This window comes from Rubripirellula lacrimiformis (genome assembly GCF_007741535.1).
Classification (GTDB): domain Bacteria; phylum Planctomycetota; class Planctomycetia; order Pirellulales; family Pirellulaceae; genus Rubripirellula; species Rubripirellula lacrimiformis.
Genome location: NZ_CP036525.1, coordinates 634386 through 1095758 on the forward strand (window position 1 = coordinate 634386; position 461373 = coordinate 1095758).

The following is a 461373-nucleotide window of genomic DNA, read 5'->3' on the forward strand; positions in this document are numbered from 1 at the left end:
TTGGAACGGCATCCTGAGCTAAAGCTAAGTTCCCTGCTATCGGAATTTCGTGCCACTGAACTGGTACCGGCGCCGTCGCTGCATCTGGATGACCTGAGTGAAATTCGACGGGTTGAAAATTCGGATCAGTCGTTCTTTCAAGAGCGTGCTCGCGTCCGCGCAGGCGACGGTGATTTTTTGGCTACGTCGTGGCATGCTGATGAAACGTACGAGCAATACTGCCGCGGAAGTCTTCATCTGGGCAAAGTCGATCGCATTCATCCCCGCCAAAACGAAGACTTAGAACACAGCGACGGTGTCCATCTTGCCGAGGCGTTGTGGAAGGACCGACGGACGCGGCGTGACCTGATCCGGGCGATTCGCCAGGACGGGTTGCGATACCTGCATCCCCACATGGGGTCGCACGCGGTTTGGCATTTGGCGTTGCTGCTGCACCAAGCCAGTCACCGACCGTTGAAGGTGATCGGTGCACCCCCAGAAGTCACCGTGTTTGCGAACGATAAGGGGCAGTTCACACGATTGGTGCATCGTATGTTTGGCCCGACGGCGACTCCGCCTAGTCACGTGGTTTGGAATACCGCCAACGCGGCCAAGCGGATTCAACAGATTGACGGCGAGGCCTGCTGCGTGGCGCTAAAACTGCCCAATGCCGCCGGTGGTGAGGGCAACTTGGTGCTTTCGATGGAAACGATCCGGAACCATTCGTTGACAGAAGTCGATCGATTGTTGCGGGAACAGTTGCCGCAGCTGCGATACGAAGATGGTGATGAACTGCTGGTCACGACATGGCAGACAGGCGTGATCGCGGCCCCGTCGGCACAGCTTTGGCTGCCGCCCAGCGTCGACAAACAGCCGATTCTAGAAGGCCTTTTTGTTCAACGGATCGAAACGGGGCAAGGACGGTTCACCGGATTTGGGGCCGCCGACATTCCACACGATTTGCGTGCGCGAATGACGCGGCAGTGTCTACAACTAGGACGCGTCTATCAACGTCTGGGATACGTCGGCCGCTGTTCCTTTGATACGGTCCTGGTGGGGCCAGACCTGGAATCTTCCCAGATGCAATTCATCGAATGCAATGGTCGTTGGGGCGGAACATCACTGCCGATGACGTTGATGAATCGAGTATTTGGGGACTGGAAATCCCAGCCCTTTGCGACTCGAACGCTGAAAATACCCGGTTCGCGCAACCTTTCGTTTCAAAACGTTTTGGCAGCCATTGGCAAAGATGTCTACGATCACCGCTTGGAAACCGGCGACGTGATTCTGATGAACCCGCGGCGGATGACGATTCGCGATGAGGTTTCCGTGATCGTGTTGAGATCGGCTTGGACGGACAACCCAGACGATCGATTTGCGGAAATTGCCAATCGAGTGGCCGACTGCGTGGCAGCCGCACCGAAGGGGAAACGTCCGCCTTCGGAAAACGAATCGACGCCCTGATGAAAATCCCCGGCATGTTGCCATGTCTTGGGAACTGACAACACGCTCTCGGCCGATCGGTCTTTGTGGCGATCGATCCATGCGGCGTGCGTGACGCGTGGATGCAACCGTTGATGGTCAGTTTGCCGCAGCAACGTCATCCACTTCGGCGGCGGCTTCGTCCGCGGTCCAGTGATGTCGCGAGATCCAGACGCTGCACGGAGAGTGGCGAAGCACGTATTTCGACGTGCTGCCTAGCAACCATTGTCCCAGCAGACTGTGTCCGGTGTCACCGACGATCACCAAGCCAGCGTTGGATTCCTCTGCCTCGGTCACGATGGCGTCGCCCACGTGAGTGGCAACAGGGGTCTTGGCGTTGGTATGCGGAAAGTGGTCGGCAATTTGGCTGGCCATCCGTTCGGCGGCCTCGTCCAAGCGATCGACCTGCTTGGGGTCCACCGTGATCGGTACGTCGATATAGCCTTCGCCGGCGTACACGATGGGCTGCATCACAACGCTGACAACGTCGATTTCAAGATCACGCGGTAGTTTCCATTCGGTCAACTCTGCCACGGCTTCGCGAGAGGCAATCGATTGGTCGAATCCCAGCACAATCTTTTTGAAATCGCTGCCCGAATCTGGCTTCGATCGCACCACGACAACGGAACACTTGGCGCTGGTCGCAACGCTGTCGGACACGCTGCCCAGTAGAATGCGTCGTACCGCGGAATGTCCCTTTGCACCCATGACGATCAAGTTGGCTTTCAGCGATTCAGCCTTTTCTAAGATCGTGGGCACGGTCGCGCCGGAACCGTGAACCAGCGTCACCGATCGGCAAACACCATCCAACGTCTGCTTGGCGCTGTCCAAAATCGATTGGGTCCGCTTGTTTTCTTGTTCGGTCCATTCCGGCACCCACGGTTGCATCGAGTAGTGGGCTGGGTTGTAAGAAACCGTCATTGCGACCACATCAACGTCGCGGTTTTGGGCCAGCGTTTTCACAAATTGAACGGCATCGTTGGCGGCCTGAGAGCCGTCGATTGGCAAAAGAATCTTCATCTTGGATTTCCTACATTGAATTTGCAAACGGTGCGACGAAACAGTGATTCGCAGTTGTTGTGCCAAGCGGAGGAATGCGAGGGATCAAGTGGACTCGTGCGCGATAGTGCACGCTTCTGGATGTTTTGTGCGTGGGTGCACGGTTATTGGCGAGGGGGGAGGTCCGATTGGGGGGCCACTTTCGCACCGGGCTGGATCGCTTCGGTGGGATGCATCACCAAGACGTCGTCGGGGCTTAGGCCAGCGATGATCTCGGTTTCCATGCCGTTGGATCGGCCGACGTCCACCGTGACCAGTTCCGCCAAGCCCGCGACCACGCGGTAGGCCTGCCATCGTTCGCCATCGCGAAACAGGACTCCGGCGGGGACCTTCAACGCGTCGGTCGGTGTTTCATCGATGATGATTTGGGCTTCGATTCGATAGCCATCGCCGAGTGATTCCCGGTCTTCGAAGGGGCTCACGAAGTCCGCGATCACGTTGACGCGTTTCTCTTCGACGCCAAGTGCCGATACTTTCAGGAATGCCGAGGGTTCGACCAATCGCACGACGGCGTCCAGTGGTGCATCGCCGCCCCAATGTTCAACGATCACGGGGGATCCCGGTTGCACCTTGACCGCATCGGTCGACAACACATCGATGACCAGTTCTAAATCCGTCGGGTCTCCGATGCGGACAACCGGGGTGCCCGATGCGATCACACCCGAGTCTTCGCGGTAGACCTCTAGCACCTTGCCTGAGATGGGAGAAACCAAAGTGAAAAAGTTGTCGTCGTTGGGATCGAATGTGCTTTTGATGTAGCGCACCGTCGCTTCGGCTTGATCGATCTCGTATTGGGCCACCCGTAGGGCTGATTCAGCTGAACGGACATCGGCTCTGGCAAGCCGCAGACGGTTCTCTGCCGCATCGTACTCGGATTGCGAAATGGCTCGATTGGGCAACAGTTTTTGTGCTCTTTCGAATTCTTGCTCTGCCAATTTCAACGCTTCTTCGGCTCGATTCACGACCGTATAGGCTTGCCCGTATGCCGCCGTGGTGACTCGCACCCGTGCCTGTGCCTCGGCACGCGTCCGCGCATCCAACAAAGAGGGGTCGGACGGTTGAATCCGAGCGATCTCGGTCTGGCCCGCCATCACCGGGTCGCCGGCATCCAATTCGACTCGCAACATCTTTCCCGACACGGGTGCTGATAGGACGTACTTTTCACGAATCCGAGTTTCGCCATCATCATTGACCGAGATGGCCAGCGAACCGATCGTCGGCGCAGCGGTTTCGACTTCGATTGGCTGCGGGATGAATCCATAGGCGATCAGGCCACCGATTCCCGCGATGACGATCCACCATCCGATCCTGCTTCCCATTCGTCGCGTCATTCTTTCACCTTCAGCACAGCAACCAAGTCCAACGAGTTCAACATCCGTCGCACATACAGTGCCGACAAACTGGCCGCCGCGATGACCACGACCGTCGAATACGAATATGTCGATCGTTCAATCACCAGTGGGAAACGGTGGGTTTCGGTATCCAGCGCCAAGGTGGTCAGATACGACAAGCCATAGCCGATGGGCAGGCCAACGGGAATCGCCAGCAGCGTGATCACCGCCAGTTCGCCCAACAGCACCAACGACACTTCGTGGCGTCGAAAACCCATCACCCGCAGCGTCGCTAGGTCTCGTGCCCGTTCGGCAAGAATGATGATCGCACAGTTGTAGATCACTCCCAACGCGATCAGTCCCGAGAAAATTCCATTGACGATCCGCATCAGCGAAGTGCTGCCAGCCACGGTTTCGCGAAAACTAGCTTCGGCGGCATGTTTGTCGACCACCCCGGCAATGCTGGGCATCTGTTTGACCTCTCTGTAAAAATCAATCATCTGATCCGAATCGACCGATAGGAAGGCACCGGAATACTGTTGGCTTTCTTCGAGCAGTTGGTGAAGCTGATATCGATTCAGGTACGCCGACGGATCTGTGAAGTTCGGGAACACCTTCGCGATTTCGATTTGGTGGCTGGCTTGTGTGCGGTCAAGGATGTCCAACCAAACGGTTTCGCCAAGTTGTGCGTCTAGCAACTGAGCCATCTTTTCGGAAATGGTCAGCCCCCCTCGGACCGGAAACGAAACGGGCTGTTCATGGTCATCCAAGATTCGGTACAGCGTCGGTTGATCGTCCAGGCCCATCAATCCGACGCGGCGCGATCGAACTCCGTTGCGCAGTCGAACCGGCACCGATCGGTAGGGCTCGGCTGCGGTCACACCCGGCAAGTGCATCACGTCGTGGATCGAACTTTCCGACATGGTGTCAACAAAGGTCAGCATGACATCCTGATGTTGCGACTTCTGGAACTGAAACTGCATCACAAAGTCGATGGTGTTCTGCATGTACGACCCCAGCACCAAAACGGCAACGGCCAATCCCATGCCCAGCACAGCTAGCGTCGTGGCCAGCCGATTGGTTTCCAACCGCCGGACGACCATCCGCCCGACCGGCGAGAGCAGTTTGGACAACCCCGTTCGTTCGGCAATCAGACCGCGATAGTCCTTCGGTGCCGCCGGTCGCATCGCTTCGGCGGGCTGCAGACGAGTTGCCTTGCGAATGGCCGCAAACGTTCCGATCATCGCGGCACCCGCACCGATCCCCACGGCCGCCAACGCGTGTCCCGCTGCAAATTGGTTGTCGACGGTGGGGAAACGAAAGAATTTGACGTATTCGGACGTCATCCACCACGATAGCCGCCAACCGACGGCCCATCCGATCAGCGTTGCGATCGACACCAGCAGCATTACCATTTGGGTGTAGTGCCAGCCGATTTCCCGTGCGCGGTAACCGAACGCCCGCAACGTCGCGATCTGTTCGGTTTGTTGATTGACCAATCGAGTGAAGACGATGTTGCACAGGAACGCCGAAACGGCCAGGAAGATTGCCGGTGTGACGAAGGCCATCGTTTTCATTTGCGCCATCTCGTCGGCGACGCGGCGGTGCGAAATTTGGTCTTCGCGATCGTACGCGCCCGTGCCACCGTACGGTCTGGTCAGGCGGTCGACTTGCAGGATCACTTCGTCGGCGTTGCCACGCGGTTGCAGTTGGATCGACAATTGGTTGAACGCGCCTTCCATGTTGAATGCGGCTTCCATCTGGCGGCGTGGCATCCAGACGACGCCGAAGCGGCGGTCGTCCGTGATCAGCATGCCCGGTTGGACCACGTAGACGAACTCGGGCGACATGCCGATCCCCACGATTCGCAGCGTTTGCTTTCGCCCGCCCATGATGCAGTTCAGCGTGTCGCCGGGACGGAATCCGTGGCCCGCCGCAAACAGTTCGCTGACGATGACTTCGCTGCGGTCCTGGTCCTGTGGAAATCGACCCAGCAACAGATGGATCCCATTCATCGGTGTCGCTTCGCGAGTGTCGATGGACACCAACCGACATGACGCAGGTTCGACCATGTCGGGAATGTCCAACAGTACATCGCGAACGATTCGCGACTGAACATCTTGAACACCGGGAACGTCTCTGACACGCTCGGCCAATGAATGGGGGGCACGCACCAATACGGTGAACAGATCGGCAAAGCGATAATCGCGATAGTATTGATCGCGAGTCCGCTGCAGCGATAGCATCGAACTGTTGGTCATCACGAACAGAGCAATGCCACAGCCAAGCAAGATGCTGATCGCCAGACCTTGCCGCCACATTCGTTTCAAATCCGCCATCAATAGCCGGTTCACCAGACCAGATCCTTGGCTTCTTTGCGCATCGCATTGGTATGGACGTCGGCGATCTGTCCGTCCGACAACGAGATCACACGGTCGGCCATTTCTGCGATCGTCGCGTTGTGTGTGATGACAGCCGTCAACGTGCCCAGTTCGCGATTGATGCGGGCGACTGCCTCGAGTACCACCACGCCGGTTTTAACGTCCAACGCACCGGTGGGTTCGTCGCACAGCAACACGTCGGGGCGCTTGCCAATCGCTCTTGCGATCGCCACGCGTTGTTGTTCACCGCCCGATAGTTGGGATGGATAGTGATCGCGTCGGTCATAGAGTCCGACCAATCGCAATGCTTCGGCGGGGTCCATCGGGTTGCTGGCGATATCGGCGACCAACGACACGTTTTCCTTCGCCGTCAGACTGGCGATCAGGTTGTAGAACTGAAACACGAACCCGACATGTTCGCGGCGGTACTCGGTCAATTCATCCTCGTCGGCGTCGGACAAAGATTGATCGCGGAAAAACACCTCGCCCGCCGTCGGCACATCCAGTCCGCCCAGAATGTTCAACAGTGTGGATTTACCGCTGCCCGACGCACCTAAGATCACAACGAATTCGCCGGCAAACATCGACACGTCGACTCCACGAAGTGCATGCACATCGACTTCGCCCATCCGGTAGACCTTCGTCACGCCGCGAGTGGTGAACACGGTGGTGGGGGAAGTGGGCATCGATGGTGTCGAAAAAAGGGTGGCGCAGTGGGCAGACGAACGCCAACAACAACCGGGATGTCGCAGGATCGGGGATCAAGCGGGTTCTGGATTGCAGCAGGCACTCGCCATCGCAAGCACCCATCATGCCGCTTCGAAAACAACGCGGGTGCAGAACCGCCGAACTGCAAAACGTGCGTAGTTGCACGCAGGCGCGCCCAGAGGACGCAATTTCTACTCGTTGGCGTCATCTACATCGGGCAATCGAGATCGGAATACGACGTGCAATTGAAACAATGGTTTGACTTCGTCCATCCGCACCTTCGAGATCGCATCATGCCAGAATCGCTGCAACACACCCTTCGGCAGCTTCACGAACAGTTGAAAACGCTGGACGAACTGGATCCAACGGAGCGAGAACAGCTCGAAACGGCGGTTCAGGAAATTCAAGACAGCCTAGATCGTTTCGACATCAAGTCGTCTGACTTGGCCAAGCGGTTTCATGAGTCGACCGAGAAGTTTTCTAGCAACTACCCGCACCTAACACAGACCGCAGGTCAGTTCGCCGACATGCTCGCGCAGATGGGAATCTGAGTCGATCGTTCCTCCCACCAGGATTCGTCGAATGAATCACCACGAAATCACCACCGTCCACCGAATCGGACCCAAGCGACTCAGGGCGGTGCTGGCGGTTCCCGAGTCTGCCGTCGGATTGGTTATCTTTGCACATGGCAGCGACAGCAGTTGTGTCAGTCCTCGCAACGAACACATCGCCAGCCGATTGAATCAAGACGGCATTGCGACCCTGCTGTTCGACTTTCTGACAGGGGCAGAGTCCAGTGAACGCGAAAACTCGTTCAAGCCCCCGTTGCTGGCCGATCGTTTGATGGAAGTCATTGCGTGGACTCAGCAACAAAACGCTTTGAATGGGTTGCCGGTGGGCCTGTTCGGGTCGGGCACCGGGATGGCGGCAGTGATCGTGGCGGCGGCCAACCAACCCATCCCATTGCGAGCGATTGTGGGACGCGGCGGGCGGACTGACTTGGTGTCGCGATGGCTGGAACAAGTCACCGTCCCGACATTGTTCATTGTTGGAGAACTGGATCATTCGCTGTTGATCGCCAACCAGATCGCCGCGCATACAGTCAAGGGGGAAAGCCGGTTCCAGGTCATCAACGGTGCCTCGCATCTGTTCTCCGAGGCGGGCAAACTGTCCGAAGTCGCGGAAATCGCAGCCGAATGGTTCGTGACGCACCTCGACGCGACCGCACCAACGTCCGTCCCGCCCGGCTAAGTGTTCAACCGTGCGCTGGTGCGAGGGGCGTCACATCTTGGTCGCTTTCGACCGGAACTGCCAAATGGTATCATTGCGACGACGCGGGGCATCAACGATGCCGCAATCCAAACCATTCGTCGCGGGCCGGGGCATGAAGAACGAGTTGGAAATTTTACTCGTCGAAGACGACCCAGACGCCCAAGCCAATTTGTTCGACATCTTGGAAATGGACGGTCACCAAATCCGAGTGGCCGGCAGCTTTGGCGATGTGCGGGCCAGCGGTCTGCAACCCGATGTGGAACTGGTCATCCTGGATCGACGGTTGCCCGATGGGAACGTCGAAGACGCTTTGCCCGAACTGACGGCTTTGTTGCCGAACGCCGAGTTCATTGTGATCACGGGCTTTGCAGACATCGAAAGCACGATTGCAGCTTTCCGGTTAGGCGTCACCGACTATCTGCTGAAACCCGTTCATCCCGATGTCATCCGCCAAAGCGTCGCGAGACTCGCTCGGCAAAAGCACGTCGAAAGCGAACTGAACCGCGAGCAGCGATTCGCCAACCAGATCCTGGATACTTCCGAAGCACTGATCGTGGTGCTGGATATGGACGGTTGCATCGTGCGTTTCAACCCCCACTTCACTGCGATCACGGGTTGGACGCTGGACGATTTGAAGGGCAAAAGCTACATCGATCACTGCATTCCCGAATCGGAACGGGATCGGCTGCGTCAAGTCTTCCGGGAAACAGCAACTGGCAAACATTCGACCGGTGTCTGCAACGGTGTGCTGACGTCCGACGGACGCATACGGCAATTTCGGTGGTCCGATTCAACGCTGACCGACGAAGATGGCGAGATCACTTCGGTGCTTGCCATCGGAATCGATGTCACGGACGTCGTCGAGGCTCAGAACGCCGCGGCAAGAGACCACCGGCTAGCCGCCATCGGTCAAACCGTCGCCGGGTTGGCTCATGAAAGCCGCAACGCGTTGCATCGAATCAATGCCAGCGTGGAGATCCTAAGGCTCGACATTCCCATCGAATCGGAATCTCGCGAGGAGGTGGATTCGATCGCGCGAGCATCCTCTGAATTGCAGCTCACGTTGGAAGAGGTCCGTCAATACGCTGCGCCGATCCAGTTGCACCGTGAACCCGTGATGCTGCACGAAGTTTGGCGACGCGTCTGGGGGTACCTTGCCAAAACACGCGGACAGCGAGATGCCGAGCTGATCGAGGCACCGGGTTGCTGTGATTGTTTGGTGGACGTTGATGTGATGCGGATGGAACAAGTCTTTCGCAATCTGTTCGAAAACTCACTCGCCGCTTGCGATGATCCCGTTTGCATTCAAGTCGACTGTAAATGCGATGATCAGGGAACGGTTCAGTTGGACATTCGCGACAATGGCCCAGGATTGTGCGCCGAGCAACGCCAAAAGTTGTTCGAACCGTTTTATACGACGAAGTCGCGTGGGACTGGCTTAGGAATGTCGATCGTTCAGCGAATCATTGATGCACACCATGGCGATATCCAGGTCGGTGAACCCACCGATCGCGGTGCCCGTTTTTTGATTCGTTTGGGAAAACAAAAAGCGGTCTTCGCAAGCTCAAGTTGGCAGGAAGCGGCAGCCGATGCGTGATCACGAACAACAGGCCGTGCTGGCAACGGTTCTAAGAACAGCCGTCGACGCCATCGTCATCATCGACCAGCGCGGGACGATCGAATCGGTCAACCCGGCAACCGAGCGGTTGTTCGGGTATTCCGCCGACGAAATGCTCGACCAGAACGTCAAGATGCTGATGCCGTCGCCGTATCAAGAAGAGCACGACGGGTACCTCGATCGCTATCACAAAACAGGCGAGCGGCGGATCATCGGGATCGGTCGGCAGGTGATGGGCAAGCGAAAAGATGGCAGCACATTTCCGCTGCATCTAGCCGTCAGCGAAGTCGATGTTGGGCAGCGAAAATTGTTTGCGGGCATCATTCGCGACATCAGCGATCTGAAAGCCGTGGAAGACGAACTGAAACAGCTAAACGCGACTCTGGATCAGCGTGTCAAAGATCAGGCCGATCAGCTGTATCAAGCTCAATGTGATCTGCAAGAAAAGGAGCGGTTCGCGATGCTTGGCCGAATCTCGGGCGGCATTGCTCACGAGATCCGTAACCCGTTGAACGCGATGAAGACGTCTGCGTATTACCTGCTGAATGCGAAATCACCCTCGCAAGCCAAGGTCCACGAACATCTGACTCGCATCGATCGGCAAGTCACTGTCATCGACAGTGCAGTGACGGCGCTGTCCGATTTGGCGAGGCTTCCCGAACCCAACGCCACGGCAATCGACGTCGCTGCCATGTTGGACGAAATTCTTTGCGATAAGAAACTGCCTGACGACATTGAGGTCGAACAGGACTTCCCGGATGATCTTCCGCTCGCGTTGGCGGATCAGAAGCAGTTGCCCATTGTGTTCAGCAATCTGATCTCGAATGCCAGGGATGCGATGCCCGACGGCGGCGTCCTTCGATTATCCGTTCGGTCCGAAGGGCAACAAATGTTGGTAACCGTGTGCGACAGCGGAACCGGGATGGCACCCGAAGTTCTCGATCGAATCAGCGAACCATTCTTTTCAACCAAAGCCCGGGGGATGGGATTGGGCATGGCCATCACGGTCGCCATTCTGGAAAAGAACCGTTGCCAAATGCAGATGGAATCCGCTGTTGGCAAGGGCACAACCTTTTGTATCGCGATACCACTTGCCGGAGACATCGCGTGAACGGAAAGCGCGTGTTGATCGTCGATGACGATGTGGATATTTGTTCCAACATCAAGGATATCTTGGATGACTTGGGCTATTGCACCGATGTGGCCTACGATGGTCCGGCGGCACTCCGTTTGGTCCGCTGCAACCCGTACGACGTGGCCGTGTTGGACTTTTCCATGCCCGGCATGGACGGTGCGACGGTGCACCATGAAATGATCAAGCTGCGACCGGAAATCGCTGCCATCATGGTAACCGCCCACGCAGACGGCGACGGTGCCCAACGGGCTCGCGATGGCGGTATCCAGCAGTTGCTTCGTAAACCGGTCGACCTTGGCGAACTGTTGCCGTTGATCGATCAATTAGCGAATTCACCGATCGTTCTGGTCGTCGATGATGATCCGGAGTTCTGTCAAACGCTATCGCAGGTGTTGCGAGAACGATCTTATCGTGTGTGCATGGCGCACAACAAAGAAGACGGCGTCTCGAAGGCTGTTGGTGCGAATTACCAGGTCGCGTTGATTGACCTCAGCCTTTGCAATGGAGCAACCGATGGCTGCGAGGTGCTCCGGCAAGTGTTGCAAGTCAATCCATCGGCACGCACCATCCTGATCACGGGCTATCGTGACGAAGCCGACCAAGTGTTGGACGGATTAAGGGCAAACGGATTGGCCGACGTCTGTTACAAACCACTGGATTTGGGCGTTCTGATCGACATGATCGATCGCCATCACTGATCCGCATGACTGATTGGCGATTTTCTTAAACCGCTCTACTGGGTCGTCATCGATGGATGCCGCTGCGCCGCGGATTGATCGTTCCCGGCATCGGTGTTGCCCATCATTGCGTTTGGCGAATTCGTGACCGGTGGATTCGTTTGCCGCGTGTTGTGAACGATCGTAGCGAAGTCGGCGGCAAAGGTATCGACCGCGTCCCAATTGGTGAATTCGTAGTCGCGATCCATTTCGGTCTGGCGGCCCGACTTGTCCGCGATCCAGTGCATCAGCCGTTTCTTGAACCATCCGTATTTGGAATAGCGAAGCGAGCCGGCAAAACAGGCACGTAGTGAAGGCTCGAATTCGGCTTCTTGCAGAAACTGGTCGGCCAGCATTTGGACTTCGGCGCGATCCTTGTAGTGTTCGCTGACGATCCCCAGGCTGACGGAGAAGAACGCCGTCGGGATTTCAGTGAGTCGTTGTCGGTTTTCGCCGATACACCATGCGATCCGTGGGTCATGTTCGGCGAAGTGCAGCGACGATCCCAGCACCACCGCATCATAGGATTCGACTGCCAACGGGTAGACGTCGTTCCGCGCGACGTCAAAGGTGTCCGTCGGCACACCGTGCTGCGTCAGTGTTTTCGCGATCCGATGGGCAATCCGTTCGGTTTGTCCTTCGCAAGTGGCGTAGATGATAATCGCACGCATGGAATTTGGCCTTTGACGCAGAGTTTGGTGGTGGTGATTCAATTACTGGCAGACGCGGATCTGATTTCGAATCTGCATTCCAATCGCCAGCGGCCGCACCGATTCCTGGGCGATCTGTTTCAGGTAGTAAGACGGAACACGGCCCTGCAAAACGATCCATCCGTCCATCGCCTTGGCATGGACGTCGGCCAAGCCACGACGACCGACTCGGCGGATCTGAGCTTCGACGGCCTGTGATTTTTCGTCCAACGAATCTGGCTGTGTGCGGCCGACCGAAACCGGGACCAGATGTTCCGCCCGACTAGAAGGGGTTTGTGTCATTTCCACGTTACGACCCTTGGGTGAATGTTGAAAAAGATTGAAACCTTCGATTCCTACAACCGACAAAATGCGAACAGCGTGCCGAAGAACGTTTGGAATTTCTCGGCACCGATGCAAATCTGGCACTCGCTGTGCATTCGTAGTGGAAACGCAAGGAAGCGTTCACCGATGGCGAGATTCAATATGCAGACAAATACCAACCCATTGCGGCGAAATCGACTGGCTGACTTGCTGATGCAAACATCGCCTGCGGCGATCGTTTTGACCGATTCCCGGGGAATCATCGAGGCCATGAACGATGTCGGCGAGCAGTCGTTTGGCTATCAAGAGACGGAATTGTTGGGGCAGCCGATCGATTTGATTTTCCCAGGCGATTCGTCCAGTGCCGATGCGTCACACTGTGCGTGCATTTTGTCACAACTGGGCGATCCCGACCCCTCGAAGATCCTGTTTCTTGGCGCTCGCCGCAAAGATGGATCGACCTTGCCGACGCAGGTAACGCTGCACGCTTTGACCACCCCCAGCGGGGAATCACGGCTTGCCAATGTGATCGACCTGACCGACGAAACGCAGCACCCCGCGGCGGCTCGTCGCTGTATATCGAATCACGAAAAGCGGATTCAGGGCGAGCGTTTGGCGGCCGTGTTGCAGATGGTGTCCGGCCTGGCGCACGAATCACGCAATGCTCTCCAACGGGCTCAATCCTGCCTAGACCTTTTGCAGTTGGACCTGGTCGGGAAATCGGATCTGTTGGACCTGACGGACCGCATCGGGGATGCATTGAAGGATATTCATCGCAACTACGAAGAAGTCAAAAACTATGCTGCCCCCATCACGCTCGTGCGAACGACCGTGGATCTGGGACAGATTTGCCAAGACGCATTCGCTGAACTGATTGAATCCCTTGGCACCGATGTCCCGCGATTGGCCGTGCAAAGCAACAATCGTTGCCAAGACGTCAAATTGGATGCCGACCGAATTCGCAGTGTTTTGCGTCATCTGTTGGAGAACGCCATTCAGGCCAGTCCAGCTGATAGCGTGATCGAATTTGAATTCGACTGCACCGGTACCAGCGACGAGGGGGAACTTCAGATCCGTGTACGGGATCACGGCGAAGGCCTGACCGCCGAAGTGGAGACCCGCATGTTCGAGCCATTCTTCACCACCAAAACGAAGGGCACCGGTCTAGGGCTGGCCGTCTGCCGCCGAATCGTCGAGGCACACCGCGGAAGCATCCAAGCGGTCAACCACTGCGGCGGCGGCACGCAGGTGACCATCCGGATCCCACGCGGTCGCGTCCCCTAGGCGTGAAAGTAGGCGATCCCCCCACTTCGGCGGTGATCCTCTTTGGCCAGGTTTACAGTTGTCTCGACGCGACGTGACCGTTCGCTCGGTTGCATGGGATGCGTCACGCCGGATGCCGTGCCGGTACCATGGTCGTTCGGCACGCAGATGGTGGTAGGATGACAAGGCATGCGCGCCCGTGACCAAGCTGGATGATGGGGCCTGTCTCGCCGAACCTACTGGGACAATGATCGATCCGCTTCAGTATCTTGATCTTGATGTTTCGCCCGAGGCGTTATTGATTCCGGCGGCGCTGCTGTTCATCCACTCGCTAGCGGTGGTTTCGGCCTTCCATTCGTTGCTGCACGTCCGCACTTCACAAGCCGCGATCGCTTGGGTGGTGGGGCTGGTCACCATCCCCTACGTGACGTTGCCACTGTATTGGATGTTTTCTCGCCATCGATTCGAGGGCTATCGAGAGGCGATTCGAGAGGTCGGGGATCAGCATCAACATTCCGTGACGGCGATTCGTCGTGAACTGTTTACCGAGCAGGCCGATCGCCCCACGCTGTCTGCGTCGTCGCTATCACTCGTCGCCAGTGTGCTGGAGACACCGATCAGTGCCGGCAACGAATTTCGTTTGCTGATCGATGGGAAAGCGTTCTTTGATGCGATGTTGATGCAGATTCAGTCGGCGGAACGATACGTTTACGCTTCTTTCTACATCATCCGCGATGACCAGATCGGCAATCAGTTCGCAGACGCGCTGATCCAACGGGCCAGGGCGGGGGTGACGGTTCGGCTGTTGTATGACGAGGTGGGGTGCCTGCGGTTGTCCAACGGTTACCTGCGTCGCCTCGTTGACGCCGGTGTGGATGTGCATTCTTTCAATACTCGCCAAGGGTGGGTGAACCGTTTCCAAGTCAACTTTCGCAATCACCGCAAACTGCTTGTCGTTGACGGCAAACGAGCCATCGTTGGCGGTTTGAACGTGGGCGATGAATATCTTGGCGACGTGCCTTCGATGTCGCCTTGGCGGGACACCAGTGTCGAGGTGGTCGGCAACCTGACTCGAAAAATTCAAGCGGTCTTTGCTGGTGACTACTACTGGGCGGCAAGGTCCAACTTGCCCGAGGCGGATTGGCAGTGGGACCCTGATCACGACGTTCCGGATCCCCAGGATGTATCGGACGCAGGGGACACGCAAGGATTGGCCGTCGCATGTGCAACTGGGCCGGCCGATCATCGCCCGCGGGCGGTGATGATGTTCGCAGCAGCGATCGGCGCGGCAAAGGAACGACTTTGGATCAGCACACCGTACTTGGTCCCGGATGATGCGTTGTTGGTCGCGCTGGCGATGGCCAAGTCACGCGGAGTCGATGTGCGATTGTTGATCCCCACGGTTGCCGATCAATGGGCCGTCTATTTGGCCGGGTTCTATTATGAACGTGAGTTGGCGGAGATCGGCGTCCCGGTATTCCGATATACCGAAGGCATGCTTCACCAGAAATGCGTGCTCGTGGACGACTCGCTGGCGTTGATCGGTTCGACCAACTTTGACAACCGATCCCTCTACCTGAACTTCGAACTGCTGATCGCGATCGCGGATCGCCCATTCGTTTCGAAGGTCGCAGCGATGCTGGATCAAGATTTCGACAATGCGAAGCATAGCAACCAGTCCGGTCGGCCCCTGCGTCCGTGGTTTGCACGTGCTGGAACAGCGGTTGCGCGTCTGTTCAGTCCGGTGTTGTGATTCGGACGTCGGTGACGATTGTCCAAGTTGGCACTTCGATTGCAGTGTATTGCGGGATCACAAAAGGAATCATCTGCAATGAAGAAAGTCATCCTGGCCACAGACGGATCGGAGCTTGCTGAAGATGCCGCCAAATTTTTGGCTCATCTGCCGCATTCCGAACAAGTCGAACTGATCGTGTTGACGGTCATCCCATCGCCACACGTCAATCCTGCCTATCCGTTGTCGGATTGGGAATTCAAGGTTGTCGAAGGCGAGAAGGCGCTTGCCAACGAAACTTTTCACAAGGTCGAAAAGATATTCGAAGGTGCCAACGTCCAACTTGGACACGTCGTGCGGGAAGGGGACCCAGGCGATTGCATCGTCCACTTTGCGACCGAGCAGCGGGCTGACTTGATCGTCATGGGCGCGCGAGGGAAATCGGCGATCCGACGAATGTTGTTGGGAAGCACAAGCGATTTTGTTGCCACACATGCCCATTGCAGCGTGCTGGTCGTTCGCCCCCGCAGCGGTGGCGATTCCGGCAGCCCGCTGCGTATCGTCATTGGTTTCCAACAGACCGGACCATCGCAAGCCGCGGTGGAAGAGTTCGCGGAAACCCATTGGGGCCAACAGTCAGAAGTGGACGTCGTCTGTGTTGTCTCGTCCATGCTTGATTCCGATGATCTGCGTGGCGAAGCCCAAGCGTCCGCGCAAACAGCGGTCGATCGACTTCGCAATTCATCGCCTCGATCCACCGCTCGCATCGTCGAAAGCGACCACGTGGGCGAGGGGTTGGTTGTCTTTGCAGAAGACCACCAATGTGATTTGGTCGTGGTGGGCGAAACGCACCGCAGCTTTCTAGGACGGCTGTTGATTGGCAGCGTGACAAGTTTTGTACTGCGTCACTCGCCTTGCAGCGTTTGGGTCACACGCAATCGAATCCCCGAGAAGTCGCCCGCGCCGACGCGGCACGGGTGAACGTCTGAATCGACGTTGTGCCAGCGGGATGCGGATGGGTGTGCTGAAGCCGCACACTCGTCAACGATTTCTGTCTTTTTCCGCTCGGCACTGAAGTTGCATTACCCCAATGAACCGCCGCACTGCTCGGCGCCCGCCTGCAAATAAAGTTCAACCAAACAATCAAAGGCAAAACGATGAAAGATCCATTTGTACTGTCCGAATGGGACCGGCTATGCGATCGCCTTCGGAAATGCGCCGAGTCGATCGCCAGGGATGTCGACGAGAAGGCCGAATTCCTGCGTCAATCGGATCAGTTTGCTCAGCAGTCACCCCCACAACGCTATCGCGATCTGCTGGAACGAACGGCCGCAGCGTCAAGGCTTGCTGTGCAGTGGCAAGATGAGCGGGCCGTCGGATTTAAGCATGAGGAAGAAATGATCGACGAAGCATCGGACGAAAGTTTTCCCGCCAGCGACCCGCCGACTTTCACGCACGCTCACGCCTAGCTGCCACACGGTATTTGACAGTTCCACTCAAGCGACTGTAGCCATCGCGTCGATCCGAAAGGGCAATGGGGACTCAATGCGGACCGCCGTGACGTCATCGCGATCGTCACTCGGCATTTGCCTCTCTTGGACTTGGAACGACGTATCTGGACGTTGCGCACTCGCGCTGTCACCCTGTGTTCGTATGCACAAGTGCATGCCGTGAACCGGGCGGAATACCAACTGAGTCACGGATGACCTGTTTCGGCACAGGCATTGCAAGAGAGACGGTGATCATCCTTTTGGTTTCCAGTCAAACTGAACTCAACACCATTGGTTTTGCGAATGAATGCCCTGCTTGAGCTTGAACGCAGAAAAGATGAGTGTCGATTGGCCGCACGTGGCCGCGAACAAAGAATCCAGCAGCGTGTTCGAGCCGAGTTGTCGATCCATCAACCGTCGGCTCTGCGCAGTGTGACCTGCCGATATCAGCGTGGGATGCTGCAACTTCGTGGCGAAGTCGACTGTGACTATCTGAAACAGTTGGCCCAAGAGTACGCTCGCCGTGTGGACGGAGTCACCCACGTCGTCAACAGCATTCACGTCATCGACCCATCGGAAACGGTCTCGACGACATCTTTCTGATCGCGGGAAGCGTTTCGAACGCTTGATCCTGAACCCGGCGGTTACACCCTGATCCACGGTTGCGTCTGCAGCGGTCACGATTCCGATGCACCGGCGACGTCGACTTTTCGGGTAATCGCGATTGGAGCGGTTCGTGTTGTAACGGCGATGCCGGTTACCGCACTCAGAATCACCCGGCTGAAACATTCCTGGCGGGTGTGACGATAAGCAGGAATATCGCGAACTGTCGTTGAAATTCGGTCCTGCCGTGTGCAGGGCGAAGCGGCATCGAACTACCACCACCTGCGTCGTCCAGGATCTCACGAATGCATTCACGTTATCAAAGTACCGTTGCTGCATTGCTGGTCGGCGTTACCGGATGTGCTGGTTCCAGTGCCCATCGTATGGCGATGAATCCAACGTCTAGCGGGCCAGTCGCCGCAACCCAGCAGCAGATCCACGATGTCGAAACCGCGGATCTTTTGTCGCCAGTTAGCCTGGTCGGTTTTGCCGACGATTCATCGGCCGGCAACACCACCGCGTCAGATTCGGGATCGCTTGGGGAAGCGGGGCTGAATGGTGCGAATCGGGTTGGTGAACAGGAACCGATGCCAATCGTGATCGACAGCACTCCATTCGTATCATCGGGCGGCGAATCACTGCAAGACGCGTGGGCGATGGCGGTCGCGGTCGATCAAAAACTGCAATCCAAAGCCAATGTGACCGGGGCCGCCGTCTACGCTCACCAAGCAGCCAAGTCGGCGCGAAACCCATCGCTGCGGACCTTCAATTCCTACACGGCACTGGATCGAGAGCCTGGGATTGGTGTCAACATTCCTGGACTCTCGTCACTCGGGTTTGGTTCACTTCCGATTGGCGAGAAAGACTTCTTTTCCTCCGCGACGCTGGCATCGGTCCCCCTGTACACCAGCGGGCGTATCAGCAGCACGATCGACGCGACTTGTTCCAATGTGCACGCATCGCGATTCGATGAACGTTCCGAAACGCACGACCTGAAGATGGAAGTTGCCCAGGCGTACGTGGGTGTGTTGAAAGCCGAAAAGTTAGTCGAGGTTGCTCGCTTGAGCGTCACCACACTTGAAAAGCACCTCGTGGACGTCAGCGACTTGTTCGACGAGGGCGTGGTCGCTAACAGCGATGTACTTGCCGTCAAGACAACCCTTTCCGGAGCTCGCGACAAGTATCTGCAAGCGAGCAACGGACTGGATCTTGCCAGTGCCGCCTACAATCGGTTGATCGGACGGAATCTGGATGCACCCGTATCGCTTGCCGAACTGACGACTTCGCAACCGACCAGCTCCGAAATTGCGGTTTCTGGACTACCCATTCAGGCTGGTCCGGATGAACTGGTCGCGATCGCTACGGCGCAACGATCGGAATTGCAGTCCGTTGCCCACAAATCCAACGCGCTTCGTCATCAAGCGAAACGCGAACTCGCGGCGCTCGGACCGCAGGTTGGTGCTGCTGGTGGTTACAGTTTTCTGGAGAACGATAACTTAACTCACGAAGGATTTTGGTCCGCCTCGCTGCTGGCCGAATGGACCGTGTTTGACGGTGGAGTCGCTCGCAATAAGGCAGCCTCGCTGAGGCAACAGGCATCGGCGCTGGCTCGGTTGAAACGCGACTTGGAAAGCCGGATCGCACTGCAAGTGCGGCAAGCTTGGCTGAACCTGCAGAATGCGAATGATCGAATCAAAGTCGCCGAAGTGTCAGTCGAACAGGCCGAAGAGAATCTGAAAGTCGCTCTCGATCGCTACCGAAAAGAGGTTGGGACGAACACCGAGGTGCTCGACGCGCAAACGTTGTTGGCGGAAACTCGCAACAACTATTTCGCAGCCACCTACGATGCCACGCTCGCCCGCGTGACGCTCGATCGTGCGACCGGCAGTCTGTAGCCGTCTTTCCGCTCTGAATGACCGGGCAAATACGCTCATTGCCCGCATGTGGGCGGCGGTGTTTCCTCGTGTCGGCGAAAAGCCGCCATAACGTGTGCGGTAGTGACCCTGATTGCCCCATGGTGACAACGGCACGCGTTCTGCATCAGACGGTCATTGTTCGTCGTACTCGGACCAGACCAGTGCATCATTCGTTGTTGGACTTCTTTGGGGGGGAGTCGATTCTGTGAACGATCCAGTCGTCGAGGGGTCCTTCATTCGATCCACTACGCAAACCCCCAAGATTCCAACCGAGATGAATCACTGGGCGAAGCGCATGTGCAACTTCGTATCGAGCAACGGCGATGGTTTCCGCAATCAGGATGCGTCGCGATGGCGAAATTGTTCAAACGTGTTTTCATGCTGCTCCTGTTCGCAGGAATCGCATTTGCCGGGTATTACGCTTGGGATCGTTGGGGGCGGGTCGAACCGTTGCCTGAGGGGTTGGTGCAAGCCAACGGTCGAATCGAAGGCGACCATATCACGGTCGCCAGCAAGTTTGCCGGCAAAATCAATCAGCTACTTGTTCGCGAAGGCGACAGCGTCAAGGCGGGCCAGGTATTGGCCCGGTTGGACAGCGAGCAAGTCAAAGCGAAGCTGCGACAGGCACAGCAAGCAATCGAAGCGGCTCGAGCCCAGCACCGCGCTGCCCAAACCGGGCTCGACCTGTTGAAAGAGGAGGTGCCGTTGATGATCGACGCGGCGCAGGCTTCCTTGGAACACGCCAAGGCCGTCGTCGCCAAAGCACAAGCCGCCGAGCAGCAATCGGCCCGTGATGCATCCCGATTCACGGACTTGGCATCGCGTGGAACGATCGACAAACGCAAAGGCGAAGAGGCTCAGCTCGCTTGGACAGTCGCAAAAAACGATGTTCGTGTCGCTGAAACCGCGTTGACGCGTGCGGAAAAGCAACTGGCCGAAGCGAACTTGGGCAGTCGCCGCGTTCACGCCAAGGCTCAAGAAATCGAGGCTTTGGCCGCCCAGGTCGCTGGCGCCGAGGCCGTTCGAGACGAGGCCCAAAGCGTCCTGGACGACTTGACGATCACGGCCCCGGCCGATGGCGTTGTCACCACTCGCGTCGTCGACGCCGGTGAAATCGTTGCCGCCGGATCACCGCTGTTTGACCTGGTCAACTTGGATCGTCTGTATTTGAAAGTCTACGTGCCCGAAATTGAAATCGGCCATGTGCGTCTTCAATTGCCAGCTCGCATCCATACCGATGCGTATCCCGAAAAACCGTTCCCGGCCAAGGTTCTGTATGTGTCCTCGCGTGCCGAGTTTACTCCCAAAGAGGTTCAAACGTCCGACGAACGCGTCAAACTTGTCTATGCCGTGAAGTTGTACTTGGACGAAAATCCCGAACATCAACTGACACCTGGTTTGCCAGCCGACGCAGTGATTCGGTGGATGGAGGACACACCGTGGGCGAAACCGCAATGGTAGGTGTCAACCGAAGTGATCCCCTGGATCACACTTCGGCATCGGTTCCCGAACCAATCGTTCGTGTCGCTGGGTTTCGAAAGTCCTATGGAAGCACCGTCGCTGTCGATGGCGTTGATCTGGAAATCGGACGTGGTGAAATCTATGGGCTGATTGGTCCCGATGGTGCCGGGAAAAGCAGTCTGATGAAGGCCGTTGCCGGGGTGCTGACGTACGACAGCGGAACACTGGACGTGTTCGGTACACGCGTCGACTCGGAACGATCCGCCGAGGCGATCAAGGACCGTATCGGTCTGATGCCGCAAGGTTTGGGGTTGAACTTGTACGCGGATTTATCGATCGAAGAAAATGTGGACTTCTTTGGGCAAATCCGACTGGTTCCCGACAAGGTGCTTCAGCAGCGAAAGAAACGTCTGTTGGGAATGACACGACTGGACAAGTTTCGCGACCGAGCCATGAAGAATTTGTCGGGCGGGATGAAGCAAAAGTTGGGGCTTGTGTGTTGTCTGATCCATCATCCACAGCTGGTCATCTTGGACGAGCCGACAACGGGGGTGGATCCCGTGTCCCGCCGGGATTTCTGGAGCATTCTGGCTCAGTTACTTCGCGAGGAGCAAATCACCGCACTGGTGTCCACCGCTTACATGGACGAAGCCACCCGCTTTCACCACGCGGCTCTGTTGTTCGACGGCAAGGTGCTCGCGCGTGGTGAGCCGAGCGAAATCGCGGCGTTGGTGCCGGGGCGTATCGTTCAAACAAAGGCAGAACCGCAGGCAGAAGCGTTTGCATTGTTGAAGCAGAATTTTCCTCAATCCGAAGCGGTCGGTCCGTGGCTGCGTGTCTTCGTCGATGACGCAGACGATCAACAAGCCAAAGACGCTGTCACCGCCCGCATCGCAGACTTTTCGCCGCAGCAAATGCATGTCGCGGAACCCGATTTGGAAGACGTGTTCATCGCGTTGCTGCGAAGACGTGGATTGACCGACCAGGATGAAACAAAATTCACCAGTCAGGTTCCGCAATCCAACGCTCGGCATGACGACGGGCTCGCCATCGAGGCGAACGATTTGGTGCGACAGTTTGGAACCTTCAAAGCCGTCGACCGCGTCAATTTTCGTGTTGCACAAGGCGAGATCTTTGGATTGCTTGGTGCCAACGGAGCGGGCAAGACAACGGTCATCAAGATGCTGACCGGATTGCTGCCGCCGACCGCTGGAACGGGCCGAGTCGCCGGCGCCGACATGCGTCGTGCCGGTCAAGCGATCAAGGAACGAATCGGCTACATGTCCCAAGCGTTCTCGTTGTATCAAGATCTAAGCGTCGTCGAGAATATTCGACTGTATGCGGGGATCTATGGGCTTTCACGACGGGTGGCACGGGAACGAACCGATTGGATCATCCACATGGCCGGACTTGTGGGACGCGAGAAAGCATTGTCGGGAAGTCTTCCCATGGGTGTTCGCCAACGCTTGGCCATCGGTTGCGCATTGGTTCACCGGCCCCAAGTGCTGTTTCTGGACGAACCGACATCGGGAGTTGATCCGATCGGACGCCGGCGTTTGTGGGACATCATTTTCGATCTGTCTCGCAATGAAAACGTCGCGATTCTGGTCACCACGCACTACATGAGCGAAGCGGAACACTGCGATCATATTGCGATGATGTATGCGGGCAGGGTGTTCGCCGATGCATCGCCAACGGAACTCAAAGCCAGCCTTCGCGAAGAATCCGGCCAGCTTTTGGAAGTCACCACCGACAACCCGCTTGCCGCGTTGGATGTGATGAAATCGGGGGGATTCGCAGGCGTTTCCTTATTTGGAAACCGTATCCACTTGCTTGCCCCCGACCCCGACCAAGCCGAGCAACGTGTCCGAAAAGTCCTTGCCGACAACGACATTCACGTGTTGGCGGTTTCGGAACAACCGTTGACGATGGAAGACGTGTTCGTCAACCGTGTCCTGGCCCTCGAGAAAGCGGATGAGGGGAAGAAGTGAACATTCGACGCGTTGCCGCCGTTGCATCAAAAGAGTGGCGAGAAATCGTTCGCGACCGGATGTTCCTTGCGCTCACATTCCTGGTGCCAGTGTCGCTAATGCTGGTGGTTGGCTATGGGTTGTCGCTGGATGTGGAAGACATTCCGTTGGCGATTGTCGATCGTGACGGAACCAACCTCAGCCGCGAATATGCATACCGTTATATCGACTCGCGTTACTTTGACTTCCAAGGGTATGCGCTGGATCGTCATGATCTGCCACCGCTACTGGCAGACAACAAAATTCGCGCCGCCATCATTATCCCCGAGAACTTTCAGCGGGAACTTTTGCACGGCCGCCCGGTCGTGGTGCAAACGTTGATCGATGGAACGTTCCCGTTTCGTGCCCAGACCACCAAGGGCTACGTGCTGGCGATGAACACCGACTTTTCTAGCGAAATGATCGCATCGTTCATCTCAAAGAAACGAGGGATTCCGCTCGCCCAAGCCGTCACCTCCATTCGTCCGGTGAAGTTGGAATCGCGGTATCTGTACAACCAGAGTATGAAAAGCGATTGGGCACTGGCGCCGCGGTTGATCATGGTGATCCTGATGATGACGCCTCCGTTCTATACGGCGCTGGGGATCGTTCGCGAGAAAGAACGCGGTTCGATCTACAACATCTACTCATCGACGGTCACTCGTCTGGAATTCCTGTTCGGCAAGCTGATTCCCTACGTTGGGATTTCATCTGCCAACGCAGTGATCCTGTGGCTGATCGCGACTCAAATGTTTGGTGCACCGTTCAAGGGAAGCCTGTTGTTCTTCATTCCAGCGACGCTGCTGTACATCATCTGCACCACGGGGTTGGGACTGGTTGTTTCGGTTCTGGTGCGTACCCAAGTCGCCGCAATGGTGGTGACGTTCATTGTGACGGTGATCCCATCAATGCTCTATTCGGGAGTCATTGTGCCGATCTCGTCACTGAGTGAAACGGCTCAGGTGACCGCTCACGCACTGCCCGCAATGTACTACACAAACATCATTGTTGGTGCGTTCATGAAGGGCGTCGGCCTGCGGGAACTTTGGGTCGACGTGCTTGTCTTGGCCGTCTACGCGGTTGGATTGATGACGATCGGATATCGGATGTTCCACAAGAGGCCGACCACATGAACGACGCATCGTCAGGGAATCTGCAGGTACCGCCGCAGGACACCGAATCATCAAGCGAAACCAAACGCACCCGTCGCGTCCGCACATTTATCGTGTGGTGGAATCGGATGCGCGTGATGACGATCAAAGAGTATCTGCAACTGTATCGTGATCGCATTCTGATCGTGTTCATGATCTACGCATTCACTGCAGAAGTGTTCCTGGCTGGGTCAGGGGTCAGCATGCAGCTTCGCAACGCATCCTTGTGGGTTCATGATTCAGACCACAGTTTCGCTTCGCGAGAATTGATCCACCGGTTTCGACCGCCCCAGTTCAGCATCGATGGCGAAGTTCTCAATCACGGCGAAAGCGTCGATTTGCTTGATCGCGGGGAAGCAATGATGGTGCTGGACATTCCGCCTCAATTCCAGGAATCGTTGCTGGCCGGTGAAACTGCCAACGTGCAACTACAGATTGACACCTCGAATCCTGTCTTGGGGTTTCTGGCGACCAGTTACGGCGAACAGATTGTCGGACAGTACGGGATCGAAGCTGCGATGCAGCGAGAAGGCATTGGTTTGAACGCACAGGCGGCGCCCATCATCCGCGAAGAACACCGTGTCTGGTATAACGCAAATCAGAACGACGCGTGGTTCATGTCCGTCGTCGAAATGCTGAACGTGATTACGATGTTTGCGATTCTGCTTCCCGCGTCGGCGATGGCGCGAGAAAAAGAACGCGGCACGGTCGAACAGTTACTGGTTTCGCCACTGTCCACCTTTCAAATGATGTTTCCCAAAGTGCTGGCGATGACCAGCGTGATCCTATTGGGCACTTTCATCACGATTCATTTGATTCTGCAACCGTGTTTTGGCGTTCCGTTTCGCGGCAGTTTGACGTTGTTCATGTTCGTGACTGCGATCTACGTCTTTGCGACCGCGGGGATCGGAATGCTGCTCGCTACGATTGCTCGGAACCTTGCCCAGGTTGGAATGCTGACCGCTTTGATTTTCATCCCGATGGTGTTTCTATCGGGGGCCTGGACGCCACCGGAGAATATGCCGGCGATTCTGCGTGCGGTGAGCGCGGTGGCGCCTTTGCACCATTACATTGACGCCAGCCTTGGCATCATGCTGAAAGGGTCCGGTGTGGGGCTGTTGTGGGATTCCATCCTGTCGATTGGCTTGTTCGGTGCCGCCATCTACGGACTAAGTATGGGCTATTTTCGACGACAATTCGGCTGATCTCCCATGCATCGCGACCTGATTTCTGCGCCATTCGAGATCCGTCCATTCACCCCAACACCCCAAGAAGAATTGAAATGGGAATTCGATACGCCGTCCAAATGAAATGCGAGCCCAACATCTGGGACGCCATGGTTCTAAGTAAAGGAGCCTAGCGATGTCTGAATTGCATTCGGAAGATTTAAGCGACCAATCACCCATCGGAAGATGGGTCGCCCAGCATCCGGAAACGGCTCAAATCTTCGAGACATTGAAGATCGACTACTTTGGTAGCGGTGACGAACCGCTGGACGTTGTCTGTCGCCGGAACGGATTGGATGGACTACGCGTTCATTCATTGTTGCAACGCACCATTGCTCACATTGACGATGGGAACATGGATGATTGGCTGCGTGCACCCCTAGCGGATCTATGCGACAACATTGAACAGACTCATCACGCGTTCCTGAAAAACTCCCTGCCGACGGTCACTTCATTGCTGGCCGCGGTGATTGAACGTCACGGCGACGACCACCCTGAATTGTTGAGAGTTCACGAGTTTTTCGGAACGTGGAGAGACGAGACTTTGGAAGTGATGCGGGAGGAGGAGCGGTCGTTGTTTCCCGCCATTCGGCTGATGGAGAGCCAAGGCAAAGGTGGTGGGCGTGATTGGCGTGGGATCGCCAAGTTGATTCGGCGTATCGGATTCGAACACCAAGACATCGGCGATGCGTTACGCAAGGCCCGTGATGCATCGGGGAACTACGCTGAACCACCAGATGCAAGTCCCGCTTATCGACAGTTATTGGGGTTGCTTCGACGAATCGAAGCCGACGTTCGCCATCATGTCCACAAAGAAGAATTCATTCTGTTCCCGCGAGTGCTGAAATTGGCACGGCAGGACGTTGGTTGATCAGTTGATTTTCCCTTGGATGCAACCATCAGGCGGCACTCTTGGAAACGATCGGGCGTTGGCGATCGGGCGTGAAATGTTCCAGTAACTTGCTGGAAAATGGGTCTTCGAGTCGGATCCGCAGGGAAATCGCCGCTGAATGCATCCACGCGGCGATGCTACTGAATCCCGTGCTTCGCCAACATGCGGTAGAGTTTGCGGCGTTCAACGCCCAGAGCGCGGGCTGCTCGGGTCTTGTTGCCGCTTTCGCGATGCAAGACTTCGGTGATGTGTTTTCGTTCGAGCGCAACGAGAGATCCGACCTCCGGCAGTGCCTTGGTTGGCAACGTAGTGTCGCTTTCGCTTCCACGTGCTGAATTTCGTAGGGCAGGGGGGAGATCGTCCATGGTGATATGACCGTCGTCCGTCATGACGCTAGCACGCTGCAGCGTGTTGATCAGTTGTCGCACGTTGCCCGGCCACGAATATTGGATCAGGGACTGTCGAACATCATCGTCAAGTTCGAAGCCCTGTTCGAGGAAGTGGTCGACAAGCAAGCCAATGTCGTCACCTCGTTCCCGCAGCGGAGGCAGATCCAAAGCCATCACGTTGATGCGATAATACAGGTCTTCGCGAAATCGCCCTGCGGCAACCTCTTTGGGCATGTCGCGGTTGGTCGCCGCGACGATTCGCACGTCGACGCGTCGCTCCTTGTGCGATCCGATTCGACGTAGGGAACCGTCTTCAAGCACACGCAATAACTTTGGCTGTAGTGCCAGCGGTAACTCTCCGATTTCGTCAATGAACAGCGTGCTATGATCGGCGACCTCAAAAAGGCCCGGCTTCATGGCCGTAGCACCGGTGAACGAACCTTTTTCGTGGCCGAATAATTCACTTTCAACAAGGTTCTCTGGCAGCGCTGCACAGTTGATGGTGACCAGCGGTTTGTCCGCGCGTGGGCTGCCCGCGTGGATGGCTTGGGCGACCAGTTCTTTCCCCGTTCCGCTTTCGCCCTGGATCAACACCGCCTTGTCCGTGGGGGCCACTCGTTCGATCAAACGCCCTAGCTGATGCATCGATTCGCAAGTTCCGATCATCTGACTAGCCGGTTTCTGGGTACGGCTGATGACTTCGCGCAGCTGTGTATTTTCTTTTCGAAGCCGACGTCGGTCGACGGCGGCTAGGCAGCGCCGTTCTAAGTCTCCCATGGGAAACGGTTTCGTTTGAAAGTCGAAAACTCCCAATCGCATCGACTCGACGGCGTTGTTGATGGTTCCTTCCCCGGTCAACACAATCAGTTCCGTGTCGGGGTTGGATTCGCGCATTCGTTGGACCAATTCGATGCCGCACAATCCGGGCAGATTCCAATCCAGGATGGCGACATCAAAATCGTGCTTGGAACATCGGTCGATGCCGTCCTGGCCGCTGGTGGTTTGGGCCACTCGGTGTCCCTTTTTCTCGAACCAGCGGGCGCAGCCTTCGCTGAACTCGACTTCATCGTCAACGAAAAGGATGTCGATTGTCTCTGTCATGGTTCCTGTCGATATTCTTGAGGCCACTGATGTGCCCAAATGTGCGCGCCTAATCGTGCGAATGTGCGCGATTCTTGACGATTGATTTCGCGAAAGAACGCGATGTTTCCTTTGGCCGCGTGTCTTTCAGGATCCATTCATCGTGGATTTGCCTGTGGTACGTTGGTTGCAATGAATCAGGACGCAAACGGGATGCCGAGCGAGGAACCGGAGCGGTCGATCGCAGATTGTCTTCAAGAACCCGGCGTGTCACATGTCCAGCCGAAATCAACCAGGCATTGGCAATCTGGATTCCCATCTCCCCTCCGTTGTATCAATCGAAAGACATGGACTTGCCGGCTTCTTCTTGTAGCGATGACCTTCGACAGTTTGCTGACTCGCTGCCTTTGATGGTCTGGGGGCGTAGGCCAGATGGGTTCGCCGATTTCTTCAATCAACAGTGGTGCAACCAGACCGGTCAGACACATCAGCAGGCACAGGGCGATGGGTGGATGGATGTGATCCACTGCGACGATCGGGGTCGCGCGGTCGCCGCCTGGCAAGACGCTGGACAGTCGTTGACGAAGTACGAAATTGATTTGCGATACCGCATGGCCGATGGCAACTATCGTTGGCACCAGTTGCAGTCGACGCCGACAATGGACATCGATGGAGGTATCAAATCTTGGTTTGGGATCAGCACCGATATCGACCAGCGTCATGTGGACGACGTGATCACCCGTGCAATCGTCGAATCGGCCGTCGACGCGATTGTCACCATCGACGATCGAGGCATTGTCCAGTCCTGCAACCCAGCGACCGAGCAGCTATTCGATTACCAAACGTCGGAGATCGTTGGGCAGAATGTGGCGATGTTGATGCCAGAGTCGTACGCATCGAACCATGATGGATACATTGCAAACTACTTGCGAACTGGCGAAAAGAAGATCATTGGTCTGGGGCGAGATGTCGAAGGCCGGCGCAAGGATGGGACCACCTTTCCGATGACGCTTGCGGTCAGTGAAGTTCGCGTGGATGGGCATAGTCTGTTTGCGGGAGTGGTTCGCGACATCAGTAAACGCAAGGGGATCGAGAACGATTTGCGTGGCCAGACGCGTGTGCTGGAATCCTTGGCACAAGGTAACCCGCTGGGGACGGTGCTGCACACGTTGATCGAAGTTGCCGAGCAGTCGCGTCCAGAGATGATCGGGTCCATCCTGTTGGTGGATGAAAAGTCCGAATGTTTGCGACATGCTGCGTCCCGTCGGTTACCGGATTTCTTCCGTGACGCCTGTGATGGGATGGAGATGGGGCCAGAGGCTGGCAGTTGTGGTACAGCTGCTTTTACGGGGAAGCGTGTGATTGTCGATGACATCGACGTGCACCGATTCTGGGTGAATGATCGTGACATCGCCCGTCAAGCTGGTCTGCGGTCCTGTTGGTCCGAGCCGATCGTGCATTCGGATGGGCGCATCCTCGGCACGTTCGCAATGTACTACCGCGAACCGCGAAGTCCCAGTGAAAGTGATCTTGAATTTGTATCGAACGCGGCAAAGTTGGCGGCTCTGGCCATCGAACGCGCGGCCGCCGATAGGTCGCTGCGCGATGCTGCTGCGATTGTCGAATCGACCAATGACGCGATCATCCTGAAGAACCTGGATGGCATCATCGAGAAGTGGAACCAGGGTGCGGAACAGGTTTACGGATACACGGCTGCGCAGGCGATTGGCAAACCTATCCAGATGCTCGTTCCAGAGGACCGGCTTTACGAATTGAGTGCGAATACCGAAAAAATTCAACGCGGCGAACGGATTGACCATTTCGAGACGATTCGCTTGGCCAAGGATGGCCGACGGATCCACGTTTCGTCGACCATTTCGCCGGTGCGAGATGTGGATGGAAATCTGAGGCACTTTGTCGACGTGCAAAACGATATCACTCGGCGAGTGCAGGCCCAAAGTGAGATCTCTCGTGAACGCGCGTTTCTTGATACGATCGTCAATGGAGTGCCCGATGCGCTTGGCTTTTCAGACCTGGACCGAAAGTTCACGCACTGCAATCAGAAAATGCAGCAGGTCTTTGGATATGAATCCGAAGAGTTGATCGGGCAGTCAGCTGCTGTTCTGTATGCCGACCCCGCGGACTACGAGCATCAAGGTGCACAGCGATTCAACCCGACGGCAAAGGAAAATGTGGAAGTCGTCGAGGTCGATTGGCGGAGGAAGAACGGCGATGTGTTCACGGGTGAACTGGTCGGAACGATCATTCGAGATGATTCGGGAAAGCCGCTGGGCTATCTAAGTCTGGTTCGCGATATCACTGATCGAAAACACGCCGAAGCTGCGATTCGGGAGAGCCAACGCAAGCTGTCCACGTTGATGAGCAACCTTCCAGGTGCGGCGTTCCGTTGCTCGGTTGACGATAACTTCACCTTTGAATTTCTGAGTGATGGATGTTCGGAAGTGTTTGGCTATTCGGCATCCGAACTGACCTCGGCCAGGATGTTGATTCCGCCCGACGAATTTGAACGTGTCTCCGCTACGGTCACACAAAGTTTGGCGGAACGACAGTCTTTCGATTTTGTCCATCGGATTCGACATCGATTAGGCGACCTGCGTTGGGTTTCGGCAAAGGGCCAGGCGATCTTTTCGCAACAGGGCGATTGGGTGGCAATCGAAGGGTTCGTGTCGGACATCACTGATCTGCACGACGCCCGCGAAAAACTGGTGCAATCCGAACGGCTTGCCGCTGTTGGGCAAATGCTATCGGCGATCGCTCATGAAAGCCGCAATGCGTTGCAGCGAATCCAGGTCGGCGTCGACATGCTCGGATTCACGATGGACGAAGACGACGACGCCCACAAGGACCTTTCACGAATCACGAAAGCCAAATCTGATCTGCAACGTCTGTTGGAAGAACTGCACGGCTATGCGTCTCCACTACGACTGGATTGCAGTATTTGCAGTTTGGCGAGTATCTGGCAACAAGCATGGAATCAGATCGACGACGTGCATCGTGATCGAGACGCTGAATTAGTCGAAAAGACGGGTGACGTCAGCTCGATGGGGCAGTTCGATGCTTTTCGGTTGGCTCAGGTTTTCCGGAACCTGTTCGAAAACTCGCTGGCAGCTTGTCGCGAACCTGTTCGCATCACCGTCCACTGTCGCGAAACTGTGTTGGATCAAAACGACCAAACCCGCGTGCCCGCGCTACGCGTGACGGTCCGAGACAATGGTCCCGGATTGAACGAGGAGCAAAAGCAAAAGGTGTTCGAGGCGTTTTACAGCACAAAGCCCAAAGGCAGCGGTTTAGGCATGGCGATTGCTTTAAGGATCGTTCAGGCCCATCGGGGAACGATATCCGCAGGAAGCGGTGTTGGCGGTGGGGCAGAGTTTGTTCTCGTGTTACCTCGAAAACTTCCATGAAGCCACCCACACGAACCCTGAGAATCGCGATTGCGGATGACGAAGTTGACATTCGCGACTACTTCACCGCGCTGTTGCCACGACTAGGACACCGCTTGGTGGGGGCGGCCTGCAACGGTCGTGAACTGGTCCAGCTGTGCTTGGCTGAAGAAACCGACTTGGTCATCACTGACATCATGATGCCAGAGATGGACGGTTTGGCCGCCGCAGAACAGATCGCACGGCACCAAACTGAATTGGATTCCATGGTGCCCGTCATCGTGATGTCGTCGCACGACCGACCCCAGACCAAAGACAAACCATGGATCGTGGACTACCTGGTCAAACCCGTCACGATCGATGACCTGAAAGGGGCCATCGACAACGCTTGTCATTTGAAAGACTAGGCCAGCGGTGGGAAACAACTTCGGCATTGGCGCAAACCACCTACCTTGCCGCGAACACGCAAATGGCCGATCAAGTCGACCGAGGACAATGCGCCAGCAGACGAGATGTGCTGGATCGATCACGGTTCCCCATTGGGCGTCGCATTGTTTCTGTGCACGTATCTGCGCGGTCACAGTGTGCATCGCACGCTTTGCGGGGATCGTTATGATCGGGAATGTCGTGGTTTTACGTTGTCCCACGCAAATTTGAGTCAATGGCACGGTGCATGCGGTAGTGGATTGGTATCAATCGTATGACCGGATTCTTGCACTGGACTGACACATGTTGAAATCACGAGAGAACCTTGCATTCGTTCTGGCGGGTGGCGTTGGATCGCGACTGGCACCGCTGACTCGCGATCGCGCCAAGCCGGCCGTTCCTTTCGGTGGACAGTACCGGATCATCGATTTCACTCTTTCGAATTGTTTGCATTCGGGGCTTCGTCAGGTCTATGTCCTGACCCAGTACAAGTCCAACTCGATGCACCAGCACCTGCGTGACGCGTGGTCAATCTTTCACAAGGAAATGAACGAGTTCATCACCGCCGTCCCGCCGCAGCAGCGAACGGGGGATTCCTGGTACTGCGGAACCGCCGATGCGATCTACCAAAATATCAACCTGATTCGTCGCAGCAGAGCCAAAAACGTCGTCGTTTTGTCGGGCGATCACGTTTACCGCATGGATTACGCCGGTATCATTCGCCAGCACAACGAAACAAACGCAGACCTTACCGTGGGGTGTTTGGGGGTTGGGCTCGAAGAGGCTCGGCAGTTTGGCGTGATGTCCGTCGATGGTGACAGTCGTGTTCATGCTTTTCATGAAAAACCAGACGATCCACAGCCGATGCCGGGATCGTCGGATCAATCGCTGGCGTCGATGGGGATCTACGTATTCAACGCTGAAATGCTTTGCCGGGAACTCCAGCGAGATCACGACGACCGGGACTCGACACATGACTTTGGCAATGATCTGTTGCCACGGCTAATTCATTCGCACCGCGTCTACGGATTTCACTTTGGCGCCGGCGGCAATGCCTATCGCTATTGGCGCGACGTTGGCACGATCGACTCGTATTTTCTTGCCAACATGGACCTGCTGGAAGACCGTCCACCACTCGATTTGCATGACCCACGCTGGCCGATTCGCAAGTACGACTTACCCACACCGCCGGCGCGGATTTGTCGGGACGATTTCGGTGTCTCGGGGGTGGTATCAGATTCGATTCTTAGCAACGGAGTTATCGTTCGGGGCGGCGTGGTTGAAAATTCAGTGCTGTCGCCCAGTGTCAAAATCGGTTCGGGGGCAATCGTCGAACGCTGCGTCTTGTTGGATGACGTCACGGTCGGTGAAGGGACGCACCTGCGAAATTGCATCGTTGACAAGGGAGTGGTCATTCCGGGTGGCGAAATCATCGGTGCAAATCGCAAACAGGACGAAGCCAGATTCACGGTTTCCAAGAATGGAATCAGCGTGATCCCCAAAGACTATGACTTTGCGGCGAAGTCGAATGGTATCGAATCGGAACCGGTTGAAACATTGATTCTGGATCGCCAACATCAGCGACTTGCGACGATTGGCATTTCAGCGAACATGGCCAACCGGGGTTCTTCGTCGACGCGAGTCGCCCGGCGCTGCGCACGTTGATTGCCCCTTGCATCCATCACGATCGTGATTCGCCTCGCTTGGTACCCGCAGCGTCCGATTCGGTTCGGACGATGCGGGGGACGCTAAGGCTTTACCGCGCACAGCACGACGATGGATCGTGATTGCACGGAATAGGTGGTTTGGTTGACGACATAGGCTGTGGTGTCGGCAAAGTCTTCTGGGCTGGTCAGCGATGTATCGATGACGCGGTGCCATGACCCGGGCGTCCCCTCCTGGATTCCGAATTCGGCGGACTCGGTGCCAGCGTTGATCATGACGTAGAGGTCCGTGTCGTCTTGTGACGCTCCGTGCAGACCGTAGGCGAGTTGCCGCGACGTGGGCGACATGTCGACTAAATGGCCCGTTCCATACCATTTGACGTCGTCACGCCAGAATCTTGACCGACTGATCGATGGATGGCTTTTACGGAACGCAATCATTCGTTGGACGAAACGATGGACGTCGTGATTGGCCGCTAGCCGATCCCAATCCAACCAACTGGTTTCGTTGTCTTGGTTGTATGGATTGTTGTTGCCGCCTTGCGTCTGCAAGAACTCGTCGCCCATGCGGAACATCGGCGTTCCATTGGATAGCATCAGCAGGCAGATGAAGTTCTTGATTTGTTGCCTGCGCAATTTAGAAACCGCGGGCGGTACGTTTTCGTCGCCTTCCCAACCACTGTTCCAAGGCAGTTCTTTGGAACCATCGATGTTGTTGTGGCCGTTGGCCCAGTTGCGTTTGTTGTTGTACGACACCAAATCGTACAGAGTGGATCCGTCGTGCGAGGTGATGTAGTTGATGCTTAGCGGTGGTTGGTAGGCATGAAAACGATCGTCGGGGAAAAGATCGTCGCTGCCGTAGATTCGAGTCATCAATTCGGCGACCAGCCCGGCATCGCCACGGACAAACCGCTGCAACGTGTCGCGGTAGTGCGCGTTCCACTGCATCCAACGTTGGCCAGGAAACTTTTGACCAAGTTGGAACTCGCCTCCGGCGTCCCACGGTTCGGCGATCAAGCGGTTGTTGGTCAAGTCCGCGTTGGTGCCGATCTCGCTGACAATCGGCGGGTCGTCCAAGTTGATCGATCCGTCGCTGCGGCGAGTGAAAATGGATGCTAGGTCAAAGCGAAATCCATCGACGTGCATCTCGCTGTCCCAAAACCGCAGGCTGTCGACAATGTGGCGACGAACCGCGCGATTGGCCGTGTGCATCGTGTTGCCCGTGCCGCTGTAGTTCGCAAACGGAGCCTTGGGGTCACCGGTCATGATGTACGCAGAACTACTGTCGATGCCCTTGAAGCTGTAGGTCGGTCCGGTGTGGTCGCCTTCGCAGGTGTGGTTGTAGACCACGTCTAGGATGACTTCGATGCCCGCGGCGTGTAGCGATCGAACCATCGTGCGGAATTCGGCCTGAACGCAGCAAGCGTCCGGATCGCTGGCATAGGCATGGTGGGGCGAATAGAAATTCAGCGGCATGTATCCCCAGTAGTTGTCGTTGTCCGGATCAAACTGAAAGACTGGCATCAGTTCAACAGCGGTGATGCCAAGGTCGACCAAGTAGGGGATCTTGTCGACGACGCCTAGGAAAGTTCCGCGATGGGAATCGGGAACGCCAGAGTTTGAATGTTGGGTGAATCCGCGGACGTGCAATTCATAAATCACCAGATCGCTGCAGTGGCGAGGTTGTTTGACATCTTGCCAATCGAATTCACACAGTTCGGTTGGCAGAACGCCCAACGCTGCTTGGCCTGCATTCGATCCCGGCCGACATGCTGCGCGGCGACTGAATCCGTCCGGGAAATAGACGCTGCGAGCACAGGGGTCTAGCAACACTTTTTCAAAGTCAAAACTGTGCCAATTGTACCTTCCCTCGGGAGCCGGTCCGTCGACACGGTAGGCGTAGTAAGCGGCGTCCGCGGCGTCGGACTTGTTGACCCGGCAGTGCCAAACCGGACCGGACTTGTTCTTTAAGTAGTCCATCGAATACTCGTACACCGGATGCACCACGTCACTCTTGCTGAACAGCAACAAGTGCACTGCTTCGGCATGCTTGGAGTACAACGAAAAGTTGAACGCGTTGTCATCCGCGACCCAATATGCCCCTAGCGGATACGGCGTGCCTTCGATCTTTTCCCATTGATTCATTTTGGATTGCTCTTGGTGTGTTGCGGCAGCCGAAGTGATTCGACGGAATGTTTTTGCTGGGGCGGCCCGGGGCCGCTACGTTCGCGACGTGGCCGTCTATCCGCTTAACCGTTTTTGGAATCTGGACACGCTAAGGGAAAGGACGACCACACCGCAGATGGTCAGTCCCAGCACCCATGGCATCAGGTCGGAAAGGTCCGCACCCCGCAGAACCACGCCCCGCAGTATTTCAATGTAATAGGTCACGGGAATCAAAAAGGTGACCAGATAGATCGGCAGCGGCATTTCACTGCGTGGGAACACGAAACCCGATAACAAGACCGATGGCAGCATGATGACGAACGCGAATTGAAATGCTTCGAGCTGAGTTTTGGATATGGTCGAAACCAGCAACCCCAACGCCAGCGAACACAGCATGAACAACATGGAAAGGGTTAGCAGCAACGTGATGCTGCCGCGGATGTTGACCTGGAACACGTAGATCATGACCACCAACACGGTCAGGAAAGATACGAATCCAACCATCGCGTACGGCAATAGCTTTCCAAGCAGTAGCCCCGTTCGACCGACGGGAGTGACGAATAGCTGCTCCAGCGTGCCCAGTTCCCGTTCGCGAACGACGGCAAACGATGTCAAGAACAACGTCACCAGTTGCAAAATGATCCCGACCAATCCTGGGACAAAGAAGTGAGAACTGTCCAGGTCCGGATTGTAAAGCATTCGCGTTCGCACCTCGATTGGCAGAGTGCTCTGTCCGGATGCGTTGCGAGCCGGGGCTAACTGCAACGCCTCGCCTTTGGCCGTCGCCATCTGAATCGACAGGTTCAGGCCCAGAAGTTGTGCTGTGCTTTGCGCCGTCGTGGCGACCTGCGAATCGCTGCCGTCAATCAACACTTGCAACTTGGTTTGTTCACCTCGCAACAGTTGGTCGGTGTAGTTGGGCGGGATGCGAATGCCAACCTTGGCGCGTCCAGAGGATAGGGATCGCTGAAACGAATCTTCGTCCCAAACATGCCCGTCGATCTGAAAGCGGCGTGTGTTTTCAAACGCTGCGGTGAGTTCCCGCGACATCTGGCGGCCATCCATATTGAAGACGACGGTCGGGATGTTTTCAATTTGAGTGTCGATCGCATAGCCGAAAATGATCGTCTGCATCGCTGGGATCACCAGCATGAAGAACAACGTGGTTGGTTGCCGGCGAATGTGCACCAGTTCCTTGATCAAAACTGCCCCAAGCCCCGTCCATGTACCACGGTGGATCCGGGCCTGGTTGCCAGTGGCAGAGATCATGTCGGAAGATGTCGTGCGGATTGGTTCCGATGAACTCTGCTGGTGGATGGGTGGTTTCGCCGCGTTGGCTACCGGTTTGTCGTCGACCGGTCTATCGGCTAACACAGCAACCGTGGCTGTCTGGACAGCGTGATCCGACTTTTCGTCCGGATTCACACCTTCCGCGTTTCGTTTTTCGGCGTTGCTGGTAAGTGTGACGAAGACATCTTCCAAACTGGGGGCGATTTCCCTCGTGTCTTCCGAAGGCGGTAGGTCTAGTTGGTCAAGGATCTGCTCCGGCGACCTGGATTGGTCCATCAGCAGATGGATGGTTTCGCCGAACAGCGTCGCATCGTGGATTTCTGGGACTTGTCGCAGCGCAGCGAGGTACTTGGCCGGACTAGGCAGTCGAATTTCATACCGCTGTGTACCCGCGGGATTGACTTCGGGAAGCTGTTTCAGTTGATGCGGTTTGCCCAGCACTAGCAGTCGCGACTGATAGATGTAGCCAACCTCGGAACACCGTTCCGCTTCGTCCATGTAGTGAGTGGTGACGAACAGCGTGACGCCACGTCCCGACAACTCGAACAGCAGGTCCCAAAGGTGTCGTCTTGCAACCGGATCAATTCCCGCGGTCGGTTCATCAAGGAACAGAACCTCGGGTTCGTGAATCAACGAACAAGCCAGCGCTAATCGCTGTTTCCAACCACCTGAAAGAGTTCCGGCCAATTGTGGCAATCGGTTTCCCAACCCGGTTAGGCCGAGCACTTCTTCGCGTCTGTCTGCCAAACGTGTTCGATCAAGCCCGTAGATGCGTCCGTAGAAATCTAGGTTCTCTTGGACCGACAGATCGCTATACAGGCTGAACTGCTGGGACATGTATCCGACGCGTGGCTTGATGCGTTCAGCGTCCTTGCGGATATCAAGTCCCAGCACGCTGGCATCACCGCCACTGGGCGGGAGAATTCCCAGCAACATGCGAATGATCGTTGACTTTCCGCTGCCGTTGGGACCAAGCAATCCAAAGATCGACCCTTGTTGAACCTGAAAGCAAACGTCCTGAACGGCCACCAGCGAACCGAATGAACGTGACAATGATCGGGCATCGATGATGGGCTGGTTCATTGTCCATCGTCCAACGGGTGAAGCCAGACATCGGCCATCATCCCCGGTCGCAGCATGTCGTGGCGGTTTTCAATCGCCACTTTGATGCGAAAGACCTGTTTCGACCTTTCTTCCAATGTCTGAACGTTATTGGGCGTGAATTCTGCCTTCCTAGCGACGAACGATATGGTGCCCGTAAACGGTTGGTTCGGGTAACTATCGACTGTCACGCGTACGCGTTGCCCAACCTTGATGCCGACGCGATTCTGCGGCACATAGGCACGCACCCAAAGATTGTTCTTGTCCAACATCGACAACACCGGCGCACCGGACGCCACGATGTCGCCAGGCTGTAGATCCAGCGATTCGATAGCCCCGGCGATCGGGCTTTGGATGCTGAGCTCTTCTTTCTGTCGGCGGATCGCTTCGAGTGCCGCGTGGGCGGCGTCTCGAGCGGCTTTTGCCTGCTCCTGTTCCTCGATGCGATAGCCATGTTCCATCAACTGCCAAGCTTGGCGGGCTTCTTCGACGCGTGCAGTGGCTTCACGAATTTCTTCGATTCGGGTGCCTGCTTCCAACAGGTTCAGTTCTTGTTGCCGAACCACAACGTTTGCAGTCGCAGCCTGAACAGCCTCGTTGGCGTTGTCGAGTTCCTGTCTCGAAATAGCATCCTCTTGCGATAGTTTTGTCAGCCTGGTGGATGTCTTTTCAGCGAGTGATTTTTGAACCTCTGCCAATGTCAAACGCCCCCGCGCGGCTTCAATCTCTTCCTGCCGCGGTCCCGCCTTCAGCAGGTCCACTCTGGCCTGCAGTTGTTCCAGTTTTGATTTCGCCTGAGCCTTCTCTTCAACACGGTAGCCTGATTCGATTCTCTTGTAGTCGGCCTCGCGGGCCGCCAGCGAAAACTGTAACTGCGCTTCCTGTTCCAATAGATCGAATGGTTCTAGCTCAATCAGTTTCGCGCCGGATTCAACGGTTTCACCTTCCGTGACGTAAACGTGTGCGACGCGGCCGCCAACACGCGAACCAAGCCGGATTTCGTCGGCCTCGATGAACCCCGATACTCGGTCGGGTTCGGGATACCATTTGCTATAGAAAACCAGAAGCAGCAGGATAATGACCCCGAGTACCAGCAAAGGAAATCGCTTGGTCATGATACTTGCGTCTTCGTCGCGGGGGCCAATGGAAGGATCATGCTGATAGAGCACCTGGAACGTAGACTGCATCTTACCGAAATCAAACTGTTATCGGGCCATTGGTAAGCAGCCAGCGACGATGCAGACAGTACGGTTGAGCTTGGTGGAGTTACTCCTGGGTTTGCCCCAACATTCGATAGGCGATTTGTTTCAAAACATCATTCACTAAGAAACAAGCCAGGGCGTAGCCCCAAACCAGTCCTGCCACTTTCCATCCGATCGGTGCCATCAAAATCCCATAGACGGCGATCAGGGTTGCGATCGCCTGCGTCCCCAAAACGGCCAGGAACAAGATCTTGGCCGGGCGGATCGACCAAAATGGGCCACGCGTTCGGGTTGCGAACACGGTCAGGTGGCCGGCGACCGAAAGTTTCAAATACATCAACGATTGAATCGTTTCTCGATCGACCAGGTAGACGCGTTCAGCCAAATAGAACAATCCAAATGAGGCGGCAACGCCGGCAAGCCCCAGCACACTGGCGACACCCAGCACCGTCCGCATGTCCCAATGTTCGGGAGTTTTCGAACATCGCACCCGGTCATAGGCGATTGACAGGATGGCGCCGTCGTTCAGCAGAGCCAACAAGACGATCATGACCGCGGTAACGGGGTAGAAGTTGAACACCAGAATCGACAAGGTCATGAACAACAACACGCGGATGGTTTCGGCGATGCGATAGATCGCATAGCTGTTCATCCGTTGAAAGATCATGCGAGCCTCTTGGATCGCATCGATGACTACCGACAACCCCGGTGCCATCAGCACAATGTCGGCGGCGGCGCGGGCGGCGTCGGTCGCGCCGGAAACCGCGATCCCACAGTCGGCCTTTTTCAGAGCCGGGGCATCGTTCACGCCATCACCCGTCATGCCCACAATGTGGCCGCGTTTTTGCAGCACGTCGACGATGTGGAATTTGTGCTCGGGAAAGACCTGCGCGAACCCGTCGGCCGCCTCGATCATGTCGTCGACGCGAGACGATTCTTGATAGCTGGTGCCCTGGAAAATTTCGGCGTCGATCAAGTTCGCACCCATATCCAGTTGCTTTGCGATCTCACGCCCGATGGCCAGCTGGTCGCCCGTGACCATTTTTACGTCGCATCCCATTTGTTGAGCCGACGCAATGGTTGATTTGGAATCTTCGCGGGGTGGATCCGACATGGGCAGCACACCGAGGAACCGCCACTGGTTGACCTCGTCGTACTGGGCCACACCAAGGGCGCGGAACCCTCGCTTGGCAAAACTATCGATTGCGGATTGAACTTGCTGGCCAATCGCGTCCGCGTTCGGGACCAAGCTCAGCACGACCTGGGGAGCACCTTTGGTCACCTTGAACGAACCCCCGTCGCTGGCATGCACAGACGCTTCGGTTCGCTTGTGAACGGGATCGAAAGGTTGGAAGTGTTCGACTTGATAGGAATAAGTTGGAATGTCCTGGCAGCCTGCGATGACTGCCGCATCGATCGGATCCTTGTTCTCGGCTCGAGATGCCAGGCAGGCGGCTAACAAAATTTCTTCTTTGGTGATGCCGTCCATCAGGAACGGGTCGCCTAGGGTGAGTTTGTTTTGTGTTAGCGTTCCGGTCTTATCACTGCACAGCACATCCATGCCTGCAAGTTCTTCGATCGATGCCAGTCGGCTGACGATCGCTTGTCCGCGAGCCAGCGTTTTCGCGCCCACGGCCATCGTGACGGACAAAACCGTAGGCATCGCGACGGGAATCGCCGCGACGGTCAGCACCAACGCAAATTGCAACGTCTCGGTGATCGGATCACCACGGAACAATGCCACCAATAAGATCAGCGTGACCATGACGACGGCGATCGCGATCAGAAAGTTTCCGATCCTTAGAACCGCTTTTTGAAAGTGGCTGGTCGTTTGGGCGGATTCGACTAACTTGGCGGTTTTGCCGAAGAACGTCTCGCTGCCGGTTGCGGAAACAATCGCATCGATCTCGCCCTGTTTGATGATCGAACCGGAATAGATGGTTTCGCCCGGCTTTCGCGTCACCGGGAACGACTCGCCCGTCAACGCGGATTGATCCACATCCACCGATTCGCTGTCCACCGAGTCGGCGTCCACCGAGGTACCGCCCATCAGGTCTGCATCGGCCGGAACAATGTCACCCAACCGCAACCGAATCCAATCACCGGGCACCAGTTGGCGCGCGGGCACGTTCGTCCAGCGGCCGTCGCGTTTGACGCGAGCTTCCAACGCCAGTTGCGATTTCAACGCCGCGATCGCATTGCCGGCTTGAAACTCTTCCCAAAATCCGACCGCCGCATTGACGATCAGCAGCACACTGATGATCGCAAAATCAGCCCAGTGCTGAACGACTAACGAAAGCACTGCGGCGATCTCGATCATCCACGGTATCGGACCCCAGAAATAGGACAGCAGCTGAACGAATACGCTGGTCTTTTTCTCCGGCAGTTCGTTCGGACCGAATTTTTCGAGACGCCGCTCGGCTTCGGCCTGCGTTAGATCCATCGGTGCGGTTTTGTTCGGTGCGTTCATCGGGGCATCATCCGTTCCACGACTCGATCACGGGATCGTCGATCCGATCGTGTTGGTAACACAGCACACTTCGCGATGCGGTGTTCAAAATAAAGTGATGGCCCATCTGGACGGGCAAACCGATCCAGCGAACACCCAGCACGCGGCCGAAATGGCTGTGTGAAAACAACGCAACATTGCCATCCAGCGTGACAAGTCGCCCGATCAATCGATCGCATCGTGCGGAGATTTCGGCAGGCGATTCTCCATGGGGGCAGCCATCGCGAAACAGATTCCATCCGGGCCGCTGCTTGAAAACTTCGGCGTGCGTTTGTCCGGCATAGTCGCCGTTATCCCACTCGATCAGATCAGGTTCGATTTCGGCACGTTCACCACAGCCGGCAAGTTCACACGTGTGGCGAGCCCGCTGCAGGGGGCTGACCAGCACATGATCGAACTTGGTTTGGGCAAGACGATCCCCGAGCCGACGTGCCTCACGTTCGCCGTTTTCCGTCAGCGGAATGTCCACACGGCCGGTGTGTTGGCCGGAGGTCGACCACTCGGTTTCGCCGTGCCGCATCAGGAATATTCGGAGTGCCATCTAAGAAACGCTCCATTTCCAGTTTCGAACTTCCGGCATGTCGAGCCCGTTCTTACAGATGTATTTGCGGTGTTCGACAAGTTTGTCGGCCATTTGTTGTTTGACGGTTTGTCCTCGCTTGCCTGTTTTGGGCAGCCGGTCGATCGTATCCATCACCAAGTGAAATCGATCCAAATCGTTCAGCACGGTCATGTCGAACGGCGTTGTGATCGTGCCTTCTTCTTTGTAGCCGCGGACGTGGATGTTCTCGTGATTGGTGCGGCGATAGGTCAAACGATGAATCAACCACGGGTAAGCGTGAAAGGCAAAAATGACCTGTTTGTCTTTCGTGAACAATTCGTCGAAATCGTCATCGCTTAGCCCGTGCGGGTGCTCGGTATCAGGTTGCAGTTTCATCAAGTCGACCACATTGACGACGCGGATCTTTAGTTCCGGCAAGTGTTCTCGCATGATCGACACCGCGGCCAACGTTTCCAAGGTCGGTACATCGCCACAGCAGGCCATGACGACATCGGGTTCGCCGCCATCGTCATTGCTGGCCCAGTCCCAAATGCCAATGCCAGCGGCGCAGTGTTTTTCGGCGGCTTCCATCGTCAACCACTGTGGTGCGGGATGCTTTCCTGCGATCACCGCGTTGACGTAGTGCCGGCTGCGTAGACAGTGGTCCATCACGGACAACAAGCAGTTCGCATCCGGCGGAAGGTACACGCGGACCACCGACGCTTTCTTGTTGACGACGTGGTCAATGAAGCCGGGGTCTTGGTGCGTGAATCCGTTATGGTCTTGTCGCCACACGTGGGACGCCAACAGGTAGTTCAAGGACGCGATCTTGTGACGCCAGGGCAGGCCGTTGGTCACTTTCAACCACTTGGCGTGTTGATTGAACATCGAATCGACGATGTGGATGAACGCTTCGTAGCAGTTGAACAATCCGTGCCGACCGGTCAGAAGATAGCCTTCCAGCCAACCCTCACATTGATGCTCGCTAAGCATTTCCATGACCCGTCCAGCCGGGGCAAGGAATTCGTCGTTCGGGGCGGTCCTGGCATCCCATTGTCGCGAAGTGACATCAAAGACGGCTTCAAGACCGTTGGATGCGGTTTCGTCAGGCCCAAAGACGCGGAAGTTCTGTTGATCGGAATTCATCTGAATCACATCCCGAATGAATCGTCCCAATACGTGGGTGTCGCCAATGCCTTGCACGCCTGGTGTGGGAATGTCGACTGCGTAATCGCGATAGTTGGGCATCTTCAAGTCCCGCAGCAGCATGCCGCCGTTGGCGTGTGGGTTGGCGCCCATTCGTCGGTTGCCTGTGGGAGCCAATTCGGCCAGTTCCGGTTTCAGCCGACCGCCGTCGTCAAACAATTCTTCGGGGCGATAGCTTCGCAGCCAATCCTCAAGCAGCTGTAGGTGTCCGGGATGCGCCGCAGGATTCGATATCGGAACCTGGTGTGCATGGAATGTGCCTTCGATCGGCACCCCGTCGACGACTTTGGGGCCGGTCCAACCCTTGGGTGACTTTAGGACGATCATTGGCCAACGCGGACGCTTGAGGTTTCCGTTTTCTCGCGCGTCATGCTGGATGGATTGAATCTGCTGGATGCACACGTCCAACGCCTCTGCCATCGCTTCGTGCATCAACTCGGGATCGTCACCTTCGACAAAATACGGTGTCCACCCATAACCACGGAACAGTTGATCGAGTTCTTCGTGTTCAATGCGTGCCAATACGGTTGGGTTGGCGATCTTGTACCCGTTCAGATGCAGAATCGGCAGCACCGCACCATCGTTGGCGGGATTCAGGAACTTGTTGGAATGCCACGCGGTCGCCAGCGGACCTGTTTCGGCTTCGCCATCGCCGACAACGCAGGCAACGATCAGATCGGGGTTGTCGAAGACGGCGCCGAAAGAGTGGCTGAGCGAATAGCCGAGCTCGCCGCCCTCGTGGATCGATCCGGGACATTCTGGGGATGCGTGACTGGGGATCCCGCCGGGAAACGAGAACTGAATGAACAGTTTCCGCAGGCCGTCTTCGTCTTGGCTGATTTCGGGATAGATCTCGCTATAGGTTCCTTCTAGATAAGTGTTCGCGACCACTGTTGGTCCGCCGTGACCGGGGCCGGACACATAGATCATGTCCAGGTCAAACTGTTTGATCACGCGGTTGAGGTGCGCGTAGATGAAATTTTGGCCCGGGGTCGTCCCCCAGTGTCCGAGCAACATCTGCTTGATGTCAGAAAGTTCCAGCGGTCGCTTTAGCAGCGGGTTGTCGTAAAGGTAGATCTGTCCAACGGACAAGTAGTTAGCGGCTCGCCAGTAGGCGTCGATCTTGTGCAGCATCTCGGGCGTCAGCGTTTGTTTTGCTTTCAGCATGTTCATCGATCGAATCCTCGGGTGGTGTGATGGTTCGTTGTGGTTCGGGTGGGGGCGATCGGGGGACCAATCGGGCGGCACCTTTTTTCAGTGCTGGCTTTCGGTTAGTTGGGCGACTGAACGGGCAATGATGATTTCTTCGTCGGTGGGAATGACTCGAACACCCACTCGCGAAACCATCGGAGAGATCACGGGTGCGTTTTCAGCGTTCCGTTTCTCGTTCAACTCGATGCCGAGAAATTGCAACGACTTACAAATGCGGTCTCGGATCTGGGCAGCGTTTTCGCCAACTCCGCCAGCAAAAACGAGTGTGTCGATTCCGCCCATGGCCGCCGCGTAGGATCCAATCAGCTTCTTGGCTTGGTAACAGAACAATTCAATCGCTTCGGCGGCTCGGATGTCGGTGGATTCGATCGCCAATAGGTCACGCATGTCAGAACTTGTTTCCGATAGCCCTAGCAAACCTGATTCTTCGTTGGCCATCTGATGGAACTGGTCGGGAGTCATGCCTTCGTGCTGGATCAGGTAGCGAAACACACCGGGATCAAGGTCGCCGGACCGAGTTCCCATTGGCAATCCGGCCAGCGGTGTGAACGCCATGCTGGTATCGATGCATTTGCCATCGCGAACCGCTGCCATGCTGGCACCGTTGCCAAGATGCGCCAGGATCACACGACCGCTGGTTGCCGATGGATCGCCAAGTCGGCGCAGTTCCTGCATCAGGTAGGAATACGACAAACCATGAAACCCATAGCGTTGGACACCCTTGGCTTCATATCGACGTGGGATCGGCAACTGGGTGGCCACCCGAGGCATGGTGCGATGGAATGCCGTGTCAAAGCAAACCACTTGTGGGACGTTCGGGACACGTTGCCCAAAGGCCTTTAAAATTGCCAATTCGCCCGGCAGGTGATCGGGCGCGTAGGGGCAGACCTGATGCAATTCTTCGATCAACGCGGGCGTCACGATCTGGGGCTGCGTCAGATGCATGCCGTGAACGATGCGATGTCCAATCGCGGTCAAGTCGGCCAGGATCTTTCGGGAGTCCAGCCAATCGGCCAGAAACTCGACGGCGGCAACGTGGTCCGAGGCCGTGCAATCGACGGTTTTCGTTTCATTCACATCGTCGTTGAAGGTGAATTGCGTCGATGCGAAACCGATGCGATCGATCTTTCCCGTCAGACCGCGTTGTAGCGAATGCCCGAAATGGTACACGGCGAACTTGATGCTGGACGAACCGCCGTTGATGGTCAAAATCCTTCGGTTGCTCATCGTTGCCACCGGATCAGGTCCAGTTCTAGCGGTACGTTGACGCCGGCGTGTTGCGGCACCAGACGTGGCGTGAACTCGGTCGCAGGACGGGCAGCCGGTACCGTTGTCCGGTAGGTCGCCCAATGCGAATCCGCATTGTCGGTGGATTCGTTTCGAGTCATTTCTTGACGAACGATCGGCGATTCGTCTTTCGAATCTGCGTACAGTTCCACTCGCACAAAGCTGGGGTCTAGACCATCTAGATAAAGGTCCACGTCGAAGACATGCTGTTCCGGGGTCGTTTCAATGCGCACGTCTCCGAATTTTAACGAAGCCCATTTCTCACGCACGGATCGTTCCCAGTGGACAATGTTGGTACCCACGGTTCCACCCAGCAAAGTTCGATCACGCAGGTTCTTGGCAGCCGGTAGGTAGTGTTGTTCGGTGTACTGGCGAACGGTCCGAACGGCAGAGAATTGGGGCGTCAACTGGGACATGCTATTTCGCATGCGGGCAAGCCATCGGTTCGGGATGCCTTGGTCGTTGCGTTGATAGAACTCGGGGACGACCTCGTTTTCAAGAATGTCGTACAGTTGTTCCGCTTCGACGGCATTCCAAGCCGGATCGTCGCCGTGTTCTTTTCCGTCGCCGATCGCCCAGCCAACGTCCGGCGTGTACGCCTCCGCCCACCAACCGTCCAATTCGGAAAGGTTGATTCCGCCGTTGACCAGCACCTTCATGCCGCTGGTCCCGCTGGCTTCCCAAGGCCGTCGAGGCGTGTTGACCCAAACGTCCGAACCTTGGACAAGATGTTCGGTCAACAACATGTCATAGTCGCTTAGGAAAATCACGTGCTGTCGCGCGATCGGATGTCGGATGAAATCGATCCACTGGCGAATCAGATCCTGTCCGGCGTTGTCGGCTGGATGCGCCTTTCCCGCGATGATCAGTTGCACGGGGCATTCGGGATTGGTTAGCAAACGTAACAGCCGATCCGGGTCGTGCAGCAATAGATTGGGGCGTTTGTAGGTTGCGAAACGGCGCGCGAAACCAAGCGTCAGCGTGTTGGGGTCAAACAGATGCTTGGCTGCTTCGACGTCTTCCGCAGATGAACCCGATGCCGCCAATTGCCGTGATAGTCGTTGACGGGCATAGTTGATCAGCGAGTGAGTCGAGTCGATGCGAAATTGCCACAATGTTTCGTCCGACACTCCGCCAATGTCACACGCCAATGTTTCACCGGTGCCAAGCCAACGGTCTTTGCCACAGGATTGCGTCCAGACTTTGTCGGCCGTTGCCGAGTCCCAGCTGGGCATGTGAACGCCGTTGGTGACGTGCCCCACCGGCACTTCATCTTCGGGCCAATGAGGGAACAGTGGGGTGAAGATGCGGCGACTGACTTCGCCGTGCAAACGACTGACCCCGTTCACGCTGCCGCTGCCTCGGATTGCCAAATAGGCCATGTTGAAGGATTCGGATGCGTCGGTCGGGTTCTGTCGCCCCAGTGCTAACAAGTCATCGATCGAAATGCCCAGCTTGGCCTGCGCATAGCGCCCCAGGTACTGTTCGATCAAGTTCGGTGCAAAACGATCAAATCCAGCCGAGACTGCGGTATGGGTGGTGAACAGGTTGCCGGCTCGCGTCACCGCCAACGCGACATCGAACGGTTGACCTGTGGTTTCCATGAAACCGCGGGCGCGTTCCAGCACGGCAAAGGCGGCGTGCCCTTCGTTCAGATGGCAAACCTCGGGATCGATTCCCAGTTCCGTTAGCAGCCGCCATCCGCCGATGCCTAGAACCAGTTCCTGCTGCAAACGCAGTTCGGCGCCACCGCCATACAATTCGCTGGTGATGCCGCGATGGGCCGGAAAGTTGGCTGCGTCGTTACTGTCAAGCAAATACAGCTTCACACGACCCACTTGAACCTGCCAAGCACGCAGCCAAACCGAGTACCCAGGAAGGTCCACCTTCAGACGCAACCATTCCCCCTCGGCATCACGCAGCGGCCGGATCGGTAGCTGGCCGGGGTCGTTGTAGGGGTACAGGGCATGCTGTTGCCCGGCGTCGTCGATGGATTGGCGGAAATAGCCTTGCTGATACAGCAGTCCCACGGCTACCACCGGCACGCCCAGATCACTGGCCGCCTTCAATTGGTCGCCGGCGACGTTGCCCAGACCGCCCGAGTAGATGGGCAACGCCTCGCTAAGCATGAATTCCATGCTGAAGTAGGCGGCACACTTCAGTGGTGAATCGGCGTGCGTTTGTTGGAACCAAGCCGGTTGCTCGGCCGTTTGCTTGCGAACGTTTCGCAACTGATCGACCTTCGCACGAAAGTCGACGTCCGCCAGCACGTGTTCGATCTGCTTTCGTGAAACGGTTTGCAGAACCACCCACGGATTGTGCGTGATCTCCCAAAGCTCTGCATCTAGCCGACGCCAAATTTCGTCGGTCGCATGGTTCCAGGATGACCGTAGATCCAAAGCCAATTCGGCCAATGCTTCGAACCCGTCAATTTTGACAGGAAGCAGGTCGTAGACCGGGTTCACATTTCGTGGGTTTCCAGACATTCCTTATTCTGCCAACCATTTGCGAGCTTCGTCGATTTCGCTGACGTCAAAATAGCGAACGGAACCTGTCGTGAACGGTTTGCAAAAGATCGCCATGCCGTGTTCCCACTTCTTTTCGCCCACGATCGCTAGCCGTTCAATGTCATTGAAGTGCTTGGCGTCAAACTTGACGTCTTCCCACAGGGCGGCGGCTTCCCAGCCATGGAAATCGTGCATCTGAAACAGGATCCTCACTTTGCCATAGGCTTCGATCTGCCGTTCGACCGATGGCGTAAAGAGGGCGTAGGCAGCACGGTCCAGTTTCCCAGAGACGCGAATCTCCAACAGGTTTCCATCTTGGACTTCACTCAGTTCAACCGACATGACATCACCTTAGGTTCGGAATGGATACAACGATTCAGCGTCCGAAGCGAACGCTGAATCGTTGTATCGCAACTGAAGTGCCAAAGAACAAACGGCGGAGCCCGGACCGTTGAACGGGGCATTGGGGACCGTTCTCTGCCCGGTATCGCGCGAACCACATCGATGGCGTCCCATTGGGGCCGTAGACGCACACCTCCTGCGCCCGTATGTGCTCAGTCGAGCGTTTGGCCTGCCATTTGTATAGATTATCGCTGTCCCAGCGAGCCTTCACCGCCAAAGTCAACTCCATGAACTACGCCGAAATATTTACACCCACCGCTGCAGCCATGCTGTTGGGGGGCGTCATCGGAATCGAACGACAAATCAGCGGTCACTTTGCTGGCTTGCGTACGCACATGTTGGTGTCCTTGGGGGCGGCGCTGTTCATCTTGAGCTGCCGAGAGTCGACGACCGGGGCCGAGTTTGACTTGACCCGCGTGGTGCAGGGAATCGCTGCTGGTGTCGGGTTCATCGGTGGCGGGGCGATTCTGAAGACCGGACAAGAGCACAAGGTGCATGGATTGACGTCCGCAAGCTCCGTCTGGCTGTCCGCGGCAATCGGTACGACCTGTGGCCTTGCCCAATATCCGTTGGCCGTGACCAGCGCCGTGATGGGGCTCTTCATTTTAACGGGGCTGCGCCCGGTCGAAGGTCTCTTTGCGAAGCCGAAGAAAAAGACCCCAAAGTCGCCGCACGGTGGCACGCCGAAGTCGTCTAGCAGGGACGACCAAAGTTTCACGGACGACTAAGGCTACTCGCCACGTACCGGCATGCGATTCGGCTGCACGCTGATTTCGCTGCATACTGATTTCGCTGCACACTGATTTCGCGACACACTGATTTCGCCGTATCGTGAACGAGCCAATGCGGCTTTGGCCCAAGTGAGTCCTGCGGGACTGGGTTGCAGTTCCGTGATCCGTTCAGGCGGGGGCCTCGATCAATCGTAGTTGATCATGATGCCGAGACGATTTCGTCTTGCAACAAGGCATGGAACTGAGACGCATCCAACGTCTCGGTGCGTAGCAATTCCTGCGCGACGCGGTCGAGTTGTTCGCGGTGGTCATCCAAAATGCGTTTCGCATCCTTGTAGGCGTCGGCGAGCAACTGTTTTACCTCAGCGTCAATGTGATCGGCCGTGTTGTCGCTGCAATCAAGACCGCCGGCATTCAAGGACGAATCGCCCAAAAAGACGTTCTCGCGGCGCCCGCAATGGGTCAGCCCAACGGCATCACTCATTCCGTACATGCAGACCATTTGCCGAGCCATCGCTGTTGCACGTTCCAGGTCGTTTTCCGCACCGGTGCTGATTTCGCCAAACTGAACTTCTTCGGCGGCCCGGCCGCCCAGCAATCCCTTCAATCGGTCCAGCAGCTCTGCCCGGGTCATCATGAACTTTTCATCGGTTGGCAGTTGCAACGTGTATCCCAACGCCGCCTTGCCTCGCGGGACGATGCTGATTTTGTGCACGGGATCGGCGTGCTGGCTGTAGGTGCCGACCAACGCATGCCCCGTTTCGTGATACGCGACACGCTCTTTCTCCTCGGCGCCTAAACGTCGACTTTTACGTTCTGGCCCGGCGACGACCTTCTCGACCGCTTCCTCCAGATCCTGTTGCGAAATCGTGGACGACAGGTGCCGCGCACTCAGCAGTGCCCCCTCGTTCATCACGTTCGCCAGATCGGCCCCCGAAAATCCCGGTGTTTCGCGAGCGATGCGTTCCAAGTCAACGTCGTCGGAAAGTGGCTTGTTGCGAGCGTGAACGGTCAAGATTGCTTTGCGTCCGACAAGGTCGGGAGCGTCCATGACGACTTGGCGGTCAAATCGACCAGGCCGCAGCAAGGCTTTGTCCAGAACGTCGGGGCGGTTCGTTGCGGCCAACAGGATGACGCCGACATTGGCTTGGAATCCGTCCATCTCGACCAGCAATTGATTCAATGTTTGCTCGCGTTCGTCGTTGACGTTCCCGACATGCACACCTCGTTGGCGGCCGATCGCGTCGAGTTCATCCAAAAAGATGATGCACGGTGCATTTTGCGTCGCTTGACGAAACAGGTCGCGAACACGCGATGCACCGACGCCGACAAACATCTCGACAAACTCGCTGCCGCTAAGCGAATAGAACGGCACCTTGGCTTCCCCGGCGACCGCTCGGGCCATCAACGTTTTGCCGGTTCCCGGCGGCCCCACCAATAGAACACCTTTAGGGATTTTGGCTCCCAACGCCGTGTACTTGTCGGCATGTTGCAGGAAATCGACGACCTCCTGCAGTTCGTACTTTGCTTCGTCGCATCCGGCAACGTCATCGAACGTCACACCGGTATCGCTGTTCACCGCCAGCTTCGCTTGGCTTTTGCCAAATCCCATCACGCCTTGGCCGACCGAGGCCACGCGTCGCGAAAGAAAAGTCCACAACACGAACACCAGAGCAATGGGAAGCACCCAAGAGATCAGGAAGTTGGACAGAAAGCTGGGCCGTACTCCGGTGTACGTTACATTCGCCGCGGTCAGTTCATCGACCAACGTCGGGTCTTCCACGCGGACCGTTCGGAAATGGAGAAGGTCTTTGGCGTCCGCTTTCTGCTTATCGGAGGCAACCTCCGTGGACTTTGCGGGGGCCGTGTCGGATGATGCGGCCGCCTTAGAATCGGTGTCCGGCTTTGTTTCGGCAGGCTTCTTATCGCCTTCGTTCGAACCGGCATTTTGATCGTCGGGGACTTTCGCCTCGACTGGTTCCACCGCTTCCGCATCGGGGACGTCAGCCGACCCCAGAATCTCGGTTTCCCCGATCTGGCATTCTTCGATCACATCGCTGGCGACGTACGATTTGAATTGGCTATATGGAATCGTGTGGATGTTCAACGCTCGCGAAAAGTCTTGCCAAAGCCAAACCGTCATCAGCGCCATCATCGCGAACCAGATCATCGAACGCCAATCGTTCGATAGATCGGGTTTCGAGTTCGGCCCCTGATTGTGTGTCGTAGGGTCTGAGGGGGAGTCTGCGTTTTTGTCCATGTTGCCGATCGTTCCTGCCTACCTGTTTAGTAGTACGGGTAATACTGGGTTGGCTCGTACGGGGTGACTTTGTAATGCGATTCCAAGAAGGTCACGAGGTCCGAGAGCTGCGTGATGGTCAGTTCGTCGTTGTAGGTTCGCATTTTGGACTTGTCGCCGTCCTTGATTTCATCGTCCGTGTAATGCACCGCGAATCGGTGCGACGGGTTGATGATGGATGTGACTAATTCGCCGTAGGTGACGACCACGAACTTTTTACCACCCAGGGCAACGATCGTTTGGTCGGGATTCTGGGGCTGATCGAACTCGACACCATCGACGGTGTGACAGGCGGCGCATTGCAGTTCGCTGAACAGCTGCTGACCGCGTACGGGGTCACCTTCGGGCAAACTGAATCCTCTGCCGGATTTCGGATCGGGCGCGCAACCGCATGCGGCCAACATCAGCAACGCGATGGGGATGATGAGAACTTTCATGGGTGGGCCTCTTGCTGGGATGGTGAGGGAACAAAACGTAAATCGCTACCTTTGACCGTATCGTTGGACAGCACGGGGGGCGGAACAACGCCGTGTTTCGAAAGTTGCGAAGGGATCGATTCACGGATAGACGTGGCGGGTTGGATCGCATCGTTGACCGGGATAACGATGGGTACGCCGGTCGGGATATCCAGATGGACAATCTCGTCATCCGAAACGTTATCGAGATATTTGACGAGTGCTCGTAGTGTGTTTCCATGAGCAACGATCAAAACGCGATTGGCGGCATCAAATGCTGGGACAATCGACCGGTGCCAGTACGGCAGCGTCCTTTCGATTGTGTCCTTCAGACTTTCGCCCAACGGCAGTTGATCGCTCCGCAACTTGGCATAACGTGGGTCACACCCTGGGAATCTCTTGTCACCGACGGTTAACAATGGTGGCCGAACGTCGAAACTTCGGCGCCACCGTTGAACCTGTTCTTCGCCAACTCGTTCCGCCATCTCGTGCTTGAATTCACCCTGCAGCGATCCGTAGTGTCGTTCGTTGAGACGCCAGCTACGCTGCACGGGGATCCACATTTGATCCATTTCTTCTAACGCCAACCAAAGCGTCTTGATGGCTCGCTTTAGCACCGATGTGAACGCGATGTCGAATTGGATTCCTTCGGTTGCCAGTCGGCGCCCCGACTGGATCGCTTCGGCGTGTCCCTGGTCCGACAATCCAACGTCGGTCCACCCGGTGAATCGATTCTGTAGGTTCCAGACGCTCTGGCCATGCCGAAGCAGCACCAGCGTCTTTTGCGATGGATTATTCATTGAACACGATCAATGGTTTTAACACTCCGTCTTCTTTGGTTTCCATCAGATGCAACGCCTTGTCGACATCATCAAAGGCGAACTTATGAGTCGTCAGCGGTGACGGATCGACTCGTCCACGCTCGATCAAACCTAGCAACCGAGACATGCGGACGTTTCCGCCGGGGCACAGTCCCGTTCGGATCACCTTGTCGCTCATCCCGACGCCCCACTCGACTCGCGGGATGTCGACGCTGTCACCGTGGCCAAAGTAGCCGGCAACGGAGATCGTTCCGCCTGGGCGAGTCGCTTTGACGCACGCCTCGAAGGTTGTTTGCCCGCCGAGGCATTCGATCGCTGAATCAACGCCGACGCCGCCGGTCAGCTTGCGGATCTCTTCCAGCGGATCGACTTGGGTGTAGTCCAGCGTCACGTCCGCACCGAAATGACGCGACATTTCCAAGCGTTTGGCGACACCATCGACTCCGATCACCAATCCGGCACCTAGTAGTCGAGCACCCACCGTGGCCATCAAACCGACGGGTCCCTGCGCGAAGATGACGACCGTGCCGCCCAGCGGGATGTTCGCGTGCTCGGCCCCCATGAACCCGGTCGACATCATGTCGCAGGCATAGACCGCGGTGTCGTCGCTGATCGAATGAGGTATAGGAGTCAGGTTCGCACTGGCATCGTTGACGTGGAAGTATTCGGCAAAGTTACCGTCCTTGGTGTTGGCGAACTTCCATCCACCCAACATGTCTTCGCACTGCGACGTGTATCCGCGTTGGCAGTTTTGGCAGTGAAAGCATGGCGTGATCGCGTTGACGGCCACCCGGTCCCCCTCCTGGAACCCGCGTACCTCGCTGCCCAATTTGGCGACCACACCCACCGCTTCATGGCCGAGAGTCAGGTTGGTTCGGTCTCCGATCGCGCCCTTCAACGTGTGGACGTCGGATGTGCAAACCAACGCGCGAGTGGTCTTGACGATGGCGTCGTTCGGGCCGGGTTCAGGAATGGGCTTGTCTGTGAACCCGACTTTCCCGATTCCTTCCATCACAAAGGCTTTCATCATCTTGGCCATCGCCGTCTCCGCAAAACTAGGTGTGGGTAACATTTTGAATCTGGCAGACTGCGTAAACGCAAACACCGTGCCAGCGGAATGTCGGGGCGATGGCAACCCCTTTCTACGCTGCAGTTGTGTCGCTATCGCTCGGTGGCACATCGCGGTGTCCACTATCGCGCGAATGTGCAAACGGGATTCATCGATAGACGTTGGGAAGTCAGCAAGACATCAGGTGTGGGGACGCCGCACGCTGGTCGACAACCGACTTTGGCACGTGACATGCGTAAGCCGCTCCCGATGAAGTCATCTCTTTGTTCAGTGCCACTCGTTTGAAGACGTTCGGTCCCCATGGCATCGAAGGTTCTCTTCGGTTTTGACAAAGGGAATGGCTGTTTCCGCACAAACATTGTTGAAGGTAAGCCGAGCGATGAGCAATACTTCTCAGTCGACCACCCAGGTTTCACCACTGCGTGGCGTGCTGGTTGGCGTCGATGGCAGCGTCCATGGCCATGTTGCCATCGACCTGGCCGTGCAACTGGCCAAACAACATGGCAGCCGATTGGTTGGAATCGATATCGTTGACGAAGACGCCACGCAATTTGGTGACTACGGGGTGATCGACGAGAAGGCGGAGGCCGAACGCAAGGAAGAAATTCAACGCATGATCCAGCGGGCCAAACAGAGCCTGGACGTCTTTGAACAACGCTGTGGCGAAGCAGGAGTCAACGGCATTCGCTGCCGAAAGGCCGGTGATGCGGCTCAGCAAATTGTGATCGAGGCCCAGCGTTGTGACTTGATCGTGCTAGGGCGTGAAACGCATTTCTATTCGGAATGGCGTCCCGACACGATCGTTGGCAATGTGCTGCGTCACGCGTCGCGACCCGTCGTGACGGTCCCGTTATCGCTGCCGCGTCAGCAGAATGTGCTGGTCGCCTTTGATGGCAGCCGTGCAGCCGGCAACGCCTTGTTCGCATTTGTCGCATCGGGACTTGGCATCAGCCAAAAGGTTCATGTTGTGAATGTTGGCAGCGATGCGGAATTGGCGGAATCGGTTGCAAAACCAGCCGTCGATTTTCTGGATCTGCACGGGTACGACTGCGCACTGCATGCCGTCGTGTCCGCTGGGAAAGCCGACAAAATCTTGCTGGATCACGCCGCCAAGCTGGATGCCGGCATGATCGTCGCTGGGGCATGCGGCCATGGGAGGCTTCGCGAGTTCATCCTTGGATCCGTCACAAAAACGCTGATTCAGGAATCGCAGGTTCCCGTCTTCCTGTTTCACTAAGCGGCGGCAATGCCTTCCCTGGGATGCCTCCCCCACAGCCGGAATGGAGGCAGGCTGAATGCCTACTTGGCGGTGTTGGCGAACTGGACAATTTGCTGAGCGTTGAGGGCACCGGACTGTCTTGAAACTTCCGTTCCCTGTTGGAACAGGATCATGGTCGGGATTCCTGTAATTGCGAACTGCGATGCTGCCACGGGCGCCGCTTCGGTGTCCAACTTTGCCAAGATGATCCGCGGCGACAACTGCGCCGCTGCGTCTGCGAATGCGGGTGCCATCATTCGGCAAGGGCCGCACCAAGGTGCCCAGAAGTCCACAAGAACGGGCACATCGGTTCTGGCGATGAATTTGGCGAAACTTGTCTCGGTCAAATCAATTGGACGCGTCGGCAACAGGGCCTGTTTGCACTTTCCGCAGACAGGCTTGTCGTGCAACTTCGAATCCGGCACTCGATTCACGGCCGAACATGCAGAACAGACTAGATTCATGATTCGGATTCCTTTTTTGCTTTCGCCAATGTTGTTGATTCTAAGTTGATGCTGAATAGCAACCGAAAGCAACCGGAGTGCCAAGTTCGACATTCTTAGTTTGGGAATCGATCGGCGGATCAGAAGGGCAGCAGGCACAGCGGTTTGGATGTGCGAACGCGGTCGTGTTGTGCGATACTGCACACCTTGGTCAGCGATGGGCGGCATGCAAAGCAGCCGAGGGATCGCGTTGGAGAACCAACCGGATCGTCCATGTCATCAGCGAAAGACCGATCAAGCTGGTCTTCCGCATGGTCGACGCCATCTTTGGACGCAGTGTCACGATTGGACGACTCGTATGATTTTCTTTACTTGCCATCTGTCGCCGTGCATCACGCGTTGGCATAGCAAATGCAACCCAAGTGAAGGGTCGCTCGGAAAGTTGCTGACGGACGCCGACGCATGAATGGAATTTGAACGTCGGATATTTTGCATCTACTAATTGTGTGGCCTAGAGAGTCTCGAGACATGCCGATTCGGAATTTAGACAAGATTTTTGCCCCCCACAGCGTTGCGGTTATCGGGGCGAGCAAGCGTCCGGCCAGCGTTGGAAACACGGTTCTGTTGAATTTGGTCGATGGCGGATTCACCGGCTCGGTGTACGCGGTGAATTCAAAGTACCAAGAAATTGGCGGCGTGGCATGTTTTGGTGCGGTCGGCGAAATACCCGACCCAGTGGACTTGGCCGTCGTCTGTACTCCGGCGGTGACGGTGCCGGATATCGTTCGCCAGTGCGGCGAAGCGGGCATTCGCGGCGTTGTGATTTTGTCGGCCGGTTTTCGGGAAGCATCCGAAGAGGGTGCGAAACTAGAAGCTGAAATTCTAGCCGCTGCGAAGCATTTTGACGGCATGCGGATCGTCGGCCCAAACTGTCTCGGCATCATGGCTCCGCATCAGTCGCTCAACGCAAGCTTCGCGAGCGATTCGCCTCAAAAAGGACGTGTCGCGTTCATCTCTCAGTCGGGGGCACTGTGCACGGCCGTTCTTGATTGGGCGATTCAAGAAAATGTTGGCTTTTCGAACTTCGTCTCCGTCGGCAACATGCTGGATGTGGGGATCGCCGATCTGATCGACTACTTTGCGACCGATGGCTATACCGAATCGATCATTTTGTACATGGAATCGATTAGCAAGGGCAGGGAGTTCATGTCGGCGGCTCGCGCGTTTGCACGTGAAAAGCCGATCATCGCGTACAAGGCAGGCCGGTTCGCCCAGTCGGCCAAGGCGGCCGCGTCCCACACCGGTGCGATGGCGGGCGTCGATAGCGTTTATGAAGCAGCGATGGCACGCGCCGGCATCGTGCGCGTGTTCGACGTCGACGACTTGTTCGATTGTGCCGAACTGCTTGCTCGCCAAAAAACTCCATCCGGCCCTCGTTTGGCAATCATCACCAACGCGGGCGGCCCCGGTGTGATGGCAACCGATGCCCTGTTGGATCGGCACGGCGTTTTGGCGGATCTTTCCGAAACGACGATTGCCAAGCTGAACGAGAAACTTCCCGCGTCCTGGTCGCACGGCAATCCCGTGGATGTGATCGGCGATGCCCCGCCCGAACGTTTCTCGGCGGCGGCGGAGATTGTGTTGGCCGACGAGGGCGTCGATGGCGTGTTGGTGGTTCTTTCACCTCAGGCAATGACAGACCCAACGGGTGCGGCCAACGCTGTCATCGAAGTCGCGAAACGGTCTCACAAACCACTGATCGCGGCGTGGATGGGGGGCGGGAAAGTTCGCCAAGGGATTGAACTTCTGAATGATGCGGGGATTCCGACCTATTCGTCGCCGGAGAAAGCCATCCGCGCGTTCATGCATCTTGTGTCGTATGCGCGGAACCGCGAAACGCTGTATGAAACGCCGCGAGAGGTTCCCATCGAGTTTTCGCTGGATCGGAAAAAGCTACGCGATGTGTTCGATACCGTTTTCAATGAAGGGCAGGACGTTCTTAGCGAGTCAGCATCCAAGACGCTTCTAGAAGCGTACGAGATCCCCGTGACGAAGACCTCGGTGGCTCGGTCAGCCGAGGATGCGGTTCAGTGTGCCACCGCCGTTGGCTATCCCGTTGCGCTGAAAATCTTCTCGCCCGATATCACACACAAAACGGACGTTGGCGGTGTTGAGTTGAATTTGGCAAATTCCGATGCGGTTGCCGGAGCGTTCAATCGAATCTTGAGCCGAGCAAAGCAGCATCGACCAACCGCACGTCTTGAAGGGGTTACCGTTCAACATATGTTGGTTGCACCCAACGGACGCGAATTGATCATCGGTGCCAAACGCGATCCAGTGTTCGGGACGGTCTTGATGGTGGGGGCCGGTGGCACCAACGCAGAACTGTTCCGCGACCTATCGTTGGAACTTCCGCCGCTCAGTGAACGTCTTGCCCGACGCATGCTGGAATCGCTGCAGGCGTGGCCACTGTTGCAGGGGTATCGCGGCCGTCCCGGTGTCAATCTGGATCGGCTGGTCGAGGTGCTGATGCGTTTGTCGTACTTGGTGGCGGATTATCCCGAGATCGTCGAACTGGACGTCAATCCGCTGCTGGTGACCCCCGATGACGTCATCGCTCTTGATGCCAGGATCGTGCTGGACCGTCAGACGATTCTTCATCCCGTTCGCCCGTACTCGCATCTGGCCATCCGGCCCTATCCGAATGAATTTGCCAAGATCGTGAAGCTGAAAGACGGAACGTCCGTTTTGCTACGCCCGATCAAGCCAGAAGACGAACCGATGTGGCACGATCTGGTGGCCAGCTGTTCGTCCGAGTCGCTGCACCTGCGTTTTCGGTACATGTTCAAGGCAACGACGCATGCAATGGCAACTCGTTTCTGCTTCATCGACTACGACCGAGAGATCGCGATCGTCGCTGAAACCCAAGTGGACGGTGAGCGACGACTGATTGGCGTCGGGCGTTTGGTGGCCGATGTCGACCATCGCGACGCAGAGTATGCGGTGCTTGTCAGTGATCCTTGGCAGGGGAAAGGGCTGGGATCGTTTCTGACGGACCACTGCCTAGAAATCTGCCATCAATGGGGGATTCGATCCGTGATTGCCGAAATGGCCATGCAAAACGATCGCATGATCCGAATGTTCGATCATCGTGGATTTGAAATCGATCGTCGCCATGCTTTTGACGCCGTGGTGGCTCGCAAGAAACTCGCAGTGCAAAAGAAATAGCCCCGCATTGCCGGTGTGGCCAAAGTCGCTGAACGCTAGTTGGTTCGCGGCGTAGTGTGTCAGTTTTCTTCTAGCAGTTCTTCCAAATGAACGGTAACGCAGTCCGACAGGGCGTGTGGGTTGTAGCCTCCTTCGAGCACGCTGACTAGTTTTCCGTCGGCATGTTCGTTGGCGACATCTAGAAGCGCACGAGTGATTGCTTGATAGTCGTGCGTTTCCAGCCCCAGCGAACCGACCGGGTTGTCCTTGTGAGCATCAAAGCCAGCGCTGACCAGAACCAGTTGTGGCTTGAAATCGTTTGCAAAAGATTTCAGTTCACGTTCAAAAACTTTTAGCAATTCTTCTCTCGTGGTTCCTTGTCGGATCGGCACATTCAAGTTGGTACCGATTCCCGCACCGGCGCCGATTTCTGTCGCCGATCCGGTTTCGGGATAAAGAGGGGAACCATGAATCGAGAAGTACGCGACGCGCGGATCTTCCCAAAAAATTGCTTGTGTGCCATTTCCGTGGTGGACATCGATGTCGACGATCAAAACTCGTTCAGCGCCCAATTCTCGCGTCGCGACCCGGGCACCAACAGCGACATTGTTGAACAAGCAAAACCCCATCGCGTGCTCTGGCATCGCGTGGTGCCCAGGTGGGCGAACCAGGCAGAATGCGTTTTTGTCTTCGCCGCGGACCACTCGTTCCACCGCATCGCACACCGCGCCCACCGCCAAACGAGCGACCTCGTACGATTTCTCGCTCACCACGGTGTCTTCTTCGATAAATCCGCCACCGTTGGTTGCGAATTGTTGGACGTATTCCACATGTTTCAGGGTGTGGGCGTAACAAAGCCTTTCGACCGACGCAGGCTGCCATGATGGACGGCGACAACTTGCATCGAGTCCGACAAAGCTCAGGTGCCGAACGACAGCGCGAATGCGTTCCCCGTTTTCGGGGTGGTCGCCCGTCACGTGTTCTTGAAAAACCGGGTTGTAGTAGAACAGTGTCATTTGGTTAAACGTTTCCCCATTGCTGCCCTCGCAGCGCTCTCTGCAGTGTTTGGTTCCGATTCAAGTGTTTGTCTTTTTCGTTTGTGTTGGCCGAGGATCAAGCTAGCGTGCGGGCCGCTTGTTGGTAACCAAAGTCGATCAATTCGTCGGCGCGGTGGAACTCCAGCATTTTGCACCGGTTTTTCGGGATCACAATCACCTTGTCCGGTGGAGATGCCGCAATTTTCAATCGCGCGATCGTGGATTGCATCGCATCGAACGCGTCGTTGACCACGTCAAACGCTGCCCACTCTTGTTCGCCCGAGCTTCCCAGCGATTCTTTCATCTGCGAAATGAATCCCTGTAGCCGATCTCGAATCAATGACGGAGCCGTCTTTTCCAGCGGCAGTTGCGTCTTTGGGTCGATCGGGTCATCCACCGATCCGCCCGCGTCCACCGCAATGGTCATGTCCGTGTGATCGCGAAAGGTTGGTGCGATCGGCATGGGGTTCAACACACCGCCATCGATCAAGTCGACCCCGTGCCGTCTGAATGGGGTGAACAGGATCGGCAACGAAATCGACGCGCGGATGGCGTCGAATAGAGGACCTGATTGAATCCAAACTTCTCGCTGTCGTTTCACGTCGGCAGCCACCGCAGTGAACGGCACCGGCAAGTCCTCGATCTGTTGGTCACCCACCAGTTCGGCCAAAGCGTTGATGATGCGGTCTCCGCGAACCAACCCCGTTCTGCTCCACGCCACATCCAATAAAGTGACGATGTCCAGACGGGTGATGGCCCGTGCCCACTGTTCGTATTCGTCCAACTTTCCGGCGGCATGCACACCACCGACCAAAGCCCCCATCGAACATCCCGAGATGGAACGAATCTGGTATCCGTGTTCCTCTAGCCAGTGAATCACTCCGATATGTGCAAGCCCGCGGGCACCGCCACTGCCCAAAACCAGTGACACAGTCTTTTGCTTTTCGATGTTCATTGACCCCTAGACTGCCGCTTCCAAGGCAGCCTTCAGAATCGCCACTTGCGCCATCGCGGTGTGGTGGTGTTTCTTGATGCGTTCATGAGCCTCTTGCTGAGTTTGGTGTAGTTGTGCCTGCTTGGCGTGTTGGGCGTTCAGCGGATCATCGGCGACATTTTCAGGATTATCCTTCAGGCACGCCGCCAAGCTCTTCTCGTGATGCTCTAAGCTTTCTTCGAGTGCCAGCAGTGTGTTGGCGTGGCTCTCTAGAGACTTTCCATGATCTTGGATGCGTTGCATGGTTTCTTGCAATTGAACCAGCGCGGTTGAGTGTTCTGTTCGCCAATTTTGAATATCGTCTTGCCAACACGCCACATCGCTTTGCCAGTGACGGTGGTCTGCATGGGTTTCAGCGGCTGATTGTGTCTTCACGTTCATCGTGCCAGTTCCTTGGGGCTATCGGGCGGTTTCTTGTTTTCGGACAATAAGAAAAGCAACACACGTGCCAAACGGAACCGGATTCGCTTGGGGACAGGAACCAAGAGAGAGCTGATTGCTGCCGAAAGACGTCCTGCCAAAGCCGTTCGATTGTGTTCGCAAGTTTCGATACACCCCAAGTTCATAGGCACGAGGTATTCCAGCTGATGTCCAAAAATTTGGGTTCTTTGTTGGAGGAGATTCACGAGCTGGAGCGCGCCGTTTCGGACAAAATCCAACAGACGAAGCAAGATCTGCCGTTCGAAATCGCACATGGGCGGGCATTCTTTCGCCCAGATGTGCGGCGGCGTCACAAGATCATGGCTAAACGAGCGTGGCGGACCATTCGCGAATCTTCGTTTCTTACCTTCGCCACGGCGCCGGTGATCTATTCGTTGCTGATACCGATTTCACTGCTGGACCTGCTGGTGACCGTGTACCAATGGACCTGCTTTCCCATCTATCGGATTCCCCGAGTTCGCCGCGACGAATACGTCGTTATCGACCGACATTTGCTGGGCTATTTAAACGTGATTGAAAAAATCAATTGCATTTACTGTGGCTACGGCAACGGCGTTTTAGCGTACGCACGCGAAATCGCGTCACGGACAGAACAGTATTGGTGCCCGATCAAACACGCCAAGCACGTCAAAGGATGTCACGCACGCCAATGCCTCTTTTGTGAATTCGGAGATGCCGACGGGTATAGCCGCAGTTTCACCTCACTCAGGACCCAGTTCAGTGACTTGGAGGCTCCCGAAGCATCGCAGTAGAGCGTGATTCACGCTGCGATGATCGTTCAAGTGCGATCTCACATCTGGGGTTTCTGCACGCAATTCTTCCGGTAACGGTCGACTTGCGTCGCGGGTCGTCCGACGGTCATGGACGAGGGTGAAGCACTTCGGTGCGATCGATTCCAAGGGATTGGCACCGTAGTTGCATTCTAAGATTTCTGAAAACGACTTTGAAATTAGGATGGAAACCATGGCCACTCGTATTGATCAGAGAAGCACCGCTGTCAACGAAACGAACGAACCCGATCTTGGGGAACCGGATGCGCATGTGATATCGCGTCATTTGCGTACCGGCACTCGTGCGCTGCTGATCGCATTCATTGCGGCAACGATTCTGCTGTTTCTGTTCTACCGACAAGCTGCCTATCTTGCTGCCATCCCGGTGCCGATATTGGCTGCTGGGTTGATCATCGTGAACGAATTGGAACGTCGATCACGAGCTTCGGCACTGCGGGAAGCTCATCAGACGCAGATCAGCCAAAGTGAGATCGAAGCGGACGTCGAAACGGCCGGCATCGCAATGGCTTTGAAGATTTTGGGAGTCCTGATGCTCGGTACCTTCGTCATCGCAGCAGCGTTCTTTGACTCGGCAGTCTTGGGGATCGGTGCCGCCGTCGCGCTGCTGTTGGTTCTGTTGATCGAACTTCCGTTTTTGCCCCTGATGATTTCCGAGTCCCAACGGGACGAACGAGAAAAGTTGACCGGAAAACGTGATTGATCACGTGTGGGCCCGGTGAATCGCGTGGGAATCGCTGGGCTTCGCCGTATCGCTGCTTCAAAACGATGCCAGCACATCGTCGGATCGAAGGCGTCGATTGTCGTCGATGGCTTGAGCAAAGATCCAATCTCGGCCGTCATCACCGTCGAACTCGTCCTCGACTCCGTCGCCTTCCCGCGTTGCGGTAAGATCGGCCAACAGATCAGCCATCCGGTCAGCGACCGTTGTGCCGGTATCGATCCAGCGACTGGTCAAAGCCGCTGCATCGTTGACACCGACAGCCGTACGCAGCGAACCGGTGATCATCAAATCGTCGCCGGAACCGCCATGCAGTCGGTCGGCCCCTAGGCCACCGATCAGCACGTCGTCTCCACCGTGTCCATAGACACTGTCGTCGCCCGACCCTGCATCCAGGAAGTCACCCGCGGCGCCGCCTCGCAATTTATCATTGCCCGCGCCACCAAAGATGCGTAGTGGAATCGTAAGCCTTCGGTCCGACGTCAGATGGTCATCGCCGTCACCACCGAAAATGTCGATGCGGCTGATGTCCTGATAGATGGTTCGAAGCGAGTTGCGTCCCGATCCCAAGCGTACTTCGACTGAATGGGGCTGGTTGCGGACATCGTCTAGGCGGATGTCATCGTCCAGTTCGGTTCCGCCCAACACCAAAATGAATTGGCCGGGGTTGTCCCCATCGGGAATCAATCGCGTATCGACAACGGTCAACGTGTGGGTGTCCACGCCCTGTCCGTTCTCGGTATCCGTTCCGATGACCGTGATTGTGTAGGTCCCGGAAACCGTCGGAATGAATTCAAATTCGTGAAGCGATCCCACGGCGATCAGGTTGTCGTTGGCGTCTTTCACTTCCCACAGGAACCGTGCGATGGCTGTCACCGGCAGATCGGTCGTGGTTGCCACCAACACAACCGGTTGGCCAGGCACAACGATATCGATGCCCGTGATCTCGACATTCCTAGCAACGGGGGCTAACGGGGTGTCCGGGTCGCCGTTTTCCGTGCCGGTGTTCCCGTTCGCCGCGGTATCGCTGATCCAATCAGCAGGCGTCGATGCGCCAGCAGCAGCGTCCAGCAACAGTTGCTTGGTCAACTGGGGCATTGTTTCAAAACGGAACGCTCCGATCGCGTTGCCCAGGTCCAGGTTGGGATAGTTGCCGCCGTCGCGACGTTCGACATCATTTCCCGATCCACCGCGAAGCGAGTCGTCGTCGTTTCCGCCGCGGAGCGTGTCGTCTCCGGCATCGCCATCGATTTCGTCATCGCCGACGCTGCCAAGCAATTCGTCGTTGCCTTCGCCACCGCTGATCGTGTCTTCGCTCAACTGCACGTTGACGTGTGCAAGCGCCGCGCTGTCCAAGAACTCTTTCATCGCGTCTTCGAGGTATCCGATCTGATACGTCGAACGCCGCAGGGTCACTTGACGTGCGGGATCATCAACCATCAATGGCGAAACGATGGAAACGTTGTCGCCGATCACAATGTCGTCGCCGTCGCCCGCTTCGATTGCATCGTTGTCGATTCTCCATTGACCTGCGATCGCACCATGTCGGTTGGCGGGCAGGAATGCATCCGTTCCCGCTTCGGCAAGTCGTGCTCGGGCGACGTGATGATCGAAGCTGGTTGGTGCACTGGTGCGATCATTCGCAGCGATCTCGTTGATCAATCTTTCGACGTGTCGGTCCAGGTCATCAAGTTCTAGTTGGGTTGTCGGGGCCGTTAGAACCAATGGAGAAACAATCACGCTTTCGCCGCCTGCGACGACGTCCCTGCCAGTACCTGATTCGATGATGTCGTTGTCAAGACTGCGGTCGAAACCGGGAACGTACGCAATTCGATTGATGGATGTTCGCAGTGACAGCTGTTCAGCCATGCGAATGACCCGCGCACCGCGTCGTGTCGACAACTCGTTCGACTGAACTGCCGCAGCAGCGTTCATCTGGTCCAACAACAGATTCAAACTGTCGGTGTCCAGCCCGTCGGCCAAAACCGACGCAGGGAAGTCGCCCAGTGTCCCGGTAACCAATGGAGCCGAGAAGATCGTGTCGCCGCCCAGCATCAAGTCATCACCGTCATCGCCGCGAAGCGAATCACCGCCGATGACCAGTTCATGATGCTGAACGTAGTCCGCCGTTGCCGCATTGATCGCTGGCAATCCGGGGCGTGATGATGCCGCATCGGCCAACAGTGTGTCGATGATCGAAAGGTGCGCGATATTGATCAGATAGGCCGCGTCATCCCCGATGGTTTCTAAATCAGCAAACTGTGCTTGCAGCGCCATCGCGTTTTGCGATGGGGTGCCACCACCGGGCAATATGTGTGTGGCTGGCAAACGATAGACCGCGTTGTCGCCAACGACCGTGTCGTTTCCGTCACCCGCATGGATCGTATCGCCGCCGATCGTGATGATTGGTTCGTTAACCGGATTGCCGTTGATTTCGTATTGAACCACGTCGCGGTCCAGTGCGAGTCCTTCCAAAGCGTAGAGCGTCGCCGCGACGGTTGCGGTCGCACGATCCAGCGATGCTTGGATCGGGGCGATACCGGTCTGTAGGTCGCTGGCAACGATCAACTTGTCACCCACCAATACGTCCGATCCGTCGCCACCGGTGATGGTGTCGCTTCCGTCCAACACGTCGGTGTGGCCGGCGAATCCAGCAGTCACCACGATCGATGGATTGATTCGCAGGTCGACGCTGGTGATGAAACTGTCTTCGCTGGCGATGCGAGCGATTTCCGCATTGACGTTCGTGACGCGGTCGAATCGTGGTAGATGCGTCACCAACCCATCGGGTTCGCCGACAAATTCCGGCACGATCACGTGTCCGAACGCTGGTAGAACAAGTTCAATGCCCGACAACGTTTCCGCGCCTGCCGCGACACCGATCAAACGAATTGCATCGACCATCTGTGGCAAGTCGGTTTCCATGGGCGCGACGTGGATACCATGATCGCCCACGATTGTGTCATCGCCGCCTGCGCCGCCCAAAGTATCATTGCCGTGCTGGCCAAGGATCACGTCGTTGCCATCGCCGCCATCGACCACATCATCACCCGCCGATTCGTTCGCGGTGGAGTTCAGGTCGATCAAGATCGCGGTGGTTTCCCACTGGCGTGTGAAGAATTCAACGTTCTTGAATCCGGATGGCAGCGTGACGCCGCCGAAGACGATCCGGTCGGCTGCCAAAAGTTGATCCGCCAAATCGGTCGGCAATCCAGCCAACCCACCGGGGCCCATGGGGATGATGTTGGTCACGCGGCCGATCGACTCAGTGATCAGATCTCGGTGCCAAGTCCCGTCGCTGTTCAGTTGCGGCGTGCCATCGGTGCGCAGGTCACGCAGGATCTGGCCTGCATCGGAAAGAATGAAATCTTGCCCAGCGTCGCCGAATAGCGTGTCGGTTCCCAGTCCGCCGATGATTTCGTCATCATCGTCGCCGCCATGAATTTCATCGTCCCCACGCTGGCCATCCAGAACGTCCATCCCGGCGTTGCCGTGGATGATGTCGTCGCCCTGGATCAAGTCGCGATCGTCAAAGGCTTGGACATCACGAACAACGATCGTATCGAACGGGGCTAGGTAGTTTTCCCAAGTGCCCAACTGTGTGCTGATCAGGATTCGAGAGATCAATCCGTTGTCGCCCAGGATCGCATCGCTGTTGGCGTCACCACTGATCGTGTCATTGCCGTCGGCCCCGAAGATCACATTGTGGCCACCGACCAAATCATCTTGTCCATCGCCACCGTTGATGACGTCGTCGCCTTGTCCGCCGAAGACAAAATCGTCACCTCCGTCGCCGGTGATGATGTCGTTTCCGCCGCCATCGGCCGACGTGATGAATCGGCTAATGACGTTGCGATCGGTAGGACGCGAGTAGTCGATTTCGGCGTGGTCGCCAAAAATCACATCATGTCCGCCATCGCCACCAATCGTGTCGCCAGCGGTCCCGCCGATGATGATGTCGTTGTCGTCACCGCCAAGAATCGTATCAGCATCGCCGAGGGTTGGATCCACGGTGATGATGCGATCAACCGAAGTCGCGTCCGTATCAAAGAAGATAAAGTCGATCATTCCGTTGTCGCCCAGAATCACGTCCCGCGAATCGCCGCCGGTGATCGTGTCGCTGCCGCTGCCGCCAAGCAGAAAGTTGATGGCGTTGCCGGCGGTGATCGTATCGCTGCCGCCAATTGTGTGCGTCTTGGTCGTGATGCTGGTGTGGATTCCGGTCGCCGGATCAAACACTGCGATCCCTTCATCTCCAACAATGATGTCGGGTGCTGCGTCGCCACCGGCCAACAGCACGTCGTCGCCGGCACCGCCGAACAAAATCTTTTCGCCATCGCCAGCAGTGATGAAGTCGGTGCTTCCGAACGTGGGTTCGTTGGTTTCGATCCGGGCCAGAATGGCAACGCCGGTTGTTGTGTCGAAATCGGCTTGTCCACCATCGCCCAGGATGATGTCGTCGCCTGATTCGCCTGCCAGCGGATTCTCGCTGCGGTCGTAGTTCACATAGTCGGTGCCGAAGCCTCCGAACAGGATGTCGTTGCCGTCGTCGCCCGAAAGTAGATCGTCGCCGCCGGTTTCGGGAGTCTTGGTGCGAACCCGATTGAGTGCACTGGTGACAACGCGAGCGCTGATGACCACTGCGTCGCGATTGATGGTCCCTGTGTCCCCCAGAATGATGTCGTTCCCGGTTTCGCCGTTGATGTCGTCATTTCCCGCACCACCGAAGATTTGGTCCGAACTTGCACCGCCGCTGATCACGTCGTTTCCGCCCTGCAGGTCATTGACCGTCAGAATCAAGTTGGCATCACGAACGATCCCGTCGGTCTGGTCTTCTGGAAACGTCGAAATTCGATACTCACTGGTCAAGTCCAATGACTGGGTGAACTCGGGCGAGATCATCAGGGAGGTTGCGTCGTTGCCCGTGATTAGCCGTGGCTTTTCCAGGTACCCCGTTCCGTTGTTGATGTCGACGTAAAGTCCAGCGAGTCCAATGTCGAAATCATCGGCCAATGGGAACGCGGCGCTGGCGTCCCGTAACGTGGTCGAAACGCCAAAGTCACCGGTCGCACTGCCCAGAATCGGTTCCGGAGCACTTCCTAATCGGGTGACGATTCGCGGGTTGCCAAACTCGTCGTCTTTGCCAAAGAAATCGACCCGCCCTTCATCTCCGAACAGGATGTCTTCGCCGGCACCGCCGATGATCGTGTCGTTGCCTTGTCCGCCGAAGACGACGATTCCACGGTTCGATGCGCTGGCGTCGATGATGTCGTCGCCACCTTGCGTATTGATCGCGATCGCGCCGTCGGCCGCGTTGGTGACGACATAGGTGTCGCCGATGGTTGGCAATTCAGCCCACAGCCCGTCGATGCTTAGCGTGTCTGCGGTATTGCCCAGGATCGTTCGCGTTTGGACCGTTCCGACCGAATTGGTCAGCGTGACTTCGTAGCCTGCCAAGCCGTTGTCGGATCCGAACGACGCGCCGGTGTCAACTAAGTTCGCAAACGCGGTGGGGGTTGGATTCGATCCGCCGGTGGTCGTGCCTGTAAATGAGACTTCGTCGTCGTGGTTCACTGCGACGTTCACGACGTCGCCTTGACGGTTCGTCGGTGCCCAGAAGACATCGTTGCCGGTGTTCAAAAACGTCCATGTTTGGAAGCTTTCGTCTTTGTCCGGTGTGGCGACATCATCGCCGCGGCTATGAGTGCCAAGGACTTGGAAATCGTTGTTGCCGCTGCCCAAATCAATCTGCAGCACTTCCAGGTTGCCATAGCGGATGCCGCCGGCTTGCAAGCGGCCGCCAATTGCAATGTCGGGACCCATGTTCAGCCCCCAGATGCGGTTCGCGGTCAGATAGCCGGTGCTGTCGGCGGGACTGTCCTCGTCGTGAACGAACATGAAATCGACCGAGTCGGATTCGTCCACAAAGAAGTTCAGGCTCTCGGACGTGATCGCGTAACTTTTCACCAACGCTTGGCGGCTTCCAAAGCTTTCGTTGATCGTCAGCGAAATCTTTCCATCAACGATTGTGGCGTCGGTGATCAATCGGAAACGCCCAACCAATGGATCCTTGGAACTGCCGACGGTTGCGGTCGGGAATTCGGCCTGCCAATCCACCGTCGGCTCCGTCGCAACGACCTCGATCGTGTTCCCGATCAGAATCCCCACGTTGCTTAGATCCGACGCGATCCCGATGCCGGCCAACTCGATCGCCGTCAGCGTTTGCAGCGTGACGTTGGTATCAGCGATCGAATCCACATCGCCGGTGCGTTCTTTGACGTTCGTTTCGCCAGGTAACAATTCGGGCTGGCCCAGTCCTTCTAGCGATCCGTCGCCGCCGCCACCGTCGATGATGACCGGCCCCAGGATCTCGCTGACCGTGTTGGGACCGTTGGCGAATACTTTGGTGTCACCACCGTCGACTTTCGCATCATCAATGGCTCGCACGCCGATGCGAACGGGTTGGTCCCAATTGGTTTCATTGAACGTGACGATCAAGTTTTCCGGATTCGATGGGTCGACGGCGACCCGGTCGGATGGCAACCCGTCCAGGTTGTAGACCTCGACTTGCTGGGCGTCGGTGCGAACGCCTCCGGTTCGAGTCGTTTTGGTGATTTCGGGTGTGATCGTGATCTGTACGATGCCGGTTCCGTTGCCGCTGCCGTCATCGGGTCGGCCCGTCAACACGACTTCATATTCGTCCAACGCGAAAGATTCGATCAGCGTTCGACTGACGATGAGTTCGACGGGCGTCACGGAGTTGGTCAGCGTGTAGGTGCCGGTCTGCGTTTCGAATCCCTGTGCCGATACGTACACGACACCATCGCTGGTTGGGGTGAAGGTGATCCGCGAGTTCTGGTCGACACCGGGTGTGATGTCGTCGTTGCTGTCGATCAAGATGCCGCTGGAATCCAGCAACCGCAGGAACGGATTGGTTAGCGATCCCGACCCAACTAAGTCAAACGTGTATGCGTTGCCCGCCGAAACATCGACGGCGTACCAGTCCTGGTCACCGGACGAATTGATTTCGTTGACGGTCGAACCGGGGGCCTGCAAGCGAGCCGGCGTGGATATGGACGCGGGGATGTCCGACAAAAAGCTAGATGTCAGCGTGTAAGTGCCGGTTCGGTTGAAATAGCCGGCCGCGGCCAGAACATAGTTGCCCGTCGTCTGCGGTGTGAATGCAATGCTTGAATTGAGGCCAACCCCGCTGTCGTCGTTGGCGGCCAGAATGCGACCGCTATTGTCGTGCAGGTACAAGTACGGATCGGGAAGCGTGCCAGCCCCGGTGTGAGATCCTTCAAGTGAAAACTGGTAGGTCGCACCGGCGACCAATTGGATCGCATGATTTTCGCGTGCAAACTGGGTAGCGATGTTGCCGGTCACACTGCCGAAGGTGGACAGCCCGGTGGGGACTTCGTTGGACAACGTCAGTTTGCTGGTGTTGTCAACTTGGACGCTCCAAAATTGATCGATGCTAATGGTCGTCGCGGTGTTGCCTGTGATCGTCGCGGTCTGGCCCAAACCAGTCCCGTCGGCCACCGTCACGATGCGACCGACCAATGAATCGTTGCTGAAGTTTGTGCCAGAGACTTCAATCGCCATGAACGATGCGGCACCCTCGACAACGTCCGTGGATCCGCCACTCTCGCGAACCAAAACGGTCGGTGCGTCGGCGTCGCTGATGCGAACCAAAATTGGCTGCGTGAACGTGGCGTCAAAGCCGGCATCGGTAAATTGGTAGGTGACATGTAAGTCGCTGCCCAGAACCCTGGCGAAATCGTCGCCAGCACGGAACACGATCTTGTTCGAAACCGATTCCCAGGCCGGCATCGCCGGTGTTCCCGGATGGGTGGATGCGTCGTATGCCGATAGGGTTTGCCCGTTGTAGACCACCGCTGCGATGGACGACGGTTGGTGGCTTAGACCGACGAATTCAACAGGTTCGTTGATCGGAATCACAAAGTTGTCGGTGTGCGTAACCGATTGATCGACATCCGCAGATGTCGTCACCATCGTGATCAAGGAGGTGTGGAACCCTTCGCGAATCAAATCATGGAGCGCCGTGACACGAACGGTCTGGTACGTGTTCCAATTCGTTGTCGTGAAGTTCAATTGGTTGGTGGGGATCGGCGAAGAGTCCAAGTTCTGAAGCGACAGTTGAATGCCGTCGTATTCCAGCGTCACCGTGACACTGGATGTCGGTTGTCGCGAAAGCCGAACCTGAACAACTTCTTGCTCGCCCAGATGGTCTCCGTCACCGCCTTCGATCACCGCAGTAACGGTGTCGAAATCTTCGGATACCGAACCGGCGACTGCGGAATCGAATGCCTTGGTCTGGTCGACGATCAATCCGGCCTCGTCGTTGTCGTTGACTTCCACCCCAACACTGGCAACGGCCAATCCGTCATAACGCGCGATCCGATATAGGCTTTCGCCCGCAACGGGATCCGTGCGCCAACCACCGTTCAGAATCAGTGTCGTGCTATTGATCGATGCGATCACCAATCGTTGCTGTCCAGCACCCGGTCCGCCAACGATCTCTAGCGTCGCACCACGCAGTCCCTCGGGGCCGAATGCGGGATCGTCGAAGTTCACGCTGGTGTCTGTGAACGTTGTTCGCGTGTCCAGTTCGGCGGGGAAACTTGGATCGACGGGCAACCCCGTCGGCGTTTCATCAATGCCGGTGACCTTGCCGATCAGCGAGTCGTCGATGCGGATTTGATACTGGCTGTTTCCATCGGGAACATCACCAACATTCCAGCCGCGATCCAGCGTCAGGCTTAGATCTCGCAGCACACCCTTGTTGAAATCTGCGGTCGCGGCATTCACAGTGAACTGCAAACCGTACGACAACGACGAAGATCCGTAGTGAGCATCGAAATTGTTGACGTGCGCCGATGCGGTGAAGGTCAGGTTGATTTGCCCATCATCCACGATGGTTTGCAGTTCAGCCTGCGATAGTTCGATCGAGGCCGTCATCTGCTGATAGAAACGTCCGTCCAAACCACTGAACAAGACGGCCCGGTCGATCCCGTCGATCGTGGCGGTCAAGTTTTCGCCGGAGTAATCGAAGTCACCCGAGACAAATAGGCGTAGGGTGGCACCGGAAGTGACGTCGACCTTTTGGTTGCCTTCGGTTAAATCGAGTGCAAACGAGGCCGGGCGACTCGTGTAGATGCCAGTTTGTGAACCCGTCAGTGCGATGACTCCATCGGCCCCCGTGATGAAGCGGCTTTGGCCGGTGCCCAATCCGTCCACCATCGTGACTTGGCGGCCCAGAAGATCGTCCGCAGTATCAAGGAATGGATTCAGCGGATCCAACGGGTCCGTGATTGCAATCGTTGCATTGGCGGCGGCCAGTGGATGGCCGGTCAACGGTGCGCCGTCCAGATCGATGGAGAACGTGCTGGTCGTGTCGGGGACTCCTGCACCGGCCAGCCATGACCGATCCACGCTTAGAACCATGTTCCCGTCCACCAAGCGAGCGCCAAGAATCCGTCGGTCTTGAATGGTGCTTTCGTCGGCCGAGGTGACGCGAATGCTTTCGCCCAGGAACTCGTAGAACGGACGATCGGTGTCGATCGTGATCGTCGGGCTCCCGTTGACCGAAATCGGGTTGCCTTCGATGCTGGAATTGGCGGACACGACCAAGTGATTGATGACGCCGGATTGTTGGCCTTCGGAGGCATCGTCGTTGTACGTGAAGTTGACGCTTTGTGACAATTCGGGACGCGTGAATAGTCGACCAGTGTCTACCTGCACCGCATTGTCTGCTCGCATTTCGACGCGTTGCGGGATCTGCCAATTGTCGGCGGTGAAGCGCAGCGTGACGACCGACCCATCCGCCTTTTCGTCCGCGCCCGGTGCAGGACTGGTCAATCGGAATGCGAATGCACCGACCTCGCGGCGATCGGGACTCGGCAGCGGGGCCAATGCCTTTACCAGCACGTCAAAGCCCAACAGGGGTGCCCGCGACAACAAGACTTCATAGAAATCGATCAGCGAAGAATCCGATGATGCGGTTTCGCTGATGATGCTGGATCCGCCGCTGGGGCGAATCACCACGAATGGTTCGTCGTTGTCGGCAACGTTGGCTGAAACGCCGTATACCTTCAGATCTTCGTAACGCACATCATTTGAAAACGTGACGCTATTGGTCACGATACCGCTGTGCCCCTTCAAGTCATTGCTGACCACCGGCGGTGTGTCGCCCGACGCATTGAATGTGTCATCGCCCAATCCGCCGAACAGTTCTGTGATGAATGTTTCGTTGGTGCTTTGCAAATAAAAGCGATCGTTTCCTTCGGCCCCGTCGACTCGCAACGATTCAATGTTTGTAAAGTTGATCGTCAGTCCGGCACCATACACACCCGTATTGGCGATCACAAAATCGTCGCCGAATTCGGTTCCGATCACGGTGAGTGTGTCGAAGCCGTCGCCGCCGTTGATATTGACCGGTGCATTGACCGCGTACTGGACAAGGTCAGCACCCGCACCACCGGTGATGTCTGTCCGTTCACGTTCGGGCTCGCGAGAACCGACCAGTGCGAAGGCGCGGACTTCGAAATTGTCATCGCCTGCATCGCCATTGAGTGACAGAACCGCCTTGTTATGAAAGACCACAAACCGGTCGCTACCCAGACCACCGTTGATCGTCATCGGCGCGCTGATGCCGTTGGACAGGAATCCACGGGTGGTTTCAATCGTCGCGAAGACATCATCCACCGACACGTTGGCGTCGACTTGATTGCGTTCGCTGCGGAACAGTTGCCCGATCTGGAACGTGTCGTTGCCTTCTTCGCCGTTGATCGTCACTTCCGCCGATGTGTCATCCACGGCGAACCGGTCATCACCAACGCCGCCGTTGACAATGATGCGTTCGACACCCAAGTAGTTGATCCGTTGGACCGATGGGTCGTAACCGGCATCGTCCGATGCATGATCGGGATCCGAAAGCATCGCGACAAAGGCGTTGGCACCACTGACGCTGGCACGCAGCAAGAATTGGTCGGCCCCAAGGGTTCCGTTGGCGACAAAAATGTCGGTGTCTTCGGCCGGCCCGCTATCGATCACCTGGATGAACGAGACGGCTTTTCCGGCAACGAAAAATAATTGATAGGTGTCGTCGCCTGCATCGCCATCGACGATGTCATTGCCGTCGCGGACGTTCAGCAGATCGTCGCCGTCGCCCCCTTTGACACGATCGCTGGCCGCACCACCGTCAAGCGAGTCGTTTCCGGCCGCCCCATTGATCGTATCGTTGTGTTGTTCGCCGAACAGTTCGTCATTGCCGTCGCCGCCATCGATGGTGTCGTTGCCCAGTCCACCATAGATCACGTCGTCGCCGTCGCCGCCTTCGATGATGTCCGCGCCGCGACCACCTTCGATGCGGTCACGTTGGGCACCGCCACGAAGCGTGTCGCGTCCGACGTTGCCCAGTACGATGTCGATGCCGTTTCCGCCGTCGATCGTGTCGGATCCTGTGCCGCCGTCGATCACATCGTCTCCGTCGCCACCGTCAATTTCATCGTCATCACGCCACCCACGGATGATGTCGCGATCGTTGCCGCCGGAGATCGTGTCGCGTCCATCACCGCCGAACAGAATGTCCAAACCGGCTTCGCCAAGGATCCAATCGTTTCCCAGCCCGCCGTCGATCAGGTCGTTGCCGTCGCCGCCACGCAAGGTGTCGTTTCCGCGTCCGCCGACCAAAATGTCGTTCCCGCCGCCACCGGAGTAATTGACCGGAATCGTTACGCTATCCATCGTCAACAGCATGTCGTCACCGAGGCCGCCGGTCGCCAAAATGCTAGAGATGTTGGTGAACTGCTGCGAGTATCCGTTGCCCGAAACGGTGATGTTCTGACGCCCGTTGCTATCCGGTGCACTGGCCGCGCCAATGTAGCGCACATTGTTGGCGCCCCCATCCAGAGCCAAAGTTAGGCTGTCACCGGCGACCGTTCCCAGGCTTGTAAACCCGACCGTTTTGAACGTGATTGGGATGGTGAAGCCGATCGTGATCACGTTGATCCGAGCACTGAAAAGCTTCTTCGAAATTTTCAGTCCCAATGGTGGTGACTTCTGTGACAGGAAGATGCCAACGGTGACCACTGCGAACACATCGGCACGCACTTCAATCCGGATTCCGTTGTCAAACGCGTCGACTCCGTCACCGTCATAGGTGCGGTCGGTGTCGTTTACGGTATAGTCGGTCAACGCATCAAACTCGTAGGCACGAATTCGTCCGTCGTCATTGGGATCGGTAAAGTTCAAATCTTGACCGACGAATAGTGCTAGTTCGAAGCCAGCCGATGCGGATATGAATTCGGCAAGCGCTCCGCCAAAGACCACGCGGAACGGGTCGACTTCAATGCCCATGCCGATCCCACCCAGGATCCGCACCTGTGGTTCGTCGGATCGTGTTTGCGCACCTTTGGCGCCCAAGCCCGTTCCCGCGCTGGATTGGTTTCCTGCGCCGACGCTGACGTTTCCGATGGCGCTAGGGTTGGGTTCGACGCCTTCGTAGTCATCAAAGTAGAATCCGTTGATGATGTCTGCCGGATTTCCGGTGATCCCGTACTGCTGCAATCCGGTGGTATCCATCGCAAACGCATAGTCCGCTTTGGCTTCGAAGGCGATGGACAAGAACGGAACAGCGTACTTCGCCCGGTCCAATGGCCGTCCTACGAAGATTCCCACCAAGCCGCTGCCGGTCAACGTTTTTAGCACCTTTTCCCAACTCAACGGGAACATCTGGTACAGACGCAAAGACAGTTCCGGTGTGCTGTACGTCAGCAGGTTGCTGTCGCTTTCGCTTTGTCCGTTGAAACGGGTTTGTCCAAGCAGCAGACCAAACGAATGCTCCAAGATCGGCAACTTGATCGGCTCGATGGTGACATCGGGCAACGTTCCTAGGCCGCTGAATGTCGGCAGGCTGGCGTCCAACAGTCCGCCAAAACCGCTGACCTTATCGAAGCCGGGCAACAGCTGGGTCGTCACAAAGCTTTGTGCTGCGTCACGGGCGGTGCTGGTGCGATCACGAGCGATTCCAGCGATCTGGCCCAGAATCGTACCCTGTCGATCTCCGTTGGCATCCACGATGACAATCTCGGCGCCCGCAGACTTGGTGATCGTTTCGGTGGTTGTAAATCCAGGGCCTTCAATCGTCAGGACCGTGTCGGACACGGATGCCACGACGTAAATCCCATCGTTCGCGCCGCCGCTCACTTCGAACCGGTCTCCTGCTTTGAACCCGGCTGAGTTCCAAGTCTGCACGTTCGATTTTAGCGACGCATTGTGGGTCCCCGAGGCGAGCGCCGGAACAATGCTGCGGGCCTTCAGGGTCAATTGGTTGGTAGCAACGCTGGTGATTTCATAGTCGCCGCTCATCGCCCCCGCACCCGTGATGGACAGGGCATCACCGGAAACGAATCCAGTGGTGTCAAATCCAGAGGCCGAAACGAAGACCGTCAAACCAAAGGGTCCGCTGGAGAAATTCAGGGAACCGTCGTGCGATGCATTGGATCGTGTGATCGTCGTGCCATCGAACACCAGATCGGGGCTGCCTGTCGATCGCATCGGCGCGTCGCTTAGTTTCCCCAGTTCGCGTTCGTTGTTGGTGGCTCCGCTTAGCAACGACGCAATGCTGCGACGACCGGAAGACGAACGAGCTGCGGTGGCATCGATTTGGAAACTGCCAAGATCGATCCAGGATTCGCCGGTCAACTTTTGGATTGGGACCAAAGTCATATCGTCGAATTCGCCCGATCCACCCAACAGGTCTGCCAGGAATTCGCCGATCACGTCTCGTTCGAATGGCTTGCCACCGTTAGCGAGTGCTCGCAGTGCAATCACGGCTCCCGTGAAGTCGCCCGTTTCGGCCTTGCCGCCAAATGCCGAGGGCGCGTCGGCGTAGGTGGTTGTGTCGAAGATCAACGACAGGATCGGCAAGGCTTCGCTTTGCAGAAACACCATAATCGGATCGACCGCTTCCAATGCCACGCTGGTGCGAGTGATGGTGGGGCCCAAGAAATCTCGGACGAAACCAGTCAGTTCGAACTGCACCTTGTTGAAAGCGATGCTGGGGGGGCTGAGTTCGGTCAGCAAAGATGCATCCACCCCCCAATCCCATCCGGTGACGTCCAGTTGCATGCGATAGGGAGGGAACGCGGCGCCCTCAGGTAGGTCGGTTTGCAAGAGCAGCGACAGATCATGGACGACGAACTCGCCACCGGATTTTTCAGTGATCGTCATTAGGTTCGGCAGAGGGTTCGCCGTGAAGCCGTCGACCGGGCGAATCGGAAACGGTGATTCTGAAATCAAATCATTCAACGACAGTCGGGCGTTTCCGCCGATGACCGATGGATCAATCAGGTCGACGGTGAACGTGCCGCTGATCACTGATGGAACCGCGTTTTGGTTTTGAATCCGGAAGGGCAGGGTGCCCATACGGGCGGCAAGTCCGGTTGTCTGATCGCTTCGGATGAACGCGGATCCACTGGTTTCATTGACCAACACGGAATCCACCGAAATGGTCTTTCCTGAATTGCTGATCGCGATGATTTTGAAGTCGCCATTGTTGGACGATGTTCCGGTCACCGAGACGATGTCGCCTAAGCGAAATCCGTCGTTTCGCCAGTCGCCGGTGGATCGCGTGATCGTGTCCGGATTGTCGACCAGTTCCGTCACCGGCGCGATACCCGTGAATTCGGGGAACGTGTAGGTTCGACTTTCCACCGCGTCGCTGAATGTTAGCGACGGACGCTCGGTTTGCGAAATATGCTGAACCGTGACGTGGACGCCGCTGACGGGGCCTTCCGGAGACACGCGGTCACTTGCCAATGCGGTCGGAACGAACGCATCATCGGTCGCTTCCAGTGTCAGTGTTCGTCCGTCGGAATCGATCTCGCGAACGATGTACCGACCGTCATTTGCACCCGAACCGGCAACCGTGATGATGTGGCCCGCCTGAAAACCATCTAGCGTCCAGTTGCCGCGTTCGCGAACCATCGTGGGTCGATCGTCGGCCGGGTTGGCGAACGTCAATCGCGGGTCGCCTGTCATCGAGACCGTGGACGTTGGCAGCCCCACGTCCAACGTGATCTCCAAATCCGCCATCGAATCCACATCGATGTAAACGCCATCGGCGATGCTGATCCCGACGGCCAGTGGCAGATCGAATCCGAATTGTACGTCGGCCAACGCATCGATCTGCAAACCGAGCCCCGGCAGCAACAGGTCCAAATCGACCGGTGCATCAAGCGATTGCGGTGACGCCGCCAAGTGCATGTTGTATTCGACGCCCACGACAAGTTCGCGTCCGCCGACGGTGATCGATTGATTGATCACCGTGACATCGTCAATGTTGACGATGGAATCGCCCGACGATGGATCGTTCTGCAGCCAATTGAATCCGCCGGGACCAAAGGCGTCAAAGAACGATTGGCGGATCGATTCGGCAGAGATGGAACTGCCGTACAAATTCAAATTGTCAAAGACCGAATCACGCATCTGAGTCAGGAAGTCGGCCGCATCGGCTAGCTGATCGCGGACCAGCGGAAGATCCTGGCCCAACAAGGCCACATCCAACGCTTCGTCTAGTTTGGTGAACAGGTCGTAGTAACCGAGCTTGAAACCTTCCATCGAATCGGCGAACGAAAAATTTTGCGTCAAGGTTTCGAACGTCGGCCATTGGTTACTGCCGCCGACCAAGTTCGTGGTCAGCGTGCTGTTGCCGATGGGTGTCTGAACATCATCGATCGAAACCGAAATGCTGGGCAGTGTGTTGGGCGCGTCGTTGGGGATGACCTGTTGAGGAAACGCCAAGTCAAAGGTCGCATCCAGATTGCCGCTGATCGAGACGCTGGTGATGTTGCCGTCACCTGCCGATAGGATTGCCGACGCAATGGCAACGTTGTTTTCCAGGTTCACTGCATACGTCGCGGGCGCGGTGGACGTTGTCTCGCTTCCATCAGCGTCCAAAATGAACGATCCCGTCAATACTTCGACAGGGATACTGCCCAGCAACGTAGTGAATCGAAGTGAATCGTCGTTGATGGCGCGAAGTTCGAACGAAGCTTCTGTTCCTGATCCCGTCGCACTGTCACCGACCAAGAACGCGGCAGGGGTGGCAGGGGTGGAAAGGTCGATGCCCAATTGAACCAACACGGATCCGTCGGCGGTGACATCGGCGGGGCTGGTGCGAAGGGTATCGACAATTGCTGCAACCTTTTGCAGTCCCAGCGTCTCGCGATCGAGTCCCAATTTGGTCAGGTCTAGCGATACGGGAACGGTTGTCGAAATGGCATCCAGGTTCAGGTCTAGATCGATCTGCAACTCGCTTGTCGCCGCGTCAAATTTCAGCCCTGCGGTCAATGTGGCGCCATCGATGGGGGCAGACAACGCGGCGTTCAATTCTTGCAGCGAACCGGGGCGAATGTCATCGGGAAGATCTCGCAGTTCCTGTACCCGCGCCTTGAACGCGTCGCCAAAGGTGAACAGGTCGCCCAGGCTGGACGACAGTCCCGGCAGACGGCTGGCCAGTTCTGATTGAGTTTGCAGGGTCAGCAAGTAGTCGCCAGCCGATTCCAGATAGTCGAACACGTCATCGACTGACAGTTCTTCGGTGGCGATCAGCAACTTTTGCACATCGTCGGTACTGCCCAGCATTGCGGTGACGGTTTCGACGTTGTCGCGGACGTTGTATAAGTCGGCGATTGCGACCGTTACGCCGGTGTTCAATCCCGCACTGACGCCGTCCACCGATGGTTCGGGGCGAACGTCGAAGCGAACATCCAAGGGGTTGTCAAAGGAGACTTCGTTCCCGACCAACCAGATGAATGGGGCAGCCAGACCTGTCCACAGCTGACTGAGATTGGCAGGTTGCAACGTCAGCGATGTTGCCAAATTGGAACTTGCCGCGTCGATTTCCAAGTTCGTGAAGTCGACCGAAAGAGGCCCATGCATGCCGGTTCCGCTGCCGCCGGTGCTGGCTAGTCCAACCTCGAATTGGATGGTGGGCGTGACACTTTCGGAAAAGCCCAAGTGGGCGGCGGCGGTGTCGCCGTGCAACGCCTGGCCGCCAATGATTTTGTAGGGCGATTTCAGCTCGATTACGAATTCGTCGGCAAGTTCGTCGTCGACGGGTGATGTGAAGTCGACGTTGTTGTTCGTTGACACCGACAGCCCCAAGTCCTCGACAACAGAACTTCCCACGCCGTTTGTGATCGTAAAGGTCGACAGGGTTGTGCCATCGGATCGGCCAATCAACGATACCGTTCGACTGCTGGGATCAATGATCGAATCAAAAAGTTCACGACCAACCAGTGCATCGCGAGCCGCGTCGACGATGCGATCGGCGACGTCTTCGATGGTTTGCAAAGCGGGGGCTGCATCCAAGTCGACACCAAAACTGGTGAAGCCGTCCATCATCAACACCGTGATGTCAGGAGCGCTTGATTGGTTGGTGCGTAGGACGATGCCGCCGCTTCCGTCAAATAGCAAGGCGTCGGCGGATGTGTTCTGATCGTCTGCCCCACCACCCAGACCCAGGCCCTGTTTCGCTCCTGAATCGTTCAGCGATTCGACGGTGATCGTGGCGCCACCGTCGGTTCGGTCGACCAGCACGATGCCGTCGCCCAAAATTTGCACGTCGAATTGCCAATCGTCAGCGAACGACGAACTGGATGCTACCGACAATCCTGTGTCCACCGCAGCGGCTTTGGTCGTTTCGATCAAATCGCCTAGCGACACGATCGAATGATCGATTCGATAGACGCTGGCGCCGTTCAAATTGACTTGTTTCGCCGATCCGTGAAGGCCCAGTGATGACGCGGCTGTTCCCGATACCGCAAACGTAGGCGAACTCGACACTTCGCTAGGATCGATCAACGATAACGTGCCTCGGGTCGAATCCAGAGTTGCGAACCCGTCCAGCCGATTGATGGACTCGCCCGACGGTGCGACGGAGGTTCCTGCCACGGCGGCTGATGCTTCAATTGCTTCGACGACTTCGCCCAGGGTGACGGGAGCCGATCCGGTGGAGTCGATGTTGGCGTCTAGGTCGACGGTGAATACGGTTCCGTCGTTCAGGATAAAGCTGAGGTCGCTTGCTGAGTCGCCGGATGTCGTGATTCCCGAACCGCTGTTGAAGCTAGCGAGTGTCTTGGCTGCAAGATTCTGGTCCAGATCCACTTCAAAGCTGGTCCCGTCAGCCAAGTGAATCCGAAAGTCGTCTTTCCCTTCGACAATTGCGATGCCGTTGCCCTGATTCAAATCAGAGACTTGCGTGGACGGCGAAAGTGGCGTTTGAAAACCGATCTTGTTCAGTGTTAGTTCTAACGGCAGATGCAGCGTCAACGTTGGTGTTTCAAGATCCACTGTGTTCGTTGTGGCCAATTCGGTAAACGAACCAAAGTCGGGCAACAGCAGTGTGTCGACGGAATTCGCGTAGACCTTTTCGATATCGACCGTTAGTGTGAACTTCGACGAAGCGGCGTCATAGGCCATCGCCCCGATCGTCGTGTATGCAGAATCGGTCGCCAGCGTCACCATCTCTTGCAGCGTTTGGAAATTCGCCAAGGATCGTGGTGCAACGTCGATCAGATGGTCCAGTGCTGCGTCACCGGTCACGTTGCGAAGACCTGATCCCTGGGTCAGGCCAAATTTAGAAGCGAAGGTGTAGTCGTCGTCGCTGGGATCCTTGATGGGGACAATCTCGAAATCGTTGTCTCCAACGGCGACGCTCTTGTCGACCAGCATCAAGCTTCCGTTGGCATTGTTTACGACATCGAAGACGGATGCACCGGGCGACGCCGCCGCAATTCGGCTGGTCAAGCCCGAGACCGTAGTCACGCCGTCCACATCGACATCGAACGATGACCCACTGCGAAGATGGACCGTGAATTCGGGGGTCGCATCGACACTGGTGCCCAAAGACTCGCTGTCGCCAATCAGATCTGCAAGCAGCGTGCCCCCCGCGTATCCGGGCTGACGAATCGGTCGCAGAAATTCGTCGCGGAACAACGTTTCGACATCAGCCAATTCACCAATGGTCTTGGTTTGTCCAATCAGAATCCGTTCGTTCTGAAACGCTTTTTGCCCGAGCGCATCCAGGTAGTCGCCGACCTGTTCCATCACCTGGAACACGGATCCGGAGTCGAGGTTGAAAAAGTCGTTGATCGGCAGTGTCGACAAATTTTCGGATAGCGCAGCGGCCGCCGAATCAAATTCGTTGACCGCGTAGGAAATGGTTCCTGTCACCGAATCTGTCACGCCGGACACATCTTTGGCGATTGCAAATAGGTCCATGTTCACGTTGGCCGTCGCAGATGCGTCGGCGACCAGGCTGGATAACCCGTTGGCGGCTTGCAGTTGGGCCGTCGTTCGCATTCCTAGCACGCTGGTGTCGATCGTGGTGTCGGCATCGAAGCGAAGCGTGCTGTTGCTGGAACTGGGGCCGTGGGCGCCCACTTCGAGTTCCAACAATCCTGCATTGATCGCGAATTGCGCATCGGTCAAGTTGACGTCGGCGGTCACTTGGATGTCGCTACCGAAATCAGCAAAGAAAAACGGTGCAGCGCTGGCGTCGATGCCGATCGAAAAATCCCAATCGAACGTTGTGATCACATCGCCGGTTAGACGCGATGGAACCAACAGGCTGTCAAGTGTTCCATCCAGGCTGGTGATCGTCGGATCCAAATCCAACGCGACATCGCTGTGAGTCAGCGTGGCATTCAATTGCAGATCAAGCGTCGTGACATCGCCATCGATCCGGCCAACCGTGTCCAGTGTGAACGAAAGAGTCCCCGTTCCCGCGTAGGTGTTTCCGGCTGTCTTGATCGCCTGAACCAATCCGGCCACATCGGGATCCTCTGCGCCGGTGCTGGCTAGGTAATTGGTTGCAGGTTGAACCAAGACGGAATCCATGACGTCGCCGATCGGCGTTAGGTCACCGATCGATTGTCCATTCAGGATTCTTAGCGTCTGACCCATCCGGTCGTGTTCCGCTAAGTCATCGCCGATCGACTTGATCGCGGTCAAACCATCGTTGAATGCCGTGATGCTAGCAGTGGAATCGAATACGGTGGGCGAAAGGTGAAAGGATCCATCCGCGGCAAAACGCACTGAGTTGCCACCGGACTTTTGCACCGTGCTTTGTCCGCCAGATGCATTCGACGACAGCGCCCCGCTGACGGATGACAAATCAATGTCGCCGCCACCGGTGTCAACGATCACGACTTCGCCCCAAGCGTCCCCCAGTTGATAGGTGTCATTGCCTGCTTGCCCAAACAGATCGACACCCGTGATCGAGTTGACCGCCACTTGGACCGTGTTGTCACTGGGGTCGGTGTCCGTGAAACCGATCGCGGTCAGAGTGCTGTTGTTCGAAATCACATAGTTCGCGCCAGTGATCTCGACGGACAATTCATCGTTGCCACCGGTCGTATCGGTGACCACCAAGCGATTGCCGGTCAATTGAACATCGGCGGCCAGCATTCGCCGCAGTTCCAAAGTTTCAAAGAGGGATCGTCGAACCCTGGTAGTTCGATGAGTGCTGCGATTGCGAACAGGGTGACCACTTCGGGAGACAACAGGGCGGTTTCGCAACTGTTGATACAGACGTTCAAGCTTCATCAAGCTGATCCCAAATCCATTCGGGGCATGCAATCGTTGTTTCCACGCACCGTCCTGGTGCGTCGGGTCGTGACACTGAGATTCGACTTGAGCCAAACTTCGCAATTTGTGCCAAAAACCCGATTTGCGGAGTGTAGTCAGTTTCACGACAAGGCGAAAGGCAGTTTCGCAGCGAGTTTTACGCGCCAAAAACACGTGATTTCCAGTGAATTGGCCTACCTGCTGACCGCCGTGCCGTGATAGTCACACCTTTGACGACACGTAGGCTCCGCTTGCGAACAATGAACACCTTTGATTCCACTTGATGATTCCAGCTATGCCCACAGCTATGAAACTGCGTCGTGAAACTGACCCAGCGATCCACTCCTGGCTGATTCGCACCGCCATGGGACTGTTGTTGATCGCGCTGCATAGTTGCCCGAACCAGACTGCGTGGGGACAAGACTTTTCGTTGGACGGTTTCTCGATCAGTGATCCAAAGCCGACGGACCAGGATTCTGCGGCCGGCGAAGAAGCGATCGCCAAGGTTGGTTTCAACGAATCGTTGGCCATGGGCACCGTCCAGTCGCATGAAGATCTATTGGCAGAGGTCGCTGGCCTGCGGTCGCGCATGCTGCAGCAGGAAATGAAGACGGCGTCGCGCGATTTCAAAGCATTCGAAGCAGAACCCGGTCGTCGCTGGTTTGCGACGTACGAAAACCTGTTGATTCAACCACTGCAAAGCAACTCGACGGCCGTCATTGTGCAAACCGATGACGGGTACACCCATCTCCAGTTTCCATGGGAACTGTCCTACAGCCCCCGTGTTCAAATTGGATCCGAAGCGACCGGCGGGCTGTTGGGGTGGCGCGTCCGTTACTGGCGTTTCAATCAAAACGAACGATTCTCGGCGAACGATGCGAACGGCTTGATCCCGACGGGCAGCTTTGGCAGCGTCGGATTCCTGAGCGAAGAAGGCGACATCGTGACCGGGGTCCGCGACTTAGCCGAAGGTTCGTTCAATAGCGAAGTTCGGGCAGATGTGATTGACTGGGAACTGCAACAACAACTATCGCCATCGTTCGACGTGTACGCTGGGATTCGGTACGGGAAAATCGCACAAAGTTACCAAGCGAAAACCGACGAAGGCGACGTCTTCTCCAGTTCAGAGTTCCGCGGTTTCGGTCCGACCGTTAGTTTGCGGATGCGACGAAGTCTTCCGGTGGACCACATCAGTCTGTTCTGTAATCTGCGTGGATCGATGCTGCTTGGTCACAAAGCGTTTCATGCAGATGACAACATTGTTGACAATTTCAGTCAGTCGATCGGAGCGGTCGACCTGCGTTCCTATGCCGATGGCATGGACACCCTCGTCGGCAATGCTGAAATTCAGCTCGGAGTCCTGTTGACGATGACCGAATGGTTGAACATCAGTGTCGCGTTGGAAGCACAGCACTACGGGAACGTTGGTGGTGCTAACCCGACCGCCGTGTTCACCGGCGACGATGGTGGAATCAACGGCGACGGTCCCATGGACGACGGAATCGGATTCGCAGGCGTCAGCGTCGGCAGCGAAATCAGCTGGTAGGGTCAACTCGACCTGCTGGTCTCTCGCGAGGCATCCATCCGTGATGCGTGTACGAGAGACGTTGTTGTGAATCAACAAGGCGTCGAAACTTCTCTGACCAAATGCCGAACGTCGTTGCCCTTCCAGATCAGGCGGGATCGGATTGCGGCAGTACGCCTCGCCTGCAGACTCTTGGCAGGGTGTCGTTATTCGCCGTCCCATGGCACGGACCGAATTTTGCGTGCGGAAATCCATTTGACCACTCCGGCGGCTATCGCCCAGGGCAATGTGATCAGGTCGGTCCAACGCCGGTTGCCGAGAACCAATCATGAACGGATGGCGGGGGGCAGCCTGAGCCTGTGGCGTTGAATCAAACGGTGCGGGGGGAACATAGGGGTTCGTCACGTGAAGGCATTTGATTCTAGAGTTGCAAGGCGGTCACTCGTCGAACGGCATCGGCATTCTTAGGTTTCGCGATCAAACCGGAACCATCCGGGCGTGATTCGAGTCCGCTGGCTGGTCGACGGATCCGAATCGACGGAGCCGGGCGTTCGATAAACCCGACTTTCGAAAAACACGCTCCCTAGGGCTCGCAATCTGGTGGACCATCATTTTGGATTTTCAACCCGAAATGAATTTGCTGGGCGATTTCTTCAAAGCCCATGCCGCGGTAAAGATGGTTTCCGGCTGCGTTGTTGGTCAGTGTTTCGATGCGTGCCACGGTCAGCCCGAGGGAATCAAAATGATCCAATGCTTTCTGGATCAAGGATCGGCCGAGTCCTTTGCCCTGCTGATGACTGGCGACGGCTAGGTTGGGGATGTAGCCGACACCGGTTTGTTGGTCATGCCAAGTGGTGATGAACCCGCATAGGTCATTCCCTAGGACTGCGACAAACGCGCCGTCTGGATCGCGACGAACGTCCTGTTCGATGCTAAACGCTTTACGAACCGTCCAGTCGGTTTCGCCCAAGATGCCAAATCGTTGCTGCATCTTGCGGTCAATCGAAACCTCTGCGAATCCTTCGATCGCAATTCGCTGCATCGCGATTAGATCGGCTGGTTGGTATCGGCGTAGAATCATGGCGTCGCAGACGATTAGAGTAAATCAACGAACAGGATTTTGGCGGAAATCAGTAGCAAGACGATCAATCCTAGGCCTGCGATCCCGTTCGTGATTGGGCCGTTCGTGTTTTCGCCCATCACGGATTTGCGATTGGTCAGCCACAGAAGTGTCGCTGCGATCAACGGCGATGCAACCACCGTGGTTGCCTGGGCCGCCACGATCAAACCTGCTGGTTTCCCAACCCCCATCACGATCATGTACAGGGCCACGCCCATTCCGGAAAGCAGCACGATGGCTGTCATGATCCGAGGACCACGGTCATTGGGAAGATTCCCAAGCTTCAATGCATCCGCCAGCACAAATCCACCGACCATCGAGTTGACGATGAACGAAGAGTACGCGGCCGAGAACAGGCCAATGCAGAAAACGAATCGTCCGGCTGGTCCGAACAACGGTTCCAATTGATTGGCGATTTTGGAAACATCGTTGATGTCGTCCAGCGTCATTTCGCCAGAGATCAATTGCGGATGAAACACGGACGCCGACGTGCACATGATCATCAGCGTGATGACGGCCATGATCGTCGCACCGACGCGCGCGTCGAACAAACCAAGTTTCATGTCGTTGATTTTCCAGCCTTTGAAACGCACCAGATAGGATTGATAAAATGCGTTGGAAACGATGAAGGTGGTCCCGATCAGGCCCATCAGCGGCAAGCCAATCTCTGTCGTTCCAGCAAATGGATTCAGTCCTTGCAGGATCGCCATCGGGTCCGGCCTTGCGAAAACAAGGTTGATGGCAAACGCGATCAACATCACGCCAACCAACGCCGCCATGCACCGTTCCAGCACCGCGTACAAGTTTTTGAATCCAAACAGAAACATCAACGCCAACGCATTCAGGATCACGATCCAGTAGTTCCAGGGGATGAATCCGTTGATCGCTGCATGAACGCCAAGGTTGTTGCCGAACTGGTATGCCGCCGCGATGAAGAAGACGGAAACGCCAACCAGGATCGATAGAAATCGATGCGCGGCTTCGGCGATCACGTCGCCGGCGGATCGTTGGGTCACGACGCCCAATCGCACGGCAAGCGTCAGATAGACCGACATGAAGATCACCGAAACGATGACCACCCAAACGTTGGCAAATCCTGCGGTAGCGCCAACGGACGAACTCGTGACGATGCTGCCGGGGCCGATCACGACACAGGCCGATACGAGTCCGGGGCCAAGGATCTGAAAAAAACGCCCGAATAGCGAAACGGGTTTGGCGTCTGGTGAATCAGTCAATGTGGTGTGTCCAATGGTTCAGCGAAACTGGTCAACCGGTTCGGCAGGGAAGGTGAGGGCAGGCTGGTGGCGAGACTCTGGGCGAATTCCGCAACGGATGGTGGGAACGTTCGATTGGAACCGGTCTGCCCGGTCGCTCGCCCTTTCGGACCGAGATTGGTCAAACGTCTGTTGGTGGGATGTCGGTCATGATGCGGGCAGCGTGACTGCGCCGTCGGTGCTCGCATGATCGTGTCGTTCTTCTCTGTCGCCCGAACCTCGTTGCACGATTTGTCGGGCACAGTGGAGGACTTGATCGCATCCATCTTAGCTGCATTGTGCATTCGAATGGGCATCCGGCCGCCGGGTTTCTGAAAGACCAAAAACAACCTGACCCCGTCGGATGATGCTCGTGGATTGTGGATTGTGGGGCGTGGGATTGAACAAGCTCCGCTGGCTTCCCGGCCAACGCGTCATCGTGGTTCATCGGATGGCTGCGTGTTTCGAAGCGATCGTTGGATCCGAACTGCCGGTGGTTGATAACGCTTCGTGTCGAAGACGCTAGGTTTTCGGTTTTCGATAGGATATGCTGATGATCGGGGCGAGAAAGGGGGGCGTAAGGCAAAGCGAGAAGTTCAATCGCGAAGCCGTTTCTAAGCAGATGTTGTTTCCGGAAACAGCGTCATCTTCATCTAATGCGACAAGTTGTTGGCACATCTATGAAACATCACCTTTGGGTCGTTCACGTACTTGTCTTTGGAATTTTGGTCTCGCGCGGCTTTGCTGCTGAACCGCCAAATGTTGTTTTCATTTTGAGCGATGATCATCGATTCGATTTCATGAGTTGCATCGAAGGTTGTCCCGAATTCTTGAAGACGCCCAACATGGACCGGATTGCCAGCGAAGGAGCGGTTTTCAAGAACGCATTCGTTTCGACCTCGCTTTGTTCGCCCAGTAGAGCGTCGATATTGACGGGCCAATACATGCACCATCATCGCGTGGTGGACAACCAGCGGGATGTGCCGGTCGGTACCCGGTTCTTTCCCTCGGACTTGCAGTCCGGCGGATACAACACGGCCTTTGTCGGCAAGTGGCACATGGGGCATGACAGTGATGAACCCCGCAGCGGATTTGATTACTGGGCTAGCTTTCTGGGGCAGGGCGTCTATCACGATCCGACGCTGAACATCAACGGCAAACAAAACTCGTTTTCAGGGTACACCACCGATGTGCTGACCGACCTAGCAATCGACTGGCTGCGGGATCGTGATTCGTCGGACAAGCCGTTCTTCTTGTATCTGTCTTACAAGGCGGTTCATTACCCATTCACTCCGGCGCCTCGCAATCAAGGCAAGTACAAAGACGAACCGATTGACTATCCCGAGACGATGGCCAATACCGAGCGGAATTATCGCACCCAACCGAATTGGGTGCGGAATCGTCGCTACAGTATTCACGGCATCGACCACATGGAAACGGGTGCATTTGATAACGACCCCGTGCCGGACTTCGACGATCTGTACCACGCTTACGCGGAAACTGTGTTCGGGCTGGACGAGAACGTTGGTCGCGTTCTGGACTACGTCGACCAAGCTGGCCTTCGTGACAACACGATCGTGATCTACATGGGCGATAACGGTTTTGAATTGGGCGAGCATGGATTCTATGACAAACGAGATGCCTTCGAGCACTCTATCCGTGTGCCGATGCTTGCCAGAGCACCGGGCAGAATCGCTGCGGGGACGATCGTCGAGGAAATGGTTCAAAACATCGATGTTGCGGCGACGATCTTAGACGTCTGTGATGTGCAGCCGTCCAAGGATGTTCAGTTTGATGGAAGATCGATGCGGCCACTGTGGGAAGAGACCGCCGAATCCAAACAAGCCCTTGCGGATTTGCCGTGGCGGGATCATCTGTTGTACGAATACCACTGGGAATGGAATTTTCCCGCAACGCCAACGACGTTGGCGATCCGGACGGATCGGTTCAAGTACATCTACTACCACGGGGTCTGGGACCAGAACGGGTTCTACGATCTGAAAACAGACCCGCACGAGCGGCACAATTTGATTGATGTGCCCGCGTATCAGCAGCAGATCACTTCGCTGCAGAATCAACTGTTTGACGAGCTGCAGACGTCCGGCGGATTGGCTTTACCGATCCGTCCACCTGTGGGGGAAAGGCTTGGGCAACGCAAACTGCCCAGATAAGAGTGCACCCGAAATGCTCTCGGCTTGTTCCGTTGCCATCCCAACCTTTTTGGCCAAGGCCACTGAAATGAATCTCCCTGATCAAATCGATAGCGAATCACAACTGGACCAGTTGCTGGCACGGCCGAGCGAGCGATTGGTTCGCTGGATGTCGGCGATGGACGGTGACGTGATGATTTTAGGGGTGGCTGGGAAGATGGGAATTAGCTTGGCGCAATTGGCGGTCAATGCAATCGAGCAAGCGGGAGTGAAGAAGACTGTTTATGGAGTGGCAAGATTCTCTAGCCCAGGTTCGCGTGCGTTGCTGGACTCGCTAGGCGTCAAGACGATTGCATGCGATCTGATCGACCGTGCTGCGGTTGCGTCGCTGCCCAGAACCAAGAACGTCGTATTCATGGCGGGACGTAAATTCGGTACCAGCGGTTCGCAAGCGTTGACCTGGGCCATGAACACGATGGTTCCAGCGAACGTGATCGAGCATTTTTCACAATCCCGTATCGTCGCCTTTTCGACCGGGTGCGTGTATCCGTTGGTTCCCATCAACGATGCTCCCGACGAAACCGTCGAACCTGCACCGGTTGGCGAATACGCTCAGTCGTGTTTGGGACGTGAACGTGTGTTCGAATTTGGCAGCGTATCGAACGGGACCCCGGTCTGCCTGTTCCGGCTGAATTACGCCGTCGACTTGCGATACGGAGTCATCTATGACATCGCCGAAAATATTTGGAACGACCGGCCGGTCAACAATGGCGTCGAAGCGTTCAACATGATCTGGCAGGGAGACGCGAATCATCAGGCTCTGATGTGTCTTGATCAGTGTTCGTCGCCTGCCAGCAAGATCAACGTCACGGGCACCGAAACGTTGCGTACCGAAGACGTCGCTCGTCAACTCGGGGAATTGCTGAACAAGCCCGTGCGTTTTACGACCACCGCCAGCCAGGTTTCTTATCTCAGTGACAGTGCAAAGGCGACAAGTTTGTTCGGCCCGCCATCGGTGACCGCCGAGCAACTGATTCGCTGGCAGGCTCATTGGGTCAGCGTCGGCGGACGCTCGCTGGGGAAGCCCACACACTTTGAAGTCGTCGACGGCGGCTATTAAGAAAAGGGATCAATCGAGTGCAGATCAACGAAATTCCAAAGCCGATTCGCGACAGCGTTCAGAAGGGAATCGTTATCCCCGCAATGCCGTTGGCGTTGGACGCCCAGCGTGGTTTGGATCGGCAGTGCCAAGCCGCGCTAGCACGGTACTATATCGACGCGGGTGTGGGTGGCATCGCAGTGGGGGTTCACACCACGCAATTCGCAATCCGTGACCCCGGCATCAATTTGTTCGAACCGGTTTTGAAGCTCACTTCCGAAGTGATCGACGACTATTCAGCGGCTCAGGGCCGACATGTTTGGAAGGTTGCCGGCGTCTGTGGAACGACCCAGCAAGCGGTCCGGGAAGCGACGTTTGCTGTCGACCATGGCTACCACAGCGGTCTATTAAGCCTCGCCGCGCTTGCAGGCGAAAGCCACGACAAGCTGCTGGACCATTGCCGCGAAGTGGCTGCTGTCATTCCTGTGATCGGGTTCTATTTGCAGCCAGCTGTGGGCGGATGCAAGTTGCCGTATTCGTTTTGGCGTGAATTCGCGGAAATCGAAAATGTGATCGCGATCAAGATGGCGCCGTTCAACCGCTACCAAACATTGGACGTGGTTCGTGCCGTCTGTGATTCCGGATGCGAAGACAAGATCACGCTGTATACCGGAAACGATGATAACATCATTGTCGATTTGTTGACCGAATACCGAATTGCTTGTGATGCGGGGCCAAAGTCGGTCCGCATCCGCGGTGGTTTATTGGGGCATTGGAGCGTTTGGGCTCGGGCGGCCGTCGAATTGCTTGACGAAGTGCATGCTGTGGTCGCCAGCGGCAACGGGGTCCCGTCGGAATTGCTTCGACGCAACATTGAATTGACGGATTGCAATGCGGCGTTCTTCGATGCGGCAAACGATTTCGCCGGCTGTATCCCCGGGATTCACGAGGTCTTGCGACGTCAGGGATTGATGCGAGGAACTTGGTGCCTGGATCCCAACGAGGTCCTTTCCCAAGGACAGTCTCAGGAGATCGATCGAGTGACAAAGGCGTACCCGCATCTGAACGACGACGGGTTTGTGCAGGACAACCTACGCCGGTGGTTGTCGTGAACCGATCCCCGATGTGTGATTGATTGGTTGATTCGGCGCTTGACGCGTCTTTGCAGCGACCCGAAAATCTGTGCGACTGCGGGGGGAGACTAGTATCCTGATTCCAAGCGAACTGATTCCATACGAATGACACCTAGGTGAGACAGCAATGAGAAAACTTTTTGTAGCGGCAATGATGTTCGGGCTGTTAGTGCCCTGCGGTCCGACTGCGCCAGCGGCAGACGTCGAAGATGGCTTCGTTTCACTTTTTAACGGAAGTGATTTGACCGGTTGGGTCAAGCGCGGCGGGTCTGCCGAGTATGCGGTCCAGGACGGATCGATCGTTGGGAAGTGCGCGCCGGACACACCGGGAAATACGTTTCTGTGTTCGGAAAAAGAATTCGGAAACTTCGTTCTGAAGCTGCAGTATCAATTCCTGGAAGACGGGAACTCCGGCGTCCAGTTCCGCTCTGCCGCGCGTCCAGAGGGCGATGGCCAGCGGGTTTATGGTTATCAGTACGAAATGCGTCCCGGTGGCGACATGACCGGCCGTATTTACGACGAAGGACGCCGCGGACATAAGTTCGGCATCATTTGGCTGGACGCACACACACCTCAGGATCGAATGGATGCCGCGCAGGCAAGCAATCAGGCGGGGCAGTGGAACGACGTCGAAATTCAGTGTGTCGGCCCGTCCATCAAGACATGGCTCAATGGCAAACTGGTTGTCGATATGTTCGACAGTCTATCGATGAAAGGATTTTTGGGGCTGCAGATTCACGCAGGCAAATCCGGCAGTGTTGCTTGGCGGAATATCCGCGTGAAGGATCTGGGCGAAAGCAAGTGGGATTCATTCTTCGTCAAAGGCGACGACGGCAACTACCAGCTTTCTAACGCCAAGTTCGTGCTGCCGGAAGAATGGTCTTTCACCGAAGACGGTGTTTTGCATGGCGTCCACTCCAAGAGCCAGGGCAAGGATGGGCTCGTCATTTCCACCGATGATTACGACAACTTCATCGCTCGCGTCACCTACCGAATGCACGGCGGCAACAGTGCGTTGTATTTCCGTGCCGAAGAGACGAGTGCCCCGTGGGTACTGCGCGGATTCCAGAATGAAATCGCCAACAACGGCAAAGACTCGGCGCTCTGGCACACCGCCGGCATCATTGATGGGAAAACGATTCCCGGTCGCGGTTGGATCGTCGCCAACGACGAGCTTGTCGAAACGGTTCGCAACAAGAACGACCAGTGGAATACGACCTGCACGGCCGCGTATGGCGACCGACTGGTCCAGACGCTGAACGGATTCTGCACATCGGACATCGTCGACGAAGAGTGCGAAAAGACGGGCAAGCTGGGCCTGCAAATGCACGGTGGAACCGACTGCGAAATGTTCTTCAAGGACTTCGAAGTCATGCCGATCACCCCAGAAATGATGAAGCTGATCAACCGGAAGTAGGTCGTTAAGCCGGTGACGCAAGAGCACCCCAAAGCCAAGTGGCCCCGTAGGACGGCCTTTCCAGGCTGTCGTTGCTTCTCCATAGACGGCCTGGAAAAGCCGTCCTACATGAGCTCACAGACGGCTTGGAAAAGCGGCGAGTTCGCACCGTGGAAGCGCATCAAGTTGTGGCCGTGGACTCGTCGTCCTTCTATGCGATCGCGAACCACACGATTGCTCGATACGACAAGCAATCCGCCAAACGCCTTGTTCGCTGGGAAGCGCCCGCCGGATCGGGGGATCCAGCATCTCAATAGTGGCGTCGTGATTGATGGGCACCTGCACTGCGCAAACGCCAATAGGCCAACGAAACCGCTTGAGATCACCATCGAAATCTTTGATGCCGAAACGTGCACGCCCGCCACGAAGTCGTCTTCATGTGGGTGTCAGCGATTGTGCTACCACAGCGGGATTGGTTCCGTTTGGAAATGCGATTCCGAGTCAGATGCGTCGGATTTTCCAACGCTTCGTTCGGCAAGCCTAAGGATCGACTAGATCCAGGTTGGTTCCCAACCTTTTCGGTAGGGCTTGGTGATCCACTTTTGCGCCTCGGGCTGGTTGGTGATCTTCATCGCTTCGGCATCCCAAGCGAGCTGTTGGCCGGGGAATCGGATCCCGATGGTGCCCAGCAACACAGTCTCGGTCAAAGGGCCGGCGTAGTCGAAGTGGGAAGTGGTTTTCGCTTTGCCCATGCATGCATCGGCCCACTGCGTGTAGTGGTCAACGCCTTCGATGACAGGCAACTCGTTTGCAGGAAATCGATCTTCTGGAAACAGCACCGGCATCGCCACGTGAGGAATGACCAGCGACCCTTTCTCGCCGACCAGGACTGATCCCGCAGTCGGCAGCTTGTAGTCCGCGGGGATGTCCCCCAGTTTCTCGCGTGGCGGCAATACGCCGGCCGCGTCGTACCAGGTGACCGGCAGTGTGGTGCCCAGTGTGTACTTGGTTCCAGGGAACTCGTAGCTTACGCTCGCGCGATCGGTCCAGGTCTCTGGAAGCAGGGTTGGTGCTTCCACCGTGATTTTGGTGGGTGAAGTGAGCTGGAGCGATTTGAACACAGGATCCAAAATGTGGCATCCAAAGTCGCCAAGCTGGCCCGTTCCATAGTCTTGCCAACCGCGCCAATTGAACGGATGGTACATGCCCACCTTGAACGGACGCTCGGGTGCAACGCCTTGCCATAGGTCCCAACGGACATGCTTGGGCACGGGATCGCTGCCTTGGGGTCTGGCGATGTTTCTTGGCCAGGATGGTTGGCCCCCTTGCCACGAGTGGACCTCCGTGACCTTGCCGATCAGGCCTTCGTGAACCATGTGTACCGCTGTGCGATAGGCCGAGTGCGATTGGATTTGGTTGCACATCTGCGTCGTGACATTGTATTTCGCAGCGGCCGTTTTCATTTGCCTTGCTTCGTAGACGGTGTGCGTCAACGGTTTCTGGCAGAAGACATGTTTCCCCAAATGCATCGCAGCCATTGAAATCGGAGCGTGCATGAAATCGGGCGTCGACACCATCACACCATGGACGTCGGCCGATTCGTCAAGAAGCTTGCGCCAATCGTCGTATTGTCTGGCCGAGGCGTACTTCTGCGCGGCTTGACCAAGATGCTTTTCCGAGCTGTCGATGTCACACAGTGCGACTACTTCCACATCGGGGCTGGCGGCCACACCATTCAGATCGCTCCATCCCTTTCCGCCGGTTCCGACACTGGCGATCCTTAGTCGTTGGTTCGCGCCGTAGACGCGTGAATACGACATGGCGTTGAGTCCGATTGCTGCGCCGGCCGCAGTGGTGGACTTCAAGAACGAGCGGCGGGTGGGAAATGTGGCCATGGCCATTCTCCGAGGTAGGTTGGGTGGGGCGGGATCTGTCTGAAAGGCGGGAAGCGGCACGGAATCCAATCGAATTGTCGGTCGTCGTGTGCCAGCGGCTATTATGCTAGCTCGCCCATGCACGCGTCACAACAGAAGCCGGCGACTTCGGTGTCATTCGCAAAGGATCGATCCCCGCGACGGCGGTGAAACTAGTGGTTGCTTGGACCAAGTGGTTGCCTGTGCACTGTTGAGTCGTCGCGGGGCATGCGGCAATGTCCATTGGGATGGACCGCGATACGCGGATGTGTCGCGATCGTGTTCTACTTGTTCGCAATGAAAAACGTCATGGAGAGGAAGCATACATGCCCATTCATTTGACCAGTCTGCGTCGAAGATCGTTCTTGCAAACGTCGCTTGGCGCCGGTGCCAGTCTGCTGACGTTCGGCCCAGCATTGGGCGACCAGACGTACGATGCAACGGAACATGTTGCGTTGCTGTCCGACACGCACGTGGATGCGGACGCGACGAAGGTGGTTCGAGGGTCCGTGATGTCGGCGAACCTGGTGAATGTGATCGAGGATGTTCTTGATCAAACGCAGAAGCCAACGATCGCGTTGATTGACGGCGATTGTGCCTTCAACGTCGGCTTGCCTGCGGATTACAAGACACTGGCGTCCATGCTGACCGCGTTTCCTGCGGCTGACATTCCGCTGCACATGACGATGGGAAACCATGACGATCGAGTCGCGTTTCACAAACAATTTGCCAGCCACGGCAAGGAGAACGCGGCCGTCGATGGGAAACACGTTTCCATGGTCGAAACGAAATTTGCCAACTGGTTTTTGATCGACACGCTACAGCAGGTCAATCATGTAACCGGCGAAATGGGCGCGCAGCAGATCCGTTGGCTCCGCGCGGCACTGAAGGCCAATGCTGGGAAGCCCGCGATCGTTGTCGGACACCACAATCCACAGTTCAACGTGCCCGACGGTGGCCGTGTGACCGGTCTGCAAGATTCGGTGGCGCTGTTCGATTTGCTTGAATCACAGCCTCACGTCAAAGCCTATGTCTTTGGACACACGCATAGCTATAGCGTCAAGCAACGGCCCAGCGGCCTACACCTGATCAACTTGCCTCCGATTGGCTACGCCTTTAGCGAGACCAGCCCCATCGGTTGGGTCGACGCGTCCCTGTCGGCGACGGGAATGCAGTTGACTCTGCGATGCATCGACAACGGACACGATCAACACTTGGCAACCGAAACCGTTGCTTGGTAGCGTGTCGGTGTACCTTTGGCGTCGCTGATCAGGATCGGCGAGACCCGATTGTCGTGTTGCACCGTATGGTAAATTCGGGTGGGTGCCGGGATGCTTGATTGTCGGATCTGCGTCGCTGCGCTCCTTCATCCGGCCTACATGGCTACGTGGGTACACCTCTACGTCACCTACGCGAATTTTGTCGTGCCGGGGATGGCGACTTTCCACGGCGGGACGGGAGTGTCCCAGGCGATGTTGTCGGGCATCAGATCCTGCTTGGCATCCAGGGCTTGCTGCCAAGTGATTTCTTGACCGGTGTAGGCCGACTCGCGTGCCATGATGGCCATCAGGGTTGATTTGGCAAAGTAATCACCATTGTTCAGGTATCCGCCGGATCGTAGTTCCCGATAGAACGCATCGTGTTCGGTCTGGTGTCCGACCTGCTTTTTGCCGTTTCCCTTTCCGGATTGCCATGCGGTTGGGCCGGCAATTTCGTATCGCGTCTTGCCCGCGCCGATGCAGGTTCCCTTTGTCCCCGCCAAACGCATGTCGAATACATTGGCACATCCTTTCTGTTGTCGGCTGGTCGTGTAGAGCTCGGAACCGTTGGCAAATTTGTAGAGAGCCGCAAAGTGATCGTAGGTGTGTCCGTACATTTCTTCCGTTCTGGTCTGGCGGCCGCCCGTCGCCAAACAGGACACCGGATAGCCGCCCATCACCCAAGCCATGCGATCGATCTCATGCACAAATTGCTCGATCAGAAAGTCACCGGAAAGCCAAGTGTGATAGTGCCAATTCGAAAGTTGGTATTCAACGTCCGTTTGACCAGGCTTGCGCGGCTTGACCCACGTTCCACCGCCGTATCGCGACATCCGGCCATTCAAGATTTCGCCGATGGCACCGTCTTGGACGCGCCGGGTCATCTCGATCGTTTCGGGTTCGTATCTCGCGTGCAAACCGGCGACGATGAACAGGCCCTTTTCCTTTGCTTTGGCCGCCGATGCCAACACACTGCGGATTCCGGCTGGATCGACGGCTGCGGGTTTTTCAGCAAAGACGTGCTTTCCGGCGTCGATCGCGGCACTCAGATGAAGGGGGCGAAACCCAGGCGGTGTGGCTAACAACACGACGTCGATGTCGGTCGCTAGAACTTTCTGATAAGCATCGAGTCCCGTAAACTGCATTTCCTCACTGACGTCGATGCGGCTGCGAAAGTCCTTTTGTCGCTGTAGAGTTTGCAGGCAGCCCTGCAGTCGATCTTCGAATGCGTCTGCCATCGCGACTAGCCGGATTCCTGGATCAGCTTTCAATGCATTCAGTGTGGCCCCGGTACCGCGCCCGCCACAACCGATCAGTCCAATCCGAATGTCGTCGTCGACACTGACATGCGGTGTCTGTGCCGACGATTTTGTCTGGGCAAGTGTGGCGCCCACCAAGGCACTTCCCGACGCCTTCAAGAAGGTGCGGCGACGCGCTTGCGATGCGATGTTCGATGGTTCAGGAAGTTTGCGATCGTTTTGCATGGCGGCATTTCCATTGGGTAAGAGAGGCGTTGTTGAAGACATCTTAGGAGGCATCGACTTCACTCGGTCAAAGGTCCAGCACCTGGTCCATCCAGTGCGAGATGCCGGCGATTCGCTGAGCGTCGCCGCCTGCGACTTCGGCCGATGCCCAGCCCGAAAAATTGACGGTGGCGAGTTCCTGGCGGACTTTCTGCCAATGCACTTCGCCGCCATCTGTGCCGACTGCTGTCTTTGACTTCAGCTTGGGGTTACCAAATACCGCGTGACCCCGGTCCTTGATGTCCAGCTTCCCAATCCTATGCCCCAGCACGTGTGCCCAGTGCTGGGCACTTTGCTTCGTCCAAGTGATTGTGTTGCCGGTGTCATAGTACGCACCGACCACGGGGGACTCCAATTCGTCGATGAAGCGAGCCATTTCTTCGGCGGTCTTCAGAAACGAAGCGCGTACGTTTTCAACCAGCAGGCGAACATTGTGTTTTTCCGCGTGCGGAATCGCTTTGCGTGCGATTTCGAGTGATCTGGCGAAGTTGTCGGCGTAGCTAAGTTTTGCAATTTCGCGAGCGATGATCAAAACTGAGTTGCCGCCAACCTGTTGGCAAAGATCGATCGACGCCGAATGGTCGTCGTCGTACCCATGGATCACACCGTGCACATCAATCTGGGTGGCATCGATCGCGGCGAGAATGTCTTTGACCGCTAGTCCGTCTCGCAGGCTGATCTCGACCCCGTCAAACCCGGATTGCTTCAGCAGTTGAAACTGATCAGCCAGCGGAAGTCGTTCGCCAATCATGGAGTATTTCAGCGACTTGGGAATCTTTCCCGTGAATGGCCCGCCCAGCAGTGGTGGAGCAGACGCGGCCATGGTGCCCAGCGCGATCCCGCCTTGGAGAAATTTGCGTCGATGCATGCTTGGGGCTCCGTTAGCATTCGAACTGCCGGCCGGCGGACAACACTGGTCGCGACAAACGTAATCGCGTTGCCGAGTCGCTTGGGACTGATGATACGGTGGACTGTTCAGGACCACTGCGTCTGAACACCTTGACCGCGAATGAACTTTTGGAAATCGTTCAACAATGGTTCGTTGGATCGAATCGCATGCGGCGTCTGCTTTTGTTTCAGCGCGAAGCTGACCAAGCACCCGACGGCCTCGCCGATTCCCCATTCCACCGGGTGCAGGCGGTAGCAGCCGCTGGTGATGTGCGTCGTGCCAATGTTCTTGCACGCCGGCAACAGGTTCTGCATCCTGGTCGGCAGTAGAGATCCGAGCGGAACCTGGAACGGAAACGTAGAAAAATCGATGTAGTTGTCGCCGCCGGAACTGGGGTGCAGGTCGATCGCATAGCTGCCGACGCCGACCGAATCCGCGAATGCTGCGGCGGCAATTTCGGATGTCGGTTTGCCAGTCACCTTGCTCCGGTTTTCGCGGCCGACGTGTTCTTCTAGGACAGTGAACTCGGCTTGGATGCGACGCGATTCGCGGACGTAGGGCGTCTTAGCCAGTCCATCCTGAGTGCCCATCAAATCAGGGCGAAGCCGCAGTCCGGGGAAACCCGTGCCACCGTCGGGGCGAGGTGCTTCGGTCTGCAACCAATACAACAGCGAAAGACTCAATTGTTTGGCGCGCGCGATATGCCGCGCAGATTCATCGTCAGACACGCCGACAAGATTGCCCAGCAGGTAATCGTTCTGTGGCCAATTGATCAGACTGATGTCGCCGGCGAACCGCCCCGGCGTAAACAGCGACCGATCGATCATCCGCCGATAGGTCCACAGGTTCAGTGCGCCCCCGGTGGATTTGCCGCCAAGGGGATCAAAGCCCAGTCGTTTGGGATTTCCCGTTGGGGGATGACTGTACGTCAGGTCTAGCAACCGACCCGGCCATGGCGGCACCATTGGCGGAACGAAGTCACGCCAGAAAGAGAACTCCTCTGGTCGATCGATCGTGTGGTCTTCGCCGGCAAGATGGTCGACGGCAAAACACATCGTGAATGCCTGGTGGTTGTTCGGATCCGCGGTTTCACTGGCATGCAGTTCGTTCGTCTGCGACTGTGCCTCCGATCCGGTGACAAACTCGGTCTGCGTGATGGGCAGCAGGTCGCCCAATTCGGTGGCATCGACGAAGTACTTCCCACGCAGCACACGCGATTGGCCTGTCTTTGTCGAGCGAACGCTGACCGCACGGACCTGGTCGTGTTGTACATCGGCAGTCGTCGCGACGTGGTCGCGTAACAACACAAGCTGTCCAGATGCTTCGTACGGGGCCAGCCATTGTTCCAGCACGGCCAACGAAACCTTGGGTTCTGCACACAACCGGGACACGTTTCCGTTGCCGGGATTCAAATGTGGATTTTGGCGAGCCGTGTCGGTCAGCGGGTAATTGTCGCGATAGTACTTGCGGATGCGTGATCGCAGTTCACGGTAGGATTGATTCGCACCGCTCGTTTCAATCAAGTGGTGTTCATCGGGCGGAACGCCTTGGCTAGTCAGTTGCCCGCCGATCCAGTCCGTCGATTCGGTCATGACAACTTGCAAGCCATTTCGAAGCGCCGCGATCGCCGCCGCACACCCTCCCAGCCCGCCGCCGACAATCACAACATCAACGGAATGTTCATGTTCGGATCCAGCGAACGATGGTGAAAAGGGGGCCGCGATCGCGCTACAGGCAACGGCAGCGCAGAAAGTCCGGCGTGTTTGACGGTTTCGGTTCATGGAGATTGCTTTCAGTTTTCGACGTGAATCTATTCGGTCAAGGCGACGGCTTTGGTCGGAATGATTTGCTGCTGCATCTGGTCCAGAAGGTAGGGCAAATAAATGATGCCCGAATAATGGTTGGCTAACATTTCGATGTGATGCGATCGATCGAGTCCCGCCGTGGTGGCCAAGATTTTTGCACTCGCCGGCGGTACCACACGATCAAACTGCGCTGAATAGATCCACGTCGTTGCCGGATCCAGCCGGTGCGCGATGCGAGTTGGCTCGACCGTTGCCGTCAATGATTTCAATTTGCTGCCCGTGATCCCTCGCTCGGCAAGCGATTCTCGCAGCCGAGCGGCATCCTTTTCGCCCTTTTCAATCACATCGAACAAGTCGCCACCGGCCAGCATGATAAAGACGTGGTTAAAGCCGCTGTCCAAGCTGGCTGCCGTCGCAGTGACGAACCCACCTAGGCTTGTGCCTTGGACCGAAATGTTGTCTGTCGCGATCAGCGGCAAAGCCGCAACGGCGTCTCGCGCCCGTCGCACATCCGTGACCGCTTGGCTGATCGCGGAAAACATTTGCTCGCCAGCCGGCCGATCGGAATTGACGCGGCGTTCTCCGTAATAGGGTAGCTGGATCATGAACGCGTGCAGTCCGTACTGCCGCAGCGAGCTGGCGATCAAGCGACCGACGGTCATATTGCTTCCCGATTCGTGGACGACGACGACCGCCGGGGCGGTGATCGGCAGACCGGCTTCGTCACGGGCCATGTACCATTCAAGGTTCACCACGTCGTTGGCCGCGTCCCCGGTCAGTGTCGGCGACGGAAACCGAATGCTCCAGTCACCACAGCGGTCATGCGGCGGTTGGCATTGAACGTCGAAATCGGTGGCCTGCCAGATCAAACCGTCCAGACAGGCTCGGGCATCCGCCGACGGTTCGTGTCCCGTGTCGAGTGTGTCCCGCGCCGCGAAGACCGCGCCAGCGACAAGCTCCGATTCACTCAGTTGTGGTGGCGTGACCGCGGACTGTTGGTCGGCGTTGGGCATCGTCTTCAACAATGCGTTCAAATCCATTCGTGCGTAGGGGCGTTCGGCCGCAGGCTTGTCATGGCTGGCGTTGGCTACATAGAAGACGCCCTCGGCAGGAACGAACAGCACATTGTGCAAGTTTGACTGCATCGCGACCGGCCGGCTCATCAACCACTGCGCGACATCGACATTGATCTGTCCGTATTTTTGCGACACCCGTTCTCTGAGCAGTTCCAACCGTGATCCCGCTGATAGCACGACGGCGTCTTCGATGCCCTCCCCAAGCAGTTCATGAGCTTCGCCTGGCTGAACGAACTGGATGCTTTCAGGCGTCGCGGCGACCCCCACGGCTTGATTGGTTTTGCCGTCGGCGAACACGTAGAAATACTCGCACGTGCGGGGACTGTCGGTCCATAGCGTCGTGACCTGATCGAGTGTCGAGCACTCTTCAAGAGCACGTCGCATCAGGGTCGCCATCGGCACGCCGTCCCACTGACCTTCGCCTTTTCCACCCATCTCGCCCAGCGAGATGCCCACCGCGTTCATGCCGCTGACACTGCCAATGAATGCTGCGTATCCGACATTGGCAAAGGCATGTTGCCCTTGGGGGGCAACGATGAACGTCGTCGCTGCATCTTGCAGTCCAATCGTGGTCATGTAGTCCAGCACCCGGCCGTGGTAGAGCGTCCCATCGGTTGTCGCGTTGCCGAACACGGCAAAGCCGGAGCAGTGGAATAGTTCGGGAAAGACGTTCAACGCTTCGACGAGTTCCGGATCGAGTCCCAAGCTGGCGGCCATCGCACGCGTCTCTACCCGGTGCCGCTCGGGGATATGGGGTGCCAGTCTCGCATAGGCGTCGGCCAACTCACTGCGAAACCATCGACCGGTGCGAATGGTCTGTGCTGTTCCGAACGTGTAGAGCACCGAGTCAATGCAGCGATTCGCCTCATCGGCCAACAGTTCGCCGTGTGCGGTGCCGATCTGCTGCGGTGTGCCGCCGAGTAAAACAACGCGTTGCCCGTCGATCCAACGCAGTTCGCCGTGGTCAACGCGTTTGGCCGTTTCAGGTGGCGAGGTCAAACGTGACGACGGCGCCAAAATTTCACCGGCACGACGAACGCCGCGAACCAATTGCCGTTCAAGTTCGTCTCGCGGCAATTCAACGACCTGCATTCCTGGCCAGTCTCCGATCGCCTCGACTTCGCCTGTCACGTCGCCGAAAGCCAACTGCACATGGGCATCATCCCAGCGCATGTCGATCGCCTGACCCTGTGCGGAAAATTCAATGGTGGTGTCGCTTCCCAGTCTCCAACAGGACGCCGCGGGATCGAACCGGAGCTTCGTCAGCCCGGTCAAAATCAACGACACACCGCCCGCATCGCCGCCTTGCAGGATCGGCACGTAAGTCGCAACGCTGGTGAATGGGCTGATGATGCGAGCGGTGATTTCTTTTGGCCGCAGATGGTCAAGGTCGTCGGTTTTGCCGCGGCCCACAAAGACCGTGTTGTGCAACGGCAGCAGCATCGCGGTCGCCTCCGCACGTCGGCGCAGCTTGACCGCATAGTCCTGGTGGACGAGATCCAGATCGAAGGCGTCGTCCGAATACCTGACGAACCTGGCATCGATCCGCTGCGGGCTTCCGTCAATGATTGCGTCGACCTGCGCCGTCATCGCGAACGCGTCACGCTGTCCGGAAAGGCAGGCGACAAGGGGCTGGATCTGTCGTGTTAGACGGTCCAAATCCGCTTCGGCACCACAAATCGGTTTCGAAGGGATCAGCACGGACAAGCAGAGTGCCACTAGCAGATGACAGCGCAACGGAGTGCTCATAGGGTTCTCGTCAAAATGCGACTACGTTCTTGGTGTGGTTCAACGTGCAGGTGTGGTTCGACTTGCTAGGCGATGCCGCCACCCGGCGAGGTCCAACGGCACGTCGGCTTTCGATATCGTACCTGACGCAATGGATGGAAGTTTCGAATCATTCAGCAGAATGCCAGCGTCGATGGTCGGAACACTTTCGCGGCCCAGCAATTCAGGGTTCGAAAATCGGTGTCGCGGAGCTGCCACGGAACAGTATGGCAGAGGCGAAATGGTCGGATCAGAGTGGTTAGAATAGGCAAGAAGCGGGTTGTCCCGGCCCCTGAATCGGCTCCTGCCCCTTTTTGTTCCAGTCAACCAAACGAGAGTTCATTCGATGAAACGTCGTGCATTCGTTCAAACGGCAGCCGCTGCTTCGGTTGCCGGACTCGCATCCCCAGCTGCGGTTGCTCAACCGCCTTCTCGGCACGATGCGGGGCGTGGGGAATCGTTCGCGATCGACGACAACAAAGTCACGTTCTTTACCAACGCCGTGCCGCGCCCAGTCAACGTCATGATTGTGGCGGACACTCACCTGTTCACCGATGACCAGCGAGGCGAGCCGTACCAAGAATTCAGTGGCCGAATGGCTAAGGCGTACAATTCAACGACTCACGTCCGAACCGGAAAACCAACCAATCCGGAACAATGTTTTGAAGAAGCTCTCGCGCGAGCGGAAACCGGAGACATCGATCTGCTGGCACTCGTCGGAGACATCTTCAGCTTTCCATCCGAGGCTGCCATCGAATGGGTCACTCAGCGACTTGCAGCCATTCAAACGCCGTGGTTGTATGTGGCGGGAAATCACGACTGGCACTACGAAGGCATGGACGGAACGCTGGATGAACTTCGAGCCGAATGGATTGAACGCCGATTGAAGCCACTGTATCAAGGGAGAAATCCTCTGATGGCGGCGTACGATCTGCATGGAGTTCGCTTTGTGGCGATCGATAACTCGCACTACGAAATTCTACCGGAACAGCTCGAGTTCTTCCGGACGCAGGTAAGTCGCGGTCAGCCCATGGTCCTACTGGTCCATATTCCGTTGTATGCAGCGGGACGTTCGATGGGATTTGGTTGCGGAAATCCGGAATGGTCCGCCGCCACGGATCGCAACTTCAAAATCGAACGCCGCCCCAGGTGGCCGGAATCCGGCCATACTCAGACGACGCTCGACTTTCATCGCGAGGTCTTCGAAGCCGCCAACCTGATGGGGGTCTTTGCTGGGCACATTCATCGGCAGTCCGTGGATGTTGTCAACGGCATTCCTCAGTTTGTGACCAATGCCAACGCCGTGGGAGCCTTCATGGACATTCGCTTTGAACCGCAGGTTTGATTCCCATCGCCAGTGTCCAGTTGCGCTGGTTGATCCCACCCATTCCCTCGGTCGTCCGATTGGCTCCGCATTCTTTTTTTGTTCCACCGTCAAGCGATCGAGTAATCGTCCGCAATCGGACCAGGTAGCACAACAACATGAAAGGTTCGTTCATGCCACGACAATTTTGCTCACAGATCTTGGTCGGTTTGGTTCTTGCGATCTGTCCTGCACTTCACGCCGCTCAGCGTCCCAACATCATCGTCATCATGGTGGACGACATGGGGTTTTCCGACATCGGGTGTTACGGCGGCGAGATCCCGACTCCGCATTTAGATTCGCTGGCGACAGGCGGCGCACGGTTTTCGCAGTTTTACAACACCGGTCGATGTTGCCCCACGCGAGCCTCGCTGCTGACCGGTCTGTATTCTCATCAAGCGGGCATCGGTTGGATGACCACGGACCAGGGAGTTCCTGGGTACGCGGGGCGATTGAATGATCAGTGTGTCACGATCCCCGAGGTTCTCGGTGGGGCCGGCTACTTCACGGCGATGACGGGAAAATGGCATGTTGGATTCAATCACGGAGTCACTCCGTGGGGCCGCGGTTTTGATCGCTGTTTAAGCTTGCCGGCGGGAGGTTTGCATTTCTCCAATCAAACAGGATCCAAGGGCGGCACGAAGTTGTTTCTCAACGGCGAGGAAGTTTCGCGAGACGACCCCCAATTCAATCCGCCATGGTACGGAAGTGATCTGTGGACCGAGCAGGGGATCAAGTTCGTCGATGAAGCAATCGCAGAGAACAAGCCTTTCTTTTGGTATCTCGCTCACGTCGCGCCGCACTTTCCTTGCATGGCTCCGGAGGCAACGATCGCCAAATATCGGGGGACCTACATGAAGGGGTGGGACGTCCTGCGCGAAGAACGCTACGCACGTCAGGTCAATGCAGGGTTGATCGACAAGAACTGGGATATGGAACCTCGGCCGGACGAAATACCGGCTTGGGATTCGCTTTCCCCCGAAGAACAAAAACGCTACGACGACATGATGGCGATCTACGCCGCGATGATTGACGAAGTCGATAAGAATGTTGGCAAGCTGGTTGATGCTCTCACCAAACGTGGGCAACTGGACAACACCCTGATTCTGTTCCTGGCCGATAACGGTGGCAACGCGGAAGCGGGAGTGAAGGGGAAGTACAACGGAGACAACCCGGGCGATCCGCACTCTGATGTGTTCATCGGCCGCTGCTGGGCCCATTTAAACAACACGCCATTTCGGAAATACAAACACTACAACCACGAAGGTGGAACGGCATCGCCATTGATCGCTCATTGGCCTGCTGCGATCAAGTCACGCACTGGTTGGGTTGAAACGCCCGTTCATTTGATCGACGTCATGGCAACTTGCGTCGATCTTGGTGAAGCCAGCTATCCGGCTGAGTTCAAGGGCCACATCATCACGCCTGCACAGGGGCAGAGCCTCAAGCCATTGCTGACTGCCAGCGGAACCTTTTCCGATCGCCCACTGTTCTGGGAACACGAAGGGAACGCGGGAATACGCGTCGGAGATCGCAAATTGGTTCGGCTGGGCATGAAAGGCGAATGGGAATTGTTTGACCTGAAAGCTGATCGCACCGAGCAGGAAAACTTGGCGGCGGAAAACGTCGACGAAGTCCAATCGCTCAGTCGTCAGTGGCGGCAATGGGCAAAGTCGGCCAACGTGTTGCCCAAGCCGGAACCAAAGGCGAAGAGGAAAAGAAGACAACCCAAGGACGCGGCAAAGTGAATGTGCCGACATCGGGCGTTCGCCTGCTCGGCACATTCATCAACCGGTGGGAATCGGTTCGCCAGGGCAGGCCTCTGCCAATGGCGTGATACAATTCATGCCGCTGAACAAGCTTGCCCATGGGAACCGCAGTGGGGGGGCAAGCGATCGAGGCTCTCCACCCGCGAACCCGGACCTTGCACGAGCCGCCTGTGTCGGTGAGGCGAAAATGGGGGGCGTGGCAGCGACAAACACCTTTCTCTCGTTGCGTTTGATTTGGAAGAACATGTTGAACAGACACTCCCTGCCCGTTTGCTGTGCTTGGTTGTTCGCAACTGGGATGCTGATTCCTTGCTCGGCCGCGGATGCTGGCGACCGCCCCAATATCGTGTTCTGCATGGCCGATGACTGGTCGTGGCCGCACGCTGGGGTTCTAGGGGATCCCGTCGTCAAAACGCCGAACTTTGACCGCGTGGCGAACGAAGGTGTGCTGTTCCCCAACGCGTTTGTTTCAACGCCATCTTGTACGCCCAGTCGTCTAAGCGTTCTGACCGGACAACATCACTGGCGATTGAAAGAAGGCGACAGTCTTGGGGGATCGCTACGAGAAGACTACGACGTGTACACCGAGATGCTGCAGAAGTCGGGTTACCATCTGGGACGTTTCGGCAAGGGAGTCTGGCCCAGCGAGCATACCTTTCGCAAACGAGATTCATTTGGCCAGCGTTACCGATCCTTTGACCAGTTCATGAAGGATCGCAAGGCGGATGAACCATTTTGCTATTGGCATGGTGGTTCGGACCCCCATCGTCCATACGAACTGGGGATCGGAAAGAAGAGCGGAATCGACTTGACGAAGATCCCGATTCCGGCCTGCCTGCCCGATAACGAGGTCGTCCGGGGGGATGTCGCCGACTATTTGTGGGAGGTGCAACGTTTTGATCGAGAGGTCGGTGAGATTCTTCAAAAGCTGGAGGCGATCGGCGAACTGCAGAACACGATTGTGGTTGTCAGTGGCGACAACGGTATGCCGTTTCCTCGTTGCAAAGCAACGCTTTACGACCAGGGAACTCGCGTGCCGTTGGCGGTTCGTTGGGGGGCGAAGGTGAAGGGCGAACGAACGGTGACGGATTTTGTCAGCCTTTGCGATCTTGCCCCGACATTTCTTCAGGCAGCCGGTTTGGACGTTTCTACTCAGATGACCGGTCGCAGTTTGTTGAGCATTCTTCAATCCGATCAATCCGGGACGGTCGACGCTACTCGCACGTTCGCTCTGGCCGGCACGGAGAAACATGTTTACGCGTATCCGAGACGGTCGCTGCGAACCAGCGATTTCCTGTACATCCGCAACTTTGACCCGAGCGCATGGGCAACCGGGCAACATGGTGCCGGGACCGAACAGTACGACTTTGCCAAGAATCCTTGGCCGACGGGCAAAGGGGCGTTTTCCTATGCGATCGATCCGTCGCCAACCAAACAACTGCTGCGGCTGCAGCGCCACCAATCGCAGGTTCAACCGTTTGCTGATCTGGCCTTTGGGCAGCGGCCCGACGAGGAACTGTACGACCTGGCGGACGACCCCGACCAACTTCGCAATGTCGCCGCGAAACCCGAATACGCCAGTGCGCTTACCCGTCTTCGACAGCAGTTGACCGCTGAATTGATCAAGAGCAATGATCCGCGAGTTTCCGTGGCCGGGTATTCGTCGCGTGACGTGGAAGGCTGGCCGGTTCGCGTCAGTGACCGGCTGATCAGCGAAAAGGGTGACGAGACGGATCGTGCACTTCAGTTGCTGGCGTCGCAACTGCAAACCGTCAAACAAGTGGTCCCACCATCAGCGCTTGGCCGCATCATCAACGTGCCGATTTGGTTGTCACCACCCTACGAAGGAGTTCGGCCAACGGGCGAGTACCATCCGGGATCGGCGTGGCTGAAACGACAGGGACGCCCAAGTGCTTTGCACCAATGTGTGGAGTTTACCAACACGGCCATTTTTGATCGTGAAATCAAACGCATGCCTGTGATGGTGCTGCATGAACTCGCACACGCCTACCATGATCAGGTGCTCGGGAACGACAACAAGGAAATTGCAGAGGTCTTCGCAAGCGCCAAGGAAAGCGGGATCTACAACATGGTTCAGCGGGAAAATGGAAAGACCGAACGGGCCTATGCGATTACGAACCCGATGGAATATTTTGCTGAGTTGACGGAAGCGTTGTTTGGACGCAACGATTTCTATCCCTTCGATCGCGCTCAGCTGCAAAGGCATGACCCCGCCGCCTACGACGTGCTTGTGCGTCTGTGGAAAACAGAGTCTGTCGATTCGGCTGATGAAACGGCGCACTATCGAGTCGAAAAGCCGCCGGCCGACCTGCGATTGAAACCCTTTTACGAAAAGTATGTTGACGCCAGCGGTTATCCGATCATCGCCTCGTCCAAGGTCAATGATTTTGCGCTTCTAGAGGCTGCCTACCTGGTCGACATGATGCTGGCCAAGCGACCCGACATCCGGGCAGCAATGGTCGCCAGCGGATCACGGCTGATCGTGATGGCGCACGACGAATTCACGACCGACATCCCCGAACACTCGCATTTACGCCCCAGCGATTACTGGGACGCAAGAGCACGCGGGTTAGGCGGATCGCGGGATGAACCCGTTTGTTCGTGCGGCGAAGAGAATCTGCTCGGTTTCGACGGGGATCCCTATTCAACCGAGAATATTCTGATTCACGAGTTTGCGCACAATATCCATTTGCGCGGTCTCGTGAATCTGGACCCGGCGTTTGACGATCGATTGAAACTGGCGTACGAACAGGCGATGAAACGCGGCCTTTGGAAGGGAAAGTACGCGTCGACCAACCACGCCGAGTACTTCGCCGAAGGTGTGCAGTCATGGTTCAACAACAATCGACAACCCGATCACGATCACAACCACGTCGATACGCGAAGCGAACTGCAGGAATACGATCCCGGGCTGGCCGCGATTTGTAAAGAAGTTTTTGGACCGACACAGCTGGTCTATACCAAACCGGCAACTCGAATCTCGGGGCACCTTGAAGGTTACGATCCTGAACAATCGCCTCGTTTCCAGTGGCCAGCACGACTCAAGCAAGCCAAGTCGAAGATCCGGAACGATACGACGAAACGTGGCACGAATCGACAAAAAGAATACAAGAATTAGGTTCTGTCGAACTCTTTTGCGAGCCATTGCGAATGCACAAAGCAATCTTCTCGACCCTGGCAATGATGGGGCTGTGGCTATCGCCGGCGGTCGCTGTTGCCGAGGCCGACAAGCCTAATGTCTTGTTCATCGCCGTCGACGACCTCAATGACTGGATCGGTTGCTTGGGCGGTCATCCCCAGGCAAAGACGCCGAACATCGACCGGCTTGCGGCCAGCGGAGTGCTCTTTACGAATGCACATTGCCCCGCTCCTGCCTGCAATCCTTCACGCAGCGCGATCATGACCGGCATTTCGCCTCATGTGTCTGGGCTTTACGACAACCGCAGCAGTTCCCGGCGGTTGGCTAAATCCCGTAAAATACGGTGTGGTGATTTGCTAGCGTGTCGCGATTGGATGAAGCCTTGATTGGAGCCGGGGGTTGACGCTCCAATGGACGGCTTTCGCTCTCGTCCAAGGCGATCGATCATGACCCGTCCGGCGCCCCCGTTCCCCAAGTTGCGGCGATTCCTTTGCGCTGATGCACTCATCGATACGTTACGCCGGAGATTTCAATCGGTCCCCGACGCGCGGGAACAATCCGGGACGGTTTATCCAATGGTGGATACTCTCTTGGCTGCGTTTGCGATGTTCTCACTCAAAGACCCATCACTGTTAGCTTTTGAAGAACGGTCCGGCGAACCTGCCATCAAACGACTCTTCGGGATCGACGCTATTCCCAGCGATACGTCCATGCGAGAGATCCTTGATGGTATCGATACAAGTCATCTCAACGAAGCCTTTGCAGACATCTTCCACGAACTTCAACGCGGGAACGTCCTGCGAGAGTTCGCGTTCCACAACAATCATTACCTGCTAGCGATCGATGGCACTGGATACTTCTGTTCCTCAAAGATCCATTGCCCCGAGTGCTTGGAACGTAAAACCAGTGGTGGCAAGATTCAGTATGTGCATCAAGCGGTTGCCGCGGTGCTCGTTCATCCCGACCAGAAAGTCGTCATCCCACTGGCAATCGAACCCATCGTCAAACAAGACGGAGAAACCAAAAACGATTGCGAACGCAATGCGACACGACGCCTATTGAGGCGAATTCGCTTGCTCTATCCGAAGATCAAGCTGATCGTGGTCGAAGACGGACTGGCCAGCAACGCTCCGCACATCGCCGACCTGAAAGATCTGAAGATGAGTTACTTGCTCGGTGCAAAACCGGGTGACCACGCTCACTTGTTCGATCAAGTGATTGCTGCGGGCGACGAAGACCGAATCGAAACACTCACACGGGTTGACCCGATCGGTAACCGCGTCATCCAAAGCGAGACCCAGTACGTCAGTGACCTGGCGCTCAATGCGTCGAATCAATCTCTGCGAGTGAATTTTCTGCAGCACTTTGAATACGACAACGATAGCGGCGAAGTGAGCAAGCGATTCAGTTGGGTGACGAACGTCACGTTAGATCGTTCGCTGCTATCGAAATTCACCGCGGGAGGTCGTAGTCGCTGGCGGATTGAGAATGAGACGTTTAATACGCTCAAGAATCAAGGCTATCACTTTGAACACAACTACGGTCATGGAAAGCAAAACCTATCAACGGTACTGATGCTGCTGATGTTTTTAGCGTTCATGGTTGACCAAGTACAGCAAGCATGCTGTCCGCTGTTTGCCTCGGTGCAGGAGAAGTTCAAGAGTCGCCGAGCGTTGTGGGAAAAGCTTCGCAGCCATGTGAATCACTTCGTGTTTGAATCGTTTGCCGAACTTTGGCAAGCGATGCTCAGTGGATCGGCGATGGGTGTTCCGCCGCCTCGTGGATAAGATCGGCCAGAAGTAGCGTAACCTCAGCGGTCTAAAACGTCGATTTTGGCCTCAGCACTGGTGACGCACGCGCCCAGCCGAGCACTCTCACTCCGATTTGTCGTTAGGGACGCCCCACGAGCGTGGGACGTCAGTTCCGAAGGCACGAAATCACCATCGCAGCAGGCCACGACAACTCGACCAGCCTTCAAATGCACCTCCACTCCACGCTCACCACCCAATAGCGAAGGGCGACCGGGAACTGCTGCGACAACCGCCAAAAGATGCGCGAGTGGATGCCGGATGCCGAGCTGATGTCCAAGTACTTTTCTAGCAACGGGTATTGGTCGGCTGGTTCCGGAAAGATCCTGCACTACTTCATTGATGCGCCGTCTTGGGATCAGTACTACCCGGCTAAGGAAACCGAGGACCCTTTTCCTCGCACGTTGTATCCCAAGGATCGGCCGGTCCACCTTCCGCTGGGTGGGCCATGGCAATACAGAGAAACCGATTGGGCCGCGCTGGATGCAACCGACGAACAGTATGGCGGCGATTGGCTGGTGTCCAAATGGATTTCACAGCAGCTGGCACAGAAGCATGACAAGCCGTTCTTTCTAGCCTGCGGAATCTATCGTCCGCATGAACCATGGTTTGTGCCGAAGAAATACTTCGATCCATTTCCGATCGACGAGATCCAATTACCGCCCGGCTACAAAGAAGACGATTTAGACGATCTGCCGCCAGCCGGCAAAAAGCACGGTCCCAATCGATACTTCCCACATATCCGTCGGCATGGCCAGTGGAAGCAAGCCATTCAGGGCTACCTCGCATCCATCGCCTTTGCCGATGCCATGGTCGGTCGCGTGATGGAAGCGTTGGATAACGGGCCGAATCACGAAAACACGGTCGTCGTCTTGTTCAGTGATCATGGTTGGCATCTTGGCGAGAAACAGCATTGGCAAAAGTACACTCTTTGGCGAGTCTGTACGCGAGTGCCATTGATTGTTCGCGTTCCGGCGGGGACGGCTGGATTGCCTCAGGGCACACGGGCTGGGACCACGTGCGATGCACCGGTGAACCTATTAAGCCTTTACCCCACTCTGACAAATCTCGCAGGTTTGCCCGACAAGCAGAGCAACGATGGACCGAGTCTTCTGCCGTTGCTTGCAGACACCGGAAGTGATTGGCCGCACGTTTCAATCACTTATCTTGGCAAGCCCAGGAACTACGCAGTCAGCGACCGACGTTGGCGTTACATCGAATACGACAATGGCGATCGGGAGTTGTACGATGTGGACACTGATCGGTTCGAATGGGTGAATCTGGCCGAAAGACCAGAACACGCAAGCACCGTGTCAGCCCTCCGATCACGTGCAACAACGGAGTATGCCAAGTTCGTGGCTGCGAGTGATCAGTCGCTGCCCAAACTGAAGTGGCACCCGGCTGTGGATTCGACAACGCTTGTGTCGAATCCGATCGGCGACCAGTTCGATCTCGTTGTGACGAATGAACGCGCCGGTCCAGTCAAAGTGTTCTGGATGGATCGTCGCGGCAATCGCAAATCCTTCGGCACGCTCGAGGCGGGTTGGCGAAAGCCGATTCGGACTCGTCCAGGATCGGTTTGGCTGGTGACCGACGCCGACGAAAAACCGATCGGGTACTTCCGAGTAGGCGACCGGACGGCGCACGCCATTGTTCCGGCTGAATGAATGTTTTCAATCAACGTCCTAAACCGGGGGGCAGGGGGGGGGGCATCGCAGCCGGATCGATCGTGTGGCTGTGCGTTAGGGTCGTGAAAACGGGCAATGCGCGTCGTCCGATGGTGTCCGCTTTTCAATAACCGAATGTTGGAAACTGCAGGTCATTGGCAAGTATCATGAGCATGCTATCGTTGCGAAACAGGTTTTTTCGCGGTCTCCGTGAGACTCACCGATCGCCGCGTATGCCCATGTTGCCTCCTTCAAGAGACGAATGATGCTCCGACGTCGCCGCTTTTTTTCGATATTTACACACTTTGGCGCTGTGGCCTTTGCCTTCGTGGGCAGTGTGACGTCCGGGGGCGCAGAGCCCGCCGTTCCTGTCTTCAAGGACGGAGAGGCTCAGGTCGTCAAAGCGTTTGAAGATTCCGACTACTGGATCCGACATGATCTGTGGGTCGAAACCGAATTCGACTCTGACGACGATGGCAAGCCCGATCGGATGCACGTCAGCGTAACGCGGCCTCAGCAAACCGAAACCGAAGGTTTGAAGTTGCCGGTGGTGTATGTGTCGAGTCCGTACTTCGCCGGCACCGGCAAGAAAGGGCAAGAGTTCTTTTGGGACGTCAGACACGAACTGGGGGCTACCCCGCCGGAGCGTAAACACGTCCCGGGCGTCGAGCGAAAAGGATCGCGACCGATCATTTCAAAATCGCACGTCAAGGAATGGGTGCCGCGGGGATACATCGTCGTTCATTCGTCTTCACCTGGGACGGGCCTCTCGCAAGGCTGTCCTACCGTGGGCGGTGACAACGAATCGCTGGCGCCCAAGGCGGTGGTGGATTGGTTGTGTGGCCGTGCGCACGGATACACGACACCCGGTGGTGACGAAGAAGTCGTTGCCCACTGGTGCACCGGAAAGGTCGGCATGACGGGAACCTCGTACAACGGCACCATCCCGTTGGCTGCGGCAACGACCGGAGTCGAAGGGCTGGAGGCGATCATTCCGGTGGCCCCCAATACGTCGTACTACCATTACTACCGATCCAACGGTTTGATCCGACATCCGTTTGGTTTCTTGGGCGAGGACATCGACTATCTGTACGACTTCATTCATAGCGGCAATGAAGCGAGGCGTGATCACTGCGACTGTGAGGTGCGCGACAATCAGATGTTGGCAGGTTTTGATCGAGTCAGCGGCGACTACAACGATTTCTGGGCCGGTCGTGATTACCTCAATGACCTAGAACCACTGAAGGCGGCTGTCTTGATGGCGCACGCGTTCAATGATTGGAATGTGGTTCCCGAGCATAGCGTGCGTATCTATGAAGCGTTGAAAGCGAAGGGAGTTCCGGCTCAGGCGTTCTTTCATCAAGGCGGGCATGGTGGTCCACCGCCGATGAAGATGATGAATCGTTGGTTCACCCGTTACCTGCACGGTGTGGAAAATGATGTCGAGAAGGACCCGCGTGCCTGGATCGTTCGCGAAAACGATGAACGCGAGAAACCGACTTCTTACGATGATTACCCCAATCCAGCCGCCTCGCCTGTCAGCTTTCATCTTGCTGCCGGTGCACCCCAGCGAGGACAGTTGACGACCGATCCGGCGGCCGATCAAGGAACCGAGACGCTGGTGGACAACTTTTCGTTCGATGGGGCATCGCTTGCACAAGCGGAATGGACCAAGCATCGCCTGATTTATGTGACGCCAAAGTTGTCAAAGTCAGTGCATCTTTCAGGAACCCCACACATTTCCATCCGGCTGGCAAGCAACAAGCCTGCTGCCAACCTTTCGGTTTGGCTTGTCTCGTTGCCGTGGACTGAGGGCAAAGATTCGAAGATCACCGACAACATCATCACCCGTGGTTGGGCCGATCCGCAGAACCATCAATCGATCACAGATGGCCAGCCCCTCGTACCGGGTGACTTTTACGACGTCCGTTTCGATTTGCAACCCGATGACCAGGTGATTCCGAAAGGTCAGCAAATCGGGTTGATGATCTTTTCCAGCGATCGCGATTTTACCTTGTGGCCCGATCCCGGCACCGAGATCACGGTGGACTTGGACGCCACCTCGCTCAGCCTGCCAATCGTCGGCGGAAAAGAAGCTTTCACAGAGGCCGAACAAGAGTCTGCGGAAGCGAAGTAGTCCCCAGAGACGTTCTCCACGCATCCGCTGTGCCCTGCTAGACCACGGCAACTCGCCCTCGTTCAGGTCCACGTTCAGCCACGCGGCAGTCGATGCAGCGGACGCAATCCACACCAAGATAGAATTGCAGCGTTTCGTACCAATAACGTTGCTCTTCGGCGAAGAACAGGAAAGGGCGATCGCAATCTCGGCATCGACGTTTCAGGTCAAAATAGTGCGTTACCGGAAATGTCGCGTTCGGTTGGCGTGCGGTGTTCGCGACGATAGCAGTATCGGGAACGCGTTCATCGGGCCGCGCGAGCCAACCCAGGTAGACTCTTCCCAACAGAAAGTCTTCTTTCGGATGAAGTCCGGTAACGCGAGGAAGCTTTCCGTAGCGAGGGTGTTGGACAAAATCGGCGTAGGCTTCGGTGCGGCGTTTCATTGGATGGGCGTCGGTGAACAAAGGGGCGCTGATCGGAACATCGCGATCGCAACAACTGCAATGTCATGGAGCTCCTTCCAGGGCATGAGGTTCGCTCTGTCCGCTAACCCCCATTTCAAACTCGATTGACAGGCCACCCCAAAATCAGCTTCCGATCCGCCGCATAAGGGGCAAGCCTATTTTCGGCACTCCAAGCTGATACAAGGCCGCGATCTCATCGCCCGATAGGGGTTCTTGGTAGATCAGGAATTCGTCTACGCGGCCGTTCAAGTTTCTGATTGGCAGCGGCGCGCCTTCGAGTGGCAAACCCCAGTTTCCAATTTCGCACGCTCCGAACGTTACTTTGCGTCCGTTTCGATGATGCTTGCTGTCTTCACGGCTGACTTCGTCTCCGTCGAAATACTGAACCGCTTCACCAGTCATTGCATCGAAAGTCACGGCGACGTGATGCCAACGCCTGTCGCTTGCGCCAAAGATGGGGGGGATTAGAAAACCTGGCTTTGGCGATCTTCCTGGTCGGGATTCCCGCCCGGAGGCAAGGCGCGATCGTAACTGACCGAGAACATCAAGCGTCCCGATTGGTCAATTTGCCAATGGGGTTCACCGTCTTCGTATCCGTCGGACATGAACAAAGCGTTGTACTTGCGATCGAGTCCGTCGACGCGAATCCAGGCCGCCATGGTTAAACCCTGATACTGATCATTCTTCAAATGGATCCGGACACGGTCACCGGGACTTTTGAATTCCATCGCATCCTTCGTCGGCCAGCGACCTTCTACCTAGCGCGTCCCTACGGCAGATCCAGCATACGACCGGTTTTTGGGTAGTGCGAAGTTGTTGATCAGGCGATCCCACCGGCCGTCTTCCCGACGTTTGAACAGGTAGCACCCCAAGATGCGCGGATCCGAACGGTGGGGTTCCATGGAACCCCACCAATTAGCGGACTTTCGTTTATGAAAAGACTTGATGCGTTGCTCGAATTGCTCGGCACTCGGGAAATTGACTGGCGTCGCCTCGCCCGACACGAACGTTTGGGCTTCGGATGATTCCAGACTTTCGCCTTCGCGGATGATCTGCATTGGCGAACCCGGTACATGAGCCTCGACTTCACCGTCAAAGACGTGCAGAGACGAATCTGCCCCGTCGACCTCGACACCGAACTCGGTCCCAAGATCGACGACCTTCATCCCCGGAAGCATTAGACGGGAACCGATGGCCGGTGGCGGCATGTGCATCGTCACTTTTCCTCGAACACACTCGGCCTCCCATGAACTGACCAGGTTGACCTCGGTCGCTTCATCTATCAGCATCGTTGCGCCACTGAAAAAGTCGACCTGCACGGCGCCAGAAATCAGCTTCAGCGGTCCCGGGGGAAGAGAGTCACCTTCGCGATAGACAGCTCCATCAGCAAACTTTGCATCAACGATGCGAGACAACAACGCACACCCCGATTCGACGACTTCATTCGATTCGACTGCACGAGGATCCGAGAGGGCGATTTTTGTTTGTGGACGACGGTTGCCATCGCGTCCGATTCCGTAGCCGATCGCGAGCAGCAATACGGCGGCGACAGCGGCGACTAGCCCCAGCCAACCCACAGCACGCATGCCCTTTGCTCTCGTCGGTGCTCGCAGAGGATCCGATGCAACAGGCGTTTCGATCTCGACGTCGCTCATCAACCGCTGGTCTGTTCGACAAACGCAAGACGCCCGACGAAGACAAGCAGGAATAGAACGAACGTCAGGTATCGGCTGCGGTGTTGATTCATCCGGTGGTACCGCTGTGTGTTGCTGGAGGTGGTTGAGTCCAATAAAATGGCGGCGCCGTTGGCGCACGATGCGTATCGGAAGTCGTCAGCGGTTTGTCGATTGAGTCGAAGTTTTCGACGCCAATGGTGAGCCACTGGCCGTCAGGTCACGGGCATTCTGGGGGGGATTCCCGGCCGCTCACGCGATCACGGCTCACTCAATCGACGAACCCTCAAGACTTTCGCACATTGGCAATGCAATCGAAACTCTTGACGAGTTGCTGCAAACAAGTTGCTGGCGATCAATCCAACGAGGGTTGTGATGGAAGCTCTATCGTGGACGTTCTGGCGGTTGTTTGTGTCGCTTCATTCTTTTCAGCCTTGTTCACTCGGGCTTGTTTGCAAGACGTTCCACAAAGAACTGCACCGTGCGCTGAATGATCACTTCCCGCGATGGTTCGATGTCGGCATCCACTTTGCGCCAGTTGTGGCCGGCATTCTTGATGATCATGACCTCCAACGGTGCCTTCGTCGCGTCAGCTTTCTGTTGCATATGGTGCGCGTGCTTCACCGGTATGGTCGTGTCCTTGTCACCCTGAATCATCAACAGTGGCGGACTGTCTTTGCTGAGGTAGTTGATCGGACTGACTTCGCGATAGCGTTTCCGTTTGTCGGAAGGTCCGGTGTCGGATCCCAAAATGCGAGGGCCAAACCGGTCTCGGAAGTCGGCTCGGTCGTCATGGTTGAACAGGCCAGTTTTCTCGAAGTCGCTTGGTCCATACCACGAAACACCTGCCAACATTTTGTAGGATGCTGACGCAAGGTTTTTGTCTCCCGGCAATTGCTCGGCCGATGCAAGCAGCAGCATCTGTGCGATGTGGCCGCCCGCTGAATCCCCCATCACGCAGATTTTCCCTGCATCGATGCCAAGGGATTCGCTGTTTTTTGCGAGATAGCGAACTGCATCTTTGCAATCGATGACGCAGTCCCGCATCGCTACGTTGCTGTCTTTTTTTGCCAAGCGGTACGTCACGGGTGCGACGGCGAATCCTTCTTCGAGCAATCGCTGGAACACCACCGCAAAGGATCCGCTGGCCGCCTTGTAGCGATTACCAGCGGCCCAGCCTCCGCCATGGGTGAAGACAACCACCGGGCATTTTTCGCCGGGTTTCGCGGTCGGGTAGTACAGGTCTAGCTTCAATTCCTTGCGTCCAACCTTCTTGTAAACGACTTCAAGTTGGCGCTCCCCGTTGGTTTCAAGGTACTTGGCTGATTGAGGTCGGCGCGTTTCCTTCTGTTCGTCCGGGGCGTGCTGAGCTGTTGCTGCATTCGTCGACAGGACGGCAGTCAAAAGGGTGATGATCAGTCTGTTGTTCATGTTTTGTCCGGGAATTGATAAATGTTCCACATTGGCGATAGTCGACTTTGCCAGAAGTCTCGCCGGCTTTGATTGTTCGAACATCGTGATGCTGATGAATTCCACTGCGGTTGCTTTAGTTCTTTACCAATCCAACCTTGGACATGTCGAACTGCACTAGGCCCATCTTCAGTGCCGGTGAATCGGGCTTGAATCGGAAGTCGCCGTTTGCGGAATCAATAAACAGAGGGTCAATCGCAAGTCCGTGTGCATCAACTCCATCTCGTTGCTGTTTTTCCAGCATCTGTACGCCCAAATCGGGTTCGCTGGCGCAGAAGTAGATGTTGTAGTCCGTGTCGGCCTGCTTCGATGTGGCCAGTTGCCGTCCCCGACGATCCTCGGTTGTTCGCCGTTTGCCAGGTGGCAGCTCATCGATGAAGGTACAGGCGTTGGACGACGAGTAAAAAATGTTCCGCTGAATCGTAGCCCCCGTCATCGGTCCTTCGCGCAGAGAGAGGTAATATCCACGCGGCGGAGCGATGATGTCGGCGACGATGTTGTTTTCGCAGCGATTGTTCAGCTTTAGAATGATTCCCTGCGACGTGCACTGGTAGATCAGGTTCTCGGCGATCAGTGTATCTCGTTGCCCTCCGTCGGTACGTATCGCTGCCTGCATCAGCATGGGAGCCACGAGGTGATGGATGTAGTTGCGGCGAATCACGTTGCCCGCTCCGGCGCCGCGGATGTAGATTCCGTTGCCATCCCCAAGCATTTCCATCGCGTGATGAATTTCGTTCGATTCAATCCGATTGTCGTGGGTATGAAGATAGGGCCGCACGTCTTCGAGTTCCGGTTGCTTGGGCAAGCGAGGGATCTCATGCCGTCGGATCGTCCTGCCGAGTTCGCGCCCCTGGCGTTGGAAAAAATCCGTCATGCACCCGGAAATGATGATTCCGGTGTAGGGCGTATGGTGCACAAGGTTATTCATGATTCGATTCTGGCCACTTTGCCAGACCATGATTCCGGGTGAGTGCGAATAGATCTGACCGACATGATGGATGTGATTGTTGTAGACCAGATTCTTTTCGTTGACGTCTTTTGTCCCAGGGCCATAGCCGCATAGCAGGATGCCTGTTCCCCCAATGTGTTCGATCAGGTTCCCAGAGAACGTGTTCTGTCTGCCGTGCAGATCGACGCGAATCGCACTGCCGCCGCTGTCAGCGAACCGGCAGTTTTCGATGCGACACTTTTCTGTTCCCCGCAGACGAACCAGTGCATTGGCTTTGTCGTGCATGTCCCAGTCGTGCTGCAGGCCCGCATCCTTGTCGGTGATGCTGTAACGCTCGCCGTGCATGAACGTTAGACCTCGGAAATTCAGGTTCCGAACCGGCCGGTCGTTTGGACCTTCCTTGTCAATCTCCCCTTCGATGCGAATTAGTTCGGTCAGCTCGGGAACCAAGACTGGCGAGTCGTTTCGCGGCCAGAGATAGAGTTTGCCTTGCCGTGTATCCAGAGCCCACTCGCCCGGTTCATCAAGTTCCTCCAGTGCGTTCTCGACCCAGCACGACGCCGTTTGCTTCAGAAAATGGAGGTGGTTCATCGCGTAGGTTGCATCGATAGACGTGCGAGCGATCTGTCTCTGCTCGTCGACGGATTCCAGCGGCAAGATGTTTACAATCCAAGCATGATGCGGCCGAACGACAATTTCGACATCGTCAACATTCGGCCAGTTCTTCAGACGGCCAGCTGGAAAGTGAAGCTCGTTTCGACTTCCGCCCTCGAGTGGGATGAATCCCTCGGACCGAGCACGCGGCAGCATTCCGTCAGCATCAAATAGCGAACGGAAACGCCCGGCGACATTCGCGACCTGCACCTTGCCGATGGCTTCTGTTGGCAGGCCATGCGGTGAATCCGCAAATGGCTTCCACTCGGTAACCTCCCGGCCAGAACTAAAGACCGGAGTCTCGCCGGGATAAGCGGCGTACGTGATGGTCGAATCACTTCGCGGAAAATCATGTATCCCAAACACAACGGTTTGATTCAGGCGGTAGGTTCCCCCACGGATGAGAACGACGACATCGCCAGAGCGATCTTTACCTGATTCCCGTACGGCGTCACGCGCGTGCTGCAGCGTCGCAAACGGCCCATCCGTTCGTTGACCGTTCGGTTCTGGCAACGTCCCCGACCACGTGTCAGAACCGCTGGGCGACAAATAGAAGTCAGCGGTTGACTCCGCGGCGCAATTTGCCCCTGCGGCCAGCATGGCACTGACCAAGAGGAGCGTGAAGATCCGTCGCGAAAATATGGGGTTCGTCATTCGTAATCCTTTGGGCGATTCATTCGGTCGTGCCGTGGCACACTGATCGTTGGCAATATCAGTGAAGTCAAGTGTCTTTGTCAAATCGCACATAGACGCGTATAAAGCAGGTGTCGACACCTTTGTCCCATTGGATCTTGACGTCGCCGCCTTGGTCGACGTTTCTAGTCGCCGTAATCTGGACACAGCCTTTGCCGGTAAAAGCAATCTTGTCGTTTTGTAGGGCCACGACGCCTTTGCGTGCGATTTTGAACGGGGCATCAATCCCCGATTCAAAATCACTGGCGATGATAACGCGCTCGTCTTTGCTGATGCCTTCGTCGTCAGGGTACTGTTCCGACAAGTTTCTTTCATCGGCGGCGTGCAGCGTGTCGCTCAATTGCACCGTTTCACTTCTGATTGTCTTTGCCTTTTCGCCCAACGCGATCGTTGTATCGAAGCTCACTTCCCATTGTCTGCCAATGCCTATTTGGCGGTTCGGTTGGCAGGCGTTTCGACGACAAGTGCGGCGGGAAACGCTGCTGCAGACTTTCCGCCAATGTCACTCCAGCGTTTGTTCTGCGACCCGCCACGGGGCTGGTTCATCGGGATGTCCATCCCTCCTGCATCCCCTAGCATTTTGTACAACTCATTTTCCATTTCGATCGCCACGGACTTGTACGCGGGATCGTGAAGCAGGTTGTTTTTCTCGGCGGGATCCTTGCTCAGATCGTACAGCTCATCGGTATCCCAGACGCCGTAGTAAGTGATGTATTTGAAACGATCTCCGCGAAGAGCATACTGTGTTGGCGTTTGCGGGTAGTTCTTTTCCCAATAGTAGACGTAGAGGAAATTCTTGCGCCACGTCATTCTGGGCGTGTTGGGCAGGTCCAGGAAACTTTGTCCGTCGATGTAGTCGGGCGTTTGCAATCCAGCAGCGTGCAAAATGGTGGGGCCGATATCAATGTTGCCGATCACATTGTCAACGACCTTGCCACCTTCGTAAAGATCTGGGCACTGCATCATCATCGGCACTCGCATCGATTCTTCGTAGGAAACCCGCTTGTCAATCAGCCCGTGCTCGCCCCACATGAATCCGTTGTCACCCATGTAAATGACCAATGTCTCATCGTGAATTCCCATCTTCTTCAACTGATCCAGCACTCGACCGACGCTGTCGTCCACCGAAAGGACCAATTCGCAATAGCGCCGGTAAAGCGTGTCCAACCCGATGTCGCTGTGATAGCTAAATTCGATTCCGTGCCATGAGTTCTTTTGATCGCGAACCCAACGAGGCGAGTTCTTTTCAGCTGTGATGCCTTCGCCGCGAGGCAAAAAACTGAGATCCTTGTCCTCGTAGCGTCCGACATGACGCTGGGCCGGAATGTAGTGCCCGTGAACAGCCTTGTGCGATAGATACAGAAAGAACGGTTCGTCGCTGTGCTGCTGATCTTCCAGCCAATCGACTGCATAATCGGTTAGTTCATCGGTGATGTACCCCTTTTGCTTGACACGTTCACCATTGACGTTGAGCGTGTAGTTGGGATTCGGGGGCAGGTAGTGGCCTTGCCCACGAAATGAAACCCAGTGATCAAATCCCGAACGAGGCTCATCGGAATGCCCGCCCATGTGCCATTTCCCAATGAACGCCGTCGCGTAACCGGCACGCTGCAGATATTCAGGAAAGAAAATGGTTCCCTCGGGCACAGCACGGTTGTTGTCGATCACACGATGCTTGTGCGTGTACAAGCCGGTCAAGATGGATGCTCGCGACGGTGAGCACAACGAAGTGGTGACAAACGCGTTCTTGAAGTGAACTCCATGGGATGCCAGTGAATCGAGATGGGGAGTCTCTAGGAACGGATGCCCCATGAATCCCATCGCATCGTAGCGGTGGTCATCGGTCAGGATAAAGACAACGTTGCGAGGCTTCACCCCGTTCCGGCTAGCGGTTGCGGGCAATTCAGATGCCGACAGATCCGTCGCAGCGATAGCGAAGCTCACTTGGCTGATCATCAGACCGATCCGTAGGGCAGTCCATGTTGGAAAGTGATGCATCGAGTTCCTCGAGGTTGGTTGGGGATGATTGGGTCGGCAATGACCCTAGGTTCGATCAAGTGCCCGAATGTTGCATGGCATGGCCAGGGATACGATACAGCATCGCTATCGGGGCAAACTGACGAACCATATTCGGCAGGATCATCCATCGAGGTGAGGGGCAGGGGGGGCCAAACCGTTCACTGCCCAATGTTCATCCCGACGGACTGAATTGGAACGGTCCGGGAAATTCGCCATTCACGTCGTCTTGGTGACGACTTCCGGTTCGCTGTTCGACGCATGGGGCAATGGCGAACCGGCACTCGTCGATTTGGCTCTGCTGATTCACTCTATCGGCAAGTGCGTCATTGCTCATTCGATGAGGGTGACCAGTTGTACGGAGGTGATCGTTGCTCCGCTTTGCGCTTCGATGATGATTTCGTTTTCGTCGCGCAAGATGTTTGCGGGGATTTCCAAATCCATCGGGGCGAAGAACTCGCTGAATTCGTTCGAGTCGCCGGTGTTGACCGTCAACCGCTTGCCGTTGATGCGAGCGGTTAGAGGCTGGGTCAAACCGCCTCGTCGATGGATCCCGATGATCAGCTTCGCGGATTGAATGGATTTTACGTTTGGGACGCCGATTTGGAATTCAGCAAATTTGCCCTGGCTTGCAACCGCCGTTCTGCTGGCATACCAACGATCCAGTCTCAGCGTTCCCGTGGGTGCGAGCGGTTGTTGCAGATTCAGGCGAATGATTGTGGTTTCGTTGACGTCGACTGGAATTGCCGTCGCGTCAACCGAGTGTTCGGGCTCGAAGACGACCTCGCCCCGGTGATAATTCAGTCTCGTTTGGGTTGCCTCTTTGACGCTCAAGCGAGCGGCTACACCAGAAAGGTCGACGGCGATCTGTCGCCCGCCCATGTTCGTTACCGCCAGCGAGATTCGATTCCCGTCGTGAATCGCCACCACGTCCAACCAGTCGCGGTCGAACGAAACCGGAAGTCGTTGCCCGTCGAAGTCACGCCACAGTTCAAAGTAATTTGCGATCGTGGTCGGATCGAAATCGTCGATGTCGACGTGGCGGTCGCGATCCGCCTTGGGAGTGAACGCCGCATCACCGCTGAGCGGATTCCAGGACATGTGCAGGAAAATGAATGGCACAAACAGGTCGATCTGATCGGGACGCTGCATGGACTTGGTCAGGTAGGCGTTCCAAGCGTGCAGTCGTAGCCAGTTGTCGGATGGTTCACGACCGTTTTGCAGCGATCCGGTTTCGGTGATCAGAATCGGCAGCACGTTGTCAACGCGGTGCATGTCGGCGCGAAGCATATCCAGAATCGCTTCATATCGTCCGAGCAAGTAATTGGAGTAACCTTCGCCACGACGCTGGTGAGCCCCCAGCGTCAACGCGTTCTCGTAGAAGTGATGCGAGAAGAAGTCGAGACGGCCTCGTGTTTCCTCGATGAACCGGGCTTGTTGCTTATACAGGCCAAAGTCGTTCACTTGCACTTGCATGTAGGCAGACGACGGACCACCGACTTGGGTTGTTGGCGACTGTTCATGCACCGCGTCGGCAACGCGATTGTGAAAGTCGGCGAGCAAGCCCCAACCGTCGACATCCTTGTTTCCGTGGTGAGCCCACTCGGACGCCACGCTACTCTCGTTTTTGACTTCCCACCAAGCCGCCGTCGATCCTCCATCTGCGATCTGATCGGCGACGTACGCCGCAGCCAATTCGGCGGCGTCGTCGAAATGCTCCACTCGCGGCGTACCACGGCCCTTCAAGGGAACGGACATGAACTCGGGCCAGTCGTTGAAACACAATGCGAAAGGCGTCTTCTGCCACGCGGGCAACGCTCGGCGTTGTCGTTCGCCTGCGTCATAGCTGTCGAAGAAGCTGAAATCCGCCGCACCCGGTTTGTCCGCACGCTCTTGCAACGTCTTGGCTCCTTTCTTCCAGCCACGGGTCAGCGCCGGGTTGAATTTGAACGCTCCTCGTCCCGGTCCAAAGTTGCGATCATTGGCCCACTTTTCAAAGGACTCGTGCACGACACCAGGCGTTTCATGAATGCGAAACCATTTGGTTCGTTGCAGGTCGGTCGTTCCACTGATCGAAAGTTCGTGCTGAGTGTCGACGTCAATGACGACCTGCTCACGAGGGAACTCGGAACCCAGGTCGCGATACGGGATGGTGTCAAAATCGGGTGGAATTTGCTTTTGAGCGTAGAAAACAAGATCGTCAATGCGACAAACAGATTGCGCATCCTTCATCACGAACCGAATCTTCATTCGCTCGAACGGCTTGTCCGTCAGTGGCAACGACGGCATCTGAACGCGATAGAAGTCCTTGACCTGGACGCTGCGCGGGGGCGCCTTGTCGGGCGAGAACGGAAAGACACGAACTTCTTTGATCCGGTCGAGCCCCTCGCCGTGAAAACCGAAATGCCGAAACAGCCCCGCAATTTGCTCGGCTCCCGCGGGCAGCAACAGCTCGTCGCCATCGCCGATCTCGGAAACTTGCTCAAGAACGTTAAGGCTCTTAAGGCCTCGGTCGTGTCCCTGCCCGACGTATTCGGTCTTACGTCCCTCGGCAAACGTATCGAACAGGTAGTCGTGAACAGCCTTTCGTCGTTGTCCCTCGCGACTGAGCTCCTGAGCTTGCAGAATCGACACTTTGTCGGCCGTCAAACAGGTTGACAGAATGCATAGCAAGCTGGCAACACAGAAGTGTTTTCCTATCATGAGTTTGGAATCCGCTTAGAGTCTTGTGTTGGGTGAGTGTGAAACAACCTCTTCATCGGCTGGCATTTCTTTGCGGGATGCGTCACTCGCGACTGCCACTCACTGCTTGCTGACGACCGGTGCCAGATAGATGTCGCGGTACGACACGGTGGTGTGGTCGCCCTGTAGGTAGATCGGGCCCGGTGCGGCGGCGTTCGTGTAGATGGCTCCCGCCGTTGGGCCATCGATCGGTTGGTTGTCGATGACCTTCACACCATTGAGGACAACGGTGACGTGCCGATCGACAAGAGTCAGGTCGTAGGTTTGCCATTGGCCACCGGGATTTCCCGCATTGACGGACGGTGCGATCGCACCGAAGATCGCGCCCACTCCCTGGATGCCTTGCATTCGGCTGTCGCGATCAACCACTTGCGCCTCGTACATCCCTCGCAAATAGATGCCGCTGTTTCGTGCTTCTTCGACCAGGAATTCGATGTGCAGCCAGAAGTCTTCAAACTCAGCCTCGGTTCGCAAATTTGCGTAGGAACCGGTCGGACTGAAGTCGGTCTTGGTGGTGGAGTTGACCAGCATTCCATCGATGACGCTCCATCCATTTGTCTTGTCGGACTCGTAAGTTCGCCAGCCGCTGATGTCTTTGCCGTTGAAGAGTGAGATCGGATGGCCGAATCGAACCTTCGACAATTCGGGAGCCGACTCGGGCATCGGTGGGACCCGCTTTCCTGTGAACGCATCACGCTGCGAAGTTCCATCGGCGAGTTGGCGATCAAGGACACCGTCGAGCTTGCCATCGTTGAGGCCAACATCCACTCGGGTAACCGACGCTTGTCCGTTCTTCTTTTTGGGGTTTCTGCGGATTTCAAACTTCAAACGTCCGTCAACCTGCTCGGCTTTATAGGGGCCGGTTGGGCCGATATACAAACGCATGTAGACCAGCGACTGTCCATCCTCTTCGACCACTCGCATCCAGGCGGGCAGGCCGGATTCGAGCTCAACAGACCAGTCGCCGCTGAGGTCTTCGGCTTGTGCGGTTGATAAGAAGCTTGCGACGATTGCCAATGCGACGAGCCAGCCGCGATTGAAGCTGTTGAAGTCAGAGACTTGATTGTGATTCATCGTGTTCGGTTGTTGGTGTGGCTGGTGGATTGGTTCAACTGGGCAGGTTCGATCTCGTAAGCCGTCGGCTCAGGAGGGCGTGTTATTGACTTTTGTCTGTTTCGCTGGATTGAAGGGATGGATTGAACAGATCTAGGGCGTAAGTCGCGTTCTTTTCGGTGGCTTCCGCCCGATCCATCCGCTTGGGAAATGAGCCTTCGATGATCAACCATCCTTTGTACTGCATCGATTCGAGCAGATCTTTTACTTTTGCAAAGTCGATGTCGCCGTTGCCGAGCAAATCACCATTCTCTTTCAGGTGAATTTCGCAGATGTTCTCGCTGCCAAGGCTCTCGATCTCGCGATAGATGTCGTAGCCCATCCGCGACGCGTTCCCCGTGTCGTAATAGATTTTCACGGCGGGCGATCCGACGCTTGCAAGGATGTGGCGGTGGTCGGCTTCGTTCAGCAGCGTTTCCAAGGCCAGGGTGAAACCGTGCCTTTCCGCCAGCGGAGCGACTCGCTTCAGCTTTTCGATGACTGTCTGGATCAACTCCGGCTTGCCGTTGATGTCCGCTTTGCCGAAGAAGGCCAGCAATACGATGTTGGGTGAGACCTTGGCCGCCAGATCACGATCCTCCAGTTCAGCCGCTTCCTCTTGAAGCTTTGCCATCGTTTCGATGCACTCGACGACCAATCGTTCGGCTTCGTCCGTCGTCGCCAGCGGGACTCTGTTCAGCAGCCCGATGCCCAGCGAAGAAATTCCGACTCCCGTTGTTTGGACTGTTTCGCGGATGATGTCGCGATTCTCTGGAAGACGCAGGTCAAGGCCTTCTTCTTTCGCATCGAATGAATATTGAATGCCTTGCAGTCCATTACGCCGAGCAAACTCAAACGACTCAACCGACAGCGGCATTTGGATCGACCAATCACAGGTGCCAATCTTGAAATGATGCGTGCTGTTATCGTCGGCGAAACACCTGGGCATCAACGATACAGCCGCCGCCAAGACAGCGCAAGCGATGACTGCCATTCGACGATTCATCCAAAGCAGACTTTTCTGATGCATGTTTTTCTATTTCAGTAAATGTTGATTGAACCAATTCACGAATTGCACTTCATCGGCTTCCTTGTTGGGCCAGCCGTGCTTGGCACCTTCTTTGATCACCAGCTGGATCGGCACACCTTTGGACTCGGCGACCGTCTGGAAACTCTGCGACTGATACAGTGGCACGATCGGGTCCGCGTCGCCGTGGATGATGGATACGGGCGGTGTCTTTTCGCTGACGTGGTAGATCGGCGACATGTGGCGTCCAAGCACTTGGCGAGTCTCGGCCGTTTTCGATTCATCACCGAACGCAGGCTGCCAACGTTGTTGCTTGCCGACGCCGACGCAGTCGTCGCCTGGTTCGCTCCAATTCAAGTAGTCGGTAGGCGGATAGAAAACGCAGGCGGCCTGGACGGCGCTACTGGCGCGATCGACCGGGTCGTTCGCTTTCGGATCGCCGGGTCCGCCCTTGGTGGCAAGAATCAGGCTGAGGTGGCCGCCTGCACTGCTGCCAGTGACACCAATGCGATCGGGATCAATGTTCCAGCGATCCGCGTTGGTGCGAATGAACCTGACGGCGCGATGCATGAATCCCATGATGTCGCGGACTTGGTATCGCGGCTGAGAACCGTGAAAGACGGCAAAGACCGTGTACCCTTGATCGGTGTAGGGACTGGAAAAGCCGTCCTTCACTTTGGAGTGATTCGACTTCCAACCGCCGCTAACAATCTTGATGATCCCGACGCCGTTCGGTTTCTCTGGCACAAACACATCCATCGTCAACGCAACACCTTCGGTTCGCTGATAGATGATGTCACGCTCGCGCAGCGTTTGGGCTGACAATAGCCCAGGCGAGAAGAGTGCAATCACGAAGGCGAAGATTGGTTTGTTCATCCGGTTTGGCTCGCTATGGGGTGGGTCGAGTAGCTTGTCAGTCAGGCAAATCGAGAGGTCAGGCAAATTCAAACGATCGTCCATCCTCCATCCACGACCAGCGTGTGTCCGGTGATCATCGATGCGGCAGAGGAGACCAGGGGAGAACTGCTGCGGATGTCCGTTCGGGTTCAGCAAGATCACGCCGCAATGGATGCTTAGTCTTAACAGATTCTGCAAGCTCCGGCTTCTGTTTCATGGCCTGCCTCGCCAGCGGGCGAACGCGTCACAGTCGGATCCGCAGCATCGATACGTATGCCGTGCGGCGACCCTTCGCCCGCCATGGTTTCAGCGAGATTCGCGTCGTCCGCAGTGCGCACGGGACTTGCGTCGTCTGCTGCGCGCGTCTTTGTCTTCGCCCCCATCGTGTTCGCTGGCGCTGCATCGCCAGCGGGCCGTCGTCCTTGACGTCGGCGTCGTCATCAGCTTGTCGAGCAGTGTGGCTGAATGCTTACAACAAGGAGACGTGGATGCCTCCGTTTCCTGTGCCAGACGATAAGAAAGATTGCGTTGGTGCTGGACGATCTGGCCTACGTCGGTCGAAGTTTCCCGCATCCCCTGAGCCGCAGGGCGATAGCCCCGGTTCGGGAGCCAGAACCGCCATGCCGAAAACCGGGGCTATCTCCCTGCGGCTCAGACGCCGGTTGAACCGAACCGCCGCTTTGCAATCGCGCAGCGGGGCAGGGCAGGGCTGTTCCGCGGATACCTACTTGATGCTGCCTAAGTGATCGGGCGGTACCGCGGCACAAAAAACAATTTGCGAACGACATTCAAGAGAATCATTGGCCGAGCTGGGTTGCCAGTCTTCCTCAGGTCGTTCAGAGAATTTCACGCAAGCCGCCGCACCCGATGGGAGCATTGCGGAGCGATTGCGGAAGCCCACTACCTGCCCGCGGTCGCGGGCTGTCAGGGGGTGACTTCGACCGGGCGATAGCCCTACCGAGCTTCGGTGGAGGGCAGTCCGTAGGCCAATCCACGGGGGCCACAGGAATCAGCAGCCATCAACCCACAAAAAAAGCCCGGTAAAACCGAGCTCGTGATGTCCACTGACGGGCCAGGGGAGGCCGCAAAATACACCCGGCAGGATTCGAACCTGCAACCCTCGGTTCCGAAGTTCAGAATTGCCACCAGCCGTTTATCGCTAAAAACCCCGTTTCTTCGTGTTTTCAATGTACTGCGATCGTTGCACCTGTCTAGATCAGTTGCATTGAATCGCAGTATTGAGAGGTTGTTCGGTATTGTTAGGTAACACGCCGGCCAACCGTTAGCGGCAGGTCGTTAGCGCAGGAATTCGTGATGAGCTTCGTCGAGGCGAGGCAGCAGGAAAGTATGAATGGCCTTTGGGGAGCTAACTGGCTCGACGCTTCGGTTTCCTCGATGGGAGCAGAATCCGAAGCCGGCGCCGAAGATAAGAGGCGAATTCCAACTGCGTGAAAATGGATTTGCGCACCGTGCCTTTAGCAAGCCAGACGATCGCCCCTGAGTTTGAGTCCTGAAACCTATTCTTCGTTCTATGCAAAACTTTCGAGCGAATCCTCAGTTAATCGCCGCTGCTTTTCATTACATTGCTATCGGCTTTCCATTCCACTTCGTGGCTAACCGATTCCACACGACAAAGTCGCGTTGACATAATCTCAACGTTGTTTTTTGCAAATATCACGCAGTTGTGGCCGTTCGGATTCATGGCGCTTGAGTACAAAAGACCATCAATGCCAGCCGCATGGAGATGCGCACTAAGGACCTGCGTCGTCGCGTATGCAGCCGCATCCTCGGGATGCATCGGTTCGGAAAAGTTCAGGCAGATGACTCTGTTCCAGAATGTCGAAAAACTCTCGTTCTCTGCTTCATTCTTGAACACGTTCCCCAGATATCCAAGACGCAAATCTGCGACTCGCAGCTCCTTGTTCGTCTTTATTTTCGCAGTCGTTAGGTATGCTCCTGGCGTGCTCCCCAAAAGCTGATCCATGAGTTATGAGAGTTTACCGGCCGATGGTGGCCTTGGAGATTCTTGAAATGACGAATGCACGAAAACGACGAAAGCCTGAACAGATCGTGAAGGCGTTGGCTGAGGGCGAGGCGATGTTGGCCGCTGGCAAGACTGCTGCGGAGGTCTACCAGAAGCTTGGGGTTGCCGAATCGACTTGGATGCGTTGGAAGAAGCAGTTTGGCGGCATGAAGTCCGATGAAGCCAAACGACTCCGCGAGCTCGAGATTGAGAATCAACGACTCAAGGAACTGCTCGCCGAAGCAGAGCTCGACAAGAAGATGTTGAAGATGATCGCAGAGGGAAACTTCTGAGCCCGGCGCGACGACGCGACGCAGTCTGTAAGTTACAGCACAGTTTCGCCGTCTCGGAGCGTCGGGCTTGCAGGACGCTCGGCCAGCCACGTAGTAGCCAACGCTACGCGGCAAAAACCAATGAAGAAGAACCGCGTCTGATCGCGCGGATTCTTGAGCTCGTGGGTGAATTCCCTCGCTACGGATATCGACAGATTACACGCTTGCTCCGGCAGGAAGGTTGGCGTGTGAACTTCAAACGTGTTTATCGACTTTGGAAGCAAGAGGGACTCAAAGTACCCGTGAAAAAGGCAAAGAAGCGACGGATGGGAAATGCAGACGGGGGTATCAATCGCCGAGCAGCTGAGCGTCCTAATCATGTTTGGTCGATCGACTTCATCTTCGACCGAACCGAGAACGGTCGATCACTGAAAATTCTTTCGTTGATCGACGAGTTCACTCGCGAGTGCATTGCCCTGGAGGTTGGTCGGAAGTTTACCGGCGATGACTTGGTGCATTTACTGAGCGAGTTATTTGTGATCCGCGGCGTCCCGTCATTCATTCGTAGCGACAACGGGCCGGAGTTCATCAGCAAGTCGGTTCGCTCGTTTCTCGACTTCATCGAGGTAGGCACGTCTTACATCGAACCGGGAAGCCCCTGGCAGAACGGATACGTCGAAAGCTTCCACAGTCGGTTCCGCGACGAGTGTTTGGCCTGCGAGTTGTTCGGCAGCCTAGCTGAGGCTCAGGCCGTGATTGAATCCTGGCGTCAAACGTACAACCACCGTCGTCCACACAGTGGTCTTGGTGGTCTCACCCCGGCGGAGTTTGCCTCGCAGTGGGCTGCTTCCGCTACGGTCGCTGCGCTCCCTCCGCGGAAGCAGCCCACTGCGAATTCTGTTACCCAATCCCTACTCTCATAACACTGGACCAGGAATTGGGGGCATTCCACTCCGACCCAAGGCCGAATTTCCGCGATCGCGGTTTTTTCGTCGGAAGCAACGTATAGCACTGGCAGTCCTGCCGGGCTGATTCTGCCCGGCTTAGCTAGTTGTTCCGGTGGAGCGAGCATTTGATCCGCTGGAAACTTCGTGGGCTTGTATTCGTAGCCGAGGTACGGCACGTGGGTTGCCGTAGATTGTGCGGGGTGCACTCGAGCTCGAAAGAATTCTGTTCCAGAGTCGATTGCGTCACTGCAATGTTCGTTCGCAATTTTGACGATTGATTGAACATACTCCCGATCACGCTCATCGAGTACGAAACGATTCTGGAATTGGACATGCTTCTCAAACGAAACGTGGCGAATCAGCCAATTCAATTGGAGAGGTGCGAGTTTCAGTTTTTCTGACATGCTACTACTCGTGCGGCTAGATTCAAGTTGCGGGCTGTGTGGACGTGCTACACAAAGACCTTGACATCAAAAAGTGACTGGAAGTTCCGAATGATCGGCGTCAGCACACGAACGAAACTACCTGAACTCGCATCGCTCTGCGATAGCTCCTAACCGCCCCACAGAGCTCCCCGATGGACCAAAAAATTGCGATATGCGGCATGGTGGATCGAAGCCCACCCCTCTAGAATGCCGCCCCCTTTAGCTTTCAATCTTGGAGCCGCCCAAAATGGATGTCGTTTCGGTAATAAACTACAAAGGTGGCGTTGGTAAAACCACCACCACAGCGAATCTCGCTGCGGAATTGGCTGTGCGTGGACATGACGTGCTGGTTCTCGACCTAGATGCTCAAGCCAGCTTGACATTTTCTTTTGTTAGCCCAGACATCTGGCAAGAGAAATTGTCGAAAGACAAGACGATCAAAGCTTGGTTCGATTCGGCCTCGAGCAGTAGCCCGATTCCTCTAAAATCACTGATTTTTGAACCACCAAAGGTGAAAGCCAGACTTGAAAAGGTGAACAAAGATGCGGGAAAGCTTCATTTGGTCCCATCTCATCTGGGTTTGATCAACGTGGACCTGGAGTTAGCGACAGAGCTTGGTGGCGCCACTATGTCTCAAGCAAAAGCGAAGTTTCTAAAACTGCATCGCCGATTGTCTGATGAACTCGCGAACCTTGATCCAGACGAATATGACATCGTGCTAATTGACTGTCCGCCAAATTTCAATATCACCACGAAGACAGCCATCGTTGCAAGCAATCGAATTCTGATTCCCGCAAAGCCGGACTACCTCTCAACGCTAGGCATTAGCTACCTGATCCGCAACCTGAACGCGTTAGTGAGAGACTACAACGAATATGCGACGCATGATCCAGATGATGGAGAAGAGATCATTGAGCCAGAAATTCTGGGTGTTGTTTTTACCATGATCCAAATTACTTCGGGGCGCCCGATCTCAGCACAGCGACCGTTCATTGCAAGAACAGAGAGTCTCGGTATCAAAGTATTCCGATCACTAATTCGCGAGAACAAGACGATATTTGCCGACGCAGCAGAGCAAGGAGTGCCTGTCGTCTTAAACCAATATAGCGGGACGACACATCCGGATGTTGTAGCCGAGATTGAAAACTTCGTAACGGAATTTGAGGGGCTTGTTGGCCTTGAGTAGGAATAAAAAAATGGCACGTTCGGATAAAGATCTATTTGTTTCGATTCTCCGAGATCTAGCTCGTCAAGTGGCCGCCCTCGATGATGCAGATTTCGAAGATATTGCAAGTGGTGCAGCAAAACTTCAGCTGGGCTTGCAGGGTCGTCGTGGTCAGGCTACCGCCAAGCCTGCAGCGAAGTCGACAGAAGAGGACTTTCGCGAGCTCATCAAACAGCTCCAAACTGTCGCCACTCGGGAAGAAGGCGAGAAACTGCTAAACGAAGAAGCGGCGTTGAAAGACGAGCTGACACGACTAGCAAAATGCATTGATGTTCCCGTTCGCAAGGGTGACCAACTCGATCTAATTCGTTCACGAATAATCGAAGCGACCATCGGTTACCGCCTGAGCTCAGCAGCCATTCAAGGCTCGCATGAACCTGACGAGTCGTCTACCGAGTAAGGGAAATGCAGGTTCAGCTTTGGGAGTGTCACGCACCGGACGCGCCAAGCTGGCTTCCGACAAACTTCTATTTTGCGTTTTAGAGCAACATCTTCATCGCTTAACTTATCACAGCCTGTACCGAAGGCGGTCGCTTGCCAGCAGCTTCTTCTGAACGGACATGCTTATTCGAATTGGGCCATTCACTACAGCAAGAAGCGAACGCCTTCGGTCTAGCGTTTCCCGAAATCCAAGTTTTGGCAGCGGATTCGCCTCGGCACTCTAGAGCAGTGGACGGGAATCTTGCTGAGGTGTACGGATTGTGACCCGGTGGCGAGCTGAACGCGGCCACTATTCGTGGCTAGCGAATTGCGATTCCTAAAGGTGGGCACATTTCTCCTAGTTTGCCAAGGCTCGACGTAACGCTCTATCCGGATCGCCGTAGAAGACCAATTCGAGGTTCTCGACAACTTCCTCTGGTAAAGCAGCAAACTGGTTTTTGTTCGCGATGGGGACCAATGCTCTAGTCGCTCCGTTGTCTACCGCGACTTGAAGTGGTTCGAGGATGGAACTGAGCCCTTTGATGTTCCCTTGGATTGTGAGATCTCCAAGGATCACCATGCTGGTATCGACGGGACGATCATGGATGGCCGACATCATGGCGATAAAGAACGGAATACCACAGCCGGCTTCAACTCTTCCGCCCGTAAGCTCGACAGCTTCAATCATCAGGTCTTTCTGGGCGATCGATGTCGTTAGGCCCATTTTGTCTTGATTGACCTGCAGGTAGGAAAACGCGCGTTGAAGTGACTCCTTCAACGTCTTCTCCATGCTGGCCGGTGATTTCAGTTTCCCAGTGCCCGGCAAGCAATTGACTTCGATCCGGTACAGACCAACATTGGCTTCCAAGTCGATCACACCGGCATAGACAGAACCTGCCGGCAATGGATCTTGGCTGATTGAACCAGTTCCACTTTGTTCGGGAACAGCGACCACAACTTCGTGATTGGTTTCATTGTCGATGTACGAAAAGCTGGTCTTGTGAAATTCCGTGAAGTGTCGCTTCTTCAGCTGTTCTTTCACGCGACGGCGACCTTCTAGCGCCAACTCAACGTACTCTCGCACCTCTTCCTTCTCGTACTTTCCGTCTGGATGTAACAGCTTCACGAAGCCGCTCACCGTTCGTCGGACAGCTCTGGCATCTCGGCCCTCGACGTGATTGCCCAGCCGGTAGAACTTCTCTGTTGTGTCTGTCTGGTTGCTCTTTGCCAGATGGCGAAAAGCTTCAGCCAGATAGTCTGTCACGAATCCGTAATGCTTAGTCAGGATGTCCGTTGAATTCTTCGGCACTTCCCAGCCGGGCAGGTAAAAGTGCAATCGGTCGATCAATGCCAAGTCGAATTCTTTGGGCAATGGCTGGAACAGGTCGGTAGCGGAATTTGCGACCAAAGATTCCACCGGCTGATTAAGGTTGCCGACGAAAACCAGCGATGCCTCGGCGGTAATCTGAGCCACGCCCCGACTGAATCGTCCATTTGCCGCATAATCCTTCATGATCTGCATCACATCAGGATCACTGACCTTCATGCCGCCCACTTCGTCAAACGCAACAACATCCCAGTAGCCAACTAACCCGACTTTCCGCCGAGCATTGTTGTAGAACAGGTTTGCACTGCTGGCTTTGCCACCTGAAATAAGAATGCAGTACGGGGAGAACTCGCTGTATGCGTATGACTTGCCTGTGCCGCGCGGCCCGAGTTCAATAAAGTTGTAGTTGTGTTCGACGAATGGGATCAGACGCGACAACAACAGGAGCTTTAGCCGACGATCAAACGTCTGCGGTTCCAAGCCGACGCTACGAATCAGGATGTCAATCCATTCATCGGTGCTGAACTCTGAACGAAGCTGGGCATATTCCTCGAAGTCGAATCGAGCAAGCTGGACGGGTTTGATTGCCGCGATGTGAAAAGGACTGCCTTTTGGTCCGTCGTCATTTGCGTGGTATTCGACATCTGTGATTGCCCAGATGCCACCTTCAAGCAAGCGCTCATAGCGGCGGTAGTATTCCTGTGCGACGTGGATACGGTTGAATCCAAAGTTGTCCATCGAAGCCCAATACTTCGATTCGCTTGCCAAGAATCGAACGTCGATGCGATCGATAAAGCGATACTTCCCTTTCTGCTCGACAAGCGACTGCGCCTTGTTGGCTTCGTCGTGGCGGAAGTAGTTCCGAGTCAGCGTATCCTTGACGGCCTCGATTCCAAGTTTGATTTCCTGCTCGTCATCGGACGCGCAATATTTTCCGAGCAGGTACTCAAGCACGTACGAAGGAACGTTCTCTCCACCTTTGAGTTGATGTAGCAGATCCTTACGCACGACTTTGCCGGCGAATATGCGAGTAACTTTTTGATCAAGTGCGTCCATCGACACGGTATTTTCCCTACATCAACATTTTGTTTTTCAGTGTTTTTCTTGCCAGAACGACACCCGGTCCATCGGCGGCGATCACACGCACTTCAATTTGCTTTCCTTCAAAGTCATCATCAACTCGCAGAGGAACCTGAGTCTCGCCTTTGCCCAGCGTAATCAAACCTGTATTCGGGTCACGTGCGTCACAGTCGGCTGCTTCACCAATGGAATTGGCCTTCGCACCGGTCCCATCATACGCTTCGAGTCGAATAAGCAACGCCTCATCAAACAAACTATTGTGAAACAACTTCAGTCCGATGATCGGACTGGTGAAGCTGTCGGTTCGGTAGCGGATCTGTATGTCCGTCGAACTTGATGTTTCTTGTTTGGCCTTGGTTGATGTCAAAACAACGATCGGAAGAACGCACTCCTGCAGTGATATCCCTTCATGGAAGTATCCGGCACCTGCTTTGAAGACGCGGAAACCCGATGCGACGGCCATTTCTGGAACAGGGACATCAATGCCCAACTTTTCTGTCTTGATGATCGTCACCCCGCTGGCCGGCCCGGTACTGTGACCGAGCAGGCAACGTCGCTTCTCAAGTTTCCATTCTCCCGGAGGTTTCTTGATTGCGTCACCAGCAGCGATCTCGGGAAGAAGTACATGACCGTGATCCGCCACGTACACGAAGTGCGTGTAACCCAGCTTCGCTAGGCGGTTGGTTGCAGTCACCAATTCACCAAGAATACCACTCATGTGCTTACGAGCCTGATACAGCGGCATCACTTCACCGTAGGCATCCATCTCCTGAGTACGAACAACGACCAAATCTGCATTGGCAATCTGTTTTGGAGGCCGCTTGTCTTTGATCGTAAGCACGCTCTCCAGTGTGGCATCAGCAAAACGGTCACCGAATCGACTTTTGAGCAGTGACTTTCTCTCTGTCACTCCCGGCATCACATCATCGCCAAGGGCAGGCAGCAGGTCGTTCTTCTTTTCGATGATCTTCCACGCGGCTTCAGCACCGGGCATGAGTGCGGACATTCCGAATGGCGTCACCGTAGGCAGAATGCTGACTGAGGACTCCACGCGGACGTTACCGTGACCTTCCAAGCTGGCTCCCAGATCATGACCCATTTCGTAACGCATAGAGTCAACAAGGAAGTAGGCGACTCGTCCGCCTTCTGCCAGAAGAGGTGCAACATGCTTATCAAATGTTTGCGTGTGCCGGCTCGTTGCTTCAGGGGGCCATCCGTCGCGGGCGACAGCTTCCAAGAACGAGTCCTGTGCCTTGCCGGCGATCGCGAAATACTCTTTGCGACACAAATCCACCAACGGTTCGATTTCCTCGTCTTCCGAACAACTCGCTGAGCCATGTTCTACTAATCGCTGGTGTTGGTCGATCAACCACAGCCCGTTATCGCGACTGACATAATTCTCGACGTGCTGTTTGGGACTTTGCGATGGTGGCAGGATCTTCTTGGCACATACCTTGGCTATTCGCAGGAAATCGACACACCTCTCTGCGACCTTCCACAACAGGGCCCGTTCCCCCAGAGATGACCAAACCGAACTGCGTCTTGCGTTGATTATATTGGCAGCAGCATCCAAGTCACCTGACTTGACCAGTTCCGGCAGACGCTTCAGGAACCTTTGTTCCTCGAAAGGGAACGTGTCACGAACTCCAAGTTGGTCGCAGTCTGCAAACGATTCACGAAGCTTCAATTCGTCTTCCAACCGCTGAGCCAAACTAATGTAGCCCTCACGGAAATCATCGTTTCTTCGCATTCGATCGCAGACTGCAAAGATTCGGTCTCGGTGAGCAGTGTCGGCAACGGTTAGGTCGCTCAGTCCATCCGGCACTGCAGTCTGCAAGTCGAATACAAATTCTGACAACAGCACATACGCACCCAACGGGGCTAGCTTCGCTTCGACTTTGGCCTTGCGCGGTGGAGGCGAATAGCCGTACTCGTCGTGCAACATCCTCTGCAGTTCATCAATAACGCCGGCAGTCCCTTCTATCTTGCCGACAATTCCCTTTTCACAAAGAACCTTGGCGACCACATCCATCGGTGAATCGGTGCCCAGACAATCCTTGATGAGCGGAAACGACTGTCCGACTTTTAGATTGTCGAGCATGGTAAGCGTTGGCTGACCCTCATCGAACAGTCGATCGATTTCACCAGATCGATCGGGCATTGCCTGCCGTGCCAACGATTGCAGCTTGTCACCTTCGTCGTCACCAAAGGCCGCGCCAATAACAGCGAAGACCTCAAACGGGTCTTCGTACCTTTCTTCTTCTCGTTTGCCACGACCTCTAGGACAGTAAACCAGCAAATGTTTGTGCTTCAGTTCCGAATCATCCGGGTTGTTGATCCCAGCCAGAACACGATCGGATTCACGTCGAGACTGGAGAGTTGACAGCGATGTATCGACGACGATGCAGTTGGGTACGGTGAGTTTCGCGACCAATTCCGTGAAGGACTGTTCTGCGTCATACCAGACGACGACACGCTGCTCTTCAAGCAGATCGACCAGTCGGCGGTGAATGAATGTGCTTACGCTCATATTGCCTCTACGCCTTTTTCTTTCGTGATCGTTTCGGTGCCGCACTTGCCACGAACAGTTCTTCTCGATCATGCGCAATGGCAAGCGAACGATCCGATCGGCATTTTTCTGTTACTTCGTCGGTGCGAATGTTGAACGCCAAATGCGACCAGTCATATTCACCACTCTCAATCGACTGCCAGCATTCTTCGCAGTCATTGGACCAAGGCCGGTGACGAAACAGTTCATGAAGTGGCGCGGCGTTGATGATCACACCATCGTTTAAGTCTGGGCGGTAAGGCAGATCAGCGATCCGAAGCAATTCGGTCTTCAAATCATTGAGTTCATTCAGAAATGCCTGCTGTTCAGTAAGTTGATCTTTCAGACGCGTTTGCTCAGCACCGCTCGCCCCAGCCAGTTCTTCTTCCGTTCGTGTTACTGCTCGCTGAACCTCGTCAATCTTTCCCAATTCCAGATATTGGTTGACGATGGTGTAAATGGTCTGATCGGTAAGCCGGTGATAGTAAACCCAAACCGTGTATGAGCCCGATGCAGTAGACAAAGGCCAGTAAATGGGAGCCTGACGCCGGCTCTTCTTGTATCGTGAAAGATGATGAGCAAAGAAATGACTTGGCGTCCGAAAGAACTCTCGGATTGATTGCACACCAAGCGTTTGGCAAATTTCCAGTTCAATCGCTTCTGCGTGATGCGGCCAAATCTGAGCGATGCCATCTCGCACGCGGCTCACAATATCCGAGTCATGAGGGCGGTGTCCGTCCAGTCCGGGATCATCGACAAGAATGCCGTTGTCGGCGATTGTAATGGGGTAGCTTGCAGGTGCCGCCGTGAGCGGCAAGCCGTCATCGCCGACGAGCATACCCGGTGAACACGCAGGAAGTTCTGCAAACGGATCAGCAAGGTCGGGACGAAGATTAGGATCAATTGCTTTCCGTAAGTCCCACCGTCCGAATGCAGCACCAACCAAGTAACTCAGCGTCCCTGCCGCTACTTCCTGCAAATCTTCTGAACGCAGAAGTTCAGCTTCCTGACGAAGTTCAGCAAAGCGTGCTGGTGTGATCTCGAACAAACGGCAGATTGTTGCTTCGGAACGAAGTGATTGTTGCTTCTTACGACGAGATTCCACTCGGACATCCGCAGAAGCATCTTCTCCACCGGGAAGACGGTCGCCGGGCAACACCTTTTTGGTCAGGTACGCGTCGCGGAACACGTCAGCATCAATGGCTTCAACGCATTCGAGTTGGTTGAGTGGGAACTCCAACTCCTCACTCATTATCTCAAAGTCGCTCTCCGTAAATCCGAAGGCTGCGGCTACGACACGATCGAGTCCTTGCTCAGACTCAGACCATTGAATCAGTCGGTGTTCACGTTCCACTACCCATTGCATAGTAGATTGACGAATTGTATTTGCAGAAAACTTGACTGCAGGTGGAACGGTGAAACCGGTCGTCGTTTCATCGACATCAAACTGCGCGATACGGACTGCATCAATTGCTTGATTAGTCAACTCTCCGATTCGTCGTTCCGCATCATCAGACAAATCCGGGTATGGGAGAGCCCCGATTAGTCCCACTTCATATGATTTAGAGGCCGAGCCGGGCGCGTTGTCGCCAGCACCAAGGCGGACTGAGAGAAGTAGCCTGCTCGGACGGGTCGTGAGGATTCCAAGTAAAACGGCTGGCGAATAGCCTGCTTTTGTGATTGCGGCTGGGCCCTTATCGCCGAAGGCGCACCCTCTGGAGAACACTCTTGGCCCAAACGGACTTGTTGTGCGGCGAGGCCACGTAATACCACTTGACCCAAAGAACTGCGTGTTCTGTGGGCGTCCACTACCTAACGCGATAAGTTCTTCGCCATTGCGAATCCACTTTAGGGTGAGATGAATGTCGTCAAAGAAAGGCGAGTATTCACCGCCTTTTGCAAATCTGGGCCAAGTACCCTGCAGTGACAACTCCGACGGAGGAACTTCCCAAGCCAAACGCAGGAAACGAAAATCTTTTCCGCTTGCGAGTCCCTGCTTAACATCCGCAACATCTGGTTTGATCGCATGTTTTGGGGAATATAGTTCGATCAATTCGGTTGACATCCAGTATCCATAGACGGCTTTCGGCATGTCCAAGAACCGTTTCGCGTTTGCGATAAACGCGGATGGATGCAACGTGCCATTTTGCACCTGCAAAATAATTTCGGACAGCATCTCCTCTTTTCGTCGAGTCTTTAAGAGTCGCGTCCATATCGCTTCCGTTTCCTCGGTCGCACCTTTGCCAATTATTGTCGCAATCGTTTCTACCTGTGCCTCCAGTACGAAAGAGCCGAGGTCTGCAGCAGTTTCGATGGCCCCAAGTTTGGTGAATACGTTCGTGCGGAGTTCCTCAAACGTGGGTAAGCCCAGCCAAGTACGATTGGTAATTGCGCCTACCTTGCCCCCCTCGGAAAGCCATTGAAGTGTTCGTTCAAAGAACATTCCGTAGAGATCGTTGCTCGTTAAAGTAAATGCGTCATCAAAGAACTTTTCGCACTTCACCGGGGGCTCACCAAAGGGAGGATTCATTAGAACGACATCGTATCGATTCCGACACACGTCGATGAACGCGAACCCCTGAGCGGCATCCTCTTGAAACAACCCACGACGAACCGATGCTCCATTTGTAGCCTGATCAGCGTACCGACGAAGTGCATCGACAATCCGGCTCTCTGCTTCGTGCCAAAATTGGTCATCTGTGACATCAGAAAAATCCAATGTTTGCTGCTTGTCCTCTTTGATGGCGTCCAACTCGCCGACGGAGAACAACAGCTCATTTCCTTGTTTGTCTCTTGCTTTCTCCCATTGGTTCGTCCATTCTTTTTGCGCGGCAGCGATCGATTCGCTGATCAACTCGTCCACTTTCAAAAGTGAACCTGCTTCGCCGGCAAGTTCCATCGACTCGAAGACACGTTCAACCAGTTGTCCGAGTAGTGGTGGCTGTAGCGTTGCAATAAACTCAGCACGCAGGTCTTCTTCTCCGGGCATCGGCTCAGCAGTCACAATGTTCGACTTGCCGATTCGCGGACGATCCGCTGGCGATATTTGCAGTTTTTCATAGCTGCGTTGGGCTCGCAGCCAAAGTGCGAGAGAGGCAATCTGACATGCGCGTGAATCAACATCGATGCCATGCAGGTTATGACGAAGGATCAATTCTGGTATCGCACGTCGCAGCTCGTCTTCGGTCGGGTAATCGACCTTTAACGTCCGCCCCGTCGCTTCGGATGCCGGTGGCCGTTGATCTTCCCATGCTTCAAGATAAATCGTCTCCAACAAGTCGAATGCATACAGCAAGAAATGCCCGGAGCCACAAGCAGGATCGAGCACTTTTAGATCGCGAGGATCTTTCTTTGCACGATACGGAACGAAAAAGTCATCTTCGAGGGATGGCTCCGTGTCATCGTCGTCTGACGCAGGTGGTTGTTGCCCCGATGAAAGGAACACTTCATTCATTCGACGCACGAGAAATTCACATTCATCGGTGATTGCCGTTTGACCAGTACGCATCTCGTACCAGATTCGGCCCAGAGTATTGTCCGTCAAAAACTTGACAACGTATCGTGGCGTAAAGAACTGATTCCGCACCGCCAGTTCGCGTGAGTTGCGAGGCGCAGAAACTTTACGCATCTCCCGCCGCTCTTTTTCGTCATTAAAGTCCTGATAGATCCAGCCGATGGTTTCATCCAACTTCCAAAGGTTGGCAACGTCAGGTTTGTTGAGTTCCGTGACGACGGCCTTCAGGCAGTCTGGACCCGGAAAGATCAGTGATTGAACGGCTCGACGATCGAAGAGCAACCCGAGATCAATCGCCAGCTCGTCGAACATGTGTTCAAGGAAAACTCGATAGGTCGTCTCTCGATCACCGATGGCATTCCTTGCCAACTGCTCATACAGCTGAAACCCTGCCGATTCCATCCCCTTCGAGACACATTCGATGATCAGGCCACGCCGTCCGTCCCCACGTTCGGGACATTCGCACGTCCGCATGGCGGCAAGTCGATTGAGAAAAGTAAATGCGGTTTCGTGCTTGATACGAAACACAGCATTTTTCCGGCGTGTTGCCTCATCGCCAGACGAATCTGAAACTGCCAAGTGGTCGAGCCACTGCCGAAGCGCGGTAGCGATCTCTCGTCCTCGATCATCAAGTCGAAGTTTCGTTACATCCGATGCCGTACCATCCGGCTGAATGCCGTAAACCGACTGCAGTTGCGTACCGATATCAGCGGAGAGAAGCCGCCTGCATTCAGCGACCATTCCTGCGAGGTGGTTTCGAGTTGTCTTGTCAAATGCCATGCTAACGTCTCGCCCTGCGGTTTCTTCGCGCTTGCTGTGTGATGCGTTCCAGACGACTCAACAGTTTTCCGTACGACGGCGAGTAGCCTGCCATGTACGATCCAAAACCGAGTGCCGCCGTCAGTTGCGGCTGATGCGCAGTTGGTGAATAGGGCTTCGTTGTTGCCATGCACTCGGATACCTTGCGTTTCGAGCCACCAGGTTCTTCGACATCGTAACCATCGCGGAACTTCACCTGAGTGTGAAAAACGCCGCGTTGCTTCAGTCGGCGGTAGCCTGCGAGAAACCATGCTTCGTATTCACGATTCGCAACAACAACCTCTACCGGAATTCCATCCGCTGCCGCTTGCGCTCGGCGCGTCAGTTCTGGGCCAAGTTGTTGGTCAGCAGGTTTCCCCCGACGCTGAATGCACTCTTTGTCGGAATCCAATATGACCAAGATTGCATCTGGCCGTGCAGCACGAGCCCGTCGCACATAGTGCTCAATGCCGTTTTCACGTTCCGCATCGTACGGAGCGATCATCGCACTTTGCGGTGCGAAAACAGCTTCGTCGGTCGTGTGGAAATTGAAGAAACGCCGGAACTTGAACCAATTCTTCAGGAGGATCGGCACTGCGTCTTTTTCCCCGTCGCCTTCCACGATTGGAATGATCAAGTACCTAGTCCTTCCCGTCATCGGTGCCCACCTGAAAAAGATCTCCTATAACTTCTGAAGGCTGGTCTTCCTTCCAAAGCGAATTAGAACGAAGCAACCGACCCACGGTTTCAGGCGGTTCCAGTAATTCACGCGTGCCTTCACCAATCCCAAAGACGTAACTCCTATCCGACTGCCAATCAACAATTCGCACATTGTCGGCGTTGACAGTTTCATGTGACAGTGCGTCCGTGCTGTGTGAAGAAACGACAACTTGGCAATGATCAGTGCTGGTTGCTTTAGCAGCATTCATTAGCGATGAAAGCGCCGCTGTATGAATGGAGGCTTCAATTTCGTCAATGAAAACCAGCGATGGTGCCGGCTTCTGCCGCAACGCGACTAGCACTCCCAAACTGTGAAGTGTTCCGCTTGACATGTCAGTCGCCACGAACTCGGTGTCTTTCCCGCCCATCGTCTGTGTGAAACGAACAACACGCCTTCCCGCCGAAGCGCCTGCCCGGATTCGACAAATATCGCGCGTCACGGCATTCATGTGAGCGATGATCCAGTCCATCTCTTCTTTGTCGTCGTCTAAGCGTCGCAACACGTCGCCAAGATTTGATCCATCGCGAGCGAGCGACTCCTGACTTCCAATCCGCGGCTCTGACTGCATGATTTGCGGTGAAAGATCGTATACGAGCATGCGTCGCAGAACGTCAAGCGTCATCTGCCAGACGTCCTCTTCCCCAGCCACGAGCGGAAGGACTAACGACTCGCGATGCACCGATGGCTTTGCTGATCTGATCTCCGAGTTGAAGGTTCGACCCTCCCGATAAAACGAAAACGATTCTTTCGGATACGTTCTGAGATACTCTCGCTTGACCTGAAACCCCGAACGTCCGCGATAAGGACTAAGCGTGAAGCCATACAGCACATTCGTATGCGTTGTTGGTGTCAGCGGGATCTGTAGGTCGATTGCAATTTCCAAGTCTTTGCCAACGGAACGTTTAGTGCCTTCGACCGTTTCGACACTTTCTGGGATATCGCCGGAACTGCTCGGGCGATGCAGAATCGAGTTAATGCCACCACGGCGTTCCAACGCCGTCAATACGGAATGCGTCACTGCGTCCTGCACAAAGTCAATCGCTTCCATCAGCGTGGACTTACCGGCCCCATTTCGACCAACAATCACCGTGAAATCGTTAAGCACCAAACGTGCATTCTCGAAGCCACGAAATCGTCGAAGCCGCAATTCACGAATATGCGGTCGCGTCAGTTTCTTTTCGTTTTCCATAATGCCCCGCTAATCCTTGAAATGGATTTCTTTGTATTCACTCAAGAGCGTCACCAATCTCTCTCGAAGATCACTGATCCACTCGTCAAGGTTTTCCGACGTGATCGTCACCGGCTCTACAAGTTCCTTTGACGAGATGTTGACGATTGTTTCAGACTCTTCTTCACTCAACTCTTCTTCGGGTTGCTCTTCGGGAACACGTTGTTGAACCTCATGCGATAACGTGTCCATCAGACCTGCAAGGCCCATTCGACGCGTGAGCAACAATCGCAGGTCGGCGAGTTCTCTGTCTGGTCGAGGTTGGGATGGCAATTCCGATGATGTCATTCGACCAGCAATATCCTGACGATCATCGGGACTCAATTTGACCCAATCCGGCAAGCCTTCTAATTCGTTGCGAGAGTCTTCAAGTTGATCGTCGAACTGCTGTCGCAGTTCTGTAAATCGTGCGGAAATGTTGTCATTGATTCGACGGACGGCTCCACGTAACGCAGGCAACTGTTCAAAGAAGTTCTCACTCTGCTTGATTGTCTCAACCGTCTGACGCTGATCTTCTTCAAGAATCACCGAGGACTCGCCTTTGAACAGTTCGTCCAACTCGTCAATCGCGTCGAGTTGTTTTTGTGCTTCCCGGATAAGCCGTTCTCCGTCGTCGGACAGAGCTTTCAGCACCAACTTGGACCACTCGATGTCAGCTGGCAGTTTGCAGTCAGAAGCCCCTAAGACCATCGCCGCACCGCTTGCGTCTTCTTTCAAAAGGTCTGCACACGTTTGAAGCAATTGCTGAGCCCGATCCCGTCCCGGAAGTTGCAGCAAACGGAGTCGATCTGGCAGCGAGCCAACACTTTCGAGAACTGTTGGGATGTGTGTGCGTACGGCTCGACTGATGTGTTCTTCCAATGGAAGAACTTCGATGGCGAACAGTTCTTCCAGTCTTCGAGCAGCTCTGTCCATTGCATCAAGTGGCGGACGACTATCTCGAATCGAAACACCAGCTCGATTGAACGATGTGGTTGACTTGAAGGCTTCAATTGCCTGTGGGCCGGGAGTTGTGACTGTCCCTTCCCCCGTGTGCAGTTGAACTTCACCTGCTCGAAACAGGGCCGCGAAGATGTATCGTGTTGCATCCTTCGTCCAACCGTACTCCGATTGGAAAAAGCGATCCTGAAGGACTTTGCCTTGAATGCGACCAGACCCGGATGCTTCGGCAAGCTCGGCAAAACAGCGTAGTGCTTCAACCAAGACATCCTTAGTTGTCTGAACGGCATATTTGCCACCAACTTTTGCAACGAGTTGCAGTGGATCTTTCTCGCTGGGCATCCGGTCAAGACGCTCGACTTCCAAAAACTTTGCCGCGATGTCAGTGTTTGGACGAATCGGAGCATCTTTGAATTTGGGAAAGACTGTTTTGGCAACTTCACCCACGATCTGCCGGCAAGCTGCATCGAGAGTGCTGCCAAGCTCTTTCACCGGCTTTGGTTGTGATTTGAAGATGAATAGGCCCTGCTGCAACAGCGTCTGCTCAATCAGCTTTTGAGCATCCTCCTGACTCTTGTTCATCAGGGCGCGTTCACTTCTCAGGAACTGTGCTACGTCTTTATCGGCGTCACGTTCAGGGATGGTGCCGATGATGAAGTCGGAACGCCGAGCTTCGATGAGTTTCTCCTCAATCTCTTCCGGGAGCGTGACCAAGAGTGCCACAGTGTTCTCAAATTCACGCGTGTTGTTCGTAGAGAGCAACAGATCTTCACGACGAGTATCAAAGCTCTCGGCAGAAGCCGGCTCAATGCGAATCTGAATATCGTTGCCTTCGCCCACAACCGGCGTCTTTTGGTAGCAAATCCCAGCTTCAACCTTCTTGATATTCTCCAGCATTGATGACGGCAGCTGTTCAAATATCCGTGCCAGTAACTGCGAACGAAGGCGATTGATCTCACCGCCTGTCGGGTTGTATTCGTTTCGCTTGTCGCGATAGACCTTGATTCCTTCGCTGAGAAATCCGTAGCCCCCGGTCTGAGGATCGTTTACCAGTCCCGATTCTTTCTCTCTAATCAGCTTGGCAAGTGAATCCTTAACTGGTTGGTCTTGAGGTTGCTCACCCAATTCTGGATACAGCAGCGCGGCAATGTTCTCTTCGGTTCTTGGGAAGTGTTCCTGCAAGGGCTGAAGTGCTGCAATGGCCTTCGCAACACGAACGGTAAAGGGATCGCTGGCGAAGATTCTCTCAACCTTTTCAATCCCGTTAAGAACGTGTGGAAGCACCTTGCCGATATCGTTACGCAACGTATCAAAGAAATCGTCAGCGCAAGCGAGTGTTCCCACGGGCCGATCTGCCAATGGCTTTTTTCCAGCTGGCATTGGAGTTCGACTGACATTAACCAACAAGTCTTGGATTACTCGAATTGCCGATCGCAAGCCTACACCGCCGGTCGAGCGTGCCAGCGTTCGGATCAACTCCATCAGCAAATCAAAGTGCTGCGGAAGGAATGGGTAGAAGCGGGCAAACGTATCTGGGTCCAGATCCGCTTTGAATTGCGACCACCCTTCGAGCTTGGTCGCAGCGATCAGCTTCTGACCTTGCTTGCCAAACCTTTCCTTGAGTGCTTTGTGTGAATCTGGATCTTTGGTGAGAAGACGTAGGTACGTGATTTCCTTGATGTCACGAGCGTCCAGCTGGATGCTGATTGGAAATCGATCTCGCAGTTTGTTGAGTTCCGCAGAGTTGTATGCCGCTTGTTCGACAATTTCCTGAAGCGTTTGCTGACCGGTAGCCGCAATCCAAACACGCCCTTTGCCAAGCTCCTTCAAGTTTCGAGCAAGACCATCAAGGTTGAGAATCAACTCACCACGCGGAGCAACATACTGGCCGGCTTCGTCAATCAGGAATAGCACGTTTTGGTGCTTGAAGTGCCGACGAACCAAATCCACCATTCGCTCAGCAAGCTCACGAACGTTCAATTCCAACTCGAACTTTGTGCTTCGGAATTCGCCCGGTTCGTACTCAATGAAAAACTGTGGCACCAACTGGTCAGCGCGTGCCATTGCGATCAAAGGGTCGTTATGGATGTCACTCCACTCACCTTTGTTCGGGAACTTCTTTCGGTATGCTTCCTGAAAGTCCGCGTATCGACCTTCTTTGTCGAGGCGAAATTCCAGCTCTGCGAGTTTCTTTTCCTTCGAGAAACCGATCTTTTGCAGCACCTTCCAATACAGAACTTTTGTGACCGGGGCCGTTGCTGTGTCGGCCAACTGTTCCGCTCCGAGGTCGAGCATGATGACAGCGGTAGGCTCGTTTTTTGCAAGAGTCTTAAGTTCAGACTCAACTGCAGGTGAGTTGAGGCGTTCGCTCAGAAGATCAATGAACGGTGTGCCATTGATCTTCCGATCTGGATCAAGCGCAAAGCCAAGGTACTTAGTAAACGAACTCTTACCAGATCCATAGAAGCCGGAAACCCAAATCCCAACTTCTGTAATGTCACCGGTGCGCACGCCGGCACCAAAGTGCTCGACAAACTTGCTGAAGCAAGCCTCAACATTGTCGGTGACTTCGTACTCTTTGATTTCTCGTTCGAGCCAGTCGGGATCATCACGCTGATAATCAATGACCTTCTCAATTTCCCGATCGATCTTGCGATCAGTTGAAAATAGCTGCCGAATCGTTTCGCTCATGCTGTTCCTCCGACCAACGTTGATCGGTAGTTTCCGTCAACTGAGTAAAACCCAAGAAATTTGAGGCCATACTGCCCCGATCTCTTTCCCGGATAGAAGATGACCATTGGCACTTTCACTCGATCGTGAAGTCCGCTTTCCAATGTGCGAACTCGAAAGTACGGGTGCAGCAGTCCGGTGTCCGTGAGAAACAGAACGCGATTCTCAACTGGTTCCGAGACCAATGCAGCGACTTCCCCTATCAGTCCGTCATCTCCGCGCAACACATCTCTCATGGCACTGTTGATCTCTGTCGGTTCAGCATCTGGTTCTGCTTCCAGCCAAGATTCCCAGCGCCCCGACTGGTCGATGATCTTCCAAGCCAATTCGGCCATCGATGCGGTTTGTACTTGCAAGTCGTCCTGCCGCAGTTTCGCCGCCCAGAGAGGCAGCTTCTGCTTTAGTTCGAGAGTCTCTTCTGGCGCATGGATGAAGTAAAAGACAGGATCACTCTTTGCTGGATTGAGTGCGTCTGTCCCCTTCAGTTGCGACCGAAGAAGTTCAAATGTTGATTCCAACGAGGACATCGACTGCCTCCTCCATCGTTGATGCGTTCCACGTGATACGAACGACATTGCCCGCAGCCTGAAAGACCCAGAGTCCGTGTCTGCTGAGTTCATCAAGACTTTCACGAACAACTGCTTTGTTGCACTGCCAAATCGACCAGTCTTGATGAGACGCAACGCCGGCATCTGACTTGCCTGAAAAGTGCAGGTCATAAGCCAAATAGGCAACAGCGATAGGATGTGGTCGAAACGAAAGGATCTCACGAGGCTTACGTGAGTTGGTAGACAAGAGACCGAACTCTGCTAGTGCTTTGAGCACCCCGCGAGAAACCTTCTTCTTCGTTTCTGCCGCCCATGGCGATTCCATCATGCCTTTTTCTTCGGCTTCGCAAAGAAATGCAGTTGCCGTATCTACCGTGACTGACAGCCGTCCTTCGTTAATGGCGTCCGTCAAAAACACAGTGATCGAATCCCGGAGAAGACGATCTGCGCGTGCGGAATACAGTAGGCACAGATCTCGGAACCAATCGTTTGAAGATCGGTTCTCAACCAGACGCTTCATGTGACGAGCTGGACAGCCGGCGGGGCTCAGCAACCTTGGAGCGAAACATCGCTGAACGATGTCTCGAACCCGACGAGCCGTTGCCTTACCGAGCAAGTCCGCTTCAAGAACTCGTTCCGCGAGGCTTGCCGCATCTTCATCAACTTTCCATTCGCGCAATAGCATCCGGGTCTCTGGAAGAAGGGCCGCTCCTTTCGAGATGCGAATCGTATAGGGATCGCTTACCGTTTTTGCCATTACGCTACTCATCATCCGCCGCCTCGAAGTAGGGATACACTCGCTGGTTCTTCGCGATAGACGCGGCGTACAGCGAAGCAATATCCCTTGGCGTCGAAGCCTTTTGTATCTCTGTGATTTTTCCTAGCGACTTCGGTCCCTTGGAAAACTTGATGTCGCTTCCTTCAGACATCTCCTGCAGTAATTGAACAATGTCCGTAGATTCTGTTGGCAGCGTCCAGTCAGCCAGTTCATTCGCAACGTCAACGAGCTGGTGCTCAATGCTCGATGGGAATCTGAACAGATGAAATGAGCGGAGGCCGGTCTTGTCGTCATGATCCTTGCGAGCAGCGACCGTCGCAGACGAAAGAGCGGCCACTCCGGTGCTTCTAGGGAAGATGCGTTGACCGATGTTCATTCCCGCTGGTGTAAGAAACTGACTCTTCCACCAAGGTTCACTGATACGCTCACCCAATGCCGCGACCAGCAGTCGTGCTTTCAAGAGTCCGTCGATAATTGAATTGTTCGCCATTGCTGTTTCCTGCCGGTCTCACTCATCGTCCGAGAGCGATGGGCTTTCCAGTTTCTGCCGCAGTTCTTCCAAATCAGCCCGCTTGTACAGGCGGTAGTTGTTCACTGCGTGCCGATACTCCGCAATCTTTTTGGCCGCGCCCCAGCTTCGGAGCGTGTTCGGTGACACGCCCAAAAACTCAGCCGCTTCTTTTACTGTCATGAACTCGCTGTCGGTGCTCATGTTTCCCCCATTTCGGGATGGAATGAGTTAATCCGTCCAATGCCACGAACCTTACCAAAGGTTCCGAACATTGGCCATCCGACGGAAAGTTTCGGCGAGGTGTTTACGGGCAATAAAACGGTTTTGCGTGCTGTGCTGAATGACTCCGGTAACATTCCCGATTGAGCAGGATTTCGCAGTTCTAGGGAGTGTCCGCCTGAAACTTGGAACCAGCCAATAGATCGCAGGCTTGGCATTGGTGGGGTCGTTGCGGAAACAGAAATGCGGCTTGCAGAACACATGACCTCAATTGGAAGCCCCGACCGTACGACGACACATCGACAATGTCCGCAAAGCCGATGATCGCACCAAAGTTGAACGCGTCGCGATGAACGGAATCGGATCCTGTCGTCTTTCGAATCGCGTTGACGACTTGGGCTGATGTCGAGGCATGGATCGCGATTCGGCCTCGGTGCTGTGTCGTCCAGGTTCGGTTCTCGACAGTTTTGATTCCCGCACAGATGCCCCACGCCCAGGGCTGGCGAACCGATAGGCAGCGGATTTCCGGGGACATGCATCACCTGCGATAGCGAGAACATTTTTAGAACGGGGCGCGATTCGGCAAACTCAAAATGTATCAAGCCGCTTAATTCGAACCCACTAGGCTGTCGCGAAGGCGACAAACCTCATGCATTGGATCATTGAGGATCCGAGGTACCGCTTCAATCCGGCTGGAGTTTGGTCATCGAACGGGGCTGATGTCCATCGCCGCTAGAGAATGTGACGCTGCAGGATCGCATTTAACACGACGCCCGCCGGCAATGGTGAAATCAGCGACGGGCGTTCGAGTGGTGGAGTACGATGCGAGAATCGCAGACATTGATTGAATTGGGGGATTGAAGCGTCCCTGTCAGTAAGCAGGACCGGAAATGGCATCACACGATTGGTTCCTTCGCCACAACGACGGCGAGGTTCACGGCCCCTTCACGCTGCAGCAACTGATCGACGCTGCTTTGGTCGGAAGCGTTGCGTTCGATACCGAAGTGATGAGTGAACGGCACACAAGCGGCAGATGGATTCTCGCGAGCCGGATCAAGCAGATTGCGGCCGCGATGGCGTCGATGAACGTTCCTCAGGCGCCGCCGGCAGAACCTCGACCGGCCGGCAATCGTGAATCCGATGGGCAGCCGGACGTTGATAGTTTTCACGTTAAAACTGTCGATCGACCGCGGCACGCACCGATGATTGTTCCGTCGACAATCGGTGCGGCGTTCTTTGCGATATTCGACTTTCGCTTCCGCTACTACATCACGCCATGGATCATTCGTATTCAGTGGGCTGTTTTTGTGACGGCGGTCGTTCTCCTGATGGCCATCGTGACATTCACTACGATTGTCGCACCGTTTGCCGAGTCGCTTTCATCAAACCTTCCAGACACTGCCAGCAGTCGAGCTTCACGTGACAATACCGACGCCGGAAGTCGATCCTCGTCAGCATGGGCGCCACAACCACCGTCTCCGTCGGTATTGCCAGGTTGGATTGGTGGCGTTGGCAAGTTTGTAGCTAGCAAGCTGGGGCAGGCCGCTGTTCTGCTTTTTTTCTTCGGTGGATGCATCGCCTCACTGCTCTACGTGCGATTGATACTTGAATCGGCGATCGTTTTCTTCCGTATCGCTGAAGATATCGCGAACGTGCACGACATCGCCAAGAGATTTCGGAAAGAGACCAGGCGATCGAGCGAATGAGACAGCTCTGTCGCGGAGTTGTTGCATGGTGAAACGGACGGGACGGGACGGGCCAGTGCGAGCCGGCAATTAGCGATGCATGGGACGCGTGACGTGCAGCAAATCACGCTGTTTTGCTTCTTTTTTGGGCCGCTGGTACGTCACCGTCAGCCGCCCGCCCGACGCCGAGGCCAGTGCAGCGAGAACGGCCAGTGATGGACGTTTAACGCCCGTCTGCTGCCGTTGCAGATGGAGCCGCTTCTGCGTTTGTTGCACGCTGGGCGTCGCCGCCGGTTTCATAGTCGCTCGATCCGTACAGGGATTCCTCTAGCCGCCAAAAAAATTCAGTTCGCCGATCGAAATCTAGCACGGCGGATTCTTCTTTCGCTTTTCGATGTACCCCCGGGAGCTTCTTCAGGTCCCGATGAATCGTTGCGCGATCGACATTCAGTGATTCGGCCAGTCTCGATTGCCAGCCACGTTCACCGACGTTGACGTTGCGAAGCAGGGCAGCAAGTTTGGATAGCCGAAGTTCCGCGGCGACCTGCCGACGTCGGTTGTAGGCATCGCGGGCAGCGTTTCGGCGAATCTTTCGATCGCGTTCACTCAAATTGTTTGTTGCACACTCATGTCTCATCGGGTTGAGCCCCTGCAGGAGTAGAGTTCGATCGCCAAGCTGTAGCCAACGCAAGCCGGCAAAGCGGACCAATCCCATCCAGGCGACGTGCCGAATCGATCGTTTGGCGTTTCGTTGGTTTGGAAGTTCATTTGTTTTGCTCGCTAGTTCTTTCGGGTAGATTTCTTTAATAGGTATTCTTTTTGTTTTCTCCGTTCTTTTGAATCTATTTCCCCACTTGGTCCTCTAGGTCCCTACTTTTCGACAAAGAATCTCACATAAGAGAATAATAGTAATGGTTCTTGTGTTCCCTTCCCTATGTATCGAGTTACTCCCGCAGAATTCTTGGACCGTGTGGACCGGACTATGATTCGCCTCCCAGAATTCTTTTGAGCGAAATTCCTTCCATATGCCTCGGTCTATTTGGCATCTCTGTTCTAGGGCGCGTGATACGGATTCCTGGGATCGCGTCGCGGACCTTCTGCGAAAACGCCTGAACGCCTAGCTTCCACGCGATGTGATTTTCACGAGCCCAGTTGCACCACGCTTCGTGCAGGTCTTCGATCGCGACCGATCCTTCTAGTGCACAGCATTCGTCCATGAACGAGCTCACTGGGGCCACCATGCGTTGCATTTGGTCCTTGGTGTCCTTGCCCGACTCAGGTTGGATGAATTCGCCGACTTGCGTCAGCGATGCCCTGCCAGCAATTGCCCAGTTAAGAATCCCGGGTAGCTCCGATTCGACCTTCGTCCCTAACGTGCGATCTTCTCGGCCGTAGTACGTGTTCGGCATCGAAAGGAACAAGAATCGCGACATCAGTGCCGCCGATGAATCACTCAACTTCGGGAGCATGTTCGAGGATATCGTGAACCGAATGTTGAACTTGTGACTGTGGATCGTTTCCAGGTACTTCCGCTGCACGTCCAACGCATCCTCGCCGCTGATTGCCAGAAGCTTCTCAGTGATCTGTGTGTCGTCCACACGACCGCTCAGACGCAAATCACCGATGATGGCCGCGGACTTGTCCATCATGCCTTGGAGCGCGTACTGGTTTGCCAAGTCTCCGAGGCAAGGGTTGGCGACCGATTCGCGGCCTAGCATGTCCATCAAGGCACGCATGATGGTCCCTTTGCCTGATCGCTTCTGCCCGATCACAAACAGCATTTTTTGCTGCGAAGTGTCGGGCAAGAGCATGTAGCCAAACCATTGCTGCAGAAGAACGATTGAATCTCGGTCCTGGTTGAAAACATCTTCCAGAAAAGCTTTCCAGATAGGGCAATCCGCTTTGTGATCGAAGTCGTAGGGGAGTTTCATCGGCGAAAACCAGTCTGCCGAATGCGGCAGCAGGATTTTTTCGGGGTCGGGGGTTTCCGAGAACATTTCGTCGAACGAAAGCATCCCGTTTTTCATCGACAAGTAGTTTCGTTTCGTCCGATCCGGCAACCAGCAAGGCATTTTTATGCTGTTGGATAGCAAGCACAACGATTTCATCGCGTCGATGACGTTCGAAGTCAAAACCCGTTTGACCGGCCGAACCTTCGGCGGCCCCTTGTCCAACTTTTCGTCGAAGTCTGGCGATTCCAACCAAGCGTTGTAGTTTTCGAGTTCTTCGTCATAGAGCGACTCGAATTCGCGGCGGATCGATGCGTGAACTTTGGCCGATACTTCGCTGTCCGAAACATGACGGTGAACGCCTTCGCGGTATTTCCACCACTGTTGCCTCCAGAATCGCAATTCCCCGCCGTGATCATCGCGGTAGTTGTTCATGTTCATCACAGCCAGGCGATTGGGGTCGTCGGCGGCTTCCAGTCGCTCGGCCGCGGCCGGTTCGTCGGTGGCTTCTTCGTCGTCATCGTCGAATTGATCTTCCAGCGTTGCGCCATCATCTTCGTCTCCGTCGTTGGATTCGACGCTGGAAGGGGATTCCCCCGCCGGCAAAACGAGCGGTGATTCCATGGCCAGCCTAAACAATTCTTCGTAGATTTCGACTGGATCCAGGCCGGCTTTCTTTTGTTCCTCGATCCAGTCTTTCAGGTCTTTGCCTTTGGATTCTTCGATCGGGTACGGCAAAACAACGTTCCTCACCGATTTCGCGTGCTTTGCAATTTCGGGTGCCCAACCTGGATGGCGTTTCCCGTTTCCCATCGCACCCTTTTGGCCGGGCTCGTCGCAATCGTGAACAACAATCACCTCTTTGCCGGCCAGTGCCCGCATGAAGCCAAGAGTGTCGGGCTTGTCCGGCCGTTCCCCGGCGCCGCAAGCGTTGCAACACACCGCATGGCCTGCCGGCAATCCAAGCCCGGCAAGAGCTAACGCATCCGGCAACCCTTCGGTTTTCCAGACGACAGTGTCCGTGTCGGCGATATTTCCGATGTATCCAAATGATTTGTTCCGATCCCCGGTGTCCGATTCTTTGATCGTTTTGACTTTGAGTTGTTCTTCTTTCTGGATTCTCGCGTTCCATTTCGGAATGCATCCTCCCCACGCGTCGTAGATCGTCCGGCCAATGGTAGGCCCGCCTTCTTCGCCCTTGATTGGGAACGCAACGACGTATTGGCGGTCTCTGTACTTCGCCGGGACTCCGCCCAACTGCTTCACGGCTTCTTGTGTCGTTTTCTTGTAGTAAGTGAAGTATCTAAGTATCACTTCCGGCTTTGGAAGATCGAACTCCAGTTGCTCTGTTGCTTTGTTCCGCTTGGGTTCTGGTTTCGGTTCCGTCCCTCTTTCGGCCGGCTTCCGGTTGGCCTTGGCCGCTGGGTTGTTGGCAGCTTTGTTGGATGCCTTCCGCCGTATCCCTTTCTTCTCGACTCCCAGGAAGTCGCCGACTTTTTTCAGCGCTTGCAGGAATCCGATTCCCAGGACTTCCTGGATGACTGCAATCCCGTCTCCAAATTTTCCGCAGTGGCTGCAGACTGCGCCGCCGGTTTCGTCGAAGTCGTCAAACACTCGCCAACGGGTGTTTCCCTTGCACATCGGGCACGGTCCGTGACTGGTAGATAGATACTCGTCTCCGACCCCGCCAACTCGGCCAACGATCCTTGGCCAATGTCCGGCCGCGGCGTCTTTGACGTCGCTTAGTTCGTATCCCGATGAAGTTTGTTTATTCGCCATGGTGAAAGCTCCCTGTGGGACTAGGAGCAAGCATGTCGGTGCCATGGCTTGCGCAACACGCTGGCCATGGTGTGTCGGTCCGATGCATCCAGTCAGCCTCGGGCAACTTCCGACACGAATTGGCAACGCTGACTAGCGTGCTCAGGGTTCCGTCTACTTCCTGCGGTATCTGCAAACGGGAAGCGGCTGCGATCATGGCGCCATCGGAGATATAAAAGCCGGCCCAGTTTTCGGCCAGATGCTTTAATAAGTACGAGTCGACCTTCGGCGACCGTGAAGGCTCGGCACGACTGGTCAGCCAGTCCATCGCCATCGCAATCTCAAGCTCGGTTGGCGGCGGCGAAAAAGAACGGAGCCGACCGGGCCCGACAATACCGATACTATCGACGAGGAATTCACGCCCGAGGAGAGACTGATGTCCGGCCTCCGAAATGACCGTCGGGTGGCTAGGGTACTTGTGTCGGCCGGCCGCCATTGGGGCAATGGGCGGATAACTATTTGACTCGCCGGAACCATGCGTTAGCATTAGGAAATCCTTCTGGTAGTGGGGGGGCGCAGCAATACTTTGGTCAGTGGTCGCTGCGATAGAAAACAGGCCGTTGTTTGTCGTGCATCGACAGGCAGCGGTTTTTTTGTGATTTAGCAAAAGCCATATATCCAACGATCAATCGGCGAAAGCATGGCTGCGTTGGTCTCTCGCCGGATTCAGGCTATGCCCGTGGCTAGAGACCTCTCCTGCTCAGCTACCCGATTGCCGGGTGCGAGCTTCGATGAAGCGGGTTAACGCTTGGCGAGAGACCAAGATTTGGTTTCCTAGCCGGACATGCTCAAGCTTGGTTCCACCGACACCGTGGTGGATCCAGCGAGTAAGGGTGCTCTTATCTGGACGGCGTCCAGTGGCTCGGAATAGCTCGGTGCGAGCTTCCGGTAAGGTCAAAACGTCCTCGATTAAGATTCGGGACGTCGAGGTAGCGGTTGAAACAGGCATTGAAAATCTCAAAAAGCGGTGCGGATACGGGCAACGCAAATGAGTGTCTGTTGTTTTTTTCGTAGCGTCGGATCAGGTGTCGTCTTTTTGTGTCGTCTTCCACTGGTCCGGGTTGTCATTTAGGACACGATGAATAGAAGTGATGCTTCCACCTTGCTCGTCCACGTATTCGGCAATGACGTGCTTTAGCGGCGTTCTGCCTTTGTCCGCTTTGTAGCGTCTCGCGCAGTCTGCCGCTGCAGCGTTCATCGAACGTCGAGGTGTCTTTTTTTTGCGTGTCGTCTTTGGTGTCGGGTCATGTCGCTTTTCCACACCTCGATGCTCAGTTGACACACCTGCCCCGTTAGCCCCGCCAAGTGCTTTTTCGTCGTCAGATTCGCTCACCAAAATCATCGATGAGACAGTTCGAAGCATCTGTGCCCACGCAAGTGATTGCCGCTTGTACCACTCCCGGAGTTCATCTGGTGTTCGATCGGCAGTGACGTGCGTTGCATCGGATTTCACCCAAGTCCTGCCATCCGATTTTGAAGTCCATTCGGATTGCTCTTTTCCAGCCTCCGTATCATCGCCGGAAATGCTTATCGGCTTAAAGACTCTCCGTTTGTGCGGTGGGGCGCTGTCTGGGTCAAATTCTGCGGTCCAATGATCACGATGGATTCCAGTCACCAGCCGTAGTCCATGCCAGTTCAGATGCTTTCCATTCCAGGTTGCAATGCCGCTCGCAGATTCGCTTTCTGAAGGGAAGAGCCCCGTAGATATCGCCAAGTGCATTCGGCTAGCAATCACGGCCTTAACGTGTTGGTTCGTGGCTCGTAGATCAACCCACGAAAGGCACTGTCGCGAGTGGTTTTCCAGCCAGTCGGCCCACTCTTCAGCGTCTGCTTTAAATTCGGTCGCGTTCATCGAGATACCCTTGATTTTCGGGCCGATCCAACCAGCCAGGTATAGGGTTCACCTGGCTGGTCGTATCGCTCGGCGAGGATCAGTCGCCTGCCCGTCGATCGCCGCACCGTCGCGCAGCGATGTTTGATTTGGTTCGCCGACCGTCGCCGGCGAACGGGTTCGCCACATCAGCCGTCACCGATGTGGTCGTTGTCATTGTTGGCGAATCAAAGTTTCGGGGCAACCTTCGCCGCTTCGATGGAGCGCTGCAGGCTCCTTTTGGCGTAGTGTTCGCTCATGGCTCGTTTGGAGTGTCCATGCATCGCTTGTACTGCTTCGATACCGAGTGCGTCACAGATCACCGTCGCTGCGAGGTGGCGGATTTGGTACGGGTGCCATCGTTCAACTCCGGCTCGTTTGGCAGCACGTTGGATCGATTGCCGGTAGCTATGAGACGTGAAGCATTCGCCTGGTTGCTTCTTGGGATTCGGCTTTGCCCGGTTGATTTGGCTCGGCTGCACCTTTGATTTCCGATTCGCTCTCTTGTTTGATTGGACCCACGCAATTGATTCGCGAGGCGAAAAGCAGGGCGCCTCGGGGGCTCGCTGTAGGTAGTCCGTCACGGCATCTCGCACATCACCGACAAGCGGTACGGCTTTCGTCTTTCCTTGGTTGGCAGTTTTGTGTTTGGCCAGTCGGTACACCCATACTTCGCCCGTTCGGTCGATGTCGCACGGACGCATCCTGCAGACCTCGCTCGGTCTCATCCCCGTTCCGACCTGAATGCGGATCATGGCTTTGAGGATCGGAGACAGTTCGGCAGCTGTTCGCCGCACCACGTCGATGTCTACGGGTTCCACATCGGCGACTTCGGGAGCTTCCGTTTGGCCCATTCGGAGCGGGTCGACGGACCGCAGGCGGAGCCAGCACGATTCATCGACTAATTCTTGCGATACGGCATACTTCCAGATCCGCACAATTAGCTTCGTTAGCGTGTTGCAGTACACGCGGGAGTAGCGTCGTCCGCTGCGAGCGTCTTTCGACTCGACCCATCGTTTTCGCTGGCGTTGCAACGCCAGCGGGCCGTAGTCTTTGGCGTCGGTGTCGCCGTCATTCGCGTCCAGGGCGGCGCAAACTTGGGTCAGTCGGTGCAATTCGGAATGGCTGTCCCGGTATCGAACGTTCGCCATTTCCAGATAGTTTGCCGTGACATGGCGCACCAAGATCGGTTGGCCGGTTTGCAGCGACGTCGTCGCGGTGGCGTGGCCCAGCAGTGCGGCTACTCGGTCTTCCAGGGATGCCAGTTCGAAATCGTCGGGCAGAGAGAGCCCGCCAGCCTGGTAGGTTCCGATCAGAACCGCATATCGAGCGATCGCTTCGGGGCTGTCGTGGGGGCCAAGATAGAAGTCGTTGCCAGCAATGGTGACAACGGATTGGCCGCTCAAGTGGTAGCGGCGGGCAGGTGCTTTTGCTTTTGGACGTGCCATTTGCGGAACTCCCGTTTGGAAGGTGTACCCGTCGGTTAGGACAGTTTTTCGGTACAACTTCGATTTGAAACGGGGCCGCTCGTCGCTGAGACGGTAACGCTTGGAGGCGTTCCAGCCGGTAAATCACGGTCTTTTCTGAAAATACACCCGGCAGGATTCGAACCTGCAACCCTCGGTTCCGAAGACCGATGCGCTATCCAATTGTGCCACGGGTGCCTTTGTGCGGACAGTTTAGCGTGCTTTGGGCTGTGGTTCTAGAGGCCAAAGTGGATGCTATTTGGCGGCTGGGGGGGAGGCTTGTGGGGCGATTGTTCGGTCGAACTGGGATTTGGTCGATGCGGTGAGGCTCTCTTGCAGCAGGATCGCCGTGTAGGCGGCCAGGTGCCCGAGGACCAGAAAACCCGCTGTTTCTCGCAGTGTTGGGCACAGCAGCATCCCCGCAAGGCCCGCCATCGCACCCAGAATCATGGGGTGGGGGAGGGTGCCATAGGGAAATCGCGATATCGCTCGCGGCGCATCGAAGCCCAGTTCGGCTGAAAAATAGCTGCGGCGAAAACCCAGCACCCACGTCGAGTAGGTCGCCAGAGTGAATCCGCCCACCACGACCGGGATCGAAACGGGGGTTTCGAGGGCATATCTGGCGTAGATCACCGCCAGGATCGACATCGCGATCGTTTTGAAGAACACGGCGTTGCGTGCAAATTCGCCAAACGCGATGGATTGCCGATGCCGAAAAGTGGCGGCATAGATCCAATAGTGCACAAAGCTGCAGCCGATCACGAAAATCCAAGTGTTCTGGGCAACCAGGCTGGCGATCGCCAGGGTGGCCACGTAGGCCAGATTGGTCCAACCTGCGAAGCGGGCGATCCATTCAAAAATCTTGGTCCAGCCCAGCACCCAACAGGCTTTCATTTTCTGCCAGCCACTGTTCGGGTTGATCGTTTGCAGAAACAGTTGTCGAGCACGGATGTCGTAGTGCGTCGTCAGGCTGTCCAGCCATCGGCCGTACCAGGGCAGCTGTTTGGGGTAGGCGACAAAGTGCAGTTTCAAATTGATTCGCGGCTGGGTCTGCTGAGGGGCAGGCTGCCGGGTGATGTAATGCAGTTCGCGGTTGAAGTCAAAAGCGACCGCGTCGCCAGTCTGCATTTGGTAGCTGACTGGTTGGCGGTAGTCAGGCCCCAGCATGGGGAAGTGAGTGGTGACCTCGGTGTTGGGGCTGGCGGCCAGCATGCAGCGGTACAGACGGACGCCCGGAAAAACCGCCCACGGTCCATCCACATGCGGCATGTAGAACACCGTATCCGAGCTGGCCGTTTTGGGCGGCCCGGTAACGTACAGTTCATTCATCCCCAGCACCGGGCGAACGGTGTAGCCGCTGCCATGGAACCGCCCGATCATCGACAGCAGCGAATCATGATGGCTAAGCCGATCATACGCCGCCCCCGCATCATCGCCGAGTTCATGTTGCCACCAATGGGTGCTCTGTCGCAGTGTGGGATGTTCCCGTCGCACCCAGTCGCAGATCGAATGGAGGTCTGCCCGCGAACCGCAGTCAGACAACTTGGTTGGCAGCACTGCTGAACGCGACACCAGTAAACGCAGCGGAGATTGCCGAGTCCGACTGCAGGCCATCAAGATCAGCGGCAGCAGCAGGATCGTGTGTTCGACCAACCTTGTGATGTTTCCCCGTTGTCCGATGTATGTGCTCTGCAGCGTCGGCTCGCCGGCCATCCAGTGAGCGGCTTCCTGCGCGGTATAGCCGGCTGCAAACATCGCGACTGAAGGAATCCACCCAACTGGAAGTGAAAGGCTGGCAATCCCGATCAGTGAAAGGACAATCGCCGTTGCGAGCCAAACCCATCGCGGCACCAGCGTTGCAAGGATGCCTAGATATCCGACCACCGCACCCAGCATTAGCAGTGGATTGACGAGATTGGCAAGGCAGCACAATCCCAGCAGTGCTAGCGGTGTGGTGACTGCGTGCAGGGCGACGTTGATCGGACGTCGATGGCACCGAATGAATTCGCGGCACAGTCGGACCCACGGCGATACGGCGGTCTTGCCGCGATGGTCAGTCGGGCTGTCGCAGTAAGGCCGGTCATGCGTCATCCGGTAGCCGGCAATGCGTTCATCGACCCAGGTATCAGTGGACACGATCTGGCCTATTGGGTGCAGAGAGGTTTGTGTCGGCGGAGACTTGCAAGGTTGGAGTCGCGATGGGTGTCGAGTCCGCTTTGCGCCCCATGAATAGGTAGTAGGGGGCTCGGGCCATCGGCAGGTAAGGCACGCTTCCGAGCCGTTCTTCGCATCGCTGGATTTCGAATCGTCGGTCTAGCATTGCCAGGTGGTCGCCGTTTAGAAAGACGTTGTCGGCGGCGAACCAAAGCGACCAGAACGATCGACGTAGCCAGCCGTGTTGACGGCGATCCGTATCGGCATGTTTACGAGAAACATAGAAGTCCGTCACCGCGATCAACCCACCAGGTTTCAGGATTCGGTGGGCGGTTTCGATGGCCGCAAACCAATCCGGGATCATGGTCAGTGAATACGAGAACGTGACCACATCGACGCTAGCGTCGGGCAGGTCCAACAGGGTCGCATCGGTGTGGTGAATCTGGGCGTTGTCGATCTGGTTGGCTTGGATGCGTTGCTGAGCGACCTGCAGTAGCGACGACGACAGATCGACCAGGTGGATCTGGTTCATTTTTACAGCTCGGGGGCCCGCAGCGAACAAGTTGTGTCCGGTGCCAGCACCCATGTCGACCCAAATCCCCTGGTCGGGAAACGGGATCCAAGCGATGAGGTCCGATCGGCCGTGCAACATGCGGGCACGGAACGAATCGTAGTCGTTGGCCTGGCCTCGATAGAAATTCTCTAGCCGCCGTTCGTGCGTGTCCCCGTGGACCGGACTGCACAGCAGATGCCACAGGATTCGCAGGTCGGACCAACGCGAGATCGGTTTGCTGAGGTCGATCATGCGGCGACTCCCGCATCGGTGCTGCTTGGGTGGGTTCCGTCGCGATGCAGGTCGGCGATATAGAAACTGCCGTAGGTATGGACTCGATCGCGGGCATGCAGTTCGCTGGCCAGTTGGGTTTGGTAGCGGAGTAGTTCGCCCATCCGCATCGATTTGCCGCAGTCACGGATCCATAGTGGATCCACGAAATCGACGTTCAGCGCGGCGCTGCGCCACAGGATTCGGGCACCCGGTGCGGCGCGATCCAGAATGCTCTGCCACTCGGACGCCAGTCGGTCGGGGAAGCGGTCATAAAGCCAGTCCATGTGGTCCAGCAAAACAAAGCGGCTGATTGGCGAGTGGTGTTTGGAGAGGAATCCTTCGACGGTATTGGTGATGGTCTGGACGCTGTCGACTAGTCCAGACTGCAGCCGATCGAATCCGTCGGCGGTTAGGTATTCGGGACAGCAGTCCGGGGTGTAGCTGCCGGTCAGGTAGACTCGCCAGAAATAGTTCTCACGCAGCGGCAGCTTCTTGAATACCGCTTCGATGCGATCTTGGATAAAGCGGCCGATCCCACCTGGGTAGCCACGGTCAAGTTGTGCCCGTTGGCTGGCGGGAACGCCAAGCATTGCGAGCGTGGTGTCGCGGCGGAGTGCCCAGCGAAGTGGCTTGCTCCACAGCAGGTCGTTGATGCCTCGGTCGTCGTAGATCTGTTGTTGTTGCTGGACCGATTCTGCATTCAGGATTTCGTCGATGGCATCCTTTAGACCGGCGGGACGCTTCAAATATCCGTTCATCATCCAGGCAAAAAGTCCGGACGTGCCGCGGAAATAGAAGCTTTTTCGGCGTGTCGATCCATCAAAGAAATCCGCTCGCCGATCCCAGGTCGATTGATAGGCCTGAGGCAGATGGGGGCGAATTTGTTTCTGGTACAGGGATTCCCAGTCGGGGTGGAAGCCGCGGCCGAAGATTTGGAAAAAGTCGTCGTGGTCCAGGCCGCGAATCGCCGCCATCTTGAGTTCTAGCAAAGCGTTCTGCAGCGGGTTCATGTCGACCGCAAAGACGTCTTTGGGACCCTGCAATGCGTAGTCCAACGCGTTGCAGCCGGCCGAGGTGATCACCAGCACCGAATCTTTCGTTGTCAGGTCGAGTGCCTGGCGGTCGATCCGAGGGTCTTCCCAGCAGGTGTTGTAGACGAGGTTCTTTTGGTGAACGACCGAGAAGCATTTGTTGCCAAGCCACTGGGTGACCATGCCATTATCTTTCGTAAAGAGCGTGAGTGAACGAAACAAGTTCAGACGGCAAATTCTTTGGCCGCTGCTTCAAAGTTGGGTGCAGAAGAGAAACCAGGTTCGGTAAGGACGAGGCCCGGATCGATGGCTATCGGCAAGGGGTGATCCGGGGATTGCCGTGCGGGCAGGTCCAGAATGATGTCTTCGTCATAGCGACGGACCAGCTGGATCTGGCCATCGTGGCATTCCACCAAACCGGTACAGTTTTCGACCCAGTCGCCGGTGTTGCAGTACCACATCGAATCGGTGGTAACGATGTCGGGGGTATGGATATGGCCACAGACAATCCCGTCACAGTCGCGGAGGCGGGCATGGTCCAGGATTTTAGATTCGAAGTTGCTGATGAATCGGATGGACCGTTTCACGCGATCCTTCAGCACGGCACATACGCCGTAGGGGTTGCAGGATTCGGCGAACGTATATCGGTGCAGCCACCAGTTCAGGCTAAGGCAGGCGTCGTACAGAGCCGATGTGCCCTTGGAAAGCCACTGGGCCTGCATCTCGACACAATCGAAAAGGTCACCGTGAGTGACCAGGAAACGCCAGCCGGCGAGGGTTTCGAACACAAATTCGTTGGCGACTTCGACCCTCGAAAATTCATCGGGCAAGGCGCTTCGCAGCACCGAACTGCGAAGAAAGGCATCATGGTTGCCCGGTACGTAGAACACTTTGGTGCCGCGTCGGGTCAGCTCGATCAGGTGCGAAATCACGTTGTCGCAATCCTGGGTCCAATGCCAGCCGGTGTTGATCTTCCAGCCGTCGATGAAGTCGCCCACCAGGTAGATGTTCTCCGGTGCGAAGCCTTGCAGGAAGTTCAGGAATTCTTTTGATTGCGAGTGTTTGCATCCGAGATGGACGTCGCTGACCAGCAGCGTACGGACAGGTTTCGCATCAGCCTGGTCCATGGCAGCTTTTCCTTTCTCATTGGTGGCAAACGCTTGTCGTGGAGATCGGTCTCCGGCTTGGAAATCGGCCTCACTGGCGACTCGGTCAGCAGCCTAGCAATGGGGTATGTGAATTGAGTTAAGTCCAGTCGCAGGTTGCCAGAAGTTTTTGCGACGGGGCGGGAACGTCGGGGTGGGAACGTCGGGGTGGGAACGTCGGGGTGGGAACGTCGGGGTGGGAACGTCGGGGTGGGAGACGGCGATTCGGGGGGGCGTTGGGGGTGGACTCTCTATCTGCGGTCGAATTGCTACAATTTGCCGTTTGGATTCCTGCTGACGACTTGTTTCACCGCGAAGGATTTTTTGATGTCGACGATCGGACCTATGTTTGCTGCCTCTGCCAACTTGGGCTTGGCGAATGCGGAACGCATGTTGAAGGGCATCGCGGCCAGCGACTTTGGTCGTTTCGCGCGGCCAGGGGGGCAGGTGATCGTTTCCAACCATCCGGCATTCATTTGCGGGCACCTCAGTTTGTACGTGCCGAAGGTTTTGAATGATCTGCAGCAGGACGCATCCGCTTTCGAACCGAGCGCAAAGTACGAGGAATTGTTTTCCAAGCATGCCACCTGCACCGACGACCCTGATTGCACGATCTATCCTGGGAAGGATGAATTGGTCGACCGTTTGCTGGGCGGCTATCAGGCGGCGGCAGCGGCGTTGATGACCGCTCCTGACGAACTGTTCACGGCCGAGTATCCCGACGAAGCGATGCGGGCCAAGGTTCCGACCGTTGGCGCCGCGGACAATTTCTATGTTGGTGGCCACTTCATGCTGCACATCGGCCAGTTGAGCGCGTGGCGGCGAGCGATGGGCATGGCACCGGCCTAACCCGCGGTGCTAGCGACGAGACTGATGGGTTAACGACACTGGTACTTTGCAGAGACTGAATCTATGAACGAATGGCAGCCATCATCGTGGCGGAGCAAGACGGCGTTGCAGCAACCGATTTACGCCGACCCGCAAGAACTGGATGCCGTCGTCGATGAACTCTCTACGCGTCCACCTTTGGTCACCAGTTGGGAAGTCGAGCGGCTGAAAACTCAGTTGGCTTCGGCCGCGCGTGGCGATGCGTTCTTGTTGCAGGGCGGCGATTGCAGCGAGAGTTTCGATGCCTGCCGGGCGGACCCGATCGAAAAGAAGTTGAAGGTCTTGCTGCAGATGAGCTTGGTGCTGGTGTACGGGATGCGCAAGCCCGTGATCCGGGTCGGGCGTATCGCAGGCCAGTACGCCAAGCCGCGTTCGAGCGACTTGGAAACTCGCGATGGAGTTGAGTTGCCGTCCTATCGTGGCGACTGTGTCAATCGAAGTCCGTTCACTGCACAGGATCGGTGTCCACAGCCCGCGAATCTGATCGGTGCATTCGATCGTTCGGCACAGACGTTGAACTATTTGCGAGCGCTCACCGAGGGTGGGTTTGCGGACATCAAGCATCCGGAAAATTGGGAGCTCGATTTCGTGACTCAGTCGTCGCGATCAGGCCAATATCATCAGATGGTCCGTGGCATCAGCGATTCGTTGGATCTGTTGGGGGTGATCGGTGGGGTGTCGCGGTCGGACCTGTCGCGGGTCGATTTTTACACTTCGCACGAAGCCCTGTTGTTGCCGTACGAACAAGCGTTGACCCGGCGGGCGATCGCACGGGACGGTTGGTACAACCTGGGCACGCACTATCCGTGGATCGGTGATCGCACGCGGCAAATCGACGGAGCCCACGTCGAGTACTGTCGTGGCATTCGCAACCCGATCGGCGTGAAGGTTGGTCCCAGCACCACGGCCGATGGGTTGATCGAATTGTTGGACGTTCTGAACCCGTCACGCGAGGCCGGTCGGATGACGTTGATCTGCCGCTTTGGTGCCAGCAAGATCGCGGGCTGCTTGCCCGCGTTGATCGATGCCGTTGTCGCTTCGAAGCATCCCGTTTTGTGGTCCGTTGATCCGATGCACGGGAACACGATCACGACCGACCAGGGCATCAAAACAAGGCATTTTGATCAGATTCTGGACGAGGTCCGGCAGGCGTTTGCGATTCACGCCGAACAGGGGACCGTGGTCGGCGGGATTCACCTGGAATTGACCGGAAATGAAGTGACCGAGTGCATCGGCGGATCGGGTGGGCTGGGAAGCGGAGATTTGGTGCGAGCGTACGAGAGCAGCGTCGACCCGCGGTTGAACTACGAACAGGCGATGGAGATCGCGTTTTTGATCGCCGGCCAGGCTCGCGAATCGAGCTGAATGGACGGTGATCGCGGCTTTCGTCGCCGATTACTGTAACCTTGTCGGCCCGTAGCGGTAATCAGAGTTGGACCGGTGTAGAATTGGTCCCCGTGCTGACTCTGATCGCCCCACTAACCGTGTTCCGCTATGAATTGCCGAATTTTCTTGCTGCCCTTGGTCGTTTGGGTGCCAGCCGTTTGGATGCTGGCTGCGTCGTCGCCTGCCGAAGCCCAGCAGTCCTCTGGCAGCGACCGTCCCAACATCCTGTTCATCATGTCGGACGACCATACGGCCCAGGCCGTGGGGGCCTACGCGACGTTGTTGAAAGAGATCGATCCGACGCCGAATATTGATACCTTGGCCGCCGAAGGGATCTGTTTTGACAACGCGTTCTGCACGAATGCGATTTGCACGCCATCACGGGCCTGCATCATCACGGGCCAATACGATCACATCAACGGCGTCTTTGACCTGAACGGCAAGATCAAAGGCCCCGATCAAATGTTGCCCATCGCAATGCGAAAGGCCGGCTATCAAACCGCCATGATCGGCAAATGGCATTTGAAGGAAGAACCGAACTACGACTACTACAAGGTGCTGCCAGGTCAGGGCAAGTATTTTGATACCGAGTTCCGAATCCAGGGTGACAAGGATTGGCCGAAGAACACGGTCGCGTATCCCGGTTCCCATTCGACCGACGTGATCACCGACGCGGCGCTGGATTGGTTGAAGAACCAACGAGATCCCAGCAAGCCGTTCTTCATGTCGCACCACTACAAGGCACCGCACGATTATTTCGAAAGCAACCCTCGCTACGATGACTACTTGGCCGATGTCGATATCCCCGAGCCCAAGTCGTTGTGGGAACTGCCCGAGACCTGGGGGTCGATTGCGACACGCGGTTATCGCGACGAACTGACCCGGCACATTGGCACATCGATTGGACGCAGAAACCTTCGTCGTTCTTATGCCGAAGATTTGCCCAAGCAATTCCCCAACGAATTCAAGTGGGATTTCAATGATCCGAATCTGTCGGACGACCAGATCAAACGGATGGCCTATCAGGCATACTTGAAAAAGTACCTTCGCTGCGTCAAAGGCGTCGATGAAAACCTAAAGCGATTGTTCGACTATCTGAAAGCCGAAGACCTGTTCGACAACACCTTGATTGTCTACACCGGCGATCAAGGATTCTGGTTGGGCGAAAAGGATTTTCAAGACAAACGTTGGGCGTACGATCCGTCCGAGCGGATGCCATTCATCGTCCGCTACCCCAAGGCGATCCCGGCTGGCATTCGCAGCGATGCGATCATCGAAAATGTCGACTTTCCTGCCATGCTGTTGGATTTCGCCGGAGCCGAGGTCCCTGCGTCGGTGCAAGGTCAGTCGTTTCGACGGATCTGTGAAACGGGCAAGGAACCAGAGGATTGGAAACAGGCCACGTACTATCGCTACTGGATGCACATGGCCCACCATGACAATCCGGGCGAGATGGCCATCCGCACCAAGACGCACAAGCTGATCTATTTCTACGGCTGTAACTATGAAGGTGGCGATCAGACGCCGCCGGCTTGGGAACTGTATGACTTGGTCAAGGATCCAGAGGAACTCAACAACGTCTATGACGACCCTCGCTATGTCGAAGTGCGTGATCAATTGAAGTCCCAGTTTGCTGAACTTCGTCAAGCCGTCGGCGATGACGGATCGCACTATCCGGCCTGTGAAGAGGTGGTCCAAGAGTTTTGGGACTACGATGATGCGGACCGCAAGAAGGCGATCGAAATCTCAGCCGACTTTCGCCAGCGCCGCGAAGCTCAGTTGAAGAAGAAAAAGAAGTAGTCCTCTTTCTCTCTCTCTCTGTGAAAGCACGTGTCCATGCGATGGGGAACCCTTGCCGCGTTGTGTCTGGCCGTGTCGTGTTCGGCCGCCTTGTCTTTGGTCGTGGTGGATGCGATTGCCGATGACGGCGCCACGCCCGGCAGGGCGGGGGCGGTTGACCGTGATTCGGTCCAACCCGAGGGCGCGTCGCGTGCGATCGACGCGATGCGTAAGGCGGCGGGTTACTACCACGGTACCGTCCAATCGCATGGCGGGTACGTGTATCACTATGCGTTGGATCTGCAGAAGCGTTGGGGCGAAGGCGAGGCTAGCAAGGATCAGATTTGGGTTCAGCCGCCGGGGACGCCCACCGTGGGGATGGCCTACCTAGATGCATGGTCCGCCACCGGCGACGCGTTCTATCGGCAGGCGGCCTTGGACGCCGGGCATGCGATCGTTTATGGACAGCTGAAATCGGGCGGATGGACCAACGCGATCGACTTTGATCCCAGCGGTGGTCGCGTGGCGGCCTATCGAAACGGTCGCGGCCGCGGTCGTGACCATTCAACGCTAGACGATGGGATCAGCCAGTCGGCGATGCTGTTTCTGATTCGATTGGATGAAGCGGTCGATCGCTCGGACACATCGGTTCACGGCGCGGTCCAGATCGCTCTGAAATCGCTGGTTGCGGCCCAGTTGCCCAATGGCGGATTTCCTCAGGTGTGGACCAGTGATCCGCCGCTACGTGATCAGCAAGCGGCGGCTGGGGTGTCGGCCAGCTATCCAAAGTACGATTGGCGAACCGAGAACCACGTCAAAGAATATTGGAACCACGCGACGTTGAATGACAACGTCTGTGGGTATGTTGCACAGGTGTTGATCGAAGCCCACCGGGTGTATGGCGACCAACGGTATCTGGCTTCGTTGAAGCGCCTGGGCGACTTTATGTTGCTCGCTCAGATGCCTCTGCCCCAGCCGGGATTCGCACAGCAGTACAGCAAGGAAATGCATCCCGCGTGGGCACGTAAGTTCGAGCCGCCGGCGATGGCGAGCGACGAAACTCAAGAAGCGATCGCGACCTTGATCTTGATCGCCGAAACCACTGGCCAGCCGAAGTACCTGCAGGGGATTCCGGCGGCACTGCAATGGCTTGGGAAGTCACGTCTGCCCGATGGATCGCTGGCTAGGTACTACGAACTTCAGACCAATCGCCCCTTGTACATGAATCGAAATGGCAAGCGGTATTTCCTGACCTATGACGATTCCGATTTGCCGCGACACTATGGATGGAAGATCGATTGGAAGGTGGATGCGTTGACGAAATCGTATCGCCGCGCGGTCCAGGGCATGGCATCCCCCGTAGATCAGGGCAGGGTGGATCAGGGCAGTACAGATCAGGGCAGTGCAGAGCAGGGGACGCGGCCCCTGGATTCGGTGTCGCGATCGGGTTTGCAGAAACAGGCTGCTGAGGTCATCGATGCCATGGATTCTTCGCATCGTTGGGTCGACCGGTTTGACGGACGCCGGTTGGTGGGACAGATGAAACTGCCGGTGGGGACCGAGTACCTTTCCAGCGAAACGTTTGCCAACAACTTGACGCTGTTGAGCCGATGGGTGTCGGCGTCAAAACCGTAGCCGAGCCGTCACTTACGCGGACGCTTGATCGTAAAACGATTGGTCTTTGCTGGTCGCGCCGTGGATCGTGCAAACCTGCGATGCAAACTTGGCAGCCTTGGGCAGGATTTCGCGGATCGGGACGTTGCGAATCAGGCCCGCGATGGTCGCGGCGGCGAATGAGTCACCCGCTCCGACGGTGTCCGCGAGCGAATCGACGGGAGCCACGGGCGAAAATTCGTGCGACCCGGCGCTGCATGCGTGGGCGCCTTCGGATCCGCAGGTGACCAGCACTGTGTCAATGTCGAAGCGGCCTCGCAAAGTTTCGCATCCCGCCGCGATTTGTGACTGATCGTTGCAGGGGGCGTCCACCAATCGGCTCAGTTCGGCTTCGCTTAGTTTGACCCATCGGGCACCGCCCAATAGCGTGTCGAGCCAAGCGACGTCAAAGAACGGATCGCGGATATTGATGTCGACGAAACGGTCCAGGCCGGATTGTTGGATCAGGTCGGTCAGTGTGCGCCGAGTCGTGGGGCAGCGGAATGCTAGGCTGCCGTAGCAGAGCATCGAGAATTCGTTGGCGGTGATCGGGAACGAGGGTGGTTGGATGAAGTCGAACGCGACTTCGTTGACAATGTCGTATTCGGGCTGTCCATCGACCATCGTGACCGACACACGGCCAGTGGGGTGGTCAACGATCTGCAATCCCCGGGTGCTCATTCCCCAGGATGTCATTTCCTGTTGAATCAATTCGCCTTCGCTGTCTTTGCCGACTGCCGAAATGAAGATCGACGGTACGCCAAGTCCTTGCAGATTCCAGGCCAGATTCAGGGGAGCCCCGCCAAGGACCCGGTTGCCGTCCGGGAAATGGTCAAACAAGACTTCGCCTACGACAACAGGCGGCAGCAGCGGTGAGGTGGAAGGCATGATTGGCGGTGCAATGGTGAGGGATCGTAGGCGCAAGATCAGCAGTTCCCCTAGCGTCTACGCATCGGGTGTGGGGGTCAACCCATTTCTTGCGACCATGCGAGTGGACTTGGCAGTGAATGCCCCAAACGCGATGAACGTGGTTTGGGACGCGGCGAACAGGACGCCTGCGCCCGGTCAGTGCAGCTTTTTGCGAAGGATCGTCGCGACATCTTCGGTTGCCAGGACGCCGGTGTCGAACAGTCCGGCAAAGTGGATGAATCCGTGCAGCATGCCGTCGTACCGTCGCAGGGTTGTCGGTACGCCATCGTCAGAGAGTAATCGAGCGAACGATTCGCCTTCGTCGCGAAGAACGTCGTACTCGGCCGTGACAACATGAGTGGGCGGGAGCCCTGCCAGCGAAATCGCTTTGGAGGGTACCGCCAGCGGCATTTTCGATGCTGGCGATTCACCGGGGGCGGCCCCCAAATACTGTTGCCAAAAATACTGCATCGTCGCACGCGTCAAACCGTATCCTTGTGCGAATTGGACGTACGTTTGCGTTTCGAATTTGGGTTCAATGACGGGGTACAACAGCAACTGAAATTGGAGGGTCGGCCCATCTTCGTCACGTGCTTTCATGGCGACAGCGATCGCCAAGTTCGCCCCGGCGCTGTCACCGGCAACCGCGATCCGATTCGGATCGATCGAAAGGGCATCGCAGTGATCGACGATATGTTTCAGCGCGGCGTAGCAATCGTCCACCGGGCCGGGGAAAGGGTTTTCAGGCGCCAGACGGTAGTCGACGGCAACGACGGTGCATTTGGAAAAAGCCGCCAAGCGTCGGCAGACTGCATCGTGCGATTCAAGATTCCCAAGCACCCAACCGCCACCATGAAAGAAAACGACTGCGGCGGAAGGGCTATCCGCGTCGTGGCCGTACACGCGAATTCGAACACCGTCGCCAGCATCATGGTCTTCAACGCGAGCCAAGTCGGGGGCGTCTCCGAACCGCTCGGTCATTCCGGCAAAGGCGATGCGTGCTTCCTCGGGACGCTGGTCTTCCCAGCCCGCTGAATCCTGCTGGGCAACCATGTCCGCGAATGCTTGGGCCTGCGGATGAAGCGGCATCGTAGGTGTCCATGAAAAGGAGAGGATCAAGAAAAGCGACCGATGGAAAGCGATCGGCACCCATTTTAGACGAAATCGATGGGCGATGCGGGGGTCTAGCCCAGCAGCAATGCGACAGTGGTGATGACGATGGATGCGTAGATATTGAGCGCGAAACCATTTCGTGCCATGTCGGCGGTGCGAATTCCGCCTGCACCAAAGATGATCACATTGGGGGCTGTCGCCACCGGCAACATGAACGCGCAGGACGCGCTGATGGTTCCCGGGATCAGGACGGACTGCGGGGACATGTTGGTCGCGTCGGCGAGGCCCGCCAGGATTGGCATCATCAGCATCGCCGTTGCGGTACTGCTGGTCATTTCAGTCAGAAAGGTCACCAGCAGGCAGACCGAAAGCACGACCACCCACGACGGGGCTGTGTTGAAGATCGTCAATTGGTTGCCGATCGATTCGCTTAGGCCCGTCGATTTGAATCCGTCGGCAAGTGCGATGCCGCCACCGAACATGATCAGGATGCCCCACGGGATGCCTTTGGCGGTCTGCCAGTCCAGCAACGTCGAGGTTGGCAAAACGCCGCTGGTTAGTTTGTCGGGTTTCGGCGCGGGTTCGCCGGATGGGCACAGGAACAGGAACAATGACGCGGCCAGGGCAACGGTGGTATCGCCGACGGCGGATCCGCCATCTGGCAAGAACTGTGACCAGCCCCCAAAGGGAGCCAAGCGGAAGATCCAGGCGGCGGCCGTGAACGCAAACACCCATAGCACTCTGCGTTCACTCGGTCGCCAGTCGCCGACTTCGGGCATGACAAGTGGCATGGCGTCTTTCAGACTTCGCGTCACCCATAGCCATATCGCGGGAAACAAGATGCAGGTGATGGGAAGACCGATGGACATCCACTGTCCGAACGTTAGTTCGATGTCGTACTCCGTCTGCATGAAGCTCATGAAGTACACGTTGGGCGGCGTTCCAATCGGCGTCGCCATGCCACCGATGCTGGCGGCATAGGCGATCCCCAACAAAAGCGGCGTCCGCAACTTCGGGTCGTTGGCATCCGACAGGACGGCAAGCGCGATGGGCAGGATCATCAATGTCGTTGCCGAGTTGCTGATCCACATCGATAGCAGCGACGTGGCCAGCATGAACCCCAGCACCAGCCGCCGACCGCCCTGGCCACCAACCGCTTTGACCATCGACAGGGCAATTCGTCGGTGCGCACCGCTTTTTTCCATCGACGCCGACAGGAAAAATCCGCCCATCAACAACAGGATGATGGTGTGTCCGTAGGACTGGGCGACACGTCCATGGTCCAACACCCCCAAAACCGGAAAGGCCACGAAGGGCAACAGTCCTGCGATGGCAATGTGTGTGCATTCGAAGATCCACCAAAGCGCACAGGTAATCGCAACCCATGCACAGGCAGACGCGGGGGACGTGAGGCCACAGCGGTGTGCAATGAGGGCGACGACCAACGCAATGATCGGGGCGGCAGGCAGCATCCAGCTAGATATTTTGTTCAACATGACGGCGATGATACTCCGCCGGCTAGGCGGATGCGACAACGCAGAGCGTCATGGCCTATCGAACCGCTGTGGTTGGTGCTGTTTTCGTCGATCGTTCGCGTGCCCACGACCCACCATTCGGCCTCAGCGGGTCGTCATCAGTTCGTTGATTTGTTGGGTCAATCGATCAGGGGTGCCAACGATCCGGACATAATGGTCATCGCCTCGCCTGTCGTATTTCCACCGGCTATGCCCATCGGAATCGATCACCACTCGGCCGGCTTCACTGGTCTGCCAAAAGGTCGGATCGGTTCCGCGAACGGCTAGCAAGACTGCCGCCTGGTCATGTGCAGGCTTGCCGTGGTCGATTGCTTTGCCATCGCCAAATGGACGCAGGGCGAAGGCCAGTTTGACAGGGTTTGAATCCGGTTGGCTCTTCAGTGTATCGCCGCAGATCAATGCGGCCCCGACTTCGAAACCTTGCCACAGGATCGGTGTGGGCCATCGGTTGACGACGGCGACCGCGGCCGATGGGTCCAGCCGAATGTTGGTTTCGGGTCTATCCGATTCGGGGAATTGTCCGCCCATGACCACCAATTGCCGGACCTTTTGTTGGACAAGTTTCAAACCGTCGGGCGATTGGATCAGGTCTTCCAAATTGCTGAGGGCGCCGACGCTGCAGATGACAACCGATCCGTCTTCCTGTGACGAAAGCACGTCGCGATAGACGTCCCCTGCATCGGGCATCTGGTCGTCGGGCAACGCGTCGTGTGGGAATCGATCCCGTAGTCCAGGCGTGAACGCACTGCCGCCTCCCCAGGATGTTTTGTGGCCGTCCTTGTCGCTGCCGATCGGGATGTCGCCACGACCATAGAAAGTGTTGATGGTGTCCACCGCAGCACAGGAAGCGTTGGTGGATGCTTTGCAATTGGTGACCACTGCCAGGATTTCGGCTTCACCAGTATCGGCAAGCGCATGCAGCACCGCGATCGCACCCGCGTCGTCGCAGTCGCTAGCCATATCCGTATCAAGGATGACTTTGACCGGGGCGGCTGCGTTGGCGGATACGCACGAAACCATGACGGTGGCAAGCAAGATTGGCCAAGCAAAGCAGGTGGGGCGTGACATCGATGGGGGCTTTGGGGCGGGAAGGGGTGGGGCGGGATGCAGTTCGTGCAGATCACTAGCGGTGGAGCTTGGCGTTCGACGATCGGGACGACGATCGGGTTGGCAGGGCCGCTGTCAGCGACAAGATACTTGCAAGTGCAACGGGCTTCCATTGCGAGTCTAGGAAAACCCTAATTCGCAGGCGTCGCTGATGTTCGGGGGGAATGCGGACGACCAACCGACACATGTGCCGAATCGATCATCTTGGCGTTGGCGGTCTCGCTTTCCGCTTCGCGTGTCTGTTCGGATGCTTCTGTCGTCGCCTCGGGAACCTCCGCACCTAAGATCATCGCCATCGGTTGCAAGCCATCGTACCCCTCGCACGCCATTCGGGCGGCGATCAGGATCGGAACGCTTAGGAAGACGCCCATGATTCCCCACATCCAACCCCACAACACAATCGACAAGAACACCAAGATGGGACTAATGCTCATCGATCGTCCAAGCACAACAGGCGTGATGAACTGGCCTTCCAACGACGTCAGAGTCAGAAACGTCGCGGCAACGACGAACGCGTAGTACGTCGGATCAAAACTGACCAACGCGACCACAAAGATGATGACCGCCCCGGTGATCGCACCCAGGATCGGAATGAAGTTAAACGTGAACGCCATCACTCCCCACAGGACCGGCGATGGCATGCCCAGCAACCACATCGCGATACCGACGCTGACGCCAAGGCATGCATTGATGGTCGATATCTTGGCTAGGTAGGTGCCCAGACCTTCCTGGACGTTCTGGATGACTTCGATCAACTTTCGCCGGGCGGTGAAATCGGGCAATGCGTGCATGATGCTACGCAACAGGTCGTCGCCCGTCGCGAGCAAGAAGTACAGCAGAGCGATGCACACGGTTACGAACGAAACTAGGTTGCCAGTCCCGCTAAGGTAGGTCCAACCGCTAGTCCAACTGGGTTGCTTGATCTCGACGGGGACTGGTTCGTCTTCCTGGGGATCGTTTGACGCACTGTCTTCCGCTTCCGCAAGTTCCTCGGTTGCCTCGTCAACATCCTTCAACCGCTCGGTTACAAACGACAGTTTCTGTTTCACTACCGACAGGTGTTCAGGAGCGTTGGCGATCGTTTGCTGCGCGGGGTCAAAGACAAGGTAGGTGCTGAGTCCCAACAGCAGGGTGATCCCCGCAATGATGCCCGTCGCACTGGCCACCGGCGGGATACCAAACCGCCGCGCACGCCGGACGATCGGTCGCAGTGTCAGATACAGAACGAGCGCTGTCATCGTGGGGATCACGAGTGATCGTGCGAAGTACAGCGCGTACAGGACCAACATGGCCGCACAGATGCGTGTCGAAACAACACCCGCCGCCTTTGACGGCTTGGACTCGGTCGTGCGGTCATCCGGTTGGCGATTCATCGGACTGACTTATTCCCCGTCGACGTCGACTTGAACTCCGCCGTCGCCTACTTTCACGTCAACGTTGTCGACTGCGTCACGTAGGTTCTCGCGGCGCTCTTCGCGACGTTCCAGCCGGTTTTCGGCCGGGGTGTCGACATCGACGTTGACACCATCGGTGGTTGCAGGCACGGGGCCGGTTTCGTTGACGTCGACGTCGCAGCCCGTGATCGCTAGGGCAGTCGCCAACAGTCCTGTGGCAATGAAATTTCTCATCGTTTTCGTATCCGCGTAATGGTTAGGGGGGGATTCAAGCAAGTTCTGTCAATGACGAAAGGCCGCCGCAGGTACGCATACCCGCGGCAGCCCAACGCTTACAGCATTCATCCGTGACTACTGGTTGTTGTTTTCACGATTGCGACGATTCAATCGATCTTTGGCATCCATGTTTCGCTTCACGCCGTAACGCTTGTCCAGGTCGGCGGCCCATTTTCGGTCCGCCATGTCCGGCCAGTTGTCTTCGTCAAAGCCTTGCTGGCCGTCGAGTTGTTCTTGGGTGACATTCAGAACCAGGACGTAATCGTCGGCGTCGATGTCGTCGTCACCGACTTCGTCAGGATCCACTTGGACTTTGAAAGCCTCGAACGGGACAGCAAACAATTTGTTGCCGACGCCCAGGAACCCACCGTAGGTCACCGCGGCGTAGCGGACCTTGCCGGTGCGGCTGTCGATCACGATGTCGTTGATCTCACCGACGCTTTCGCCTTGCGAGTTCTGGATGTTGTATCCAATCAGTTGGCTAACTCGGATGCTGGTCCCGCGGGTCTTGGAGTCGAGCCGGCCAGCGTCCGCTGTTTGAGATTGCACGCGGTCCCGCGTCACTGTCTCTTGAGCCTGTGCAGTGGGAAGCATCAGGCATGCGGCGGCTGCGGTCGCGGTGAATAATTGAATGGTGCGTTTCATGTTGGTTTCTCCGAATGGAATGTGGATGGATAAGTGGAAGGGGGATGGAGAGTTTGCACAGAACCGTCTAGCGACCTTCGCTGTGGGGACGGGATTTCAATGCACTCCTCCATCGCCCAAATGGCTAGCAGTTGCAAGAGGATTCAAATTCTTTGACTTGCTTCTCGGCTTCTTCTTTGGCAATGCCATAACGTTCCTGGACGATGCCAACCATTTCTTCGCGTTTGCCGTCGACTCGGTCGAGGTCATCATCGGTCAGGTCGCCCCATTTCTGTTGGGCTTGGCCTTTGGCTTGTTTCCATTTGCCTTTGATCTGATCCCAATTCATCGTTCTGTTCCTTGGTTACTAGGAATGGATACAGGTGACTCGTTTGCCGCTTACGGATGCGGGCTAACGAAGATGTAGTGGTTGCACTTTGCGGGCCAATCGAATTGTTTCGGCAAATTTAAATCGTGTTGTGGCGAATACACGCGATTCACGTGCTTGCTAGACCGTGTAGCCCATTTCTTGATGAACGCTATTCGATCAATGCCGGTTTCCGTTCCGACCTGATCGCAATTCGTTCACATTGGCAGCGCTGTCGCCAGCGGCTTGCTGCGTCAGTGGTCGCATCTCTATCGGACGTGCGTGGCGATGGGGTGCGTGGCGATGGGGTGCGTGGCGAAGCAGATGGCTGCCGCCCAGAAACGCAAGTCACCCGGATCGGTTGCGTTAAGACAGGAAGCTTCTTCGGGCATTCGCCACGGCGGCTGTGGCTGCGGCTGCCGTCTCGCCGTCCACGAGGCGTGCGGCACGGAAGATGCAACGTCATAGCGATGTCCCCGTGAGCGATCTGCCGAAGGCCGTGCGGGGCTGATATGAAACACAAACTCAGGAAAAAGCGATGACGGATACAAACCAAGACGCAGGCATTGCCGAGGAAACGAAGAAGGCGTTCACCGAGGACGTCGAGGTTCCAATCGACAAAAAGGTGGCCGGGTCCACGTTTTCGTTGGTGGCGCTGTCGTACATGCTGATCCTGGCCTTCGGTGCTTTCGCACTCGCGGCCGTCATGTGGATGTCTGGAGCAGGCTCGGACGACGATTCCGAAAACGCGGTCCAGAATCCGCCTGCGATCATCACGACATCGCCCTCGCTGAATTTACTGCAAAAGTAATCGCGGCAACGATAGGTTGTCGGACAATTATCCGGTACGCGGGGGGGCTTCTCGCGGTCGGACCTCAGGATGCGTCCGAATCGAATTGGCACGCCGCGACCGCGATCTATCAATCTTCGACGTGTGTTAACGTAGTGCGGTTCGGATGGCGTTGATCAAGGCTTGCTTGTCCATATCGCTGCGGCCATCGATCTGCAATTCAGATGCTCGATTCTGAAGCTCGTCGATCGTTCTGTCTTCCAGCAGCGTGTTTGGAAGTCCGGTGCCTTTCTTTTTCGCCTTGATTGGCCGGCCGTCGGTACGCCGACGCTTTTTGACCGGCGGATCGGCCGCCTTTTGCTTGGTATCTGGCAAATGGATGCTTGGCGATTCGCCTTCGCTGATGCGATCGTCGGTATGGTTGAATTTGGGCATATCAGGTCGTCTCATATTGGATGGTTATGGCTTCGTGCGAGGCAAGCGGCCAGGATTCGTTGGGTCGATTCCCCGTCTGGGCGACCGCTGCCTATGGGTTGCTAGAGCCGTGTGGGCGATAGCCCCGGTCGTTACGGGGGCGGAGCCGAGGCTTTGGCCTAATGCGGCTCTCTTGAATCGCCAGATGACTCCTAACCGTGCGATTGCCATGCCAAGTTGGTGTCAAATGGATGACCCTAGGCGGGCTAGAAAGTGCGTTCCGCCAGTGGAAACCCGTGCAGGGATCGACTGCCAGCGACGTTGCCGCGACACCGAATGCTGCCAAATGACGATTCACCTAGCCGAACTGATCGCGTGCGGAACGATCAGCGACCATCTTGGCCAACCAACACGCCGTGAAAACGTCCAGCGTGTCGGCGCGACATTCTTTGCCGATCAATCCGGCAATGGCAGTTATGCCGGCTGCACGGGGACCGGATTCATCGTCGGCTGTTGACTGGCCAACTGGGCGATGGCGTGCAGCTGTTGCAGTAGTTGTCGGTCGCTCAAGATGGCTCGACGTTGATCGTGGGGGATCTCTGCGATGCTGCGATGAGCGGCTTGCAGGATCTGGTCACGATCGGTCTGGGACATCTCAACGTTGGAATCGCTAGCGTCCAGCACTCGATCATGCAGCTTGTAAAAACTTGGACTGGTCAGCAACCGCTCGAACCGGGACATGTCGTCATCCGTCGCGGCGGTAGTGTAAGACGCCAAGGTTTGTTGCTGCAGTCGGCTCACTTGCGGTCGTGCAGCCTCCTGCGGAATGCGGAGCAAACCCCACCGGCTTAGCAATTGACCGATCGATCGGCTGCCCAGCATCATGGCCAAAGGGATGGCCAGAATCAGTCCCGCAACCAACGGTGCCATCCACCAAGTCAGCGGAGTTGCCCAGATGAACACGACCGTGGCGACGGCGATTCCCAATAACGTATGCACACCGTAGTCGGTCGCAGCGGCCGTCAACGAAACGCCTTGTTCGCCACGATTTTGTGCGTTCCAACGGACTTGGCGACCAAGCAGCGTTGTGATGACGAATCGTGAATGCAGCACAGCCATCAGGGGTGACAGCAGGATCGACATGCATGTCTCTAGCAGCGCGCTGAGGGCCAATCGAATGGGGCCGCCGAATTGGTCGCTGCGGCTTTGGGCGATGATCGCGATCACGCCATACAGTTTGGGAATCAGCAGGAAGCTCATCGCGATCAGGAACAATGCAAACTGGCTAGGCAACCAACTGGTGCGGCCCACGCTGTTTGCGGCCGGTTCGATGAACCAACCCGCCACCGCAAGGGCAGTCCACAGCAACCAGATCGGGGATGCCGCGTACGCCAGCACGCCGCTGAAGAAATGCAATCGACTGGCCGGATGAAAGCCTTCGCTAAGGATCAAACGGCTGTGCTGCAAGTTGCCTTGGCACCAACGTTGATCTCGCATCGCATAGTCGGTCAGCGTCGTCGGACATTCTTCGTAGGAACCGCCTAGATGATTCGCTAGGCGGACGTTCCACCCGTCGCGAACCATCAATGCGGCTTCGACAAAGTCGTGCGACAGGATTTCGCCACCCAGCGGAGCTTTACCGGGCAGCAGCGGCAAGTCGCAACTTTCGCAGAACGCATCAACACGAAGGATCGCGTTGTGGCCCCAATAGTTGCCTTGCGAACCAGCCCAGGCGTCAAAGCCACGGCAACTGATCTGCCCATAGGCGGCTGCCGAAAACTGCTGCAGACGGGCAAAGTAGGATTCGCGACCGATCGGTGTCGGGGGAACCTGCAGAATGCCCAGTTTGGGATCCGCTGCCATGGTGTCGACCATCGCCACCATGGTCGCAGGTTCCAGCAGGCTGTCGGCGTCTAGCACGATCATGAACGAATACGGTGCGGACCAGCGCTCACAAAAGTCTGCGATGTTGCCCGCTTTGCGAGCGATATTTTTGCTGCGATGCCGGTAATAGACGTGCGGTGGTCGATCGATCTCGTCGCTGGTGAGTTGTTGGTTTAGCCGCGACCAGGCAAGTTCTTCGGCCAACCACACTTCGGGGTCAGTCGTATCGCTAAGAATGTAGAAGTGGAAGTCGGATGCACGGTCGCATCCGAGTTGATGGTCCTGTTCTCGCAACGACATCACCATGGCGGCGACACGAGCAAACACGTCGTCGGGGCTCTCGTTGTAGATCGGCACCAGCACCGCGGTTGGACCTTCGGCCGGTGGATGCACCGGAGCGGTGGTGGATCGATCTCCGATGGCCGAAATGAACCCGACTGTCGACGCCAGGAACGAGAACACGATCCAGCCGAACAGGATTGCGAACAGTGGGAATGCGGCTACTTCGAACGGGTTCCAACCACCGGCAGCCAAGTTGGCGGCGTACACAGCGATGCCTGCCGCGGTGCCGACCACCGTCAAGCTGGCGATCCACCAACGCACGGCGCGGGGGGATTGTTTGGCTGTTGAATGAACCCTCGTTCCGGCGTCGCCGGACGTCGGATTACGATTCATAGCGGGACGCTCCTAGCGACGACATGCTGGAACGGGCACGCCCGCGGCTCATATCGGGTGTTGCAAAACCGCCGACGCATTTCCACGCCAGTCCTAACCACCAATCGCCTCGCAGGGGTGCGATCATCGCCGGCGTTGGATTTGGCTTCATGCGGCGTACCTGTGCCGGAGGGATGACAACGCACGTATCGGGCAAGCCTCGAAGCAGAGAAGTGATCACGGTTGGTTCCGCTGCATCAACATTTTGGCGCGACGGTGCTGTCGCTTGCAATGTGGCGTTCATGGCAGTCACTGTGTGTGATTAGATTCGAAAGAGAAGAGTAGGACTGGAAAGTCGATGAGTACCGACAAGTTCAAATCCTGCGCCAAAACGGCGCTTTGAAGAGAAGAGATGAAAGAAAGTGTGTGACTGGATCGGTGGATTGAATACGGCGATCTGAGGGCACGCGTCACAAGGGTAACTTTGGGCCTCGTCGACGCTGGATTAGGTTCGCTGGATCGTTGTTAGGCTTGATGAAGATTTGCGGACGAGGGTGCACCGGCCATTTCGATTGTTGTGCCGTTGGGGTGGGCGTGTTCGGGGGGGCGATGACCCGTTGCTCGATTTCTCACCACGTTGAACTCTGCTTCGCCAGACGATCTGGCAGCGAAAGGGCCTTCGCGACTAAGAAGATCGGATCCGCTTGTATTTCGAGGCTGGACGAACTTCGCTACCGCGTCGAATCGCATCGTTCGCGAGGGGCGGGATTTCGGGCTGTTTCCGTCGCTTTCCAAGGTATTCATCGGTTTTCAACGTCGCATGAGAGTACGCCCGGCGGATTTCAATCGCGCAATTGGGGTTTCGGATCCTTAGCCGGTCATATAATGGAAGTGTCTGCGACCGTACGTCTGTTGTGCGTGCTCGGACGCCCCCCGCCTGATCCCCCCACCGATGACTATCGTTACTAGGAATCGCATGAAGCGACGTCTTTTTCTAGCTGCCGGTCTGGTTACCGCGGCATCCCGTTTGCATCACGCCGGATCGCATTCAATGGCCGGTGATCGATCACGCGATCCGCAACAGGCCTTCAATGCCCAAGACGCTTGGACGCTAGCCATGGAACGCGACAAAGCCGAATTCTTAAGCGACGTCGGTCGGCGTTGTTACCGGTATTTGGTGGAAGCGGCCCACCCGAAGACCGGTTTGGTGGCTGACCGTGGTCGCACCGACGGCAGTCAATTCAGCGATTGCGCCAGTACGGCCGCGTGTGGGTTTGCTCTGGCCGGTCATGGCGTGGCGGCGAATCAAGGTTGGGTTGATCGGCCATCGGCCAAAGAACACGTTCGACGGATGCTGGGCAGCCTGTTGGAACTTGCCCAGCACGAACGCGGGTTTGTGTATCACTTCATTGACCGAGGGACGGGCAAGCGAGCGATGCGGTGTGAAGCGTCGACGATTGACACCGCCCTGATGGTGGCTGGTGCCATGCACGCGTCCCAGGTCTTTGCCGACGATGCCGACATCGTGTCCATGGCGGGCGCGTTGTACCGCCGGGTCGAATGGCGTTCGATGCTTGGCGATAACGGCTGTTTGCACATGGGGTGGACCCCGGAATCGGGGATGATAAGCCACCAATGGGACACGTTCAGCGAATTGACGATCCTGGTACTGTTGGCGATCGGTGCACCGACGCATTCGATTCCCGGCGAGTGTTGGAATGCTTGGCGGCGGACGAAGACCTTGCACCACAACGGCCAGCCATTCTTGTCCTATCCGCCCCTGTTCGTGCATCAGTACCCGCACGCATTTTTTGATTTCCGCAACGTTGTTTCACCAAGTGGCCGCAGCTATTGGCAAAATTCGTTGACCGCTCACCAAGCCCAAATCGCGTACTTAAAGTCGCTGTCGCAACAAAGTGCCTCGCTTGGTCACTATGGCGACGACCTGTGGGGGATCACCAGCAGCGACAGTGTGGCCGGTTACCGCGATTGGGGTGGTCCCTACGAAGATGGTGTCACGCGTCCCGAACGGGGGATCGATGGCACCGTGGTGCCAAGCGCTGCCGGTGGTGCATTGGCGACCGTGCCGGAGCAGTCCTTACGAACGTTGATCTACCAACGGGATCATTATGGGCAAAAGGTTTACGGGCGGTATGGATTCACCAACGCGTTCAATCCGGCGACCGGGTGGATCGGCAGCGACGTGATTGGAATCGACACCGGAATCACACTCCTGTCGGCCGCAAACCTGACCAATGAAGGTGTTTGGAAACCGTTCATGCAGCACCACGCGGCACAACGGGCGCTCGATCGAGCAGGTTTTCGTGCAACTGATGTCGAAGCGCTCAGTTGATATGCCACCCACTGTTTGGGGCATCCACCGCGGCGGGGGCCGTGAAGGCAAAAGCACTTGATGCCCCGATCACGCAGAGTCCACGTCCAGAGGGCGCCTCCGACAAACGATGCCTTGCCCCGATTGCCTAGAGGTTTGTCGGTGCGGATGATGTTGGCGGGATGATTCTTGCTCGCATTGGAGAAACAGCAGATGTTTCGCATCTTTCGACTGATCTGGATCGCGTCGTTTCTGTTGGCCGGATCGGTGGCCGATGCCGAGGATCCGCAAACCATCTCTCAATATACAGACGTGCATGATTTTGATGACTTGATCATGCTTGCCGAGTCGGCGGCCAAGAATCCCGTCGCACCCACACCTGAATTGCCCGAACTGTTGGCGTCGTGGCAGTACGACGACTACATCAAGACATCGTACAAGTCGGACCGCGCGACTTGGTTCAATCAGGGGCTTCCGTTTTGGTTGGAAACCTTTCACCGCGGTTTCGTGCAAGTCGATTTGGTGGATGTGTTCACGCTTTCGCCGCTAGCCGATGGGGACGCTGTCTGCCAACGCGTCAAGTTTTCCAAAGACGACTTCACCTACGCAGCACCGTTGGACCCGGCGACGATCCCGAGCGCGGGGCATGCGGGGCTGAAGGTGGTCGGGCAGTTTCCAGGACGTAGCGATGCCGAAGAAATGCTGAGCTTCTTGGGTTCCAGTTACTTTCGGTCGCGCAGCGCTGATTGTGTCTATGGTGCCTCGGCTCGCGGATTGGCGATCAACATCGGAATGAAAGCGACGGAGGAGTTTCCTGATTTTCGAGCCTTCTGGGTTCGCATGCCAACGCGTGATTCGAAAGACGTGACCGTGTTGGCGCATCTGGACAGCCCCAGCGTGTCGGGCGCCTACGAATTTCGTTTGACGCCGGGCGATCGGTCCACGGAAATCCATGTGGATGCCAAGCTGTTCTTTCGTGATGTACCCGACAAGGTGGCGCTGGCGCCGCTGACCAGCATGTGGATCTGGGGAGATGGCTTGGCGGGGCCCCCGAAGGACGCCCGACCATCGGTTCATGACAGCGATGGATTGTTGATTCAATCGGGAATCCAGCAATGGTCTTGGCGGGCATTTGCCAGACAGGACTATCCATCGGTGACGTCTACCGAAGTGGAAGCGGTCCACGGGTTCGGGCTGATTCAACGCAACCGAGCGTTCTATCACTATGACGATCACAACGCGCGTTACGACAAGCGACCAAGCGTTTGGGTGACCCCCGATTCGCCTTGGACCAGTGGACGGATCGGGTTATTGGAACTTCCCGGTGCACACGAAGGCGTGGATAACCTGGCCGCATATTGGTTGCCTCCGTCGCTGCCCGAATCGGGTGAACCGCTGTCGATCGGTTACACGGTCGAGTTCTTTGCCGGAGACCCGCCCGCCCACAACCTGCTGGCCCGTGCCACCAATTTCGCGGTGGACCGGGGGCAACAAGGGGACCCGATTGAAATCGAAGTACGCTTTGCCGGCATGTCGCTTCGGACGCTGCCGGAGTCCGTGCCGCCACGTATCCAGGCTGATGTTCTTCGCGGTCAGGTGACGGCGCAAAAGGTGACTCGAACGGAGACCGGTGATTGGTTGCTAACGGCGACGGTCATTCCAGCCGAGGATGCGCCCGTCGAGCTGGCGTGGCAATTGTTCAGCGGCGATGATGCGGTATCGGAAGAGTTTCGCTACCTGCTTCCGCCAAGCGAACCCGAATTCGTGTACCCCGCCGTCTACACGAGGCAGGAGTAACGGCGGAATACCAAGCAGGCGTCAGTTCACGCGAAAGCGTTCCGTTGTGGACTTCGCCAGAAGACACTTGTTTGTCCGAAAGGAATTCTGGCGAATCTCACGACGGGGTGATTGCGAACGGATTGGGCAGATGGATGCTGCCCTATCCAGGTTCCTTCTACATCACCTCGTTTAACGAGGCTTCTGCGTTCGCGTATTGACGCGGGTGTAGGCGTCCATTGCAGCTGGTCGCGCCTCGTCCCAAGTCATGTGGTTCGATCCGCCCTCGTTCTCCCAACGCTGGCGGGCGAGTGCTTCGCGTGCTTCCCAGCCTTCGTTCGCATCGGCGTCGTACGCTTCCCATCCGGCTTGGTAGGCCGTGCGATAGTGATCGTACTGATAGGCGTCGTTGTAGTAGGGCCGGTTGGTGTGCTGTTGTTCCCAGTAGGCGGCTTCGACCGTTGGGTCGACATTCTCGGCGACCGCTTTGCCGGCGTAGCCGCCCGCGACGCCACCGATGATCGCACCGGCCACGGTCCCGACTGGGCCGGCGACCGCACCCGCTGCTGCTCCGGCCGCGGCACCACCGAGTGCTGCACCGACACCGGTTCCCACGGGATGGGATCCGGCTTCGCCGGTGATGGGGTCTTCGTTTCGAAGTTCTTCGCGGGTCTCTTCGCGTTTCGTCTTTTGAACCGACATGATTTTGATTCCTGAAATGGGAGGGCAGCATCTGAGTTGCAAGCCGATGGCTTGAACGGTTTTCTACTGAACCCTTGTGGCTCAGCAATGACTGACCAACCGTTGCATTTGTCGTGCCGATGCACCCACCGCGATTGCAAGGATCTGCGATTGGCAAGCCGCGGACCACGCTTGTTTACGCGGGATTTGCTCGCCCGCACATAGGATTTCCAGACCTGCAGCGACGTCGGCGCAGAAAAAAGGCGGCCGTAGGAATCGCTACTGCCGCGGGCGGTGTGGGGAGAGATGATGGCCCCGAGCGGTGCGATCGTAGACCAGCGTGGTCGATCGCCGTACGAGGCCAAGCAAGCAACATCGCAACCGCGGCAATCCCCAAGGAAGGAACCTGCCCCCCCAACGACTCAAACTTAAACTTAAACTCAAACTCAAACTCAAACTCGAACTACTTTCGATCCTGAGTTCGAGCACAGGTTCAGGACTGGAGTGTTAGTTTTGCCTTGGAGGTTGGGAGACGAGAGTCTGCAAGGTTTTCAGGACGTGTTTTTGTTGGTCGGCAGTCATGGTCAGGTAGCGATCGCGACCTTCTTCGTTGGGGGTGAATCGAACGAATCCATCATCTTCCACACTGACTCGGCCGGGCTGAGATCGGCCGAAGAAATTGCCATCGGGGCGGACGGCATCTAAAACACTGGTCAGGTCCCAACTGGGGCGGTCGTGGTTGGGACCGCAGTACAGCAGGTAGGCTTCGCGAACGATGTGGTGCGGGGTGTAGGCAAAGTCGCGGGCGATGCTTTGGCGTGGGTACGGCAGCGCGATCCCAATCTCAAAACCGCTCCAGATGACCGGGACGTCGTTGGGCCACTGGTCAGCGAAACGCTGCATCGATTGGATGCCATTGCGGACATTGGCTTCCAAGAAATGCGTTTTGCCATCGATGGTTTGGAATGCCCCGGCCATCACCTGGACTTCCCGAACCTTCTGCTGGATCAGTTCGCGTCCCGACAGGTCGCTGATGTCGTCGGCCTTGGATTCCACTAGGTCGGCCAGATTGGCGGCTAGGCCCACCTGAACCATCACGACCGAATGGTCTTCGGACGACGCCAGGGTCCTTCGAAGCACTTGGGTTGCGTCGGGCAGTTCGTCGTTGCCGGTCACATCATGGGGATATCGCAGTTTGCCTTCGTCGCGGGTGTCGACCATCGCTAGGTACTTGCTGTCGCGAACCTGTGCATCGCGGGTCACACCGATCGGGATATTGGGGCGACCATAAAACGTGTTGACCGCGTCGACCATTCGACCGGTCAACGGATGGATCTTGGAAATCGTCACCGCACGCAGTTCGCATTCTTTGTTGTCGGAAAGCGTGTGCAGCATCGCCAACGCCAGCACATCATCGACGTCACCGGTGATGTCGGTATCAAAGATGATGGGGGTTTGGCAGCGCGCGATGGTCCCTGTGCAGGCCAGGGCAAGGAACGTGACGATGGTGGTTAGACGTTGGTTTTGCATCGGTGGAGCAGGAGGGAGTGAGGTGGGGGGGGAGGGAGATGATCGCTCGTTGCTAGACGGTGGGTTAGTTGGTGGACGTGTCTAGTCGGCTGCGCAGTGCGTCTAGTAAGACGGCGATCACGATGACGCAGCCGGTAATGATCTGCTTCATCGGATCCGATACGCCGATCTGCGCCAGGCCGGTTTGCAATACCGCAATGATCAGCACACCCAGGAACGAATTGACAACGCTGCCGCGACCACCCATCAGGCTGGTGCCGCCGATCACGCAAGCAGCGATCGCAGAGAGTTCGATTCCAATCGCCGCGTTTGGGTCGGCTGTCGAAAGCCGAGATGCGTAGGTCAGTCCGGCCAACCCGCAGAGCGCACCGCTGATCACGAACACGCCGATGGCGTAGGGAGCCGCCGATATGCCGGACATGCGAACCGCTTCGGCATTCGTGCCGATCGCGATACAGTAGCGCCCGAACACGGTTCGCGTCAGCAGCAACTGCCCCCCGATGACCGCCGTGATGGCCATCAGGAACGCGGGCGACAACGACAAGCCGGCAATCGGTTCGCCGATTCCTTCGACCGCCGAACCGATGTACTTGGTTTGAGAATCGGTGACCAGTTTCGTCGCACCTCGTGCAATTTCCAACATTCCCAGCGTGACGATGAACGATGGAATTCGGGCTAGCACGCTGACGCATCCGTTGAACAATCCACAGGCGGCACCAGCGGCGACGCAGAACGGGATCGATGCCCATAGCGACCATTGCCAGTCGACCATCAACGCACCGAGCACAGCGGATGAAAACGCCAAGATCGATCCGACCGACAGATCGATTCCGCCGACAACCAGAACTAGCGTCATGCCGACCGCGATCAGGGTCAGGTCCGGGACCTGATTGGCGATCGAAATGAACGTCGACCACTGTAGGAAATTCTCGCTCAGCGAACCGAACACGATGACCAGCAGGACCAGCACGCCCACCAAGCCGGCATACTGGATGACGCTTCGCAAATTCATGGTGGATGTCACTGGCGGGGACGTCGATTGGGTGGGGAGCGATGGATCGGGATTCATACGGCGGCTGTCGATTGGTGTGCGAAGGCGGCCTTCATGATCTGTTCTTCGGACCATTCGCCACGGTCGAATGTCGCGGCGATTCGTCCAGCCGACATCACGGCGATGCGGTCACATGTTTGCATCAGTTCGTCCAGGTCGCTGCTGACGATGACGATTGATTTTCCATCCGCGGCTAACGAATCGAACAGCGAATAGATGCGACGTCGCGCCGCCACGTCGATACCCCGCGTCGGTTCGTCAAAGAAGAAAACCTCGGCTCCTTGCAGCAACCACTTCGCGATCGCCACCTTCTGTTGATTGCCGCCGCTAAGCGACCCGACCGATTGCTGAACGCTGTTGCAGCGGATGTCCAAGGACGTCCGCATCTGTTCGGCGGCATCGTGTTCGGCGTGACGGCGGATCCAGCCCGCAGCCGAATAGGTAGGGCTAAGCGACGCCAACGTCGCGTTGACACCGATCGACTGTGACAGCAACAGCCCGTTCTCTTTGCGGTCTTCGGTGACCATAGCCAATCCGGCCTGCACGGCGTGGCGGGGACTGCGAAAGGGTTTGCCAAGTGGGCCATTGCCGATCGCCAATTCGCCGGCATCAGCGGGGTCGGCTCCGAACAGCAACCGCAGCAATTCAGTTCGCCCAGCGCCGACGAGTCCGGCGATCCCCAATCGTTGACCACGCTGCACGGTGAACGAGACATCTTGAACGAATCGGCCACGCGTCATCCCTTGGACACGCATGCCGATGGCGTCGATCGCAAACGACTGAAACTTCGATGGATCACTTGGTCCGGTTTCGCCGGTCATCAGGTCCACCATCTGGTCGTGCGTGACGCCATCGGTGTCGCGAGTGATGACGTGTTTTCCGTCACGCAGCACCGTGATCCGGTCCGTCATGCGGATGACTTCGTCCAACCGGTGTGAAATGTAGATGATGCCGACGCCCTGGCTGCGAAGTTGATCCAGCCAGATGAACAGCGTTTCGGTTTCGCCGTGGCTTAGCGCGGCGGTGGGTTCGTCCAGGATCAGTATTCGACAGTCGCGGTCCAAAGCCGTCGCGATCTCGATCATCTGTTGTTGGCCGATGCCCAGCGATCCGGCCAATGTCGTCGTGGCGATCTCTTGCAGCCCAAATCGATCGAGTGCTGCACGCGCATGCCGGTGCAGTTTTTGTTGCTGGATGAACCCCAACTTGCTGGGGATTCGCCCGATCAAAATGTTCTCGGCGACCGACAGGGTGGCGATCTGGTTCAGTTCCTGTTGGACAATCTGGACCCCCGCAGCCTCGGCCGCCGTTTTGTTGTCCGGCGCAAATGGGAATCCGCTTAGGTGCATTTCCCCGGATGTTGCCGGCGTCAGTCCGGCAATGATCCGGCACATCGTGCTTTTGCCAGCGCCGTTGGCACCCAGCAACGCATGGATTTCGCCCGGCCGAATATCCAACTGCGCATCATCCAACACTGTGACCGCGTAGGTCTTGGTCAGACCACGTACGGATAGCAGGGGAGGCGATGTCATGGGGCCAGCGTATCAGCGGTGATCAGGTCGACCGGCGTCTGCACGTCATCGGTGGTTGAATCCGTCGAACCTAGGATCTGCAGTGCGGTTTCGATTCCAAAGACCGCTAGCTGGTCGCCATGTTGGTCGGCGGTTGCTAAAACTTTCCCTTCGCGAATCAATTCACCGACGGCGCCGATGTTGTCGAAACCGACGACCAGGATCTGGCCGGTTTTTCCCGCCGCTTTGATCGCCGCGACGGCACCCAGGGCCATCGAATCGTTGGCTGCTAGGATCGCTTTGATTTCGGGGTGTTCGCTGATCATGGACGCGGTGATCGTATTGGCTTTGTTGGTTTCCCAATCGGCTGATTGGCTGGCCACGATTTCGATGCCCGCGTCCTTCATCGCTGCTTCGAATCCCAGCCTTCGCTCGATCCCGTTGAACGCCGTCGTCTTGCCTTCCAGGACACCGACCTTGTCACCTTGGCTAAGCGATTTTGCCAAGTGGTCGCCCACGGTCTTGGCACCCGAACGGTTGTCGGGGCCGACGAACGGTATCGAAACGTTTTCCTGTTCCAAAACCGATTTGTCCAATCGATTGTCGATGTTGACGACCACGACGCCTGCCTTTTTGGCTTTGCGGAGCGCTGGCACAAGGGCCTTCGAATCGGCAGGTGCGATCACGATCACATCGACTCCGGAGGCAACCATTTCGTCGACCAAGGCCACCTGACGGCCCAGGTCGGATTCATCTTTGATGCCGTTGGTGATCAGTTCGTATTGGTCGCTGTGTTGGCTTTGGTGTTCTTGGGCGCCGCGTTCCATGGTCGAAAAGAACTCGTTCGCCAGCGACTTCATGATCAACGCAACCCGTGGCCGATCCGGGTCCGCGTCGGCATTTCCATCGGCAGGCGTGGATGACCGGGAACCGCAGCCGATCGGCAGCGACAAGCACGCCGCCATTGCGATGGAGATCGCGTGGCGGCGGGTGAAGGGGCGGGCCAATGGTCGGGCCAATGGTCGGGCCAATGGTCGGGCTGGGGGAGGGCAGGGGAGGGTAGGGTGGTTCATGGTTGGCTTTGTGCGAGTGTTTGTTCAATCTCGGTTCGGTGGGGCAGACCCGGTTGGGCGCCATGTCGGGTTGCAGCGATGGCGCCGGCGACGGAGGCAAATCGGGCGGCGTCAACGGTGCTGGCGCCTTCCGCCAATCGCACCGCCAGGGCGCCCGCGAAAGCATCCCCCGCCGCGGTTGTGTCAACTGCGCTGACGATCGTTGGCGGGATCCATTGCTGGTCGCTGCCATCGCTGACCAGGGCGCCTTGATCGGCCAGCGTCAGGATGACGTTCTTGGCCCCCAGTTCGTGCAGGCGACGGGCGGCCCGTCTGGCATCATCGACACTGTCAACGGCGTGGCCAACGATCGCCGCAGCTTCGGATTGGTTGGGGCAGATCACATCGGCCGATAGCAGACCATCGGCTAGTTCCGGTGGCATCGGGGCGGGGTCAAGCACGATGCGAACGCCCGCATCGCAGGCGATCTTCATCGCCGCCAAGACCGTCAATGGCGGGACTTCCAATTGCACCAATAGGATGTCAGCGCTGGCAATCCGTTGACGATGCGTCTGAACGTCTTGGGGGGACAGTGCAGCGTTAGCGCCTGGCACAACCATGATCGAATTTTCGCCGCTGGATTCCACCGCGACGATGGCGATCCCGCTGGGGCTATTGGCGGTAGCGATAACGGATTGCGTGTCGATGTTGTCCTGGCCAAGGTTGGCCAATAGACGGTCGGCAAACCCGTCATCGCCGATTCGCCCGATCATCGCGACGTTGCCGCCGGCTCGCGCAGCAGCGACGGCTTGGTTGGCGCCCTTACCACCGGGAACTTCATCGCAGGAATCTGCGATCACGGTTTGGCCAGGCAGTGACAGGTGTTTGCACCGGATAACCAGGTCCATATTGATCGACCCCAGGACCACAATCTTGGGGCGACGATCCTGTGCACCGCCACCATCGGACGACGGCATCATTGCTTCGCAGGTTCGCTGGAAAGAGCCACCAAGACCTCTGTGACACGCAGCTTCTGGGCGTCGGTCAAGGTCAGGTATTGATCGCGTCCATTGGCGTCTTCGACAAAGGTGGTCAGTCCATCATCGGCGACTGTGACGATGCCTTTGGGGGACAATCCAAAGTAGTCACGGTTCGGACGAACCGCCTGCAGCACGCTGGTCAAATCCCAAGTGGGGCGGTTGTGTGGCGGTGGGTTGTAGGCAATGTAGGCTTCGGACAACGGATGATGTTCGACGTAGCCATAGTCCTGTTCAATGCTTTCGTGCGGATAGGCAACCGCGATACCGATCTCATAACCGCTCCACAGGATTGGCGTCGGCCAGTCCTTGGCGATCGCTTGGGCGGCTGGGATATCTTTGACGATGTTGTATTCCTTGTGGTCATAACGATTGCCCTTGCCGTCGGGGATCTTTGTGAACGCGCCGGCCATGATCGAGATCAGACGAACCTTTTGGGACACCAGTTCTTTGCCGTTCAATTGGCTGATGTTGTCGGGTTCGGATTTCAGCAGGTTGGCCAAGTTCGTCGAGAAACCTACCTGAGCGATCACAACGCTGGCGTCATCGGCAGCGGCCAGCGCGGTTCGCAGGACGGTGACGGCATCCGGGGCTTCTTTGCCGGACAGCAGGTCATGCGGGAATCGAAAGTCGTCGCCATCTTTAATTTCCGCCAACGGATTGAACTTGCCGTCATGCGTGGTCACGCCGCTATTGCAAACTCCGATCGGGATTTCGCCACGCCCATAGAACGTGTTGACCGCATCGGTAAACGGAGCCGCCAATGGGTTGTCTTTGGTGATCGTGACCGCCAACAGTTCGCATTCGCCCCGCGTCTGTAGAGAATGGATCACCCCCATGGCCAAGACGTCGTCCACATCGTTGCCGATGTCAGAATCAAAGATCAGCGGAATCGGCTTGGTGGGTGACTGCTGGGCCTTCCCGATGGAGGGGGCCGCGGCAATCGATAATAGTGCGGCCAAGACGAACGTAGAGCGTGCAATCATGGTGTACAGATCCTTTGCAGGAATGGGGCGGGCAACGTCAGGTAGGGAGGGCTGGACATGATAACCGAGCCAGCCATCGTTGTGGATCAATCTTCGTCGATCATCCCCGATCTTAACTGCCGGTACTGGATTCGACTCGTTTGCAGAAATCGCGATAGCTTTCGTGATGGAACTGGCTGTTCCGGGGCACGAAAACGTATTCCGAGCGGCCGCTGCAGACGATCAGTCCATCGCGTGTCCTGTACGTCTTCAACGATTCGTTGGGCCAGCAGAATTTTCCGACCGGCGAAAACAGGGTGAACGTGTCCGCCCCACAGGCGACTTGGCACTGCGAGTCGGCGACCAATCCCATGGTCCGCTGCTGGTTTCGGGCCGCATGTTTTGTGTGGTGGATGATCGCAAGGTAGACAAACGCCGCCAACGACATCGATCCGATCAAGGCAACGATGAATGCGCGTTCGCCCAGGACCGTGGCCGAACCGATCGACACCAAACTCAGCACAATCATGGCCAGCGAGGCCAACGTTAGACGCGTCAAGTGAGTCCGCAACAGAAACTGTTCTTCGGCTCGTCTGATATGACGACGCGTCAAACGATACGAAACTTCGGCGACCCCATCGTGAATGCAGGTTGGCTGGTCATCGGTCGGGGGGGGCGGCTGATACGGGTTCAGTCCGTTGTGCATCGATTCCTACGCTTGGCAGCGATCGGTCCACTGTTGATGATCGATGACGTCGCTGATGAACATCTGCTGGGCCACCAAGGTCGCGGTGTGAAGCTGTTCGCCCGTGACACTGCCGCCTTCGTTTTCGACGGCAAGGGTTCCCGTCGCGTCGCGTAAAAATTCGACTTTGAATCCGCGGTGAAAAGCTTGGCGAGCGGTCGTGTCACAGCACATCTGAGTCATGTAGCCAGCGATCGTGACCGTATCCGCACCGATTTGTTGTAGCCAATCGCCAAGGTTCGTCCCGGTGAACGATCCGGGCATCTGTTTGTCGATCAGAATATCGCGGGGCCGAGATTCCACTTCTGGGTGCAACTGCCACATGTCCGAATTCTTGCGAAAGATGGGCGAGTCGGCGGCGGGTTGATGGTGGCGAATCACCGCCGTTGGGATCTTCTGATCGGCGGCAAAGTCCATCACCGAAAGGATCTGTTCTAGGTGGCCAACCGGATGCGTGATCGGCAGGGCGCCGTCGAAGTACTCGCGTTGGATGTCGATCACAAGAAGTGCACGGGACATAGAAGATCAGTACCTGGTCAGCGGAAACGTCGGGATGCCGTTGGCTAGCGACAGATCGGGTGCGCCAACGCTGGGCCAGTTTACCATGTCGCGGTCCGCACGGGATGGTCGAAAAAGGCTCCGGCCGGAGTCGAAAGCGTCACGGCGTCCGCATGCATCCGAGAAATGCTGGGCGCATGTCGACGCTGGCCATCATGCACAGACGCTTTCTTGACCACCCCACGATTCGTTCGGTTGGGTGGCCGATTGAAGGGGGGGGACCGGCGTGCTCCGATGAACAGCCGGCGTGCTCCGATGAACGGATTGGTACCTGGTGCTTTCGGTGCTTGGACCGGGGGATTCGCCCATCGACGCGTCTACGGCAGGTCGCTGAATTTTGCCGACGAAACCACAAAATCGTCCAGCGTCATGTAGCTGGTCTGGCCGGCAGCAAAACTGGCATCGCCACCGCCGTGAAATGGCGCGACGAACATCAATTCGGTTGCGCTGCGGCCCTCGGTACCAAAGCGAAGATCGTTTCGGTCGACGACCAGTTTCGGCTGTCCGCCGTCCTGGCTGGCCCAGACCTGCAGGATCCCGTTTTTCTGGCTGCCCGTGTTTGCTTTGATTCGCTGTGTCAGCGTGTAGTCGACACCGGTTTGAAACTTGAAACCTAGATTCAACACGTCGCCGTATTTGCTTCGTTGATCCATGTGGTAGAGGTACATCGCCGCTTCGTGCTGGCGGTCCCAGATGAACCGCGACGTGTACCCTTGGCCTTCACGCGGAACGTTTCCGCCACTCCAGTGGGCGCCGCTGCCGAGTCCCACAATTTTCCCCGTCTTGACGAACGAAAACCCCGGTTCGAAGCGGATGGTCACGCGCTGATAGATTTCGTCATGTTTTCCAATGGAAACGGCTGCGTTTCCGCCCGTCTCTTGGTGGCCAAACTTGCCCTTCGGAAATGTCAGCCTTAGTTTCTTGTCACCATGATCGTCGACGATGTTCGCTCGCCCATGAAAATGGACCCAACGAACCTTGCCCCAATCACGGTCGGATTTGAACGCGTCGTCGGTATAGGCACCGATGGATTCGTCCGAGAAATCATTGCGAAGAATGATCGCTCCGTCGGTTTCCGTTTTCGATTCCCTGGTTTGCGGTTGGTCCGCGCGAAGAACGCCGCATCGGTATGCCGGCGCGGTCATGCAAATCAAAGCGACCGCGGCGATCTTCATGGACGCTGGTTGGCGGTGTCTTGTGTTCACGAAGGCAGTTTCCATGGTGATCGGTATTCGTAGTGCAACATCTCGTTGGCTTGATCGTCATCGATAAACCGTTCGTTCGCGGCGTCCCATTCCAATCGCCGGCCCAACGTCAAGGAAATGTTGGCAAGATGGCAAAACGTTGTACTGCGATGGCCAATTTCGATGTCCGCATTTGGCTCGCCGCGAGTGGCCATGCAGTCCAAGAAATTTCTAGCGTGCAGCGCTGTCAGTGCGTGGTTGTTGTTGCTGCCCAGACTCTTTTGGGGCTTGGACATCTCGTGCTTCGGAGCAAACTGGCCACGGTTTTCGGGAATGATTTCGTATCCCTTTTCAGACAGGAATGCGGTCCCAAGCGTTCCTCGCAGTTCGACGTCTCCGGTCGGGATCGTCGAATTGCTGCTGGTTTCGTACATGCCGAACACCGCCATTCGTCCCGACGGAAACTGGAACGTGACCTCCATCGTGTCAGGAATGGTTCGATCGTCGTCGACGGCAAAGCGACCACCCATCGCCGAGATACTGCTGGGGGCCTCGTCGCCGGTGCACCAACGGATCGCGTCCAAATAGTGGACTCCCCAATTGCCCATCTGCGAACTGTAGCCTTGCCACCAACGAAATTTGTAGGGTGCGATGTTGTCCTGGTACGCCTGTTCCGGGCGTGGCCCCACCCACATGTCCCAGTCAAGATGGTCAGGCGGCGTCGATGTGGGCAGCTTGCCGATCCCGGACGGAGCCATGTTGCTAAGCCGATAGGCTCGTGACATGCACACTTTGCCGATCAATCCGTCTTGGACCCTCGTCGCCAGTTCGGCGTATTGAGGACTGCTGCGCCGATGGGTGCCGACCTGCACCACGCGTTTGTACTTGCGAGCCGCTTTGACCATTTCACGTCCTTCGTGAATCGTCACCGCCAAGGGCTTTTCGACATAGACATCTTTGCCCGCGGCACAGGCGGAAATGCATTGAATGGCGTGCCAGTGATCGGGTGTGGCGATGACAACGGCGTCCATGTCATCGCGGGCAATCAGTTCGCGAAAGTCACCGGTTTGAAAGGTGTCGTTGCCGACCTGCGCCGCAGCTTTGGCAAGTGCATGGGAATCCACATCGCAAAGCGCGACCGTCTGGCAGTCGTCGTGTTCTGCGAACGCTTTCATCAACTGGCTGCCACGATTCGCCACACCGATGAAACCCAGTCGAACTCGGTCACCCGTGCCAGCGGCGGAAACGCTGGTCAGTGTGGTGGCGGCGGTCGCGGCGACGGTCGCCGCCGTTCGCTTTTGAAATTGCCGACGAGAAAGGTCTTGCTGGGGCATGGCTATTCGGACTCGCAAAGTCTTTGGGCGGAGGTGACATGAAACCGAAACGACGAAGGTTCGTTGGGATCTGATTTCGACATGGGCGTCACCCGGGTACCGACCATCATAACAAACCACGATGGGGACTTTTTCGAATCCGGGGCGAAAGCACGCGATGGTGGGGGCGTCGGTGTGACTGGCCGCGTCAATTTTCTTGTCTCCTTCACCAACGGGACATTCTTCGCATTGGCTGAACGATTAGACTGTTCACCTTCATCGATCCCACCCCACCTTTGGAAGTCCTGCCGCCATGCCAGTGAAGTTATTGTTTTTGTTGAGTTGTCTGCTTTGCACGACGCTGTATTCGCAAGACAAGTCGGTCAGCAAGATCGGCGCACTCGACCCGGAAATGGCTGCTGACAAGCAAGCCGGCGACGGCCTGGATTGGCATGACGTCACCACCTGGGGTGTCGAAGGGCGGATCTTGCCAGATCAGAAACGGTTGCGCTGGTTCGACCGGCTGCCCGCGTCGGCCGAGCAGACGGTGACCAAGGCGGTTTGGAATCTGAGTCGTCACAGTTCCGGGATGATGGTTCGATTCAAAACCGACGCAACCGCCATCCACGTGGACTACAAACTGCTGAACAGCAACCTCGCGATGCCCCACATGCCGGCCACGGGTGTCAGCGGAGTCGATCTGTACGCCCGCGATGCCGACGGAAACTGGCGATGGGTTCAGGTAACGCGGCCTTCGAAGCAAGAAGTGAAGTCCGAATTGATCAGCGGAATGGCACCGGGATTTCGTGAATTCGCGGCCTATCTGCCGCTTTACAATGGTGTGGAATCGATTCGTTTTGGTGTCCCGTCGGGCAGCAAGTTCGAATCGCTTGCACCACGCAGCCGGCCGATCGTGTTCTACGGAACCAGCATCACGCACGGCGCCTGCGCCAGTCGTCCCGGAATGGTGCACACAGCAATTTTGGGCCGCCGGTTTGATCAGCCGGTTGTGAACCTTGGCTTTTCCGGAAACGGGAAAATGGACGCCGCGGTTGGTGATTTCTTGACGCAACTAGATGCGGCCGTTTACGTGATCGACTGTCTGCCAAACATGAACGCCCAGATGGTCGCGCAGAAGTGCGTGCCACTGATCCAACAGCTGCACGCGGCAAAGCCCAACACGCCCATCGTGTTGGTGGAAGACCGACGCAATACCAACAGCTGGATTCTGCCATCGCGTGACCAGCACCACACTGCCAACCACGAAGCCTTGCAACAGGCATTCAAACAATTGAAATCGGAATCCATTCCGAACTTGTTCTACGTGGATGGCGACGCCTTGTACGGGACCGATGGTGATGGGGCAACGGACGGTTCGCACGCCAGCGATTTGGGGTTCATGCGTCAAGCGGATGTCTTCGAACCGGTCCTGCGTCAAGCGATGAACGCCGCGGGCCAATAGAGAACGACCTGTTGATGGCGACCCGTTTCGGCGGCAAGTCTTGTTCAACGCAGGGGAAATCCAGGTCGGAACGTCCTGGTTCGCCCCTGCGGGGCCGGTGCATTGGGTTGTCCCGATTCGCCGCTATAGCGAATCGAACGCATTGCCACGCTGAGTCAGCGGAAAGCTGATCTCTTTTCCGGCTTGCCGATGGGATTCGAAAACGGCGCAGATCATTTCAACGGTGGTCAATCCGTCGCGTGCATCGCACAGTGGCCGCCGATCATCGTCACAGGCCTGGATCAGGTCCTCGACGCCCAGGATGTGGTCGTGCACTTTGGCAACCACGTCTCTCTGTGTCTCGGGTTTACCAAGTCCAGCAGTCGTGATCGGGATCCAGGGACGATCCCCGTTAGGCCGCTGGAACGGATTTCCCGGCAGGAAGTGGGCGATCGGGTTGGCATCGATGTGAAGCATGATGACGCCTTTGCTGCCGATCATTTGCAGACAAAATCCTTTGGCCGCGGTGCCATCATTCGCGAACGAATCGTAGTATGCCGTGATTCCCTTTTCGGTTTCAAAACGAGCCCGTACCTGATTCCCGGCCATCGAGCCAAGACCCTCGGAACCTGGTTTGACATCGTCGGCGGTAACGGGGCGTCCGTCCTGGAACACACGTGCCGAACAGGACTTGGGATGACCGCCAAAGTGCTGGACCAAGTTCAATACATGGCTGCCCAGCACCCACAGGTCTTCGGGGCCGCCACGGTGGTCGCCTTTTCCCCGGCCACGAAATTCAATGATTTGGCCAAGGTCGCCGGACTGAATGATTGCTTCGATGTGTTTCAACGCCGGGTGATATCGATTCCGATGGGCGACCGCAATCTTCGCGCCGTGCTGGTCACACGCAGCGACCAATGAATCCGCCTCTGCCGGAGTGCGGCAGAACGGTTTCTCGATATAGATCCCCTTCACGCCAGCCTGGATCGCGGCCATCGCCATGTCATGGTGTTGATCCGCGTGGCGTGGTCCCACCGACACAAATTCCGGTTGAACCTCGGCCAACATCTTTCGGAAATCGGTGTAGCCTTTGGCGACGCTTAGTTTCTTTTGAGCCTTCGCTAAACCTGCTGGGTTGGCATCCGCGACGGCGACGATGGTAGTCGACGGGATCTTTTGCCATACCGTATCGAGTCCATGACCGTAATCGCCTCGCCCGGTGTGCCCGATCACCGCGACACGGCGTTTGGTGTTGCCGGTTTCCGTCGGGGCCGCGGCGCCCGCCGTGGACGCATCGTCACCGCAGGCATCGTGACCGCCCGACAGTCCGGTTGATCCCAGCATCAGTCCGGCGGTGGCTGATTTCAAAAACAGTCTTCGTTGTGCAGTGTCCATGACGGTTCGGTGGGGCTGGAAGTGGTGGGATGGAAGTGGAGGGTGGGTGCGGATGATGTCGAACTTACTTTGGCGATGGATGCGAGTACGTGAACACGCGGATGCCAGTAGGTTCGGCCTGACGCGGGTTGGTACAATGCAGCCCCCCATCTCGGTCTGGCTATGTTAACCCAGTGGATGATCCTTGGACGCCAGCGGTATCGCAGGGTGTGCCAAGCGGTCGATCATAGTCGATCAAGCTCCCCGCCTCTCGATCGCTCAAGGTGCCCCGCCATGTTTGCCACCGTGTCACAGCCGAATGTCCGTGTTGAGGGATTGGTTCGATGGCGGCGATTGGGATGGATTGGTTCTGTGGCCATCGCCATCGTCTGGGGGAACGTGTTCGTCGGGACGACGCCGCTGGTACACGCGGATGAATCCGTCGCTGTTGATTCCAATGCGGATGATTCCGGTGTGGATGATTCCGGTACTGGTCATTCCGGTGTGGTGCCGTTTTCGATCGAGCGAACGGTGATGGCCAGCGGTTATGACGGTACCCGATGCTGGGTTCATGCGCGGGCCGGTGCCATTCCAGCGGTCGATGCCAAGTCGCCGCCAACGGTGGTCGTCACCAGCCAACCACTGATGATCACCGGATCGGACGTGTTCTACGCACTCAACTCGTCGCTGACCAACGACCTGGGGCAGACTTGGTCGCCGTTGACCGAACAACCCGGATTCCAGCGTTGGGCGATCGATGACCGTAGTGAGGAAACCATTTGCGACTTCACGCCGGCATGGCACGAAGCATCGGGGAAACTTTTGGGCACCGGTCAAACGGTTCGCTACCTTGACAACAAAGTGATGCATGTTCGACCACGCTTCACCGCGTACTCGGTCTATGACCCGGCATCAGACGCCTGGGGGAAACCAAAGATGTTGAAGATGCCGGCGGGATCCCGATTCGAAAACTGTGGTGCCGGCAGTGTGCAACGATACGATTTGCCGAACGGCGATATCTTGTTGCCAGTGTCCTTCAAAGAACCCAAGGCGACGCAGTACTCCGTCGCTGTTTGTCGGTGCCGGTTTGATGGCACCGACCTGACTTATGTTGAACATGGCAGCGAGTTGACCATCGATGTGAAACGTGGATTGTACGAGCCGTCGATTACCAAGCACGGTGACCGTTTCTATCTGACGATGCGCAACGACGATCATGGCTACGTCGCCACCAGCAGTGATGGGGTGAATTTCGAAACACCGCGGCGGTGGACGTTTGACGATGGCACGGACTTGGGCAATTACAACACGCAACAGCACTGGGTCACGCACGCCAATGGTCTGTTCCTTGTCTACACGCGGAAAGGGGCTGACAACGATCATGTGTTTCGTCACCGTGCGCCCCTGTTTATTGCTGAGGTGGATCCCGAGAAGTTGCAGGTGATCCGATCGACCGAGCAGATCGTGGTGCCGCAGCGCGGCGCCCGTTTGGGAAATTTTGGCGTCGCCAATATCACCCCCGATGAAACCTGGGTGGTGGTCACCGAATGGATGCAGACGTGGCGTCACCCCGATGTTGTGATCCCAGTCGACAACCCCTACGGCGCCGACAACAGCATCTTTGTCGCGAAGATCCACTGGAACTCGGGCAGCGAAGAACGCTAGAGAAAGGGTGCGTCAGGCAGCGGTCGCAGCAGAAGCCCTCTTCGCAGCGGAATCTGTGCCCATTGGATAGCGTTGCCGGGGGTGTTTTTTGCCACCTGGGACGTTGATCGCCATGATTTCGGGCCGCATTCGGGCGTCGCTTGCGAAACTTTGTTGCTCGGACGTGGTTTAATGATCGAATCGTTCGCAATCGGCGGGCGGTTCCTTTTCGCTCGGCTCTCCGTTCTTTTCTTTCTATCGAGATCAACCATGCAGCGTCTGTGGCTTGCGACCTTTGCAGTTGTCGCCCTTTTTTCGGGAGTTCAAGCCGCGGATTGGCGAGGCTTTCGTGGGACAGACGGATCGGGGGTCAGTCCGGATGGTGACGCCTTGCCCACACAGTGGTCGCCCCATGCGAATGTTGCGTGGAAAACAGAGTTGCCGGGGGCAGGTGTTTCCAGCCCCATCGTCGTTGGCGATCGTGTTTTCGTGACATGCTATTCGGGCTATGGGCTCGATCGCGAAGCACCGGGTGAAATTGCGAACTTGGTTCGTCATCTGGTTTGTTTCGACCTGACGACGGGCCAGCAGTTGTGGCAGAGCGACGTCGCCGCCACGCTGCCTGAGGACCCCTATGCCGGAGTCGGTGTCACGGCCCACGGTTATGCCTCGCACACGCCCGTCTCAGATGGCAAATCCGTGTTCGCTTACTTTGGCAAAAGCGGTCTGCATGCTTACGATCTGGACGGCAACCAACTGTGGAACGTCAGCACGGGGCAAGAGTCGGATCCTTGGGCTTGGGGATCGGCGTCCAGTCCCGTCGTCTACGAGGACACGGTGATCGTGACCGCGTCGGCCGAGAGTCAATCGATCGTCGGGATCGAAAAATCAACCGGCAAACAGTTGTGGCGACAAGAAGCGTCGGGCTTGGATGGAATGTGGGGAACACCCACGTTGGTGAAGATCGACGATTCGCGAACCGACTTGGTGATGAGCGTGCCCAAGGAGATTTGGGGGCTGGATCCCAAGACTGGCAAACTGCGTTGGTTCAGCGAAGCGACGGGGGCTGACCAAGCACAGTCCAGCCTGGTTGTCGCGGACGACACGGCGTTTGCCTTTACCGGTCGCGGCGGCGGAAGTGTCGCCGTCAAAGTTGGCGGTGCAGGGGACACCAGTGACGACGCGGTGCTGTGGAGCGGTCAGGAAACAACCCGGTTTGCTTCCCCGGTTGGTTACCAGTCACGCTTGTATCTGATTGCAAACGGAGTCGCCACGACGATCGATGCAAAGTCGGGCGACAAGCTGGGCCAAGTCCGACTGGAAGGCGTTGCCAGCAGCGGCGGAGGTTTCGGTTCGCTGGACTACCCGTCGCCGGTCGTCGCAGCCGACAAAATGTACTATCTGAACGGGACGGGCCAAATGTTTGTTTTCCAGCTTGGCGATGAATTGGAACAAATCAGCGTGAATCGTGTCACGGCCGATAGTGAAACCTTCGGCGGAACCCCTGCGATCAGTGATGGACGAATGATCCTTCGCAGCAACAAACATCTGTACTGTGTCATGGACAAAAGTGAATCGGTGGATCCCGCCGACAACGTGGTCGCCAAAACGGAACCAGCCGGCGAAGGACGCGGGCGAGGCGGATTCGGTGGCGGGCGACCGGGCGGTGGCGAAGGCGGCGGTCGCGGTCGAGGTGGTGCTGGCGGCGGACGCCCCGGTGGTGGATTCGGCGGCGGTGGATTCGGTGGCGGTGGTCGTCCCGGCGGTGGACGACCGGGTGGAAATCGCGACGATGACACTCGCCCAGATCGGCCTCAGCGACCAGCGTTGGCGGAATGATCACCGCTGGATGAATCGTCATGCCGTGGGATTCGCCAGAATTCCCTGCGGGGTAGAATTTCGGGCGAAGTTCACGGCGCTGCATTGATGGATGGACGTCCGTTGTCGTTGCAACATCCGTCGCAATTCTGTGATCGCCCTGTTTCCCACCCCGATCGACGATTCACTCCCGCATGTTAAATCCTGTTCGTTGGCTGCTTGCCCTTGCCGCTGCACTGATTGTTCCCCATCTGCACATCGCCAGTGCGGACGAAGCGACGGTGGTCGTCTACGGTGCCACCCCAGGTGGTTTCTGTGCCGCGATCGCGGCCGCTCGCGAGGGAGCGTCGGTGACCCTGTTGGAACCGACATCGCATGTCGGTGGCGTCAACACAGGCGGGCTTAGTTTTAGCGATTCGAATCAAACGGTCCGCAGCACCGTGATGGGATTGTTTGACGAATGGCACACCCGGATTCAACGCGACTATGCCGATCGTGGAATCGAATTGCCGTACAAGGTGAGTGTCAAAGATCAGTCGCATTGGACCTACGAGCCGCACGTCGCTGCGCGGGTGACTCAGCAAATGCTAGACGAAGCCAAAGTAGTCGTGCTGACCAATCGCTATCTGGATTCGGTGACGAAGGATGGATCTCGAATCACATCGCTGGTGACCAATGACGGTGCGTTCGATGCCGATGTCTACATCGATGCCAGTTACGAAGGTGACCTGATGGCGGCCGCCGGTGTCAGTTGGACGATCGGCAGGGAAGGGAGGTCCGAATTTGGCGAGTCGCTGGCGGGCAAACAGTATCCCAAGGCAAAATTGGACATCGACGGATTCGACGCCGATGGCAACCTGCTGCCGCTGATCACCACGATGGATGCGGGCCCCGCCGACGAAGGGGATTCCAACGTGATGGTCTATAGCTTTCGGCTTTGTTTGACGGCGGATCCCGAAAACCGCGTACCGTTTCCCGAGCCAACCGATTACGACCCTGGTCGTTTCGAAGTCGTGCGACGCTATCTGGAAAAAGGGGGATCGGTCGGGTGGGATATGTATCCGCTTCCCAATGGAAAACTGGATGGAAACAACTCCATCGGTGGCCAGTTCTCGCTAGGGTTGGTCGGTGCATGCAATGGATGGTGCGAAGCGGACCAAGCGGGGCGGGTCGCGATCTGGGAAGCGCACAAGCAATACACGTTAGAGTTTTATCACTTCCTAACCACCGATCCGTCGGTCAGCGAAACGACTCGTGCAAAGTACGCCCGGCTCGGGCTCTGCAAAGACGAGTTTCCTGAATACGGACATTTTTCACCGGCACTGTATGTCCGCGAAGGCCGCCGGATGCGTGGCCAGTATGTGCTTCGTCAAAAGGACATCCTGGACGATCCGGTGAAGCACGATCCGATCGTGATCTCTTCGTTTCCCATCGATTCGCATGACTGCCAGCGAGTCGCGATTCGAGGCGGCGGGGTGATCAACGAAGGCACTATTTTTCCGGTTCGCAAAAAGTATCCCAAACAGGGTTACGCTTACCAGGTTCCCTATCGATCCATTCTTCCGCACTCGGATCAAGCTTCGAATCTGCTGGTCCCCGTTGCCCTCTCTTGCACGCACGTCGGCATCTCCTCCATCCGTGTCGAGCCGACTTGGATGATTCTTGGTCAAAGCGCGGGGATCGCGGCCGCCATGGCAGCGTCCAGTGAAGTGGCAGTTCAAGACTTGCCCTATCCGAAATTGCGTCAGCGACTTCTGGATCAAGGCCAAGTGTTGGAACTTCCTCCCGAAGAAAAAGACCCGTCCATTCAGCCGGGAGTCCTGGATGATGCAGGCGCGGCGGTGACGGGAACTTGGAAACACTCCACCAACTTCAAATCCTTCATTGGTCAGGGCTACCTGCATGACGATGCTGCCGCCGATGGCAAGGCGACCGCGGTCTTTCGCTATCGATCCAAGAAGGCGGGGCCGCACACGCTATCGATGGCCTATTCCGCTCACGAAACTCGCGCCACCAACGTGCCTGTCTCTGTGACCAGCGGTCCACATCAGGTGTCCGTCACCGTCGACCAAACTCAACCGATCCCGTCGGGGCAGTTGTTTCGTACCATCGGCACCGTTGACCTGGTGGACGACATGGATACTGTCATCCGAATCACCAACTCGGGGACCAACGGCTTCGTCATCCTCGACGCGGTAAAACTGGTCCTCGTCGCCGACTGAGCAACAAAACGTAGCCTAGGCATCCTGATTGGGTTTAGGGTCCCAACAGACTGCAAGCCTAGGCCACAGAAGCCACCGCTGGCTCAATGCAGCCAGCGATGCCAATCCTGCTCCACCGTTTCAGATCGCGTTGGACGATCTCTTGCGGCGTCGATACAGCACGCAAGCGCCAACGATCCCAGCCAACGCAACAGCGCTAGTCGGTTCGGGAACCGCGGTCACTTGTCCGCGAGCAAGCAGTCCGCCGGAAATGAGGAGCGACGCTCCTGGTGAGAGCTCTTGCATGTCGTCAATGTCCATGCTGAATACAATATCATAGACACCGCCATTGAGTGTTGATGTGATCGTTCCATTCCCAATGCCGGGAATATCAGTGTTATCAAGCTCCAGCGTGTCGGTTGACGCGGGTGCCACGGTTGTCACCTCGACAGTGCCACTAGTTAAATGGATGAAATGATGTGTCGCATCGAACGTTGAGCCAGTTACTTCGGAAAACGTGTTGATGGGGTCGCCAGTGTCGCTGCCGCCAGTCCCGTTCGCGACGCTTGTATCAAGCGACATATTGGCGACTGGTATGTTCATTGTCCAAGCGCTGGTGGTTAGCGAGCCGCCATCGAGCTTGAACGAAGATATCACTCCTGTGCTGGTGTTTATTTCTAGCAAGGCAATGATTTTGCCGGTAATTTGGGTCTCGGCCGTGCTGCCGAAAAGCGACAGGTCGAGCGTGTTGTTTACGCTGTCCGGAGTGTCGAAAGTCAGTTCAGTGGTCACGATCGCTGCTTGGCTGGTTGAGCAGGCGCTGACGGCGATCGCCAGTGCTGCCAGTAGGAAACGCATTTTCATGGGAGTACTCCAAGGTGGATTCATCAGAAAATTCCGGTGGTACACACTAACCCGCCGACCAATGAGAATCAGCCATTCCGGTGCCGAATTTAACGGAAATGTGGGTTTGATGAGCCAGGACGCTCCCTTAGTGAGGTTGCGTCCCCGTCGACAAACTGTCGGGAAACCGTCACTCAACAGCCCATCGCCACGAATTGGCGAACTTCCCAAGCTGTGGGATCAACGCCGCGGCGTCGTCAACACGCTGTTGTCGGAACGTCCAGCAGCGGGAATCGCGTGATCAGGAATGAAGGGCTCAGCGGTGGCAGAGACGTGAAATCGTCTTGCGCGATCTCATGCCCAAAGGCGCAAGACTTTTCCAGCGGATAAAAGTGGTTGTAGTTTTTCCGCAGCCGATTGACCTTGTCCAATCCAGCATCCGTTAGGAAACGCTCCCAGGCACGATTGAATCGCAGCGCAGAGTCCAGGAAGTTGCGAAGCAGCGAACGGTCCGTCGATTCAATGCCATGCAGGTCAAAGCTGTTTCAGAACAATGTCTTTGAACTGCACCGTCATCGGCTTGCCGGATCGCAACTGCAATCCGAGGATGCCTTCGAGGTCAAAATGGCCTTCTTCGTTATCGATCAGTTCAGAGCAGATTTGGCCGTTGATTCGCAGGGTGATGTGATGGCCTTTGGCGGAAACGTGGTATTCATTCCATTCGCCCTGTGGCTTCATTTTGGCTTTCGAGTCCAAGTCAGTCGAGGTGCGGTTTCCGGCCTTGTCGATCACGGTCTTGGTACCGTTGGCGGTCAGCAGTTCGGGGCCTTTGCGTGAATGCATTTCATCACAGACGCCGCCCAGGTAGGGACCGCTCTGATAGATGTCCGCTTGGTATCCGATCGCCAAGCCGTCCGGATTGATTTTGCTGCGGAATTGGACGCCAGTGTTGCAGCCGTTGTCAATGGCTCGGAATTTTAGCTTGACTTCGAAATCGCGGACGTCGCCGCCCTGCCATACGATGAATTGATTCGATGTGCAGGGGACTTCGGCAGTCGATTCGCCCGTGATCGCGCCGTCTCGAACCGACCAATACTTCATGTCGATCGCGTTCCAACCCCGCAGCGTTTCGCCGTCAAAGATCGACTCGAACTCGCCCGCCGACGCGCTACCCGTCGCCAAAATCATACTGAACAGGAACACAGAACACGGCAGACGTCGAAGTGGTTTCATGGCGAAGCTCGACATTGTCCAAAGAGAATGCATCATGGCTTTGATAGGTCAGGTGATGCCTGAATCAACCGGATAGCGACCGTCACCACGGGCTAGCGCCTTCCAAGCGACCCCGTGGCCAGACGCCCTATGGCCAGACGTCCCATGGCCAGACGTCCCATGTTAAGGGTTGATGCAACAGGATGTGCGGCGTCGTTGGTCATTGGCTCATAAAGCCAGCCTTCGCCGCGAAAATCGGCAGCGTGAAATCACCGTTAGCATCGTTCGATATCACCAACGAAACGACCACGTTTTTGATCGGTGGATTTCCAGGAGTTGCCCCAGAGTAGAAGACCGATGACGCCAAACTGGCACGAGGGGGAAGTCGTTTGTATTGAGCGATGCCTTCAAGAACCGAGGCCAGGTGCTCTGGGACTTTGCCTTGCGTCAGACCCGTATCGATTGCTGCGAGAACAAGGGTTTCGGTGATGGGCCCGTCGTCGCCTTCAGCGACCTCAGGGATCTGGTTGTTGATTTGTGCGATGGATTGGGATAGCGGAGTCGAGTCGAGCCAGTCGAACAATGGCTGCGCGGTCGCTAAAAGAAGGGCCGCCACGGCGATCACGGTGATCAGAGTCCGTAGGCTAAATCGCATGACAGGTGATCGAGTCGTTGTTTCTTGTTTCATGGGACCAAAGCGTTTCGCAAAGATTTCGACGTGCGGTGGGGCAATGCCTCATCGTTCCTGCTTCGTCTTGGATCCATCCGGCTGGATGAATCGATCATTCCGTCGCGGCGGGTGGTCGGATTCGGCTTCCAATGAAATCACGGAATTTGGCAGGGTCGCCATCGTCATCGCCAACCAATAAATAAAACAACATTCCACAATCCGAAATGTCTGCAATGTGCCCACGGTGTGCTTCGACGCGTGAGTACATCCATTGAACGTCGGGTTCCGGGTGGTCACGCATCCAGTGCCAAACCGAAAAGTCGTTTCCCGAGTTCCAAAGATGGTTCGGATTCTGTTTGCCGTTCTGATCTTTGATCTTTTGGTACTGAATCCGATTCCCGCTGATCTGTTGAATGTCTTTCCAGGTGTGATGGCCTTCGCGGCGACGCTCGTTTTCATTGAATGCACTATGCGACACCAGATGAACGTGCGTCAGCGAATCGGCTTTTCCGTCTCGCATCACCTCTTTCGCGGCAAGATAAACGAACTCCGATAGTCCAGCATGGATGAAGTACAGCGGATCGGCGTCGGTCGACTTCTCCATCTCGGTCGCCAAGCTTTCAACGGCTTGTTGCTGCTGTTTGGTGACATCGAAGAACACATCCCGGTCGAAGTCCCAGTACTTGATCGATCCGTCTGCACTGATCTTCAGTTGGTTCTTCGAATCGGGGCCTGGCGGCGCATCGATGAAGTTGTTGTACGAGCAGTGTACCAATTGCTTCTGTAGGCCCAGTTTCGCGATGATCGCACAGGATGCCGGGAGAGCTCCCCAATCGTCTGGGTCCCCGGTTGGCCATTTGTATTGGTTGTCCGCCGCGCTGTTGCCGTCAAAGCTGATCGCGATCCGGTTTCGGTTGTATCCCCACGATTGCGCAAGACACGACATTGGAAAGGAAGCTAACAGAAGCAGCGCCAGAGAGCGGATAGGGATCATCGATCGAATCATGTTGTCAGGACGCTGCCGATCGAAACCGAGGTTCGTTGTAGGCGGGGGAATTCGCGAAACGTGTGATTCTGGCTCCCCCGTTTCGAACGCCCGATTGGTTGGAAAAATTGGACGCCTCGCTGCGCTGCGATCATGCCGCCGGGCCGCGACGCGCCGATCAAACGGGGTCGAATAGAGAAGCCGTCAGGATACCGAGGACCGAGCCGAGTAACAAGAAAACGAAGTTCATTCCCGTCGTTGTACTGCTGGGATCGCGGCGACGATAAAGTGGCAGGAAGGCGACAGACACGACGAGGGTCGGCAGCGTTGCAATCAGCAAAGCGATCAAGGGACGCTGCAGTACCGATTGGGTGCCAGCGATCGGAATATCGCAAAGCCCATGAATCGTTAATCGCCAGCCTGCGTTATGACCAGAGAAGAAGATTGCAAGTAAACAGATCCATGAAAACGCCTGCACCATCCACGCCATCCAACGCCAATCCGGGTGGCACGCGGTGCGAGGGATCGTTTGGTGAACTGACGCGGTCGGCGACTCGTACGGGTTCTGGGCCAAATCCATTCCTTTGTCCGTTGCCGGACGTATCGAGGGGATCGCAGCTATCGCACCAGCTGCCGATCAGCCGATCAGCTAAAAGATTCCTGGCTACCTGTTTGTCAATCTTTGGATTTGCGTGACGATGTGGGGGGGTGCAGGAAACGTACTGGGCTCGATTCCAGATGGATCGCACCGATGGACGACTTTGGGATCACACGCTTGCCTTCTTGATCGCCGTCCATCTCCACCAGTACATAGTCCGTCCCAACAGCAGCGATCGTTCCGAATGATGCCCGAAGATGCGTCGTCAGCATCACGCGATCCTTCTGCTCTGGCGACATCGTTAACCGAGTTGCGTATTCATCAAATCGTTTGTGAATAGCCGGATTTTGTTTTGCGACGAAAGTGGCTGACGTTATCGAACGGCCGAACTTTGCCGCCAGGTTCTGGGCCACCTTGTCATTGTTGTCGGTATAGGTCTGGCCGAATCCGATACTTGACGATGTCAGTGCGAAGGCGAGTAAGAACATTCGAAGCATCATTTCAAATTCCCATCAACATTAATCTTCCAGGAAACGCCAAACCGGTCGATCACGATTCCATACCAGGATGTGAAAGCAGACTTCGCAAGCGGGATCACGATTTGGCCTTGGTCCGCGAGCGCCTGGAATGCAAGTTTCGCTCGGTCGATTGAACTTAGCCGCAAAGCGAGAGAGAAGCCAGCAAAAACGGCGTCCGCTGCACCTCGTGCGTAACCGACGTCGCTGGCCATGAATTCTGTTCCATCAATCCGAAACGTCGCGTGAAAGATCATGTCTTCCATGCCCGGTTGGGTATGCGACTGGTCGGGGCTGTCGCGAAACCGCATCAAGAACACGGTTTCGGCGTCCAACGCATGGCGATAGTGTTCCAACGCCTCTTCGGTGCGGCCGGCAAAGCCAAGCGTCGTGATCACAGGCATAGGATTGAATCGAAGAAGTAACGGGAAATGAGAAGACGCAACGTTCCGGTCGCTTCCCATGCGATGCAAACGTGATTTTGATTCAGGTGACCGTCAAGACTGCGAAAGACGATCAAGTGGACAGGCGTCAGACCCTAGCCACCGCCGCGCCATCGCACGCGATGGTTGTCCGCCATGGCCCGCTGCAGTGCCCACCAGGGTGGCACGAGTGTAACGCCAATCACAAGCAGCATGCAACAAATCTGCCAGGGCGGGGGATCTGTGACGGTGGTGTTGCCATAGGTTAGTTCAGCACCATCGCCAAAGCCCACCACGATCAAAACAAAAGCAACTGCGATCCCGACGATGACAAACGATCCGATAAGTCGTGTCAGCATCGTGGCGATGCGAACGCGAAACACAACCAATGTACCAAGCACAACCAGAAAGGCTGGAGACCAGTCAAGTGATGAGAAAGAGCGTGCGCCAGATTGCACGTTCACGGCAGCAAAATGGATCAGCCCCGCGATAGCAAGCCACCACCCTGCGAAGGCATGCAGATGCGATTCGCTCCACCTTGGCGAATCGGATGACTCCGACACCGTTGGTTCGTAGGGATTTGTCATGGCTGATCAATCAAATCCGGGTCGGTTGTTTCCACCGAGTAGTTGGTTCGCTTCGGGGCTATCGACGAATGTTTCGGTGGTGGCGTCGAACTGCAGCGAGCGACCGATCCGATAGGATGCCTTCGCCAGATTCACGCCGGCGACGTCAACCAGATGGTGTTTCATCGCTTCAAAGGATTCCGATGCAATCGGACTTTCGGAAAGCTGCTGAGGATCGTTGCGGAACGATGTCTGGTCACCCAGGCGATAAGAAATGTTGCCCAGGTGAGCCAAGATGGCTGTGCGATGCCCATCCAGGACATCCGATGCCAGGTCTTCGCTTTTGCGGCTGCGAACACAGTCGATGAAGTTTTGGAAGTGATCGCGTGCGTAGTCCTGCGGAAGTCCGCTCGGTGGGGCTCCTTCGATCACTTCTCCCTGTTCCTTCCCGTGCGGATAGAACTTGCCTTCCTGGATCCGCCCTTCGTCGGTATGGAAATCGATGCTCATCTTCAACGGCTTGTCGAAATGAAGGCCGCGTTGTTGGCACACCAGTTTGGTATCGCCGAAGTCATACAGCGTTAGCTGAGTATTGGGGGTGTCCGCTTGGTCTTCGTACCCGTAACGACCGCCCAGGCTGACAACGGATTTCGGATTAGCCGTTTCGGGCATTGCCCAGCGTGCCATTTCGAATTCATGAGCCCCTAGATTCGCAATTTCTCCATCGCCATAGTCCCACATCCAATGCCAGCGATAGTGAACTAGGTTTGTCCGATAGGGATTCATCGGTGCCGGCCCGGTCCAAAGCTCGTAATCCAATTCGCGTGGCGGTGGTACTGGGTTTTGGATGCCAATGCTTTTGCGAGGGCGGAAGATTTGAATGTTGGCAGTCTGCAACTTGCCGTACTTCCCATCGCGGATGTCGGTCGTGTAGGTCTGCCATTTCGGATCGGATCGCCACTGCGTCCCGTGCTGGACGATGCGGTTAAACTTTTGTGCCGCTTCGACCATTCGCCGCCCTTCCGAAATGTTGTGGCTGCAGGGCTTTTCGACGTAGACATCTTTTCCGGCCTGACAGGCCCAGATGGTCATCAACGCGTGCCAATGATTGGGCGTCGCAATCGAAACGGCATCGACGGATTGGTCGTCCAGGACTTCGCGAATGTCCTGCACGCACTTTGGCTTTTTCCCGGTCAATCGCTGGACCGCAGCGCTTCGCGATGCGAACAACCGGCTGTCCGGATCCACCAGATGCGTGATTTCCACGTTCTTCATCGCACCGAAGACGCCCATGTGGACTTGGCCACGGCCGTTGATTCCGGCAATGGCCACGCGGACCCGATCGTTCGCACCGATGACTTGCCCAGACGATTTGGTGCCAGAGATGGTTGCCGAGGCAGCAAAGCCAGTTGCAGCCAGGTGCTGGAAAAATTGACGACGATTGGGGCTCGCCATGGTCGATACCTTCGTGGTTGCGTTGTTCACTGGATTCGATCACCGACTTGTCAGTCAGCTTCGGTGCTGGCTAGGACAAGTCAGGCGTTTCTTCGTTCAGATAAGGACGCAGTGCGCCGAAGCGTTCTTCGATCTCTGCAATCCGCTGGTCGTCCAGTTTCAGTTCGGACACGATTGGCGACGGAGGAATTGATTTTTGGGGGCCATAGTCGCGAGACACCAAGTTCTTGAAGACGCCTCGTTTCTTCCAAATAAACAGGTTCGCGCCGCGAAGGCTGCCAGGCTTGACCTTGACCATTTGAATGAAGTTGTTGAACACGTCTTCCAGAGTCTTCGGGGCTTCGCCGCTCTGCTGCAATTCCCAAATGCGGGTTAGGACGTCGGCGTATGCGGCGCGTTCCGTGATCACGCCTTCGGATCCCAACTGGGATTCTTTGAGCCAATGAAATCCACCGCGAGCACTGAACACGCGGCGTACCGGTGGCATCGCGGCGACCGACGTGCGCATTCGCCCCAGCACGTCTCCAGCCTCTTCTTTGATATACCCAAAGTGTGGGAACTCCTTCGCCAATTCGATCATCAGTTCCGGTGACGGAATCGGCCCTTTGTAATGGACGCCGCCGGTTGTCTGCAGAATCACCGGCCGATTGACCACCGCAGCGAGGGATCGCCAGTATTGCCGCAGATCTTCCTCGGACTTTCCCGAATCGGGAGGTCGAGAGATGATTGCTTCCGGTTGCAGCTTCTCTGCATGCGCGGCGAAGGCCAGCATCTCTTCGGTATCCTTTCCCTGGACTCCCAGGCACAGTGATGTTGGCAGACTGCGTGCCGTTTCAGCCAGAACCTCCATGCCCTTCATCTTCTCGTCCATCGTCAACAGATCGATGCTGTCTCCCGATTGCGGCCAGATCATCCCAGGGCATCCACCCCAGGAGACGAACTTTGCTTCCTTCGCTAACACGCCGTAATCAACTTCACCCGAATCCGTAAACGGAGTGGATAGGATCGGGAACGGCCCACGAATCTTGGGGTCTGCCTGCGCTGTTCCCTTCTCTTGCGCGGCATTCGCGGGCTGCCACGGCAGAGTCGACCCTACAACGGCGCTCGAGAATCCAGCCAATGTGCGTAAGACGGCGGACCGTCGGGAGAGCGAATGTTTCAACGGCATGATGCTCCTCGGGTTTCAGATTGAACGCGGGGTATTACGTTAGCGTGCTGCGCAGGCAGATGCCAGCAAATCGCATTGAATCCGAAGGGCTGTCGCCACATCCGTAGCGCAAGTCGCCAAGACTTTCGGCCTGTGGGGGGGCGCTACCGAAACTCTTGGCGAGTCTCGCTACGGATTTCGCGTTTCGGTAGCGCAAGTCGCCAAGACTTTCGGCCTGTGGGCGTCGCTACCGAAACTCTTGGCGAGTCTCGCTACGGGTTTCGCCTTTCGGTAGCGCAAGTCGCCAAGACTTTCGGCCGGTGGGCGTCGGCTACCGAAACTCTTGGCGAGTCTCGCTACGGGTTTCGCCCTCCGGTCGCGCAAGTCGCCAAGACTTTCGGCCTGTGGGCGTCGCTACCGAAACTCTTGGCGAGTCTCGCTACGGGTTTCGCGCTTCGGTAGCGCAAGTCGCCAAGACTTTCGGCCGGTGGGCGTCGCTACCGAAACTCTTGGCGAGTCTCGCTACGGGTTTCGCGCTTCGGTAGCGCAAGTCGCCAAGACTTTCGGCCTGTGCGCGTCGGTTTCGAAACTCTTGGCGAGTTTCGCCACGGGTTTCGCCCTTCGGTAGCGCAAGTCGCCAAGACTTTCGGCCGGTGGATGTCGCTACCGAAACTCTTGGCGAGTCTCGCTACGGGTTTCGCCCTTCGGTAGCGCAAGTCGCCAAGACTTTCGGCCGGTGGGCGTCGCCCCTCTGTGCCAACATGCGTGAGACAACTTTGAATTTCATCAGAGTTGAGGGCATGGAGCATTCGCATGACCGATACCGCCAACAAAAAAATTGAAAAAGATCCCGAGGTGACACAGAAAGCGGCCCGTCGCCGCTTCACCGCCGACTACAAACGCCGTATCGCCCTGGAGGCCGAAAGCTGTACCGAGCCCGGTGAAATCGGGGCGCTGCTCAGACGCGAGGGAATTTACTCCTCGGTCCTGGCAAAATGGCGTCGTCAATTGCGGGAGGAATCATTGTCATCATCGAAAAAGTCTAACGGCAAAACTTCACCAGCCGATCAACTCAAACGTCTTGAACGTGAGAACGAGCGGCTCAAGGAGAAGCTCCGCCACGCCGAGCTGATCATTGACGTCCAAAAAAAAGTCTCGGAGATGATGCAGATACGATCACACGAGAAGGACGACTGACAGCCGCCAAACAACTGAGTGAAACAGTCGGCGTCGCGGCGGCTTGCCGTGCGATGAATGTGTCGCGTGCGACGTTCTATCGTCGCGGCGACCCCGATCGACAAGCCGCGCCGAGGCCGGCGCCCGCTCGAGCTCTATCACCGCAAGAACGCCAAGAAGTACTTGATCAACTCAACAGCGAGCGTTTCGCTGATCGGTCACCACGACAGGTCTACGCCAAGTTGCTCGACGAGGGCGACTACCTGTGCAGCGTGCGAACGATGTATCGCATCTTGGCCGACAATCAAAGCACACGCGAACGACGAAACCAGCTGAAGCATCCCGAGTATCGCAAACCAGAACTGCTCGCCACCGCGCCCAACGAAGTCTGGTCTTGGGACATCACCAAACTCAAGGGCCCCGAAACATGGACGTACTACTACCTCTACGTGATTCTGGACATCTACAGCCGCTGCGTCGTTGGCTGGATGCTGGCCGATAGCGAGAGCGCCGACTTGGCCAAGCAGCTGATCCAAACCACGATCGACAAGCAGAACATTCCACCCGAACAACTGATCATTCACAGCGACCGGGGACCTTCGATGACATCTCACAGCGTCGCGCAGCTACTCAGTTCGCTGGGCGTCACCAAATCACACAGCCGACCGCACGTCTCCAACGACAATCCGTTCTCGGAAAGCCAATTCAAAACGATGAAGTATCGACCTGAGTTCCCCAAACGCTTTGGCTGTTACGAAGACGGCTTGCAGTTCTGTCGCACGTTTTTCACCTGGTACAACAACGAGCACTATCACAGCGGCATCGGGTTGCTAACTCCATCATCGTTGCACTTCGGCCGCGCCGAGGAAGTAACTGCCGCTCGCACGCAGACTCTTCATGGTGCGTGGAAAAAAACACCCGAGCGTTTCGTTCACGGAATTCCCAAGCCAGCAAGTGTTCCCAAAGCCGTCTGGATCAACCCTCCCAAACCAATCGATGAACGCAAAAGGGAAGCCCCCGAGCCAACCTGCCCGGGAGCTTCCGAAGAAACGTCTTTGACGCACCCTCGATCCGATTATCCCTTGGACGGTTGCGTCCCCGCAGAGCCGCCTTCCGTTTCACCGGACGAATCAACCTTACCACCGAAAACACCTTTGAACACCCGAGCGATGCCTGAAAAAATCCCGGGGGTTTGGGGGCTGGCCCCCAAGTGCGCTGGCATCAATCACTGAACCGTTTAGAAAGTTGTCTCAATGTCGTTGACACATTCCGGCTACCGAAACTCTTGGCGAGTCTCGCTACGGGTTTCGCCTTTCGGTAGCGCAAGTCGCCAAGACTTTCGGCCTGTGGGCGTCGCTACCGAAACTCTTGGCGAGTCTCGCTACGGGTTTCGCCCTCCGGTAGCGCAAGTCGCCAAGACTTTCGGCCTGTGGGCGTCGCTACTACCGAAACTCTTGGCGAGTCTCGCTACGGGTTTCGCGCTTCGGTAGCGCAAGTCGCCAAGACTTTCGGCCGGTGGGCGTCGGTTTCGGAACTCTTGGCGAGTCTCGCTACGGGTTTCACGCTTCGGTAGCGCAAGTCGCCAAGACTTTCGGCCTGTGGGTGTCGCTGCCGAAACTCTTGGCGAGTCTCGCTACGGGTTTCGCGCTTCGGTAGCGCAAGTCGCCAAGACTTTCGGCCTGTGGGTGTCGCTACCGAAACTCTTGGCGAGTCTCGCTACGGGTTTCGCGCTTCGGTAGCGCAAGTCGCCAAGACTTTCGGCCTGTGGGCGTCGCTGCCGAAACTCTTGGCGAGTTTCGCTACGGGTTTCGCGCTTCGGTAGCGCAAGTCGCCAAGACTTTCGGCCTGTGGGCGTCGGTTTCGAAACTCTTGGCGAGTTTCGCTACGGGCTTCGCGCTTCGGTAGCGCAAGTCGCCAAGACTTTCGGCCGGTGGGTGTCGCTACCGAAACTCTTGGCGAGTCTCGCTACGGGTTTCGCGCTTCGGTAGCGCAAGTCGCCAAGACTTTCGGCCGGTGGGCGTCACTGCCGAAACTCTTGGCGAGTCTCGCTACGGGTTTAGCCTTTCGGTAGCGCAAGTCGCCAAGACTTTCGGCCGGTGGATGTCGCTACCGAAACTCTTGGCGAGTCTCGTTACGGGTTTCGCGCTTCGGTAGCGCAAGTCGCCAAGACTTTCGGCCTGTGGGCGTCGCTGCCGAAACTCTTGGCGAGTTTCGCTACGGGCATCGCGCTTCGGTAGCGCAAGTCGCCAAGACTTTCGGCCGGTGGGGGGGGCGCTGCCGAAACTCTTGGCGAGTCTCGCTACGGGCATCGCGCTTCGGTAGCGCAAGTCGCCAAGACTTTCGGCCGGTGGGGGGGGCGCTGCCGAAACTCTTGGCGAGTCTCGCTACGGGCATCGCCTTTCGGTAGCGCAAGTCGCCAAGACTTTCGGCCTGTGGGCGTCGGTTTCGAAACTCTTGGCGAGTTTCGCTACGGGCTTCGCGCTTCGGTAGCGCAAGTCGCCAAGACTTTCGGCCTGTGGGTGTCGCTGCCGAAACTCTTGGCGAGTTTCGCTACGGGTTTGCTTGGCAGGCGACCGACCTTTCGTCCTGATGCGCGCATAAAAAAACCTTCTTGGAACTTGCGTTCCAAGAAGGTTTTTTAAAATCCGGCAATACCTACTTTCGCACTGGTATGCACTATCATCGGCTCTTAAAGCTTGACTTCTGTGTTCGGGATGGGAACAGGTATAACCTTTAAGATATGGTCGCCGGAAAGCCACGACCACGGGTATTTCACCGTGATCGTGACGTGTTGTTTGGTAGTTGTGACTCATTTGCCTAGGCAAACTCGTCGCTAAATAAGATGCGGTTACAGTTGTTTTTCGAAGCAGGCTTGAACCTATACTTCTTCATTTGCTGAATCATTTCTGATTCACTTCTCGGCTCAAGCCACGAATTCCAACATTCTGAGTGCGGGATATCGATGGCCAAACCTTCGTCCGTTAGTACTGGTTAGCTTAACTCGTTACCGAGCTTACACGTCCAGCCTATCAACCAAGTCGTCTTCTTGGGGACTTTCGTCGCAATGACTTACAAAACCTAATCTCGGAGCGGGCTTCACGCTTAGATGCTTTCAGCGTTTATCCTATCCGTAGTTAGCTATCCAGCCGTGCCGCTAGCGCGACAACTGGTACACCAGAGCTACGTCCAACTAAATCCTCTCGTACTAAAGTTGAATCTCCTCAAGTTTTGAACGCCCACGGCAGATAGGGACCGACCTGTCTCACGACGGTCTGAACCCAGCTCACGTACCACTTTCATTGGCGAACAGCCAAACCCTTGGGAGCTTCTACACCCCCAGGATGTGATGAGCCGACATCGAGGTGCCAAACCGCATCGCCGCTGTGGACGCTCGGATGCGATAAGCCTGTTATCCCCGGAGTACCTTTTATCTGATGAGCGATAACCCTTCCATTCGGGATTACCGGATCACTAAGACCGACTTTCGTCCCTGCTCGACTTATGGGTCTCGCAGTCAAGCACACTTCTAACTTTACTCTCTACGCCTGATTACCGACCAGGCTGAGTGTACCATTGCACTCCTCCGTTACTCTTTGGGAGGAGACCGCCCCAGTCAAACTGCCCGACTGACACTGTCCTTTGCCCCGATTCAGGGGATCAAAGTTAGAATTAAAATATGACCAGGCTGGTATTTCAACAGCGACTCCTTCGACACTAGCGTGCCGATCTCAAAGTCTCCCAGCTATCCTACACAGAACATATCTCAACCCAATATCAGCCTACAGTAAAGGTTCACGGGGTCTTTCCGTCTAACCGCGGGTATGTGGCATCTTCACCACAACTACAATTTCACCGGGTCGGTGGTTGAGACAGTGCTCAAATCGTTACGCCTTTCATGCAGGTCGGAACTTACCCGACAAGGAACTTCGCTACCTTAGGACCCTCATAGTTAGGGCCGCCGTTTACTGGGGCTTCGGTCGCAAGCTTCGCCGTGAGGCTAACCTTCTTCCTTAACCTACCAGCACCGGGCAGGCGTCAGTCTCTATACATCCACTTGCGTGTTAGCAGAGACCTGTGTTTTTGATAAACAGTCGTTAGAGCCGATTTTCTGTGGCCCTCAGCAGCGTGAACCGCCAAGGGCGCCCCTTATCGCGAACTTACGGGGCCATTTTGCAGAGTTCCTTAACCACCGTTCTCCCGAGCGCCTTAGAATTCTCATCTCGCCTACCTGTGTCAGTTTTAGTACGGTCAAGTACACACATAACTTAGCTGCTTTTCTTGGACGTCCTTCCAATGACTTCGAGAACTTAAGTGCTCTCGAGCTATACCTTGGCTTATGTCGGGTCTTTTAACCCCCAACACCTCAGTGGTCGCTACGGACATTTCTAGTCGTACCGCTCACTTTCCGGACGCCGTCCCAGCATCGAATGTGTACCTGGCGTAGGAATATTGACCCACTATCCATCCCCTACGCCTTTCGGCCTCGGGTAAGGTACCGGCTAACCCTGGGCGGAATTGCCTTCCCCAGGAAACCTTAGGCTTTCGGCGAACAGGATTCTCACCTGTTTTATCGTTACTCATTCCGGCATAATCACCCGATGACCCCGACACCGCTCGTTACCGTACGGCTCGTATCTGATCATCGGCGCTCTCCTACCACTCTAGATAAATCTAGAATCCGCTGCTTCGGTGTACCACTTACTCCCGTTCATTATCGGCGCAGAAATGCTCGACTGGTAAGCTGTTACGCACTTTTTAAATGGTGGCTGCTTCTAAGCCAACATCCCAGCTGTCACAGCACTTCAACTTCCTTAGTGACTAAGTGGTCCTTCGGGACCTTAGCAGGCGATCTGGGTTGTTTCCCTCTCGACCCTGGAGCTTATCCCCCAGGGACTGACTGCCGAGGTACGGCTACCGGTATTCGGAGTTTGGTTCGGTGGGGTACCCTGGGAAGGGCCCCCATCCGATTCAGTCTCTCTACCCCCGGTAACTAATTAACTCGACGCTATCCCTCAAGATATTTCGGAGAGAACGAGCTATCTCCTGGTTTGATTACACTTTCAGTCCTCCCCACAAGTCATCCCCTCAGTTTTCAACCTAAGTGGGTTCGGTCCTCCACGCAGTTTAACCCGCGCTTCAACCTGCTCATGGGTAGATCACACAGGTTTCGCGTCTGCAGCAAACGACATACGCCCTATTCAGACTCGGTTTCCCTTGGGCTTCGTCCCGGAAGGACTTAACCAAGCCGTTTACCACAACTCGCCGGATCATTATGCAAAAGGCACGCCGTCACCCATTTTCTAGCAAGCTAGACCATAGGGCTCCGACCGCTTGTAGGCACATGGTTTCAGGTTCACATTCCTCCCCTAGCAGGGGTTCTTCTCACCGTTCACTCACGCTACTGGTTCGCTATCGGTCGTTGAAGAGTATTTAGCCTTACGGGATGGTCCCCGTCGATTCAGTCCAGGTTTCACGTGACTGGACCTACTCAGGTGCTCCTACAGTGTGTGTTTATTTTCGTGTACGGGACTGTCACCCTCTGTGGTTCTCCTTTCCAAGAGATTCCACTAACAACACACAATCCGATATTGGAGTCCTACAACCCCGGGAGGGAAACCCTCTCGGTTTGGGCTATTCCGATTTCGCTCGCCGCTACTGACGGAATCGATTTTTCTTTCTCTTCCTCTGGTTACTTAGATGTTTCAGTTCACCAGGTTGTTACTAACACACCTATGTATTCAGTGTGCAGCAGTCGGGTACCTCGGGATCATTACTTGTTTGTCAGCTCCCCCAAGATTTTCGCAGACTTCCACGCCCTTCATTCTTTCAACGCCAAGACATCCCCCATGTGCCCTTAATAGATTGGCCATCGAAATCCCGAACTCAGCTTTCATTGACACAGCCCCGATCGAAACCGAAACTACTTCAATGTTGGCTAAACCCGTAATCTCGTTAGTTATCTACAATTAACGATATCACATGTGCTTGATGCTGCCCTTAAAGACTAGCCCGTGAAGACTTCGCCAGTGGAACGACATCAAGCTCGCACAGAATCATGTTAGAATTCTATTGGCTAACTTCCGATCCGAAGATCTTTCATTAGCCGCGCTTCTTAAAGAACTATATTACTAGGCTTCGAATTCCGGACCGAAGTCCGTCGTCCAAAGCTTCGCAGTTGCTTCTTATTTAGATGCCAACTACCAAACAACCAAATTGTCAAATATCAGTTTTCGCCGCCGGCTTGTGGCCTTAAGAGCGAAGTCGCTGTCGTTGAAAACAGCCGGCCAGTTTCTTCGAGGTGAAGAAGTCGGCCGGTTGATTTCTCAGCGGGAGCGGAAAGATAGAGCGGCCAGACTCTGGCGTCAACAACGTACGGGGTTGTTTTCAAAAGTATTTCGCGAAGTTGGCACGGTTGGGGCCGTGGGTGCCGCGGTAGTCGCATCGAAAAGTGCGTAAAACACGGGGTTCTGAGGGTTCTGCTTGCTGTTGGAAGCATTTCAAGAAGTGTGAAAATTCATTTGGTTCGCATTCGTGGCGGTTGGCAAAGTGCGACGATTGGGAGAGTGAGGAGGAGTCACGATCGGTTTGCGAGCACTTTGGTCGCCAGCAGATCAGGGCGTCAGCGGCAGGCCCTGGATACCCAATTGAGAGCCGGATCTGGGCTGATACGCCCTGGATTGGCTCGGCGTGCCCCCGAGGTGGAGGGGGCGGGTGCTTCTGCGGGGTGTTTCTGGGCGTGAGGGCCGGCCACTCCGGAAACCGCGGGCGTTGGTGTGCGATCGTTTTCGTAGCGGAAGTCGTCAAGACTTTCGACGATCAGCCACGCCCATTGGCCGCAGCTTTTGGCGTTTTGCCGATTGAATCCAGTTTCTGGGTTGGATGTTAGCCGTTTGGGCGATAACCCCCGGTTCTTGGGTGCGGTAACCGAGGCTATCGCCTAGCGGCTCATCAAATCGACAAATCGTTGGCGAGTTTCGCTGCGGAAAACCGACTGAAACGTGCGGCGGTATGCTTCGCAGCGCCGTTTTTTCGCATCTTGCCGCAGCCGAAACGGGCAAATCGGCTGCGGGCTGTCCGGATTAGAATCCCTTGGCTTCGGGGCCCCAGGGATCGATCTGTTTGAGTTGCTTGGCCACAAGCTGGTCGTAGCAATCGGGGAGATCGAATTTGTCCAGCGCGTTGGGCAGCAAGGTCGACAGCGGCCATCCATAACGCTCGGTCTGGGCGACGTCGGAATACGACGTCAGCGCGTTTTTCAGTGTCACGCGGGTTACGTGGTCGGAAAGAACCGCCGCAAAGGTGGCCGGCAGTGATCCCCAGCCGCGTCCTACCAAATGAACCTCGGTGTGGCCGAGCGAGGCCAGCCAGTCGAGGACTCGCAGTGCATCGAACGTCCGCTGGCCGACGTAGGGGCGGTCGAGCATCAGGCTGTGGATCGCGTACAGATAGTCGCTGCCATAGGGAGAGTGGAACGTTCCCGGTTCGCTGGTGCCGGGCAGGGATTCGCCTATCCCGCGAACATCGCAGGCAAAGAACGGTGTTTCCGGATCTGCTTGGACCATTTCGCGAATCAGCGGTTCGTCGCGTAGTTCCTGGTCGCTGGACAGGTGCGATAGGTACAGCGTGGCGTGTTTGCCGGTACGTGGCGGACGGGAAAGCCAACGCTGGTCCATCAGCCGATAAACGATGGCTTGGATTCCCGGTTCGGTGTCGACGGTGTAGGCGGCTGCGAATTTGGTGGGATAGTCGCGCGCCTTCAGGTAGTTCCAGTTTCGGTAATCGGGTGCTTTGGGGGTGTTCGGAGGCAGTTTCAGTGCATCGCGAACGACCTGTCGAAGCTGCGTCGGGGCGAGGGGTTTTCGTTCAGCCGCAAACTGCTGCGATTTTTCGCGAGTGAAATCGAACACGGTTTTGGTGTTCGCATCGACACTGACCTGGCCTTCGGGGGTGCACCACAGGGTCTGGTCGGCTTCGATCGTGATTTCAGGCTCGGCCGCAAATTCGACATCGGCCGATGCATGCAGTGCCCCGTCGAAGGTTCGGTCGGTTTCTTCGGCCGTCATGCCGGCAGCCCGGTGGAACCAGGAATACATGGCTTCGCGGTTTTCCAGCGAATAACCGTGGCCGGTGGGGCCAACAAACAGGGCCACGTTGTCTTCGGCGCCCAGCAATCGGTACAGCCGACGCAGCCGTGCGTACGTTTCTTCCGCGCCGCGAACGTCAAAGAAATCGCGTTCTTTGGCCAGGATGACAATGGGTTTGGGGGCCATCGCGGCAAGGAAATCGGCGTGATCCAGGTCCAGGGCGAAGGCCGACGGCGGGCACTGTTCGGTGTCTTGGGGGAGTTCGTTTTCCAGGTTGCGGCGGAATGTGGTCACAAAACAGCTGGGTGCGGCCATCGCCCAGCGTGAATCCAGGCCGCACAGCCACGTCGTCATCGTGCCGCCGCCCGAATTGCCGGTAACGCCAATCCGCTGCTTGTCGACTTCGGGCCGTGTCCGCAGGTAGTCGAGCGCACGGATTCCGTCCCAGGCACGCCACGAGCCGAAGAATTCGCCGACCAAGAATTGCTGGTTCCCGGCCAGCAGGTGCTCGCGAACTCCGACACCGACGTCAGATTTGAGTTCGTCGTTGGCGTATTGCAGTCGTTCGCCTTGGCCGATCGGATCAAAAATCAGGCAAACGTACCCCAGCCGAGCCAATCCCTGTGCAAACGATTGGTAGGCAACCTCGGCCTTGCCGTTGTGCGAATGACCGCAGGTGCCCACCACCGCCGGCATCGGCTCGGTTTGCCCAGCGGGGATGTACAGGTTGGCGGTCACGGGAAAACCCGGGCGGCTTTCAAAAATGACGTTCTCGATCCGGTAGCCGTCTCGCTCGACCGTGCCGGTTACCCGTGGATTCAGTGGAGTGCGATCGGGATCGGCGCCGAACGATTGCCGAATCCGTGTTTTCGCGTCGCGAACATACGCTTCGGCGTCTGCTTGGGTTTCCAGCTGGTTCAGGCGTTTCAGGTGACGCTGCTCGGACGCGCGAGCTTGGCTTACCAAGAACTCTTGCACCATTCGAGGGAACCGATTCATCGGCTGGGATGCATCGGCTGCAAACGCAGACAGCGGGGCAGTCAAGCTAGCTAGAGGCAGGATGGCGCTGTGGGCCCCGATCGTGGTGAGAACTTGGCGCCGCGAGATCGCGTGACGTGTCATAGAAGGCTTTCCTGATGCAAGGTGGGGAAGGGTGCAAGGTGGGGAAGGGTGCGGGGGGCAAGGTGGGAACCGGCGAACCGCCTGGGTGGCCGGTCGCACCGAATGAATCCGTTCGGTGCGGGATTCGGTGTGCAATTCTAACCCAGCGCCACGGCCGAAACCCGCGCCCGGCCCACTCCGCCACCAGAACGATCGGATTTCTAGTTCAACGATTCTGGCCTCGTCTTTTCTCTCCCAGAGCGGTGCGGGCGGTGCGGGCGGTGCGGGCGGTGCGGGCGGTGCGGGCGGTGCGGGCGGTGCGGGCGGTGCGGGCGGTGCGGGGGCGGCTCTTTCCCTGGGGCCGCCCGTCCAAGCGAATTCGCCCCTCCATTCTTCTCACACACCGCGCAGCGGATCGGTCAGGCGTAACGCCAGCATGCAAGCGGCTGCGGTGCGTTTCCCGCTCTGGTTGCTGACGCCCGTCTCTTTCGTCGCACCGTGGTTTTCCGTTCCCTACAATGATTCGCAGTTGGCACGGAAGCTGCTGCTGTCGTCCGCTGGGTTCAACCGCTTGCTTGTTCCTCTATGGATGGGCGAGCGGGCGCGGCAGAGCCTTCTCTATCTCTCTCTATCCTCCACCTTTCATCCAACCGAATCGAACGGATTTGCACATGACCTACGAAGCCTGGGTGGCTACCGAAGCCGGATCGCCATTCACGAAGCAATCGCTTTCCCGAGAACCACTGGGGCCGGAAGAGGTCGAGATCGCGGTAGAGCATTGTGGTGTTTGCCATTCGGATCTATCGATGTGGGAAAACGAGTGGGGAATGTCGTCCTATCCCGCCGTGCTGGGGCACGAAGCGATTGGCCGTGTGACCGCTTTGGGGCCACAGGCGAAAGGCTTGACGGTGGGCCAGCGAGTGGGAGTGGGGTGGACGAGCGACAGTTGCATGCATTGCCGACAGTGCATGTCGGGGGAGCATCACCTCTGTAACGAAGCTCAGCCGACGATTGCCGGTCACTACGGTGGGTTCGCGAATTCCATGCGGGCTCATTGGGCCTGGACGATCCCATTGCCCGAGGGGCTGAATTTTGCGGATGCCGGTCCTTTGTTGTGTGGCGGCATCACCGTCTTTAACCCCATCGCTGCTTATGCGACTCCGCAAAGCCGCGTAGGCGTGGTCGGAATTGGCGGCTTGGGGCACTTGGCCATCAAGTTTGCCGCTGCGTACGGATGTGAGGTGACGGCGTTCACGTCCAGCCAAGATAAGTTTGACGAGGCTCGCGAATTCGGCGCCCATCATGTGGTGTCTTCGCGGGACTCTGACGCGATCATGGAGCTCGAAAAAACGTTGGATCTATTGATCATCGCGGTGAACGTCTCTTTGGACTGGGACGCGTACATCGCTTCGTTGGCTCCGAACGGCCGGATGCATGTCGTCGGCGCGGTGTTGGAACCGATTCCGGTGTCCATTTTTTCGTTGATCACCCGCCAGGGCAGCATCGGCGCGTCGCCCACGGGGTCCCCCGTGGGGATTACGGAGATGATGGACTTTGCGGCAAGGCATGACATCGCCCCCAAGACCGAACACTTTCCGATGAGCAAGATCAACGAAGCGTTCCAGCATGTTGCCGACGGAAAGGCTCGATACCGGGTCGTGTTGGACGCGGATTTCGAGTGATTCGCGGTTTCGAGTGATTCAGCGCGAGGCAAGGCGACGGCATTACGTGTGCTGTTCGACTTCGCGGCGGCGTTGCAGGATTCGTCGGTTGTACGCGGCGATCGTTTCTTTGCGTCTTAGAAAGCCCAGCAATTTTCCGGGGTTGTCTTCGTCGATCACGGGAAGTTCGTCCAGATTCATGGCGGTGAACTTTTGCAGGGCGTCGTGCAGGTCGTCGTTGGGCGATACGCGAACGAAATCGCTGACCATCACGTCTTCGGCATTGGCTAGCCGCCAAATCGCTTCGTCATACAGGTACCGCCTGACATCGTCATCCGAAAAAATGCCGACCATGCTGTCGTCCTGGTCAACGACCGGGAAGTAGTGCTGGGTGGTCTTGGCCAACCGGTGCACGATGTCGTCCAGCGTCGCCCCTTCGGGAAAAGTCGTGATTTTCCGATCGTGGCGATAAACGTCCTGCACACGAAGGCCCTCCAGCACATCGACCAAGAAATCGCCGCGGTGCGCCGGCGATTCCAATCGGGTGGAGACCTGTTTCTTGTAGATGGCGAATCGACCGGCCATCAAGAACATCAGCGTGGTGACAAATAGGGTGGGTGCCAGCAGTGCAAAGTCGCCGGTCAGTTCGCGGACAATCAGGATGGTCGAGATCGGGGCCCGGGCGACGCCGGCAAAGAATCCAGCCATGCCGACAATCGCACAGGCTTCGGGGCTAGGCGAGATTCCGGGCAGCCAGGCTTCGCAACATTTGCCGAATGCAGCGCCGGCGCAACCCCCGATCACCAACGATGGGCCGAACACGCCACCGCTTCCTCCGCTGCCGATGGTCATCGACGTGGTCAATGCCTTCCCGATGCACACCAACAGCAAAACGCCGAACGAAAGTTCCGAAGCGTTGGTCAGGGATGCTTGCAGGATTCCGTAGCCCGTCCCCAGTACCCCCAGCGATTGTCCGGCGTCGTCGTGCATCCACTGAATGGCGATCACATAGGTCAGGACTCCCAGCAGCCCGGCCAAACACGCTCCCACGCCCGGTCGCAAACCGGCCGGCCCCGGCATTTTGGCAAACGCCGCTTGAGATCCGTGAAAAAGTTTGACGTAGATGCCGGCCAGGGCCAGCAGGACCACCGTCAGCAAGGTGTACGGCATCAGTTCCAGAGGGCTGGAAAACGAACTGGCCAACTGCTGCCCAAATAAAGGCTCGAAGCGAACTTCCGCTGGCAGCGACTGGGTATAGACGCTGTAGCCGACGATCGACGCGATTGCCGAGGGCACGATCACGTCCGCTTCCATGTCCGAATCGCTATACAGGATCTCTGCGGCAAAGATGGCCCCGGCTAGCGGCGCGCGGAACATCGCCCCCACTCCCGCCCCCATGCCGGCTGCCAACAGGATGCGTCGATCGCGAACCGATAAACCCACTTTGTTGGCAATGGACGATCCGATGGCGGCGCCGATCTGAGCGATCGGGCCTTCTCGCCCACCCGATCCGCCAGTTCCCAGCGTGATCGCGGACGCCAATGTTTTGACCACCACGACGCGTGCTCGCACCATTCCCCGTTGTTGGTGAAAGGCGTCTGCGGATGCGTCGGTCCCTGCGCCAGCGGCTTCTGGGCAAAACCGGTACACCAGCCAGCCTGACACAAAACCGCCGACCGTCATGACCAGGACCACGCCCCATAGGACCGGGGTCAAGTCGGAAGCCTCCGTATTGGAGAACAAGCTTGCTTCGCCATCGGCAGAGATATCGTCGAACCAGGTCAGACGAAACAGCACGAATTCGCTGATCAGTTGGGTCAGCACGTCAAAGACGATACAGCAGGCGCCAACCAGTAATCCGACCAGGGCGGCCAGCAGCGACCAGCGGCCCGTTGTTCCCAGACGCCATCCACGGGCCAGCTTGGAAGGAGTCGTAGCTAAGAAGGAACGCAGAACAAACAATCGGTCACCACGAGAGGTCGGCAGATCTTGACTGGGCATCTCAAAAGTAACGCCAGTTCGCACATTAAAGGCCTGTCCGGCAAATGGCACCACCCTGCACGTCTATGTGTCTCGCAATCCGCGGGCGACCGCAATCATTGCCCGGCCAGCTGTGGGCGGGCCGTTATGGGCGGCCGTTGTTCCGTCGCGTCTTTCTCGCGCCGAGGGCGCACAGCCGTGCAGCCGCATCGACCCGCGTTGGCTGATCCGATCGCGTTTGCCCCTTTGAATCTCCGGTTTGTCTTCGGGGGGTTGATGGCAGAGACTCGTGGTACTGCAGCTTCCCGTGATCTGGGACCAGCCAAGTCGGGAGTCATCGATTCAGGGAGTCATTGACTGGTGTTGGGGCATGAATGCCGCTGCGGTGGCTGGGAAGTGTGCCGCCGCAACCTTCGATTCGGGGTCTGGCGGGTCGCCGTTCGTCGCGGTGCCCGCGGATGGAGGCGGAAATCGGCCTCGGCGGTCGGTTGAATCGCGCCGAAACGGTCTCACAGGGACTGTCCAAGAGGTTGTGGGGAAGAAGTTCTGGAAGTTTTCTAGACGCGTTTACCTCGCTGAGAGCGGGGAAAAACGCGTTTTCATCGAATCCTGCGAGCGAATTTATGAAAAGCTCCTCCAACGCCCTTGACGTCGGGCGTCCAAACGGCAATATTCCCGCCTCAGGTTTGGCACACGACTTGGTCGCAGCGACCAAGGGCAGAGTGCCAAGCTAATTGATCTTTGACAATTTGGTGATGAAACTTCTGTTGAGTTCAGATTTGCGAGGTCATTTCTCGTGATTCTGCGGCGGGCTTGCCCGCCACAGATGAAGCGAAAAAATGGCGAATCGCTGGAGTCTTTACCGAGGCTCCAGACCAGATCAGCTTATCGGTTTTAACTTTGCTTTCTCCCGGTGTGACTTCGGTCGCACTGGTGAATCAATACAAAATTGAAGGGTTTGATCCTGGCTCAGAATGAACGTTGGCGGCATGGATTAGGCATGCAAGTCGCACGAGAACTTCAATTAGCTTGCTAAGCGAAGGGACAGTGGCGAAAGGGAGAGTAACGCGTGGTTATGTACCTCGGAGACTGGGATAGTAGCGGGAAACTGCTAGTAATACCGGATAATATCTACGGATCAAATGGTGTGATTCCGCTCTGAGATCGGACCGCGTACTATTAGCTTGTTGGCGGGGTAATGGCCCACCAAGGCTGCGATGGTTACCGGGTGTGAGAGCATGGCCCGGCTCACTGGGACTGAGACACTGCCCAGACATCTACGGATGGCTGCAGTCGAGAATCTTCGGCAATGGACGAAAGTCTGACCGAGCGATGCCGCGTGCGGGATGAAGGCCCTCGGGTTGTAAACCGCTGTCAGTTGGAAGGAAATCCATGAGGGCACTCTCTCATGGTTGACCGATCTTCAGAGGAAGGACGGGCTAAGTTCGTGCCAGCAGCCGCGGTAAGACGAACCGTCCAAACGTTATTCGGTATCACTGGGCTTAAAGCGTGCGTAGGCGGCTTGGTAGGTGAGATGTGAAAGCCCACGGCTCAACCGTGGAATTGCGTTTCAAACCCCCAAGCTCGAGGAAGATAGGGGTGATGGGAACTTATGGTGGAGCGGTGAAATGCGTTGATATCATAGGGAACACCGGTGGCGAAAGCGCATCACTGGATCTTTTCTGACGCTGAGGCACGAAAGCTAGGGTAGCGAACGGGATTAGATACCCCGGTAGTCCTAGCCGTAAACGATGAATACTGGGTTGAGGGGACTTTCACATCCTCTCGGCCGTAGCGAAAGCGTTAAGTATTCCGCCTGGGGAGTATGGTCGCAAGGCTGAAACTCAAAGGAATTGACGGGGGCTCACACAAGCGGTGGAGGATGTGGCTTAATTCGAGGCTACGCGAAGAACCTTATCCTAGATTTGACATGCTTGAGAACCTCTATGAAAGTAGAGAGTGCCCTTCGGGGAGCTCTTGCACAGGTGCTGCATGGCTGTCGTCAGCTCGTGTCGTGAGATGTCGGGTTAAGTCCCTTAACGAGCGAAACCCTTATCTTTAGTTGCCAGCGGGTAATGCCGGGGACTCTAAAGAGACTGCCGGTGTCAAACCGGAGGAAGGTGGGGATGACGTCAAGTCCTCATGGCCTTTATGTCTAGGGCTGCACACGTCCTACAATGGTACGGACAAACGGACGCTAAGCCGCGAGGTGGAGCAAATCCTAGAAACCGTACCTCAGTTCGGATTGCAGGCTGCAACTCGCCTGCATGAAGCCGGAATCGCTAGTAATCGTAGGTCAGCATACTACGGTGAATGTGTTCCTGAGCCTTGTACACACCGCCCGTCAAGCCACGAAAGTTGGAAGGGCCCGAAGTCGTTAAGCTAACCCTCACGGGAGGCAGGCGCCGAAGGTCAGTTCGACAATTGGGACTAAGTCGTAACAAGGTAGCCGTAGGGGAACCTGCGGCTGGATCACCTCCTTTCTAAGGATTCTTAGAATATGGTGTTCTCGGGTGACCGAGATCATCGAATCTGTGAAAATGACACTCCAACTGACTCAACAGAAAACACCGCCCTCGGGCGAGCTTCATCACCAACATATCAGCGAAAGACCCGCTTTGGCACGTCGCCAGCCAAAGCGGGTTTTTTCGTGCGCGCACAGAATCGCAATTTCAACCTTCGCGTTCGACATACTCGCGTTCGCCAAACTCGCGTCGCCAAACTCGCGTCGCCAAACTCGCGTTCGCCAAACTCGTTGCACAAACTCGTAGCGCAACTCGCCAAGAGTTTCGGCCACCGCCCTCCTGGTCCAACGTTGGTGTTCGTAACAACAGCGCCCCGAACGTTTCATCACCCACGTCCCATCCGTGTCGTAGCACGGGAATGCACAATTGCCGGATGGGCGTCGCTGCGCTCCTTCATCCGGCCTACTTCATCCGCACCGCTGGTCCAACGTTGGTGTTCGTGACAACGACGCCCCGGGCGTTTCATCACTCGCTGCCGAACCGCCGATCATGGCGTTTGCCTTTGTTTTGCCGCGTGGGCATCGCGCCCCGGAGCGTTTGTGGCTACCGAAATCGCTTTTTCACCGGCTGTTGTGGCGTTGCTTTGGTGCGAAGGCTACCAGGGGTAGAATGGCCAGGGGCCGCTGGGGTTGGGGGATTGGTCGGCGACGGTGGGGGGGACTTCCACGAAGCCGTCGCTGTGAGACATCGACACCAGGTCGCCGGATCCCTGGCTGGGGACGATTTCAGCGGTCCCGGAAGTCGTTAGCCGGATCAGTTTCATCCAGTGAAGTGGCAGCGTTTTGTAGCCACAGTCCTCCAGGTGGATGAAAGGCGCCGGTGGTAGCCATTGATTCAGCCCGCTGATCTTTGCCAGGAGCGGTAGAGCCATGCGACGACAGCCGATCGTCGCGCTGACTGGGTTGCCGGGCAGTCCTAGGATCAGCTTCCCATCCGGGGTCGCGGCGCCCAGGATCGGTTTGCCCGGCCGGATCGGCAGTCCGTGGAAGACAACTTTGCCGCCGACGTGTCGGACGACGTCCGGGACATAATCGTAGTCCCCCATGGATACTCCACCGGTCAAAATGACGGCGTCCGACGCCGCCAATCGATCCGTCAAGGTCTGGATCAGTGTTTCTTTGTCGTCGACGCAGTGGGTCGACGATACCGTGTCGATCCAGGGGCGACGCAGCAGGCTGCCGATCGCTTGGCTGTTGCTGTTTTGCAGTTGCCATGGTTTGGGGGATTCGTTGACGAACATGCCGACTTCGTCACCCGTCGTCACGACACTGACTTTCACCGGGGCAAATACGTCCACGTCAAAGCAAGAGAAATTGATGGCGGCGGCGACGTGACCCGCATGGATCGAAACGCCGGCGGGGATGACTCGGTCGCCAGCCGACGCGTTCTCGCCCGCACGTCGGATGTGCTGGCCCACGCGAGTGGTCATCGCCGAATCGCTGAGCCGAATTTGGTGGCCGCTTTCCTGGGTGTCCTCGCGTTTGATCACCGCTTCGGCGCCCGGCGGGATCATCGCACCGGTAAAAATCCGAACAACGGCGTCTTCGACCATCGCCGGTGGTGGTTGGCCGGGGGCCGCTTGAGCCGAAATGGAGATGGGCCGACTGGTTTGCAGTTGGTGGATGCGGATCGCATAGCCGTCCATGGCGGAAACGTCGGCGGCCGGGCTGTCTCGGTCGGCCACGATCGGCTGGGCCAGCACTCGCCCGACCGCGGATCCGACTTCGATGGCGGGCTGGACCTGGGTGGTGGCAAGTCGGCCGGCCAAGGCGTGCAGGGCGTCGTCGGGGCGGTCAAAAGCAAACTTAGCGGCCATGGCTTTCGAATTCGTCGGGGGTGTTGATGTTGTGGCACTTCTGGCGATCCAGTGTGACACAGGTGAAGGGGATCCGCTTGGATTGCAAGAACCTGTATAGGCTGCGGTCTTCGCTTTCGGCAAGCTCCGCGATCGTGTTTCGTTGGGATGCCGCATAGATCGCGATCAGCGGTTCCATTCGATCGGACATCGCGATCACGGATTGCCGGTGATTTGTCCAGGCGGCTTTGATCTTAGCCAGATCCGTGGCACCTAAATTGGGCGTGTCGACCGGTGTGAATAGGCAGGCAACGAAGCCGTGTTCCAGTGCGTACCCGAGCGAGGCGGCGATTCCAACCGCCGGGCCGCCACCCACGTCATCCGGGGCTCGTGCTGGATCCGGGATCCGCGTGATTCCGGCATCGCGTGGCGGCTCCGCTGGGGTTTGCGAATCGGATGCATGCGGACCGCTGATCGCCACGCCATCGCACAGCGGGCCGAGGCGATCGATCGCTTGTTCCAGGTAGGTGCCGCCGCTGGGGTGCGGCAGGTCGGATTTGTCGCGTCCCATGCGAGTCGATTGGCCACCGCACAGCACGATGCCAAGCAGTCGTCGTTCAGGGGGGGGATCGGGTTGCGGCTGGGGCATGCTGGGGCTTGGTCACAAAGGGGCTTCGTCATGCAGGGGCTTCGTCACGCAGATATTTCGTCATGCAGACATTTCGTCATGCAGGGTCGGCGGGCGATGCTTTCGCGATCACGTCTTCGACCCAGGATCGGGCACGCATCATGGTGGGGAATCCAATCGTCGGCGCCGAAACCAGGGCCACATGACGCAGGTCGTCCGGGGTGCAGCCGGCTTCGAGTGCTTTGCGGCAGTGCGAGTGGGCGGCGCCTTCGAGCCCGGACCCCAACGATATGGCCAGCTTGACCAAGGCGACCTCGCGCGGCGAAAGCGGACCCGCCTCTTTTGCCGCCTTGCCAAAGGCTTCGTAGGCTTGCATCAATTCAGGATGTTGTTGATGCATCTGTTGGTAACGTTTCGGAATCATGCTTCGGCTCGATCAGGGGATGAGGTGGCTTGGACGATCGCATCGATCAGCGACTCGGTCGTGTAGGGATCGGCTTCGGCGTGAACCGAAAATCCCATGGCCCGAATCGTCGCTGACGTGATTGGCGACAGGCTGGCGATTCGACTGTGGTGCAGCGATTCGCCGAACATGCGGTGCAGGTTGCTGGCCGAGGCGCTGCTGGTGACGGTGATCCAGTCAACGTCGCCGTGTTGGATGCGATCCGCCATGCCGTCGATCGGCTGATCGACGTCGCGATTCTGGTAGGCCGCGATCTCGGCAACGTCCGCCCCGGCGGCGGTCAGTTGGTCCATCAGTACATCGCGTCCGCGATCGGCGCGAACGATCAGAACCGATTGTCCGGCGATGGCGGCGTTGTCTGCGTGCAGCAGCGATTCCACCACCGATTCGGCACGAAAGTCGCTTGGGATCGTGTCGGCGCGAACGTGATAATCCATCAATGATTGGGCGGTTTTGGATCCGGTCACGGCGATCTGGGCTCCGGCAAACCGACGGACGTCGCCACCGCGGTGGATCATCCGATCGATGAAAAAACGAACCGCATTATGGCTGCAGAAGATGATCGTTTGAAACTCTTGGAGACGATCGATCGCGTCATCGACCTGGGACCAATCATCGGGGGCGGCGATTTCGATGGCTGGTTGGATCAGGACTTCGGCGCCCAGTTCACGAAGCTGCGATGCCATTTCGGCTGATTGGGCGGCCGGTCGGGTGACCATCACCGTCTTTCCGAACAGGGGCCGGTGGCTGACCCAGTCCATGGATTCGGCCAATTCAGTCACCGGGCCGATGATCACGATCACTGGCGGGCGGAACTTGCTAGCGGGAGTCAGTCGGTCGGCGACTTCGTCCAATCGGCAGTGGATCGATTGTTGATCGGGCAGGCTGCAGCGGCGAACCAGGGCGACCGGCGTGTCGGCTGGCTTCCCGGCGGCGATCAGTGCCGTGGTCCAGGCCTCGGCCGTGGTGACGCCCATGTAGACGACCAAAGTGCCCGGGAATCTGGCCAGCGCGTCCCAGTCCAGAGCCGATTGGGCCTTGCCCGGTTCCTCGTGTCCGGTCACCAAAGCGACCGCCGAAGCCAGCCCGCGGTGCGTCACCGGGATCCCGGCGAAGGAACCGGCGGCCAAAGCGGCGGTAATTCCGGGAACAATTTCGAAAGGAATCTGAGCGGCCTTCAACGCGTCAACTTCCTCGGCCGTGCGGGCGAAAACTGCCGGATCGCCCCCTTTGAGCCGAGCGACGACGCGTCCGGCCTGCGCATGACGCAGCATTTCGTCGATGATCTCGGGTTGTCGCCAAATGCGAGTTTGCCCGTGTTTTCCCACACTTATGTGCTCTGCCGAAGCCGCGTGGGCCAGCAATTCGGTATTGCTGAGGCCGTCGTAGAGCACGACATCGCAGCGGGCTAGGAGCTCTGCCCCCCGGAGAGTGATCAGCCCCGCATCACCAGGGCCTGCGCCGATTAAATAGACTTTTCCGATGTTGGATCCAGTATTCATAGGTGCCTATTCTGCGCTTTTTATATCGACTCTGGACAGGAGGCGATCCGATTGGCATACTACGCGGCCCTAAGAAATACGTTTCACCTTAAACCACGACGCTTTTTAGTCGTCCCCAGCAATGCCAAATACTGCGAGCGCGAAAAAACGACTTCGCCAAAACGAAAAACTGCGTCTTCACAACCGCGCCCAACGCAGCAAGCTGCGTGGCCAGCTTCGTCGCGTTCGCGACGCTGTGAAGGCTGGTGATTTCGCCGCCGCCCAAACCGAAATGCGTTTGGCCCAAAAGCGAATTGACCAGGCTGCCGCCAAGAACCTGTTGCACGACAACACGGCTGCACGCACCAAGAGCCGTCTGAACAAGATGGTCAAGTCGATCGCTAGCTAGTCGATCTCGACACAATCCAATTGAACGAAGCCACGGGCAACATCAGCATGTCGGTGGCTTTTTTCGTGCGCCCATCGTTCGATGGGCTATCACACGAATGAAGGAGGGCATTGGGGGCGAGGGAATTCTGGCGAATCCCACTGCCTTCGCGGGGGCGGGGGATCTTAGAAGACCAGGCCGGCGTCGCCGAGGCGTTTTTTCGTTTCGGTCATCAACGCGTCTTCGTCGGCTTCGGTTGCAGCGACGTACGTGACGCTGAAACGCAAGAATGATCCGGCGTCATCCCAAGGCACCGTGACGATTCCGAACTGTTCGATCAGGTGACGCGTGGCGTCCTCGGCCGCAGCAAATTTCTCGCCGCCCGTGGTGCCCGTGGGCGACTTGGCGTACAGGAAGTAGGTGCCACCGGGGACTTCGCACTGGAACCCGCATTCTTTCAGGACCGTGACCAGTTTCTTCATGCGGCGAAGATACTTTTCGCGAATCTGTTCGGGGATCGAGTCGTTGTCCAACGCTGCCGCGGCTGCTTTTTGCGTGGCGATGAACTGGCCACTGTCGCTGTTGTCTTTGACGTCCGAGAACGCGGACACGATTCGCGGGTGGCCGCAGACGAATCCCATTCGCCATCCGATCATGTCGTAGCCCTTGCTCATCGAGTGGACTTCGACTCCGACGTCCATCGCGCCCGGGGTTTGCAGGAAGCTAAGCGGTTTGCCGTCGAACGACAGCAGGATGTGGGCGGCGTCCTGGACCACGACGAATTGCTTTTCTTTGGCCAGGGCGACGACCTTTTCGTAGAACTCGGGCGTCGCTGTCTTTCCGGTCGGCGAATTCGGGTAGTTCAGGACCATCAGTTTGGTGCGGCGATAGATGTCGTCCGGCACGGCATCCAGGTCGGGCAGGAAGTTGTTTTCGGCCAACAGCGGCAGTTTGAATACTTCGCCGCCGTAGTAGCGGGTGTGGGTGCCGGCGACCGGGTATCCGGGCACGGTCATCATCGTGATGTCGCCGGGATTGATGAACACGGCGGGCAGCATCGCGTAGGCTGGCTTGCTGCCGATGCAGTGATTGACTTGGGTTGCCGGGTCCAATTCGACGCCGAAATTTCGCTTCATGAAATTCGCGGCGGCCTGCTTGTACTCGATCACACCGTTGTCGGCGTAGCCGCGATTTTCGGGCTTGTTGATCTCTGTCGCCATGACATCGCGGACCGCTTGGTCAGCCATCGAATCGTTTTCGCCGATTCCGAAGTCCAGCAGGTGGCGATCGGGGTGGTCGGCCAGAGCTTTCCGCTTGGCTCGTTTGATCTTTTCGAACTTGTAGATCTCCGTGCCCTTGCCGTAGTTGGATCCGCCGATGCGATCAGCGAATAAGGACTGGAAGTACGGGTCGGAATCGCTGGATTCAGGCTTAGTGGCGGTAGACATTGGGTGCGTCAAAAGATCGAGTCGGTTGAGATGGAATCACGTCGGTATTTCATGCAACAGAGTAAGTGCGACGGGGGACGATCGGCAAGGGTAAGGCGATTATTCAGCGGCTGTCGCTAGAATCAGAGGCGTCGCTACAATGGACCGATAGGGTGGTTTCGCCACGCCTCCGTACTGCTCTTCCACGTTTTTTCCGATCGCACGACTTCTATGCCAGATCATTCGACGACTGACGATCGTGATCCGATGCGGGCCCGGTACGAGGAATTGGCCGAATTGGCGGGTTCGCTGGCGCACGAAATCAAGAATCCGCTGTCGGTGATTCACATGAACATCGACCTGCTTAGCGAGGATATCGCCGAGATCGATTCGCCGATCAGCCGCCGGTGTCTGAATCGAGTGGACATCGTTCGCGAGCAGTGCGAGCGGATGGAGGGGTTGCTGCGGGACTTTCTGCGGTACACCCGTCTGACCGACATCGACCTGGTTTCCGGCAGTCTGAACGATCAAGTCGAAATGGTGCTGAGGGCTTATCAGGCGCAAGCCGATATCGATCAGATCGACATCGAAAAGTACTTGGACGCCGATCTGCCAGCGATCAAATTGCACAGCGATTCGCTGCAGGCGGCGCTGATGAACTTGGTCAAAAACGCACTCGAAGCCATGGACAGCGGCGGCCAGTTGTGGGCTCGTACCTACACCACTCGCGGCGGCGTGGCGTTGGATTTGATCGATACCGGCAGCGGCGTCGATGACAACACCGTGATGCACATGTTCGAACCGTTCTACAGCACCAAGGACGGTGGCAGCGGTCTAGGGCTGCCGACCGCTCGCAAGATCATCGAGGCTCACGGAGGTCGCATCAGCGTCCAGAGTGAAGTCGGCCGCGGCACGAAGTTCACCCTGGAATTTCCCGTCCCCAAACGTTTGGGATGAAATCGATGGGGCAGGGGTGAAGGGGTGAAGGCGGAAATCCCCGATCCCTACAGCTGGATCGCCTGTTCTTCGCCAACGACTTCGGTCGCCTGTTCGCACGCGGTCGTCATTTCGATCTGGACGGCCCAGCGACCTTCGACGTCCGGAGTGATGATCCAGTGCGGTTGGACGCAGACGCTTTGGTGAACCAGTTCGAATCCGGCCTCGCTCTGGCTGACCGTTTCGATCGGGAACGTCCAAATTCCGCTGGGACGATCGATTTCTAGCGATACGTCGATGCCCAGCCAGCGATCCGAAAGGCTGATGCCGTGGCTTTTCTGTAGGTCCAGCGATTGACCAAGCTGTCCTAGTTGGTTGCCGTCGATATCGCTGAAATATCGGTCGTCGGCACCCGACGGTAGCCCGGCAAAGTTCATTTCGATGCCGAAATGCAGCGGTCGGTCTAGCGGCAGGTTTTCCAGCAGGTAAGCGATCGAAATTCGGTCACTGCCGGCGACCATCGTGACCGCTTTGGTCAACGTGATTGGCAAACCCCACGCGTTCCCGTCGCGACGCATTTGGACCTGCACCCGGTCGGCACCGCGGCGCAGTTTCGTTTCAAAGGGTCGCTCGACAAAATCGCCGCGTTCGACCGATTCGCCTCGCGAGACGGATTCCAACGTTGCGTCGTTATCGTAGAAGTGGTCCATCAGGCTCTTGCGAGCGTACGTGTCGTACTGCAATCGTTGGTCCAAGCCTTCTTGTTTGAAGATGACTCGGTCGTGAATGCTGGCACAATCGCCGTCGCCATTGCTAGGGCCGGCCAGGACTTTGCGATGGTAGCTTTCGGGACGCCGCTGCAGCGTCGCCAGCAGGTTGTGGCTGATGTCGCGGACATCCAATTCGTACATGCGTCCGCCACGTCCGGGCGCGATCCAAGCGCACAGTCGGTTGTTGCTGAGCCGGATCTCTTGCTGTCCGTCAAAGTTGAAATCTTCGGCGGTCGCTTGCACCGTATTGGATTGGACGCCGGTTGCACGATCCAGCCGTGTGTCGGCTTCGATCAGGTGCGTGTAGATCGCGTTGCGAAGGTGGGGCAGGTAGATCCCGCCAAACGCACCGTGCCAGTAGGGGCAATTGCACTGGCCGCGATACAGGTGGTCGCGGATTTCTGCCAGTTCGCCGCGATCGACCCCATCAGCCTCGGCTTCGCGAAGTCGACGGCTGACATGCATCATCCGCGCGTACATCTCGTTGGTTTCTTCGTACTTCGTTTTGAAGTTACGCCAATAGCCGCCTCGGACAAAGGATCGCAGATCGTTCCAGCGGGCGTGGTCGGACATCGAGTGGGAAACGTCATCGAACATCTCCTGGGCCTCGACCGGCAACGCCCATTCGGTCATCTCGCGATAGCTGCAATCGGGCAGGTAGACTTTGCCGACCGGTGGCGTCCGGCGGATCGCTTCGCCCAACGTGACGGTGTGCAGCCAGTCGGAATTGTCGCTCAGTGCGTCAAAGAACGATCGTAGCCAACCCTGGTCGTAGACATGTGCCTTCGTGTCGGGCCAGGTTCCGAACTTCTCGCCATCGTCGCCAAAGGTCAGTACTGCGCCGGGAGATCGCTCGGCCACTTCCCGGCAATAGTCGATCGATTCGTGGGCGGGCCGAAACGGAATGGTGTAACGCAGTCGTTCGGAACCCGGAAAGATGCTCAGCATCCGTCCGTTGTCTTCGGTCACATAGTGCCCGGTCAATTGTTCGTCGGTCAATCCGGCGGCGCGAAAGTGGTAGTCGTCCAGGACGGTATAGCGGATGCCGGCGTCGGCCACATCGCTGGTCATCGATGATTCCCAGACACGTTCCGGTGTCCACATGCCCGCCGGCGTCATGCCCAGGTTGCGGTTTAGCCAGTTGCCGTAGGCGCGGATCTGGCCGATGCGGTCAGTCGGCGGCAGCATCGTCATGATCGGTTCGTACTGGGGTCCGCCGACGATTTCGATGCGACCGGCTTCGACCAGCAAACGGACGCGGTCCAGGTACTCCGGATGGCGTTCGGCCAGCCACATCATCAGCGGACCCGACGTATGCAGCGAGATTTGTAGCTTCTCGTACGGCGCAAAGACTTCCAAGAACGGCAGATAGCTGTCCTGGTACGCTTGTTCGAACACGCCGTCAAAGTTGCCAATTGGCTGGTGGTTGTGCAGGACCAGACAAAGGTGAGCGCTAGCAGTCATGAGCGAAGGATCTTCAGAGAAACTGATTTTTAAGCGGCATGAATCGGGGGGCCGCGACGCGACAAGTGTCGTGAAACTCCCCGGCGATCCATGCACGTTCCGGCTGCGTGGAATCGGCCAACCATGATTGTCGGCGCATCCAGCCTGCTACTTATCGGCCACAACAGCCGTCAAGGTTTACCCGATTTGCATAATCGGGATTTCGTTGTGGTTGGTTCAGCCGCATGCCCACCGGACCGCGCTTTGATGGCCCGGCGCACGGGGCGATGCCCACGCGGTTAAACGATTTGATGCACGGGGCGTGTTCTCCTTGTCGTTTCACCGCGTGCCCACCGGGCCGCGCGTTTCCAGGACGTGGACGCACGGGGCGATGCCCACGCGGTTAAACGATTTGATGCACGGGGCGTGCTCTCCCTGTCGTTTCACCGCGTGCCCACCGGGCCGCGCGTTTCCAGGACGTGGACGCACGGGGCGATGCCCACGCGGTTAAACGATTGGGCGACCGCGGCGTGTTCTCCCTGTCGTTTAACCGCGTGCCCAGCGGGCCGCGCGTTTCCAGGACGTGGACGCACGGGGCGATGCCCACGCGGTGAAACGATTTGATGCACGCGGCGTGCTCTCCCTGTCGTTTCACCGCGTGCCCACCGGGCCGCGCGTTTCCAGGACGTGGACGCACGGGGCGTTGCCCGCGCGGTGAAACGATTTGGCGACCGCGGCGTGCTCTCCCTGTCGTTTCACCGCGTGCCCACCGGACCGCGCGTTTCCAGGACGTGGACGCGCGGGGCGATGCCCACGCGGTGAAACGATTTGGCGACCGCGGCGGCTCTCCCTGTCGTTCAGCCGCGTGCCCACCGGGCCGCGCGTTTTCAGGACGTGGGCGCACGGGGCGATGCCCACGCGGTTAAACGATTGGGCGACCGCGGCGTGCTCTCCCTGTCGTTTCACCGCGTGCCCACCGGGCCGCGCGTTTCCAGGACGTGGACGCGCGGGGCGATGCCCACGCGGTGAAACGATTTGATGCACGGGGCGTGTTCTCCCTGTCGTTTAACCGCGTGCCCACCGGGCCGCGCGTTTCCAGGACGTGGACGCACGGGGCGATGCCCACGCGGTGAAACGATCTGGCGCACGCGGCGTGTTCTCCCTGTCGTTTAACCGCGTGCCCAGCGAGGCTGTGAAAATTTTGTTTTCCCCAGCTTTGAGTTTCATTTTTGAAGGTGTTTTTCAAAAATGCGGGACGTGTGAATCTATTTTTGGGGTCAAAGCGGCTGACAGGCCCCTGGGACTCTCGAGCGTCTGGCCGTTTCGAGGTCTTGAGGGCTTCGAGAAGCCGCTCGAACCTCCACTTTGGTTAACTTTTCGCTGCTACAACGCATGGGTCCCCTATCAGGTTGGGTAAAAATCCTAGGCATTTGAATCGGTTGTAGTTATTCACTAGCACATGCCAAAGGGTCTGACTCAAAGCCTTTTTCGACCCACGAACCCGGTACTGGTGGAGCCCGCGGTTGCGACATTCGGCGTTGGGGAATTCGGCCACCGAAGGGCGTTGCTTATAGATCTTTTGAGCCCCCGCTGTGCCCATCCGTTCTCGAAAGCGTTTCATCGCAGCGCTGTCTCCTGGCTTGGGGAGATGAGGATCTTTGCCTTCTTCAATTTGCTTTTGAACGCCCTTCAATACCCCGTAAACGGCTGTGCCCGAGGCGTCCATCGAGTCGATATCGGTCGCCTTGGTAAAGCCGCCATCGACCAGGTATTTCCCGGGCATAACGCCGAAAGTGCTGCAGACCGATTGATACATCGGAAGCATTTGCCCCTGATCGCTGCCCTGGTTATCGACGCTCACGCCGACGACGATTCGTGTCTCGCCATCGCTGGCGAATTGAACGTTGTAGGCCGGCCGAAAACCACCGTCGGCCATCTTCATGCGCACCGCTTCGGGGTCGGTCATCGACGCTCGTGGAGTGGATTTGCTTTTGCGTGACCTCTTCTCCTTGCGACGCCGCTCTAGCTCTTCCAAGTTTTCTTGGGCCGCCTTGATTCGCTCGATTCGTTCCTTGGCAGCGCGCTGTTGGGCGGCCTGTTTTGCCTTGGATATTTTGGCTGCTTCTTCCTCGGTACGCTCACTGAGTTCGTTCAAGTAGTCTTCGGCCGCTGCTTGCAACCTTTGGAGTGTCGGTGCCGATCGAAATGAGCCACTGCCAGACGACGCTCGCACTCGCATTCCATCTTGTCCGATAGTTTCGAGCGTGATTAGCTTCTGGTTCAACAAGGCGGCAATCGAGTCGGCCAGCAGTTTCTCAAGCAGTTCGCTGTTCTCGCTTCGGAAGTCACTGAGCGTGTGATAGTTGACCGAGACTTTGCCACAGATCCACATGTAGTGAAAATCACGGGTGGTCAATTCAGCGACCCGGCGAGCGCTGCTGATTCCCTCTAGCGTCGCGTAAAACCATAAGGCGAAGAGAATCCGCGGATCAATCGAGTTGCGTCCCGCTTTGCCCTGTCTGGATTGAATGCGAGTGTAGAGAGGGCTCAGGTCGAGTGATTCGCAGTACTGCCACACCAATCGGATGCGATGGTCGCTGGCAACGAGTTGATCGAGCGAAAAAAACTGCATCTCGACTTGGGTGCGTTCTGGGCGGTTGGTGCGGGCCTGACCACGCTGCTGAGCATTGCTTGGAGTTTTCATTGCAGTAATTTAGCGCCAGAAAAGAAACTAGCAACCAACAACTCATTTATTCACAGCCTCAGCGGGCTGCGCGTTTCCAGGATGTGGACGCACGGGGCGATGCCCACGCGGTTAAACGATTTGGTGCACGGGGCGTGTTCTCCCTGTCGTTTCACCGCGTGCCCAGCGGGCCGCGCGTTTCCAGGATGTGGACGCACGGGGCGATGCCCACGCGGTTAAACGATTTGATGCACGCGGCGTGTTCTCCTTGTCGTTTCACCGCGTGCCCACCGGACCGCGCGTTTCCAGGACGTGGGCGCACGGGGCGATGCCCGCGCGGTGAAACGAGATGACGCACGCGGCGTGTTCTCCCTGTCGTTTAACCGCGTGCCCACCGGGCCGCGCGTTTCCAGGATGTGGACGCACGGGGCGATGCCCACGCGGTGAAACGATTTGATGCACGGGGCGTGTTCTCCCTGTCGTTTAACCGCGTGCCCACCGGGCCGCGCGTTTCCAGGACGTGGACGCACGGGGCGATGCCCACGCGGTTAAACGATTGGGCGCACGCGGCGTGCTCTCCCTGTCGTTTAACCGCGTGCCCAGCGGGCCGCGCGTTTTCAGGACGTGGGCGCACGGGGCGATGCCCGCGCGGTGAAACGATTTGGCGACCGCGGCGTGCTCTCCCTGTCGTTTCACCGCGTGCCCACCGGACCGCGCGTTTCCAGGACGTGGACGCGCGGGGCGATGCCCACGCGGTGAAACGATTTGGCGACCGCGGCGGCTCTCCCTGTCGTTCAGCCGCGTGCCCACCGGGCCGCGCGTTTTCAGGACGTGGGCGCACGGGGCGATGCCCGCGCGGTGAAACGATTTGACGCTTGCGGCGTGCTCTCCCCTGTCGTTTCACCGCGTGCCCACCGGGCCGCGCGTTTCCAGGACGTGGACGCGCGGGGCGATGCCCACGCGGTTAAACGATTTGATGCACGGGGCGTGCTCTGCTTGTCGTTTCACCGCGTGCCCAACGGGCCGCGCGTTTCCAGGACGTGGACGCACGGGGCGATGCCCACGCGGTTAAACGATTTGGCGCACGCGGCGTGCTCTGCTTGTCGTTTCACCGCGTGCCCAGCGGGCCGCGCGTTTCCAGGACGTGGACGCACGGGGCGATGCCCACGCGGTTAAACGATTTGGCGCACGCGGCGTGCTCTCCCTGGCGTTCAGCCGCGTGCCCAGCGGGCCGCGCGTTTTGACCCGGCGAATGCGGCGTTGCCCGCGCGGTGAAACGAAGATTCACGCCTACGTGGGTTAGAAGCGGCGTGGGTTTCGCGATGCCGAGCATTTGCGTAGCGATGCGGCTGCTTCTTCGGGCAAGATTGGGTTGATCATGCAACCGCTGCCCCATTCGAAACCTGCAACCTGGCTCATCCGTGGAAAGATGTCGATGTACCAATGGAATGAATCCGACGGATCGACGATTCCCGGCGGTTTGGTGTGCAGGCAATAGTTGTAGGCGGTGCCGGGACGCAGTTGTTCAAGCCATGTGATCACGCGGTACACCATTCGCGAAACCGATTCGAGTTCGCGATCGCCCAAGTCTTCGAAGCATGCCTGGTGTTTCAGCGTGGTGACGCGAACCAACATGGGCAGTTGGCTGGCGAAGGGGCAGGTTGCGATCACTGTTTCGTCGCAGGCCACCACGCGTTCTTTGGCCTTCCGTTCGGCTCGAACGACGTCACATCGTAGACAGCATCCCGTGTTGGCGCGATGTCGGCCCATGTTTTCGACGACCGAGGCAACCGGCTGTGGGATGCGGTCGGTCGCGATCAGCTGGCTGTGCGAATGGCTCAGCGAAGCGCCCGCGGTACGGCCGACGTTTTTGAAGACGCTGACATACTGAACACCCGCAACATTGCGGTAGTGCCGGATGCGATCGCGATAGGCTTGAAAGATCAAGTCGATCTCGGCGATGTCCAGCTCGGTCAGTGAGTGGAAGTGTCGTGGTGATTCGACGATCACCTCGTGGCCGCCGGTGACGGCGTTGGATTGAAACAGGGCCGACGGGCGGGTGGACGGCGCGGTGGATGTTTCGTCGATACTGTCAACGGCCGGGAACTTATTGGGGACCACGCGGACGGACCAATCTTCGTAGTCAGCGGGGCCGTCATCCGCCGAAAACAGGCGTGCTGTTTCCGGGATATGTTTGCTCCAGACCGCCGGCGGTGTCTCTGATTCATTCCCGCGACAGAACGGGCAGGCGACATCGGTCTTGATCGTCGGGCGATGTTCGACAAATTCGTCGGGGCGCTCGGTTCGCTGGGGAGCGAAGATCGACCATTGGCCAGAAAATGGATCCAGTCTGGTTTCCGACGCGGCCGCCTGACGCTTCGCGTTCGCAGAAGGTTTGACGAGGTCAGACTGTTTGATGATGTCCACGATTCCGTGCCTCGCTAACCGAAACTTTCTTGTACCGTAGCGTCGTCGGACATCTCTGTCCGGCAATCAGTGAGGGGTCAAGACTACCGGAAAATCGCGGTCTCCGCTGCTGGAAAAGTCTGAATGAGCGGTCTTTCATCCGCTATCCGGGTGGTGTTCGCTTTGGCGTGACTTTAAGGGCAAGGGTGCGTCCATAAAGTTCGATGTACTCATTCGCACTCTTGGTCCAAGACCAGTCCTGTTGCATCCCCGTGGCGACCAATCGGGCCCATCGTTGCGGATCGTGATACCGCATTCGCAGCGCCCGGCCGACCGCTTCGTCCAGTCCCGCCGGGTCGTTGGACGACAGATAGAAACCCGTCGCGGTGCCGTCGGCGATCGTGGTTTCGTTGCAATCGACGACGGTATTGGCCAAACCGCCGGTCGGTGTCACCACTGGCACGCTGCCGTACCGAAGACTGTACAGTTGGTTCAGCCCGCACGGTTCATAGTGGCTAGGCATCAGGAACAGGTCGCTGCTGGCTTCGATCTGGTGTGCCAGTTTGTCGCTAAATCCGATGTGCAGCGCGAATTGATTCGGGTGCGCCTTGGCCAGTTCACGCAGTTCGCTTTCATAGCGGGCGTCACCGCTGCCCAGCACGATCCACTGGGTCGGCCGCTGCTCGCTAAGGTGAGTGCGAATCAGCGGCACGATCGAATCCCATCCCTTTTGGCTGGCCAGCCGGCCCACAAGACCGATCATGGGGACTTCGTCGCTGGCGTCCAACCCGAAACTCTTTTGCAGCACACGCTTGTTCTGTGTTTTGCCCGATTGCCAGTTGGTGACGTCATAGTTGACCGGCAGGTTGGGATCCGTTGCGGGGTCCCAAATGTCCATGTCGATTCCATTGGTGATGCCCACCAATCGATCGGAGACTGATTCCAGGACGCCTTCGAGTCCGCATCCATGTTCTTGGGTTCGGATCTCTTCGGCATAGCGGGGGCTGACGGTCGTGATGACGTCGGACGATGCGATGCCCGTCTTCAAAAAGTTCAATTGGTTATAGAACTCGCACTCGTTGGCATTGAAATGGCTCCAGTTCAACCCTGTCCAATGAAACGATTCGCGTGGAAAGGAACCCTGGTAAGCCAAGTTGTGGATCGTCAATACCGTGGCCGCTTTGCGCAGCGATTCGGGCAGGTTGGGATCGGACTTTAGGATCGAAGGGATCAGGCCCGTTTGCCAATCGTTGCAGTGAACGATGTCGACGGACCAACCGATCCTTGCCATCGCCATGATCGCGGCCCGACAGAAGAACGAGAAACGTTCGTCGTTGTCGGCGTAGTCACCATGCGACGTGCCGTACAAAGCATCGCGATCAAAGTACTGCGGTTGATCGATAAACCACACCGGTGTGTCGCCATCGGGAAGAGTGCTTTTCAGCAGCCGGCAACCGACCAGCTTTTCGCGGCTCATGGGCACCGCAAAACTGATGTCCGTCGATTCGATCGGGATCCCGCTGCGGCGGATACTTCGAAACGCAGGCATGATGACCGCCGCCCGATTGCCAGCGGCAGCCACACGCGACGGCAGAGTGCCACAGACGTCCGCCAAGCCACCGGTTTTGGCGAATGGCACGGCTTCAGTCGTCAGGTAGACAATATTCAATGTTTCACTCGCGTGGACGTTTCAATGGATGCAGATCATGGCGGGCAGCCCGACCGGGACCGGCCGGTTTGCGATTCTTCCGTCTGGCCGATCGTCGCGCCGGATCGGTGGCGACCTTTTCTACTTAACCGTGACACAGATTAGATGGAAAAGCGAACGGGTCTATCCCTATCGCGATGCACACCGGCGACCGGTGCCGACGCAATCGGTACAATCGTATTCGTCTAACATCATGATCGAAGAAACCGACCGGCGTGGCAGGTTGGCCGATGGGGGGACGCGGTGGATCCATCGCTGTTGTTGACGTCGGCGAGATTTCCGGGATCGACTATTATGGCGATGCAGCGGCTAGTGGTCATTTCTTCTCCTTTTTTCCTGTTCTTGCGGCATGTCGATCGGACTTAGCGAATTTTGGACAAGACTCGTACAGGAGGGCTTCCTGGACGCCGCTGGATGCCGGAACCTGGCCGGAGACTTCGCCAACGACCACGACGGCACGCCAGCGGAGACAGCGGTCGAGTTGGCCAGTTATATGGTCAAGGTCCAACAGTTGACCCGTTTTCAGGCAAAGTCCCTGTTGTCCGATCCGCCCGGCCCGCTGCGGATTGGTGACTTTCGAATCCGATCCGACCAGTCGCCATCGCCGCTGACTCGGTGGGTCGAGGTGTCACCGATCGGTCCCGATTCCGCTGATTCTCGATCCGGCCAAAATGCACCCTCCGGATTCCTGCTGCGAACGACCCCCGAGAACCCTTGGTTGGACGCTCACCGGCGCATCCAACATCCCGCCTTGCAGCCGATCGAAGTCCATCCGGCGGACCCCTACGTCGCCGTCTACAGCCCGCTGCCTGCGGGCCAGTCGCTCGCCGAACAGATCCGCGCCGGTGGTCTGCCTTGGAACGCCAGGCGTGTTTGCCAAGTGGGCATCGAGATCGCAGACGGTTTGGCGGCCATGCATGCCCCGTCGTTGGTCCATGGTGGCGTGCGAGCCGATCGAGTTTGGATTGGAAACGATGGCCGTGCCCTGTTGCTGCGAGATCCGGCTGGCCCGCCGGTGACCGGGTTGGGCGATGCATCGTCCCAATGGCTGGACACGGACGATACACCCCAGTCCTACGTGGCCCCTGAAATCACATCGGGATCAGGTCAATGCACCGGAGCCAGCGATATTTATAGTTTGGGTTGTCTGCTGTACCGGTTGGCGTCGGGGGAATGTCCCTTCGACGGCGGCGACGTCCAGGCAACGTTGCAGATGCATCAATCCTATTCGCCGCCCAAGTTGGTCGAGGCGATCCAGCAAGGTGAACACGGCGATCCGCTGTACCGGATCATGGCCTACTTGATGGCCAAGGATCCGGCTGCCCGATTCGCAAGTGCCGATCAGGTTGCTGCCGCACTGCGCGCGGTGCTGCCGACCTTGGATCCCGATCCTGGTCCCGCGCCGGCGGCCACCACCGTCGAACCGAACACAGCCAAACTGCCGGCTGTCAAATCGAACCCCAGCAAGCCGCAATCATCGCCACCGAAGTCCAAGCCGGACCTGCCCGGGAAAAATGCGACCGCACCGACAAAGTCGCGCAAAGATATCGCGTCCAAAGATTCGGGGGCCGCAGGGAAACCAAAGAAGCCGCAGGACACCGGCAAACCAGACGGAAATGCAAAGACGCGGCAAGCTGGCGACGCAAAACCCGCCACGGCGAGTCCAGCATCCCCTGTCAGAACGCCCGCGAAAGACTCGGTCAAAGACAACGCCAAGGCGACAGCGAAGAAATCTGCCAAGATCGCCGCTGGGGTGGCGGCGTCAGAGTCTGGTCCAACAGACGCCGCGATTCCAGCCACCGCTGATGTCCCGTCCGACGATTCGAAACAGGTGTCTGCACCGGAAACGGCTGGTCGACCCGATCAAACTGTCGCACCTGCGGATGATCCGGTTGGGTCGGCCATCGCTGATTCAGGTCAGGCTAGCGATGCGGCACCGATGCGGACGGTGCGCCGGCGACGCAAGAAGAAGAGCAAGGCGCCGTTGGTGCTGACCGGTTTGACAGTCATCGTGCTGATGCTGTTTGTCGCCTTGTTGGTGACCGATCCCAGCCCACCGGTGGCCAAAAAACGCCAGCGTCCCACGATTCCCGCCGTCATCCCTTCGGTTTCCAATCGGTCGACGATGCTTTCCGACGAACCGGATCCTGGCCGTTCGTCCCCCGCTTCGCCGGTGGGCGGTTCGCAGGAGGAATCTGCTGACCCAGCCTATCAGTTGGTCGACGACGACCGCCTGTTGTTTGCGTCACCTTATCCGCCGGGATCGGACCAGGCCCCATTGGAACTGCTGCCGCCTGGGCCTGCCGCGATCGTGTCGGTCCGATTGGCGTCGCTGCGTGAATCGAATGGGGGCAAACAGTTGATGGCGACGTTGGCTCCCGAAATCAATGCCCTGATCGACGCAGCAGTCGCTCGTGCCAAGGTGCCGGTTGATTGGATTGATCGCTGCACCGTCGGTTTGTTTCCGGGCCAGCAGGGCGTTCCCGATTGGTCGTTGGCGATTGAATTGACCGCACCGCAGCCGATGGACGATTTGGTCGATCGTTGGAAGGTGTCGGCAGCCCAGACGCGGGATGGGACGACGGTCTATGCAGGCGATGCTGTGGGCGCCGATGCATTCTTTGTGAACCCATTGGAAGTCGAAAGCAAATCGGTGACGCGATTTGCCGTCGGCGGGCTGGATCGGATCACCGAAGTGGCATCGATCGATGGCGAACCGATTCCGCTGGCTCGATCGCTGCAGTCCCTGTGGAAGGGATCCAGCGCCGACGCCGATCTGGTGGCCCTGGTCACGCCGAATTTTCTGTTCGCCGATGGCAGGGCGATGCTGGATCAATCGGCACCTCAGTTGGTTCAGTCGATCAAGTCTGTTTTGATTCCAGATGTCTCTGCAGTCTTGCTCGTGATGGATTCGGTGGACGAACAAGTGTTTGCCGAATTACGTCTGACCCCCAGCGGAGGCATCAGCGAGGCGACGTTGATGCGTAACCTTCGCGATTCGATCAACCAGTGGCCGCAGTGGGCGGATCAATTTGTCATCGATGCGGTGCCGGATCCGTCATGGCGTCTGTTGGCGTCGCGGTTGCCGATGATGATGCGTTACGTGTCGGATAGGTTTCGATTCGGGATTTCGAACAACGTGATCGTCGCGAACACTTATGTACCTGCATCGCCGCTGTCACAGGTCGCACTGGCAACTCTGTTGGCCGCCAATACTCCGTTGTCGGCACCCACCGTGGCGACCACGCCGCAGGAAGCACTTTCGATCGACCAGATGTTGGATCGAAAGATGTCTGTGTCGTTCGATCAAGAGTCGTTGGAGTTCGCCATCGACGTGATCGTGGCGGAGTACGCACGGTCGCTGCCGGAGGGATCCCAATTGCCGCCGGTTCGAATCGTTGGTGGGGATTTGCAGAAAGCTGGGATCACCCAGAATCAACAGGTCCGCAAATTTGCCAAGTCGGATCTTCCACTGCGCACGGTGTTGACCGATTTGGTGTTGGGGGCGAACCCTGACAAAACGGCTACCGGCCCGGATGATCCGAAACAGGCTCTCATTTGGGTGGTTCACTCGGACCCGGATGCCGCCGAGAAGACCGAAATCCTGGTCACGACGCGAGCGGCGGCCGAGGGGAAATACGAATTGCCCACGGAATTCGTCGCCAAGCCATAGGTGTGGATTCTTCGGCGCGGTGACTCGGTTTTCCATTTCGATCGAATCGATACGCTGCTGATCCCCGCCCCTTGATTGTGTCAGCGGGGCAGACGGATGCAAATCAGTTCAGGGTTTGTCTTCAACATTGGGACGTCCAAGACTAGACTTGGGCGCTGTTGAGGGCGGTCGCTGGGCATCGTTGCATCCTTTTAGATACCAGAACGAGATTTGATTCATGCGCGTGATTGTGACGGGTTCCAGTGGTTTGATCGGTTCGGCGGCGGTGCGTCATTGGGATGCGTTGGGTGACGAGGTGATCGGCATCGACAACGACATGCGGGCGACTTTTTTTGGGCCCGAAGGCAGCACGCGTTGGAATCAATCGCGTTTGGAACAGGAAACGACCAACTTTCGAACGGTATCGTTGGACATCCGTGACCGCGACGGGATCTTGGACCTGTTCCGAAACGAGCCTCCGGATCTGGTCATTCACTGTGCGGCCCAACCATCCCACGACAAAGCGGCAGCGATTCCATTTTTGGATTTCGAGGTCAATGCGAACGGGACTTTGAACCTGTTGGAGGCGACACGCCAATTTGCACCTGAGGCAGCGTTTTGTCATATGAGCACCAACAAGGTGTATGGTGACGCGCCAAACGAATTGCCGCTGACCGAGCTCGAAACCCGTTGGGAATATGCCGACCAGGCGGATTATCACGGCATCGACGAATCTTGCCGGATCGATCAAACGATGCACTCGTTGTTCGGGGCATCGAAAACGGCGGCTGACGTGATGGCCCAAGAATACGGTAAGTACTTTGGCCTAAAAACCGGCGTGTTTCGCGGTGGATGCCTGACGGGGGCGAGCCATAGCGGGGTCGAATTGCACGGCTTTCTTAGCTACCTGGTGCACGTTGCCGTCACGGGGAAACCCTATACGATTTTCGGCTACAAGGGAAAACAAGTTCGCGACCAGATCGAATGCAGCGACGTCGTGAAAGCGTTCGAAGCGTTTGCCGAAAATCCGCGTCCAGGCGAAGTTTATAACATTGGCGGTGGGCGAGAAAACGCAGCCAGTGTCTTGGAATGCATCGCGTTGATCGAAGAGATCGGTGGGCACAAAGTCAATTATTCGCTGGGGGATGATAACCGAAAAGGCGATCATATCTGTTACATCAGTGACCTTCGCAAGCTTCGGCGTGATTACCCACAGTGGGACATTCGCGTGTCGCTAAGGCAGGTGCTGGAACAGATGATTGCATCGGAAGAATCCAAGCTGGACAGCGCTGGTTAGGGAGCTTGGGAACGGCCCATTGGGACTCGCCGAAAAGCCCGTTGCTGGGGTGTGTTGGGGCGTAAATGCCGACGAAGTCCGTGGCAGATGCCGCTTGATCGCCCTTGTTGGTTTTGCGGGTATTGCCATCTGTCGCGGCAACCTTGGTGATTAGGCATTCCCTTTTTGGATCGGGGGGGCATATATCCAATCTTGGGCCAAATGGCGTCCTAGTTTCTTAGTGGCAGGTTATTCGCCTCACACCGATTTCCTAGGTTCGCTCCCGATATGTCCGGCGTTGATTTCATTCCGATCAGTGTTTCTACACTGTTGCCGCGTGAAGTCGTTGGTTTGGACCTGTATCAGCGGGAAGCGAGTTCCGAGTCATTCAAGCTGTATCGAGCGGCGGACTATCCACTGACGATGGATGATCTGGGGCGGCTGCGTGGACGCGGCGTCAGCCGGTTGTACATCAGCAAAGCGTCGCAGTCGGTCTACCAAAGCTATTTGCGACGGGTCGCAACATCGTCAAAGAACGACGCTGTTCCGCTGACCGCTCGCGTGGGCGCACTGAACGAAGTGGTGCGAGACGTTCTGCAGACCGCGTTTCAGCGAGAAGACGTCGATAAAACCGTTCACGCCGCCGAAAAGCTCGGCTCGCTGGCCACTGAAATCATCAGTCAGGACGAGTTCACCGCTAGCGACCTGTTCGACGTGCTGCACCACGACTATGCCACGTTCACTCATTCGGCCAACGTCGCGTTCTATTCGGGACTGCTGGCTTCGGAACTGGGGTACAGCGAAACCGATGTGGGGCTGATCACCACCGGTGGACTGCTTCACGACCTGGGCAAGCTAGACATCGGCGAAGAAATTCTTTGCAAACCGGGCAAGCTGGAAGACCATGAATTTCGAATCATTCGCCAGCATCCCGGCTTAGGGTTCAAGAAACTGGCCCATCGCGAGGACTTGAATACCGGCCAGTTGATGATGGCCTACCAGCATCATGAACGTCTCGATGGCAGGGGATATCCCGTCGGTTGTGTCGAGGCAGACATTCATCCTTGGGCCAAATTGTGTTCGGTGGTGGATGTGTTCGAGGCTCTGACAAGCCAACGTCCCTATCGATCGCCGATGCCGCGTCGCAAGGCGCTCGAGCTGCTCGATCGAGATTGCGGAAAAGCTTTTGATCCGGAGGTACTTGCGTGTTGGAAATCGATTATCCATCGCGATTTAGCGAATTGATCCAAGCGGTTGATTGCGATATCGAACTGCCAATCGAATGGGCAAACTATTTCGATGAACGCGGTGAAGTGTCCGCTAATCTGAGCGATGACCGGAACAGTTTGCGTTTGAAAATTCGCACGCATGGGTTGATGTGGTTCGAACGATCATTGCCGTTTTGTCCACGATCATCAGACCCGGTGGTGATTTACACGCGAGACTTTTCGCGAGTCGGTGCCGGCTGGCTGTGTCCCTTCGAAGTCTATCCCGAAGAGTCCGTGCGGATCGTCTTGCCCACGTTTTGGGTCCAGTTGCGTGTCGCCCGAACACGGCGTATCACCAGCAAGTGTTACGAGATCGGTGGTGCCTTGATCGAAAGGCATGACCCCAGCCCTGATGCATTCGTGATCGACAGCGAAACGGTCTGTCGCTGATCCCGCCTGAATGCCGGCCTCGCCCCCAGCTAAGTCATCCGGTGTGTCTCGTTTCACCGCGTGCCCATCGGGCCGCGCGTTGATGGTGCCGTCGCGCGGGGCGATGCCCACGCGGTCAAACGAAAACCCGCGCGACGTCATCCGGTGCGCCTCGTTTAACCGCGTGCCCAGCGGGCCGCGCGTTGATGGTGCCGACGCGCGGGGCGATGCCCACGCGGTTAAACGAAAACCCTCGCTACGTCATCCGGTGTGTCTCGTTTCACCGCGTGCCCAGCGGGCCGCGCGTTGATGGGCCGGCGCGCGGGGCGTTGCCCACGCGGTTAAACGACGATTCACGTTGCGTCATCCGGTTTGGTCCGTTTCACCGCGTGCCCATCGGGCCGCGCGTTGATGGGCCGGCGCGCGGGGCGTTGCCCACGCGGTTAAACGAGGGTTCGCGCGACGTCATCCGGTGCGCCTCGTTTGACCGCGTGCCCAGCGGGCCGCGCGTTGATGGGCTGGCGCGCGGGGCGATGCCCACGCGGTGAAACGAAAACCCACGCTACGTCATCCGGTGCGCCTCGTTTAACCGCGTGCCCATCGGGCCGCGCGTTGATGGTGCCGGCGCGCGGGGCGTTGCCCACGCGGTGAAACGAAAACCCACGCTACGTCATCCGGTGCGCCTCGTTTCACCGCGTGCCCAGCGGGCCGCGCTTTGATGGTGCCGACGCGCGGGGCGTTGCCCACGCGGTTAAACGAGGGTTCGCGCGACGTCATCCGGAGCGCCTCGTTTAACCGCGTGCCCATCGGGCCGCGCGTTGATGGGCCGGCGCGCGGGGCGTTGCCCCCGCGGTTAAACGACGATTCACGTTGCGTCATCCGGTTTGGTTCGTTTGACCGCGTGCCCAGCGGGCCGCGCGTTGATGGTGCTGGCGCGCGGGGCGTTGCCCACGCGGTTAAACGAAAACCCTCGCGACGTCATCCGGTGCGCCTCGTTTAACCGCGTGCCCAGCGGGCCGCGCGTTGATGGTGGCGGCGCGCGGGGCGATGCCCCCGCGGTTAAACGACGATTCACGTTGCGTCATCCGGTTTGGTTCGTTTAACCGCGTGCCCAGCGGGCCGCGCGTTGATGGTGCTGGCGCGCGGGGCGTTGCCCACGCGGTTAAACGACGATTCACGTTGCGTCATCCGGTGCGCCTCGTTTAACCGCGTGCTTATCGGGCCTGGCGTTGATGGTGCCGTCGCGCGGGGCGATGCCCACGCGGTGAAACGAAAACTCTCGCTACGTCAGCGGGCCGCGTGTTTTTGCGGCACTGACTGCTTGGTGAGAGGGCCGTTGGTCGCCGGTCGTTCGAGCTGACATCTGGATGCCGTTTAGGCCAGTTTCAACTGCATCACTCGAATCGGATGCTCGGGATCATCGCTCAGCCCGATGCTGTGTTCGGTGTAATCCCATCCGCGTTTTTGGATCCAGTCGCGGAATTCGTTGGCGATGATTCGAAACGGATCACTTAGCAGCACTTCGCCGCCATCGGCCAAATGATCACGCAGGCATTGATCCAGTTCTGGCCATAGGGTGCGCAGATAGGTCACGTCGCTGCCTAGAATCAGCGGGAAATCGGGGGCATCCATTCGATCGATCCCAAACCGCAGCCGGGTCACGTGGCATCGTTCGGCCAGGTGATGGGTGCTCATTCGGACCAGCAACAACGGATCGTCGACGCCATCGGTCAGCGTGACCTGAGCCCCACGCGTGGCTGCTGCCAAGCCGGCGTGTCCGGTTCCACAGCCGAGTTCAAGCACGCGAGTTTCCTGGAGATCCAGACGATCGAGGTAGTGGTCCAAACCGGACGCCGCACGCCATGTCGCGGCCCAGAACGGATCGATCACGCCCTCTTCGCCGGCGTCCTGTCGCTCGCACGCATCAATCAGCATGCCGTCGGGATCCGAGGCAACTGCAAGTCGGCCAGATTGTCCGGCAATCATCGTGGGTTGCCAGTGCCAAGCAAACTTTTGACTCGCCTGCTGGCCCCATTCTTCGATCGTCATGGGGTCAGACGGGTTCATGCTTTCAGCCATCGGGCGACGTCCTCGGCAAAGTAGGTTAGCACGCCATCGGCGCCGGCGCGTTTGAATGCCATCAGGCTTTCCATCACGGTCGCTTGACGATCGAGCCATCCGTTTTGGGCGGCAGCCGATAGCATCGCGTATTCCCCACTGACTTGGTAGGCAAAGGTCGGGACGCCGAACGTCGATTTGACTCGCTGGACGATGTCCAGGTACGGCATGCCCGGTTTGACCATCACGCTGTCGGCGCCTTCGGCCAAGTCCAACGCGACTTCGTGCAGGGCTTCGTCGGATTGGGAAGGAGACTGTTGATAGGTTTTCTTGCTGCCGCCACCCAGGTTGCCCGAGGATCCGACTGCGTCACGGAATGGGCCGTAGAACGCGCTGGCGTACTTCGCCGCATACGACATGATCTGTACGTTGGCATGCCCTGCGTCATCGAGCGCACCGCGAATGGCGCCGATGCGTCCATCCATCATGTCGCTTGGCGCGATGATGTCGCAGCCGGCGGCAGCCTGGACGATCGCTTGCTGGCACAACACTTGGACGGTTTCGTCATTGACCACGTCGCCATCGCGGACCAGTCCGTCCTGCCCATGGCTGCTGTACGGGTCCAACGCGACGTCACAGATCACTCCCAACGCGTCTCCCACTTCGGCCTTGATCGCACGCACGCTGCGGCAAACCAAATTGTCGGGGTTGGAAGCTTCCGCGGCATCCTCGGTCTTCAATTCGGTCGCTGTGGCGGGGAACACCGCAATCGCGGGGATCCCTAATTCGACAGCCAGGGCGGCTTGCCGGCGGATCTGGTCGGTCCCCAATCGATCCACGCCTGGCAGGCTGGGGACAGGCTGTCTGCCGTCACCGTCGAACACGAACCAAGGCCAGATCAAGTCGCTGACCGAAACCTCATTCTCGGCCACCATCCGCCGAGACCAGTCGTGCCGGCGGACGCGGCGCATCCGGGTTGATGGGAACGGGCCGCGTAGAAAATCGGTCATCAGGGAAGGCTTCCTTTTTCGTTGCGGTCAATCCGCAAGGCGATCCAGTGATCGCTGTCGTTCGATGATTGGGGGGGCAAAGGTTGAGATTCAAGTTTAGCACTGCTGCGCAAGTTTGGTCAGGTCCAGCCGATTCCGATCTGCTAGCGCGTCGAGAGCGGATCGCGGTTAAACTTAGGTAGCCCCAGGCACCCCGCCTTTTGCCCCCCACCCAACGCCCCGTCATCGAAGGTGACCCGATCACCATGGTTCGAAGATTTGACTTCTGTTCCTTGCTGAATGCCGCTGGGCTAAATGCTGCGGGGCTGAATGCCGCTGGGCTAAATGCCGCGGCGATGAATGCTGCGGCGATGATCGTCGTCATGATGATCGTCGCGGGGACCAGTTTCCCTCGTGCCGCTTCGGCGGGGGGGCTGACGCCGCGTGAAGAGTTTTTTGAAAACCAGGTGCGGCCACTGCTGATCGGGCGCTGTCAGGAATGTCATGACGCGTCGCTGCAGGAATCGGATCTGCGTTTGGATAGTCGTGCGTTAGTGCTGCAGGGCGGGATCAGCGGTCCGGCGGCAATCGCTAGAAACGTCGATGAAAGTGCGATCATTCAAGCGGTGTTGGGGCAGGGCAATTTCCAGCAAATGCCTCCCGACGATCCGCTTTCGCAGGGCGAGATTGCGATCCTGAAAAAATGGGTGCGGATCGGCCTGCCTTGGCCAGGCGACGATGATCCCGTCGCGCCCGCTCTGGGCGACCAGGTCGCGATCGTCCGCGCCGCGCAGTCTCACTGGGCGTTCCTGCCAGTGGTCCATCCCACGCCTCCGGACGTTTCGGGATTGCCATGGGCGGGTGACCTGGCTTCAAGTGACCAGCGTGTTTCGGGAGACGAGATCGATTCCGCGAGTGCGGGGAGCGTCACGGATGTGCATCCGATCGACGCCTTCATTTGGGAAACCCTGCACGATCACCAACTGCAACCCAATCCACCGGCGGCGCGTCGGGTTCTGCTGCGACGATTGTACTTTGATCTGATCGGGCTTCCGCCGACCAGCGAACAGTTGGATGCACTGGAGCAAGACTCGCGTCCCGATGACGTGGTGCTGGGCGAATGGACGGACCGGTTGTTGGCCAGTGAACATCATGGCGAGCGATGGGCACGTTACTGGTTGGATCTGGCTCGCTATGCCGACACTCGCGATTGGCAGGCACAGGCTGAACTGCGGTATCCGTACGCCTATACGTACCGCGACTACGTGATCCACAGTTTGAATGACGACAAACCCTATGACCAGTTTGTCAAAGAACAGATCGCAGCGGACCTGTACCTTGATCCGGTTTCGACCGATCCAGCAGCGGTTGATTCGGTCGGGGCGGAAACGCTAGCGGCGCTCGGCATGTTGACCGTCGGGCCCCGGTTCCGAAACAACCAATTGGAACAGATGGCGGACAAGATTGATGTGGTCTGCCGCGGGCTGATGGGGATCACGGTCGCGTGTGCACGATGCCACGATCACAAATACGATCCCGTCCCCATCGAAGATTTTTACTCGCTGTATGGCGTGTTTGCCAGTTCGGTCGAACCGCAATCGCTGCCAATCATCCCGGGGCATCAGCCGGCCGGTGACATCGCAGCCGATTTTCAGGCCCAATTGGCTGCGGCCCAAGGCGTGCTAGCCGATTACAAGGAACGCCTGAAACAGCAGGCCGACAAGGCCCTGCGGTCGGATCTGCCCAAGTACTTCGACGGATTTGTGATGATGACGATCCAAAAGAAGGCCGATATCCGCGGCACGATCAGCAAGTTGAAAGTCGAAGACATCGTAATGACGCCGCTGAACAATCGCTTGGCTCAGTCGTTGAAAGACAAGCGGCTTGCCAAGCATCCGGTGCTGGCCCCCTGGCAACAAGGGTTGTCGATCTCTGCCAAGCAGTTTGCCGATCAACGCCAGGATTTGATTCGCCAGTGGTTGGCCGATCAGGATCTGAACGCTCGTATTCGCAGCGGAATCGAGTCCGCGCCGCCGAAGACTCAGGGCGATTTGGTGGCGATCTATGCGGATGCTTTCGACCATGTGATCGGAAACGCGAAAGCGGTCGGCAAAGCCAACGCCAAAGGCGATCCGAAGTCACCGCCAAAGATTGCCAAGTTGGATGCCGATGACGAAGCGATCCGCCGTTTGTTGTTGGGACCCGGTGGTTGGCTTGACTTGGATGTCGAGGCCGTCGCCAATGCGTCCAGGTTGACGGGCAAGGGCCGCAAAGCACTTGGCGACCGGCTGAAAGCGATCACAGAAGTCGAAGCCTCGCACCCCGGCGCACCACCCAAGGCCATGTCGTTGGTCGATTTGGAAAAGCCGGTCACGCCATTCGTCATGCTGCGAGGCGAGCCAGCCCGTCGCGGTGATCGTGTGCCAAGGCAGTTCTTGGAACTGATCGCAGGGCCGGATCGTCAGCCGTTTCGTGTTGGCAGTGGACGTCGTGAATTGGCCGAAGCGATCGTCGACCCCAGCAATCCATTGACCGCTCGCGTGGCCGTCAACCGGGTTTGGGCACGCTACTTTGGCGAAGGACTTGCACTGTCGTTGGACGATTTTGGGTTGCGGAGTGATCCGCCCAGCCATCCCGAACTGTTGGACTGGTTGGCTGCCGAATTCATTCGCAACGGTTGGTCGATGAAGTGGTTGCACCGCACGATTGTCACTAGCCAAACCTATCGCCAATCTGCCGCGGCACGCGACGATGGTTTGCTGGCTGATCCGACGAACCGATGGCTGTGGCGACAGAGTCGACGGCGTTTGGATTTCGAAGCGATGCGGGATTCGATGTTGTCGGTCGCCGGTGTCTTGGACCCAGCCATCGGTGGTCGATCGATTCGGCTCAGCGAGCAGCCGTATTCGTTCAGGCGATCGGTGTACGCCTACGTCGATCGAATTGAACTGGATCCGATGTTGCGGACGTTTGACTTTGCTTCGCCGACCGCGTCATCGGCATCTCGCGCCGAAACCACGATTCCCCAGCAGGCGCTCTTCGGGATGAATCATCCGCTGGTCGCCCAGTTGTGTCGCAGGATCGCAGCGGATTGTCGTGACGGCCTGGGACGGCCGGGCAACACGGATGGCACCGCACAGGTGCAGTCGATTTATCGACGTGTCTACGGGCGGGCACCGACAGCGCAGGAATTGTCGGTTTCGCTGCGTTTCATTCACCAGGCGGAGAATGATCACAGCACGTTCGAATCCACGTGGCAGTATGGGTACGGGCCACTTCGATGGAAGTTCGCACCGAACGGCACTCGCGGTCCCGCAAACGGCGGCTTCACGCCCTTGCCGCATTGGACAGGGGCGTTCTATCAGGCCAGTGATCAGTTTCCCGATCCGGTACTGAAACATGTGCGAATGACCAATCGTGGCGGGCATCCCGGCGATGGTGATGCAAAGAGTTTGATTCGTCGCTGGACCGCACCGGATGACGGAGTCGTGTCGGTATCCGGCACGCTGAAACATTCACGCGACGGCAGCGACGGGGTGGTGGCTGCCGTTCGAACCCGGGTGGATTCGACGGGTTTTGTAGCAGCCCAGTCAACGGTGGAAACGGCCGTCGATCGTATCGAAGTGAAGCGGGGCGACGTCGTCGACTTTGTCGTTTCAGCGGGGCCGACCACGCGCGCCGATTCGTTTGCTTGGACTGTGGTGGTGCAGGGAATCGAAGGCCAACTGGCAGGCCGGACGTGGGACTCGGTCAGCGATTTTCAGGGGCCGCCGCCGCCCCCACTGAGCCCCTTGGCCCAGTTGGCGCAGGGGCTGATGTTGACCAACGAATTTCTGTATTTGGATTGATTCGATGCATGCGAAATGGACCAATGATCGCCGTCAAATGCTGGCCCAATCCGGCTTGGGAATCGGCATGTTGGCGCTGGCCGGTGTGCTTGCCGACCAGCAGGGTGGATTGGCGGCGCAGCCCGGGGCGTCAATCGATGGCACTTCGTTGGGGGCGCGGTCGCCGCACTTTCCAGCGTCAGCCAAACGTGTCATCCATTTGTTTGCCAACGGCGGCCCCAGCCAGATCGATACGTTTGATCCCAAGCCCAAACTGGCCGAATTGGATGGCAAAACACTTAGCGACAAATTGGGCCGTGATCGCCGTTTAGGTGGTGTCGCCCGACCGTCTAAATTCCGCTTTGCCAAACGAGGGCAATGTGGAACCCAGGTCAGCGAGCTGTTCCCCCAGATCGCGAAACATGTCGACAAAATGTGTGTGATCCGTTCGATGGTGACCGATGTCCCCAACCACGAACCGGGGCTGATGATGATGAATTGCGGCGACATCGTTCGTCCGCGACCAAGCGTGGGTTCATGGGCCCTGTATGGGCTGGGGACCGAAAACCAAAGCTTGCCGGGTTACGTCGTGATGTGCCCCAGCGGGCTGCCCACCGCGGCCACTGCAAACTGGCGAAACGCATTCCTGCCAGGGATCTATCAAGGCACACACGTCGATACCAAGTTCACCGACCCTGACGATCTGATCGCCAATATCCAGAACAAGTTCTTGGTGCATTCCCAACAACATCGGCAATTGGATTTGGTCCAACAACTGAATCATTTGCACATGGATCGTCGGGATGATGATCCGCAACTAGGTGCTCGCATCGAATCGCTGGAGCTTGCGTTTCGGATGCAGGGCGAGGCTCGTGAAGCGTTCGATATCTCGGACGAACCGGCACACATTCAATCGATGTATGGCGACTCGTTGCAGGGCCGGCAAATGCTGATCGCACGACGGCTTAGCCAACGCGGTGTCCGTTATGTCCAGGTGTATCACGGTGCCGGCCAGCCCTGGGATTCCCATGCTGCGATCGACAAGAATCATCCCCGTTTAGCGAACGAGTGCGACCGGCCAATCGCGGCACTTTTGCAAGATTTGGACCAACAAGGACTACTGGACGAGACCTTGGTGATCTGGGGAGGCGAGATGGGACGCACGCCAACGGTGCAATTGCCGGTCACAGCCAACCCGGGACGCGACCACCACCATGACGGATTCACCATCTGGATGGCGGGCGGCGGTGTCCGCGGTGGGATGACCTACGGATCCACCGACGAAGTTGGATTGAAAGCAGTCGAAAATCGTGTCCATGTGCACGACCTGCACGCCACGATTTTGCACCTGCTTGGTTTCGACCACACTCGGTTGACCTACCGCTATGCCGGTCGTGACTTTCGATTGACCGATGTCCATGGAAATGTGGTTCACGACATCATCGCGTAGCGGCATCCCAATGGGCGATCGACGTCTGACGACTTGCCGAGCGACAGCAAGTTGGATGCGAAACTGCGAGAAATTTTGAACGCAGTGGTGGTTGGTGTAGTTGTGGTCGGTTTCAAAACCTGCACACTTAATGGGACTGGCACCTCCATGGAATTGCTGCTTGGCCCCCGTGGGGTGGTGGCGGCGGTTGCTGCGTTGCTTCGCCCGTGCGGTTGGTGTCGCTGGTCCTTTGCGATACCTTGCGTCATGACTGTTTCTGATTGAATCACTTGGAGATCTTTGATGAAGATTGCAACCCTATCCTTCGTTTTCCTGTGCGTATTTGCTCCTTTGGCGATGACCAGCGGATGCAGCGGCGGAACCGAACCTGTCGTCATCGAAGGTGGCGAAGAAATGATGACCGACGCCGAAGAAGAAGCGTACGAAGCTGAAGTGACGTCCAGCGCAGAAGACGAAAGCCAAAACTAGAAATAGCGACTCGATCGCTAAAACGGAATGGTTTCGACAGCGAATCTCGAATCGAAACCGGTTACCCCGCGTCCCGACGCGGGTTTTTTTATGCGCAGTTGGCTGCCGAAATCGGATTCCGCCGTGTTCGGACGAACCCATCCAGCGTGTCATTGGGGACTACAACGACCGGGGCGGGAACCTGCGTTCGCGATTTTGTCTTCCTCCTTCCCCCCCCACGCATCGGTTGGATCAGCCTTCTGTTTCAGGGGCCCGCGGATCGAATTTATCGCGTTCTGGGTTGGGATGCAGATCAGCCCTGGTTGCCGATGTCGCGCAGAGCTACGCCCGCGTGGATCGCGGCGGTTTGCCAAGGCTGAACGGCATCGCATGAGCCGGCGATGGGGCCATCCCCGCTAGTCCACGGCACCGAGCATGGCAACGCGGGACCCTTCGGGGGGGTGGTTCTGCGCCGATGGTTGCGGTCGTTCGTCGCACCCGTCCGCAATAATGAACCTCTCGGATCGCTGCTGCGGCGCATATTCTTCCGGAATCTTCTCTTTGGCGGACCTGCGACATTCCTGGTTGGGGGGCTTGGGGCACGCTGGTGGGATGCCGCCAATTCGCACGAAAACTGCACGAAATACGGTGTTTTTCGTCAATTGCAGGCCGGGGATCCACTGCGTCGAGTCCAGGAAATCGACGATCGAATGCCGAGATCTGTGTTGCGCAATATCACGCATTGGATGGGAAATTGCCCTTGGGCTTGATTAGTGGAGCCTGTAACGGCTAACCTGTTGTTTCCACGAGACGAAGGTCTCGATGGCTTTTCTAAACTTTTCTGTTTCTAGTTCTAGATTTTGGTGTTTCTATGAGTAGTCATCGTTCGCGTCAGGGTGGTTTCACTCTGGTCGAGCTGTTGGTCGTTATCGCGATCATCGGCGTTCTTGTTGGGCTGCTACTGCCAGCAGTCCAGGCGGCCCGCGAAGCGGCCCGCCGAATGAGTTGCAGCAACAATTTCAAGCAAGTTGGCTTGGCGTTGCACAACTATCACTCGGCCTTCAACGCGTTACCAACGCAAGCAGGCGGTACCTTCAACCCAGTCGGCAATGGCAGCAGCGGCAACAACGACGATTTGGACAACAATCGTCGTCGTCAAAGTTGGTTGATCGGCATCACGCCGTTCTTGGAGCAGCAGGGTTTGTGGGAACAGATCTCAAACCCACTGGATTACCAAGGCAATTTTCGGTTTGCCGCGATGGGGCCACGTCCTTGGGACGGTCGCTACACCCCTTGGATGACCGAGATGCCGACACTTCGTTGTCCAAGCGACCCAGGTGTGGGCTTGCCTGCGATGGGACGGACCAACTACGCGGCGTGTATCGGTGATTCATCCGACTGGGTGAACCACGGCTATTGGCGTTGGCAGGGTGGGAGTTGGAACCAGGGGCACATTGCCGCTGCCAATGCTTCCAATCGAGGGTTCTTCTACAACCGCCGCCAAATGAGGTTCCGTGATGTTTTGGACGGACTGTCCAATACAGTTGCATGTGGCGAGATCGCTACGGGGCTAGGCGACGGCGACATCCGTACCCAGCCTTACTTTGGAATCGGTTGGGGCACCATTCACGGCAACCCGAATGCTTGTCAGGATGATGGAACGTTGATCGACCCACTGCGTCCTCTGTTTTGGACCAGCGGTTTGACGACGGCCAATCCTGGTGGGCGAAGCTCCGGATGGCGTCGTGGTTACCGTTGGTCGGATTCGGTGCCGTGTTACACCAGTTTCACGACCATGACGCCGCCTAACCGCGAAGTCTGCATCGGTGGTGGTGGTGACTTTGATACCGGCAATTTGCCACCCAGCAGCCGTCACCAAGGTGGTGTCCACGTCCTGATGGGCGACGGTGCCATCAAGTTCATCACGGATTCGATCGAAGCGGGTGATTCGCGTCACCCAGTGGTCAAGGTCAACGGAACTGGACCGGGAACGGATCCAGGTTCACCAAGCCCCTACGGTCTGTGGGGTGCTTTGGGCACACGTGCTAACAAGGAAACCGTCAGCGGCGACTTCTAGGGTTCGCTGACTCCTGTTTCATTCGCATCGCCTCATCGATCCATCGGATCGGTGAGGTTTTTTGATGCCTCGCTGCAAGTGTCAGGTCTGGTCGATCATGGGTGGAAATCCGGCGGTTAGCTATGTGCCGGATACCAGTCCCTGATTTGGCGCCATGGATGGGTGTGGATGCGGTGTGTCGGCTTTGGCTCGGGGAACGCCATCGGTGTAGACTAGTGGCACGGATCGTTCCGCTGCCCCACCACTTGCCCGAACAAACAGATCGATATGAAAATGACACTTCGCCGGTTTTCTAGGAATGCGGCTTGTTTGCTCGCTTTGCTGCCCCTTTCACTAGAAGTTCGTGCAGCCGATGCGGAAGATGCGAAGCCGATATCGGTGCTGTTGATCGACGGACAGAACAATCACAAGTGGCAAGAAACCACGCCGGTGATCAAGCAAACGTTAGAGGCCTGTGGGGAATTCACCGTCGACGTCGTCACGGCACCCGAAAAAGGCGGCGATATGTCCGCCTTTGAGCCCAAGTTCGATGGATACGACGTCGTCGTTTCGAACTACAACGGCGAACCTTGGAGCGAGGAAACTCAGGGAGCTTTCGAGAGTTTTGTGGCCGGTGGAAAGGGCTTTGTCAGTGTCCACGCTGCCGATAATTCGTTTCCGAAATGGGATGCGTACAATCGCATGATCGGACTGGGAGGCTGGGGCGGTCGCAACCAGAAAGACGGACCCTATGTGCGTTGGAAAGAAGATCAGCAAAAATTTACCCGGGACATGTCGCCCGGCAATGGCGGGACCCACGGGAAACGAGTCCCCTTTGCCGTCGTCATCCGCGATAGCGATCACCCCATCACGCGTGGGTTGCCCGGGACATTCATGCAGACAGCCGACGAACTGTACGGCAAGCTTCGCGGGCCAGCCGAAAACATGCATGTTTTGGCAACAGGGTTCAGCGCACCGGCGACCGGTGGTACCGGCGAACATGAACCGCTGTTGATGACGGTGTCCTTTGGCGAAGGCCGTGTGTTTCACACAACGTTGGGCCATGACGTGGCAGCGATGCAAGGCGTCGCGTTTCAAGCCACACTAGAGCGTGGGACGCAGTGGGCTGCGACCGGCGACGTGACGCTGCCCGCGGTGGATGCGAAAACATTGACTAGCGAATCGGCAGCCCAACGCGATCCCTCGCAGGCATCAGCGGAACCCGCCGTCGCGGATTCGAAGGCCGTGCCGGATATCGACGCAGATGGTTGGGTGTCGTTGTTCAATGCAACGGATCTGACCGGCTGGACTCAGAAAAACGGCACCGCCACCTACCGTGTCGAGGACGGTGTGATCGTAGGACGCACCGCCGAAGGAAGCCCCAATTCGTTTCTTTGTACCGAGAAGGACTACAGTGATTTTGAATTGACGTTCGAAGTCATGGCCGATCCAAAGTTGAATACCGGGGTTCAGATTCGTTCGATTAGCAAGCCGGAATTCAAGAGTGGGCGGGTGCACGGTCCGCAAGTCGAGATCGAAGGTGCGCCAGGAGAAAGCGGATACATCTACAGCGAAGGTACCGGTCGTCTATGGATCACCAAAGATCGTCCAATCGACGATGCATTGGTCAACGGTCAATGGAACCGATACGTCATCCGCGCCAGCGGTGATCGGTTGCAGACTTGGGTCAACGGCGTTGCGATCGCCGATATTCGCGATCCCCAATCCAGCATGGTGGGATTCATCGGATTGCAGGTGCATGCGATCAAGAAAGAATCTGGGCCGATGGAAGTTCGTTGGCGTGATCTGCGGATCCGAGAACTGTAGGCTGAATTTCGCAAGTCAAATCATTGGGCGAATGACACGCCCGTGCCGATGGCGTTGGACAGCAACCGACGGACTTGGCGATTGCCCGAGTTGGTCGGATTGTTCCGGTCGGGTTATGAGGTTCGTAGCGCTGGAACATCATGTTCGGCGTTTGTGTTCTGTCGCGTTCGCTTAGGTCCTGGCGCATGCGATGGGCGGAAATGGATTTCACCGATCGGGTGAATGACAATCAGTCACCGGTTGGGGGCTGACGCGTCGATGCCAATTCTACGTGCTTCTAGGCGGATCATAAGGATGTGATCCATCGAGGCATCGATCTGAATTGGGATGCTTGTGTCATGGATGAACCGAATCGCAGCATGCGTCGAGCCAAACGTATAGCGATCGCAGCAATGATCTGTTGCTCGTCACATCACGTTTTGGCGGATGGTGCGGATTCGATCCAGCGATCCCAGGCAGGCGTCACCAGCGATTGGGCGTCCCACGCACAACCCAGCACGCTTGCCAGCCTATTGGCGCATGGCCCGAGTGGAACGACTCACCCAGTGGTGCAGCGTGCAACCGTTGCCCGCGAACCGGCTGCGCCGATGCCGTCCAGCATCGCTGAAATTCTGAAGCAATCCAAACCGCAGATTCCCCAACCGGATGATGCAAAATTCCGTTCGCCTGATGATCCGGATGCCACCCCAGTGGTCAATCGATTGGGCGTCAAAGAATCCAAGGACGCGTTGACTTCCCTGGCCGAGACAAGTGTCGCCAATGCCCAGGCGGCTTCCGAAGAGGCTGGGAAACGCGTCGTCGCGCAGCAATCTTCTGGGTCCGGATTCGTGTTGCAGCGGTTGATCGTGAAGCCGGTCGCTGCCAAGGTCGCTGCTACGAACGGATCGAACGCGTCGAACCCATTCCCATTGCCCGCCCGTCCGGAACCACCACGCCCGAAACCACCACGTCCGGAACCACCACGTCCGGCTACTGATGCGGCAGCCGAAATCGCACGCGAAGCAGAACTGGATTACCAATTCGCGCGCCAAACATTTCAGATGTTGGACTCTGGCCTCGCCGAACCGGCCCCAACTGCGAAACCGCCAGTGGTGGATCAGCCAACGGCGAAACAGGCCGCTGCGAAACAGGCTGCTGCGAAACAGGCTGCGGCGCGCGAGCCAGTGACGAATCGGCCAGTCACGAATAATCGGCCAGTCATGAACGGGCGCAGGCCGTCCTATGCCGTTTCAAATCCGCCGGCTGTCCAGAAGGCAATTGCGGACCAAGCGAACACGGTCCAAGCAATGACGGGCCAAGCAATGACGGGCCAGCCAAACACTGATTCGCCCCTGCCAGCGCAGGTTGACAGAGAGTCGGTGCCGCAGATCACATCGCAGGACGACGGCACCGCGTCGATCGCATCCCAATCGTCGGCCGCGCCGGTGGACAACGATGTTGCCATGATGGTCATGCCACCGACGGCGATTCCGGCACTGGATCGGACCAGCGATACCGCGACCGCACTGCCGTTGGCTAGGCGTACGGGGGTTTCGGTGCTGGCCCATTCCGAATTGATTTCGGAACGATCCGCCCTATCCACGGACGTTCGATTTCCGTCGCCGGTGGTTCCGGGACAATCTTTCGGGATGCATTCCGCTGGGGCTTCGGCACTGGGCGATGCCAATCGGCTTCGTGAAATGGCTCACATTGCACTGCAGGACGCCAAGCAAAGTTTGCAACGCGGTGCCACCCATTCGGCTCGCAAGCACGCGACCGAGGCGCTTCGGCATACGGTCAACATGCACGACGCACGCGAAGGTGGGAACCTGCATGCCAAGCATCTTCAAACCGCATTGGATGCGATTCGCGAATCGGCGGATTTCTGTGGTCGGTTCGGTTCGGTGGATTCGCGCTCGATGCAGCGAATGGTTGCTGTGCACGCAACCACGGTACTGAAGCAGCAAGACGTCAGCCGCATTTCGTCGATTCGGGCGACCGAAGCCTATTTGGATGTAGCGCGGGAACATCTGGTTTCCGCGGCGGGTGAATCCGTCGAGGCCTGTGATGCGTTGATCATGTTGGGGATCGTCGAAAAGAACGTTGCCGAGTCGGGGGATTCGCACGCCGGTGCGGTTGCCATCACGCTGCAACGTTCGGCGATTGAAGTTTCTCCCGGCAGTGCGGTTGGCTATCGCGAACTGGGGAAAACATATCTTGAACAGGGGCTGGGGGCACAGGCTGCTTGGTCGCTGCGCGAAAGTGTTCGTCTACGTCCTTCGCGATCGGCCTATCAGGGGTTGCTAGAGGCGTCACGTCGGATGGGTGACGCCGATACGGCTCGCCAATGCGTGGCAGCATTGAATGATCCTGATTTGCCCAGCGGCATTGCGGTCAAGACGCTGCGTCCCGAGGCCTTTGCAGCCAGCTACCATCCGTCGCCCGCGGCGATCCAAACCATCTCGCAGCGTTCATCGGCAGCGAATCAACAGGCCGCTGATTTGAAGGACGCCGATCCATCGTCAGCATCCGATAGCGATCCTGCCGCAACGAAAGATGATCGAGTCACCGCTCGTTCGATCTTCTCGTTCGGACGCCGAAAGTAACCCCTTTCCACCGGCGATCGATTTCGACCATCCTTTCCTGACGGCCCGCTTGAACGTGCCTTGTAAAACGAGAGACAGCCATGGTGAAAATGCCCCTTTCCCTGCGACAGAGTCTGTTGTTGGCTTGCCTGATTTTCAATGCAGGTGTGCTGGATGCCCGAGCGGCAGGGGATGAATTCGTTCCGCCGGCACCACAGAAAGCGACACGACCAAATTCGCTTTCCAGCGATGGGGAATCGTCGGCGAGCACACCGGTGCTGCCTGTTGGGTCCGCTTTGTCAGCCGATTTGGGATCCGCAACTTCGTCGTTGAATGCTTCGGCGGCGGTCCCGTCGTTGGCCGGCGCATACGCGGCGGCCGACCGGGCTGATGTATCGGCAAGTCTGGTGTCCCATGGATCGAGTGCCTGCAGTTGTGGCCAGTGTTTGCAGTGCACCGATCGGAGGCCCGATACCATGTTGGGCGGCGTCGGCATGGTGTTGGGGGTTGGGCCGTGTCCGACCGGATCGCAGTGCTGGCAATGCCCCTACGATTCACCATTCGACGTTCATGGACCGGGCGAGTATGCCGGCCCGTCACGGATGCATCGGATTCCCGAATACCGACTTCGAACCGGCGATTCGATTCAATTGACATTCATGGTCACTGCGCTGACCAGCGAAGGTGCCTATCGATTGGTCGTCGGCGATGAACTGTTGATTGAATCGGAGGCGGACGATGATCTGACCCGTGGGACACTGGAACGCGGGTTGAAGATTCAGCCCGACGGAACGATTACGTTGCGTTTGATCGGACAGGTCCATGCGGCAGGACAGTCGGTGGATCAACTGCGTGAATTGTTGGAAAAGAAATACACCGAGTTCTATCCGACGCCTTCGATCGATGTCACGCCGGTCAACACCGGTTCCGCAGCCCGCCAGGTCCGCGAAGCGATCAGCGGTGCCGGTGGATTTGATCCTCAGCAGATCCAACAGACGATCACGCCAGCCGGTGAAATTCGCCTGCCCAAGATCGGCAGTGTCCAATCGCAAGGTCTGACATTGGATGAATTGAAACAGGAAATCAATCTGCGGTACGACGCAGCGGTCGGTGGGCTAGAGGTCGAACCTTCGCTGTTGTCACAGGCTCCCCACAATGTGTTCGTTCTGGGGGAAGTCGGTCAGCCAGGTCGTTTCGAGATGGACAACACACCAACCACCGTGTTGGGGGCAATCGCCATGGCCGGCGGTCATCGCACAGGCGCGAACATGCGTCAGGTCGTTGTTTTTCGACGGGGTGATAGCTGGGAATTGACGTCGACGGTTCTGGATTTGCGTGGGGCCGTGCTGGGCCGCGAAGCGCACCCGCGCGACGAAATTTGGGTTCGCGATGGCGACGTGATCATTCTGCCAAGCACGCCGATTCGGCTGTTCGATAACTTTGTGCGTCAAGTCTTTACCGAAGGGATCTACGGCATCATCCCGATCACCGCATCCTATAACTTCGGCGGCAGTTTCAGTAACTAAGGACCATGTGAATCACGTCAAAAGCGAGCGAAACTCGCCCGGAGTTTGTCGATTGAGTCAGCCGCGATCGCGTAAGCGGCCGGGGATCTCCCCCCCCCCATGCCCGTGGCCTCACGGCCAGCGGCTCACCATTGCCGTTGAATGTTCGATTCAATCGACAATGTCTTGGTGACTTCCGCGTGCGCGACGCTGCACAGCGTTCTCTGCTAACGCCGGTTCTCTAGGACCGGTTCTCTAGGATCGATTCTGCGACTCGGATGCCGCTGTGGATGGCACCCTGGATGCTAGGGGTTTCGCAGTGATCGCCGCATACCCAGATACCATCTGGTCCGCCGTAGTCTGTGGCTTGAACCGATCGCACGACGGGATCTAGCTGACGATTGGGAAGGGCGTAGGGAACCTGGTACACCGCGATGCGTTGCCAGCGATCGACTTCGCTGCCGAACCAACCTCGCAATTGCGACCGCACGGCCGCGTCCACCGCATCCAGGTCGGTGCGATCGACGTCGGTATCCGAGGTGCCCAGGCTGATCGAGATCAGGGATTTGCCAGCCGGGCTGTACTCTTTGGCGACGTCGCTGATCACCGTGGCGGTTTGGATCGGTCCCGTCTCATCGCCTCGCAGCATCAGCATGCGACGTTTCTCTGGCGACTGATCGGCGGCGTAATAAAGATTGGTTGTATGATTCCATGGGGTATCGATCTGATCGGAACCGATCAACCGTGCCGCAGCGGTGCTTTCGGTCGCGACGATGATCTGATTGGCTCGAATCGTTGTGCGATCACTGAGCCGGATCAGGTTGCCGTCGATCTGCGTGACACTGGTGTTTGCCCGCATGCTTCCACGCGGCAGTCGATCGGCCAGTTGACGAGGGATTGCCGCCATCCCATCGGCGGGAACGGCAACGTCGCCGCTGGAAAACATGCGGAACACGAATTCGAACAGGCGGCTGGATTCGCTGAGTGATTCGTCTAGGAACACGCCGCCGATGAATGGCCGAAAGAACTGATCGATCATCGACTCGGAAAATCCGGCTTGTCGCAGGTAATCGATCGTCGGCTGATCGTTGCGCTGGTACAGGTCCTCCAGCGTGCCGCTGCACGCCTGGGTTCGCACCTTGGCGATACGAAGTTTGTCCAGGATGCTGCCGACGGGGTTCATCGCCGTCGCAATGGATTGCATGGGACGCCGCCATGGATCGCTAAGCGGATGGAATCGTCCGCCATGACGAATCAATGCACCGGGTTCGAATCGCCGCAGACGGAGGGCGTCGTAGTCCAGCATCCGCTGGCAGGCCGGATAGGCGGTCAACAACACTTGGAAACCATGGTCCAGTGTGAACCCATCGACGACATCCGATCGCAAACGACCACCGATTCGATCGGTCGCTTCCAAGATCGTGACGTGACGTCCAGCTTCGCCCAACACGACACCGCAACTGAGTCCCGCCAAGCCGGCGCCGATGATCACAATGTCTAACGACTCTATATCGGTTGGTTCGTATTGGTCCATGATGTTCGATCGCCAGTGGTCAAATGCCGTCTTCAAAACAGTGGTTCGAATGATGCCGGCGTTCAGCTTTCGCTGGGAGAGAAGGGGAGAGAAGGGCAGGGTGGTGCTGTGATTGGCAAACAGGCGATGCCGATTGACTAAACGACGGTAAATCCACGCTGCGTCAAGATTTCGGACAATACCTGCTTGGGCTGATAGTCGCCATGAACCAATCGAATTTGCTGAGGCGCGGAAGGCATCGTTTCGACGAAACGGACCAAGTCGGCTTGGTCGCCGTGAGCCGAGTAGCCGTGGATTTGGTGGATCTTGGCTTCCACATCATAGCGGCGTCCGTCCAGGAATACCCATTCACTGCCGCGGCGGATGAAATTTCCAGGCGTTCCACCAGCTTGGTAACCAACAAAAACGATGTCCGTCGTGGGGCTGCCTAAGAATCGCTTCAGGTAGTTGACGACCCGGCCACCGGTGCACATTCCGCTGCCGGCGATCACGATCGCCGGCAGTTTGCGATCCGCCAGATAGTTGACAATGTCGCGGTGTTCGCGGTGGTTGCCAACGGTGGTTAGGTTTTCGAAGACCAGCGGTTGGTCGTCGGTCTCTAGCAACCGCTGTGCTTCGATCCCCCAGTACTTTTGCATGCTGTGGTACAGGCTGGTGAAACGAGACGCTAGCGGAGAGTCCACGATCACGTCCACCTGCTTCATCAACGACCGGCCTTCGGTTGCTTGAACGTGTTCGAAGATCGCATTCATCTCGTACAGAATCGATTGAGTCCGTCCCAGACTGAACGCTGGGATGATGGTGATGCCTTTGTCTTGCAGAGTGTGTCGCAGGATCTTTTCGAGCGTCGCTTTGCGATCCTGGCTAGACGGATGCAGGCGATCGCCGTAGGTGCTTTCCATCACCAGCATGTCGGCGCGTTCGGGGCTGGCGGGCTGTTTCAGCAGGGGATCGTTGCCGCTGCCAAGGTCGCCGGAGAACACCACGCGTTTTCCATCCGGCAGTTCCACTTCGAAGATCGTCGAACCCAGAACGTGACCGGCCGGCAGCAAACGGATTTTGACATGGCTGCCGATGTCCAACCATTGATGGTACGGGGTCGGACGCAGCAATCGACCGACATGGCTTTGGAATTTCTTGATCAAGTTGCGCGACCGCGTGAAGCCGATCTTCAGCGAGTCTTCCATCACCAGCGGCAGCAGTTTGGCGGTCGGCTCGCTGCAATAGATCGGCTGGTCAAAGCCGGCTGCGATCAGATAGGGCAATCGCCCCACGTGGTCGATGTGCACGTGCGTTAGCAGCATCGCCAAGATCCCGGCGATCGAAAAATGGATCTCGGGATTGGGATGCTGTTTGGCGTCGTCGCCCTGGAAGATGCCGCAGTCGACCAGGATGCTTTGCCCCTTTTCCCAGAACAGTTGGTGGCAGGATCCGGTTACCCCATCGTAGGCGCCGTGGTGAACTAGTTTCATGTCGCGGGCCTATCCGGTGGATCGGTGACGATTTGGGAGGGTGCGGTGACGGTCATCAGGATCGAAATGTTTGTGACAAGCTACCAATCCGACGGTGCGGTGCCGACCCAGCCAAAGGTGCCCGGATTCGGCAGGTGACCAAACGTGTCACTCACTGGGACGAAGTATGAAGTAGCCCCGGCAATCAGCATCCCGCTGACCGGGGTGGCTCCCAAACTCTACGCTGAAAACCTCCATCCACGGATACCATCATGGCCAAGTTCTACGTTCAATCAGGCACGCTCCGCACAATCGTTCAAGCCGAATCAAGCCGCAAAGCTGCCCTGTGGGCCGTGCATCAAGCGATGCAACAAGTATTGCCCATGGAAGAAGATCTGGATCAGACTCCCGCTAACAAGAGCGAGCGAGCGGTTGTCGAGGGTTTTGCCGTCCTATCCCGCAAAGTCACTGTCAGCGAACGTGGTTACGATCGACCCGATGCGGTCGATATGCCCACGATCGAAGTGGTTGCGGAGTGGAATCAGATGGTCACCACTCTGGATCGCCTGGAAAAAATGCTGTATCAGGCTGCCTAATGGCCGCCCGGGCTCGTTGGATGCTAGCGAAAAAGGTGGTTCACTCCGGCGTCATCCCCCGCCGTGGGGTAGAATGGAAGCGGTGGGCGATCGTGTGACCGAGAGTTTTGCCGTGTGATCAAGGGGGCGATGGGCACAGCGGTTTCGTCTTGCTGTGAATTCTAGGGCTCCGCTAGATTGCACCTGCCCACCTGCGACTGCTTCCTTCCCACCCACGCCTTCCTCTGCAACGAACCTGGCCTGCGAAGGCCAAACGCGAGTCACCCCGCCTTTTTTTACAGCTCGCGCTGGATCGTTTGTCGTCGAGGGTCCCACCCCTTCCGACGGAACGTTCCCGATGTTCTTGCCCACCAAAGATTGGTCGTTGCTGCGTGCGCCTTGGTTCGCCGCAGCATTCTTGATGGCTTGGATCGCTGGCTTCGGCAATGCGTCGGCAGAGCCTTCGAAACAAAACCGGGCCAACCCATCCACGATCGCAAAGCAGACGTCGAAGTCGCACGCGATCACGTTCGCATCGGTCGACGGTGACGTTCAGATCACCAGCGAATTTGCGGGCGGGCGAATGAACGGTTGCCAACAGGTCAGCGCAAGTGAGTTCGCGATCACGATCCATCCCGAACGCGACCAAATCAACGACAGTGCCTGGTATGCATTCCGAATCGATTCAACCCAACCACGCGATGTATGCGTGCGGTTGAACTATGTCGGCGGATCCCATCGCTATGATCCCAAGGTCAGTCGCGACGGAAAGACTTGGATGGCGACGCCTCAGTGGGTCACCAAGCGTCATCCCTTGGGCAGCGAAGTGGAACTGTCCATCCCATTGGACGGCAAGCCAATCTGGATTGCGGGCCAAGAACTGATCGGCGGTGAAGTGTTGCAGCGTTGGACCGACACTCTGGAGTCGCTGCCGTACGTCAATCGATCGGTCATCGGTCAATCCGTCCAAGGTCGGCCGCTGCATCGATTGGACATCACCGACGCGGATCGGCCCGACTATGTGTTCATCGTTGCCAGACAGCATCCACCGGAGGTTTCGGGAGCGATTGGCATGATGCACTTTGTCGAAACGATTGCCGATGCGAGTCCGCTAAGTGAACAGTTCCGTTCGCGATACTGTGCCGCCGTGGTTCCAATGGTGAACCCGGACGGTGTCGCCCAAGGGCATTGGCGATGCAACGCGAACGGCGTGGACCTGAATCGAGACTGGGCTCATTTCAGCCAACCGGAAACCAAGGCCGTGGTCAATCAGCTGTTGGCGTGCCGGAAAACAGACGATGGCCGACTGTGTTTGTTCATCGATTTTCACAGCACGTTCGACGACGTCTTTTACACCACGCCGCCCAAAGCCAATCTGTTCCCCCAGGGGTTTACCGATCAATGGTTGGGAGCGATCCAAGGTCGATTCCCGGCTTACGAAGTCAACCGCAAAGCAAATCACAATCTGCAGCGATCGACCAGCAAAGCTTATGTGGCCCGAACCCTGGGGGTGACCGCAATCACTTACGAATTCGGCGACGAGACCGACCGGGAGACGATCCGCACGGTGGCAAGCGGTGCAGCCGAGGAAATGATGCGTTTGTTGGTCAATTTGCCGGCCGGAACAGCGGAGCCGTCGATCGCCGATCGCGGCGCGGCGGAATCCACAGACTTGGTGGCGGTCGGTGCCGATCCGAAACGGTAGCTGTTGGACGTCTGGCGTGGGGATGGATCTCGGCTGACCAAAATCCAATGCTGTGGAGCGGACCAAGCGGTGTGCCTGTTCCCGGGTTGTTTTGTGGGGAGATCGGGGGGCTGGATTGCCGGATCCGCGTCGCTCCGCTCCTTGATCCGGCCTACACCTTTCGTTTCACCGGGTGCCCATCGGGCCGCGCGTTGATGGGCTGGCGCGCGGGGCGTTGCCCACGCGGTTAAACGAAGATTCGAGTTGCGTCATCCGGTATATCTCGTTTAACCGCGTGCCCAACGGGCCGCGCGTTGATGGGCTGGCGCGCGGGGCGTTGCCCACGCGGTTAAACGACGATTCGCGTTGCGTCATCCGGGTTTGGTTCGTTTAACCGCGTGCCCACCGGGCCGCGCGTTGTTGGGCTGGCGCGCGGGGCGATGCCCACGCGGTTAAACGACGATTCGCGTTGCGTCATCGGGTGTGGTTCGTTTAACCGCGTGCCCATCGGGCCGCGCGTTGTTGGTGCGGCGCGCGGGGCGTTGCCCACGCGGTTAAACGACGATTCGCGTTGCGTCATCCGGGTTTGGTTCGTTTAACCGCGTGCCCACCGGGCCGCGCGTTGTTGGGCTGGCGCGCGGGGCGATGCCCACGCGGTTAAACGACGATTCACGTTGCGTCATTCGGTGTGGTTCGTTTAACCGCGTGCCCATCGGGCCGCGCGTTGTTGGGCTGGCGCGCGGGGCGTTGCCCACGCGGTGAAACGACGATTCACGTTGCGTCATCGGGTGTGGTTCGTTTCACTGCGTGCTTATCGGGCCAGGCGTTGAAGGGCTGGCGCGCGGGGCGTTGCCCACGCGGTTAAACGACGATTCACGTTGCGTCATCGGGTGTGGTTCGTTTCACCGCGTGCTTATCGGGCCTGGCGTTGATGATGCGGCGCGCGGGGCGATGCCCACGCGGTTAAACGACGATTCACGCTGCGTCATCGGGTGTGGTTCGTTTCACCGCGTGCTTATCGGGCCTGGCGTTGATGGTGCGGCGCGCGGGGCGTTGCCCACGCGGTTAAACGACGATTCACGTTGCGTCATCCGGTTTGGTTCGTTTCACCGCGTGCTTATCGGGCCTGGCGTTGATGATGAGGCGCGCGGGGCGTTGCCCACGCGGTTAAACGACGATTCACGTTGCGTCACCCGGTATGGTTCGTTTCACCGCGTGCTTATCGGGCCTGGCGTTGATGCGCCGGCGCGCGGGGCGATGCCCACGCGGTTAAACGACGATTCACGCTGCGTCATCGGGTGTGGTTCGTTTCACCGCGTGCTTATCGGGCCTGGCGTTGATGGTGCATACGCAGCGCCGATTAGGGGTGCTGGATTGCCGGATCTGCGTCGCTTCGCTCCTTGATCCGGCCTACTGAGATCCGGCCTGCTGATTGGGGTGGATGCCGGTGCAGCGTCAGGACGCCAGTCAGTTGGTTGACTCGGCGATCAAAGCCCAGACGTCGTGTGGACGATCTGTTTCGATAATGTCGACGCCCATTTCGATCAGCTGTTGGTACTTGGATTTTAGATCCGCCGTCGAAGTGTCGGATTCGTCGGCACTCGGGTGCAACAACTTGTCTAAGTTGCGTGACGTTCCGGCCATGCAACAGGCACCTCGCTGGTGGATCATCTCCAGCAACTGTCGATCGGCCGGTTTCTTGTGTCCGACAAAGGCGACGATGTTCGACCAGGGCACACCACAGCGATCGAATTGGTCCAGCTGTTTGCGGTTGGTGATGCCGACTTCCATCATGATGTCCGGGTTCAATCGATAGCACTCGGCGGCGTCTTTGATCGAATAGGTCAGCATCATCGTGGACGCTTCGGCTTTCAATTCGGTGATCATTTGAACGCGTTCAGCAACCGACGCGTCTTTCGAATCCAGGACCAGTACGCAGCGTCCTTGGGCCCACTGGATCGCTTGACGCAGAGTGGGGATCGATTGGTCGGTTGGTGCCGCATTCATGTCTCGCAAACGAATCGATGACAGATCGGCCCAACGATGCTCGGAAAGTTTTCCGGTCCCGGTCGTGGTGCGATCCAGGGTCGAATCATGCAGCAGAACTGGAACGCCATCGGCGGTCAGCCGCGGGTCGACTTCGATCAACAGGAACCCCACTTCGGTGGCACGCTGGAAAGTCGTCAGCGAGTTCTCGGCGTCCTGGCCGGTGGGGCCGCCGCGATGGGCGCTCAGCAGCGGGAATGCCGCATTGCCAGCCGTCAGCAGTTGTTTCAGTTCGGCGGGGGTGCTGGGGCAGTGGACCCGATTGGCCGGCGCTGAGGTCCGCTGTTTGGATTCTTGGGCGTCAATCGATGTGGTCAGCAGTACGCCTATCGCAATCAGCCCGAGATGCTGGAAACGTATCGTCGACATTCGCTGTCTGCCCTAGTAGATGATGAATCGGGGATTGGTCGTCCCACGTGACGATGCCAAGATACCTTCACCTGCGGTGGGATTTGCAAAATCCACGACGCCCGTGTTGGTTCCAGCGATCCTAGCTCTGTTTACCTTTCAGATAGCCAGCGCTGGTTTCAAAGTAGCGGGTTCGTCGGCGGGTGGGCTGATCGTCCGGCTTGGCGGCGGCCTGCATATCGGCCAGGTTCGCTTGGCAATATCGGCAACCCACGGTTTCAATATGGAACCGGATGTAGTCGGCCGGTTCGGGATCCAGAGTGCCCAGCAGGTAGTCGCCCATTTCGGATCTGGTGGGGCACGAGAGTCGGCCACGGCGCCAGATGCCACCGATCGAATGCAGACCCGCGGTCTCTCGTCCACGGACCTCGATCAGGCGGTTGCGGAGTTCTGCGCTGCTGCGCAGATCATGTTCCAGTTGGGACGACACCCCGGCTGGCAACGCCTCGTCCAGAAACGCTGCTAGTTCGGCATCACTGTACTGGTGCATCACTGATCGCCGGATAGTTAAGGGGGGGCGTGGGTTAGCCTTCAAAGCGGCTTAGGCACAGCGTCACGTTTTGCCCGCCGAACCCAAAGCTGTTGTTGAGTGCGTACTTGATCGATGCTTCGCGAGCGACGTTGGGGACATAGTCCAGGTCGCAAAGCGGGTCGGGGTTTTCGTAATTGATCGTGGGTGGCAGGACCGAGTCTCGCATCGCCATCAGGCAAACGATCATTTCGGTCACTCCGGCCGCTGCGATCAGGTGTCCCATCATGCTTTTCGTACTGCTGACAGGAGTCTTGGCAGCGTCTTCGCCAAAAACTTCCTTGCAGGCCAACGTTTCGACTTTGTCGTTGACCGTCGTGCTGGTCCCGTGGGCGTTGACGTAGTCGATCTGCGACGGGTTCAGTCCCGCGTCTTTGATCGCCATACGCATCGCGGCGATCCCGCCGTGGCCGTCTGGCGGGATGTCGGTGATGCGGTACGCATCGGCGGTGGTGCCGTAACCGGCGACTTCGCCATAGATGGTTGCCCCGCGCGCCTTGGCGGCGTCGAGTTCTTCTAGGATGACCATCGCGGATCCTTCGCCGAGCACAAATCCATCGCGAAGGCGATCAAAGGGGCGGCTGGCTTTGGTCGGGTCGTCATTGTTTTCCGACAGGGCGGTCAACAGGTTGAATCCCGTCACGCCGAAGGGGTGAATCATGCTGTGGGTGCCACCGGCTAGCATCACATCGGCATCGCCGCGACGGATGATCTCGGTCGCTTCGCCAACCGCTTGGCTGGACGCGGCACAGGCGGTCAGACAGTTCAGGTTGGGGCCCTGGGCATTGAACATCGCGGCCAAGTGGGCAGCCGGCATGTTGGGTTCTTGTTCAAGTTCCTTTTCAGGATTCAGCAGTCTCAGTCCTGCGCCGATGAACTTCGATGCGTCGTAATCGCCGTCCTTCAGCGCTGCTGCCATCATCTGGCTAAAGGTGGCGAAGTCCTGGTTGCCTTCGCCGCTGCCAAGGTAGATCCCAAAGCGGACGCGATCTTGGATCGAATCCAGGACACCGCTGTCTGCGATGGCTTGTTTGGCTGCGCCGACGGCAAACTTGGTGTGGCGACCACGCGAAGCCCACAATTCGGCCGGTTCGCCACACTGGGTGATGTCCCAGTTTTTGACTTCGGCGCTGATCTTGGTAGGGAAACCGGTGGCGTCGAACAGCGTCGTTTTGGCGACGCCGCTTTTGCCCTCTTTGAGCCCCGACCACACCGTGGATGCGTCGTGGCCCATGGGGTTGATCATGCCGATTCCGGTGATGACGACGCGGCGACGCATGAGCATGCTTTTCTGATTAAGTGAAATTCGGCAGATAGAAATGGAGACGAACAGCTGGCAATTCGATCGAAGCCGGTGTTCGCCGATAGCTACAGATTGTCGTACATCCGGACAGGATTGCCATCGGCGTCGACCGCGACATGAAAGAAATTCATCATCCGCAGCATGCCTTCAAGATCGCCGGGGGCGAACAATGGCCCGTCAGTGAACCGTCCCGGTTCCAGGAATGCGAACATCAGGTCGATTTCGGCCTGCTTTTGGTCACCACAGTGGCTGACGCTGGTCACCGTGGCACCGTGTTCCTGAACCGCATCCAGTTGGACGTGGTAGGTCAGTTGATCGCCGGTCCTAGCAGGTTGCAGAAACTCGGCGCGACCGACTTTGGCAAGCACCACGCGTTTTTCGAACTGGAAGTGTTCAGCCACCAGGATGCCGCCAATTTGCGCCATCCCTTCGATGATCAACGTCGGCGGCAGCATGGCGAAGCCAGGGCAGTATTCATCCACGGCTTCCTCGGCCAGCGTGATATTTTTTATCCCGCTAGCGTGCGAACCGCTCACGAACTCGGTAAATCGATCGACCCAGAACCAACGCATCAGTGATACCGAAAAAGGAAAAAGACCGGGCCGGCATTGGCCACGGTCCTAGGAATGGTCCCCTTGGGGGCGTTCGCCAAGCGAATTTTGCCCAGGGGGAATCAGGATCGACTGCCGCAGTGGCGGTCTGTCGATAACGTGACTATTCGCCGACCTTGCTGCCGACGTAATTGCAAAGGTCACCGACGGTCAACAGGTTGCCGAAATCTTGAACGCGTGGGCTCTTTTCGAACTCGCTGAGGTCGGCCCAAGGCATCCGTCGCTTCAGTTCGGCCATGCCGTCGGCGGTGACAACACCGTCTTGGACGTATTGGCTGTTGGTCAAAATGTCTTCGGGCGAAAGTTCTTCACGAGGGATCGTGATGTCGAACGATTTTTCCAACTTGAAAACAATGTCCAAGAAATCGATCGATTCCGCACCTAGGTCACCGACCAAGGTCGCTGGGCGAGTCACTTCGTCGTCGTCAACGCCCAATGCGTCGACCAATGCGGCTTGAACCTTCTCGAAAATCTCTTCTTGGGCCAGTGCCATCGGAAAACCTTTGTGGAAAACTGTTTGGGTGAATTGATTTAGAAAATGGATGGTGGGTGTCGGTTGGCAATCGGTGATTCGCTTCGGAAAGCGATTTTGGTCGCCGTGCCAGCGTCATTTCAGACCGAGAGCGTAACATCGCCGAACAATTCGCGGAATTGCGTTTCGGTCTGCTTTCGAATGTCTTCGTTGGTGCCCAATCGTTCGGGATCGTCGCTATGGCACTTTTCGAGCACCAATCGGGCGGTCACGGTCACTCGATCGCCCTTTCTAGCGGTGGCTTTGACGGTGGTCCGATTTCCGTCTTCTTTCAGCATTTCGGCCGTGATCGTCAACGTTTCGCCGGGAACCAGGAAATCGCCAAACTTGACCCCTTTGGCCTCGCGGAGCAAAACCAAGGGGCTTTGGAAGCCGTCGCCGGTGCGGATCAGCCAGATTGCGGCCTGATGCAGAGCTTCCAGCATCATCACGCCCGGCATCACCGGAAAACGTGGGAAATGGTCCAGCAGGTATTCTTCGTCCGCCCGCAGCGTCCGCTCGGCGACCAGCGATTTGCCGGGCACCAGCGAGGTGATTTTGTCGAGTTGGCGGTACTTCATCATCGGTCGGTGGCAATTGCGAGTTCGAATGGGCCAGTCGCGAATGCGACCAATCGTGTCGATTGGGGGAAATGGGTATCCACAACAGATCTAAAATAGAGGCCCGGAATTGTTGCCTCAAGGTAGGACAGCTCGGTTTGACGCGGTTTCCGAGCCTGCGAGAGTGTCGATAAGGCCGTTATCGGTCATGCCCAGATCTGAAATTCAGACATTCTTAGCGGGCGTGATCAACTGAGTTGTCCGTTTCAATGCCGGTTTCCTGTAGCGAACCCGCCACGGGAACCACGTCCGATGGTAATCGCTGCGGTACATTTTGCTCGGTTCGCTTGGCATACACGATCGTCATCAACCCGGCGATCAACAATCCGGTCCCGATCAGCCGCGTCGGGCTGGCCGTCGCTTGGGCGTTGCCCAACCACCCAAAATGATCCAGCAGTACCGCCGCGATCACCTGGCCGGTCATCAGGGCAGCGAACCAGGGCAATGATCCGACGCGGGGGACCAGGATCAGCGATGTCGAAACCACCACCACGCCAAACAAACCGCCCGTCCAGGCCCACCAGGGCATCGTGGATGGGGCCACGGTGAAACGCGGTGGGAAAATTCCGCAGACCACGCAGATCGCCAACAACGCGATCGTGCCGCCGGCGAATGAAATCAGGGATGCCTGGATCGGATGGGCAACATGTCGGCCAAGTTGTCCGTTGACGCTAGGCTGGACCCCTAGGACGGCACCGGCGGCCAATCCCACCAAAATCGCGATCAACAGGATGCCCGCGCCACTGGTGGCTGCGGTCACTTCTTCTTTCGCTCGCCGAGATACGGTTCCAACAACTCTTGGGTCGCCGGATCGCCGATCGCCAGTTTGCCAAATCCACGAACACAGCCGGCATCGATCGCCGCCTGTTGGTGCTCGTCATAATTGGTCACCAGCATCACCGGCACCGAACCGACCTCGGGATCCGCTTTGATCGCTCTGATCACTTCCATGCCGTCGGTGTAATCGCGGTCCAGTTTGCGGTTGACCGTCACCAAGTCGATTTTTTTGGTGCGGAGCATTTCCAGTGTGTCCTCGGTACCGTGCGACTGCACCACCGAAGCGTTGAAGTTGGAATTCACCATCTGGCGAATGGAATTGAAATCAGGACCGCAGTTACCGCAGTCCAAAAGTGTCTTTGACATAAAATCAGTTTCGAGGCGTGGATGACGGAAAAATGTTTGACCGCCATGGAAAGCCAGCCGTTGCTTTCCGTTGGGGGGGCCGCTTGTCAGTGGTCAATTTGCAATCGCTTGCTGCATTGCGACCGCCGGGGGAAGGGCCGAGCCTAAACGAGGATCGAGTGACCGCCAAGGATCCTCTCTATCTCGCCCCGGCACTCGCCTGATCCGGCGAGTGCAAGGCATCTTAGGCGAACACTCGAAAACGATCGCTGATCACCTTACTCGGGCAAACCGATCGCGAACAGCTTGTCTTTGGTGCTGATGTAGATCGTCTTGTTCGCACCGACAGGCGTGCTGTACACGCTGCTGCCCATGTTGATCTCTTCCATCGGTTCGTTGTTTTCAGCGCCGAATTCGAACACGGACACGTCGCCGTCTTCGTCACCGATGAACACACGACCGTCTGCGATCAGGGCACTGCCCCAGCTTTGGGCCAGCATGTCGTAGGTGAAGTGCACGATGGGCTTGCCATCGTCGGTTCCCTTGGCATCCAAACAGTGGACCAACCCCGAGAAGTCTGCGATGTACAGCACGTTGTCCTTGATTGCACAGGTGCCGATAGAACGGTGCATTTCTTCTTCGAAATCGATCTCTTCGTCGCCATTGGAATCGAACATCGAATAGTGCCAGACGACGGCCGAGTTCGGGTTGTCGACTTCGACTTCGCCGTTCTCCGGTTCAACCGCTTGCACGCGTCGGTGAGCGATCGGTACGCGTTTGCCGTCTTCCAGTTTCATCGCCAATGTTGGCGACACATCACCGCGTTTGTTGGGGTCGATGCACCACAGGTGGCCTTCGCCTTCGCCGTGTTCCGGGTCTTGTCCAACGGCGATGTAAACCAATCCGTCGTAAGCCACAGGAGTCGCGATCAGATTGTTGCGAGTTCCTTCGCCGCCCAGTTTCCAGACGGTGGTTTTAGGATTGCAGTCGAATTGCCACAGCAGTTCAGGTTTGCCGTCGTTGCCGCGGGTGGCCGCGAAGCTGTACAGGATGCCGTCGCCACCAGCGAACAGGACTTGGGGAACGCCTTCGAAAACGCCGATCGCAGGGCTGGACCACTGACCGTGCAGAATGTTGCGGCCCGGGGAAGCATCGCTCCACAGCAATTCGCCGGTGTTCTTGTCGATGCAGATGAAACTAGGTGCTTCGGGAGCAGGCAAATTCAAGTGCGATTCGTCCAACCCATTCGAAGTGTTCACGAACAGGAGGTCGCCATAGGAGGTCACGCTGCAGGCACACATGTTGTGCTGGCTGACACCCATCTCGGGGCCCATCATGTCGAACACCCAGATCACGTCGGCATCACGTTTGTCGCTGACGCCCAGTGCTTTGGTAAACATGATCCGTGGGCCGATTTGCTTGATCGTGATCGTGCGATCGGTGCCGCCGAAGTTGCCGGTGGCTTTCCAGACTTTGCCTTCGGTGACGGTTTCGACTTTGGCTTCGCCTTGGAGCGCTTCGCCGGCTTCGGCCAAAACCGATTTGGCGGCGTTCGAAAGACTGCCGTCGGCCAGTTCCGACAAAGTTTGTGCATGGGGTTCGGCGCCGGGGCCGGCGTTCATGATTTGGGCGACGTTGGCCGATTCGCCGACGACTGGACCATCGTCTTCACCGTCGTGGAATCCCTTGGTGTCCAAACAGCGGACTTCGCCGCGGTTGGTGACAAACCACAGTCGGTCGCCTTCGACCAACGGTGCACAGCAGATGCCCTGCAGGGGCCAGTCATGGACGCGGCCGGTGATCAGTTTCTCGCTGCTGTGTTGCCACAGGAAATCGCCGTTCTTTTCGTCAAACGCCAACAAGCATCCCAGGTCGACATCCGATGGGTAACGTTGGATGTGTCCAGCGCCGTTGTTGGTCCCAACATAAACTTGGCCATCCGCGACGACGGGGTTTCCGTAGGTTTGGCTGCCCAGGTTGGCGTACCAACGAATGTTTTCGGCCTTGGCGTTGTCCCAGTCGCCGGTGCGGCGATCGAATTTGCCGATGTTCCATGATTCCGGCAACCCTTCGACGCCGGGGGCGTTGTTGCGTTCACGGGTCCCGCCCCACTGAGGCCAGTCACCGCCAGCGGCTTGGACTTCTGCCGGTGGGCCCGGTTCCTTGACGTCCGAAGTCACCAGAGCGACGGCGGATTCAGCTTCGCTAGCTTTGGCATCGGCAGCCGCCTGCTTGTCCATTTCTGCTTTCTCGGCAGCGGCTTTGTCGGCAGCGGCTTTATCGGCTTTCGCTTTCTCAGCAGCGGCTTTCGCGTCAGCAGCAACCTTGTCGGCTTTCGCTTTCTCAGCAGCAGCTTTTACAGCAGCAACCTTGTCGGCAGCGGCCTTTTCAGCGGCGGCTTTCTCAGCAGCAACCTTGTCAGCGGCAACTTTGTCAGCGGCGGCTTTCGCTTCGGCAGCAGCAGCTTCGGCGGCAGCGACTTCGGTCGCCTTGGCTGCGGCGGCAGCGGCTGCGGCCATTTCAGCTTTGGCTGCTGTTTCTTCCGCGATCGCAGCGGCCTTCGCCTCGGCGACGTTTTCGGCCGGGGGCACCGGTTCGGCTTTCTTGGCAGCAGACTTTTCGACTTCGGCGGTTTCCGCTGCCGGCATCTCCACAGCGGCCGACGGGCCACCGGTGGTGACGTTGCTGTCCGACGTGGTCACGTTGCTGTCGGCGTCATCGTCGACGGACGTCGACGTATTGGCGGTGATCGGTTCGGGCGGTTTGCAGCCACTCATGGCGACGGTCGTCGCGCTTCCCAACAGCGAAGCGAACAACAGCAGGGCCCAGGTCGAGAGTTCTTTTTTAAGCATGGCGGGTGGGATGGTTTCGGCGGTGGAATGGTAGTTGGGGTGGATGGATCACGTCGGGTCGCGGCCTGTGATGGGGCCGCCGGTTCGGGGGGCGACGTGATCGCTTGGCATCAAATCGGTGACGCGGGATGGGCCGAGCCGAGCGAAAACGTTCGTTGTCGCCCGGCTGCATTGCCCAGGATCCGCTCTAGGGTTCGTCGGTGTTCGCGGTGACCTCGATATTGTCGAGATACAATTCGGCGACCTTTGCGTTGCCGTACAAGCCGGGACTAGCGGCTAGATTGGGCGATTCGTCGCGAGCGGTAATCGTCCATTCGTCGGGTTCTGGTTCATCACGTGGCCAAACCTTGCCACGCAGGATGGCGACCGCGGCTGGTGGTTCGCTCTCGATATCCGCGCGGAACTTCATTCGGTACCAAGTGTTTTCCTTCCACGGGAAATCGATCGTTTCGGCCATCCGAAGCTGAGCCGACCAAGTGCGGATTTGAATCTGCTGACTTTCGCCCATCAAATCCAACACATAGCCGTGGTTGGTTAGCCCGATGTCGGGCAACTGCTGGCTCATTCGCGATCCCATGGCGTCGGCAGCGATCGTGTACTCGGACACATCGCTGGGACCCATCCAAGCACGGCTGCGAGCACCCTTGGGGATGGTCGAGATCTTGGTCAACACGGCTGATCCGTCGACATCCTTGATGATGTGACGATAACGAGCACCGACCCAGGAAAGGGGAGGATCCTGCAGCCCGTCAAAGGTGAACTTCCAAGGCAATGGTGGAACGATACGAACCCGGCTTTCGCCAGAGACGTCCCCCACTTTGGCGGTGATCACGGCGCCGGTGTGGGCAACATCGGCAGGGGCCGAATAGGTAGACCCTTCGATCGAACCCGGGCCATCGACAGAAAATTGCAGGTCACCCGAGGCGTCCTTCAGTTCTTGGCCCAGACGATTGAAGAACCGGACGTTCAATTCAACCGATTCGCCTGGTTTGACGATCACTTCGTTGGGCGACAATTGGACCCAAGCGATGTCCGGGTTTTCGCTGATGGCGGTTTCCGTGCCCATCGTGTCGGCCATCGTGACGGATTCTTGAGTTCCGTCTTCGGTGCCCACACAGTACAGGGCTGTTGAACTTGGGAAATACAGTCGGCCGTCGGCCACGATGGGCGATCCGGCGAAACCGGTGTCACGGACGCGTCCCTTGTTCAGGACTTCGAATCCGTCTTCGGTCGGTTTCACGGTGGCCCAGCGGCCATTTTCGGTCAATACATAGATTTTGCCGTCGGCGTGCAGCAGGGCGGCGCGTTGGCGGCTGCCGACAAATGATTTGCGTTCGACGATCGTTTCGCCGGTTTCGGCGTCGAAAATCCACATTTTGCAGCGGTCATCGACCAGGTACAGCCGGTTATCGATCATCACCGGTTCGCTGTATCCGGAAACCACTTCCAGTTGTTTCCACAGTTCTTTGACTTTGGTTTCGTCGCCTGTGCCAGAGACTTGTAGTCCGACGACGGCGCCCATGACGTTATTGCTGGGGGCGACATTTTCTTCGCTGTGGCTAGCGAAAACCTTGTTTCCGACGACCAGTGGCGTGGCAAAGATGCCTCGCATCGACAGGTCGTAGTGCCACAGTGGTTTGCCGGTTCGCGGCTGGAATCCCCAAATTGCCCCGTCGCCGCCACCGATGATCAATTGGCGTTGGCCATCGATCGTGACCAGGCTGGGAGCCGAATAGGTGGTGTCGTAGGGCAGATCGCGGGTGCCGCTGAACCAACGCACTTCGCCGGTCATCTTGTCCATGCCGATCAAGCGGTGGTTGGGCTTGGCTTTTTCGCCCCAGTTGATGATCACGCCGCTGATGATGACCAGGTCTTCGTGGATGACGGGGAAATTGGTCCGGCCGCCGTAGGTAGATAGCATTCCGAACTGCTCGTGCAGCGGGACGCTCCACAGCGTTTCGCCGGTTTCGCCGTTGAAACACTGGAACACGTCGCAGGCACCCAGGGCGTAAACGTTGCCCGATGCGGGGTCGGCCACGACGCTGGTCCAACCGATCCGTTCGGCAGGGACGTCGGAAAGCCAGACGTTGTAGACGTTCTCCCAGATCGTTTCGCCGGTTTTGGCGTCCAGGCAGATGACCATTTCGCCTTCGTTCTTGGTGCCCGGTTGCGACCGTTGGATCATGTACAAACGGCCATTCATAGCGACCGGAGTGCATGGACCGCCGATATCGTCGCGTTTCCAAAGCACATTGCTGCCTTCGCCGCCATCGGGATCCCAATCGTCGGGAAGGCCGGTCGCGACCGCGGTGCCGTCAAAGCTGGGGCCACGCCAATACGGCCAATCGGCCGCGGCAGCCGGTTGGGTGACGAATGAAAACGCGGCTGCCAAGATCAGCAACCATGCAGCCAACGGGTGGGCGGATTGGGGCGGGGCGAATGGGGATCCCAGTTTCATAACACTTTGTTTCATGGGGGAAGGGCTGATCGTGTCGGGTGGAGCGAAGCGGTAGGTCTACCCAATAGTAGCCAGAGGTAAACTGACGCTAATCGAAATGTTCGTCATCAGGGTCAAAATTGGGGGTGCAGATGATCAGGACCGTCATTTTACCCCGTGCACAGTGCCGAACCCCTGGCGGGATCAGGACACAACAATGGGGGTGAACCGGGTGGGCGACCCCATCGAGTTCGATCACGGCATCCTGGGCACACTGCAAAACGACGTAAACCTCCGTGTGGTCGCGGTGATAGTGTTGACGGGCCTCGCTGCTGATTTCGGTCAGGTGGACAGTACCCGGAAATTCGTCGCGGTCGCCCAAAGCACGCCGGGCAATCCCACAAGGACATGGAATAGGGGGCAGGCTGGTCAGATCGACGATGGTGGCGGGGGCGGTCACGCGAGCGATATTCCGTTTCAAAGTCAGGCACCCGATCACACGTCGACGCAGCGAGGAGGGTGTCACGCGGGCACGTTTGGGGGGGCGGGAGTGTCGATCAAGGTCGCTGGCAGCAGTTTATACCGGTCGCAACGAATTCGCCACGCGCACAGCCCGGGGAATGCAAAACACCCGGAACTTTGGCTGCCTTTGCCCAGTCATCAAAGTCTAGCAACAGCCCGAAAATCTCCCAGAACACTGATTAGATCCCGCCCCTACGTCGATACCGTTAGTGACTCGCAGTTCACAATTCCCCGGCTCGTGGCCGACGGAAGTGGGAAGTGCGAAGGACCCAGAGACAAAGGCGTTGACAATGGATGTCACCGTCTTGTCATGTCGGGTGAAGAATCAGCGACTTCCTAGCCAGTGACCAGCGGCGACTTCCAAGCGGGCGAAAGCCTGACGAAAAGACGCCAATCGGAACCAGGGCTGGGGGGGGTGATGAAGAAGATTGAGGGAACTGAACGAAGTCGGCGGGCCGGGTGTCCGCACCCGGCACGTTAGTGTTCCCGAGAGTTGGATTGGGGGGTGTTCGGCGGCGACTTCGTCCACCGAATGGTTCCCCGGCTCTGGTCTTTCGAATATCGCCCGGATCAAAAGTCTTGATGCCTTCCGGCATGACGAATACCTACCGCACAGATATGAGTTTAGGGAGACGTGGCTCCAATGAAGCGGACTATCATGACTTTGACCATGGTTCTTGGCTGTACTTTATGTACCCAGAGCTTTGGATTTGACCTTCTGGATCGTATGCTCGGAATCAAGGGCTGCGGCAGTGCTGCCAGCTGCTGTGATACCGGTTGCGACATCCCATCGTGTGCAGTGGAGCCGAATTGCGGCTGCGAAGCACCATCCTGTGACACCGGTTGCAACAGCTGCGACAAGGGTTGCGGACTGTTGGGCAAGCTGCACGCCAAAAGCTGCCTCAGCGAGCCAAACTGTGGCTGCGAAGCACCAGCTTGTGGTTGCGAAGTGCCATCCTGCGACACCGGCTGCAACAGCTGTGACAAAGGCTGTGGACTGTTGGGCAAACTGCACGCCAAAAGCTGCCTGAGCGAGCCGACCTGCGGCTGCGAAGCACCTACTTGTGGCTGCGAAGCTCCTGCACCTTGCGGTTGCGAATCCGTTCCTTCCTGCGACAGTGGCTGTGGCTGCTCGACCAAGAAGTGTGGATTGCTGTCGAAGATGTTCTCGTGCAACAAAGGTTGCGACGCTGGCTGTGACAGCAGCTGTGGCGGATGTGCCATCGAACCGTCTTGCGGTTTCGAAGTTGCATCTTGCGACAGTGGTTGCGGTTGCTCGGCACCTAAGTGCAAGATCGGCAACGGCCAACTGCTGAGCCGCTTGTTCGGCAACCTGGGCCACAAGGGTTGTGGCTGCGACAGCGGCTGTGACGCTGGCTGTGGTTGCTCGGCTGAACCTACCTGCGGCATCGACGCACCTTGCGGTTGCTCGGCTCCTGCATCGTCCTGCGGTTGCTCCGGTGGAATGCAATCCGCACCAGTCGCAGCTCCTCACATGGACGCTGCTCCTATGCCTCCGGCCCCTATCGTGGACCCGAGTGCAAGCGTGACACAAAAGCGTCGCGTCGTTCAGGCCAGTGCCGTCTTCACCCGCTGATAAAGCGAAGTGAAGGTCCACTGATCACCTATTAAGACGTGACGTGCCAAAACGGCCTGCCGGGGGAAACCCTGGCGGGCCGTTTTTTTTGTACCCCCCGACAGTGCTTTCTAGCACCCAGCGGTCGATTCTGCCGCATGATGCCGACCACTGGTCCACACGCACCTGAAGTACCGCCGTCGCAATCCGCAGCAGCGTTTCGCTTGGTCCGGACGGCATCCCAGTGCTGAAACACTCGGCCCTGATGGGCACGCGGCTCAAAGACCCGGACGTCAACCAGACCTGAAATGGCTGTCCTGGCCTTCCCGGTTCGCCCCCATTGAATCGCAAGTCCGGGCTTCTGGCCGCTTTCGGGTTCCGGCGTCTTGTCCCACGGCAATCCGTCCGATCGATCCCTGCCAGCCGCCAACCGCTAGCCGCTAGCCGCCAGCCGTTGGGCGAAGTCCGACGTTGACCTCGCGGCCCGGTTTCCTGTACCGATAAAGATGATCGTTTCCGCCTCTTGCACTCGGATCGTCGTCGATGTCTCCGCAGCCTAAAAATATCTTCTTCTCCGTCGGCGAGCCAAGTGGAGACCAGCATGCCGCGCGGTTGGTGGAAAGCCTCCGTCGACTCGATCCGAGCATTCGGATGCAAGGGTTCGGAGGCCAATCGATGCAGGCCGCCGGATGCCAAATCGATCTGGATCTGACCCAACATGCCGTGGTCGGGCTGTTGGAAGTGCTGCCCAAATTACGGCAGTTCTTCGCCTTTGCCGACCAGGCCGAAGAAGTCTTTCAGGGCGGCGATGTGGATGCCGTCGTGCTGGTCGATTTCCCCGGATTCAATTGGCACATCGCCAAACGAGCCAAACGGTACGATATCCCTGTCTACTACTATTGCCCCCCGCAACTGTGGGCGTGGGGCGGATGGCGAACCCGGAAGATGCGACGGACGGTGGACCATGTCTTGGCTGTCCTGCCGGTCGAGGAAAAATACTTTTCGGCTGCCGGCATCCCGTCGACCTATGTCGGCCACCCGTTCTTTGATGCGGTCCATCAATCGCCGCTGGACCAACAATTGATGGGCCGACTGAAACAGTCGCGAACCACCAACGGTTCTCTGGTCGCCGTGCTGCCGGGGTCTCGCGACCACGAAGTCCACCGCAATTGGCCGATGATGTTGGAATCCATCCGGCGCTTGCACCAAAAACACCCCAAAACCAAGTTCTTGGTGGCCTCCTATCGCGATCGACAGTGTCTGTGGTGCCGTGATCAGTTGACCGGGGATGACTCGGGGCTGCCGATCGAATTTTTCGTCGATCGCACCAGCGAAGTGATCGAAGTGGCCGACTGTGCGATGATGGTCAGCGGAAGCGTGTCGCTAGAACTGATGGCGCGGCGGACTCCGGCGACCGTGGTCTACCGGGTTGGCCGATTCCTTTACACCGTCGGCCGGCTATTGGTGCAAACCAAGAGCTTGACGCTGCCGAATCTGATGAGCGACCGGTCGATTTTTCCTGAAATGGTGTCGGTCGGATCCGAAGAACCTGCGATCGAATTCTTGACCGCTTCGATCGACGCGATGATCGGCGATTCGTTCTATTATCAGTCCGTTTTGCGGCAAATGGATGAACTGAACGCCTTGCATGCCCGCCCGGGAGCCTCCGATCGGGCGGCCCAGTGGATCACCGACACTCTGGCAGGCAAGGACATGGACGCTGGTACAGCAAGCCATGCCGATGCGGCGTCGGATCCGGGGCGTCGCGACAAAATCAGCGGGGCCAAGCTGGCAGACCTGCCGCACCACGGGATCGAGCCTGCATCGCAGCCGGTAACCGATCGCCGTGGGGACGAATTTCGACGGGCTGCCTGATTTGCGGCAAACATTTTGCGGCGGTACTGCGTAGCATCCACGACGGGTGTCTCGACGTTCGAGTGTGCCCAGCACCGTACCCCCTGTTTCGGTTTTGACGCACCCATGACCGTGGATCCGAGTACCGATTCCGTTCCATCATCCGGGGATGCCGCCTCCGAGAATGCCGACAAGTTGAACACCGTGCCGCAGATGCGCGCCGAGACTGGTTTCGAGGAAATCGAAGCGGTCGCGCCGCTGCGTTTTTCCGGCTACATCTGCCTGCTGCTGGGAATTCTCAGCGCGTCGGCGATGTTGGGGATCGGCGCTTTGGTGGTCCCTGTGATCGCGATCTTCTTCGGTGCCTTTGCACTGCGACCCACCGGTGGTGGCAAAGCCTACGGCATCCTGCCCGCAAAGATCGGCCTGGTGCTTGCGATTGGATTCGGGGTCTGTGGCTACGCGATGCCGTGGATGAAGACCGCCACTTTGGGATCCCAGGCCAAGCAGTACACGCGGCAGTACATGGAAGTGATCGCTCGCGATATGGACCCGCTGGGGATCGAGTTGGGCAAAAGTTTCAACAATCGGTTCAGCGAATCGATGCCGCTGGAAGACTTCTATCAAGAAGGCAGCGAAGGGACTCAGCAGACGATGGATGAGTTCCAACAGAATGGTGCTCACAACGCCATGCGGCGCCTCGGTCCCGATGCCGACTGGCAACTCGATCGGCCCATTCGTGTCTACAAACAGTATGGGATTGATCGCGCCGAAGTGGTCTGGAAGTCGGCCGACACCGGCGACAAGGTCCAGTTTTTTATGCAGTACCTGATCGATGGCGATGACGTCGCCCAGTGGCATGTCGAAGTCGTGCAGATCTATCGCGAGCGTCTGGTGGCCGAGTCGATCCTGTAATCGTTGCCGAGGCGGTATCGGTTGCAGCAGCCCCCAGGATGGATGCATAGGATGGATGCATAAAAAAACAGCGTTCCCGATTCGTGTGAATCAGCAAACGCTGTTGTCGTTTCAATCGATGGCTGTCGCCGATGGCTACGGCACAGCCACAATTTCGCCGCTGGCACGAGTTCCCATCGCACCCCACAGCCCATAGGGACTGGCTGATCCCCGCGGTGTGTTGCTGGTGTTGACCGGCCACGCGGGTGTGTTGCGGCTTCGGTCCCCGGTGTCGATCGAACTGGTGATGAACTTGATCGCTCCGTCGCCCATCAGCACGTGAGCACCGCCGGGGTGCCGACTGCCCATCGTCACCATGGCATCGGATCCGTCACCGGCCCATGAACAGCTAACGCCGTTGGGCGGATTGATCGTGGTCACGCTGGTCATCACGGGGCGCCCATCGCACCATCGGAGGCCCTTGTTTTGAGACGCTTCCCAGCTGTTGGTGTTGGTTCCCTCGGCGTGGAATTTGGGACGCAGCGGATCGACCGTGTCATCACAAATATTGGGAGTCAGGAAGAATTGCGCGTCGCTGCCACGGTTGACCACGGCGCCTGCCACTTCGCGATTGCCATTGTCGACGACGATCTCGCCACACGCGATGGTGTTGCTCAACCCGTCAAGGACGTCGCGGAAGCCCACGGCAGTTCGCGACTGAAAGAAGCCGCGATTGAATGAACCGATCCGCGCCGGTGTGCACCAACCCATCGGTTCGCCCCATTCGTCCAAACACGAATGGTTGTTGCTGGCCACGCCGTCACCGATGCAGGCCGCATAGTTCGTATAGGCTTCGGTGTTGGTGGTGCTGACCGCTGGGTCACTGGGACAGCGATAGGTACCGATCTGGGTCATCCATGGGGTGTATTCGCGGTGCCACGGCACAGGTCCCATCGCTGGGAATGGTGGAGTCCGCGCCGATCCGTTGTGATTGACCGCGCGAGGGTTCGAGATCTGTTCCCACACGCCCTGCTGTTCGATGAACGGTGTCATCCCGACCAAATAGCTGAGCAAGTACCGGTTGCTGTATGTCGAGTCGGTTCCGTAGGTGCCCCCGCTCTGCATCATGTTCTTGTTGAACGCAGAGTGGTAATTGTGAAGTCCCAAGCCAATTTGCTTGAAATTATTGCTGCAGCTCATGCGCCGCGCCGCCTCGCGTGCCGCCTGAACGGCGGGTAGCAATAGCCCGACCAGGACCCCGATGATGGCAATCACCACCAGAAGCTCGACCAGCGTAAATGCCGATCGAGTCTTCATTTTTGAAAACATAGGATGTGCCTCCGAAGAAGAAAAAATAACATGACACAGCAAATTGCATGTGTCTTTGATGCCGGCTTTGATGCCCCACGCTGCCGACTAGCGACTGCCCGAATCCGCTTTGTATTGCTCTTCCATCGATTTCATCTGGTCTTCACTGAAGACCTTCGAATCGTCGACGCCGGAAACCGTCACTTCGTTGTTCGGCCCACCGCAACCAGCGGTAAAAAACAGTGGCAAAAGTGCCAGCGAGAGGATGCAAAAAATCTGTCGCATTTCAGAGTCCTTAGCAGTTAGCAAGGAGGAAGTGTGTGTAATATCACATGAGTGATGCAAAAACGCGCATCTGTCTTCAATCGAAGATACCAGCGTTCCAACACGGTTTCCAGCATTGAATGTCGGGAAATTGCCAAAAACTTCACGTTCAGGTGTTGATTCGGGTTGGGAAACCGCGGTTCAGATCTTATTTGCTTTGTGGTTGTTTAGCAAATGGCGAAAGCACTGCTTCGCTATCGGCGGGCGGGGGGAAGCGGCGTCGGCGCTTGCCCCTGGACCCACAGGTAGTCGCGGTCAGCGACCAGATCGTCGATCGATTGGCTGTGGCCGTTGGGCCACACCACTTCGGCGCGATCCACCTTCGCCGCACCGCCGATCCCGAAATGCAAACAGGGTTCGGCGGAACATTGATATCCGTTGCCGGCCAGCCGCTGATGAGATCGGGTCTGTTCGTCGATCGAAATTTGCACGGTGGTTCCGACCGCGTCCCGGTGCGTTTCGGTGGCGATCAGAAAGAAGCGAACGGATCGACTTGAATCGTTTGCCTTCTCCTTTGCCGGTTCGGACTCTTGCAGGTGCGATCCCAAATCGCCAACCGATGATCGATTCATCAGCAGCGAAACAGGGTCGTACAGGTGGGTTACCAGCATGTCGACGCGCCGATCGCGGTCGGCATCCACGGTGACCAGGGCACGGCCGAGCCGCATCGATTGGAAGTACGGTCCCACGGATTCAGGATCTGCCAGGACGAAGTGCATTGCCGAATCACGCTGGAACAACTGCATCGGCATCCGATAGGCCAGCCCGTCGGACGAAAAGTCATCGACGTTCCCGTTTGCTACCGCGAGCTCCAGTGTGCCGTTGTTGTCGGCGTCGATCCACTGCGTTCCGAAGCCCAGCATCGCGTTGGTGGAATCGACCATCTGTGACGCGGCGGTTCGGTCTGCCCAGACCCCCGGTTGGGTTTGCAGGTACAGCGTGTTGTAGTCGTCGGTGAAGTGCGTCAGATAGAAATCGATATCGCCGTCGTTGTCTGCGTCATCGGCCGCGATTCCCATCGATGCTTGCGAAACCGATCTGGCGTTGAACGCCAACCCTCGCGCCGCCGCCTGTTCGACCAGGTGAAAATCCGGCTGCCGATCACCTGGGTTGGGGTGCAAGTTCGCGGACCAAAAATGATTCGCGGTCATGTCGTTGGAAACGTAGATATCCATGCCGGGGTTTTCGTCCAACATGCCGGCGACCAATCCCAGTCCGCGACCGGGCCGCGACGTTGTCAGCCAGGTTTCGCTAGCGTCTGCAAAGCTGCCGTCCCCCAGTCCACGCCACACGCGATCCGCTTGGGCGGGAAAGACCAGTGGTCCACACGACCGGTGGACGGTGCTGTTGTGGGGGAAACATTTTTCATCGATCACATCGGTGCCGCCGATGTAGTTGACCGCAAACAAATCGGCAATCGAATCGCCATCCAGATCCGCGATCGCCAACGAAGACGTCCAGGTTTCCCCGTCGATTCCAGATGCCACGGTGACGTCGTCAAAGGTTCCATCGCCATTGTTACGGAGCAAGCGATTGGTCCCGAAATTGCCAACCCAAAGGTCTGGGAACCCGTCGCTGTTGTAATCCCCGACGGCGATCCCCTGGGTGTACCCGGTTTCGCTGGTGCCCGAATGGTCCGTGACATCGACGTACTGACCCGTTTGGTTTCGCCACAATCGATTGGGCGACGAATTCGATTGCAAAGGATCTCCGTCGGCGGCGGTCAGGTAAAAGTCGGGCCAACCGTCCAGGTCATAATCGATCACGCCAATGCCGCCGGTGTTGGATTGATAGATCCATAGGCTGCCTTCGCCGGTTTCGCTGCCGCGGATTCGGCAAGTGTGTTTCAGTTGACGTTGATCGGCTTCGTCGGCAAACCGAATGGTGCTAGCGGCGAAGGGCGATGAAAGAGGGGATGATGATCTCGGCTGCTCCGGTGCAATCGTGTGCAGTGGGTCCCATGACGGCATGGGGAACTGGCTGGTGTCGATTGCCGCGGCGATCTGTGAATCGGATGTTTGCCACGGTGTCTGTCCAGACATCGTGCCGCGGATTTGGTCGAACACACTTCGTGCATTCGGGCTGGGATCCTGGGTCATCATGACTGCGATTCTGGCCCAAGTCGCCGCTTCCCACACTCGCCCCAGGTCGTTCATCGATTCGGCGATCAGCACGGCGGCCCGTTGGGAATGATTGCGCCAAGAGAACAGCGATTCCACATTGTCACGCAATTGAGTGATCTTCTCCGCCCGGCCCAGCGCTCGTCGTGCATCATCGCTGCGTCCCAGTTCGGCGAGGCAGGTTCCCAAACGGTTCAACGCTTCGCCGTCGTTGGGATAGATGGTGGATGCGACCGAAAAGGCTTTGGCGGCTGCTTGGATTTTTCCGTGCTGTTGGGACCAGATGCCGGCCGCCATCCAATACTGGAAGTCGGATTCGATGTTGGGAGGGACCGAGGCCGCCCAGCGGGCGACCGATTCTTCGTCACCGATTTCGACCAACACGCGGCCCAGGTATCCCCAGGCTTCGACAAAGTCGGGTTGTTGGTCGCATAGTGGGTCCAGCAAATCGCGAGCTTCGTTCCACTGCTGGGTGTACGCCAAGGTGCTGGCCAGGGCGAAGTTTGGCAACAGAATGTTGGGATGTTTTTTTAACGCATACTCGCAAATCGCGGCATCGGTTTGAGGCCGATTTAGATCGGTCAGCCAGATCATTTCGTTCAGCCCGGCCTGTTGGTGCTGGACCAAGTACTGCAGATGAATCTTGGCGCGTTGCTGCAAGCCGAGTGACCCTAGCAGTCCCGCCAGATCGGTTCTGGCGGCCACGTGATCGGGGTGATCTGCGACGATCGATTCCAACGTGGCAACGGCGTCAAAGGGTCTGCCAAGAACCATCCACTGTTTGCCGATCTTGTCTTGCAAGGCTGCCGAGGGCTGGTCACGCAGGTCCACCGAACGCGAATAGACGTCCACTGCTTGTGCAGGCTTTCCCGTCGCAGTGAACACATCGCCGGCCAGTTCGAAAAGGTTGGCGTCATCGGGAACCAAGATCAACACGCCGGGGATCATCGCTTCGGCCTGTGCCCACTGGCCCGCGGTGGCTGCCGCTTTGAATTGTGCCACGGGATCCGTCTGCACGGCTTCGGGCTCGTTTTTTGGATTGCTGGTTTGTCCTGTGTCCTGTTCGGCGCTCCGGCGGCAGCCCATCGGAAATGAAACAAACACGCCCACCAGCAATAGGGCCCCGTAGAACGATGCGCTCAGTGGACCAGTCGGGATCCACTTCGCGACGGAGTTGATGGACATGACGGAAGCAAAAAATAGGAGAGAACGGGAGACGATCGCTAGGGGCTCGCCCATTCTACGCAGAAGGATCATCGAACGCGGACCTGGTGCACCAGCAGTTCCCGGCGGTTGGCTAAATCCCGTAGAATACGGTGTGGTGGTTTGCTAGCGTGTCGCGATTGGATGAAGCCTTGATTGGCGTCGGGGGGTGACGCTCCAATGGACGGCTTTCGTTCTCGTCCAAGTCGATCGATGGCACTGGATACTTCTGTTCGTCAAAGATCCATTGCGCCGAGTGCTTGGAGCATAAAGCCAGTGGTGGAAAGATTCAGTATGTGCATCAAGCGGTTGCCGCAACATGTCTTCTATTTCAGAATGCAGTGTCGCTTTCTGTATTCGCCGGGGGAGATGCCTTCTTCGCGTTTGAAGGCGGCGCCTAGGTATTCGGAATGCTCGAATCCAAGGCGTTCGGAAATTTCGAGAACGGTGAGTGCGGTATCTCGCAGCAGCTCCTTTGCGCGATTCATTCGGATTCGCTGGATCTCCTCATGGGGCGTTCGGCCCACCAGTTTCTTAAATCGATGCTCGAAGGCCCGACGCGACAAATTCACTACATCAAGAACATCGGCGACGCGGATGTTCGCTGAAGCTCGACGTCGAATGAAGTCGAGCGCCTTAGCAATTTGATCGTCTTCGATCGCGACCGTGTCGGTTGACTCGCGAAGTCGGACTCCTAGTGGTTGAGTGACGAGAGGTTCTTCGGTTGCAATGGCTTCTCCGCACATCATTCGGTCGAGCAAACTGGCCGCGTCGTAACCTGTGCGTTTGGTATCTGGAATGACGCTTGAAAGCGTAGGTTCCGACAATTCGCAAATCAAATGGTCGTCATCGACCCCAAGAACCGCTGCTTCCGTCGGAACAGAAATCTTCAGCTGTCGGCAAGCATCGAGAACCTCTTGCGCCTTAAAGTCATAGCACCCCATGATTGCAACGGGGCGTGGAAGCTGCTGGACCCAATCCATGATTCGTCGCTTCTCCGCGACGGCGTCAAAGGCGTGATCATAGCGTGCAACGGATTGATATTCGAAAACCTCGCAATCAGATGCTTTAGCGAACTGACGAAAGTGTCGGCCGCGCATTGATGACCATTGAAAGCCAGCATCTCCACAGTATGCGAGATTCCGAAAACCTCGCGCCGTAAAATGCTCGACTGCCAGGCATGCGATCGCTCTATCTTCGGTGTCCGCCCAGGGAATGCCCTTAACGTGGCGAGCCGCACTGAGGTCAACGATTGGGACACCGCAGCGTTTCAGCTGACGACCGACTGAATCCGTCTCAATCCTGGCGATGATCCCGTCCCCGCCCCAGGTTTCTAACCATGCGGGTGGCGGTGCGCCACGTTCCTGCTCAGTGAAATAAACCGACCAATTGCCGTGCTCTTTGGTAAAGGAAATCACCCCTTCGAGCAAACCGCGGCTGTAGCCGTTTGAGGTCTCAATCAGCAGGGCGACCGATCGTCGAGTCATCAGCTACAAAAAGAATAAGAGAGCGATTGCGAAACGCCGGCGTCAATATTGAGCGAGCGATTTCGGGATCCAGATCGATCCTCGGAGCCTGGCGACATAATGTTGTCACTGCATGTTGATTTCTTAGCCCTTGCGATTCTCTCGCGAAAAGAACGAATTGGCTTCCTCGTCACCGATGATTTCACGTTTAGTCTTCTTCCAAGTCGACGGCAGGCCTCTTTCACGCGTTCTTCCTCGGGTGCGCCGGCGGAGATTGCTCCATCGTGATCCGAGGACTTGATGCAGGAATAATCGGTCAAGCCGGACACGAGAAACCCGTAGTGGATCAGGGGGGGCAGCAACGCCATGCAGGTCCATTCTTGGCCGCCACCCCAAGCTCCGGTAGGACAGAAACCACAGCCGATCTTTCCGTCGCGTTTGCCCCCAATGCTATGCAGTCGGGCTTCGGTATCGTCAAGTTGCTGTGCACCTTCAGTAACCTGCTCCGCCATGCGCTGAGTGTTCGTGGTGTTGGAATGGTAAAGAGCCAAAATTTTCGTCACCGAGCATTCAGGTTGAGCGTGATTGAGTTACCAAGGATCAGCGACGTTCGCGATCTGCGGAGATGGTTTGCCAAGCGGGTGATTTCCACGGGCTGAGCGAGCAAGCGATTTTTTGAAGCAGGGAGATCAATGTCTCTGCCTCATCCGGTGTCAAGCAACCATACATGTCGTCACGAATGGATTGCCCGACCTTCCACAGTTTCCGTAGCTTTCGCTTTCCCGCCATGGTGAGCGTTACTGTCTTTGCGCGCGAGTCGGTCGGATGACACGCCCGTTCGACCAGTTCCAGCTTTTCCAACAACACCAACATAGCTCGGACCGTGCTCGGATCCGAGGACATGCGGTCGGCCAATTCGCGTTGGGTCAATGCACGGCCTTCTGACAATGCTAACAAGAGAACGAATTGATCTGCGGTCACCCCATGCTTATCAAACTCGGCGTCAGTGTTGCGGTGAAGCGACATGTAGGCAGCCCGAAGCGCCAAGGGCAGCTCACGCTCTTGTTGTGTCGATTCTTTCATCTGTTCAAACGATGCCAATGAGGTTGCGTAAAATACCTCTACCGACAAGCAGTGTACACAATAGCCCTTCGAGCTCGTAGACCCAACTTATGAAACCATCAACGGCCATGAGCTGGAGGTCAATTCCTGTCGGCAGTCCGCATGGTTGCCGACATCCCGCTCGTTGAGCGATGCGCTGATCCAAATACCACCGTCTCGTCAATTCCAGTGAATGGTCCGCTACTCGCATTCAACGGGGTCGGTTCCCGCCTAGTTGCGAGAGTTGGCTGCATTGCTCTTGTCATCAACCAGCCCCCCCTGACGTCCCACAAGCCGCGGCGAGAGTAAATCTGCACGCTTTGTTCCGGAACTTTCAGCCCCGCCTGGTGTTTATGCGTGTACGCACGTGTTTCGCCTGATGCAATTCAACGTGCCTTTGTGAAATATCTATGGACGCGTGCGCAATTTCTCATGTTCATTTGGCCGGAAGCGGCTACAACGAACGTTCACATCATGGAATTTTTTCGCTCCTTCTCATCCGCTCAACCTTTCTGGCGGCGCCGTTTCGACCACGGCGAATCAACCATTGTCTGTGTAGATAATGCCGCTGGAGTCAGGACCGTCAAACAAATCGGCTTACCGGAAACAAGATGACTGCACTCTTGAAACGCATTGCGACTGTATGTCTGCTCTTCGCAACCCTTCTTCTCAGCGACTTCGCGTCAGCGCAGGAATCGCAAGTCTCTGTGCTGATGCTCGGCGATACTGGCTTCCACAAGCCGTCCGAGTTCTATCGGAATTTGGTCGATCCGCTCAGAGAACAAGGGATCGAACTTCAGTACACCGAGAAGTTGAGCGACTTGAACGAAGACAATCTCGCAAAGTACGACGGGCTCATGGTCTTCGCGAATATCGAACAGATCACCCCGGAAGCCGAGTCGTCCCTACTGAGCTATGTCCAAAATGGCGGAGGACTGATTCCCGTTCACTGCGCGTCGTTCTGTTTTTTGAACTCCGACAGGTACATCGAGCTCGTTGGCGGGCAATTTCAAAGTCACGGTTTTACTCGCTTTGAAACCCAGATCGTGGCTTCCGGCCATGAAATCATGCGGGGTCTGAAACCTGTTCGGTCGATGGACGAAAGCTATCGGCACAGCAAGCTCAACCCGGACAAGACGGTTCTCGAAACGCGAAGTGATGCGTCCGGCCCCGTTAGCAATCCCGATGGCGAGCCTTACACGTGGGTCCGAACGAGCGGAAAAGGCCGTGTATTCTACACAGCTTGGGGACACGATCATCGCACTTGGTCCAACGACGACTTTCAAAAGTTGCTGGCACGCGGTGTTCGCTGGGCCTGTGGTCAAACGCTCACCGCAAGTTCCGCCGACAGTGGCAAGCCCGGCGATCCAAAAGCTCACGCGGTCAACGCCGTGAATCGCTCTTTCACGGCACCTGAAATAAACCCGCCTTCGGTCGACGATGAAAAGTTTTCGGCAACCGAAGTGGGCGCAAAGATCCCGAATTACACTCCGGGGGCTCAGTGGGGAACGCAAGCCGAACCGTTCTCGAAGATGCAAGATCCTCTTCCAGCGGAGCAGTCCCTCAAAGCGTACGCGACTCCGAAGGGAACGCATCTTGCGATCTGGGCCAAGGAATCGAGCGATAACTGGCCCGGCAATTCCGAGCAAGGCGATAAGTACGCGGGTTTAAGTGGTAAGCCAATCGCGATGAACTGGGACGAGAACGGTCGTCTTTGGGTGTGCGAAACCGTGGATTACCCCAACGAACTGCAAGAAAAACCAGCCGTGGGACGCGACCGCATCAAGATCTGCGAAGACACTGACAACGACGGCCGAGCTGACAAGTTCACTGTTTTTGCAGAAAACCTAAGCATCCCCTCGACGCTTGTTTGTTACCGGGGTGGTGTGATCGTTCAGGACGGCGAAGAGACCGTTTACTTGAAAGACATCGACGGCGACGACAAAGCCGATTTCCGCCAGTCACTGATCACCGGTTGGGCGCTGGGCGACACGCACGGTGGTGTCAGTAATTTCCAGTACGGCCCCGACAATTGGATTTGGGGAATGCAGGGTTACAACAATTCGCAGCCCGTGATCAACGGCGAGTCGCAAATGCGTTTCCGTCAAGGCTTTTGGCGATTCAAAGTCAAATCGGGTACGTCGGACAAAACAGCTCCGGCCTTTGCGATCGATGCGCAGAGCAGCAAAGTTGTTGCCGTAGAATCGAGTCAGTTTGATGAGCACACGATTCGCGTCGAGGCCTTGGAGTTCATGCGAGGAACCAACAACAACACTTGGGGACTTGGCTTCAGCGAAGAGGGCTACGTCTTTGGTTCAACGGCCAACGGATGTCCGAGCGTTCATATGCCGATTCCCAATCGGTACTACGATCAAGTCGCTGGATGGTCGCCAGAGACATTGCAAAATATCGCTCCGTCACATCGATTTGATCCGATCGACGATCGAATTCGACAGGTCGACTGGCATGGCGGATTCACGGCCGGATGTGGCTCGGCAATCTATACCGCTCGCAACTATCCACAGACTTGGTGGAATCGTATTCAAATGGTCTGCGGTCCGACGGGACATCTCGTTGGATCTTTCGTGTTGGAGAAAGACGGCGCCAGCTACCGAAGTCGAAACGCGTTCAACATGGTCGCCAGCATCGATGATTGGTCCGCTCCGATCATGTCGGAAGTTGGCCCCGACGGCAACGTTTGGGTCTTGGACTGGTACAACTACATCATCCAGCACAATCCAACGCCCAACGGTTTTCAAACAGGCAAAGGGGCTGCATACGAAAGTGATTTGCGGGACAAACGTTTTGCACGCGTCTATCGGCTGGTGACGGACGACGCGGGGGGGGCCTCTGCAACACGAACGTTGCAACTTGCAAATTCCGACAACGCCGGACTCGTTGCTGCATTGAGCAGTGACAATTTCTTCTGGCGCCGAACGGCACAGCGATTGTTGGTCGAAAAGGCGGCGACCGATGATGCGACGCTTAGCGCTCTCGTAAATTTGGTTAACCGTGCTAACGTTGACGAGATCGGCTTGAACCCATCGGCGATGCATGCGATTTGGACGCTTGCCGGTTTGACAGAAGCCGGTAGTGAATCAGCGGCAGTTGCTTTGGCAAAGGCATGCGAAGCCGGTTTCCACCATGTGTCCAGCCCCGTTCGTAACGCCGTGATCGCAAGTTGCAGTCATGAGCAAGTCGCAAAGGCGATCGACGAAGGACTGCAAAACGACGTCGATCCCAAGGTGCGATTGACGGTGTTGTTACGAGTCGCCGAGGGAACCGCGAATGCTGCGATTAGTGGAGACGACCTTGCTGGACTGGTGCCTTCGATAGTAGACGACGGTGTCTTGTTGGACGCTTGGACTGCCGCAGCATCGACCGATCCCACTGCGACGATCGTGGCGTTGAGCAAGATGGATCAATCCGCAGTGGATTCGCTAACACAACGGATCTCGGTCCTGGCGGAACACTTGGCAAGAAATCAACCGGCAGCTGAGCAAATTAGCCGATTGCTTGAAATCTCGCCCAATTCGTCGGTTGCCGTCACCGTGTGGGAAGGCTTGGCGAAAGGTTGGCCACGAGATCTAGTTTTGAATCTCCCCGAAGAGTCACAGCGAATCGTTCGAGAACAGTTCTTGGCCAATGACGCTTCGGTCGAGAGCAAGGCGGCGATTCTGGCGGTCGCTGATAAATGGTCGATCACAAATTTAAGTGAGATCGTCGGCGAGATTCAGGAGCAGCTGTTGGCGACCGCGATGGACGCGGATGCCGATTCGACAAACCGTTTGAGTGCCTGGGATCAAGCGATTCGACTTGCCCCGACGAGCCCCAAGATTCTTGACGCGGTTGAAGCGTTCTTCACTCCGCAACTGGCGCCAGAAATCGGGATCGCGGCTTTGAGCTCGCTGCAAGCCTCGCGGGTGGAAGGGCTTTCCGAAATGCTGTTGGACTTGAAGAAATCGCTCGGCCCGAAATTGGGAAGTCAGATTTTGACCTTGCTGCTTTCCCGAGCCGATGGCACCGAGGATTTGCTAGACGCCATCGCTGATGGTCAGGTACGGTTCAATGATCTGCAGTTGGATCAACGCCAAGCATTGCTAAACCATCCCACGTCCTCAATTGCCGGCCGCGCGAAAGAGTTGATGGAAACGCGAGGTGCGATGGTGACATCCAATCGCCAAGCGTTGGTTGACCAATGGATGCCAGTCACTGAAGTGAAAGGCGACGTGCAAAACGGATTGGCAATGTTTAAAAAACACTGCTCGGCTTGTCATCTCCATGGCGAAGTCGGAAAGGAGATCGGCCCCAACCTGACAGGCATGGCGGTTCATCCCAAAGAGGAGATCTTGATGAACGTTCTCGATCCTTCGCGTAGTGTCGAGAACAATTTCCGCACCTATCAAATCCTGACTGTCGACGGGAACGTGCTTTCGGGAATGTTAGCGGGTGAATCAGCAAACTCGCTCCGCATCATCGACACGCAGGGCAAAGAAAAGCTGGTGCTTCGCGAAGACATCGAGCAACTGACTTCGTCTGCCAAGTCACTGATGCCCGAGGGTTTTGAAAGTTCAATCAGTAAGACTGAAATGGCTGATCTGCTGTCGTTTCTTGCCAAGCGTGGCAAGTACGCGCCGCTTAATATCTCCGGTGTTGCGACCATCAACAGTGACAAGGGGCTTCCCGGATTCCGTGGCCGGCCCGGAGACAAGTTCTTACTTGATTCTTACGGGCGTGTGGAGGTCGAAGGCGTTCCATTTGAGCTGGTCGATCCTCAGGGAGATCGGATCGCCAACATCATCGGATTGCAAAATCAATCGTCGCGTTTCCCCGGCACGTTGCCTGAATCAGTCGGCATCGGCTGTGCTGGAAATGTGGAAACGATTCACATACTGGGAGGCGTCGCCTGGGCTGCCTACCCACGGTTCAAGGATGAATCGACCAGCATGATTGTTCGTCGTCACTATGCCGACGGTTCGGCAAGCGACTTTGAGTTGGTCAACGGCAAACACATCGTGACTTATCAGGCAGGTGACGATGTGCCGGAATCTAAATTGGCGATTGAGGCCAACGGCAAGCAGATTCGATACTTAAAGATTCCTGCCGACGCTGAGAAGGCGTTAACGAAAGTCGAATTCGTGAAAGGCAGTGACTTTTCGCTTCCGCTCGTCTTCGCCGTCACAGTCGAGTTTGCAGGCGAGAGCCCAACTGCAACCGCGAGTAGTCAATGTGACAAACAGACGAGAGAGATGACTAAGCAGAATTGTGAGTGATCAGTACGGAAAGTTCCAACCACAGGGTGATCAAATAAAGCGATTGCCAAACGACAACGCCATCTGATTTAAACGGCTCCTCAATGAGCTCACTTCTCCACCTTTTCAAAGTTGATGACTGTCCCATGAGAAAAATCCTGACTCTGATCTTGGTCGGCATGCTTCAGATTGCCAGCGTCGTTGTGCAAGCGCAGGAGCCAAATTCGGAACAACCCCGCCAAGGAAGACGTGGTGGCGGTTTCGGCGGCTCGATTGAACTTGGTCCCGACGACAAGCAAACTTACCCCGATCCCGTCGATAGCATCGTCGATAAGCGTGAAAACATACCGCACGGCAGGTTGGAGATGATCGACTACGAGTCGAAGACGGTCGGCACGACTCGCAAGATGAATGTCTACACGCCACCGGGATACTCGTCCGAGAAAAAGTATCCCGTTCTGTATTTGCTGCACGGCATCGGTGGCGACGAAACTGAATGGCAGCGTTTTGCGACGCCTGACGTGTTATTCGACAATCTGATCGCGGATGGAAAAGCCGTCCCAATGATCGTAGTCATGCCTAACGGACGCGCGCAAAAGAACGATCGCGCCGAAGGCAACGTGATGGCGAGTGCTCCAGCCTTCGCCGTTTTTGAGCAAGATTTGCTCGACGACGTCATTCCTGCCGTCGAGTCTCGCTATAGCGTTCAAGCCGATCGGGAAAATCGAGCTTTGGCCGGCTTATCGATGGGTGGTGGGCAGTCACTGAATATCGGTTTGACCAACCTGGATACTTTTGCTTGGATGGGTGGGTTTTCGTCCGCGCCCAACGCGAAAGCTCCCGAGGAATTGGTACGCGATCCGGAAAAGACCAAAACGCAACTCAAACTGTTATGGCTGTCCTGTGGCAACAAGGACGGACTGATCGGAATCAGTCAACGTCTGCAGCGATACCTCAAAGAGAATGACGTGCCGCACATTTGGAACGTTGACTCATGCGGGCACGACCCGACGCACTGGCGCAACAGCCTGTACCACTTCGCTCAACTACTTTTCCAGAAAACAACCGCTAACAAAGGGACAGCGGCCGATGCAGAGGGCACGACGAACGAGACGCCCGCCGCTGCGGAAAACAAGCAATCCAGCACAACACCCGAAGGCATCCAAGACGACTTCAAACCTGCCTCGACAAACCAGTCGGGCAAGGAATACCCGCAAGTCAACTCGCAAGGTCGCATCAAATTTCGCGTCGTCGCCCCGGAAGCAAAAAGCGTTGCCACAACCTTTCGCGAAAGCACGGAGTTCGTCAGAGGCGACGATGGCGCGTGGATCGGATATTCCCGACCACTTGATGAAGGATTCCACTACTACGAGTTGATCATCGATGGCGCGAACGTGCCCGATCCGAATAGCAAGTACTACTTCGGCGCGATGCGTTGGGGAAGCGGCATAGAAATCCCCGCTCATGATCGTGAGTTTTACGCACTTAAGAATTTGCCGCACGGCCAGGTTCGCGAAATCTTCTTCCATTCGGAAAGTACTGACACCGAGCGACGCGCATTCGTTTACACTCCTCCGGGCTACGACGGCGATCAAGAAACACGCTACCCGGTGTTGTATCTGCAACACGGTTGGGGAGAAAACGAGTACGGCTGGAGTGTGCAAGGGCACGCCGGATTGATCATGGACAATTTGATCGCCGAAGGAAATACGAAACCGTTCGTTATCGTGATGACCTACGGCATGACGAATGAAGTTCGCATGGGCGGAATGCGAAACTTTGACATCACAGACTTCGAAACGGTTCTGGTCGATGAGTTGGTTCCATACGTTGATAAGCATTTTCGCACGCTGACGGATCATCCTAATCGCGCAATGGCTGGTCTTTCGATGGGTAGCATGGAAACCAGGTCGATCACCCTCCGCAATTTGAACAAGTTTTCGCACATCGGGCTTTTCAGCGGCGCGACGATTTCTAAGGACGACGTTGAAAACACGGAAGGATTCAAGGACAAGGTCAAACTCGTTTTTGTTAGCTACGGCAGCAAGGAAGTGGGTGGTGGTCGGGCTCGTTGGGGCGGCGATCCAGGAGACACCGTCAAGAAGTTGAAAGAGCTTGGCATCAACGCCCACTACTACCTGTCGCCAGAAACCGCTCATGAGTGGCAATCATGGCGTCGCAGTCTGAAAGAGTTTGCGCCCATGCTGTTCCAACCTGAAGACAAACTTTCGGGGTCCTGGAATGTCGACTTCGATACTCAGATCGGCGTTCAGAAGTATGTCATGGCTTTCGACAAGCAAGGCGGTCATCTCGTGGCGAAAGCCAAAGCGGAATTAGCTGGCCGATCTCGTGACGTCGAATTTGTTGATGTTGAATTGCAGGACGATGTGATTTCATTCATTGAAAACCTCAACTTTGGCGGCAACGCAATTCGCATTGAGTACACCGGTGAAATTGCTGGTGATTTGATCGAATTTCAACGCAAGGTAGGCGATTTTGCAAGCGAAGAGGCCATCGCGAAACGCTCCCCTGCTGTCGATGATTTGATGTCCGAACGGATCCATCCCGCCGCAGACCGCTAGCTGTTCGAGCAGACCGACGCCTTGGTTCACTGGGCTGAGCAAGGCAATATGACCGCACACTGTCACACACTCGTTTGGCATCAGCAAACTCCGGATAGGTTTTTCCAAGGCGGTGACAAGGAGGTCATCAAACAGCGGATGAAGAACCACATTGAAACGCTTGTCGGTCGATACAAAGGGAAGCTTCAGAGCTGGGGCGTCGTCATCGAAGCGATCAATGATGGTGGCGATGCTCGGTCCGCGAAGACGGAGAATTTGCTTGACTCAAAGTGGATGCAAACGCTCGGCCCAAAATTTCTGACGCTCGCTTTTTATTTCTCGCACGCGACGGATCCGAAGCTGTTCTCTATTACAACGACTACAACATTGAGTCGGGGCCAAAGCACGAAAGCTGGATGGCACTGCTAAAGCGACTGCTTGCTGACGGGGGACCTGTCCATGCGGTTGGCATCCAGGGTCACTGGCGCAGCGGCGGCGTCCCGTTTGGAAATATCGAAAAAGCCATCGCCGACTACGCTTCGCTGGGATTGAAGGTCAGCATCACCGAGCTGGATGTCACCATTCGCGGTGCATCCGGCGGGCAATTCGCAGGTGGTTTCGGCGGTCGTTGTTGGCGCGGGAGCACGCCACCTTCGGTTGAAGACCTCAACGCACAAGCCGAAGATTACGCGAAGCTCTTTGCGATCTTTAAGAAACACGAGAACGTGATCGAGCGAGTAACGTTTTGGGGCCTGAACGATCGTCGCACGTGGCGTTGTGGTCAGCATCCTTTGTTGTTCGATGCGAGCAACAATCTCAAGCCAGCCTACGCCGCGATCGTCACCGGGGCATCGACGCTGTTCACGCAAGTCGCTTTCGTTTGGCTCATGTCTTTCGCGATGATGGGCGTGTTTCGTTGACACCTGTCTTCGGAAAGCCGCGTGATGCGGTATTTGTCGGATTCTTCCTGTTGGCTGTGCCTCGCCCATTTGCCGCTGGTGATTTTGGTTCAGCACTGGGTGAGTGGCTATCAAGTTTCACCGTTTGTGAAGTTCCCGATCGTTTGTTTAATTACCAGCAGGATTTTTGGGTCAGCTATCAATGGCTGGTTCGCTACACGCCGATCGGCAAGTTGCTCAACGGCAAGCGAGCGAGACACGTAGCGCAGACGGAGTGGATTGAGGCAAGGTTAGTCGACGCCATTCCGTTGATAGGGGATCTCGAAACGAGGAACTCGTTGTATGATTTATGAAGCATCGATGATCCGATTTGTGTTGGTGATGTGCCTGTTCTGGATGGTCACCGATCGCTCGCTTGCTGAGGATCCGCGGATCGAGTCCACGATGTTTCAAGGGCAGTCGTGGACGGGGGTGAACCTGCACGGCATCAAGAGGACAACGCATCGAGGACATCCGTCTTTACAGATCGTCAGTGGCCAACCGGATTCAATTGCAACCATCAACGGAGTTCATTTCCAGTCTGGGACCATTGAAATGGACATTTCGGCAATGAGCCATTCGCAGCCTACGTTGGCTCTGTTCGTCGATGAGTCGCGAATGCATTTTGACCGCGTCGTCTTCAGTCCGTGGCCTGTGTTCGCCGACGAACCGCTGCGACGTTTGCGACAGGGCATCGTAACGACGGTTGAACATCAATCAGTCGTTGTCAACTTTCATCACGGAAATGCGGTCGATTGGGAGCGCGAACGATTGTTTCATATTCGACTGGAAGTGGAGGCCGGGATTTGCCGAATCTTTATCGACGATGATGCTGAGCCGGTATTTCTGTTTGCCAATTCCGAGCGAGCGAAATCGGGTGGCTTGATCGGTATTGCGGCCTCATCATGCTTCATTCGCAATGTGCAGATCCTTCCGTTAGATCACCACTCCGCTACGATTCCGTCTCGAAAGAACAGTCTGGATCAATCGTCCGCGCATAGTTTTAAGCATGAATCGTCAGGCAATTTGTTTCGCCACCTTCTTATCCATCGCATCACTGCTGATCAGTGAAACAGTGAGAGGTGATGCGTCTTCGGTAGAACTTGCGGCGTTGGTCGAATCCATTTGCATCGACTGCCATCCTTGGCGAAGCGTTTGTCGGCGTTCCTTTGGTTGAGCATCCCCGATCATGAATTGATTCAACTCGCTGACGCAGGAAAGTTGAGTGATGACCAAGTTCTACGATTGCATGCCGAACGGATGCTATCGGACCCGAAGGCGGAACGCTTCGTGAACGACTTCGTGGGACAATGGTTGCTACTGGACAGGGTCAATGCACCGTCGCCGGACGAAAAGTTTTATACCGACACCGCCTTTCTGGTTCAAGAATGCATAGATCAAAGGGAGACAGATTCCTGATTCACAATACTGTGCACGAAGCATGTGCGAAAGTGTGTCGTTTCGTGCATTTTCTGGGGTCGGAAACTGTCTGGAACACCGTAGATGCGGCAATTTCCGACCGACTTCTTCGCATCCGCATCGCAGGGGATTCTGGCGAATCCCACGACATCGCTTAACTATTCGATCCTTTCCCAGCGTGTCTGCGGATACACTCGTTAGCGGAAATCTCGGGATCGGATCGTCAGTTCGTTGGTGGCTTTGTCGCGGAAATCGACCTCTTCGCCGAGCGAGACCAGGCGTCCGACGATCACGTGGATCACGCCACTGCGGCTTTCCAATTTTCCATCCACCAACCACGCGTTGCTGGTTTGGGCGATACGAAAGAACTTCTGGTAGACGGCTTGGAACAACACCAAGTTGATTGTGCCGGTCTCGTCTTCGATCGTCGCGAACACGATGCCTTTGGCAGTCGATGGTTTTTGCCGCAGCAGCACCAAGCCGGCAACCCGAACGTGTCGACCATCGCGCAGGTTGGGCAGTTCGGCGGACGTGACACATCGTTTTTGGTTCAGTTGATCACGCACGAACGAGATGGGGTGGGCCTTCAAACTAAGCCCGGTGGTTTGGTAATCGGCAAACACTTCCTCCTGCGGCGTCATCGGCACCAATCCATCGGGGGCGGGGTCGCAATCGTCGACGTCGTCAAACAACGGTGTGCCGCCGGGGGATTTTTCTTGTGCCAGCGATTCCCAGACGGCTGCCCGGCGATCCGTCGCGATCGATCCGAATGCGTCCGCATCGGCCAGGGTTTTTAGCAGCCCCTTCCCGGCGCCGGTTCGTCGCACCAGATCATCCATGCTTTGATAGGGGCCGGCCCGCAATCGCTGGGACACAATTTGCTCGGCATCGGTTGCAGGCATCCCGCTGATCGTTCGCAGTCCAAGACGAATCGCTGGTCCCGGTCGATTCGGATCGTCTTCTAGTGTCGTGTCCCAATCGCTGTGATTGACGTCAACGGCTCGCACGCGAACGCCGTGCTTGGCTGCGTCCGCAATCAGTTGTGCCGGCGCATAGAAGCCCATCGGTTGGCTATTCAGGATCGATGCGCAAAACGCGGCCGGGTAATGGCACTTCAGGTAGCACGATGCGTACACCAGTACGGCAAAGCTAGCCGCATGAGATTCGGGGAAACCGTACTCGCCGAAGCCACGGATTTGGTTGAAGACATGTTCGGCGAACTGGCCCGTTAGACCGTTGGCCGCCATCCCGTCGACCAGTTTGGTGCGGAATTTTTCGATCACCCCGGGACGTCGCCAGGCCGCCATTGCGCGACGAAGTTGGTCGGCTTCGCCGGGCGTGAATCCGGCGGCAACGACCGCTAGACGCATCGCCTGTTCCTGGAAGATCGGAACTCCCAATGTTTTCTCCAACACACCGCGGATTGCATCATTGGGGTACACCACCGCCGATGGATTTTCGCGTGCCTTCAGAAACGGATGCACCATGTTGCCCTGGATCGGGCCGGGTCGGACGATCGCAACTTCGACCACCAAATCGTAAAAGCACCGTGGGCGAAGACGCGGCAACATGCTCATCTGGGCCCGACTTTCGATCTGGAACACTCCGATCGTGTCGGCGCGACAGATCATGTCGTAGGTCGGCGTGTCGTTGGATGGCAGGTTCGCCAGGCTGAGTTCCCGCCCATGGTGTTTCTGGACCATGGCAAAGCAACGCCGAATCGCCGATAGCATCCCGAGTGCCAGAATGTCGACCTTCAAGATACCGAGTTCATCCAGGTCATCCTTGTTCCACTGGATCACGGTCCGGCCCGGCATCGACGCGTTTTCGACCGGACACAGTTCGCACAGGTTGCCAGCGGTCATCACCATGCCGCCCACGTGTTGGGACAGGTGCCGGGGAAATCCGACCAGCGTCTTGACCAGATAAACGAATCGTTGCCCCGTTTCGCTGGCCGTGTCCAAGCCGCCGGACTGACAACGTTCTTCGAAATCTTGGCCGTTGCCGCCTAGTTTGGAAATCGCATCGATCGCGTCGGCCGACACGCCCAACGCCTTGCCCACTTCGCGGACCGCACTGCGAGTTCGATACGACGTCACCACGGCGGTCATGCCCGCCCGGTCGCGGCCGTACTTGTCGTACAGATACTGCAGCACTTCTTCGCGGCGTTGGTGTTCAAAGTCGACATCGATGTCGGGCGCTTCATCTCGTTCGCGACTGACGAACCGTTCAAACAACAGATCCGTCTGGCTGGGGTCCACGCTGGTCACACCCAAGCAATAGCACACCGCCGAATTGGCCGCCGATCCGCGACCTTGGCAAAGGATTTCCTGGGACCGGGCGAAACGAACCAAGTCCCACACGGTCAAAAAGTAGGCTTCGTATTGCAGGTCTTCGATCAAACGCATTTCGTGACGCAGTTGGTCCAGCACCTTGGCGGGAACTCCATCGGGATAACGCTGCAGCGCACCTTCCCAGGTCAATCGTTTCAGGTGCTCCATCTGTGTCATCCCGGTGGGCGCTAGTTCCGCCGGGTACTCGTAACGCAATTCGTCCAGCGTGAAGTTGCACTGATCGGCGATTTCCATCGTCCGCGAAATCGCATCGGGAACGTCGCGGTAACGCTCGGCAATCTCGTCCAAGGTTCGCAGGCAACGTTGACTGTTGGCAAACCGCGATTCGGCGATCGCGTCGATGGTCGTGCCCAGACGGATCGCAGAGACAAGGTCATGCATCAACATCCGGCCCGGCGTGTGGTAGTGCACGTCCCCACCGGCCACCAGCGGGATGTCGCAACCGATCGCAAGACGCCGCAGTCGTTCGGTATACGCTTCGTCATCGACCCCCAGGTGCAGTTCGCAAAAGAGGTAACTGCGGTCGCCAAAGGTATCGCGGAACCGGGTCCGCAAGAAACGCTTCCAGCGGTTGTTGGCAGCTGCGGACGGGGGCGACTTGGACGGCGCTTTGGCGGCAATCGATGGCGGTGGATCCGAGTGCGGCATCGCGGCGGCAATCAGCCCATCGCTGAGTTCGGCGATGTCATCGAAACGTAAATCGCACTGACCCTTTTCGGCTCGCATTCGGCCTCGAGAAATCAGTCGGCACAGACGACCGTAGGCGGCTCGGTCGGTGGGCCACAGGACCATCGGCGGAGCGTCGCTAGGATGGATCTCTGTCCCGACAATGTATTTCAACCCGCACTCTTTTGCCGGCGCGAACCCGCGTACGACGCCTGCCATCGTCGCCCGATCGGTCAGCGAGATCGCTGAATAACCAAGCTGCGAAGCTCGCTGGACCAATTCGTCAGGATGCGAAGCACCCTCTAAGAACGAGAAATTGCTTTTGCAGTGCAATTCGGCGTACTGCATGCCAGATTCCAGGGACGACCATTGCGGGGTGATTTTTTGTTCATGTTAGGGAGTCCCGAGGGATCCTAAAACTACTCAGCGGACTCCAAATCAGCCGAACCAGCAGAAAAAACAGCCACCCGATGCATCCCGGATCCATGAAGTCCATGTTTTCTGACAAAGTACGCATTCCTGGACCAAGATTTGCAAACCTTGTCGGAATACACACCTGTGGCAATGGATCGGTGGACGCGACCAGTTTTCGGCATCCGCTGCCCACGACGCTGGACTGCTGCCCCCCCCGGCGTCCAGCTGACGAAGTACTCGCTAACCAAAAACGGATATGAATTCTCCATCGTTTGCGACCGACACCGGTCACGTCCCCGCTGGCCGCTCGAGTACCGATATCGCGCCAACTCATCCCGTCGTGGTCGGATACCTGTTTTGGATTCTGGGGATCTTCGGTGCGCACCGTTTCTATTTTGGGAAACCGTTGACCGGAGCGTTGTGGTTCTTCACCGGTGGCGTGTTTTTGATCGGGTGGATCGTCGACTTGTTCCTGATCCCATCGATGGCCGAAGAAGCCAATCAACGCTATCGGCCGGGTGGGTACGACTACACCGTCGTCTGGTGCCTGCACTTTTTCCTAGGACTATTCGGTGTCCACCAGTTCTATATGGGAAAGGTGTTCATCGGAGTTCTGTATCTGTTGACCGGCGGGCTGTTGGGCATCGGATGGGTGTACGACTTGTTGACGCTGAATGATCAGGTCGAAGAACTCAACCGCCGCATCGGCTGATCCGGGGATTTCGAGGCGTCGCAATTTCAAGAAAGGTGGGACGGTCTTGCCGCACTAGCTTTCTTGGACGAAAAGTATTTTTTCTTTCGTCATTGACGAACCATCGTCGTCACGGCACGATAGTACCGTTGTCTTTGGTCGGACCACATTTCAATCGCACTGCCTATTTCCAATCCAGGCATTGGTTATGTTGTCCGCTGTCCGACCTTTCTTGACGCCATTGCTGCTGTGTGCGGTGCTCTGCATCGGCCACGCGCCCGCATGGATTCATGTCAGTCGTTGCGGCCATGATCACGATGCGCTTGCAATGTGCTCGGGACATCATCACCCGCAGGGGGCGATGCACCATGAATCCTGTTCCGGATCCGATTCGGTAGGCCATCATCACGGTTGCACCGCCGATTCCACGTGCGACGTGGATGCTTTGCCGGGTGATCCGAATTCTGCACCTGATGCGAGCTCAACCGGCGCGACCGCGGCCGATTCATCGACGCGGTACCAGTCGGATCCACCTGCTGATCCGTCGGACTCTCATGATTCACAGAACTGTCCGGTTTGCCAATCGGTTTTCGCTCCGATCGGATCTGTCCAGACGTTCGATTTCTTTCAAGCATCGCTAGTTGCTGGCGATGGTTTGGTGTGTCGGGATGTTTCCATCGATGTGGAATCGCCCGTGTTCTTGCCGCCTTCACGCGGTCCACCGACAGCTTCCTGCTAGTCGGTTTCTATCGGTTTGCCAATCGCTTTGGGCTGTCTGCTTTGCAGGTGGTGTGGGTCGTTGATCCGGGGTTTTCCGGGTCGATGAAATCATGCCCCGGCATGCACCATGGCTGCACTGAATCCATGGCTTTCTGAATTCAACTTTCGTCGACCCTACAGCGCGACTGATCGCCGCTTTGGGGCAGGCTGAAATCAATCGAGAACACTCCGTTCGTGTGCGCGGGTGGCCCGGACAACGGTCCGACCAAACCCGCTCGGATTGCGCGCGCATGCGGCGGAGCCTTCGATCGTTTTCAGGCTGGTTGCCCATGCCTTCACACGAGTTCATTTCATGTTTCACCTTCAACGTCGCCGATGCTCTTGTCGGTCTGCGTTCACGCTGGTCGAGCTGTTGGTGGTCATCGCGATCATTGCCATCTTGGTGGGTCTGCTGTTGCCAGCGGTCCAATCGGCTCGCGAAGCGGCGCGGCGGATGACGTGCTCGAACAACCTGAAACAGGTTGCCCTTGCGCTTCATCTGTATCACGACATTCACCGCAGCATGCCGGTCAGCATGACGGGATCGGACCAGTTTGATGACGGGACCGCCGGCAGCGGTTTCCATAGTTGGATGGCCCGGATTCTGCCGCAGATCGAACAGACCGCACTGCACCAACAGATTCACTTTGAAACATCGCTTGCTGATCGGACGGACTATTCGACCGACGCGGACTATGCCGACTTTGCGATGTCGAGTTCCCATGTGGATGCCGGCCCGGCGGCGGCGATCGTCGCGACCTATCTGTGTCCGAGTGATCCCGAATCGGTGCCTCAGTTTTCGTTGGGCATCCAAACGGCACCGGGCAGTTACGCCGCAAACATTGGTTGGCCAAGGCAGTCGGTGGGACCCGGCGTAACAACACCCCTGAAGAAGCAGAACGGGGTGATCGGACTGCTGAATCCGCAGTCCAGCGATTCGTGGCAGCAGCCCCGTGTACGCATGGCGGATATCACCGATGGCCTGTCCAACACGATGGCAGTTGGCGAACGCGTGATCGCGCAGGTGTTCGAATCGGCCGATGCCTTTGGCACAACAAACATCTCGCAGCATACCCCGATTTCGATGCAGTCGTTCTGCGGCGGCGGATCGACGGGGCGGAGTTTGCAGAACTGGGTCCGCTATTGCGACAGCGTGTCTTTGGCCGATGCGCACTACAGCATCAGCCACGGGCATGCATGGATCACGGGGTGGACCTTCGCAGCGAACCATTTCATGCCGGTAATCCCCGTCAATCAACGCAACTGTCATGTCTATGGGGGCGAGGACGATGGCATGAATCTTGTCACCCTCAGCAGCCATCATGTCGGCGGCGTTCACGTGGCCATGGCCGATGGCAGTGTGCGATTCATGGCCGAGCAAATTGACCGCGAACTGTACTGGGCGCAGGGCAGTCGCAACGGAAGCGAGGTCCTGTCAGCACCCTGAACTCACCAACGGCCGTCGACGCGTTCGTTTCGATTCGGAAGGCAGGTTGCCTTTTCAGGCTCGGATCACTCTGCGCCGTTTCGGCTCCTGATTTTTCAACCAACATCCATTCCATTTAGCAACGAGAAAATCCATGAACAAGTTTCTACAAGCGTTTCCCATCCTGATTGCAGTCTTGGTCCTTCTGCTGCCGCGGACCGCATCTGCCGACGTCGTCACATACACATCCGGACACGGCGATATCGGACTGGCCTACGAGGGCGGTGAATTGGAACTTCACTATCACTTTGGCGATGGCGCCATCCTGGATGGCGTTTCCTTGATCGGGGATGCCGAGTTTGACCCCGCCGGCGCCGTCGTGTGGGTGAGCGACGACGCTCGCTCTACCACGACAAGCTCAATCGCGTTCTTGGGCACGAAAGCTGGTGATTCCGTATGGAGGTTGCCTCAGTCCAACACTGCGGGGCTCCCTTTCCTGGGAATTGCCGCCGAAGAACTGCTGCCGGCAGAGTTTTCCGCTGCAACCCTGCAATTGACTTCTTTCGATGGACCCGGGGAATTTGCACTGTGGCAGTCCGGCGGTTTCGGTGGTGCCGATGTGTTCTGGCAATCCAACAATGGTTTGGATTCGTCCGATTTGTTGCCGCTGACGATCGGCGGGCACGATCACTTTAACTTTGGGTTCACCAGCGAAGGCGTTTACGACCTGGGGGTGACCGCGGTTGCCAACCTAGCCGCAGGCGGGACCGTCAGCGATTTTGGGACGCTGCGATTCATGGTCGGTGACGCCGCAGTGGCGGTACCGGAACCGGCGTCGTTTGTCGCGATCGCAGCGCTGGGCGTCACCGGATGGGCGGTTCGTCGACGTCGTCGGCGACATGCCCGGCGCCGCTAAGTGGCACGGGAAGGCGTTGGTCATGGTCATCGTGGACGTCGATTTCAATGTCAGCCTCCGTATCGTCCACAGGGTTCTGGCCCGATGGGGATGGCTGACGGCTTAGTTGTGATTCGATTTCCCGGGCGACCAAGGACAGTCGGATTCGGATGGAATCCGTGTCGTCGACCATGCACAGGTCGACGGTTTCGCTAGCGGTGCGAAGGAAGGTCCAGGCCTTCTTTGCGTCGCCGCGACCGATCCAAATTCGGGCAACCCGGTTCCAACGCTCGGCAGCTTGGTGAGGGGATCCGGCCTGTTGGTAGGCCGCCGCTGCTAGTTCCAGCGTTCCCGGAATCTCGCGATAGTTGCCTGCCAAACGGAGGTGGCGGGCTTCGCGATCAAAATGCGAAGCCGCCTGGATGTATTCTTCTTTGGCAACATGGATCAACGCAGCGACGTCGTGCAGTTCGGCATGCAGTTCGTGACTGCATACATCGCCGGCTAGTTCGCATCCACATGCAAAATGTCGGGCTGCGGCGGATAGGTCGAATTGTTCGGCAGCCAAACGGGCTCGCGCCAGGTGGATCTGTGCTTGGAACTCGTGCTGACATTCCTCGTCGGCCCGCTTGGCTTGAATCTTGGCGCCGATGCAGGGCACGCCTTCCAGCGGACATTGACGGCATCCGTCGGCGGTTGGGCAGCCGCATTTTGCGTCGCCGTCGTCGCAGGGGGCTGCGGAACAGGTGCTTTGGTCTAAACAATACGCTGCATCGTTGAAACGACGTTGCTCGGTCGCGATGCGAGCTTGCAATAGCCACGCGTTGCCACGGGACTGGCCACCCCGACCCAGTTCGTGGTGCGCATCGGCAAGCCAGTCGCGAGCCAAGTCGCTGCGGCCATCACTGGTCAGGCATGCGGCTAAGTTGTATGCCGCGTTGCCCGATTCCGTCGGGTCGTCCATCGCCCAAGCCCGCAGCAGCGCCGATTGGTACTTGGCGATCGCCCGCTCGATGTCACCTTCGGCATACTGTTCTCGGCCGTCTTCGGCCAATCGGCGAACTCGCGAATCGACGACCGGGACCGCTTTGGGGGCCGTGCGGCAACCGGCCGGCAAGATCACCACGCAGGCAAACATCATCCACGCCAACCATGCCGGTCGGCGAGCGGATGAGAATAAGTTTGGGCGGGGCAGGGGAGTTGTCACCGTGCAAATCCTCCGCGGACGGTCGACGGCGAAACTTGCTGAGTCGACGTGGGGCGTTGGCTGGATCGACGCAGCAACCAATGGCCACGGATCTCGCCGACCAAGTCCTGTGTCTCGTTGACCGTATCGTTGACTCGCGCGGTCGTCCCGGGCAGTTCTTCGGCTTCGCCCCGTACGATCTGGACCACTTGCCGGCTTTCGATCGCCAACTGCCGGACCTGTTCCGATGCCTGTTGCAGTTGTTCCAGTGTTTCGGCAATGTCGACGCCGACATCGGATGAAGTTTGATTGGCAGTCTTCGCGGCGGCGCTGACTTCGTCGGTCGATTGGCGAACCTTGGCCAGCGTGGTCCGCATGTCTTCGTCGACCAAGGTTTCAATCTTTTTCGTTAGCGTCGTCATCTGAGCCTGCATCGACTCCGTCGCCTGCCGCAATAGTCGCAAGGTTTCGGATGCTTCGGGCCGCAGTCGTTCGTTGGTCTGCAGGAACGAATCCGACGCCTGTTGGGCACGCACAAAGGTCGGGTCGACGGTGTCGGTCAGCGAGGTCGAAAACTTTGCTGCTGCGTCGTCGATCGTCGTTAGCGTTGGATCTAACTTTTCTTGGATCAATCGAACCGATTCGGTGACCGATTCGACTTCTCGTGACATCCGTTCCAAGCGGTCGTCTTCACTGCGGAACGCGGTGATGGGTTGCCCAGGCGATAGCGGGACCAGGGGACCAGCGTTTGAACGTGGCCGGCGAATGTTCAGCACCGGTGTTCCGACGCCATACTTTCGCGCCGGGACGATCACCGAGTCTTCGAAGATCTGGTCGCTCTTGCCTGGATCGATGCTAAGTTCCACGCGAACACGGTCGGTGTCCTCGACGTAGCGGATGTTGTCGACCTGGCCTGCAAGCTGGCCTAGGATCATCACTTCGATGCCGGGATGCAGGTCTTGGATCTGTTCTTGCGAAATTTCAAACCAAAATGGTTTTCGTTCGACGAAGTAGTCGCTGGCCCGCAGCAGCAATAACGCCAACACGATCAGGAACAGCAACAATACCAACAAGAACGCGCCGACGATCTGATTGGTGTACCGCAATCGATAGGGTTCGTTCATCGTTGCCCTCCCAAACCGATTGTCGTGATGTCCGTGATGGGTTCCAATTTGCCGCCACTAAGACGGAAGTGTTGAACCGGATCGGTGAAGCTGCCGTTGGCGTCGGTTGGATTGCCCGCAAACCACAACACCGCCGTGCCGCGGTCACGCAGTTCGTTGACGGATTCGGCCAATCGGCTTAGCCAGATCGTTGGTACCGAACGCATCGGCCGTTCCAACAGCAACAGGGCAGGGGATCCGATCAAGGCGCGTACCCACTGGAACATTTGCAGTCGCACCGATTCCACGAAGGCCGGCCGCTGACGTGATCGACCGTCCAACGAGAATCGATCCGCCCAGTGTTCGATTTCTGATTGTGTGACGTCCGGGTCACGGCCTTGATGGTCGCTGGCAAGCGAAAGGTTCTCGGACACGTTCAAGTTGGCAATCCAACCTTGGTCTTCAAAGACTCGGCCGATGCTGGCACGCATCTTGAAATGACGGTCATAGTCTGTGCCCAGCCAATCCGATTCGCGAAACAGTACCTTGCCGTGAAGCGGGAATTGCAGGCCCTGGATCATCGACGCAGCGGCTCGCAGTCGCAGTGATCGATCGGGATGCACCATGACCATTTGGCCTTCGCGAATCAGCAGGTTGGCGTTGCGAAGCACATGGCGATGTTCGGACATGCTGCCAAAGGTGACGTCGCAGAGTTCTAGAACCTTCGGCGGCGGCGGCGGCGGATCCGCAACCGGCGGCGGTGGGTTGGATGTGCTGTTCATGGGGGCGACCTATAAAATCTTGAAGACAAGCAGACGGCCATAGATCAACACCGAAAGCACTGCGGAAACGGCGAACACCGCGGTCAATGCGCGAATCCCACTGCGGCTGGATACCCTGGGCACGTCCGTCATCGTTCCCCGTACATTCAACCCGTCAATGCAGCAGATCGCGCCGGCAAAGGCGCCCGCGATGATCGTCTTGGGCACAAAGAACAGCAGGTCCAGTGAATGGAACTGGCTGACGATCAGGTCTAGAAAGGTCGTCCACGATACACGGATGGCACCCATCACCCAGCCGATCACATAGCCGGTCACCACCATCGATGTGGCGATGATGATCGCCAAACAAAACACGCTGATCACAACACTTAAAATGCGTGGCATCACCAAACACGTCATCGGATCGAGCCCCTGTGCGTCCATGACCTCGACCTCGCCGCCAACCACCATCGTGGCTAGTTCGGTCGAGATCGCGATGCAGCTGCGGCCGATCACCACCAAACAGGCAAGCAGCGGCGCGATCTCGCGAACAATGGCCTTCCACAAGATCGGTGCGATGATCTCGGTCGTGACCCCCAACGCGTCAATCCACATCGCGGCCTGCACGATCACCAACACGCCCACCGCGGCGCCAAAGCGAACGCCAACCGAACTGGCGTCGACACAGGTGAACAGCAACTGTCTGCCGAACACCGATCGAACCGGGCGAGTCCAGGATGCGGGACGCAGGGCCAATTTGCCCGTTGCCCAAAGGATCGCCAAGATCGATGCGATGGTGGCGACGCGACCGATGAACTGGTCGCCGACGAAACCTGCCGCACGGGTCAGAGAGCGAAAGATCAGCCACGAAGCGGCCGTCGATGATGCATCGCTGGTAGACAAGGAGACTTTTCGGGGCAGGCGTAACGACGCGACGGATAAGCTTCGCCTATCCACACCACCGCTTGAATCGGCACCCACCAAGCCGATTTGCCAGCCAATCCCCCATAACCGTCTTTGCTATCAAATCCGATTGCCAATGCAACGGTTGCAACCGGCATAACCGGACCATCGCTGCCTGGAAGGTAGCGCCGCAGCAGCCGGATGATCTGATCCTTAACCGGGCCGGAAGAGAATTCTGGCGAATCCCATGACGGTTGGTTGGATGGTGGTCGGTGCGTGGGGCTAGGTTGCCCGCACGATGACTCGGGCGCCCTGTTTGCCGATGATCTTTACTGCCGTTCCCGATTCGACGAAGTCGCCTTCGGTGGTCACGTCGACCATGATTTCGCCCACCTGGACCCGTCCGCCTGGGCGTAGCGGCGACACCGCTTGACCGACTTGGCCGACCTCGACCTGTTGCCAACCCGGCAGGCTGGACGGATCGTTGTGGGCAAAGACTGCGTCGGCATCAGCCAGGACCGGTGGTTTCAGCGTCAAGCGACTCAGCCCAGGAATTTCGCCGATGTAATGGGACAGCAGAAACAGCCCGACTAGAAACGCACAGAAGGCGCCGACGACGGTCACGACGTCATAGCCCAGGCCGTTGAGTTGTTCGGCGTTCTGGGGGATCAGGACTCGCCGCGACGCCATCACCAGCGACCCCAACAACAGCACGATGCCGCCCAGTCCCGCGATCCCAAAACCCGGGATGACGAACAGTTCGCAAGCGATGAAAACCAACCCCAATGCGAACAACATCACTTCCAACCATCCCGACGTGCCGGCTGCAAACCGGCTCCAAAAGAACAGGCTGAAACAGAGCAGTGAAACCAATCCACCAACGCTGATGCCGGGGGCGGAAAGTTCGACGACCAATGCCAACAACCCGATCGCGATCAGGAAGAACGTGATCCAACCAGTGTTCAGTAGCCGTGCAAAGGTTTCGGCCCATGTCGGCGCCATGGTTTCGATCGCAGGGTCCACGCCAAGGATCTCTGCAATCTCGTCTTGCGAATTGAACGTCTGGTCGGCGATCCCCAGTTCCACCAATCGTTCACCGTTGGCGATAAAGAACATCTCTTTGCCGCCTTCACGGATCGGTTTGCCCTGTTCCCACTGATCGGCGTCGTCCAGAGTGGCCCATTCTTTGTCCGAAAAGTAACGTACTTCGCCGGTTTCTTGATGCGTTGCGGTGAAGACGACCATGTCCTTGTCCGTCATTTTCTCGGCCAACACGGCTGGTCGTCCGGTGGCTGTCGCGGTGTCTCGCGCCCGCTGCGCCACCATGCTTCGGCTCTTGGCTTCGGCGTAGCGAAATTCGCCGCTAAGTCCCAACACGATCACACCGGCATCCCCCAAACGGGCGCCGGGCTTCATCAGGATTTTGTCGCAGGCCAGGGCCATCAGGGCTGCGCCGCTGATCGCATCGCGGCGGATCATCGCGACAGTTTCGACGTTGTCGGCTTCTAGGATCATGTCCATCAACTCGAACGTCACATCCACGCGACCGCCGGGGCTGTCGATATCAAAGATGATGACGTCGACGCCGGATTCGACCGCCTGCTGGAAGTTGCGTTTCAGGATCGCCCCGCTAAGCGAGTTGATGTCTTCGTGCATCGGGATGATGACCGCACTGCGTCGGTTGTCATCGGGTTGCCGAAAGACTTGCGCCGCCGCTTGCGTGGCAGCAATCGTGGTGACGATCACGATGATTGCCGCGGCGCAGGTGGCGGCGATTAGATTTCCAGCAGTTTTGCCCATCAAATCAGTTTCCGATCGATCACGTAAATTCGGCCAAGGATCTGGCCGTTGGCAGTCGCCGGTGTGTTGGCGAACCATGGATTCGGTCCACCAGCGATCCGAGTCCATTGTACCGGCGGTGAAGAACTAGGCACGAACGCGAGCTAAATGCGGCGCCAAAATGATGGGATAATCAGCACTAAAACGCTGAACACTTCTACTCGACCCAACATCATCAGCCAAACGAACAGAAGTTTGGCTCCCTGGCTGAAACCGGCGTAGTTGCGTGTTGCACCAACCACCCCGAATCCGGGGCCGATATTGTTCAGCGTGGCCGCTACCGCACTGGCCGAATCCAATAGCTTTTCGTCCAGCGTGTTTTTGCGAACGATTCGTTCGATCGAATCGGGGGACATGTCGATGGACCCCGTGGTCGCCGCTTCGGTCACACCCCAAGTGCTGTTGGGTTCAAACGTGATCAGCAGGAACCATGACACGACAAAGATCGCCAAGATCATCGAAAAGTAAACCACGATGGCGTGCGCCAAGTTCGGGTCGTCGACCGTCGAACCGCCAATCCGAATGAACCGCACCACTCGCGGCCGGTGCGCCCGTTCGACTTCTTGTCTTAGGATTTTGTAGAACAAGATATGGCGGATCACTTTCATGCCGCCACCGGTGCTGCCGGCGCATCCGCCGACGAACATCAACAGCAACAGGATGCCGCGACCGAAGTTGTTCCAGTTGTCAAAATCGGAAGTGCCGTATCCGGTGGTCGTCAGCACCGACACCACCTGGAACATGCCAAATCGAAGCGAATCGGCGAAGTTTCCAAAGTCCTCGTCCGCCGCACGCATGCCAAAGAAAACCACTCCACCGGTCACCAACACGATGATCCCGATAAAGGTTCGAAACTCGACGTCTTTGAACAACCGTCGAGGTTCGCCTAGCAGCGTCAAATACAGCAGTGTGAAATTCGAACCGGCCAAGATCATGAACCCGATCGTGGTGTAGTCGATCAGGCTGCTGTCGAACTGGCCGTGGCTGGCGTTGTAGGTGCTGAAGCCGCCTGTCGCCATGGTTCCAAACGCGTGGCACAGTCCATCAAACGGCGACATGCCCTCCAGTACATAGACCAAGGTCAGGATCGCATTCAGGCCGATATAGATTCCGGCAAACGCCCAAGCCGTCGCCTGCATCCGCGGCATGCTGCCCTCTTTGGTCGGGCCCGGCATCTCGGCACGCATCATCGCCTTGCCCGCCGAACCTTGCCCCAGGATGGCGACAAACAGAACAACGATCCCTAGGCCGCCCAAAAAGTGGGTCCAGGATCGCCAGAACAGGATGCAGTGAGGCACCAAGTCGGGCGATTCCAGGTCCGTCAAAACGGTGGCCCCGGTCGTGCTAAAACCCGACTGGGATTCGAACATCGCTTCGATGAACGTGATCGGATCGCCCTGTTGGATACAGGTGCCGCTTAGATAAAAGGGCAGGGCACCCAGGATCGTCGCCAGTACCCAGCTGAGTCCGACGATCGCCATCGCTTCTTTCTGGAACAATTGCCCGCCGCGATGTTTGCGGCCCAGCACGCGAAGCACGAATCCGACGACCATGCAGATCGCCATGCTCGATAGCAGCCCCCGAGCACCGGCCACTTCGAACCCATCCGAAGCACTGAGGTAGGTTCGCTTGGATAATGCCGGGATCGCGAACGGCAAGCTGAAGGCCATCGATCCACCGATCAACATGCAAACGGTGCCAAGCACGCGAGATAGCAGTGGGAAGTTCAAGGCCGTTGACGAATGGGATCGGGGAAAGGGGCGCAGGCGAATCAACGCCGCGGGAAGGTCACGGTCAGCACCAGCTTAACGCGAGTCGCCATTTTTCGGTAAGGTCCCCGCGTTTTTCGTACGGATTCCCGTTTTCCCCCAATCATCCCAGCCGATGGCAGTCGTCCATCGCGGACGATTCACACCCGCCCTGGCGTACGATTCACGCCCGCCCTGGCGGACGATTCACACCCGCCCTGGCGGACGATTCACACCCGCCCTGGCGTACGATTCACACCCGCCCTGGCGTACGATTCACACAGTGCTCGGGCGGGATTCACGCCGGTGCCCGGGCACGCTTTGCCGGCCCGTCACCCGCCGCTGCAGTGGAACCCATGGAGTTCGATTTGCCGACGACGACCCGGTTGCAGTAATCTGATCACAGTTGAAAACCGCCTGCGGATCGGTCCCCAGGCAACGCCCCCGCCTTTGATGCTGGATTCCGAATTCGTGTGTGGCCGACTGACCCTTCGTTCGCCGCCGACACAGTGGTGCCAGCAATTTTTGCCCCACGTTGATCCGGACGGGTTGGATTGGGGCGATGCGGCGCGATTCAACATCGCCCCCACACAGCCGGTCTTGTGCGTTCTGCAGCCTGGGCCTGCGGAAACGGCGACCACCGCCATGATCCGCTGGGGACTCGTGCCCGCCTGGTCCGACGATCCAGGCGTCGGCAGTCGGATGATCAACGCCCGCAGCGAAACCGTCGACACCAAACCCTCGTTTCGATCCGCCTTCGCACGCCAACGCTGCTTGGTGCTGGCCGATGGCTATTACGAGTGGAAAACGGTCGGCAAAACGAAACAGCCCTACCTGATTCAACCGCCCGAACTCGATGGCACGCAATCGCCTGGATCAGGCACGCCTGGATCAGAAACGCGTGGATCAGAAACGCCTGGATCAGGCACCGTGTTGGTGATGGCTGGATTGTGGGACACCCATCCAACGATCGTGGTCGATGGGCAACCGCTGCGGACCTGCACGATTCTGACCACGGCGGCCAACCCCATCACGCGACCGATTCATGATCGCATGCCGGTGTTGTTGGACGTCGATCGCGGTCGCCACTGGATCAATCCCGAATTCGACGATCGCGCAGCTTTGAAATCCTGGTGCCTGTCGCCCAGCGAGATCGAATTGGCGGTTCGTCCGGTCCAACGCTATGTCAACAACGCCCGTCACGAAGGACCACGCTGCATCGATCCACCCCAGGATGAAAGGCTGCTGTTCTGACCGCTGCTTCTGCGCCGGCCGCATTTGCGATTGGGGGATACCGACGGAGGCCGCTGTCGCCCGGTTGCGCCGCAGTGATCCGATTGGTGTCACGAAGCAGCCGTTTGTTTTGCCCAGATGTATCCGGCGGCGCATTCGTTACGACCCAGCCGATCCGGTAAATTGGTGACTTCCGTCTAACGAATACGTCCATCCCGCCATCCAGGGCGATCTGGACATTCACGGCTGACACACTCCACTGGACCACGCAAGGGAATCGATAGGGAAACAGAGGCATCTCCCCCCCATCCAAACCTTTTGGCGACCCATATGCGTTACCTTTCATGGATTGCGATCATCGCAGTCGGATTGCTGTCGTCGACCAGTGCGTCGGCGCAAAGCACGATCTCGGACGACCCATTCGAACTGACCTTCGGGAAAGCGTTTTGGGGTGCTTTGTTGCCTGAATACAAAGTGGGAACCGACGCCAATGGAGGCAACGCCTTCCAAGACGACGGTGACACGCTCGGTGCGATGTGGGAACTGAAAGCGGTCCAACGTTTCTTGTGGACGCGAACCAGTTTTGAAACGCGTGCGTTCTACGGTTTGGCCAACGCCAATTCCAATGCCAACCCGATTGATGTCGATGTTGCCAATCCGTTGACCGGAGCCAACAGCGCGTTGTCGGGCGGCAACAGCCACCTGGATGCCGATGTGGATCACTACGGTTTTGATTTCGCATTGCGGGATACCTGGCGAACCCGTTTCGGCGGCCTGTCCGCAGGATGTTCGTTCAACTACATGGCCTTCGACCAAGACTTCAATGTCGAATATGGCGGGAACCGTCTGTTCCGCGAAGAACTGGATTCGGACTTCGTCGGCGGCAAAGGCTTTGTCGGCTGGGACGGAATCTTCCTAGGACGCAAAAGCAACCTGGACTTCTCGGTTGGCTACTTTGATATGGACGCCGACTACAACTTCGTTGGCGGCACGATCGCTGGAACCGGCACTGATTCGATCAGCAAGAATTCAACGACGGTCGAGGCCCTGTTCACCACTCGCCAACAAATGGGCGGATGGCAAGTCGGTTTCACCACCGGTGTGATGTACATCTCCGATATGCCGACGATCGAACACGACGTTGCTGGGATCGCATCCTTGAATACCGATGATGCGGTCACGATCCGAGCCATGGTCGAGATCGTCCTATAGGTCCATCAACCTAGTCGCCTGCGGCCATCTCAGTCGCCGTCTTCGTCCGCGGTCGCGCACCGCGGTGGACGACAGGTTTAGCGACGAGCGATCAATCAGTGTCGCGATTCAAGTCATCTCGCCCCGCCTCGCTTCTTTCCTGCGGAAATCTCCGCAGAACCGACCGAGCGGTCGAAAAATCTGAAACTTTCTTGCTCTCTGCTCCGACCAGCGCTGCCGCAAATGGGTGCCAATGTTTCGCTAGTTCGATTTTAGGAGGCGATCGAGCACCTACTGGATTCGACCGCCGGACCCTGCCGTGGCTTTACGTAACCTTCATCTTTTGATCGTCCCTACTTCATCTTGTCTCTGTATTGTCCGCGTCCATCAGCAGGTCGTTCCATTTCGGTTCGATTGCAAACGGGACACAACACACAAGACAATTCAATGAATTTCGAAGGGCGGTTTATGAGCGATAAGGCGGAAATGTCGCAGGCATGCGGTTGCCCCAAAGAACAGACGATGCTGGGCGGATTCCGTTTCAGTGCACCGCGTCGTCGATCACCGTCGACCGATCGATGGGCATTCACCTTGGTGGAACTGTTGGTCGTGATCGCGATCATCGGCGTGTTGATCGGGTTGCTGCTGCCCGCGGTTCAGGCGGCACGGGAAGCATCGCGGCGGATGTCATGTGGCAACAACCTGAAACAGATCGCCCTGGCCACGCACAGCTATCACGACAAGTTTCGGAAGATGCCCTACGGCTGGGACCAACGTGGGACCGCCTGGAGTGCACACCTGTTGCCACAGATCGAACAAGGATCGCTCTACGATACGTTGGTGTTCCAAGAATCGGGGCCGGGCAACTGGGCCTACGACGACGGCAATAACGAGAAAGCAGCCGGGACCTACATCGCAACCTATCGCTGTCCCAGCATGGCGATTCCCATTCACTTCGACAACAACGGAATCCCGGATCGAGTCCCCGCTAGTTACCGAGGCAGCGCGGGCACCGAGTCCAGTTCGGACGATACCAGCACGGCGCTGCCGGGGACGAAGGCGCTCGAAGATATCGATCAAGACGGCATCTTTTATGCCTGCAGCCAAACTCGATTCCGTGACATCCTGGACGGGACCAGCCACACGATCATGATCGGCGAATCGTATACCGATCCACGGTTCGTCAAAGACGGTCAAGCGATGGATTACTGGAACATCGGTTCGCCCAGTGCCGATCCATGCCGCTGTGACGGTGGGACTGGCGGGACCGAATTTTCGGAGCTTGTCGGAACCACGATCGCACCGATCAATGCACGCCGTACTCAGCCCACGCTGCATGGCCGGTTGATGGAACTTTCGTTCGGCAGTTACCACGTCGGCGGAGCGTACTTTGCACTTTGTGACGGATCGATTCAGTTCATCTCGGAATCGATTGATCAAGAAGTCTACACCGGGCTGGGGTCTCGCAACGGACTCGAACTGCCCGGCGACTTCTAATCTCCTTCGCCGTTGCTGACTACTGAAAGTATTCCAAATATATGAGTTTGCGTTGATGAATGACAAAGTAAATCCGATCTGCCATTGGGCTGTGGCGACCGCGTTGATGGCAGTCGTCGGCTGTGGAAACGGATTGGACACCGACTACAGTTCGCTGGGGTTGGTGCCGATTTCGGGGCAGGTGACGATCGATGGCCAACCACTGGCGGGCGCCGTGGTCTTCTTCGAAGCCGCGGACCTGACTCAGGCCTATGCGACCACGGACGATACCGGGCACTATCAGTTGAAGTTCAACAGCGAAGTGCATGGTGTCACGGTAGGCCCCAAGATCGTTCGGATCAGTACGACGGCAAGCACCGGAGAAGTCGGGAACGAACTGGCCGAAGATGACGACGACGAGGCGCCCACGCGTCGCCGCCGTCCAACCAAAAAGGTCGTCGATCCCAACGAACGGGTGCCAGCGGTTTACAACGAAGACTCGCTGCTGAAGGTCCAGGTCGCCGAACAAGATTCGACGATCAATTTCCGGCTGACCAGCGACGGCAAGCCGGTTTCGCCCGAGAAGGCGTGACACGTCGGCAATGGCAGGATGGACATGCTTTCGTCCCTCCGGGACTTGCGGACGGCTAGCCACGCAGTGGCGATAGCTCTTTGCCGTGGACCTTGGTCCACGGTGCCTGCACCGGCGTCGCGACTCCTTTTCCAGCCGCTTTGATTGCCGCTTTTCGCGGCGATCAGTGCGGCAGGAAAAGAGAAGGGTTGTTCTCACGGGGTACCGGTGGTCGAGACCACCGGCACGATGCTTTCGTCCCTCCGGGACTTGGGGACGGCTAGCCACGCAGTGGCGCTAGCTCTTTGCCGTGGACCTTGGTCCACGGTGCCTGCACCGGCGTCGCGACTCCTTTTCCTGCCGCTTTGATTGCCGCTTTTCGCGGCGATCCGTGCGGCAGGAAAAGAATGGGTTGTTCTCGCGGGGTACCGGTGGTCGAGACCACCGGCACGATGCTTTCGTCCCTCCGGGACTTGCGGACGGCTAGCCACGCAGTGGCGCTAGCTCTTTGCCGTGGACCTTGGTCCACGGTGCCTTCACCGGCGTCGCGACTCCTTTTCCTGCCGCTCTGATTGCCGCTTTTCGCGGCGATCAGTGCGGCAGGAAAAGAGATGGGTTGTTCTCACGGGGTACCGGTGGTCGAGACCACCGGCACGATGCTTTCGTCCCTCCGGCACTTGCGGACGGATAGCCACGCAGTGGCGATAGCCCCCATGCCGGTGTGCCTTGGCCACCGGTACCGATCTCCCGGGGCGGTGACTTTTTGGTCTGACGCTGTCGCTGCACAATCTGGTATCTGTGAAGGGCGATCCGGGTGTTCGGCGTTCCCGATGCACGTCCAGTCTTCATTCCAACCAGAGTTTCTTCCGATGGGCATCCCCTTTTCATCGAAATCACAGCTCGATTCAATCGTCGAGATTCTGCAAAGCGTTGCAGGGCCGCTGGACATGAATGTCAGCGTCAAACTGTGGGACGGTCGTGTGGTCCCGCTGGGAAAGAACGCGGACGGAAAGCTGACGATCTCCATCTCCGGTCCCGGCGTCATCGGGTCCCTGGTTCGGCGTCCAACCTTGGAAACGCTGGTTCGTCTGTACGCGACCGGACACATCGCATTCGATGGCGGTGATCTGATTGAGTTCACGCACGCCTTTCGAACCGAACGATCCAATCGTCGCGAGCTGAAAAAAATCAGCAAGACCATGCTGGTCAAACGAACCTTGCCGTTCCTGTTCGCCAAAACGAATGTCGCGGACGTTCAACACGGATTCAAGGACGACGCGATCGGTCGCAACGAATCCAAACGCAACAACACCGACTATATCCAGTTCCATTACGACGTGGGCAACGATTTCTACAAGCTGTTTCTCGGCGAAGAGATGCAGTACACCTGCGGCTACTTCACCGACTGGTCCAACTCGCTTGATCAAGCCCAACACGACAAGTTGGACATGATCTGTCGCAAACTGCAATTGCAGCCGGGCGAAAAGATGCTGGACATCGGCTGCGGTTGGGGCGGGCTGATCTGTCACGCCGCTCAGAACTTTGGCGTCAAGGCTCACGGCGTGACGTTGTCTCAAGAACAACATGACTTCGCCCAAGCAAAGATTCAACGACTCGGTTTGCAAGACCAGGTCAGTGTTGAAATCTGTGACTACGCAGATCATCAAGGCACCTACGACAAGATCAGTAGCATTGGCATGTCCGAACACATCGGCGCCGCCAACTACCCACGGTATTTCCAAAAGATCAATTCGATGCTGCGGGATCGCGGCGTGATGCTGAACCACGCGATCGCACGTCGAGCGAAGAGTTCTAAGCGGGCTGCCAAGCGGATTCGGCCCGAACGGCAGTTCATCTTGAAGTACATCTTCCCAGGTTCTGAACTGACCCCGGTTGGTCAAACCACCGACTGCCTGGAGAACACCGGCTTCGAAGTTCACGACGTCGAATCGTGGCGCGAACACTATGCCCACACCACTCGATTCTGGTGCCAAAATCTATCGGCTAACCGCGATCAAGCGATCGAGATGGTCGGCTTGGAACGGTACAATTTGTGGGTCGCCTACCTGGCTGGCGCTTCGGCTGGTTTCACCGCCGGTTCCATCAAGCTTTATCAGGTGGTCGCGACCAAGCGAGCGGGCAAGGGATTGTCGGGAATGCCACCCACTCGCGAACACATGTACCGCGCCGCGTAGCATTCGGCCGCCACGGTTGAATCTTTCGTGGCGAGTTTGTGTGCCATCGCACGACACCGCCATCATGTTCAGGGGATGCTGCTGAAGCGTTCGGGCGCATCGCCCGGGCCAATCGATGGCCCCCAATCGATGGCTCCCAATCGATGCGTCCCCAATCGATGGCCCCAATCCGTCACCGGGCTGCCCACTTGGCGACCCGGGCTTGCGCACAAACAGACAGGCACGTGCGATACCTGCGCACATGTGGGCAGGCACCGCCGATTCTGACCAGAAAGCAAGCCGTTTTCGCCGGTTCTACGCTGGGGCGGTGCGCGGCCCGGCAGTGGTACGTGAATTGCTTTGACAGGGGTCACGTCGGACAAACGCATCGCCCAAATCGCTTGGTCCCCATGTTGGGGGATGGCGAATGGGATGCCCACGTGATCGTGAATAGGAAACGCAAGTCGATGTCAGAATCTTTGGTTGTCGTAGCCAGCCTTACCGCCAATGCAGGATCCGGGGACGAACTGTTCGCGGCGATCGCCAGCATCATCCAGGCTTCCAGAGCCGAAGCGGGCTGTCAAAGCTACATCTGTCACCGAAACATCGAAAACGCAGATGAAATCGTGGTGTACGAAGTGTGGGATGACGAAGCCGCTCTGCAGAAGCACTCCCAAAGCGAACACTTCCAGCGGTTTCTAAGTGAGGCGAAGCCGGTCTTGAAGGACTTGGATGTCAAAAAGCTGACGGTCCAGCCCTAGAAAGACGGAATCTGCGTCCAACGATGCGGGACGTTTCTTCCAACCGCGGTTTGGATCGACGTGTCGCGTTCGCCGTCGCATTTTGAAATCGATCAGCCATCCGATGTCGACTTCGGTTCACGCCGGATTTTGACGCCCGGAATCGTCAGCAAAGTCATGCTTCGAACGAGCAAGATTTCGGGGCCATCGATCGGGGCACCGCGGGCTGAATCGCGGCCACCATAGGGAACTGGCACTGCACGGTCGCAGCTACCAATCGCAGCGGCTAATCGATACCGAACCTCTGGCATCGCATCGACGCGAGGCGGTTGATGGCACTGCATCTACATTCCCGTCATTGATTCATCCAACCGAAATCAACCTCCAAAGAAAGTACAAAGATGAAAGCGATCGGATACAAGCAAGCCGGACCGATTACGGCGCCCGAGTCATTGATCCAGTTTGACGCAGAGATGCCTCCGGTGGGTGCTCACGATTTGTTGGTCGAAGTTCGTGGGATCTCGGTCAATCCCGTGGACGTCAAAGTACGCGAGGGGAAGACGCCCGAAGACGGCACTCAGATCCTTGGCTACGACGCTGCCGGTGTGGTGACCGAAGTGGGCGATGATGTTCGTCTGTTCCAAGTCGGTGATGAAGTGTTCTATGCCGGTGACATCACTCGCCCTGGAACGAACGCCCAGTTCCATGCCGTTGACGAACGAATCGTCGGTCGCAAACCCAAGTCGCTTGGTTTTGCCGAGGCTGCTGGATTCCCGCTGACCTCTATCACAGCCTGGGAACTGTTGTTCGAATCGCTGGGCGTCAAAGAGGGCGAAGGCGATGGCGAAACCCTGTTGGTGGTCGGCGGTGCAGGCGGCGTTGGTTCGATCCTGATCCAACTGGCCAAGAAACTGACCGGTCTGAACGTCGTTGCCACCGCATCGCGGCCAGACACGATCCAGTGGGTCCAGAAGATGGGGGCGGATCATGTGATCAACCACCGTCAATCGATGGTGGACCAACTGAAATCGCTTGACTTGACGCCACGCTACGTTGCTTCGCTGACGGGAACCGCCGGCCACTTCGCCGAGATCATCGATCTGATCAAACCACGCGGGCATGTTGCGTTCATCGATGACCCCGAGACTTTGGACATCAAGGCTGGCAAGCCCAAGGCCCTTAGTTTTGCTTGGGAATTCATGTTCGCTCGTTCGATGTTCCAAACCGACGACATCCAATACCAGCACGAATTGCTGAACCGTGTTTCGGAAATGATCGACGACGCAGTGCTGATCTCCACCGTCAACAACAACCTTGGCAAACTGACCGTCGAAACGCTGAAAGATGCGCACGCCCAACAGGAAAGCGGCCGTGCGATCGGAAAGAATGTTCTAGACGGATTGAACTGAACGAACAGAAATCGCCAAGCCCATGGCATTCCAAGACCTGGGCTTTGGTGATTGATCTGAACTGATACCAACCCCACTGAGTCTTTCGAGAAATACCTATGTCACAGTCGTCCAAAACCAATCGTCGAATCGTCCTCAATTCGCGTCCTCACGGGGCTCCCACTTCCGATAACTTTCGATTGGAAAATGCGGATGTCCCACAGCCCGGCGAAGGCCGAGTTTTGCTTCGCACGGTCTATCTGTCGCTGGATCCCTACATGCGTGGTCGCATGAGCGATTCGCCGTCGTATGCACCGCCCGTCGAGGTCGATGCGGTGATGGTCGGTGGCACGGTTTGCCGAGTCCTGCAGTCCAAGCATTCGGACTTTGCCGAGGGGGATTGGGTGTTGGCTAATACTGGATGGCAAGACTATGCCGTTTCGGACGGCCAAGGGCTGGTGCCGCTGGGACAGGAACTGAAGCATCCATCCCGGTCGCTTGGCGTGCTCGGGATGCCTGGCTTCACCGCCTACATGGGGCTGCTTGACATTGGCAATCCTCAGCCGGGCGAAACGGTCGTGGTCGCTGCTGCGACCGGCGCGGTCGGATCGATCGTCGGCCAGATCGCAAAGCTAAAAGGGTGTCGTGTGGTGGGGATCGCCGGCGGGCCAAAGAAGTGCCAAACAGGCGTGGAGACGTTTGGCTTTGATGAATGCCTGGATCACCATGCAGCCGATTTTGCCGATCAACTTGCCACCGCCTGTGGCGATGGGATCGACGTGTATTTTGAAAGTGTCGGTGGAAAGGTTTTCGACGCGGTGCTTCCACTGTTGAACGTCAAAGCCCGGATTCCCGTGTGTGGATTGATCGCACACTACAACGACACCGCATTGCCCGAAGGACCGGATCGGCTGCCACTGTTGATGCAGACCTTCTTGGTCCGGCGCATCAAAGCCCAGGGCTTCATCATCTTTGATGACTACGGCCCTCGCTACGACGAATTCCTAGCCGAAATGACCCCGTGGGTCGAACAGGGCAAGATCAAGTTCATCGAAGACGTTACCGATGGCCTGGAAAACGCACCCGAAGCATTCATCGGCCTACTAGAAGGCAAGAACTTCGGCAAACTCGTCGTCCGAGTCGGCGAAGACAAGTAGCTCCCCCCGCTCGCACGCCAACCTCCGAGTCTCCGAGTCACCGAGTCTCCGAGTCACCCTGTCACCCTGTCACCCTGTCACCCTGTCTCCCTGTCTCCCTGTCTCCCTGTCTCCCTGTCTCCACCGCTTTCCGCGGGCTCCCCTCTCCCCCGGATTGCAGCCGAGTGAAGCTCGATTGCAATCTGGGGGAGAGGGGCGGGGGTGAGGGGGCCCAATCGGCCAAACGGCAGCACGCTAGCCGATCACACCCGGAACGACCGACCTGACAAGTTGAACCCTCGATGGATACTAAATTCGTAGCGAGTGGCCATCCGAGACGCGCTGCACTGACTCTGTTCGTCGTACCGCCTTTAGGCGGAATGGGGCTCGGTAATCGGACCTGACCGAGCCCGGGAACTCCGGCTGAAGCCGGTACTACAAACGGATCGGACGGCTGCGTTGACACCCGGGGCAAACCCCAATCGCCTAACGACGAACCACCACCAACCAGTCGTCGTCCTTGTCCGCCGGGGCAGTTCCCAGTTGCACCTTCGATCCACCGTCGACCGTTAGCACCGAACCACGCTGCAACTCGCCGCCACTGCGAGGGTTGAACCAGCGGACTTCGAAGTCGCCATCGGCGTCGCGGAGGTCCAGTTCAGCCGATCCACCACTGGGCAGGTAAACCAAATACACCTCGTCCGTCTTGGCAAAGCAGAACTTCGAGTTGTTGTTGGATGAGTTGCCGATCAATGCGTCGGAGTTTTCCATTTCCCAGAACGGGATGTCATTTTCTGGGAAGAACGACAGTGCGATTCGGCAGTAGTCCCAACTCGTATCGCGGCTACGAAAGTCTTCGCAAATGAGATCGTTTTCAGGCAACTTATAGCCAAAGTAGTACTCCACGCCGGCGCCGCCCGCCATCAGGGTTCCCCATAGGCATAGTTTGCGAATGTCGTGCGCGGTGTACTTTTTGCCCTTCTGGTTTCCGGTGCCATCATTGCCCTGGTAGCCCGGATCGGCGGGGACTCCGTCGCTGGCAGGTCCTTGTTCGTCATTGGCGACAACCCATGGTCGACCCGCCTTGGCAGACTCGTTGACCCATTTCAGCGTGCGCTGGTGAGCCTGGTCCCAAGAGTTCTGTAGCGAGGCGCCGGTCAACAACGATTGGTCGCCCAGCAGCGGCGTGTAAACCTTGTCTTGCTGCGATGGGAACGTGTGGATCACGATGTTGTGATGGTAGGGATCGGTGTCGTGCAGGTAGGTGACCATGTCGCGGATCTCTTGGCTGCTTTGCGTGTTCTCTTCGCCGATGTTCCAGTTCAGGGCCAGCGAGTGTCCGTATCGGGCGATCAGTTCGCGGCAATACAGTTTCCGTTGCGGGCCAAGCTTGCCACCATCCAACGACTCGGGCACGCGTCCCGATTCGGCTTTCTGGCCGCGGCGGTCATCGTCCATCTCGTTTTCTTGCAGCTTGAAGTGCAGGTGCATCCCCTTCGCCGTCCCGTGGTCCAGCACGATGCCCCATTGGTCCAATTTCGAACAGTCGTAGTGCAGTTTGTCGTTCCGCTCGACGAACGGCCAAATGTTGTCGCCGTCGCCGCCCGCGTTGTAAGTCAGGAACGAAAACGCGTTGCACCCTTTGGCGGCCAAGTAGTTGATTGCACCGATCAACCCCTTTCCCTTACCGTCTTTCCAGGTCGGGTCACCGGATTGCCAGTCGGCAGTATGCGGAGCCCATGTTTTCAGTGGCACCTTCTTGGGCAGGCCCGCGATCGTGTTGTCAAAATCCTTGTATCCCAGCATCGTCTCCGGCGCATCGGGGCCGGCTTTCAGAAAGTATTCCTTGGATCCGGCGAACTGCAGGTAACGACGACCGACGTATTCCAGTCGGCCCTTGGATCGTAGGTCGCGTCCGTCCTTGTCGCTGGCCGCGACCGTAAAACTTCCTTTGGCGGCGTCATACGGTTTGATGGCGGTACCCTGCGTTTCGCCCAACGCGGCATTTTTGCCTTGCGTGAACGATACCGTGTAATTCCATTGGCCGACCTTGTCGGGGGATAGGTGCGCACGCCATTGGTTGCCCGCTTCGGCTGACGACTGTCCCGCATTGCCGTCGGCGGCAAAGTATCCGGGCACGACATAGCTTGGCGATCCGCTCTCGTGCGTGAAGGTCACGTTGAACGCATTGTCGGTGAACGGGTTGGGTTGTTGGTCACGTTCGTTCGCGAATGGACCGTCCAACGTCAGCGTGACCTTGTGCCATTGTTTCCGATCGCCACTGATTTTGACGGTGCCGTCACCGTTCTTGCCACGCGGTTCAACCAACGCGGAGGTCTGTGATTTGTCGGACGATGCTTTTTCGGTTCCCATCACTTTGACCGCCGCGGCGGTCGCATCATCGGCGGGCGAAAATCGGACACGTGCCCATCGAGCGCGGCTGAATTCTTTGCCGTCGGCCGATGCGATTTGCGAACTGATTTTCACCACGTCGCCTTGGCCGATTTCCACGTCGGGCCAGGTGTGATGAAACTTGCGTCCCGTTTCGAAGGTCTGGCTGCTGATCGGGCACGAAAATTCGCCTACCTTCGAATCGTTGACGATCACCTGGTAAGTCGCCCTGCCATCGCTTTCGCCGACCGCTTCTAGCGTCACGTGATACTTGCCGTTGACCGCAGGAAAGGCCGATTGCGTGGTCGCCGATTGGTTGCGATCGGGATGGATCGCCATCCATTTTCCGCGGTCAAGGTAATACCCGGTGTCCTTGGTCGGGAAATCGGCGGCCTGCAGAACCACGTCGGCGGACCCGCCGCTGGTGTCGGCTGCCTTGGCTAACCCCGGCGGCAGGATGCACGACGCCAACAGAAATACGGACAACGGCCGCAGTAGATGCACGGTAGGTTTCATCAAGTCGGTCTCAACAGGGGGAGGGCATGGACGGGGCAGGACAGGCCTCTGGAAAAATCGCGATTGGGCCGTTCTCGCCACCGATCGGCCTTTTCAAGGGGGAATGGGCGGCCAGAAACGGTCCATCAAGTAGTCGATCCTAGCGACATATTCATGCGTTACAATTAAACACTTCCGAAGACTCATATCGAATTGTGAAATGAATGAAGTGCCCACCGTTCGCCGCGACCGATCCAGCGATCTTAGCGTCGCCCAACTGCACACCTTCCGTCTGGTGATCCGGCACGGTGGGTACGCGGCCGCCGCACGGGCCTCCGATCTGTCGGTCCCCTCGGTCTGGCAGCACGTCCAAGCTCTGGAACGGCTGTATGGGACCAAACTGTTCACGCGCGTCGGCCGGATGGTCCAGCCGACCGAGGCAGCCCAGCGTTTGTACGAACAGGTCGACCCGATTCTGGTCCAGCTAGAATCGACCTTTGACGCCGTTCAAGCCACCTCCGCAAAGGCACCCATTCGAGTGGTCGCGGGCGTGCGGATGATGATGGAAGACCTGGCCGAACCATTGGCCACGTTTCGCCGAAATCACTCCAATCCGTTGACGATCCAGCAGGGGAACGAACGCGTCGCCGAGGAATTGTTGCTGGCGGACAAAGCCGACATCGCGATGACGTTGGAACCCGGCGTCAAGCAAGACTCGCCGCTGATCCACTATGAACCCGCCTATACCGTCCGGTTCTTTGCGGTGACCGCCAAGAGTCATCCGTACGCAAAAAGTCGATCCAACAGCCTGGATGAATTGGCCAAGCACGCGTTGGTCGTCACGTCCACCGGGACACATGGCCGCGACGCGCTGGACCAAGCGTTTCATCGCGAAGGGTTAACGGCTGATATCTCGATTGAAACCGACAACAGCGCCTTCACGATCGCTTGTGTTGCCGCCGGCATGGGGGTCGGCGTGCTGGCCGGTCGCAGCGAAGGCAACCTGCGAGAAAAGCTGGCGACACGTTGCCTCGGAAAACAACTCGGTCAACGCCGCATCGTGTTCATGTGGCGCAAGGGGCGATTGCTGGCCAGCCCCTTGTTGGACCTGATCGATGAAGTCAAACGGCTGGACGAAACTTAGCAACGAGCGATCCCTCAGTGTCGCGATTCAAGTCATCTCTCCCCCGCCGCGCAGCGGTTTGCGGGGGGAGAGAGTTAGAGAGAGGGGGAAGAAAGAAACGACACTGATTGAACGCTCGTTGCTTAGCCACCACTGCACACGCGTGGTGGCTCGGTTCGCCGCTGCAATGGATCAGCTGACGTTCAGTCGTGGGTTACCCGATTCGACGACAAACGACTTTCGCTGGAACGTTTTGCCACCGGGTTTCAGTACGTCGTCGACCACCATGTAGTCCGACTTCCAAGCGTCGGGAGTCACTTCACATCGGATGTAGCCACGTTCGGCATTGTGCCAACGCACGCACGGATTTTCGGCCAGCATGGCGTCCAAATTCTTCGGTTGGTCGACCCCGTTGCCGCCGCTGCTAAGCGACGTGGCCACAAACTCGGTTGCCACGATGTCTTGGTCTTCTTGCCGATCATCGACGCGAAGTTCGTTGGCCCAGTTGGTGTGAATGTCACCGGTCAACACGACCGGGTTGCTGACTCGGCGATCGCGAATGTATTTCATCAGTTCCATCCGTTCGTGCGAATAGCCGGGCCATTGGTCCATCGAATATTGGGGGTCGTCCGGATCACCGGCTCGATTGACCATCCCCATCATCACTTGTTGGGCCAGTACGTTCCACGTCGCGGTGGACCGGATCAAATTTCGCGACAACCATCCGCGTTGCTTGATTCCCAGCATGGTTTGGGTCGGGTCCAGGGCTGCCGCGTTCAAGGGACTCTTGCGATCTTCGTTGGGTTGATCGGATCGGTATTGCCGGGTGTCCAGAACCGAGAATTCAGCAAGACGGCCGAAACGTGAACTGCGATACAGTCGCATGTCGCTGCCACGTGGAATCTGGCGCCGACGAAGCGGCATCATCTCGTAATAGGCTTGGTAGGCGTTCGCCCGACGCGACAGGAAATCGTTGGATTCGACCCAGGTGTCTTGGCAAATGTCACCGGCGCAGTTGTTGTCAAATTCGTGGTCGTCCCAGGTCACCACCCACGGGCACTGTGCGTGCATGTTCTGGAGCAACGAATCGGATCGATACTGGGCGTGGCGAATTCGGTAGTCCGCCAACGTCATGATTTCATTGCCCTGATGCGTACGCACCTTACCGTTCCGGCCGGCTTCGTATTCATAGATGTAATCGCCCAGATGAAACACCAGGTCAACGTTGTCGTCGGCCATCTGCTGGTACGCCGTGAACAGGCCTTGTTCGTAGTTCTGGCACGAAGTGACCGCGAACTTGACACTGCCGGGCAGGGTGTTGGGAAGCGGCATCGTGCGAGTCCGGCCGATCGGGCTTTCGGCATCCCCGCACCGGAATCGGTACCAGTACCAACGGTCGGGTTCCAGTTGGTCCAGTTCGACGTGAACCGAGTGTCCCAGTTGTGGCGTGGCCAGCTGAGTTCCCGAGGCAACGATGTTCCGCATCGAATCGTCCGACGCGACTTCCCAAGTCACATCAACGCCGCGATTGGGCATGCCGCCATCGGGTTCCAGCGGCGCTGGAGCCAGTCGTGTCCACAGCACCATGCCACGATGATCTGGTTCGCCCGATGCGACCCCCAGTGTGAACGGGTCGCTGCTGAACGCGATCTTCGATTCGGCACTGGCCTGTTGCGACGCCAAGGCGAACGATGGCAGCGCACCGGTGAACGCCAAGAAGCGACGGCGATTCCAAGCGGAGCGAGAAACGGAATCGTCGGATGGGATGCGTGACATGCTGGGATCCGGTAAAGGGGAGGGAAGGGCGGATGGTCGAATCCACCGGCTGGTTGGAAGGCGGCAGGTGAAAACGCGACAGGCAGGAAGTGTATCGACGGCACCGGCCATACCAAGTTGTCCCGTGTCGCTGTCGGTCCGAATTCAGGGAAACTTCATATCCAGCGAAGCTCCTGTGCCGGACCGATGCGTTCTTTGTAAAGGTCCGATGAAGTTGGCTGGTTCTTGATCCCGTTCGGACCAGGTAACCGGCGGGGCAGGGGAGGGCAGGGCGAAACTTGGCAACGCACGGGAAATATCTGTCGTAGTGGGATTCGCCAGAATTCCCCCCCCCAACCCGACGGTCAGGAATTCTGGCGAATCCCACTACTGCAGTCCCGACACTTATTGATCGTGCGTTGCTTGGTTGCCCATGCAAGAATCGCACAACAAACGTTTATACTCGATCGGCCAATGCCTTTGCCGAGATATTGATGGCCGTGCCCATCACCCCATCGATCGCTCGATTGAGTTCCCGCTGTTTCCATCCGTCGCCGACCCATGCTGTGCGAGTATTACAATGCCAAAGAAGTCTGATCTGTTCCCCCATCTGAATCCCGCCACCGCTGCACGTTCAAAGTTCATGGGGTGCCTGCTTGCGGTCGCTGGAATGCTGTTCGCAGCAAACGCTGCCCAAGCCGAGTTGAAGATCTATTACATCCGGCATGCCGAAGGTGGGCATAACGTCACACAGGATTGGGCGGACGTCCCCAAGGAGCAATGGCCAGCGTACGTCGGCAACCCCAACATGTTCACACCCAAGGGGGAAGGTCAGGTCCGTCAGGCCACCGAGAAGCTGCAGCAGTACCACTTCGACTTCATCGCCGTCAGCCCGATGTGGCGGGCACGCAACACCGTCCTGCCGTACTTGCAAGCGACGGATGCCAGAGCCCAGGTTTGGCCCGAGCTGCACGAGATGTATGCCAGTCATCTGATCCTGACGCCCGACCTGCCAAAGCCGACGGTCAAGATTTTGGGGGCGGGGAAGTTGATCGAAGTACCCGCCGAAGAAACGCCGTACATGGAACTGCGAAAAGACGGCATGCACAAATTCAAGTTGCCATTGTTCGCAAAGGATCACGCGGACATGGAGGGCGAGGCCGCGGCGGCGCGAGTGATCTTGCAGGCGGCCGTTGACAGAATCCAAAAACGTTTTGGCGGTACGGACCAATCGATCCTGTTGGTCGGTCATGGCAGCAGCGGGAAAGGCCTGATGCGAATGCTGACCGGCAACCGACAATCGGGACTTCGCGAAGGACTCGAAAACGCCGGAATCTGGATGGTCGCCCAGCAGCCCGACGGCACCTTCGAACTAAAGATGTACAACGACCAGCCCGTCGTCAACGGCAAGCTCGTCCCGGCCATCCCTCAATAGAGCGAACACCCGCTGCCCCCAAACCCGTGGGATAGCCATCCTGGCTGTCATTCACCACGAATCCCTCGCCGTCGACCCCCGCCCAACCTATCAAACCAAACCACGCGCCGGCCATCCGCTCTGCCTGGGTCTACGTATGGTTCCATGGCAGGCCGCTGACGCTGACACCACTTCAGAATGCCAACTCATGCAGTCTTCCACATTGGGCGAACGCCCAGGCACGCTGGTCCCGTCAAGAACGTCAAGCAAAAGAAAAGCTGAACTCCTCCAGGTTCGCTCGATCACTGAGCAAATGGAGTCAGCGAACAACTGACCATCATCAGTTCCTGCTCCGGTGCCGGCTGCCGGGGCACGCTGGCGAAGCCTATGTTGCCTTGGGAGCCCGAACACTTTTGTAGCCTCCCGGTGCCTCGTTTAAGACGGGTCACAGGTGATTGCCAGTTTTTGAGTCCTGGAACCTTTGTTTCTTCGGATCGCTGTGTTGACGAGTGATTTCGCGATGACGCGGGTGAATCTTTCATGGGGCATGCCTCTTAGCTGGGCTTCTTCGAGTAACCATTCCGTGATTGTGTCGACGTTGCGAAGGCACCCTTCGACGCCCCAATCGTTCATCGTCTCGACGCGAGTTTCGCAGTTGCGAGTTTCGCTCGGCTTGGCAAACCACGCGAGCATCTTCTTCAGTTCGTTACCGGGGCCAGGCCGGTAGTCCGCAATCTTGAGCGTCGCTGGCAACTCGTCGCGGTCGGGCATGTAGTTGGCGAGCATCGCTGACAATTCGCCCACGTCGCGCTTGCGTCGGCGTTTGTTGACCAGTGCCATTCCGATCGTGACGACGTTGATCGCCCGCGGATTGGTTTCGTTTTGGCAAGCGTTGCATGCGGCTGGTGACGTGCGGACTTTGCAGCCCGCCATACCGGCGGCGACTTCGCATTGGTTATCGGGTGTGAGGTGGGGGCAATAGATCATGTGGACAACTTTTCAGGACCTGTCAGAGCCAATTTAGATCGGAACCGCATCTTCAACAGACGGTGGGGTTGACAGAGAGCTGCAACTGAAGCATACTGCCTTAGTGCACCAAGTCGCGACTCGAATAAGTGAGAAAATGAAGATCGACCCGAAAAGTCATACTCCAATCTTCCAACAGATAGCTGAACAACTCCGGTCGCGCATTCGCAACCAAGCGTATCTTCCGGGAGAAATGCTGCCCTCGTTGCGGTCATTTGCCGTGGAAATTGGCGTCAACCCGAACACGATACAACGGGCCTACGAGATGCTAGAGCGAGAGGGAATCGTTGAGTCACGAAGGGGCGTTGGAATCTTCGTTACGCGAGACGAAGCACGCCTGTCGGACCGACTTGAACAACAAACCTTGAACAAGCTGAAGAAAATAATCGAAAAGGCACTACGCAGTGGGGTGAGTCCCGACCGGGTGCGAGCACTATTTGAGTCATCCCTACGCAACTATCTGTCTGAGTTAGATGCATGAAAAGAATTGAATCGGAAGAAATCTCGCATGCATTGAAAAAACAATCCTGTCCCGCAATCGACGTAGAAAACCTACGAAAATCTTACAAAGACGTGGTCGCTGTGAACGGTCTATCTCTCAAAGTAGAACCAGGGGAGACCTTTGGACTACTTGGACCAAATGGTGCAGGAAAGAGCAGCACGATTCGCATGTTGGTTGGGCTGACTAGTCCGGATTCAGGAAAGATCAAGCTTTTTGATGAACCAGCAGGATTTCAAACGGTATCAATGAAACAGCGAATAGGATATGTCCCCGAACAACATCTCATGTACCGATGGATGACTGTTCGCGAGATAATGGAATTTGTCAAAGCGTTCTACCCTCGTTGGGACGAATCTCTATGCGATGAATTAATTGACTTGTTTGATCTTCCTTTCAATCGAAAAGTTCAAGGACTCTCGAAAGGAATGACGTCAAAACTTGGCCTCGTTATTGCATTGTCGACGCGACCTGAAATCCTTATTCTTGATGAGCCGACTTCTGGTCTCGATCCGCTTATTAGAGACGAGTTTCTTGAGGGCATCCTCAGGACCCAGTCCGATGAAACGCGGACAGTACTCTTTTCGAGCCATCACGTTGACGATGTCGAGCGACTAGCGGATCGCATCGGCATTATGCACCGGGGACAGCTTATTCTAAACGAGAAAGTTGAGCGTCTTCGTTCAGAAGCTGTGCAAGTCAACTTGGTCCTTCGAGACGGAAGCCTTCCACGTTGGCGTCCGACTGAGGTGGTTTACGAGCATCTTCAGCGGCGAGAATGGACCGTGACGTTGTTCCCATTCCGCGAAGAATTGGTAGATGCAATTCGTTCTAGAAACCCAGTGCGAAGCGTCGAATGCAGTGAGATCGGTATAGAGCAACTCTTCAAGCAGGTGATTCGCGGCAATCAGTTGAGTGAAAACGAAAGCATTGACCATGCTTAAAGCGTTATTCTACAAAGACCTTCGTATCGTCAAACCGATCCTTGTACTACTGGCAGTCGCCACACCACTTACATTTGTCGCAATTGCGGGGATCTGTTTCTACTCCATGCACAGTGAGCGATCACACGAGTCAATTTTGGCGACTGTCTTTCATCTTTCACTTCAGATTTCGATTTATGCTTCATACTTAAGTATTGCATTCGTTTGCAGCACGGTACTCACCGCTGAACGACAGGATCGATCGATTGAATTCCTGAGTTATCTTCCTCCGTTACGGCTACACATACTTTTGAGCAAGCTTGCCCTTGTTGCCTTGTGTTTAGTTGCCTGTCTTTCATTATTCGGATGTCTTCGAGTGCTACTGGAATATTTTCAAGACTTCTCGACAGAGGTTTCTGGAAGGGACATTGGAGCCGGAGACGCAATTGGCATGTGGGTCGGTTGCGCCGGAGCGAGTTGGTTTATTGGAAGTTTTTCAAAATCGACTGGTCTACCGGCGCTTGCAGGAATTCTCTCGCCAATGCTAGTTATCGCCGCAGTGCAGATTTCATTGCACATGACTGAAAGTTCAATGTCGCTGGATACCATGCAGTCAGTTGTTTCTAACTCTGTATTGCTTTTCGGACTCGCGGGTTTTATTTCCGGTTCGCTATTTTTTCTAAACGGAGACTGGACATGAGTGTTCACTTCAATAGCCAAGCTGATTCTTCAAAGCATCGTCGGCGATTGACGAAATTTGCGATTGTTCTTGGTTCTCTTGTATTGTTGATTGGCGTCTTTCTGGGAACCTTCTGGAACGTGTGTTCCGAGGTCGATCGACGCCTTGAAGTCTTTGCGCTTGATGACGTTGAGAGTGTTCCCCAGCTTTTAATGAAGGCGAGGCGACTGCATCTTGGCTATCAAATAGAAGACTGGAAAGTCCCTGAGACGAATGAGGCGTTGAGCGAAATCTCGCGCCGAATGCGAGCTAAAGTCGACCCAACTGATCCTTCTTACATTGAGGTTAAAGGAATCCAAAACTTCTACCGTGTCATGGCGATTTGCCAGTCTAGCGAGTCGCACCGTATTCAAGAAATCAATGATTTGGGCGATGACTTGTTTCATTGGCTAGCGTGCAGAGAGAGTTTGACTTCGTCTGACTTGGAGCCCGTATTTCGCTATTTAAACTTTTTATCAACGCGTCGTATTGACAATGCGACTCAGGTTAATGCCATTGATTCGCTTCACGATTCAGTCGGTGGGAAACTCTCCGAAGATCAAGAAGTCCGGCAGTTTGAGAATCGAATCGCCGCTTTCCGACGCAGATTGGAATTGACAGGAAAAAAGCTGGAGTTGAGCGGGAAAACGCTTTCGGGAGATTTAGTTGATCTCGATGATTTCAACGGCAAGATTGTTCTGCTTGACTTTTGGAGTACCACCTGTAGGCCTTGTTTGAGAGAACTTCCCGAGCTTAAACGTCTCTTCGTTCAGAATCGATCTCGCGGATTCTCTATCATTGGAGTTCCCGCAGACCGTTTTCCTGGGAAACTTCTTGATCTTGTTGACGAACATGAAATTAGTTGGTCGCAAATTTGGAATCCAGAAGCAAATCATCGGTTGATGGAAGAGCTGGGCATCGCATCCATTCCCTCTTATGTATTGCTCGATCGGGACGGTCGTATTATCTCGGTCGATGTGAGGTTAACTGCAATTTCTGATGAGGAGAGTCTTGAAGAATTGTTGAGAAAAATTCTTTAGAGGCAGAAAGTCAATGAGGAAACGAATGGTGGTAACATCGATTAACCGAAGACTGTTACCACTTCGCCGTCGTAGGAGCCGCTGCTCGATGGAGGATTGCCGGCGTCTTCGCAGTCGCTGCCTTGCAGTTCCCAACCGCACGACCAAATCCAGGTGCTCTCGCAAGCGTCACTGGATCCGCCGCTGCTTTCGTCGCCATTGGATTCGTCGTCTTCTGACTCTTCGCCTTCGGAATCGTCTCCGCCTGATTCATCGCCGCCCGAATCTTCACCGGAGTCTTCGCCACCCGAGCCGTCGCCGCTTTCATCGGTTGATTCGTTGTTGCTGCCCGAGCCGCTTCCGCCACCACCTGAATCACCTCCAGATGTGTCGCCCGAGTCATCAACGGATTCGTCGTTAGACTCATTGCTGCCTTCGGACGTGGAGTCTTCGGATGCGTTGCTGCGTAACCGTACACCAAAACCATTGTAGGCGCAGGTTTTAGGCTATTGGGTTTACCTTGCTTCCCAATGGAGAACCCTATGAATCGAGCCGAAACCGCGAAGCTTTGGACGGAGCGTCTGCAACGATTTGAGCAAGCTCAGATGACGGTCGCTCAATTCTGTTCCGCCGAAGGTGTTTCGCAGCCGTCTTTCTACAACTGGAAACGCAAGCTGCGGTCGACGCGGGATCCGAAAGTCCCCGTCGTGGCCAAGTTTGTGCCCGTCTCGTTTCAAGCCACACCGGATCGCCCCGCTCCCGCAGCCAATCTCGCGAACGCGACGATTGAACTTCCCGGTGGCATCCGCATTCGTATCGAAGTGCCAACTGATTCTCAGCCGAATCCACTGCGCAAGGATCAACCATGATCGGATTGCCTGATGGCATGCCGATCTATCTGTGCACCGAGCCGGTCGACTTTCGAAAAGGCTTTGATGGTCTGACCGGAATCGTCACCACCTCGTTGGGCAAGAGCGTCACCGACGGTTCGCTGTTTCTGTTTGTCAATCGAAAGCGAGACCGCATCAAAGCCCTCTGGTGGGAGACTGGTGGATTGACCTTGTGGTACAGGCGACTCGAGCAAGGCACCGTCGAGCTGCCAACGCCTCCCTGTGATCAAACGCACGTCACGATCGATTCGGTCGAACTGGCCATGTGGATCGCAGGCGTCTCACTGAAATCGGCCAAGACAAGACGCAAGCGAATGGTGGCGTAGGGCCGTCTGGCCGGCCAGTTCCACTTCGCATCAATCAGTTCCACTTCGCATCAACCGGCTTCGTGAGAACATTCTCGCGGGGCCGGTTTTCTTTTGGACTTTCGTGGGGACGCACTTGCGCTTTTGGTGGCGAACTTTATAATGTCGCCATCATGGATCCCAAACCACTCCCCGCCGACCTCGATGCTGCTCATGCGTTGATTCAAAAACAAGCCGTCGCACTGGAGTTGAAAGACAAGCTGATTGAGGAACAAGCCCACAGCGTCTTAGAACTTAAGTCCGACCGTGACAAACTCGACGAGAAGAACATCGAGCTGAACCTGACGATCGAGAAACTTCTCAAGCAACTTTTTGGTCGCAAGAGTGAGCGACGCATCGACTGTGACGGCCAGCTGCATTTCGACTTGGGCGAAGAGCCCACGCCCGAAGTCATCAGCGCACTCGAAGAAGCGATCTGCGACGCTCGACAAATTGTTGACGATGCCGAAGAAGACAAGAAGAAGCGACGACGAAATCGCTCCGCAACCGGCGACCGCAAGTTCCCCGAACATTTGCCGCGCTATGAACGCATCGTCGATGTGCCCGAAGGAAAACGCGAAGGCTTGACCCTGATCGGCTATGACGAAGTTGAAACGCTGGAGTGGGTTCCCGCGGATCTCAAAGTCCGACTAACCAAGTATGCCAAATACGTCCACCCAACCGACAAAGCGCAAGGCATCGTCAGCCCCGAGCGGCCCACGGGCCTCGTCGAATGGGATCGCTTCGACGCCTCGATCGGTGTCGAGGTGGTGGCCTGGAAGTACTTCTATCACCTGCCGTTCTATCGTCAACAAGACATGTTCGGGGCCAGCGGCTGGACGCCCAGTCGCAGCACACTGCAGAACATCGAAACGGCCGTCGAGTTCGCCCTGCGTCCGCTCGCCGAGCACTTGCAGAGCATTCTGAAACAAGATCCCACCGTTGGCTGTGATGACACCGGCGTGCTGTTGATTACGCCCGCCGCGATGCCGGACTTATCGGATCACCCGCGCGGTAAACGTATCACCGAGGTCCTCGAGAAGGCGATGACCACAGGCAAGCCAAGCATCAAAGCGAACTTCTGGGGCTACTACGCTTCACGGCTTCCGGTTGTCGCTTTCGACTTCACGGTTAGCCGTCACCGTGATGGTCCGGACGACGTGCTGAGTGACTTTGAAGGTAACCTGATTGGCGACTGTTGGTCGGGATTTCAGAAGATCCAAATACGAAGCGACTCGCGAATCACTTTCGCAGCGTGCTGGGCACATGCGCGTCGCAAGATCGACGAGTGCCGCAGTGCGTTCCCGATCCAAGTGGCGAAACTTGAGTCGTTGATTGGAAATCTTTACGACGTGGAGGATCAATGCAAACACCTTACTGCGCCGGAGCAACTTTCGCGACGCCAAAGCCTGTCACGTCATGTTCTGGATCAGATCGAAGCCTATCTTTCCAGTGAAGCGATGCAGTCACCGAAGGTGCTTCCCAAGAGCAACCTTGGGATGGCGGCGGCCTACGTCCGTCGGCACTGGGAGGCACTCCATCGTTTTACCGAAGATGTATCGATCCCGCTGGACAACAACGACTGCGAGCAGTTGATGAAGCGGGTGGCGACGGGTCGCAAGAACTGGATGTTCAAAGGCTCGGTGGCCGCGGGCGAACGGGCTGCAAACTTAATGACAATCATCGGGAGCGCGATCCGCAACAACTTGGACGTGCGAGCGTACTTGGATGATGTCCTGCGGCGTGCGCTATCCGGCGAAACCGACTGGCAATCAATGACGCCCCATGCCTGGAAGGCAGAACATCCCGAATCGATCCGGCAATACCGCGACGACGAACGTCGCCAAGCCGCCGACCGCAAGAAAACTCGCCGCGCCCGCCGCCGAACCCGCAAAAAGTAACCAACCCCAAGCGCCCAACTGGTGCTGGTGTACGGTTACGTTGCTGCCACTGTCGGCTGATGAGTCGCTCCCGCCACCGCCGGAATCTTCGTCCGACCCTTCGCTAGTCTCGGAGCCGGAATCGTTGGACGCGTCGCTGCCGGATGCGTCCGAACCTGAGTCGTCAGATGCTGAATTCTCTGATCCCGAACCATTGCTTCCAGAGCCGGAATCATCCGAAACGCTCGTAGATGTCGAACCGCTCACTTGCGAACCGGAGCCACTTTCAGATCCACTCACCCATGGGGGAAGGCTTCGCCAGGGTCAGGTCTTGTATTCGGTGTTCAGTAAGCCAAGTCGATCGAAGCGGTTTTGGAAGGTCCGCTTCACTGCTCCGGTGGCCGACACCGGAGCGAACGGGCCAGGAGGCGAATCAGAAGTGATTGCCAGTTTTTGAGTCCTGGAACCTTTGTTTCTTTTTGAGTCCTGGAACCTTTGTTTCTTTCTGGACCCTTTGTTTCTTTGCGGGGCACGGGACGCCCCGCAACCAGGATACGCTGGGACGAATGCAGGAAGCTGTCGAGGGTATTAGGAAGACGAAGGCCGACGCGGTGAGTGAGTGAAAAATGCGACCTCGCGGGCGGCCAAGAGTGCGACCGTTACCAGCCGTCGGTCAAAACAAAGAGGTTTGACCCAATGGTGTTCGGTGTGCCATTTGGACGAAGAACTATTTTGCTTCTGTTAATACCTCCGCAGCCTGTCGTCGTACTGCCGGATCGACGTGTTGATGGAGTTGTTTGGCACGAGATTCTCCGAGCCAGTTCGGGTTGACGTCGTCCTCTCCGATCGCGGTCAGCAATCGCTGGACGCGGGGAACCGTTCGCAGTAGTGCGTCGAGAGCCAGTTCCCGATTGTGCGAATTCAGGTTGGGCAGAGCAGCAAGGATGGCCTGTCCCGCTTCAGCCGCCGGCATGTCGGACAGACCACTGACCGCTCCCATTTGCAGTTCCGCATTAGCGTTCGTCAAATAGCCCGCCAATTGTTCGCCATGTTTCGCCCAGGGAGCGAGCGCGATCATGCGGAGTGCATCATAGCGAGTCCCTGGACGCACTTGAGCATTGTCCGACATTTCAGAGGCTTGCGATATCATTTGATTCCAGCGTGCAACCAGTGACCCATTTCCAGAGATCAGACGCTGCACACGGTCAAGTGGCCAGTCACCCGTTTGGCTGATCCCGTTGATCAATCCACCACCGAGAACGACGGCCTGCCAGTCCGTGAGTGGTTGTTGAAGTTGAGGGAGACTGACGTCGAGCACTTGGAGCAGTTCCTTCGATTGATTCCGCTTTCCGGCCGCGATCGCAACTCGCCAAATCCATGGAATCCGGCGGTACTGTTCGTTCACATCGTCAGGCATGTCAGACGTCAGAGCGGTGATCATCTCAGCCGAATACTGGGGCCATTTTGCGATCAGCTCTTCCCGCTGCGCTCCGGCCAGGGTGTCGTCGAGTAGCGATTGGGCGATTTGATAGGCTTCCGAATCAGCACCCTGAACGTAGGCCAAGATATGCGACATCTCTTGTTTGCTAATGTTTTCTTCGAGGCCTTCGGGCATCGCCGACTTTCCGCTGGCGCGTAACTCCTCCAATTGATTCCTGAGTAGCACGTGTTGCTTCGCTCCCTGTTCGATCAGGGTAACGCTAGATGCTGTCTCGTTCACAATTTGACCAGACATGACGCGCCCATTGTCCATTAACGCAGTGTATCGTTGGTACCGCGCATCCACGTCTCGGTTTGGATCCAATATCGCCTGCAGTAAAAATGCATCGGATCGACTTGTCAGTGCGGCCAAGTCTGGACCCACCTCATATCCCACACCGTCGAACTTGTGGCAAACGCTACAGTGCTTTCCAAACAGAGCTTTGCCTAGCTGAGCATCCGCTGGCAACGCAGAAACATCCATCCAATCGGCGACGAGCTGCTTGCGATCGCTACCGGCTCCATCACCCAACCAATTCATGGCCAAGGGGCGAGTTTTCGTTGGCTGGCGTTCGATGAATCGATGCCGATCGTCCGCCGAAAAGTCGCTCGAGTAAAGTAAACTGGATTGCAATCCAGTCAAAATCGACGCATCCCAGTCGGGGTGCTCCAACAGGGTCTGGACCAACACCGCACGGACTTGCGGAGTCGCTGATTCAACGCAGGATAGTAACGCCTGGCCGCCGGCTGAGTCCCCACGCCGACCGATCGCTTGGACGGCGGCAATTTGACGATGATTGGAAAACGGTAGACTAATCAGTTCGGCAATCTCGGAGGTAATCTCCTGCGACGGTTCAGATCCAGCTTGGTTGGGCGCGGGGCTCAGCAGCGACTGGGAAACCGGACCGAATCGGCGTCCCAGTAGTTTCAAGGCCATTGCCGCCTGACTGTCCGTGACGCTTGGATCAAGAATTCGTTCTCTTGCGGAATGAAGGATCGATCGAGCAGCCAGTATCTGTCGGGGTGTGATTTTGATCTGAACTCGCACGGGCTGTTGGTTGCGATCAGTCGCTTTGCCAATCCCCAGTTCGCCGCTGGCAGCGCGGCGGTCGAGACCGTCAAGAAATTGAGCCAAGCTTTCTAACTGCCACCATTGCCATTCATCGCTGGATTCCAGAATGCGGTTAAGGGCAGATTCAATCGCCGTTGTACTCCCCATTCCAGCGGTGGTCGCAACCACCTCAGGGCCGACCAGTTCACGTGACTCTTCGGTTGCTAAAATTTGTTCCGCAACGGGACCGACGTTGCTGGGGGTCAGTGAACTCAGTGCCGCTGACTGCAAATAAGGATCGGTTGATTCGGTCGCCAGTCGAGTCAACGGTTTGGTCACGTCATCGGAATCTATCAACGCAATCGAGTAGGCAACCTGCATACGAACTTCGAAAGATGGATCGTTTGCAAGTTTCAGAATAGCCGCCGCAATTTTCGAGTCGGTTAGAAAACTCTCGCTCATCCGTACGGCGTGTCGCCGGACTTCGGGGTGCGAATCCGTTACCGCGAACAAGATCGCTTCGTTTGACAATTCCTTGAGCCCATCTAGAGCGGCCAGGGCTTGGATTCGCACCGCAGGATTTTGGCTTGTCTGAGCGATCCGCAGAAGCTCGTCGCGGGTGTTCCTGGCATCACGCCACAGCAACATTTGGTGCACTAAATCACGGATGATGCCGTTATCCGTGTCAATCGCTTTGGCTAATTCCTGGTCGTTTAATTCGCTTAGTGCGGGTTGGCTCTGCGGATCTTTGGCGGTAGGCACAACGCGATAAATCCGCCCTTTGCCCTGGCCAGCAAAGACATCGATTTCGGCCAAGGTTTCATCCGGAATCCACTTGGGGTGTTCGATCACGTAGCGGTACATGTCCACCACCCAGAGTCCACCGTCAGGACCCGTTCTGGCTTGCACGGGTCGGAACCAACGGTCCGTTGAGGTCAGGAATTCAGAGTCCAGTTCATCAGCGGCACGCTGTCCTCGAAAGGTGGCTCCCTGACGCTCCAAGACCTGCCGATGGACCAGCTGATTCACGGGCTCGCAAGTGAACGAATTGTTGTGGTAGTTCGGGCCGAGATAGCTGTCGCGATAGATTTCGATCCCGCACGCAGCCGTGGCGCGACCTGGGGCGCCGGACAAACGAAACAGCACCAGATCGTTGGGCGGAAATAGCTTGCCAGCGTTCTCGCCAGCCGGGACGTTGATCGAGCTCAACGGTGGCGGTACAAACGGATTGCGTTGTAGGTAATGATCCACAACCGGATAGTGACGAATCAGAGTGCTATTGTCGCAACCAAACCAGTTGCCGAATTCATCACGGACTCTGCCTTGTTGGCTACGGCCTGTTACCGGTTCGATCAGTCCCCGATCAGGTTGAATTCGGAAGTCTCTGCCGGAAACATCTACGATGGCTCCTTGCTGATTTGAAATTGATCCACCAAACAATCCGCCAGAGCCGTACAGCCAATGATCGAGTCCCCACCGCAGGCTGTTGACGCGTGCTTGGCCGTTATGTGTTTCGAACCCACTGAAGAGCACTGTGGATGTTTCTGCGCGTCCGTCGGCATCTTGGTCGCGCGCAAAAATAATGTTGGGGGCATCGCAGATCAGCGCGCCGTCTTTCCAGACTTTGACATCAGTGGGGTATCGCAGCCCGTCCATAAACACAGTCGATGATTCGTAGAATCCATCACCGTCAAGATCCTTCAGCACCCGCACCTCTCCGCTGGGAACAAACTCCTCTTCGATCCCATGGCCATAGTCGGACATCTGCACAACCCAGACACTGCCGTCAGGTCCGAAATCGATCGCGACTGGGTCGGTGATCTGCGGTTCACTGGCAACCAACTGAACTTGCAGGTCAGCGTTTGTTTGAAATTCTTGCAACGCCTGCTGAGGTGATTTAGGGGGGATGCCGTCGGTGCGGCTTACCTCAGGCTGGCTCGGCTCACCATCGGCAACCGGATGGTTCTTGGCGGTTTGATAACTGATCGGCACCAAGCGGTGGACTTCATCGATAATCGTTTGTTCCAGTCCTTGCGCCAGTTTATTGGGAAGTGCAAAGTACGGAGCTTCCGCACCGGCCCCGTAACCGCCTTCGGCCCATAATCGCTCGGATGGGATATACGCGCCAAAGTCGTGGCTGTAACCGTGCATCCACAAACGTTCTGGATCCAGCTCCGATTTCAGCCGCAGCGAATAGTCGACACAAACTTCGCCAGCCATAAAAACCATGCAAAGTTGGTCGCCAAAATGGCAAACTTGGAGCGGATAGGGCAGCGATTTTGGAATCTCCTCTCCGCGGTCCAAGCGAGCCAATTGGGTTGTGGCGTTGTACCCGGCGGGACCGCCAGCGGCCTGCATCACCTCGTATTCCTGGCGCGTGGGGATGCTGTGAAAGGGTAGCTGGACACTGCCGCTAGAAACCGATAGCGGTTCTGCAAGCGGCTTGATTGTGCCTCCATTGACAAGCCTGGCGACTTCATCGCCGATCAGCATCCCTTGTTGTTGCGCGATATCAACCTTGTCGCCTGTGACACCACTATCGGGATTCTGATCGGCGCCGCAGCCAATCGACACCATCCCAATGGCACCGGGGAATTGACGCTCGATCGCTTCGACAGCATAGCCTGCCCAATCTCCGCTTAGCAGGTTTTGCGATAACGTCACACAGTGGCAGGCGTAGGTGGTGTAGATGCCACGAACCGACTTTGAATCGTCTGCGGAACGCACGATCAAGCACGGTAGGGAATGATCGACGGGACCTCCACTGGTTCGTCGATTCAAGGCGAATTGAACCTCACCGACCGTCCAGCCAAGCGATGCTGGTTGGCGATCGGCTAAGGCGGCCTGGATCACAGCAACCAGGTCGACAGTCAGTTCTTCAGTGTACTGATCAAGGTGCCGTTGGTGCTCGGGAGGAATCGGCTCGGCAAAAATGTTGTCCGAGGCACCATTCACTTTCGGTGCACTGTGGGTATGGGTGAAGGTGACGATCAGGTGCTCACGCGTCAGTTGGGTGTGCTCCGCAAGCCGCCGATGAACTTCATCAACCAAAGTCGAGCGGACGCCCAGACTGTCAAGAGTGACCAACACGATTGGTTTTTGTTCATCAGTGCCGATCGCTAATGCTCGAGCCCACAAGGGTTGCGAAGTACCTTCCGATTCAGTCTTTCGAAACGCAAAACCATTCAGTCGAACGGGGTAAGCTGGGGAAATGTCTTGTTTGGCAATGCCAACACTATAAACCGCAGCCGCAGGCGGTTCGGCAGCCCCCGATCCACACCAAGTTAGCAGAGACTGGGCAAGCACCAGTGAGATCAGGCAGGCGGTAACGGGACTCGACAGCGGGAGAGAGCGGATGGCTCGTTTGATACCAGCACTACCAAAGGTAAAATGATTCGAGAGCATGCGGGCTAGTCAAGGTAGGAGTGGAGGAGAGCATGTTTTGATTCGCGACTTGTCAAGGATCTGCGATTGTAACCACCACTAGGCTCGCACGGGAACCGAAGCAGAAGATCGCTACTGCTGCATTGATATTCAAAGCGGACGAGCTACCCGAGGATCGCAAAGCCCAGCAGGAAGCGGTTAAGCAACGAGCGACCAATCAGTGTCGCGTTTTAAGTCCTCTCTCCCCCGCCGCGCAGCGGTTTGCGGGGGAGAGAGTTAGAGAGAGGGGGGGGGAACAAACGACACTGATTGGTCGCTTGTTGCTAACGCAATGCAAAACGGAAAGCTCGTCCACATCGACAGCGCGGGACACCATCTTCACCACGACCAATTCAGCCCCCCATCCGAATTGCTAACGAAGTTCCTTTCGGCAACTAACGAATGATCGGAAGTCCGTTTGAGTCCTGTTCGTCCTGCCAACAAATTCAAGCGATGGTCTCCGGTGCGACGATTCAATGGGAAGCATTAAACCTCCCAAGCCAAACGCCGACCAATCCGCTTTGCATGGGTCTGCGTATGGCTCCATGGCAGGCCGCTGAAGTCTCTCTCGAATGCCAACTCGTGCAGTCTTCCGCATTCGGCGAAAGCGCAGACGCGATGGTCCCATCAAGAACGTCAAGCAAAAGAAAAACTGAACTCCTCCAGGTTCGCTCGATCACTCACCGCATGGCATCAGCGAAGAACCGATCATCGTCAGTTCCTGCTCCGGTGTCGGCGAACGGAGCAGTGAAGCGGACCTTCCAAAACCGCTTCGATCGACTTGGCTTACTGAACACCGAATACAAGACCTGACCCTGGCGAAGCCTTCCCCTTTCGACCAATTGAGCCCCCCATCCGAATTGCTAACGAAGTTCCTTTCGACAATTCACGAATGATCGGAAGTCCGTTTGAGTCATGTTCGTCCTGCTAACAAATTCAAGCGATGGTCTCCGGTGCGACGATTCAATGGGAAGCATGAAGACGTGGAGACCAGACCTTGGATTAAAGCAATTTTCGACTTTTTACTTTTGCCATGACATCTGACGGCGGATGAAAGACTTGCTTACATCTGAGGAATCTCCAACAATGCCGTCGGCTACTTCAAGTAGGCTCCGCTCGACGGGGAACGGGGGACTGAATGCTCCCTGTTCGACCTCCGAATCTTGTTCAGACCGTCGCACCGGCACACCGGTCGATGAAGTGGGAGCAACCTCCCGTGTCGGCCACCGGAGTAATTCGCATTTCTTGGTCGACAACCGCCGTGAAGTTAAAATATTACCCCCGTCCCATTTTCCGTCCCAGACCAATCGATCCTGTTGGTCGGTCATGGCAGCAGCGGGAAAGGCCTGATGCGAATGCTGACCGGCAGCCGACAATCGGGACTTCGCGAAGAACTCGAAAACGCCGGAATCTGGATGGTCGCCCAGCAGCCCGACGGCACCTTCGAACTGAAAATGTACAACGACCAACCCGTCGTCGACGGAAAGCTCGTCCCAGCCGTCCCTCAATAGACCGAACACCCGCTGCCCCCAAACCGCAGTGGCCCGCAACCCGTGGGATAGCCATCCTGGCTGTCATTCACCACGAATCCCTCGCAGTCGGCCCCCGACCAACCTCTCAAACCAAACCACGCGCCTGCCATCCGCTTTGCATGGGACTACGTATGGTTCCACAGCAGGTCGCTGACGTCTCTCTCGAATGCCAACCCATGCAGTCTTCCGCATTCGGCGAACGCCCAGGCACGCTGGTCCCATCAAGAACATCAAGCAAAAGAAAAGCTGAACTCCTCCAGGTTCGCTCGATCACTCAGCGCATGGCATCGGCGAAGAACCGACCATCGTCAGTTCCTGCTCCGGTGTCGGCCACCGGGGCGGTGAAGTGGACCTTCGAAAGCCGATTCGTTCCACTTGACTGACGGAAAACCGAACACAAGGCCTGACCCTTGAAAAGCCTTCTCCGACTTGAATGGCTGAACACCGAACACAAGACCTGACCCCGGCGAAGCCGCCCACAAAGCAAAGAAGGGAACCGGCTTCGGCCAGCCTTCAAAGCCTCACGATCACTGGCATATGGACGTTAGTTACTTGAACATTGGCTGCACGTTCTACTTCATGTGCAGCGTGCTGGACGGCTGCTCTCGCAGCATCGTTCACTGGGAAATTCGCGAGAAGATGGAAGAAGTGGATATCGAAGTGATCCTTCAGCGGGCACGGGAAAAGTTCCCCGATGCCAAGCCTCGGATCATTACCGACAATGGGCCGCAGTTCATTTCGCGTGACTTCAAAGAGTTCATTCGGATCGCGGGAATGACGCATGTCAAAACGTCGCCTTACTACCCGCAAAGCAACGGCAAGATCGAGCGTTATCACCGAACGATCAAGGGCGATTGCATTCGCGAAAAACACATTGAAACGGTCGAAGATGCTCGTCGAATCGTGGCCGAGTACGTCAAGTATTACAACGAAGTTCGGCTTCACAGCGCCATCGGCTACGTGACACCACAAACCAAGTTACTCGGCAAGGGACGCGAGGTCTTCGCCAATCGAGACCAGAAGCTCGAAGCAGCCCGCGAGGCACGTCGACTGCGGCGTCAACAGCAAGCTGCTTGATTGCGACGGACTGCGACGCGAGATAAAATGCAACCGCTTGGTCGGAGGATAGAGCTCTGGTGAGGACCAACTCGAGCGCCGTGCCAAGTGAAACGTCGAAGGGCGGCGGTGTCTTCGGATGCCGCTCCTCTTCCCTTCGATGTTTCCTCAATGCGAAAAACCTCCGCGCTGGACCGGGAAGTAACACCCCATCAGCAAGCTATCGAACGACATTTTTGACCCGCCAATTCATTCGTCAAGTGAGTTGGCAAATTTTCCATTTGGAATAGCAACGACCAGAACTAACTCCAGTTCACGCTGAACCAGTACACGAGGGCACGTTGATCACGGATTTCTGGTCGCCGTACGATGTGGTCGTGTGCGCGGACAAACAGAAGTGCTGGCCGCATCTGCTTCGCGATGCCGCGGCGGTCAGCGAGAAACATGGTGATCATCCCGAGTGGAAATCGTTCTCGCGTCGCTTGGTTGGCGTGTACCGGGACGCGAAGAAACTGCAAACTCAAAGGCCATCGATCTGCGAGGCGGACTACGATTCGGCGGTGGGGCGTCTGGAACAGCGACTGGCAAAGCTCGGCAGTGAATCATGGGATCACGCCGATGCGAACCGACTCTCCAAGCGGATGGCGAAGTATGGATCCGAACTATTGACGTTTCTGTGGTACGACGACGTTCCCTCGGACAACAACGCGGGCGAACGAGCGATCCGTCCGGCGGTGATGATTCGCAAGAACAGCTACTGCAATCACAGCGACCGCGGCGCGTTGACCCAGTCGGTCTTGATGAGCGTTCTTCGCACGCTCCGAGTCCGAGGTCACCAGCCGCTCGATACAATATTGGGAGCCTTGGCAAGCTACGCCAAAACCGGCGTCATGCCGCCCCTTCCGCAGAAGGCTGAATAGTTACAAACGGTCCAACGACAATCCTACGGCATCCGTGATCGCGAATACTTCGAACTGCTTCTCTACTCGCTCCATCAAGCAAAGTACGCTTTAGTCGGATGAGCCAAGAAACCCACCACGCTAACGCTACCGTCAACATGGGAAGATAGAACGCTTACACAGTTGCGAAGCAGCCATCCCTTTCATGCGAAACATCAACAGCAACATTACTTTGATGTTGGATGGCAACACCCAAAACCAATCCGGGGAAGGCTTCGCCAGGGTCAGGTCTTGTATTCGGTGTTCGGTAAGCCAAGTCGATCGAAGTGGTTTTGGAAGGTCAGCTTCACTGCTCCGATGGCCGACACCGGAGTAGGTATGGGTTTTTCTGGGCTCTGATGCGACTTCGCGTGCTCTCAACTGCACTGGCGGTTGCATCGACTTCGGCCAGTTCTTGCCTCGCTGATCTCGAGGGAACAAAAAAGACAAAGGTTCGAGGACTCAAATTCAGGGGGCGGTCGTCTGGCTTGCCGAGAGAAAGTTGCGCAGATCAATTTCAAACAGTTGGAGTTTGCCTTCTCTGTTCCGGTTACTGACCTCGGATTCTCCTCCGATCGAGGGAACTGGAGCGGCGAGCCATTCATCCAAGGCTGTAATCCCTATTCCAGATGCAAGATTGAGTCCGCGTACCTTTTCTTGCCCGATGAAACCTTATCTCGAAGCGGCTTGAAAGAGGTTACCCTGCGTCGGCCACCGGTGCGAACGGAGCAGTAAACGATTCAGAATCGATTGCCAGTTTTTGAGTCTTGGAACCTTTGTCTCTTTGGCGGATGGTTTGCATACGTTGACGACATCAGCGAGAATGGTGGATCTTATCTTTCATCCCTAGGATCGATCATGCGTTGCCAGCGGTTTGGAATGACGCTTACGGAATGGTTGGTGGTTATCGTATGCGTTGGCATTCTTCTGGGGCTGCTGATTCCATTCATTGGCCGCCACTCACCACATCGTCGAAATCAGTGCTCCACAAATCTCAAAAACCTCGCTCTCGCCTCAATCCTATACGAGAACGCCAGGGGGAAACTACCCGGTTACGCAATGGATTTTGGCACTTGGACGGTGAGTGCGAAGCCGAGCGACCCGAGTGATCCCGATGCCGACACCAGCACTCTGGACAGTCATCGCAAGATAGGAACCTGGGCGGTCGCCGTGCTTCCTTGGCTCGATGCGCAACCGACCTTCGAGCACTGGACCGATGATCGGTATCCGATCGTTTTGGGTGGCAGCGATGCGATGCCGCTGTCCAGCGGTGAAGCGGGCAACGGATTCACGTCGCTTGCTGCGGTCAATCTAGCCGTCTTTCAATGTCCTTCCAATCCGCGTTCTGGCGAAGTGACGCATGGCAGCAACAGCTACATTTGCAATGCCGGCATGTACCATCGTGGCGCCAACGGTGAAGCGGCTTGGCAGATTCTTCGAGGTGGCGAGCAGATCACGATTGATTTCGCTCGATCGATGGCAACAGCGAACGGAGTTTTTAACAACAAAGTCCCCGCAATCAGAACGGACGGCAGGCCTGTCGCCGTCGGCCCCGATGTGTTGCTCGCGGATTTCACCGACGGTCAGGGGAATACGATGTTGGTGAGTGAAAATCTGCAAGCAATGCCGTGGCACCGCGCTGGCTTCATCAATGCCGAGGATTTGATCATCACTGATCAGGCCAGTGAAGTTCGCTACCACGAATCGAGTCGCTACACGCAAGGCATGGTTTGGCACTTTGAAGATGTCGACGTGAACGAAGCGACCGCGGTCGATCCCGTTCACCGAATCAATGGTTCACCGCTAGGTGAGAACTTGTTCAACCTGCGGATGAACAAGTTGAACGCCGCCGACGTGGCACGGCCATCTTCGGCGCATGTTGAGGGAGTCTATGCGGGATTTGCTGATGGGGCCACACGATTTATTCGTGAATCGATCGACTATCAAGTCTATCAGGCTCTTCTAACACCAAGCGGCAACCTCAGCGACGTTCCGCGTCCGGAATTCAAACTCTCCGACGACTTTTAGGTTCAGTAGGAGTGCGGTTACCGAGTGTCGGTCTTCCGCTCAATAAAGCCGTTGCATTGAAGCGGCTTGAGAGAGACCACCCGGCGTCGGCCATCGGTGCGAACGGGGCTGTAGACGATTCAGACGCGATTGCTAGTTTTTAAGTCCTAGAAACCTTTGTCTTTTTCTACGAACAACCTCTCCACTCTAGTTGAACATGCCGGTGGTGGATCCGCAAAACTGCGCCATCCCAATCAGTCTGACTTCTCTTTAGTAATTCTTTTCGGTAGGAACTTCGAACGCACGTCACTGGATCCGATGGCGAGATAGCGTTTCAAGGTGCGGAAGGGCCTTTGAGTTCAATGCTCCAGTACACCGACTCGTTCAGGATTACTCACGATGACTCAACGACACGCCGCATTGAGCGCAGGACTCATGGCGGTCCTGCTACTGACAGTGTTGCTCCTTGGCAGCGTCGCCGAAGCACAGGTCAAGGTTCGCGGATATACTCGAAAAGACGGAACCTATGTAAAGCCTCACTTTCGATCAAGACCGGACGGGAACTTCGAGAACAACTGGAGTACATCCGGCAACAGAAACCCATACACCGGCAAAATCGGAACCAAAACCAGTCCCTCTGCGAGTGACTCAGAGGGAGGAGGGCCACGAAAGGCCGCGGCGATTCTTTGGTCAGGCGGCGAGGGTACCTCGATCCGACGTACCGAGTCCTCCTTGCCATCGGGACGCTCCGATGACGGAGTGCCTGAATTCTGGAACCAAACCGCGCAATCCGGATCACGTATGATGACCAATCCGTTCGTTGTCGAAATGGAAGCGACGCCTTTCGAGCGTGATTTGAACGCGATCGCTCAAGTTCTTACGCGGGTTGATGTTCTGTCGCGCGATCCCAGTATGCCACGTTGGCGCCGGTGCGCATCAGCGATTCAGCTACTCTCTCTCCCGGACTATGGGAGACTGCCTCAATCGATTCAATCGCTGCTGCAATCGCGATTCAACGCAATTAACTCTATTCTGTCTCGCTATTCACTCAAAAGTGGAAGTGATTTTCAGCAACTCTCTGACCTAGATGCCCAGCGAATTCAGAAGCAGCTCCAGGAAATCGCGGCTATCGATCTCCGCTTTGATCAGAAAACTCAATGACGCCGCAGTCCTTTGTGAGTGTGTGCTTCGGAGCCGGTCTGGCTGTGACTGGCGTGAACATGTTTGATTGCTGCAGTGAGCTGAGGTGTTGCTGACTGACTTCGGCCACAGGGGGTCCCTCCATGATTCCGTTTCAGCGTCGCGAGGCAGGTGTTGGCTGCTTTGGAAGCTGGCTTTCGATTGGATGGATCATAGGCGGGGCCGTTCCTGTTGTGCTCAGGACTGCTCTTCACGCCGTGGAGCGGGCAACCGTCTGTTCACGTCTGTGGCCGCGATTCCGATCGGCGCTAGAGAGTGGGCCAGCCTCAAGACCGCGAAGAGCTAGTATGGCGGATCGTCTGGCCATCCGTGGCGAAACGCGACGGTCGCTGCTGCGATACCTGCGAACCGGATCAAACGGGTCGGCCTCTTTGATCCGTCCGCGTGAGATCGCTGGGGATGACCAACGAAGCTATCGGGTGACGAGCTGATCTGCTCCGGCGTCGGTCTGGTGATCTCGCATTTCTCCGTCGAAATCGTGCGTCGCATTGGGCAGCCGTTTGCACGCGTCGGTCACGCCCGCTACGCGGTGTTTTAGGTGCAGATTGCCGTCTACAGCGCTCTCGAACGAGTCGGTCAGAACTTTCGTGACGTTGCCATCGATCTGCATGTCTCCAGAGGCCTGGTTTTGCAGACCTGGGCCGCTGAGCAGATTATTGGCAACGATTAATCCGTCGTTATCGTGAACCAGACGAATCAGACGTTCTAGACGGCTGCTGGGATCATGAATCGTATTGTGAACGACAACGCAGTCGGTGGTGTAATCGGCCAGGATGCCACTCTCCGGCGCTCGGGTGATGAAGTTATTTCGTACCACACACCGTAGGCAATGAGTCATCGTCTCTGCCTTGATGTGCGCATTGCCCAGGCAGATTCCGCTGTCGCAGTCGATGATGGTGTTGCGCTCGATGATGCAGTCGCGTGAGTCGTGCCACAGGAAAATCGCCCCGCGGGCTTCTCCTGTTCGTCCTTGGATACCGATGAAGACGTTGTCGCTGATCGTCCAACCGGTGGCGTACATAATGTCCATGCCGCCAATGTAATTGCCACCAAATTTCTCCGGAGTATCGGCTGGATCGTCGGGAAATTGCTTCGGTCGATCGTTGTAAAACAAGCAAAACCGCACGTGGCAGTCTTTCGGCCGCAACTGTTCGCGATTGTCGGCCGGAACACCGACGCCTTTGATCCCACGCTGCCAGATGTTGTGGATGACGCAGTTGTGAATCGTGACCCGATGAACACCCGTGTTCGAATTCAGTTTAAAACCATTCCAGCGAACGTTTTGGATGGTCAGATCGGCGATCGTGACGCCTTCACACGCGCGAATGCCAATGAGTTCACCGTGTCGACTCTGGGCTCCGTCAATCACGACGCGCTGGCGACTGCCTGATTCACTTCGCAGGGTCACGTTGTCGGTCCGCAGCTCGAAGTACCGCGGCATCATGTAGTGGCCGTCTGCCAGCAAAATCGTCCCTCCGGGCCTGACCTCGTTCGCCGCGCGGAACAACGCATCGACACTCGACACACGAATGACCTGCCCGGTCGGAGGTGGCAGAGCCGGTGCTGTCGGAAGCCAGGATCGGTCTGGCAGGGTTGTCTGATCCTGCGCGCAGGCCGACGACGCAAAAATCGCGAACAGGATCAGCGTGTTGAAATATCGTGAAAGTGCCATCAGCAATTTTGAAGAGTTACGGTTTACTTCGGGGCAGTCAACACTCGGTCAATCACTTCGCCATACTTCAAGAGAGTCAGATAGTTCCGCAGCTCGAAGCCGTTGTGCGTCAGCGATTCGGCCGAGTAGTCGCCTCGGTACTGTTGGGGTGCGGACGGGTGCACACCATCGCGAGCGATCAAGGTCGGAACGTCGTACCCCTGATAGCCTTCGAATTTGTCGAGTGCACCGTCCCAGTCGTCCGGACGGCGCTGGAGGATTTCTGCGTGGTAGTCAATGAGCGGAACTTGGAGGTCGCGCGCGATGGAACGAATGATTTCGGCAAACTCCGCCGATTTTTCGGTGAAACCGTGACGCGGAGGGATCGTAGTGAGAATCACGATGGTCCCGTTGTCGAGGCATTGCTGCACGACATGACGCATTCTGTTTTCGTATTCAGTGCTGGGGACTGAACGCAAATCGTTGCTACCGAACATGACGATGGCGACTTCCGGATTCAGTCGCATCAGCCAGCTGGACAAATTCTGATCGGCCCAGCGAATCGTCTTGCCACTTTGGTTTCCGTTCTCCGGACCCTTGCGGTCCCAGCAATCCTCGATCATGTGCGAGCTGACCAGATCGAACGCGTTGACCATTTCCGGCGGAGCGTTATTCCTCTTGTAGCGGAGGCTGGACCAAAACGCGCGCGAGTCGGTGATCGAATCGCCAAACTGAGCCAGCACACCCCGCTCGCCTTGATACTTCGAGTGGACCTGTTTCATGGGCGCCACCCAGCCCGGATCGCGATCGGCGCCCGCAGCGCCAACCTGCCATGCGGCAACGATCAGCAGGCAAAGTCCGGGTGAGAGTATCAGCGTCGTGGACGGGAGGTGATTTCTCATTCGATTGCCTCTGTTTAACAACGAGTGATCAATAAGTGTCGCGATTGAAGTCATCTCGCCCCCGCCGCGCAGCGGTTTGCGGGGGAGAGAGTTCGTTAGAGGGGGAGGAAAGAAACGACACCTATTGATCGCTCGTTGCTTCGATTACCTGTTGCCACACCGAAGCCGTCCGTCGTCTTCGATCTTCCATCCGTGCGGATTGGACGATTTCAGATGCTACGGTGCGGGTTCGAACTCAACCCATCCTGTGCGAACATTCTTGGCGGTCGCAAGCTGCCATTGACCGCTCGCGTCAAACACGTGCGATTCCTGATGCTGACCCTCAGAGTCCGTCCATTGGTACGTCACTTTGACCGGATCGGGGTGACCGGTGTTCTGAATCAAATGGGCCTCAGCGCGAAGATAGCGTTTGCCGCCGTCGTTGCGAAAGCGGATCTGGATCGGCTTGCCTGGTTCAGCGATTAGCGAGCAAGAGCCGTAGCACAAACTCTGAGACCAAAAATCGTCGGGCTCGTCACCCCGTCGCGGTATCGCCCAATCCTTCACGATCGGCTGCCAGTTCTTGCCGGCGTCAAGACTGTACTCGATCGAGTATCGAACATTCGGATTCGGCGGATTGCCCGAGGCCGTGTGAGCCGCTGCGTAAACGCGAGTGACAGGATCGCTGGGCGTGGCGGTGAGTGTCACCGTCTTTTCACCCAAGGCGCCGTCCGTGACAAAGCTGCGTGCCAGTTCCATTTCGGGCCCCATCGCGAACACGCTGCTGCCGCTCGCTTCATAGCTGATCGCGGTTCCGTCATCTTTGAGTCGTGGGAGAACTGCCACGTTGGCTTGGCAAACCGTGCGAATCTGCAGATTCGAATCGGCGAGTTGCTTTGCGCTGGTCGAGAATCGAAGCCAGTACTGCGAACGTCCTTTTACAAAGTCTGTCAAATCCAAGCCGTCGACGAATTTCTGCTTTGCCAGCCATGTGCGGCCAGCGTCGACCGAGATCGATACTTCACAAGTCGCCCCGCCACGGAGCACGAGACCATTTCGGCAACCCGCTTCATAAATGCCCCAGCCGTCGTCGGTGGGTGGTGTTGCGGCAATCACGTACGGAGTTTGAAATGCGAAAACCACCTGTTCGTTGTTCTCTGCCACGACACCTTCGCGGTAATCCTCCGTGGCAAAGTCCGGTCGATAAATGTATTCAACATTTGCAAAGCGAACTTGCCCATTCCTGTGCGGCGTCCCGGACGTGGAGCCGTACATCCGCTCGGGCTGATTGACCCAGGTCCTTGAACGCTCGGGCCCCGGAATACCATCGGTGTTGTAATTCTTTCCCCAAAAGACAAATGTTTTTCCATCTTCAAGGCCAGGTTCGAAGTAACGACGCATCCGCTCACCACGACGCAATCGCACCATCGGGGACGGTCCGGCGTAACCGGCCAAGTATTCCGCGACGGCGTATTCCCGATACGAGTTCCCGTCGTCCGGATGCAGTCCGCACACCAGCCAACCACGCTGTCTGTCGGGCTTGAAACGACGATCAATCCAACGGTCGACGTTCGGTTGCATCTCGCCGAGTCCTAGCAACCGGCGACCTGATTCATCAAAGATGACTGTCGACAAATCGTGATCCAATAGCGCCCAGCGGCCATCGGGCCCGTAGTTGCCACGCTGCAGAAACACTTCAAAGGCATTGTGTCCCGCCGCGCCGACGCCGCGGCCTCGACCATGTCCCAACAAATGTTCGAACTCAGCGGTCCACTGCGAATGGGTGGTGCCGCACAACCCAAAACCGTAACCGAAAAGCCCATTCCAGTACTCGCGAAGACGTGAGTCCTTGGCAGACTCAAATCCGTCTCCCCACAGATCGCGACGCCCGGCTTCCCCGTGCCAGTAATGCGTATTTCGCCAAAGCCAAGAGGCAAGTGCCTTCTGCTCGTCGGTTTCAACCTCCAGCCCGGTGACACGCTGATAAGTTTCTGCCTGCGTCGCGAAGAGTCGGTCGAATGTGGAGATCGCCAGTTCACCTGGATACCAGGGATGGTCCGTGCGGATTTGGGGATCGCCCGTGTCAGCGAGAAGGGTTGCCGAAGGTACCAAGAACATCAGAATCGTTAACGATGTGCGGATCATGCGGCGACGGCTCGTCTGATTCAATGCAGGTGGTCGGGGAACGAAATTCAGCTGGGTGATCACTATACTCCATGGACTGAAGAAAGGTTCCAAGACTCAAATTCAGGGGCGATCGTCTGGCTTGCCGAGTAAAACTTGCGAAGTTCAATATTCAAACAGTTGCAGTGCGCTTTCTAAATTCCGGTGACTGGCTTCGGATTCCGCTCTGATCGATGAAACCGGAGCGTCGGGCCAGTGATCCACGACTGCAAACGCCATTTCAGATGCATCATAGATTCCGCGCACCTTTTCTGTTCCGTTGGCTATTCGTGTCATTTGTGTGATTCGTGGTCGACCTCTTGCTCGCCTTTTCACGGATTTGGTTCGAAGCCGCGAGACTCTGGACCCGCAGTGGCGATTCCATCTTTGGCGAGTTCGGTTAACCCGCCAAGGTTTGCGTGTAGGTGGATGGTGGGCATGATTTCTAACCACGAATCACACGAATGACACGAATAAGAAACGTGATTGAATTGTCTTTGCGGGAGAACGGTTTGCAGGTCGATTTTGAAGGAGTTGCAGTTCGCTTTCTAAATTCCGGTGACTGACTTCGGGGTCTGCTCCGATCGATGAAACCGGAGCGGCGCGGAATTTGGCGTGTGTCTGGGATCGCACCGAGCTAGAAAGGCCGGCTGAAGCCGGTACTACGAACGGAACGGAATGGAATGAACACTTTTCCGGCTACCCGGTTTGCGGGTAACGGTCAGTTTGTTGCTTCCTGAACTACAGAAACCTTTTTCGATGGTTGGCTATTCGTGTCATTTGTGTGATTCGTGGTTGACCTATTGCCCGCCTCTGCATGGATTTGAGTCGAAGCCGCGAGACTCTGGACCCGCAGTGCCGATTCCATCTTTGGCGAGTTCGGTTAACCCGCCAAGGTTTGCGTGTAGGTGGATGGTGGGCATGATTTCTAACCACGAATCACACGAATGACACGAATAAGAAACGTGATTGAATTGTCTTTGCGGGAGAACGGTTTGCAGGTCGATTTTGAAGGAGTTGCAGTTCGCTTTCTAAATTCCGGTGACTGACTTCGGGGTCTGCTCCGATCGATGAAACCGGAGCGTCGGGCCAGTGATCCACGTCTGCAAACTCCATTTCAGATGCATCGTAGATTCCGCGTACATCTTCTCCCCTGATTGAAGCTCGCCCAACGTCAAGCTTCGCTATCGCCTTCCTGGCTTTGGACGTGAGCTAAGTTCAAACGATAGCCCACCCGGTTCCGTCGGCGGGATCGTTGCATAAATTGGCGATTTCTCGGGGTGGCTATAAATTTCAGGCAATTGGTTGATCAGATTCGCGTCAGCTGCGGATGTGCCTGGTGGAACGGAAGAACCGTCCGGCATCGCATACTTGCGGAACAGCACCATGTAGTTGCCGGGAACGACTCCCTCGACTTCGGGTTCCGATTGCAGCGTGAACGTGCCGTCAGAGGCGCTGGTTGCATAGCCGCCGCGTCCCTTGATGCCACGTTGAGGAACAAGCGTCACCGAGACACCCTCGATGGGTTTGTTGTCTAGCAGCACGATTCCTGTTGCCGCAACGACTTCATACGTCGTACCGCCGTCGCAACCGATGCTGGCCAGCGCCAAGATTAACGCAGTGCATAGGAGAGGATTTATTTTCTGCATGTTCGAGTGTCCTAAGGACTTTAGAAAGTGTTGATCGGAAAATCGCTTCGAGGGACAGCATGGCTCCGGTGCGATCCATGTTGTCAATGTTCATATGTCGTGATTGAGTGCTCGCGACACGAGCCGTCCCGCCACAGTGAATAACGGATCTAGAAATCTTCGATGACTTCCCCGTCTCCGACATATGCCAGGTGTTGCAGGATAGTGATTTCCGTCGATTCGCTGATGAACCGAACCGAACCGTCTGCCATCGTGAACTGAGCACCGCCGGGATGCACGCTGCCTGCGGTGGACCAGGCGCTGAGACGACTTGCTTGACGGGTTCGCTGGAAGGGGTTGGCATCCCAGGCACAGCACAGCAAGTTATTGATCCCAAGACTGTAGGCCAAATCTACGCCGTTACCGACCCACTTGGTGTATCCCCATGTCTGCGGCACACCGTCATGCACTCCGCGCAGCGTTTCGCAAACAGCGACGGTGTTGCTGGAACCATCGACCAAATCTCGCATGCGAGACGAATCGTCCATGCCAAACATGCGACGCGTATACAGATCCTCTTGGCTCCACTTCGGCGCCCAGGATGAAGTTCGGCGAATGCTGAACTCGTAATTCGTGAAGGCTCCTTCGAGCGTGGTTGTGCCGGGCGAGATCGAATAGCTGTTGCTTGAAGTGGTCGCGTAATGAGTTGGATTTGGATCGGAAGGACACAAGAACGACTCGACGGCGGTGCTGACGGCTACGTCGTTGGTGTTACCCAGTTCGCCAGGCTTGGGGCCCGGAAGCGTGCTTTGTCCTGAATCCCGAACGTAGGACCCCGTCGACAACGAGGCGTCAATACTTTCGTAAAGGCTTTGCTGCTCGATGTAAGGCAGTACTCCCATCCATCCACGGTGATTGCGGACATTTTGTAGACCCGGGATCGCGGTTCCCGAAGTGATGGATCCCGCTTTACCCGCTGAATAAGGGAACTTGTTGAACGCACTGTGGTAGTTGTGTAATCCAAGCCCGATTTGCTTCATGTTGTTTGAACATGACATTCGGCGAGCCGCTTCGCGTGCTGCTTGAACCGCAGGCAACAGCAATCCGACCAAAACACCAATGATGGCGATAACAACCAAAAGTTCAACGAGTGTAAAAGCTTGGCGACGTTGCTGAAATTGCATAGCAAAGGCTCTTCAAAAAGTAGATGGACTCAAGCCGAATGGAACATTCGGCTAATACAAATTCCGCCTAAGAACGTCGGGTTCGCAAACCCCGCGCCAAAGCAATCAACCCGTGTCGATGACGGGCCCAGCAACCGTTCCGAGCTGTAAACCAGGAGATTCGCAAGGGGAAGTGGCGATGCACAGCGGCGAACTAACGTCTCCACGATGCCCCTTCGCGCTTCTCGCGGCCCCTCATGTGGTGTGTCCGCAGGGCCTGGCTAAATAGTTCCGCCATTTTGCGACCCCGTTTTGTGGACTAGAAAATTGAAGAGGTCCGGGACGCGAGTTGCGGAATTTATTGGCACCTTTCGCCGAAGCGTGCAACCACTTGCCGCAGGTTCGGGCGACCTGCCCGACATCAGCACGTTCTCGCCAATGGATGTTTGGGACCTGTATCTGAAAGCTGGCAAGCGTGCCGCAATGCAAGTCCCTGTGGGACGCACGTCGGTCGTGGTCGCTCAATCGGGGCGCGTTTCGGTCAACGGGTCGCCGATGAAAGCAGTCGAGCTTGCCCTGTTGGATCGCGATGGCGACATGATCACGATCGACTGCGAAACGGAGTCGCAAGTGCTGGTCTTAACCGGCCAGACGCTCGGCGAACCCGTCGTCGGCCAAGGCCCATTCGTGATGGCTATCGCGAAGAAATCCAGGACGCGATCCAGGACTGCAAAGCTGGGAAAATCGGCCATCTCCATTCGCCGGGTCAGCCGCCTCGGCCAATTCATTTGCATCAGTCGAAGAATGGCTCCATCGCAGGCCGCTGTCGCTGATACCACTTCAGAATGCCAACTCGTGCGGGCCTCCACATTCGGCGAAAGCGCCAGACGCGCTGGTCCCATCAAGAACGTCAAGCTAAAGAAAAGCTGAGCTCCTCCAGGTTCGCTCGATCACTCAGCGCATGGCATCAGCGAAGAGCCGACCATCGTCAGTATCTGCTCCGGTGTCGGCCACCGGGGCACTGAACAGCGTGTCGAATTCGTCTTGGTCTGCGCCACCTTGATCATTTACTCGATCGCTAATCGCCTCGACCGTGCTTCGTTCCAGGACTACAGCAGCGTGAGGACGAATCCGTTCTGTTTGAACTACAGAAACCTTTTCCGGTCGTTAGCGATTCGTGTCATTTGTGTGATTCGTGGTTTGCCTCCTGCTCGCCTTTTCATGGATTTGAGTCGAAGCCGCGAGACTCTGGACCCACAGTGCCGATTCCATCTTTGGCGAGTTCGGTTAACCCGCCCAGGTTTGCGTGTAGGTGGATGATGGACCTGATTTCTAACCACGAATCACGCGAATGACACGAATAAGAAACGTGATTGAATTGTATTTGCGCGAGAACGGTTTGCAGATCGATTTTGAAGGAGTTGCAGTTCGGCTTCCAATTCCGGTGGCCTACTTCGGATTCTGCTCCGATCGAGGGAAGCGGAGCGGCGCGGGATCTGGCGTGTGTCTCGGATCGCACCGAGCTAGAAAGGCCGGCTGAAGCCGGTACTACGAACGGGACGAGGGTGAACACGTTACCGGCGACCCGGTTTGCGGGTAACGGTCAGTTCGTTGCTTCCTGAACTACAGAAACCTTTTTCCGGTCGTTAGCGATTCGTGTCATTTGTGTGATTCGTGGTCGACCTCTTGCTCGCCTTTTCACGGATTTGAGTCGAAGCCGCGAGACTCTTGACCCGCAGTACCGATTCCATCTTTGGCGAGTTCGGTTAACCCGCCCAGGTTTGCGTGTCGGTGGATGATGGACATGATTTCTAACCACGAATCACACGAATGACACGAATAAGAAACGGAAAAAGACAAAGGTTCCAGGACTCAAATTCAGGGGCGATCGTCTGGCCTGCCGAGAAAAAGTTGCGCAGATCAATATTCAAACAGTTGCAGTTCGCATTCTAAATTCCGGTGGCCTACTTCGGATTCTGCTCCGATCGAGGGAACTGGAGCGGCGCGGGATCTGGCGTGTGTCTCGGATCGCACCGAGCTAGAAAGGCCGGCTGAAGCCGGTACTACGAACGGGACGAGGGTGAACACGTTGCCGGCTACCCGGTTTGCGGGTAACGGTCAGCTGGTTGCTTCTCGAACTACAGAACCCTTTTTCGATGGTTGGCTATTCGTGTCATTTGTGTGATTCGTGGTCGACCTATTGCCCGCCTCTGCATGGATTTGAGTCGGAGTCGCGAGACTCTGGACCTGCAGTGGCGATTCCATCTTTGGCGAGTTCGGTTAACCCGCCCAGGTTTGCGTGTCGGTGGATGGTGGGCATGATTTTTAACCACGAATCACACGAGTGACACGAATAAGAACGTGATTGAATTGGATTTGCGCGAGAACGGTTTGCAGATCGAAATTGAAGCAGTTGGTGTTCGGCTTCCAAAATCCGGCGTCGGCCACCGGTGCGAACGGGGCTGTAGGCGAATCAGACGCGATTGCTAGGTCCAGTCCTGGAACCTTTGTCTTTTCCAAAACTGCGTGCGCAGCGAAAACGCTCGCTTGAAAGAGGTGTCTTCGACAGCTCGATCTCTAACGCAGCTCAAACGCTTCTCCTTTGAGTCGCTCAAGCGAGTTCTGCTGCGTCTTCGTCAAGATGGCCAATAGATCTTTGCCCATCTCTTCATTTCGTTTCACAATCACCTCGCGAATTCTGCCGTGCTCGTTTTGTTCTGCAAGCTTGGAGACTTCGTCCTTGATGCTTTGCGAGGACTCGTCCAGCACCTTCTGCAGTTTGTCGCTCTGTGAATCGCTAATCTCAAGTTCGTCAACAACCCAGTCCTGGAATAGTGCGCGAGCCCCCAGTTGCTGAAGAAAAATTCCCTTGAGGCGATCCATCTGACTTGGAAACAATATTTCCTCGAGTTTCTCATCGCCTTCTTCGAAAACAGCCTGAAACTGTTCCGCACTCTTGCTTCTCAACGCCTCTCGCTTCTTTGGATCTTTCTCGCGGTTGCTCTCATAGGCTGACTGCTGGTGCTTCTTGATCCGTTCGCCAAGCTGAGCACGCATCTTCTCGAATGCCGCTTCCTGATCTTTTTCCAATGTGATTTCTTGCTGAATCTTGGGAGCCATCATGAGTTGCAGCAAATACAGCCGCTTCGGACGCAACCTCTGGTCCTTCGCAGCAGCGGCCGTTCCAAGGATTCCAGGCGGTTGCGCTTTGCAATCAATCCCGCTCTGCACCGCCAAGAGTATTCCCGGCAAGATCGCCAGGACTAGAAAAAAGTGCCGTTTTCCACCAGCATCAGAAAGCATCTCAGTCTCCTGTTCTCGATCAAACACGAACTCACACATCGTAGTAAGGACGCGCATGGACTAGCTAGCGCGATTTGTCGCGGGCTTGAGTCGATTGACTGAACGCTACTCCGGTCTGTCCGGGGCAAGGAAATGTTCCAGAACTCAGAGGGCTCATTCGTGATTGTGGTTAGAAGATGATGGGGTTCGGAAATTGGTTGTGCTTCCAAGGTGCACCGTTCCATCGGCCGGAGTACTGTGGCGGCCGCACGGGGGTACGGCGGGACGGCGGGACGGGGGCGGGATGGCAGGCGAGGTCGACAGCGATGCTGAAGTGAGAAGTAGCACGGCGCGGAACCACGGGGCTGTTGGGGGCGCTGTGTTTGTTTCCGGTCAGTGCAGTTGCAGGTTGGTTCCAGGATGTTGTTGGTGGAACTGTTTGACTGCCTCGGGGCCGATCTGACTGCGGCTGGCATAAACGTATTTGAGATGCTGAAGTGGGCTGAGGTGTTGCAGTCCGACTTCGGTCACCGGAGTGCCATGCATAAAAATCCACTCCAGCTTGGCTAGTTTTGCCAACGATTTCATCGCATCGTCACTGACGTCGGATTCACTAAGTCCGATTTGTGTCAGATCCGGAAAGGCTTCCGCGACCTTTCGAAGCACATCATCGGTCAGCTTGCTGTTTGCAAAATGAATTCGATCGAGAGCCAAGTCTGAAATCGAATCGATGTCCGCCGGATCAACGCTCGCACCGCCAAAGCGGATTTCGCTAATCGAGTCGACCTTCCCGACTTCGCCAAAGACCTGACTGGTGAGTCCGGGATTGTCGTTCAGGAATATCTGCTGCAATCCGTTCAGGCGAGCGAGATCGGCGAACGCATCGTTAGTCAGTTGCTCGCACCCGCTGAGTTCCAGCCATCTGATTTGACTTTTCTGTGCGAGGCCATCGATCAAACGCTGTATCCCTACATCGGTAATCTGCGAGTCGTGAAGCGATACCCTGGTCAGTGCGGGAAGCAACAGCAGGTCGTCGATGGCTTGATCAGTGATTTTGGAAGACCTTAGCGTGACTTCGGCGATCGACGGATGGTTGTTGAATGCACCCAGGACTTGTGAAGAGATGGATTCGGACTTGATCACCAGGCCTGTCATCGACAGGTCTTTCAGCTTCGCCAATTCCTGATCCGTAGGCTCATCGTAGACGGCAAATACGGTTCCGAGTCTTGGTTCGGCTTTGAGTGTATTGATCGTGCTATCGTCGATTTTGTTGCGAAGGTGCGCCGATTTGTGTGTTTGAGGAGGAATGTTTGTGAAACTCACATTGCGTGATTTTGGTCGGGCAAACGCAGGAGCAGTCCCTCGACCACCCACCATGCTGGTGCCGTTGAAATGGATGTATCGAACATTCGGCAGTGCGGTGAGTAGTTGGTCGGCTCCGTCCCGCGTCACGCTGGTTTCGCGGAGGAAAAGCGATTTCAACGACTGGTTGCCGTGTAGGTGTTTCAGCCCTTCGTCGGTGATGGCAGACTTTGAAATCGAGATCGATTCCATCGACGCATTGGCGCTCAACGCCTGCAAGCTGTCGTCGTCGAAGCCGCAGCGATAGACGCTAAGCTTTTGGGCACTTGATTTTCCGATCGAATCCCAGCCTTTGACGGAGATCGCGAGTGAATGCTTGAGTGAAAGCGAAACCGGCAACTCGAGTTTCGCGATGTGAGCGCACTCTTCATCATTGGCGTCGCTGATCGAAATCGAGATTGACCCAATTTGGCGTAATCGATTCAGTGAGTCGACACCGGGCTGACTGAGAATGACTTCCGACAACGAAAGGGTCGTCAGTTTCGGTAGTTTCTCGAGGTATCCAAGCTCAATTTCACCGATTCGAGTTTGCAGGGTCAATGTTTGAAGAGCCGGGATTTTGCCGATGGACGCCACCAGAGATTCGTCGATCACGCGATCATCGAGCATCAGGCCGCGTAGCGACCGGGATTTTTCTAGGTGAGCAAACGCATCGCTGGTGATCGACGTGTTTCGGATCGACAGAGTGTTCAGCGATGGCAGATCGGTCAGTTGCAACAAAGCATTGTCGGTGATCATAGGCCCAGACAAGCTGACCATTCGCAGATTCGGGAAATGTCGCAGTTGTTGAATCGACTTCTCCTTCGTAATCGTCAGTGACAGCATGGGAGTGTCAGCACGCCGGACGATTCGCTCGCCATACGACTCCAGTTTTCTGATTGCCAGTTCTTCGTTCGTCATGCTAAGCAGTTCAACCTGCTTGGCTGCTACAGAAGACATGTCCGATTCCGCTTGATCAGCGATTTTCTTCATCGCCGCCAAGACAGCTGCCTTCGAGTCCTCGTTCTTGGCGATCTGAATCAAAGCGTCGATGCAGCGAGCACTCGTTTCTAGATCCTCCACCAACGCAGCGTGCTGAAGTGCGTCAATCGCTGCGTCACCGCTGGAAATCAATTTCTCAAATGCAGTTTGCCGCGTCAGAAACTGGCGGCTCGTCAGCTTGTCCACAGCAGCCTGGATCGCTTCGGCGTCAAGCGGTGCGGCTTGATCCGAATCGGAGTCTGCCGGCACTTGGGCCTCGGCGCCAATCGTCGATCTGTCATCGATCCAGCCCATGCAAAACGCCACCGCGGCGACAGAAGTCAGAACAGAATTCCTGAATCGATTGCTCATGTCGGTCACCAATCTCAGTCCGCGTGGATTTCAATTTGCATGTGGGCGGGCCAATCACCGCCGATCGCCGCGGCCCAATATACCGCATCCCCCAAGGGCCCGCGTGAAAGAGAAGATTCAGAAGTGTCGTTGGTAGGAACGGTGTCCGCCGGAGACGGACCTAAGAGATCAGAGAAACGCCGGCTGAAGCCGGTACTACGAACGGAGTACCACAGCAGAATCCGCCCAGGGATGCGAATTGAATGTTTGATGCGTTGGGAGGTTCGGTTTCGTGTAGGATTATGTCGAACGAATCACCCCTGGCGAAGTTGGGCGGACTGCAGGAATCGTGATCCTGCGTCTGATCGAATGTTTGCTGTTGATTTTGAGAATCGTTTTGCAACAAGGTGATGATGCCGTTCAGAATCGAACTCTGGTAAAGGCGCTGGAAAATGAGATGTTGGACCAAGCACATGACGTCTCATCTTTCCACCTGCGGGATTCTTCTGATTGCGATGATGTGTTTGGGGGAAGTCGATTTCGCGATCGGCGACGATCAGGGCACCGTATCGCATGATGATTTTCGGTGTGAAGCGGTGTCCGTCATCACGTCTGGTTCGTCGATGATGAAGACGGCGGTTGCCGATCTAGGCGAGTTGCCGGCCGGTCAGCATGGACTGGCTGTCGTACGACTGACGAATCCTTTTGATTTCGATATTCCTATTTCGTCGATCACCGGAGGTGTCGGATGCAAGAATCCAAGTTTGCGGTCAAACGAAATTCCCGCTCTTGGCGTTGCCGTGCTCCAATTCCAAGTCTCGCCGCCAACCAGGAATCGTGACAGCGTATTCCGTGCTACCCTTCGCCTGGCGGTCGACCGGACGAAGACCGGCGTCCCCTCGATCACAACCGTTCGTGTGGCACTCACGTACCGGATCAAGGGCATGCTTTGCTTCCCCGACAGGCTCATCTCGGTGGATGTTCCGGACGGGGAATCCATGCCGCTTGCGATCCCGTTCATTTCAACCCTGGACCGTCCGCTGAGTCAATTGCAAGTGAAGACAAGCGGAGTCGCTGAAGGCATCGAAGGGAAGATCGTTGCCAGCGACGGCGCCAGTTCTGTCCAGGTCGTCATCGACGCCGGCGCTGCTAAATTCCGGGGAGGTCACGCAACGATCACGCTTGCCGATCCAACGTCGGGATTGTCTGATTCGGTGGAACTGGTGATCTATCGACAACAACCGGTACGGATCAGTCCACGCACCTTGCACTTCCGTCAATCGGAATCCGGACTCTCGGCCGTTGCCATCTTGCAAATCGTATCGGACGACGATCAGAGCAATCCAGGCGGTGATCGAGATCCCGTGTCGAGCTTGTTTTGCGAAGCCTTCGTCGACGGCCAGGAACTTTCGGTTTCAACAACGCGAGTATCCGACAAGATATACAGGATCCAAGTGCAAACGACCTCGGATGCATTGGAAAGGGCGGCAGACGAAAACGAGCTTCGCCAGATTCAGTGGAACGTCATTGCGGGGGATGAAAAAGTGCTCGTTCAATCGTTCTTCGCTGTTTCAAGGTCGGCCGTTTCGGAGCTCTGAAATGCAACGAAGGATTCATCCACTAATGCTCGCTCTGCATCCTGTGTGACGCAGTTACCAAAGTTTGACCACCATGCCACACCGACGGACAATATCAATGTTTTGGACTCCTGTGAAACGATTTGGAAAAGCCTGCGCTCCGTTGGTGATGATTGGCTCGATTGCCTCCGACAAGGATTGGCGGTGCATCATTCGTCTGGATTTCGCGATTCGTCTGGCTTTCGCGGCCGTTTTATTTGCCGGCGGTATGGCTCGTTCTGGCCATGCCGAAGACTCACTGGCGACGGATCAGCAACGAGCCGAAGCCGTGTCGTTGTTTCAAGCATTGGAGGCCAATTGGGCAGGGCTGCAGTATTACGATGTAATCGCAACGGAAGAGAGCTTTTCGCTCGAGCCCGGTGGGAAGTCGATGGTGTCGACCAGCCGTTATCATCTGGTCGGTGATCTGGAAGAAAGTCAGTATCTGTTGGTGGGCTCTGGCGGCAAAGAAATAACATCGCCTGATAAAAGCGACCCATGGGTCGGTCGAGTCATCGCGGGTTTCGTCCTCGACTCAAGTACCGGAATGGGATGGACTCGATCGCCTGGTCTTCACGAGGTGATCCAACATGTGAAGGGGCTCGACCAGCCAATGGCGATGCGCACAGCTCTCGCGCGTACAGCGTGTCCGGATGTCCGGCTGATCGGTTCACGGCTATATCCGTCCCAATACTTTGCCGACGTTAGTTTTAGCGAGCATTTTCGTCGCGAGTTCCATCAAGGATCCGATCTTGTCATTCAAGAGACGGGCGATGGCAAAGCGAATGTGATCCAGACGTTTCTGGTGGGGGAGTCTTCGCAAGTCAGGCGAGAGTACCTATTCGATCGCGAACAACTCGTTCCCCTTCGAATACGACATTTTACAGGACGTCGCGATGCCTTGAACCTGAAGCCCGATCGTGTAGAGGTGATCGAGTGGATGGAGACGAACGGAGTTGTTTTGCCAAAATCCATCAAAGGTCAAAAGCGTAGCGCGATCGATCGATCCACTGGCGAGTTGGCGACGGAATACTACGATGTCAGCTTCACGTGGAAGCATGTGAACCAGCGGCCGACGGAAACGATCGATGGCGTTGAATTGCTGAACGACATCGAGAAAATGCAGGCGTTTTTGACCGTTTCCGAAGTCGAGGGCGAGCCAGCAGCCGAGTGAGCTGTGCTCGCCATGATTGGCCGGTGATCAGGGGGGGAATCGATCCGCGAACAGGCATGGGGAGCGGTGCCCACGCGGCAAAACGAAAGCCAACCTGCACCCCCTGCAAAGAAGAATCCGGTACAACTCGTTTCACAGCGTGCGCGTCAGGCCGCGCGAGTGTTATTCGAATTTGATCCTGTGTACTGGAAGGCGTTTGATGCTGCAAAAGATCAAGCTGTGGGCAAAAGGCCGAATGAGCTTTCTGACTCGTCGGATTCTCGGGCCCCATGTGAAGGCGTTGGTTGTTCAGGCAGGTGACTACCGCTTCTTGATCGACCCGGAAGATTACGGCGTCGGACATCAATTGCGTAAGCACGGTCACTATGGTTTGGACGAACTTGAACGACTGCGGCCATTGGTCAGCGAAAACTCTCGCGTGTTGGTTGTCGGAACGCACGTAGGGACTCTAGCGATTCCGCTATCCGCGATCTGCAAAAGCGTCGACGCTATCGAAGCAAACCCGGTGACCTTCAAGTTGCTGCAAGCCAATGTCGCCATCAATCAGGTCCAAAACCTGTTTGTCCACAACATTGCAGCCAGCGATTCCAACCAACCCTTGAAATTTCTTGTCAATCGCAGTAATTCGGGTGGCAGCAAGATCGTCCCGAAGAACAAGGATTTCATGTACTACTACGACAAGCCTCAGGAGATTTCAGTCGAAGGGATTCCTCTGGACGAAAAGTTCGCCGAACAGGAATTCGATTTGATCGTCATGGACATCGAAGGTTCCGAATATTTTGCGCTGCGAGGAATGCAACAGATTCTCAGTCGAGCGTCAACGCTGGTGGTTGAGTTCGTGCCCCATCACCTGAGGAACGTCAGCGGTGTGACGGTGGAAGAGTTTCTCGATACGCTGACAGCATACGACACACTGACCATTCCCACCTTGGGGAAGACGGTGGGGAAAGCGGACTTTGCGAAGGTGCTGGGACAGCTTTACCGGCAAGGCAAAAGCGACGACGGCATCATTTTTCAGCAATCGGCAGGCAGCGTTTGATCGGGCGATTCCCATCGGATCTTGGCACCATCGGCGTTCACACAAGCAAGACCGCAAGGCGGTACCGCCTGCGGGTAGCCAGGGGTCGTTCGGTAATCCTACATCCTAGGACGAAAATCTCGACGGTTTGTCGATCGAGTGAGCCGTGATCGCGTGAGCGGCCGGGCATTTTTCGTTGCCAGTTGCCTCACGGCCAGCGTGCCAGAAAAGGTGCCAGGACTCTTTTTCAGCTCTGCTGGGGCCGTGAACGGTGGCTTGGCGCCCCTTCGATTGCTCAAGTCCACATGTCGCGGTCCAGGCTGCGGTCGGAACTCCACCCACGTGAACGGTTGCGGCCCGAGTTTGTATCCGGACGCCACACTTACGTCGGGGATATGCGGCCTGAAGTAGACGTCTCGCGAGTCTACATGCCCTCCATGTGCTGAGTCAAAGCACCCAGCCATACAGAAATCTCGCGTGCGTTACTGCGAACCGAATTCATCTGGCGAGAATCCGGATTTCACGATAGCGCACCTGCGATTTCTTGGCGGATGCTTCCAGGCTCTGTTGGTACTCGTCTGCTTTTTCCGGGGGTGGTGCTGATACGACGGGCAGCAAAACGACTTCGACCTTGCCGTCCTCCCAAAGGCCGAGGTTCTTCAATCGCGAAATCGTTGCGGTTGCGTCAAAGGTACGTGTCAACGGATGCGTGTGTGCGGTACCAGTCGCGCCTTCGGGAACCTTTTTCGGAACGCCGAACAAATCAAGCGTCCCAAGCCGGTATAGCGATTGCCGATCCACGTCATTGACGTCACTTGGCAAATTGAGATAGACCGCATACGTGAATGCGGGCGAATGATCGAACTCAATCCCGACAACTTGAATCAGCAGTTGCTCTTTCTCGGCTGCCGCCGGCGCGACCGTATTGAAAGGCAAGCGCGCTCGCTCCGTCATCGGAACCTCAACGCGGTGTGGTTTCAGAGTCAACGGTGCTGAAAGATTGCTGCCCGCAGCAGCGTTTGCGTTGATTCCAGGTGGCTGCTTGGTGGAAGCGATCGATTGGTAACCTTGGGGCAAAGTCGAATCGGCGTCACCCGCGTCTGTATTCGCGTCAGGCGTGTGACCGTGTGTCATCGCTGGATGGACCGCCGCGACCATCATTGGCGATTCCGCTGTTGCTGGCATCGCCGGAGCGGGAGTCGTGTCATAGGAATAGCCAAGCTGTCTGCTGTACAGGTTTTCTCCAACTCGTTCGCTAACAGTTGTTCCGTCAGCCGCCGCGAACGGAAATTGCTGATCCAAAAATCCGAGACTGGTGGGGTTGCTGCGTCCACCACCAAGGTTAAGCCAATGGTCCCACAGACGGTCAATGTTGCAGTGGTGTAACCAGAAAATCGGATCATTGGCGGCGGTCGGAACGGACCCCATGTTTCCACCAATTTGAACATGAATCGCACCGTGTGGAGATCCTTCTAGCTGCGAACTAAAGCCAAACCTGCCTAGAAAGCTTGTCTGGGCCGTCGCATCGTTCAAATCGTCCCGGACAATGGACAGCGGCAACAATGCACCTTGGTTGATGAATCTCGAGTCATCGAACAGCGGATTCGTCGCGTCGGCCGGCTGGCGAAACGCGATCGGCAGCGCTCGGTCTTCGGTCCAGTCCCAGTAGGGCAACGTGAGGTTCGGGTCGCCCGATGCTTCCGCCAATATTTGTTCAAAGTGAAACAGGTATAGCCGGTGCCAGGAGAAGAAATGGTCAGTTCCGTGTTGGCATTGGTTGAATAGCGGGTTGCTTCCTGTAAACGTCCCATGAATGTTCGCTTGGAAAGCCCAGCTCGTTGGATCACTCGCCGGGCGCGACTTCATTGCATCGATTCCACGCCGAAGTGTCTCGATTTCCGCCTCGTCCAAACTGCGAATGTTACGTCGTACGCGTCGCTCGACCCTGGCTTCTTTGACACCGTCGCCAACACCCAAAACCCGGACACCACGCAGCCACGGTGCTTCCTTTTCGAAGTTGATCCACGAGTCGGTAGCAGTGACGGTTGTGATTTGTGTCGTAGCGGGGCCGGCGGGAGGCACCGACGTCAGTTGGTAAATCTGATAGCCGTCCTGTGGCGGAGTCACGAACATCACTCGCTCCAATTGAACGTCAGTGAAGCCGCCACTTGGCAACTCGCCCGACGCCGTGACGATGACCGCTGGCGGTTGAGTCGCGACGGTGTGGACACACAGGTGAGCAATCTTTGGAACAACTTGCCGACTTTGTGCGTTCGCACTTGAAGCAACGAATGCGAGAGTCAAAGCTGCAGTGGTCGGAATAAGAAAATTCATGGATTCGCCCCGTTTGCCGGATTTGGTGGTGGAAATATTTACTCGACTTCAATCAGCTGCGACGTTTCTCCGTCGACGAGGACTTCAAGGGGCGCACGATTTTCGCCTACATCAACATTCACGCGGGAGACGATTCGTGCGTTCTCCGGATCCCCCTGAATCATGTGAATGCACTGACCCTGAATCGCGATGCGCTGTGGCGCTACACGCAGCTGGGTCGCCAACATCTCGGCTAGTTGTCCGTTGGTTAACTCTGTTTGTTTTCCGGTTACCTTGATTTTCTCAGGATCAATCAGGTTGGAATCGGCACCCACAAACTTGTCGTTGACGTAGTAAAGTGTCACGCCATTGCAATGCAGCGGGATTGCCTTGCCTTCCACATCGATCACCTGGGCAAAGTGGAACTCGCCGTCTTTCTTCGTTGCGGATTCAAAATCCAGCTGAACGGACTTGTTGGCGAACAGCGGTAAGAGTTCTTGGACCCGCTTTACCGAATCCTCCTTGATCGTCGAACCTCGCACCGGCAACTCAACGTCGGCAATGCGTTGGACATGCTGCCCCGCGGTATCAAAACGCACGCGACTCTGGTCGGCTTCGCTCAACTGAAGCACATTTGCGATCGCTTGGTCGATTTTGGAGCTGTAGTTCTCCTGCTTCGAGACTGTCCTGGTTCGCTCTTTGGCGGTCTGGGTCAGCACCTGTTGCGCAACCTGGGGGGCGAGTTGATGCTTGATTTGCGATGTTTCCAGCGAATGCAGCTCTTGTAACTCGCGTCTCGAAAATGTCTTCCTGGCTGGGTCTTGGATCGCCTTTGTCTTCAGTCGGCTCATCGTCTGCTGTTGTGCGGAGGGGAACTCTGAAGATGTTCGTCCTGTAATGTCCCGAGAATAGACTTGAACACTTGGCGGCATCATGGCAGTGGGAGATGTCACGTCTGAAAGCGGAGGAGCTGCTGCGATCGCGACCGGCATTGGTGATCGTGCAGGAGGCTGAAACCCGGGCGGGAAATCATCCATCTTGATGATCGCTGTCTTGGTGGCCAGATCGATTTGGGTGACTGATATCCCCGTCGGATTTCCATCTTTGAAGGATCGTGATCCTGCTTTGAACTCGGGGTCATCCTTGAAGTCGATGTTGTTGATGAACAGATCAGCCGCATCAAAACGATTCTGTTTTCGTTCCAGGTGCAGTTTGCCGTCGCGTTGGATCAGGGAAACTAGCGAGTGCTTTGCTCTAAAAGCATTTCCAGCTGAATCGGGTAATGACGGCGAATCGTTTTGACCTTCGTCGTGTTCACTAAAAGGCCAATTGGCACTTGACTGTCCCACTGATTCATCCACATGCCATACTGCGATCCCGCCAGGGGAGAATTCTTGATCCCAGTTGATCCGTTCATCAAATTGATCCTCCCATTGACTGTCACGGAACTCAATCAAGAAATACTCCTTGCCATCCGTTCCGGGGACATCAACATTGTAGATCAAGTTGCGCGCTTGCACGGGTTCCAAGTCGATCGACGTATTGCTTCCCACGTTCTCAATCGTCGCCCAGCCCAGCAGCGCCTTGCACCATGCTGACATGTGCACCGGCATCGCTGCATTGCTTCCATTGGCTCCGTAAGAACCGCCGGCCATCAGGCAGTAGTTCCCCACACCTTCCGAGTCGGGGCCGCGATCGTCAGCCGGCGTGCGATCGTAGAGGTCGGGGAGACCCAGCGCGTGCCCATACTCGTGGCAAAAAACGCCAATCGGAATGATCCGCTTATTCGATACCGTGGAATCGCAGCTCAAGCCGGGCTGGACCGTATAGTCTTCGATGCGAATCTTTGAGTTGGTGCCCAAGACGGGCTCGCCCGCATCGTTCAAACGATCGTCGTCCGTTTCAAATGGGCCCGTGTTCGCGCCAAAATCGCTGTACCTAAATGAATGGGACCACAGGTTGTTATTGCCACACTCCCCACCGGTCTCACTATGCACGATGAAAATCGTGTCGACGACTCCATCGTCATCACCCGAGTTTGGAAGTCCGTCTGGGCCATCATTGTCAAACTGCCCAAAATCAATGTCGTCATCAGCATTCTCAAACGCGAAACGCAGCAACTGGGCCAGTCGTTCATTCAGCCCGTTGTTGCCAGACTCGTAGAATGTGTCATCTTCCGGCAGAGTGTACCAACCCAGTGTCTGCCCAGTCGGGATGAACTGGCCGTTGGAAATGTCCCGGTAGTACTGTGTGAAGGTTGGGCGTATCGGGTCAGGCAGCGTGCCGCTCGGACCAAATAGCATGGACTGGTACTCCGTCGCTTCAAAATCGTGCTGACGATTCCTGAACTCCACGCAGATCACGGGAACAGAACGCGTACCGGCTAGACGCAGATTCACGCCAGGCGCAAACGCCATTCCTGGCAGTCCGATTTGACGTCTTAGTCGAAACATCTCCACCGTTCGGTGGTATCCAGCCGAAGGTACATACTCGTCACCAGGCACCGCGCCCGCAGGAGTCGCCGCGGCGACGGCGATGTTCGGTGCCGCAGGCTGGACGACGCGCTGCTCGGGAGGTACGGCAACTGCAAGGGTTGGAATGCTTGCCAACAACGATACGACAATAGGCCATCGTCGAAAACTTTCACGGTTCATTGTGTGTGCCCTGAAAAAAGCAAGGTGTTTGTGATTGCAAACATTCATAGGTTCGTTTCGTCTTGCACGCAGCAGAGCGAGACCGTTCGTTTCATTGCGACCGGGCTGTTGATTGACTGAGTTCTTGGGGCAGCTCGATTCGAGTTTGCTTGGACGCGTAGCGTTGATCTGGGCCCAGTGATAGCCGCGGAAAGATGCCGGGGTTCAAAGCGTTCTCGGTTTCATGTTCGACCCGTTCGATCAGATAGTCGCGAGAGAAGCGGTCTACCATGTGGCGCAACGAGTGATCGATGACTGTCAACGCAAAGTAGGTTCCAAATTGTAAGTTTTGGTCGGTAATCGGGATTCGGCGAGAACGCATCCAAGATCGGATTCGAAACGCGCGCGGGTGATGTATCAATGGATCTCGATAAGGTGTTACCAAGATCCTCCTTGGCCAATGCGTGTTAGGACCACCGCCGCTCGATTTGGCCAGCAGCGTGCCGGACAAATAGACCGCATCGTGTGTCTTTCGAATGGATGATTTCAGAAACCTGAAGTCAGCGTCGCTGAGCCAAAGCAGACATGGTTCGGAGCAGGAAATCGTCTCCGTTCGATTCGTGGTGGATTGACGATTGATGACGTGGTCGGCGACTGGGAAGTGGTGCGTTTTTAGTTTTTGCGAAGTGTATCGGAGGGCGACTTCGCCTGGCGTGTCGGCGATCGCGAACTGGTGAATCAAGGTGGACTCGTCACCTCGTTTTCTTTTCTCTATCAGGTCATCCAACACCGCGTCCGATTCGTCGTACAAACCGCGATTGAAATACAGGGTCGATCCACCGTTTGCGTTGATCGTGGGGAGTGACGTATTGGGGAACAGACAGGGAATCTGACGATGATCGCAAAATCTCTGAATGGGACTCCAGGGCTGCGTTGAAACACCACCGATCAGGGCGAAAACTGGCGCCGTTCGATAGTACGCCGACAGTTGGCCAGAAAAACTGTACGGCTCCCCTTCTAGTCTCCAGTCGTGTAGCTGCCAAGTTCGGTAAGCATGCAGGAAGTCGTCTTTGTAGTTCGGTGAATTTCCAACGTGGTTTCGGTAGCGTGTGACTTCGCGATTGTGGTCTGTCACGTACGCATCCATCACACTCCACATGGCCCGCCTGCTCTGATCGGAGACTTCGGGAGTAGTCACGACGGCAAAGTGAATCGTGTTTTCGTCGATGCCGGGATCGTCATGGCGTGACAACGATCGCAGGTAGGCGATCAAGTTGGCCATCGTAGAATCGTTCAACGCGTATCGCGGCATCAAGTGGTCCAGAACGCGTCCGGATGAGTCGATGCCGTTACGAATGGCGTGTGCGAGTGTCTCGTCTGTGTAAGCGGGACGCGACGTGGTGTTGCGCGGGGCGGCGCTTTCAACAGCGGTCTGTGGTTCTTGAAAGAGGGCACGAAATTGCCATGATCGATTCAGTTGGCGCGGCTGGAAGAGTGCCGGTTGAGTGATCGCGGGGGAAAGTTTGCCTGGTTCGTCGACACCGTATCCGCTGCGTCGATGACATTTGGCGCAACTGACTAGCTGCCCCGACATCTGCAAATCATCGATGACGGTAGCAACGACTTTTGTACCGTCCGTCTGTTGGCCTGTCCGGTAGATCATTTTGCCATCGTGGACGTTGGCCCGTTGCGTCTGGGCAGCAGCGTTGACGCTGGTCAGACAAACGAAGGCGACCAAGCTCGCCGCCGTCGTCAAAGGCATCGTCTCTGGAAGCATCTTTTTTGGGGGGGAGAGGACGAGGTTACGAGCTCTGCGGAGTCGATGAAAAACATCGGACACGTCGACTCGTCCATGACGGCCAATCCAAACGCTAGGTCGAGATAGAAGGCTAGGGGGATTGCGCCGTTCGCACATCATGGTTTCTCCGTCCTGGCGAGCACGGATTGGACGTCGGCCAATAGATCCTTTGTGCTGACCAGTCCGGTAATGCGAAGCCATTGATCACTGTTGGCTGCGCGTACGAACGTCAGCGGTTCGTGACGCGATTTGTTGGGGACATATGCGGTGAAAGCTTTTTGGACCAGCGAAATGTCGTGCGGATCACCGGTCAAAAAACACCAGCCAGCGTCGGCTCCCAACGTCTTGGAAAATTCAGTCAAGCGCGCCGGTGTGTCGTATTCGGGATCAATCGAAATCGTGCAGAACCGAACCTGTTTGGCTTGATCGCCGAGGCTTTTTTGTACGCTGGCCATTGTGGCGCTGGCGACAGGGCAAATGGTTGAACAGGACGTGAACGCAAACTGCATGACGACGGGGTGTGCTCTGGAAAGTGCTGTTGCAAGCGAGATCGAATTTCCATCAGCATCGGTCAGTCGCAGTTTGGGCAGCGAATAGGTTGCCGTCGTGCGACTGACCGCGGCCTGGGATGTCGTGCAGCAACAGGTTGCTTCCCCGGTGACCTGGCATACCGATTCGTTCGGTAGGGTAGCGTCTTGTAGTGCCCAAGCTGGTGGTGAAGACATCAACAGCAGGCATGTCAATTGCAGGGGCAGTGGTTTCATCCGAGAACCTCCAAGCGGTTGGGGTTAGTGAACCGAATAGATCGCGACGTCATGGTGCAGTGGGTCGAACTGATAGAACCGCAGTCTCGTCGACGGTTCGAAGTTGAATCGAAACCAAGCTTTGTGAACGCCCAACCGAATCGCATCGGGCTGTGTTCTGTCGTACTTCGGTTCGCCTGTTGTGGACAATTGAGTGGCGCTACTGCCATCTTCCACGATGTCTACGAGCGCCCCGTCTTTGAATTCCTGCTTGACCGCTGGCGGAACACCGATGGTGCCGCCAACCGCGTTGAATCGCCAATGGAATCGCCCAAAAGTAAACAAGCTTCCTTGGCCGCCGACGGCCATTGATGACTTGAACTGGTTTTCCCATCCGCGCAGGCCGCCGAAATCAGGATTGGCGTACCCGTGGATGAAGTAATCGCCATTCCAAACCGTCACTCGGAACTTTCCGGGGATGGCTGGTTTCTCTCCGTCGGCCGGTTTGTCTCGTGAACGCCACTTTTCGAACCTCAATCCGCCATCGCTCAGCTCGCCGTACAACGTATTGTTGACGTACAGCAGAGTCATGTCTGACTCGGTGTCGGCTTCCAATCCGCTGGGCAAATGATTGCGATCTTTCCAATCCAAGTACGCGTGGCGAGCGTCGATAATGGAGTAAAAACAGTCCTCGAATTTGGCGTTTTTCTTTTTGAGAACTTCTTCGATTTGATGAAAGGCTCGCCACATACGTTTCGCGGGAGAAAAACCACTCAATTTGACGATTGGGCCATCGTGCGGATCATAGTCATCGTCATCGAGACTTGATTTTGGTGGATGCGCAAACGGGGCATGCGACAGGCGAATGAATTGCATCCGCAGTGTCGTGCGGACTCGTTGCAGATGTTCTTGCGGGGTTTCGGTATGGGGGCGGCCATCTTCCAGCGTGTAGATGCGGCGCGGTTGGTTCAGCATCTCTTCGTCTAGGTACCTTTCGACCCAATGGTCGACGTGGCGTTCGGGATGCGCCGGATTGAACTCGCGATCGATGCCGTCAAACACCATGCGTTCGTGATCATCGATGCGAAGTCGAAAGAACCTTGGTGGCGGCGCGGGGATCTTGGGTGGCTGATCGTTTCGGGCTTCCACAAAACTTTTGTCTAGCTTCAGGTTTTGGTAGTGCTGAACGAATTCGTCACTACGCGGAGGAACCCGTTTATGCACATTCTCGACCGCCTGGGCTCGCGGAGCATGTTTTCGCCAGCCCCAGGTGTAATGCACGTTTTGATACTGTGTCGGAGCCATCTTGATTTTCAGTTCTGTCCTTGTTCCTTCGGCGAGCGGCAAGAACGTGCTGTCCATCGCGACATGCGGCGGACCGAAACGCATCGAGCGATTCTCGCCGTCAATGTTCATTTTCCCCCAGGCCACCTCTGGCCTGGTGCCGTAGTTCAAGTTGGCATAAGGAACTGCCGGACGCACTTGAGTGACTTGTTCCGGATAGTCAAAGTAGATGGCCGTGGGCGAAAAATCGTCTTCACCACGATTGAGGATGTCGACTTTGAACGTCACGGTCCAGGGAACGTCACGCGGCATCGGTGGCGGCGATTCGGTCAAGCCTGCCACGAAGGATTCTTTCACCGATCGGGTGCCCTTTTTGTCGCCGCGTTGTTCGCGATAGGCGTCCCAATGTTGACGAGTCAATTGAGGGTCCAGTGGACTGTACCAGCGGACTTCCACGGTTCGTGAATCACCTTGTTTCGTTTTGACTCGCAAGGGAATGTCGTCCCATCCGAAATCGTAGAACATCGTGTCTGATTCAATGCGTCCGTCGTACCAGATTTGATGCACGTCGACGTTGCCCGAGACGATTTTTCCATGTTCGTCGTAAACGGGTAGTACTCGGGACGATCGCCGATGACCGCTGTGATGCAACAGCGCAAATCCCTTGTAGACGCGATTGCTGGGGATTCGTGATGGACGCAAGTCAATTTTTTTATGGTCGTCGGTTCCGTGCCGTACGGCGCCGGCGTTGCCCTCCAGAATATCAATTGCCCATTCGGCGCGATGCAAAAGTTCTAGTCGGTGTTTGGCAATCGTTTCGTGGTGCGAGTCCCTGTCGACCGACGCGAACAGGTCCTGCATCGTAGGCCCGTCCAGGTCCTGCCACAAACTACGCACGGATTGCCCGGTCAATGTTTCGAAAATACTGTCCAGGATGAATCGCAGATCATCGGTGGGCGATGAGTGCGTAGGGAGTCGTGTGACATGTGGTTCGCCATCGTGTAGGTGGTAAGGATGCCGTGGCGTCGATGGCAGCGTGTTGACCATCTCGACTCCCCTCCGGTCACGCATGTTTTGGTGAACGGTGGGCAGCATGTTCGTGCCGGGCGGATTTTTGAAAGGATCCACGTCGGGAAAGATACCGCGTGGCGTATCGATGTAGGTGAAAGCTGCTTTGCCCCAGCCACCGGTTCCCAGTCGCGGCAACGTTTCGTACATCTTGCGTGGTTCGAACGATTTTGGATCACGCTTTCGATTGGCGCGGGACTCTATTGCCGCCGATTCAGCGGTAGGCGATGCCGCTGCTCTGGCTGCGGAAAGGGCTGCGGAAAGGGCTGCGGCATCGGCGGGATTGTCTTGGTCCGGTGGAATGTAATAGTCGCGAGGGTGCTTTTGCCGAATCATCTTCGGCGTGTTCTGGGGCGGCGTTTCAGGAACCGTGGCGGCTCGCGGCATGGCAGCCTTTGTCGTTTCCCCAACCGCAGACCTTGGGTTCCCGGTATTCGTAGCGATATCAACTCCAAATCGGTAGTGCAGCGAACGGGCTGGCCGTGGTTGGACGCCGGGATGATCGACAAAACTTTTGCGATCCGGATGAGCGATTACCGAGTTGTCCTGATCAAGGGTGGTCGGTCGAAAGCGACGCAGATACCGCTTCTGAGCGTCCTTGATTGGGTCGTTGTCACGAATGTCTTGATAGCCCGCGGTGTTGATTGGATAGGGATCATCTGCGAAGACGTCGAGGATCGAGGGCGATACGGGTAAAACGGGGTACTGATTCGCGTCCTGATAGGCTTGGAAAAGCGGGGCGGGGAACGATTTGACCTCGCGCGCATCGGGCAAAGAATCTTGCGCGGCTTGGTCGAGCTCGCTTTCATCGGCAGGCGCGAGGCCGCGAAGTGCTTCGGCCAGGATCTGTCCGCGCAGTTCGCCTGTCTTGTTGTCCGTTGTATGGATCAAAACATACAGTTGCTCGGAAAGCAGTAAGTCATGAAGCGTATCGTCGCCGCTGAAATCGAAATTGCCCGAAAACCGGTAGCGATCGTTTTCCTTTTCGACCGTGAAGTTGCGAACGGGTGGCCCATCGGTTCCCATGCGCCCCTTGTGAATATGCGCCGCACTTTGAGGGTTGCCTTCGTCGTCCACTGGTCCCAATTTGTGCAGTTCTCGATCTTCGATCGAGAACACTCCGCATACGATTAGCTTTTTCGTTTCCGCGTCATAGCTGCAACCGAAGGAACCGAATGATTTGTGGGTGATCGCCCGATCCACCTGCTGCGTTTCGATCAACAAGAACTGCGGCGGCGAGAGTGAGCAGATATCGTCGGAGTACGCGGCGGTCGCGGTCACCAATGACAGCGGCAAAATTCCTGATGCCACAATCAATAGGATCATTTTCCCAGCACAGCTGGGCCGTCCGGTTTTTGTTTGGTTCGTCATCGCTAACTCTGCAGACTGATGTGAAAGGTATTGGCTGGAACCCCTGGCTGACTATCTATCTGTACGAACGGGTCGCCGTATCAAATCGCGGACCAGCGCGGCGGATTCCCTTGGGACGCTTCGCTTCGCGGTTTGGCGTGATCCACGCCAAACGATCAATGATCTGCGCGGCATCGGTCTTGGTTGGAACGGAGCCCCATATTCCTGCCGTGTCGTTTCCGTAACGCAGCAGTCCGGCGGAGCAATCCGTTGGCTGCAATTCCGAATGGTGCTGCTGATGCGTTTCGTCGCCATGGAAAAAAAACACCTGCTGCAACAGGCTCAGACTGTCGACGTCGCCGGTTACAAACGTCCATCCCTCTTTGGCGTGATGCCGCTTGGAAAATTCTGCGAGAGCAGCAACATTATCGTTCTCTGGATCCGACGTGATCGAGATCATGAAAACATCATCCCCAAGTCGGTCGCCCAATCGGCGCTGCACATCGATCAAATTTCTCGTCACCGGATAGTTCGGGTGATAGGCAAGGCTGACAAACTGCACGATGACAGTACGGTCTTTGACCAGATCGTCGTAAAACAATTTACGCCGGTTGTCGTGCGTCACGATGGGCACATTGGGAACAAAACGCCGGCGCGACGCGACTTGACCAGGCATCCACGCGATCGCTTGGCTATCGAATTTACTGGCCATGATTGTCTTCCCACGCACAGGGATGGATAAAAGGAGGATGCATTCAAAAGGTGTTATCGATCTAACGCCTGATCGCTGTCATTTTCATGAGAACTAGCGTGTTCTGGCATCGGTTGCACATGCGGGACTTCATGGGGAAGTTCGACTGAATAGAATCGATCCGCACGTTTGGGCGTATCGAACCCGTGTCCAGGCGGAACGATGTCCCAGCGGATCATCATCGCATGGTCTTCGTGAACGACGTTGTGGCAGTGCATCACGTGTTTGCCCAAGAAATCCTTCCACCGCATGAACATGGTGACTTCCCAGTCAGGCAGCAGGATCGCGACATCGCGACGTGGTCCACCCATGAATCGGCCTTCGCCTTTGATCGAGTCGCCGTTGTTGCGAAGATCCAGCTCTGCGATCCCCAGTATCCGCAACAGCACGACCATCAATCGAAACTCTTTGGCCGATTGAAAACGGATCTGTTCGATTCCAAATTCATTTTCCTCGTCTACAAAATGCTTGACTTGACCACGAAGGTGATCTGTCCCGAATTTGCTTAGCATGATCGCGGCAATCACGACGCGCACTTGCTGCATCGTTTTGGCGATGTCTTCGGGTGAATAAGATCTCAGTAGAACGGTCTCGATTCGCTGGATTTCAACAACGGCCTGCGTTTCCTGTTGATACAGATTGCCTTTCCATTGTTCAGCGTTGGTGATGAGTCGCTGCAAAAGTTGTTCAAGCGTTTGCGGTTGATCGGAGGCCGCCCGCGTCTTTCGTTTCAGAAACTCGCGTGCCGCCGGGGCTTGCTCGTACAAGTTCTGCATCTTGTTTTCGCTTTCCGATGATTTCTTAATCGCTTCTAGGCTGTCGCGAATTTGATCGCGAAATTGCCCGTCCAGCTGAATGAATGATCGCGGCTTTTTAAGAAAGGGGATCGAATTTTGAACCTCCGATTCTTGCACGGTGTATTGATACTGCGGCACGCCATTGATTTCTAAGACAATGAATTCGGTGAAGTGACTGTGGATGGGGTGGCTCCATGAATTTCCGTTATTGCGCATCGTCCAAATCTCGGCCGTGTCTTGCTCGATCCCGGCGTCGATACGGTTGGGGTCGTAGGTCAGTCCGTTGACCGTCCAAAGCCCGCCGTCAAAATCAAATTCCCACAATCGTTCCCGGCGCACTTCGGTCAGATCGACGGGGGGGAAACTGCGAAACGCTAGCGGCAACGTGCTTTTATCCGGCGCCGGAAGCGTTTTGCCGACCTCGAACTTCACCATCCCCTGTTCTTGAAAAAACGGCTCCACGCCGTCGGCGGGTTGACAGGAGATGTCCGTACTGACAAACGTGTCGCGATGGTATTCACGCCCCGAAGGCCCGCGCCCATTGATTTGATCCAAGACGTTGACCATGTACAGATTCTGGCCCGCGAATTCCGAGAAATCGATCACGACGTCGCATCGCTGAGCCACACCGAGGTACAAGCTTCGCGCCAGCAAGGCGTTGGGTTGGAAGTTTCCGTCGCCTGCGATCACGATGAAGGGGATTTCACCGATCAGATCGCCGTTTGCATCTCTATCCGGTTTGCCGTCGCTGACTTTGGCGGGCACTGATTCGGTGTGGATTGTTAGCTCGTAAAACCGAGACGGTCCGCCATTGAGAATCCGAAACCGGTACTTTCGCGGCTCCACTTTCATGACCGGTTGAATGATGCGGTTGACGGTCAGCCGATCGCCGATGATGCCATCCGTATTGAATCCATCAAACACCAACTGAGGTGACGGATCATAGGGCGGCGTCTCTTCTTTTTCGCCATCGGGGTGTGCGAACAAAAGATCGTGCAGGATCATCGGCACGTCATAATCACCTGCCGGCAGTCCCCACCCTTCGCCTTCGACGCCGACGTCCTGCTTGATGGATTCGTCTAGGTCGGCTCCAGCGTCGTCCGTTGTTTCATCAAACAGCGTATAGAACCCATCTAGTCCCGCGTACACATTTGCAGCGGTGAAATCCATTCGGTGGTCGTGATACCACAGTGTGCTTAGTTTCTCGTTCGGATCGTACCCCGATGGAAAGTTGCCATAGTGATGGTCCCAGTATTCGCCTGTGTTGATCCAGTCATTCGGGTTTCCATCGCTTTCCGAGGCGGTGTGTGCGTTGTGCAGATGAGTCGTCGTCGATGGGAGCGCAAATTTGATTCGGCGACGGTTTTTATAGCTGGCGGCATCGTTCAAGATTTCGGGTAGCGAGTTGACACGACGAACCATCACGGGCTGTCCATAGCGTGCCTGGAAAGTCGGCCCCGGCGAACTTGCTTGCAAGCGAACTTTCATCGCTGGCAAACCAACGCTTGCGTCGCGTTTCCACTGCTGGTTCTTTCTCAGCGGTTCAAATTGACAGTCTTGGTAGCTGGCGTAGTTCCCGTTGTCTTTGGGGTGATCGGCAGCCTTGCAGAAAGACGCGAATCCCCAGTTGTAGGAATCCTTGCCGTAGCATTCATCGAACCGCCAAGCGAATTCGACTTCCCACATCGCATAGAAGTACTGCGTCTTGAAATCAAAGAACCGTTGGTGGGCGAACGGATCGGGAAGATCGCCCAGATCGATGTCTATATTCGCAAGTGAGGTTGCCGTTTCGGTGAAACGTTTCCAGAACCCGGCCAGCCATGCCAGATTCAGTTCGGATGTCGATTCAAGTTGTTGCCGACTTAATCGCAACGTGACGCGATCGATGTCCGCCTTGGTCAGCAAGATTCGAGCGTTTGTGTTCGCGTTGTGCTGAGAGATCTCAAACCGCAAGGGATACTCCTCGGGCACAAAAGCGAACAGCGGCTCGGGAACGCAAGGAGTGAAGAAAGGAGTCGTGAATGGTCTAACTTTGGGGCTTGGTGAAACCAGGATGGACGGTGGCGAACCCTGCGGTGCTGAAAGGAAATTCAGTCGCCCTGCCATCTCGTCGCGAACTTCCTGATGAAGGTCTTCGCCTTGCACCAGAGCAGTCGTCCCGCACAAACCCGCTGTCACGCCTTGCTTTAAAAATTCTCGGCGACCGTTCGACATGCGTCCGTTGGACATGATGAATTCTCCTGTTCCCGAAATGGCAGTGCGTTCTTCGACCGACCGATGTAGCACTACAACATTAAGACCGAGTTGCGCAGCGATAAACGTACGATGTGGGTGCGGCATCGGTGCAATCGCCGGGGTTTGCATGACTCGTTGGCGCGATCGAAAATGAAGTAGCCGCTTGTTCACCACACGTTTCGTCAGCGCAGGGTGGGTGGCAACCCGAGGTGAAGATCAGCAGGGTTGCAGATCCCCACTCGCCGAAATTCCCTTGACATTGGCCCCCATGTGGGGGATGTTCGTTGTTCCGAACAAGTCATTCATCTTTGATCTCATCTGGGGCACGCCAGTGATTGTGGCTGAAGAACTCAAGGCAGCACCTAGGGCGATTCGACGGACGCTTCGAACCGCAGAGATCCTTTTACGTGCGTTCGACTATGCGGCAGACGCGGAAGTCGATCGATGGCAAATGGCTGTCGAATTGCCGACGTTGATCGCACGCGGATTGACGATCGTTGACATCCGCTGGATGCTCGCCCGCAGGTTCGTGGAACACAATCGGGAAATCACGCCGTCTGGGGCAGAGTTGCGGGAATTTGAATCCGCTCCGACGACGGTTTTATGCACCGATACTTGTATCTCGCTAACCAGCGACGGTGCAAAGTATGTTCGCTTGTCTTTGGAAGAACCTGCCGTCAGCGAACCGAGACCCGAGCCAACGGCGTGTGAGTCGACGCCATTGCCAATTTGGGACCGTTCTGAACGTGAGTTGTGGTACGCCGAGGCTGTGGTCAAGCGATACCGGGTGCCGGCTCCCAACCAAGAAATGGTGTTAGTGGTTTTCCAAGAGGAGGGCTGGCCATGTCGAATTGACGATCCCCTGCCGCCAGTCCCGGACGCTGACTGCAAGCGTCGACTCCAAGCGACGATCAAAAGCCTCAACCGCAGTCAAATCCAGCCGTCGATTCGATTCCACGGCAACGGCTGCGGCACCGCGATCTGCTGGAAACCCAGCGCCCACTTGCCCACGCTTCCGAGTTGCAAATCCGCAGCGCGGACCTGATCAGCGAAATGATCTGGTGCGGGGCAGCAAAGCTCCCACGCAATTCGTTTAACCGCGTGTCCACCGGGCCGCGCGTTTTAGACCGGCGCGCTGGGCGTTGCCCGAGCGGCTAAACGAACCCGCCAAACAATCGTCCAGCAAAGCTCCCACGCAATTCGTTTAACCGCGTGCCCATCGGGCCGCGCGTTTTAGACTGGCGCGCTGGGCGTTGCCCGAGCGGCTAAACGAACCCGCCAAACCACCGTCCAGCAAAGCTCCCACGCAATTCGCTTAACCGCGTGCCCATCGGGCCGCGCGTCTTAGACCGGCGCGCTGGGCGTTGCCCGAGCGGCTAAACGAACCCGCCAAACCACCGTCCAGCAAAGCTCCCACGCAATTCGTTTAACCGCGTGTCCACCGGGCCGCGCGTTTTAGACCGGCACGCTGGGCGTTGCCTGAGCGGCTAAACGAACCCGCCAAACCACCGTCCAGCAAAGCTCCCACGCAATTCGTTTAACCGCGTGCCCATCGGGCCGCGCGTTTTAGACTGGTGCGCTGGGCGTTGCCCGAGCGGCTAAACGAACCCGCCAAACAATCGTCCAGCAAAGCTCCCACGCAATTCGTTTAACCGCGTGTCCACCGGGCCGCGCGTCTTAGACCGGCGCGCTGGGCGTTGCCCGAGCGGCTAAACGAACCCGCCAAACCACCGTCCAGCAAAGCTCCCACGCAATTCGTTTAACCGCGTGTCCACCGGGCCGCGCGTCTTAGACCGGCGCGCTGGGCGTTGCCCGAGCGGCTAAACGAACCCGCCAAACCACCGTCCAGCAAAGCTCCCACGCAATTCGCTTAACCGCGTGCCCATCGGGCCGCGCGTCTTAGACCGGCGCGCTGGGCGTTGCCCGAGCGGCTAAACGAACCCGCCAAACCACCGTCCAGCAAAGCTCCCACGCAATTCGTTTAACCGCGTGTCCACCGGGCCGCGCGTTTTAGACCGGCACGCTGGGCGTTGCCTGAGCGGCTAAACGAACCCGCCAAACCACCGTCCAGCAAAGCTCCCACGCAATTCGTTTGACCGCGTGCCCATCGGGCCGCGCGTTTTAGACTGGTGCGCTGGGCGTTGCCCGAGCGGCTAAATGAACCCGCCAAACCACCGTCCAGCAAAGCTCCCACGCAATTCGTTTAACCGCGTGTCCACCGGGCCGCGCGTCTTAGACCGGCGCGCTGGGCGTTGCCCGAGCGGCTAAACGAACCCGCCAAACCACCGTCCAGCAAAGCTCCCACGCAATTCGTTTAACCGCGTGTCCACCGGGCCGCGCGTCTTAGACCAGCGCGCTGGGCGTTGCCCGAGCGGCTAAACGAACCCGCCAAACCACCGTCCAGCAAAGCTCCCACGCAATTCGTTTAACCGCGTGCCCATCGGGCCGCGCGTTTTAGACTGGCGCGCTGGGCGTTGCCCGAGCGGCTAAACGAACCCGCCAAACAATCGTCCAGCAAAGCTCCCACGCAATTCGTTTAACCGCGTGCCCATCGGGCCGCGCGTTTTAGACCGGCGCGCTGGGCGTTGCCCGAGCGGCTAAATGAACCCGCCAAACCACCGTCCAGCAAAGCTCCCACGCAATTCGCTTAACCGCGTGCCCATCGGGCCGCGCGTTTGTTTCGTGGCACACCCTAAAACATCGAGGCTCGGTTTCACATGCGTCCGTGTCAACGCGGTAGCGTCTGGGCGTTGGGGGAACCGCCGATCTAGGTCCACATGTCACGGTCTAGGCTGCGGTAGCCGATGGCTTCGGCGAGGTGCATTTCGGCGATCTTTTCGTCGCCGCTGACGTCGGCGATGGTGCGGGCGATGCGGAGGATTTTGTCGTGGGCTCGTGCGGATAATCCCATTTCTTCGACGCTGTGTCGCAGCATCGATTGACAGGATTTGTCCAGTTCACAGTACCGCCGAACTTGTCGGCTGGTCATCTGTGCGTTGTAGCGCACCGGGCCATTCTGAAAGCGTTCGGTTTGTGGGCCGCGGGCGGCGATCACGTCGTCACGCATCTGCTGGCTGGTGGTCCCGTTGCTGGTCGCCGTGGAAAGTTCCTCGAACGGTACCGCCGGCACTTCGATGTGGATGTCGATCCGATCCAACAGCGGCCCGGAGATCTTGCCCATGTATTTTTCAATTTGAGGCGGCGTGCAATTGCAACTTCGCCGTGGATCGCTGCGGTATCCACAGGGGCAGGGGTTGGCCGCCGCGATCAACATGAAATCGCTGGGGAAGGTGGTCGAACGCAGGGCACGGCTGATCGTCACCACACCGTCTTCGAGCGGTTGCCGCATCACTTCCAGTGTCTTGCGATTGAATTCGGGCAGTTCGTCCAGGAACAGGATGCCGTTGTGCGACTTGCTGATTTCGCCCGGCGCCGGCGGACTGCCGCCGCCGACCAGGCCGGCATCGCTGATGGTGTGATGAGGGCTGCGGAACGGTCGGCGAGCCAGCAGTGGTTGTCCGGCCGGCAACTGGCCCAACGCACTGTAGATGCGAGTGGTTTCGATCGACTCCGGTGCACTCAGTTGTGGCAGGATCGTAGGCATTCGTTTGGCCAGCATGGTCTTGCCCGACCCGGGTGGGCCTACCATCAATAGATTGTGTCTTCCGGCGGCGGCCAGTGTCATCGCTCGCTTGGCCGTTTCTTGGCCTCGCACGTCACCGAAGTCGACGTCATAGGCACTGAACCGTTCGAACAGTTGTTCTAGTCGGCTGGGGGCCGGGTCGATGTCGATGGCACCGGCGAAGAACGCAACCGCTTGGGCCAGCGTGGCGACGGGGATCACGTCCAGGCCTTCGACGACGGCCGCCTCGCTGGCATTTTCGGTCGGGACCATGATGCCCTGCAGTTTTTGGTCCTTGGCCGCTTCGATGGCGATCGACAGCGTGCCTTTGACAGGGCGTGTGTGTCCTTCGAGTGCGAGTTCCCCGATGATCGCATAGTCATCCAACCGGTCGGCTGCCAACTGTCCGCTGCCTGCCAACACACCCAGTGCGACCGGCAGGTCAAAGGATGCGGCCTGTTTCGGCAGATCGCCAGGTGCCAAATTGATGACGACTCGATCATGCGGACGAATGAATCCGCTATTGACGATCGCACGTTCCACTCGGTGAGTGGACTCTTTCACCGCTGCATCGGGTAGTCCGACCAGGATGGTCTTGGGCATCGCGGCGGGTGAAATGTCGACTTCGACGTCGACTGCCATCGCTTCGATTCCAAGCAGGGTGAATGTCTTCAGTCGTGCAAGCATGACGCCCGATCCCCGGTAGTTTCGTTTGCCTCGTTACTCGATGTTGACCGCTGGGCCAGCGGGGGGCAACCACCCGGGCGATCATCCGGGGGCTGGATTGTCAGGAAATCCATTCCTGCCGCTGATTTACCTCATCAGCGAACCGGCGCATGGAGCGACGACGGCCGGCCGGTTTGATGATTCGATTGTTGTTTGCGTCCTCCCAGGCCAGTATTCTAAGGAAAGTGGATTCCGTCCGATTGGCGTGTCCTTCACCGCACGAGCTCCGCGCAAAATCCATGGGTTGCACATGAGACTGCCAGTTCGGGGCATTGGGGCGATAGAGAATCGTCCGTGCGACTGCCAACGTTATTTCGATTGATCAACGAGAGAAACTTCCTTTGAAACGCTTACGGCTAGCAGCACTCGTCTTCACGTCTCTGGGGTTTCTCTGGGGGTGTGACAGTGGGAATCGTCTTCCAGACGTACCGCACCGTGTGATCGATGTTGACGATGAAGATGTGGCTATGAATGCCGCGATCGCGAAAGCAAAAGAGACGTTCGCTCAGTTCGAGCAAAATTGGAAGCGAAGTGGCATCGAAGGAACGAGTGTCAAATTTTCAATGAAGACGGACGATGGCGAACGGGAGCACATCTGGTTTACGCCCATCACGATTGATGATGAACAAATTACCGCGAGATGTGCAAATGACCCGAGAAGCGTCAGTGGGTTGAAGTTTGGTGATGTACGCACCGTGAATCGTTCTACGGTGTCTGACTGGATGATCATGGAGAACGGGAAATGTTATGGAGGATATACGATACGTGTGCTTTCAGAACTTGATCCCGAATCCGCACCGCCTCTTGAATTCGCCGACTATCCAGGCAGTTCGAAATAGCCGAACGCTAGACGCGAAGCCGCTGACGTCGTTGGCTACTCACGCCACAGTCCGGCTTTGGCACGAAAGCGTGTACGCCGAAATCACACGCATCTTGGATGGTGGGAACTAGCGGCTCCGTCTGCATCAGCGTTTGGGCGATAGCGGCCTTCTGATTTAGTAACCCAATGCGTAAGCGAAGGATTCGATTCCGCCACTCGCTTGCGCGTCGGGTTGTGACTCCATTGCGGATTTCTCGCCAAGGACTAAGTCAGCAAGCTGATCACCGACGGTTGATGGAGTCGAGCTTTCAGCGGCGGGTGTGAGCCGCTGGCCGTGATGCCATGGGCAATCGGGGGATCGCGAATGCCCGGCTTAGCCGCGGAGCGGCGAAGGTCTCGCCCCCCCTCACCCGAACCCTCTCCCCCACGTTGAACGCGAGCGGAACTCGCGTTCAACGCGGGGGAGAGGGGGCAAAACGAGGTGGCGAGACAATGCGGCTGGTTGATTTTCTTTTGCCCCCTCATCCCCCTGGATTATCGAAGTGGAGCTTCGGTAATCCAGGGGGATGAGGGCTGGGGTGAGGCGGCGGTGGTAACGCTGAATCCGTGGGGCCCGCCCACACGGCAGGATGCTTTCGCCTCTCCGAGGCTGATCGCCGCGGGGCCCGCGTTGAACCGAGGCTGTCGGCCAAGCGGCTGACTGGGTGAAGCCACATCGTTTTTTTCTAGCTGTTCGGAGCGATAGCCGTAATGGAAAACGCTAGCATCGACACGAGCGAAGTCAGGGCCGATTTGCACAATCCTATCGCCGCCACCGACCTCGCAAGTTCTGTCTTCCCAATCCTGCGTCATCGATCAATCGTCCATGCGATCGGCGATGACTTTGGCGGTTCTGGGATCGACGTGCAATTCACGTTTCTGGCCGTCCTTGTAGACTTCGATTTCCCAATTGCCGTCGTCCATCGACAGTTCCGAAAACGGACCATAACCATTGGTTTCCAGTTGCTGCACGATTTGGATCATCGAAATCGGCTTGTCGCTGGTGCTTCGCCCAATTGCAGAAGTGATGCCGACGGGGATCAGTGCCGCAGCAGCGAACGAGTATAGAATGGACGTGTTCATTCGAAAGGCTCCATTGAAAACGGTTGATCGACCATCGATTTCAACACGAACGGTTCGCGCTGACGTGGTAGATTGGTGAATGCTACGGAGCCTCGATGAAGCCCAGCTGAAGCGAATCTAAATTCTGCTTTGTGTTCACGGGCGTCCTTGCTTCAGATCCCGATGCCACGGATTTACTCTCAAATGCCGGAGCGGACGTCGACTGGAATCTAGATTCCTTCGCCCAGCTTTGGGAAGTGCTGCTAAAGGAGGTTTGACCGCTTTGTTTCCCTATCGCGAATTGATTGAATCGTCGTCGCGTCTTGCAGACGTGGAACTGTTGGTGGAGGTGAATCAACACTGCATCGCCGATGCCAACGTTCTGCTGGAACGCATCGATCCGGTGTTGGAGGCAACTCGGGAAATTGCGTTGCAAGAATGTGAAGTCCCCGTCGAGTTCAAGCCGGACTTCTTTTCGCACCACTCCGATGACGTACTAAAGCTAAACAAGCTATCCAGCGCGGTGCGTTTTGCCTCTGACGTTGCGGCTTTCAACGGAGATTTCGACAAGGCCGCTCTATACGGGATCGTTCATCTGGACCTGGCGAATGCCACACGCCGCGGCGGGCTGATCGTCGACCATCTCGTAGCGGTTGCCATTTCCGACCGGGGCGTTAACGCCTTGCGATCACTTCGCAACCGCTTTGATGAGGGTGTCCGCGGAAATTTGTTGGCGGCACTGAGTCGCCATGAACGTGAGCGCGAAGCTCACAGTGAGATCGTGGCTCGAGACGCAAAGTGGGAAGCGGAGTCAGGGTGCGAGGACGATGGCAACGAGCTGTCCGAAGACGATTTGTTTGATCCCGACAGCGAGCTGTCGATTGAGCAGCAAAGGGACCTGGTTCAGTTTATCAAGGCCTTCGGGAACCGGCCGGAAGCAGAGATGCAAGCTATTTATGCTGATCTGGACCGCAGAGCGTTGGCAATGACGCGTCTCTTGTCCGTTGATTTGGCAATCCGATCGTGGAAAGATCGTACTGGGCACTACCCGCATTCGATTCGGGAACTTGAACCTGACATTCTTTCCTCGGTGCCACGGGACCCATTCACGGATGGCGACTTCATTTACCGCCGGTCAGAAGACTCGTTTGAACTGTATAGCACAGGACCGGATAAAACGGATTCCGGCGGACAATTTGGTTGCTGGTTGGCTGTCGCTAGTGGCGGGTACGATTTGTGCCTTGATGCCTTCGACTGCTGCTTGGACTGCTGTGCTGTCGAATCTGGTCCCGGTTTGATCCGCCGACTATGGTCGCGATTGTGGTCTTGGCGGCGACTGGATTTCGTCAACAACGCAGCCGAACAATGACCTGCACGGGATGACGGCTTGCGGCGTGTGCTGAAATGGACCAGCTACTTTCGGTTCCCGTGATGTCGAACGTTCGTTGGATGTCGTGAACGTGATCGTTTCCTTATCCATGACGACGTATCCTTACCGAAAGGCACCCCTCGACGTACGCACCTATCGAGTTGTTCCCGCTCGAGTCAACTAAAACGGTACCATTCGCTCCTGACCCGTTCTTCTTTTAGGGTTGCACGCACCACTGAACGAGCGTCTTGAGATCGATGTCCTGGGTCTCGATGTCCTGGGTCTCGATTCGAAATTGATTCTTGGCATGCTGCTTCACAAAGCCGAGCGATGAATTAATTTGTTCTTTCGTCGCTGGGATTCGCATGTGGGTCCTGGGCTGGGATAGAGCAACACGTCGAGGCGCTAGACTGGCCAGCAAATCGGGCAGGTCGTAGGCGGTCAGCGCCCCGGCTACCAGCGAGTTGGCGTTCACGTCGTAATGCGGGTGGCTGATAACGCTCTGGTAATCCAGCAGGGAATCCGCCAGCACCAGCCACTGGAACTCTTGTTCCAACGCCGCCGCAAGCAGCATCGCTGGCCCCACGTCGCCGCGGGCGACGGCCCCAATGTCGTCCGGCTTCACATCGTCTCGATCTTGCAAGAACTTCAACACTCGGACTGCATCCCCGGCGTTGATCCCCGCCACGCTCCGCCCGGACATCAGGGCGTTGAAGAACGGTTGGACTGGCGCGTGCCCCTGCGTGAACTTGTAGCTCGTTTCGCCATAGCCCAGCAGGTCTGGTGCCGCGACGACGTGACCGCTTCGTACCAAAGCTTCGATCGTTCCGCCCACGACCGCATCGGCGGCCTTGCCCTTTTCGTGTGCATAGACAATCGCCGGCCACCTCGTCGCCGGTGTGGTGGAGGTGTCCGGAACAAACACCAGCGTCGGGATGATCGTCTGACCTTCGCCGTGCAATCCCCATTTTTCGACTCGGTAGCCATCCCGTTGGTACTGTCCACGAAACACGGGGGCCGGCCTCTGTTCGGGCTTTCGGTAGCCGGACAATTGTTCCGCTGCTAGCACGGCTTGCGGGAGGTGCTGGGACAAAGCTTGACGGTCATCCTGCAGTTTCTTCAGCAGCGGCTTGGCCTCCTGCAGGTTCAGGCTGAATACGGTCTCGCTCTGAAACGACGTCGAAACTTGTCCCGTCTCCGTCACTCTCAGCTGCTGCTGCGTCAGAAACGGGTAGGCATGTTCCTTGTCGCTACCAGGCAGATCCAAGGACCTTTGAAAGAACGCATACGTGGCTTCGTTGTTCGGTTGAGTGAAGCCGTGTTCGTAGTCGTCTTCGATCTGGTTGAAATGCTGGGGGTAACCGAGGGTTTCAAACACCTGGCGCACTTCGTCTGCCGTTTCCCGCGCGCCTTGGATGCTGAAGAAATCCCGCGTGGTCGTCACCTGAAGGGTGGGTCGGGGCGCTCGCACTTCCAGCAGATCCGCATGGTCGATGCCCAGCAGCGGCCCATGATAAAAAACCTGTTCCGCGTCCTGGGGGCCGATGGACCCCAGCAGCCGACTGGTGCTGGTGATAAATCCGGTGGGTGCCGCGGCGAGGACACGTTGGTCGACTGCACCGACGTAGCTGCTCTGTGTGCCCCCGCCCGACAGACCTGTCGCGCCGATTCGATTGGGATCGACCTCGGGGCGGGTCAACAAATAATCAATCGCTCGAATCCCATCCCATGTGAAGTAACGGGCCAAGGATTGTCCGGTCAGAAAACACTGGACCCCGACATGGGAGTGTTCTTTGGTCGCGGAACCGACGATCGACTTTCCTTGCTGGGAATCAAAGTACTGCAATCGTTCACCCTGTCCGAGCGGGTCGATGGTGAACACCACGAACCCTTTCTGGACGAGATTCAGAATCACGTTTTGGTAAATGTCTCGACGGAACGCCTGGCCCGAATGTCCAATCACATCCAGGATCGCTGGACCACGACCGGAGTGTCCCTCGGGTACGGAGTGTCCCTCGGGGACAAAGAGCGCCCCCGTCACGAAGAAGTTTGGCATCGATTCGAAAACGATCTTCTCCACGCGGTAGCCATCCCGGTGCAGGACTCCGGTGACGCGTGGACGCAGGGGGGATCGCGCGGGCCAAGGGCCAAGGATTTGATCGAGTGTTTCGCGGACCTTGGCCTGCCGTTGTTGCCAGTCTTCGGCGGTCTTCAATTCGTCGATCTCAGCTTCACGCGTCGCCAGGCAGTCGCGGGTCAGTGCATTCAGATGATGCACCAGCATCAAACCTGGGTCGCTCCAATCGATCCAGCTGGGGCCGCTGGGGTTGCCGTCGTCCAGGACGGACCAGTTCTCTACAACGGGAGGGCCCTCCGCAGTCGCCTCCGCAGCCAACAGTACAGTGACAGACAGCAGCAACAGTAGCAGATGATGTGTCTTGAGCATCGGGTTACCTGGACTCCTCTGAACGGGGTGGCGGGCCGCTGGGGTGCAACATCAAACGATCAATTTCGGCCGTTAGGGCTTCACGTTGACTCTCGATGACTTGCACCAAGCGATGGTCATCTGGGGCATCATCGACCCAGCGGTTGGTTCCATTTGGAAAGATGTGGTTGCCGCCCTGTTGGGTTACTTTCCAGTACGCGGCATCCGGTCGAACGGCAAACAACAATGTGGTTTGATCCCAACTGGGGCGGGTCAGTTTGTCGCCCAAAAACAAGTCGTAGGCCACTCGCAGCGGGTGGGACGAGGGCAACTGTGTCCGCTGACTTCCCGTTCCCATTTTTTCGCCATCGCCACTGAAGTAAATCACGCTAGGCCATTCGTTAGCGACGCGGACGGCTGAATCGGGATCGGGTTTGAAGTTCCCGTATACATTGGGATCAAGGTGCTCCGGATACCGGCCGCCCATCACCACCAGTCGCTCCACTTTCTGTTGGATCAGTTCCCGTCCCGACAGCGGGCTGATGGGATCGGGACCGGATTGCAACAGGTCCGCCGCATTGGTCAGATAGCCGACCGTCACGATCCGCACCGAGTGATCGGCTGCCGCAGCGAGTGCGCGGCGCAGCACGTCAACGGCGGCGGGGGCGTCCGCATTGGTTTTAAAGCGAGAGGGGAACTGGCTGGCAATCTGAGATGCATACCGTGACCCTCGGTTGACGCTCGCACCCTCGCGATTGGGAACACCAAGCGGCAACGTGCCGCGACCATAGTATTGGTTCAACGCATCCAAGCAGGGTGCCGAATGTTCGTAATTGGAACTGACGGTCGTTGCCAGGATTTCGATCTCGCCGCCGTCGGCGAGCGCGTGCAGGCAGGCCACTGTGCCCACGTCGTCGCAATCCGTGTCGATGTCGGTGTCGAAAATCAAAGGGATCGGTAACTCGTCGGAGGCCTGAACGGATTGGGCCACTGCGCCTGGCAGCAATCCGATGGCGAACAACAGAAGGGAACGAAGCCACATTCAGGTAGTCTCGAAGGGGGAGGGCAAAAAAGAGGGGAGGAGCAGTGTAACGGGTCAGCCGGTTGCGGACAAAAAAAGGGGGGAACAGGCTTTTTGGCGCTCATTGAAAATGGCCGTCGCTTTGGATCAGAAAACTCTTGGAATCAGCATCTTTGTGAAAAGGGGGACTCGATCGTTCTACTGATTGAGAGCGTGAGAAAGGTGACCAGCAACATTGGCTCGTGAAGGCCTCGGCACGACCCGCACCCTTTTTTGATGCGTTGGACCGCAGCCATCTTGTCCAATCCAATTTTGGGGCTTGCCAAGGATTTTGGAAATGTTGGTTACAATGGGGCCATCGTCTGGGCTGTTCTGGCCTGTTGATTTGACGCTGCCGCGATTCGCTTATCCATCAAGAATGCATGTTCGACTTTCGATCCAAGGTTTCTGTCCATCTGTCGAGTTTGATTCTTGTTGCGATGGGGGGACTGCTTGCTGAGGATCTGAATGCGCAATCGGTTGTCATTCAGGGTGATCCTGTCGCGGCGACGGCGGGTGAGGCCGTGTCGGTTACGGTCCAGTATCAGGCCAAGGTCGACGGGTTGATCCAACTGCAGCTCTTTGACACCGATTGGAAACGTGCGGTCGAGGCGACCGAAAAGGTTTCAGCGGGCGATGGGACCAAGACTTTTGATTTGACGGTTCCCGCGGGCACTACGGCCGGAGATGGTTATCTGTGGCAGGCGTTGTTGTACGATGCGGGATGGAAAAAACAGGCCGAGGTGGTGCGGCAGGGCGTGGCGGTCGCCGCCGGCAAAACGTCGGGAACCCAACCAGCGATGCCCGCGACCGATGCGAAGACATCCACGCCCAAACCGAAGGTGAGCTCCGCGCCCGTCGCGGCTGATCCCACCGGGAAGATCCGAGGGGAGGTCACCTCGGATCAGGCATCGCAGTGGGTGCCAGCCGGAGATTGGGAACTGGATTGGGCGGACGAATTTTCGGGGAAGGGGATGCCCGACAAATGGTTTCCGTTGCTGGGGTACAACCCACCGGAGTTCCAGGCGAACACGAGCAAGGGGATCCGTTGGAGCGGCAGTACCGAAGAATCCGCGTGGATGTACAGCACCAAAACTGGCAACCACGTTCTGGACGGAAAGGGCAACTTGGTGCTGCGAATTGTGGCCGACAAGACAGACACGAACGAACATGGGCCGAAAGTCAATTCAGCTTACTTGTTGACGGGCTATCCCGAGGTCTGGGACAGTTCGGAACCAAACAATGCCAAGTGGGGTGGCAAGTTCGTCAGCGCCAAAGATGGTCCGCTTTATATCTGTGCCAATGTCCGCACCGACCAGGTGGTCGGCTATTCAACCTGGTTCGCTTTCTGGTTGTTCACGGAGACTCGCGCCTACAACGGCAAACCGGCGGATGGAGCCGAGGTCGACATTGTCGAGATCGTCAAAGGCCAACCGCCCTACATGTCGCAGGTATTCAACGTCGCCAATCACTGGAGCAAAAGTGGCGGTTCGGAGTCCAAGCAGTTTAATGCTGCGTCACGTCCGCGGCCGGAATCCTATGTCGACGTGAACGATGGTGAGTTCCATCAGTATGGGTTGGAGTGGTCGACGGATTCGATGAAATGTTACGTGGACGGAAAGTTGTATTACACGTTCACCGAGAATATTCCCACCGATCCGGTCGACATGATGGTGTTGTTGACGTTGGAGTTTCAGCCAAATTCGTGGGATCCCAATCAAGGGGATGGCAGAACAGAGGGGCCGTTTGTATCGGACACGCCGAAGCAACGGGAAATGTCACGCGCGATCGTGGACTACGTACGAGTGTTCAAAAAGAAGTGACGCAATCCAGCCAGGCATCCAGCGACCTGCCGTTGTCGTTGTCGTTGACCGCTGCAGGTGCTGGATTGACTCGGTTGCGTTTCAGGTCAGTTGCTTTTGAGTGAACGGATTCGAATCGAGCAGTAGATGGCGACGACGCCAAACAGGATGGCGAAACCGCCACTGATGCGAATCAGCAGGCTGGCCGACAGCAGCGGCACGAGCGCCAGCGCGACACCGAACAGGACCGAGAAGACGCCATCCAGGATCATCCACCCCTCGCCTTCGATCGCTTTGCGTTCGCGAATCGCAACGATGATCTCCAACACGCCACTGACGACGGATAGTCCGGCGATCACCAAGACGACCGTCATCGCCGCGATCGCCCCAAACAGGGCGGGGTGTCCGGCCGCGAATGCTCCGGCAATGATCGCCAGCACGCCTCGCAGGATCGTCCAGGTGCGCGACTGCGTCCAGCCAGCAACGCCCGCTAGAATCGCCAGGATGCCGTCCGCGATCAAGAAACAGCCGACGACGAATGCCCAAGTCAGCAGTGTTAGTCCAGGGTTTAGCAATGCGTACAGGCCGATGATGATCAGCAGGATGCCCCGCAGCAGCAGGGCCCACCAATTGGCCGCAATGACGTTCAGGATGGGAGTGTCGCTTGGCGACGTGGCGGGTGGCGTGGTGGTTTCTGACATCTTGCCGAGGCTCGTTCGAAGTGATGGTGGAAGTGATGGTGGAAGCTGGCAGTGGATTCTACCGCATGGTTCCGCTGCCGCATCGGGCGGTGGGTGCGATCGGTGTTTGGGTCGTTTAACCGCGTGGGCAACGCCCCGTGCGTGGGCGTGATGAAACGCGTGGCCCGCTGGGCGCACGGTGAAACGATGGTGGGGATGCCGCCATGAGGTTTGGCGGTGGGTGCGAACGGCGTCTGGATCGTTTGACCGCGTGGGCAACGCCCCGTGCGTGGGCGTGGTGAAACGCGTGGCCCGCTGGGCGCACGGTTAAACGATGGTGGGGAAACACCATGGGGTTTGGCGGTGGGTGCGATCGGTGTTTGGGGCGTTTAACCGCGTGGGCAACTCCCCGTGCGTGGGCGTGGTGAAACGCGTGGCCCTCTGGGCACACGGTGAAACGATGGTGGGGATGCCGCCATGAGGTTTGGCGGTGGGGTGCGATCGGCGTCTGGATCGTTTAACCGCGTGGGCAACGCCCCGTGCGTGGGCGTGATGAAACGCGTGGCCCGCTGGGCGCACGGTGAAACGATGGTGGGGATGCACCGTGGGAGGTTTGGCAGTGGGGTGCGATCGGTGTCTGGGGCGTTTAACCGCGTGGGCAACGCCCCGTGCGTGGGCGTGGTGAAACGCGTGGCCCGCTGGGCACACGGTTAAACGATGGTGGGGATGCACCATGAGGTTTGGCGGTGGGTGCGAACGGCGTCTGGATCGTTTAACCGCGTGGGCAACGCCCTCTTTATCCTACACATCTATTTTAAGCCTTTGATTGCCAAATAGGCTTCGTGGTAGGCATGGGCTTTGAGCAGACCACGCCAGATGGTCGTCGAGCCTGGAGGTCCTTGCCCGTGTTGGTCTACGTAGCCACCTAGTTTGGCAATCACTCGACAAAAATCTTTCAGCGTCGGTGGGGTATCGCTGTGCAAAACACCGCCTTCAACGACCGTCATCACCGCTTGCCAAAACGTCGCATCGTAGATCGCCCCGCAGCTTGCCTCCGGAGTGACACGCGAAGCGCTTTTAAGTTGCTCGACTCGGAATGCCGTGATCATCAAGGCGGCCACAGCGTTCAAATATGCGTCAATACTTTGATACTTCAGCTTCTCTATCCTCATCCCGCTCTTGAGCGTCTTGAAAAAAACCTCGATGTCCCAGCGCCTGCAGTATGCTGATAAAACTAGCTCGATCTGAGCCAAACTGGTCACCGCGAGTGAAGTAAAGAGTACCCAGTGGATCGGCTCGCACCCCACCGGAGGATCAAGCTCAACCGCTTCGACAACTTGAAGCTCCACGCGAGCAACCTTTCCGCCGGGACGCTGCGGGCCATGCACTTGAACCGTCTTCGCACGAACCGAGATCGTTGCCGTGCGGCCGTCGCGGTTGCTTCGGCGTTTGCGGCTTTCACCGCTAATTAACGACTTTCGTGGCGAAACACTGACTTCAAATTCGTGCGAAAAAGGGACTTCGGCAATCGCCTCGCTCAGCACCTTGGGTTGTTCAGCAGAGCCAAGATAGACTCGCCGATCCTGACATCCGCGGATAACGAAATCATAGTTTTCGGCCAGATCATTGTTCTGGATGAGCAACTCGTAGATGTCTGATTCGCTGTCCGAGACGCCGATGTAATGAGTTTGAGGGTTTGCCAGAGCGATCTGTTCGCCGCTTTGCATCAGTTCAAGCCAACGAGCGCTTTCCTTTTCTTCAAACGCCATGGTCCTGATCTCGCGATCGCGTTGAGCTTTGCCCACGTTTTGGCGAATCGAGTCACGTGTCCAGATAAGTTGGTCAACGCAACCCAAGACGAGACCATCGAGAGTGACGGCATAAAGCGGATGCAGAAAGAATCCCCGCTTTTTTACGTCCTCCAGAGGCCCGGCACCGACGACTTGACGCGAAGGTTTGGTGAGATCGCAAACGGTGGTGTCCTGTGCCAGCACGACGACATCGTACTTGGCTGACCGCTCCATCGTGGCTTGATTATGGGGCTGCAGAATTGCCATCCAGTTCACACTGGGGGTGTTGAAAAGCCGGTAAGTGGCAGTGAGGTCTGCAACTTCTCCGCACGCCGCCGGTGTCGAGGGCGCTACCTGATCGAACTGCTCAAGAATTCGCCTGAAGCGTTTACTTCGACGCTTGTCACCCAGGTCCAAAGTCCGAGTCTCTTCCTCAATCCATCCTGGACACATCGAATCATCTCCGTCCCTTGAAGAAATGTCAGGGACGGAGTGTCTCAAGAAAGATGTGTAGGATAAAGAGGGGCAACGCCCCGTGCGTGGGCGTGGTGAAACGCGTGGCCCGCTGGGCACACGGTTAAACGATGGTGGGGATGCACCATGAGGTTTGGCGGTGGGTGCGAACGGCGTCTGGATCGTTTAACCGCGTGGGCAACGCCCCGTGCGTGGGCGTGGTGAAACGCGTGGCCTGGCTGGGCACACGGCGAAACGATGGTGGGGGCGGTGCCGCTATCGGCTAGAGGCCGATGTCTTTGGGCGGGTACTTCTTGAACGTCGCACCGTGGGCTTTGAGTTTCCCTAGCACGCTGGCCAGCCAGGCGTTGCGGCGATGGCCGACCGGCATCGACTCTTTCGGGTCGACGTACAGGTTGAAATACCAACCTGCCAGCCCCGCCGTTTGCAGCGTTGAATAGTCGATGTCCATGTGCGTCGATTCAGGAAGGATCACTTTTGTGTGCAGCTTGTATTCTCGCATCCGGCAGGCCATCAGGGTGCTGCCCCACCAGAAGTAAACCGCTTCGCGAGCTGATTCGCCATCGTCGGCGAGCAGGAAAGAGGTTTGATCGACGAAATCGTAATACTTGTCCTGGGCCAGCGTATCGGTAGAGACGCCAGCGAGGTTCAACGCCACGCCAAACAGGTCCATCAGATCGAATAGTCCATCGCTCTCTCGCCCTGGCGATATCATGCCTTTCCAGTAAGCGATGCCCGGGACACGAACGCCACCTTCGAAAGTGGTTCCCTTGGCTCCGCGAAATGGCGTGTAACCTGCGTCGGGCCATCCATCCATCTGCGGACCATTGTCCGACGTGAAGAAGATCATCGTGTCTTCCAGCACGCCGGCATCGTCCAGAGCCTTGACGATTTCACCGGTATGCAAGTCGACTTCGGCGACGGCTTCTTTGTAGAAGTACTTCGCGGCGCTTAGCGGTCCCAAGTCGGGATTGGGGAAGTTGTCGCAGTGGACCTTCATGAAGCAATGTTCGATGAAGAACGGCTTGTCTTGTTGGGCCAGTTCACCGATGCGTTGGATCGTGAAGTCCGCCAGCTTCTTTTCGGCTCGCCCCATGTCTTCGGTCGTCTTGATCTGTTCCAGCGTTTCGGTTCGTCCGCCTTTGAAGCCATGCTGCAGATGATCGTCAGGCTTGATCGCTTCGAACGCGCGGATCAGCTGGGGGTCGTTCACCAGATCGGGATAGCGTCGTGCATCTTTGCCTTGGGTGATTTCCTTCTGAGCGGGATAGAAACCGTAGAATTCGTCAAATCCAATGTCGTGAGGCCGCATTCCCTTGGGCTCGCCAACGTGCCACTTTCCAGTCAGCAGGGTGTGGTAGCCAGCGTCGCTGAGCAACGCGGGAAGTGATCTTTCGTCGGCCCATGGGTTTTTTGTCAGCTTGTCGCCCGCCAGGATCGGGCGGGTCAATCCCGTTCGCATCGGCAGACGTCCGGTCAGGATCGCCGAACGCGTGGGGGTGCAGGTTTGTTGCGAATAGCACGAGGTCAGTTTCAGGCCATCCCTTGCCAATCGGTCCATGTTGGGTGTGGCGGCACCAATCGCACCACCGCCGCCATAGCAGCCCGGATCGCCATAACCCATGTCGTCGACGATCATCCAAAGGATGTTAGGACGTTTGCCCGTCTTCGCGATGTGTGCAGCGAGTTTTTCGGCAGCGACCTGGTCTTGGTCCGGCCGTGGGATCGCAGCTTCGAAGTTCTCTTTGCCTCGGACGGTGCGATCGAATCTCGGTGCATCCTGAGCCGGCGCGATCGAGACCAGCAAGCCAACGATCGCGAGCGCGAGGGAGGACGATTTCATGATGGATTCCACGGGCTGTCGATACGAAGTCGGAAAGAGAGAAGAGCAGGGCAGGGGACAGGTGAAGTGAGAACCGGCCGTTGACGCGACTGCAGCCCACTGAATCCACAGGCCGCTGGCCACGGCACACATCCCGAATATGGCGGTCCCTGGGAATCGTGACCATTGCACCGGCATGGCATTTTTTTGTGGTTCGATCGTCAAAGGTGGATGGACGATGAGCGGTTGCTTACTTCAATTCAACTTTCAGGCTGTTGATCGTTCCATCAAACGGGAACGGACGCTGTTCGTAATAGCGAAGGGAGACGGTCGAACCGAGATCCACACCGACGTCAAACGTTTCGCTTGCAGAGAACGCGGCGGGGACGGTGCGGGCTAGTTTCGCTTGCCCGACCTGTTTGCCATCGACCTTGATCGTGGCGACACCCGATTTGCCGGGAGCGTCGATTTCAGTGACGACTTCAATCGTGTGTTTGCCCGCGGCCAGCGGATCGGCACTGCGCGATTGGTACTGTTCGATGATGAACATATTGTATAGATAGACCAGGTGCCCATCTTCGATGTACAGCGTTACTCCGCCGCCCGATCCGCCTAGCGCGTACAAGACACCATTGGCTTTCGCCGGGGCATCCAGTTCGATGGTGACCGTATTGCTTTGACGTCCGATTCCCGGTGCGGTGAACTCGGGCATCCGACGCGTGTTGGCGTTCAGTTTCCAACTTGTATAGGACGTCTTGATCCGATCCTCGGGGTGCAGCCGCAGCCACAATCCTGCGCCGATCGGGTAGTCCTGGTTGTCCTTGGCAAGCTGCTGGAATTCTTGTTTCAGGTCGGCCAGCTTGTCGGGGTACTGGGCAGCCAAGTCGCTGGCTTGAGAGAAGTCTTCGGCGACGTGATAAAGTTCCCATGGATCGGTGGCCGAATCCCAGTTGGCGATCCTGGGGGTGGATGCCGGTGTGTTCCAGGGGATGAAAGGCCCAAATGCACAGGCCATCCAGCCATCTTTGTAGATCGCGCGGCTGCCGTTGTTGTCGAAAAACTGGACGTCCTTCTTCGTGTCCGCGTCGCCGCCTGCGAAGGTGTACGCCAGGCTTGTGCCATCGATTTTGATTTGCTGCTGGCCATTGACCACGTTCGGTGGCGTGATGTCTAGGATTTCGTAGATCGTGGGTGCGATGTCGATCACGTGATGGAACTGATCGCGAATCTTGGCGTCCGGCTGGATCCCCTTGGGCCAACTGACAACCATCGGATTGCGGGTGCCACCGAAATGCGATGCGACCAGTTTGGTGGCTTTAAACGGAGTGCTGCCCGCCCAAGCCCAACCAGCGTGATAGATGTTGTCGGTTTTGGGCGAACCTAATGCATCGAGTCCACCGATCTTGTCGAGCGCCGCGATCTGTTGCTCGACGGTATTGGGGATACCGTTCTGGGCCAGCAGTTCGCTGATCGATCCCTGTTGACCTTCGGAACTGGAACCGTTGTCGCCCCAGATATAGAAGATCAGCGTATTGTCTCGCAGCCCGCGTTGTTCTAGTCCGTCGACCAAACGGCCGACCTGGGTATCGGTATGTTCGGCGAACCCGGCAAAGATCTCCATGCCACGGCGCTGGAAGTCACGCTGCGCCGCAGGGATATCGTCCCACGCGGCCATCGTTTCGTCGCGTGGGGTCAGCTTGGTTCCCGGCGGGATGATGCCCATTTTCAGCTGGCGTTTGTGTACCCGATCCCGATAGGCATCCCAGCCATCGTCGAATTTCCCTTTGTACTTGTCGGCCCACTGGGAAAAGATGTGGTGAGGGCCGTGAACAGCCCCGGGGGCCCAGTACATCAAAAAGGGCTTGTCTGGTGCGAACGCCTGGCGATCATCCAGCCAAACCAAAGCTTGGTCGACCAGGTCTTCGGTCAGATGATATTTGTCATCGTGTGGCGGTTCGATGGTGTTGTAGTTTTCGACCAGACGCGGTTCCCATTGGGATGTTTCGCCTGCCAGGAACCCATAGAAATGCTCGAATCCGTAACCATTGGGCCATCGGTCTTTGGGCCCGATCGCAGTCGTCTCGGTCGCCGGTGTGTTGTGCCACTTTCCAAACGCGGAAGTGTGATAGCCGTATTGTTTCAGGACTTCCGCAAACGTGGCTGCGCTCTTGGGGATGACTCCCGTGTACCCATCAAAGGCGACTGCACGCTCGGCGATCGTCCCTGAACTGACCCGGGTATGATTTCGCCCTGTTAGCAGAGCAGCACGCGTGGGGGAGCAAATCGAAGTGGTGTGGAAACAGTTGTAACGCAGACCTTGGTCGGCCAACCGAGTCATGGTCGGCGTATGAACTTCGCCCCCGAAGGTTTCCGAAATCCCAAACCCAACGTCGTCAATCAGTACGACCAGCACGTTTGGCGCATCCTTGGGCAACCGCTGCGGTTGCTCGGGCCACTGCATGGTGGAATCTTGCATGCGAGCCTTGGTGATCCCAGCCATCGGCTGCGGTGGGAAAGGCAACACGGATCCGTCGCTGGGTTGCGACTGAGCAACCAGGGGGCTGGTGTCAGGCAACAAGATTGCCAATAAAACGAAACTACACGCAAATCGGTGTGGGTGACATCGCATCATTGGTGGGCCCTGTGAGAGAAGGTCGGCACGAGTCGCTGATCAGCAAATCGCGGGATGTGAATCATTCCGGCTAGCCTCTGGATCCACGCACGCACGTTTGCCGAAACGCAGTGTTCGGCAAACGTGCAGTTGCGGATGAAAAGGCGGCCAGCGGCAGCGACGGAATTCGCCGCCGCTAGAACGATTCACAGCTTCCGCCGGAGACCTTCATTGCCCGTCGGTCTATCGACCGCCCATGCTGGTTTCGATCTGTTTTTGGATCTTTTCCAGATTGAACGAACCCGGTGTTTGGCTCGGTGGGAATTCCTTCATCGACATCAGGAATTTGCCGGCAAACTGTTGCATCGGAGCCAAGACGAAGACTCGTGACAAGAACCAGTCGTTGTAGGTCGTGGCGTTGTGCTGGGCCTTTTCGAAAGGATCGCGACGCAGGTTGAATAGCAAGGGAACACGAAGTTCGGTGAAAGGTTCGCGCCAGACTTCGAACGCCATGCCGCGGTTTTCAAGGAAGACGGCCTTCCAGTCTTCGTAGCGAATTGCCACGATTTGACCGTCGTCATTGACGTACATGAATTCTTTGCGAGGCGACACTTTGGACTTGCCGGTCAGGTAATCCAGTTGGTTATGTCCGTCGATGTGGTTCTTGTACGAACGGCCATTGAGTTCGGTGCCCTTGAGCAATTTGTCCTTGATGTCCGTCGAACCGCCGATGGCAGCGAACGTTGGCAACCAGTCTTCGTGAGCAACGATACCATTGACGACGGTTCCAGCGGGGAACTTCCCAGGCCATCGGACGTAACAAGGAACGCGGTAAGCGCCTTCCCAGTTGGAGTTCTTTTCGCTGCGGAACGGAGTCGTGCCAGCGTCGGGCCAGGTGTTGTAGTGAGGACCGTTGTCGGTCGAGTACTGGACGATCGTGTTGTCAGCGATGCCTAGTTCGTCCAGCAGGTCCAACAACTCGCCGACTTGAAGGTCATGTTCAATCATGCCGTCGGTGTATTCGTCGTTGCCCTTGTGACGGTGCTCTTTTTTGACGTGAGTGCGGAAGTGCATTCGGGTGCCGTTCCACCAGCAGAAGAATGGCTTGCCAGCTTTGTGTTGACGGGTGATGAAGTCCTTGGCCGCGGCAACGGTTTCTTCGTCGATCGTTTCCATCCGCTTTTTGGTCAGCGGTCCGGTGTCTTCGATTTTTCCATCGGCACTGGCTTTGATCACGCCACGCGGGCCAAAGGCTTCCAAGAAGGTTCGGCCGTCGGCCATCTTCATGTCGGCGGGATAGTCTTCGTTTTCGGGTTCTTCTTCGGCGTTGAGGTGATACAGGTTGCCTAGGAACTCATCAAAACCATGCTGAGTCGGCAGGTGTTCATCGCGGTCGCCTTGATGGTTCTTGCCGAACTGGCCAGTGGAATAGCCCAGGCTTTTCATCACGGTCGCCATCGTGACGTCAGTTTTTTGCCAACCTTCTTTGGCGCCGGGGAGTCCGACCTTGGTCATCCCGCTGCGAACGGGAACGCATCCGCTGATGAATGCGGCGCGACCAGCGGTACAGGACTGTTGACCGTAGTAGTCTGTAAAGAAGATGCCTTCTTTAGCAACGCGATCGATGTTGGGCGTCTGGTAGCCCATCATTCCGCGGTTGTAGTGGCTGATGTTTTCGGTGCCGATATCGTCACCCCAGATGACCAGGATGTTCGGCTTGTCCTGTGCATCGGCAGAGAGGCTTAGCCCCAGTGCCAGTGCAAAGGCACTTAGGTAGATGGATTTAAACTTCATACGGACGGCTCCAAACCAAAGGTTGCGCCAATGCAAATCGCAGGGTGGCAAGACAAGAAACAAGAGTAGGGGTGTGGTGGTCGGTCAGTAAATCGAATGTGACATCGTTGTTACAGGTGCGTATCGTCGCAGATGTGTCGGCCACCGTTTCGATCGAATATTCTAAACTGGATTTTTGGCCCGGCGAACAGTGCTAGGGATGTGTCCTTGGGCAATTCACCAGAAAAACACATTCCCTGTGACTGATGTCAAATTGCCTGATCGCGTGGAATTGTGGGGGCTACGACCGACGATTGCATCGCAGCAAAACTTCGAATGTAGCGTAGCGTAGGGAACCACGCTGGGCCGCCAATGGGCGGATCGCCTCACTTTGGTCTGCAAGTTTGCTGTCGAAGGAGTATCCGGGCGCGTCAATGTTGAGTGAAAACATGAAACATTTCAAAGTGGCGGATGTGCGACAAGTGTCACTGAATGCCATGATATCGCCGTGTTCTAGATCGAAAGCCTAGGTCCGATTTCGAGAAGGGGCAACGAGTTTTTCGTTGATTTCGGAAGACTTCACCACTGGTCCGGTGCAGGCCATTTGGCACCGCAGGCGGCCTGGAATGTTGCGGCCAATGGGGCCGCCAATCACGTCCCTGACACGCATGGGGAAGTTGACGTGACGAACGAATTGGCCGGCGGAATCCGAATGTCCTGGCCGGCGTCAGCGAGATTTTCTGCGTTGGATTGCGTGCCTTGTTTGATAGGTTTTCAACACACGATCAATCAGTTTCGCGGGCTGCGGTCGTGGGGGTCGCCAGAAGTTACCGCCGCCAACCCGACGCTCAGCAATGATGCCGAATCCCACGACGACGCAGGTTCGATCGTTGTCAGGGCAGTCTTGTGGTCTTGTCCACCACGACAGGTTTTACTGGTGCGTTGCTTGGCAGTATTGATGGATCCGCAATTTTATGGATCGATGGGGGCCAGTCGCTGGACATTGACGTAGTAGGCTCCGCAGATCGGTTTGCCGTTTTCGTCGTCAAGCCAGGTTTGGAGGGTCGTGGGCCCGGCCGCCAGCGTCATTTCGAAGGTGACGGTGGACGCATCGTCGGTGACCGCAGCCGTCTGCTGTTGGTCACCGATTTGCAGGCGTGCAGTGTGGACGGGCCACGCGGGACCTTCGCTCAGAATGCCGTCGGCGACTTTCATCTGGTCAACACCGTCGCGTAGGCCCAGGCCCGAATCATCAGGCCATCGGTTTAGTGTGAATGCGTAGCGGCCAGCGCTGGCAACTTGGAGATGCCATTGCCCGTTTTTGCGATCGCCGCGTCGCACCTGGCTCTGTTGGTCGATGAACACGTCGGCCCATTCACATGCGGTTAACAAAACTGGGTTCTGGGATTCATGCCCGATGACCGAAGGTTCGAACTGGTTCGCGAGATCTTTCACTCCATCCCACCAAGTGTCCAGGTGCGAACGCATCGCGGATACGACATCGGGGTGTTCGTCGATCACATTGCGTTGCTGCAGCGGATCGGATTCTAAGTTGTAGAGTGCCGTATCCTCGATCAATCGCCAATGTTTCCACAGTACTCCGGATCGTTGACGGCGCACGACCGCGTTGTTGTTGGGCATCGTCGACGTCGCCTTGAACGGCATCCGGCTATAGTTGATGACCAGCATTCGTTCTTGGGGGACATCGGCTTCGTGACGAAGGACCCGGGCCAGACTGATGCCATCGAATTGCGTCTGCGGCGGTGTCTTCAGTCCCAGCAGTTCGACGAAGGTTGGCAGCAAGTCTTGGACTTGGGTCAGGCCCGCCACATCGCCAGGTTGCTTCAGCCCACCGGCGGGCCAGCGAACGAAGCAGGGCACACGGTGACCGCCTTCCCAAAGCGTGGTTTTTCCGCCGGTCATGTTGGCGTTGAAGTACTTGGGGCCAAACGTGCTTCCGTTGTCCGTCAAGAAAACGACAAGCGTGTTGTCTCGCAGTCCGCGATCGATCAAGAACGATTCCAGTCGGCCCATGTTGTCGTCAATGTTTGCGCACATGGCTAGGAAGCGAACCAGTTGTTCCTCGGCCTCCGGTTTCAGTTTGGGCAATGTGGAACGAACTTTGTCCAACGCCTGTTGAATCGGCGGAAGATATTGGTTGGGGACATAGTGTGGTTGATGCGCCGCCGCAGTGGCCAGGTAACAGAAGAACGGTCGTCCCGCGTCTGATTCCTGTTGCATCCAGTTCATCGATTCGCGAAACAGCACGTCGGTGGTGTAACCGGAATAGGTCGTGCGGTTACCGTTATGGATGTAGGTGTCGTCGAAGTAGTCGTTGGCCCAAGCATCGGGGACCGATCCGATGTGTGACGATGGGAACCAAACGCTTTCGTTGAAACCGCGGTCCTGTGGGCGGTAGGGGGAGGTGTCGCCGAGGTGCCACTTGCCGAACAGTCCCGAGCTGTACCCTGAATCGGCAAACAGTTGTCCCATCGTGGGGAACTGAGGCCGCAGCAGTGTTCGACCGCTGCTGACATTGGTAGCGCCGTTGCGAACTGCGTCGATTCCCGTCATCAGCTGACCACGCGTTGGCGTGCACATCGGAGCGACGTGAAAGTCTGTCAGCCGCATGCTTTCCGCTTGAAGCCGATCCAAGTGGGGTGTTTGCAGGATCGGGTTCCCGTGGCACGAAAATTCTCCGTACCCCTGGTCGTCGGTGATGATCACCAAGACGTTCGGTTTGGATCCCACGGTCGTGTCTTGGCCATCACAAGCGTTGTTTGGCAGTGGTATCGCAAACGCACACAGAAATGCGAGCTTCAGCACAGGATTCATGGTCGGGACTTTCAGGGAACGGTTGTGCGTTTGCGTTTTGCAAAGATGTTTGGAGGGGTGGTTCGGGATTTTGAACCTGACAGGGTTTGGCCTTGGATCAGGATTTCGGCGTTGCGATCGCGCACCAGTTTCCCTTTCCGGGGGCAACCAGATTGAGTTGCTTGGTGGCTTGGACGTCGGCGGTCGGTCCCCAGTGGCCCGTGTCGATGTTGATCCAGCGAACCCGCCATTTCGAGTTGGGCTGTGTTGGCTGGGGGCCTTCCAACGTGATGTCCACATCGCCGCCTTGCGGAAAGTAGACGACATAGGCTTTGCCGGGGGCGATCGCTAGATAGGCCTCGTCGGCATCGCGGTTGCGAAGCAACGAGTTCGCCGGTGTGACATCCCACAGACGCACCACGGACTCGAGTTTTCGAGCCGCCTGGATCGCTGCCTTGGCAGGATCGGATAATCCCAAGCCGGAACCCGGACGGTGGAACCGGGCGGATGCGGCGCCGCCCACCACGTGACGCCAGAACCGGCTGATCCCATCTTGGGTGGTGTGTCCGAACTTGTTGTTGTCGGCGCCATAAGTTTTGACCGTGTTGATTGGACGCGGTTGGTTTAGCAGGCGTGTGCGCAACGCTTGGAAGTTGTCCCAGTGCTTTTGACCTTTCTGGTGATTGTTCTGGGAAACGTCCACAAAGGTGTATCGGTCGGGATGGTCGAGGGTGCGACTGTGCTGTGGGCCGGCCAGGTCCCAGTCGTCCCACATTTCGGTGATGCAAACGGAACGGTCGGCTTTGTCGGCGGCCGCCTGGATGAACGACTGCCAGAACGACGACCAGGCTTCTTCGCCATTGGTTTCGTTGTCGACGCAGTACAGCACGTGTCCATACGGTAGCGAGTGCGATAGCAGCTTTTCAACGAATCGGCGTTGGTGTTGGAAGACCACTGCGTTGTCGCGTTGCTGTGGCGTGGTGAAAAAGAACGGCTGAAGATTCTGGCCCGGGTGCTTGGGGTATGCGCTTGCTAGGCCTGATTCTTTTTCGGTGTAGTTGATGTTGTTCTTGGGGTTGTACGGATGCGGTGGCCATTTGTCTTGCGAGTAGTCAAAGCGGTCCCAGACTTCGATCTGAACGATGATGTCGCGCTGCTGAGTCAGTTTCAGCATCTCTTCGAATCTCGCCCAGTATTCGTCGTTCCATTGGTCCAGGTCGTACTTGCCATTTTCTAGTTTGGCGAACGGATAGAGTTCAAATCCGAAGTCATGTCGGTCGCTCATCGTGTTGCGAATGTAGTTGGCGCCGACCGACTTCATTTCGTCCAAGTGCGCTTCCAAATCGGGGATTTGGAACAGACTGTCGTCTTTGGAACCGCCCAGCAGCAGGACATCCTGGCCTTTGGATTGCCAGTAAAACGGATGCGTTTCGCTGGGGCGGATTCGGTCGGGTTGATCAGCGATCGATTTGCTGGGGCCAGAGATCCACAGGCAAAAGCTGAGGCATAGCAGGATGAGACGCATGATTGGCAATCGTTTGTTTGGTGGCAGTAGCAGGAATGGTCGAGGTCGAGGTCGCATGGCCAAGTAGGGTGTGACTCTAGTTTGCCGCATCCGTGGCGGCGCGGTGCGCGATCACAGCGTCGGCGGCGATCGTGGCGATCTGGCCAGCGACCGCATTGACGCTGCCTTTCCCATCGGGGTGCACTCGGTTGCTAAGAAAGATCACATACAGGTCCAGGTCAGGATCGATCCACATCGCGGTGCCGGTGAATCCGCCGTGGCCAAAGGCCGACTTGGTCATCGTTTTGCCGCGATTGGACGAGTACCCGGATTGTTTGTCCCAGCCCAGTCCGCGGATGCCACCGGGGACTTCGTAGGGGGCGGTCATCCGAGCGAACGTTTCCGGTTTCAGGATCGTTTGGTCGGCTGGTTTACCGTCGCTCGGCATGGTCCCCGGGCCGAGTCGATCCTTTGCCAACGTGCCCCTTCCCAACATCATCGCCGCGTAGATCGACAGGTCCGATGCGGTGCTGAACAGGCCCGCGTGTCCGGCGACTCCGCCAAGTGCGTAGGCCCGCGGATCATGGACTTCGCCTTTCATCCAATGTCCTTCTCGTTGCTCGGTCGGCGCCGCGCGGTCGCGAAGTTTGGGGGCCGGTAAGTATCCGGTTTCGTGCATTCCCAAAGGTTCAAAGATGGACTGCTGTGAATACTGGTGAACCGTCTTTCCGGTTTGGCGGTGGATCAGTTCGGCCAGCACTTCGAATCCCACGTCGGAGTACCGAAATCGCGTTCCGGGTGGGTAATTCAGTTTCAGACTCAGAAAGTTCTGGATCGATGCTTCGATGCCATCGTTGTAATCCTTCATCGAATTGTCGGGAATCAAACCACCGACATGCAGCAGCAGTTGTTGGATCGTGACATCCTGTTTTCCATGCACTGCAAATTCGGGCAGGTAGCTTGCGACGCGGTCGTCCAGTTGGATCCTGCCTTCGTCCACCATCCGCATGATGCTGGTAGCGGTGGCGATGGGTTTGGTTAACGAAGCCAAATCAAAGACGGTGTCCGTGGTCATCGGCAAGGGTTCCGGTGCCAATTGTTTTTGACCATACGCTTTTTGAAAAAACGGACGGTCGCTGGAACCGATGGCGACCACGACGCCTGGCATTTTGCCGGCTTCGATGGCATCGGCGACGATTGGGTCGATCGATTGCCAAGCGTGGGCAAACGCTTCGTCCGATGTCGCGATCGTGGTTGCGGTGGTAGGTGGCGGGGGGGCGATGGCCAGAATCGATGTTGGATTGGTCAGTATCCAAACGAGCAGAAGTGCGGTGGATCCAAATGAGTTCGGCAGACGTGCGTGCATCGATGAAGGACCTAGGTGGGATGGAGCGTTGGGGTGGGGATCACAGAAATCAAGCGGCTGTCGATTTGCCCATATTGTGATTGGTTTGGCACCGCGTGTGGGGCGTTGGCATCAAATATCGAACAACCGTGGTGGTCGCAGGTCAGTGTTTCGGTTGGTCCACCGTTGGATTCGCGTCGCTGTGGGACAATCATGAATCGGACCCGGGTTTCCGTCGGGTTCGTTGCCCATCGCGGTTTTGGCAATCGCTAGACTGGAACTCGGGATTTCACGATAACATGATTCAGCGAGGCTGATGATGGAGTCAATCGAAGCGGGATCGGCCGAGGAACGGGATCTAGCGTCGGATTCAGAGTCGATATCGGCTGGGGCTGGGCCCGGTTGTTCTAGCGACAGTGCGATCGAAACGTTGCGGTTGGCGATGTTGCCCGGAATTGGCCCTCGTACTCTGACCGCTCTACTGGAATCGTTCGGGGATCCTGCGTCGGTTTTTGCCGCACCGGATCATCAACTGGCAAGCGTTCATGGGGTGGGGCCGAAGGTGATCACAGCGATCCGGTCGGCCAAAGACACCATTGATGTCGATGCGATCGCGCATTGGTGCCGCCGCGAACGGGTTGAAATTGTTTCCGACGAATCAGATCACTATCCACGCATGTTGTCCGATCTTCCCGACGCGCCTCCCATCTTGTTTGTGGATGGTCAGGTGATCGAAGAGGACGAGATCGCGGTTGCCATCGTGGGGACGCGGCATGCCACCGTCTATGGATTGAAACAGGCCGAACACTTGGCTTATTCGCTCTCGCGCGCCGGCGTGACCGTGGTCAGCGGATTGGCACGCGGGATTGATGCGGCTGCTCACGAAGGGGCGATGGCAGGCGGTGGGCGGACGATCGCGGTTCTGGGCAGCGGTCATGGGCAGATTTACCCCAAGGAACATCAGGGCATGGCCAAGGCCGTGGCCGCCCATGGGGCCGTCATCAGCGAGTATCCACCGTACGCCAAACCACGCGCAGGAATGTTTCCCCAGCGGAATCGGATCATCGCCGGTCTAGCGCTTGCGACTTTGGTCGTCGAAGCCCCGGATCGTTCGGGAGCGTTGATTACCGCGCGGATCGCGATGGAGCAGAACCGCGAGGTCTTGGCCGTGCCGGGACCCGTGACCAGCCGCGCGTCACGGGGATGCAATCAGTTGATCCGGGATGGTGCGAAACTGATTCAGTCGGTCGACGACATTCTGGAAGAACTGGGCCCGATGCGATCGCCGGTCCAGACCGCCGATGGGCACCAGGTGCGAAACGCGGCTGAGTTGAAACTGAATGAACTGGAACGAAAGGTATTGGGGGCGATCGATCCTGAAAGTACACCGATCGATCAGGTGATCCAGCGGAGTGGCTTGCCGGCTCAACGAGTCATCGCCATCATCAGCGTGCTTGAAATGAGACGACTGATCCGCCGTTTAAGCGGCCAGTATGTGTCGCGGATCTAGTTTCGTGCTAAAAACTTGTCACATGACGGTCAACGCGTGACAATTCAGGTCCAAGCCAATCCCCATTGAAAATGGGCATGGTAGGTTCTAGCCCGCTCGGGGCAATGCGTTTGGCACCGCGCGTTCTTGGGACGCACCGATCTCTTTACACACCGCGAAAGTAATCGAATTGAACCGCGACCGTGAACGCATCGATCCAGATTCCATGGCCGGTGATATCGATTTGAATGCCTTCGGGGCAACGCACCAAGGTTTGGTTCGTGAAAACAACCAGGACCAGTTCCTGATTGCTCAGTTGAGCAAGTCGATGCGAGTGTCGGCAACCAGCATGTCGTTCGATCAACGGTTGTACGGCCAGCCCGAGGGCGAAGTGTTGTTGGTGGCCGATGGGATGGGAGGCCACGCGGCGGGCGAGAAGGCCAGCAGTTTGGCGATCGAGACGATGGTGCGCCGGTTGTTGGACAGCATCCATGCAGGTTTGCCAGCGGACGATTCCGACGACACGGTCTTCCGAAAAAATTTGGAAGAGTTGCTCAAAGACGCTCATTCGAGAATCTTGGTCGAATCGGCTCACCACGCCGATCAGCGTGGGATGGGAACCACTTTGACCATGGCGTACGTGATTTGGCCACGTCTGTATGTGGCTCACGCGGGCGACAGTCGATGCTATCTGATCCGCGATGGTCAGGCACAACCGTTGACGACGGACCATACGTTGGCGCGGCAAATGGTGGACGCTGGGGGGTTGAAGCCCGAAGACGAAGCCAAAAGCAAATGGAGCAACGTCCTATGGAATGTGTTGGGGGGACGAGTCAACGGGGACTTGATCGCCGAAGTGCATCGATTCGATTTGAAGCCCGGGGATGCGATCGTGCTGTGCAGCGATGGTCTGCACCGCTATGTCGATGCTGATCAACTCGCGACGATCGTCAACGAATCAGAGTCCCCCGAAGTTGCCTGTCAAAGGCTGATCCAAATCGCGCTGGACGCCGGTGGCGAAGACAACGTGACCGTCATCGTTTCGTCTCCGCTGCGTGATGATCCCAGCAAGTCGACTTGGATCGATGCTTACGATACGTCGGTGCCCGATGGGGGGAAGTCGACGGCCAGTCTGGGCACTGCGGATGCCGATGGTTTCAGCAGCGGTGAAGTCGATAGTGACGACGGTCCTGACCCACTCGCCGATACGATGATCGAATGATTACAGTGGGGCGACGGGGGCGATACGGCTGCCCGTGCCATTTTTACACTCGTTCGATTGCGATTGATTGCTTCATGCCTGGCAAGACGCCACCTGCGCCGCCGCTGCCCGTGTCACCGCTTCCTGTGCCACCGCCACTGGATTGCGAAGCGATGGACAGCGGTGAGGTCGGAAGTCGATCCGCTGGTCGTCATCCAACCGGCATCGTGATCGGTGCGGTTTGCGGATTGGTGGCAGCCGTGTTGTACACGTTCGCCAATATCGCGCTGCGAGGTTGCGTGGGGATCGATCCCTTCTTGGTCTCGGCGGTCAAAGCGGCTCCCACGGTCGTTTGTTTGGCGCCGGTTTTGGTGTGGATGCGTTTCCGCGGCGCGGCGTTTGCCACACATACACACATGATCCCGCGGTTCATGCTGGTGGCACTGATTGGGCAGTTCATTGGCAACGCTGCGTTCCAGGTCGCATTGGGGGTGATCGGGTTGGCGGCGTCGGTGCCGATCACATTGGGCGTCTTGATTGTCGGCGGCGGTGTGTTGGGAAAGCTGATCTTGGGCGAACCGGTGCGCAAGGCGACCCTGATGGCAATGGGGACATTGATCGTGGCAGTGGTGATCTTGTCGCTGCCCAGTGCTAGCGAGACGCCACGTGAATCGAGTTTGCAGTCGCCCGTCTGGGTCGGCGGCCTTTGCGCCGCGGCATCGGGGGCGGCCTACGCGTTGTTCGGCGTGGTCATTCGTCAAACGCTAAACGGGGGTGTCTCGGCTCCGTTGACGATGTTTATCAGTGGTGTCGTCGGCACGGTTTCGTTGTGGTCGTTCACTTTGCTGCGCATTGGGATCGAATCGCTATCGGGAATCGATCCAGGCCAGTGGAGCATGATGGTGGCGGCAGGCGTGTTCAACTTTTCGGCATTCGCGGCACTCTCTTATGCCTTGAAAGCGTTGCCAGTGGTGGCGGTCAATCTGATCAACGCATCCCAGGTTGCCATGGCGGCGCTGGCCGGTGTGATCCTGTTCGCCGAGCCCGTCACAGTGCCGTTGGTCACCGGCATCGTCCTAACGTTCGGTGGCCTTTTGATTTTGGTCAGCGGTCGTCGCCAGCGAAGCACCCCCTAGCAGAATGTCAAGTTTGCAGATTCGTCCGTAGCGAATGTCGCCAAGACTTTCGGCTGATTGAATGAGCCGATAGGCGATAGCCTCGGTTGCGTCACTCAGGAACCGGGGCTATCGCCCAAACGGCTCACTTTTGGATTCGAAACTGGCTTCGCTAGACAATGCGCCAGGACTTTCGGCTGGCGGTGGGGGGAATTCGAAACTCTTGACGAGTTCCGCTACGAGCGATCGCGCACGATGCTTAGACTCGCGTCAGTTTGCTGACTCGACCGGTGGAAACCCATTCGGCAACATAGATGTTGTCGTCGCGATCAAAGCAGGCGTCGTGTGGGTGAACGAATTTGCCTTGTTCCCAGCGGCTTTCGTCGGTGCGGATGGTAAAGCCTTTGGACTTTTCCTTGTCGGCCAATACTCGTTCGCGGTCGTCGCCGATCGTGGCGACCGTATTGTGATGTCGATCCAAAAGCGAGACGCGTGCCACCAGTTCGGGGACCAGCATCAGTTGCCCATTGGTGTCGATGTTGGCGGGCAGTCCGAATCCCGGGACCGTCTTTTGGTACTGGCCATCCATCGTAAAGAACTGCAGCGCATTGTTGGCTCGGTCGGCGACAACGATCGCTTCGTCGCCACCGTCACGCGAGTCGATCCAGATGCCGTGAGGCGTATTGAATTTGCCTTTCCCGTCGCCTTCGCCACCAAAGCAGGAGACCCATTTTCCGTTGGCGTCATAGCGGTGCACATAGAAGGCACCGTAGCCATCGGCGACCAGAAAACCACCGTCGGGCGTGAACGCAAAGTTGGTCGGCATGAATCGGTCGCGGCCCCAAATTCGTGCAGGGTTGCTGGCTTCGCCCTTTGCATAGACGCCCGACGCCATCGGCGCATAGCTTTGCCAAATCAGTTCACCTTCCAGCGTCATCTTGGCGATGGATTTGACCTGTTGGTAACCCGAGACATACAAAAACGGTGTGCCGTCTTCGACGCGAATTTCCAGGCCGTGGCCGCCACCCTGGAACTGTTGACCGAACGCTCGGATGAACGTCCCCTCGGAATCAAACACAAAGATCGACGGATGGTCGGCTAGCTTCGAATCGCCTTCGTGGATCACGTACAGCCGGTTGTCCGGATCGACTGCCACGTTGTGCGTGATCTGCCATGTGAATGGGGCCGGCAGTTGCGGGAACATGTGTTCGCACCGGTATTGATATTCGCCCGAACCGATCACGTCTTGAGCGGCGGATCGTTTGGCGGTGATGATCGCCGGCGCGCAAGCAGCAGCGATGGCAGCGGTCTTCAAAAACTGTCGGCGATGGGTGGATGAGGACATGTTTTTAGGGGCACCATGCAGGAGGGGAGAAGCAGGGTAGGGCCAACGTGTCTTTTGTTTATAGGGCAACCAGGAACCCAAAAGCAACTTTTGCGGGGGTGGTGGTTCGTTAAATTTGTGGTCAGCGATTATGCTGGCCGAATCCCATCGGGGTGCTGTGGCGACTCCCTTCATCACGCGAACCTTCTGAATCAGCATGCAATCACTGGCAGACGCCGATCCGCGTTTTGCGTTTGGCCTGAATTGGCTTGCGTTCCTGGACACGTTGGATGAGGAACGGATTGATCAAGCAGTGCGCGGGTTGGAACGCATGTTGGGTGTCGATTCGCTAGAGGGATGTCGGTTTCTGGATATCGGCAGCGGCAGCGGACTGTCGTCCTTGGCGGCCTATCGCATGGGAGCCGACGTGGTGTCGATGGACTACGATGCCGATTCGGTTGCCTGTACCGAAGAATTGCGACGACGATACGGCGACGATGGTTCGCGGTGGAAGATCGCCCAAGGGTCCGTGTTGGATGCCGATTGGATGTCGTCGCTGGGAGTCTTTGACGTCGTCTATTCCTGGGGTGTTCTGCACCATACCGGGGATATGAACGCGGCGATCGATTTGGCCAGTCGGCGTGTGGATGACGGAGGCTTGTACTTCATCGCGATCTATCACGACCAAGGTGGCGCCAGTCGCCGGTGGTTGAAGATCAAACAGTTCTACCATCGCCTGCCTCGCTGGGCCCAGCCAATTTGGGTGACCCTGGTCGCCGCTGTCTACGAAGCGAAATTTGCAATCGCCCGATTACTGCGGCGTGAAAATCCGTTGCCGTTGGCTGATTGGCGTGCCAAGAAACAGGACCGTGGCATGTCGGCCTGGCATGACTGGGTCGATTGGATCGGCGGGCTGCCATTCGAAGTTGCAAAGCCCGACGACATCATCGTTCCACTGGCCCGCCGCGGGTACATGCTAGAGAACCTGAAGACGGTCGGATCAGGATGGGGATGCAATGAGTATGTCTTTCGGCGAACGTGATGCAGGATGAATCCGTCTGCGGATGCCACGGAGGCATTGAGAAGAAGTTCGAGTTCAAGTTGGAGTTCAAGTTCGAGTTCAAGTTCGAGTTCAAGTTGGATGCAGCAATCCGGTTTGGAAAACTTAAACTCGAACTCGAACTCGAACTCGAACTTCCTTCCCGACCTCTTGATCGACGATCGCCAGAATTCCCTTTTTCTCCCTGAGGGAACTGTTGGCGAATCCCACGACGAGGGTTCTGTTGTTTGATCGCTCAGCGAGCCGTTCGCCGAATCAATCGTTCGTTGTCAGGATGTCTGTGATGAAGGCGTCGCGATCTTTGGGCGAAACGATGATGGTTCGCTTGTGAGTCTTGATGGCGACACGGCGAAGGGAAAGCGCCGGGCCACTGCGCAGCGTCGATGTCGGTTCGGCCGAAACAATGTCCGCTAGCGGGACTTGATAACAGATCAATCCGCAACGAATTGAAACAGCATCGTCCAGGACGGTGTAACGGCACGGTAGCGCAAAGGCGACCGAGACTAGCGACGCCAGTGCGCCGGTGGAAAACAGGATCGCCGCGTCGCCCGGTTGGCCGATGACGATCGCGTACAGGCCTAGCCCCAGCGATGCCAGCGGAGTCAGCAGCAGCAACGCTACCACCCATCGGTCAATCGCCGATTCATACACGACTGGTCGGCGGTCATTCGGTGGCGAAGCGGTCGTTTCGGGGGCACGATCGTTCAATCGCTGTTCTCGCGGGTTGGTGGATGTCAGAAGGTCAAGCAAGTCGAATTGCATCGGTCCGCGGCGTGCTAGTGGGCGGATGCCGGACGCTGCTGCCGCAATCGTTGGATCGCTTGCCGTGGGATCACGATGCTGACCACGATCGCGCCGATGACGGAAATGGCAAGACTGGCCCATCGTAGCCCACTTGTTCGCGGGTCGTCGATCATGGTCGCCACGGTACCGCAGTGGACCCACAAGGATTGGGGGATCACCGCGACAGCGGCTGCCGCCAGGAACGGGCCGATCCGAGCTCGGGAACCGCCCATCGAATAACTGATCAGCATGGTTGGGATCGGTGCCAATCGTAATAACAGGTGAAAACCAAAACCAGCTTCTCGGGCCATCGATTGTGCGGTCGCCAGCCAATCCGAAGCCGTCGGCTTCGCGCCGTCGTCAGCGGTCGATCTCGAAGCCAGGTTTGCGATGTCGGAAAGCCACCACCTGCCGATCATGTAGTTGACGGTGGCCGCCGTGACCGCGATGACCAACATCAGCGACGTGCCCGTGAAGGTTCCAAATAGGGCGCCGGCCGTGACCGACACGATCGTCTTGGGCACCATCACCGACATCAGAAAAATGCTGGTGATGACAAAGATCACCGGTGCGGCGGATCCTAGACCAGCCAGACCGCCGCGGAGTTGTTCCGCATTGAATCCCGTTGCCAGCAGGCTGACCCCGATCGCGACCAGAACCACCGGCGCGATCCGCCGGAACCAGCGAAGGCGGGCGGGCGCGGTGTGCGCCGGCTTGCGAGGCTGTGAATCCGGTCGCGTGAGGTCCATGGGCGACGGATCTGCATGGGACAGATCCGTTGGCGATCGATGGGGGGGACGCGGTGGGTTCACAAGGTTGCAACCGAAACGATGGTGTTGGAGAATCCGTACCACATTTTACTGTCGCGACGCGACAGCGTATGAAGCCTACCGATCGAAACTTATGAATCTTGCCTGTATCGACCCGGACCGTTGGCAGCGTCACAACTTGATTCGCAATCCGTTTGGCGAATTGACGAAACAGGAACGTGCTCGTCTTGCCATCGTCGATTTGCAATTCCTAGATCCGTGGATCGGCAAGCGGCATCGTGCGGTCCAGTTTGTGGGTGACTGTGGCCGCGGGAAAACGACGCGGATGTTGGCGATCGCCCATCAATGGGCTGGATCGTGTTACGTTTATCTGCCCGAAGACGGACCCACGCCGCCGATTCCGATGGCCGATCTGTTGTTGATTGACGAAGCACAGCGGTTGCCCGGCAAACTGCGCCGACGCGTTTTCGCCACCGGGATGCCGTTGGTGTTAGCGACGCATCGGGATCTGTCCCGGTCGCTTGCGCGTCAGGGGTACCAGGTTCATACCGAATCCATCGGTGACGGAAACGATGTTCGGTTGATCCAGCAGATTTTGAACGCACGGATCGAAGCGGCGCGTTGGAAGTCGAGTCCTGTGCCGGAGGTGACCTTGCGCGATGCCGAAGCCCTGTTCGCAAGATTTGGCAGCGATATTCGGCAACTGGAACACTTTCTGTACGATCGAATTCAAAACCAAGTGATGGGCAGTCCCATGAAAGCGAGTCAGGTGATTCAGAATGGCCAAATGCGATTTGTCGATTGAGTTGGATGATCCCGGCGCATTGCACGACGGCGGCGGCATGATCAGCGGTGTTGTCCGCGTACAGGCCGACGCGGACGTGAAATGCAAAGGGTTGACAGTCAAATCGGGCTGGAAAACACATGGCCGCGGGAATGTTGCCAAAGCCACGGCCGGTTCGCAAACGTTGTTCCAGGGGCAGTGGACCGAAGGTCAGCAGTGCGAATACCGGTTCGAATTGCCGGTAGCCCATTGGCCGCCGACCTATCACGGGTTTCACTTGAATGTGGATCACGCGATCGAAGCACGCGCCGATATCCCGTGGTCGTTTGACCCCAAGGCCTCGGTCAACTTCATCGTCCATCCGACGCGTGGCGACGAAGCGATGGGCAAGCCCAAGACGCGGGCGGTTTCCAACGTCGTGGGAACGGTGATCGTTGGCATCGCGGCGCTCGGGTTTTTTGCGGGCATGGCGGGTTGCTTGGCGGGCGGGCTCCAGGCGTTTGGCCCGTTCGCGCTGCTGTTCTTGCTGGTGCCATTGGCAATCGGCGGCTTGGTGTTTGCCAAATATGTGTTGCCGAAATGGGTGCTGGGGGAAGTCCAGTTGACGCTCGGTCCGGAACAGCTTCATCCGGGGCAGTCGCTGGAGGGCGAGCTGTCCATCCGTCCTCGCAAAACGGTCGCTATCAATGGCGTCACGGTCCATTTGACGGCGACCGAACGGTGTGTCAGCGGTAGCGGCAGCAATCGCCGTACACACAAACACGTGCTGTACGAACAAACCGAAGTGCTTGCGGAAGCCGGTGCGTTCAACGCTGGCCAGGTGCATCGTTTTCCCATCTCGGTCGCGCTGCCCGCGGATGCTCCGTTCAGCATCGATCTCAGTGACAACGATTTGATATGGGATTGCCAGGTGCGAGTCGACATTCCTCGCTGGCCCGATTGGGTCAAGAAACAACCGCTGCAGGTGGTGCCATCCGGGACGTCCGGCGCAGCGGCAAACGCGTCCACCATGGCTGGCGGCAAGGGTGGCGGCCCGTTGCCAGCGCCTGCCGGTTCTGAGCGGGCGAACGGTGGACCCGATGCCGATGAATCCAGTGACGGGATCACGTTCGCCGAAACCGCCCAGCATCTGTGGGCCGTGCGGGGCGATCGGGAACAGGTCGATCTGTTGGTCGATGCGGTCAACGGGATGAAGTTCAACATCGACGTGACGATCGAGCGACGTTTGTTGTACGCCGGTGCCGAGGATCCGCACGTGTATCGGGATGGGTTCGCGGTTTGGGCCAACTGTCGCCAACCGGCTTTGCCCTTGGTGCTTTACGTCCCCCACCACTTGGGCGACGAATTCGAGCAGTCCCGTGGGGATGGGTGGCAGGGGATTGGCACGATTGTCGGCTGGGACCATCGGCACGGTCGGTTGCAAATCAAGCTGTAACCGCGGCAGCGTCGGAACCGTGCTGCGCGATCGGGTGATGCCCCCTGATTCGTGTTCTTTTGCGTGATTCGCGGGCGTTTTTGCCGCTGGTCGGCCTGCGAACGACACAAACCGGGGTCTGTGTCGCCGAGTCGGTTTCCGATGTCACCGCGCGGCCAATGGGGTGCCGAGGTGCCGTTTTCGCCGTCTGGGGCTCGATATGGTTCTCAACAGCCGGGAACACGTCTAAACTTCCCGTTCCCAGACATCTTTCCCCGTTTGTGACACTGTCATGCCGTCGCCTCGCGTATTGGTTCTTCGTGCTCCTGGCACCAACTGTGATGAAGAGACGGCATTCGCGTTCCAGGTCGCTGGTGCCGAAGTCGAACGAGTCCACGTGAATCGTTTGATCGAAAACCCGGCATTGAAGGATCGCTATCAGATTTTGTGCGTTCCCGGCGGGTTCAGCTACGGCGACGACATCGCGGCTGGCCGGATCCTGGCGACCCGACTTCGCCAGTACCTTTCGGACATGGTCGACGCGTTCGTCCACGGGAAAGGCGACCGGTTGGTGCTAGGGATCTGCAACGGGATGCAGGTGTTGATGCGATTGGGGGTGCTAACCGAGGGCGTTTCGCAGTCCGAAAAACCGCCTGCGACGCTGACTTGGAACAACCACGGCCGGTTCGAAGATCGCTGGGTTCACCTTGCCGTCGACAAGACCCCCTGTGTTTTCCTGAAAGACATCGACCAGATGTATTTGCCGATGGCGCACGCCGAAGGCAAGTTTGTGGCCGCCGACGACGAATCCTTGTCGACGCTCCGCAAGGCTGGGCGATTGGCACTTCGCTACGCCGATCCCGACCAGGGCGGTGTCCAGGACGAAGTGTTGCCGTTCCCGATCAACCCGAACGGTGCCGATGCGAACGTAGCGGGCGTGTGTGATTCAACTGGCCGCGTGTTCGGTCTGATGCCACACCCCGAACGGCACATCGATGCGACTCACCACCCGTTTTGGACTCGTCGCAAAGAGCAGCCCGAGCATGGCGACGGATTGAAAATGTTCCAGAACGCCGTCGACTGGTTTGCATAGAGACGGGCCTGGGCACGTCAAAACGGACTCGTTTCGGCCGGGAATCTGTCGGTCTTTGCTTGACGGGCTGGCTGGTTTTGCCAGGGGAACGCCCGTTCGCGATTCATTTGTCGAAGTGCACGCTGCACGCGTCGCCATCGCAGGATGACATTTTGCCAGCGATCTTGTAGCGGCGTTTGGCGATTTGCCCGTATGCCCATCGCCACAGCGATGCGGTGCCCGGCAGATGCAGGACCGGCATCGCTGGCCACAGCAGTGGCAACCGTCGGGATAGGTACCGAACCGCCTCGGATCCACCGTGCCGCCGGCCGCTGGAATCGACGACGTACATTTGCTGCATCAGTTCGTCGTGCGTCAGGTCCGGGTACCGCTGGGCCACTCTAGGGTCATGCAGCGACAAAAAAGAGAGTCGCCCGCCACAGCAATCCATGCGGCTGAGCAGTTTGACCTGCGAGCGGCAAAAATTGCATTTTCCGTCGAAAATCACCACATCGCTACCCGATCGGGTGTCTGGATCAGGCAATTCGGGAGAGCGGGACATGGGAATCTCGGTAGAAAACGGCAAATCTGGCTCGGACGACGTCCGGGGGGAGCGCTATACTAAGTATAGGTCACGCAACAAGTCCGCACGGCGGCTGCGTTTCCGCGGATCTTCTCACGCGTTCCCTTGGCCGGCCGAGTTTCCATCATGAACCGAATTGAACAAAAAGTCTCTAGCGCCCGTCGGCGTCTGATCTTGGCCAAGTTCGGCAAAGCCCTGTGCGTGACGCTGTTCGTGGGGTTGATTGCCGCCACGATCGCGGTTGCCATTCCGGCGCTGAAGTTCCTGGAGGTTGATTTCAACCAGTGGACCTACGCGTGGATCGGTGGGGCGTCCGCTGTGGCAGTCCTGGTCGCCGGCGTCTACGCGATCGCCACCGCGCCGTCGCAAACAGACGTTGCCGCGGAAGTGGATCGACGGTTCGGGCTGCGTGAACGAGTCAGCAGTTCGATGTCGCTGGACCAGGCCGATCGTGATACCGATTTTGGTTTGGCGTTGATGGCGGACGCGGAAAAGCGTGCGGACCAGTTGGCCGTCGCTGATCGGTTCCCGCTGAAACCCAATCGTTTGGGGTGGTTGCCCATCGCAATCGTGCCCGTGTTGGCCATCGTGTTGATGTTGGTCGAACCGTTGGGCCCAGCCGATGCCAAGAGCACTGCCAAGATCGATCCGATCGAAGCCAATCAAGTCAGGACGGCAGCGACCCAGTTGAAGAAACGAATCCAGCAGCAGAAGCGTAAGGCGGATGCGGAGGGTTTGAAGGAAGCAAAAGAGATGTACGAGAAGATGGAGTCTCAGCTCGACAAGATCACGTCGAAGAAGGACATGGATCGGAAGGACGCGATGATCGCGATGAACGATCTGAAGAAACAGTTGGAAGAACGCCGGGAACAACTGGGGTCGTCCGAGCAAATGCGACGTGCGATGTCACAGATGAAAGGGCTGGAATCGGGCCCCGGTGAAAAGGTCGCCAAGTCGATCGAAAAGGGCGAATTCGGAAAGGCCGAACAGATGGTCAAGGATCTGGCCAAGAAGATGCGAGACGGAGAACTGTCGGAACAAGACAAGGCGAAGTTGAAGAAGCAGGTCGAGCAGATGGCCAAAGCGATGGCCAAGGCAGCCGAAGAACACAAGCAAAAGAAGCAAGAACTGCAGCAACAGATCGACAAGGCCCGCAAAGAGGGCCGCGGTGACGATGCGGCCAAGATGCAGCAGAAGATGAACCAGATGCAACAGAAAGACGCTCAGATGCAGCAGATGGGCATGATGGCCGAAGCCATGAACCAGGCTGCTAAGGCGATGGAGCAAGGCAAAGCCAGCGAGGCCGCTGATGCGATGCAGGACATGGCCGATCAGTTGGGCGAAATGTCGGACGAGATGGCCGAGTTGGAGGATCTGGAGATGTCGCTGGATCAGTTGTCGCAGTCGAAAAATCAAATGCGATGCCAGAAATGTGGCGGCGCCGGATGCCAGAGCTGCCAAGGCAACGGTCAGTTCGGGATGGGCGACGGTCAGGGCGAAGGTTTCGGCATGGGCAACGGAAACGGTTCCGGTGACCGCCCCGAGGAAGAAACCGACACCAATACCTACGACACCCAAGTTCGCGGGGACGTGAAGAAAGGAAAGGCCATCATCGCAGGCTTCGCCGATGGACCGAACCGAAAAGGCATCAGCCGAGAAGATGTCAAAGCAGCGATCCAAAGCACGCTAAGCGAAGAAAGCGATCCGACCGAAAACCAAACACTGCCGCGCGCCGAACAAGAACACGCACGACAGTACTTCGATCGCCTGCGCGAAGGCACATGATCGAAGCGGAATCGGCGGAACACTGGGCCGGCTGAAGAGAGCGTTCAGCGTAGCCGCGGAGCGGCGAAAGCATCATGCCGGTGGCCTCGGCCGCCGGATTTGGCATCTCCCCCAATGATCTTCTCGGCCGGCACGCCCTCAGGCGGCCCGGCCAAGAAGATCGAGATTGCGTCAGCCATCGCTAGCCGTGGGGCCCGCCCCACGGCAAAAAGCTTTCGCCTCTCCGAGGCTGTCGTAAGCTGGACGCTTTCTTTAGGCGGAATCCCTGTCGTCAGCCGCTGGCAGGCGGCTACAGTCCGGCGAAGGCTTCGTTGATCAGGTCGGCCTGTTCCAGTTTGTGCGCTGCCATGCTGCCCGTGCTGGGGCTGGCGGATTCGACGCGGCTGATCCGGCGCAGTTTGTACAGGTCGTGAAGTTCGTCACCGAAGTTCAGTTTCAAGTACGGCCATGCACCCATGTTGGTCGGTTCTTCTTGGACCCAAAAGATCTCGCTGCCGTTCGGGTAGCCTTCAAAGGACGCGACCAGTTCTTCGGTGCTTAGCGGATACAACTGTTCGATCCGCATGATCGCGACGTCGTCCAATCCACGCTGGGTTCGAGCTTCCAACAGGTCGTAGTAGACCTTGCCGGTACAGACCAGCAGTCGGCGGGCATCGGGCAGTGAGACCTTGCGATCGCGAAGGATCTTTTTGAAGCTGCCACCGGCTAGGATCTTCAGCGGGCTGACGCATTTGGGATGCCGCAGCAAGCTTTTCGGCGTCAGCACGACCAACGGTTTTCGCCATTTGCGAAGCACTTGTCGTCGCAGCAGGTGGAAGTATTGGGCGGGCGTGGTCGGCTGGCAGACTTGGATATTGTCTTCGGCCGCCATCGCCAAGAACCGTTCCACGCGGGCGCTGCAGTGTTCCGGGCCTTGGCCTTCGAAACCGTGCGGCAACAGCATGACCAATCCGCTTAGCCGGTTCCATTTGTCTTCCGCCGACGCGATGAACTGGTCCACGATCACTTGAGCGCAGTTCCAGAAGTCGCCGAACTGGGCTTCCCAGATCGTTAGGCCGTCCGGGTTGTCGAGCGAATAACCGTATTCGAAACCCAGCACGCCGGCTTCGCTAAGCGGGCTGTTGTAGAGTTCCAGCGGAGCCTGGTCGGGCGACAGGTGTTTCAGCGGCGTGTAGGTCGAACCGTCCTTGGTGTCGTGCAGCACAGCGTGTCGTTGGCTGAACGTCCCGCGTTGGCAATCTTGGCCCGTCATCCGGATCGGGTGCTGCGAAGTCAGCAGCGAAGCAAACGCCAAGGCTTCGGCGCTGGCCCAATCCAGAGGCAATTTGCCCAGGGCCATTTCGCGTTTCTGGGCCATTGGGCGTTTGAGTTTCTTGTTCGACGAGAACCCGTCGGGCAATCGCGTCAGTTTGTCCAGCAAACCGGACAGAGTGTCGATCGGAGCGGTCGTGTCCGTCGGTTCGGACGGTTCGTTGCCGCCGAAATAGACGGCCCAGTTGGCTGCCAAGGTTTGCGTATCGGGAACAAACGATTCGTTCTTGCTGGCTTCGAATTCCGATTCCAGTTTCTCGGTACGTTCCTTTTGGATCTGTTCGGCTTCGGCCGCTGTGATTTTGCCCAGTTTCAACAGTTGTCCGAGGTACTGTTCGCGGACTGTCGCACGCGAATCGATCTCGTTGTACATCTGTGGTTGGGTAAATCGCGGTTCGTCGCCTTCGTTGTGGCCCCAGCGGCGAAACGCGTACAGGTCGATGACGACATCGCGGTGGAATTCTTTGCGGAAATCCATCGCCAGTGACACCACTTGGGCGACCGCTTCGGGGTCTTCGCCGTTGACGTGAAAGATCGGGATCTGCAGCATTTTGGCGATGTCGGTCGCGTAGGTCGTGCTGCGTCCGTCGGCCGGTTCGGTGGTGAACCCCACTTGGTTATTGATGACAACGTGCAGGGTACCATTGGTGCGGTAGCCCGGCAGTTCGCTGAGGTTTAGCGTTTCCTGCACGACGCCTTCGCCGGCGAAGGCTGCGTCGCCGTGGATCAGGATCGTCATCGCTTCTTTGCGATCGACGTCACCACTGCGGTCTTGTTTGCAGCGGGTGCGGCCTTGCGCGACGGTGTTGACGAATTCCAGGTGGCTGGGGTTGAAGCACAGCGAAATGTGGATGTTGTCGCCGGTGGCAGTTTTCCAGTCGCTGCTGTAACCGAGGTGATAGCGAACATCACCGCCGCCACGATTCATTTCGGGACGCGGGTCATCGAACGACCAGAAAATGTTGGTCGCACGTTTCTTCAGGATGTTGGCCATCACGTTCAGGCGTCCGCGGTGGGCCATTCCCATCACGACTTCCTTGACGTTGTGCTGGCCCGCTTTTTCCAGCGCCAAGTCCAGCAGCGGGATCAGGCTTTCGGCACCTTCCAGCGAGAACGTTTTCGCACCGACGAATTTCCGGCGTACAAATTCTTCGAAAATCGCGGCGTCGGCAAGCCGCACATAGATTCGGCGTTGGACTTCGTGGGACAGTTCCAGGCGGTTTTCGGTGGTTTCCATGCGTCGCTGCAACCAGTCGCGGATATTGCGACGGTTGATGTGCATGAATTGGGCACCGATCGAGCGACAGTACGTGTTTTGAAGCCGCTTTAGGATCGATTTGATCGTCCCGCCCGTGTTTTCGATCGCCATCGAATCGAAGGGCAGATTCAAGTCTTCGTCCGAAAGCCCGTACACTTCGGGGCTGAGGTTGGGGCGATCGGGTCGGTCGAATCCCAACGGGTCCAGATCGGCGGTCAGGTGCCCGCGAACTCGATATTCGCGGACCAGATTGTTGACGCGGTCTTGGATCCGAGAGAGCCAGATCGCTTCTTCGGCGTTGCGGTGAGCCGCCAGCGATTCGGGGGTCGCAGGGGCTTCGGTCCGCCCGTTGGTGGGCGACGCTTTCGAAGTCGATTTGGAGGTGGTGCCCCCAACGACCAAGAATTGTTCGAAGTATTGACGCCAGGTTTCGGAAACGCTCGACGGATCGCGAACGTATTGGACGTACAAATCATCGATGTAGTCCAAGCTAAAGCTATTCATGGCAGCGGCACGAGGCCGTTCAGATGCGGTCGGGGGAAATCGTCGCGGGGCGAAGATTCCGGGCAGGGATTCACGTCTGGCAGGTAGCCGCTTGAATTTAGAGAATTGGACTTCGTTCGGGTACCCACATCACCCACATTCTGAGCGTTCGGTCAGGACTTTTACTTCGATGGTGGTGACCATGGTGTCCGGTGGGGTCAACCGATTCGTCCGGTTGTAAACTTTCACACTGCGATCATCTTATTGCCAACTAGCCGCTGCGGCGGGACACACCTCTACGCTTTTGATCATTTTGAATCCATGGCCGTTCTGATCCAAGTTCGTGACGCTCACAAGCGTTTTGGCGACCAAGTTTTGCTCGACGGAGCCGAGCTTTCGTTAGTTGATGACGTGAAAATCGGATTCATCGGCCGCAACGGCGCTGGGAAATCCACTCTTTTGCGGGCCCTGCTGGGCAACGAGGAACTGGAAAAGGGCGAAGTGATCCACCACCCATCGCTGCGAATCGGATATCTGCGTCAGCATGATCCGTTCCAAGCGGGGGAGTCGGCGATGGACTTCCTGATGCGCGACAGCGGCGAACCCGACTGGCGCTGTGGCGAAGTGGCCGGCCAATTCGAGCTAAAAGGGGATTATTTGAACGGCCCGGTCAAGGAGTTGTCGGGTGGTTGGCAGACGCGAGTCAAATTGGCGGCGCTGCTGCTGCATGACCCCAACATGTTGATGTTGGACGAACCGACCAACTTCCTGGATCTGCGGACTCAGATTCTGCTGGAGCACTTTCTGCGGGATTTCAGCAAGGCCGCCCTGATCGTCAGCCACGATCGTGCGTTTCTGAAAGCAACCTGCAGCCAGACGCTGGAATTGTCGCGTGGCAAATTGATCATGTACCCCGGCAAAATCGATTCGTTTTTGGAATACCGCGAGGAACGCCGCGAACACGACCGACGAGTCAATTCGACGGTCATCGCCAAACAGAAACAACTGCAGCGGTTCATCGAAAAGAACCGCGCCAGCGCTGCCACGGCAAGTCAGGCACGCAGTAAAGCCAAGCAGTTAGAAAAACTGCAAACGACCGAGATCCAGGTCGACGAACCAACCGTCAACATCCGCCCGCCCAGCGTCGACCCACGCAGTGGCACCGCGCTGCGATGTGAATCGATGGCGATCGGCTACCCGGCCAACAAGGAACTGGAAGCCCACGTTGTTGCCGACCAAATCAACTTCGAAATCGAACACGGCCAGCGAGTGGCGATCGTGGGCGACAACGGACAGGGCAAAACGACGCTGCTGCGGACGATCGTCCATTCGTTGGAACCGATGGATGGGACCATGAAGTGGGGCTACGGCGTCGAAATCGGCACCTATGCCCAGCACGTCTACACGTCGTTGGATGAGCGACAAACGGTGCTGGAAAACCTGGAATACAGCAGCGACAGCAACACCACCCGGCAAGACCTGTTGGCCATGGCCGGCGCGTTGTTGTTCCGTGACGAACACATCAACAAGAAAGTGAAGGTGCTGTCCGGGGGCGAACGGGCTCGGTTGTGCATGGCCGGCTTGTTGCTGGGGACCGCCAACGTGCTGGTCTTGGACGAACCGGGCAACCACTTGGACGTCGAAACGGTCGAAGCGTTGGCCGAGGCACTGGATCTTTACAAGGGCACCGTCATCTTCACCAGCCACGATCGGCACTTTGTCCGACGTGTGGCCAACCGGGTGGTCGAGGTCCGCGATGGGACCGTCAAAACCTACTTTGGCGATTACGACAGCTACTTGGCGACTGTCGAAGCCGAGATCGACGAAGGCGAACGTCAACGCGGCAAGGCCAGCGGCAAATCCGATTCGGATTCGGGGGCCAAGCCCAAGGGTGTCGAGCACCGCGAACGTGGCAAGGACAGCCGGAAAACCGAAAAAGAACTGAAGAACCTGGAAAAGAAGATCGCCAAACTGGACGACGAAAAGAAGGATCTGACCAAGAAAATGCTGAAGGAAACCAATCCCAACGAAGCGTTGAAACAGCACGAAGCGATCGAGAAAATCAAAGCGGAATTGGTCGAAGCCGAAGAACGTTGGTTGGAACTGAGCGACTTTTCGTAACGCTGAAGCATTTCGTAGCGGAAGTCGTCAAGACTTTCGGCCTAGGATTTGGGATCACCGAAAATCTTGGCGAGGCATGGGAATTCCCGGCCGCATACGCGATCACGGCTCACTCAATCACCGAAAACCTTGGCGAGTTCCGCTGCGAAAAACGGCCCGGACGGATCACGACGGCCGCTCTGCGTGACGCGTTCACATTTCGCTGTATAGTTGCTATTCCCTTGTTCTTGTCTGGCATTTGGTGATCGACCCACGATGACATTTCCACCCCCACCGCTGCGAATCGGCGATCTGGTGATTGACCCGCCGATCTTGCAGGCGCCCATGGCCGGGTTCACCAATGCCGCGTTTCGGCACATTGTTCGGCAGTTCGGCGGCGCCGGATTGCTGGCCACCGAAATGGTCAACGCTCGCGGCTTTGTGTGGATGGACGAAAACGATGCCGAGCATCCCGACCGTTTGTGGGGCGTCGCCGAAGAGGCCCGTCCGTTGGCGGTCCAGATCTGGGACAACGAACCCGAAACGATGGCCAAGGTCGGCCGACGGTTGGCGCATGAGTACAAGGTCAGCGTTGTCGACATCAATTTTGGTTGCCCGGTTCGCCAAGTCACACAAAAGGCGCATAGCGGAAGCTACTTGCTGCGTGACCCCAGCCGCATGTCGGCCATCATCAGCCGATTGGTCGAGGTCTGCGCTCCGACGCCGGTGACCGCCAAAATTCGACTTGGCTGTAGCCCCGAAAGCATTAACTGTGACGTGATCGCGCGAGTCGTCGAAGAGGCTGGCGCGGCGGCGCTGACCGTGCACGGGCGGACCGCTGCCGACATGTTTCGTGGCAACGCCGACTGGGATCGGATCAGCCAGATTAAGTCGCACCTGAAAAACATTCCGCTGATCGGAAACGGCGATCTGGATTCGGCCGAAAAGGTGGTCGCTGCGTTCACGAACTACGACGTCGACGGGGTCATGATCGCACGTGCCTGTCTGGGACGGCCGTGGTTGTTCGCTCAGGCCGCTGCGGCGCTGCGTGGTGACCCGGTGCCGCCCGAACCGACGTTGGCCCAGCAGCGTGACGTGATGCTGGACCATTACCAATTGGTGGTCGACCGGTTCGGCGAAGACAAGGGCACCGTGCTGATGCGAAAGTACGCTTGCTGTTACGCCCAGGGCAAACATGGCGCCCGGCATTTCCGGACGCACGTTGCCAAGGTTTCAACGGCCGAGGAATTCTACAGCGTTGTACGCGAGCATTTCCCGTCGGCTCCGGCCCCCGTGGTTTGACACCGGGGCGGAGTGTTTTCGAATTGGAAGTCCATTGGGTGTTTGCCGCCGTGGACTTCGTCAGAAGTCCTTTTCAGCAGGGGGAATCTAGCGAGTCCCACGCCGTGGGATTCAGCCAACTTTCCTCGTGATGAATCCGCCTGCCGCGATTCTACTTCTGTAGCGAGTCGCGGATTTCACGCAGCAGGACGATGTCTTCGGCCGGTGCTTTGACTTCTTCTTCCTTCTCTTTTTCAAAGCGGGCCTTGGCGCTGTTCATTAGCCTGACCGCCAAGAAGATCGCAGCAGCGACTAGCAGGAAGTCGACAACGGTTTGAATGAACGGGCCGTAGTTCAGGATCGGGTACGGCTGCATCACCATGATGGGCGATCCATCGGCTGCTTTTTCGATCGTTCCGTCGGGCAACAGCTTGGGGGATTCGGTTTGGATCTTGTAGGCCATCTCGCTGAAGTTGACGCCGTATTTGGCAGTCAACAGGTTCAGTGGCGGCATCACAATGTTGGCGACAAACGAGCTGACGATCTTGCCGAAGGCGGCTCCGATGACAACACCGACAGCCAAATCGACCACGCTGCCGCGCATCGCAAACTCACGAAACTCTTTGAACATACCCATCGAAACTGCTTTCCCGGCGAGGTGGGTGGACTAGGGGGCAAGGAAGATCTGCCCAGGCCGGGAGTATGTGTATTTGCAGTTCAGTGCACAAGTGGTCAGTTGCCACCTTTGGGTGGCTCGGTCGCTAGCAGCGACTTCACATAGGCGGCAAAGTCTTGCATGTCGGTCGGCAGCGAGATCGAGTTGTTCGTCGCGTCGCTGGCCGTCGATGTGTGCGATTCAGCGTCTCGTGAGTCGGTCGTGGGCGGACCCACGATCACGGGGCCATCGTCGGGCGATTCGGGATGGATCCCATGACTGCCGCGAACCAGGTTGGCGTCCAACGGGATCACATCCATCTTGTATCGGAAGCCTAGTTTCTTTTGCGCCAATCGTGCGGCGATGCGCACCTTGCTGGTCATGAATAGTTCGCAGGGGTCGTAGCCCGGTTTGCGATGGATGTCGACGGTGCGGGCAAAGTCGGGGGCGCGGGCTTCGTCCAGCCAGTAGTAATAGGTGAACCAGGCGTCGGAATCGGCCAGCGCGATCAGTTCGCCGCTGCGAGGGTGGTCCAGTCCGATCGTCTCGGGTGCAACCACTTGTGCGATCCCGGGGGTCGCCAGTAACGCGGACTGTACATCCGGGATCATCGATCGGTCGCGGACATAGACGTGGGCCAGTTGGTGATCCGCGACCGCAAATGCCGCTGATTCGCCGGGGATCAGCATCTCGCCGAACGGGCCATTGCGGATTCCCAGCCAACCAGCCTTTCGAAGCACTCGGTTGATCGATACGGGCCGCTGGACGGGCACGAGTCCGTATTCCGAAACCACCACCACCCGGGCGCCGATCGCGTCGGCAGCGTCGATGATGCGGCCCGCGGCGGCGTCGACCTCCGCCACGCGTGCTGGGTCGTGGTGCGGCAGTCGTTGGAAGTCGTAATCCAGGTGCGGCAGATAGGCGAGTGTCAGTTGGGGTTGTTTCTGACGCATCACGATGGCGGTCGCATCGGCGATCCAGTCCGAACTGGGGAGGCCAGCGCCGGGGCCCCAGAACGAAAAGAACGGGAACGGGCCCAGCTTCTTCGTCAGTTCGCATCCGGTGTGGTCCAGGATGTCGAATGCCTTCGATCCGTCGCACCCGTAATGCGGTTTAGGAGTTGCCGAGTACTGAACGCCTGATGATTGGTTGAACCACCAAAACATCTTGGCGGTTTCGACGCCGTCGTAAAACTTCGGCCCCTGGATCAGCGAATTGGCTTGTTGCCAAAATCGGACTTCCTGGGTGTCGCGAAAGTACCATCCATTGCCCACGATCCCGTGATCGCGTGGCGCCATGCCGGTCAGCATGGTCGCCTGGGATGTGCAGGTCACCGCCGGCAGCGGGCTTTGCCAAGCCGATGCTGTTCCGACGCTGGCGATTCGCGGCGCGTGGGCCAGCAGTCGAGGTGTCAGTCCAACAACGTTGATGATGCAAACACGTGTCATGGCTAAATCGAATCGGTTCGCTTGAGTTCGCCGCTTTTGTATTTGCCCCAATAACTGTCCAGTTGACGCCGAACCACTCCGCTAAGCAGGAACACGCCCAGTAGGTTCGGGAAGCTCATCCCCAGGATCATCAGGTCACTGAAATCAAGGATGTTGCCTCGCGTGACGATCGATCCCAATACCGTGAACATCAGGAATAGAATCTTGTAAAACACCGACGAACTGGCGCCGAAAAGTTGCACCCAGCATCGCTCGCCATAGTAGGACCAACTGATGCAGGTCGAATACGCGAACAGCACGACAGCGAAGTACAGGATATATCGGAACCAGTCGTGGCCGCCGACCGCGAAGGCGTGCAGGGTGACTTTGGCACCCTGGTCAGCGGCAATGGCAGATTCCATTTCTGGTGCCGAATAGGCGCCCGTCACGACGACCACCAGCGCGGTGATCGTGCAGACCACGACGGTGTCGATGAACGGTTCTAGCAAAGCGACGATACCTTCGCTGACCGGTTCGTCGGTCTTGGCGGCCGAGTGGGCGATGGCTGCGGATCCGACGCCGGCTTCGTTGCTGAACACCGCCCGTTTGATGCCGATCACCAGCACGCCTAGGAAGCCGCCGTACATGGCCTTGGGGTTGAATGCTTCGGTCACGATCGTGACGACGGCGGCAGGGATCGCGGCGTAATGGAGGATCAGGATGTAGAGCGCCGCAGCGACATAGGCAAAGCACATGAAGGGAACGATCTTGCCGGCGACCGCACCGATGCTGCGGATGCCGCCAACAATCACAACTCCCACCGCAAAAGCCATCACAAGGCCGTAAATCACGGGGTGAGTTTGCAGGATTGGGACGTCACCGCGGATCGCTTCGAGCGACTGTCCGACTTGGAATGCGTTGCCGCCACCGAAGCTGGCACCGATGCAAAGCAGCATGAAAATGACGGCCAGGACACTGCCTAGTCCGCCCATTCCGATGTCTGCAAGTCCGGTCTTGAGGTACCGCATCGGGCCGCCCAAGACATGGCCCTTTTCGTCGGTGACCCGGTACAGTTGCCCCAGCGTGCATTCGGCAAACTTGGACGTCATGCCCAGTAGGCCAATCATGATGATCCACAGCGTAGCGCCCGGGCCGCCGGTGCCGATCGCGATCGCAACACCCGCGATGTTGCCCAGTCCAACCGTTGCCGAAAGTGCCGCCGCAAGCGCCTGGAAATGAGTGACTTCGCCAGGTTCGTCTGGCGAATCATAGACGCCGCGGATCAAGTCGATCGCATGGCGGAATGCCCGCAGGTTGATGAAGCCCATGCGGATGGTCAGGAAGATGGCTCCGAAGAGTAGCCACACGACGACAAACGGAATCTTGGTGCCCAGCCATTGTTCGGTGCCGAAGTCATAGAAGATGACAAAGGCTGCGTTGGCAACGATGTACTTGCCGAACGCTTCGTCGATTTTGTGAGACCAGGTTTGTGGTGGGGCGTCGGTGTCGGTTTCTGCTTCCGCGTTGGCTTCCGTGTCGGTGCTGGTTGCTGCATCGGCGTCAACCGCGTCAGCGTCCACTGCCTGTGGCGACTCCGGTGCATCGTCTGATGTTTCGCCGGCCACGGGGGGAGGGACCGGTGGCGGAGGTGTGTCCGATTGGGCTGATGCGAAAGGAGCTGAAAGCAGACACAGCAGTACAGGCAGGATCAGGAGTCGCGCGGTAGGCATGGCAGTCGACCGAAAGGGAGCAAAAACTATCTCAAGTTCTCAACAAACTAGAGGCTTGGCCGGTCAGACGCGACACCACCGACCGGATCTTGGCCGAATCAAAGTCAGAAAATCGCTGACCGGGCAGGGTGCCAGGCGGGTGAACTGCATCGCCTTGCTGATCCGTTGTGCACCCTTGGGTTGGCCACCGAGTCGGTGCGGATGTCGGTTGGCTTTTAGCGTGCGGTGGAAAATTCGCCGATCCGGCGTTTGATTGTTCGCTTGTGGGTTCGGATGTCGTCCTTCTAGTTGGATGCCTGTTTGGGTTGGGCGTTCCAGCGTGCTGCAGGGCGGATTGCCGGCGGGCAGCTCGCGGCATGGTGATCCGGATGCGGAGCATTCCCAGGGAGGTCGTCCGAAAACAGGGAGCGGCCGAAAACGCAGTGATTCAACAGCGGGGGTGTCCGGCGGATCGCATCAAGCTTGCGATCGGTCTGACCCGAAGAGGCGAGTCAGAAAGAAGTCATTTGAAGTGGTTAGGGGCGGGCTCGAACCGCCGACACCGGCCTTTTCAGGGCCGTGCTCTACCAACTGAGCTACCTAACCATTGCAGAGGACGCGAACTCACGAGAAAACCCGAGGAAAAACGCCGTCGCACCACCATCGATCAATTCGACGGTTGCGGATCGTAGGGTATGATGCGGGACGCCGTCAATCGGTTCACAAGGAATCTTGAAAAAAGCGGTGGTCTTGTGTTCACGTTTTCGCGTGATTTGACGTTCTTTACGGGCTCCAATCGCCATCGTAGAGGGCGGGGAATGCCTGTTTTTGGCGTTCGCAAGCGATTTTACAACGAAAAAAATGAATTTTTTTAGCATGGTTGCCATGAAGACGATTTCGAAGACCAATCATTCAGCCACCTTCATCGGGCGCAGCAGCCTGGTGTTGGCAGCCATGGTCTGCACTTGGACCGTTTCCGATCGGGTGTGGGCGTATACCCCGAATGATGCGGTCGTCCAGCAGATGGTCAATCGAGGGGTCAGCTATTTGGAGGCTTTGCCACCGGAGGCGGACAAGTTGGGGATCGACGGGACGGTTCCGTTGATCGCGTACGCGCACCACAAGTGTCGGCACGATCCCGATCATCCGTTGGTCAAGCGAGGGATCGCGTGGGCGATCCGGTATCTGAAACAGTACGAGAACCCCGAGTTCCACTCGCACAAGGGCAACTACGAAATGTCGGTGTGCGTGCTGTTGCTCGCCGACGTCGACCCGGTTCTGTACCGCCCGCAATTGGAAGCGTTGCAGAAGGCGTTGATGCACGGGCAATTTCCCAATGGGCCATTCGGGTATCCCGGCGAATCCATCGGCGACGTTTCGCAAACTCAATACGCGATTTTGGCAATTTGGACACTCGATCGAGTCGGGATCCCGATGGATTACGCCAAGGTCGTGGCCTGTCTGCAATGGTTGCTGCGGGTCCAGGATCTTGGCGGTGCGTGGCCCTACAAGGGCACCGATCCAGGCCCCGGAAAGCCCAACATTCAACAGACCCAGCGGGTCGGCATATCGATGGGGTTGGCTGGCGGAAGCAGCATCCTGATCGCGGGTGACGCGCTGCGGCTTTGGGGGGAAACCGGATCCGACGAAAATGATCCCGGCATCGTTGGTCTGCCCAAGGCGATCAAGTTGTACTTAGAGGACGGGAACGCGAACCGGCGAAAGAAGGTCAAGTTGTCCGATGAACCGATTCGTCGATCGATTGGGTTCCTGGAAAATTGGCGGGGCAAGAATCCCTACAAGCGAGGCGGGCTCGATTTCTATTACTACATCCTCTACACGCAAGAACGCTACGAGAGCTTCGTCGAGATTTCACGTGGTGCCGAGAAAGATCTTAGCCCTGACTGGTACAACCGAGGCGTCGACGAACTGCGTGGATACCAGTCGCCGTCCGGTGGGTGGGAAGATCGTTCACAAACCACCGCGCCGGTCAGCACGGCGTTCGCACTTTTGTTTCTGATCCGCAGTACCCAAAAAACAATCTTCTCCACCAGTTCGGGAACGCTCGAAGGCGGCTACGGGCTGCCCAAGGACACCACCAACATTCGCGTCGATGGGACTCAGATCAAAGGCCAAGCGGTCGCGACTCAGGTCACCGATCTGCTGAAGATCTTGGAGTCCGACGGGGCTGGCGACACCGAGGGTAAGTCGCTGCCGGACGATTTGCAGTTGGATCCGACCCCCGATGGTCGGCGGGCTCAGTTGGACCGATTGGAACGATTGGTACGCGGCAGTCGGTCTTGGCAGGCCCGGCGTGTGGCCGCCAAGTTGTTGGGCAAAAGCGACGAACTTCGCGTCGTCCCGGCACTGATCTTCGCGCTCAGCGATCCCGACAAGGTGGCACGCCAGTATGCTCGTGACGGACTGCGATTCATCAGTCGCAAATTCGAAGGCTTTGGAATGCCCGACGAGCCAAGCGATGCCGAAGTGGATCAAGCCCAAGAACAGTGGCGTGATTGGTATCGAACCGTGGATCCGACTTACGTGTTTTTGGACTACGATCTGTAGCCTCTGCACTCGGCGGACGCGCGTCTGGTTCAGGCGGCGCCTGCCACCCCTGGTCAAATTCGAACTCTTGTCTCTCAGTCGCTATTACTGGCATTTTCGATGGCATCGCTAGAACATTCTCAAACGGACTCGGTTGCGGCACGCGATGCCGAGCGAGAGAAGTTTCGTATCAGTCGCTTTGACGTCGTGACGTCCTTCTTCATGGCGTTGATGCTGTTCATCGGCGTGTTTGTTTTCATGCTGTTCATCATTTGGTTGACCAGCCGCTGGACGTTCGCCCCGGTTGCGATCGCGCCGATCATCGAGAACCCAGCAGGTCGTGGTGACAACGCCGAAGGTTTTGAACGAGACTTTGAACCGCCGGGGGCCGAAGAGGTCGAAGAACTGCTAGAACCCACCCTGCAGGACACGATCGAAGCGGTTACCGATGCGGTCAGCAGCGTGGCGGCATCCCTGACGACCAACGACACCGCAGCCACCGCGACCACGTCGGGGACCGGCGCAGGGGATTCGCGGCCGCCGGGGCCCGAGGGCGAAGGCGAAGACATCATTCCGCGTTTCGAACGCTGGCAGCTGAACTTCACCGCTCGCGATATCGGTTCCTATTCCAAGCAACTCGATTTCTACGAGATCGAACTCGGGGCGATCGGTGGATCGGTGCAAGGCGTCGATGTGGTCAACAATCTGTCGAAAGCGCCCAAGTCGCGACTGATTGTCGATACCGAATCCGAGAAACGTTTGTATTTCATGTTCAAGACGCCCAGCCCGCTGATGCAGTTTGACCGTCAATTGCTGAACTCGGCCGGCGTCAACTTGAACAATCGCACGATGATGAAGTTTATTCCCACCGAACTAGAGAATAAGCTGGCATTCATTGAGCTGGAATATTCCAAATCCAAGGGGCATCCCTCGGTGACCGAAATCGCCAAAACGGTGTTCGAGAGCAAGTCGGTCGGTGGCGGATACGATTTTGAAGTCACCAGCCAACGATATCGCAAAACCAAAAAATAGTTGGCATGGATCCACGTCATGATCGGCGTCTGCCCATTCCTGGTCTGCAGTGACCATCGGGGGGGGCAGTCATTGATCGAAGATCGAACACTTGGATGTCCGAGACCTGATGTCTCCGCCATCGATGCACACTCTTATCTATCTGATTTACCGCAAGGACTCGACCGCTGATGCTACTCGCCGAATTCTCTCTGTTCGAGCTTATCTCTAACTCGACCTACTTTGCGTTGGCCGCTGCCGCCCTGTGGGGTCTGTATTGCATCGTGGTGGTGTGGACCCGCGTGGGTCAGAAACGGTTCAAGTCCGAAGAAGAACAAGATGTCTTCATGGACGACATCGATCAAATGCTCCATTCCGGCGACTTCGAAGGCGTGGTCGAGTACTGCGACGGAGACACGCGTGCGATCCCGCAGATCGCTGAAATGGCCTGCAGCCACCGCGAACTGGGCTACAAAAAGGCTCGCCAATACGTCATGGACCGCTTCCAACGCGACGTGATGAGCGACCTGGAATACCGATTGTCATGGGTCAGCACGATGATCAAAAGTGCCCCGATGATCGGATTGTTCGGGACGGTGTTCGGGATGATGGGAGCCTTCCAGACTTTGGCGACCGCCGAATCGGTCGAACCATCGTTGCTGGCTAGCGACATCAATATCGCGCTGCGGACGACAGCCTGTGGTTTGGCGATTGCCATTCCGTTGATGATCTTGGTCGCCAGTGTCAACATTCGTATCGCCAAGATGGAAGACTTGGTCGGTTCCGGACTGGCCAAGTTCATGCAATCTTTCCGCGAAGGACTGGGGAAGGCACCTGCCCCAACGACGGCGCGTCGCGCAGCGGCGGACCAAACCGCGGATCCCCTCGTTGCCCAGTCGCCGCCACAGTAATGGCGGCGTGGATGGTCGATTGGCCGCAAGTCGATCGCCACCGCCCGCTGAAGATTTTGGTTGGCAATGATTCCATCACCGGCAGTTGCCTAGCGTGATCCGTTTCCAATCCCGACCCATCAAGCGTTCAAGCCGCCGCGCCCACCGAAGTACCGATTTTTCATGAGCACAGATCTAGACGACATCATCGAAGAGGAAGAAGACGATTTTGTCTTGCCTCGGAAGAACCGCGATGACGACGAAATGGACATCACGCCGATGATCGACATCACGTTTCTGCTGCTGATCTTCTTTGTCGTTTGTTCGACGATGGATCCGACCAAAATTGGGACCATCCCCGAAGCCGAAAATGGACTGGCCATCGCAGCCAAGAATTCGGCTGTGATCTTTATCAATCCCGGTTCTGGCGACACCGTGATTTTGAACAAGATGGACGGCAGCGAATTCAGTCGTGACGAAGATGCCCAGGCGTCCGAGATTATCGAATACATCACGAGCGAATTGGAACGATCGCTCGGCGCCAGCAAACAACAGGTAATGCTGTTCGGGGATGCCAACGTCAAAGTCGGGCAGGTGACGCGGATCCAAAAGATCATTGGTGACGCGTTCGAAGATATCGATTCAACCTACATCGCGGTCAAGGAAAATTAGTGCCGCGTAGGGCGACGGTCGGCCGCCCCAAAATGCGGTGGATCGTCCGCTACCGACCGCGCATCACGCCGCTGGTCTTCGCGGCAGCGATTCGCCGTCACGTTCCTTGACACATCTACTCTTAATCTTGTCTCCGCTATGTCAATCGAAGTCGTCTGTCTGCAGTGCAGCACCATCCATCATGCCAATGATCGGATGGCCGGTCGGCGTGTGCGTTGCCCCAGTTGCGATGCTGTGGTGGAAGTGCCTCAGGCCGCGGTGGCGTCGGACGACACGATGGACGATCCAATGGACGCAGAGCCGCTGGAAGTGATTCCGGTGGACGTCATCCCCGTGGATGTCGTTCCAGTGGATGTCGTTCCCGTGGACGGCGATGGCGTGGTCCCTGCAACAGCGGCCGTCAATGCGATCGCCGCGGCGTCGGGATCATCCTCCGATTCGCCACCGACGGATTCCATCGGGGCCACCGCGCTGACCGACCCGGACGATGACGAAGATGATGAAGTCTTGGTTCGCAACAAGCGGCCCGAGGAAGAGATGGACATGACGCCGATGGTCGACGTGACCTTCTTGTTGTTGATCTTCTTTATGGTGACCGCGGCGTTCAGTCTGCAAAAATCCATCGAAATGCCTCGTCAGCAAACCGACGCGCCCAGTACCAATTCGGATCCCGAAGAGACCGAAGATTTGGACATGGTCGAACTGCAGGTCGATGAATACGGGTCGTTCCTGGTGATGGCACCGGATTGGGAACGAGAAACGCCCGGCAAACAAAACTTGATTTCCACTCTGAAAGAAGCCAGTGGAAACAATAACGACGGGATGCGTTTGGTGATCAAAGTCCACGAAATGGCCAAGCTGCATGCTTTGGTCGACGCGATGGATGCCGGGACCATCGCCGGTTACGCCCAGTTAGAAGTCACTCAGGTCGAAGAGTTTGACTGACGGCCAGCGTTGATCAAAACGGTTGCCCACTTTTCTTAAAACTAATACCTCACACGTAATCACTATTCTTTCATGCTTGCTAAAGAATTGATCGATCGACTCGAGCGACTGGCGTTGCTTGACCAAGAGATCATCGAGGCCCTTCGCGAACAGCTGGAACAGGGCGGCACACGGGTTACCCCCGAAGCCGTCGCGAAGCTGTTGGTCGACAATGGTCAGTTGACACATTTCCAAGCCTCTAAGTTGATCGGCGAACTTCGCAGCGGCCAATACGAGTCGGAAGCCGATTCCGGCGAAGCCGATCTGACCACGATCGATGAAATGGGCGTCGTTGACGATGCGTTCGGCGAAGTCGTCGAAGTGGCCGATGTCGAGGTCTACGAAGCCGAGCCGATGGCAGTGGACGTTGTGCCCGTCGAAGTCGACGGTGACGAAGTCGATGAATCGGTGCCGCGTCCAAAACGCGATCGCCCCAGTTCGCGTCGCCCCAAGCCGGTTGAAAATAAATCGGTCTGGGATTCGTTCAAGGTCTACGGTTATCTGGGCATCATCGCGCTGTTGGTGCTGGCCGGTGCCGGCATCATGTTCGTGCTTAGCCGCGAAAACGCCGACGAATTCATTGGCAATGCCAACAAGCTTTATGACCAACAGAATTACCAAGGTGCCCAGGACGCTTACTTGAGTTTCTTGGACTCGTTCGGCGATGAACACCAGTATTCGTCGGTCGCACGGACTCGCGTCACCATGACCGAGCTCTACAAAGCGGCTCAGTTCAAACAAGAACCTTGGCAAGCGGTCGATCTGGCCAAAGAAAAACTGCCGCTGATTGCCGAAGAAGAGGGGATGAACGAAGAACGCGGCAACTTGGCGTCGTTGTTGGTCGACATCGCCGCCAACATGGCATTCTCGGCTGGCAAAGCCAAAGAAACATCCGAAAAGGAAAGCTTGCTGGCCAAGTTGGACGAACACCGGACGTTGATGGAAAATCCGTTGTTCATGCCGACATCCATGCGGGCCACGTTGGCAGGTCAGATCAAGGGCGTCGAAGAAGCTCGGGAACGCGTCAAGCGTGACATCAGCCGGAACCGACGACTCGATGCATCGGAGCAGTCAATGAAGGAATCGTTGGCGGAAAAGAAAACCAAAGACGCCTACGACACTCGCACCGAACTGCTGCGTGATTTTCCTGAACTGGCAGACGACCAGCGGTTGGTATCGCAGATCCAATCGGCTAGCAAAATCCAAAAAACACTGGTCGCCGCAACCGCGAATCTTCCCAAAACGGTGAACGATCCCCCGGAAAGCGATTCGATCAAGTCGATCGTGTTGACGACTTTGGCCGGTCGGGCTGCACCCGATCTGCAAGGCGAAACGCTGTTTCTGCGTGCGGGTGGTTCGATCTTGGCTTTCAATGGCGAGAACGGTCAACTGCGCTGGCGCAAATTTGTGGGCTACGCCAAAGACCTTCCTCCGGTACGAATCGAAAATGGGGCAGGGGTCTTGTTGAGCGATTCGGCTACCTTGGAAGTCGTGCGATGCGATGCCGAAAATGGTCGCGTGTCGTGGCGTTCGCAAATCGACGAACCTTTCCGTGAACCGATCTCGGTGAAAGATGACCTGTACATTTCGACCGATTCGGGACGGCTGTTGGCATTGGACGCGGACTCGGGCGACGCCAAATGGGGCACGCAGATCCCACAAGAACTGGAAACCGGCCCCGGTGTCGACGATCGCACCAGCCGTGCCTATTTGCCCGGTGACCACAGCAACCTGTACCTGATCAATACTCGCGATGGTGCCTGTGTTCAAAGTCACTACATCGGGCACCGTAAAGGCACCATTGCAGTGCCGCCTGTGCCGTTGCTCGGTCACGTGTTCGTGATCGAAAACGCAGGCCTTGATTATTCGGTGGTGCACATTTTGCGTGTCGACGAGTCCGGTGAAAACATCCGCGTCGCACAGCCTCCCTTCCGTTTGACCGGCAACGTCCGCGTGACACCGATCATCCAGGGGCGACGGCTGATCGTGTTGACCGATCGCGGTGAAGTGACGGTGTACGACATCGAACCAACCGCCGAAAAAGATCAGGTCACCGTGGCAGCCACATTGCCATCGTTCTATGACCAACCAACGGCGACTCAGATGGCGGTCGGACGCACCGCGATGTGGATCACCGGTACTCGCGTTGGCCGCTATGAACTGCAGATCAACACCGGGCGAGTCGTCCGTGATTGGAGTTTGCATGAATTGGATACGTTCATTGGACAGCCATTTGTCAGTGATGACACCTTGGTGCATGCTCGGCGACTTCGCGATACCTCGGCCATCCGTGTGACCGCAGCCAACCCCAAGACGGGCGAAGAAATCTGGCGAACCGACGTGGGCGTTCCCGTTTCGATGATCAAGGCGCAGACCGACGGAAAGGGGTTCCATGTGGTGACCAGCCAAGCGGCGCTGTTTGCACTCGATCGCGAATCACTGGCATCGGGTTCGACGCAAGGACCGATCGAAAACCCAGGCAAGAATGCGGTTGGTATTCGGTTCGAAGATCCGACCGCCATCGACGACGTGCGTGACGTGTTGGTCAACCAGGTGGGCGGTCAAACGATCCTGGTTTACAACCCGACTCGCGAAAAAGAAAAATTGCGTCAAGTGACCATGCAGTTGCCTGCGGGCAAACCCAGCGGTGGCGCGTTGATCGCAGGCGGCGGATTGTTCCTGCCGCTAAGCACCGGACGGGCCGTGCTGATGAATTATCAGACCGGTGCCATGATGGCGACTCCCTTTCAGCCAGCCAGCGATCCGGTTGCGGTCGTCGACTGGACGCGTCCGGCGGCTTTGCCTGACGATGCGGATCAGGTTGTCGTCGCCGATAGTCGCAAAAAGATCTATCGGATTCGCGTGGCAGAACAACTGCGTGAATTGTCGTCCAAGGACGTCGAGTACAAGTTCTTGGGACCGGCGGCTGGTGTCAATGGAACCTACGTCGCATCGACGGCCGGGCCCGCAGCAGACTTCTTGGTCGGTTTCGACATGACTTCATTGAACGAATCGTTCAAGACTTTGTTGGATGGCCGAATCGCATGGGGGCCTGTGGCTGCTGGGGATTGGTGTCTGGTGGAGACCGAGGATGGCAACCTACGAGGCTTCACTGCCGACGGTGTCGAAGCGTTCCGAGTCCCCATGCCGCAGGGATTGCCGGTCGGACAACCATTGATGGTTGACGATACGATTGTGTTGTGCGGGAAAGATGGCTGGATCGTCGCAGTGGACCCCGCCGCGGGCAAACTGAAGGGATCTTCCAACCTGGGACAACCCATTTCGGCCAAGCCGATGGCGATCGGGAACCGGTTGCTGGTTCCTGGTGCCGAAGGCGTCGTTTATATCACTGAAGTCCCCTCGGAATAGACTATTGGCAATTGCATTGATGAGGGTCATGACGAATCGAAAACGCTGTATCCGCCGGACTGGCTGCGCTGCACTGCGCCGCGTCGGGGTATGTGTGTCCATGATGCTGTGCTTGGTGGTGACGTCCCAAGTTACCCACGCCCAGCGTCTGGACTACGCCGAACAGGGGACGCCGCCGGATCCAGGTTTGGAACTGTTGCAGGAAGAACCACACGACATCATTTTCTTCACCGAAGAAGCAGGGGGTGGATGGGCACGCACGCTGCCGTTGGATTTTCCCGGGCGACGTCCACCATCGAATCCCGATGGCGATCTGAGATTCCAAGTCCTCGGTGTCGAGGGCAAGGAGATGATGGCCAAATGGAAGGCGATTGCCAAAATCGATCTTTGGGAAGTGAAGCTGGAAAAAGAGGCTCGCGAACGAATCGCGGCCGGCGATTTTGTCGGTGCGTATCCGTTTCTGTCCGTCTTGATTCGCGACTTTCCTAACCAGAAAGGTTTGCGAGAACTTCGCAGCGGCTTTCTATGGCAGGATGCGATCTCCCGTGCCAAGCGGGGCGAAATCGCAGCGACATTGGCGATGTTGGAAGAGTTGCGTCGGTATGCACCGGAGTACCAGCCTCGTAGTGTCGTGCGAGCACTCAGTGGGACTGCCGACCGTTTGATGCAGCAGCTAGTCGACGCCGGTAAGCTGGATCTGGCCCAGCAAATGCTGGCTCGTTTGGAAAAGGAATACCAGAACGATCGGCTGGATGCCGTTACCAAGTGGAACAAGAACTTCTTTGACATGGCGTCGCGCAAACGCGATGAAGCGATCGCCGCGCGGGATGCCGACGACTTTCGTCTGGCTCGCAAATTGGTTCGCGAAGCGATTTACTTGGAACCTGATTTGCCGGGTGCGAAGGCACTGATGCGTCAAATCCACGAAATCTATCCGATGGTCAACGTGGGGGTTCTGCAGTCGGCGACCGTGCTGGAACCGACGCGAATCGACAATTGGGCGGCCCGACGGGCGGGGCGCTTGATGTACCGAACCCTATTTGAAATCCAAGGGGCTGGTCCCGAGGGTGGCGAATACGATTTCATCTTTGGCGATACCGAGATGAGTCCGGATCGAATGCATTTTGATCTGTTGATCGAACCCGAAAAAGTCAAGCCGCCGTTGGACAAGATCCGAGGATTTTACTTGGCCGACGTGATGGCGAAGCGAGCGATCCCCGGCAGTCCCGACTACTTTGCGCCTTGGGCTGCGGCAGTCCATTCGATCGAATTGGTCGGCCCCAGCCAAGTCGGATTCAACTTGCGACGGCCGCACGTGTTGCCGATCTCGTTGTTGCAGATTTCGGTCGATGGCAGCTGGTTCGGTGGCCAACCGGGGTCGCCGACCGGTGACTATCGACCCGACAAACCCACCGATCCCGATGGCAAGGCAGGCGATTCGGAAGTGGTGCGCTATGTCTTGCGATCCGAACCGAAGACGCCGACTCAGCCTCGCGAGATCGTCGAAACTCGATTGCTTTCAGGTTCGGAAGGTGTCGGCCGATTGTTGCAGGGCGAGGTCGATGTGCTGGATCAGTTGTTCCCCGCCGACGCGATCCGACTGTCCAAAAGCAAGTCGGTCAAAGTGGTGAAATATCCGCTGCCAACGGTTCACATGCTGGTCCCCTGTTCGGACCATCCATATCTGGCCGAACGCACCTTTCGCCGCGCCTTGTTGTACGGCATCAACCGCCAAGACATTCTAAGCGGTGAATTGTTGGAAGGGCTTCAGTCCGAAGGTTGCCGCGTTCTGTCCGGCCCCTTCCCGGCCGGGATCGAACTGAACGACCCGTTGGGATACGCCTACGATCAAAACATTGATCCGCGACCTTACGAGCCGCCGTTGGCAAAATTGTTGCTGGCGATGAATTTCAATCAGATGAAATCCTTTGCCGCCCGCAGCAAGAAAGAGGTGGCGGAGATGACGCCGATCCGATTGGCGTTCCCAGCGGATAACTTGTCGCGAGTGGCCTGTGAAGCGATTCGCAGCCAATGGGAACTGTTGGATCTAGAAGTCGAATTGGTGGAATTGCCCATCGGGCGTACGTTCCCCGATCGTGAAGAAAACATCGCCGATATCGTTTACGTTTCGGCGGCCGTTTGGGAACCCGTCATTGATGCGCGGCGCGTCTTGGGCCCCGAAGGCATGGCGCAGAGTTCTGACCAATTGGTGGGGCTTGGGCTGCGGCGATTGGAAGAGGCCAAGAATTGGCGCGAGGTTCGTGATCGTTTGTTGGACCTGCACGCGATTTCGCATCACGAATTGCCCGTCTTGCCGTTGTGGCAAATGGTCGACTCGTATGCCTATCGACGCGAACTGGTCGGAATGGGATCGGACATCGTTTCTCTTTATCAGAATGCAAGTAATTGGCGGTTGGGACAATGAAGTTCACTTGGATCTTGCTGTTTCTGTTTAGCGGCCTGAGCGTGTCGTCGGTCCATCACGCGTCTGCACAAGATGCGGCTGCGCCGGTGGTCATCCCGCCACCACCACCGGGGGCCGCGCCGGCCGCGAAGCCAGCTGCGGACGACGACGAAGCCGAGGCCGAACTGCCATGGGATTATTCTCCCTACCGTGTGTTGGTGTGGGTTGTTGCCGATGACCCGCGTATCAACGCCGATACCATGGAGACGCCGCTGCGGAAGTTTTTGGATCGAGACTTCTCGTCGATTTGGCGAGTTTCGATTGCCGATGCACCGACCGCGGTCCGCGCCGCAGCGTCTCGCGACATTGGCGGAATGACCTACGACATGTTGACCGCCGCCGACCCGGTGTTGGCTGTCAAACGCGATCACGCCGACGCGGTGCGTATTCGGATCGCGTCCAACGTTGCCGAGTTCGTCAGCCGGATATCGGGAACCAAAGGCGGTATTGATGAACTCCGCCGTCGTGGACAAGAGTCCGGCGACGCAACGGTTGGCGGTATCAGCAACCAGTTGGTGCCTGTCGAAGGCGATGCGACCAGTCTGGTGGAACTTTGGAAAGATGCGTCCACCGAAGCGGTCTTGGTATCGCGTGGGATGGCCCAGACGTTGGATAACCCCGAAGCCAAGTTGGTCACGCCGCCCATCGACGGTTTGGTCAGCAAAACGGTCGAAGACTATGACAAGGTGTTCATTGTGCGTGTCACGATGAACGACATGCAGAACGATGTGGACGTCGTTGAACTGGATACTCTGATGCGGTTCTTTGGGCCGGTCGCCAGTGTTCCCGTCGCCGCGAACGAATCGGTTGGCGAAGCGGTTGGTCGCGGCCTGGTCAAAGCTTTCGCACCCGTGGTCCGTATCGACGATGCAGGCCAAAAAACAGCAGCAGGTTTGTTGCGTGCATCGGGGCTGATCGTCCAGGACGATTCGCCTGCGCTGATCCACGAGGGCGACGTGCTGCAGCCGATGACTCGCAAAAACGACCGCAACAACAATCCGATCATGATCGGTCCCATTGATTGGGCCTACCTGTTGGTGACCGAGTACGAAGACCGCACCGCAAAGATGGAATTCTATGCTGGCCGCGCCGGCGGTTTGCAGGGTCGGAAAAACAATCGCACCTTTCGAACAGCACTGAAAGCCAGAGCGTTTGGCGACCAAACCCAATTGCGATTGCACGCCCAAGGGGATACCAATTTCCCGTTGATCGGTTACGAGATCTACGAGAAAGAACTCAAAAGCAAAGACATGACTTTCATCGGCCGGACCGATTGGAACGGTCGGTTGATGGTTCAGCAAACCGATGCGCCGCTGCGATTGATGTACGTCAAGAACGGCGGCGCGGTGTTGGCTCGATTGCCGATGGTGCCCGGATTAGACGCCAAGGTGGTCGCCGATTTGCGTGGGGATGACCTCCGGTTGCAGGCCGAGGCGTACATCCGCGGTGTCCAGAATTCGATCATCGACCTGGTCGCCGTTCGCGAACTGTACAAGGCAAGGATTCGAATGCGGCTTCAGAACGGACAGATGGACCAAGCCGAAGACCTGATGGAAGCCCTGCGGAATCAGCCATCGAACGAAAAGCTTTCCAACGACATGGGTAAGAAACAGGCCGTGTTCTTGAGCATGTTAGGCCCCCGCAGTTCGAATCAGAAGTCGATGATCGACCAAATGTTTATCACGACACGCGAATTGTTGTCCAAGCATATCAACCCAGTGTTGGTCCGCGAACTCGAAGGCGACCTGATCAAAGCCCGAAAGAATGGCGGCAAGCTGGCCCCCGAAAAATCGGCGGGGGATGAGGACGAGGGCGAAGAAGCCAGCGGCTAAAACGATCGGGCGGGATAGCCCATGTTGCTTCGCCACACTTTTGTAGTGGGCTTCGCCAGAAGTCCTTTTCGCCAGCTGCGGAATTCTGGCGATTCCCACGACGGGGCGTCCTTACTCTTTGTTGCGCCAGGTGGGACGTTTTCGTTTTGCGTTGGGGTGGTGCATGATGATCTTGAAGGTCGCATCACGTCCGGATAGTTTGCGACCGATCGGGCGATTGGTGGGGCGGACGACCAGTGCGCGAAGCCGCTTTTCGACTTCAAATTTCACTTCGTCCAATTCGAACTCCACCCACATGCCTTCTTCGGGCAGCAAGCGGACTTCCCGACCATGCCGCTGGACTCGCCCGTCCCAGACGTCTTTATGAAAGAAGACATCTTCGCGGTAGTCTTCGGCTTCGATGAAGCCAAAACTTCCATCAGGTCGCATCTGGATGATCTTGCCCAGACGGCGACGCTGGATGCGAAATTTCTTGGCTGGTGGGGTATCTTCGTCGTCGTGTCTTGGCACTGCAAAGGGTCTCGATCAGAGGTTCGGTCGGGCTCCACCGAGGGCGAGCGACGAGAGCCAGGGCGGGGGACGGCTGGATCGTTCGGCAAGGCGATGCCCACCTAGGTGAATCCTAGTTTAGCTCCGCTGCCCCAATTACGTCAGCGGTCCCAATCCAACCTGCCACCGAATGCGCGGTTCCGCGGCGGATGACGCCCCGCCACATGTCGTCGGACGATGCAAATACGGTTTCTGCGGTCGCGGGCACCAAATGCCAATACCCGGCTTCGATTTCAGCGGCAAATTGGTCGACGTCCCAGCGCAGGTGGCCAACAATCAGCCGGCAATCCGGGGACGATTGGCTGAGCAGATTTTCGAGGTGCTGCTTCTGGGCGGCCAAATAGATGCCCGTCCCAGGTTCGGATTCCGCAAAATTCGCGTCTCGGTGCAGGGCAACGACCGGACCCGACAGGGGGCCACCAAAGTGGATTTTGCCGAGGTTTTTCAGTGACAGCGGATGGATCATCCCGGTTTCGGGATCTCCGTCGCGGGCTCCCGCATCGTCGTCGGTAGCTCCGCTTGGTGCATCCTGGCCCACAGCCGCATGGTCTTCCGAATCGTGACTAGCCGATTCATTCCCCGCCGATTCATTTTCAGCCGACGGCAGCCGGGACGTGGATGGCAACGACTTTGGCGCTCCGCCTTTTCCTAGCATTGCCATCAATGCTTCGGGGCTGGGTTTCAGCGGTCGGTTCAGCAT

The 461373-nt window shown here is 56.9% G+C and carries 310 protein-coding genes, 2 tRNA genes, 3 rRNA genes and 5 pseudogenes (2 of these 320 running past the window's edge); 133 read left to right on the plus strand and 187 right to left on the minus strand.

All coding sequences use genetic code 11. The annotated features are described in order from the left end of the window. A protein-coding gene (locus K227x_RS02260; RefSeq protein ID WP_145167879.1) for a hypothetical protein crosses the window boundary here: on the plus strand, positions 1 to 1443 show its 3' portion. The gene continues 90 nt to the left of window position 1, outside the view; 1443 of the gene's 1533 nt are visible here — the last part of the coding sequence; its start codon lies off the left edge, out of view; the stop codon is at positions 1441 to 1443. Between the two features lie 117 nt (positions 1444 to 1560). Here the strand turns inward: K227x_RS02260 and K227x_RS02265 are convergent, their stop codons facing one another. The 4 genes from K227x_RS02265 to K227x_RS02280 all read right to left on the minus strand — a co-directional run bounded on the left by K227x_RS02265 (position 1561) and on the right by K227x_RS02280 (position 6918). Continuing rightward, positions 1561 to 2481 carry a universal stress protein gene (locus K227x_RS02265; RefSeq protein WP_145167880.1) on the minus strand — a complete coding sequence of 307 codons (921 nt, stop codon included), beginning with the start codon at positions 2479 to 2481 and terminating at the stop codon, positions 1561 to 1563. 143 nt (positions 2482 to 2624) lie between these two features. Continuing rightward, positions 2625 to 3851, minus strand: a complete 1227-nt coding sequence (locus K227x_RS02270; RefSeq protein WP_145167881.1) for an efflux RND transporter periplasmic adaptor subunit — start codon at positions 3849 to 3851, stop codon at positions 2625 to 2627. Then, entirely contained in the window at positions 3848 to 6205 is a 2358-nt protein-coding gene (locus K227x_RS02275; RefSeq protein ID WP_145167882.1) for an ABC transporter permease, read from the minus strand. The genes K227x_RS02270 and K227x_RS02275 overlap by 4 nt, the downstream gene beginning before the upstream one ends. Next, on the minus strand, positions 6202 to 6918 hold the full coding sequence (locus K227x_RS02280) for an ABC transporter ATP-binding protein (RefSeq protein ID WP_145167883.1): 717 nt from the start codon (positions 6916 to 6918) through the stop codon (positions 6202 to 6204). The genes K227x_RS02275 and K227x_RS02280 overlap by 4 nt, the downstream gene beginning before the upstream one ends. A 315-nt stretch (positions 6919 to 7233) precedes the next feature. Here K227x_RS02280 and K227x_RS02285 point away from each other — a divergent pair, with 315 nt between their 5' ends. The 5 genes from K227x_RS02285 to K227x_RS02305 all read left to right on the plus strand — a co-directional run bounded on the left by K227x_RS02285 (position 7234) and on the right by K227x_RS02305 (position 11663). Beyond that, positions 7234 to 7491: a DUF4404 family protein gene (locus K227x_RS02285; RefSeq protein ID WP_145177129.1), complete on the plus strand. Its 258-nt coding sequence runs from the start codon at positions 7234 to 7236 to the stop codon at positions 7489 to 7491. A 31-nt stretch (positions 7492 to 7522) separates the two neighbouring features. Next, positions 7523 to 8191 carry a dienelactone hydrolase family protein gene (locus K227x_RS02290; RefSeq protein WP_145167884.1) on the plus strand — a complete coding sequence of 223 codons (669 nt, stop codon included), beginning with the start codon at positions 7523 to 7525 and terminating at the stop codon, positions 8189 to 8191. 97 nt (positions 8192 to 8288) lie between these two features. Then, positions 8289 to 9809 (plus strand): ATP-binding protein, encoded by a 1521-nt coding sequence (locus tag K227x_RS02295; RefSeq protein ID WP_246146451.1) that lies wholly within the window; start codon positions 8289 to 8291, stop codon positions 9807 to 9809. Continuing rightward, positions 9802 to 10941: a two-component system sensor histidine kinase NtrB gene (locus K227x_RS02300; RefSeq protein ID WP_145167886.1), complete on the plus strand. Its 1140-nt coding sequence runs from the start codon at positions 9802 to 9804 to the stop codon at positions 10939 to 10941. The genes K227x_RS02295 and K227x_RS02300 overlap by 8 nt, the downstream gene beginning before the upstream one ends. Next, positions 10938 to 11663 (plus strand): response regulator, encoded by a 726-nt coding sequence (locus tag K227x_RS02305; RefSeq protein WP_145167887.1) that lies wholly within the window; start codon positions 10938 to 10940, stop codon positions 11661 to 11663. Before K227x_RS02300 ends, K227x_RS02305 begins: the two co-directional genes overlap by 4 nt. 35 nt (positions 11664 to 11698) lie before the next feature. Here K227x_RS02305 and K227x_RS02310 read toward each other — a convergent pair whose 3' ends face one another. Together K227x_RS02310 and K227x_RS02315 are read right to left on the minus strand one after the other, a co-directional pair. Next, the gene (locus K227x_RS02310) at positions 11699 to 12352 is read right to left on the minus strand and encodes a flavodoxin domain-containing protein (RefSeq protein ID WP_145167888.1); all 654 of its coding nucleotides are present in this window, start codon (positions 12350 to 12352) and stop codon (positions 11699 to 11701) included. A gap of 42 nt (positions 12353 to 12394) precedes the next feature. Beyond that, positions 12395 to 12673 (minus strand): BON domain-containing protein, encoded by a 279-nt coding sequence (locus tag K227x_RS02315; RefSeq protein WP_145167889.1) that lies wholly within the window; start codon positions 12671 to 12673, stop codon positions 12395 to 12397. Between the two features lie 24 nt (positions 12674 to 12697). On the opposite strand from K227x_RS02315, the gene K227x_RS02320 reads away from it, so the two are divergent. The 11 genes from K227x_RS02320 to K227x_RS02370 all read left to right on the plus strand — a co-directional run bounded on the left by K227x_RS02320 (position 12698) and on the right by K227x_RS02370 (position 26416). Next, a complete protein-coding gene (locus K227x_RS02320; RefSeq protein ID WP_145167890.1) occupies positions 12698 to 13978 on the plus strand; it encodes a sensor histidine kinase in 1281 nt (426 codons plus the stop codon). Positions 13979 to 14204: 226 nt separating this feature from the next. Continuing rightward, positions 14205 to 15710: a cardiolipin synthase gene (cls, locus tag K227x_RS02325; RefSeq protein WP_145167891.1), complete on the plus strand. Its 1506-nt coding sequence runs from the start codon at positions 14205 to 14207 to the stop codon at positions 15708 to 15710. Positions 15711 to 15788: 78 nt separating this feature from the next. Beyond that, on the plus strand, positions 15789 to 16670 hold the full coding sequence (locus K227x_RS02330) for a universal stress protein (RefSeq protein WP_145167892.1): 882 nt from the start codon (positions 15789 to 15791) through the stop codon (positions 16668 to 16670). A gap of 176 nt (positions 16671 to 16846) precedes the next feature. Beyond that, positions 16847 to 17158: a hypothetical protein gene (locus K227x_RS02335; RefSeq protein WP_145167893.1), complete on the plus strand. Its 312-nt coding sequence runs from the start codon at positions 16847 to 16849 to the stop codon at positions 17156 to 17158. 324 nt (positions 17159 to 17482) lie between these two features. Beyond that, the gene (locus K227x_RS02340) at positions 17483 to 17782 is read left to right on the plus strand and encodes a BON domain-containing protein (protein ID WP_145167894.1); all 300 of its coding nucleotides are present in this window, start codon (positions 17483 to 17485) and stop codon (positions 17780 to 17782) included. A gap of 305 nt (positions 17783 to 18087) precedes the next feature. Then, positions 18088 to 19677 carry a TolC family protein gene (locus tag K227x_RS02345; RefSeq protein ID WP_145167895.1) on the plus strand — a complete coding sequence of 530 codons (1590 nt, stop codon included), beginning with the start codon at positions 18088 to 18090 and terminating at the stop codon, positions 19675 to 19677. 372 nt (positions 19678 to 20049) lie between these two features. Next, entirely contained in the window at positions 20050 to 21159 is a 1110-nt protein-coding gene (locus K227x_RS02350) for an HlyD family secretion protein (RefSeq protein WP_145167896.1), read from the plus strand. Then, a complete protein-coding gene (locus K227x_RS02355; protein WP_218933712.1) occupies positions 21138 to 23150 on the plus strand; it encodes an ATP-binding cassette domain-containing protein in 2013 nt (670 codons plus the stop codon). Before K227x_RS02350 ends, K227x_RS02355 begins: the two co-directional genes overlap by 22 nt. Further along, positions 23147 to 24301 carry an ABC transporter permease gene (locus K227x_RS02360; protein ID WP_145167897.1) on the plus strand — a complete coding sequence of 385 codons (1155 nt, stop codon included), beginning with the start codon at positions 23147 to 23149 and terminating at the stop codon, positions 24299 to 24301. Before K227x_RS02355 ends, K227x_RS02360 begins: the two co-directional genes overlap by 4 nt. Next, complete coding sequence (locus K227x_RS02365; protein ID WP_145167898.1) at positions 24298 to 25524, plus strand: ABC transporter permease; 1227 nt, start codon at positions 24298 to 24300, stop codon at positions 25522 to 25524. The genes K227x_RS02360 and K227x_RS02365 overlap by 4 nt, the downstream gene beginning before the upstream one ends. Positions 25525 to 25681: 157 nt before the next feature. Continuing rightward, on the plus strand, positions 25682 to 26416 hold the full coding sequence (locus K227x_RS02370; protein WP_145167899.1) for a DUF542 domain-containing protein: 735 nt from the start codon (positions 25682 to 25684) through the stop codon (positions 26414 to 26416). 158 nt (positions 26417 to 26574) lie between these two features. Here K227x_RS02370 and K227x_RS02375 read toward each other — a convergent pair whose 3' ends face one another. Beyond that, positions 26575 to 27927 (minus strand): sigma-54-dependent transcriptional regulator, encoded by a 1353-nt coding sequence (locus K227x_RS02375; protein ID WP_145167900.1) that lies wholly within the window; start codon positions 27925 to 27927, stop codon positions 26575 to 26577. 332 nt (positions 27928 to 28259) lie between these two features. Here K227x_RS02375 and K227x_RS02380 point away from each other — a divergent pair, with 332 nt between their 5' ends. From K227x_RS02380 to glgC, 3 genes are all read left to right on the plus strand, one after another. Continuing rightward, entirely contained in the window at positions 28260 to 31331 is a 3072-nt protein-coding gene (locus tag K227x_RS02380; RefSeq protein WP_218933713.1) for a PAS domain S-box protein, read from the plus strand. Further along, positions 31328 to 31717, plus strand: a complete 390-nt coding sequence (locus K227x_RS02385; protein WP_145167902.1) for a response regulator — start codon at positions 31328 to 31330, stop codon at positions 31715 to 31717. The genes K227x_RS02380 and K227x_RS02385 overlap by 4 nt, the downstream gene beginning before the upstream one ends. 322 nt (positions 31718 to 32039) lie before the next feature. Beyond that, positions 32040 to 33401: a glucose-1-phosphate adenylyltransferase gene (gene glgC, locus K227x_RS02390; protein ID WP_145167903.1), complete on the plus strand. Its 1362-nt coding sequence runs from the start codon at positions 32040 to 32042 to the stop codon at positions 33399 to 33401. 83 nt (positions 33402 to 33484) lie between these two features. Here glgC and K227x_RS02395 read toward each other — a convergent pair whose 3' ends face one another. The 9 genes from K227x_RS02395 to K227x_RS02435 form a co-directional block, all read right to left on the minus strand. Beyond that, the gene (locus tag K227x_RS02395; RefSeq protein WP_145167904.1) at positions 33485 to 35545 is read right to left on the minus strand and encodes a glycogen debranching protein; all 2061 of its coding nucleotides are present in this window, start codon (positions 35543 to 35545) and stop codon (positions 33485 to 33487) included. Between the two features lie 96 nt (positions 35546 to 35641). Next, positions 35642 to 37939, minus strand: coding sequence for an ABC transporter permease (locus tag K227x_RS02400; protein WP_145167905.1), 2298 nt, complete (start codon positions 37937 to 37939; stop codon positions 35642 to 35644). Continuing rightward, a complete protein-coding gene (locus K227x_RS02405; protein WP_218933714.1) occupies positions 37936 to 39072 on the minus strand; it encodes an HlyD family secretion protein in 1137 nt (378 codons plus the stop codon). Before K227x_RS02405 ends, K227x_RS02400 begins: the two co-directional genes overlap by 4 nt. Positions 39073 to 39223: 151 nt before the next feature. Beyond that, positions 39224 to 41629 carry a plasma-membrane proton-efflux P-type ATPase gene (locus tag K227x_RS02410; RefSeq protein ID WP_145167907.1) on the minus strand — a complete coding sequence of 802 codons (2406 nt, stop codon included), beginning with the start codon at positions 41627 to 41629 and terminating at the stop codon, positions 39224 to 39226. A gap of 7 nt (positions 41630 to 41636) precedes the next feature. After that, positions 41637 to 42209 (minus strand): histidine phosphatase family protein, encoded by a 573-nt coding sequence (locus K227x_RS02415; RefSeq protein WP_145167908.1) that lies wholly within the window; start codon positions 42207 to 42209, stop codon positions 41637 to 41639. Beyond that, on the minus strand, positions 42210 to 44588 hold the full coding sequence (locus K227x_RS02420) for a phosphoketolase family protein (RefSeq protein WP_145167909.1): 2379 nt from the start codon (positions 44586 to 44588) through the stop codon (positions 42210 to 42212). 81 nt (positions 44589 to 44669) lie between these two features. After that, the gene (locus K227x_RS02425) at positions 44670 to 45854 is read right to left on the minus strand and encodes an acetate/propionate family kinase (RefSeq protein ID WP_145167910.1); all 1185 of its coding nucleotides are present in this window, start codon (positions 45852 to 45854) and stop codon (positions 44670 to 44672) included. Next, positions 45851 to 48400 carry an alpha-glucan family phosphorylase gene (gene glgP, locus K227x_RS02430; RefSeq protein ID WP_145167911.1) on the minus strand — a complete coding sequence of 850 codons (2550 nt, stop codon included), beginning with the start codon at positions 48398 to 48400 and terminating at the stop codon, positions 45851 to 45853. Before glgP ends, K227x_RS02425 begins: the two co-directional genes overlap by 4 nt. Before the next feature lie 3 nt (positions 48401 to 48403). Then, entirely contained in the window at positions 48404 to 48763 is a 360-nt protein-coding gene (locus K227x_RS02435) for a SpoIIAA family protein (RefSeq protein WP_145167912.1), read from the minus strand. Between the two features lie 287 nt (positions 48764 to 49050). On the opposite strand from K227x_RS02435, the gene K227x_RS02440 reads away from it, so the two are divergent. Further along, positions 49051 to 49551 (plus strand): MgtC/SapB family protein, encoded by a 501-nt coding sequence (locus K227x_RS02440; protein WP_218933715.1) that lies wholly within the window; start codon positions 49051 to 49053, stop codon positions 49549 to 49551. 202 nt (positions 49552 to 49753) lie between these two features. Here K227x_RS02440 and ftsH read toward each other — a convergent pair whose 3' ends face one another. From ftsH to K227x_RS30185, 5 genes are all read right to left on the minus strand, one after another. Further along, positions 49754 to 51724, minus strand: coding sequence for an ATP-dependent zinc metalloprotease FtsH (gene ftsH / locus K227x_RS02445; protein ID WP_218933716.1), 1971 nt, complete (start codon positions 51722 to 51724; stop codon positions 49754 to 49756). Positions 51725 to 51840: 116 nt separating this feature from the next. Beyond that, positions 51841 to 52290, minus strand: a complete 450-nt coding sequence (locus K227x_RS02450) for a c-type cytochrome (RefSeq protein WP_145167914.1) — start codon at positions 52288 to 52290, stop codon at positions 51841 to 51843. Beyond that, positions 52287 to 53108, minus strand: a complete 822-nt coding sequence (gpmA, locus tag K227x_RS02455; RefSeq protein ID WP_145167915.1) for a 2,3-diphosphoglycerate-dependent phosphoglycerate mutase — start codon at positions 53106 to 53108, stop codon at positions 52287 to 52289. The genes K227x_RS02450 and gpmA overlap by 4 nt, the downstream gene beginning before the upstream one ends. Next, positions 53101 to 54201, minus strand: coding sequence for an NAD(P)-dependent alcohol dehydrogenase (locus K227x_RS02460; RefSeq protein ID WP_218933717.1), 1101 nt, complete (start codon positions 54199 to 54201; stop codon positions 53101 to 53103). Before K227x_RS02460 ends, gpmA begins: the two co-directional genes overlap by 8 nt. Positions 54202 to 54367: 166 nt before the next feature. Continuing rightward, a complete protein-coding gene (locus tag K227x_RS30185; protein WP_218933718.1) occupies positions 54368 to 54505 on the minus strand; it encodes a hypothetical protein in 138 nt (45 codons plus the stop codon). A gap of 72 nt (positions 54506 to 54577) precedes the next feature. On the opposite strand from K227x_RS30185, the gene K227x_RS02465 reads away from it, so the two are divergent. Then, positions 54578 to 55435, plus strand: coding sequence for a universal stress protein (locus tag K227x_RS02465; RefSeq protein WP_218933719.1), 858 nt, complete (start codon positions 54578 to 54580; stop codon positions 55433 to 55435). Positions 55436 to 55497: 62 nt separating this feature from the next. Here the strand turns inward: K227x_RS02465 and trxC are convergent, their stop codons facing one another. Next, a complete protein-coding gene (trxC, locus tag K227x_RS02470) occupies positions 55498 to 55920 on the minus strand; it encodes a thioredoxin TrxC (RefSeq protein ID WP_145167917.1) in 423 nt (140 codons plus the stop codon). A gap of 77 nt (positions 55921 to 55997) precedes the next feature. Between trxC and K227x_RS02475 the strand changes: the two genes are divergently transcribed. Together K227x_RS02475 and K227x_RS02480 are read left to right on the plus strand one after the other, a co-directional pair. Beyond that, positions 55998 to 56261 (plus strand): hypothetical protein, encoded by a 264-nt coding sequence (locus K227x_RS02475; RefSeq protein ID WP_145167918.1) that lies wholly within the window; start codon positions 55998 to 56000, stop codon positions 56259 to 56261. Between the two features lie 166 nt (positions 56262 to 56427). Then, positions 56428 to 59127 carry a bifunctional acetate--CoA ligase family protein/GNAT family N-acetyltransferase gene (locus K227x_RS02480; RefSeq protein WP_145167919.1) on the plus strand — a complete coding sequence of 900 codons (2700 nt, stop codon included), beginning with the start codon at positions 56428 to 56430 and terminating at the stop codon, positions 59125 to 59127. Positions 59128 to 59186: 59 nt separating this feature from the next. Here the strand turns inward: K227x_RS02480 and K227x_RS02485 are convergent, their stop codons facing one another. From K227x_RS02485 to K227x_RS02495, 3 genes are all read right to left on the minus strand, one after another. Next, positions 59187 to 60122, minus strand: coding sequence for a histone deacetylase family protein (locus K227x_RS02485; RefSeq protein WP_145167920.1), 936 nt, complete (start codon positions 60120 to 60122; stop codon positions 59187 to 59189). A gap of 97 nt (positions 60123 to 60219) precedes the next feature. Beyond that, a complete protein-coding gene (locus tag K227x_RS02490; protein ID WP_218933720.1) occupies positions 60220 to 61074 on the minus strand; it encodes a patatin-like phospholipase family protein in 855 nt (284 codons plus the stop codon). A 30-nt stretch (positions 61075 to 61104) separates the two neighbouring features. Beyond that, entirely contained in the window at positions 61105 to 61518 is a 414-nt protein-coding gene (locus tag K227x_RS02495; protein WP_145167922.1) for a hypothetical protein, read from the minus strand. Between the two features lie 206 nt (positions 61519 to 61724). On the opposite strand from K227x_RS02495, the gene K227x_RS02500 reads away from it, so the two are divergent. Both K227x_RS02500 and K227x_RS02505 read left to right on the plus strand, forming a co-directional pair. Further along, positions 61725 to 62330 (plus strand): hypothetical protein, encoded by a 606-nt coding sequence (locus K227x_RS02500; RefSeq protein ID WP_145167923.1) that lies wholly within the window; start codon positions 61725 to 61727, stop codon positions 62328 to 62330. 211 nt (positions 62331 to 62541) lie between these two features. Beyond that, complete coding sequence (locus K227x_RS02505; protein WP_246146452.1) at positions 62542 to 63069, plus strand: hypothetical protein; 528 nt, start codon at positions 62542 to 62544, stop codon at positions 63067 to 63069. Between the two features lie 57 nt (positions 63070 to 63126). On the opposite strand, the gene K227x_RS02510 is transcribed toward K227x_RS02505, so the two are convergent. Beyond that, positions 63127 to 83586: a hypothetical protein gene (locus K227x_RS02510; RefSeq protein ID WP_145167924.1), complete on the minus strand. Its 20460-nt coding sequence runs from the start codon at positions 83584 to 83586 to the stop codon at positions 63127 to 63129. Positions 83587 to 84052: 466 nt separating this feature from the next. On the opposite strand from K227x_RS02510, the gene K227x_RS02515 reads away from it, so the two are divergent. Then, positions 84053 to 85291 (plus strand): Lpg1974 family pore-forming outer membrane protein, encoded by a 1239-nt coding sequence (locus tag K227x_RS02515; RefSeq protein ID WP_218933721.1) that lies wholly within the window; start codon positions 84053 to 84055, stop codon positions 85289 to 85291. Between the two features lie 562 nt (positions 85292 to 85853). On the opposite strand, the gene K227x_RS02520 is transcribed toward K227x_RS02515, so the two are convergent. Together K227x_RS02520 and K227x_RS02525 are read right to left on the minus strand one after the other, a co-directional pair. Next, positions 85854 to 86351 carry a GNAT family N-acetyltransferase gene (locus tag K227x_RS02520; RefSeq protein ID WP_145167926.1) on the minus strand — a complete coding sequence of 166 codons (498 nt, stop codon included), beginning with the start codon at positions 86349 to 86351 and terminating at the stop codon, positions 85854 to 85856. Positions 86352 to 86365: 14 nt separating this feature from the next. Further along, entirely contained in the window at positions 86366 to 87625 is a 1260-nt protein-coding gene (locus tag K227x_RS02525) for an NRAMP family divalent metal transporter (RefSeq protein ID WP_218933722.1), read from the minus strand. A gap of 743 nt (positions 87626 to 88368) precedes the next feature. Here K227x_RS02525 and K227x_RS02530 point away from each other — a divergent pair. The 4 genes from K227x_RS02530 to K227x_RS02545 all read left to right on the plus strand — a co-directional run bounded on the left by K227x_RS02530 (position 88369) and on the right by K227x_RS02545 (position 93442). Further along, the gene (locus K227x_RS02530; RefSeq protein WP_261343474.1) at positions 88369 to 89814 is read left to right on the plus strand and encodes a sulfatase family protein; all 1446 of its coding nucleotides are present in this window, start codon (positions 88369 to 88371) and stop codon (positions 89812 to 89814) included. A 67-nt stretch (positions 89815 to 89881) separates the two neighbouring features. After that, the gene (locus K227x_RS02535; RefSeq protein ID WP_145167929.1) at positions 89882 to 90913 is read left to right on the plus strand and encodes an NAD-dependent epimerase/dehydratase family protein; all 1032 of its coding nucleotides are present in this window, start codon (positions 89882 to 89884) and stop codon (positions 90911 to 90913) included. Between the two features lie 17 nt (positions 90914 to 90930). Then, positions 90931 to 92004: a dihydrodipicolinate synthase family protein gene (locus tag K227x_RS02540; RefSeq protein ID WP_145167930.1), complete on the plus strand. Its 1074-nt coding sequence runs from the start codon at positions 90931 to 90933 to the stop codon at positions 92002 to 92004. A gap of 148 nt (positions 92005 to 92152) precedes the next feature. Beyond that, positions 92153 to 93442, plus strand: a complete 1290-nt coding sequence (locus K227x_RS02545) for a 3-keto-disaccharide hydrolase (protein ID WP_145167931.1) — start codon at positions 92153 to 92155, stop codon at positions 93440 to 93442. A gap of 530 nt (positions 93443 to 93972) precedes the next feature. Here the strand turns inward: K227x_RS02545 and K227x_RS02550 are convergent. After that, positions 93973 to 95322 (minus strand): Gfo/Idh/MocA family protein, encoded by a 1350-nt coding sequence (locus K227x_RS02550; protein WP_391540414.1) that lies wholly within the window; start codon positions 95320 to 95322, stop codon positions 93973 to 93975. Between the two features lie 338 nt (positions 95323 to 95660). Here K227x_RS02550 and K227x_RS02555 point away from each other — a divergent pair, with 338 nt between their 5' ends. Continuing rightward, a complete protein-coding gene (locus K227x_RS02555; protein WP_218933723.1) occupies positions 95661 to 96575 on the plus strand; it encodes a metallophosphoesterase family protein in 915 nt (304 codons plus the stop codon). Positions 96576 to 96742: 167 nt separating this feature from the next. On the opposite strand, the gene K227x_RS02560 is transcribed toward K227x_RS02555, so the two are convergent. The 4 genes from K227x_RS02560 to K227x_RS02575 form a co-directional block, all read right to left on the minus strand. Continuing rightward, entirely contained in the window at positions 96743 to 98077 is a 1335-nt protein-coding gene (locus K227x_RS02560; protein ID WP_218933724.1) for a Gfo/Idh/MocA family protein, read from the minus strand. A gap of 67 nt (positions 98078 to 98144) precedes the next feature. Then, positions 98145 to 98984 carry a sugar phosphate isomerase/epimerase family protein gene (locus K227x_RS02565; RefSeq protein ID WP_145167935.1) on the minus strand — a complete coding sequence of 280 codons (840 nt, stop codon included), beginning with the start codon at positions 98982 to 98984 and terminating at the stop codon, positions 98145 to 98147. A 107-nt stretch (positions 98985 to 99091) separates the two neighbouring features. Then, the gene (locus K227x_RS02570; RefSeq protein ID WP_145167936.1) at positions 99092 to 100786 is read right to left on the minus strand and encodes an FAD-dependent oxidoreductase; all 1695 of its coding nucleotides are present in this window, start codon (positions 100784 to 100786) and stop codon (positions 99092 to 99094) included. A gap of 29 nt (positions 100787 to 100815) precedes the next feature. Further along, on the minus strand, positions 100816 to 103635 hold the full coding sequence (locus K227x_RS02575; protein ID WP_145167937.1) for a C45 family autoproteolytic acyltransferase/hydolase: 2820 nt from the start codon (positions 103633 to 103635) through the stop codon (positions 100816 to 100818). Positions 103636 to 103999: 364 nt separating this feature from the next. Here K227x_RS02575 and K227x_RS02580 point away from each other — a divergent pair, with 364 nt between their 5' ends. The 7 genes and pseudogenes from K227x_RS02580 (at position 104000) to K227x_RS02610 (ending at position 115557) form a co-directional block, all read left to right on the plus strand. After that, positions 104000 to 104998 carry a metallophosphoesterase family protein gene (locus K227x_RS02580; protein ID WP_145167938.1) on the plus strand — a complete coding sequence of 333 codons (999 nt, stop codon included), beginning with the start codon at positions 104000 to 104002 and terminating at the stop codon, positions 104996 to 104998. A gap of 152 nt (positions 104999 to 105150) precedes the next feature. Continuing rightward, on the plus strand, positions 105151 to 106764 hold the full coding sequence (locus tag K227x_RS02585; RefSeq protein WP_246146454.1) for an arylsulfatase: 1614 nt from the start codon (positions 105151 to 105153) through the stop codon (positions 106762 to 106764). A gap of 265 nt (positions 106765 to 107029) precedes the next feature. Beyond that, on the plus strand, positions 107030 to 109924 hold the full coding sequence (locus K227x_RS02590; RefSeq protein ID WP_218933725.1) for a sulfatase-like hydrolase/transferase: 2895 nt from the start codon (positions 107030 to 107032) through the stop codon (positions 109922 to 109924). 62 nt (positions 109925 to 109986) lie between these two features. Next, positions 109987 to 110262, plus strand: a pseudogene (locus K227x_RS02595) (sulfatase-like hydrolase/transferase); the annotation flags it as partial. Positions 110263 to 110520: 258 nt separating this feature from the next. Then, a complete protein-coding gene (locus tag K227x_RS02600; protein ID WP_218933267.1) occupies positions 110521 to 111732 on the plus strand; it encodes a transposase in 1212 nt (403 codons plus the stop codon). A gap of 293 nt (positions 111733 to 112025) precedes the next feature. Then, complete coding sequence (locus tag K227x_RS02605) at positions 112026 to 113420, plus strand: sulfatase-like hydrolase/transferase (RefSeq protein ID WP_246146455.1); 1395 nt, start codon at positions 112026 to 112028, stop codon at positions 113418 to 113420. Positions 113421 to 113682: 262 nt separating this feature from the next. Next, positions 113683 to 115557 carry a Xaa-Pro dipeptidyl-peptidase gene (locus tag K227x_RS02610; RefSeq protein ID WP_391540415.1) on the plus strand — a complete coding sequence of 625 codons (1875 nt, stop codon included), beginning with the start codon at positions 113683 to 113685 and terminating at the stop codon, positions 115555 to 115557. Positions 115558 to 115594: 37 nt separating this feature from the next. Here K227x_RS02610 and K227x_RS02615 read toward each other — a convergent pair whose 3' ends face one another. The 13 genes from K227x_RS02615 to K227x_RS02675 form a co-directional block, all read right to left on the minus strand. Continuing rightward, on the minus strand, positions 115595 to 115981 hold the full coding sequence (locus K227x_RS02615; protein WP_145167943.1) for a zinc-ribbon domain containing protein: 387 nt from the start codon (positions 115979 to 115981) through the stop codon (positions 115595 to 115597). Between the two features lie 144 nt (positions 115982 to 116125). Next, positions 116126 to 116560 carry a LamG-like jellyroll fold domain-containing protein gene (locus K227x_RS02620; RefSeq protein ID WP_315854369.1) on the minus strand — a complete coding sequence of 145 codons (435 nt, stop codon included), beginning with the start codon at positions 116558 to 116560 and terminating at the stop codon, positions 116126 to 116128. After that, the gene (locus K227x_RS02625; RefSeq protein WP_145167945.1) at positions 116467 to 116730 is read right to left on the minus strand and encodes a LamG domain-containing protein; all 264 of its coding nucleotides are present in this window, start codon (positions 116728 to 116730) and stop codon (positions 116467 to 116469) included. Before K227x_RS02625 ends, K227x_RS02620 begins: the two co-directional genes overlap by 94 nt. A 30-nt stretch (positions 116731 to 116760) precedes the next feature. Then, complete coding sequence (locus K227x_RS02630; RefSeq protein WP_145167946.1) at positions 116761 to 117657, minus strand: FecR domain-containing protein; 897 nt, start codon at positions 117655 to 117657, stop codon at positions 116761 to 116763. A 456-nt stretch (positions 117658 to 118113) separates the two neighbouring features. Next, positions 118114 to 119106: an alpha/beta hydrolase gene (locus K227x_RS02635; RefSeq protein WP_145167947.1), complete on the minus strand. Its 993-nt coding sequence runs from the start codon at positions 119104 to 119106 to the stop codon at positions 118114 to 118116. 115 nt (positions 119107 to 119221) lie between these two features. Continuing rightward, positions 119222 to 121348, minus strand: a complete 2127-nt coding sequence (locus K227x_RS02640) for a right-handed parallel beta-helix repeat-containing protein (protein WP_391540473.1) — start codon at positions 121346 to 121348, stop codon at positions 119222 to 119224. Between the two features lie 121 nt (positions 121349 to 121469). Continuing rightward, entirely contained in the window at positions 121470 to 121847 is a 378-nt protein-coding gene (locus tag K227x_RS02645) for a hypothetical protein (RefSeq protein WP_145167949.1), read from the minus strand. Between the two features lie 20 nt (positions 121848 to 121867). Further along, positions 121868 to 123397 (minus strand): sulfatase family protein, encoded by a 1530-nt coding sequence (locus K227x_RS02650; protein WP_246146904.1) that lies wholly within the window; start codon positions 123395 to 123397, stop codon positions 121868 to 121870. A 393-nt stretch (positions 123398 to 123790) separates the two neighbouring features. Then, positions 123791 to 126160, minus strand: a complete 2370-nt coding sequence (locus K227x_RS02655) for a beta-agarase (RefSeq protein ID WP_145167951.1) — start codon at positions 126158 to 126160, stop codon at positions 123791 to 123793. A 99-nt stretch (positions 126161 to 126259) separates the two neighbouring features. Beyond that, positions 126260 to 127273 (minus strand): 3-keto-disaccharide hydrolase, encoded by a 1014-nt coding sequence (locus tag K227x_RS02660; protein WP_145167952.1) that lies wholly within the window; start codon positions 127271 to 127273, stop codon positions 126260 to 126262. Between the two features lie 82 nt (positions 127274 to 127355). Next, the gene (locus K227x_RS02665) at positions 127356 to 128321 is read right to left on the minus strand and encodes a sugar phosphate isomerase/epimerase family protein (protein WP_145167953.1); all 966 of its coding nucleotides are present in this window, start codon (positions 128319 to 128321) and stop codon (positions 127356 to 127358) included. A 6-nt stretch (positions 128322 to 128327) separates the two neighbouring features. Further along, complete coding sequence (locus K227x_RS02670; protein WP_218933727.1) at positions 128328 to 129194, minus strand: alpha/beta hydrolase; 867 nt, start codon at positions 129192 to 129194, stop codon at positions 128328 to 128330. A 1579-nt stretch (positions 129195 to 130773) separates the two neighbouring features. After that, positions 130774 to 131091 (minus strand): RES family NAD+ phosphorylase, encoded by a 318-nt coding sequence (locus tag K227x_RS02675; protein WP_218933728.1) that lies wholly within the window; start codon positions 131089 to 131091, stop codon positions 130774 to 130776. A gap of 155 nt (positions 131092 to 131246) precedes the next feature. On the opposite strand from K227x_RS02675, the gene K227x_RS02680 reads away from it, so the two are divergent. Continuing rightward, a protein-coding gene (locus K227x_RS02680) for an IS3 family transposase (RefSeq protein WP_145167956.1) occupies positions 131247 to 132433 on the plus strand; the annotation gives its coding sequence in 2 pieces (ribosomal slippage) (positions 131247 to 131517 and positions 131517 to 132433; 1188 coding nt in all). 41 nt (positions 132434 to 132474) lie between these two features. Here K227x_RS02680 and K227x_RS31560 read toward each other — a convergent pair. Further along, positions 132475 to 132861 (minus strand): annotated as a pseudogene (locus K227x_RS31560) (RES family NAD+ phosphorylase); the annotation flags it as partial. A 268-nt stretch (positions 132862 to 133129) separates the two neighbouring features. Here K227x_RS31560 and K227x_RS02690 point away from each other — a divergent pair. After that, on the plus strand, positions 133130 to 134068 hold the full coding sequence (locus K227x_RS02690) for a ParA family protein (RefSeq protein ID WP_145167958.1): 939 nt from the start codon (positions 133130 to 133132) through the stop codon (positions 134066 to 134068). 10 nt (positions 134069 to 134078) lie between these two features. Further along, positions 134079 to 134507 (plus strand): hypothetical protein, encoded by a 429-nt coding sequence (locus tag K227x_RS02695; protein ID WP_145167959.1) that lies wholly within the window; start codon positions 134079 to 134081, stop codon positions 134505 to 134507. Between the two features lie 378 nt (positions 134508 to 134885). On the opposite strand, the gene brxL is transcribed toward K227x_RS02695, so the two are convergent. The 11 genes from brxL to K227x_RS02750 form a co-directional block, all read right to left on the minus strand. Next, entirely contained in the window at positions 134886 to 136910 is a 2025-nt protein-coding gene (gene brxL, locus K227x_RS02700; protein WP_246146905.1) for a protease Lon-related BREX system protein BrxL, read from the minus strand. A gap of 16 nt (positions 136911 to 136926) precedes the next feature. Continuing rightward, the gene (locus K227x_RS02705) at positions 136927 to 139536 is read right to left on the minus strand and encodes a PglZ domain-containing protein (protein ID WP_218933729.1); all 2610 of its coding nucleotides are present in this window, start codon (positions 139534 to 139536) and stop codon (positions 136927 to 136929) included. Next, positions 139472 to 143776: a BREX-1 system adenine-specific DNA-methyltransferase PglX gene (pglX, locus tag K227x_RS02710; protein WP_145167962.1), complete on the minus strand. Its 4305-nt coding sequence runs from the start codon at positions 143774 to 143776 to the stop codon at positions 139472 to 139474. The genes K227x_RS02705 and pglX overlap by 65 nt, the downstream gene beginning before the upstream one ends. A 1-nt stretch (position 143777) precedes the next feature. Next, the gene (locus K227x_RS02715) at positions 143778 to 144431 is read right to left on the minus strand and encodes a DUF4276 family protein (RefSeq protein ID WP_218933730.1); all 654 of its coding nucleotides are present in this window, start codon (positions 144429 to 144431) and stop codon (positions 143778 to 143780) included. Positions 144432 to 144435: 4 nt separating this feature from the next. Next, positions 144436 to 145704: an AAA family ATPase gene (locus K227x_RS02720; RefSeq protein WP_145167964.1), complete on the minus strand. Its 1269-nt coding sequence runs from the start codon at positions 145702 to 145704 to the stop codon at positions 144436 to 144438. Positions 145705 to 145713: 9 nt separating this feature from the next. Next, positions 145714 to 149373, minus strand: coding sequence for a BREX system P-loop protein BrxC (gene brxC, locus K227x_RS02725; RefSeq protein WP_145167965.1), 3660 nt, complete (start codon positions 149371 to 149373; stop codon positions 145714 to 145716). Beyond that, a complete protein-coding gene (locus K227x_RS02730; RefSeq protein ID WP_218933731.1) occupies positions 149370 to 149939 on the minus strand; it encodes a BREX protein BrxB domain-containing protein in 570 nt (189 codons plus the stop codon). Before K227x_RS02730 ends, brxC begins: the two co-directional genes overlap by 4 nt. Beyond that, entirely contained in the window at positions 149914 to 150732 is an 819-nt protein-coding gene (locus tag K227x_RS02735) for a BrxA family protein (RefSeq protein ID WP_145167967.1), read from the minus strand. Before K227x_RS02735 ends, K227x_RS02730 begins: the two co-directional genes overlap by 26 nt. Next, positions 150722 to 151228 (minus strand): BrxE family protein, encoded by a 507-nt coding sequence (locus K227x_RS02740; protein ID WP_145167968.1) that lies wholly within the window; start codon positions 151226 to 151228, stop codon positions 150722 to 150724. Before K227x_RS02740 ends, K227x_RS02735 begins: the two co-directional genes overlap by 11 nt. 18 nt (positions 151229 to 151246) lie before the next feature. Beyond that, positions 151247 to 151450 carry a MerR family transcriptional regulator gene (locus K227x_RS02745; RefSeq protein ID WP_145167969.1) on the minus strand — a complete coding sequence of 68 codons (204 nt, stop codon included), beginning with the start codon at positions 151448 to 151450 and terminating at the stop codon, positions 151247 to 151249. Positions 151451 to 151631: 181 nt separating this feature from the next. Beyond that, positions 151632 to 152003, minus strand: a complete 372-nt coding sequence (locus K227x_RS02750; protein ID WP_145167970.1) for an ASCH domain-containing protein — start codon at positions 152001 to 152003, stop codon at positions 151632 to 151634. A 355-nt stretch (positions 152004 to 152358) separates the two neighbouring features. On the opposite strand from K227x_RS02750, the gene K227x_RS02755 reads away from it, so the two are divergent. Next, positions 152359 to 153174, plus strand: coding sequence for a DUF4282 domain-containing protein (locus K227x_RS02755; RefSeq protein WP_145167971.1), 816 nt, complete (start codon positions 152359 to 152361; stop codon positions 153172 to 153174). 202 nt (positions 153175 to 153376) lie between these two features. On the opposite strand, the gene K227x_RS02760 is transcribed toward K227x_RS02755, so the two are convergent. The 10 genes from K227x_RS02760 to K227x_RS02805 all read right to left on the minus strand — a co-directional run bounded on the left by K227x_RS02760 (position 153377) and on the right by K227x_RS02805 (position 165394). After that, positions 153377 to 153763 carry an HTH domain-containing protein gene (locus tag K227x_RS02760; protein WP_145167972.1) on the minus strand — a complete coding sequence of 129 codons (387 nt, stop codon included), beginning with the start codon at positions 153761 to 153763 and terminating at the stop codon, positions 153377 to 153379. Between the two features lie 370 nt (positions 153764 to 154133). Then, entirely contained in the window at positions 154134 to 156881 is a 2748-nt protein-coding gene (locus tag K227x_RS02765) for a phage/plasmid primase, P4 family (RefSeq protein ID WP_218933732.1), read from the minus strand. Positions 156882 to 157620: 739 nt separating this feature from the next. Then, on the minus strand, positions 157621 to 157869 hold the full coding sequence (locus K227x_RS02770) for a DUF1580 domain-containing protein (RefSeq protein ID WP_145167974.1): 249 nt from the start codon (positions 157867 to 157869) through the stop codon (positions 157621 to 157623). 72 nt (positions 157870 to 157941) lie between these two features. Continuing rightward, positions 157942 to 158772, minus strand: coding sequence for a hypothetical protein (locus K227x_RS02775; RefSeq protein ID WP_145167975.1), 831 nt, complete (start codon positions 158770 to 158772; stop codon positions 157942 to 157944). A gap of 206 nt (positions 158773 to 158978) precedes the next feature. After that, positions 158979 to 160238, minus strand: a complete 1260-nt coding sequence (locus tag K227x_RS02780; RefSeq protein ID WP_145167976.1) for a tyrosine-type recombinase/integrase — start codon at positions 160236 to 160238, stop codon at positions 158979 to 158981. Positions 160239 to 160380: 142 nt separating this feature from the next. Beyond that, positions 160381 to 160454: transfer RNA gene (locus tag K227x_RS02785), tRNA-Arg, on the minus strand. 57 nt (positions 160455 to 160511) lie between these two features. Then, a complete protein-coding gene (locus K227x_RS02790; protein WP_145167977.1) occupies positions 160512 to 162392 on the minus strand; it encodes a methyltransferase in 1881 nt (626 codons plus the stop codon). Next, positions 162382 to 163215: a class I SAM-dependent methyltransferase gene (locus K227x_RS02795; protein ID WP_145167978.1), complete on the minus strand. Its 834-nt coding sequence runs from the start codon at positions 163213 to 163215 to the stop codon at positions 162382 to 162384. Before K227x_RS02795 ends, K227x_RS02790 begins: the two co-directional genes overlap by 11 nt. Beyond that, a complete protein-coding gene (locus K227x_RS02800; protein ID WP_145177147.1) occupies positions 163212 to 164450 on the minus strand; it encodes a DUF3419 family protein in 1239 nt (412 codons plus the stop codon). The genes K227x_RS02795 and K227x_RS02800 overlap by 4 nt, the downstream gene beginning before the upstream one ends. Before the next feature lie 41 nt (positions 164451 to 164491). Next, the gene (locus K227x_RS02805; protein WP_145167979.1) at positions 164492 to 165394 is read right to left on the minus strand and encodes a UDP-2,3-diacylglucosamine diphosphatase; all 903 of its coding nucleotides are present in this window, start codon (positions 165392 to 165394) and stop codon (positions 164492 to 164494) included. Between the two features lie 345 nt (positions 165395 to 165739). On the opposite strand from K227x_RS02805, the gene K227x_RS02810 reads away from it, so the two are divergent. The 4 genes from K227x_RS02810 to K227x_RS02825 all read left to right on the plus strand — a co-directional run bounded on the left by K227x_RS02810 (position 165740) and on the right by K227x_RS02825 (position 171100). Continuing rightward, positions 165740 to 166261 (plus strand): DinB family protein, encoded by a 522-nt coding sequence (locus K227x_RS02810; RefSeq protein WP_246146459.1) that lies wholly within the window; start codon positions 165740 to 165742, stop codon positions 166259 to 166261. A 63-nt stretch (positions 166262 to 166324) separates the two neighbouring features. Beyond that, positions 166325 to 167665, plus strand: a complete 1341-nt coding sequence (locus K227x_RS02815; RefSeq protein ID WP_145167981.1) for a class II 3-deoxy-7-phosphoheptulonate synthase — start codon at positions 166325 to 166327, stop codon at positions 167663 to 167665. Positions 167666 to 167794: 129 nt separating this feature from the next. Further along, a complete protein-coding gene (locus K227x_RS02820) occupies positions 167795 to 169486 on the plus strand; it encodes a sulfatase family protein (RefSeq protein WP_145167982.1) in 1692 nt (563 codons plus the stop codon). A 36-nt stretch (positions 169487 to 169522) separates the two neighbouring features. After that, positions 169523 to 171100, plus strand: a complete 1578-nt coding sequence (locus K227x_RS02825) for a pectate lyase (protein ID WP_145167983.1) — start codon at positions 169523 to 169525, stop codon at positions 171098 to 171100. A 12-nt stretch (positions 171101 to 171112) separates the two neighbouring features. Here K227x_RS02825 and K227x_RS02830 read toward each other — a convergent pair whose 3' ends face one another. The 8 genes from K227x_RS02830 to K227x_RS02865 all read right to left on the minus strand — a co-directional run bounded on the left by K227x_RS02830 (position 171113) and on the right by K227x_RS02865 (position 178425). Next, positions 171113 to 172006 carry a PfkB family carbohydrate kinase gene (locus K227x_RS02830; protein ID WP_145167984.1) on the minus strand — a complete coding sequence of 298 codons (894 nt, stop codon included), beginning with the start codon at positions 172004 to 172006 and terminating at the stop codon, positions 171113 to 171115. Between the two features lie 177 nt (positions 172007 to 172183). Then, on the minus strand, positions 172184 to 173116 hold the full coding sequence (locus tag K227x_RS02835) for an alpha/beta hydrolase (RefSeq protein WP_145167985.1): 933 nt from the start codon (positions 173114 to 173116) through the stop codon (positions 172184 to 172186). Between the two features lie 95 nt (positions 173117 to 173211). Then, the gene (locus K227x_RS02840) at positions 173212 to 174636 is read right to left on the minus strand and encodes an SLC13 family permease (RefSeq protein WP_246146460.1); all 1425 of its coding nucleotides are present in this window, start codon (positions 174634 to 174636) and stop codon (positions 173212 to 173214) included. A gap of 123 nt (positions 174637 to 174759) precedes the next feature. After that, positions 174760 to 175743, minus strand: a complete 984-nt coding sequence (locus K227x_RS02845) for a nucleoside hydrolase (protein WP_145167986.1) — start codon at positions 175741 to 175743, stop codon at positions 174760 to 174762. A gap of 170 nt (positions 175744 to 175913) precedes the next feature. Then, positions 175914 to 177155, minus strand: a complete 1242-nt coding sequence (locus K227x_RS02850; protein WP_145167987.1) for an AI-2E family transporter — start codon at positions 177153 to 177155, stop codon at positions 175914 to 175916. Positions 177156 to 177164: 9 nt separating this feature from the next. After that, positions 177165 to 177410: a hypothetical protein gene (locus K227x_RS02855; RefSeq protein WP_145167988.1), complete on the minus strand. Its 246-nt coding sequence runs from the start codon at positions 177408 to 177410 to the stop codon at positions 177165 to 177167. 117 nt (positions 177411 to 177527) lie between these two features. Further along, the gene (locus K227x_RS02860) at positions 177528 to 178097 is read right to left on the minus strand and encodes a PRC-barrel domain-containing protein (RefSeq protein ID WP_145167989.1); all 570 of its coding nucleotides are present in this window, start codon (positions 178095 to 178097) and stop codon (positions 177528 to 177530) included. A 124-nt stretch (positions 178098 to 178221) separates the two neighbouring features. Next, entirely contained in the window at positions 178222 to 178425 is a 204-nt protein-coding gene (locus K227x_RS02865) for a CsbD family protein (RefSeq protein ID WP_145167990.1), read from the minus strand. 556 nt (positions 178426 to 178981) lie between these two features. Here K227x_RS02865 and K227x_RS02870 point away from each other — a divergent pair. Next, entirely contained in the window at positions 178982 to 179254 is a 273-nt protein-coding gene (locus tag K227x_RS02870; protein ID WP_145167991.1) for a hypothetical protein, read from the plus strand. A 126-nt stretch (positions 179255 to 179380) separates the two neighbouring features. Here K227x_RS02870 and K227x_RS02875 read toward each other — a convergent pair whose 3' ends face one another. Beyond that, positions 179381 to 179683 (minus strand): Rho termination factor N-terminal domain-containing protein, encoded by a 303-nt coding sequence (locus tag K227x_RS02875; RefSeq protein WP_218933733.1) that lies wholly within the window; start codon positions 179681 to 179683, stop codon positions 179381 to 179383. 310 nt (positions 179684 to 179993) lie between these two features. Here K227x_RS02875 and K227x_RS30190 point away from each other — a divergent pair, with 310 nt between their 5' ends. Beyond that, the gene (locus tag K227x_RS30190) at positions 179994 to 180164 is read left to right on the plus strand and encodes a hypothetical protein (RefSeq protein WP_218933734.1); all 171 of its coding nucleotides are present in this window, start codon (positions 179994 to 179996) and stop codon (positions 180162 to 180164) included. Here the strand turns inward: K227x_RS30190 and mdoH are convergent. Together mdoH and K227x_RS30195 are read right to left on the minus strand one after the other, a co-directional pair. Then, on the minus strand, positions 180122 to 182206 hold the full coding sequence (gene mdoH, locus K227x_RS02880) for a glucans biosynthesis glucosyltransferase MdoH (RefSeq protein ID WP_145167993.1): 2085 nt from the start codon (positions 182204 to 182206) through the stop codon (positions 180122 to 180124). The two genes, K227x_RS30190 and mdoH, sit on opposite strands and share 43 nt — an antisense overlap. Further along, complete coding sequence (locus tag K227x_RS30195; RefSeq protein ID WP_218933735.1) at positions 182196 to 182489, minus strand: hypothetical protein; 294 nt, start codon at positions 182487 to 182489, stop codon at positions 182196 to 182198. The genes mdoH and K227x_RS30195 overlap by 11 nt, the downstream gene beginning before the upstream one ends. A 672-nt stretch (positions 182490 to 183161) precedes the next feature. Between K227x_RS30195 and K227x_RS02885 the strand changes: the two genes are divergently transcribed. Then, positions 183162 to 184538, plus strand: coding sequence for a glucoamylase family protein (locus K227x_RS02885; protein ID WP_145167994.1), 1377 nt, complete (start codon positions 183162 to 183164; stop codon positions 184536 to 184538). 192 nt (positions 184539 to 184730) lie between these two features. Continuing rightward, positions 184731 to 186314 (plus strand): glucan biosynthesis protein, encoded by a 1584-nt coding sequence (locus K227x_RS02890; RefSeq protein ID WP_145167995.1) that lies wholly within the window; start codon positions 184731 to 184733, stop codon positions 186312 to 186314. A gap of 171 nt (positions 186315 to 186485) precedes the next feature. On the opposite strand, the gene K227x_RS02895 is transcribed toward K227x_RS02890, so the two are convergent. The 11 genes from K227x_RS02895 to K227x_RS02945 form a co-directional block, all read right to left on the minus strand. Beyond that, entirely contained in the window at positions 186486 to 186995 is a 510-nt protein-coding gene (locus K227x_RS02895; protein ID WP_145167996.1) for a hypothetical protein, read from the minus strand. Between the two features lie 486 nt (positions 186996 to 187481). Further along, complete coding sequence (locus tag K227x_RS02900; protein ID WP_145167997.1) at positions 187482 to 188504, minus strand: nucleoside hydrolase; 1023 nt, start codon at positions 188502 to 188504, stop codon at positions 187482 to 187484. Between the two features lie 64 nt (positions 188505 to 188568). Beyond that, positions 188569 to 189516, minus strand: a complete 948-nt coding sequence (locus tag K227x_RS02905; RefSeq protein WP_218933736.1) for an ABC transporter permease — start codon at positions 189514 to 189516, stop codon at positions 188569 to 188571. 53 nt (positions 189517 to 189569) lie between these two features. Further along, a complete protein-coding gene (locus tag K227x_RS02910) occupies positions 189570 to 191087 on the minus strand; it encodes a sugar ABC transporter ATP-binding protein (protein ID WP_145167999.1) in 1518 nt (505 codons plus the stop codon). Next, the gene (locus tag K227x_RS02915; protein ID WP_246146461.1) at positions 191084 to 192097 is read right to left on the minus strand and encodes a sugar ABC transporter substrate-binding protein; all 1014 of its coding nucleotides are present in this window, start codon (positions 192095 to 192097) and stop codon (positions 191084 to 191086) included. Before K227x_RS02915 ends, K227x_RS02910 begins: the two co-directional genes overlap by 4 nt. 38 nt (positions 192098 to 192135) lie before the next feature. Next, entirely contained in the window at positions 192136 to 193098 is a 963-nt protein-coding gene (gene rbsK, locus K227x_RS02920; RefSeq protein ID WP_246146462.1) for a ribokinase, read from the minus strand. Continuing rightward, entirely contained in the window at positions 193095 to 194141 is a 1047-nt protein-coding gene (locus K227x_RS02925) for a nucleoside hydrolase (protein ID WP_145168000.1), read from the minus strand. The genes rbsK and K227x_RS02925 overlap by 4 nt, the downstream gene beginning before the upstream one ends. Before the next feature lie 112 nt (positions 194142 to 194253). Continuing rightward, a complete protein-coding gene (locus tag K227x_RS02930) occupies positions 194254 to 194826 on the minus strand; it encodes a hypothetical protein (RefSeq protein ID WP_145168001.1) in 573 nt (190 codons plus the stop codon). Positions 194827 to 194832: 6 nt separating this feature from the next. Then, positions 194833 to 195384, minus strand: a complete 552-nt coding sequence (locus K227x_RS02935; protein ID WP_145168002.1) for a cysteine hydrolase family protein — start codon at positions 195382 to 195384, stop codon at positions 194833 to 194835. Between the two features lie 356 nt (positions 195385 to 195740). Next, the gene (locus K227x_RS02940) at positions 195741 to 196628 is read right to left on the minus strand and encodes a polysaccharide lyase (RefSeq protein ID WP_145168003.1); all 888 of its coding nucleotides are present in this window, start codon (positions 196626 to 196628) and stop codon (positions 195741 to 195743) included. Continuing rightward, positions 196625 to 197941 carry a Gfo/Idh/MocA family protein gene (locus tag K227x_RS02945; RefSeq protein WP_145168004.1) on the minus strand — a complete coding sequence of 439 codons (1317 nt, stop codon included), beginning with the start codon at positions 197939 to 197941 and terminating at the stop codon, positions 196625 to 196627. The genes K227x_RS02940 and K227x_RS02945 overlap by 4 nt, the downstream gene beginning before the upstream one ends. A gap of 292 nt (positions 197942 to 198233) precedes the next feature. On the opposite strand from K227x_RS02945, the gene K227x_RS02950 reads away from it, so the two are divergent. Next, positions 198234 to 199382: an SGNH/GDSL hydrolase family protein gene (locus tag K227x_RS02950; protein ID WP_145168005.1), complete on the plus strand. Its 1149-nt coding sequence runs from the start codon at positions 198234 to 198236 to the stop codon at positions 199380 to 199382. 123 nt (positions 199383 to 199505) lie between these two features. Here K227x_RS02950 and K227x_RS02955 read toward each other — a convergent pair whose 3' ends face one another. Next, on the minus strand, positions 199506 to 200756 hold the full coding sequence (locus tag K227x_RS02955; RefSeq protein WP_246146463.1) for a Gfo/Idh/MocA family protein: 1251 nt from the start codon (positions 200754 to 200756) through the stop codon (positions 199506 to 199508). Between the two features lie 351 nt (positions 200757 to 201107). Here K227x_RS02955 and K227x_RS02960 point away from each other — a divergent pair, with 351 nt between their 5' ends. From K227x_RS02960 to K227x_RS02970, 3 genes are all read left to right on the plus strand, one after another. Further along, positions 201108 to 202400: a glycoside hydrolase gene (locus K227x_RS02960; RefSeq protein WP_145168006.1), complete on the plus strand. Its 1293-nt coding sequence runs from the start codon at positions 201108 to 201110 to the stop codon at positions 202398 to 202400. A gap of 249 nt (positions 202401 to 202649) precedes the next feature. After that, on the plus strand, positions 202650 to 204218 hold the full coding sequence (locus tag K227x_RS02965) for an outer membrane protein assembly factor BamB family protein (protein ID WP_145168007.1): 1569 nt from the start codon (positions 202650 to 202652) through the stop codon (positions 204216 to 204218). Positions 204219 to 204391: 173 nt separating this feature from the next. Next, positions 204392 to 206419: an FAD-dependent oxidoreductase gene (locus tag K227x_RS02970; protein WP_145168008.1), complete on the plus strand. Its 2028-nt coding sequence runs from the start codon at positions 204392 to 204394 to the stop codon at positions 206417 to 206419. Between the two features lie 120 nt (positions 206420 to 206539). Here the strand turns inward: K227x_RS02970 and K227x_RS02975 are convergent, their stop codons facing one another. The 10 genes from K227x_RS02975 to K227x_RS03020 all read right to left on the minus strand — a co-directional run bounded on the left by K227x_RS02975 (position 206540) and on the right by K227x_RS03020 (position 214832). Further along, complete coding sequence (locus K227x_RS02975) at positions 206540 to 207262, minus strand: PEP-CTERM sorting domain-containing protein (protein ID WP_218933737.1); 723 nt, start codon at positions 207260 to 207262, stop codon at positions 206540 to 206542. Positions 207263 to 207775: 513 nt separating this feature from the next. Then, on the minus strand, positions 207776 to 208474 hold the full coding sequence (locus K227x_RS02980) for a 3-keto-disaccharide hydrolase (protein ID WP_218933738.1): 699 nt from the start codon (positions 208472 to 208474) through the stop codon (positions 207776 to 207778). Between the two features lie 199 nt (positions 208475 to 208673). Beyond that, positions 208674 to 209078 carry a hypothetical protein gene (locus K227x_RS02985; protein WP_145168011.1) on the minus strand — a complete coding sequence of 135 codons (405 nt, stop codon included), beginning with the start codon at positions 209076 to 209078 and terminating at the stop codon, positions 208674 to 208676. Between the two features lie 157 nt (positions 209079 to 209235). Further along, positions 209236 to 210069 (minus strand): hypothetical protein, encoded by an 834-nt coding sequence (locus K227x_RS02990; protein WP_145168012.1) that lies wholly within the window; start codon positions 210067 to 210069, stop codon positions 209236 to 209238. 217 nt (positions 210070 to 210286) lie between these two features. Then, positions 210287 to 210598: a hypothetical protein gene (locus tag K227x_RS02995; protein ID WP_145168013.1), complete on the minus strand. Its 312-nt coding sequence runs from the start codon at positions 210596 to 210598 to the stop codon at positions 210287 to 210289. Between the two features lie 185 nt (positions 210599 to 210783). Then, entirely contained in the window at positions 210784 to 211206 is a 423-nt protein-coding gene (locus K227x_RS03000; RefSeq protein ID WP_145168014.1) for a hypothetical protein, read from the minus strand. Next, the gene (locus K227x_RS03005) at positions 211203 to 211625 is read right to left on the minus strand and encodes a VOC family protein (RefSeq protein WP_145168015.1); all 423 of its coding nucleotides are present in this window, start codon (positions 211623 to 211625) and stop codon (positions 211203 to 211205) included. The genes K227x_RS03000 and K227x_RS03005 overlap by 4 nt, the downstream gene beginning before the upstream one ends. 134 nt (positions 211626 to 211759) lie before the next feature. Beyond that, positions 211760 to 212002 carry a hypothetical protein gene (locus tag K227x_RS03010; RefSeq protein WP_145168016.1) on the minus strand — a complete coding sequence of 81 codons (243 nt, stop codon included), beginning with the start codon at positions 212000 to 212002 and terminating at the stop codon, positions 211760 to 211762. Between the two features lie 234 nt (positions 212003 to 212236). Continuing rightward, complete coding sequence (locus K227x_RS03015; protein WP_145177162.1) at positions 212237 to 213664, minus strand: Gfo/Idh/MocA family protein; 1428 nt, start codon at positions 213662 to 213664, stop codon at positions 212237 to 212239. A gap of 70 nt (positions 213665 to 213734) precedes the next feature. Continuing rightward, positions 213735 to 214832, minus strand: coding sequence for a dihydrodipicolinate synthase family protein (locus K227x_RS03020; RefSeq protein WP_145168017.1), 1098 nt, complete (start codon positions 214830 to 214832; stop codon positions 213735 to 213737). 792 nt (positions 214833 to 215624) lie between these two features. Here K227x_RS03020 and K227x_RS03025 point away from each other — a divergent pair. Beyond that, positions 215625 to 216988, plus strand: a pseudogene (locus K227x_RS03025) (IS3 family transposase); the annotation flags it as partial. A gap of 1642 nt (positions 216989 to 218630) precedes the next feature. On the opposite strand, the gene rrf reads toward K227x_RS03025, so the two are convergent. The 3 genes from rrf to K227x_RS03040 all read right to left on the minus strand — a co-directional run bounded on the left by rrf (position 218631) and on the right by K227x_RS03040 (position 225193). Further along, positions 218631 to 218739: ribosomal RNA gene (rrf, locus tag K227x_RS03030) — 5S ribosomal RNA — on the minus strand. Positions 218740 to 218949: 210 nt separating this feature from the next. Further along, positions 218950 to 221855 (minus strand): 23S ribosomal RNA (locus K227x_RS03035). 1211 nt (positions 221856 to 223066) lie between these two features. Then, positions 223067 to 225193 carry an alpha/beta hydrolase gene (locus K227x_RS03040; RefSeq protein ID WP_218933739.1) on the minus strand — a complete coding sequence of 709 codons (2127 nt, stop codon included), beginning with the start codon at positions 225191 to 225193 and terminating at the stop codon, positions 223067 to 223069. Between the two features lie 650 nt (positions 225194 to 225843). On the opposite strand from K227x_RS03040, the gene ahr reads away from it, so the two are divergent. Then, the gene (ahr, locus tag K227x_RS03045; RefSeq protein WP_145168018.1) at positions 225844 to 226854 is read left to right on the plus strand and encodes an NADPH-dependent aldehyde reductase Ahr; all 1011 of its coding nucleotides are present in this window, start codon (positions 225844 to 225846) and stop codon (positions 226852 to 226854) included. 42 nt (positions 226855 to 226896) lie between these two features. On the opposite strand, the gene K227x_RS03050 is transcribed toward ahr, so the two are convergent. After that, the gene (locus K227x_RS03050; RefSeq protein ID WP_145168019.1) at positions 226897 to 228834 is read right to left on the minus strand and encodes a chloride channel protein; all 1938 of its coding nucleotides are present in this window, start codon (positions 228832 to 228834) and stop codon (positions 226897 to 226899) included. 925 nt (positions 228835 to 229759) lie between these two features. Between K227x_RS03050 and K227x_RS03055 the strand changes: the two genes are divergently transcribed. Beyond that, positions 229760 to 231296: ribosomal RNA gene (locus tag K227x_RS03055) — 16S ribosomal RNA — on the plus strand. 637 nt (positions 231297 to 231933) lie between these two features. On the opposite strand, the gene K227x_RS03060 is transcribed toward K227x_RS03055, so the two are convergent. From K227x_RS03060 to cobA, 4 genes are all read right to left on the minus strand, one after another. Next, positions 231934 to 233154 (minus strand): molybdopterin molybdotransferase MoeA, encoded by a 1221-nt coding sequence (locus K227x_RS03060; protein WP_145168020.1) that lies wholly within the window; start codon positions 233152 to 233154, stop codon positions 231934 to 231936. Beyond that, the gene (locus K227x_RS03065; protein ID WP_145168021.1) at positions 233144 to 233782 is read right to left on the minus strand and encodes a molybdenum cofactor guanylyltransferase; all 639 of its coding nucleotides are present in this window, start codon (positions 233780 to 233782) and stop codon (positions 233144 to 233146) included. The genes K227x_RS03060 and K227x_RS03065 overlap by 11 nt, the downstream gene beginning before the upstream one ends. A gap of 76 nt (positions 233783 to 233858) precedes the next feature. Beyond that, positions 233859 to 234185, minus strand: a complete 327-nt coding sequence (locus K227x_RS03070; RefSeq protein ID WP_218933740.1) for a carboxymuconolactone decarboxylase family protein — start codon at positions 234183 to 234185, stop codon at positions 233859 to 233861. Beyond that, positions 234182 to 235726, minus strand: coding sequence for a uroporphyrinogen-III C-methyltransferase (gene cobA, locus K227x_RS03075; protein ID WP_145168022.1), 1545 nt, complete (start codon positions 235724 to 235726; stop codon positions 234182 to 234184). The genes K227x_RS03070 and cobA overlap by 4 nt, the downstream gene beginning before the upstream one ends. 121 nt (positions 235727 to 235847) lie before the next feature. On the opposite strand from cobA, the gene rpsT reads away from it, so the two are divergent. After that, a complete protein-coding gene (rpsT, locus tag K227x_RS03080) occupies positions 235848 to 236114 on the plus strand; it encodes a 30S ribosomal protein S20 (protein WP_145168023.1) in 267 nt (88 codons plus the stop codon). A gap of 164 nt (positions 236115 to 236278) precedes the next feature. Here rpsT and K227x_RS03085 read toward each other — a convergent pair whose 3' ends face one another. Continuing rightward, entirely contained in the window at positions 236279 to 237541 is a 1263-nt protein-coding gene (locus K227x_RS03085; protein ID WP_145168024.1) for an LL-diaminopimelate aminotransferase, read from the minus strand. A 210-nt stretch (positions 237542 to 237751) separates the two neighbouring features. On the opposite strand from K227x_RS03085, the gene K227x_RS03090 reads away from it, so the two are divergent. Beyond that, on the plus strand, positions 237752 to 238477 hold the full coding sequence (locus K227x_RS03090; RefSeq protein ID WP_145168025.1) for a sensor histidine kinase: 726 nt from the start codon (positions 237752 to 237754) through the stop codon (positions 238475 to 238477). A gap of 47 nt (positions 238478 to 238524) precedes the next feature. Here the strand turns inward: K227x_RS03090 and K227x_RS03095 are convergent, their stop codons facing one another. The 4 genes from K227x_RS03095 to glgA all read right to left on the minus strand — a co-directional run bounded on the left by K227x_RS03095 (position 238525) and on the right by glgA (position 247427). Continuing rightward, positions 238525 to 240690: an alpha-amylase/4-alpha-glucanotransferase domain-containing protein gene (locus K227x_RS03095; protein ID WP_145168026.1), complete on the minus strand. Its 2166-nt coding sequence runs from the start codon at positions 240688 to 240690 to the stop codon at positions 238525 to 238527. A 1348-nt stretch (positions 240691 to 242038) separates the two neighbouring features. Next, a complete protein-coding gene (locus tag K227x_RS03100) occupies positions 242039 to 243373 on the minus strand; it encodes a transposase (protein WP_145168027.1) in 1335 nt (444 codons plus the stop codon). Positions 243374 to 244651: 1278 nt separating this feature from the next. Continuing rightward, positions 244652 to 245779 carry a galactose-1-phosphate uridylyltransferase gene (locus K227x_RS03105; RefSeq protein ID WP_218933741.1) on the minus strand — a complete coding sequence of 376 codons (1128 nt, stop codon included), beginning with the start codon at positions 245777 to 245779 and terminating at the stop codon, positions 244652 to 244654. 142 nt (positions 245780 to 245921) lie between these two features. Beyond that, the gene (gene glgA / locus K227x_RS03110) at positions 245922 to 247427 is read right to left on the minus strand and encodes a glycogen synthase GlgA (protein ID WP_145168029.1); all 1506 of its coding nucleotides are present in this window, start codon (positions 247425 to 247427) and stop codon (positions 245922 to 245924) included. 388 nt (positions 247428 to 247815) lie between these two features. Between glgA and K227x_RS03115 the strand changes: the two genes are divergently transcribed. The 4 genes from K227x_RS03115 to K227x_RS03130 all read left to right on the plus strand — a co-directional run bounded on the left by K227x_RS03115 (position 247816) and on the right by K227x_RS03130 (position 254052). After that, entirely contained in the window at positions 247816 to 251139 is a 3324-nt protein-coding gene (locus K227x_RS03115; protein ID WP_145168030.1) for a protein kinase domain-containing protein, read from the plus strand. Positions 251140 to 251356: 217 nt separating this feature from the next. Then, on the plus strand, positions 251357 to 252415 hold the full coding sequence (locus K227x_RS03120; RefSeq protein ID WP_145168031.1) for an NAD-dependent epimerase/dehydratase family protein: 1059 nt from the start codon (positions 251357 to 251359) through the stop codon (positions 252413 to 252415). A gap of 267 nt (positions 252416 to 252682) precedes the next feature. Beyond that, a complete protein-coding gene (locus K227x_RS03125) occupies positions 252683 to 253639 on the plus strand; it encodes an HD-GYP domain-containing protein (RefSeq protein ID WP_145168032.1) in 957 nt (318 codons plus the stop codon). After that, on the plus strand, positions 253600 to 254052 hold the full coding sequence (locus tag K227x_RS03130) for a hypothetical protein (RefSeq protein ID WP_246146464.1): 453 nt from the start codon (positions 253600 to 253602) through the stop codon (positions 254050 to 254052). Before K227x_RS03125 ends, K227x_RS03130 begins: the two co-directional genes overlap by 40 nt. 1353 nt (positions 254053 to 255405) lie before the next feature. Here K227x_RS03130 and K227x_RS03135 read toward each other — a convergent pair. Further along, a complete protein-coding gene (locus tag K227x_RS03135) occupies positions 255406 to 256098 on the minus strand; it encodes a class I SAM-dependent methyltransferase (RefSeq protein ID WP_246146465.1) in 693 nt (230 codons plus the stop codon). After that, a complete protein-coding gene (gene hemB, locus K227x_RS03140) occupies positions 256095 to 257099 on the minus strand; it encodes a porphobilinogen synthase (protein ID WP_145168034.1) in 1005 nt (334 codons plus the stop codon). Before hemB ends, K227x_RS03135 begins: the two co-directional genes overlap by 4 nt. Positions 257100 to 257344: 245 nt before the next feature. On the opposite strand from hemB, the gene K227x_RS03145 reads away from it, so the two are divergent. The 7 genes from K227x_RS03145 to K227x_RS03175 all read left to right on the plus strand — a co-directional run bounded on the left by K227x_RS03145 (position 257345) and on the right by K227x_RS03175 (position 270775). Next, positions 257345 to 260926 carry a PSD1 and planctomycete cytochrome C domain-containing protein gene (locus K227x_RS03145; RefSeq protein WP_145168035.1) on the plus strand — a complete coding sequence of 1194 codons (3582 nt, stop codon included), beginning with the start codon at positions 257345 to 257347 and terminating at the stop codon, positions 260924 to 260926. 4 nt (positions 260927 to 260930) lie between these two features. Continuing rightward, a complete protein-coding gene (locus K227x_RS03150; protein WP_145168036.1) occupies positions 260931 to 262355 on the plus strand; it encodes a DUF1501 domain-containing protein in 1425 nt (474 codons plus the stop codon). Positions 262356 to 262637: 282 nt separating this feature from the next. Next, entirely contained in the window at positions 262638 to 262823 is a 186-nt protein-coding gene (locus K227x_RS03155) for a hypothetical protein (protein WP_145168037.1), read from the plus strand. Positions 262824 to 263673: 850 nt separating this feature from the next. Then, on the plus strand, positions 263674 to 264879 hold the full coding sequence (locus K227x_RS03160) for a DUF1559 domain-containing protein (RefSeq protein ID WP_145168038.1): 1206 nt from the start codon (positions 263674 to 263676) through the stop codon (positions 264877 to 264879). 267 nt (positions 264880 to 265146) lie between these two features. After that, entirely contained in the window at positions 265147 to 266685 is a 1539-nt protein-coding gene (locus tag K227x_RS03165) for a family 16 glycoside hydrolase (protein ID WP_145168039.1), read from the plus strand. Between the two features lie 338 nt (positions 266686 to 267023). Further along, positions 267024 to 269270, plus strand: coding sequence for a tetratricopeptide repeat protein (locus K227x_RS03170; protein ID WP_145168040.1), 2247 nt, complete (start codon positions 267024 to 267026; stop codon positions 269268 to 269270). Positions 269271 to 269350: 80 nt separating this feature from the next. Next, positions 269351 to 270775: a polysaccharide biosynthesis/export family protein gene (locus K227x_RS03175; protein WP_145168041.1), complete on the plus strand. Its 1425-nt coding sequence runs from the start codon at positions 269351 to 269353 to the stop codon at positions 270773 to 270775. Positions 270776 to 270995: 220 nt separating this feature from the next. On the opposite strand, the gene K227x_RS03180 is transcribed toward K227x_RS03175, so the two are convergent. Beyond that, complete coding sequence (locus K227x_RS03180; RefSeq protein ID WP_145168042.1) at positions 270996 to 272288, minus strand: NAD(P)/FAD-dependent oxidoreductase; 1293 nt, start codon at positions 272286 to 272288, stop codon at positions 270996 to 270998. A gap of 137 nt (positions 272289 to 272425) precedes the next feature. Then, complete coding sequence (locus K227x_RS03185) at positions 272426 to 273760, minus strand: MBL fold metallo-hydrolase (RefSeq protein ID WP_145168043.1); 1335 nt, start codon at positions 273758 to 273760, stop codon at positions 272426 to 272428. 251 nt (positions 273761 to 274011) lie between these two features. Here K227x_RS03185 and K227x_RS03190 point away from each other — a divergent pair, with 251 nt between their 5' ends. Together K227x_RS03190 and K227x_RS03195 are read left to right on the plus strand one after the other, a co-directional pair. Further along, positions 274012 to 274335: a hypothetical protein gene (locus K227x_RS03190; RefSeq protein WP_145168044.1), complete on the plus strand. Its 324-nt coding sequence runs from the start codon at positions 274012 to 274014 to the stop codon at positions 274333 to 274335. A gap of 337 nt (positions 274336 to 274672) precedes the next feature. After that, positions 274673 to 276019 (plus strand): M14 family metallopeptidase, encoded by a 1347-nt coding sequence (locus K227x_RS03195; protein ID WP_246146466.1) that lies wholly within the window; start codon positions 274673 to 274675, stop codon positions 276017 to 276019. Between the two features lie 1446 nt (positions 276020 to 277465). Here K227x_RS03195 and K227x_RS03200 read toward each other — a convergent pair. From K227x_RS03200 to K227x_RS03255, 11 genes are all read right to left on the minus strand, one after another. Then, positions 277466 to 278413: a glycerophosphodiester phosphodiesterase family protein gene (locus tag K227x_RS03200; protein ID WP_145168045.1), complete on the minus strand. Its 948-nt coding sequence runs from the start codon at positions 278411 to 278413 to the stop codon at positions 277466 to 277468. A gap of 121 nt (positions 278414 to 278534) precedes the next feature. Next, positions 278535 to 278942, minus strand: a complete 408-nt coding sequence (locus tag K227x_RS03205) for a hypothetical protein (protein WP_145168046.1) — start codon at positions 278940 to 278942, stop codon at positions 278535 to 278537. A 34-nt stretch (positions 278943 to 278976) separates the two neighbouring features. Next, complete coding sequence (locus K227x_RS03210) at positions 278977 to 280266, minus strand: beta-ketoacyl-[acyl-carrier-protein] synthase family protein (protein ID WP_145168047.1); 1290 nt, start codon at positions 280264 to 280266, stop codon at positions 278977 to 278979. A gap of 83 nt (positions 280267 to 280349) precedes the next feature. After that, positions 280350 to 280856: a 3-hydroxyacyl-ACP dehydratase FabZ family protein gene (locus K227x_RS03215; RefSeq protein WP_145168048.1), complete on the minus strand. Its 507-nt coding sequence runs from the start codon at positions 280854 to 280856 to the stop codon at positions 280350 to 280352. A gap of 142 nt (positions 280857 to 280998) precedes the next feature. After that, the gene (locus K227x_RS03220; protein ID WP_145168049.1) at positions 280999 to 281388 is read right to left on the minus strand and encodes an acyl carrier protein; all 390 of its coding nucleotides are present in this window, start codon (positions 281386 to 281388) and stop codon (positions 280999 to 281001) included. A gap of 119 nt (positions 281389 to 281507) precedes the next feature. Beyond that, entirely contained in the window at positions 281508 to 281990 is a 483-nt protein-coding gene (locus tag K227x_RS03225; protein WP_246146467.1) for a 3-hydroxyacyl-ACP dehydratase FabZ family protein, read from the minus strand. Between the two features lie 211 nt (positions 281991 to 282201). Beyond that, positions 282202 to 282786, minus strand: a complete 585-nt coding sequence (locus K227x_RS03230) for a DMT family transporter (protein WP_246146468.1) — start codon at positions 282784 to 282786, stop codon at positions 282202 to 282204. After that, positions 282783 to 283169, minus strand: a complete 387-nt coding sequence (locus K227x_RS03235) for a response regulator (RefSeq protein WP_145168050.1) — start codon at positions 283167 to 283169, stop codon at positions 282783 to 282785. The genes K227x_RS03230 and K227x_RS03235 overlap by 4 nt, the downstream gene beginning before the upstream one ends. A gap of 257 nt (positions 283170 to 283426) precedes the next feature. Further along, positions 283427 to 285388 carry an outer membrane protein assembly factor BamB family protein gene (locus tag K227x_RS03240; protein WP_246146820.1) on the minus strand — a complete coding sequence of 654 codons (1962 nt, stop codon included), beginning with the start codon at positions 285386 to 285388 and terminating at the stop codon, positions 283427 to 283429. Positions 285389 to 286187: 799 nt separating this feature from the next. Next, positions 286188 to 288473 carry an outer membrane protein assembly factor BamB family protein gene (locus K227x_RS03250; protein ID WP_246146469.1) on the minus strand — a complete coding sequence of 762 codons (2286 nt, stop codon included), beginning with the start codon at positions 288471 to 288473 and terminating at the stop codon, positions 286188 to 286190. 73 nt (positions 288474 to 288546) lie between these two features. Next, positions 288547 to 288963, minus strand: a complete 417-nt coding sequence (locus K227x_RS03255) for a cupin domain-containing protein (RefSeq protein WP_391540417.1) — start codon at positions 288961 to 288963, stop codon at positions 288547 to 288549. Positions 288964 to 291078: 2115 nt separating this feature from the next. On the opposite strand from K227x_RS03255, the gene lpxB reads away from it, so the two are divergent. Beyond that, positions 291079 to 292410, plus strand: coding sequence for a lipid-A-disaccharide synthase (gene lpxB / locus K227x_RS03265; protein WP_145168052.1), 1332 nt, complete (start codon positions 291079 to 291081; stop codon positions 292408 to 292410). 105 nt (positions 292411 to 292515) lie between these two features. Then, positions 292516 to 293304 carry a hypothetical protein gene (locus K227x_RS03270; protein WP_145168053.1) on the plus strand — a complete coding sequence of 263 codons (789 nt, stop codon included), beginning with the start codon at positions 292516 to 292518 and terminating at the stop codon, positions 293302 to 293304. 135 nt (positions 293305 to 293439) lie between these two features. On the opposite strand, the gene K227x_RS03275 is transcribed toward K227x_RS03270, so the two are convergent. From K227x_RS03275 to K227x_RS03295, 6 genes are all read right to left on the minus strand, one after another. Next, on the minus strand, positions 293440 to 294612 hold the full coding sequence (locus K227x_RS03275) for a DUF1559 domain-containing protein (protein ID WP_246146470.1): 1173 nt from the start codon (positions 294610 to 294612) through the stop codon (positions 293440 to 293442). An 87-nt stretch (positions 294613 to 294699) separates the two neighbouring features. After that, positions 294700 to 294876 carry a hypothetical protein gene (locus tag K227x_RS30205; RefSeq protein WP_218933742.1) on the minus strand — a complete coding sequence of 59 codons (177 nt, stop codon included), beginning with the start codon at positions 294874 to 294876 and terminating at the stop codon, positions 294700 to 294702. Between the two features lie 233 nt (positions 294877 to 295109). Then, positions 295110 to 298220, minus strand: coding sequence for an FG-GAP-like repeat-containing protein (locus K227x_RS03280; protein ID WP_218933743.1), 3111 nt, complete (start codon positions 298218 to 298220; stop codon positions 295110 to 295112). 344 nt (positions 298221 to 298564) lie between these two features. Next, positions 298565 to 299725: a XylR family transcriptional regulator gene (locus tag K227x_RS03285; protein ID WP_145168055.1), complete on the minus strand. Its 1161-nt coding sequence runs from the start codon at positions 299723 to 299725 to the stop codon at positions 298565 to 298567. After that, entirely contained in the window at positions 299725 to 300267 is a 543-nt protein-coding gene (locus tag K227x_RS03290) for an NADPH-dependent FMN reductase family protein (RefSeq protein ID WP_246146471.1), read from the minus strand. The genes K227x_RS03285 and K227x_RS03290 overlap by 1 nt, the downstream gene beginning before the upstream one ends. A 37-nt stretch (positions 300268 to 300304) precedes the next feature. After that, positions 300305 to 300787, minus strand: coding sequence for a MarR family winged helix-turn-helix transcriptional regulator (locus K227x_RS03295; RefSeq protein WP_246146472.1), 483 nt, complete (start codon positions 300785 to 300787; stop codon positions 300305 to 300307). Between the two features lie 629 nt (positions 300788 to 301416). On the opposite strand from K227x_RS03295, the gene K227x_RS03300 reads away from it, so the two are divergent. From K227x_RS03300 to K227x_RS03330, 6 genes and pseudogenes are all read left to right on the plus strand, one after another. Continuing rightward, positions 301417 to 306078 carry a PVC-type heme-binding CxxCH protein gene (locus tag K227x_RS03300; RefSeq protein WP_145168056.1) on the plus strand — a complete coding sequence of 1554 codons (4662 nt, stop codon included), beginning with the start codon at positions 301417 to 301419 and terminating at the stop codon, positions 306076 to 306078. A gap of 125 nt (positions 306079 to 306203) precedes the next feature. Continuing rightward, a complete protein-coding gene (locus K227x_RS03305; RefSeq protein ID WP_145168057.1) occupies positions 306204 to 308639 on the plus strand; it encodes an alpha/beta hydrolase-fold protein in 2436 nt (811 codons plus the stop codon). A 48-nt stretch (positions 308640 to 308687) separates the two neighbouring features. Continuing rightward, positions 308688 to 309538: pseudogene (locus K227x_RS31055) on the plus strand (endo-1,4-beta-xylanase). Further along, positions 309535 to 309870 carry a hypothetical protein gene (locus K227x_RS03320; protein ID WP_145168060.1) on the plus strand — a complete coding sequence of 112 codons (336 nt, stop codon included), beginning with the start codon at positions 309535 to 309537 and terminating at the stop codon, positions 309868 to 309870. The pseudogene K227x_RS31055 and the gene K227x_RS03320 overlap by 4 nt, the downstream one beginning before the upstream one ends. Then, positions 309860 to 310627 carry a hypothetical protein gene (locus tag K227x_RS03325; RefSeq protein WP_145168061.1) on the plus strand — a complete coding sequence of 256 codons (768 nt, stop codon included), beginning with the start codon at positions 309860 to 309862 and terminating at the stop codon, positions 310625 to 310627. Before K227x_RS03320 ends, K227x_RS03325 begins: the two co-directional genes overlap by 11 nt. Positions 310628 to 310681: 54 nt before the next feature. Continuing rightward, entirely contained in the window at positions 310682 to 310975 is a 294-nt protein-coding gene (locus tag K227x_RS03330; protein ID WP_218933744.1) for a DUF1592 domain-containing protein, read from the plus strand. Positions 310976 to 311172: 197 nt separating this feature from the next. Here the strand turns inward: K227x_RS03330 and K227x_RS03335 are convergent, their stop codons facing one another. Continuing rightward, on the minus strand, positions 311173 to 314343 hold the full coding sequence (locus K227x_RS03335) for an error-prone DNA polymerase (protein WP_145168063.1): 3171 nt from the start codon (positions 314341 to 314343) through the stop codon (positions 311173 to 311175). Between the two features lie 322 nt (positions 314344 to 314665). On the opposite strand from K227x_RS03335, the gene K227x_RS03340 reads away from it, so the two are divergent. From K227x_RS03340 to K227x_RS03350, 3 genes are all read left to right on the plus strand, one after another. After that, positions 314666 to 315121 carry a TM2 domain-containing protein gene (locus tag K227x_RS03340; protein WP_145168064.1) on the plus strand — a complete coding sequence of 152 codons (456 nt, stop codon included), beginning with the start codon at positions 314666 to 314668 and terminating at the stop codon, positions 315119 to 315121. Positions 315122 to 316172: 1051 nt separating this feature from the next. Then, positions 316173 to 317306, plus strand: coding sequence for a DUF1559 domain-containing protein (locus tag K227x_RS03345; RefSeq protein WP_145177191.1), 1134 nt, complete (start codon positions 316173 to 316175; stop codon positions 317304 to 317306). 133 nt (positions 317307 to 317439) lie between these two features. Further along, entirely contained in the window at positions 317440 to 318201 is a 762-nt protein-coding gene (locus K227x_RS03350) for a choice-of-anchor M domain-containing protein (RefSeq protein WP_145168065.1), read from the plus strand. Here K227x_RS03350 and K227x_RS03355 read toward each other — a convergent pair. From K227x_RS03355 to K227x_RS03380, 7 genes are all read right to left on the minus strand, one after another. Beyond that, a complete protein-coding gene (locus K227x_RS03355) occupies positions 318149 to 319321 on the minus strand; it encodes a hypothetical protein (protein ID WP_145168066.1) in 1173 nt (390 codons plus the stop codon). The genes K227x_RS03350 and K227x_RS03355 overlap by 53 nt on opposite strands. Positions 319322 to 319383: 62 nt before the next feature. Further along, complete coding sequence (locus tag K227x_RS03360) at positions 319384 to 320490, minus strand: MlaD family protein (protein ID WP_145168067.1); 1107 nt, start codon at positions 320488 to 320490, stop codon at positions 319384 to 319386. Beyond that, entirely contained in the window at positions 320487 to 321251 is a 765-nt protein-coding gene (locus tag K227x_RS03365) for a P-loop NTPase family protein (protein ID WP_145168068.1), read from the minus strand. The genes K227x_RS03360 and K227x_RS03365 overlap by 4 nt, the downstream gene beginning before the upstream one ends. Before the next feature lie 9 nt (positions 321252 to 321260). Then, positions 321261 to 322133 (minus strand): ABC transporter permease, encoded by an 873-nt coding sequence (locus K227x_RS03370; RefSeq protein WP_218933745.1) that lies wholly within the window; start codon positions 322131 to 322133, stop codon positions 321261 to 321263. A 282-nt stretch (positions 322134 to 322415) separates the two neighbouring features. Then, on the minus strand, positions 322416 to 323933 hold the full coding sequence (locus K227x_RS03375) for an NfeD family protein (protein WP_145168070.1): 1518 nt from the start codon (positions 323931 to 323933) through the stop codon (positions 322416 to 322418). Beyond that, a complete protein-coding gene (locus K227x_RS31355) occupies positions 323933 to 324067 on the minus strand; it encodes a hypothetical protein (protein WP_261343420.1) in 135 nt (44 codons plus the stop codon). The genes K227x_RS03375 and K227x_RS31355 overlap by 1 nt, the downstream gene beginning before the upstream one ends. Positions 324068 to 324076: 9 nt before the next feature. Further along, the gene (locus tag K227x_RS03380; protein ID WP_145177194.1) at positions 324077 to 325660 is read right to left on the minus strand and encodes a TrkH family potassium uptake protein; all 1584 of its coding nucleotides are present in this window, start codon (positions 325658 to 325660) and stop codon (positions 324077 to 324079) included. 513 nt (positions 325661 to 326173) lie between these two features. Between K227x_RS03380 and K227x_RS03385 the strand changes: the two genes are divergently transcribed. The 4 genes from K227x_RS03385 to K227x_RS03400 all read left to right on the plus strand — a co-directional run bounded on the left by K227x_RS03385 (position 326174) and on the right by K227x_RS03400 (position 330212). Next, positions 326174 to 326974, plus strand: a complete 801-nt coding sequence (locus K227x_RS03385) for an SOS response-associated peptidase (protein ID WP_145168071.1) — start codon at positions 326174 to 326176, stop codon at positions 326972 to 326974. Between the two features lie 309 nt (positions 326975 to 327283). Further along, the gene (locus K227x_RS03390; RefSeq protein WP_145168072.1) at positions 327284 to 328165 is read left to right on the plus strand and encodes a hypothetical protein; all 882 of its coding nucleotides are present in this window, start codon (positions 327284 to 327286) and stop codon (positions 328163 to 328165) included. A gap of 501 nt (positions 328166 to 328666) precedes the next feature. Next, positions 328667 to 329641 (plus strand): DUF1559 domain-containing protein, encoded by a 975-nt coding sequence (locus K227x_RS03395; protein ID WP_145177197.1) that lies wholly within the window; start codon positions 328667 to 328669, stop codon positions 329639 to 329641. A 55-nt stretch (positions 329642 to 329696) separates the two neighbouring features. After that, on the plus strand, positions 329697 to 330212 hold the full coding sequence (locus K227x_RS03400; protein WP_145168073.1) for a transthyretin-like family protein: 516 nt from the start codon (positions 329697 to 329699) through the stop codon (positions 330210 to 330212). Positions 330213 to 330471: 259 nt separating this feature from the next. Here K227x_RS03400 and K227x_RS30210 read toward each other — a convergent pair whose 3' ends face one another. Continuing rightward, positions 330472 to 330642 carry a hypothetical protein gene (locus K227x_RS30210; protein ID WP_218933746.1) on the minus strand — a complete coding sequence of 57 codons (171 nt, stop codon included), beginning with the start codon at positions 330640 to 330642 and terminating at the stop codon, positions 330472 to 330474. Between the two features lie 418 nt (positions 330643 to 331060). Here K227x_RS30210 and K227x_RS03405 point away from each other — a divergent pair, with 418 nt between their 5' ends. Together K227x_RS03405 and K227x_RS30215 are read left to right on the plus strand one after the other, a co-directional pair. Continuing rightward, the gene (locus K227x_RS03405; RefSeq protein WP_145168074.1) at positions 331061 to 332386 is read left to right on the plus strand and encodes an SAM-dependent methyltransferase; all 1326 of its coding nucleotides are present in this window, start codon (positions 331061 to 331063) and stop codon (positions 332384 to 332386) included. A gap of 446 nt (positions 332387 to 332832) precedes the next feature. Further along, entirely contained in the window at positions 332833 to 333126 is a 294-nt protein-coding gene (locus K227x_RS30215; RefSeq protein ID WP_218933747.1) for a putative quinol monooxygenase, read from the plus strand. 92 nt (positions 333127 to 333218) lie between these two features. On the opposite strand, the gene K227x_RS03415 is transcribed toward K227x_RS30215, so the two are convergent. Then, the gene (locus K227x_RS03415; protein WP_145168076.1) at positions 333219 to 333449 is read right to left on the minus strand and encodes a hypothetical protein; all 231 of its coding nucleotides are present in this window, start codon (positions 333447 to 333449) and stop codon (positions 333219 to 333221) included. Positions 333450 to 333506: 57 nt separating this feature from the next. On the opposite strand from K227x_RS03415, the gene K227x_RS03420 reads away from it, so the two are divergent. Further along, positions 333507 to 334514 carry a zinc-binding alcohol dehydrogenase family protein gene (locus tag K227x_RS03420; RefSeq protein ID WP_145168077.1) on the plus strand — a complete coding sequence of 336 codons (1008 nt, stop codon included), beginning with the start codon at positions 333507 to 333509 and terminating at the stop codon, positions 334512 to 334514. A 98-nt stretch (positions 334515 to 334612) separates the two neighbouring features. Further along, a complete protein-coding gene (locus tag K227x_RS03425) occupies positions 334613 to 335650 on the plus strand; it encodes an NADP-dependent oxidoreductase (RefSeq protein ID WP_145168078.1) in 1038 nt (345 codons plus the stop codon). A 465-nt stretch (positions 335651 to 336115) separates the two neighbouring features. Here the strand turns inward: K227x_RS03425 and K227x_RS03430 are convergent, their stop codons facing one another. Then, positions 336116 to 338536 carry a DUF5060 domain-containing protein gene (locus tag K227x_RS03430; protein ID WP_218933748.1) on the minus strand — a complete coding sequence of 807 codons (2421 nt, stop codon included), beginning with the start codon at positions 338534 to 338536 and terminating at the stop codon, positions 336116 to 336118. A gap of 199 nt (positions 338537 to 338735) precedes the next feature. Between K227x_RS03430 and K227x_RS03435 the strand changes: the two genes are divergently transcribed. Further along, positions 338736 to 339659 carry a LysR family transcriptional regulator gene (locus tag K227x_RS03435; RefSeq protein ID WP_145168079.1) on the plus strand — a complete coding sequence of 308 codons (924 nt, stop codon included), beginning with the start codon at positions 338736 to 338738 and terminating at the stop codon, positions 339657 to 339659. Between the two features lie 171 nt (positions 339660 to 339830). On the opposite strand, the gene K227x_RS03440 is transcribed toward K227x_RS03435, so the two are convergent. Then, positions 339831 to 341414 (minus strand): alkaline phosphatase D family protein, encoded by a 1584-nt coding sequence (locus K227x_RS03440; RefSeq protein WP_145168080.1) that lies wholly within the window; start codon positions 341412 to 341414, stop codon positions 339831 to 339833. 559 nt (positions 341415 to 341973) lie between these two features. On the opposite strand from K227x_RS03440, the gene K227x_RS03445 reads away from it, so the two are divergent. Then, positions 341974 to 342828, plus strand: a complete 855-nt coding sequence (locus K227x_RS03445) for a histidine phosphatase family protein (RefSeq protein ID WP_218933749.1) — start codon at positions 341974 to 341976, stop codon at positions 342826 to 342828. A 414-nt stretch (positions 342829 to 343242) separates the two neighbouring features. Here the strand turns inward: K227x_RS03445 and K227x_RS03450 are convergent, their stop codons facing one another. Continuing rightward, positions 343243 to 343794, minus strand: coding sequence for a hypothetical protein (locus K227x_RS03450; protein WP_145168082.1), 552 nt, complete (start codon positions 343792 to 343794; stop codon positions 343243 to 343245). Between the two features lie 136 nt (positions 343795 to 343930). On the opposite strand from K227x_RS03450, the gene K227x_RS03455 reads away from it, so the two are divergent. From K227x_RS03455 to K227x_RS03485, 7 genes are all read left to right on the plus strand, one after another. Then, positions 343931 to 344314 carry a GntR family transcriptional regulator gene (locus tag K227x_RS03455; RefSeq protein WP_145168083.1) on the plus strand — a complete coding sequence of 128 codons (384 nt, stop codon included), beginning with the start codon at positions 343931 to 343933 and terminating at the stop codon, positions 344312 to 344314. After that, complete coding sequence (locus K227x_RS03460) at positions 344311 to 345276, plus strand: ABC transporter ATP-binding protein (RefSeq protein WP_145168084.1); 966 nt, start codon at positions 344311 to 344313, stop codon at positions 345274 to 345276. Before K227x_RS03455 ends, K227x_RS03460 begins: the two co-directional genes overlap by 4 nt. Continuing rightward, positions 345248 to 345955, plus strand: a complete 708-nt coding sequence (locus K227x_RS03465) for a hypothetical protein (protein ID WP_145168085.1) — start codon at positions 345248 to 345250, stop codon at positions 345953 to 345955. Before K227x_RS03460 ends, K227x_RS03465 begins: the two co-directional genes overlap by 29 nt. Next, on the plus strand, positions 345952 to 347013 hold the full coding sequence (locus K227x_RS03470; protein WP_145168086.1) for a TlpA family protein disulfide reductase: 1062 nt from the start codon (positions 345952 to 345954) through the stop codon (positions 347011 to 347013). The genes K227x_RS03465 and K227x_RS03470 overlap by 4 nt, the downstream gene beginning before the upstream one ends. A 521-nt stretch (positions 347014 to 347534) precedes the next feature. Next, positions 347535 to 347861 carry an IS66 family insertion sequence element accessory protein TnpA gene (gene tnpA, locus K227x_RS03475; RefSeq protein ID WP_145167548.1) on the plus strand — a complete coding sequence of 109 codons (327 nt, stop codon included), beginning with the start codon at positions 347535 to 347537 and terminating at the stop codon, positions 347859 to 347861. Next, complete coding sequence (tnpB, locus tag K227x_RS03480) at positions 347858 to 348208, plus strand: IS66 family insertion sequence element accessory protein TnpB (protein ID WP_145167546.1); 351 nt, start codon at positions 347858 to 347860, stop codon at positions 348206 to 348208. The genes tnpA and tnpB overlap by 4 nt, the downstream gene beginning before the upstream one ends. Positions 348209 to 348360: 152 nt before the next feature. Beyond that, complete coding sequence (locus tag K227x_RS03485) at positions 348361 to 350127, plus strand: IS66 family transposase (protein WP_145167544.1); 1767 nt, start codon at positions 348361 to 348363, stop codon at positions 350125 to 350127. Between the two features lie 706 nt (positions 350128 to 350833). On the opposite strand, the gene K227x_RS03490 is transcribed toward K227x_RS03485, so the two are convergent. After that, the gene (locus tag K227x_RS03490; RefSeq protein ID WP_145168087.1) at positions 350834 to 356041 is read right to left on the minus strand and encodes a neutral/alkaline non-lysosomal ceramidase N-terminal domain-containing protein; all 5208 of its coding nucleotides are present in this window, start codon (positions 356039 to 356041) and stop codon (positions 350834 to 350836) included. A gap of 420 nt (positions 356042 to 356461) precedes the next feature. On the opposite strand from K227x_RS03490, the gene K227x_RS30220 reads away from it, so the two are divergent. The 6 genes and pseudogenes from K227x_RS30220 (at position 356462) to K227x_RS03515 (ending at position 362753) form a co-directional block, all read left to right on the plus strand. Next, positions 356462 to 356872 (plus strand): hypothetical protein, encoded by a 411-nt coding sequence (locus K227x_RS30220; RefSeq protein WP_218933750.1) that lies wholly within the window; start codon positions 356462 to 356464, stop codon positions 356870 to 356872. Between the two features lie 536 nt (positions 356873 to 357408). Next, the gene (locus K227x_RS03495; RefSeq protein ID WP_218933751.1) at positions 357409 to 357570 is read left to right on the plus strand and encodes a hypothetical protein; all 162 of its coding nucleotides are present in this window, start codon (positions 357409 to 357411) and stop codon (positions 357568 to 357570) included. Between the two features lie 546 nt (positions 357571 to 358116). Next, positions 358117 to 358668, plus strand: a pseudogene (locus K227x_RS03500) (transposase); the annotation flags it as partial. A 320-nt stretch (positions 358669 to 358988) separates the two neighbouring features. Beyond that, on the plus strand, positions 358989 to 359567 hold the full coding sequence (locus K227x_RS03505) for an IS66 family transposase (protein ID WP_246146476.1): 579 nt from the start codon (positions 358989 to 358991) through the stop codon (positions 359565 to 359567). An 897-nt stretch (positions 359568 to 360464) separates the two neighbouring features. After that, on the plus strand, positions 360465 to 361613 hold the full coding sequence (locus tag K227x_RS03510; RefSeq protein ID WP_246146821.1) for a DUF1559 domain-containing protein: 1149 nt from the start codon (positions 360465 to 360467) through the stop codon (positions 361611 to 361613). Positions 361614 to 362351: 738 nt separating this feature from the next. Further along, positions 362352 to 362753 carry a hypothetical protein gene (locus K227x_RS03515; protein ID WP_145168090.1) on the plus strand — a complete coding sequence of 134 codons (402 nt, stop codon included), beginning with the start codon at positions 362352 to 362354 and terminating at the stop codon, positions 362751 to 362753. A gap of 451 nt (positions 362754 to 363204) precedes the next feature. Here the strand turns inward: K227x_RS03515 and K227x_RS03520 are convergent, their stop codons facing one another. The 5 genes from K227x_RS03520 to K227x_RS03540 form a co-directional block, all read right to left on the minus strand. After that, positions 363205 to 364464, minus strand: a complete 1260-nt coding sequence (locus K227x_RS03520; RefSeq protein ID WP_145168091.1) for a right-handed parallel beta-helix repeat-containing protein — start codon at positions 364462 to 364464, stop codon at positions 363205 to 363207. Between the two features lie 23 nt (positions 364465 to 364487). Beyond that, entirely contained in the window at positions 364488 to 365345 is an 858-nt protein-coding gene (locus K227x_RS03525; protein ID WP_218933752.1) for an SGNH/GDSL hydrolase family protein, read from the minus strand. A gap of 216 nt (positions 365346 to 365561) precedes the next feature. Beyond that, complete coding sequence (locus tag K227x_RS03530; protein WP_145168093.1) at positions 365562 to 367562, minus strand: hypothetical protein; 2001 nt, start codon at positions 367560 to 367562, stop codon at positions 365562 to 365564. 1109 nt (positions 367563 to 368671) lie between these two features. Further along, positions 368672 to 369136 carry a carboxypeptidase-like regulatory domain-containing protein gene (locus K227x_RS03535; RefSeq protein WP_145168094.1) on the minus strand — a complete coding sequence of 155 codons (465 nt, stop codon included), beginning with the start codon at positions 369134 to 369136 and terminating at the stop codon, positions 368672 to 368674. A gap of 149 nt (positions 369137 to 369285) precedes the next feature. Beyond that, the gene (locus tag K227x_RS03540) at positions 369286 to 370299 is read right to left on the minus strand and encodes a DUF1559 domain-containing protein (protein WP_145168095.1); all 1014 of its coding nucleotides are present in this window, start codon (positions 370297 to 370299) and stop codon (positions 369286 to 369288) included. A gap of 360 nt (positions 370300 to 370659) precedes the next feature. Here K227x_RS03540 and K227x_RS03545 point away from each other — a divergent pair, with 360 nt between their 5' ends. Further along, positions 370660 to 371208: a pirin-like C-terminal cupin domain-containing protein gene (locus K227x_RS03545; RefSeq protein WP_145168096.1), complete on the plus strand. Its 549-nt coding sequence runs from the start codon at positions 370660 to 370662 to the stop codon at positions 371206 to 371208. Positions 371209 to 372855: 1647 nt separating this feature from the next. Here K227x_RS03545 and K227x_RS03550 read toward each other — a convergent pair. Both K227x_RS03550 and K227x_RS03555 read right to left on the minus strand, forming a co-directional pair. Beyond that, positions 372856 to 373581, minus strand: a complete 726-nt coding sequence (locus tag K227x_RS03550) for a hypothetical protein (protein WP_145168097.1) — start codon at positions 373579 to 373581, stop codon at positions 372856 to 372858. Between the two features lie 372 nt (positions 373582 to 373953). Beyond that, on the minus strand, positions 373954 to 376254 hold the full coding sequence (locus tag K227x_RS03555) for a leucine-rich repeat domain-containing protein (protein ID WP_145168098.1): 2301 nt from the start codon (positions 376252 to 376254) through the stop codon (positions 373954 to 373956). A gap of 452 nt (positions 376255 to 376706) precedes the next feature. On the opposite strand from K227x_RS03555, the gene K227x_RS03560 reads away from it, so the two are divergent. The 3 genes from K227x_RS03560 (at position 376707) to K227x_RS03570 (ending at position 380062) form a co-directional block, all read left to right on the plus strand. Beyond that, positions 376707 to 377831 carry a hypothetical protein gene (locus tag K227x_RS03560; RefSeq protein WP_145168099.1) on the plus strand — a complete coding sequence of 375 codons (1125 nt, stop codon included), beginning with the start codon at positions 376707 to 376709 and terminating at the stop codon, positions 377829 to 377831. Between the two features lie 97 nt (positions 377832 to 377928). Then, the gene (locus K227x_RS03565; RefSeq protein ID WP_145168100.1) at positions 377929 to 379023 is read left to right on the plus strand and encodes a hypothetical protein; all 1095 of its coding nucleotides are present in this window, start codon (positions 377929 to 377931) and stop codon (positions 379021 to 379023) included. Between the two features lie 199 nt (positions 379024 to 379222). Continuing rightward, positions 379223 to 380062, plus strand: a complete 840-nt coding sequence (locus K227x_RS03570; RefSeq protein ID WP_145168101.1) for an FkbM family methyltransferase — start codon at positions 379223 to 379225, stop codon at positions 380060 to 380062. A 477-nt stretch (positions 380063 to 380539) separates the two neighbouring features. On the opposite strand, the gene K227x_RS03575 is transcribed toward K227x_RS03570, so the two are convergent. The 7 genes from K227x_RS03575 to K227x_RS03605 form a co-directional block, all read right to left on the minus strand. Next, complete coding sequence (locus K227x_RS03575; protein WP_145168102.1) at positions 380540 to 382375, minus strand: tyrosinase family protein; 1836 nt, start codon at positions 382373 to 382375, stop codon at positions 380540 to 380542. Between the two features lie 38 nt (positions 382376 to 382413). Then, complete coding sequence (locus K227x_RS03580) at positions 382414 to 385008, minus strand: M6 family metalloprotease domain-containing protein (RefSeq protein ID WP_218933753.1); 2595 nt, start codon at positions 385006 to 385008, stop codon at positions 382414 to 382416. Between the two features lie 91 nt (positions 385009 to 385099). Beyond that, the gene (locus K227x_RS03585; RefSeq protein ID WP_218933754.1) at positions 385100 to 386749 is read right to left on the minus strand and encodes a c-type cytochrome; all 1650 of its coding nucleotides are present in this window, start codon (positions 386747 to 386749) and stop codon (positions 385100 to 385102) included. 152 nt (positions 386750 to 386901) lie between these two features. Further along, positions 386902 to 387549, minus strand: a complete 648-nt coding sequence (locus tag K227x_RS03590; RefSeq protein WP_145168105.1) for an SCO family protein — start codon at positions 387547 to 387549, stop codon at positions 386902 to 386904. A 24-nt stretch (positions 387550 to 387573) separates the two neighbouring features. Further along, complete coding sequence (locus K227x_RS03595) at positions 387574 to 391251, minus strand: CHRD domain-containing protein (protein WP_145168106.1); 3678 nt, start codon at positions 391249 to 391251, stop codon at positions 387574 to 387576. A gap of 55 nt (positions 391252 to 391306) precedes the next feature. Then, positions 391307 to 391942, minus strand: coding sequence for an SCO family protein (locus K227x_RS03600; RefSeq protein WP_145168107.1), 636 nt, complete (start codon positions 391940 to 391942; stop codon positions 391307 to 391309). A 53-nt stretch (positions 391943 to 391995) separates the two neighbouring features. Then, the gene (locus tag K227x_RS03605) at positions 391996 to 395007 is read right to left on the minus strand and encodes a multicopper oxidase domain-containing protein (RefSeq protein ID WP_218933755.1); all 3012 of its coding nucleotides are present in this window, start codon (positions 395005 to 395007) and stop codon (positions 391996 to 391998) included. A gap of 259 nt (positions 395008 to 395266) precedes the next feature. Between K227x_RS03605 and K227x_RS30225 the strand changes: the two genes are divergently transcribed. After that, complete coding sequence (locus tag K227x_RS30225) at positions 395267 to 396058, plus strand: hypothetical protein (RefSeq protein WP_218933756.1); 792 nt, start codon at positions 395267 to 395269, stop codon at positions 396056 to 396058. A gap of 1722 nt (positions 396059 to 397780) precedes the next feature. Here K227x_RS30225 and K227x_RS03610 read toward each other — a convergent pair. Next, a complete protein-coding gene (locus K227x_RS03610) occupies positions 397781 to 399322 on the minus strand; it encodes a YifB family Mg chelatase-like AAA ATPase (RefSeq protein ID WP_145168109.1) in 1542 nt (513 codons plus the stop codon). 476 nt (positions 399323 to 399798) lie between these two features. Between K227x_RS03610 and K227x_RS03615 the strand changes: the two genes are divergently transcribed. Then, complete coding sequence (locus tag K227x_RS03615; protein WP_246146477.1) at positions 399799 to 400200, plus strand: DUF2314 domain-containing protein; 402 nt, start codon at positions 399799 to 399801, stop codon at positions 400198 to 400200. An 836-nt stretch (positions 400201 to 401036) separates the two neighbouring features. Here the strand turns inward: K227x_RS03615 and K227x_RS03620 are convergent. Then, on the minus strand, positions 401037 to 401303 hold the full coding sequence (locus K227x_RS03620; protein ID WP_145168110.1) for a PepSY domain-containing protein: 267 nt from the start codon (positions 401301 to 401303) through the stop codon (positions 401037 to 401039). Between the two features lie 253 nt (positions 401304 to 401556). Here K227x_RS03620 and K227x_RS03625 point away from each other — a divergent pair, with 253 nt between their 5' ends. After that, positions 401557 to 402651: a hypothetical protein gene (locus K227x_RS03625; protein WP_145168111.1), complete on the plus strand. Its 1095-nt coding sequence runs from the start codon at positions 401557 to 401559 to the stop codon at positions 402649 to 402651. 217 nt (positions 402652 to 402868) lie between these two features. On the opposite strand, the gene K227x_RS03630 is transcribed toward K227x_RS03625, so the two are convergent. Together K227x_RS03630 and K227x_RS03635 are read right to left on the minus strand one after the other, a co-directional pair. Beyond that, entirely contained in the window at positions 402869 to 405097 is a 2229-nt protein-coding gene (locus tag K227x_RS03630) for an alpha/beta hydrolase (RefSeq protein ID WP_145168112.1), read from the minus strand. Positions 405098 to 405101: 4 nt separating this feature from the next. Then, on the minus strand, positions 405102 to 406118 hold the full coding sequence (locus K227x_RS03635; protein ID WP_145168113.1) for a nucleoside hydrolase: 1017 nt from the start codon (positions 406116 to 406118) through the stop codon (positions 405102 to 405104). 401 nt (positions 406119 to 406519) lie between these two features. Here K227x_RS03635 and K227x_RS03640 point away from each other — a divergent pair, with 401 nt between their 5' ends. Then, the gene (locus K227x_RS03640) at positions 406520 to 407959 is read left to right on the plus strand and encodes a glycoside hydrolase family 16 protein (protein WP_145168114.1); all 1440 of its coding nucleotides are present in this window, start codon (positions 406520 to 406522) and stop codon (positions 407957 to 407959) included. Between the two features lie 86 nt (positions 407960 to 408045). Here the strand turns inward: K227x_RS03640 and K227x_RS03645 are convergent, their stop codons facing one another. The 8 genes from K227x_RS03645 to K227x_RS03680 all read right to left on the minus strand — a co-directional run bounded on the left by K227x_RS03645 (position 408046) and on the right by K227x_RS03680 (position 422772). Continuing rightward, positions 408046 to 408639, minus strand: coding sequence for an HdeD family acid-resistance protein (locus K227x_RS03645; protein WP_145168115.1), 594 nt, complete (start codon positions 408637 to 408639; stop codon positions 408046 to 408048). Positions 408640 to 409427: 788 nt separating this feature from the next. Then, positions 409428 to 410861: an IS4 family transposase gene (locus K227x_RS03650; RefSeq protein ID WP_145167733.1), complete on the minus strand. Its 1434-nt coding sequence runs from the start codon at positions 410859 to 410861 to the stop codon at positions 409428 to 409430. A 283-nt stretch (positions 410862 to 411144) separates the two neighbouring features. After that, positions 411145 to 412725, minus strand: a complete 1581-nt coding sequence (locus tag K227x_RS03655) for a sulfatase-like hydrolase/transferase (RefSeq protein WP_145168116.1) — start codon at positions 412723 to 412725, stop codon at positions 411145 to 411147. Positions 412726 to 412954: 229 nt separating this feature from the next. After that, positions 412955 to 415279, minus strand: coding sequence for a sulfatase-like hydrolase/transferase (locus tag K227x_RS03660; protein ID WP_246146478.1), 2325 nt, complete (start codon positions 415277 to 415279; stop codon positions 412955 to 412957). 279 nt (positions 415280 to 415558) lie between these two features. Further along, complete coding sequence (locus K227x_RS03665) at positions 415559 to 417109, minus strand: arylsulfatase (protein WP_145168117.1); 1551 nt, start codon at positions 417107 to 417109, stop codon at positions 415559 to 415561. 951 nt (positions 417110 to 418060) lie between these two features. After that, a complete protein-coding gene (locus K227x_RS03670) occupies positions 418061 to 419923 on the minus strand; it encodes an arylsulfatase (protein WP_145168118.1) in 1863 nt (620 codons plus the stop codon). Between the two features lie 97 nt (positions 419924 to 420020). Next, positions 420021 to 421427 (minus strand): hypothetical protein, encoded by a 1407-nt coding sequence (locus K227x_RS03675; RefSeq protein ID WP_145168119.1) that lies wholly within the window; start codon positions 421425 to 421427, stop codon positions 420021 to 420023. A 76-nt stretch (positions 421428 to 421503) separates the two neighbouring features. Next, positions 421504 to 422772, minus strand: coding sequence for a serine hydrolase domain-containing protein (locus K227x_RS03680; protein WP_145168120.1), 1269 nt, complete (start codon positions 422770 to 422772; stop codon positions 421504 to 421506). Positions 422773 to 423067: 295 nt separating this feature from the next. Between K227x_RS03680 and dprA the strand changes: the two genes are divergently transcribed. From dprA to K227x_RS03695, 3 genes are all read left to right on the plus strand, one after another. Continuing rightward, positions 423068 to 424261, plus strand: a complete 1194-nt coding sequence (gene dprA, locus K227x_RS03685) for a DNA-processing protein DprA (protein WP_145168121.1) — start codon at positions 423068 to 423070, stop codon at positions 424259 to 424261. A 169-nt stretch (positions 424262 to 424430) separates the two neighbouring features. Further along, the gene (locus tag K227x_RS03690) at positions 424431 to 425462 is read left to right on the plus strand and encodes a PP2C family protein-serine/threonine phosphatase (protein WP_218933757.1); all 1032 of its coding nucleotides are present in this window, start codon (positions 424431 to 424433) and stop codon (positions 425460 to 425462) included. Positions 425463 to 425536: 74 nt separating this feature from the next. Then, a complete protein-coding gene (locus K227x_RS03695) occupies positions 425537 to 426577 on the plus strand; it encodes a DMT family transporter (RefSeq protein WP_218933758.1) in 1041 nt (346 codons plus the stop codon). A gap of 238 nt (positions 426578 to 426815) precedes the next feature. Here K227x_RS03695 and K227x_RS03700 read toward each other — a convergent pair whose 3' ends face one another. Further along, positions 426816 to 427901: an NHL repeat-containing protein gene (locus K227x_RS03700; protein ID WP_145168124.1), complete on the minus strand. Its 1086-nt coding sequence runs from the start codon at positions 427899 to 427901 to the stop codon at positions 426816 to 426818. 196 nt (positions 427902 to 428097) lie between these two features. On the opposite strand from K227x_RS03700, the gene K227x_RS03705 reads away from it, so the two are divergent. Then, positions 428098 to 428922: a class I SAM-dependent methyltransferase gene (locus K227x_RS03705; protein ID WP_145168125.1), complete on the plus strand. Its 825-nt coding sequence runs from the start codon at positions 428098 to 428100 to the stop codon at positions 428920 to 428922. Between the two features lie 273 nt (positions 428923 to 429195). Here the strand turns inward: K227x_RS03705 and K227x_RS03710 are convergent, their stop codons facing one another. Both K227x_RS03710 and K227x_RS03715 read right to left on the minus strand, forming a co-directional pair. After that, complete coding sequence (locus K227x_RS03710) at positions 429196 to 429690, minus strand: PH domain-containing protein (protein ID WP_246146479.1); 495 nt, start codon at positions 429688 to 429690, stop codon at positions 429196 to 429198. A 26-nt stretch (positions 429691 to 429716) separates the two neighbouring features. Next, the gene (locus K227x_RS03715; protein ID WP_145168126.1) at positions 429717 to 430472 is read right to left on the minus strand and encodes a TVP38/TMEM64 family protein; all 756 of its coding nucleotides are present in this window, start codon (positions 430470 to 430472) and stop codon (positions 429717 to 429719) included. Positions 430473 to 430626: 154 nt separating this feature from the next. Between K227x_RS03715 and K227x_RS03720 the strand changes: the two genes are divergently transcribed. The 3 genes from K227x_RS03720 (at position 430627) to K227x_RS03730 (ending at position 433784) form a co-directional block, all read left to right on the plus strand. Further along, the gene (locus tag K227x_RS03720) at positions 430627 to 431298 is read left to right on the plus strand and encodes a hypothetical protein (protein WP_145168127.1); all 672 of its coding nucleotides are present in this window, start codon (positions 430627 to 430629) and stop codon (positions 431296 to 431298) included. Then, positions 431273 to 432712, plus strand: a complete 1440-nt coding sequence (locus K227x_RS03725; protein WP_145168128.1) for a sporulation protein — start codon at positions 431273 to 431275, stop codon at positions 432710 to 432712. Before K227x_RS03720 ends, K227x_RS03725 begins: the two co-directional genes overlap by 26 nt. 271 nt (positions 432713 to 432983) lie before the next feature. Next, positions 432984 to 433784: a phosphoribosylformylglycinamidine synthase subunit PurQ gene (locus K227x_RS03730; RefSeq protein WP_145168129.1), complete on the plus strand. Its 801-nt coding sequence runs from the start codon at positions 432984 to 432986 to the stop codon at positions 433782 to 433784. A gap of 103 nt (positions 433785 to 433887) precedes the next feature. Here K227x_RS03730 and K227x_RS03735 read toward each other — a convergent pair whose 3' ends face one another. After that, positions 433888 to 434325: a thiol-disulfide oxidoreductase DCC family protein gene (locus K227x_RS03735; RefSeq protein ID WP_145168130.1), complete on the minus strand. Its 438-nt coding sequence runs from the start codon at positions 434323 to 434325 to the stop codon at positions 433888 to 433890. 147 nt (positions 434326 to 434472) lie between these two features. Here K227x_RS03735 and K227x_RS03740 point away from each other — a divergent pair, with 147 nt between their 5' ends. Beyond that, positions 434473 to 436131: a hypothetical protein gene (locus tag K227x_RS03740; RefSeq protein WP_145168131.1), complete on the plus strand. Its 1659-nt coding sequence runs from the start codon at positions 434473 to 434475 to the stop codon at positions 436129 to 436131. A gap of 289 nt (positions 436132 to 436420) precedes the next feature. Here the strand turns inward: K227x_RS03740 and K227x_RS03745 are convergent, their stop codons facing one another. Then, positions 436421 to 439204, minus strand: a complete 2784-nt coding sequence (locus K227x_RS03745) for a 2-oxoglutarate dehydrogenase E1 component (protein ID WP_145168132.1) — start codon at positions 439202 to 439204, stop codon at positions 436421 to 436423. 300 nt (positions 439205 to 439504) lie between these two features. Between K227x_RS03745 and K227x_RS03750 the strand changes: the two genes are divergently transcribed. Then, positions 439505 to 441304, plus strand: a complete 1800-nt coding sequence (locus tag K227x_RS03750) for an ABC-F family ATP-binding cassette domain-containing protein (protein WP_145168133.1) — start codon at positions 439505 to 439507, stop codon at positions 441302 to 441304. Positions 441305 to 441559: 255 nt separating this feature from the next. Beyond that, positions 441560 to 442585, plus strand: coding sequence for a tRNA dihydrouridine synthase DusB (gene dusB, locus K227x_RS03755; RefSeq protein ID WP_145168134.1), 1026 nt, complete (start codon positions 441560 to 441562; stop codon positions 442583 to 442585). 151 nt (positions 442586 to 442736) lie between these two features. Here the strand turns inward: dusB and mscL are convergent, their stop codons facing one another. From mscL to K227x_RS30230, 5 genes are all read right to left on the minus strand, one after another. Next, a complete protein-coding gene (gene mscL / locus K227x_RS03760) occupies positions 442737 to 443201 on the minus strand; it encodes a large-conductance mechanosensitive channel protein MscL (RefSeq protein WP_145168135.1) in 465 nt (154 codons plus the stop codon). Positions 443202 to 443296: 95 nt separating this feature from the next. Next, positions 443297 to 444667, minus strand: a complete 1371-nt coding sequence (locus K227x_RS03765; RefSeq protein ID WP_145168136.1) for an alkaline phosphatase family protein — start codon at positions 444665 to 444667, stop codon at positions 443297 to 443299. A gap of 2 nt (positions 444668 to 444669) precedes the next feature. Then, on the minus strand, positions 444670 to 446376 hold the full coding sequence (locus K227x_RS03770; RefSeq protein WP_145168137.1) for an alanine/glycine:cation symporter family protein: 1707 nt from the start codon (positions 446374 to 446376) through the stop codon (positions 444670 to 444672). 512 nt (positions 446377 to 446888) lie between these two features. Further along, positions 446889 to 446961 (minus strand) — tRNA-Phe (locus tag K227x_RS03775). Then, positions 446952 to 447242 carry a hypothetical protein gene (locus K227x_RS30230; RefSeq protein WP_218933759.1) on the minus strand — a complete coding sequence of 97 codons (291 nt, stop codon included), beginning with the start codon at positions 447240 to 447242 and terminating at the stop codon, positions 446952 to 446954. The genes K227x_RS03775 and K227x_RS30230 overlap by 10 nt, the downstream gene beginning before the upstream one ends. On the opposite strand from K227x_RS30230, the gene K227x_RS03780 reads away from it, so the two are divergent. The 8 genes from K227x_RS03780 (at position 447241) to K227x_RS03815 (ending at position 460124) form a co-directional block, all read left to right on the plus strand. Beyond that, entirely contained in the window at positions 447241 to 448923 is a 1683-nt protein-coding gene (locus K227x_RS03780; RefSeq protein WP_246146480.1) for a hypothetical protein, read from the plus strand. The two genes, K227x_RS30230 and K227x_RS03780, sit on opposite strands and share 2 nt — an antisense overlap. Positions 448924 to 449022: 99 nt before the next feature. Next, positions 449023 to 449934 carry a hypothetical protein gene (locus K227x_RS03785; RefSeq protein WP_246146481.1) on the plus strand — a complete coding sequence of 304 codons (912 nt, stop codon included), beginning with the start codon at positions 449023 to 449025 and terminating at the stop codon, positions 449932 to 449934. A 170-nt stretch (positions 449935 to 450104) separates the two neighbouring features. Next, complete coding sequence (locus K227x_RS03790) at positions 450105 to 450824, plus strand: MotA/TolQ/ExbB proton channel family protein (RefSeq protein WP_145168138.1); 720 nt, start codon at positions 450105 to 450107, stop codon at positions 450822 to 450824. A 162-nt stretch (positions 450825 to 450986) separates the two neighbouring features. Continuing rightward, positions 450987 to 451475 carry an ExbD/TolR family protein gene (locus tag K227x_RS03795; protein ID WP_145168139.1) on the plus strand — a complete coding sequence of 163 codons (489 nt, stop codon included), beginning with the start codon at positions 450987 to 450989 and terminating at the stop codon, positions 451473 to 451475. Positions 451476 to 451613: 138 nt separating this feature from the next. Further along, the gene (locus K227x_RS03800; protein ID WP_145168140.1) at positions 451614 to 452420 is read left to right on the plus strand and encodes an ExbD/TolR family protein; all 807 of its coding nucleotides are present in this window, start codon (positions 451614 to 451616) and stop codon (positions 452418 to 452420) included. Between the two features lie 72 nt (positions 452421 to 452492). Next, the gene (locus K227x_RS03805) at positions 452493 to 455828 is read left to right on the plus strand and encodes an outer membrane protein assembly factor BamB family protein (protein WP_145168141.1); all 3336 of its coding nucleotides are present in this window, start codon (positions 452493 to 452495) and stop codon (positions 455826 to 455828) included. Between the two features lie 28 nt (positions 455829 to 455856). Beyond that, entirely contained in the window at positions 455857 to 458253 is a 2397-nt protein-coding gene (locus tag K227x_RS03810; RefSeq protein WP_246146482.1) for an ABC transporter substrate-binding protein, read from the plus strand. After that, positions 458250 to 460124 carry a hypothetical protein gene (locus tag K227x_RS03815; RefSeq protein ID WP_145168142.1) on the plus strand — a complete coding sequence of 625 codons (1875 nt, stop codon included), beginning with the start codon at positions 458250 to 458252 and terminating at the stop codon, positions 460122 to 460124. The genes K227x_RS03810 and K227x_RS03815 overlap by 4 nt, the downstream gene beginning before the upstream one ends. Before the next feature lie 111 nt (positions 460125 to 460235). On the opposite strand, the gene K227x_RS03820 is transcribed toward K227x_RS03815, so the two are convergent. After that, positions 460236 to 460634 carry a cold shock domain-containing protein gene (locus K227x_RS03820; protein WP_246146483.1) on the minus strand — a complete coding sequence of 133 codons (399 nt, stop codon included), beginning with the start codon at positions 460632 to 460634 and terminating at the stop codon, positions 460236 to 460238. Between the two features lie 112 nt (positions 460635 to 460746). Continuing rightward, on the minus strand, positions 460747 to 461373 hold the 3' portion of the coding sequence (locus K227x_RS03825; protein WP_145168143.1) for a YqgE/AlgH family protein. Its footprint extends 132 nt past the window's final position; only the last 627 of its 759 coding nucleotides appear in the window; the start codon falls outside the window, past its right edge — the gene reads right to left on this strand; it ends in the stop codon at positions 460747 to 460749.

What these genes read in the sequence shown, in the direction of transcription:
- K227x_RS02265 (WP_145167880.1), bottom strand. Translation starts at nt 2,481, where the DNA reads ATGAAGATTCTTTTGCCAATCGACGGCTCTCAGGCCGCCAACGATGCC.
- K227x_RS02270 (WP_145167881.1), bottom strand. Translation starts at nt 3,851, where the DNA reads ATGACGCGACGAATGGGAAGCAGGATCGGATGGTGGATCGTCATCGCG.
- K227x_RS02280 (WP_145167883.1), bottom strand. Translation starts at nt 6,918, where the DNA reads ATGCCCACTTCCCCCACCACCGTGTTCACCACTCGCGGCGTGACGAAG.
- K227x_RS02285 (WP_145177129.1), top strand. Translation starts at nt 7,234, where the DNA reads ATGCCAGAATCGCTGCAACACACCCTTCGGCAGCTTCACGAACAGTTG.
- K227x_RS02290 (WP_145167884.1), top strand. Translation starts at nt 7,523, where the DNA reads ATGAATCACCACGAAATCACCACCGTCCACCGAATCGGACCCAAGCGA.
- K227x_RS02295 (WP_246146451.1), top strand. Translation starts at nt 8,289, where the DNA reads ATGCCGCAATCCAAACCATTCGTCGCGGGCCGGGGCATGAAGAACGAG.
- K227x_RS02300 (WP_145167886.1), top strand. Translation starts at nt 9,802, where the DNA reads ATGCGTGATCACGAACAACAGGCCGTGCTGGCAACGGTTCTAAGAACA.
- K227x_RS02310 (WP_145167888.1), bottom strand. Translation starts at nt 12,352, where the DNA reads ATGCGTGCGATTATCATCTACGCCACTTGCGAAGGACAAACCGAACGG.
- K227x_RS02315 (WP_145167889.1), bottom strand. Translation starts at nt 12,673, where the DNA reads ATGACACAAACCCCTTCTAGTCGGGCGGAACATCTGGTCCCGGTTTCG.
- K227x_RS02320 (WP_145167890.1), top strand. Translation starts at nt 12,698, where the DNA reads ATGTTGAAAAAGATTGAAACCTTCGATTCCTACAACCGACAAAATGCG.
- cls (WP_145167891.1), top strand. Translation starts at nt 14,205, where the DNA reads ATGATCGATCCGCTTCAGTATCTTGATCTTGATGTTTCGCCCGAGGCG.
- K227x_RS02330 (WP_145167892.1), top strand. Translation starts at nt 15,789, where the DNA reads ATGAAGAAAGTCATCCTGGCCACAGACGGATCGGAGCTTGCTGAAGAT.
- K227x_RS02335 (WP_145167893.1), top strand. Translation starts at nt 16,847, where the DNA reads ATGAAAGATCCATTTGTACTGTCCGAATGGGACCGGCTATGCGATCGC.
- K227x_RS02340 (WP_145167894.1), top strand. Translation starts at nt 17,483, where the DNA reads ATGAATGCCCTGCTTGAGCTTGAACGCAGAAAAGATGAGTGTCGATTG.
- K227x_RS02345 (WP_145167895.1), top strand. Translation starts at nt 18,088, where the DNA reads ATGCATTCACGTTATCAAAGTACCGTTGCTGCATTGCTGGTCGGCGTT.
- K227x_RS02350 (WP_145167896.1), top strand. Translation starts at nt 20,050, where the DNA reads ATGGCGAAATTGTTCAAACGTGTTTTCATGCTGCTCCTGTTCGCAGGA.
- K227x_RS02365 (WP_145167898.1), top strand. Translation starts at nt 24,298, where the DNA reads ATGAACGACGCATCGTCAGGGAATCTGCAGGTACCGCCGCAGGACACC.
- K227x_RS02370 (WP_145167899.1), top strand. Translation starts at nt 25,682, where the DNA reads ATGTCTGAATTGCATTCGGAAGATTTAAGCGACCAATCACCCATCGGA.
- K227x_RS02375 (WP_145167900.1), bottom strand. Translation starts at nt 27,927, where the DNA reads ATGACAGAGACAATCGACATCCTTTTCGTTGACGATGAAGTCGAGTTC.
- K227x_RS02385 (WP_145167902.1), top strand. Translation starts at nt 31,328, where the DNA reads ATGAAGCCACCCACACGAACCCTGAGAATCGCGATTGCGGATGACGAA.
- glgC (WP_145167903.1), top strand. Translation starts at nt 32,040, where the DNA reads ATGTTGAAATCACGAGAGAACCTTGCATTCGTTCTGGCGGGTGGCGTT.
- K227x_RS02395 (WP_145167904.1), bottom strand. Translation starts at nt 35,545, where the DNA reads ATGAATCAATGGGAAAAGATCGAAGGCACGCCGTATCCGCTAGGGGCA.
- K227x_RS02400 (WP_145167905.1), bottom strand. Translation starts at nt 37,939, where the DNA reads ATGAACCAGCCCATCATCGATGCCCGATCATTGTCACGTTCATTCGGT.
- K227x_RS02405 (WP_218933714.1), bottom strand. Translation starts at nt 39,072, where the DNA reads ATGACCAAGCGATTTCCTTTGCTGGTACTCGGGGTCATTATCCTGCTG.
- K227x_RS02410 (WP_145167907.1), bottom strand. Translation starts at nt 41,629, where the DNA reads ATGAACGCACCGAACAAAACCGCACCGATGGATCTAACGCAGGCCGAA.
- K227x_RS02415 (WP_145167908.1), bottom strand. Translation starts at nt 42,209, where the DNA reads ATGGCACTCCGAATATTCCTGATGCGGCACGGCGAAACCGAGTGGTCG.
- K227x_RS02420 (WP_145167909.1), bottom strand. Translation starts at nt 44,588, where the DNA reads ATGAACATGCTGAAAGCAAAACAAACGCTGACGCCCGAGATGCTGCAC.
- K227x_RS02425 (WP_145167910.1), bottom strand. Translation starts at nt 45,854, where the DNA reads ATGAGCAACCGAAGGATTTTGACCATCAACGGCGGTTCGTCCAGCATC.
- glgP (WP_145167911.1), bottom strand. Translation starts at nt 48,400, where the DNA reads ATGTCTGGAAACCCACGAAATGTGAACCCGGTCTACGACCTGCTTCCT.
- K227x_RS02435 (WP_145167912.1), bottom strand. Translation starts at nt 48,763, where the DNA reads ATGTCGGTTGAACTGAGTGAAGTCCAAGATGGAAACCTGTTGGAGATT.
- K227x_RS02440 (WP_218933715.1), top strand. Translation starts at nt 49,051, where the DNA reads ATGAACTACGCCGAAATATTTACACCCACCGCTGCAGCCATGCTGTTG.
- ftsH (WP_218933716.1), bottom strand. Translation starts at nt 51,724, where the DNA reads ATGATCTGGTTCGCGATGATGGCGCTGATGACGGTTTGGCTTTGGCAA.
- K227x_RS02450 (WP_145167914.1), bottom strand. Translation starts at nt 52,290, where the DNA reads ATGAAAGTTCTCATCATCCCCATCGCGTTGCTGATGTTGGCCGCATGC.
- gpmA (WP_145167915.1), bottom strand. Translation starts at nt 53,108, where the DNA reads ATGAATAATCCATCGCAAAAGACGCTGGTGCTGCTTCGGCATGGCCAG.
- K227x_RS02460 (WP_218933717.1), bottom strand. Translation starts at nt 54,201, where the DNA reads ATGTTACCCACACCTAGTTTTGCGGAGACGGCGATGGCCAAGATGATG.
- K227x_RS30185 (WP_218933718.1), bottom strand. Translation starts at nt 54,505, where the DNA reads ATGCCATGGGGACCGAACGTCTTCAAACGAGTGGCACTGAACAAAGAG.
- K227x_RS02465 (WP_218933719.1), top strand. Translation starts at nt 54,578, where the DNA reads ATGAGCAATACTTCTCAGTCGACCACCCAGGTTTCACCACTGCGTGGC.
- trxC (WP_145167917.1), bottom strand. Translation starts at nt 55,920, where the DNA reads ATGAATCTAGTCTGTTCTGCATGTTCGGCCGTGAATCGAGTGCCGGAT.
- K227x_RS02480 (WP_145167919.1), top strand. Translation starts at nt 56,428, where the DNA reads ATGCCGATTCGGAATTTAGACAAGATTTTTGCCCCCCACAGCGTTGCG.
- K227x_RS02485 (WP_145167920.1), bottom strand. Translation starts at nt 60,122, where the DNA reads ATGACACTGTTCTACTACAACCCGGTTTTTCAAGAACACGTGACGGGC.
- K227x_RS02495 (WP_145167922.1), bottom strand. Translation starts at nt 61,518, where the DNA reads ATGAACGTGAAGACACAATCAGCCGCTGAAACCCATGCAGACCACCGT.
- K227x_RS02500 (WP_145167923.1), top strand. Translation starts at nt 61,725, where the DNA reads ATGTCCAAAAATTTGGGTTCTTTGTTGGAGGAGATTCACGAGCTGGAG.
- K227x_RS02505 (WP_246146452.1), top strand. Translation starts at nt 62,542, where the DNA reads ATGGCCACTCGTATTGATCAGAGAAGCACCGCTGTCAACGAAACGAAC.
- K227x_RS02510 (WP_145167924.1), bottom strand. Translation starts at nt 83,586, where the DNA reads ATGCTGGCCGCCGATGTTCAATTGACCGGCAATCGCTTGGTGGTCACC.
- K227x_RS02515 (WP_218933721.1), top strand. Translation starts at nt 84,053, where the DNA reads ATGAAACTGCGTCGTGAAACTGACCCAGCGATCCACTCCTGGCTGATT.
- K227x_RS02520 (WP_145167926.1), bottom strand. Translation starts at nt 86,351, where the DNA reads ATGATTCTACGCCGATACCAACCAGCCGATCTAATCGCGATGCAGCGA.
- K227x_RS02535 (WP_145167929.1), top strand. Translation starts at nt 89,882, where the DNA reads ATGAATCTCCCTGATCAAATCGATAGCGAATCACAACTGGACCAGTTG.
- K227x_RS02545 (WP_145167931.1), top strand. Translation starts at nt 92,153, where the DNA reads ATGAGAAAACTTTTTGTAGCGGCAATGATGTTCGGGCTGTTAGTGCCC.
- K227x_RS02550 (WP_391540414.1), bottom strand. Translation starts at nt 95,322, where the DNA reads ATGGCCATGGCCACATTTCCCACCCGCCGCTCGTTCTTGAAGTCCACC.
- K227x_RS02555 (WP_218933723.1), top strand. Translation starts at nt 95,661, where the DNA reads ATGCCCATTCATTTGACCAGTCTGCGTCGAAGATCGTTCTTGCAAACG.
- K227x_RS02560 (WP_218933724.1), bottom strand. Translation starts at nt 98,077, where the DNA reads ATGCAAAACGATCGCAAACTTCCTGAACCATCGAACATCGCATCGCAA.
- K227x_RS02565 (WP_145167935.1), bottom strand. Translation starts at nt 98,984, where the DNA reads ATGCATCGACGCAAATTTCTCCAAGGCGGGATCGCGCTGGGCACCATG.
- K227x_RS02570 (WP_145167936.1), bottom strand. Translation starts at nt 100,786, where the DNA reads ATGAACCGAAACCGTCAAACACGCCGGACTTTCTGCGCTGCCGTTGCC.
- K227x_RS02575 (WP_145167937.1), bottom strand. Translation starts at nt 103,635, where the DNA reads ATGAGCACTCCGTTGCGCTGTCATCTGCTAGTGGCACTCTGCTTGTCC.
- K227x_RS02580 (WP_145167938.1), top strand. Translation starts at nt 104,000, where the DNA reads ATGAAACGTCGTGCATTCGTTCAAACGGCAGCCGCTGCTTCGGTTGCC.
- K227x_RS02585 (WP_246146454.1), top strand. Translation starts at nt 105,151, where the DNA reads ATGCCACGACAATTTTGCTCACAGATCTTGGTCGGTTTGGTTCTTGCG.
- K227x_RS02590 (WP_218933725.1), top strand. Translation starts at nt 107,030, where the DNA reads ATGTTGAACAGACACTCCCTGCCCGTTTGCTGTGCTTGGTTGTTCGCA.
- K227x_RS02600 (WP_218933267.1), top strand. Translation starts at nt 110,521, where the DNA reads ATGGTGGATACTCTCTTGGCTGCGTTTGCGATGTTCTCACTCAAAGAC.
- K227x_RS02605 (WP_246146455.1), top strand. Translation starts at nt 112,026, where the DNA reads ATGTCCAAGTACTTTTCTAGCAACGGGTATTGGTCGGCTGGTTCCGGA.
- K227x_RS02610 (WP_391540415.1), top strand. Translation starts at nt 113,683, where the DNA reads ATGATGCTCCGACGTCGCCGCTTTTTTTCGATATTTACACACTTTGGC.
- K227x_RS02615 (WP_145167943.1), bottom strand. Translation starts at nt 115,981, where the DNA reads ATGAAACGCCGCACCGAAGCCTACGCCGATTTTGTCCAACACCCTCGC.
- K227x_RS02625 (WP_145167945.1), bottom strand. Translation starts at nt 116,730, where the DNA reads ATGGAATTCAAAAGTCCCGGTGACCGTGTCCGGATCCATTTGAAGAAT.
- K227x_RS02630 (WP_145167946.1), bottom strand. Translation starts at nt 117,657, where the DNA reads ATGAGCGACGTCGAGATCGAAACGCCTGTTGCATCGGATCCTCTGCGA.
- K227x_RS02635 (WP_145167947.1), bottom strand. Translation starts at nt 119,106, where the DNA reads ATGAACAACAGACTGATCATCACCCTTTTGACTGCCGTCCTGTCGACG.
- K227x_RS02640 (WP_391540473.1), bottom strand. Translation starts at nt 121,348, where the DNA reads ATGCTGGCCGCAGGGGCAAATTGCGCCGCGGAGTCAACCGCTGACTTC.
- K227x_RS02650 (WP_246146904.1), bottom strand. Translation starts at nt 123,397, where the DNA reads ATGATCAGCCAAGTGAGCTTCGCTATCGCTGCGACGGATCTGTCGGCA.
- K227x_RS02655 (WP_145167951.1), bottom strand. Translation starts at nt 126,160, where the DNA reads ATGATAGGAAAACACTTCTGTGTTGCCAGCTTGCTATGCATTCTGTCA.
- K227x_RS02660 (WP_145167952.1), bottom strand. Translation starts at nt 127,273, where the DNA reads ATGAATCACAATCAAGTCTCTGACTTCAACAGCTTCAATCGCGGCTGG.
- K227x_RS02665 (WP_145167953.1), bottom strand. Translation starts at nt 128,321, where the DNA reads ATGCATCAGAAAAGTCTGCTTTGGATGAATCGTCGAATGGCAGTCATC.
- K227x_RS02670 (WP_218933727.1), bottom strand. Translation starts at nt 129,194, where the DNA reads ATGAACAAACCAATCTTCGCCTTCGTGATTGCACTCTTCTCGCCTGGG.
- K227x_RS02690 (WP_145167958.1), top strand. Translation starts at nt 133,130, where the DNA reads ATGGATGTCGTTTCGGTAATAAACTACAAAGGTGGCGTTGGTAAAACC.
- K227x_RS02695 (WP_145167959.1), top strand. Translation starts at nt 134,079, where the DNA reads ATGGCACGTTCGGATAAAGATCTATTTGTTTCGATTCTCCGAGATCTA.
- brxL (WP_246146905.1), bottom strand. Translation starts at nt 136,910, where the DNA reads ATGGACGCACTTGATCAAAAAGTTACTCGCATATTCGCCGGCAAAGTC.
- K227x_RS02705 (WP_218933729.1), bottom strand. Translation starts at nt 139,536, where the DNA reads ATGATCGAGAAGAACTGTTCGTGGCAAGTGCGGCACCGAAACGATCAC.
- pglX (WP_145167962.1), bottom strand. Translation starts at nt 143,776, where the DNA reads ATGGCATTTGACAAGACAACTCGAAACCACCTCGCAGGAATGGTCGCT.
- K227x_RS02720 (WP_145167964.1), bottom strand. Translation starts at nt 145,704, where the DNA reads ATGGAAAACGAAAAGAAACTGACGCGACCGCATATTCGTGAATTGCGG.
- brxC (WP_145167965.1), bottom strand. Translation starts at nt 149,373, where the DNA reads ATGAGCGAAACGATTCGGCAGCTATTTTCAACTGATCGCAAGATCGAT.
- K227x_RS02730 (WP_218933731.1), bottom strand. Translation starts at nt 149,939, where the DNA reads ATGTCCTCGTTGGAATCAACATTTGAACTTCTTCGGTCGCAACTGAAG.
- K227x_RS02735 (WP_145167967.1), bottom strand. Translation starts at nt 150,732, where the DNA reads ATGATGAGTAGCGTAATGGCAAAAACGGTAAGCGATCCCTATACGATT.
- K227x_RS02740 (WP_145167968.1), bottom strand. Translation starts at nt 151,228, where the DNA reads ATGGCGAACAATTCAATTATCGACGGACTCTTGAAAGCACGACTGCTG.
- K227x_RS02745 (WP_145167969.1), bottom strand. Translation starts at nt 151,450, where the DNA reads ATGAGCACCGACAGCGAGTTCATGACAGTAAAAGAAGCGGCTGAGTTT.
- K227x_RS02750 (WP_145167970.1), bottom strand. Translation starts at nt 152,003, where the DNA reads ATGTCCCCGGAAATCCGCTGCCTATCGGTTCGCCAGCCCTGGGCGTGG.
- K227x_RS02755 (WP_145167971.1), top strand. Translation starts at nt 152,359, where the DNA reads ATGGCATCACACGATTGGTTCCTTCGCCACAACGACGGCGAGGTTCAC.
- K227x_RS02765 (WP_218933732.1), bottom strand. Translation starts at nt 156,881, where the DNA reads ATGGCGAATAAACAAACTTCATCGGGATACGAACTAAGCGACGTCAAA.
- K227x_RS02770 (WP_145167974.1), bottom strand. Translation starts at nt 157,869, where the DNA reads ATGCCTGTTTCAACCGCTACCTCGACGTCCCGAATCTTAATCGAGGAC.
- K227x_RS02775 (WP_145167975.1), bottom strand. Translation starts at nt 158,772, where the DNA reads ATGAACGCGACCGAATTTAAAGCAGACGCTGAAGAGTGGGCCGACTGG.
- K227x_RS02780 (WP_145167976.1), bottom strand. Translation starts at nt 160,238, where the DNA reads ATGGCACGTCCAAAAGCAAAAGCACCTGCCCGCCGCTACCACTTGAGC.
- K227x_RS02795 (WP_145167978.1), bottom strand. Translation starts at nt 163,215, where the DNA reads ATGATCGACCTCAGCAAACCGATCTCGCGTTGGTCCGACCTGCGAATC.
- K227x_RS02800 (WP_145177147.1), bottom strand. Translation starts at nt 164,450, where the DNA reads ATGGTCACCCAGTGGCTTGGCAACAAATGCTTCTCGGTCGTTCACCAA.
- K227x_RS02805 (WP_145167979.1), bottom strand. Translation starts at nt 165,394, where the DNA reads ATGGACCAGGCTGATGCGAAACCTGTCCGTACGCTGCTGGTCAGCGAC.
- K227x_RS02810 (WP_246146459.1), top strand. Translation starts at nt 165,740, where the DNA reads ATGTCGACGATCGGACCTATGTTTGCTGCCTCTGCCAACTTGGGCTTG.
- K227x_RS02815 (WP_145167981.1), top strand. Translation starts at nt 166,325, where the DNA reads ATGAACGAATGGCAGCCATCATCGTGGCGGAGCAAGACGGCGTTGCAG.
- K227x_RS02820 (WP_145167982.1), top strand. Translation starts at nt 167,795, where the DNA reads ATGAATTGCCGAATTTTCTTGCTGCCCTTGGTCGTTTGGGTGCCAGCC.
- K227x_RS02825 (WP_145167983.1), top strand. Translation starts at nt 169,523, where the DNA reads ATGCGATGGGGAACCCTTGCCGCGTTGTGTCTGGCCGTGTCGTGTTCG.
- K227x_RS02830 (WP_145167984.1), bottom strand. Translation starts at nt 172,006, where the DNA reads ATGCCTTCCACCTCACCGCTGCTGCCGCCTGTTGTCGTAGGCGAAGTC.
- K227x_RS02835 (WP_145167985.1), bottom strand. Translation starts at nt 173,116, where the DNA reads ATGCCGCTTCATCCGCAGGCCCAAGCATTCGCGGACATGGTTGCCCAG.
- K227x_RS02840 (WP_246146460.1), bottom strand. Translation starts at nt 174,636, where the DNA reads ATGTTGAACAAAATATCTAGCTGGATGCTGCCTGCCGCCCCGATCATT.
- K227x_RS02845 (WP_145167986.1), bottom strand. Translation starts at nt 175,743, where the DNA reads ATGTCACGCCCCACCTGCTTTGCTTGGCCAATCTTGCTTGCCACCGTC.
- K227x_RS02850 (WP_145167987.1), bottom strand. Translation starts at nt 177,155, where the DNA reads ATGAATCGCCAACCGGATGACCGCACGACCGAGTCCAAGCCGTCAAAG.
- K227x_RS02855 (WP_145167988.1), bottom strand. Translation starts at nt 177,410, where the DNA reads ATGAGAAATTTCATTGCCACAGGACTGTTGGCGACTGCCCTAGCGATC.
- K227x_RS02860 (WP_145167989.1), bottom strand. Translation starts at nt 178,097, where the DNA reads ATGAAACGCACCATTCAATTATTCACCGCGACCGCAGCCGCCGCATGC.
- K227x_RS02865 (WP_145167990.1), bottom strand. Translation starts at nt 178,425, where the DNA reads ATGAATTGGGATCAGATCAAAGGCAAATGGAAACAAGCCAAAGGCCAA.
- K227x_RS02870 (WP_145167991.1), top strand. Translation starts at nt 178,982, where the DNA reads ATGACGGATACAAACCAAGACGCAGGCATTGCCGAGGAAACGAAGAAG.
- K227x_RS02875 (WP_218933733.1), bottom strand. Translation starts at nt 179,683, where the DNA reads ATGAGACGACCTGATATGCCCAAATTCAACCATACCGACGATCGCATC.
- K227x_RS30190 (WP_218933734.1), top strand. Translation starts at nt 179,994, where the DNA reads ATGACGATTCACCTAGCCGAACTGATCGCGTGCGGAACGATCAGCGAC.
- mdoH (WP_145167993.1), bottom strand. Translation starts at nt 182,206, where the DNA reads ATGAATCGTAATCCGACGTCCGGCGACGCCGGAACGAGGGTTCATTCA.
- K227x_RS30195 (WP_218933735.1), bottom strand. Translation starts at nt 182,489, where the DNA reads ATGAACGCCACATTGCAAGCGACAGCACCGTCGCGCCAAAATGTTGAT.
- K227x_RS02885 (WP_145167994.1), top strand. Translation starts at nt 183,162, where the DNA reads ATGAAGCGACGTCTTTTTCTAGCTGCCGGTCTGGTTACCGCGGCATCC.
- K227x_RS02890 (WP_145167995.1), top strand. Translation starts at nt 184,731, where the DNA reads ATGTTTCGCATCTTTCGACTGATCTGGATCGCGTCGTTTCTGTTGGCC.
- K227x_RS02895 (WP_145167996.1), bottom strand. Translation starts at nt 186,995, where the DNA reads ATGTCGGTTCAAAAGACGAAACGCGAAGAGACCCGCGAAGAACTTCGA.
- K227x_RS02900 (WP_145167997.1), bottom strand. Translation starts at nt 188,504, where the DNA reads ATGCAAAACCAACGTCTAACCACCATCGTCACGTTCCTTGCCCTGGCC.
- K227x_RS02905 (WP_218933736.1), bottom strand. Translation starts at nt 189,516, where the DNA reads ATGAATTTGCGAAGCGTCATCCAGTATGCCGGCTTGGTGGGCGTGCTG.
- K227x_RS02910 (WP_145167999.1), bottom strand. Translation starts at nt 191,087, where the DNA reads ATGACATCGCCTCCCCTGCTATCCGTACGTGGTCTGACCAAGACCTAC.
- rbsK (WP_246146462.1), bottom strand. Translation starts at nt 193,098, where the DNA reads ATGATGCCGTCGTCCGATGGTGGCGGTGCACAGGATCGTCGCCCCAAG.
- K227x_RS02925 (WP_145168000.1), bottom strand. Translation starts at nt 194,141, where the DNA reads ATGATTGCACGCTCTACGTTCGTCTTGGCCGCACTATTATCGATTGCC.
- K227x_RS02930 (WP_145168001.1), bottom strand. Translation starts at nt 194,826, where the DNA reads ATGCACAACGGACTGAACCCGTATCAGCCGCCCCCCCCGACCGATGAC.
- K227x_RS02935 (WP_145168002.1), bottom strand. Translation starts at nt 195,384, where the DNA reads ATGTCCCGTGCACTTCTTGTGATCGACATCCAACGCGAGTACTTCGAC.
- K227x_RS02945 (WP_145168004.1), bottom strand. Translation starts at nt 197,941, where the DNA reads ATGCCCCAGCAAGACCTTTCTCGTCGGCAATTTCAAAAGCGAACGGCG.
- K227x_RS02950 (WP_145168005.1), top strand. Translation starts at nt 198,234, where the DNA reads ATGCCAGTGAAGTTATTGTTTTTGTTGAGTTGTCTGCTTTGCACGACG.
- K227x_RS02955 (WP_246146463.1), bottom strand. Translation starts at nt 200,756, where the DNA reads ATGGACACTGCACAACGAAGACTGTTTTTGAAATCAGCCACCGCCGGA.
- K227x_RS02965 (WP_145168007.1), top strand. Translation starts at nt 202,650, where the DNA reads ATGCAGCGTCTGTGGCTTGCGACCTTTGCAGTTGTCGCCCTTTTTTCG.
- K227x_RS02970 (WP_145168008.1), top strand. Translation starts at nt 204,392, where the DNA reads ATGTTAAATCCTGTTCGTTGGCTGCTTGCCCTTGCCGCTGCACTGATT.
- K227x_RS02975 (WP_218933737.1), bottom strand. Translation starts at nt 207,262, where the DNA reads ATGAAAATGCGTTTCCTACTGGCAGCACTGGCGATCGCCGTCAGCGCC.
- K227x_RS02980 (WP_218933738.1), bottom strand. Translation starts at nt 208,474, where the DNA reads ATGAAACCACTTCGACGTCTGCCGTGTTCTGTGTTCCTGTTCAGTATG.
- K227x_RS02990 (WP_145168012.1), bottom strand. Translation starts at nt 210,069, where the DNA reads ATGTCGTGTCTTGCGCAATCGTGGGGATACAACCGAAACCGGATCGCG.
- K227x_RS02995 (WP_145168013.1), bottom strand. Translation starts at nt 210,598, where the DNA reads ATGGCGTGGATGGTGCAGGCGTTTTCATGGATCTGTTTACTTGCAATC.
- K227x_RS03000 (WP_145168014.1), bottom strand. Translation starts at nt 211,206, where the DNA reads ATGATGCTTCGAATGTTCTTACTCGCCTTCGCACTGACATCGTCAAGT.
- K227x_RS03005 (WP_145168015.1), bottom strand. Translation starts at nt 211,625, where the DNA reads ATGCCTGTGATCACGACGCTTGGCTTTGCCGGCCGCACCGAAGAGGCG.
- K227x_RS03010 (WP_145168016.1), bottom strand. Translation starts at nt 212,002, where the DNA reads ATGCTGACACGACTTATCGGATCGTTTGTCATCGTCGGGATCGCAGTT.
- K227x_RS03015 (WP_145177162.1), bottom strand. Translation starts at nt 213,664, where the DNA reads ATGGCGAGCCCCAATCGTCGTCAATTTTTCCAGCACCTGGCTGCAACT.
- K227x_RS03020 (WP_145168017.1), bottom strand. Translation starts at nt 214,832, where the DNA reads ATGCCGTTGAAACATTCGCTCTCCCGACGGTCCGCCGTCTTACGCACA.
- K227x_RS03040 (WP_218933739.1), bottom strand. Translation starts at nt 225,193, where the DNA reads ATGACACGTCACGCGATCTCGCGGCGCCAAGTTCTCACCACGATCGGG.
- ahr (WP_145168018.1), top strand. Translation starts at nt 225,844, where the DNA reads ATGACCTACGAAGCCTGGGTGGCTACCGAAGCCGGATCGCCATTCACG.
- K227x_RS03050 (WP_145168019.1), bottom strand. Translation starts at nt 228,834, where the DNA reads ATGCCCAGTCAAGATCTGCCGACCTCTCGTGGTGACCGATTGTTTGTT.
- K227x_RS03060 (WP_145168020.1), bottom strand. Translation starts at nt 233,154, where the DNA reads ATGGCCGCTAAGTTTGCTTTTGACCGCCCCGACGACGCCCTGCACGCC.
- K227x_RS03065 (WP_145168021.1), bottom strand. Translation starts at nt 233,782, where the DNA reads ATGCCCCAGCCGCAACCCGATCCCCCCCCTGAACGACGACTGCTTGGC.
- K227x_RS03070 (WP_218933740.1), bottom strand. Translation starts at nt 234,185, where the DNA reads ATGATTCCGAAACGTTACCAACAGATGCATCAACAACATCCTGAATTG.
- cobA (WP_145168022.1), bottom strand. Translation starts at nt 235,726, where the DNA reads ATGAATACTGGATCCAACATCGGAAAAGTCTATTTAATCGGCGCAGGC.
- rpsT (WP_145168023.1), top strand. Translation starts at nt 235,848, where the DNA reads ATGCCAAATACTGCGAGCGCGAAAAAACGACTTCGCCAAAACGAAAAA.
- K227x_RS03085 (WP_145168024.1), bottom strand. Translation starts at nt 237,541, where the DNA reads ATGTCTACCGCCACTAAGCCTGAATCCAGCGATTCCGACCCGTACTTC.
- K227x_RS03090 (WP_145168025.1), top strand. Translation starts at nt 237,752, where the DNA reads ATGCCAGATCATTCGACGACTGACGATCGTGATCCGATGCGGGCCCGG.
- K227x_RS03095 (WP_145168026.1), bottom strand. Translation starts at nt 240,690, where the DNA reads ATGACTGCTAGCGCTCACCTTTGTCTGGTCCTGCACAACCACCAGCCA.
- K227x_RS03100 (WP_145168027.1), bottom strand. Translation starts at nt 243,373, where the DNA reads ATGAAAACTCCAAGCAATGCTCAGCAGCGTGGTCAGGCCCGCACCAAC.
- K227x_RS03115 (WP_145168030.1), top strand. Translation starts at nt 247,816, where the DNA reads ATGTCGATCGGACTTAGCGAATTTTGGACAAGACTCGTACAGGAGGGC.
- K227x_RS03120 (WP_145168031.1), top strand. Translation starts at nt 251,357, where the DNA reads ATGCGCGTGATTGTGACGGGTTCCAGTGGTTTGATCGGTTCGGCGGCG.
- K227x_RS03125 (WP_145168032.1), top strand. Translation starts at nt 252,683, where the DNA reads ATGTCCGGCGTTGATTTCATTCCGATCAGTGTTTCTACACTGTTGCCG.
- K227x_RS03135 (WP_246146465.1), bottom strand. Translation starts at nt 256,098, where the DNA reads ATGAACCCGTCTGACCCCATGACGATCGAAGAATGGGGCCAGCAGGCG.
- hemB (WP_145168034.1), bottom strand. Translation starts at nt 257,099, where the DNA reads ATGACCGATTTTCTACGCGGCCCGTTCCCATCAACCCGGATGCGCCGC.
- K227x_RS03145 (WP_145168035.1), top strand. Translation starts at nt 257,345, where the DNA reads ATGGTTCGAAGATTTGACTTCTGTTCCTTGCTGAATGCCGCTGGGCTA.
- K227x_RS03150 (WP_145168036.1), top strand. Translation starts at nt 260,931, where the DNA reads ATGCATGCGAAATGGACCAATGATCGCCGTCAAATGCTGGCCCAATCC.
- K227x_RS03155 (WP_145168037.1), top strand. Translation starts at nt 262,638, where the DNA reads ATGAAGATTGCAACCCTATCCTTCGTTTTCCTGTGCGTATTTGCTCCT.
- K227x_RS03160 (WP_145168038.1), top strand. Translation starts at nt 263,674, where the DNA reads ATGAGTAGTCATCGTTCGCGTCAGGGTGGTTTCACTCTGGTCGAGCTG.
- K227x_RS03165 (WP_145168039.1), top strand. Translation starts at nt 265,147, where the DNA reads ATGAAAATGACACTTCGCCGGTTTTCTAGGAATGCGGCTTGTTTGCTC.
- K227x_RS03170 (WP_145168040.1), top strand. Translation starts at nt 267,024, where the DNA reads ATGGATGAACCGAATCGCAGCATGCGTCGAGCCAAACGTATAGCGATC.
- K227x_RS03175 (WP_145168041.1), top strand. Translation starts at nt 269,351, where the DNA reads ATGGTGAAAATGCCCCTTTCCCTGCGACAGAGTCTGTTGTTGGCTTGC.
- K227x_RS03180 (WP_145168042.1), bottom strand. Translation starts at nt 272,288, where the DNA reads ATGGACCAATACGAACCAACCGATATAGAGTCGTTAGACATTGTGATC.
- K227x_RS03185 (WP_145168043.1), bottom strand. Translation starts at nt 273,760, where the DNA reads ATGAAACTAGTTCACCACGGCGCCTACGATGGGGTAACCGGATCCTGC.
- K227x_RS03190 (WP_145168044.1), top strand. Translation starts at nt 274,012, where the DNA reads ATGGCCAAGTTCTACGTTCAATCAGGCACGCTCCGCACAATCGTTCAA.
- K227x_RS03195 (WP_246146466.1), top strand. Translation starts at nt 274,673, where the DNA reads ATGTTCTTGCCCACCAAAGATTGGTCGTTGCTGCGTGCGCCTTGGTTC.
- K227x_RS03200 (WP_145168045.1), bottom strand. Translation starts at nt 278,413, where the DNA reads ATGTCGACGATACGTTTCCAGCATCTCGGGCTGATTGCGATAGGCGTA.
- K227x_RS03205 (WP_145168046.1), bottom strand. Translation starts at nt 278,942, where the DNA reads ATGCACCAGTACAGTGATGCCGAACTAGCAGCGTTTCTGGACGAGGCG.
- K227x_RS03210 (WP_145168047.1), bottom strand. Translation starts at nt 280,266, where the DNA reads ATGCTCATGCGTCGCCGCGTCGTCATCACCGGAATCGGCATGATCAAC.
- K227x_RS03215 (WP_145168048.1), bottom strand. Translation starts at nt 280,856, where the DNA reads ATGCGTTGGTTCTGGGTCGATCGATTTACCGAGTTCGTGAGCGGTTCG.
- K227x_RS03220 (WP_145168049.1), bottom strand. Translation starts at nt 281,388, where the DNA reads ATGGCACTGGCCCAAGAAGAGATTTTCGAGAAGGTTCAAGCCGCATTG.
- K227x_RS03225 (WP_246146467.1), bottom strand. Translation starts at nt 281,990, where the DNA reads ATGATGAAGTACCGCCAACTCGACAAAATCACCTCGCTGGTGCCCGGC.
- K227x_RS03235 (WP_145168050.1), bottom strand. Translation starts at nt 283,169, where the DNA reads ATGTCAAAGACACTTTTGGACTGCGGTAACTGCGGTCCTGATTTCAAT.
- K227x_RS03240 (WP_246146820.1), bottom strand. Translation starts at nt 285,388, where the DNA reads ATGGACAAGCAGGCGGCTGCCGATGCCAAAGCTAGCGAAGCTGAATCC.
- K227x_RS03250 (WP_246146469.1), bottom strand. Translation starts at nt 288,473, where the DNA reads ATGAAACAAAGTGTTATGAAACTGGGATCCCCATTCGCCCCGCCCCAA.
- lpxB (WP_145168052.1), top strand. Translation starts at nt 291,079, where the DNA reads ATGTCTCCGCAGCCTAAAAATATCTTCTTCTCCGTCGGCGAGCCAAGT.
- K227x_RS03270 (WP_145168053.1), top strand. Translation starts at nt 292,516, where the DNA reads ATGACCGTGGATCCGAGTACCGATTCCGTTCCATCATCCGGGGATGCC.
- K227x_RS03275 (WP_246146470.1), bottom strand. Translation starts at nt 294,612, where the DNA reads ATGTTTTCAAAAATGAAGACTCGATCGGCATTTACGCTGGTCGAGCTT.
- K227x_RS30205 (WP_218933742.1), bottom strand. Translation starts at nt 294,876, where the DNA reads ATGCGACAGATTTTTTGCATCCTCTCGCTGGCACTTTTGCCACTGTTT.
- K227x_RS03280 (WP_218933743.1), bottom strand. Translation starts at nt 298,220, where the DNA reads ATGTCCATCAACTCCGTCGCGAAGTGGATCCCGACTGGTCCACTGAGC.
- K227x_RS03285 (WP_145168055.1), bottom strand. Translation starts at nt 299,725, where the DNA reads ATGACTCGACGATCGGTCGCCCTGCTGATTGAGACCTCAAACGGCTAC.
- K227x_RS03295 (WP_246146472.1), bottom strand. Translation starts at nt 300,787, where the DNA reads ATGAAAGAATCGACACAACAAGAGCGTGAGCTGCCCTTGGCGCTTCGG.
- K227x_RS03300 (WP_145168056.1), top strand. Translation starts at nt 301,417, where the DNA reads ATGACTGCACTCTTGAAACGCATTGCGACTGTATGTCTGCTCTTCGCA.
- K227x_RS03305 (WP_145168057.1), top strand. Translation starts at nt 306,204, where the DNA reads ATGAGAAAAATCCTGACTCTGATCTTGGTCGGCATGCTTCAGATTGCC.
- K227x_RS03325 (WP_145168061.1), top strand. Translation starts at nt 309,860, where the DNA reads ATGATTTATGAAGCATCGATGATCCGATTTGTGTTGGTGATGTGCCTG.
- K227x_RS03335 (WP_145168063.1), bottom strand. Translation starts at nt 314,343, where the DNA reads ATGCAGTACGCCGAATTGCACTGCAAAAGCAATTTCTCGTTCTTAGAG.
- K227x_RS03340 (WP_145168064.1), top strand. Translation starts at nt 314,666, where the DNA reads ATGAATTCTCCATCGTTTGCGACCGACACCGGTCACGTCCCCGCTGGC.
- K227x_RS03345 (WP_145177191.1), top strand. Translation starts at nt 316,173, where the DNA reads ATGTTTCACCTTCAACGTCGCCGATGCTCTTGTCGGTCTGCGTTCACG.
- K227x_RS03350 (WP_145168065.1), top strand. Translation starts at nt 317,440, where the DNA reads ATGAACAAGTTTCTACAAGCGTTTCCCATCCTGATTGCAGTCTTGGTC.
- K227x_RS03355 (WP_145168066.1), bottom strand. Translation starts at nt 319,321, where the DNA reads ATGATGTTTGCCTGCGTGGTGATCTTGCCGGCCGGTTGCCGCACGGCC.
- K227x_RS03360 (WP_145168067.1), bottom strand. Translation starts at nt 320,490, where the DNA reads ATGAACGAACCCTATCGATTGCGGTACACCAATCAGATCGTCGGCGCG.
- K227x_RS03365 (WP_145168068.1), bottom strand. Translation starts at nt 321,251, where the DNA reads ATGAACAGCACATCCAACCCACCGCCGCCGGTTGCGGATCCGCCGCCG.
- K227x_RS03375 (WP_145168070.1), bottom strand. Translation starts at nt 323,933, where the DNA reads ATGGGCAAAACTGCTGGAAATCTAATCGCCGCCACCTGCGCCGCGGCA.
- K227x_RS03380 (WP_145177194.1), bottom strand. Translation starts at nt 325,660, where the DNA reads ATGTTGATCGGTGGATCGATGGCCTTCAGCTTGCCGTTCGCGATCCCG.
- K227x_RS03385 (WP_145168071.1), top strand. Translation starts at nt 326,174, where the DNA reads ATGCTGGATTCCGAATTCGTGTGTGGCCGACTGACCCTTCGTTCGCCG.
- K227x_RS03390 (WP_145168072.1), top strand. Translation starts at nt 327,284, where the DNA reads ATGCGTTACCTTTCATGGATTGCGATCATCGCAGTCGGATTGCTGTCG.
- K227x_RS03395 (WP_145177197.1), top strand. Translation starts at nt 328,667, where the DNA reads ATGCTGGGCGGATTCCGTTTCAGTGCACCGCGTCGTCGATCACCGTCG.
- K227x_RS03400 (WP_145168073.1), top strand. Translation starts at nt 329,697, where the DNA reads ATGAATGACAAAGTAAATCCGATCTGCCATTGGGCTGTGGCGACCGCG.
- K227x_RS03405 (WP_145168074.1), top strand. Translation starts at nt 331,061, where the DNA reads ATGGGCATCCCCTTTTCATCGAAATCACAGCTCGATTCAATCGTCGAG.
- K227x_RS30215 (WP_218933747.1), top strand. Translation starts at nt 332,833, where the DNA reads ATGTCAGAATCTTTGGTTGTCGTAGCCAGCCTTACCGCCAATGCAGGA.
- K227x_RS03415 (WP_145168076.1), bottom strand. Translation starts at nt 333,449, where the DNA reads ATGCAGTGCCATCAACCGCCTCGCGTCGATGCGATGCCAGAGGTTCGG.
- K227x_RS03420 (WP_145168077.1), top strand. Translation starts at nt 333,507, where the DNA reads ATGAAAGCGATCGGATACAAGCAAGCCGGACCGATTACGGCGCCCGAG.
- K227x_RS03425 (WP_145168078.1), top strand. Translation starts at nt 334,613, where the DNA reads ATGTCACAGTCGTCCAAAACCAATCGTCGAATCGTCCTCAATTCGCGT.
- K227x_RS03430 (WP_218933748.1), bottom strand. Translation starts at nt 338,536, where the DNA reads ATGAAACCTACCGTGCATCTACTGCGGCCGTTGTCCGTATTTCTGTTG.
- K227x_RS03435 (WP_145168079.1), top strand. Translation starts at nt 338,736, where the DNA reads ATGAATGAAGTGCCCACCGTTCGCCGCGACCGATCCAGCGATCTTAGC.
- K227x_RS03440 (WP_145168080.1), bottom strand. Translation starts at nt 341,414, where the DNA reads ATGTCACGCATCCCATCCGACGATTCCGTTTCTCGCTCCGCTTGGAAT.
- K227x_RS03445 (WP_218933749.1), top strand. Translation starts at nt 341,974, where the DNA reads ATGCCAAAGAAGTCTGATCTGTTCCCCCATCTGAATCCCGCCACCGCT.
- K227x_RS03450 (WP_145168082.1), bottom strand. Translation starts at nt 343,794, where the DNA reads ATGATCTATTGCCCCCACCTCACACCCGATAACCAATGCGAAGTCGCC.
- K227x_RS03455 (WP_145168083.1), top strand. Translation starts at nt 343,931, where the DNA reads ATGAAGATCGACCCGAAAAGTCATACTCCAATCTTCCAACAGATAGCT.
- K227x_RS03460 (WP_145168084.1), top strand. Translation starts at nt 344,311, where the DNA reads ATGAAAAGAATTGAATCGGAAGAAATCTCGCATGCATTGAAAAAACAA.
- K227x_RS03470 (WP_145168086.1), top strand. Translation starts at nt 345,952, where the DNA reads ATGAGTGTTCACTTCAATAGCCAAGCTGATTCTTCAAAGCATCGTCGG.
- tnpA (WP_145167548.1), top strand. Translation starts at nt 347,535, where the DNA reads ATGAATCGAGCCGAAACCGCGAAGCTTTGGACGGAGCGTCTGCAACGA.
- tnpB (WP_145167546.1), top strand. Translation starts at nt 347,858, where the DNA reads ATGATCGGATTGCCTGATGGCATGCCGATCTATCTGTGCACCGAGCCG.
- K227x_RS03485 (WP_145167544.1), top strand. Translation starts at nt 348,361, where the DNA reads ATGGATCCCAAACCACTCCCCGCCGACCTCGATGCTGCTCATGCGTTG.
- K227x_RS03490 (WP_145168087.1), bottom strand. Translation starts at nt 356,041, where the DNA reads ATGCTCTCGAATCATTTTACCTTTGGTAGTGCTGGTATCAAACGAGCC.
- K227x_RS30220 (WP_218933750.1), top strand. Translation starts at nt 356,462, where the DNA reads ATGATCGGAAGTCCGTTTGAGTCCTGTTCGTCCTGCCAACAAATTCAA.
- K227x_RS03495 (WP_218933751.1), top strand. Translation starts at nt 357,409, where the DNA reads ATGCGAATGCTGACCGGCAGCCGACAATCGGGACTTCGCGAAGAACTC.
- K227x_RS03510 (WP_246146821.1), top strand. Translation starts at nt 360,465, where the DNA reads ATGACGCTTACGGAATGGTTGGTGGTTATCGTATGCGTTGGCATTCTT.
- K227x_RS03520 (WP_145168091.1), bottom strand. Translation starts at nt 364,464, where the DNA reads ATGGCACTTTCACGATATTTCAACACGCTGATCCTGTTCGCGATTTTT.
- K227x_RS03525 (WP_218933752.1), bottom strand. Translation starts at nt 365,345, where the DNA reads ATGAGAAATCACCTCCCGTCCACGACGCTGATACTCTCACCCGGACTT.
- K227x_RS03535 (WP_145168094.1), bottom strand. Translation starts at nt 369,136, where the DNA reads ATGCAGAAAATAAATCCTCTCCTATGCACTGCGTTAATCTTGGCGCTG.
- K227x_RS03540 (WP_145168095.1), bottom strand. Translation starts at nt 370,299, where the DNA reads ATGCAATTTCAGCAACGTCGCCAAGCTTTTACACTCGTTGAACTTTTG.
- K227x_RS03550 (WP_145168097.1), bottom strand. Translation starts at nt 373,581, where the DNA reads ATGCTTTCTGATGCTGGTGGAAAACGGCACTTTTTTCTAGTCCTGGCG.
- K227x_RS03555 (WP_145168098.1), bottom strand. Translation starts at nt 376,254, where the DNA reads ATGAGCAATCGATTCAGGAATTCTGTTCTGACTTCTGTCGCCGCGGTG.
- K227x_RS03560 (WP_145168099.1), top strand. Translation starts at nt 376,707, where the DNA reads ATGACGTCTCATCTTTCCACCTGCGGGATTCTTCTGATTGCGATGATG.
- K227x_RS03565 (WP_145168100.1), top strand. Translation starts at nt 377,929, where the DNA reads ATGTTTTGGACTCCTGTGAAACGATTTGGAAAAGCCTGCGCTCCGTTG.
- K227x_RS03570 (WP_145168101.1), top strand. Translation starts at nt 379,223, where the DNA reads ATGCTGCAAAAGATCAAGCTGTGGGCAAAAGGCCGAATGAGCTTTCTG.
- K227x_RS03575 (WP_145168102.1), bottom strand. Translation starts at nt 382,375, where the DNA reads ATGAATTTTCTTATTCCGACCACTGCAGCTTTGACTCTCGCATTCGTT.
- K227x_RS03580 (WP_218933753.1), bottom strand. Translation starts at nt 385,008, where the DNA reads ATGAACCGTGAAAGTTTTCGACGATGGCCTATTGTCGTATCGTTGTTG.
- K227x_RS03585 (WP_218933754.1), bottom strand. Translation starts at nt 386,749, where the DNA reads ATGCCTTTGACGACGGCGGCGAGCTTGGTCGCCTTCGTTTGTCTGACC.
- K227x_RS03590 (WP_145168105.1), bottom strand. Translation starts at nt 387,549, where the DNA reads ATGAAACCACTGCCCCTGCAATTGACATGCCTGCTGTTGATGTCTTCA.
- K227x_RS03595 (WP_145168106.1), bottom strand. Translation starts at nt 391,251, where the DNA reads ATGACGAACCAAACAAAAACCGGACGGCCCAGCTGTGCTGGGAAAATG.
- K227x_RS03600 (WP_145168107.1), bottom strand. Translation starts at nt 391,942, where the DNA reads ATGGCCAGTAAATTCGATAGCCAAGCGATCGCGTGGATGCCTGGTCAA.
- K227x_RS03605 (WP_218933755.1), bottom strand. Translation starts at nt 395,007, where the DNA reads ATGTCCAACGGACGCATGTCGAACGGTCGCCGAGAATTTTTAAAGCAA.
- K227x_RS03610 (WP_145168109.1), bottom strand. Translation starts at nt 399,322, where the DNA reads ATGCTTGCACGACTGAAGACATTCACCCTGCTTGGAATCGAAGCGATG.
- K227x_RS03620 (WP_145168110.1), bottom strand. Translation starts at nt 401,303, where the DNA reads ATGAACACGTCCATTCTATACTCGTTCGCTGCTGCGGCACTGATCCCC.
- K227x_RS03630 (WP_145168112.1), bottom strand. Translation starts at nt 405,097, where the DNA reads ATGCTCAAGACACATCATCTGCTACTGTTGCTGCTGTCTGTCACTGTA.
- K227x_RS03635 (WP_145168113.1), bottom strand. Translation starts at nt 406,118, where the DNA reads ATGTGGCTTCGTTCCCTTCTGTTGTTCGCCATCGGATTGCTGCCAGGC.
- K227x_RS03640 (WP_145168114.1), top strand. Translation starts at nt 406,520, where the DNA reads ATGTTCGACTTTCGATCCAAGGTTTCTGTCCATCTGTCGAGTTTGATT.
- K227x_RS03645 (WP_145168115.1), bottom strand. Translation starts at nt 408,639, where the DNA reads ATGTCAGAAACCACCACGCCACCCGCCACGTCGCCAAGCGACACTCCC.
- K227x_RS03650 (WP_145167733.1), bottom strand. Translation starts at nt 410,861, where the DNA reads ATGTGTCCAGGATGGATTGAGGAAGAGACTCGGACTTTGGACCTGGGT.
- K227x_RS03655 (WP_145168116.1), bottom strand. Translation starts at nt 412,725, where the DNA reads ATGAAATCGTCCTCCCTCGCGCTCGCGATCGTTGGCTTGCTGGTCTCG.
- K227x_RS03665 (WP_145168117.1), bottom strand. Translation starts at nt 417,109, where the DNA reads ATGAAGTTTAAATCCATCTACCTAAGTGCCTTTGCACTGGCACTGGGG.
- K227x_RS03670 (WP_145168118.1), bottom strand. Translation starts at nt 419,923, where the DNA reads ATGAATCCTGTGCTGAAGCTCGCATTTCTGTGTGCGTTTGCGATACCA.
- K227x_RS03675 (WP_145168119.1), bottom strand. Translation starts at nt 421,427, where the DNA reads ATGCGTCTCATCCTGCTATGCCTCAGCTTTTGCCTGTGGATCTCTGGC.
- K227x_RS03680 (WP_145168120.1), bottom strand. Translation starts at nt 422,772, where the DNA reads ATGCACGCACGTCTGCCGAACTCATTTGGATCCACCGCACTTCTGCTC.
- dprA (WP_145168121.1), top strand. Translation starts at nt 423,068, where the DNA reads ATGATGGAGTCAATCGAAGCGGGATCGGCCGAGGAACGGGATCTAGCG.
- K227x_RS03695 (WP_218933758.1), top strand. Translation starts at nt 425,537, where the DNA reads ATGCCTGGCAAGACGCCACCTGCGCCGCCGCTGCCCGTGTCACCGCTT.
- K227x_RS03700 (WP_145168124.1), bottom strand. Translation starts at nt 427,901, where the DNA reads ATGTCCTCATCCACCCATCGCCGACAGTTTTTGAAGACCGCTGCCATC.
- K227x_RS03705 (WP_145168125.1), top strand. Translation starts at nt 428,098, where the DNA reads ATGCAATCACTGGCAGACGCCGATCCGCGTTTTGCGTTTGGCCTGAAT.
- K227x_RS03715 (WP_145168126.1), bottom strand. Translation starts at nt 430,472, where the DNA reads ATGGACCTCACGCGACCGGATTCACAGCCTCGCAAGCCGGCGCACACC.
- K227x_RS03720 (WP_145168127.1), top strand. Translation starts at nt 430,627, where the DNA reads ATGAATCTTGCCTGTATCGACCCGGACCGTTGGCAGCGTCACAACTTG.
- K227x_RS03725 (WP_145168128.1), top strand. Translation starts at nt 431,273, where the DNA reads ATGGCCAAATGCGATTTGTCGATTGAGTTGGATGATCCCGGCGCATTG.
- K227x_RS03730 (WP_145168129.1), top strand. Translation starts at nt 432,984, where the DNA reads ATGCCGTCGCCTCGCGTATTGGTTCTTCGTGCTCCTGGCACCAACTGT.
- K227x_RS03735 (WP_145168130.1), bottom strand. Translation starts at nt 434,325, where the DNA reads ATGTCCCGCTCTCCCGAATTGCCTGATCCAGACACCCGATCGGGTAGC.
- K227x_RS03740 (WP_145168131.1), top strand. Translation starts at nt 434,473, where the DNA reads ATGAACCGAATTGAACAAAAAGTCTCTAGCGCCCGTCGGCGTCTGATC.
- K227x_RS03745 (WP_145168132.1), bottom strand. Translation starts at nt 439,204, where the DNA reads ATGAATAGCTTTAGCTTGGACTACATCGATGATTTGTACGTCCAATAC.
- K227x_RS03750 (WP_145168133.1), top strand. Translation starts at nt 439,505, where the DNA reads ATGGCCGTTCTGATCCAAGTTCGTGACGCTCACAAGCGTTTTGGCGAC.
- dusB (WP_145168134.1), top strand. Translation starts at nt 441,560, where the DNA reads ATGACATTTCCACCCCCACCGCTGCGAATCGGCGATCTGGTGATTGAC.
- mscL (WP_145168135.1), bottom strand. Translation starts at nt 443,201, where the DNA reads ATGGGTATGTTCAAAGAGTTTCGTGAGTTTGCGATGCGCGGCAGCGTG.
- K227x_RS03765 (WP_145168136.1), bottom strand. Translation starts at nt 444,667, where the DNA reads ATGACACGTGTTTGCATCATCAACGTTGTTGGACTGACACCTCGACTG.
- K227x_RS03770 (WP_145168137.1), bottom strand. Translation starts at nt 446,376, where the DNA reads ATGCCTACCGCGCGACTCCTGATCCTGCCTGTACTGCTGTGTCTGCTT.
- K227x_RS03780 (WP_246146480.1), top strand. Translation starts at nt 447,241, where the DNA reads ATGAAGACGATTTCGAAGACCAATCATTCAGCCACCTTCATCGGGCGC.
- K227x_RS30230 (WP_218933759.1), bottom strand. Translation starts at nt 447,242, where the DNA reads ATGGCAACCATGCTAAAAAAATTCATTTTTTTCGTTGTAAAATCGCTT.
- K227x_RS03785 (WP_246146481.1), top strand. Translation starts at nt 449,023, where the DNA reads ATGGCATCGCTAGAACATTCTCAAACGGACTCGGTTGCGGCACGCGAT.
- K227x_RS03790 (WP_145168138.1), top strand. Translation starts at nt 450,105, where the DNA reads ATGCTACTCGCCGAATTCTCTCTGTTCGAGCTTATCTCTAACTCGACC.
- K227x_RS03795 (WP_145168139.1), top strand. Translation starts at nt 450,987, where the DNA reads ATGAGCACAGATCTAGACGACATCATCGAAGAGGAAGAAGACGATTTT.
- K227x_RS03800 (WP_145168140.1), top strand. Translation starts at nt 451,614, where the DNA reads ATGTCAATCGAAGTCGTCTGTCTGCAGTGCAGCACCATCCATCATGCC.
- K227x_RS03805 (WP_145168141.1), top strand. Translation starts at nt 452,493, where the DNA reads ATGCTTGCTAAAGAATTGATCGATCGACTCGAGCGACTGGCGTTGCTT.
- K227x_RS03810 (WP_246146482.1), top strand. Translation starts at nt 455,857, where the DNA reads ATGACGAATCGAAAACGCTGTATCCGCCGGACTGGCTGCGCTGCACTG.
- K227x_RS03815 (WP_145168142.1), top strand. Translation starts at nt 458,250, where the DNA reads ATGAAGTTCACTTGGATCTTGCTGTTTCTGTTTAGCGGCCTGAGCGTG.